This is a genomic window from Symbiobacterium ostreiconchae, from assembly GCF_055396975.1.
This window is the reverse complement of sequence record NZ_AP042454.1, coordinates 2107903-2564737: the sequence shown is the minus strand read 5'-3', so window position 1 is coordinate 2564737 and position 456835 is coordinate 2107903. Positions and strand designations below refer to the sequence as shown.

Sequence of the window (456835 nt, the reverse complement as noted above, 5' to 3'; positions counted from 1 at the left end):
CGAGGTACAGCGCCCCCACCAGCGCCTCGAAGGCGTCGGAGAGCGTGGAATCCCGGTCGCGCCCGGACACCGCCTCCCCCCGGCCGAACCGCATGTGCTTGCCCAGCTCCAGGGCGCGGGCGCGGCTGGCCAGCGACGGCTCGCAGACGACCGCCGCGCGGATCTTGGTCAGTTCGCCCTCCGGCAGGTCGGCATACCGCTCGTAGAGGTGCGCGGCGATCACCATGCCCACGACGCTGTCGCCCAGAAACTCCAGCCGCTCGTTGGCGCGGGCCCGGGGATGCTCATTGGCGTACGTGGTGTGCGTCAGCGCTTCCAGGAGGAGCGCCTCATCGCGAAACTGGTGGCCCACCACCTCGGCACACCAGGCGCGCCTGTCTGGGTCCAGCACGGACACGGCCATCCCTCCTCAGAGAGGAAAAGCCCCGCACCGGCGCTACATCACGAGCGTCGTTACGGGACTTCGGGTGTTCTCGCAATCCCTGGCGAGTCTACTTGTGCTCTTTGATGTAGTTCACCGCTGCGCCGACAGTGGTGAGCTTCTCCGCATCCTCGTCGGGCACCTCGAGCTCGAACTCCTCCTCGAGGGCCATGATCAGCTCGACGATGTCGAGGGAGTCGGCGCCGAGGTCCTCGATGAACGAGGCCTCCATCGTCACCTCTTCCTCTTCCACCGAGAGCTGGTCTACGATAATCGCCTTGACCTTCTCGAAAATGGGATCCGTGGACATGGGCAGGTTCACCTCCTCTCAGGGATCGGCACCTCACCACGAATATTCTAGTACATGGTCAGGCCGCCATCGACCGCCAGCGTCTGCCCGGTGATGTAGGCTGCACCGGGACCGGCCAGGAAAACCACCGCCGCGGCGACGTCTTCGGGCCTGCCAAAGCGCTCCAGAGGAATCTGCCGGAGGAAGGCGTTCCGCTGATCCTCGCTGAGCTCCAGCAGCATGCCGGCGTCGATCGCGCCGGGGGCGATGCAGTTGACCGTGATGTTCCGGCTGCCCAGCTCCCGGGCGGCGGCCCGGGTGAGCCCCACCAGCCCCGCCTTGGCGGCGGAGTAGTTGGCCTGTCCGGCGTTGCCCGCCAGCCCCGCCACGGAGCCGATGTTGATGATGCGCCCGTACCGGGCCTTCATCATCGGCTTGGCCACGGCCTTGATGCAGAGGAAGGCGCCCTTCAGGTTGGTGTCGAGCACGTCGTCCCAGTCGGACTCCTTCATCCGCAGGATCAGCGTGTCCCGGTTGACCCCGGCGTTGTTGACCAGGATGTCGACCCGGCCGAAGCGGTCCAGCGCCGCCTTCACCAGGGATTCCGCCCCTTCGGGCGTGCCGACGTCCGCCTGCACCGCCAGGGCCTCGCCCCCCAGGGCGGTGATCTGGTCGACCAGCTCGGCGGCCTTCCCGGCGCTCCGGGCGTAGTTGACCACCACCCGTGCGCCCTCCCGGGCCAGGGCGAGGCTGATCTCACGCCCCAGCCCGCCGGTGGCACCGGTAACAATTGCCACCCGCGTAGATACGATCATCTTAGCAAACCCTCCCCAGGGAATCAAGCACTCGGCCCAGCGACGCGGGGTCTTCCACATGCAGCGCCCGCACGCCCTTGTCGATCTTCCGGAGGAAGCCGGTGAGCGTCCGGGAGGGGCCTACCTCCACAAAGGTGTCGACGCCGTCGGCGATCATGCGCCGGATTGACGCCTCCCACAGCACCGGGCGCGAGACCTGCTCGATCAGGAGCCGGCGGATCTCCTCCGGACGGGTGACGTAGTCCGCCGTGACGTTGGAGACCACCGGGATCTGCGCCTGCCGGAGGTTCACGTGCCGCAGGGCCTCCGCCAGCCGCTCGCCGGCCGGCGTCAGCAGCCGGGAGTGGAAGGGCGCGGTGACCGAGAGCCGCACGGCCCGGCCGCCCGCCTCCACGGCCAGCTGCATGCACCGCTCCAGGGCCTCGGTGTGCCCGGCCACCACGATCTGGCCCGGGCAGTTGTAGTTGGCGCCCTCCGCGTGCCGCCCCGTCTCCCGGGCGGCCCGGGCGCAGATCTCGTCCACCTGGTCCGCGCCGAGCCCCAGGAGCGCGGCCATCCCGCCGGTGCCCAGCGGCACCGCTTCCTGCATGAAGGTCCCCCGCCGCCGCACCAGCGGCACCGCCTCCTCAAAGGTCAGCACCCCGGCGGCCACCAGCGCGCTGTACTCGCCGAGGGAGAGGCCCGCCGCCACGTCGGGCCGCAGCCCTTCCCGGGTCAGCAGCTCCAGGCACGCGACCGAGAGGGCCAGGATGGCCGGCTGCTGGTTCGCCGTCTTCTTCAGCTCCTCCTCCGGCCCTTCCCAGCACAGCTTCCGCAGGTCGAACCCCACCAGTTCGTTCATCTGCTCGAACCGGCGGGCCACCTCGGGAAACTGCCGGGCGAGTTCCAGCCCCATCCCGACGTACTGGGCGCCCTGTCCCGGGAAGAGGAATGCCACTTTCGCCATGCAGTCCGTCCTCACTTCGTGGTTTCTCGGGTCCAATGATTGACCGGAATCCACCATCTTTAGTCAACCTCGTGGAAGATGATGCCCAGCGCCCCGGGACCCGCGTGGCACGCCACCACGGCCCCCAGCTGGCCCACCAGGTACTCCTCCACCTCGTACGCCTGCTTCACCTCTTCGCCCCAGGCACGGGCCTGCTCCGGGGCCTGCGCGTGCACCACCGCGAGCCGGATGCGCCGGCCGGGCGGCACCCGCTGCTCCATGATCTCCCGGGCCCGGGCCAGCACCCGCGACCGCCCGCGCACCTTGTCCGCGGGGGCGACCACACCCTCCTTGTCCACCTGGAGGATCAGCTTGATGCCCAGGAGCCCGCCCAGCAGCGCCTGGGCCTTGCCGATGCGGCCGTTGCGCTGCAGAAACTCCAGCGTGTCGATGGTGAACAGGATGTTCATCTTGTCGCAGGTCCGGTTCGCCCAGGCGACGATCTCCTCCCGGCTCCTGCCCTCCCGCGCCATGCGGGCGGCGCCCAGCACCACCAGGCCGAGCCCGAGCGAGACCGACCGGGTGTCCACGATGCTGATGCCGGCCTCCGGCAGCATCTGCGCGGCGATCTCCGCCGAGTTGACGGTGCCGGACATCTTGGAGGAGATGTGGATCGAGACGATCTCGTCGCCCGCCTCGTGGATGCGCCGGTACACCTCCAGGAAGTCGCCCGGCGCGGGCTGGGCGGTGCTGGGATGGTGCGGGCTCTGCTTCAGCTTGGCCCAGAAGCCGTCGGAGTCCAGGGTCACGCCGTCCAGGTAGGCCTCGTCCCCGAAGCGGACGGTGAGCGGGATCACCTCAATCCCCAGTTCCTGGCACAGCTCCTTCGGCAGGTCGGCGGTGCTGTCGGTCACAATGCGAATCCCCATCTGCCGTCCCCCCCTTTGCCTTATCGCCCCCAGCGCAGGGCCAGGGCGCCCCAAACCAATCCGGCCCCGAACGAAACGCAGACCACCAGGTCGCCGTCCCGCACCCTCCCTTCGGCCAGCGCCTCGGTCAGGGCCACCGGGATCGACGCCGAAGAGGTGTTGCCGTAGCGGTCCAGGTTGACCACCACCTTCTCCGGTGCCAGCCCCAGCCGCTTGACGGCGCTGTCGATGATGCGGATGTTGGCCTGGTGCGGCACCAGCAGGTCGATGTCCCCCACGCCGAGGCCGGCCTTTTCCACTACCTGCACCGTCGCCTCGTTCATCACCCGCACCGCGAACTTGAACACCTCGGGACCGTTCATGTGGATGTAGTGCAGCCCCTGTGCCACCGTCTCCGGTGAGGCGGGACGGCGGGACCCGCCTGCGGGCGTGTACAGGTGGCACGCGCCCGCACCCTCGGCCCCCAGCACGGAGGCGAGGATGCCGCGGCCCTCGCGGACGGGCTGCAGCACCGCTGCGCCGGCCGCGTCCCCGAAGAGGACGCAGGTCGCGCGATCCTGCCAGTTGAGCATCTTGGAGAGCAGCTCGACCCCGATGACCAGGGCGCAGTCGTAGAGCCCCGTGGCGATGGCCTGCTGGGCCATCACCACACCGTAGATCCAGCCCGGACAGGCGGCGGAGAGGTCGAACGCCGCGGCCCGGTGGGCGCCCAGGGCGGCCTGCACGATGGCCGCCGTCGCGGGCATGGGCATGTCCGGGGTGACCGTCGCGCAGATGATCAGGTCGACCTGGTCGGGCGTCACCCCCGCCTGCTCCATGGCCTGGCGGGCAGCCCGGACCGCGTAGTCCGAGCTGGCCTCCTCGGCGCCGGCGATGCGCCGCTCCCGGATGCCGGTGCGGGTCCGGATCCACTCGTCGGAGGTCTCCACCATCCGCTCCAGGTCGAAGTTGGTGAGGACCCGATCGGGCACCGCCATGCCGAGGCCGGTGATGCCCACGGGGCGCAGACTCATGCCGGGGATTCCCCCTCTTCCTTCGGATTGGGTGCCGGCAGGCCGGCAATCGCCTCAGCCAGCCGGTCGATGACCCGCCCTTCGAGGGCGAGCTTCATCACGCGGATGCCGCTGCGGATGGCCCGGGCGTTGGAGGAGCCGTGGCACTTCACCACCGGGGCCTTCAGCCCCAGCAGCAGGGCCCCGCCGTACTCCGTGTAGTCGAACCGTCTGGCCATCTGCTTCAGCCCGGGCTTGGCCAGAGCGGCGCCGATGCTCGTCAGCGGCGAGGCGGTGAGCGCCTCCTTCATGGCCTGGAACAGGGCCATGGCCACACCCTCGTAGGTCTTCAGCAGCACGTTGCCAGGGAACCCGTCGGCCACCACCACGTCGGCGCCGCCGAAGGGGATGTCCCGCGCCTCGATGTTGCCGATGAAGTGGATGGACTCCAGCTTCTGCAGGAGCGGGTATGTGGCCTTGACCACCGCGTTGCCCTTCTCCGCCTCGGTGCCGTTGCTCAGCAGGGCGACCCGGGGGCGGCTGAGGCCCAGGATCTCCCGGGCGTAGATGTCGCCCATGAGGGCAAACTGCACCAGCCATTCCGGCCGGGCGTCTGGCGTGGCGCCCACGTCCAGCATGAAGACCGGCTGCTTCACGGTGGGCATGATGGTCCCGAGCGCGGGCCGGTCGATGCCCTTCATCCGCCCGATGCCGAGGGTGCCCACCACCACCAGCGCCCCGGTGGAGCCGGCGCTCAGCAGGGCGTCGGCCTGCCCCTCCTTCACCATCCGGGCCGCCACCGTCAGGGAGGCGTCCTTCTTGGACCGCACGGCCCGGGTGGGCTCCTCGTCCGGCGTGATGACCTGGGTCGTGTGCACGACCTCGACGTTCCCCGGCAGGCCGCCGTGCTTCTCCGCCTCGGCCCGGATGCGGGGCTCGTCGCCCAGCAGCACGAAGCGGAGGTCCGGCCACTCCCGGGCCGCCTCGAGGGTCCCTGCAACCTCCGGGGCGGGTGCGGTGTCGCTGCCCATGGCGTCTACGGCGATGCGGAAGCCCATGCTTATACGCCTCCTCCGATTTTGGCCGGATCCACTGCAAAGACGGAGAACTTCCCGCGGAAGACGTTCTCGGTGCCCACGCGCGTCTCGACCAGGACCACGTGCTGGTTGCGCCGGCGGCGGATCACCTCTCCCTTGGCCACCAGCTTCTCACCCACGGTGACCGGCCGCTTGAACTTCACGTTGGCCAGGCCGGTCAGCACCACGTCGGCGTCGATCAGCGCAATCGCCAGCGACTCCGCCTGGGCGAAGATGTACTGGCCCCGGACCACCCGGCTCCGCTCGAAGACCATGTCCTCGGTGGTCTCCAGGATGGAGATGCCGCGCTCGCCCAGGACGATGTCGATCAGCTCGCCGACGATCTCCTTGGAGCCCATGGACTTCACGATGCCGTAGGTGCGCTCGGCCACCGACTTGGTGCGCTCCCGCAGCTCCGGGATCCCCAGCGCCAGCCGGTCGAGCCGGATGGTCTGGATGCTCACGCCGAAGATTTGCGCCAGTTCCTCGTCGCTGAGGAACGGGTTCTCGCGGATCTTCTCCCTGAGCGCAGCCTGCCGGTCCCGCTTCTTCAATCCGGGCGTCACAGAGAACCACCTCGCCATTCTCCTGCGATGGGTGGCACCGGACCGCGCCACCCGGTCATAACAGCTGCTGTGGACATCCGCTTCTAAAACGAGGTTTTATGATCTGGTGACAATTATAGCGGGCGGGGAAAGGGCTGGCAATAGCGATCTCACGCGGGCTGCGGAAATGGGTCGCTCGTGCAGGCGCCGGACGCAGCGCAGGGGGCTGCCCCGGGAGTTGGCTCCCGGGGCAGCCCCCGTTCCGATGCGTGTGGCCTGTGCCCGGACGCTTCACATCCCTGTCCCTGCGCGCTCAGCCGGCGGCAACCAACCGGCGCCTGGCTGCGTCTCTGTCCACTGGGCGCAGGGTGGTGGCGGTGTTCACCAGACGCATGGCGGCGCTGCGTACCAGGCGCAGACCGGCGGCGCTGCCTACCAGGCGCAGGCCGGCGGCGCTGCTTACCAGGCGCAGGCCGGCGGCGCTGCTTACCAGGCGCAGGCCCGCGGCGCTGCCTACCAGGCGCAGGGTCCCGGCGGCTCAACTGCGGCGAACTTCCACTTCCACTGGGCGCCAAGTGGAAATCCGTCGCACTTCGTGCCCCGGGCCCGGATCCTTCATGCCTCAACGTCCTGGCACCGCTCTGCGCGGCCGCTCAACTGCGACGAACTTCCACTTCCACTGGGAGCCAAGTGGAAATCCGTCGCACTTCGTGCCCCGGGCCCGGATCCTTCATCCCTCAACGTCCTGGCACCGCTCTGCGCGGCCGCTCAACTGCGACGAACTCCCACTTCCACTGGGCGCCAAGTGGAAATCCGTCGCACTTCGTGCCCCGAGCCCGGATCCTTCATCCCTCAACGTCCTGGCACCGCACTGCGTGGCCGCCCAACTGCGACAAACTTCCACTTGCACTGGGAGCCAAGTGCAACTCCGTCGCACTTCGTACCCCGGGCCCGGATCCTTCATCCCTCAACGTCCTGGCACCGCGCTGCGCGGCCGCTCCACTGCGACGAACTTCCACTTCCACTGGGAGCCAAGTGGAAATCCGTCGCACTTCGTGCCCCGGGCCCGGATCCTTCATCCCTCAACGTCCTGGCACCGCGCTGCGCGGCCGCTCCACTGCGACGAACTTCCACTTCCACTGGGAACGAAGTGGAAATCCGTCGCACTTCGTACCCCGGGCCCGGATCCTTCATCCCTCAACGTCCTGGCACCGCGCTGCGCGGCCGCTCAACTGCGACGAACTTCCACTTCCACTGGGCGCTAAGTGGAAATCCGTCGCACTTCGTGCCCCGAGCCCGGATCCTTCATCCCTCAACATCCTGGCACCGCGCTGCGCGGCCGCTCCACTGCGACGGCCGTCCGTCTGTGGAGGTCGCCAATCGGTCACCCCCTGGCTAATGTCAGCCATCTGCTACACCCTGGCCGATGTCACCCATCGGCCACCCCCTGGCCGATCTCGCCCATCGGCCATCCCCTGGTGGATGTCATCCATCAACCCTACCCCGGCTGAAGTCGTGGGCACGAGCTGAGTTCCAGAAGGAGGAGCAGGACATGCACCGTTACCGCATCCTCGCCCCGCAGACGGCCGCGGATCAGGCGTGGCTCAGAGACCTCTGGACCGCGGAATGGGGCGGCGAGACCATGATCACCAGAGGCCGGGCGCACCGGCTCGCCGACCTGCAGGCCCTTATCGCCTGGGAGGGCCCGACGCCCGTGGGCGCAGCGACGTTCCATGTTGAAGGGCCGGACTGCGAGCTGACGAGCCTCAACGCCACCCGTCCTGGCGGCGGGGTGGGCTCCGCGCTCCTGCAGGCGGTGGAGGACGCCGCCCGGGAGGCCGGCTGCCGGCGGGTGTGGCTCATCACCTCCAACGACAACCTGGACGCCCTTCGGTTCTACCAGCGAAGGGGTTACCGGCTCGTGGCCGTGTACCCCGGCCCATCGACGCGGCCAGGCGGCTGAAGCCGACCATCCCGCTCGTGGGGGCGCACGGCATCCCGATCCACGAGGAACTGGAACTGGAGAAGCAGCTGACCGGGCCGGCTTCATAAGGGCCCGGAACTCAGCAAGAGGCGTTCCGAGGTAAGGCGCACCCAGGTGAGGCCCGCATGGGCGAGGCTGGCAGAGGTGTGGCTGACATGGGCAAGGCCGGCAGGACGAGCCTGGCATGGGTGTGGCTGACATGGGTGTGGCTCACATGGGCAAGGCCGGCAGGGCGAGGCTGGCATAGGCGTGGCTGGCATGGGCAAGGCCGGCAGGACGAGGCTGACATGGGCAAGGCCGGTTGGGCGAGGCTGGCAGAGGTGTGGCTGGCATGAGCAAGGCCGGCAGGACGAGGCGGAGCGAAAGCGGCGAAGGGGCGGTTGCGACAACCGCCCCTTCGCCGCCTGACCCTACCGCAGCGGCGCGTTCACCGCAGCCACCGGACAGGGGAACGGGCTACTTCTTCGGGAACAGTGATGGCGCCCACTTGCTGGGATCCACTTCCTTGAACTTCGCCCGCTGGAACTGGGCCTTCAGGTCGTACGGCACCGTGCAGTCGAAGATGGTCTTGCAGGAGATGCCCACGTCCCGGATCGACGGGCTGAAGTTGGGCCGCTGCGACGGATCCAGCGGGTGGCAGCGCACGCCCGGGATGAAGACCGTGCTGACGTCGCCCTGGTAGCGGGTAGTCAAGGCCCACAGCACGTCGTTGCTGTCGAACGGGTCCACGTCCTCATCCACGATGAACACGTGCTTCAGCTCGGAGAAGGCCGAGAAGGCGAGCAGGGCGGCCTGGCGCTGCCGGCCCTCGTCGGACGGCACGCTCTTCTTGAACTGCAACACGGCCATGTACTTGCCGCCGCCGGCGGGGTGGGCGTAGACGTTCAGCAGCTTGCCCGGCATCGCCCGCTCCACCATGGCCAGGATGCTGGCCTCGGTGGGGATGCCCGCCATGTTGACGTGCTCCTCGCTGGGGCCGATCACCGTCTGCAGGATCGGGTTCTTGCGGTGGGTGACGGCCTTGACCTTGATGACCGGCAGCTCGGGCTTGGCCGGACCGGTGTAGCCCGGGAACTCCGGCATGGCCTTGCCGGTGTTGGTGTTCTGGTCCTCCCGCACCCGGACGTTGGGCAGCAGCTCGCCCTCGATCACGAACTCGGCGTTGGCGATGGCCTTCTCGTTGACCGTGAGCGCCTGGACCAGCTCCACCGGCCGCTGCCGGATGCCGCCCGCAATCGCCAGCTCGTTGAAGCCCAGCGGCGTGGTGGGCGGCTCGAAGCAGGCCCCGATCTCGATGGCCGGATCCACGCCGATGCTGATGGTGATGGGCAGGGGCTTGCCCGCCGCCTCCGCCTTCTGCCGGAACACCTCCAGGTGGCGGTTGCCCGGCACGAAGTACATCGACAGTTCGTCCTTGCTCTGGACGCAGAGCCGGTGGATCGTGATGTCGGACTCGCCGGTCTCCGGATCGGAGGCGTAGCACATGCCCATGGTGATGTACGGGCCGGCGTCCTCCTCGGTATTGGTGGGCGCCGGGATGATCTTCCGGATGTCGAAGCCGGGATCGGTGGCCTTGTAGACGACTTCCTGACAGGGAGCCTGTTCGTGGGGAACGACGATGGGATCCACCGGGTTCTTCACGGCCTCATTGAACAGGAATCCGAGACGGTCGGGCGTGGTCCCGAGCATCAGCGCCACCCGCTCGCGGCTGGCCAGCAGGCCGATCAGCACCTTGACGCCCGGGTAGCCCTTCACGTTGTTGAAGATCATCGCCGGGCCGATGCGGGTGGGTCTCCTGACAGTGCCGCCGGCGCCGACATAGCGGTAGATGCCGGAAATTTCTGCGTGCGGGTCAACCGGTTCATCCGTGTACAGCAGCTGGCCGGGCACCGACTCCAGCAGCGCCAGCGCGGAACGCAGGTCGTGCACCTGGTTGGCCTGTGCGGTAGCCACAGCGATTCCCCCTCGTGCAGGATGTTGGCGGTCGCCGGTCGCGATGTGTGAACCTTGCCGCAGGCTCGCGTTCAGGGTACCACTCCCTTTTTCCCAGCGACAATGCGCCGTTCGGGCGAGAAGGCCGGGGAATCGCACCGGCTGTCCCCTTGAAGGACTAGGCCATTGTGGCGAGTTTCTGCGCATGCCTACATCTGATAACATAATGCAGAGAAGATATTGACCGTCTGATACCTGCCACTTGGCTGATCCGCAGCGCCCTGTCGAAAAGGAGGGTAGGACAGGTATGGGACAGAGCCAGGCACTCCTCTACTCGAACCTTTTCGCGCAGCTTCAGTGCACCCAGGATCAACTGGCGGAACAGACCGGCATCTGCCTGGTGCTCGTCGACGAGCAGGCCAACGAGATCACGCTCCCGTCGGGCCTGCCGCTGGTATGCTTCATGCACGAGCACCCGCGCTACCGCTGTACAGAGTGTCACGTGAGACTCATCAACCAGATCCCGGCCAACCAGGATTACGCAGTCGACCGCTGCCCCTACGGCCTTTACCACGCTGCCCTGAGGACATCCATCGAATACGAGGACGGCCCCGTCTACCTGCTGCTGGGCCGAACGCCAGACCGCGCACTCATCGATCGGCATATGCCGCTGCTCAGGGCTGTCTACGTCCTGCCGTTTGAGACCCCTGTGCTCCGCGGTCCCCGGGATGAGAGGGAAACCAGCGCAGCGTGGGAGCCGCCTTCCCCCTGGCCCGCGCTGACCGCGCAGGAGTCACGGGTGCTGGCATGCATCGTGGAAGGGATGTCCAACAAGGAAATCGCCCAGTACCTGCGGATCAGCTACAGCACCGTGAAGACGCACGTGGCGAACATCCTCCGCAAGCTCAACGTATCCAACCGGACCGAGGCCAGCGTGCTGGCCCTGAAGCGGGGCTTCGGCCATGCTGAACCGGTCGACTGAACCCGGCAGGCGCGGCAGCAGGCAGTCGGTCTTCCACGTCTGGTTCAAGTCCTTCAGCCTGCTGCTGGTCCTGTTCTTCGCCCTGTTCATCGCCATCACCAAGTTCCTCATCTTCACGCGGGCTGACCGGACCACCCTCAGCCTGCTCGACCGGGCGCTGACCATCACGTGGGAAGAGTACAACCAGTTCTTCCAGCGGAATACCCACACCCTCCAGCTCCTGGAGGGGGAACTCGACCTCGACGCCCGGCGCGAGTCGCTGGCCCGCCTGCAGGCGCAGGATCCGGCCATCGACTTCTGGATCGTCACCGGTCCGGACGGGACGATCCTCGCGTCGAGCGCGGAAGGCGACGCGAGGGCCCTGGAACCGCTGGTCACGCAGCTGGGGCCGGTCTGGCAGACGGGCACGCCCGTGAACGCCAGCGAGGTCATCTCGATCGACGACCTGCGCGCCTTCAGCCCCGCGCTCGGGGAGAAGGCGCTGATCCGCGACGCCGTTCCGGCAGCCCAGGCAGCCGATGTTCTGTGTCAGGTGGCTGCCGTGCCCTACCGCCAGGACGACGGCCAGATCGGCGGGGTCGTGCTGGTGGGCCATGTCGTGAACAACGACAACAGCATGGCCGAACGGCTTCATGTGACGATTCCCGACTCCTACTCCACCATCAGCCTCAGCGGCGTGCGCATCGCCGGCAACATTTCCAGCGAACTGTTCCCCTCGTACGTGGGCGAGACCCAGCTTCCGCAGCACATCGAGACCATCTCGAGAGGCGAGCGCTACTACGGCCGGCACCGGCTGGCTGCAGACCTGGACCACCTCGTCGTGTCGGACCCCATTCGCAACTCGGCGGGACAGGTGGTCGGCGCCCTCACCATCGGCCACCCGCTGGAGGGGCTGGCCAGTCTGAAAGAGGACATGGCCCTGTGGATCTACCTCTCCGCCCTGCTGTGCTGGACGGTGGCCCTGGTGGCCAGCCTGTTCGCCGGCCGGTACTGGGCAATGCCGCTGAAGCGGCTGTCGACGATCGCCAAGCGCATCTCCCGGGCGGACGGGATCACGGAAGAACACGTGGCCATGTTCGACCACCTTCCGCCTGGCAACACCGTGGAGATGGACGATCTCCAGACGTGCCTGAGACAAATGGCCTCCGCCCTCTACGAGAAAACGCAGGAGGTGCGGCGCTACCTCAGCGCCCTGCAGATCGAGCGCAACGAGCTGAAGCGGATGGCGGCCAAATTGCGGGAGGTCAACGCCACGCTGGAAATCCGCGTGGAGGAAAGGACGCGGGAACTGCGGGCCACGCTGAAGGACCTGGCCGCGTCCAGCGTGATGAAGTCCAAACTGCTGGCCAACACCAGCCACGAGCTGCGGACGCCGCTCAACTCCATCATCGGCTTCTCCGACATGCTGACCCGGGGCGTGTACGGACCGCTGACCGATGCCCAGGCCGACCGCGTCCGCATCATCGGCGACAGCGCCCGCTACCTGCGCAAGCTGATCGACGACCTGCTGGAGATGTCCCTGGTCCACCAGGGCAAACTGGTCCTGGAACCCCGGTGGGTCGAGATCGACAGCCTCGTCGAATCGGTGGTGAGCATGTTCCGGGACCAGGAGGACAAGGTGACCATCTCCACCGAGATCGAGCCCGGCCTGCCGGCCATATGGGTAGACCCCGTCCGCATCAAGCAGGTGCTCTACAACCTGCTGACCAACGCGATCAAGTTCACGCCGGAAGCCGGGGAGGTGCGGTGCGTGGTCCGCCGCGAGGGGGGCGAACTGCTCATCCAGGTGCAGGACAACGGCGTCGGCATCAGCGAAGAGGAGCAGCCTTACGTGTTCGACGAGTTCTTCCAGGCGGAGAACCAGGGCTTCCGGAAAGAGGCCGGGTTCGGACTGGGACTTCCGCTCTCCAAGGAGCTGGTCCAGCTGCACGGAGGCCGCATCACGCTGTACAGCCGCCCGGGTGAGGGAACGACGATCAGCGTCTACCTCCCTCTCACGGAGCCGGCCGCAAGCGAAGCCGTTCAATAGCAAAGGGGGTGCGTGTGGTGGCGTCTGCCAGCCACATTCTCGTCGTGGAGGACGATCGGAACAGTGCAACCATGCTCGTGGATCTGCTCACATCCTGCGGCTATGCGGTCACCTGCGAGGCGACCGGGCCGGCCGCGGTGGAGCGCATCAGGAACGATCCCCCCGACCTCGTTCTGCTGGACCTGCGGCTGCCCGGGCAGAACGGTTTCATGGTGGCCGAGGCCATCCGCCGCAACCCCGCCACCGCACAGATCCCGATCATCGTGGTCAGCGCCTTCACGGACCGGCAGAACCGGCTTCGTGCCTTCCAGTCCGGCGTGAACCTGGTGATGAGCAAGCCCGTCGACACCGACGAACTGCCGCTGGCGATCGCCAATCTGCTGTCGCTCACCCACGGCCAGGCACACTGAGACGCATTTCCGGAAGAACGGGCGCCTCATGCAACCGCCCGGCGGTTGCATGAGGCGCTTTCCCCTCGTCCCCGCATCGACAAAGTGGGTTAGACCGGACGGCTGAGAGGCCCCCGGCCATCCCTGCGGCCTCGTCCGGTAGGCCAATTCCAGAATATGTTGCGGGCGTGCTACGCTGAGTATGGCAGGACGCACCGGTCGCAGTTCCGTTCCTGCCGAACCTTGCCGCAACCCAGCTCCTGGTCCCCGGCCAGATGCTCTCACATGAGGAGTGGATAGGATGGCTACGGCAACTGGCTCTCAGCCTGCGAAGAAGTCGTTCTTCAGCATGTACAAGCGGGAGATCGGAGCCGTTCTCGGGGTCCTCGTCGCCGCCATCGTCCTGTTGTCGCCCATCGAGGGGCTGAGCCCCGAAGGCAGGAAGTGCCTGGCCATCAGCTTGTTCGGCGTGGTCTGGTGGGCGATGGGCGTCCTGCAGCCTGGCTACACGGCGTTCCTGATGCTGGTCGCCTGGGTGCTCTTCGACACGGCGCCGGCGGAAGTCGTGTTCCAGATGTGGACCTCCCCGCTGGTCTACCTGGTCATCGGCGGCTACCTGATTGCCGCGGCCGTGAACGAGTCCGGGCTCGGCCGCCGGATCTCGTACGCGTTCATGGTCCGCTTCGTCTCCTCCTACCGCAGCGTCATCATCTCCGCCTACGTGATGGGCCTCCTGCTCAGCTTCCTGATCCCGCACCCCTTCCCCCGGTCGTTCCTGATCATGTCCCTCATGGTGGGGCTGATCAAGTCGGCAAACCTGCCGGCCAAGGATGCCGCGAACATCGGCCTGGCCGTGTTTGCGGGCTCGGCGCCGACGTCGATGTGGATTCTGACCGGCGACAGCCTGCTGAACGTCGTGGCCGGCACCGTGGGCGGGACCACCCTGAGCTGGCTGGGATGGTTCAAGTACATGAGCGTGCCCGGTCTCGCGGCTTCGGCCCTCACGTGCCTGACCCAGCTGCTGGTGTTTAAGCCCACGGTCCCATTCAAGGTGGACAAGGAGCAGCTGCGCGAGGAGGCCAGCAAGCTCGGCCCGATGAGCGCCAAGGAGAAGCGGACGCTGTTCTGGGTCGGCCTCGCGGTGCTGTTCTGGGCGACCGACGCCTTCCACGGCATCCATCCGGGCTGGATTGCCGCCCTGGCCGCTGTCGGCCTGGCCCTGCCCCGCATCGGCAACGTCATCACCCCGGCCACCTGGTCGTCGGTGCCGATGGGAACTCTGTTCTTCCTGATTGCGGCGATGGGCATCGGCAAGGTGGGCGAGTACACCGGCATGAACACCTGGGTCGCCAACCTCGTTCTGCCCGAAACGGCGCCGACCAACCCGTTCATCTTCGCGGCGCTGGTCACCGCGGTCGCCGTCTGTATCCACATGGTCCTGGGCAGCGTCCTGGCGGTGCTCAGCATCGTGGCGCCCACGATGATCACGTTCGCGCAGGCGGCGGGGTGGGACCCGCTGGTCGGCTCGCTCCTCTCCTACATCGCCATTCTGGGCCACTGGATCCTGCCGATGCACTCCATGAACGTCCTCGTGGGTGTGGGCGAATCCGGCGGGATGTACGACGACATGGACGCGGCAAGACTCGGTATCCCCGTCACGTTAGTGGTGTTCATCGTCAACATCCTGGTGGCCATCCCGTGGTGGATGCTGACCGGTCTGATCTAGACCCGGTCACCGTCCGGAAGCAGACGTCCCCGGGTCCGCCGGCAGGCGGACCCGGGGACGCGCCGCGACCCGGACGAACAGAGGCAGGATCCGCTCCTGCCTCTGCCTGATGCGCGATGGGATGATTGCGTACCGGCTGCCGCCCGGTTACTGGGCGGCCTCAGCCTCCTGCTGGATCACCGGCCGGCCCTGGTAGTAGCCGCAGTTGGGGCAGACCCGGTGAGGCAGCCTGGGCGACTTGCAGTTCGGGCACGGGCTCAGGTTCGGCGCCTCCAGGCGGTAGGTCTGGGCGCGCCGGGAATCCCGACGGGACTTGGACACCTTTCTCTTCGGAACCGCCATGCTGAATAACACCCCTTTAAGAATGGAAATCCGGCTTCCGGAGCAGCTCTTTCAGCACTGCCAGCCGGGGATCAACGCTCTCTTCCGCGCCGTCGCAGCCGCACGGCCCCTCGTTGAGGTCCTTGCCGCACCGGGGGCAGAGCCCCTTGCAGGCCTCGCTGCAGAGCGGCTTCATGGGCAGCGCCAGCAGGATGTGATCGCGGGCCACATCCGTCAGGTCCACCTCATCGCCGCTGTAGAACGAGACCGTCCGGCCGGACTCCTCGTTGTCCGCGTCCGCCGGCCCGCCCTCGCCGGGCTCCCGCTCCACGAACTCCTCGTCGAAGGCCACGGACAGCGGCTCTGTGTACTCCCGGAGGCACCGGCTGCAGACGAGCCGGGCCTGCCCCCGCAGTTCCGCCTTCAGCAGCAGGCGGTCCCCCAGGTTCCAGATCTCCGCCGTGCCGGTGAACGGGCGGTCAAACCTGACCGCCGCGCCGCCGAACTCGACCGACTCCAGGCTGACCGCGAGATCGGCCCGCTTCTGGGCGCCGACCTCCTGTTTGATGTCGGCCACATCGATGCGCACGGGAAACCACCTCAATCTCGGCCCCGCGGCCGGGCGTTCGGCGCGGGCACAAGCAGTATTATATCGACCGGAGCCTTTCCTTGTCAACGATTGCAAACCCATGAAAGGTCAGGTGGCGGCGCCCCCTCCGCATACTCTCTGCGAAACGGCGGCACGCTATCCGCCCGAGGCCGCCCGCAGCCACTCCAGCGCGTCGCGCACGTGGTCGACCGGCACCACCTGCACGCGCGTCGCCACGGCGGCGGCCTCTTCGTAGTTGCTGCGGGGGACGAACATGAGATCCGCCCCGGCGGCTTCCGCGGTGTACACCTTCTGCTGCACGCCCCCGATGCGCCCCACCCGTCCGTCCGGTTCGATGGTCCCGGTTCCGGCCACGACCAGGTCGGTCAGCCCGCCGGGGGTCAGCTGATCAATAATCTGCAGGGTGAACATCAGGCCGGCGGAGGGCCCGAAGATCGAGCCGGACCGGATCTCCACCGGCACGGCGTCGTCGTCGAACTCGAGCTCGTCCCGGATGGTGATGCCGAACACCGCCGTCCCCTCCCGGCCGGCCTCCTGCGACGCCCGGGTGGGCAGCGTCAGCGGCAGCTCCTCCCCGCCCCGCAGGACGGTCACCTCCACCGCCTCGCCCCCGGGAATCCCGGCCAGGAGGCTGCGCAGCGAGTCGGCGCCGGTCACCGGTTCGCCGCCCAGGGCGACGATGACGTCGCCCGCGTGCAGGATGCCGCGCACCGGGCTGTCGGCCAGCACGCCCACGACCCGGGCGCCGACAGAACGCACCCCCTCGCCGAAGCCCAGCTGCTGGAAGGCCACGGCGCGGGCGGTGCGCTGGCTGTCGCTCATCAGCTGCCGGTTCCAGTCCAGGTACTCGGCATAGCTCTCGAAGGCGCCCAGGTACTGCTCCTTGGTCTCCAGCACGGCCCGCCGGTCCACCTGGGCGTACAGGTACCAGAACAGGTTGGCGGGCTGCGTGTTGACGACCAGCAGGTACAGATGGCCCCTGTGCACGTCGCCGTTCTCCACCGCCACCAGCCGGCTGGTGTCGATCGCGGCTCCCGGGGCGGTCACGTAGTACTGCGTGGGCGTGTAGACCAGGATCGCGCCCACAACAGCAATGAGGCTCGACAGCACAAACAGCCGTCGAACCCACGCGTCAAGCTGGCGAAACCACAGGACGACCACCCGCAATGGGCTCCCCCCCTGGCCGGCTAGAGCTGGTTCTGCAGCTCCTCCCGGGCCTTGCGCACGGCGGCGACGGCCCGCTGCGTGTCCGCAGCCAGCCGCTCGAGCTCAGGCTGTGTGCGGGCAAACAGCTCATCCGCCCACTCCAGGGCGTTCTGGCGGATCTCGCGCGCCACGCGCTTGGCCTGGTCGATCAGCTCGTCGGCCTGCGACTGGGCCTCCTTGGTGACCGCAGCCTCGCTGGTCAGCTGCGCAGCGAGGGCCTTGGCCTCCCGCAGGATCTCCTCCGCCTGTTCCCGCGCCTCCGCGAGGATCGTCTCCCGGTCGCGGGCGACGCGGTTCGCTTCGCGGATTTCCTGGGGCACCACTTCGCGGAGTTCGTCCACCAGGGACAGCAGCTCATCCGGGTCCAGCAGGATCTTGCCGGTGAGGGGCACCCGGGTGGCCTGTTGGACCATCTCTTCCAGGCGGTCGATGAGGGCCATGATCTCCACGGCGCAAACCTCCCCGCGTCAGGGTTGAATGTGGCCGAACTTTTCCCGGAGCCGTTTCGCGGTGAACGGCGGCACCAGCCCCTCCGTCGGGCGGCCGAAGTAAGCCAGTTCCCGCACGATGCTCGAGGAGAGGTGTGCGTACTCGATGCGGCTCATGAAAAAGCAGGTCTCGATGTTCTCATCCAGCTGCCGGTTTACGGCGCCCATCTGCCATTCGTACTCGAAGTCCTGAATGGGCCGGAGTCCTTTTACGATGACCCGGCAGCCCTGCTGCCGGGCAAAGTCCACCAGGAGGCCGCCGGCGGCGGCCACGGTGACGTTGGGGATGTGCTTGGTGGCCTCCCGCAGCATCTCCAGCCGCTCCTCCACCGTAAAGAGCGGCGCCTTGCGCGGGTTGGTGAGCACGGCCACGACCACTTCGTCAAACGTACGGGCGGCGCGCTCGATGATGTCGATGTGTCCGAGCGTCACGGGATCGAAGCTCCCGGGACAGATGGCCTTGGTCACGAATTCTGCCCCCCGGCGTCTCGGGCCACAGCCCGATAAATCGATATCACGGTCTCACCGAACACTACTTCCCTGAACCTGTACAGACCTCCTGCCGCGGCGGGAACCGGGTCTTTGGCGTGGTGCTCGCAGATCACCCAGCCGCCTTCCGCCAGGACCCCGCGGGCATCGATCAGCTCGAGCACCTCGGGCACCAGCTGCTGGCCGTAGGGCGGGTCGACGAAAATCAGGTCGAACCGGCGGCCGCGGTTGCCCAGGTCGGCCAGCGCCGCCCGGGCATCCCGGCGGATCAGCTCCGCCCGCGCACCGAGTCCTGTCGTCTGCAGGTTTTCCGCGACCACCCTGAGGTGGGCGGTGTGGAGTTCGACAAAAACGCAGGTGCGGGCGCCGCGGCTCAGCGCCTCGATGCCCACACTGCCCGATCCGGCGAAGAGGTCGAGGAAATCGGCGTCCACCACGCGCGGCCCGATGATGTTGAACAGCGATTCTTTCACCCGGTCGCTGGTGGGCCTGACGGCGCGGTTCTTCACCGTCTTCAGCGGACGCCCTTTCGCCGATCCTGTGATCACACGCACAGCGACTCACCTTCCGCTCATTTTCCCCGAAATGGCCCCGATCATCCTGTATAGCGGCGTGCAGCGCGGGCATCCTAACGATCAGTGAGAGCCGATGCCGAGTTGAGCGGTAATCACCCCACAGGATGGGCTCTTTCTCCGTTCCGTTTCCTCTCCCACTTCTCCTCTCTGAGCGGCCGCATGGCCGCTCCTTTTCTGCTCCTTACGGGAGAATCCAGACCGTGCGCGGCTGGATGCCGAAGGTGTTGGCCCTGCTCGGGGAGACCCAGTCGAACAGATCGATCTTGTCCCCCTTGACCGCGCCGCCGGTGTCCAGCGCCACGGCGTACCCATACCCCTCCACGTACAGCAGCGTGCCCAGCGCGATCTCGTCCGGGTCCACGGCGACGGCCCCGTGGCGCACGGTGACTCCCGTGCGGGTCGTCCAGCCCACGCCCGGCTCGCCCACCGTGTACTTGGTGGCCCGCATCGGGCGGGCTTCCACGTAGACGATCTCACGGCCGTCCATATACGCGGTCGGCAGGCCGGCCGTATCCAGCAGCACGCGGCCCACCAGGACCGCCGCCTCGGCCCGGGTCACCTGGCTGCCGGGCCGCAGCGTGCCGTCCCCGAATCCCCGGACCAGCCCCAGGTCGATGGCCAGGGCCATCGCCTTGCGGTGTGCATAGGCGATCTGCCCGTGGTCGCTGAACTGCCGCAGCGTGGACGTCACCTCGTCCCACGGCCGCTGCTCGGCCGTCCAGCGCTTTCCGGTGACCCGGATGAGGGCGCTGGCCACCTCCTGCCGGGTGATGGCCCCCTCCGGGTCGAAGTACTCGTCGGGATCGAGGTCCGTCGTGTCCGTCACCGGCTCGAGAATGGCCAGCCGGTAGGCCAGTTCCACGTACGGGGCGTACCAGGTCCAGCACTGCGCATCCCGGAAGATCCCGGCGCAGTGACCGGCCGGGTCCAGCCGCCGCGCGGTCAGCAGCATCTTCAGAAACTCGGCCCGGGACACGGGGGCATCGGGGCGGAACTGCCCCTGCGGATCGCCGTGGATCACCCCGGCCTCCACCAGCCGCGCCACCTCGGGGTACGCCCAGTGCTCCGGCGACAGATCGGCGAAAAGGGGCGCCTCGGCGTCGTCTGCCATCGTTTCGCCGGTGTCGGCCTCATCCGCCAAGGGCTCGTCCGCCTCGGCGTCGTCTGTCATCGTCTCGCCGGTGTCGGCATCGTCCGCCAGGGGCTCGTCCGCCCCGGTGGCGCCTTCCGTGGTCTCGTCCGCCGCGGTTGCGCCCGCCGCCGGCTCGGAATCCGCGTCGGGAAGCTGCTGCAGTGGGGTTTGCGTTGAGGGCTTCACGACCGGCACCGTCTCCTCAGCCCCCAGGGCGAGAGCGGGCGCCGCACTGCTGCTGACCAGCAGCAGCGTGGTCGCGACAGCGGTGATCCATCTCCTGGACATGGCTTCCTCCTTCATCCTGGGTCGGATGAAGGAGGAATTCCACATGCAACCCCATGATCCTTCTAGAGTTGTATTATCGCACCACTCGGCAGTAGAACAGCCGCTCCACGATGGGCCGGCGACCGGAGCGGCCCGCGCCGTTGCCGAAGATCGCGTAGCGCTGCTCGAACAGCTCCACCGGCCCGCGCCGCTCCAGCGCGGCCCAGATCACCTCGTCCGGGATGATTCCTTCATTGTTATAGGAGAGCACGATGTGGCGCGCCCGGGCCCGTTCGATCAGCCGGGTCAGGTGCACCCCCGCCGTGGTCCGCCGGGAGTAGGCGGACTTCAGGTCGTCCCGGGCGAACTTGCGGGTCTTGCCGTACAGGCGCGGCTTCTCCCACCGGGCGATGTTCTCCAGCACGTGGTAGTTGTCGATGTACTGCCGCCCGTTGTACGGCGGATCCAGGTAGAGCACGTCCGCCTCCATCGCGTCGATCAGGTGGTCGGCGTCACCGCACCAGACCCGGTTCACCTCCGACTCCACCACCTGCGGCAGGCCCAGCTCCAGCGGCTTGTAGACGGTCGCGTCCACCAGGTGCGTGCCGTCCTCGGCGTAGGGCGCCGCGCCCAGGTGTTTCAGGAAGGCGTCGTACTGGCCGCAGGTGTTGGCCACCTTGTCGGCGGCGTAGATCAGGCTGGTGAGCAGCACCGCCTCCTCCTGCTCGCCGATCACCTGCTCCGCCCGCCAGCGGGCGATGCGCTCCCGGATCGCGTCGATGCGGCCGGCGTTCTCGGGTGTGAAGTAGGTGCCGCCGTACTCGCGCCAGCAGTAGCCCTGCTCCGGCGGCAGCGCGTTCAGCCGCTCGAGCAGGTCGGCGATCCGGTCCCAGCGGACCTCGCCGGGGCGGCCGCCCAGAAAGCAGCGGGCCGCGATGTAGTTGTGGTAGAGATTGTCGGCCGCCGTGACCGCCAGGCCCTTGGCCGCGAAGTAGTAGGCCACCGCCGCCGAGCCGGTGAACGGGTCCGCGAGGGACCGGGCCTCCGGCGCCCGCTCCGCCACCACCCGCCCGATGAACGGCAGCAGGTTCTGCTTGCTGCCGATGTACTTGCGGTTCTGCACCCACAGCGGCTTCACCGCGCCCCTCCTCCGCCCCTCATTCCTTCCGCAGCACCAGGATGTTCTGGTGGACCATCGACGGGATGAACTCGTACCGGTAACCGTAGACGTGGAGCTTCTTGGACACGTCGTACCAGATCAGGTTGGCCTTCAGCACGAGCCCCAGCGACTCCAGCAGCGCGGCCAGCTCGGCCGACAGCATGTGGTAGCGGCCCGAGTGGTACATGTCGCCGATAAAGACCACCATGTACCGCTTCTGCCTGAGGAGCCGCCGGGCCGCCGCGAACACGGTCCGCATCGTGTCCAGCCACTCTTCCTTGCCGGCCATCCCGGTGACCTCGGTCTCCGCCCCGTCCGGCGTGAAGGGAGAGAGCTTGGACCGGCGAGGCTCCACGGCCGGGCCACCGGCCCGCTTGAACTTCCCCTTCGACCGGCGCCGCCGGTCCATGTTCCAGTAGGGCACATCCGTCAGCACCAGGTCGAAGGATGCCTCGTCGAACCCGTCCAGGACCGAGCGGCTGTCGCCGCAGACGGCCTCCTGCGCCTCCAGCCCCTCCAGGCGGCAGACCTCCCGGTAGATTTCGATCCAGCGGGGGTTGATCTCCACGCCGACCGCCCGCCTGCCGGAGATGCTCGCCCCGATCAGGGTGCCGCCCACGCCCATGAACGGATCCAGGACCCGTTCGCCGGCCTTGGTGAACGTGCGGATCAGGTCTGCGCACAGCTCCGGCGGCTTCTGGCCGCCGTGCTGGCTGCGCAGCGCAAACTGAAAGGAAGGCGGGTAGCTCTTGTTGATGACCGACCGGGTGGCGAAGACCCACTCCTTCCCCGTCAGGTCGTTCAGCCGGTTGTCGGTGTGGTAGATGCCCCGCTCCCCCATGTCGATGTGGTGGGGCTTCAGCCCCTTCTCCCCCGTGGTCGTCGCGGCCACCCCCCCTGAAGCCCGTGCTGCCTACTACTATATCCGAACCAATGCACAGGGTAAAGAAATCCGGGCGCCGTGCCGCAGAGCCGGGCGACCGGAAGGTATGGGCAGCCATTGCGCAGGAGAAAATAGCCGCAGGTGCTGTGACCCACCGAATCAGGAGGGAAAGATGTGCAGGCACGGGATGATCTGAGCCCCTTTACCGACCTGGCTCTGGAAGCCACCACCGCCCTGCGCGGGGACGCGAAACGGGAGCTGCCCGGCGTCGTGATGCACGAGCAGCGGTACGACGTGGCCACCGTCTCCTGGGTGCAGGTGCTGGAGGGCGTTGGTGAGCAGACCATCGGCAAGCCGGCCGGCAACTACGTGACCATCGACGCGCCCCAGCTCCGCCGGCGGAACCGGGAGCTGCAGGAGCAGGTGGGTAAGATCCTGGTGGAGCAGCTGGGCAAGCTGTTCACCCTGAAGGAGAACGACACGGTCCTGGTGGTGGGCCTGGGGAACTGGAACGCGACGCCCGACGCCCTGGGGCCGCGGGTCGTCGAGAAGCTGATGGTCACCCGCCACCTGCGCGAGTTCGTGCCCGCAGACGTGGCCGGCGGCCTCAGGGCCGTGGCGGCGATCGCCCCCGGCGTGCTGGGCACCACGGGCATCGAGACAGCCGAGGTGATCCTGGGCATCGTGGAGCGGATCAAACCGGCGGTGGTGATCTGCATCGACGCCCTGGCCGCGCGGTCTGTGGAACGCATCGGCACCACCATCCAGATCGCCGACACGGGCATCGCCCCCGGCGGAGGCATCGGCAACAAGCGGCAGGCCCTCAACCGGGAGACCCTCGGCGTCGAGGTGATCGCCATCGGCGTGCCGACGGTCGTGCACGCGACGACGATCGTCCAGGACGCCTTCGAGGCCGTGGCCCAGAGCTTCGCGGGCACCAAGCCCTTCTTCCAGCTGTTCAACTCCCGGGAGGAGCGGCAGAAGCTGCTCAGCGAGGTGCTGTCACCGACGGTGGGCGAGCTGGTCGTGACCCCCAAGGAGATCGACGAGCTCACCGAGGACATGGCCAAGCTGATCGCCGGCAGCCTGAATGCCGTGCTTCACACCAGCATCACCGCCCAGGACCTGCTCCGCTACATCAACTAAGAAGGAGGCAGGAACGGTCCCCCGCTCCTGCCTCCGGTACCCCTAGAACTGACCGGTGGTGCCCGTGGTGCCGCCAGCCAGCTGCTGCTCGGCCAGGGCGATCATCTTCTTCACCATGTACCCGCCGACCGAGCCGTTCACCCGGCTGGGCAGGTCGCCCTTGTACTGCTGCGCGTAGTTGTGGATGCCCAGCTCCGCAGCGGCCTGCTGCTTCAGCTGCTCCATGGCAGCCCGGGCCCGGGCAACGACGAGCTGGTTGCTGCTGCCGCCGCCGCTCTGCGAACCCGTCTGACCGGTGGTACCCGTTCCGAACACGTTGGCCATGCTGACTGCTCCTCCTTCACCGTGCTGCGAAAGCGTCGTTACCGGATCGTGGTGGTCGTGGTGGTGCCGCCGCCAGCCAGCTGCTGCTCAGCCAGGGCGATCATCTTCTTCACCATGTACCCGCCGACCGAGCCGTTCACCCGGCTGGGCAGGTCGCCCTTGTACTGCTGGGCGTAGTTCTGGATGCCGAGCTCCGCCGCGGTCTCGTTCTTCATCTGCTCCAGCGCGGCGCGGGCCTGGGAGACCAGAATGGAGTTGCTGCTCTGATTGTTGGCCATGAAACTCTCCTCCTTGTGCATGATCAGGTGGTTGATGAAACCGGATACCGGACGCTACCGGATCGTCGTGGTGCCGGTGCCGCCCGCCAGCTGCTGCTCGGCCAGGGCGATCATCTTCTTCACCATGTACCCGCCGACCGAGCCGTTCACCCGGCTGGGCAGGTCGCCCTTGTACTGCTGGGCGTAGTTCTGGATGCCGAGCTCCGCCGCGGTCTCGTTCTTCATCTGCTCGAGTGCGGCACGGGCCTGTGCAACGAGAATCGAGTTATTGTTCCCTGGCATCGTTCTTAGCCTCCTGTTATGTCGTTGCCTGTAATCTGCATCGAACCGGTCAACCTCATGCAAGGAATCTGTTGCCAGAGGCGCGCCGTCGCGCTGCTGCCGGCCTGATCGCATCGACCGTCAGCCGCGGTCGCACGGGGAAGGGGGAACCCCTGCGCACGCGCAGACGCCGCAGCGGCGGGCTTTCCCGCCGCTGCGGCGTCTCATCCGCGCGCCTCTTCAGCCGCCGCGCCGTGCTGCGGCGCGACCATGTGGCGCCAGTCTTTCCACTCGTTCCCTTTGACGGGCGCTCCTGTGGTCCCGGTCACGAGAAGGGCTCGCGCCCTGCACGCCGGCGCGACCCTGCACCTGGCCCTGGCGCTACGGATTCCACAGATTGCACATGCCGCCCCGGCCCATCCGGTTCCTGCCCCATCCGTTGCCGGGGCGGAACCAGCCGTCAGCCGGGTCATCGGCGTCAACCCCGCCAGCGGCTGCAGCGCCGGCCCCACCACCGCTGCCCGTGCCGCCCGGCCAGGCCCGGCCGCCGTTCACGGGGCCCGGATTGCCCAACGGGCACGTCCAGTCCCCGAGGTCAACGTCTGCCAGGAGCGACAGCAGTTCTTCTGCAGCCTCCGCGGGGATGCGCGTGCCCGCGAACCGCTGCACCTGGTGCACGAAAGCGACCAAGTTGCCCTGGGTCAGCTTCGCTTTCAGGTTCTGAAGCTGGCCCGGATGCATCTGGTCCGCCCACTTGTCCAGCACCTGGAGGATCTGCGCCTCCCGCGCGTCGGTGAGCATGACCTGCGCCGCTGCGCTGTCGGAAGCCGCGGCGCCGGCATCATCAGCCGCCATCACCACAGGGGCCGCGACCGCGATCGCCAGAGCGAGTGCGGCCGCAAGGACGATCCTCCGGAACGCAGGGAAGGGCAGTCGTTTGCAAGCCATGGGCGGATCCCCTCCTGTGATCCTTAGTCACTAAAAGGTTTCGATGCATACATTTTCGTTCTTGGGGGTACCTGGCAGATCTTACCCAACTCCCTGCACACCTCGGGGTAGGTTAACATAACATAGCCACCGGCGGCCGCCTCCGGGGCGTGCCGACCATCGTGCGAGGGAGAGATGCACGTGGCAAGCAGGAGCGTTCTGCGCCAGCTGCGGCAGCTGTTCCGCCTCGTCCGCCGGCTCGACCGGGCGGGCGTCTCCGAGAACCTCATCCTGGCAGTGGTCTTCTTCGCTCTCTCGCGCGACGACCAGGGGTCCCTTTCCGGGCTGTTCGGGGAGGATGACCGCTGGGACGACGACGATGACGACTAGACGGCAGAGGGGCGGGGTCTCCCCCGCCCCTATTCATTCATCCGGGCCTGCCAGAGCGCCCGCATCTCCTCCGACCGGGCCAGCAGTTCGTCCAGGGTCCCGCGGTCGATCACCCGCCCGTCCTTCAGCAGGATGATCTGGTCGGCCCGGCGCAGGGCAACCTCCCGGTGGCTGACCACCAGGCAGGTGACGTCCGGCTTCCGGAACAGCCGCTCCCACAGCTTCTGCTCCGTTTCGACGTCCAGGGCGCTGGAGAGGTCGTCGAGGATGAGCAGCTCAGGCTTCCGCAGGAACATGCGGGCCGCGGCCGTGCGCTGGATCTGCCCGCCGGAAAGCCGCACACCCCGCGCGCCGACGCGGGTCTCCAGCCCGTCCTCCATCGCGGCCAGGTCCCGCTCCAGCACCGCGTCGTACACCGCCGCCGCCACCTCCGCCTCCGTGGCATCCAGGCCCATCCGGATGTTCTCGGCCACCGTGCCGCTGAACAGCACGGGCACCTGCGGCGTCGCGGCGCAGCGCGGGGGCACCATGAACGCGCCCGGATCCTGCACCGGCTCGCCGTTCCAGTAGACCGTCCCCACCTGGGCGGGCAGGAGGCCGGTCAGCACCCGCAGGAGCGTCGTCTTGCCGGAGCCCACCCGGCCGGCGATCACCGTGAAGCTGCCCCGGGGAATCGTGAGGCTCACGCCCTCGATGCCCCGGCCGCTGTCCGGGTAGCGGTAGGTCAGCCCCTCCGCCCGCAGCTCCCGCAAGGGCGCAGCCGGCGGGGGCGGCGGCTCGGCCGGCGCCGGCACCGGCCCCCGCAGGCGGATCTCCGACCGCTTGAGCAGACGCGCCGGCGGCGCCCCCTGCATCAGGGTCAGCATCCGGTCCTTCGCCACGCCCGTCTGCCGGTACAGCGCGAGCCAGCGTCCGGCGAAGTGGGTGAAGTCCGCGACATAGCCCAGGTAGTACACGAACAGGGCGAACTCGCCCACGCTGAACTGGCCGCTGGCCATGGTGCGGGCCCCCAGGAGCAGGATGAGGCCGGTGCCCACCGACGAGGCGTTCAGGGCGATGGACTCCAGCACCTGCGTGAGCAGCCGGTCGGCCACCATCGCCTCCCGGCGCTCGTCGTTCAGCCGGCGCAGGTAGTCGATCACCCGCGCCTCGGCCCCGGCCACCTGCACCGCCTGCACCGAGCCGAACAGTTCGGCGATCAGCCCGGTGACCCGGGCCGTGGCCTCCCGGCTCCGGCGCCGGTTGTGCAGGATCCGCCGGCCCACCGCCCGGGTCACCACCAGCACCAGGGCGAGGGGCAGAAAGACCAGCACCGTCAGGCGCGCGTCGATGCGGAGCAGCATCGACAGGGCCACCACGGCGAAGGTGGTCTGACCCACCACGTCCACCAGGAAGTCCGCCGTCTCCTCGGCCTGGAGCACGTCGTCCCGCAGCCGGTTCAGGGCCTCGCCCGGCGATTCGGGCAGGGCCGCGGCCCCGGGCAGCTCCAGGATGCGCTCCAGGATGTTGTAGCGCAGCAGGTTCGCCATGGACTCCCGGCCCGTGACCGAGGCCAGGAAGCCCGCGGCCAGGGCGGCGAAGCGCGCCAGCGCCGCGGCCACCAGCAAGGCGACGATGGACCACGGGTCGAGCCCCACCGGCGCCGCCCCGGTGAGCCGGTCGAAGAATGCCTGGGTGAGGAGGCCGGGCAGCACCGGCAGCAGGTAGGCCGCGGTGAAGAACACGACGGTGGCCAGGTAGACCCAGGGGCGGTAGGTGATCAGGCCCCAGACAAAGCGCCAGGTGGACATCAGACCAGCACCTCCTCCAGCCCCGCCCGGAGCAGGCGGGAAAAGCGGGAGTCCGGATCAGCCGCCAGCTCCGCCCTCGGGCCGTGCTCCACCGCGCGCCCGTCCTCCAGGATCAGGATGGTGTCGGCCCGCTCCACGGTCGCCAGCCGGTGGGCGATGATGATCCCCGTGCGCCCCTCCAGCAGCCGGTCCACGGCCCGCTCGACCAGCGCCTCGGTGGCGGGGTCCAGCCGGGACGAGGCCTCGTCCAGGATCACCAGGCCCGGATCGGCCAGGAAGACCCGGGCCATGGCCAGGAGCTGCGCCTCGCCCGCGGACAGGCCGCCGCCGCCCGACTCCAGCGGCGTGTCCAGCCCCTGGGGCAGCGCCTGCAGCCACGGCCCCAGGCCCAGCTGCTCCAGCACGGCCAGCAGCTGCTCGTCGCTGATGTCCCGGGAGAAGAAGGTCAGGTTGTCGCGCACCGTTCCGGCGAACAGCTGCACATCCTGGGTCACGAACCCCACACGCGCCCGGACGCCGGCCACGGTCGCCTCCCGCAAGTCGACGCCGCCCAGGCGCACCGCGCCCTCGTCCGGGTCGTAGAAGCGCAGCAGCAGCCGGGCCAGGGTCGACTTGCCGCTGCCGGTGCGGCCCAGGAGCCCCACCACCTCCCCGGGCTGCACCCGCAGATCCAGGTCCTTCAGCACCGGAGCCCCGGGCTCATAGGCAAAGGAGACCCCCACTAGCTCCACGGAGAGGGGGCCCGGCGGCAGCGGCTGCCCCGGACCGTCCGGCACCCGGGTGCGCTGGGCGAACAGCTCCTCCACCCGGTCCACCGCCGCCCCGGCCCGCTGGAGCTCCTGCAGATGGGCGCGGATCTGCTCGATGGGGCGGCGGAGCAGCTCCGTGTAGTGGAACAGCAGGTACACCGTGCCCACGGTCACCAGGCCCCGGCTGTAGAGCCAGGCCCCGACCCCGAGGGAGAGCGCCGCGCCCAGCGCGAACGTCACAATGGACGAGCCCCACATGAGGCAGAACATCATGCTGGCCGCCAGGTTGTTCCGGTAGAAGTCCTGCACCAGCAGCAGGAAGCGGTGCAGCGCGTGGCTCCTGGCCCCGCTGGCCCGGATCGCCTCCGTGCCCGAGAGCACCTCGCCCAGGTAGCCGTAGAACTCGGCGGATGCCTGACGCTGCCGGGTCCAGACGGGGACGGAGAGCTCCTGGATCTTCCCCAGCAGCCACACCGTGAAGCCGGCAAAGAGCGTGAGCGCCGCGCCGGCCCGCCAGTCCTCCAGGAACAGGAGCACCAGGATGCCCGCCATGAGCACGAGGTTGGCCAGGACGCCGATGAACAGCTGCGAGAAGAACTGCGACAGGGCCGTGACGTCGCCGTCGATGCGCTCCACCATCTCCCCCGGCGTCCGGCGCTTGTGAAAGCCGAGGTCCAGCCGCAGACAGTGTTCGGCCAGGTCTGCCCGCAGTTCGTTGGTGGCCCGCCACGAGACCACCTCGCTCAGGTACCGTGCGAGCACCGTCACCACCTGCACGGCGAAGGCCACGCCGATGAACAGAAGGGCCAGGACCACCAGGGAAGGTCCGCCGGAGACCTCCCCGGCCGCCGTGTCCAGGAACCGGCGCAGAATCTGCGGGTTGATCAGCTGCAGTCCGATGCCGATGACCAACAGCAGCGCGAGCCATGCCATCTGTGTCCACTGGGGCCTGAGGTAGTGCACCAGCAGCTGCAGGTACCGGCGGACCGGGATGTTCATGACAACACTCCCCCTGCCTGGTCACTAACGGAGAGAATTCGCCGGACCTTTTCAATTACCTGTCTTGTGCGCTGATTTGCGCCCAGAGGTAGATGCGGCTGGTAGAACCCCCGCCGGAACGGTAGAATGACTCTAGTCCGTTTCGAGGAGGCGGTTCTGAAGTATGAGCAAGCTGCGTGTGGCCGTGGTCGGCTACGGGAACGTGGGCCGCTGTGCCGTGGAAGCCGTGCAGGCCGCACCCGACATGGAGCTGGCCGGCGTGGTCCGCCGGAAGGTGCTGGCCGCCACCCCGCCGGAGCTGACCGGGGTGAAGGTGGTCTCGGACATTGCGGAGCTGGACGGCGTGCAGGGGGCGGTGCTCTGCGTGCCGACCCGGTCGGTGCCCCGGTATGCGGAGGAGATCCTGGCCAGGGGAATTCACACCGTGGACAGCTACGACATCCACGGCGACCTGGCCGACCTGCGCCGCCGGCTCGACCCCGTTGCCCGGGAGCACGGAGCCGTCGCGGTGATCTCGGCCGGCTGGGATCCGGGCACCGACTCGATGATCCGGGGCATGCTGGAGTTCATGGCGCCCAGGGGCATCACCTACACCAACTTCGGCCCGGGCATGTCGATGGGCCACTCGGTGGCGGTAAAGGCGATCCCCGGCGTGCGGGACGCGCTGTCGATGACCATCCCGGCCGGCATGGGCGTGCACCGGCGCGCGGTCTACGTCGAGCTGGAGCCGGGCGCCGACTTCGCGGCGGTGGAGCAGGCGATCAAGGCCGACCCGTACTTCGTCCGGGACGAAACCCGGGTGACGCAGGTGGAGTCGGTCAGCCAGCTGGTGGACGTCGGCCACGGCGTCGTCATGGAGCGCAAGGGCGTCTCCGGGGCCACCCACAACCAGCAGTTCCGGTTCGAGATGCGCATCAACAACCCGGCCCTCACGGCCCAGGTGATGGTCGCCGCGCTTCGGGCCGCGGCCCGGCAGAAGCCCGGGTGCTATACCATGATCGAGATTCCGGTCGTCGACTTCCTGCCGGGCGACCGGGAGACGTGGATCCGGAAGCTGGTGTAACCGGCCGCCGGAAAGCCGGGCGGGGCGCGCCCCAGCGCCGCCGCCGACGAAGCGCCGTCCTGAAAGGACACGAGAGCGGTCTCGCCACAGCGGGCGAGACCGCCTTCGCTTCATGGGGAATGGCGCACGCTCCGCCTATGCGGGCTGCACCTGCACCGCCTGATCCTCCGGGATCTCCCGGTCCCGCTCCGCCTGCAGCAGCAGCCGGAAGCGGCTCACCTCCGCGGAGGCGGCCTCCGCGATGCCCGCGAGCTCCGAGGCCGAGGCCGCCAGCTCCTCGGTGGCCGCGGCGTTGGACTCGGCGATGCTGGAGAGGCGACGGGCGTGCTCGCCGATCTGCTGCATGGTGGCCCCCTGCTCCTCGATGGCCGCGGCGATGCGCGCCAGCAGTTCGTGGCTCTCCCGGGCCGCCTGCTCGATGCGGTCCATCTCGCTGCTCACCGCCGCCACGCTCTCCGCCGCCCGCTGGGCCTCCTCCACCGCCTGCTTCACCAGGAGGTCGATCTCCCGGGCCGACTTGCTGGAGTTGTCAGCGAGGTGGCCCACCTCCTGGGCGACCACCGCAAAGCCCTTGCCGTGCTCGCCCGCCCTGGCCGCCTCGATCGCGGCGTTCAGCGAGAGCAGGTTCGTCTGGGATGCGATCTCCTCGATGACGCTGGTGAACTTGCTGATCTGCTCGCTGCTGGCGGCGATGGCCTGCACAATCGAGACCATCTTCTCCATCGCCGCGCGGCTGCTCCGGACGATGTTCACCGTCTCGCTGGACTTCCCGCTGGCCGACTCCGCGTCGTCGGCCAGGCTGGCGATCGTGGCCCCCGACTCCTGGACGGCACGGGTCACTTCCTCCACGGTGATCATCTGCTCCTCGGCGCCGGACGCGATCTGCGCCGCCGCCTTGCTGTTCTCCTCTGCGGCGGAGGCCACGTGCGTCGCGTGATTCTGCAGGTTCCGGAGCGTTTCGGACAGCGCCGCGAGCGCCTCGTTGTACTGGCTGGCCAGCACGGCCAGATCGCCGCGGGCCTCGTGGCTCAGGGTCCGGGTAAGGTCGCCGTCCGCCAGCGCCCGCACCGAGTCCACCATCTCCTTCAGCAGGGCCGCCAGGCGGGCCGCGGCCGTGGCCGCCTTCTCCTGGGCCTCCCGGAATCGCCCCTCGCCCGTGATGGGCCGCTGGTGCACGTCCAGCTGCCCGTCCGCCAGCGCGTCCAGCTGCGCGTTCAGCGCCGCGATCGTCGACTCAATCGACTCGGCCATGCGGTTGGCCGACTCCTTGATGCGGCCCAGCTCGCCCGGCAGGGTCACGGTGATGCGGCGGCCGAACTCGCCCCGCATCAGCCCGTCCAGCATCTGGCTGGTGTCGGACAGGGCGATCTCCACCCCGTCCAGGGCCAGGTTGATGGAGCGCGCGATCTGGGCGTAGCGGGAGCGGCCGGGCAGGTCGATGCGGGCCGTCAGGTCGCCGCGCTCAAACGCCTGCGCCACCTTGGCCAGCGCTTCGAGCGGCTCGGTCTGCCACCGGTAGAGCAGCATGGCCACGAGCGCGCCCCCGATGCCGCCCACGCCGGCGATGAGCCACAGCACCACGGGCGGGAGGCCGATGGTGCCGGAGACCGCCATGCCCACCGCGATGAGGGCCGGCCACGCCAGCATCAGCGCCAGCTGCCCGGAGACACCCAGGCGCTCTCCCCAGCTCTCCCTGCGGCGCAGGCTGCCCAGCGTGTCCAGCAGCCCTTCCTCGCCGCTGTTCATCCGCCGGTACAGCTCCTCCGCCTCCCGGATCTCCTCGCGGGTGGGCTTGCGCCGCACCGAGCGGTAGCCGACGATCTTCCCGTCGACCACCACCGGGGAGACGAAGGCCTTGACCCAGTAATGGTCGCCGTTCTTACAGCGGTTCTTGACGATGCCCACCCAGCGCTGACCGGCCTGGATCGTATCCCACATGTCCTTGAAGGCCGCGCGGGGCATGTCGGGGTGGCGCACGATGTTGTGGGGCTTGCCGATCAGTTCCTCGGCTGTGTAGCCGGAAACGGCGCAGAAAGAGGCGTTGGCAGTGGTGATGATCCCGCGCAGGTCCGTCTCCGAGATCAAACGCTCTTCGGCGGGGTAGTCGTGTTCCACCTGGGTTACCGGGATGTTCCGCTTCATCGATCTGCCCTCCTTCCGAAACGGTGATCAGAGTGTACACTGTTCAAACGTCAAAATGTTACTAAGTCGTTACCGGAAGGTTGCCACAGGCCCACATGACCCGACAATAACGCTTTCTGCCCATGTTGGGTGAGCCCGACACCTGAAAAAATGCAGCCCGCTATAGGGTGTTGAACGAATCGACGTCTAGCGACTTGAAAAAAGGGACCGGAGGATCTGCGTTCACCCTCCGGTCCTCGCCCTATGGTCCCTTATCCTCCTCATGACTCAGCCCATCATGGCCACCAGACCCGTCATGGCCAGCACAGCGCCGCCCAGGGAAGCCAGGAGGCCGCTGGCGAGCCGGGAGACCGCCGGGAACTGGTCGCTCTCGCCCCGCACGTAGGCGGCCACCGTCGTCTGCTCCCCCAGCAGCGCGTGGCCGGCCCCGGCCAGCACCAGCGATCCGCCCATGGCCAGCAGCTGCCAGGCGGGCCATAAGTGCGGCGCAACCATGCGCAAAGCAAGCGTGATCGCGAGCCCCACGAATCCGGCCACCATCCCCCACCGGAGCCACCGGTCGTGGGCCTGCCCCCACCGATACAAGCGTGCCCTCCACCAAAGCCGCTGGGTCAAGCCCTATCCCCCCAAGAAGGGCCGTTTATGACCATCATAACAGGGGCTTCTGTTGCATGGCAAGGGCGAACAAACGAATTTATTTTGTTTGTGTGGTCACAAGCTGCGGGGGGGCGTCAAAGCTCTTGCAGCCGCAGCCTCAGGCCGCGCAGACTGCACAGGCTGCAACCCAGCCAGGGTTGCCCGGCTATGCGGTAAAAAGAACACGCCCTGCCTGGCCCGGCAGGGGTTCGCCTGACGATCAAGAAATGTTGATCGGACAGCGACAACTGGGAAAGGATGGGTCTGTGCTCGCTGAGGAGGGGTGGTCCATGCTCCCGCATCACACCGCTTCCACCGCAGGCAAACAGTCCGTTGATGTCGCGCGACAGGCATTCCTCGCCGGAGAAACGAGCGAACTTCCCGGCCTCCGCCCGGAGGTGCGATCCGCCTGGGTCCGCTCCAGAGCGGCCGGGGTCGACCCGGAGCTGAAGCAGGTTCCCGTACTCCTGGAGGGGCCGGAGTTGCACGAATACCAACGAACCCACGACATCTACCGCGCCGGACGCCAGGCCGCCCGGGCTGCGGCAGCCCTGCTCGAGAACACCGGATGCGCCATCGTCCTGACCGATGCAGCGGGGCTCGTGCTCTACACCGGCGGTGACCGGTCCATGCTCCGCCACGCCGAACGGGTCGGTAGCCTGCCGGGGGCCTCGTGGCGGGAGGACCTGGTCGGCAACAACGCGGTCGGGACTTCGCTGGTCGTCCGGCGGCCCGTCCAGTTCTGCGCAGCGGAGCACTGGTCGGCGGGCTGGATCGACTGGGCCTGTTTCGCCGCCCCCATTCACGCCTCTTCGGGCGGGACCGTGCTGGGGACGGTCGCCCTGGTGACGCGCAGCAGTCAGGTCGACGAGGCGATGCTCCCCTGGGTGACCGAGGTGGCCGGGACCCTCGCCGCACAGGTCGGTCAGATGCACGCCGCCCGGGTCGCCCTGCTGCAGGCCAGAGCAGCCCAGCTGCAGCACTGGTTCCCGGACAGCGGCCTGCTGGCCGTGACGCATCAGGGACGCGTGGTCTGGACGGCCGGACCCGTGCCCCCCGGCCTGCCGGAGCTCCTGGCCCGGGAGCGGTTCCCGGCCAAGTGGGGCGACCGGCCGGAAGAGCGGGAGTTCGCACTCGCCGACGGCACCCGGTGCCTGGCGATTCCGCTGCACCAGGGCGCCGAAGTGCTGGGCCACCTGGTCATCGTACCGGCCCGATCCGAACCGGACCTCGCACCGCACACGCCGCCTGGCCTGCACAAGATCATCGCCTGGCGCGACGGCCGGGCCGTGCTTTTCGATCCGCGGGACGTGCTGGCCCTCTCCGCCGAGGACGGCCGCGTCCACATCCTCACCGACTCCGGCCGGTGGCCCACGCCGTACCGCTCCGTCCGCGAGGTCGCCCGGCAGCTCCCCGACGGTACCTTCTTCCAGACCGACCGGGGCACCCTGGTCAACCTGAGCCGCGTGCGGGAGATCCACCCGATGTTCAACCGCACCGCCACCCTGATCATGGCCGACCGCCACCGCACAGCCATCCCCGTCTCGCGCCGCCGCACGGCGGCGCTGCGGCGCCTCCTCCGGTTCTGACCGTTCAGACCGGCTTTCGTACCGCTCACCGCACCGCCGGGCCCGGTAAGGGCCCGGCCATTCTATTCCGTACCTTGCGGCAGATACCATGGAATCTGGAGCCAGTCTCATGCGAAGGAGGTACGAGCCGTGAACATCCCGAGGTCAACCCTGCTCCAGATGTACCGGGACATGGTGACGATCCGCCGGTACGAGGAGACGATGGCCGAGGCCTACCTGGAAGGCAAGCAGCCCGTGTTCAACATCGCGGCCGGGCCCGTGCCGGGTGAGATGCACCTCGCGGCGGGCCAGGAACCGGTGGCCGTCGGCGTCTGTGCCCACCTGAACAAGGACGACGCCATCGCCGGCACACACCGCCCCCATCACTTCGCGATCGCCAAGGGCGTGGACCTGAAGCGCATGACCGCGGAGATCTTCGGCAAGGTCACCGGACTGGGTCGGGGCAAGGGCGGCCACATGCACCTGTTCGACACCGACGCCCACTTCTCGTGCAGCGGGATCGTCGGGGCGGGCATCCCCCAGGCGACGGGCATGGCCCTGGCCTTCAAGAAGCGGAATGAACCGCGGGTGGCCGTCGCCTTCTTCGGCGAGGGCGCCGCCAACCAGGGCTCCTTCCACGAATCGCTGAACCTGGCGGCGCTCTGGAAGCTGCCGGTGATCTTCGTGGTGGAGGACAACGCCTACGCCATCTCCGTGCCCAAGAAGGTATCCACTGCCATCGCCTCCAACGCCGACCGGGCAGCGGCGTACGGCATTCCGGGGATCTACGTCGGCGAGAACGATGCGATCGCCGTGTACGAGGCGGCCGGCGAGGCCGTCGCCCGGGCCCGGCGGGGCGAAGGGCCTACCCTCATCGAGGTGAAGACCGACCGGTACTTCGGCCACTTCCAGGGCGATCCCGAGGTCTACCGCCCCAAGGATGAGGTGGCCACCCTCCGCAGGAACGACCCCATCGACCGGATGCGGAAGTATCTGAAGGAAAACGGCATCTGCACCGACGAGGAGATCGCCGCCCTGGAGGCCGAGGCGCAGCGGCGGGTCGACGAGGCCTTCGCCTTCGCCCGCGAGTCGCCCTATCCGGACCCGTCTGAGGCGCTGCTACACGTCTTTGCCGAATAGGAAAGGGGGAAGCTCACATGACCGTTCAGACTGCGCGCAAGCTCACCATGGCCCGGGCGATCTCCGAGGCCATCGCTCAGGAGATGGAGCGGGATCCCAGCGTCTTCGTCATGGGTGAGGATATCGGCGTCTACGGCGGCATCTTCAGCGCGACGACCGGACTGCTGGAGAAGTTCGGGCCCGAACGGGTGATGGACACCCCCATCTCGGAGACCGCCTTCGTGGGCGCCGCGCTGGGGGCCGCGGCGGAAGGGATGCGCCCCATCGCCGAGATCATGTTCATCGACTTCGCCGGCGTCTGCCTCGACCAGATCTTCAACCACATCGCCAAGAACACGTACATGTCCGGCGGAAGCGTCAAGATGCCGCTGGTCCTGATGGCCGGCGCCGGGGGCGGATACTGCGACGCGGCGCAGCACTCCCAGTGCCTCTGGGGCATGTTCGCGCACCTGCCCGGCCTGAAGGTCGTGGTGCCCAGCACCCCCTACGACGCCAAGGGGCTGATGATCTCGGCCATCCGCGACGACAGCCCCGTGCTCTACATCTTCCACAAGGGGCTCATGGGCCTGGGCTGGATGACCCTGGTGAAGGACGCCACCGGTCCCGTGCCGGAGGAGCCCTACACGGTTCCCATCGGCAAGGCCGACATCAAGCGGGAGGGGACCGACGTCACCATCGTATCGGTCTCCATGGGCGTCTACCAGTCGCTGCTGGCCGCCGAGGAGCTGGCGAAGGAGGGCATCTCGGCGGAGGTCCTCGACCTGCGCTCCCTGGTGCCCCTGGACCGGGACGCCATCGTCGAGTCCGTGAAGAAGACCCACCGGCTGCTGGTGGTGGACGAGGACTACCTGAGCTACGGCATGACGGGCGAGGTGGCGGCCACGGTGGCCGAGCGGGCCCTGGAGTACCTGGACGCGCCCGTGAAGCGGCTGGCCGTGCCCGACGTGCCCATTCCCTTCTCCCGGCCGCTGGAGCAGGCCGTGCTGCCCGATGCGCCCAAGATCGTCGCCGCCGTCAGGGAGCTGATGGCATCGTGAGGAATCGAGGCGAAGCGGCATGACCATGGAGTTTCGTCTGCCGGCCGTGGCAGAACCCGAGGCCGCAGGATTCGTCGTCAACTGGTTCAAGGACGAGGGACAGCCCGTGAAGAAGGGTGAACTGCTCCTGGAGGTGCAGTTCGAGAAGGTGACCAGCGCCATCGAGGCGCCGGTGGACGGGGTGCTCACGAAGATCCTCACCCCCCAGGGGGAGCCGGTGCGGGTCGGGCAGCCGCTGTGCCTGATCGCCCCGGCTGAGGCTGCGGCGGCGGGAACGGCTGCTGAGGCAACGGCCGCGGCAGCGGCGACGACCGAGGCGGCCGCGACGGCCGGAAGCGACCCGGTCCAGCCCGCCCCGGCCGTACCCCGCCCCGAAGCCCCCCGGGCGACGCCGGCCGCCCGGCGGCTGGCCCGGGAGCTCGGCGTCGACATCCGCGAGGTCACCGGCTCGGGCCCGGGGGGCCGGATCAGCGAGGCCGACGTCCGCCGGTTTGCTGAGGCGCGGTCCGCGGCGCCGGCGTCTACCCCCTCCCGCCAGCCGGCGGCTGCGGCACCGGCCGGCACCGCTGCATCCCCGGCGCCGCCGGTTTCCGGGCAGCTGGAGAAGCTCTCCCCCGCCCAGCAGGTGGTCGGCGAGCGGATGCTGCTCAGCCTGCGGGAGACGGCCCAGTTCACCCTGGTCCGGGAAGTGGAGGTCACCGCCCTGGTGGCGCTGCGGGCGCGCCTGAAGCGGGCAGCCTCGCCGGTGACGCTGAACGACCTGATTCACCGGGCCGTGGTGATCGCCCTGCAGCAGCACCCGTACATGCAGGCGCGGCTGGAGGAGGGCGGTGCGCCGTCCCGGAACGCCCGCCTGCGGGTGCCGGACGGCGTCAACCTGGGCTTTGCGGTGGCCCGGGACCGCGATCTGCTGGTGCCGGTGATCCGCAGCGCCCACACGCTGGACCTGGCCGGGCTGGCCGCCGAGCGGATGCGGCTGACGGAGGCGGTCCGGGCCGGAAAGGCCTCCCCGCTGGAGCTGCAGGGCGGGACCTTCACCGTGAGCAACCTGGGAGGCCACGGCATCGACCACTTCACCCCCATCCTGAACCCGCCTGAGCCGGCCATCCTCGGGGTCGGGCGCACGGTGGAGCGCCCGGTGTTCCGGGGCCGGGCCATCGAGCCCGCCCAGTTCCTGACGCTGAGCCTCACCATCGACCACCGGGTGATCAACGGCGCCGACGGGGCGGCGTTCCTCGCGACCCTGGCGGAGCTGCTGGAGGCGCCCGAGGAGTGGGCGATGGGTGGGTAGCCCGACCGGCGGCGGCCGGGCGGCCGCGGAAGCCGTCCCGGCGGTGGGGATCATCGCGAACCCGTACTCGGGCAAGGACATCCGCCGGCTGGTCGCCTACGGCGCCACCGTGGACAATCTGAGCAAGGTGCGCATCCTGCAGCGTGTGCTGGTGGGACTGCGCGAGGCAGGGGTCCGGCTGGTCCGCTACATGCCGGACCCCTTCGCCCTCCTGCCCGCCGCCTATGAAGGCCTGCGCCCTGCCGACCGGGAAGGGGTGGTGCTGGAGCCGGTGTTGGCGGAGATCGCCGGCGAAGCCGCCGACACCGTTCGGGCGGCCGTCCGCATGGTGGCGCTGGGCACGCGGGTGATCATCACCCTGGGCGGCGACGGGACCAACCGGCTTGCGGCCTCGGTGGCCGGCTCGGTGCCGCTGATGCCGCTCTCCACCGGCACCAACAACGCCTTCCCCACCTGGGTGGAACCGACCATCGCCGGCCTGGCGGCGGGACGGGTGGCGATGGGGGCGGCGGAGGGCCTCCGGCGGGAGAAACGGCTGCGGGTGGAAGTGGGCGGCCGCGCGGAGATCGCCCTGGTGGATGTGGCCCTCCTGCGGGGCGACCACACGGGCGCCGGCGCCATCTGGGAGCCGGAGAGGCTGCGGGAGCTGGTCGCCACCCAGGGGCTGCCGCACGCCATCGGCCTCTCGGCCGTGGTAGGGCAGGTCTGCCCGCTGGACCGGTCAGAGCCCGGCGCGGTGCACGTCGTGTTCGGGCCAGGTTCAGCCGTGCGGGCGCCAATTGCGCCGGGCCGTTTTGAGACGCTCTCGGTCGCGGCGCACCGGCGGGTGGACTTCGGCGCCGCCGTGGTGATGGGACCAGGACCGGGGGTTGTCGCGGTGGACGGCGAACGGCTGCTGACGGTGCCGCCGGGCGTGCGCCCGGTGGTGCGGGTGGAGCCCGACGGGCCGGTTGTGATTGATCCGGTGGCGGTGTTGGCGCGGTAGAGCCGCCCGGTTATGTAGACCGGGCGGCTCTTTCGTATTGCGTTCACGTGGACGCCAGAGTTGTTCAGTTTGGCCGGGACCTGGGGGAATCTGGGCACACTGCTGGCAGTGTCAGGTTCGAGGCTACATCGTGCGGCTGTTGTTGTTGCCCAGATTATTTGTCAACATGTGCTGAGCATGGTGCGCTTGTGTAGGACAGAGAATATTGAAGATAGAATCATCAGGAGAGGGGCTGTCCTCTCCGTTTTCGTACGACAGGGGACAAGTATGAGAGCCTGCCCAGGCCTGTGACTTGGCGGTCCACCTGGGCAGGCTCTCCCCACAGGGCGGAGTGCACCTGTGTATGTGTATCTTACTTCCCCTGGGTCAGAACGTCCAGACCTATCTTCGCAAATATGGCACTTGCGGGCCGGACCTGCCCCTGCACTGCCCAGGCTGCGGTGGTCGAATGCGGCGGCATGGGCGGTACTGGCGCTGGGTCTTTACTGCGCACCAGAAGGCGTACATCCCGATCTACCGCTGGTGGTGTCCAGGGTGCCGTAAGACGTGCGCCATCTTGCCTGACTTTCTGAAACCGTACGCCCGATTCATCACGCTGGTGCGAGAAGCCGTGGTTCGCGGGCGGGTGCGGCGGGGGCTGCCCTGGAGCACCCTGGCCCGGCGACTGAGCAGCCCGACGGTCAGCTGGCTCTCGGAGAAGACGCTCAGACGCTGGCTTGTCAGGGCGAGAGCGCTGGCCGGAGAGTGGAGCCAGTACCTTGCCGAACGGGTTCTGCGCTTCTGGCCGGACACAGACCTCGATGCCCTCACCCCCCGGCGGGAAGGTCCGGACGCCGCGCTCCACTTCCTGCTGGATGTGGGGGACTGGTACCGCCGTCAGATGGGGCGGCGACCGGAGGAACACGGCGGAGTGTTTGCTGCGCTGAACCGGCTGGGTGAAGGCACGGCTTCCCTCTAGCACACCACAGAGTCTGTCCGTCGCCTTCCCGCAGGCTGGCGTGCCACAATGGCGCCAACCTGGCAAGGGAGGGACTCACCATGGACGAACAGCAGCGCGACGATGCGTATTCCGGTCAAATCGACCAGTGATTCCGGTTCAAGCCGACCACCGGTTCTGATCCAAGTCGACCGCCGTTTCCGATTTCATCCGGCCAGCGCGGTGGCACTGAGGGGATGGAGCGAAGTGGCGATGGCTGGGCAGCGCTAGCCCATGGTTAACTCGGATGTCTGGAGGTTCGCTATCTTCCGCATGGATTCCCCCTTCAGGTTCAGTTTGTGCGCACCATGTACCAGGCGGTCCAGGATCGCATCGGCTACGGTAGCGTCGCCGATCACACTGTGCCACGTTTCGATCGGCAACTGCGAGGCAATCACTGTCGACCGTGCCTGTGTACGATCATCGATGACTTCGAGAAGGTCTCGGGATTCCGCCACAGAGATGGGAGCGAGACCCCAGTCGTCCAGAATTAACACATCCGTCCGGGACAGGGTGTTGAGGATGCGGCGAAGGGAGCCGTCAACCCGCGCGGTAGCCAGCTCGGCAAGGAGTCGCGGCACCCGGTAGTAGCGAACGGTGTAGCCGTGCCGGCCGATTCGTCCATGTTGAACAGCATGCGGTCCCGCAGAAGCGTTCAACTCCCCACTTACGGCACCAACCCGGTCCCGCCCGCCCGCCTGGCGGAGGCAGTCGATCGCGCCATGGCTGACTTTCCCGGGGAGTACAGCATCGCGCTGGAGGACCTGTCCACCGGACAGCGGTGGCTGTACAACGCCGACAGGCTCTATCACCCGGCCAGCACGGTGAAGCTGCCTGTGGCTCTGTACGCCCTGGAACAGTACCGGGCGGGGAAGATCGGCTGGCAGGATCTCATCGAGTACACCGAGGCCGACTTCGAAACCCCCGGCGCGGGGGCGTTTGAGACGGCTGAGTTCGGCGAGCTCTACCCCGTCGATGACCTGGTCAACCGGTCGCTGACGTACAGCAACAACGTGGCCGTCAACATGCTGGGGCGGCACTTCGGGTGGGGGAACATCGAAGTCTGGACGGGCACCATCGGCGGCCGACTCACCCACGAGAACAGGCTGCCGCGCGCCAGTGCGCTGACCGTGCTGCAGTGGTGGCGCTACCTTTACTTCCTCGCTCAGGAAGACCCTGAGCGGGCCATCCTGGTCCTCAAACCGTTCATGGACGTGCCCTATCGGGGTCGGATCACCGCAGGCCTCCCCGACGGTGTGCCTCACCTGCACAAGTTCGGTTCCTACGACGGCAACTACCACGACTCGGGCATTGTCTACGCAACCCGGCCCTACATCCTGGTGGTGCTCACCGCCGGTGCGCCGCTGGCCGAAGCAGATGCGGCCATCGCCCGGGTCTCTGCCGAGATCTACCGGGCGATGACCGCACCGCAGTCGGTATCCCCATCCCTGCTCCGAACGACGGAGGCGCTGGTCAGTTGCGTCGGGCCGGTCGAACTCTAGCGTGCCACCGCGAACCACGCCTTGGTCGCCTTATGGGTCGGTAGTCCCAGCAAGGCCTTCGACGACCATGGCGATCCCCTGTCCGACCCCGATGCACATGGTGGCCAGGCCATAGCGCACCCTCCGCCGTGCCAGTTCGTGCACCAGCGTAGTCAGGATCCGCGCCCCGCTGCATCCCAGCGGGTGCCCGAGGGCGATCGCCCCTCCGTTCACGTTGACCCTGGCGGGATCAAGCCCGAGTTCCCGGATGCAGGCCACCGCCTGGGCTGCAAACGCCTCATTCAGCTCGATCAGGTCGAGCTGACTCACGCTGAGGCCTGCTCGCTGCAGTGCCTTTCGCGTGGCAGGAACCGGTCCGATGCCCATGACCGACGGGTCGACGCCGGCCACCGCCGTGGACAGGATCGTGGCCATGGGGGTCAGCCCAAGCGCCTCGGCCCGCCGGGCCGACATCACCAGCACTGCCGCAGCCCCGTCGTTGATGCCGCTGGAGTTGCCGGCGGTCACGGTTCCGCCCTTCCGAAAGGCCGGGGCGAGCCGCGCCAGCTTCTCCAGGGTCGTGTCCGGGCGCGGGTGTTCGTCGCGGGTGACGAGCTGCGTCGTGCCGTCCCTGGCCGGCACGGGAACGGGAACCAGCTCGGCGTCAAAACGCCCTTCCTTCACTGCGGCTGCGCAGCGCATCTGGCTCTCCAGCGCGAACCGGTCCTGGTCCTCGCGGGTGACGTTCCACTGCTCGGCGACCCGTTCGGCGGTCTCGCCCAGGCTGATGGGCGGGTACATCTCCGCCATGCGGGGGTTCACGAACCGCCACCCGAGGGTGGTGTCGTACACCTCCACCTGGCGCACCCAGGGAGCGGCTGCCTTGGCCATGACGAAGGGCGCCCGGGTCATCGACTCGGTGCCCCCGGCGATGAAGATCTCGCCCTCGCCGCTCCGCACGGCCCGAGCCGCCTGGGCCACCGCCTCCAGGCCCGAGCCGCACAGCCGGTTCACGGTCGCGCCGGGAACGGTCACGGGCAGGCCGGCCAGAAGCACGGCCATGCGGGCGACGTTCCGGTTGTCCTCGCCGGCCTGATTGGCGCACCCGAAGTACACGTCGTCGATGCTTTCCGGCGACACCGCCGGGTTCCGCTCCAGGAGCGCCCGGACCACCACGGCCGCCAGGTCGTCGGGACGCACATCACGGAGAGCCCCGCCGTACCGACCAATAGGCGTGCGCACCGCGTCCACGATGACCGCTTCCGCCACAGGCCCTCGCCTCCTTCGAAAACTCACCCGCCCCAGCCGCCTGATCCCCAGCGTGGTCAGCGCCGCAGCCGCAGAGACCCAGACGGGTGCCACATGGTCAGCAGCAGGATGACCTGCCCCAGCGGCAGGAGCCCGCGGCGGCGGCAATGACCGCGGCAGCCGTGATGGACAGCGACTGTGCGATGACCCCCCAGCGCCCTGTCGACACCTACCGACACGGCCGTCCTACACGGCCTGCTCCGCGTCCTGCGGCAGCGCGTACCTCCCCACCGGCGAGAGCAGCAGCACCAGGGCGGCCAGCACGCAGATCGCCCCTGCGGTCCCGAAGGCCGGCCGAGCCCCGGCGCGCTCGGTCACGGCGCCGAGCAGGACGGCGGACAGAGGGAACGAGAGGGTGAGCACCATGCGAAAGGCGGCGTTCACCCTGCCCATGAAGGCGTTGGGGATCACCTTCTGCCGGATGGTGAAGGTCGAAATGTTGCCGAGCGTTCCAGCCAGCGCCTGCACCGCCAGCCCGGCCACGGCGATCGTCCAATGGCCGCTCAGGGCCGCGATGCCAACCCCCAATGCCTCGGCCAGGTTCCAGGCGACCACCGCTCTGCCGATCGGGAAACGCCTGATCAAGACGGGGGCAGCCAGCGATCCGCCCACGGCCGTCAGCCCGATCACGCTGAAGGCCAGGCCTACCTGATCCGCGTCAAGCCCCCACTCCTGCCCCAGGTGGTAGGTCGCCGTGGTGGTGAGCGCGCCGAGGGCCAGGTTGCTGATGCAGAGCCCCAGCGCCAGGTTGCGGATCAGCCCGTCCCGCCAGAGGAACCGGAAGCCTTCGGCCACATCGCCGAACACGGCCCGCACCGTCGCCCGCCCCGCCTGGGTGGCAGAGCCGAGATCGACGGGCAGCAAGGTGACGACCACGGTCGTTCCCAGCAGGGACACGGCGGTGAAGAGGAGCGAACCCGGAGCGCTCATCCAGTTGATCAGTGCGCCCCCGACGGCCGATCCGAAGACCATGGAGAGGTTCAGGATGGTGAAGTGGATCGAGTTGGCCAGCGCCAGCTCGGCTCCCCGGGCCAGGCGGGGGATGACGCCGAAGTCGCCCACCAGATTGTAGGCCAGGGAGAAGCAGTTCAGCAGAAACCCCGTGACGAACAGGTGCCAGATCTGAAGCTGCCCTGTGAAGTGCAGCAGCGGGATGGCGCCCACCAGGGCGGCCTGGGCGATGTTGCTCACGATCATCGTCCTGCGGCGGTCGAACCGGTCGATCAGCACGCCCATGAACGGGCCCGCCACGAGAAAGGGCAGCATCTCCACGGCCCAGACGGCGTTCATGTACATGGCCGAGCCGGTCATGGTCATGACGAGCCACGGAATGGCCAGCAGATAGACGCGGTGGCCGATCTGTGCAATGCCGTTCGCCAGAAACCAGAGTGCGAGCCAGCGGTTCCCGATCAACAGGCCTATCGAACCCAGCCTCGAGCCCATCGCGGTGCGCCCCATGGTCCGATCCTGCCCTCCCCGGACGTGTATGCCAGCCATGCGGTCGTCGCTCCGGTCAGCCCCCATCAACGCCGGTAAATATACTTTACTTACAATTGTCCTAAGTTTGGTTAACTTGTCAAGGCTGCCGGGAGAAAGCCCATCACCACGGCGCCGGCCAGCTCTCCCTCCCGCACGGCGCGGGGGTGGCGGTGCTCGGGCAGCCCGGGCCTGAGCACGGGGCAGGGCACGGCGGACCCTGTCGAACACCGCTGCGCACAAACCGTACAAGCACCGGCCGCCGCCAATCGGCGGCACCGGTGCTTGTCCCTGTGCGCGAACGGCCAGTCCTTCGCAAGACCGAGCGCTGCTAGACGGAAAAGGCAGCCGCGATCAGGCTGAGTGAGACCGATAGGGAGAGCGACACCAGGTAGAGGACCACACCCGCGGCCACCACCTCCCGAACCTTTCGTCCGTGGATGACAGCCAGACCGACAGTCGCCAAGATAATGCTCCAGATCATGAAAACATCCAGGGTAGACAGGAGACTGTAGGCGAGACTCTGAGGCGCCAAGTTCGGGAACAGCACGACAGGGCTGAAGATCAGCGGCGTTTGCAGATGAAACAGGATCATGCCTCCGACTCCCAACGCCTGAGCCACGACCTGTGGAAGCCGTGCGAAGCAAGCCAGTGTGAAGTAGCTGCGAAAGCTGCCGGACGGACCCGACGAACCGATGAACAGGCCCAGCGCACCGTACACCAGGGCCATGAGCGCTCCCGCAATCAGTGGCCCCAGAATGCCTCCAATGATGGGGGCGACCTTGGTCATGGTGAACATGAAGGCTCGCATCTGCTCCGCCTGAGCCGTCGCCGCCTGCGCCAGACCCTGCTCAAACACCGACATGCTGTTCTGCATCATCCAGGCGGCTACGCCGGTTGCGAGCAGCGCCGACACAAGATAAGCCGGAAACCATGTTCCCTGCTTCAGGACCCGGTGAAAGGCGCGTTCCGGATCAACAAACACAGTCAGGATGTCTATCCATCCAACGGCACGAGGCAGTGCCTCAACAGTACGGGAAGTCTCTTGCATGTCTACACCTCTTGACTTGCTCTAGAAGTGTAAGTCGGCTTCACGCAGCCGCTTGAGACCCAGTCGAGTCAGCACTGCCACCAGCAGAATCCACATTCCTGTCAGAATAGCTCCGAGCAGCGCTGAGTGGCCAGGCGTCAGGTTCCCTGCAGCAAGGATGACGATCGACCCTGCGTACATGAAGAGGCCTTGAACCACAACAAGCACAATCAAAGCCAGCGGGTGCACCAGAGCGTCCTGCCGCTCTGGCTGGGCAGAACTGCAGAACACCAGTGAAACGGCGACTGTGGCAGGAGCCAGCAGCACCGACGTCATCGTGCTGACCAGCAGGGCCAGTCCCGTGGGAACATGCAGTTGTGATGATGCGGCTCCGGAGAACAGCACCGTCAGTGGAAGCGTGATGAGCAGCAGGAGTGCGTTTTTCCCAAGCACATACCCGCGAAGTTCGGAGGGATGTTGCTTGAGCCATACGAGAAGAGGGCCATCGTGCGACAGCGACGGCAGACCAACCAGCGTGTTCGCCATGGAGGTCTGAATGGCCGAGAACACGAACGCCAGGAAAACGAGATCGGTTCCCGGCTGGGACCGAAACGACCTTCCAAGCAACGAAGGCAGCAGCATCACGAAGACGAACAGCACAGATATGATGAGGGGGACCAGCTTCCTTCTGTCCCTGACCAGGACAAGCAGGTCTTTCCAGACATGGTGGCGGACGGCAGCCGGGAACAGGCGCGCCACCGTGGTTGCAGCCGAGGACCCGTACTTCCGCCCCGGCGGTGCAAACACCGGCACGTAACGGGCATATCCGAGACCGGCCATTCGGACGAACGCGCCGGCCGCGGCGAGCATCAGCACCAGGAGCCCCGTTCCCGCCCCAAGCGTGACCACGATCTCTTCGCTGTCAACCACCCCGGCCACCCAGGTCCAGGGAGCCCAGGCCGGCATGGCGGACACCACGGGCAAGGAGGAAAAATCAGCGAACAGCCCGGCGTATACACCCACAAACAGCAGGCCCATCCCGCCCGAGAGCAGTACAGCCGAGAGCACCCGGATCAGTCTGATCTGTCCCACCGCGAGCAGCCAGCAGACCGCTGTCATGGCAACAGCAGCAGCCAGAACCAGGGTGCCGGCGAAAAGGGCCACCCCGATGAACGTCTGAACGCTCAGTCCTTTCCATACCAACAGGTAGGCCAGAACGGGCATCAGCGGGAAAGCGCCAAGGTACCCTACGTTAATCAAACTTTCATAAAATCGAAGTGCAGTAATCTGGGTCAGGGTCACACCGTGAAGGCGAAGAAACGGCGTGGGGCCTTCGTGGAGCATGCGTCGGAAATACCCCTGAAGGTTGGTCACACAGATGACAACGAACAGGTAACCCATGAGCTGCGCAAACTCGGCTGCACGTCCTGCAACAGCGGTGCCAGCCTTTGAGACGGTGATGTAGGAGCTGACAAACAGACACGCCACGCCGAACAGGTAGGGGAAATACACCCACGACGGCGTCTTCCGGCCATTGGGGGCCCATATGAGCTCAGACCGATATGTCTGCAGGAGATGGTACCAGATCGCCCGGATGCTCATGGCCTTCCTCCCGCACTAAGCTGGAATGTGATCAGGCTCATGAACGTTTCTTCAAGGTTGCCGCCGGTTCGCAGCACCTCGGTGAGCTCAGTCTCGAGCAGCAATCTCCCCTTGTGGATGATGAGAACCCGGTCCGCCACCTCCTGCGCTGACGGCAGCAGGTGGGTCGACATGAGCACGGCCCCGCCGCCGGCCGTCACCTTCCTGAGCAGATCCTTCAGGAACCGAATGCCCACGGGGTCGAGGCCGGACGTCGGCTCGTCCAGGATCAGGAGAGACGGGTTGTGCAGCAGCGCCGCGGCCAGCATGAGCCGCTTCTTCATCCCCAGGGAGTAAGTGCTGGCCAGGTAGTCCTCGTGGCCCTTAAGACCGAACTCCTCAAGCCGCTGCTGAACGGCCTCAGGGGAGAGCTTGATGCGACGGAGTTCAGCCACAAACGTCAGGAACTCCCGGCCGGTGAGGTGCGAGTACACATTGGGTGAATCGGGGACGTACCCGGTCTGCTGGTAGATGATCTCCGGATGCACGTCCACGTCGTGCCCGTCGATGTGGATCGCGCCTTGGTCGCGCCGGAGCAGCCCCAAGATCATCCGGAGGGTCGTGGTCTTCCCGGCACCGTTCGGACCGAGGAAAGCGGTGATGCTACCCCGGGGGACATGGAAAGACAGATCCTGAACTGCCACCTTGTCTCCGTAGCTCTTGCGCAGATGATGCACTTCAAGCATCGACGACACCACCCAAATCCTTATGCATTCTTAAAGGTCAGCATCGGGAAGCGGCGTGATCCGCGCTTCCCGATGCCCGACAGCGTCCGTCAGTCGAGAACCCCAGCGGCGTCCATGAGCCCCCAGCCCGCTCCGCTCACGGCGAGCCCGCTGCCTGCGATACCCAAGAGCGCCCCTGCGGCGTTGGCCGCGCTCATCGCGCCCACGGCAAGGACGGGGGCAGCGGGAAGGAGGCAGACCGCCGTGATGGCGACGGCCGCCCCAACGCCAAGGAGAATCGCTCCGGCACCACCGATGGCGGTGTTCCAGGCGTTGCTGCCCACAAGAGCGGCCATATCAGCGCTGGACAGAGCTACCTCGTGTGCGGGAAGGCTGGCACCGACGACAGCGAAGCCAATGGCCAGCACACCCAGCACCAGGAAGACCGGAAGCAACCGATTGCGCATAAGGTTCACTCCCCAACAATTCCAGGTTACTCACACTTGAGCTCGCAGACTCCGGTAAGGATGAGAGCTCCGCCACCCACAATGCCGGCGGTTCCACCGACAACGGCGGCGGCCTTGGCCAGCCCCGCACCGACGGCCGGCGCTGACGGCGGGAGCAGCACCATGGCTGCTACACCGGCCACGACGGCCAGTCCGCCGATGATGATGTATCCTGCTGCTTTTGCCGTGTCGCCGGCGCCGACCATTCCCGCCATCGCACCCAGAGACAGAATGCCGATCCCGAGTTCGACGGAGTTGACGATGGAGAAGTACACCAGTCCCAGGGCCAGCGCAAGCGCAAGCGGCAGCCAGAGACCCCTGCCAAACCTGCTGACGGCAGTGCTCAGCATGTTCTCACCTCCTTTCGCCGTTGTCTGTGTCCATCCCCAACGCGGGGGATGGCCCCAGATCTGGTTGGAGAAGAAGGACTTCTCCTTTCCAGTGTCTGGCCAGGGAATGGCGAGTAAACTTCAGATGTCCGAGAGCGGGATCTGCGACATGTACGCTGTCAGGTGTGACTTCTGTCAGAACGACAAAGTGTTTCCGGGCCGGCAGAAACAACACCGCGGGGATGGGGAGTCTGTCCACATCCGCAGGGTCCACTCGATAGCCGGCCGCATCAAACCCAAAGGTCCTGGCCGCCTGCATCAGTCCCAGCATTGACGTGCCTTCAGGGGTGGTGCCACTCAACTTGGCCAGTTCCTCTTCAGTGGCTTCCACTCCCAACAGGGACAGGGCGTACATCAGTGCAGCGGGACCGCAGGTGTTGTCATACTGCTGAATGGGAACTTCGCCTCTCCCCAGGAACTCGGCTCCAAGTGACATCGCGGCTCTCTCCTCAGGGCTGGCGAGGAACCACGTCCTGACCCTCTGCGACACGGACGCCGCGCCTACCGGAAGCGAAATGAGTATTAGCAGGAGGGCAGTCCCGGCGAGCCACCTTGCGCTGACTCGGATCTGCATGCTTCTCTCCAAATTCACTTAATTCGATGTACTGCATATCTTATATATGGTTTATGTTATTGTCAATAGTCGTTCTTGTACAGATACACCTGTTCATCTAGGGTTGTATCAAGATCTGCGTCGATCAACAGATGCCTAATTCAAAAGCCGGTCTCATCCCGGAATCCCCTATATGCGGAGGCACCGGCCCCGCCGAATGGCAGGCGCCGGTGCCCTTTCCGCTTGCATTCACTTGTCCTCGGGCCGGATCACCCGCAGGTGCGCAGCCCGCTCCCGTGGCGCGTCCTGTGCGGAATCCGGCACGTCGACGACGACCAGGGATTCCCGGGAGCTCCCCCCGAGAATCTCGATTCCGAACACCTGAGTCCCGGAGTAGTCCCAGTCGATGTTCACCATCGTGAATCCCTGTTCCGAGAGGTAGTAGGGGTCAGTGCTCACGGGCGTCTGCATCCGCTCCCGCCCGGGCATGTAGACGTACCAGGTCCGGGACTGCACGTCGTAGGTCAGTTCGACTTCCCCGGCCAGGATGCTGTAGAAAGGCGCATCTGGCGCTTGGGAATCGGCTGCGTCGTCCTCGCTTCGGAACACCGTTACGTGTTCATCACGATACACACATGTCTGCCGGCTCAACTTCTGCCCCTCCGTTCGTGCATCGCCGTTTGGGAGCCTGACCCCAGATTACCACATCCAGAGGCAACGGAGGGCACCGCAGGTTCCGTCGCGCGGCGGCAGGCGATCTGCGCGTGGCTCACTCCGCTCCGTCCGTCGGCTGATCCTGCCGTTCAGGCCCGTCATCGACAGACCAGGTCTCCACCCAGTACCCGGGCAGGGTCCGGTACCGGCCGATCCGCAGGGTCAGCTCCCGGTTCCGGGGGATCCGGTAGAAGTCCCTTGATCGCTGGTAATCCAGGTAGACGGTATAGGTCTTTCCAGGTTCCCCGCAGTCCCTAACCTCCAGCGCATACGCGAGGGTTGTCGCCGGCCCGCCGATCGGGTGGCCGCCGAGCCGCCCTCCGGCGTGTGTGACACCCTTGCGCAGCACAACGACTCGTACTTCTCTTAGGAACTTGTACAATTCTGTACCCCTCTTTAACTTCTGATCATGATGTTCTACGTGATTATTATATCCTATACAGAAGCCCGCGACGTTTCCCATGTGGCGGGCTCGGCATCCGTCCACTCACCCTGATCCCTTGTATCCCCTCCAGCCAGGCTTCCCTCCGCCCTCACCGGCAGATCGGGCACGATCCCCGGGGCCATGATGCGCTGCCCTCAGGGCCGTGCCGCTCCCGGTTCCCGACCGTCCTCAAGGCCACTCCGGGCAGGGGTCTGCAGCATGGTGACGGAATTCTATATTCGGTCCATCAAGAGGGGGTAGTCGCTGCTGTGAAACGAATCGCAATGGTCTGCGTCACCGAACAGACAGGCCGCCTGCTGGCCGACCAGCTCACGGCGGTTCTCGGCGAAGGCGTGACCATCGAGATCATCGCGACCCAGGACGTCCCGCTGCCCTCCCGCCTGGAAGCGGACCTGATCCTGCTCACCTCGCGCCCGCTCGCACCTGCCGTGAACAGCCGGGTGGCGCCGGGGACCCCCATCCTCGTCACGAACCGTACGCTCTGGCGGCGGGACTGGCAGGCGATCATGGCCCTGCCGGCCCGCACGCGGGTGCTCATGGTCCACGAAACCCTGGAGACCGCTCACAATGCCATCGCCCTGCTGTACGAGCTGGGCGTCAAGCACCTGGAGCTGATCCCGTACGCCCCGGGTGCGGAGACCGTACCGGATGTCGATCTGGCCATTACGTTCGGGCACCCGCATCTGGTGCCTCCGGGCGTCCACCGGGTCAAGGACACCGGCCCTCGCCCCCTTGACCCGCAGACCATCCTGGACGTAATGACCCGGCTTGACCTGCTGACCGAGGAATCCAGCCTGCGGCTCCAGGGGTGGATGGGCAAGACGATGGCCCGGAGCCATGGCCTCACCGCCACCATCGCCTGGGTGGGCGAGCTGAGGCAGCAGTTGGAGACCGTGCTGGACTTCAGCGGCGATGCCATCGTCGCCTGCGATTCCGCGGGGCGGGTCACCGTCTTCAACCGGCGGGCTGAAGAGCTACTGGGTCTTCGCGGCGCTGAGATCGTCGGCCAGCCGGCGGCTGAAGTGCTGCCCGCCCTGGCGCTCGAGGCTGTGCTAGCAGGCAGGCCGCCCCTTCCCAACCAGCCGGTCCAGGTCATGGGGCAGTCCCTGCTCGTCACCTACGTGCCGCTGCGGCGCCATGGCCGGCTCGTGGGGGCCGCCGCCCTCTGCCGGCCGGGACAGGGGGCGGTCTCCGATCAGGCCCTGCCGCTTCACCCCCGCGAGCGAGGCCACGTCGCACGCTACAGCTTCGCCGACATGGTTGGTCACTCCGAGGTCCTTCAGCGAGTGATCTCCCTGGCCCGCCAGATGGCACGCTCGGACTCCACCATCCTCATCGGCGGCGAGACCGGCACAGGCAAGGAGGTCCTGGCGCAGGCGATTCACAACGCCTCGCCCCGACAGCGGGGCCCGTTCGTGGCCGTCAACTGCGCCGCTCTGCCCGAGTCGCTGCTGGAGAGCGAGTTGTTCGGCTATGAGGAGGGATCCTTCACCGGCGCTGCCCGGGGCGGCCGCCGTGGCCTCTTCGAGCAGGCCCATACGGGGACGATTTTCCTGGATGAGATCGGCGATATCAGCCCGTCGGTCCAGGCACGCCTGCTGCGCGTGCTGGAGGAACGGCACCTGATGCGCGTGGGCGGCAGCCGGGTGATCCCCGTCGATGTGCGGGTGATCGCGGCCACCAACCGGGACCTGAAGGCGCTGTGCGACGAGGGCCGGTTCCGGGCCGATCTTTACTACAGGCTCAGCGTGCTGCCCATCCACCTGCCTCCTCTCCGCGAGCGGTTGGAGGATATCCCGGTGCTGGCGCAGCGCTTTCTGGCGCAACGCGGCTACCACCGCCCGCTTTCTCCGGAGGTCATCGCCGCCCTGACGAAACACAGCTGGCCGGGCAACGTGCGGGAACTCCGCAACTGCATGGAGTACATGGTGACGGTCGCCGCCGGCGAGGAGCTGACACCGGCCCATCTGCCGCCCGAGATGCAGAGAACCGCGGAGACGCCCCCGTGGCCGACGGCCGGAGCGTCGCCGGTCCGGGTACCCGCAACTCCCCCGGCCCGGTCGCCCGCAGTCTCTCAGGTGCGGGCGCTGGCAGCTTCTCCGGACCCCGCCCCCGAAGACGAAACCCGGATGATTCTGACCGCCATCGCCCAGGCAGAGGCCGCCGGCAGGCGGGTGGGCCGGGGCACTCTGACCGTCCAGCTTCGCACCGCCGGCCTGATGCTGACCGAGGCCGAAGTCCGCGCCCGCCTGACCCGGCTGGCGGCGGCCGGACTGGTCTCCCCCGGCCGCGGGCGGGCCGGCACACGCCTCACACCTGCAGGATACCAGTTCCTCCGGGAGCACGCACACTAAGAAGAAGCAGCCCGCGAAACAGGCGAAACCGTTGCAACAGGCACCGGTTTCGCCTGTTTCGCGTCTGATCATGCCCGCAGACACGCCTCGAGGAACTGGCACGATTATTGCTTCACGAAAAATGGGAACCGATAAGTCTGATCCGGGAGGTATCGATGGTGACAACTAACTGGCGTTCCGTAGTTGCAGGCGCATTGCTCGTCGCGCTGCTGGCAGCCTGTGGCGGCCCCGGCTCAACGCCCGCTGTTGGGCCGGACCCGGCGCCGCAGGCGCCTGACGAGCCGGTCACGCTGACCATCGCGGTGCACCAGGACATCCAGCACTGGGACCCGCACAATCACAACTACACCTTCACCGAGGCCGTCCACCAGAACGTCTTTGACTACCTGGTGCGGATGGACCCCGAGACGGGCGAGTTCGCCCCGGACCTGGCCACCTCGTGGAGGCTGGTCGAGCCCACGGTCTGGGAATTCCAGCTCCGTGAAAACGTGAAGTTCCACAACGGCCTGCCGTTCACCGCCGAGGACGTGAAGTTCACGGTCGAGCGGGTCGCCTTCGACACGAGCCTGAAGGAGCAGCGGACCATGGCCACCGTCAAGGAGGTCCAGATCGTAGACAGCCACACGGTCCGGATCGTGACGCACGAGCCCGACCCGGTGCTGCTCAACCGGCTGTCGCGCATCGGTTCCGGCATCATGTCCAAGGCGCACTGGGAGGCCGTCGGGGGGCTTGAGGGATGGCAGAAGGACCCCGTCGGCACGGGTCCGTTCAAGTTTGAGTCCTGGGTGAAGGACGAGTCCATCACTCTGGTCGCCTTCGACGAACACTGGCGCGGCCGGCCCCAGATCGACAAGGTGGTCTTCCGGGTGATTCCCGAGGTGGCCACCCGCGTGGCGGAGCTCCAGTCTGGCGGCGTCGACATCGCCCTGCGGATCGGCGTGGACAACGCCCAGACCGTCAGCGCTGATCCCGGCCTGACCACCGCCTCCGGGCTCACCAACCGGGTCTGGCTGCTCATGGTGAGGACCCAGAGCGACTATGTGACCGGCAATCCCCTGGTGCGAGAGGCGATCGAGCTGGCCATCGACCGGAACGCGCTGATCAGCGTGGCCGAGCCGGGTCTCGGGGTGCCCACCCGTACCCGGAACACCCCGGGCATCACCGGCGCTGACCCGAGCCTCTACAACCAGGATCTCTACAACCCTGCCCGGGCGAAGGAGCTCCTGGCGGAAGCCGGCTACCCCGACGGCGGCGTGCCGATCGGGCTGCTCGCCCGCAGCGGCGGCACGGACGCCATCATCGCCCAGGCGCTGGCCGGCATGCTGGAGGAGGTGGGCTTCCAGGTGAACCTGGAGATGCTGGACGCCACCGCCTTCACCAACCGGCTGAACGCGGCCACCACCCCCGAGATCTACCTGAACGCCTTCGGCAACTCCATGAAGGACGCCGAGATCGCCTACACCTTCCTGACCACCGCGATCGACATCGAGCGGATCGGCTATGCGCCTCAGGACCTCGTCGACCTGTACCAGGCGACCAAGTCCGAGATGGATGCAGCCCGGCGGGCCGAGATGTTCAGCCAGATCGCCCGGCGGGTGGCGGATGACCGGCCCCAGATCGCCCTCTTCCAGAGCGGGGAGGTCCACGGCATCCGCAAGGGCATCGAATGGAAGCCCACCCGGGACGAGATGCTCTGGGTCTACGACATCAAGGTGACGAGGTAGCGGCACCGGCAGAGGAGGTACCCCATGCTCCGGTACGTCGCGAAGCGACTGCTCCAGACCATTCCGACACTGTTCATCGTCACGTTCATCGTCTTCTTCCTGATGAACGTCGTGGGCGATCCTGCGCGCCTGCTGCTGCCCGAGGACGCCTCCGAAGAGGCCGTGGCGGCGCTCAGGGAGACCCTGGAACTCGACAGACCGATCCTCTACCGATACGGCAAGTACCTGGCCGGCCTGGCGCACGGCGACACCGGGACCTCGTTCCGCTACAACGAACCCGCCTCCCGGCTGGTGCTCGAGCGCCTGCCCGTCACGCTGAAACTGGCGGGCGCCTCCCTCACCCTGGGGGTGCTGATGGCGGTACCGCTCGGGGTGATCTCGGCCGTCCGGCGCAACACCTGGATCGACCTGCTCGCCACCGGAGCGGCCGTCATCGGGCGGTCCATGCCCAACTTCTGGCTCGGCATCATGCTGATCCTGCTGCTGGCCGTGCGCTGGAAGCTGCTGCCGGTGTCGGGCGCCGCAAGCTGGAAGCACTTCATCCTCCCGACGGTCACCATTGGCACCGGCCTGGCCGCCAGCCTGACCCGGCTGATGCGCTCCAGCATGCTGGAGGTCATCGGGCAGGACTACATCCGCACAGCCAGGGCCAAGGGGCTGGCCGAGCGCGTGGTGATCTTCAAACATGCGCTCCGCAATGCCCTGATTCCGGTGCTGACCGTCCTCGGGCTGCAGGTCGCGATCCTGATCGACGGCGCCTTCATCACGGAGCAGGTCTTCGCCATTCCCGGCATGGGCCAGCTCGGGGTGCGGTCGCTCCAGACCCTGGACTTCGCGGTCGTCCAGACCGTGGTGCTGCTGGGCACGATCGTGACGGTGGCCAGCAGCCTGGTGATCGACCTGCTCTACACCGTGATCGACCCACGCATCCGCTACTCCTAGAAAGGGGGTTCCCCATGGCAGCAATCCCGCGGCGCCTCCGCCGTAGCCCCGTCGGCCTGGTCGGCCTGGTGCTGGTCATGGCCGTCGTGGGGGTGGCCATCTTTGCTCCATGGCTGGCCCCCCACGACCCGAACCTGAAGAACCCGTCCCTGCGGCTGAAGCCGCCTGCATGGGCTGAGGGGAGCGTGCCGGGCTACCCGCTGGGCACCGATGTGCTGGGGCGCGACCAGCTCAGCCGGCTGATCTACGGCGCCCGGATCTCGGTCGCCGTGGGGGCGGCGGCCGTGGTCGTGGCCGGCGCCATCGGCATCACGATGGGCATGGTCGCCGGCTACATGGGAGGCTGGGTCGATGCCCTGCTGATGCGGTTCACCGACGGGTTCCTGGCCATCCCCTCCCTTCTGCTGACCATGATGGTGGCCGGCGTGGCGGGGCCGGGAATATGGACACTGATCATCGTCCTGGGCGCCACCCGCTGGGTCGAGTACTGCCGGGTGGTGCGCGGCGAAACGCTGGCCATTCGTGAGCGCGAGTACGTGCAGGCTGCCGTGGCCCTGGGCCAGAGAACGGCGCCGATCCTCTGGAAACACGTCCTGCCCAACGTCCGGGCCTCGATCATCGTGCTGGCCACGCTCAACGTGGCCAACGTGATCCTGGCCGAGGCCGGCCTCAGCTTCCTTGGGCTGGGCGTTCCGCCTGACGTGCCCACCTGGGGCCGCATGCTGGCCGAGGGGCGGCAGTACATGGCCTCCGCCTGGTGGCTTGCCACCTTCCCGGGGATCTGCATCTCCGTCACGGTCCTCGGCATCACCTTCCTGGGCGACTGGCTGCGAGATGTGCTCGATCCCCGGCTGCGGCGCTCTGCCTAATCTGATTCGGCGAAAGGAGTCCTCCCCTTGTCTCAACTCTACGCACTGGCCGAGATGACCTGGCCGGAGTTTCAGGCTGCCAGGGCCCATCTGGAGATCGCACTGGTTCCGCTGGGTGCCACCGAACAGCACGGACCCGGCGGCACCTTCGCCGTGGATACCGCCCGCACGGAGGCGTTCGTCCGGCAGCTGGCCGGACGGCTCCACCCGAAGGCGGTCTGCCTCCCGGCGTTCCCCTATTCCGTCTCCGTTGATCAGATGTGCTTTCCCGGAACCATTACCCTCTCGGCCGCAACCATGACGCGCGTGGTGGAACAGATCGCCGTCTCGCTCATCCGCCACGGCCTGAAGAAGATCTTCTTCGTCACCGGTCACGCCAACACCGGCCCGGTGCTGAACAACGTCGTGGCGAACCTGAAGGGCCGTTACCCCGAAGTGAAGGCCGGGTGGGTGTACCTCAGCAGTCTGGCGCCGGACCTCCGGACCACCCACCTCGACGGGCCCGGCGGCCATGCGGATGAGGCGGAGCTCTCCGAATGCCTCTACCTGGCGCCCGATACGGTCCGGATTGACGCCCTGGTCCCGGGCGACCCCGTACCGGGGGACCCGCCGCTCCGGCCGATCAAGCTGGCCCGGCCCTTCAGCGCCGTCAGCCGGAACGGAGCGCTGGGCAACCCGGTCAGCGCCAGCCGCCAGCTGGGCCAGATGTTGATCAGCGCCAGCCTGGAACGGCTCGAGGCCTACCTCAGGGAGCACTTCTAGGAGGGCAGACACCCGTGGAAAAACCCCGTTACATCCTCGCCGACATGACGTGGCCGGAGTTCCGCGAGGCGCTCGCCACCGTCGACCTTGCCCTGATTCCCACCGGCGCCACCGAACAGCACGGTCCCGGGGGCACCTTCGCCGTGGATACGGCCCGGGCCGACGGGTTCACCCGGCTGCTGGCCGAACGGCTCTACCCCCGGGCGGTGGCGGTGCCGGCGATTCCCTTCGGCTTCTCGCCGCACCACATGCCGTTCCCCGGAACGATCACGCTGGAGGCCGACACCTTCCAGGCGGTGGTGGAAGAGGTTGTGGGCAGCCTCCACCGGCATGGCCTGCGCAAGTTCTTCATCCTGAACGCCCATGGCGGAAACCGCGATGCCCTCGACCTGGCGATCGCGACCCTGAAGGATCGCTACCCGGAGATCCTGATCGGCTGGGTTCAGATCAGCGGTCTGGTGACCGACATCCGCGACCCCGACGGCAAGGAGTCGCCGCTCATGGGTCACGGCTGCGAGCGGGAACTCTCTCAGTCGCTCTACCTGGCGCCCTGGACGGTGCGCCCCGCTGCCATGGGCCCCTCCCCGCTCACGGACCGGGCGATGGCGCTCCACCATCCGGCGATCAAGGTGGGTAAGACGTTTGACGAGATCACCCGCGACGGCGGGCTCGGCAACTCGGCCAATGCCAGCTACGAGCTCGGCAGGCGGCTGATCGAGACCGCCCTCGACCGGTTGACGGACTGGCTGCAGGCAAACTTCTAGACCAGGAGGGATCCTGCGTGCGTGGCACCTCCCTTGCGAGGTGGGGCGGGGTCATGCTCATCGTGACCACCGCGCTGCTCTGGCCCGGCGCGGCCGCCCATGCCTCCAGCTCGGCCATCGCGACGGGTGCGTCCACCGCAGATGGACGCCCCGTCGCCTGGAAGAACCGGGACCACTGGTCCACCCCGGACGGGTGGAAGGTTTTCCCCTATCACTACCAGGCCGACGGCTCCAGCTTCGGCTCCGGCGACCGCTACACGGCCCGCTTCAACTACACGGGGATCACCGCACACGGCTCATCGGGCGTGGACCCGCACACCGGCATCACGATTCCGTGGGCCGGGGCCAACGACCGCGGCCTCGGGCTCGTCCAGGTGGCGGGCCACACGCTGACGTCGGAGTTCGCAAGGACCCACGGGTTCCCCGTCTCGCAGGACCTGGAGCGGGGGATGACCGGCGGCTTCCTGAACCACCTGATCCTCTCCCGCTGCGAACATGTCGACGAGGTGGAACAGCTCCTGCGCGACACGAATGATGGCGGCGGCTTCAACGGGAGCTTCGCCCGGAACACCTCCACCATCATCAGCGTCTTCGACCGGTGGGGCAACGCCGCCATCTTTGAGATCGACGGCGACTCCTTCACCCGGGACAACATCACCCGAGAATACTACCCCGACGAGAACGGCTTTTTCTCCGACCCCCACATCGACTGGAAGGACCTGCCCAACCCGGCCGACGGCACCTACAGCGGCTTCGACTGGCGGACGAACTTCAGCAAGGTCAACTGGACGAAGGAGAACGGCTTTCCTTATTTCGTAGACAACCACATCACCAGCGTGGTCGACAACGAGATCGTCAACGAGGGCGACACCCCTGACGGCATCCACGACTGGGAGGACTCCACCAGCGCCGTCCGGCGGCATACCCGGGTCGGCATCCGGATGGACGATCCCCACCCGATCGACTACCGGTACTTCATCCAGAAGAACGTGGGCTCCCGGGGCCTGGGCACGAAGTGGTACATGGAGACCCTGTCCCGCTCCATCGGCGACCTGCCGTCGGAGCCGAAGCCAACCGGCTGGCACGTGAACCGGAACGTCTCCACCTTTGGCGTCGTGCTGGTGGGCAACAAAATCGGCGACCCCTATGAGGGGAAGCTGACCACCATCTGGGTGGCCCTGGGGGAGCCGGCAGTCTCGGTGTTCGTGCCGATCTTCCCCTTCGCCGGCGCCCCGCCGGCCGAGCTGCCGGACATGTACGCAGTGACCAACGAGAAGCGGAAACTGGTCTACGACTATGACAGCGACGAGTCCTGCGGGCAGAGCTGCGGCCGGAACGGCAACTCCACGATCAACACCGATGCGCTGGTCGGCCCCGGCGGCTACTACGGCGAGGGCGGCATCCAGCAGTACGTCTTCGGGATCGAGAACTGGGCCTTTGCCCTGTACGATGCGTTTATGGCCGACCTCCGGCAGAGCGACCTGAGCGAGGCGGAGCTCCGCACCAGGCTGGCGGACTGGCAGCAGGAGATGGCCCGGACGATCAAGGCGCACTACATTGCCGGCACCATCCCCGAGTATCCCGCCCTCCAGATCTCCGAGGTACTGTACAACCCGATCACCCCCGGCACCACGGAGCCCGACGAGATGGTCGAGCTATACAACCCCAACCCGTTCCCGGTGGAGGCAGGCGGCTACCGGCTGGCGGACAACCGGGACACGTTCACCATTCCGGCCGGCAGCGTGATCGCTCCCGGCGGTTACCTGACCATCACCCGGGAAGATGGGGCCCTCTTCGCGGAGCGGCACGGCCGCCAGGCCGACGTCACCGGCATGAACCTGATCCTCGGCAACACCAGCGACATCGTCACCCTGTACGATCCGGCCGGCCGCAAGCTGGACGAGGTGGCCTGGGGCGGCTTCATCCCCGGCTGGGACCTGCAGGCGGGCTCCGGCTGGTCGCTCCACCGGGCCGGACCGGAGAGCACCCCGGCCAGCTGGGTGGTGGGAGATCCCACTCCGGGCAGCGGCGTGCCGTCAGACTCCCCGGCCGCAACCCTCCTCCTGAACCCGGCCCAACCTGACGGAGCCAACGGCTGGTATGTGAGCGGGGTGTCGGTGGACTGGTCGGCGGCGGCCTGGGGCGGCGGCAACCTGGTGACACAGGAGCGATGACCCCGATGGCGGCTTACCCCCTGATCGGCATCAGCGGCTGGATTCAGCGGAGCGAGACCCACGACCTGCGGGGCGTTCCCCTTCCCTACATCGAGGCGGTGGAGGCGGCGGGCGGACTCCCCGTCCTGCTGCCCCCCGGCGTCAGCCAGCAAGGGATCGATGCCTGGCTTGACCGGCTGGACGGCCTGGTTCTCTCGGGCGGGCTGGACATCGACCCCGCCCGCTACGGCGAGGAGCGGCATCCGGCCTGCGGCCCGTCCAGCTCGGAGCGGGATGACCACGACCTGTATCTGGCCCGCCGCGCGCTCGAGCTCGGCCTCCCGCTGCTGGCGATCTGCCGGGGGGCCCAGGTCCTGGCGGTCGCCGCCGGCGGCAGCCTGGTTCAGGACCTTCCCGCGCTGCATCCCGGCGCCCTGAACCACCGGCAGCCGGCCCTCCGGCGCCAGGCCGTCCACCCGGTGCAGGTTGTGCCGGGCTCCCTGCTCCACCGGCTGACCGGCGCGACGGAACTGCAGGTTAACTCGGTGCATCACCAGGCCGTCCGCGCGCTTCCCGCCCCGTTCCGGCCGGCCGCCCTGGCCCCGGATGGCGTGCTGGAGGCGTTCGAGCTTCCCTCTCACCCCTTCTGCCTGGCCCTGCAGTGGCACCCGGAGGATCTGGCCCCCACCCGGCCCGAGCAGGCGGCGCTGTTCAGCGCGTTGGTCGAGCGAGCACGCAGACCGTAACCATGAAGGGTCCGGCGCTATGGCCGGACCCTTCTCTTTGTCTCACCCCACCGCCACCCCGCCGCGGTTGAACCACTTCTGCAGGGCCGGGTACACGTCCCGCTTCTCGGTGATCGTCACGATCACGAACCGCGGGTCCTTGATCGCCGAGAAGGCGCTCATGAGCGAACTGTCGCAGCATCTGGTGCGGGCGGGCTACAGCCGCAAGGCTATGCTCAGCCGCAAGCGCAGGGCGACCTTCCGGCGCTTTGAAGCGGCCCACCGCAACGACTGCTGGCAGGGCGACGTGTGTCATCTCCTGAACCTGCCGCATCCGGACAGGCCCGGCAAGACCCGTAAGGTCTACCTCATCGCCTTCATCGACGACTACAGCCGCATCGTCTACGGGCAGATGTACTGGGAGGAGAAACTGCCCCGCCTGGAGGACTGCCTGAAACGCACCATCCTGCGCTACGGTCTCCCCCGGCGTATCTACGTGGACAACGGGGCGATCTATTCCGCCCGGCACCTGGCGCGCATCTGCGGCCGGCTGGGCATCCGCCTCACCCATTCCCGGCCGTATCGGCCGCAGGGGCGAGGGAAGATCGAGCGTTTCTTCCTTACCGTACAGAAGAGCTTTCTGCCGGAGGCACAGCAACTCATCGCCGCCGGCCAGCTTGCGACCCTGGAGCAGCTCAACGAGCTGTTCTGGGCCTGGCTGGAGGTGGCGTACCACAACCGGGTGCACGGCGTGACCAAGCAGACGCCGCGGCAGCGGTTTGAGGGCGACACGGAGCCGCTGCGGCGAATTGACCCCAGTGCACTCCGTGAGGTCTTCCTCTGGGAGGAGGAGCGTGTGGTGGACCAGACGGGCTGCTTTTCGCTCTACCGCAACCAATACGAGGTCGACCCGGCCCTGGCCCGCCGGAAGGTCACGCTTCGCTACGACCCGTACGACCTCAGCCAGATCCAGGTCTGGCACGAGGGGAAGCGCTTTGCCGACGCGGTCCCGCTAAAGCTGCACCGTACCCGGCACCGGTCGGTATCCCCCGCACCCGAACCAGCTGCAGCAGCACCCAAGACCGGCCTGAACTTCCTCACGCTGGCCAAGAAGCAGCATGACACCGAACGGCGGAGGCGGCTGGGTGAGACCGCCTACACCCGGCTGACGCAGCCGAAGGGGGGCCAGAACTGAGTGCTGGCCGAGTTCTTTGGCTTTCGCGTCCTGCCCTTCAGCAAGGAGATCCCGACCACCGACCTGTTTCCGTGTGCACAGCACCAGGAGCTGCTGGCCAGGCTCCAGTACTGCGTGCGCCACCGGGCGTTCGGCCTCATCACCGGTGAGGTGGGATCCGGCAAGACCACTGCGATCCGTACCCTCTACGACCTGCTGGATCGCAGCCGGAATCCGTTTGTCTACATCGCCGACTCCAAGCTCACGCCCACGGCCTTTTACCGCGACGTGCTCACCCAGCTCGGTGTCGCCGCACCCTACCACTTCCTGAGCCGAGAGGCCCGCCGGCTGTTTGAGCAGACCATCCTGGACGGCTACCGGCTGCACGGGCTGCAGCCCGTCATCGTCCTGGATGAAGCCCACCTGCTGCCGCACGCCATGCTGCAGGAGGTGCGGTTCCTGCTCAATTTCCACCTGGACTCGGCCTGCCCCATGACCTTTCTGCTGGTGGGCCAGTCCGAACTGCGCGGCATGCTCCGCCTGCGCACCTTCGAGGCTATCGCCCAGCGCGTTCAGGTGCGGTACCATCTGGGGCCGCTGAGCGAGGCAGAGAGCGTCGCCTACATTCGGCACCACCTGCGCAGGGCGGGCGTCGACCACGACATCTTCTCGGAACAGGCGCTGCAGAAGATCGCCGCCGAGTCCCGCGGGCTTCCCCGGGTCATTAACACACTCTGCACCAACTGCCTGCTGGACGCCTGCTCCCGTGAACAGCGCTTTGTGGACGAGGCCAATGTCGACCGGGTTCTCTTTGAGCTGCAGGATCTGCAGACCGCCAAGGGCAGCAGCCCGTGGTAATGGGGGGATGACTCGTGCTGGCCTCACTGCGAGTGACCGTGCTGCCTCAGTTTACGGTTGAGGTCTACTTCGATTGTGAGCCGGACTGCCGGACGCACCCACGTTACGTACTCGTGCTCCGGATGGAACGGCTGGTGCCGTCGAGCTGGAGTTCGCCAGCGCCCGAGATCTTCGTGCATTTCTCGCCAGGAGCCGCCAGGCACTCACGGAGTGCCGGAGGACGGCACGGATTCACCGCAGCCCAAGCAAACGGGTCGCATCCGGAACTGTACAAGCTACACTGTTCTAAGCTCAGCAGGGGCGGCCGGCTGGCCGGCCGCCCCTGATCCTGGCGACAAACCAACGCGTCAGTTGACGAACGACACTGTCGCCAGTCAAGTCACTGCCAAATAGCGCGGGCAACAACACAATAATCCCGAAGTCATTGTCAAGCAACCACGATGAGGTGATATACTAATAGACGCTGCGAGCTTCGGCTTACTTGAAGCAGGATGATTAGCCTAGCGAATGGCGTGCTTGATCTCGACGCCATTCATATCCGAAGCTCGCAGCGACTTCCGTTCTTGGACTGCAAAACAGGAGACCCGATCTGCGGGCCTCCTGTTTTCATTGGCGAACCCCAAACACCCCGCCATCATGCCCTTGACGGTCATCTTCCACTGAAGCGTGGCCGCCATCCACCCCCAGGTCACCGGGGCGTCCTTCGCAGGTCGGCGAAGAAGGCCGGTCCCACTTCGCCACGAGGGGCGCGTCCCGAATCACCACCGGCTCACGGGCCCTCGGGGGGACGAGCATCAGCCCCATGATCGCCCGGTGGTCGATGCGGCTCTCCGTCGTCACGTTGCCGTCCGCCCCCTCAGGCCGGCCGGCGATAATAAGAGTTGGCGCGGTAGAGGGGCGACGTCCCAGCCGCCGTGGAATTTCGTGGCGGCCTTTTTCTTCGTTTTTAGGCCGTTTGCACGGCGCTGGATGCTTCTGGAGCGGCGTGTCTGCTTAGGGCTTCCGACAGCATTGGGAGCTGGCGGTATCCCTTGATGCGCCGGAAGCCCTTCTCCGCTTCCAGGAGGCCCGCGGCAGTCCAGCGCAGCACCTGCTGGCCGTTCCGCCAGCGCTTGACGTTGCGGCTAGCCATCCGTACCTTCTCGAAGGCGGACTCGATGGGGTTCGTGGAACGGAGAGTCTTGCGCAGCGCCTCGGGCAGTTCCAGCCGCAGGACGGTCAGGGTCTCCTCGAGCCCCTCGCGCAGGCTGGCGGCGGCGCCCGGATACTTGTCGTCCAGGGTCTTGGCCAGGCTGGTGAGAGCAGTCCGGGCCTTCTCGTAGTCCGTCTCCCTCCAGGCTTGCTCCAGCTTGCGGCTGACCCACGCGCGAGCCTCGTCCGGCAGGTGGTCCAGCACGTTGCGCTTTTTGTGAACTTGGCATCGCTGCACGGTCGCCCTGGCACCCAGCACGTCCCGCACGGCAGCCCTGAGGGCCTTGGCCCCATCTATCACCACCAGGATGCCTCCGTCCACCCGCAGGCCGCGTTCCACCAGGTCTGTTAGCAGGGCGCGACAGACGGTTGCGTTCTCGGTAGCCCCTTCCCAGAGGCCGAGGATCTGCTTTTGCCCGTCGTCCGTGATCCCCAGTGCGACCACCACGGTGTGGTCTGCGACTTCGATCCCGTCCAGCATCAGCACCAGGTAGCGCTGATCACCAAGCGGCCTCGCCAGCAGCTCAGCCAGTGCCTTGCGTGTGGCCGCCACGAAGTGCCGGCTTACGCTGCTCTTGGACGTAGCCACGGCCGGCAGATCGTCGCCCACCGGCTCCAGGCCATGATGGTAGCGCCGAGTGGAGAGGCCATGAAGCATCCGTTCCAGGGCGGCCTGCGTCAGCAACTGCTCATCCTGGAAGGCTTCGTAGCTCGAGAGCCTGACCTCCTGTCCGTCCTTCGTCCGCACCCGAGGCCGCTGGATGGGTACCTTCCGTCCCCCCAGCACCACCCGCCCCTCCTCGGCACCGTGCCGAAAAGCCTTTCGATTGGGGTTGTGCTTGCCCTTGGGGCCGACGATGGCCGTCACCTCTGCCTCCATCATGGAGCGCAGTACGTCAAGCCCCACAGCGACGGCCAGGGCCAGCAGACCCTCCTTGGCTGCTCCCATGAGGGCATGCAGCGTCACCTGCACCTGCTGGGGCAACCAGGGCTGTTTGTCCACCTCCAGCATCTGGCGCTTCTTGGTCTTCCCGCGGTACAATGACATCAGTGGCGGCAACCTCCTTCCTACTGTCCACCCCCGTTATACCAAACGGGGCTTGAGGGCCGCCACTTTGAATTTCCACGATTTCCTGGACAACGCCCGGTAGAGGGGCTGTCCCAATGTTTCTGCTTGGGACAGCCCCCGTTTCCTGTTTGTGTTCGCGTGGACACCAGGGTTGTTCCGGTTGGCCGGTGATGTGGGAATGCTTTGCACTGCTTGCACTGTGGGTTCGGGGCTGCATCGCGCGGCCGCTGCGCTTCTAGACAGAGCCACGGCCTTTCAGCAGTGGATACCGGGTAGCGGTTGGTCTTGACCTCGCGCAGGTTCTGGCTTGAATGGAGCCACGGCTGTTCAGCCGTGGATACACGGCGACGACCTGGGAGGCTGGTGCGTCATCTCGCTTCAATGGAGCCACGGCTGTTCAGCCGTGGATACCATCAGTTCCGTGAGAGAGCCGATGCTCAGGCTTACCGCTTCAATGGAGCCACGGCTGTTCAGCCGTGGATACGCTTGCGAAGGAGCGCGCCGCATGGTCCGAGCAGTTGACGCTTCAATGGAGCCACGGCTGTTCAGCCGTGGATACTGGGGCTCAAAGAGTACTTGGCCGGCGCGTTGACCTCCGCTTCAATGGAGCCACGGCTGTTCAGCCGTGGATACATACGCTGGCCGCAGTTTGTGCGCTTCCGTACAGATAAGCTTCAATGGAGCCACGGCTGTTCAGCCGTGGATACCCTACCGGCGCCAGTCCATGACCGTCTCGGCCGACAAGCTTCAATGGAGCCACGGCTGTTCAGCCGTGGATACGGCTCATCACAGGTAAGGGCTTACGGCTCATCACAGGTGCTTCAATGGAGCCACGGCTGTTCAGCCGTGGATACGTCCTCGTTGCGGGTCAGCGGCAGTGGTCCTTGTCTGGCTTCAATGGAGCCACGGCTGTTCAGCCGTGGATACGGGATCGTGCGTCACCCAGCTCATCTGGCCTGACTCGCTTCAATGGAGCCACGGCTGTTCAGCCGTGGATACGCGGTGGCGCTCATTATTGCCTACACCGTCCTGCAGCTTCAATGGAGCCACGGCTGTTCAGCCGTGGATACCTCGCCGCGCAGCATGCAGCGGGCAAGATCGACGGTGCTTCAATGGAGCCACGGCTGTTCAGCCGTGGATACGTTCCCATGTTCAAGAATGTCGCGTGCCCCCGGTGCGCTTCAATGGAGCCACGGCTGTTCAGCCGTGGATACAGCGCCCACCTGGAGCCCTTGTGCCACAAGGCTTTCCGGACCCATTTTCGAGCGGTCCCAAGCAGCGCCCCAAAATCGACCTGATATTTCCTTCTCCGCCACCTCTCAAATCCCCTCCTGCCTTACAGCCACAAGGGTTTCGAGCGGTTCCGGGTGGTGCCGCATCACCCCGCCGCTCGAAACACACCCAGGGCACTGTACACCGGCAAGATGACGGCGCAGCCCGATCACATCTCCTCCACCCGCGCCCCCAGGCTGCGCAGGTCGTCGAAAAAGGCCGGGTACGACTTCGCCACGTGGTGCGCGTCCCGAATCACCACCGGCGCCCGGGCCCGCAGCGACACGATCGTCAGCCCCATGATCACCCGGTGGTCGATGCGGCTCTCCGCCGTCACGCCGCCCTCCACCCCCTCGGGCCGGCCGGTGATGATCAGCTTGTCCCGCTCCTCTTCCACCCGGGCGCCGAGCTTGTTCAGCTCGGCCCGGTAGTCGGAGATGCGGTCGCACTCCTTGTAGCGCAGATTCTCTACATTATAGAAAACCGTCTCCCCCTCCGCGAGCACGGCGGCGGCGGTGAGGGCCAGCACGGCGTCGGTGAAGGGATCCCCGTCGAACCGGCCGCCCCGGAGGGGCCTGCCCCCCCGGATCCGCACCTGCCGTCCGTCGTGGGCGATGTCCGCCCCCATCGCCGCCAGCACGTCGATCGCCTGCCGCTCCCCCTGCTCGTCCCGGAAGAGCCGGGGAATGGTCACGTCAGAGGGCACCACCGCGGCCGCAGCCATGAGGGCGGCCGCGCCCGGGTAGTCGCCGGGCACCGTGTACTCCCGGGGCTGGTACCGCTGTCCGCCGGGGATGTAAAGCCGGCGCAGGTCGTCGCTGGCCTCCACCCGGATCCCCGCCTCCCGCAGCACCTGCAGCGTCTGGCGGATGGGCGGGCGGGACTTCATGTCGCCCGTGACCTCGATGGTGACATCCTCGCCGATCAGGGGGGCGGCAAACAGGAGCGCCGACGTGTACTGGCTGGAGACGGCGCCGCTCACCCGCACGGTGCCGCCCCGCAGCCGGCCGCCGGGCCTCCGTGCCCAGGCCGCAGAGCCACCCGTGCGGATCGTGATCGGCAGCTTCCCGTCCCGGCTCTCCACCTCGGCCCCGAGCTGTGCCAGGGCGTCCAGCAGGTCGGCCTGGGGCCGCTTGCCCAGCGACTCGGCGTAGTCGGTGACGAACGTGACCTCATCCAGGGTGGCGGCGCAGACCGCCATCAGGAACCGCAGGACCGCCCCGGCGTTGCCGGGGTTCAGGACCCCAGGGCTGCGGGGACGGGCGCCGAAGCCCCGGACCCGCAGGTGCTCGCCCTCGGGGGTCAGCACCGCCCCCAGGTCGGTGAGGCAGCGCTTCAGGGCCGCGGCGTCCTCGCTCTCGGCCGGGTAGCGGATCAGCGACTCGCCCTCCGCCAGGGCGGCGGCGAGCAGGTAGCGGGTCGTGTAGTTCTTGGAGGACGGCGGGTTGACGACGCCCTCCAGCCGGCTGGCCGGGTATACCCTGACGTCCATCCCATCACTCCCTGTTGCCGGCTTCTCGACGTCACCGGTCCGGCGCCCCGTCGGGCGAAGCCCCGGGGGCGCACAGGCCGGTTGCTCTATTGTGACTCACGCACGACGGCCGACTGGGCCGGTCGCTCGCCGCCGGGCGGTGTGGGCCCGCTCGAAAACGGCGGCCAGCGCGCCGGCATCGCCGGCGTCGACCGCGGCCTCCAGTTCTGCCAGCGCCCCCCTGAACGCCGCCAGGGCCTCCCGCAGCGCGGGCCGGTTGTTGGCCCAGATCTCGTGCCACAGGCCCGACGGGCTGTCGGCGATGCGGGTGGCGTCCCGGAACCCCCCGGCCGCCAGGTCCAGCGTGCCGGGCTGCGCCTCGTCCAGATCCCGGGCCGCCGCCGCCAGGGCGGTGGCGACCAGCTGCGGCAGGTGAGACACCGCGGCGACCCGCCGGTCGTGCTCCGCGGGCGACATCTGCACCGGCTCGGCCCCCAGCGCGGCCACCAGTTCCCACACGCGCTCCAGCGGCGGCACCTCCCGGCGGCCTCGCCCCGCCGACAGCAGCGTCGTCGCCCGCTCCCCCGGCGTCAGCACCCAGCGGCAGCCGGGGATCAGGTCCGCAGAGGCGTGGGCGACGCCCGAGCGCTCCCGGCCGAACATCGGGTGGCCGCCCACGAAGGCGACCCCGTCCGGCAGGTGCCGCTCCCACGCCGCCACCACGGCCTCCTTCACCGAGGCGACGTCGGTGACGACCGTGCCCGGGCGGAACCATCGGGCGGCCCGGGGGGCCAGGTCGATCATCGCCTGCACCGGCATGGCCAGGATCACCAGGTCGGCCCGGGCCAGGGCGGCCCCGGGGTCGGCGACCATGCGGTCCACCGCCCCGAGCCGCACCGCCTCCGGCACCTGCCAGGCGCCCGCGTCCGCCTCCCCCGCGCCGCCCGTGCCCGGGCCCGCCGCTGCCCCTGCAGCGGCGCCGCCGGGCCGCCCGATGCCGATCACCTCATCGGCCAGGCCCCGCTGCCGCAGGGCCATGCCGATGGAGCCGCCGATCAGCCCGACGCCCCAGATGACGACCGTGCCAAATCCGTTAGACATGGACGGCCGCAGCGGCGGGCAGCCGCCGCCCCAGCACCTGCAGGATCGCGGCCACGTCGTGCATCATCTGGTGGAAGGCGGCCGGGCCGATGGTCTGGGCGGCGTCAGACTTGGCCTCGTCGGGCCGCTGGTGCACCTCCACCAGGATGCCGTCCGCGCCGGCGGCCGCGGCGGCCCGGGCCAGGGCTACCACGAAGTCCCGCTTGCCCACGCCGTGGCTGGGGTCCACCACCACCGGCAGGTGGGTGAGCGACTTGGCCACGACGACGGCCGAGAGGTCCAGCGTGTTGCGGGTGGCGGTCTCAAACGTCCGCACGCCCCGCTCGCAGAGGATCACCTGGTGGTTCCCCTCGCTCATCACATACTCGGCGGCCATCAGCCACTCCTCGATGGTGGCCGACATGCCCCGCTTCAGCAGCACCGGCTTGTTGGTCCGGCCGACGGCCCGCAGCAGGCTGAAGTTCTGCATGTTGCGGGCCCCGATCTGCAGCACGTCGGCGTACTCGGCGACCAGTTCCACATCCCGGGTGTCCATGACCTCCGTGACGACGGGCAGGCCGGTCACGGCCCGGGCCTCGGCCAGGTACCGGAGCCCCTCCTCGCCCAGCCCCTGGAAGGAGTACGGGCTGGTCCGGGGCTTGAAGGCGCCCGCCCGGAGCGCGTGCGCCCCGCCGTCCCGCACCAGGCGGGCCGACTCCAGCAGCAGCTCCCGGCCCTCCACCGAGCAGGGCCCGGCCACCACCCAGAAGTCGCTCCCCCCGACCGTGGCCCCGCCGATGCGGATGACCGTGTCCTCCGGATGGAAGTCCCGCGAAGCCAGCTTGTAAGGCTTCGAGATCGGGGTCACCCGCTCGACCCCCGGCAGGGCCTCCAGGTTCAGGTCGGCCAGCCGCCGCCGGTCCCCGCCGATCGCCCCGATGATCGTCCGCTCTTCCCCCTGGGAGAGGTGCACGCCGAATCCCGCCTGACGAACCCGCTCCACGATGTCGTGTACCTGCGCCTGCGTGGCGCCCTTCCGCATGACGATGATCACCGCTCAACACCTCGCCCTTCCTGCTGGTTTCACGGGAAATCAAAATCGGCTTCCATCCCGTGTAGGGACGGAAGCCGAAAGGCTTTCGTGGTACCACCCTGCTTGGCCCGCAGACTGCGGACCCACTCTTTCCGGGGACAATCATCCCCTCCGCCCTTGGTAACGGGGGCGTGCCGGTGTACCTACTCGACCGGCCCGGTCCGGCCGCTGCGGCCTTACCTGAGGCTGGTCTTTCAGCCTACGCTCACGGGTGTATTCGATCCCGCCTTCGGCGCCAGCTTGCACCCACCGCTGGCTCTCTGCAGCTCTCCGGCCTTGGGTCTACTTCTCCCGCTCATCGCTTTACGATATTGAAGCCAAGTTTACACCGGTACCACGGCGTCGTCAAGCCCCATTGCTCACAAGTTCGGCGAACCCATCCCCAGGATGGACGGCCGGGTTCCGGCCTTCAGCTCCTCGGCCAGGACCCGGACCCGCTCGATCAGCTCGTGTTCCGGCAGGTCCTCGCCGCAGTGGCGCACAAACGCCGATCCGACGATGGCCGCGTCGGCCACCGCAGTCACCTGCCGCACCTGCTCGGGCCGGGAGATCCCGAAGCCCACGGCCACCGGCGTGTCGGTGACCGCCTTGACGGCCTCCACCATGGCCGTCAGCTGTGGCGGCAGCCGGTCGCGCATCCCGGTGACCCCGGTGGACGAGACAGCGTAGATGAACCCCCGGGCGAGCTCCGCCGCCCGCCGGATCCGGTCGGGCGGCGAGGTCGGCGCCACGAACTGGATGAGGTCGAGCCCCGCGGCCTGCGTCGCGGCCTGGATCTCGTCGCCCTCCTCCATCGGGACGTCGGGCAGGATCAGGCCGTCGACGCCCGCGTCGGCGGCGCGGCGGCAGAAGCGCTCCACCCCCGGCCGCAGGACCAGGTTGCAGTAGGTCATGATCAGCAGCGGCATCTGCAGCCCGTCGGCCCGGAGCGTCGCGACCAGCTCCAGCACGTTGTCGGTGTTGGCCCCGGCCGCCAGGGCCCGCTGACTGGCCGCCTGGATGACCGGCCCGTCCGCCAGCGGGTCAGAAAACGGCAGGCCCAGCTCCACCATGTCGACCCCGGCCTCCGCCAGGGCGTGGACCAGTTTGCGGGTGGTCTCCAGCGACGGGTCGCCGGCGGCGAGATACGCGATCAGCCCCTTCTCGCCCCGGCTGCGCAGGGCCGCGAACCGCTCGGCGATGCGGGTCATGCCCCCTCACCCCCCAGGATGCGGGCGACCTCGGCCATGTCCTTGTCGCCCCGGCCGGAGAGGTTGATGATCACGATCTGGTCCGGGTCCATCTCCGCGGCCATCCGGACCCCGTGGTAGACGGCGTGGCTCGACTCCAGCGCCGGGATGATCCCCTCGGTCCGGCTGAGCCACTGCATCCCCTGCAGCGCCTCCTCGTCGGTGACCGCCACGTACTCGGCCCGGCCCGTGTCCCGCAGGTAGGCGTGCTCGGGGCCCACGCCGGGGTAGTCCAGGCCCGCGGAAATGGAGTGGGCCTCCAACACCTGGCCGTACTCGTCCTGCAGCAGGTAGCTGCGGGCGCCGTGGAAGACCCCCACCTGCCCGCCGCCGGTCATGGTGGCGCCGTGCTTCCCGCTGGCGAGCCCCAGGCCGCCGGCCTCCGTGCCCACCAGCCGCACGCTGTCGAAGGGCACGAAGGGGTGGAAGATGCCGATGGCGTTGGACCCCCCGCCCACGCAGGCGACGATCGCGTCGGGCAGCCGCCCCTCGGCCTCCTGGATCTGGCTCATGGTCTCGTAGCCGATCACCGCCTGGAAGTCCCGGACGATCATCGGGTAGGGGTGCGGCCCCACCGCCGACCCGATGATGTAGTGGGTCGTCTCCACGTTGGTCACCCAGTCCCGGATCGCCTCGTTGGTGGCGTCCTTCAGGGTGCGGGAGCCCGTGCGGGTGGGAATCACCCGGGCCCCCAGCAGCCGCATGCGGAAGACGTTCAGCTCCTGCCGCGCCACGTCCACCTCGCCCATGTGGACGTCGCACTCCAGGCCGAACAGGGCCGCCACCGTCGCCGCGGCCACGCCGTGCTGGCCGGCGCCTGTCTCGGCGATGATGCGCTTCTTGCCCATCCGCCGGGCGAGCAGGGCCTGCCCCAGGGCGTTATTGATCTTGTGCGCCCCGGTGTGGTTCAGGTCCTCCCGCTTCAGGTAGATCTTCGCCCCGCCGGCGTAGGCCGTGAGCCGCCCGGCGAAGTACAGCGGCGTCGGCCTGCCGACATACTGCTGCCGGTAGTAGGTGAGCTCCTCCAGAAACTCCGGGTCGTCCTTGTAGCGCCGGTACGCCTCCTCCAGCTCGATGCAGGCGGCCATCAGCGTCTCGGGCACGTACCGGCCCCCGAAGGGGCCGAAATGGCCCAGCGCATCAGGCAGCGCGCCGGTCATCGGGCCACCCCCTTTGCCGCCGACACAAAGGCGTAGATCTTGTTGATGTCCTTGACGCCGCCGTTCTCGACCCCGCTGGAGACGTCGACCCCGCCGGGCTGCGCCTTAGCGATGGCCTCCGCCACGTTCTCCGGCGTCAGCCCGCCGGCCAGGATCAGCCGGGGCCGGCCGGGGGTGAGCGGTTCATCGGGGCCCGCCATGGGCACGCCGGCCCGCTCCAGGGTCTGGGCGGCCCAGCGGACCAGGGTCGGATCCAGCATCTGGCCGGTGCCGCCCGCCTGCCCCTCCACGTAGGGCTCCAGCAGGATGCCCGCCGCGTTGCGGTAGGCCGGCAGCCGGGCCAGGTCGTCCGGCCCCTTGATGCGCACGGCCTTGATCACCGGCATCCCCAGCTGGTCGATCACCTCCGGCGGCTCCGAGCCGTGCATCTGCACCGCTCGCAGCCCGGAGAGGGTCACCGCCCGGCGGATCTCCTCCAGGGGGGCGTCGACGAAGACGCCCACCGTCATCGTCCCCGGCGGCAGGCCGCTGACGATCGCCTCCACCCGCTCGGGGGTCACCTGCCGCCGGCTGGGGGCGAAGACGAAGCCCACCGCGTCGGCGCCGGCCTCCACGGCGGCCACCACGTCCTTCATGAATTGCAAGCCGCAGATCTTCACCCACATGCGGCCATCGCTCCTTTCCTGATTCGGTTCTCTGGTTACCCCGGCGGGTCAGGCAGAAGGGCCTTGTCAGGCGGCCCCCCGCAGGGCCCGGAGGGCGGCAGCCACGTCGGGCTGGCGCATCAGCGACTCGCCCACCAGCACCGCCCGGGCGCCGGCTGCCCCGACCCGGCGCAGGTCGTCGTGGGTCCAGATGCCCGATTCGCTCACCAACAGCCGGTCGGGCGGCACCAGCGGGGCCAGCCGCTCCGTCACCTCCAGCGTGGTGTGGAACGTGCGCAGGTCCCGGTTGTTGATGCCGATCACGGGGGACCCGGATTCCACCGCCAGCGCCAGCTCCTCGGCGGTGTGGACCTCCATCAGGACGTCCATGCCCAGCTCCGCCGCCAGGGCGGCGAGCCGGTTCAGGTCCCCGGGCGTGCGGCGGCCCGCACACTCCCCGTGAAACGCCGCCACGATCAGCAGGATCGCGTCCGCCCCCGCCGCCCGGGCCTCGTAGACCTGGTACTCGTCGATGATGAACTCCTTGCGCAGCAGCGGCAGGTCCACCGCCTGCCGGATCGCCGTGAGGTACCCGAGCGACCCCTGGAACCAGCGCTCGTCGGTGAGCACCGAGAGGCTGGCGGCGCCGCCCTCGGCGTAGGCCCGGGCGATGGACACGGGGTCGAAGTCCGGCCGGATGAGCCCCCGGGACGGGCTGGCCTTCTTCACCTCGGCGATCACCCGGACCTCAGGTACGCCTGCGGGGCCCTCCGTGCCCTGAGCCGACGGCCCCGGCATTCCGGTCGCCCCCGGTTGCCCTGCGGGCCGGCCGAGCAGCGCACGGCGGAACCCCCTCGGGGGCGGCGCCTGGCGGGCGGCGGCAATGACCTCGCCCAGGGGCCGGGCGAGCCGGGCCGCCGCCACCTCCGCCTCCTTGGCGGCCAGGATCTGCGCCAGGATCATGGCCGCTTCCGGGGGAGCAGCCCCAGGGCGTCCTGCAGCCGGCGCAGCACCGGGGTGGCCACAGCCTCCGCCTTCTGGGCGCCCTTCTCCAGGATCTCCTCGATCACGCCCGGCTCGCACAGTTCCTGGTACCGCTTCTGGATCGGCTCCAGGGTCGCCACCACCGCCTCGGCCACGTCCTTCTTGAACTGGCCGTAGCCCGTGTAGCGGCCGGCGATCTCATCCAGCGACATCCCGGTGCAGAGCGAGAGGATGACCATCAGGTTCGAGACGCCGGGCTTCTTCTCCGGGTCGTAGCGCACCTCGCTCTCCGAATCAGTGACGGCCCGCTTGATCTTCTTCCGGATCACGTCCGGCGTGTCCAGCATGTGGATCGTCGCGGACTCGTCGGGGTCCGACTTGGACATCTTCTGCGTGGGGTTCTGCAGCGACATGATGCGCCCCCCCGCCTCCCGGGGCGGGATGTAGGGCTCGGGGACGACCACGATCTCCCGGCCGAACCGGTTGTTCAGCCGCACGGCGATGTCCCGGGCCAGCTCCAGGTGCTGCTTCTGGTCGTCGCCCACGGGCACGTGGGTCGTGTCGTACAGCAGGATGTCCGCGGCCATCAGGGCGGGGTAGGTGAACAGCCCGGCCGTGACCACCTCGGCCTTGGCCGCCTTGTCCTTGAACTGCGTCATGCGCTGCAGCTCGCCGTAGTAGCAGCTCACCTCCATCAGCCAGCCCATCTCCGCGTGGGCGGAGACGTGGGACTGGACGAAGATCGTGGCCACGTCCGGGTCGATGCCGGCCGCCACATAAAGCCGGGCCATGTCCAGGGTGTTCCTGCGCAGCTCGGCCGGATCCTTGGGGATGGTCAGCGCGTGCAGGTCGACCACGCAGAAGAAGCACTGGGCCTCGTGCTGCAGCTTCACGAAGTTGCGCATGGCCCCCAGGTAGTTGCCCAGGGTCACGCCGCTGGTGGGCTGCATGCCCGAGAAGACGGTCCTGATCGGCTTGGTGCTCATGTCGACGACCACTCCTTTGTACATCCGCTCGTAATCTTCCCAAGCGACTTGCCTGTCACCGACAACTCCGATGCCACTCGTTGCGTCAAATGCCTAGTATTCCCTCAACAACGAGTTCCGGAGGAGGGAATCCTTCGTTGAAGCGCCGACACTTCCTGCTCCGGGCCGCGTTCGCCTTCGTCGGCCTGGCCCTGGGGCTCGCCGGCTGGAGCCGGTTCGTCGAGACCCGGCGGGTTCGGTTCGAGGAGCGCACCATCTCCATCCCGGGCCTGCCCGGCCACCTGGAGGGATACACCATCGGCGTGCTCAGCGACCTGCACGTGGGGCCGACGACGCCGGCGGACTGGGTGCGGCACGTGGCCGAAGAGCTGGCCCAGCGAAGGCCCGACCTGGTCGTGGCGGTGGGCGACTTCATCGGCGGCCACGAGCACGTCGCGGCGGCCAACTGGTCCCTGGAGCCGGTGCGGGGGGCGCTGGCCGTCCTGGGCAACTGGGACTACTACAGCCCGCAGATCCGGCAGGCGCTCACCAACGTGCGGCTGCTGGAGAACCAGGGGGTCCTCGCCGCCGACGGCCTGTGGTTGGCCGGTGTCGACGAACCCCGCCTGGGCCGGCCCGACGTGGGCCGGGCGATGGCCGGCGCCCCGCCCGGGGCCGTCCGCATCCTGCTCTGCCACGAGCCCGACTACGCCGACACCCTGGTCCGCCCTGAGCACCGGGTAGCGCTGATGATCAGCGGCCACAGCCACGGCGGCCAGGTCCGCCTGCCCCTGGTCGGCCCGCTGCTCCTGCCCCCGGGAGGGCGGAAGTACCACACCGGGCTCTACCAGGCGCCCCACTGCCAGGTCTACACCACCCGCGGCGTGGGCACCGCCCACATCCCCGTCCGGCTGTTCTGCCCGCCGGAGGTGACGCTGATCCGGCTGGTGGCTACGCCGACTCCGCCCTGAGCCGGTGCGTGAACGCCCGCAGGCGCTCCAGCACCCGGCCCGCCTCCCCCGAGTCGATGGACTGCGCCGCCAGCTCGACCCCCTCCCGGAGGGTCCGCACCCGGTCGGCGGCCAGCAGGGCGGCGGCGGCGTTGAGCAGCACCACGTCCCGCCGGGGCCCCGGCTCGCCGCCGAGCACCGCCTCGGTGATGCGGGCGTTCTCCTCCCTGGTGCCGCCCCGGATGTACTCCCGGGGCGCCCGGCTGAGCCCCACGTCCTCCGGCACCACCCGGTAGGTGTGCACGAAGCCATCCCGCATCTCCGAGACCACCGTCGGGGCCGAGATCGAGATCTCGTCCACGCCGTCGGTGCCGTGCACCACCAGGGCGTGCCTGACGCCCAGGTTTCCCAGCACCCGGGCCAGCGGCTCGGTGAGGTTCGGGTCGTAGACCCCCATGAGCTGCGCCTGGGCCATCGCCGGGTTGGTCAGCGGCCCCAGCAGGTTGAAGATGTTGCGGAGCCCGATCTCCCGGCGCACCGGCGCCACGTGCTTCATGCTGGTGTGCAGCGCCGGGGCGTAGAGGAAGCCGATGCCCACCTCGTCGATGCACCGGCCGACCTGGGCCGGGGTCAGGTCCAGGTTCACGCCCAGCGCCTCCAGCACGTCCGCGGAGCCGGTAAGCGACGTGGCCGCCCGGTTGCCGTGCTTGGCCACCGCCACCCCCGCCCCCGCCACCACGAAGGCGGCGGTGGTGGAGATGTTGAACGTGTGGGAGCCGTCGCCGCCGGTGCCGCACGTGTCCACCACGAGCGGCCGGCTGTGGTGGATCCGGGTCGCCCGCTCCCGCATCACCCGGGCCGCCCCGGTGATCTCCTCCACCGTCTCGCCCTTGATCCGGAGGGCCATCAGGAAGGCCGCCACCTGGGCCGGGGTGGCCTCGCCGGTCATCATCAGGGTCATGGCCGCCTCCGCCTGGGCTTCGGTGAGATCCTTGCCCTCGGCCACCTGCCTGAGCAGGGCTTTCATGTCCATCTCCATGCCTTCCGCCCTCCCTTCTCACGCCGCCGCCGGCTGCACCAGCCGGAGGAAGTTCTGCAGCAGCTGCCGGCCGCACTCGGTCAGGATCGACTCCGGGTGGAACTGCACCCCGTAGACCGGGTGCACCCGGTGCTGCACCGCCATCACCAGGCCGTCCTCGGTCTCGGCCGTGACGAGCAGCTCATCCGGGAGGCTCGCCCGGTCGACCACCAGCGAGTGGTACCGGCCCGCCGTGAACGGGTTGGGCAGCCCGGCGAAGATCCCCTGGCCGGTGTGGAGCACCCGGCTGGTCTTGCCGTGCATCAGGGACGGCGCCTGCACCACCCGCCCGCCGTAAGCCTGGCCGATGGCCTGGTGGCCCAGGCAGACCCCGAGGATCGGGGTGGTCGCTCCCAGCCTCCGGATCAGCTCCAGCGAGATGCCGGCCTCGCCGGGGGTGCAGGGCCCGGGGCCGATGACCACCGCATACGGCTGCATGGCGGCCACCTGATCCACGGAGATCTGGTCATTCCGGACCACCGCCTGGGCCGCCCCCAGCTCCCCCAGGTACTGGACCAGGTTGTACGTGAAGGAGTCGTAGTTGTCGATCACGACGATCATCAGAGCCCCTCCTCTGCCAGTTCCAGCGCCCGGATCAGGGCCCGGGCCTTGTTGCGGGACTCGGTGAGCTCCGCCTCCGGGTCCGAGTCGGCCACGATGCCGGCTCCCGCCTGGATGAACACACGGTCGCCCTTCATCACCAGGGTCCGGATGGCGATGCAGGTGTCCATGGCGCCGCTCCAGGAGAAGTACCCCACCGCCCCACCGTAGATCCCCCGGCGCACGGGCTCCAGCTCGTCGATGATCTCCATCGCCCGCACCTTCGGCGCCCCGGTGAGGGTTCCGGCCGGGAAACAGGCGGTCAGCACGTCGCAGGCATCCTTCTCCTCGGCCACCTCGCCCCGGATGTCGCTGACGATGTGCATCACGTGCGAGTACCGCTCCACGTGCATGAGCTGATGCACCTGCACCGTCCCGTAGTTGCAGACCCGGCCCAGGTCGTTGCGGCCCAGGTCGACCAGCATCACGTGCTCGGCCCGCTCCTTCTCGTCGGCGAGCAGCTCGGCCTCCAGCCGCCGGTCCTCCTCCTCGGTGGCGCCCCGGGGCCGGGTCCCCGCCAGCGGCCGGGTGGTGGCCACGCCGTCCTCCACCCGCACCAGCAGCTCCGGCGAGGCGCCGATCACCTTCAGGTCGCCGAAGCTCAGGTAGAACATGTAGGGGCTCGGATTGAGCATCCGGAGCGCCCGGTAGATGTCCAGCGGACGGCTGCGCACCCGGGTCTCCCACCGCTGCGAGAGCACCACCTGGAACGCGTCGCCCGCCCGGATGTAGGCCTTGGCCCGCTCGACCGCCGCCGTGAAGTCCTCCGGCGTCTGGCAGGCCCGCACCTCCAGGGGGCGGGGCCGGGTCCACGGGAGCCCCGGCGGAAGGGGCACCGGCCCCCGCAGCCGCTCCACCGCCCGGTCCAGGAGGGCCTGGGCCCGCCGGTAGGCCACCTCGGGCTCGCCGCCCGGCATGGTGTTGGCGATCAGCAGCAGCCTGTGCTTCAGGTGGTCGAACACCACCACCAGCTCCGGCGCCATGAAGAGCGAATCGGGCAGGTGCAGCTCGTCCGGCGGCCCGTCCGGCAGCCGCTCGTACGCCCGCACGGCGTCGTAGGCCACGTAGCCCACCATCCCGCCCGCAAACCGGGGCAGCCCCGGCGGCTGGTAGACGGCGTAGCGGCGCAGCACCTGCCGCAGGTGGCCCAGCGGGTCGCCCTCCATCCGCTCGCCCCGCTCCCCCTCGGTCACCATGCCCACCGTGCGGTACTCCGCGGCCTCCTCGCCCCGGAGCAGCCGGCTCACGCCCGCCTTGTGGGCCAGGGTGAGGAGCGGCCGGCAGCCGAGGAAGGAGTAGCGGGCCACCTTCTCGCCGCCCTCCACGGATTCGAACAGGAAGGCGCACGGCTCGTCCAGGCAGAGCTTCATGAAGACCGAGATCGGCGTCTCCAGGTCAGCCAGGACCTCCCGGTGGACGGGGATCAGGTCGTACTCCCTGGCCAGGCTCAGGTAGGTCCCCAGGCTGGGGTGGTACATTGCGCTCACGCTCCTCGGGTTGACGGTTGCCAATGCAAAACGGCCTTCGTCCCTCCATAGGGACGAAGGCCGGAATAAACGGGCCTACGCGGTGCCACCCCAGTTCGCCTGCAAAGCAGGCGCGCTCTTTACGCAGGTACCATCATACCCTCTACCCGGTAACGGCGGAAGCCACCGGCCCGCCTACTGATGCGCCGCCCGGCGCACGTTCGGCCGACAGGCTCCCGGGACCATTCGCCAGACTCCTCCGTACCGGACCTCGCACCGCCGCCGGCTCGCTGAGACGGATCGGTCTGGGTACTCTCCCCGTTCATCGCCGCCAAGACGATCTGGTTTGACAGAGACATTAGCACGGGCGGCGGCCGGCTGTCAAGACCCGTTTTCCTACAGATCGTCCTCCTCCATCCGGATCTCCGGCACCCGCCGGGCGCGCTCGTACACCAGGATGGCGAGCATGGGCACCACGAGGCCGGAGGTCATCACGGAGATCTGCGTGGCGTACCCGGCGGCGTCGTAGAGCATCCCGCCCAGCAGAGGACCGAGCATGCGCCCGGCCGTCGCGCCGGAGAGGATGAGCCCCTGGAGCCTGCCCCGCAGGGCGGGGGGCGAGAGGCGGGCGACGGTGGCGGGGATGACCGGCCAGAGCAGCATCTCGCCCAAGGTGAGCAGCACCATCGAGGCGACGAAGACGGCGTAGCGGTCGGAGGTGAGCAGCACGCCGAACGCCAGGGCGTAGAGCACGACGCCGAGCAGCATCTGGGCGAGGGGCTGCCGCAGCCGCCGCACCACGGCGCTCACGAGCGGCTGGCCGGCGAAGATGAGCGCCCCGTTCAGCGTCCAGAGCACCGAGAAGGCCGAGATGTCGAACCCGAGTGCCTGCGTGCGGACCGAGTTTCCGGTCTGCCACTGGGTGTAGACGATCCAGAGGCAGACGTAGGCGACGAACAGCGCCCAGATGGGGGTCCACGGCACCCGCGGCTCCGGATCCGCCACGCCGGCCGGCCCGCCGTCCGCTTCCCGCGCCTCCCCGGCTGGCAGCCGCTCCTCCCGGATGAAGGCCGCGGCGAACGCCGCGTAGAGCAGGAACAGGACGGACGCGCCGCCGAAGGCCAGGACAAAGGAGCGGTCTGCGAGCACGCCGCCCAGCGCGGTGCCGGCCGCCACCCCGATGTTGGCGGCCACGTAGTTGAAGTTGAACGCCCGCCGCCCGTGGCCGGGCCAGACCCGGGCCAGCATCGCATTGACCGCCGAGAGCGGCAGCGAGACCGCAAAACCGTAGACCACCATGCACGCCACGTACACGGGCCACGAGGAGGTCAGCGCCAGCATGGCCGTGACGACGACCGTGGTCAGCAGGCCGCCCAGCATGGGAAGGCGGGGCCCGATCCGGTCGTAGAGCCACCCGCCCGCGAGCTGGCCCAGCATGGCGCCGGCGGAGTGCACGAGCAGCACCGTCCCGGCGACCGTCATCGACCGGCCCAGGTGCTCGTGGATGTAGATGGTGGTCAGGGGCCAGATGAAGGACGTCCCCGTGTGATTGAGAAAGCTGCCGAAGGACAGGAACCAGAGCATGCGGGGGTAGGCGCCGAAGAGGGCACGGAGCCGGGCAGGCAGTCTCACGCAGGTCCCCCCAGGTGACGTAACCGATGGGACACCCCCAGTCTAGCACCTGGCCGGGCCGTGGAGAAGTGGGAAGCCCCAGATCCCCTCCTCCCCGGCCGTGAGGACCCCGCGGAGGCCGGTTATCCCGCCGTCGGCGCCCGGCTCGCCCCCCGCTCCGCCCACACGGAGTCTGCGCCCGCGGCGGGGAGCGCGGCCCGGGCGGCTGCAACCGGCCCCGGGGCGTTACCGGTGGGGGCCGAGCGCCGTGAGCAGCCCCGTCCGGGCCAGGGCCCGCCGCACCGCCACGGCAACCAGCGCGGCCGCGGCCGCTTTCGCCAGGTCGAAGGGCACGAAGGGCAGCACCCAGCCGGTCATCACCGCCGCCAGCCCCTGGCCGCCGACCAGCCACGCCCAGCCGGCCCCGCCTGCGTAGATCACCGCCAGGCCGGCCAGCATGGCGCCCGCCGTCCGCACCAGACCGTTCCCGCGAACCGGCCCGCCCGGCGCACCCGACACCCGCGCCGCAGGCGCCAGGGCCCCCACCACCGCCGCGGCCAGCGGATAGCTCCACAGGTAGCCGGCAGTCGGCCCCGCCAGCACCTGCAGCCCGGCGTTGCCCCCGGCGAACACGGGCAGCCCCGCAGCCCCCAGCAGCAGATACAGCCCCATCGCCGCGGCCGCCCAGGCCGGACGGAGGAGGCCGCCGGTCAGCAGCACCACCAGCACCTGCAGCGTCACCGGCACGGCGGAGACGCCGGGCAGGAACAGCCGGAGCGGCGCGACGGCCCCGAGGAGCGCCGCCATCATCGCGGCCAGGACCAGATTCCGCAGTCGTGTCGCACGCATGGCGCGTCACCCTCCAATATGTCAACCTATATCGGAGTCTAGGTTAACATATCCTGAGGGCGGACGCAATCGTTCACCCCTCGATCGGCGTGCCGATCTCCCGGCCCTCCACCAGCGCGTCCAGTACGGCGGCGACCCCGTCCTCCATGTTGGACAGGGTCTCTCTCCGGGCGACAGCCCGCAGGCCGGGGTGCGCGTTCTCCACGGCCACGCCCAGGCCGGCCGCGGCCAGCAGATCGAGGTCGTTCAGGTAGTCGCCGATGGCCAGGCACCGCTCCCGGCCGATGCCCAGGTGCGCCAGCAGCGCCTGCAGCCCCGCCCCCTTGCCCCCGGTGGGCGGCAGCACCTCCAGGTACAGGTGGAATGACCGGACCAGCTTCACCGGCAGGTTCGCGGCCACGATCGCTTCCTCCGCCCGGTCCAACTGCTCCGGCTCGCCGATGGTCAGGATCTTGACGATATCGCCGCAGGTGGCCGGCGAGAGGTCGGGCTGCACGTCCACGGTGATGCCGTCCAGCCTCAGGTGCTCATCGATGGTGGGGTTCATCTCCCGCACAGCCGCCCGGCGCGTCCCGTGGACGATGATGTGAAGCCCCGCCGCCTCCAGCAGCGGCCACACGGCCGCCACCGCGCCCGGATCGAGGGGGTGGACGACCAGGTCACGGTCGCCGGCCGGGTCGTAGAGCAGCGACCCGTTGAGCAGCACCAGGGGCGTCCGCAGGTCCAGGTCGCGGAAGTAGCGCCGCGCCGACTGCACCCCGCGCCCGGTGGCAAAGGAGAACCGGCCGCCGGCGGCCTCGAAGCGCTTGATGGCCGCCTTCGTCCGGTCGGAGATCGTCTTGTCGTCGCGCAGCAGGGTTCCGTCCAGGTCTGAGATCACGAGGTCATACTGCAAACTGCAACCCATCCTTATCGTGTACTTAATCAAAGCTTAAACGATACCCCCGGCAGCCGCCATCGGGCGCGCGGCTCAGCCCGGGGTTCCACCGGCGAAGCTCTCCACGTACGCCCGGTCCTCCACCCGCATCACATGCCGGTTGAGGAACTGGGCGCCCGACACCAGCACGATCACGCCGCCCAGCAGGGCGAGAGCATCAGCCGCCTCCGGTCCAGCCGGTCGGCCAGCGCGCCGGCAAAGGGCGTGGTCACCAGGCTGGCGATGCCCTTCGCCATGCCCACCGCCGCCAGGGCCCAGGCGAGCTGCGGCTGCTGCCCGGCCTGCGGGTAGGCCACCGTCACCAGCCGCACGTTCAGGGCAGAGAGAGTGATCTCCGTGCCCAGTACGGAGACCGACTGGGAGGCCCAGAGGATCACGAAGGTCCGGAACCCGTTGGCCGGCGGCTGGCAGGCCACGCCCTTCCCTCCCTGCGCATGCGGTGCACTAGGACTTCGTCAGCCGCGAAGGTGATCCCTGCCGACCTCGCCCCGCGCCCGGAACGGCCTGGGCCGCCGCCGAAACAAGGCGCCCCGCGCCGAGCGTCCAACAAGTGAGGGCGTACGGAGGCATGCCCGCGTGGTGCCGTACGCAACCGCTCACGGCAGGAGGGGTCACGCGATGCAACGGGACGCATCACACAACCGGGCCCTGCTGGCCATCGGGCTGGCAGCGATCATGCTGGGCGCATCGGCCTGCGCAGCCCCCGATGCGGCTGCGCCTGCAGCAGCGGAGAAGCAGACTCCGGCATCGTCGGTGCAGGGACCGGACGCATCGGGTCACACAGGAGAGCGGGAGGCGTCCGTTCACCCGCCTGCGGTTCCGCCCGGCGGCGGGAAAGGCGAGGAGGAGATCATCCTCGGGCAGGCGGGGGAGCGGTACCAGATTGAACGCATCCGCGCCGCGGCCGAGTTCGGCCGGCCGGTACAGGAACTGGACCTCAACGGCGACGGCAAGGTCGAGGGGATCATCGGCGTGCTCGGGCAGTGGCACGGCGAAGAGGTCCTGATCGTGGACCACGACGGCAACCACCGCATGACCCTGAACGGTTCGCTGCCCCCCTCCGTCCTGGGGCGCGTGGACCTGGTCCCGGGCCCCGGCCTGCCCAACCCGGTGCTGGTGGTGCAGACGGGCAGCCCCGACCAGTGGCACCGCATGTGGTTCACCTGGATGGAGGGCGAACAGTTCGTCTCCCCGTGGGGCTGGCACCCGAAGACCAATCTGGCCTTCGGCCAGGGCTACGCGATCCAGCCAGACGGCACCGTGGAGATCACGGGCAGTCTGGCCGGCCACAGCTTTGTGCGCCAGTATCGGATCGAGCGGGCCGAGGGAGACTCCTTCACGCCTTACCAGGCCGTACTGCAGGACGAACAGGTCACGCCCGGACCGTATCCGACCACCGCGGCGGATCTGCTGACCGCGCTGTTCATCGCCCGGTGGTATGACCTCCACGATCAGATCGAACGGTACGTGCCCGATCCCGCCGTGCGCGCCGCCTTCATGGCGCAGGATGTCGGCCGGGTGCTGTACGCGCCGGTTCCGGTGCAGGTGGGCCGCCTGGTGGAAGGGGACTACGGCCCCCGGATCGAGCCCGGTGAGCCTGATTCTCAGGGGTACGTGGAGTTCCTGGCGTCGGTGCAGCAGTACGAGGGCGGCAGCTACTGGACCGGCCGGGCCGTGATCGGGACCGCGGAAGACGGAAGACTGGTGGTCACGGGCCTGGAGTTCCTGGATCAGGGCTGGAGCCTCTGATCCCTCACACCTCCCGGCCGCAGCGAGACCTCGCCCGAGACCACCCGGTGCACCCGGCCCGCGCCGTCCCGCACCAGGAGGGCGCCGTCCTCGTCCACCCCTTCGGCGACGCCCTCCAGGGACACCTGCCCGTCCAGGCCGAGCACGCGCACCGGCTGCCCCAGCGTGACGGAAAACGTCCGCCAGCGGTCGAGCACCTGGTCGAACCGGCCCCCGAGCAGGGCGTCGTAGGCCGCCTCGAACCGGGCCAGGATCGCCTGGACCAGGGCGGCCCTCCGCACCGGTCGGGCGCCCTCCAGCGCGAGCGAGGTGGCCGTCTCCCGGAAGGCAGGATCCATCTGCGCCCGGCCCAGGGTCACGTTGAGACCGATGCCCAGCACCACGAAGGCCACCCGGTCCATCTCGGCCTCCATCTCCGTCAGGATGCCGCAGAGCTTGCGCCCGCCCACCTGCACATCGTTGGGCCACTTGATCCCCGCGGCCACGCCGGCGGCCTCCCGCACCGCCTCGGTGACGGCCACCGCCGCCGCCAGCGTGATGCGGGGCGCCGCGTGGGGCGGCAGGTCGGGCCTCAGCACCAGCGACATCGCAATGGCCGCGCCGTGGGGCGTGCTCCAGGCCCGGCCCAGCCGCCCCTTGCCTGCGGTCTGTTCCTCGGCCAGCACCAGCAGCCCCTCCGGGGCGCCCTGCCGGGCCAGCGCCTTGGCGAGGTCATTGGTGGAGCCCACCGTCTCCCGGTACTCCACGGCCCGGCCCAGCCGGCGGGTGGTCAGGCCCGCCAGCACCTCCTCCGGGGTCAGCAGGTCGGGCCGGGCCACGAGCCGGTAGCCTTTGCGGGGGGCGGCCTCCACCTCATACCCCAGCGCCCGCAGGGCCTCGATGTGCTTCCAGATGGCGGTGCGGCTCACCCCGAGCTGCCGCGAGATCTCCGCGCCGCTCACCCACCCGTCGCCGGCGGCGGTCAGCAGGGCCAGGAGCTCCGGTGCGGTGCGTGACGTCATGGCCAACTCCCCCAGGCGATTCGTCTGGGGGAAGTTTACCCCAATCATCCTTTGGGCTTCAACCGGATCGGCGGCCGCGGGGCGCGCGTCCCCGCGGCCGCACGTGCGTCAGCCGCCGGACTGCGGCACGTGGAGCACCGCCACGCCCTCGCCGCCGGATCCCGGGCTGGCGCGCCGAAACCGCAGCTGCAGGACGCCGTCCCGGTACTGGGCCGCGGCCGCCGGCAGCACGGACGCCGGCAGCGTGACCATGCGCGCGCAGTAACCGAAGAAGCGCTCCCGCTGTATGTACAGCCCATCGGGCAGGCGATCGGGGAGAAACGCCTCGATCAGCAGCTCGGTGGGGCCCGCCAGGCTGACGGCCACCTGGTGCGGGCCGGTCAGCCCGGGCAGGATGGCCTCCACCACCACGTCGTGCGGGGTCACGTAGATGTCCAGCGGCGGTCCGGCCGCGGCCCGGGCCCGGCTTGCGGCTCTGCCCGCCGGCTGACCCTTCGGCCGGGGAGATCCGGCCCGGCCCAGCTCCCGCCAGAAGTCCTCGCCGAACGCGTCGCCCAGGGCTTCCAGCTGTTCGGCGATGCGCTGCACGACCTTACCGGGGTCGCTCACCGGAAACCGCCTCCTTCGGCTGCCACTGCAGGCGCACGGCCTCCGCCCGCACGCGCATGTCGACGGTCAGCACGCCGTCCTGCAGGGTGACGACCACGCCGCCGGCATCCACCGGCAGCGGCAGGTGCACGGTCCGGGAGAACGGCCCGTAAGTACACTCGTTGAGCGCCAGGTTCTCCCGGGGAAGCGGATGCCGGTAGGCCACCTCCCCCTCCAGCACCAGCTGCCGGTCGCCCACGATCGAGACCCGCAGGTCCGAAGGCCTCACCCCCGGCAGGGAGGCCAGCAGGATGAGGCGGTCGCCCCTGCGGACCAGATCGACCGGCGGCCCTGCGCGCTCAGCCGGCGGCTCCTGGTTGCTCGTCTTCATGTCTCTCGCTCCCTTCGCGGTCAGGCGGGGGCCAGATCTGGATCCGGGGCGGAGGCGGAGGCTTCGGCTCCTGGGTCCCGCCACCCTGCTCCGCCCGGGCCCGCCACCGGCTGACCACGCTGTTGCGCAGCCCCCGCGCGGCCGGGCCTGCCCCGGGCCGGGCACCCTCCGGCGGGTCCTGTCCTCCCCCGGTCTCGCTGGGCCGTGCGGGGTCGATCTCCAGCGGCCGGGCCGGGTCGACCTCGGGGGGGCGGGGAGCTTCCGGGGCACCCGGGGACGGGCCGGGGCCGAGCGTGAGGCTGTGCGTGATCCCGATGTTCAGCTGGCCCTCCAGCTGCTCCACGTCGATGTCGCCCAGGTGAAACGCCAGGGTCTGCACCTCCAGCCGCTCCACCTGCAGGTGCACGGGCGGCCGCGCGGCCATCTCCTCCAAGGCCCGCACGAGCCGGGCCAGCACCTGGACGGTCCTACCGAGCTGCGCCGCCAGCTCGTCCAGTGCGGGCAGCTTCCCCGGATCCCCGGGGCGCCGCGGACGGTCTGTGCCCATGCCGTCCCCCCTTCACCGCGGAGCCGGTGCGGACCTCCGCGCCCGGGTCGTCCCACCGGAACCGGAAGGTGGCCGGCGGGGTGCCTGCGGCCGCCTGCCTCCCGGGGACCTGCCCCGGTGAGGCGCTGCCGGCGCCCTGCCCATCCCGGCCGGATGCGCCGCCTGCGCCGTCCTCCGCCGGGCACGTGCACAGCACCCCCACGTTGATCCAGGACAGGCCGCCGTCCCCGGCGATGCCGACGAGCTGGCTGCTGCTTCCCCCTCCGCCGCCGCCTTCCCGCACCGACGCGACGCCGAAGTTCACGGAACCGCCGCTCTGCCCGCTGATCTGCACAAATCCCAGGTTGACGGCGCCGGCGCGGCAGACGGGCGGCCAGGGCAGCCATGCCAAACCGCTCACCCCCCGACCTGGAAGCCCGCCATGGTGGCGTAAGGGGTGTCCGCCCAGTCCGTGTCGGTCAGCACCCCGTACCAGATGGCGCTGTACGTGCCGTCGCCGCCGAGATCCGCCAGGGAGTTGCCCTTGCTGTTGCTGGTGAGGAAGCCCAGGTCCAGCACGCCCGTGGTCACCACGCCGCCGCTGCTCACGTTGGTGATCTCGTACCACCAGGCGTTGATCACCGGGGCGGCGCAGAGCGGGGCCGTGGCGGGCCAGAAGGGGGCATACCCGTACATCATGCCGGACCCCATCCGGCTCCGGTCCACCAGAAGGGCGCGTCGATCCCGTCGGCGTCGATCAGCACACCGAACCCCAGCGGTGCCGCCCCGTAGTCGCCCGTGATGGCGCTCCCGCCCACGTTGCCCTTGCCGGTCGTGCGGCTGCGCCGGATGTACGTCATCCCCGTCGAGACCACGCCGGAGACATTCATCACTTTCACCGCCCCGATGTTCAGCCGGTCCAACCTGCCCACCCCCCGGTGCTGCGGCTCCGCCGCTATCTCCACACTATGCGGCCGCGGCATATGGTGACAGAAGGGGGGTCGCTTTGACCATCGAGTTTCACATCCATATGATCAAGGTGAACGGAATCGACTCCTCGTCGGCGTTCACCATCGGCACCAACCTGCTCATCGGCTTCGGCAGCCAGAGCAAGTCCGTCAGCGGGGGCAGCGCGGTCACCGGCGATTACAGCAGCCTGCCCAGCCTCTTCAGCGCCATCGACGACCGGGATTACATCGACACCCCCGCCTGGCAGGTCGCCCAGACGGACTGACGCCAGGGGCTCGCTTCCGTCGAACCGTTGCACGGGCTGCGCGCGTCCATTGGATGAAGGCCCGGACTGCACCGGCCGCCGCGCAGGGCGGGCCGCAGGTGCAGGGCTTCCACCGGGCGGAAGGGAGTGCTGGGTACGTGCGAAACGCCAGACTGCTGCTGGTGCTGCTGCCGTTCATCCTGGGCCTGCTGGTGAACCGGTTCATCCCGCTCCTCGCCGGCGCGCTGCCGCTTCTGGCCTGGATCTTCCTGGCGTTGTGGGCGGGGTTTGGCCTCTGGATCTTCCGGAGTGAGGTCAACCGCGCCCTGGCGGTCGCGGCCGGTGCGGGCACGCCGATCGCGGTCTGGCTCCTGTACGTCGCCACGGCGGGCACGCGGCCCAGCATCTACCCGCAGCTCTACTTCTCCCTCGCCGTCCCAGCCGCGGCGCAGTTCCGGGACCTGCTCATCGACCCGATTCACACCGATGTCGGGAGCATCCTGCGCACCGCGGCGCTCCTGATGGCCGCCGCCTTCCTGGCCGGCTTCTTCTGGGGGTGGTTCCGGTCCCGTCAGAGCCGCAGGGTGGGCGCGGCCCTCTAGTGCCGCAGCGCCTCGGCACGAGAATGTGAACAGGCGGTCCCGCCGCACGGGCGGGGCCGTCTCGCCGTTTCCGCGGCAGCGCAGGGGCCGGCGGGACGGGCAGGCGCCCGACAGGGAAATCGGACGCAGGCGTGGAACTCCCCCTGAGGGGGTGTTCGCCGTGTCGCTGCCCTGCCAGGTCTACGGGCCGCCGTCTGCCCCGACGATCCTCTTCCTGCACGGCGGCGGCGTCAGCGGGTGGATGTGGGAGCCCGTCGTCCGCCGCCTGTGCGACCGATACCGCTGCCTGGTGCCCGACCTGCCCGGCCACGGGCGGCTGGCCCACGAGACGTTCACGTTCGCGGCCGCCGCGGCCGGTCTCGCCGATCTGATCGGCGCGGAAGCGGCGGGCGGGCCGGTGCATGTGGTCGGCCTGTCGCTGGGCGGGCAGACCGCCCTCCACCTGATCGCCGGCCACCCGCACCTGGTGGCCCGGGCCGTCGTCTCCGGGACCCTCACCCGCTCCCTGCCGGGTATCGGCCCCTACCGGGCCGTGCTCCGCCTCACCTTCCCCCTGGCGCGCCGGGAGTGGATGATCCGCCTCAACGCCCGGCAGCTCGGCATTCCGCCGGCGTACCTCGCGCAGTTCCGCGCCGACACCCTGCAGGCGACAGCCGCCGGCCTGGAGGCCGTGGTGGCCGAGAACATGTCCTTCCGCCTGCCGGACCGCCTGGCCGGGTCGCCCGTGGCGCTGCTGGCCCTGGTGGGCGGGCGTGAGCTGCGCCTGCTGCGGGCCTGTGCCCGCGACCTGGCCCGCACGCTGCCTCACGCCCGGGCGTACCTGGTGCCCGGCGCCGGCCACACCTGGTGCCTGCAGGATCCGGACCTGTTTGCCCGCGCCGTGGCGGCGCACGTGGCGGACGAACCGCTCCCGGCGGCACTCGTGCCCCTGTAATCCGCACGCAGGAACTGTCCGGGCGCACGCCCGGTGTGTTGGACCAGGGCAACATGTCCGACCAGAAGGAGGGAACCCCGATGCTGACGGAGTTCAAACGGTTCGCACTGAGGGGCAACGTGCTGGACCTGGCTGTGGGCGTCGTGATCGGGGCGTCGTTCAACCAGATCGTCAACTCGCTGGTCAACGACATCATCATGCCGCCGCTAGGATTCATCATCGGAAAGGTAGACTTCTCCAACCTGTACCTCAACCTGAGCCGGACCTCGTATGGCTCGCTGGCCGAGGCGCGCGAGGCCGGCGCCCCCATCATCGCCTACGGCCTGTTCCTCAACCAGGTCATCAACTTCCTCATCGTCGCCTTCGCGGTGTTCCTGCTGATCCGGCAGGTGAACCGGTGGCGGCCGACGCCCCCGCCGGAGCCCCCGAAGACCAGGGAGTGCCCCTACTGCCTCTCGGCCGTGCCGGTGAGGGCCGTCAAGTGCGCCCACTGCGCCTCCGACCTGCCCGCCGGGAGCTGAAACCGAAGGCCCTCCGTCCCCCATCGGGGCGGAGGGCCTGACGGCGTACTGGGAAGCTACGGCTCGATCTTGGTCCCCAGCACCTTCAGGAACTGCGCGATCCAGGCCGGGTGCGCCGGCCAGGCCGGGGCGGTGACCAGGTTGCCGTCGGTGTGCGCCTGGTCCACCTCCAGGTTGACGTACTCGGCGCCCGCCAGCTTCACCTCAGGCGCGCAGGCGTAGTAGGCGGAGCAGGCCTTGCCCTTCAGGACGTCGGCCGCCGCCAGCAGCTGGGCCCCGTGGCAGATGGCCGCGATGGGCTTGTTGGCCTCGCCGAAGTGGCGCACCATGGCGAGGACCCGCTCGTTGAGCCGCAGGTACTCCGGCGCCCGGCCGCCAGGGATCACCAGGGCGTCGTAGTCTTCGGGCTTCACCTCGTCAAAGTCGGCGTTCAGGGCAAAGTTGTGGCCGGGCTTCTCGCTGTAGGTCTGGTCGCCTTCGAAGTCGTGGATGGCCGTGCGCACTTTGTCGCCGGGCTTCTTGCCGGGGCAGACGGCGTGCACGGTGTGGCCCACCGCCTACAGGGCCTGGAACGGAACCATGACCTCGTAATCCTCGACGAAGTCGCCCACGATCATGAGGATCTTCTTCCCGCTCATCTCATCGACCCCTTTCACGAGTGATCCTCGGCACGGCTACTCTTTTCGCCGCCGGGGCGGCACCCCCCTGCCGAGTTCTCGGGAAATTGCCTCAAATCGCAGGCGGCATGGGCAGGCTGCGGATGAGCCTCGCCGGCTACCGCTCGCCGGGGATGGTGCAGGTGTAGTCCTCCGGCCGGACCCGCTCCGGCGCCGCCCCTTTCCGGCGGATGACGATGCGCCACCGGGCCGGACCGGTCTTCACGAACTCCTCGATGGCGTGCCCGGCCTCCCCGGCCCACCGGGGCAGCGACTCGGTCGCCTGGGTGCAGTCGAAGTCGATCACCAGGCGGCCGCCCGGCTCCACCTGGTTGATCTTCTGCTTGGCCGTCACCAGCGGGTAGGGGCAGGGCTCGCCAAGCACATCCAGGTACAGTTCCTTCACCATGCGCGCATCCTCCTCCCTCAGTCACCGTGGGCAAGGCCCGGGGCCGCGGCCCGCCGGGATTCAGCCAGGCGGGCCGGCAGGACCAGGAACAGGTAGGCGCCCAGCCAGGTGCCCAGGATGGTGAACAGCGTCGCCGTCCAGCCGTTCAGGGAGAACTGGGAGACGGCCACCAGCCCGTTGCCGATATTGCAGCCCCGGGCCAGCGTGGCGCCGAAGCCCATCCCCAGCCCGCCGACCATGTGCTGGAGCAGCCGGCCGGGTCCGGGCGCCCGCAGCCGGAACTCGCCTGCGGCCTTCGCGGCGATGAAACTGCCGACGGGGATCCCGAGCACCAGGAAGGTGTTCCAGTCCAGGGCCGAGACGTCGCCGGACGCCACCAGGAACCGCAGCAGGCCGGCCGTGGCGCCGGTGATGCCCAGGCCGGCCATCCGGCCGGTGCTGATCGAGGTCAGCCAGGCGATGACCGCCACCGCCCCCACCGCGGCGCCTGTCACCGGCCAGGGCCAGCCCCGGCCGAACACGGCCCGCCACAGCGCCGACCGGCGCGCATCCACCGGCGCCGGCCAGGCCGGGGCGGCGGCGCGCCGGGAGCGCGCCAGGAAGAGCAGGGCGGCAACCCAGAGCGCCGCCACCAGCACCCACGGGCTCACGCCCAGGGCGCCGTAGAGACTGGTCTCGCCGTTCAGGGTCGCCGTGGGCCCCTGGATCCGCTGGGTCAGCGGCGCCAGAGCCCCGGCCCCCCGGGAGGCGAGCGCCCCGATGCCGTAGAACACGGCAGCCACCAGCGATCCCACCAGCCCCTCGCCAATGCGGTAGTAGGTCCCCGAGGCGCAGCCGCCCGCCAGGATCAGCGAGACGCCGAAGATCAGCCCGCCGACAGACGCGGCCAGCCACTGGAACGGGTCCGGGCGGAACTGGATGATGCCCGCCGCGTGCAGGGCGAAGATGCCCGTCGACTGGATGGCCAGCGACAGCACGTAGGCCTTGAACAGCGTGGCGTCGCGGGTCAGGTAGAGATCCCGGAACCCGCTGGTCATGCAGAACCGCCCCCGCTGCAGCACGAAGCCGAACAGAACGCCGGTCAGTCCCCCTGCCAGGATGACCCCGATCACCGCAGACCCTCCCCCTAATTCCGAGTGTCCCGATCTGTTTTATACAGATTTTGTTGGAGTTGATTGTAGGTCCTTCCGGCTTCCGTGTCAATAGCTAACGGCCGACCGCGGCCATCTCTGGTCCCCACGCCGGTGCGCATTGGCGGGTGGAACCGCACGCTGGCCCCGCGCACCCGCAACGTGGAGGTCCGTTCCGACGCCAGCGGCCAGGTCCAGGTGGTGCAGACCAGCGCCGTCCGTCGCCGGTCCCCTTTCGCCCGGCCCCAGTCTTCCTGACGCGCGCCGGTGCTTCCCATGCAACACGAACAGCCGAGGGCTGCCGGTCTCCCCGGCAGCCCTCGGCTGTATGCGCAGGGCCAGCGCCCTAGTTCTGCGTCGTCTCCTTCACCACGCGGCCGTTCTCCTCGGTCTGCGCCGGCTCGTCGCCGAACAGCGCCCGCAGTTTCTCCTCCGCCCGGCTCTTCGCGGCCGAGGCCTTCAGGTTCCGCATGCGGGCGTCGATGGAGTTCTTGCCCAGCTCGGCGATGGCCTCCTCCTTGGCCAGCTTGCTCTGAATGAGCTCCTCCGCCTGCCGCAGCCCCTCGTTGATCTGGCCGGCGCCGGACTCGGTGGCGAAATTGGAGCGGAGCGTGTTCATCTCCCTCTTCAGGTCAGCCAGGTCGGCCTGGACCTTCAGCTGCTCGATCTGGCTCATTTTCTGGAACATCTCGGCCTGGAAGTTCTCGAACTCCTGGCGCGCGTGGTCCGCCTCAGCCTTGATGGAGTTATACGCCTCGAGCGCCGTGTTGTAGGCGGCCTCCAGGTGCTCCTCCTGGATCAGCAGCTGCAGGGCGAGCTCGCGGTCGTTCTGCCGCTTCGCCTCCTGGATCAGCCGGCGGCAATCCTCCAGTTCCTTCTCGGCGGACTTCAGCTTGGCCGCCGCGACCTTCTCCCGGGCGATGATGTTCGCCGTGGTGGTGTTGTAGCGGACCTTGGCGGCGTTCAGCTGGTTCTTCAGATCCTCCAGCATCGCCTTCGGGTTCTTCTCTTCCAGGCCGCCGATGAAGAGGGAGAAGAAGCCGCGGATCAACCGGCCCAAACGTGCGAAGAAGCCCATCTACCTCATCCTCCTTCTGTGCAGTAGAGTCCTTAACACCTAACGAAGGTTCATCAGCTTATACCGCTGCACCCGTTCTTCCAAAGCCTTCCGGTCGTCCAGCAGGTCCCGGAACTCGGACGGGAGCACGTCCTTGTCGTCGCACTCCAGGATCGCCAGGTCGGTCATGAACTCCACCTGCCCCGTGGAGGGCCGGATCCGCTCCAGCGCGCCTTCGATGTCCGCCTGGATGATCTCGGTCCGCCCGGCGTCCTCGGCCAGCTCCCAGGCCTTCAGCACCACCGACTCCAGCTCGGCGCCGGTGTAGCCTTCGGTCCGGTGGGCCGCCTCCTCCCAGTCGGGCTCTCCCGGCATGCCGTAGCGCTGCTGCACCGCCTGCAGGATCGCCACCCGCTCCGCCCATCCCGGGATGAGGAAGGGGATCTTCCGGTCGAAGCGGCCGGGCCGCTTCAGCGCCGGGTCGATCAGGTCGGGGCGGTTGGTCGCCGCCACGAAGACGATGCGGCCGCGGTTCTGCGGGTTGGACATGAAGTCCAGCATGCGGGCGAAGAGCCGCTGCTGCACCCCCGAGTCGCCGCCGCTCCCCCGCTGCAGCAGCTGGTCGATCTCGTCGATGAGCACCAGGCACGGCGCCAGCGACTGGATGCCCAGCAGCGCCTTCTCCAGGTTCTGCTCCGAGAGGCCCACATACGGCCCGAGGATCTTGCCGAAGTTGAGCTTGACCCCGTTGACGCCCGCCTCCGCCACCAGGGCGTAGAAGAAGGCGGACTTGCCGGTGCCCGAGGGACCGGTGAGCAGCACGCCCAGCGGGACCCGCCGGTAGTTGCCGGTGCGCAGGGGCGCGACGATGTTCTTCGCGGCAAAGAGCTTCGCCTCAGTGAGGCCGCCCAGGGCGGTGAAGTCGAAGCGGGGCTCGACGATCTCCAGCACGTCGCCGAACTCGGCCCGGATAAGCGACTCCTTGCGGTCCCGGGCGAAGTCGAGGGTGATGGGCTGCCCGGTGGCCTCGGCCCGCAGGCCGATGTCCTCGATCAGGACCCGGGAGAGCCCGGCGGTGGCGTTGGCCAGCTGATGGACGTCCACCGCCAGGTTCAGCTGCCGCTTCTCCACCATGGCCTCGATGTAGTTCAGCCGGTCCTCCAGGTCGGGCAGCGGCACCAGGATCTGTTCGATCTTGGTGGAGGCCAGGCGCAGGTGCGGGTGCAACTCGACCAGGGACCCGGCCAGCATCACCACCGGGCTGCCCATCCGGTTGAGCCGCACGTCGCCCGCCCACTTCTTCACGAAGGTGAGCGCCCGGAGCTCCTCCTGGTCCATGTGGGCCAGGTCCTCCGCCGGCAGCACGGTCTCCGCGTTCTCGATGAGGACCGCCGCGGGCTCCTTGTAGATGAGCTTGTCGAGCAGGGCGAACGCCTGGCCCGGGGCCACCGGCAGCTTGATGTCGTCCTCCGGCCGCACCCGCTCGCCGGTCAGGATGCGGATGAACTCCTCCCGCATCCCCGGCCGGGAGAAGGTGATGCCTTCCGCCCGGTTGTAGATGGCGACCACCCGCCGGGGCTTTCCCTTCGGGGCGTAGGCGGGGTTCTCCAGGAAGTCCTGAATCACCACGTCCCGCACCCGCCGGTTGTCGGGGCCGGCGTAGTCGTTCACGTTGAAGTGCAGCACGAACAGGTTGGCGATGGAGCTCCTGTACTTGAAGGTCAGGTCTTCCAGCCACGCCGGGCGCATCCGCCTGCCTCCCTACTCCCAGAGGTGTCGGTTCCGCTTCGAAAGAGTCTGTCAGGCCGGGAAAAGGTTCATCCGGTCTGCCGCCGGCCCCAGGTCCGCCGGGCCGCGCGGCCCGCAGCGATGCCGCTCACCACCGCCGCCACGATCCCCTGGGCGATGCCGATGAGCGGCGGGCCGTACCCCTGCTCACGCAGGGCGGGGATCCGCATCAGCAAGCCGATCGCCAACCACACGTCCAGGGTGCCCCCCAGCACCAGGCCCGCGAGCGTCCCCACGCCGACCGCCCATCCGCGGGACGAAAGCCGTCCGGCCAGCCGGCCCAAGCCGAGGCCGACGGCCGCCGCCACCGCCAGCACCGCCGCGAAGCCCAGCCAGTAATACGGGGCCGGGCTGGGGCCCAGGAAGAGGCCCGACCGGTTCATCACGGCGAACGTCAGGTTCTCGTCGGGCAGACCGGGGTACTCGGCCACGTACTCGCCGTCCTCCTGCCGGAACTCCAGGTTGCCGGCGAAGTCGTACCGGGTGCCCGGCGGCGCCGCGACCCGGATCTCCAGGGGGCCGAAGGAGGCCCACCCCCGGGCCGGCAGGAGCAGGTAGTGATACTGGAAGACTCGGTTGGCCCAGCGCGTCCGGTCCCAGGCGGCGGCGTGGTCGTAGGTGACGACCAGCTCGCCTTCCGCGTCTGCGGGCAGGTCGAGGGTGAAGAGGTAGAAGCGGAGCACCGGCTGGTGCCAGATGTCCGGCTCGTACGGCTCGCCGGTGACGGGATCCAGCCACACGTCCGCGGTGGTCCAGGCGTCGGCCATCGCCTTCAGGTCGTCGGGGGCGAACTGCCCCCACTCCATCCGCACCGGCACCGGCTGGCCCTGCCAGGTAGCCGTGAGCTCCGCCGCGTCGCCGGTGTCCTGCACCACGAAGGCGAAAGGCTGGCCGTCCAGCGCCGGTCCCCGGTTGGCCAGGGTGTACCGTGCGGTGACGGTGGCGCGGCTGAGGTCCTCGCTCAGGTCGAACCGGAGCACCTCACCCAGCACGTGCACCTGGTCGCTCGTCCCCGGCAGCAGGGGCCCGCCAGTGTCGCCCACGACCCGGGGCGGTCCGGCGTTGGCGCAGGCAGACGCCGGAACCAGCCACAGCAGCAGCGCGGTCACCAGGGGAACGATCGGGTGCCGACATCCTGTTTGACGCATCCTTTTCGGCCCCCCCTTCAACTTCTTAACCCCATCCCGCGATATTTATAAGGTCCTTGGCAAAATCAGCTCACCAGGATGAAGCCGAACTGCGCGCCCAGCCGCTCCTTGACGGCCTGCCGGAGCGCCCGGTGCGCAGGAAGGAGGAGCTGGGGATCCTCCTCCACCAGCCGCGCCGCTTCGGCCCGCGCCCGCTCCAGGATGGCCAGGTCGGCGACGGGGTTGGCCACCTTCAGGTCGGGCATGCCGTGCTGCCGGGTGCCGAAGAATTCGCCCGGCCCCCGCAGCTCCAGGTCCTTCTCGGCCAGGGCGAAGCCGTCGCTGTACTTCTGCAGGATCATCATCCGCTCCCGGGCCTCCTGCGTCTTCGGGTCGGCGATCAGCACGCAGTAGGACTGGTGGCTGCCGCGCCCCACCCGGCCCCGCAACTGGTGGAGCTGGGCCAGGCCGAACCGGTCGGCCCCCTCGATGATCATCATCGAGGCGTTGGGCACGTCGACGCCGACCTCGATGACCGTCGTGGTCACCAGCACCTGGATCTCCCCGGCGCGGAAGGCCTCCATCACCGCCTCCTTCTCCGCCGGCCGCATGCGGCCGTGGAGCAGCCCGATGCGCACGTCGGGGTACTGCTCCCGCAGCCGCTCGTACCACTCGGTGGCCGCCTGGGCCTGGAGCTTGTCCGACTCCTCCACCAGGGGGCACACCACGTACCCCTGCCGGCCGGCGGGCACCTCGGTGCGCATCAGGTGGTCGTAGACCTGGCGGCGGGCCGACTCGGGCCGCCAGTAGGTGCCCACGGGCCGCCGGCCCGGGGGCAGCTCGTCGATCACCGAGACGTCCAGGTCGCCGTAGAGGGTGAGCGCCAGCGTCCGGGGGATCGGCGTGGCGGTCATCACCAGCGTGTCGGGCATGACCTCGCCCTTCTGCTGCAGCCGCGCCCGCTGCCGTACGCCGAAGCGGTGCTGCTCGTCGGTGATCACCAGGCTCAGGTCCTTGAAGACCACCCGGTCCTCGATCAGCGCGTGGGTGCCGACGGCGATGTGGGCCGTGCCCATCTGCAGCAGGCCCAGGTTGGCCTCCCGCTCCTTCTTGGTGAGGCTGCCGGTCACCAGCACCACCTCGACGCCCAGCGGGCCGAAGATCCGGCGCAGATTCAGGTAGTGCTGCTCCGCCAGGATTTCGGTGGGGGCCATCAGCACGCCCTGGTGGCCGGAGTCCACGGCCTTGGCCAGGGCGGCGACGGCGACCATCGTCTTGCCGGAGCCCACATCGCCCTGGATGAGCCGGTTCATCGGCCGGGGGGACTCCATGTCGGCCGCCACCTGCCGGATCACCCGCTCCTGGGCGGCCGTCAGCCGGAAGGGCAGGCTCGCCCGCAGCCGGCGGCTGATCTCGCCGTCGGGCCCGTGGGCGATCCCCGCCTGCTCCACCACCGTCTGCCGGCGCACCAGGGCCAGCCCGACCTGGAGCACGAACAGCTCCTCGAAGGCGAGGGTGGTCCGGGCCCGCTCCTTCTGGGCCTCGGAGTCGGGGAAGTGGATGGCCCGCCACGCCTCCGCCAAGGGCATCAGCCCCTGCCGCTGCCGCACGGCCTCGGGCACGGTGTCGGGCATCAGGTGCGCGGCGGACTGGAGGGCAAAGTGCACCGCCCGCCGCACGTCCCGGGGGTTGAGGGAGCCGGTCAGGGGATAGACCGGCACAATCCGGCCGGCGTGAAGCGGGTCGGAGGAGGATTCCTCGTCAATGATCTCCCATTCGGGATTGGTGATCTGGATCTGCGCGCCCCGCCGTTCCACCGTCCCGGCGAAGACGACCTTCGTGCCCACGGGGAAGCGCTTGGCCTGCCAGGGCTGGTTGAACCAGACGCCTGCGGCGGTGCCGGAGCCGTCGGAGATGATGACCTTGGTCAGCTGCAGCCGCCCCCGGACCTTCTGGTCCTGCACCATCACCACCGTGCCCATCAGCGACTCCTGCTGCCCCGCCTGGGCCTGGGCGATGTGCTTGAACTGGGAGTAGTCCCGGTACGCCCGGGGAACCCGCTCGATGAGGTCGCGCACGGTGGATATCCCCTGTCTGGCCAGGTCCCTGGCCCGGGCCGGCCCGATGCCCTTCAGGTACTGGACCGGCATGTTCAGGGGATCGCCGTAATAGCTCTTGGCCTTGCTCCTGGAATCGCCGCCACTGGTGGGTGCCACCCATCTCACCTCACCGAGACCTGTTCGCTGTCGTGGCGAACGAATCCTGTAGACGACTGCCGCGGGTTGGTCCGGCCGACCGGCCCGCCCCGCGGCGCGACTCACGGGGGCCGACGCCGTGTACACCGAAGCGTCAGCCCCCGTGCGGGATCGCCCGCCGCGGCCGGCGGGCAGCCGGCGCGATGCGCCTACGCGCTCACCTGCCGGTAAGCCCAGTAGGAGTACACCGCCGGAACGACCACCATCACCGCGACCACGGCCATGGACACCCACATCCGCAGATAGGGCGGGAAGAACACCACCAGCGCGTGCAGCAGGCTGAGGACGACCCAGACCCGGCTGGCGAACTCGTGGGTGCGGGTCCAGACCTCCTCGCTGGCCAGGGTCCAGGGCGTGCGGATGCCGACGAAGTAGTTGTGCCGGAACCGGCGCATGACCACGCCCAGGAGGAAGAAGAGCGCGGACATCGCCAGGAACATCACCGCCATGGGCGAGATGGAGAGGCCCAGGGCCTCGGCCACGATCGCCAGGTGAAGCAGCAGGACGAAGGCGGGGATGGCCTGGCGGATGTAGCCGTAGATGCGGCCGAAGGCGGCGTAGTTCTTGCGATGGGGGTCCACGAGCGGCAGCAAGAGAAGCAGCAGGTAGAGCACTGCGGCAACACACGCATCCCCCCTCTGCACGTTTCCGCGGCCAACCCGGAGGCGCGCCTGCCTTCCCCGGCGGCTCCCGCCCCCGCGGGGTGGTGCCGCGGCCCTGCGGCGCCTTCGCGCGGCTCCGCTGGCCTCGGCCGGCCCCGGGGAATTCCCCGGGGCCGGCCCGCACCGCTTCATCCCCAAGTATACCATTTCTGCCAGACTTCCGTCTATAACCTGTCTAGTCTGCCAACTTTCTCCGCTGCGCAATCCCCCGGCAGCGTGGTCCCGGGGCGCCAGGACTGCCCGGGTCCGCTACGGATGGACCGCTGTCTCCGCCAGCTGCACCACCGACGCGAAGTCGGGGCCGTTGAGGCTGACGCGCACGTCGCCCGCCAGCCAGTCGCACTGGACCAGGGTGTATCCGCCGCCGACCGTGCGCCGGGTGCAGACGGCCTCCACGCCGCCCAGGTCGACCACCTCGGTGCCCTGCACCGCCTCCCCCGCGGGCGTGTAGATCGTGAGCGCCGGAACCGGCACCGGCTCGGGGTCGAGACTCCCGCCGTCGCCCCTGAGGAAGACCGCCCGGGCAGAGAGGGTGTACAACTGCCCCTGCCACGAGTACACCGCTTCCACGACCCGCATCTCGCCCTGGGATCCCGCCGGGACCGTGATCACCGCAGCCTCGCGCATCACGGCCCCCTCCTGCCGGACGGCGGGCACGTCGAACCCCGCCAGGGCCGCGGCTTCGGCCAGGTCGCTGACCGTCTGCCGCTCCTGCCCCAGCTCTCCGGGCTGCGGAGGCTCCGCCTGGTGCGCAGCGCCGGGCGCCTCGGGGTCGGCGGAGTCCCGCTGGGACGGGACCGCCCCGGTTCCGGGCTCGGGCAGCGTCACCACCTGTGCCGGCCTTCCTCCCGCCCTGCCTTCCCACAGGATCTTCCACAGGGCGATGACGCCGTTGGCGGCCACCGCCCGCACCGGCGGGAGCAGCAGGCTGACAAGCAGCACGGCGGCAGCAGCTCCGACGACAGCGGCGCGCCGGCTGCGCCGCCGTTCCTGACGGATGGCTTCGGCGATCTGCCCCCAGCGGTCCGGAGGCTGGTGCCCTTCCACCCCGTAGCGGAACGCGCCGCGAATCACCTGGTCGAACCGGGCATCATCCATGGGTCAGCCGCTCCTTTCCTTCCCCTCTCATCGGTTGGCTCAGCACGAGCTCCTTCAGCCGCTGTCGCGCCGCGTGAAGGCGCGACTTCACGGTGCCTACCGGCAGGCCGAGGATCTGCCCGATCTCCGGCAGCGAGAAGTCGTGGAAGTAGCGAAGCATCAGGATCTCGCGCGGCTGCTCGGGTAACAGGAGCAGGGCCCGCCACACGTCGGCATGGATCTCGGCATGATCCAGCCGTGCGTCCGCATGACCCCCGTGCGGCCCGTCGCCACAGGGCACCCAGCGGCGCTCCTGCTGCTGGAAACTGCGGCACCGGTTGATGACGATCCGGGTGAGCCAGGGCGCAACGGGGCGGGATACATCGAAGGTGCGGATGGACCGGAAAGCCCGGACGAAGGTCTCCTGGACCGCGTCCTCCGCCCGGTGCGGGTCCCCGAGCACGATCAGCGCCGTATGGTACATCTTCGAGTTGTACCGCCGGTAGAGCGCTTCCATGGCGGAAAGATCGCCGCGCTGCGCTGCCCGGATCAAGGCGATCTCATCCATGCCGGCATCACCTCTCACTCTTTATACCTTCCAAACCGGAACCCGGTTCGCCTCGCCGTCTGGAGCTTCCCGCGCCGCGGCGCTGTCTTCGGCTTCGCTCGTGGCGCCTACGGGCCATCCCGGCTGTTCGGCTTCGCTGGGGGTGCTCACCGGCTATCCTGGCTGTTCGCTTTCGCTGGTGATGCCCACCGGCCATCCACCGGCCATCCCGGGTGTTCGCTTTCGCTGGTGGTGCCGCCGGGCCATCCCGGCGGTTCGGCTTCGCTGGGGGTGCCCACCGGCTATCCTGGCTGTTCGCTTTCGCTGGTGGTGCCGGCGGGGCATCCCGGGTGTTCGGCTTCGTTGGGGGTGCCCACCGGCCATCCCGGGTGTTCGGACTCGCTGGGGGTGCCGCCGGCCCACCTGGCTGCTCGGCTTCGCTCGGGGTGCCCACCCACCATCCGGGCTGTTCGGACTCGCTGGGGGTGCCGCCGGGCCATCCCGGCTGTTCGGCTTCGCTGGTGGTGCCGCCGGGCCACCTGGCTGCTCGGCTTCGCTCGGGGTGCCCACCCGCTATCCCGGGTTTTCGGGTGCCCCCAGCCATCCCTGCTTGCGCAGTCTCCAGGTGGCAAGAGGAAACCCCTGCTCCCCGGTCCGCGGGGGCAGGGGCTTCCGCCGGCCAGGCTCACCGCCATCACCAGCGAAGGCGAACAACCGGTATACCCCGGAGGTAGGGGGTACGGGGGTACGGGGGCGGGCGCGACGGTCACCGGCGCCGGCTGGCGTAGCGCCTGGACTTCCCTCGCATGATGGCCGCCTGGACCCAGTTCCCCTCCGGTGCCAGGACCATGACCGGCTTCCGGACTGCGCCGTCTGTCGGCGGGACGGACACCGGAGGGGAAGCCAGGCTCCGCTCCACATCTCTCCGCGTGGTCAGCACGTCCGCCACGAACCGGTTCCAGTTGAACAGGCCTGTGGCGGGGCCATCCTCCGGGCGCCAGCCCAGGTGCGTCGGGTCGTAGGGGTGCTGGACGGGATCCCACCAGAAGCGGCCCGACACCCGCTCGATCCCGACCTCGAAGACCACCATGAGCCTCGCCACCAGCCAGACCAGCCGCCGGTAGCTCTCCTCCCAGGCAGGGGCGCCCCAGTTGTGCTCACAGATCATCACACCGATATCCCGGTGGTTGCGTCCGGCGGTGTGGTAGGCGATCTCGCCCACGGGCACCAGCTGCCGGATGGCCCGGTCGTCGACGACGAAATGGCAGGACAGGGGCTCCCCGGCCACCGGCCGCTCCAGCACGTCCCGCATGCCGGCTCCGTCGAGCCCCGGGCTGGCGGACCGGTGCACGACAATGCCCTCGACGCCGCGCCAGGGCCCCGCGCCGTCCCGGGCCCCCGGCCTGCCCGGCGCGCCGGGAGAGAGGAAGTCGCGCTGAATCTGATAGGGCTCCCCCTCCACAGGTTCCAGCAGCATCCCGGCCAGGGTACGTGCCACGGCCTCGCCGTATCCGGCGTCGGCGGGCCAGCCCGGGCGGCGGAGGGCGCCCACGTGGGCGATCCGGCCCTTGGCCTCCTCCGGCAGGAAAGGTACGAGGTTGGGCATACCGGGTGGCAGAGGAGCCCCTGAAGCCTGAATGTACAGCGCCTGCAGGTGGGCCAGGACGCCCTCCTCGGGCGAACGGAAGCTGACCCCGGCCTGGCCGGGCCGGCTCACGCCGAGCCCGGCGAAGTTGTACCGGCCCCGCTCCAGCAGACCGTCCATCCGAAAACCGTTGGTCTCCACCACCGCCTGGGCGTAGGCGACATCGCCGCGCACCCCCAGTTTCTCGGCCATGGCCAGGTAGAGCCCCGCCAGATCCGGTGCGTTCGGATTCTCCCGCCGCGTGTACGCTGTGAGCTGCTCCGGCCGGGCCAGGGCCTTTCCCAGAATCGGCGCGTTCCAGGTCACCGCCTTGCCACCTCGCCTGATTCGTTCGTGCTTCAATGTATGGGCGGTGGTTTCAGCAGTGCCCGCGATCGGGCCCGCCGGATCAGGATTCCGGCGGGCCTTCTGCCCTTTTCTTCGCTCTATCCGCCGTGGTGCGGGTCTTCAGCCGCATCAGGATCTGCGCCCGGGGCGAGACGAGTGAGCCGTCCGGCCAGACCACCATCGGCTCCGGCTGACCGGGGCTGCCAAGGAAGGTCACCTGCCCGCCTACCGGGATGTACACGGGTGAAGTCGTCGTCGCCGAGGCAGGTACATCTCCCCCGGGGGGGACCTGCGCCGGCCATGCCATCTGCGCCCCGGGAGGCACCCCTCCGGCAGGCGGCACCTGCCCTGCGTGTGGCACCTGCACGCCCTGGGGCGTCGACCCCCCGTGCGGCACCTGCCCTGCGTGGGGTACCTGCGCACCCTGGGGCATCTGCCCCCCGTGCGGCACCTGCCCCGTGAACGGCTGTGTGCCCTGCGCCCCTGGCCAACCCGCCCATGGCGGCCGCTGCTCCTGCCCACTCCCCAGTGGCGGAAGCTGTCCCTGGAGTGGCTGCACCGGAATCGGCGCCGTCGGCTGTACCCAGGCAGGCGTGACGGTGCGCGGCACGGGCTGGTTCGGATCCTTGGGCCAGGTGGCGAGGATGGACTTCGCCCACGTGGGTCTGGGTCGCTGGGGGCTGCCCGGGGATGGCGAAGGACTGGCCGCCCTGCCGGCTGAGGCGGGTCTTGCCGCCGGCTGAGGTTGCGGAGGCGAAGCCTCAGTGATGATCAGGAACTCCGTGATGCCCAGATCCGGCCGCGAGGCGGTCCGGGCCCGCGCGGACGCCTGGGAGCCATCGGGTGCCGTCTGCGGCGGCGCCCCGTCGCCTCCTGCCACAGGCGCGGCGCCCTGACCTGAACGGTCGCTGCCGGCGGTCGGCATGCCGGACCTCATCCCCTCGGCTGCTGGAGCCCGAAACACAAGCTCCTCGAGGACGGGTTCGCCGGCGGCCGCGGCACCGGGGGCTCCGGAAGCGGGAAGCGCCGGTTGTCGCTGGCCATCTCCGGGAGCTGCAGGGGCAAAGCCGTCGCCGGCCGGCGTGACCTCCTCCTCTGCCCCGCCATCGTGAATGTGCCGTTCGGGGACGCCGGGAACGTCATCGCTGGAAGTGTCGCCGGCGACAACGTTACCCTCCGCTGCGCCACCCTCGGGACTGCCACCGCGGGCAACGTAACCACCCGCCATGCCATCCTCGGAACGCCCGCCCCAGGAAACAAGACCACCCGCCATGCTATCCTCGGGACGCCCACCCCGGGCAACGTAACCACCTGAAATGTTATTCCCGGAAATATCCTCCCCGGTAACGTTACCTCCCGGAGCGTAGCCCTCGGGAGCATCATCTCTGATAACGTTGCCCTGGAGAACGTCGCCTTCCGGAGTATCACCCGTGGAAACATCAACCTCCGCAACCTCAGCCGTGGGAGTGGCACCCTCGGCGACATCACCATCGTCCTTGGGAGCATCACGCCCGGCAGCGTTTCGCCCGGAAACACCATCCTCGGGAGTATCCCCTGCGACAACGTTACCCTCGAAAACACCATCCTCGGGAGCATCCCTTACGGCAACGTTACCCTCAGAAACATCGTCCTCGGAAATATGCCGTTGGGCAACGTTACCTGCAGGAACATCATCCTCTGGAGTATCCCCGTGGGTAACGTTACCTTCAGATACATCATCCTCTGGAGTATCCCCTTGAGTAACGTTTCCCTTGGAAACATCGTCCTCGGGAATAACCCCTATGGCAACGTTGCCCTCGGAGACCTCGTCCCCGGAAGTATCACCCTCGGCAACGTTACCCTCAGAAGCATCGTCCTCGGAAGTATCACCCTCGGCAACGTTACCTTCAGAAACATCATCCTCGGGAGTATCCCCTTGGGCAACGCCCCCCTCCGCAACGTCGGCCCTGTGGAAGAGACCTTCCGGAACGGGACTTACAATAAAGGTGCCATCGGGCACGAGGCCCTCGCCGGCGGCGGTGTCCGGGGCAGAGTCCGCCCAGGCAGGATCCGCCTCGACCAGCCCCGCCGGAGCGTGACCGGCAGACAGCTGGCCGAAGTAGTCCAGGAGCCCCTCGGTGAGCCCGTGGGCCACCCGCAGCTGAAAGCCGCGCCGCATGAGCAGCAGCTCATCCGCCGGGCAGGTGGGGGTCGCCACCTCCACCACGAGACTGACCGGCCGGTGCCCCCGGATCACGGCAGCCAGGTCCGGCGGGAACCACGACCAGAGCGGGACGCCGCGGGACGGCAGGCCCGTGCGGGCGCCGATCCGCTTCAGCAGCCGCTCGGCCAGGCGGCGGCTGGCCAGGGCGTAGGGACTCGGCACCAGCGCCCGCACCCCGCGGATCTGGGTGGAGGGATGGCTTCCGGTCCGCAGGAAGATCAGCACCTCGGCCCCGTGCTGTTCGATCTGCCGGGCCCTGCCGGCCGCCGAGGCCGCGGACGGAGTGCCGGTGGTCACCAGCACGGATGCCCCCTGGGCCTGCAGCATCTCGGCCGTGTAGTTCGCGATGCTCAGCACCGCCTGCTCCCAGGGCGGGGAAGCTTCACCGTGGTCCAAGGCGTCCAGCGCCACCAGCCGCCCGCCTAGCGGCAGCAGCGGCGCTCTGTCGGCCATCGCATCTGCCCGCATGTCCACCCTCCCCTCCCCGCGCACACGCATGGGACGTTACCAGAGCCTATGCGGCCGCCGGAGTAACATTCCCCCTTCGTGGCGCACATAATGAACCAATCCTACAGCTGTCAGGAGGGACCACCGTGCCCGAGGAGCGTCTGCAGCCAGCTCAGCTGGAACCCATTTGCATTCGAACCACGCAGGTCTACGACTGGTGCTACCTGAATGGCACCACCACCGTTCTGCTTCCCGACATCGTGTTCCCGGCCGACACCTCCACCGTGGCCGGCATCGAAGCCGCCATCATCAGCGTGGAGTGCGCGGAGATCGACCGGGACCAGGATCCGAGCGGACTGGCGGCCGTCACGATCCGGCGGCTGGTCACCTTCGAACTGACCTTCGTCGATGCCAACGGCAACCCCGTGCCGGTCATCGTCAACGGCGTCGAGGTGACCTCGCAGACCCGCACCCGCTTCTTCGACGAGTTCATCCGCGTCTGCGCGCCGGAAGGCACCACGCTCACCTGCGAAATCACCGACGCCGCCGCCCGGGCCTTCATGACCGCCATCAACAGCACGCCGGCCGTGCAGGTCGAGCTCTTCGTCTGCCAGAACATCCAGGTGACGGCGGACGTCACGGTCAGCATCAACATCAACGACTACTGCGTGCCGGATGCCTGCCAGACCGGCCCGAAGCCGTTCCAGTGCCCTCCGCCCACGACCCCGCCGCCCGGCTGCGGCGTCGCACCCATGAGCCGGCCGCGGCTGGCCCGCGAAAAGGCCGAGTAACCGCCGCCCCGCGAGGTGAGCAAGACGGCCGTGGCAGGGAGCCTGGTCACGACGAGTCTGAAGGTCTACGGGATGCGGGATGCCGCGGCAGCCCAGCTGGCGTACGACACGCTGCGCCAGATCGACGGCGTCCAGCAGATCGCCCTGAATGTGCCGCTCCGCAGAATAAACGTTACTCACGCACCCCGGCGGGGGATTACTCAGGAGCTGGTCGCCGCGCTGCGCAGTCTGGGCTTCCACGCGCAGGAAAAGGGCTGAGCCCCCCCGCTCTAGCGGGCGTGCCCTGCTTTCCAACTTCACCGAGGGCCGGGCATTGTCCGGTCCTCGGTATCTGTTACTTACGGGTGGAGAGGAGACCGCCATGCGCGTTTCGGTCATCTACCCGCCCACGCTGAACTGGACCTTCCTCAAGCAGCGGCCACAGCAGCTCATGCGGCAGTTCGCCCGGCACGGCCACCCCACCTACTTCTGCAACCTCACGCAACGCCCCGGAAGTCCGCCGGAACCCGTCGCCCCCAACCTCTGGGTGATCCACGACCACGAGGCCTTCGTCGCCCGGAGCCTGCCCGAAGGGGCGCGCCTGGTCTGGTGCTCCTGGCCCAAACTTCACGACACGCTGGACCGCTACCGGCCGGACGCGGTGGTATTTGACGCCGTGGACGACTTCCCCGAGTGGCGCCCTTACGAGGGCCCTATGCTGCAGCGCGCCGATGCCGTGGTGACCACCGCCCGCAGCCTCTTTGCGCGGCTCTCCGGCCTGCACCCGCGGGTCGTCCTCGTCCCTAACGGCTGGGACGAAGATCTCGCCCGGGGACCGCTCCACCCCCGGCCCGCCGACCTGCCGCCGGCGCCGGTGGCCGGCTTCGTCGGCGCCTGGGCGCCCTGGGTGGACGGCAGGCTCCTGGAGGCCGTCGCCGCGCGCCTGCCCCGGTGGCACTTCGCCGTTATCGGCCCGCTGCACGGCCGGCGGCCGGCGCGGGGGGCGAACATCCACCACCTGGGGCACCGGCCCCACGCCCAGCTCGCCCGGTACCTGCACCACCTGGACGTCGGGCTCATCCCGTTCCAACTCACCGCGGTCACCCGGGCCGCCAACCCAGTCAAGCTGTGGGAATACCTGGGGGCCGGCCTGCCGGTCGTCTCCACGCCCATCCCCGAGGTGCTTTCGCTCGGCGGCCACGTGGCGGTGGCGTCGGACCCGGAAGGGTTTGCGCAGGCGATCGAGGCCGCCTGGCACGCCGACACGCCTGCGCGCCGGGAGGCGCGGCAGCAGCTCGCCCGGCAGAACAGCTGGGCGGCCCGCTTTGCGCGCATCCAGGCCGCCTTTCCGGATCTGCTGGGCAACGACGCTCAGTCGCCCTCTTGAACGCCCGGGGCGGGCCTGCCGGGGTCCGTCGGCATCTGCACTGCAGGGCTGCTCCTGGGTGCCATCACAAGGGAGGTCTCCCCCGTGCCGCTTCCGCTGGTGCTGATCGGCTGTCCCGTGCGCAACCGCGCCTGGGCGCTGCCCGCCTATCTGACCGCCCTGGAGGCGCTGGACTACCCGGCGGAACGGGTGCGGTTCGCCTTCGTGCTGAACGACTCCACCGACGACAGCGAGACGATTCTCCGCGCGTTCGCCCGGAAGCGCCCCACGTCACTGCTCCGCCACGACCTCAACTTCCCCCGGTGGCAGCGGGGCCATTACTCCTATGCCAACCTCGCCCTGCTCCGCAACCTCCTCATCGCCGAGACTCTGCGCTGCGAGGCCGACTACCTGTTCTCGGTGGACAGCGACGTCCTGCCCCCGCCCCACGCCTTGCGCCGCCTGCTGGCGGCGGAGAAGCCGCTCATCGGGGCGCGGGTCCCCAACGACCTGCACCTGTCCGGCCCGCACTGGCGCTGCAACTTCCTCTGTGCAGACGCCCGGGGCCGGCTCCGCCACCCCCGCACCTTTCCCCGGGACGCGGTGATCCCCGTGGACGTGGTGGGTGCAGCCGTGCTGATCGCCCGTGCCGTGCTGGAGAGCGGCTGCCGCTATGAACCGGCGCCCACCGGCGAGGATGAGGGGTTCTGCCGCCGTGCGAAGGCGGCCGGCTTCCAGCCCTGGGTCGACACCGGGCTGACCTGCCGGCACCTCATGATGGAGGAATCGTGAAGCCGTGGTGGGGAACTTGCGCACGGGGAGGGCGGTGCACGTTGCGAGCGGAATGTGCGGGGAACGGAAGTGGGCCGGTGTGCGTTCGGCGCGGAAGCGGCGGGGTAGACCTGAGTGAGCGCGCGAAATGTGCAGTCGGACCAGCCCGGGCCGCGTACATTCCGCGCGCAACGGGACGCAAGAATGGCGGGACATGGGCAGTATGGTGGGGGTACCTCTGTGTCCCGGGCGTGAACAGACAAGATGAGGGGGACTTGCGCGCGGAATGTGCAGTGCGCCGAGGCCGGCAGGTGTACATTCCGCGCGGAATCGGCGGCCCAGACCCGAGTGAGCGCGCAGAATGTGCAGTCGGATCACCCCGGGCCGTGCACATTCCGCGCGCAACGAGACGCCGAAATGGCGGGGTATGGGCGGTATGGTGGGGAGAACCTCTGTGTTCCGGGCGCGAACCGACCAGATGAGGGGGAACTTGCGCGCAGAATGTGCAGTGCGCCGAGGCGGGCAGGTGTACATTCCGCGCGAAAGCGGCTGGGCTAACCCCGGGCCTGCCGCTTCGGGAGACTCGGCAGACGTAGATCACGTTCCTTCACCCGGGAAAGGCGACACAAGAGGAAGCCCTGCGGCGACGGCCGCAGGGCGTTGCCTCTTCTGACAGAACCCCGGTGATCACGCACGGTTCGTCGGATCAGGGTACAGTCCGCTCGATCAGGTGTATGGCGTCCACGATCAGGTCCGCGCCGCCCGCGATCGGCTTCGAGAAGGTCAGGCGGAAGCGGCGGGTGCCGTTGGGCGAGAGGCCGGCGTCCAGGTTCAGCTGCAGGCAGCCGACCGGGGTCGCGCCGCCGACGGTGGGAATATCGGCCGCGGCAACGGTGAAGCTGAACCGGCGCAGCAGCCGTCCCTTGGGCTGGGGCTCGGGTTCCGGCAGGAACGCGCCGCCGCTCCGCTCCCGCTGCTGCTCCCACTGGAAGAACTGGCCGAAGCCCGGCTCATCGTAGAAGTCCAGCGTCACCACCAGCGGCGAGGTCGCCAGGCCGCCGACGGCTCCGACACGGAACTGGATCTCGAAGCTGCGGTTCGGGTAGGCGACACCATCCTGCAGGATATACCCCGTCCCCGGCCCGAGGCGGGCGGTCCAGAAGCCGCTGCAGGCGATATCGTCCGACACGGTGGCATCGCCGCTGGCAACCCATGGGATGAACGTGCCGGTCTCAAACTCACTGTTGCGGGTACGAAGCTTGAAAACCATCCAGGACCCTCCTTCAGGGTTGGGACCATGGGTTCCCTCACACAGTCTATGCCGGAGCGCGCCGAGTGGTTATGTCAACAGCCCCAGCACGCATCCAGGACCTCCCCCCACGCCTGCCGCCACCGCTCCAGGGCGTGGACCCTCGCCACCTCCAGGGCTCGCTCCGCCATCCGGGCCCGGGTGCCGGCATCCTGCCAGAGCCGCCGGACGGCCGCGGCGAGGCCCTCCGCCGTGGGCCGCAGGAGGAGCCCGTTGTACTCGTGGATGATGAGGTTGGACAGGCCGCCCACCCACCCGGCGATCACCGGACGGCCCGACGCCATGGCCTCGAGGCAGCTCAGGCTGGTCCCCTCGGAGGCCAGCGACGGGATGACCACCAGGTCCGCCGCCCGGTACTCCGCCGGCATCTCCGCCATGGGCCGGCTGCGGTACCGGATGGCCGGCCGCCTTGCGGAGGCTTCCTGCAGCCGGCGCACCGCCTCCACGGGCCCGGACCCCACGAAGTGGACCTCGATGCCCGGCTCCTCGGTCAGCAGGAGCGCCGCCTGCAGCATGGGCTCCAGCCCCTTCTGCGGCTCCAGCCGACACGGGACCAGCACCCGGAAGGCACCACCGGCGGCACGAATCGATCCGCCGCCGGCAAGGGGCGATGCGTCACCGGTGCGAACCGATCCGCCGCCGGACGGGGCCGCTGCGTCACCGGTGCGAACCGATCCGCCGCCGGACGGGGCCGCTGCGTCACCGGTGCGAACCGATCCGCCGCCGGCCAGGGCCGCTGCGTCACCGACACGAACCGATCCGCCGCCGGCCAGGGCCGCTTCGTCACCGGCACGAACCGATCCGCCGCCGGCAAGGGGCGATTCGCCGACGGCAGGGGCCGACCCATCACCGGCACGGGCCGATGCGGCGCCCGTGCGGGCCGGTTCCGGCGAGAACTGCGCCAGGTCGACGAAATTGGGGATGAACCGGAACCGCTCCTCCAGCTCCGGCCAGGTGGCCCTCACCCAGTTGATCACGTTGGTGTCGTTGGCGACCACGACGGAGAGGGCCTGCAGCGCCTGGCGCAGCCGGGGCGTGAAGTTCGGGTAGGGGCGCCGCACCACGCCGCCGTCGTCCCACCAGAGCGAGTGGGAGACGCCGATGCTGCCCGGCGGCGCTTCGGGGTACGCCATGGACCACAGGTGGAACAGGTGGTGGTCGAAGCTGCGGGCGGCCTCCCGGAAGCGCCGGTTGGTGACCGGCCAGGCGCCGCCCTGCACCACGGTCGGCGCCAGACCGCACACCACCCGCCCGTCGTGCACGACCCGGAAGTCGCAGGCCGCGGCCTGGAAGACCGTGACCTCCCACCCCCGTTCCTCCAGCAGCCGGCAGAGCTCGCTCAGGTGGCGCTCGGCCCCGCCCTGCACGGGCGGCTCGCCGCGGGGGCCGAGAAAGGCCGGCGCCAGCACCGCCACCCGCTTCACGGTCCATCCTCCTCCGCATCCGGAACGCCGGCGGCGGCGCGGTCGTGCCAGTACCGCAGCAGCCGCTCCAGCGACTGCGTGAGCGGCACCTCCGGCGCCCAGCCCGTCGCGGCGCAGATCCGCCGGGGATCCCCCACCAGGCGGTCGGCGCCGGCGGCCGTCTTCGGGGTCTCGGCCGCCCCGCCGGCCGGGGCAAACTGCGGCTCGCCCATCCCACTCAGCCGCCAGAGCTGCCGGGCCACCCATTCCAGCCGCACCCCGCGTCCGGAACAGATGTTGTAGACCGGTTCGGGGTCGTCCAGTTCCCCCAGCAGGGCCAGGGCGCGGGCGGCGTCCCCGGCGTCCAGGTAGTCCCGCACGGCCGCCAGGTTGCCCGTCCGGAGAGGGCGCGGGCGGCCCTCTGCCACCATCGCGGACAGCTGCCGGGCCCAGTTGGCCGGGGCGCTGTCACTCCGGGGGCTCACGCCGATCAGGTTGAACAGCCGGGCGCTGACCACCTCGGGGCCGTGTGCGCCCGCCAGGCTCCGGGCGGCCAGCTCCATCGCGGCCTTGCTGGCGGCGTACGGCGAGGCCGGCCGCAGGGGCGCCTCCTCCCGCCACCGCCCCCGGGGACCGGTGTTGGGGCCGTAGACGGCGCCGGTGCTGGCGAGGACGACCCGCGCGCCGGGCGCCGCCTCCGCCACGGCGGCGAGCAGCCGAAGGGTGCCGGCCACATTCACCTCGAACAGCCGGCCGGCCGACGGGCTGCGGGTAGTGCTGGCCTGCGCCGCCGCCAGGTGGAAGACGATCTCCGGCCGGCTGACCTGCACGGCCTGCCGGACGGCGGCCTCATCGCAGAGGTCGCAGACGACGGGCTGCCACGCCACCCCGTCCTCCCCCCGGACCAGCGGCCGGCGGGCGGCGCCGTACACCGCGTAACCCCGGCGGGTCAGACAGCGGGCCAGCTCCTGCCCGAGCATGCCGGTCACGCCCGTAATCAAGGCCCGGCGGGTCATCCCGTGTCCCCCCGCAGTTCGCGGCCCGGGCCCGCCTCGGTAAGGGAAGCCGGCCCGGCGCCGGACGGCCGCCCGGTGCCGGGCAGGGGTTCGGCGCTCGCCCGGAGACGCTTCTCCAGCTCCGGCCACCGGTCCAGCACGGCGGCGTACTGCTCGGGCGAGCCCAGGTCGAACCAGGGCGCGTCGGTCTCGTACTGCATCACGGGCCGGCCGTCCGCCAGCAGCCGGGCAATCCACTCCGGCATATCCAGCGGGCCCGTCCCCGTGAGGTAGGCCAGGGCCCGGGGATCCACGGCGTAGATGCCGAGCCCCAGCCGCTCGACCCGCTCCGGCTTCTCGTGATACGCCACCACCCGGTCGCCCACGGCCTCCAGCACGCCCATGCTCAGCCGCTCCCGGCGCAGCTGGGTCGCGACCGTCAGCCAGCCGCCCCGGTCCCGGTGGAAGGCGATGAAGTCCCGGAAGTCCAGCCCGGTGACGATGTCGGCGTTGACCACCAGGAACGGCTCATGCAGGTCCGGAATGAGCCGGAGGGGACCGGCGGTCCCCAGGGGCTCGGTCTCCTCCACGTAACGGACCGGCACCCCCACGCGCTCGCCATCCCCGAAATAGCTGCGGAAGACGTAGCCCATGTAGCGCACGGCCAGCGTGACCTCGGTCACGCCCCCCGCCACCAGCCGGTCCAGCAGCCAGGCCAGGATCGGCCGGTGGCCCAGGGGCAGCATGGGCTTCGGCAGGATGCGGGTGTAGGGGCGCAGCCGCAGGCCTTCCCCGCCCGCCATGATCACAGCCCGCATGCGCACTCCCCCGTCTGCTGCACAGTCCTCTGCCGCGCACGATGACGCGCCGTGCGACGGTCAGCTGCACGGTGGTCGGTTACACGATGGTCTGCTTCAGGATCTCCGGTGTGAACCTCTGCTCGATGAACGCCAGGGTCCGCCGCAGCCCCTCCTCCAGCTCCACCTGCGGCCGCCAGCCCAGCCGCTGCTCGGCCAGGGTGCGGTCGCAGAGCAGCCGCGCCACCTCGCTGGCACTGGGCCGCACCCGCTCGGCCGCCTCCACCACCGGCACCCGCCGGCCGGCCAGCCGCATGGCCATCTCGGCCAGCTCTCCCACCGAGATGTCGGCCCCGTAGCCGGCGTTCAGCACCATGCCTTCGATCCCCGGCACGCTGCCCGCGTGCAGGAAGGCCCGGGCCGTGTCGGTCACATAGGTGTAGTCCCGCCGGGGCCAGAGGCTGCCCAGCCGGATCTCCGGGGCCCACAGGGCCTGGGTGAGGATCGTCGGGATGAGGGCACGGGTGGACTGGCGCGGCCCGTAGGCGTTGAAGGGGCGCAGCGTCACCACCGGCAGGTTGTAGGAACAGTAGAAGCTCTCGACCAGCTTGTCGGCGCCGATCTTGCTGGCGGCGTAGGGCGACTGGCCCCGGAGGGGATGCGTCTCCGCGATGGGCACCGTATCGGGTGTGCCGTAGACCTCGCTGGTGGAGGTGTGCACCAGCCGCTCCACACCCAGGTCCCGGCAGGCCGTCAGCACGTTGAGGGTGCCGGAGACGTTCACGTCCACGTAGCTTCTGGGATCCAGGTAGGAGTAGGGGATCGAAATCAGGGCGCCCAGGTGCAGCACCCGATCGACGCCCTTCACCGCCCGGCGCACCGAGTCGGCGTCCCGCAGGTCGCCCCACACCACCTCCACCTCGGCCCGCTCCTGAGGCGGCAGCGCCTCCAGGTTGCCCAGGCGGCCATCGCCGTTGTAGTGCGCCAGCACCCGTACCCGGGCGCCCTCGGCCAGCAGGGCCTGCACCACGTGGCTGCCGATGAAGCCCGTGCCGCCGGTCACCAGGACCTTCTTGCTCTGCCACTCCCCCACGGCCGCTCCCCCCTCACAGCCCGTACTCCCGGCGCAGCCACTCGATGGTCGGCGGAAGGCCCTGCTCCAGGGTCACCTTCGGGTTGTGGTCCAGGTCCCGCATCGCCTTCCGGATGTCGGGCCGCTTGCTCACCGTGTTGTGCTTGTCTTCGGGCAGGTACGTGACCAGCCCCGGGTCGGCGCCGGTGAGCTGCAGGATGAGGTCGCTCAGCTCCCGCACGCTCCGGAAGTCCGTCCCGCCGATGTTGTACACCTCGCCGGGCTTGAAGCGGTCCGCGACCCGGGCCAGCGTCGGGATGAAATCGTCGATATACATGAACGTGCGGTAGTAGCCCTCGTACACGGTCCACGGCCGGCCGGTGAGGGCGCGGTACGCCATCAGGCAGACCACGCTCCGGTAGTTGTGGTAGCGCTCGCCCGGGCCGTAGGCGTTGAAGAAGCGCAGCCGGACCACCGGCACCTCGTAGCGGCGCTCGAAGTTCATGATCTGGATCTCGTTGACCCACTTGGTGAGGGCGTAATCGTTGTGCGGGATGATGGGCTGGCGCAGGGGCAGATCCTCGTCCAGCACCTCGGCCTTCGTCTCGCCGTAGACCTCGGAGGAGCTGGCGAAGATCAGCCTGAAGCCCTTGCGCCGCTGAAACTCCAGGATGTTGCGGGTGCCGATCACGTTGGTACGCCAGAGCGTGTCGTAATACTCCTCGCCGTTGATGCGCCCGAACTCGGCGGCGAGGTGGTACACGTAGTCGTAGGGCTGCTCGAACACCCGCTCCAGCTGCCGCCAGTTGGCCACGTCCGCCCGGAAGTACCGCTCGTCGGCCTCGTGGCGGGTGTCCACCTGCCATACCTCGTGGCCGTTCTGCTCCAGTTGCTGCACCAGCCGGCTCCCCAGGGTCCCCTTACTGCCCGTCACGAGTATCCTGGCCACGCTTCTCCTCCTCTGCTGCTGTGCGAATCGCCAGGGGGCGCTGGTAGATGAGGTCGTACGCCCCGCCGGGATCCCCCCACCGGAAGCCCAGCTCAGTGACCTTCTCCGGCCCGAGGGCCGGGTCGTACACGTAGACCTCCTTGCCGTCGGCCGCAAGCGCCTCCGCGAGCTCCCGCGCCCGGCTGAACCGGGTGTCTGGGAAGCCCGGCTTGAAGGTCAGCCCCATCACCAGCACCCGCCGGTGCGGGCCCGCCAGCCGGCGCAGCCGGGCCCGGTGGGCCTCGTCGGCCGCGACGGCCGCTTCCAGCAGGGGCGACTGCAGGGCCTCCTGCAGGAAGCCCATGTCCTTCGGCAGGCACTCGCCGCCGATGCCGAAGTCCACGTTGAGCAGCTCCACGTTGGGCTTGGTGTTCACGGCCCCGTGGAGCTGGGCCCAATCCAGCCCGTGTTCCAGGCAGTAGCCGAACAGCGCCTCAGCAAACGCGATGTTGAGGTACCGCAGCCCGTTCTCCACGATCTTGGACAGTTCCGCCACCCGCACGTCGTCCACCGGGTACAGCACCGGGACCAGCGGCCGGTAGAAGGCGATGGCCGCATCCCGGCAGGCGGGCGTGACCCCCGCCACCACCCGCGGCGCGTCGAAGACGGTCTCTTCCACGCCGAACAGGATTCGGTGCGGCACGTGTGCCAGGTGAAAGGTCTCCCCGGGCACGTACCCCCGCTCCCGGAACGCCTCGGCCAGCCGGGCGGTCCCCCCGACCGGCAGGGTCGACTCCACCGAGACCAGCGCCCCGGGCTTGGGAGACAGGCTGCGGACGGCGCTCAGGATGTGGCTCATCCCCGGCCCCGTCGAGGTGGTGAGGATCCAGACGTCCGGGGCGCCGGCCTCGTCCGGACCGGCGAAGACGCCGTCCACCCCGGCCGCCGCCAGCGCGGCCCGTCGGTCCGGGTTAATCTCCACGCCGACCGCCTGGACCCCCTTGCGGCGCAGGGAGGTCAGCAGATTGGTTCCGATGTTGCCCACGCCCACGACACAGACCTTCACGGCCAACGGTCACCCCCCTGGCGTCTCGGTCTGCATCAGGGTATGTGCGTCGACATAATAAGGTGACCGGTCGACACACCCCCGCCCGGCCCTCCATACACTGGAGCAGTGCAGACACCGCAGCTTCCGACAACCGCCGAAGGGGCGCCGCAGCCGCGCGCCAAACGCCCGCGCGGCGCCGCGCAGGCGGAAGCAGTTCAGTGACTGGAGGGGTCCGCTGTGCGGGTCGTCATCCCCGTGTTGCACCTCCACCGCGGCGGCGGCTGCCGGGTCATCGCCGAGGCAGCCAACCAGCTGGTCGAGCGGGGTCACGACGTCACCGTGGTCGTGCTCGAGGGCCTCCCCCTTGCCTATCCGCTCAAATCCCGGGTCAAACGGGTCAGCAAGATCACGCCGTCGGTGATCCCGGAGGCCGACGTGATCTTGCCCAACTTCTGGCCGACGGTCAGGCCCGCCGCCGAAAGCGGCAAGGGCCGGGTCGTCCGGTTCAGCACCGGGTTCGAGCCCATGTGGGTGCCCGAGAACAAAGCGGCCCTGGACACGTACCTCCAGGGCTTTCCGGTGATCACACTGGGGCCGCATCTGCGCAGGATCATCCGGGAGGCGACCGGACAGGACTGCTTCATCGCCCAGCCCGGCGTGGACGGCCGCGTCTTCCGTCCGCTGGACGGCGCGCCGAGAGACGATCGGACGGTGTTCTTCATCTACCGGTCGGAGGCGCACGGCTACCACTATAAGGGCAACGGCGACTTCGCGGCGGCCATGGAGCTCGTCCGCCGCCAGATGCCGGACGTGCGGGTGCTGGTGGCTGCCACGGAAGGCGACTCCCCCGGAACCCCGCCGCCCCCCTTTGCCTTTCCCTTCACCGAAATCCGGCCCGAGGACGACCGGGCGATGGCCGAGGCCTACAACCGTGCGGCCGTCTACGTGCTGGCCTCCTGGTTCGAAGCGCTCTCGCTGCCCCCGCTGGAGGCCATGGCCTGCGGCACGCCGGTGGTGCTCACCGACTGCGGCGGCGTGCGCGACTACGCCCGCCCGGGCGAGAACTGCCTGCTCAGCCCGCCGAAGCAGCCCGACCGCCTTGCCGGGTACATCCTGAGCGTGCTCAGGGAGCCTGACCTGCGGTCCCGGCTGGCGGAGGGCGGCCTGCGCACCGCGGCGGTGTGGACGTGGAAGCGCTTCGGCGACCAGCTGGAGGACGCCCTCCGGCAGATCATGCAGGGGCATGTCCAGCCGCAGGAGGCAAGGGACCCGTGAAGATCACCATTCCGGCGTTCAACCTGGAGCTGGGCGGGGGCACGCGCACCCTCGTCCGGGTGGCCGAAGGGCTGGCGGCCTACGGCCACGACGTCGCGTTCCTGATCCCGGAGCGGGGGGGCATCCAGTGGAAGGTCACCGTTCCGGTGATCTCGGTTCCCTGGATCGTCCCCGATGCGTTCCCCAAGTCCGACATCATCCTGACCAACTTCTGGAGCACCGTGCCGCCGGCCTGGGAGAGCGGCGCGGGGCAGGTGGTCCGGTTCAGCCTGGGCTACGAGCCGCTCTGGGTGAAGGACCCCCGGGCGAAGGAGACCTACCTGCTCCCCATCCCCACCCTGGCCATCTCCCAGTGGCTGGCCAGCCGCATCGAAGCCGTGGCCGGCCGGCGACCGCAGGTCATCCACCTCGGCATCGAGCAGGAGACCTTCGTGCCGCCGCCTCCCGACGCCCCGCCCCGGTCGGGCATCCTGTATATCTGGCGGGACAAGACCCTGGGGTACGGCTTCAAGGGCACCGACGACTTCGTCCAGGCCCTGGGCCCGGTCATGCAGCGCTACCCCCGCCTTCCCCTCACCATCGTCACGCCCGTGGCCTGCCGCGTCCATCTGCCGTACCCGCACCGGGTGGTGGTCGCGCCCACGGACGCGGAGCTGGCCGAGCTCTATCAGCAGGCGGCGGTCTTCGTCTCCACCTCCTGGTTCGAGGGCTTCTCCATGCCGCCGTTGGAGGCCATGAGCTGCGGCGCGGCCGTGGTCGCGACCAACTGCGGGGGCATTGGCGAGTACGCCCGGCACCAGGTCAACTGCCTGCTGGTGCCCCCCCGGACCCCGATGGCCCTTGCGCAGGCGATCCTCACTGTCCTGGGCGATCCGGCCCTGCGGCAGCGGCTGGGCGCCGCCGGCGTCGCCACCGCCCGCGACTGGAGCTGGCAGCGCACCTGGAAGGAGATGCACGAAGCGCTCACGGCCATTCACGAGGCGAGCAGAGGGGCCTGACCGGACACGGCCAAAAAAAGCAGGCCATCGAGGCGACAGAGCGCAACGCCCGGCCTCGATGGCTGCGCGTTCAACGAGTTGCCGCCTCGGCGGGGGCTGCGGCAGACCCAGGCGGCGGCGCCAGCCTGGCCTTGCTGCCGTCCACCCCGAGCCGGCCCACCACGTAGGCGCCCCACCGCCAGCGGTTGAGCGCGAAGGTCACCAGCGCCGCCGCGGTCGCGGCCAGCACGAAGAGCAGCAGAATCCCCGCCGGTTTCGGCAGGCCCGGAATCCGCACGACCCACCGGCGGAACAGCTCCAGGAAGAACCAGTGCAGCAGGTAGATCCCGAAAGAGGCCCGGTTGACGAGGTTCAGCACCGAGGGGACCCGCCGGGCCCGTCCCGCCAGCGGGAAGGCGAGGAGGATGACCCCCGCCGCGTACAGCACCACTTCAAATCGTTGCGAGGTCACGTCCGGCAGGAACCCGCTCAGGGCGTTCCAGAGCAGCAGCCCCGCGCCGCCCGCCAGGATCGCCGCCGAGAGCGGCCACCACCGGCGCAGCACCAGCTGAAACTGGTCCCTGTCCCGGCCGGAGTAGTATCCGAGCACGTAATAGAAGAACCAGGCGGGCAGCAGCCGGTACGCGTGGAAGCCGAGGTAGGGGATCGAGACCAGGCCCAGGTTGAGGGCCGCCAGGTACCCGATGTTCACCAGGCCCGCGGCCGGCACGCCCACCCACGCCGGCACCCGCTCCAGGATCGGCCGGAACAGCGGGTGGAACAGGTAGAACTGGAAGACGACCAGCACGAAGTACCCGTGGTACCCGCCCGCGACGTTGTACCGGATCCGGTCCACCAGGGGCGCCCCCCACTGGTAGTGCTGCCAGAAGGCGTAACCGACGGCGAAAACCAGGTAGGGCAGGATCAGGTACTTCACCCGCAGCCAGAGCGTCTCGAAGTACGGGCGCTGCGACTTGGAATAGCCGATCAGGAACGCGGACATGTAGGCGAACGTGGGCGTCGCGAACAGCAGCAGCAGCCGGGCGGTGTTGAGGCCGCGGTTCACCTCGGGGTCCCCGATCAGCATCGTGATCGAGTGCATCAGGACCACGGCCAGACACGACAGGGCCCGTATGATGATCAGCTCAGGAACGATGACTTTCTGCTTCACGAGGTCCTCCTGCACTAGCTCCCACCAATTCCCTCCGGAAGACGAACCCCCTGGCAGGACTTCCCCGCGGCCTGCCAGGGGGTGCCCTATCTCCATTCGACCCCGCGCCCCGCGGCTCCTGCCTGAACCGCTGACGCCCACGCTCACCAGTGGGGGCGGCTGCCGCTCACCAGGGCGAACGTGAAGTCGACCAGGACGTCGTCCTCCGTAATGGTGGTGCGGTAGGCCCGCTGCACCGCCGGCGGCGTCGTCCGGTGCATCTCCAGCAGCCGGGCCTTCAGCGCATCCGACAGGTCCGACCGCTCCAGCCAGCCCCGCACGCTCACCTGGGGCATCACATACCGCCGGAACCGGATGTCGACGAATCCGGCCCGCTCCAGCAGCTGGATCAGGTGCTCCGGCAGCAGCACCAGCCGCTCCTCCTTCAGGGAGAAGACCTCGGTGAAGTGGGCCACCGATTCCGGCGAAGGCGGAATGCCCTCTCCGATCACCAGCCGTCCGCCCGGGCGCAGCACCCGGTACAGTTCCCGCATCACCTGGTCGAGCCCCTGGGTCACGTGGTGCAGCACGGAGCGGGCCAGCACCCGGTCAAAGGACCGGTCCGGCAGGGGCACGGCCCGCAGGTCGGCGTGCACCAGGCGGAGCCCCGGCACCTTCCGCCGCGCCTGGACCAGCATCTCCTCCGAGTTGTCGAGCCCGACGTACCGCGCCACCCGCGGCGCCCCGGCGGCCGCCACCTGGCCGGTGCCGACCCCCGCCTCGAGCACATGGTGCTCCGGCCTGAGCTCGGCAAAGGAGAGAAAAGCGGACAGATAATCCGGGTTGGACGCCCACTGCTGCTGGTCGTACTCCGCGGCGCGGCGCTGCGAGAACTCGTTGAAAACCGGCGGCGTCCGTCCGGCCCGCCCGGCCGGCACCGGCAGCCCGGCGGCGCGCACGATCAGCCGGAAGCCGTCGTGGAAGTGGATGTCGGAGCGCTGCCCCCGGTAGACCCCCGGCCCCCGCAGCGCGTAGAAGCCCTGGTAGTTGTGCGTCCCGCTGTAGATGCCCCCGTTCTGCCCCTCCAGCACCGCCAGGTCGGGCGAGAGCAGCCGGTGCCGCGTCTGCCGGTACTCCCAGACCATCTCCGCCATCACCGGGTTCGGGGGCTCCCGGGTGAGCAGGTGACCGATGGGCAGCATGCCGTGGTCGGAGATGAACAGGACGGTCTCGGGCTGCAGCCGCGCGATCAGGCGGCCGAAGATGCGGTCGAGCTCGGCGTAGGCCCGGACCATGGTGCGCGGCGGCTGCTCGTGCATCAGGAAGTGGCCGGCGTAGTCCGCCTCCAGGAAGTAGACCCAGAGCACATCCACCGGGCGCCGCTCGTACAGGCGGAAAACCAGGTCCGCGTACCGCTCCAGGTGCGGCCGCAGCAGCTCCGGCATGTTGGTCCAGTAGCCCCGGGCCAGGATCTCCCTCAGTTCCCGGTCCGACAGCTCGGCAAAGGGTTTGGTGATTCCCAGATCCCTCAGCTTCGGGGGCTTCGGGATGCCGGCGACGTACTCCCGGTCGATCAGCGCGCGCAGCTCTGGCGGGTGCACGGACCGGTCAGTCTGGCTGTGAGGCGGGCGGGGAACGCCGGAGACGAAGAACCCGTTTACCTGGGGGGCAGGGAAGGTGTAGAGGGACTCCACGAAGCCGACGCTCAGCCCCCAGCGGTTGAGCCAGTCCCACAGGAACAGGTCCGTGTTCACCCTGGTGAGGTCGGCCGGCTCCTTGGACTTGGAGAGGCGCACGGCCTGGATGCCGTGCACCTCGGGGGGCAGGCCCGTGTAATAGGTGGTCCAGACGTCGCCGGAGCGGGTGAGCGAGTCGATGATGCCGTAGCTGCCCTCCCGGCACAGCCGGTCCAGCGTGGGCAGCCGCCGTCGGTGGGCCAGGATCAGGTGGGGATCGGCGGCATCGCACGCCAGCACGAGCAGTCTGGGCGCCCTCATGGCTTCGCCTCCCTCCGTCGCTCGGCAAAGGCCGCCTGCACGGCGGCCTCCGCCGCGTCCACGAACGCATCCCAGGTCCGGGTGCGGACCATCTGCAGGGCGGCGTCGGCGAAGCCCCTGGCACGGTTCCGGTCCCGCAGGGCCGCCAGCACCAGGTCGCCCAGCATCTTGGGATGGTTGGGAAGGCCCATGAAGCAGTTGATCCCCGGGGTGGCGTACTCCCGGATGCCGCCCGCGTCGGTGGCCACCACCGGCGTGCCGCAGGCCATGGCCTCCAGCACGCCGAGCTGCGCGCCGTCGCTGACGGAGGCGGTGACGAACACGTCCAGGCTGCGGTAGAACCGGGCGATCTCCTCGTCGGTGTGCGCCTCCACCACCTCCACCGGGATCGGCGCGTCCACCGGCAGCCCGTCGGGGTTGAGCAGGCACACCTGCACGTCCCGCTCCGCGTGCAGCACCCGCTGCATGGCGGTGAAGAAGCAGTCCGCACCCTTGAAGCCGTAGCCCAGGGCCGGGCTGCGGTAGATGAATCCGACCCGCCTCGGGCCCCCGGCGGGCCGCGCCCCCGGCTTGAAGACCGCCGTGTCGACCCCCGGCGGCACCGGGTGGCACGGCCGGCCGCTCTGCTGCTGCACCCGGGCCGCCACCGGCGCGGCGGTGGCCATGGAGCGGTAGGGCAGGCTGACGACGTGAAGGGCGGTGCGCGCGTCGTAGGCGACGTCCGGCTCGAAGCGGAAGTGCAGCGGAACGGTCACGTGGGAGGAGCGGCCCAGAGCCTTGGGAATCAGCCCCAAAGCCGCGGGGATGATCACGTCCGCCTGAGGGAACTTGTGCGGCTCGAAGGCGGGCATGCGGTGGATGGGCACCCTGACCGGATAGGCGACCGGCTGGCCTTCCAGCATGAGGAGGAACGTCTCATGCCCCCGGCGGGCCAGCCCCTCGGCCAGGCGGGCGACCGTGCGCCCGCGCCCGCCCTTGTGGATCCCGTAGGTGAGAATGCCGATGCGCAAGGGCCGCACCCCCTTCGTCGTGACGGTTGGTGTGGTCCCCGGGGCTCTTGCGGCACGGGGAGCCTGGGACGTGCCGGGGCCCGGGGCCGGAGCACTGGCGGGACCCGGGACCGGGACCGTGCCGGGGCCCGGGGTCGGAGCACTGGCGGGATCTGTAGCCGGGGAACCGGCGGGGCCTGGGACCGGGGCACTGCCCGGACCCGGGGCCGGGGAACTGGCGGAACCCGCGGCTGGGGCACTGCCAGGACCCGGGGCCGGAGCCGGCTCGGGAAACAGCGGGCCGCGGTAGGCCCGGCGCCCCGGGGGAACCGGGAGCCCGAGCACGCGCAGCAAGAGGCCGAAGAGGTCGTGGAAGTGCACGTCGGCCCTGACGCCGGACCTCACCCGGGGCGAGCGCACGGCGTAGAACGCCCGGTCCCGGTGGGTGCCCGTGCAGAGGCCCTGGTTGTAGCCCTGCACCACGGCGAGGTTGGGGCGGAGCAGCCGGGTCCCGGCGACCCGGTACTCCTCGGCCAGGTTCCGCATGAGCGGGGTGGACTGTGGCTGCGTCAGCAGCCGGGCGATCGGCGTCATGCCGTGGTCGGAGAGCAGCAGCACCGCCTCCGCGCCGGTCCGCTGGGCGAGGCGGGCGAACCCCCGGTCCATCTCGGCGTACACCTGCACCAGCGCCTCGGGCGGGTCGTCGTTGAACAGGAAATGGCCCAGCACATCGGTCTCCATGAAGTAGACCCAGAGCACGTCGCACGGGACCTTCGTCCACAGCCGCTCGACCAGGTCCAGGTACCAGTTCAGGTGCGGCCGGAGCAGGGCCGGCGCGTCGGCGAAGTACCCGTCCAGGAGCTTCAGCAGTTCGGCGTCCGTCAGCCCGGAGAAGGGCTTCTCAACGCCCAGGTCCTTCAGGGAAGGCGGCTTGGGCAGGCTGGCCATATACTCCCGGTCGATGAGCGGCTTCAGCGCCGGCGGCCAGACGGCCCGGTCGGTCTGCGCCAGGGTGGGCCGCGGCGAGCCCGAGACGAAGAAGCCCTTCACCTGCGGGGCGGGATAGGCGTGCAGGGGCTCCACGAAGCCCACGGTGAGGCCGTGGCGGTTCAGCCAGTCCCACAGGAACAGGTCGGTCTTGACCGCGGTCAGGTCGGCGGGCTGCTTCGCCAGCGCCAGCCGGCTGAATTGGACGCCGTGCTTCTCCGGGGGCAGCCCGGTGTAGTGGGTGGTCCAGATGTCGCAGGAGTGCACCGCCGACTCCACCACCCCGTAGCCCCCGCCCTGACAGAGGCTTCGGATGAAGGGCAGCCGGTGCAGGTTGTGCAGGATCACGTCGGGATCGAGCCCGTCACAGGCCAGTACCAGCAGGCGCGGGTTCCTCCGCTGCGTCACTGGGTTCCCCCTCCCCCGCCGGGCGGTTGCCCGCCCAGGAAAGCCCGCGCCTTCGCCAGCACGCGGTCGTTGTAGGCCAGGGCGTCGGGGCGGGCGCTCAGGTTCTCGCCATGCCAGCGGTAGCGCAGGAGCGGCTCGGCCACGTGGCCGAAGCGGTAGTCCCGGGCGAGCCGCAGCCACATGTCCCAGTCGTGGGCCTGGGGCAGCGACTCGTCGAAGAGGCCCGCCCGCAGGTAGACCTCCCGGCGGACCAGGGTCGTGGAGCCGTTGATCACGCACCCGCGCAGCAGCTTCTCGACCTGGTCGGCCCGGGAACGGAAGGTGGGCGAGGCCAGGTGCGAGACCGTCTTCCCCCGGGCGTCCACCACGAACCAGTTGGTGTAGATGAGCGCGCATTCGGGGTGGGCGTCCGCGTACGCCATCTGCTTCGCCAGCTTCTCGGGCAGGAAGGCGTCGTCCGCGCTCAGCCAGGCGATCCACTCGCCCCGCGCCTGCCGGATTCCCTCGTTCAGGGCCGACGGGGTCCCGCCGTTGCGCTTGCGGATGGTGCGGATGGCCCTGCCGTACCGCTCCAGCAGGAAAGGCGTCCGGTCGGTGGAGCCGTCGTCCACCACCAGCACCTCCAGGTCGCTGTAGGTCTGGTTCAGGGCGCTCTCCACCGCCTCGGCCAGGTAGCGGGCGGCGTTGTAGGCGGGAATCACCACCGTGACCTTGGGGTCCTCGGACACCGCTCACCCCTCCCCTCCGCGCAGACGCAGTGCTCCATCACACTATGTAAACTGGGGCCGGAGTGCCACCGCGCGCAAAGGCTGACCCGGCGGAGCCTGCTGCTCCGCCGGGTCAGCCTGGCACGGCAGGTGCGTGAAGCGCGCGTGCGCCGGCCGGCGCACCTGCCTCATCTTATTCGAGTGAGAACACGTAGTGGTAGAGCGGCTGGCCGCCGTACTGCATCTCCACCTCGTGGTCGGGGAACCGCTCCCGGAGTTGCTCGGCCACGGCCTCGGCCCGCTCCGCGTCGATCCCGTTGCCGTAGTAGACGGCGATCACCTCGCCGCCGGTCTCGGCCACCATCGCGTCCAGCAGGGCGGTCAGCACCGCCTCCGGCTCCTTCCCCACCTCGCGGATCTTGCCGTTCCACAGGCCGAGGATGTCGCCCTCCCGGATCTCCAGGTCCTCGTACACCGTGTCGCGGACGGCGTAGGTGACCTCGCCGGTCTGCACCCCGGCGATGGCCTGCTTCATGCTGCTGAACAGCCGCTCGCCGTCCTCCTCGTCGGGCATCCACGCCACCATCGCCGAGATCCCCTCAGGGACCGACCGGGTGGGCACGACGTAGACCTTCTTCTCGGTCAGCGCCACCACCTGTTCGGCCGCCAGGATGATGTTCTTGTTGTTGGGCAGCAGGAACACCTGGCGGCTCGGGCAGCGCTCCACGGCGTCCAGCAGGTCCTGGGTGGACGGGTTCATGGTCTGCCCGCCCTCGATGACCTGGCTCACCCCCAGGGAGCGGAAGATCTCGGCCATCCCCTCCCCCGCGGCCACGGCGACCACGGCCGTGGGCTGCTCCTCCTGCGGGCCGGGGGCGTCGGCGTGTGCGGCGCCCGCGGGGTTGCCCGCCTGTGCGGAGCCCCCGGGGTGGTCCGCCGCGCCCGCCAGCCCGGTCGAGGCGACGCCCGCCGGCGCGGGCTGGGCGTGGCGCAGCAGGTCCTCGTGCTGCTCCCGCATGTTGTGGATGACGATGTCGATCAGGTCGCCGTACTGAATCGCCAGCGACAGCACCGGGCCGGGATTGGAGGCGTGGACGTGCACTTTCGCCAGGTCCTCGCTGCCGACCACGTAGATCGAGTCGCCCCACTGCTCCAGCTCCCGGGCGATGTGGTCCATCGGGATCGGCGGGCCGTCCTTGTACCGCCGGATGAAGAACTCGCAGTCGTACGGGAACCGGATGTCGGAGATCTCCTCATCGACCTTGAAGGCCACCTGCGAGGCAGGCGAGACGTCGTGCCGGGCACGGGCCGGCTCCTCGTCCGGCCGGACCTCCGTCGGAACCGTCGGCACGTCGGAGGCCTCGCCGGAGAGCGCCTCGTAGTACCCGTGGTAGATGACGGTCAGCCCCTTGCCGCCCGAGTCGACGACGCCGGCCTTCTTCAGCACCGGCAGGAGCTCAGGCGTTTTCGCCAGGGCCGCCTCGGCGGCCTCCACCGCGGCCCGCATCACGGCCGCCGCGGACCGGTCCTTGCGGCTCGCCTGCTGCGCGGCTGCGGCGGCCTCCCGGGCGACGGTGAGAATCGTGCCCTCGACGGGCTTCATCACCGCCTTGTAGGCGGTGTCGACGCCCTCCTGCAGGGCCCGGGCCAGGTCGCGGCCGTCGATGGACACCTTGCCGTCGAGGTACTTGGCAAAACCGCGGAAGAGCTGTGACAGAATGACCCCCGAGTTACCCCGGGCACCCATCAGGGAGCCCTGGGCCAGGGCGGCGGCCACCTCGCCCACCGTGCGGTCGCCCGCCCGCTCCACCTCCCGGTTGGCCGAGGTGAGGGTCATCGACATGTTGGTGCCCGTGTCGCCGTCCGGTACGGGGAAGACGTTCAAGGCGTTTACCGCGTCCTTCTCGGCGTCGAGCCTGGCAGCTGCGCGGAGGATCATCTGTTTCAACGCCTTGCCGTCAATGGTCTGAATGCTCAACGATGAGTGCCTCCTCATCCGATCCCGCTGCCGCAGCGGGGCGGGTAATATGGACCTGCGGCGCCGGCTCAGGCTTGCCCAAGCTTGACGCCGCGGACATGGATGTGGACAGCCCGCACCTTCAGACCCGTGTAACTCTCTACGACGTAGCGCACCTTGTCGGTGACGTTCCGCCCGATCTCCGAGATGCGGGTGCCATACCCTACAACGATATAAAGATCGATCTCCACCGAATCGCCGTCGACTTCCACGGAAACGCCCCGGGCCAGGTTCTCACGGCCGAGGAGCTCCGAGATGCCGTCCTGGATGCGGGAGGAGGCCATGCCCACGATGCCGTAGCACTCGGTGGTCGCGATGCCGGCCAGGGTCGCAATGACGTCGTTGGAGACGTAGATGCGCCCCCGTTCGGTGATCAGCTCCTTTCCCACCGGGGCACCCCCCCTTCCAGCGGCGATATGTTCTTCCTGGGACGGCCGAATTCCTGCTGCACCCTCCGATTTGGCCGCCGCTCCCGCACTTGTCATGTCTGTACTCGTTGTGTTATGATATGGATCGTGCTTTGAACGAGGTAAGCGCGAGCTCCGCCTTGAGGAGGTGTCAGGCCTTGGCTCGTCGGTGCGAGGTTTGCAACAAGGGCGTGTCGCACGGCCACAACGTCAGCCACGCTGAGAACAAGACCAAGCGGACCTGGTCGCCCAACGTCCAGACCGTCCGGGCGGTGGTGAACGGCCGCGTCAAGCGCATCACCGTCTGCACCCGCTGCCTGCGCAGCGGCAAGGTTCAGCGGGCGATCTAATCTGTCCTGATGGCCAGCAAACCCGGCCGCAGCCTGCGGCCGGGTTTTCGCCATTGCGGCCGGGGCCCGCTACTGTTTCTCCTGCATGCCCGCTCTCACCTGGCGGACCTCCGCCTCGGAGAAGCGGTAGATCTCGTTGCAGAAGTGGCATGTGAGCTCCGCCCCGCGGTCCTCGTCGATCAGCGCGTCCAGCTCGCTTTCGTCGAGCAGGGCGATGGCGCCCAGGGCCCGCTCCCGGCTGCACCGGCACCTGAAGCGCAGGTCGCGCCGCTCGAGGATCTGGTAGTCGATCCCCTGCAGGACCGCGGCCAGGATTTGCTCCGGCGTCATCCCCTGCTCCACCGCCAGGCTGACGGAGCCGAGCTTGCCCAGGTTCTCCTCCAGCCGGTCCCGGTCGGCGTCCGGCGTGGCCGGCATGAGCTGCAGCATGTAACCGCCCGCGGCCACCACTGCGCCGCCCGGCCCGACCCGCACGCCCAGGCCCACGGCGGAGGGCGTCTGCTCCGAGCGGGTCAGGTAGTAGGCCAGATCCTCGGCGATCTCGCCGGAGACCAGCTCGGCCGAGCCGGTGTAGATGCCCTGCAGCGCGAGCTGCCGCGTGACGTAGAGCATGCCCCGGCCCACGGCCGCGCCCACGTTCAGTTTGCCCGGGGAGGCGGGCTCCAGGTCCACGTGGGGCTCGTTCACGTAGCCCCGCACGTTCCCCTGCTCGTCCGCGTCGCAGATGATGCCCCGCAGGGGGCCGTCGCCCGCCACCCGCAGGGTCAGGGACTCGTTGGGATCCTTCAGTGTCGCAGCCAGCAGCGCGGTGCCGGTCAGCGCGCGGCCCAGGGCGGCAGTCGCGGTGGGCCAGGTGTCGTGGCGGTGCCGGGCCTCCTCCGCCAGCGCCGTGGTCACCGCCGCGAACGCGCGCACGTTCCCGCCGGCGCCGATCGCCCGTACCAGGTAGTCGGCCATGATCGCTTCGACCTCCAAGCGGCAAGTCTTCCCTATTATAGCCAAGCGTTCACCCCGGCGGCAATCGACCGCCGGGGTGCCCCTGCCGTTGCGGACCGGTGCGGCCGGCTTGCGGGCTGCAGGCGGGCCCGGTGCGGCTTACGCGGCGTCCCTGCCTTCCCCCCGCTTGCCGGAAAACATCTTCATGATAGCCATCAACATTCGCCCCAAGGGTCGCGGCAGTCGGATGACGGTGATGCGCACACAGGTGCCCCCCTTCCCAGTCCCATGGCTCACCGGCCAATCAACGTGTAGCCGACGTAGGCGATCAGTCCGCCGATCACCGCGGCGTATACGAAGCCGGGCACGGCCGTGAGCACGATCGACACGCCCGCGAGGATCAGGAAGAACCCCACCAGCGCCCTGCGCGGCGGCCTCCGCCTGCCCAGCCTCAACCGCACGGCGACCCCTCCCCGTCCCGGCGAACCCGTTCTTCCCCCAACATACGTAGGCAGGGGGGAAAACTTGCCTCCGGAAACGGGGGGACCGGGGCAGGAAGTCAGGCCACGGCGATGGAGAGCATCCGGGCCAGGTCGATCAGCACCACCAGCTTCTCGCCCATCCGGGCCACGCCGTACACGTAGTCCTGCCCGGCCACCGTCAGGCTGTCGTCCGGCTGGCTGATGGCCTCCTGTTCGATGGTCGCCACCTGCTCCACCCCGTCCACCACCAGGGCGGCGGTCAGGCTGCCAACGGTCAGGATCATGATGCGGCTGTCGCCGTCCGGGGGCCGCACGGGCAGCCCCAGCCGCTTGCGCATGTCGATGACCGGCATGACCTCACCCCGCAGGTCGATCACGCCCTCCACGTAGTGGGGGGTGTTGGGGAGGCGCGTGACCGGCGTGAGGTAGCTCACCTCGCGCACGACCGCAATATCTGCACCGTACCACTGATCATCCAGGCGAAAGATCACGTACTGGCCAGATGCCGCCATGCTGCCACCTCCTTGGCATCAACCGGGGCTGTGCGCACCACGCAGGGCCGCGATGGCCGCCGCGTAGTCTTCCCTGCCGAACACCGCCGTCCCCGCGACCAGCACGGTGGCGCCCGCCTCCACGCACCGGGGGGCCGTGTGCGGGTCGACGCCGCCGTCCACCTGGATCTCGACCCGGTCGGCGAGGCCGGCCTCCTCCAGCATGGCCCTCGCCTGGCGGATCTTGGGCAGGCACGCCTCGATGAAGCGCTGGCCGCCAAAGCCGGGGTTGACGGTCATGATCAGGATCAGGTCCACCATGTCCAGCACGTGGGCCAGCACCGCCACGGGTGTGTGCGGGTTCAGCGCGACGCCGGCCTTCACGCCGGCCTCCCGGATCTGGCCCAGCACCCGGTGCAGGTGGTCGCAGGCCTCCGCGTGCACCGTGATCAGGTCGGCCCCCGCCTTCACGAAGTCCGCCACGTAGCGCTCGGGCTGGCGGATCATCAGGTGCGCGTCGAAGAACAGCTTCGACCGGGGCCGGAGTCTGGCAATCACCGGCGGACCGAAGGTCAGGTTCGGCACGAAATGGCCGTCCATCACGTCCAGGTGGGCCCAGTCCGCCCCCGCCTCCTCGATGGCGGCCAGCTCCGCCCCCAGCGCGGCGAAGTCGGCGGAGAGCAGCGACGGGGCCACCTTCACCCGTGCAGGATCTCGCAAGACCACTACCACCTTTTCATGGCTTCTACTTCTTCGAGGAACGCCAGGTAATTCGCATGGCGGCTCCCGGGAATCTCCCCGGCCTCCACCGCCGCCCGCACCGCACAGTCGGGCTCCTTCCGGTGCAGGCAGTCGCTGTACCGGCAGTCCCCCTGGCGCCGGACGAACTCCGGGAAGTAGTCCCTGAGCGTCCACTTGTCGATGTCCTGGAACTCCAGGTAGGTGAAACCCGGCGCGTCGGCCAGCAGGCCGCCGCCCGTCAGGGGGATCAGCTCCACGTGGCGCGTGGTGTGCCGCCCCTTCCGGGACTTGGCGGATATCGCCCCCACCCGCACGTCTTCCCGGTGGGGCTCCAGGGCCCGCACCAGGCGGGACTTGCCCACGCCGGAGTGACCGGCCAGGACCGACGTCCGGCCCGCCAGGTGGCGCCGGAGCTCGTCCAGCCCCAGCCCCTCGGCGGCCGAGATCGGCAGCACCCGGTAGCCCACCAGGTCGCGGTAGGCGCGCACGAAGGCGCTGACTTCCGCTTCCTCCACCAGGTCGATCTTGTTGAGCAGGATCAGCGGCTCCACCCCCGCCTGCTCCACGTGAACCAGCACCCGGTCGAGGAAGAGGTAGTCGGCCTCGGGCTCGACGAGGGTGAAGACCACCAGGCACTGGTCCACGTTGGCCACCGGCGGCCGCTCCAGGCAGTTGCGGCGGGGCAGCACCTTCTCGATGCGCCCCTCCCCGTCGGGCGCCAGCGTGACCTCCACCTCGTCGCCGGCCAGCACCTGCAGCCGGTCCAGCCGGAACTTGCCCCGGGGGCGGCACTCCACCTCACGGCCGTCCACCAGCACGTAGTAGATGTTCGAATGCGATCGGATCACCTGACCTACTGGCACACTTCGACCCCACCTCTGCCTCAGGGCAGCTCCACCCAGCCCGCCTCCACGCCGTTGACGTGGATGATCAGGTAGGCGCCGCTGCCGTAGAACTTGTCCGACACGGTCACCCGGTGGCCGCCTTCCAGCTCCTCATCCACCAGGACCCGCGGCTCCTCGGAACCCTCGATCTGGTCGATGAGCACCACCTGGAACCGGACCTTCTGGGTCGCCGGTCCCGGCACGACCAGCTCCTTGCTGAACTCGGTCCCCACCAGCTCCGGCCCGGAGGAGACCACCAGCTCCACCCGCTGCCCGGGCTCCACCTGGCTGCCCCCGGCCGGGACGGTGGCCAGCACCGTTCCCGCCGGCTGGGCGTCCGGCCGTTCCGTGACGGTGCCGGGCACCAGCCCCGCGTCGGTGATGGCCTTGCGGGCGTCCTCCACCGCCATGCCCGCCACATCCGGCACCTTGAGCGGACCCAGGGACACCGTGAGCGTCACCTTGGAACCGACCTTCAGCGGCGTGCGGGCAGGCGGCGCCTGGCCGATGACCTCGCCGGCGGGCCGGTTGGAGATCTGTTCCTTGAACTCGAGGACGTCAAACCGCTCGGTCTTCAGACGGGCAACGGCCTGGTCCACGTGCATGCCCACCACATCGGGCAGCTCCACGGTCTCCGGCCCCTTCGAGACGACCAGCTCGATCACGGCGCCTTCCTTCACCCAGGAGCCGGGCTCGGGCCGGGCCTCGATGATGTAGAGCTGCTCCAGGTCGCTGTGCCGCTCCGAGACGATGGTCCGCTGCAGCTTGGCTGCGGCCAGCATCTCCTCCGCCTGGGTGATATGGACGCCGACGATCGCGGGCACCTGCACCTCGGGCACGTCGAGGAACTTCCAGATCGCCCACGCCCCGGCGCCCAGGCCGCCCAGCAGGAGAAGCAGCACGGCCGACACGATGACGATGTTGCGGATGCGGACGCGCCGCGCGGCGGCCTCGGGATCCCGCTGCCGCTTCCCCCGGGGCCGTTCCCGCCGCTGGCCCGCGGACCGGACCCGGGCGGCCCGCACGTCCATCGTGGGAAAGTCGCCGCTCCGGATGTGCGTCCGCCCTTCCAGGTGAAGCTGAAGGAAGTCGGACAGGGCGTCCCGCATCTCGACCGCGCTGTCGAACCGGTCGTCGGGCTCCTTCTCCATCGCCCGCAGGATGATCTCGTCCATCTCCACCGGCACCTCGCTGTTGAGGTGTGACGGCGGGTCCACCCGCTCGCGCAGGTGCTTCAGGGCGACGGTGATGGGGCTCTCGCCGTGAAACGGAACGGTGCCCGTCACCATCTCGTAGAGGACAACGCCCAGCGAGTACAGGTCGGACTTGCTTGATGCCGGCTGGCCGTCGGCCTGCTCGGGGCTGAAGTAGTGGGCCGAACCCATCCACGAGCCGGTGCGGGTGAGCGTGTCGGTGGTGACCGCCCGGGCGATGCCGAAGTCGGCCACCTTCACGCGCCCGTCCCGCCCCAGCAGGATGTTATGGGGCTTGATGTCCCGGTGCACGATCCCCTGGGCGTGGGCGTGGGCGAGGGCGTCGGCGATGGCGATGCCGATGCGCGCCGCCTCCGTCACCGGCAGCGGCCCCTGCTCCTGGATGAGCGCCTTCAGGGTCTTGCCCGTGACCAGTTCCATCACGATGTAGTGGGTTCCGCCATCCTCCCCGACATCGTAGGTCTGCACGATGTTGGGATGGGAGAGGCTGGCGGCGTTCTGCGCCTCGCGCCGGAAGCGGCGGACGAACTCCTCATCCGCGCCGAACTGGCCCCGGAGGGTTTTCACCGCAACCTCCCGGCCCAGTTGAAGGTCCGTGGCCCGGAAGACCACGGCCATGCCGCCGCCGCCGATGCGCTCCTCGATTCTGTATCGACTGCCGAGAATTGTGCCGATCAAGGGACCTTATCCCTCCCACCTGGCGGCAAGCACAGTGATGTTGTCGTAGCCCCCGCGGCTGTTGGCGAGGTTCACCAGCCAGTCCGCCAGGGCGCTGGGATCCAGCCGGCGCGCAGCTTCGCGGATCTCCTCCAGGCTGACCAGGTTGGAGAGCCCGTCCGTACAGAGCAGCAGCAGGTCGCCCACGGACCACTCCAGCTCCCGCTGTTCCACCGGCAGGTCCGGGCGGACGCCGAGCGCGCGGGTGAGCACGTGCCGCTGCGGGTGGTGGGCCGCCTCCTCCTGGGTGAGGTGGCCGCTCTGCAGCAGCTCGCCGGGCACGTTGTGGTCCGAGGTGAGCTGGCGGGCCTCCGCCGGGCCCACGAGGTACGCCTTGCTGTCGCCCACGTGGCCGACGTAGAGGCGCGGGCCCATGGCGATCACGGCCGTGATCGTCGTGCCCATGTGCGCCAGCTCCTGGCGGGCCATCTGCTGTTCCAGGATGACGTGGTTCGCCTCGTGGATCGCCTCCACGAGCCCTTCGCCGACGGTGCCCTCCCGGGCCCACGTCTCCACCCGCGGCGGCACGAAGGCGCGCAGCGTCTGGATGGCCAGCCGCGAGGCGATCTCGCCGCCGTCGTAGCCGCCCATGCCGTCCGCCACCGCCAGGAGGGCGCCGCCGCCGGGCAGGGAGAGCGGTTCGATCAGGTAGGCATCCTGGTTGCTGGGCCGCACTCTGCCGGGATCGGTCCGCTCGCTGTACACCAGCCTCACGGTGATCTCATCTCCCCAAATGCATGCGCTGCGCACGGTTTCGCAGCTGGCCGCAGGCGGCGTCGATGTCACCGCCCATCTCCCGCCGCACCGTGGTGGCAATGCCGCTGGATTCCAGAATCTGCTTGAACCGGTTGATGCGCTCCGGGCCGGGCCGCCGGTACTGGGGCCGCTCGGCCACGGGGTTCAGCGGTATCAGGTTGACGTGCGCCAGCGTGCCCTTCAGCAGGCGGGCCAGCTGCCGCGCCTCTTCGGGACCGTCGTTCACGCCGTCGATGAGGATGTACTCGTACGTGACCCGCCGCCCGGTCTTCTGGGCGTACGCCCGGGCCGCCTCCAGCACCTCGTCGAGGGGCCAGATGCGGGCCACGGGCATGAGCTGGCGGCGCAGCTCATCGGTGGGGGCGTGCAGCGAAAGCGCCAGGGTGATGGGCAGCCCCTCCTCCGCCAGCCGGCGCATGCCGGGCACGATGCCGGACGTGGAGACGGTGATGTGCCGGTAGCCGATGTTCAGCCCCTCGGGCTCGTGCATCAGCCGGATGGCCTTCACCACGTGCTCGTAGTTCTCCAGCGGCTCGCCGGAGCCCATCAGCACGACGGAGCTCACCCGCCCGCCCCCGGGCAGTTCCCGCTGCATCGTCACAATCTGATCGACGATTTCGCCTGCCGTCAAGTTCCGCACCAGGCCGCCCACCGTGGAGGCGCAGAAGGTGCAGCCCATCCGGCAGCCCACCTGCGTCGTGATGCAGACCGAGTTGCCCCAGGACTGGCGCATGAGCACCGACTCCACCTGCGAGCCGTCGGCCAGGCGGAAGAGGTACTTCGTGGTGCCCGTGCGCCGGTCGTGCTGCTCCGTCTCCTTCTCCAGCAGACGGAGCAGGGTCGTCTCCGCCAGGTGCTGCCTGAGCCTCGCCGGCAGGTTGGTCATGGCGTCGAAGTCCTTGACCCCCTTCTGGTAGACCCACTGGAACAGCTGGCGGGCGCGGAACCGGGGCTCGCCCAGGTCGACCATCAGGTCGGCCATTTCGTCTATGGTCATGCCCGGCAGGGGCTGCCGGCCGAGTTGGGCGAACAGCAGCGCCGGGTCGGCAATCTTCATCGGCACGTAGCCGGATTCCTGCACTCGGGGTCCTCCTGTTCGAAAAGATTCCACTGGAGACAGGGCCTACCTTTCAGTTTACCCTCTGGGTGGTGGTTGGGCAAACGTTTCGCGCGTCGGTGGCCGCGGGTTCGTGGTGACTGTTGTCGGGACCCAGGGGCACCCGTCGAGTCGCCACCATCCGCTCTGTTCTGGTTCGCTGTTGGCCCGTCTGCCCGAACCGCCACCTTCGAACCGCGGTTTCCCGAACGCCTGCGGCTGGCGCGGTTGGCGTTGAAGTCAGGTCGTGGCCGCAGCGCCTCTTCCGGGTTCGCTGTCGCTCTCCGGGGCCCGGGTGGTTGCCCAGTTCTGCCCTATCTTAACGCACCTGGTCGGGGGTGAAAACCACCCCGGCAGGTGAACGTCAAGGGCAGGAAAGCAATCCGGCATCTCAGCGCTGGAGCAGGAACCGTCACTGCGGCTGGGCCCCACCGGCATTTCAGCGCTGGAGCCCAATCTGCCCGCGCACGAATGTCCCGTGGCGTGACTTCCATAGTGTCAGTACCGGTACAGCAGCCGCAGCGGCGCCGGCTGAAGAATCACCCGCGCGGGTGATCCCCATTGCTCTGGACAGCGAACCCCAGTTCGGTTATGATGGCAATGCCGTCCAGTTCCGGGAGGTGTTCCCATCATGCCGACGTCCGCTCCGGCCCTGGACTGTGCTGCCTCCTGCCAGTCCGACCTTCCCTCCGCTCCGGCGCCAGATCCGTTCCTGATGAAGCCGCACACTTGTCCCTCTGGAACTCACGCACCGGCTGCCCCCGGCTGCCAACCCGCCGGTCACCACGCCCCGGAGGGGCAACGGCGCTGCCCCGGCTGCGGGGGAACATCTGTGATCAGGCACGGCAGTTTCCGCATGGCCTCAGGCCGGCGGATCCAGCGCTACCTCTGTAAGTCCTGCCGGCGCACCTTCAGCCCCAACACCGGCACTCCGGCATATCGGATCCGCAAGCTGGAAGGCTGGCGCGAGATGGTCGAGCTGCTCGCGGACGACCTGTCGCTGCGCCGGATCGCGTCCCGACTGGGCATTGCCCTGTCCACGGCGTTCCGCTGGCGCCACCGGGCCCTGGCGGTCCTGAGCGCCCAGCACCGCGGGCCGCTCGGCGGTGATGTCAGGGTGCGGACCTTCCTGGTCAAGTACTCGGAAAAGGGCAGCCGGATCACCAACGGCCCGGGCAGCTGGGGTTACTGGAACATCGTGCGCAGGGGGCCTGGGCCGGAAAGGGATCCTCACTGCGGTCCGGCCCGCACCTCCCGGCCCCGCTTCCGGCTGTTGATTGAGGGCAGGCCGTTGCACGTCATGGTGGCCGAGACCGTGGGCGGATACGAGCTGAGCATCCTGGGACAGGGGCGGCAGACGCCGGAGATGCTGGAACTCGGCCTTTGCGAGATGGTGAGGCCCGGTTCCCGCTTAATCGTCTTCGGCGGGAACGAGTTCAAGGCGGCCTGCGAGTCGCTCGGATATGTGTACGAGGACGGGTATGCTGCGGCGGCCAGGCAGCCGAATCCGGCCCCGTCGGAACCAGCCGGCGGGGCCGGCACAGAGGCCGAGGCCGATCCGGCGAGTGCCGTGCGGGTCTGCAGCCAGTTTCCCAAACTGCCCTCGGGGTGGCTCGCGCAGTTCCGCGGGGTGGCCACGAAGTATCTCGATCGCTATCTGGCCTGGTTTCGGGATATTATCCGGATCGTCCACTACCCGGACGGCGCCGACATTGCGCCGGTGGATGGCCGCGCACTGCTGCGTGTGCCGGCCTGTTGATGGGCCGATGACAGTGCCGCGGCGTGCAGTGCGACCAGGGCAAGGTACCGGCAGGGTGGACACCGCCGTTCTCCCCAAGATGCAGGAGGCCCGTGAGTCTTGCGGGCTCACGGGCTCGGCGTGCCGGCAGACTGAATGAACCCACCGCGGTGACCTGCGCGGTCGGGGGCCTCACCGATGCCCTGTCGCAACAGTCACGGCGAACAGAGCGCATGGGACGGACATGGGTACAACCAGCCTCTTCGGCGCCAACAGTTACCGCGAACAGGTACCGCCAGCTTCCCGGCGACAACAGTGGCGGCGAACAAAGCGGATGGGGCGGATGTGACCCACCCGCTTCCCGGCGCCAACAGCTACGGCGAACAGAGCAGATAGCCCGCGCAGGAACACCCTACCCCCCCCCGAAACGGCAAGAATCCCCGCCACTTCCCTAGCAGGAGTGGCGGGGATCACGCATGTCCCGGCTATCAGGGGATGTGCAGCTCGCCGTTCTCGGTCAGGAAGGCCCGGTCCCTGTCGGATTCGCTCGGCGCGCACCCCTTCAGCACGAACCCCGAGTCGTCGGCGAACTCCATGGCGGTGCAGGTGTACAGGAACTGTCCCTTTGCGCCGAAGTTGTCCTCGCTGTCGATCAGGACCTGGATGCGGTCCCGCTGCAGCGCATCTACCGCGTAGGTGATCGGGTCGCCCTCGACGGTGTAGGCCACCGTCCGGAAGGCCGCGGCCCGGTTGGACACGTAGGCGTCCCAGAGGCATTCGCGGGCCTGCAGGTCGCGCCCCTCGCCGTGCCGGTTCTGGTCCTCGCCGCAGTACAGGAGCGGCATGTCCCTGGCCTCCCCGGCGGGAGCCGTCGGGTGTACCACGCCGGGCTCCATCCCCGCAGACCCGCCGCCGGAAGCCCCGCCGCTCCCGGACCCGATGGGCCGGGACGGCAAGGGTGTATCGGGCGCGGGCATCGGGGTGAGCTGGCCCGACGACACGGGCGCGTCGGGATCGACCACCGGGGCGTGGCGGCCTACCGCCGCGGCCGGATCGATGACGGCGGGGCCGTCCACGGATGCGGCGTTGCCGTCCGTGTCGACCAGGGTGATGCCCGCGGGCTCCGGGCTCATTCCCCCCGCAATCTCCCGGTTCAGGACATTCTCCGTGTGCGCCAGCTCCCCAGGCGAGGCGGCGCACCCGGCGATCAGGAGCGCAAGCAGGAGCGTTCCTGCGATCTGCGAACTCCGCGTCCGATTTCGCATCGCAACGACCCCCTTCTGCCCTCTTGGACGGGACAGGGGCCGCCGCCCGTTTCAGCCGCAGGCGCTATCCTTTTTTCACCATCCGGGCGATGAAGAACCCATCCGTCCCGTGCACGTGGGGCAGCAGCTGCACGTATCCCTCCGCCTGCCCCTCGCGGGAGATGGTCTGCGGCAGGTAGTCCCAGATGTTGTCGAACCGGAACTCGGGGTGGTCGGCGACAAAGGCCTCGACCAGTTCCTCGTTTTCGGCGGGCTGAATCGTGCAGGTGGAGTACACCAGCACCCCGCCGGGCTTCAGGGCCCTGGCCGCGGATTCCAGGATGGCCCGCTGAATCGGCACCAGGGATTCCACGTCCTCCGGCTGCTTCCGCCACCGGGCGTCGGGCCGGCGGGCGAGCGTGCCCAGGCCCGAACAGGGCAGATCGCAGAGGACGGCGTCGGCCCGCTCCGGCATAACCTCGCCCACCCGGCGGGCGTCCAGGCACAGGGCCTGCACGATGGTCGCCCCCAGACGCCGGGCATTCTGCTCAACGAGGTCCACCTTGTGCGGGTGGATGTCCAGGGCGATCACCTGGCCCTGGTTGTCCATGAGCTCGGCCAGGTGGGTCGCCTTGCCCCCCGGGGCCGCGGCCACGTCGATCACCGTCCAGCCCGGCTGCGGGCTGACCACGTGGGCGGCCAGCATGGACGACTCGTCCTGGACGGTGATGAGCCCCTCCTTCATCGCCTGCAGCCGGTCGAGCCACGAGGCCGACGTGAGGTCGTGAATGATCAGCCCCTGGGGCGAGTGGCGAGTGGGCTCGGTGCGCACCCCCTCCCGCGCCAGCGCCGCGGCCGCCTCCTCCCGGGTCGCCTTCAGCCGGTTGACCCGGACCGTGAGGGGCGGCGCCTGGTTCCCCGCCTCCAGCAGCCGGACGGCCTCGTCCCTGCCGAAGCGCGCCAGCCACTGGGCGACCAGCCAGTCAGGGTACGAGTGCTGCACCGCCAGCGCCCGGACCGGGTCTGACGTCTCGTCGGGCCACTCCAACTCGGGCAGCTTGCGGATCAGGTTGCGGAGCACGCCGTTGACGAACTTCGCTACCCCGGCGTGCCCGTACTGCTTGGCCAGCTCCACCGCCTGATCCACGGCGGCGGCGTGGGGAATGCGGTCCATGAAGAGGATCTGGTAGACAGCCTCCCGCAGGATGTTCCGCACCCAGGGGTCCATCTTCTCCAGCGGCCGCGCGGCCACCTGGCTGATGGCCCAGTCCAGGGTGGCACGGCGGCGGATGACCCCGTAGGCCAGCTCCGTGGCCAGAGCGCGCTCACGCCCCTCCAGCTTGCTGCCGGAGAGGTGATGATCGAGGGCCAGGTTGGCGTAGGCCGCCTTCACGTCGACATCGCGCAGGGCGCGCAGGGCCGCCTCGCGGCCGGTGCGCGGGGGCGCGGGCTTGGATCGTGGCATGAACTCGCCTCCAGCGCAGGGTTGTCACTCTCTGGAGAGTGTACCGCAACTGGCGGCATTGGGCAAAGGAGGGAAGCTCACCATGAGTTGGGGTACCCCAGCCCCACCTCGTGGTTCGCGGGGAGCGGCAGTGCGTGCGAGCCGTAGCCCAGGTCGTAGATGATGGAGCCGTCCGACTCCTGCGCCATCGCCCCCCGGTCGAGGACGTAGGCCAGGAGCTCGGAGGCAAACTCGTAGTGGAACTGATCCAGGGCCACGACCACCTGCGGGAAGTCGGCCACCTTCACCCGGGCGTCGACGATGGCGGTGCTGGCGTCGTACCGGATCACCGCCTCTCCGGCGGGCGCTCCGCCGATCTCGATCTTCAGGCGCTCCTCGTCCAGGTCTGCGGCCGTCACGCGGAATGAGACTGGGGGATGGTGCATGTTCACGCCCTCCTGCTGGAATGTAAGCCTAGCATTCCCGCGTGCGAGGGCGTTCACGCTGGGGGCGGAGCCGCTGGCTGGCCGCGCGAAGACAGCGGCGCACGTACCTGCGCCGCTGTCTGCGTCCGCTGTGCAGTTGCCGGGCGTCGTCGACCCATGCAGCAGAGCTCGGCCGGGGGCCGCCGGGTGCGCCCTTACCTTCCGCAGGTCCGGCACGGCTGACCCAGCCTGCGGCCGGCTAGTCGTCCGACGCCATGTTCCGGAGCACCAGCAGCCGCAGCAGGCTCATGATCGCCGTCGCTGCGCCGGCGACGTAGGTAAGCGCCGCCGCGTTGAGCACCTTCCGGGCGCCCACGACCTCCTGGCGGGTCATGTAGCCGCCGGTCTCCAGGATCTCCACCGCCCGGCTGGAGGCGTTGAACTCCACCGGCAGGGTGATCAGGTAGAACACCACGGCCCCCAGGAAGAGCAGGATGCCGATGTCCATCAGCATCTTGCCGGACGCGCCGCCGAAGATGAGGCCCAGGATCACCAGGAAGGGGCCGAGCCCGTCGCCCACCCGGGCGACCGGCCAGATCACGTTCCGCACCTGCAGCGGCACGTAGGCGTGCTCATGCTGGATGGCGTGTCCCACCTCGTGCGCAGCCACGCCGATGGCGGCAATCGAATTGCTGTAGTAGGTCGAATCCGAAAGCCGGACCACGCGCCGCTGGGGATCATAGTGGTCGCTGAGGAACCCGCCCACGCGCTCGACGGGCACATCGGTCAGCCCGTGCTTGTCGAGGATGTCCCGGGCCACCTGGGCCGCCGTCACCCCCGACCGCGTGCCGACCCGCGACCACTCGTTGAACGAACTCCGCACCCGCGCCTGTGCCCAGATGACCAGGATGATGGCGGGGAGCAGCAAGATCATCGTCGGATCGAACATCGGATAGAAGAAGTAAGGCAAACCAGGACCCTCCCATCCACGAACCAGGATGCCGGACACCCGGCCCGCCGCGTGCGTCCAGGTGACCAAGCTGTTCTCTATAAACTAAAGACTATGCGGATCCCCGCGCGGGTTCGCCCCGCGCGGCAAATCACAGCGAAAAACGCGTCCCCACCTGGGCGCCGCCGCCGTTGACGTACGACTGCGCGTCCATGCGCCCCTTCCCGTGCGGCTGGACCTCCCGCACCAGCAGGGCGCCGTCGCCCGCGGCCACGGTGAAGCCCTCCCGCTTCACCAGGGCCACCACGGTGCCCGGCTCGGCCCCCGGCTCAGGGTTCGGCACCACCGAGGCCCGCCATATCTTCAGCCTTCCCCGGGGACCATTCGTGTAAGCACCGGGCCAGGGGTTCAGGGCCCGGATCTGGTTGTACAGCTCCGCTGCCGGCCGGCGCCAGTCGATGACCTCGTCGGCCGGCTCCAGCTTGTGCGCGTAGGTCACGCCCTCGGCGGGCTGCGGGATGCGCGGGGCATCCCCGGCCTCCACCCGGCGCACGGTCTCCACCAGGAGCTCTGCCCCGACCCGGGCCAGCTCGTCGTGGATCTCGCCGCCGGTGGCCTCGGGGCCGATCGGCACCCGGGCCATCAGGCAGATGTCGCCAGTGTCCATGCCCTCGTCCATCCACATGGTGCAGACGCCGGTCTCGGTGTCGCCGGCCATGATGGCGCGCTGGATCGGCGCCGCGCCCCGCCAGCGGGGCAGCAGCGAGCCGTGCACGTTGATCGCCCCCAGAGGGCTGATCTCCAGCGCTTCCTTGGAGAGGATCTGCCCGTAGGCCACCACGACGGTGAGGTCCGAACCCAGTTCCTTCAGCTGTGCGATCACCTCGGGCCGGCGCAGCCGACGGGGCTGGAAAACAGGCAGGCCGTGTTCCAGGGCGACCTCCTTCACCGGGGAAGCCCGCAGCTTGCCGCCGCGGCCCGCCGGCTTATCCGGCTGGGTGACCACCCCGACGATCGGATAGCCCGCCGCCAGCAACGCCCGCAGGGAGACCGCCGCGAACTCCGGCGTACCCATGAAGAGGATTTTCAGCAAGGGCTACCCCTCCTTCGCGGTAGCCGAGCTGGTGCCCTTGCCGCCGGCCCGGGCAGCCGCCCGGCCGGACTCCCCGCCCTCGGCCCCGGCGCCCTGGGCCGCCCGGGCCTCCTCGGCCTCCTCCTCGCCTTCGGGCACGGGCCGCAGGTTGGCGCACTTGTCCGTGTAGAGGATGCCGTCCAGGTGGTCGATCTCGTGCTGGAAGATGCGGGCGAGCCAGCCCTCGGCGTCGATCCAGACCTTCTTGCCCGTGCGGTCCAGCGCCACCACCTGCACCTTCTCGTACCGCCACACGTCGCCGACCATGCCGGGGATGGACAGGCAGCCCTCGGTCCCCTCCACCCAGCCCTCGGCCTTGACGATCTCGGGGTTGATCAGCTGGTACAGCTGGCCCGACCCGTCCTGCGGGTCCACCACGATGACCCGCTTCGACACGCCCACCTGGGGGGCGGCCAGGCCCACGCCGGGGGCGGCGTACATCGTCTCCGTCATGTCGTCCAGCAGCTTGCGGATCGAAGCGTTGATCTTCGTCACCGGCTTGGCCTTCTTGCGCAGGATCGGATCCGGGTCCTTGACGATTACCAGTATGGCCATGTAGCGTGCCCTCCGTCAGAACTTCAGAACTACAGTATGCTCATGGGATCCACGTCCACCGCGAGGGACACCGACCGCGCCGCCCGCCATTTGCCCCGGGCGGCGGCGAAGCAGGCCTTCACCTCGCTCGCCATCGCCCGGATGTCCGGGCCCTTCAGCACCAGGTGGTGCCGGTGCTTCCCCCGGAGCTTCGCCAGCGGCGCCGGCGCCGGCCCCAGGATCTGCCCCCGGAACCCGCCGTCCACCAGCAGCCGGTGCACGTTCCGGGCGGTGGCGGCCACAGCCGCCTCGTCCTCGCCCGAGATCACCAGGTGGATCATGTGCGCAAACGGCGGGTAGTCCAGCTCCTGCCGGAACCGGATCTCCTCGGCGAAGAAGCGGTGGTAGTCGTGCTCCGCTGCCGCCTGCAGCGCGGCGTGGTCAGGCTGGTACGTCTGCACCACCACCCGGCCCGGGCGGTCGCCGCGCCCGGCCCGGCCCGCCACCTGCGTCACCAGCTGGAAGGTGCGCTCCGCGGCCCGGAAGTCCGGCAGGTTCAGACTGGTGTCGGCCAGCACGACCCCCACCAGGGTCACGCCGGGGAAGTCCAGCCCCTTGGTGATCATCTGCGTGCCCACCAGCACGTCGACCTCGTGGTCGGCGAAGCGCTTCAGGATCGCGGCGTGCGATCCCTTGCGCCGGGTGGTGTCCACGTCCATGCGGGCCACCCGCACGTGCGGATACAGCCGCTGCAGCTCCTGCTCCACCCGCTCGGTGCCGGCCCCCAGGTGCCGGATCGCCTTGGACCCGCAGTTGGGACAGACGGCAGGCACCGGCTGCGTGTAGTCGCAGTAGTGGCAGGCCAGGTGGTCGTCGCCCAGGTGGTAGGTCATGGCGACGGCGCAGTTTGCGCACTGGATCGCCTCGCCGCAGGAGCGGCACAGGATAAAGGTATTGTAACCCCTGCGGTTGAGGAACAGAATCGCCTGTTCCCCGGCCGCCAGGGTCTGGTCCAGGGCCTCCACCAGCGCCCGGGAGAAGATCGACCGGTTGCCGGCCCGCAGCTCCTCCCGCATGTCCACCAGGGTGACGGGCGGCAGCGGCCGGTGGTCGATGCGGTGCTCCAGCGACACCAGCCGGTAGGCGCCGGTCTCCGCCAGGTGGAACGACTCCAGGGCCGGGGTCGCGGAGCCGAGCACGAGCAGGGCGCCCTCCAGCCGGGCCCGCTCCGCCGCCACCTCCCGGGCGTGGTAGGCGGGCGGCGGTGACTCCTGCTTGTAAGACTGCTCGTGCTCCTCGTCGATGATGATCAGCCCCACGTTCTCGAAAGGGGCGAAAACCGCCGAGCGCGCCCCCACGACGATGGAAACCTCGCCGCGGCGGATGCGCTGCCACTCGTCGAACTTCTCCCCCGGCGACAGCGCCGAGTGCAGCACCGCCACGTCGCCGCCGAAGCGGGCGCGGAACCGCTGGATCATCTGCGGCGTGAGCGAGATCTCGGGCACGAGGCAGATCGCGTTCTTCCCCATCTCCCGCACAAGGGCGATTGCCCGGAGGTAAAGCTCCGTCTTGCCCGAGCCGGTCACGCCGTGGATCAGCACCGGCTGCCGGAAGGCCGGCGGGGCGATGAGCTCCTGGCGGATGGACTCCAGGGCCCGCTCCTGCTCGGGGGTGAGCACCGGGGGCGGCAGTGGGGCCACCGTCTCGCCGGCGAAGGGATCGCGCCGCCGGACGACCCGGCCCGCCGTGAGCCAGCCCTTCTCCAGGGCAGCCCGGATCGGCCCGGCGATGGACTCCCCCAGATCGGCCAGCACCTGCGCCCGCTCCGCCTCGCCGCCTGCGCGGGCCATGTAGGCGATCAGCTCCGCCTGCCGGGGCGCCCGCCGCCGGAGCTGCTCCACCAGGGCCTCCACGTCGTCCACGTTGAGCCGGTAGTTGGTGATGGTGAGCGTGCGCACCTCCTGCCGCCGGGCCTCGGTGGGCAGGAGCAGCCGCAGCGCGGCGGGGAAGGTGGAGAGGTAGCGGTCCGCGGTCCACCGGGCCAGCTGCACCAGCGGCGCCGGGATCGGCGGGATGTCGGGCAGCAGCCCGGCGATCTCCTTCAGCGTCACCCCCTCGGGCGCCCGGTCGGCGGGGCCCACGTAAAGCCCCACCATCCGGCGGGGGCCGAAGGGGACCCGCACCCACTGGCCGGGCGTCAGCCGCCCCGCCAGGCTGCGGGGAACCAGGTAGGTGAACAGCTTGTCTGTGCCCTCGGCGGTGACGTCCACCGCGACCTGGGCCAGTTCACCGCTCTCCATGGCCTCACGCACCGCCCTCCAGCAGGGCCGCCGCCCGGTCGAGGATGCGGTCGGCCACCTCCCGCTTGCGCATGAGGGGCAGCTCGTCCGCGGTGTCGGCCGTCACGAAGACGACCCGGTTGGTCTCGGTGCCGAAACCGGCCCCCTCCGCCGTGACGTCGTTGGCCACCACAAAATCGGCGTTCTTCTCCGCCAGTTTGCGGCGGGCGTTGGCGATGAGGTCGTCGGTCTCGGCGGCGAAGGCCACCGTCACCTGGCCGGGTCGCTTGCGCCGGCCCAGCTCGGCGATGATGTCCGGATTCCTTACCAGGGTGATGGTCAGCTCGTCGCCGCTCTTCTTGATCTTGCTGGAGGCCACGGTCGCCGGCCGGTAGTCGGCCGGGGCCGCGGCGGCCACCGTGATGTCGGCCTGCGGGAACTCGGCGAGACACGCCTCCAGCATCTCCTGGCACGACTCCACCGCGATCACCCTGACCCCGGGCGGCGCCTCCAGGCTGGTCGGGCCGCTGACCAGCACCACCTCGGCCCCGCGGTCCCGGGCGGCCTCCGCGATGGCGTAGCCCATGCGGCCGGTGGAGCGGTTGCCGATGAACCGGACGGGGTCGAAGGGTTCGCGGGTGGTGCCGGCCGTCACCAGCACCCGGCGGCCCCTCAGGTCGGCCCGGGGCGCGCCCTCCGGGTCCCCGTCGGGGCGGCGCGCACGGCCTTCCCGGGCTGCCAGCAGCGCCAGGGCCCGCTCGACGATCTGCTCGGGCTCGGGCAGCCGCCCCTTGCCGATCAGCCCCGAGGCGAGCCGGCCCTCCTCGGGCTCCATGATCTCCCAGCCCAGCTCGGCCAGGATGCGCAGGTTCCGCTGCGTCAGCGGGTTGGCGTACATCTCGGCCTCCATGGCCGGCGCCACCAGCACGGGGCACTGTACGCCCAGGGCGGTGACGGTGATCCAGTCGCCCGCGTGGCCGCCGGCCAGCCGGGCGATGGTGTTGGCGGTCGCCGGCGCCACGATGAGCAGGTCAGCCTTGTGGGTCAGCGTGACGTGGTCCACGTGGCCGTGCACCTGCTCGGCCATGAGGTCGACCTTGACCGGGTTGCCGGAGATGGCCTGGAACGTCAGGGGGGCGACGAGGCGGGTGGCCGCCTCGGTCATGAGCACGTGGACCTCCGCCCCCAGCTTCACCAGCCGGGAGCAGATCTCCACCGCCTTGTACGCGGCGATGCCGCCGCTCACCCCGAGGAGAACCGTCTTACCGTGAAGCATCGGCGACCCTTCCTTCCATAGTTCAAGGAGGGCGCCCGGGGCGGGCGCCCTCCGCGGGCGATACATCCGTTCCGCCGATCAGCCCAGGGGGGTGGACCGGCCGCGCTCGAAGAAGAGCTTGCCGGCGCCCAGCTCCTCCAGGGCGATGGTCACAGGTTTATTGGACTGCGATTCCACCAGCTTGGGCTTCCCGTCCTGCAGGTCCCGCGCACGGCGGGCGGCCAGGATGACCAAGGTGTACTTGGAATCGACGAGGTGCATCAGCTGGTCCAGAGACGGCTTGATCATTCGTCGGTCAGCACTCCCTTCTCAAGCAGCGTCTCAATCAAGGCGGCGCCGTTCCGGGCGGTGCGGGCCTTCTCCGCGATGATGATGGCCCGCAGCTCGGCCACCGCGCGCGCCAGGTCGTCGTTCACGATGACGTAATCGTATGTGAGCCCTTCCCGAATCCATTCCGGGGCCTCGGCCAGCCGCCGGGCCACCGCCTCGGGCGTCTCGGTGCCGCGGGCGGTGATGCGCTGGCGCAGGGCCTCCATGGACGGCGGGATGACGAAAACGGAGACGGCGTCGGGATAGTGCTGGCGCACCGCCCGGGCGCCGACCCGGTCGATGTCGAGGATGACGTCGTGACCCCGGGCGGTCATCTCCTCCACGTAGGCCCGGGGGGTGCCGTAGTAGTTGCCGTAGACCTCCGCCCACTCCAGGAACTCTCCGGCTGCGATGCGGCGCTCGAACTCTTCCTTAGAAATGAAGAAGTACTCAACGCCGTCGACCTCGCCGGGACGCATAGGACGGGTTGTACAGGATACCGAGAAGTGAATATCCGGGGTCTCCGCCAGCAGGGCCCGGCAGATGGTCCCCTTGCCGACGGCAGACGGCCCGGTGACGACGATGAGGAGTCCCCTGGGCTTCTTGGGCATCGTCTACGCCTCGCCCTCTTCTTCGTTCGCGGCCGCACTGCTCTCCCGGCCGGTCAGCCGGTGGGCGACGGTCTCGGGCTGGACCGCCGAGAGCACCACGTGGTCAGAATCGGTGATCACCACCGCCCGGGTGCGCCGGCCGTAGGTCGCGTCGATCAGCGTGCCGCGCTCCCTGGCCTCCGAGATGATGCGCTTGATCGGGGCGGACTCGGGACTGACAATCGCCACGATGCGGTTCGCGGAAACGATGTTGCCAAATCCGATGTTGACGAGTTTGATGTCACCCACAACCCGGGCCTCCCTCATACTTACCCTATTCGAGATTCTGCACCTGCTCCCGGATCTTCTCCAGCTCGCTCTTCGCCGCCACCACCGCCGCCGTGAGCTCGGCGTCGTTGGCCTTGGAGCCGATGGTGTTGATCTCACGCCCCAGCTCCTGCACCAGGAAGTCCAGCTTGCGCCCCACGGCCTCGTCGGACTGGAGGGCCTGCCGGAACTGGCCGATGTGGCTGGCCAGCCGCTGCAGTTCCTCCGTGACATCCGCCCGGTCGGCAAACAGCGCGACCTCCTGGGCCAGGCGCTGCGGATCCACCGGGTTGGTGGGCGGCAGCAGCTCCTCCAGGCGCCGGGTGAGCCGCTGGCGGTACTCCTCCACCACCTGCGGGGCGCGCTGCAGGGCGGCGGACCGGAAGGCCTCGATGCGGTCGAGCCGCTCGGCCAGGTCAGCCGCCAGAATGGCGCCTTCCCGCTCCCGCATGGTGATCAGCCCCGCCATCGCCTGCGTCAGCGCCGGCTCCAGCAGGGCCCAGATCTCGTCGTCGGTGAGCTCCCCCTCCTCCACGGAGAGGACCTCAGGCAGTTTCGCCAGCGTATCCAGCGAAAGCTCCTGATTGCTCCCGATCTCTTCTGCTAGCTGTCTCAAAGCATTATAATAGGCCAGCGCCAGATCCTTGTCAACCTTTACCGCCCGGGCCTCGGCCGACGGTTCCCAGGCGACGTAGACCTCGAACCGGCCCCGCGCGACCTTGCTCTGGATCAGCTTGCGCCCCCGGTCCTCCAGGGCGCTGAACTGGCGGGGCATGCGGAAGACCACCTCGCAGAACCGGTGGTTGACCGCCTTGATCTCCACCGTCACCCGGCCCGCGTCGCCGCTGGCCTCGCCCCGGCCGAATCCCGTCATGCTGCGCACCAAACGACTGTCAACCTCCCCCGCAGCGGGGCGGGCCCCGCCGACGTCTCTTTTCCAACAGCTGTATCTTTCGGTGTGTGCAGATCCCCTTCCTTCCCATTCTTGCCCGCCTCTCCCTGCCGAAAGACGCCCGGAACCCCCTCCGGCACGGGCCGGAGGGGGTTCCGTCGGTTCGGTCCGGATTCCGGCGTGCAGCCCCGGGCTCAGTCGGTGGCCCAGGTGCCCGGGTCCGTGGCGGAGCCGGTGCCCGGCCGGGCGGGCGTGCTGCCGCGGCCGTCCGTGCCCGGCGCGTTGGGCGCAGGCGCGCCCCCGGGGGTCGTGGGCCTCGGCTGCACCGGCGTGCCCATGCGGCCGGGGAACATGTTGCCCTGCTGGACGTTCCCGGGCTGGACGTTCCCGGGCTGGACCCCGCCCTGCCGCGGGTTGCCCTGCTGCGGGGCGCCCTGCCGCGGGTCGCCCGGCGTGCGGCCGCCCGGCAGCCTGCTGCTGCCTGGCTGGAGGGTGCCCCGCTGGAGGTTGTCCGGGCGGGCGTTGGCCCCCGGCCCCGCCGAGGTTGCCCGCTGGGCGATGGTGGCCAGCTCGGTCATGAACTCCGTGATCGGCCGGCCGGCGCGCACGGCCGCCGTGATCTCGGCCAGCCGGCTCCGGTCGTTTTCGTCGTTGACCACGCGGATGTCCGCCACCCGCGGGCAGGCGGTGCGCACCCGCTCCAGCGGGTCCACCGCGGGGGCCATGCCCATGCGGCTCCCCGCCGTGGCGCCGGAGCGGACCGCTGTGCCCGTGCCGGCCGCCGTCGCGGGCCCTCCGGGGGTGCCCATGTCGGCGGTCCACCCGCGCCGCGGGGGAGTGCCCGGCCCGGGGGGCGCTTCCACGCGGCCGCCGATCACACCGGTCGAAGGCCGGGTGTTACCCTGCCCGGGCGTGCCGGCGCCGGCGATGTTCGGCACCGCGTCGGCGCGGACGCCGGTCACGGGCGTGGTCTGCGACTCGCGGGGCAGCGCCACCAGGGCCACGTTCCCGATGATGACGCCGTTGGCGGTCACGTTCCGGTTGCCGCCGGACATGCCGGGCCAGAAGGCGTCGGCGCCGACGGTGTTGCCCAGGGCCGCGGCACAGACGTCTGCATCGCCGGTCGTGGTGAAGAGGTTGCTCTGGTTCACCGGGTTGAGATTCTGCGGCTGGGCCGTGCACCCGGCAGCCAACAGCGCGGCCGCCGCGGCCAGGCCGAGCCACGTGCGCGGCGAGCGTGTCACGTCCGATCTCCCTTCCTCATCAGGTCTTGCTCGACAGATCTTGCCAGCCATGTGCGCGAACGCGTCTGAGTCTCACGACCTGCGGATAGGTTGACCGGAAGTCGTCAAAGCTATGCTTCCTCTTCGATGTACGGGCGCAGCCGCACAGGCCGGCCGAAAAGGATCAGACGGCGGATCGCCACGAGGATTTCCCCTGCGCTGGCCAGCAGCAGGACCACGAGCCACTGCCACGCCTGCAGCGGCGCGGTGCCGAAAACCCCGGCCAGCGGCTGCCAGTAGATGGCCAGCAGCAGGGCGACGACCGAGGACGCGACCGCGGCCACCAGCCAGGGATTGGAAGACAGCGGCGTCTCCCAGATCGCCCGCCGCTCCGACCGGCAGTCGAAGACGTGGATGAGCTGCGCGCACACCAGCGTGGCCAGCGCCATGGTGCGGGCCGGGCGGAGCACGGCCGGATCCTCGAAGGGCGCCATGCCGGGCGTGCCCGGAAGCGTGAAGAAGGCGATGAGGAAGGCCGTCAGCGTGCCCAGGCCGATGAGCGTACCCCGACCGAGGATCTTGATGCCCAGCCGGCGGGCGAAGACGCCCTCGTCAGGCCGGCGGGGCGGGCGGCGCATCACATCCGGATCCGGCGGGTCGACCCCGAGCGCAAGCGCAGGCAGCCCATCTGTGACCAGGTTGACGAACAGGATCTGGATGGGCAGCAGCGGCAAGGGCAGCCGCATGATGGCCGCCAGGAACATGGTGAGCACCTCGCCGGTGTTGCAGGAGAGCAGGTAGCGGATGAACTTGCGGATGTTGTCGTAGATGCCCCGTCCTTCCTCCACCGCGGCCACGATGGTCGCGTAGTTGTCGTCGGCCAGGATCATCGCCGACGCCTCCTTGGTGACGTCGGTGCCCGTGCGGCCCATCGCAATGCCGATGTCGGCCTCCTTCACCGCCGGGGCGTCGTTCACCCCGTCGCCGGTCATGGCGACGACCTCGCCCAGGGCCTTCAGGGCCCGGACGATCTGCAGCTTGTGCTGGGGCGATACCCGCGCGAAGACCTGGCACTGCTGCACCGTCTCGATCAGCTGGGAGTCGGTGAGCTGGTCCAGCTCGCGCCCGGTCACGACCCGCCCTTCCGGCCCGGCGATGCCCAGCTCCCGCGCGACGGCCAGGGCCGTGGCCGGATGGTCGCCGGTGATCATCACCGTGCGGATGCCCGCCCGGCCGGCGGCCGCCACTGCCCGTTTCACCTCGGGCCGCGGCGGATCGATCATCCCCAGCAGGCCCAGGAAGACCAGGTCGCGCTCCAGCGTCGCCGAGACTTCGTCCGTCGTCAGTTCGGCCAGGCCGTCGGGCCCCTCGCCGTCGGCAAAGGGGCGGGGGCGGTAGGCCACGGCCAGCACCCGCAGGGCCTCGCCGGCCATGCGCAGGTTCTCGTCCAGGATGGCCCGGCGGTCGGCCTCGGTGAGGGGCACGATCCGCCCGTCCTTCAGCATGTGGGTGGAGAGGTCCAGGACCACGTCCGGCGCGCCCTTCACGTGCAGCACGTACCCGCCGCCGTCCCTGGTGAGCACGCTCATCCGCCGCCGCTCGGACTCGAAGGGCACCTCCAGGATCCGGCGGTACCGGTCGTGCAGCACCGCCGGGCGGTAGCCGCCCTTCTGCGCGGCCACCACCAGCGCGCCCTCGGTCGGGTCGCCCTGGATGGTGTAGTCTCCCTTTCCTGCGGCGGTCCTGGCGCCCCCGCCGCGGCGGGCGGGGGCGCCCTGCACCAGCCTGGCGTTGGAGCAAAGGGCTGCAGACTTCAGCGTCTGGGCCAGGTCGGGCTCCTCCTGCGGGCTCACCGGCCGGCCGTTCCGCAGGAACTCGCCGGAAGGGCGATAGCCGTCGCCCGTGACGGTGTAGCCGCGCCCGCCGGCCCAGGCCGCCCGCACCATCATCTCGTTCTTGGTCAGCGTGCCGGTCTTGTCCGAGCAGATGACGGTGGCGCAGCCCAGGGTCTCCACCGCCTGCAGCCTGCGCACGATGGCGTTGCGCCGGATCATCCGCTGCACGCCCAGGGCCAGGGCGACGGTCACGATGGCCGGGAGCCCCTCGGGAATGGCAGCGACCGCCAGCGAGACGCCGGCCATGAACAGCTGGGAGACCACCGGTCCGGTGAGGGCATCCTCCCGCAGGAGGCCGGCCGCCACCACGATGGCGCATACGGTCAGGCAGCCGGCCACCAGCCACCGCCCCAGCTGCGCCAGCCGCCGCTGCAGGGGCGTCTCCTCGTCCCCCACCTCCTGGATCAGGCCGGCGATGCGCCCCATCTCGGTCTCCATGCCGGTGGCCACCACCAGGGCCCGTCCCCGTCCGCGGGTGGCCGTCGTCCCCATGTACAGCATGTTGCGCCGGTCTCCCAGCGGCGAGTCGGCAGCGCCCACCCACGCCGCGGACTTGCGCACCGGCAGCGACTCGCCGGTCAGGGCCGACTCCTCGACCTCCAGCCCCGGCGCCTCCACCAGGCGGGCATCGGCGGGGATGCGGTCGCCGGCCTCCACCAGCAGCAGGTCGCCCGGCACCAGGTCCCGGGCCGGCACGGTCACCGCCTGCCCGCCGCGGATGACCCGCGCGGTGGGCGCGGCCAGCTCCTTCAGCGCCTCCAGCGACCGCTCCGCCCGGTACTCCTGCACGAAGCCGAGCACAGCGTTGAGCACGACGATGACGACGATGGTGATCGCGTCGGCGGTCTCGCCCATGCCGTAGGAGATGGCGGTGGCGATCAGCAGCACGATGACCATGAAGTCCTGGAACTGGGCGAGCAGGATGCGCCACCAGGGAACCCGGGGAGCCCCCTCCAGCAGGTTGGGGCCGAACTCCTCCAACCGCCGCCGGCTATCGGCGTCGGTCAGGCCGGCGGACGGATCCGTTGCGAGGGCGGCAGCGACTTCCTCCGCCCCCATCTGGTGCCACGGTCTGGACATGCGGGCTTCACCTCTGTCCAACCGTACGCACCAGCGCCCGGGGGTAGACCGGAATTGCCCCCGGTGCACACCGGAGGCTCGAGGGCTAGCTATACGTTCTGTTCGCCTTGACTGTGGGTGCTCCGGGAGGCCCCGGGCAGGTGGCGGGTGACCAACAGCACACACGAACAGGGGGGATGGGCGGGAACACGGGGAACCCGCCCAACCGCCACCGGAGCCACGGAGGGCAGGCATCGCCGGGGCCACGGGGGCAGGCGCCGCTGGGGCCACGGGGGCAGGCGCCGCTGGGGCCACGGGGGTGGACGCCGCTAGGGCCGCCGGGGCGGGCAGCGCTGCCCGCCCGGGGCGTGGGCGCTGCAAAGCCGGAGCCGTCGGTCAGTCCGCCGCGACCTCGTCCGCCGTGGGCGTCAGCAGCCGCCGGAACACCTCGGCCACGGGGATGATGTCGTTGATCTCCCCGATCCGCCCGCCGCAGAAGATCAGGCCGTTCTCCACCCGCCCCTGCTGGGCGTTGTTCAGCGCGTTCCAGATGCAGTGGGAGCGCCCCTCGTCCCGGTGCTGGCAGTACTTCAGGCAGTTGATGCAGCTGTAGGTGCCGCCGTTTTTCCGGGTGCGGGGCAGGGCCTCGAAGGGGATGTGCGGTACGATGGAACGGCTCGCGTAACCCGTGGGGCTCCAGTCGGTCACCTTCGAGCCCGTGGCCGCCACCCACCTGGCCTTCATCTCCGGCGACGCGGACGACTCTTCGGTCATGGCGAAGCGGATGCCCATCTGCACGCCGTCGGCGCCCATGGCGAGGGCGCGCAGCACGTCCTGCCGGGTGAGCAGCCCGCCGGCGGCGATGATCGGACCGGTGAAGCCGGCCTCCCGCAGGGCGGCCCGCACCGGCGGGAAGAGTTCCCACGTCGAGATCTCGGGGTCGTCCGGCCCCAGGTGACCGCCGGCCTGGCCGCTCTCCACGACGATGCCGGCGATGCCCGCGGTTCGCGCGGCGATGCGGGCCGCCTTCACCGACGAGATGATGCAGAAGCCCGGGATGCCCGCCTCGTGCAGCCGCTTGAACGGGCCGCGGGCAAAGCCGGCGCCGATGGCCACATAGTCCACCCGCTCGTCGATGCAGACGTCCAGCAGCCGGTCGAACAGGTAGCCGGCGTACATCAGGTTCACGCCGACCACCCCGTCGGTCAGGGCCTTCGCCGCGCGGATCTCCCTGCGCAGCTCCTCGGGCGGGATGCCCATCCCGCCGATGGTGCCGACCCCGCCGCACTCCGCCACCGCCGCCGCGAGCCGGTGCAGCGCGATGCGCACCGACATCCCGCCCTGCACGATGCAGTACCGGGCAGTCTTGTTGCCGACCTGCAGCGAAGGCAGGTTCATACCGTTCATCCCCTTTGGATCCACGTATTAGAAGCTGGTCTTCATTCTACCCGCCCCGCCGCGGCCCATCCTCTGCCCGCGGGTACATCTTCCGGTCTGCCTGCAGGCAGATTCGCGCGTGAGATCGGTCCAGCCACGGGCCCTCGCACCAGGCACCCGGTGAGTGAAGGCCTGACGGCTGCCCGCGCAGAACTTGCGAGGCCCCCGGGCGCGGCGAATGACAGGGCGCCGGGGGCCGTGGTAAGCTAAAGGTAGAAACAGTCTTGACGAAGGAGTCCCTCGATGGCCTTTGACAGCAAAGTCATGGCGGCCGTCGTGGCCGAGCTGAACCAGCGCCTGCTCGGCGGCCGCATCACCAAGATCTACCAACCCGAACCCGACGAGCTGACCCTGCTCTGCTACGCAAGCGGGGAAAACTACCGTCTCCTGCTCTCCGCCCACCCCCGCCACGCGCGGGTGCACCTGACCCAGGTCGAGAAGCGCAACCCACCGACCCCGCCCATGTTCTGCATGCTCATGCGCAAGTACACCGAGGGCGGCCGCATCACCGCCATCGAGCAGGCGGGGCGGGACCGCATCTGCCGCATCGCCATCCGCAACACCGACGAACTGGGCAACCCGGTCACCTATCTGCTCGTCGCCGAGGTGATGGGCAAGCACTCCAACATCGTCCTCATCAACCCCGAGGGGCGCATCGTGGACGCGATCCGCCGCGTCACCGAGGAGGTCAACCGGCACCGGGAGCTGCTGCCCGGCCTGCCCTACATCCCGCCGCCTGCCACGGGCAAGCTGGATCCGGGCGCGGTGACGGCCGACGACCTGACAGCCGCCGATCCCCAGACGCCGGCGTGGCAGGCCCTGCTGGACCGGGTGGACGGGCTGGGACCGCTCCTGGCCCGGGAGGCGGTCTGGCGCGCCGGGGCTCCGGCGGAGGCGCTGCTCCGGGATGTGGATCCCGCCAGGCTCGCCGCCGCCGCGCGGGAGCTGGCCGACGCCCGGGACTGGGCGCCCCGCCTCCTGTTCGACCCCGACGGCCGGCTGAAGGAGTTCCACGTCCTGCCGCTGCAGCACTGGCCCGGGCGGGCCGAGACGGGATTCGGGTCGGTCTCGGCCTGCGTCGACGCCTACTTCGGCCAGCGGGCCGAGGAGGAGCGCTTCCGGTCCCTGCGGGGCAGCCTCTCCCGGCTGGTGCGCGACGAGATCGCCCGGGTGCGCCGGAAGCTGCAGGCGCAGGAGGAGTCGCTGGCCCGGGCGGAATCCGCCGAAACGTACCGGCTGCAGGGCGAGCTCATCACCGCCAACCTGTGGCAGATCGCCAGGGGCATGACGGAGGTCCGGGTCGTGAACTACTACGATCCGGAAGGCAGCGAGATGGTGATTCCCCTGGACCCCGCGCTCAGCCCCGCCGAGAACGCGCAGGCGTACTACCGGCGCTACCAGCGGGCCCGCAGCGGACTGGCGGCCATCCAGGAGCAGCTGGCCCGGAGCCGGGCGGAGCTCGCCTACCTGGAGCAGGTCGAGGTGGCCCTGGAGCAGGCCGAGTCGTGGCCGGACCTGGAGGAAGTGCGCCGGGAACTGGCGGCCGAGGGCTACCTGCGGGACGGGCGCGCCCGCCGTGGGAACAGCGGCCGGCTGGGGGACGGCGCCCGGCGGGAGGACGGCACCGGGCGGGGGAACAGCCCCCGGCGGGGGAACGGCGCCCGGAACGGCGCAGAAGCCGGGCTGGACCCGACCGCGGGTGCCGGCAGGGGCGCAGCCGGCGGCAAGGCCCCGGGCGCGGGCAAGGCGGCCATCAAGCCCATCACGCTGCGCTCCTCCGACGGCCTGGAGATCTGGATCGGACGCAACAACCGGCAGAACGACTACCTCACCCTGAAGCTGGCCCATCCCCACGACCTCTGGTTCCACACCAAGGACATTCCCGGCTCTCACGTGATTCTCAGGGTGCCGCCCGGAAAGGAGGTGCCGGAGCGGTCGCTTCTGGAGGCCGCGGCGCTCGCGGCCTACCACTCGAAGGCCAGGCAGTCGTCGGGCGTGCCCGTGGACTACACAGCGCGCAAGCACGTGCGCAAGCCCAGCGGCGCCCGGCCGGGCATGGTCATCTACGACAACCACAAGACCTTGTGGGTGACGCCGGATCCCGAGGTGTTCCCCATCCTGCGACGGGGGTGGTCAGATGGGGCACAACGAGCTGGAGAGACTGATCCGGAAAGTGGCCGCGGCGATCGTCACCGAGACGGGCATCCCGAAGGTGCGCCCGGGTCGCCATGAGATCTGGCTGACCTTTGTGCGGCGCGACGGATCCACGGAAGAGCGGGTCATGCCCGGGCGCAAGGTCGTCCACTCGGTGGTGACCGGGCATGAGCTGGTTCACGCTGTCGCAGAGGCCATCGTCCTGACGGTGTTCGGCGAGCTGGTGCAAGTGGTGAAGGAGCTGCCCAACCTGAGGCTCCGGCTGCTGGAAAGGAGGGCGCAGGTCCACCTGCCGGGTGCGCCGCCCCTGGAGCAGGACGGACAGATCTGGCTGAAGGTCACCGTCCGGCGCAGCGAACCGGGGCTGCTGGAGCGGCTGTTCCGGCTCCGCGCCGACGCCGGCTAGCCACGGAAGGCCAGGAAGCAGAACGGGATCCGCACGGCCGGTCCGGCAGGAGACCGGTGGGCGGATCCCGTATTGGTCTGTGAAAAGATTCCATGTACACCGGGGAGGCGGGCCCATGTCGTCAACCGTGTTCCTGAACGGGCAGTTCGTTCCTTATGCGGAGGCGAAGATCCCGGTGGAGGACCGGGCGTTTCTGTTCGCCGACGGCATCTACGAGGTGGTCCGGGTCTACGGCGGCCGACCGTTCGACCTGGAGCCCCACCTGGCGCGGCTCTCCCGCAGCGCGCGGGAGCTGCGTCTGCACGAACCCGACGTCGAGGGGCTGACCCGGGTGATCCAGGAGCTCATCCGGCGGAACGGACTGGATGAGGGGACGGTCTACATCCAGATCAGCCGGGGCGTGCACGCCCCCAGGGCCCATGCCTTCCCGACCGTGCCGGTCGAGCCGACGGTGCTGGTGCTCACCCACCCGCTGCCGCCAGAGGCCCTGGCCGAGCTCGGGCGGCGCTGGCAGGAGGGGGTCACCGCCATCACCGTGCCCGAACAGCGGTGGGCCCGGTGCGACATCAAGAGCGTGTCGCTGCTGCCCAACGTGCTGGCCCGGCAGCAGGCGGCCGAGCAGGGGGCCTACGAGGCGCTCTTCGTGCGGGACGGGTTCGTCATCGAGGGCAGCAGCAGCAACCTGTTTGCCGTCATCGACGGCGCGGTCGTCACCTATCCGGCGTGCAACTACATCCTGAACGGCATCGCCCGGCAGCGGGCGATCCGGCACGCCCGGGAACTGGGGTACACCGTGCTGGAGCAGGGCATCCCGCTGACGGCACTGGATCGCTGCCAGGAGATGTTCGTCACCTCCACCACCGCGGAGGTGATGCCGGTCGTGGCCGTGGACGGCAAGCCTGTCGGCGACGGCCGGGTGGGGCCGGTGGTCCGGGCCCTGCAGCAGGCCTACCGGGCGGCGGTGGAGGCGCTGGGTTGAACGCGAATCGCAGACGTGAGCATGGCCTCGGGGGCGGCCGGCAGGCCGCCCCCGCTTGTCTCTGTGTCACGCGCCCGCAGCGGGCGCTCGCCCGGCACGCGCTGGACAGGGCGGTGCGCTCAGCGTCCCGCGGCCCCGGCCAGGAACCGGACGCAGGGCGCGATCACCTGCTCCAGGGCAGCGACGGAGGCCTTCCAGTCCCCAGGCACGTTGAACCCGTGGTCCAGCCCCGGGACCACCGCCCACTCGGCATCGGCCCGCTTGCGCGCGGCGCCGCACTCCGTCATGTGGTAGACGGGGTCGTTGGTGCCGATGACGATCAGCGTGCGCAGGTCGCCCACCGGCTCCGCGAGGAACGCGGGGACCGGGGTCAGGATCAGCAGCGACACCCGGTACCCGGAGAGGCTGCGGGCCAGCGGCAGGGCGATGGCCGACCCCAGCGACTTGGCGGCGATGCAGATCTCGCGGTAGCCGTTCCCCAGCACCCGGTCCACGGCTGCCCGGACGTCGGCCAGCATCGCGGGACCGTCGACCTCGCCGCCCACCAGCTGGAAGGCGTAGCTGGTGGAGAGGACGTCCCAGCCGGCCTGGATCGCCGCCTGCCGCAGGTAGAACAGGGCCGGGGCGTCGCAGCTGTAGTTGTTGCCGGGCAGCATCACCAGGAGCCGCTCGCTACCCCGCTCGGGTCCCATCAGCCGGTTGTGAATCGTGACGCCGGCGCCTGAGGGCGTCGGCACCGCTTCCGTACGCATGCTCGGATCCCCTCCTCGGCACACCTCACTCCGTACCGCCGTCTTCCTGGATCGAAGCCGCCTGCGCCCGGCCCGCCAGGGCCGACCGCAGCCAGGCCGGCAGCTGGGGCAGGGCCCGGTCCAGACCCGGGGCGGTCCCCTGCCTTCGCGCCTCCCACCAGGGGCGCAGGGCATCCCGGAACACCGGAAGGGCCGTCACGCCGGCCTCCGCCTGCGACGCCGCGAAGGCATCCGCTTCATCCGGGCGGCCCAGGTACTCCAGGTAGAAGCACGTCGACGTGCGGATCAGGGTCTCGACCCACCGGTAGGTCGGGTCGCCGCAGGACTGGGCAAAGCGCCCCGCCGGGGGGCAGTCCCTCTCCACGAAGGCACAGTTCCCCGGCACCTCGGGGTGCTGCCTTTGGATGTCGTCCAGCACCGGATGGCTCACCTCGTGCTGCGCCAGAACCAGCAGGTCCTCCTGCCGGAGCGGCTGCGTCCCCTGGGCGGGGCAGACGGCGTAGGCCTCCCGGACCGTGGCCGCCCCCACCCCCCTGAGCCCGGCGCCGTTCATGTTCCAGACCGGAACCAGGACGGCCTCGTAGGGGAACCGGCCCCAGAAGAGGCGCTGGAACGGCTCGATCTGCGCCTCCGCCAGCAGGTGCGACAGGGCCCGGACCACTTCCTCCCACTCGGGGGCCTGGTCCCGCAGCAGGTCGCCGATCCGCACGTCGCGCCAGACCGACCGGAGGGCTTCGGCCAGGCCCGGCCGGTCCACCCCGCCGAACCAGGCCTCTACGAAGGCCGGCACCCCGTCCGGACAGGTGGCGTCGAAATCCGGCGGCGGGCCCAGCTGCACCGTGTGCATCGCCAGGCCCAGCAGGTGGTGCCGGGCAAACGCTTCCCGCAGCCAGCGCACCCCGGGGTGTGCCGCGGCGCCCGCCAGGCGCTGCCGGGTGTCGGTGACCAGGGGATGCCCGTCCTCCCCGGCGGGCGGGCTGCCGGCGGGCGGGCTGCCGCCGGCCGTGAGCGCCGCAGACAGCGTGAGCAGGCGCGGGTCCAGTCGCACCTCCATTGCATGCACCCTCCTCAATCCTTATACGGGTCGTACTCGTCGGCCGCGGCCATGACGACGCAGACCGGCGCCAGCGTGTGGAGAATCCTCATCGTAGGCGCGTGCCAGCCCAGCACCTCCCGGAGGGGGCGGTAGACCTGCGGGGCCTCGTCGGCATCCGCGCCGACGAGAGCCACCCCTGCCCGGGCCAGCCGTTTCCGGACCGCGTCCATGTCCACCGCGCCGCCCGTCCGCACCCGGCGCCCCTTGTGCCGGCGCCACCGGCCCGCGGCCTGGGTGCGGGACATCACCCGGCCGGCGCCGTGGACCGTGCTGTACAGGGCAGCCCGGGACTCCTCGTGGTCCACGCCCTCCACCACCACGGCGACGTCGCCCATCGAACCGCCGATGAAGCCCAGCTGGCCCGGGAAAAGCGGGGTGGCCCCCTTGCGGATCACCCAGCCCTTCTGGCCGCCGTGCTCCTCGTACCAGGCGAAGTTGTGGTGGTTGTGCACGGTGAAGGTCGCCCTGGCACCCAGGATCCGCAGCACCTGGTCCACCACGTAATCCCGCCCGGCGTAGGCGTACCGGCCCGCGAGCCGCATGGCCGCGATGTAGGCCTGCCCCAGGGCAGAGTCGGCGGGAATCAGCGTAGGCGGCTGGTCCATCGATTCGCCGGGGGCGCCCGCATCGAAGGGGCGGCCGGCGGCCAGGTTCAGGAAGCCGCTCGCGGTGCGGTGGCCGAAGCCCCGGGAGCCGAAGTGCACCGCCACCCACACGGGGGCGTCGTCGGCAATCGGGTCGCCCAGCCGCCAGTCGGGCGGCACTTCCGCCATGATGTCCACGTAGTGGTTGCCGGCGCCCACCGTGCCCAGCTGGTCCCGGGCCATGGACTTCAGCCCGTGGAGCTGGGGCACGTCCCGCCACGTGGGGTCGTCGAACAGCTCGTGGTCCACCCGCTCCTGGTTCTTCCGGCCCAGGCCGAAGGCGACCCGCCGGTGGATCTCGGCCGCGATCCGGTCCCTGTCCGCCTGGATGTCGCCGTAGACGAGATCCGTCCGCACCGCCTTGTTGCCGCAGGCGATGTCGTAACCCACGCCCGAAGGCGAGATGAAGCGCTCATAGAAAAGCACCCCGCCGATCGGCTGGCTGTAGCCCTTGTGGCCGTCGGCCATCAGGGCCGCGCCGAGGGCCCGGCCCGCATCGGCGCAGCGCCGGAGCTGGGCCAGGGTGTCCTCATCGTGTACGCCGAACACGGGGAACCGGTCCCACAGTCGAAACGGCATCGCGTCAGACCCTCCCGCCTCCTGTTTCGCTCTCCTCGGACGGACTTCCTCTCCGCCCCGTCCGGCCGGCGCGCCGCGCGCAGACCGCCCCGCGCAGGGCGGGGCGGTCGGGTTCGCCGTCGCTCATCCGAAATAGGCCAGGTTCGGCCAGGGCGTGCGCATCGCCAGCAGCCGGGCGATCCGCAGCCGGGTGGGCGGATGGCTGCTGAGCAGGGCGGCCCATCCCTGGGGCTCGACCGGCGCCGGATATCCCAGGAGCCGCTGCCACCAGGTGGGACGGTTGAGCCGCTCCAGCCGCCGGAGGGCCCGGGCCATCAACTGCGGCGAGCCCACCAGGGCGGCCGCCCCGGCGTCCGCCAGGTACTCCCGCTCCCGGGAGATGCCCATGCGCAGGGCCAGGGCCGCCGCCGGGACGCCGGCCGCGATCAGCAGCGCCGCCAGCAGCTCCCCCGGTCCCACCGGAACGCCGAGAAGCCAGGCCAGGATCACGCCGAACCGTCCCAGCTCGGCCAGCACCGCCGCCGCGCCAGCCAGCCCGGCCGCCACCATGCTGAGCGGCAGGTCGCCGTGGCGGATGTGCGAGAGCTCATGCGCGATGATGGCCGCCACCTCATCGGCCGGCATGAGCCGCAGGAGCGGCCCCGTCAGACCGATGGCGCTGCTGCCGGCGGTGGCCACCGCCACGGCGTTGACCATCCCTCCCGGCAGCAGGTACAGGCGCGGCGTGGGCAGTCCGGCCCGCCGGGCCAGCGCATCCACGAGTTCGTAAAGGTCAGGGGCTTCGTACCACTGAATCGGGCGGCCTCCCATCTGGCGCAGGGAGGCCCGCTCGCGCCCGCGGTAGGCCGCGGTGCTGGTCAGCAGCGAGGCGGCGATGACCACCGCCGCACCCACGGGTCCGACCGTCGACCAGCCCACGAGGGCGGCAAGCCCGAACAGCGCAGCCATTGAGAGCGCCGTGCGCACCGTGAGCATGGGGCCACCACCACCTTTCTCCTTTATTGTGGAGCAAAGGTCAGGGAAAGTCAAGATGTGGCACTTTCCGGAGACCGCGCGGGTCCGGTAGGGAGGAGTGAAAGGCAACTCGTTGAAGCACATAGATTATTCGGTTGCTCTGAACCGAAGGCGGCTGGCATGTCCGGCCGGCCGGCGATTTCACGGTGCGCAGGCGGGGCATCTCCGACGACGCCTGTGCAGCGGATGGGAGGGTGTGCGTTGACGCAGAGCGTACCCGTGGAGCCCGAACCCATCAAGCGGGTCCGGGCCGCGCTGGAGGCCGCCGGGGTGCAGGGTGAGATCCGGATCTTCCCCGAGCACCTGACCACCGCCCAGGCGGCCGCGGATGCGCTCGGGGTGGAACTGGGCCGCATCGCCAAGTCCATCCTGATGTTCGCCGGCGGCGAGCCGGTGCTGGTGGTGGCCGCGGGCGACCGCCGTGTGGACCGGCAGAAGGTGAAAGCCCTGCTGGATCGGGGCAAGGTCACCCTGGCCGGACCGGATGAGGTCCTGACGGTGACGGGGTTCGTGGCGGGGGGCGTCGCCCCGGTGGGGCTGCTGCGGCCCGTGACCGTGCTGCTGGACGAGAGCCTGCAGCGCTTCCCGGACATCTGGGCGGGCGGCGGCGTGCCCGAAGCGCTGCTGCGGATCCGGGTGGAGGACCTGCCCCGGGCCACCGGCGGCGCCTTCGCCGACGTGGCGCAGGCGTAGCGCGGGTGCACTGTGGGCGCCGGCACGGGGCGCAGGGCCTGAGGAGCAGACAAACCCCATCTTGACTCCCGCCCGAGACTGCGGCACCATCTATGGAGGAACAGCCGCCTGCGTGATCCGGCTGTGTCCCTTGGAGGGTCTGTCACGGTCAGGGCAACCTGGCTGTGCACGACGCCAGGTCTGACCGCGTGGAGAAGAACAGGAGGGCGCACATGTACGAGTTCCAAGGCCGCGACTGGACCGAGCTGGCCAGGGCTTGGGGCATCTCGCTGGAACATGAGGATGATGAGCTCGCCGCCAGGGTCCGGCACTACATGCGCACGCACGTCTCGCCGACAGATGCCACGCCCGATCCCGCCATGGTTGCCGACCTGCGGCGCTTCGTGGCCAGCTTCTGTGAGAACGCCAAGGACCGCCACGATGCCGCGCTCTGGCAGGGCCTGCGGGACATCAAGCACGACCTGACCTTCGTCCAGTTCTGTGACGTGCTGCTGCGGCACATGTGGTGTTGCTGAGGGGATGTTTCCCCGCGCCCTGAGCTGTTCCCGCTCAGGTGAAGGTCGCTGATACGCCGGTGACACGGTGACCGGCGCATCAGTGGCCTTCATCGCGTCCGGGGGCCGCAGCGCCTCAGCGCCCGGCAACAGGAAATCACCCCGACGCCCGGCGTGCAGGGGGTCTCATCCGCCCCCTCACTGCTACAATGGAGTCGGGGTGACGTAAGCGATGGACAAACCTTTCCTCGTACTCAACCTGGACGACACCCTGACCTGGCAGCCGGCGCTGCTGGCGGCCCCGCACGAGTGGATCGACCTCCGCCACGTGACGGGGAAGAAGGCCTGCGCCACGCCGGAGGCCCTCTCGGCCATCGCCGCAGCCCTGAAGCCGCACCAGCACCTCCCCCTCTGCTACTGGGGCGCAGGCGAGTACCACTACGTCACGCTGCTCCGCCTCCAGGCCCTGCGCCACCCGGTGACGCTCCTGCTGTTCGACCACCACCACGACGCCGCACCGCTTCAGTCCGGCCTCATCACCTGCGGCAACTGGGTGCGCCATGCGCTGGAGCTGCCCTGGGTCCGGCGCGCGGTCTGGGTGGGCGGCAGACGGCCGGAGATGCAGCTCTACCTCCCCCACCCCCGCATCCTGCGGGTGACCGATCCCGGTCCGCCCGAGCCCTTCGCCCAGTGGGCGCAGGGCGCCATTCCCACCGCCGATGTCTACATCTCCATCGACAAGGACGTGCTCGCGCCGGATGACGGCGTCACCACCTGGGGCGCGGGCGACCTGCCGCTTGCCGAGCTGCTGGACTGGCTGCAGGTGCTGGCCCGGCACCGCCGCATCGTCGGCGCCGACGTCGGCGGCGAGTGGAGCCTCTCCCCTGCCCAGGTGTTTCCCGATCCGCAGGACCGGCGGGCGATCGGCCGCAATCAGCGGGCCAACATCGCCATCCGGGAGGTGCTGGCCCACGCCCTCTTCACCGGCCGCCCGGCGGCGCCGGGCCGCACAGGGTAGAGGAACGGGCGGCCCCGCCGAGGCCAGGGCCGCCCCAGCGCTGCATCCGCCTAGTCGGCTGCGCCCCCGGCGGGATCCGCCACCGGGATGTTCCCCAGCGCCCGCACCAGCAGCACCGCCGCTTCCGCACGGGTGGCGGTGCGCGCCGGGCGGAACGTGTAGCGTCCATCCGGCTCCGGGTATCCCACGATCAGCCCTGCCCGAACGGCCTCGGCCACGTGCCGGGGCCGCTGCCATGTTCCCGCATCGGCGAACCAGCGGCCGCTGATCTGCGCCGCGCCGTCGATCAGCGTGAGGGGCGTCGCCAGCGCCTCGGCTTCCCGCCCGAGCGCCCGCACCAGCAGGACCGCGATCTCCTCCCGCAGGATGGGCTGGTCGGGCTGGAACCGGCGCTCGGGGTAGTCCTCCGGCCGGACGATGCCCGCCGCCACCGCCGCGCCGAGGTAGCCCCCCTCTGCCACCCAGTGGCCAGCCACGTCGGTAAACCCTTCGGTCCGGCCGAGCAGCAGTTCAAGGCCCAGGCTGGCGACCAGCATCTTCAAAAAAGCCGCGCGCGAAAGCTCTGTATCGGGACGGAAGGTGCCGTCCCCGTATCCGGCGAGCACGCCGGCGTCCAGGAGCCGGGCAATCGCCGCCTCGGCCCAGTGGCCGTCCACGTCGATCTGCCCGCCCACCGGCCGGGCCAGGTAGAACTCGCCGCCCACCTGCCAGAGTTCGGCCCCGGTCATCGCCGTGACGAAGGCCACATCCACGTAGGTCTGTCCCAGCCGCTCCTGCACCGGCAGGGCCAGCTGAAGCCGCGCGCCCGCCGCGCTGGCGCTCACCCGTCCCAGGCTGTACTCCCCCGGCAGGGGATCGGCCGCCGGCAGGTCCGGCCCGGCCGCCGCCACCGGCTCCGGCCCGCGCCACCACGTCCGGCCGACCGCGTCGAGCCGCTCCGGCTCCAGCCCCCAGGAAAGCAACGCGGACTCGGGAACCAGCACCCCCCCGCCCGGATGGACCAGGGCGGGCGCTGTCTGCGGACGGCCGCGCACCACCAGGGGCGCGCTGCGGAACGGCTGGGCCTGGGGCCGGAAGGCCACCTCGTCGCCGGTCAGGAAACCCGGCCACTCCGCCTCCAGCCCGCCCGGCGTCACCAGCAGCAGGTCCGCCGGACCGCCCTGATAGCCCGCCGGAAGCTGAAACCGCAGCCGGGACGCGGACTCCCGCACGAGCCCCTGCACCGGGAGGCCGCCCAGGAAGACCCGCACCCCCTCCGGGAAGGCGTGACCCTCCAGCCGGATGGCATCAATTCCGCCGTCGCCGGGGCGGAACACGATCGTCCGGCGGGCCAGGACCGGCTGGGCCTCGGCCGCCGTCCGGAACGACCACGTGTACTGGAAAGGCTCCGGCCCTGCGCCCCGGTCGACCTCGCCGGCCAGGTACACCACGTAGCGCGTGTTGGGCTGAAGGGGCCGCACGGGGATCACGGCCACCGTGTCCTCCAGGTTCGGGTCACGGACCGGGTCGTAGGGCAGCACCTGCACGGGGCCGTCCGGACCGGTCAGGCGGTAATCCAGCAGCCGGAGGGAGACCGGCCGCCGGCCGAAGGTCAGGGTGATCGGATAGCCGACCGGCCCCGTCACCCCCGGATAGCGCGCCAGGGGGTCGGGGGACTCCAGCCCCTCCCACAGGGGCGGCACATCGGTGGCAGCCGGCTGCGGCCAGCGGACCACCTGGTCGGCCTCGGTGTAGGGCCCGAGGACCACCACGTTCACCGACAGCGCGGCGTTCCCGGCCACGGCGTAGCCCATCTCCCGCATCCCCGGGTGAATCAGCGGGATGCGGTGGTAGAGCGTGTCCATCCACCCCGCCACCGCGTCCTCCGCGCGGCGGGTGAAGTTGATCACCTCGGCGACCCCGCCGTCGTAGGCGTAGTAGCGGGCCCGGCCGCCCGGCGTCTCGGCGACGAAGCCGGGCGCCCCGGACACCTGCCGGTGCGCGTCCACCTCCACCTGGGCAGGGTTCCGGACGAGGTAGGCCGCCTGCAGGGCCGCCGAGGCGATGAGCCGGGCATCCAGCGTCACCGGGGCAACCCCGGCCAGGCTCCGGTAGCGGTTGACCGCCGCCCGGGCCGCCTGCTCCTCGGACCGGGCCTCCGGCAGGGCCGCCAGCGCCCCGGCCCGCACGGTGAAGGTGAACTCGGACATCACCGGCGCGTAGACATACCCCTTCCGGCCGGGCACGACGTGGATGACCATCCGTACCCGGTGCTCGCCCGGTGCGAGCGGCTCGGGCGGGTCGTAGTAGACCAGCCCCGACTCGTCCCATCGGGCCGCCACCGGCTGGCCGTCCAGCCACATCTCCACCGACGCGATCCGGTCGCCGGGCTCCAGGTTCAGCCGCTGCGCGATGCGGGGCGCGGCCCAGCCCACGGCGCCCTGGGGCACGGCCGGGTAGTAGGAGAACGCGAGGGCGGTTTCGGTCCAGAAAACGAGAAGGGCGATGGCCGCCAGTGCACGCCACGCCAGCCGTCGCCGCACGGTGACCACCTCCCGCAAACATAGACGGAGGAAATGGATGTAAAGTTGCGGCGGGCCTTCGGGCGGTGAGATGTGGGCGGTGGGACGGTAATGAGCAGTGAGCCGTGAGCGGTGAGATGTGAGCGGTGGGGGGGTAATGGGCGGTGGGCCGTGAGCGGTGAGATGTGGGCAGTGGGTGGGCAATGGGCGGTGGGCCGTGAGCTGTGAGATGTGGGCAGTGGGTGGGTAATCGGCGGTGTGCCGTGAGCGGTGAGATGTGGGCGCTGGGGGGGTAATCGGCCGTGGGCCGTGAGCGCTGAGATGTGAGCGGTGGGGGGTAATGGGCGGTGGGCCGTGAGTGGTGAGATGTGAGCGGTGGGGGGGTAATGGGCGGTGGGCCGTGAGCGGTGAGATGTGGGCAGCGGGTGGGTAATCGGCCGTGGGCCGTGTGCGGTGAGATGTGGGCAGCGGGTGGGTAATCGGCCGTGGGCCGTGTGCGGTGAGATGTGGGCAGCGGGTGGGTAATCGGCCGTGGGCCGTGTGCGGTGAGATGTGGGCAGCGGGTGGGTAATCGGCCGTGGGCCGTGTGCGGTGAGATGTGGGCAGCGGGTGGGTAATCGGCCGTGGGCCGTGTGCGGTGAGATGTGGGCAGCGGGTGGGTAATCGGCCGTGGGCCGTGAGCTGTGAGATGTGGGCAGTGGGTGGGTAATCGGCCGTGGGCCGTGTGCGGTGAGAGGTGGGCAGCGGGTGGGTAGGCCGTGGGCCGTGTGCGGTGAGATGTGGGCAGCGGGTGGGTAATCGGCCGTGGGCCGTGTGCGGTGAGATGTGGGCAGCGGGTGGGTAGGCGGTGGGCCGTGAGCGGTGAGATGTGGGCAGCGGGTGGGTAATCGGCCGTGGGCCGTGTGCGGTGAGATGTGAGGGGCGAACGGTGGAGGCGGGGCCTCAGCGGCAGGAGGTGGGCGGTCGGCGCGTGAGGTCTGATCCCGGGCGGATGTCGACCCATCGGCCCCCCGGGACGGAGCCGGGACAGCCATTCGGGACGGCGTAACCCCACGGACGGGGGCAGGGGCATCCGCTCCCGGACGTCCGCAGGGTATGTCCCTGTGGCCCTGTCTGGCAGGTCCACGCGCCGGTTCAGGGGCACGCGCGAACAGGGCGGTCCCGCTGCACCGGCGGGACCGCCCTTGTACCCTCTCAAACTGCTGTTTGAGACTTCATAACGCAACGCCCATCAGGAGAGCGCAGGCCACTCCCCTCTCACGCTGGCGGCCCAACGGGTGCGCCGCTCCACGGGAACCGCGGGCCGCTCGCACTGCCCAGCAGCGAGCCTTCACCGCTTCCGGCTCACGGCTCATCTCCACGGCTCCTAGCCAGACGCTCATCGTCACGGCTCACGGCTCGTCACCCACAGCCCGCGGCTCACCGCTCATGGACACGACTCAGAGCTTACGGCTCAACGCTCATGGTCACGGCTCAGTGCTCACGGCTCACCACTCATCGCCGCGGCTCAGAGCGTACCGCTCATCACCCACAGCTCAGTGCTCAGTGCTCAGTGCTCACGGCTCAGCGCTCGTCGTCCACGGCTCAGTGCTCACCGCCGGCCGCCCGCTGCCCGCCGCCATCCGCTCATCCGCCGCCGCTCACGGCTCACCACTCATCGCCACGGCTCAGAGCTTACTGCTCATCACCCACAGCTCAGTGCTCACGGCTCACCGCTCACGGCTCGTAACCCATCGCTCATCCGCCGCCGCTCACGGCTCACCACTCATCGCCACGGCTCAGAGCGTACCGCTCATCACCCACAGCTCAGTGCTCACTGCCCACGGCTCATGGGTCATCGCCCGCAGCTCACGGCTCACCGCGCATACCCACGGCTCAGAGCCCATGGCTCACCGCTCACCGCCCACGGCTCAGTGATCACCACCTGCCGCCCGCTGCCCGCCGCCATCCCCTCAATCGTCTCCGCCTGGCCGGGGCTGCCGCTCCCGGCGGGCGACGCCCGTGTCGTAGGCCGCCTGCTCCACCGCCTGCGCCACGGCCTCGACGACCCGCTTGTTGAACACAGAGGGGATGATATACTCCGCGTGCAGCTCCTCGTCCGAGACCACCGAGGCGATCGCCCGGGCTGCGGCCAGCTTCATGGCGTCGTTGATCTGCCGCGCCCGGCAGTTCAGGGCGCCGCGGAAGACGCCCGGGAAGCAGAGCAGGTTGTTCACCTGGTTCGGGTAGTCGGACCGGCCGGTGGCCAGCACGGCCACGTACGGGGCCGCCTCGTCGGGATCGATCTCGGGGACCGGGTTGGCCATGGCGAAGACGATGGGATCCCGGGCCATCTTCTTCACGTGCTCCACCGTCAGCACGCCCGGGGCCGACACGCCGATGAAGGCGTCTGCGCCCTCGATCGCGTCGTCCAGGGTGCCGCGGCGGTTCTCGGGGTTGGTGTGCTCGGCATACCACTGCCACATGGCGTTTTCGGGGTACTCCTTGCCCCGTTCGATGATGCCCACCCGGTCCACGCCGATGATGTTGGTGATGCCGGCCAGCATCAGCATCTTGGAGATGGCGATGCCGGCGGCGCCGATGCCGCAGACGACGACCCGCAGGTCGGTCAGCTCCTTGCCCACCACCCGGGCCGCGTTCATCAGGCCGGCCAGCACCACCACGGCGGTGCCGTGCTGGTCGTCGTGGAACACGGGGATGTCCAGCTCCTCCTTCAGCCGCTCCTCGATGTAGAAGCAGCGGGGCGAGGAGATGTCCTCCAGGTTGATGCCGCCGAAGGTCGGGGCCAGGGTCTTCACGATGCGGACGATCTCGTCGGGGTCCTTGGTGTCCAGGCAGATCGGGAAGGCGTCGACGCCGGCGAACTGCTTGAACAGCATCGCCTTGCCTTCCATCACGGGCAGGGCTGCGGCCGGTCCGATGTCCCCCAGTCCCAGGACGGCGGTCCCGTCGGTGACCACCGCCACCGTGTTCCGCTTGATGGTCAGCGTGAAGGCCTTGGACGGATCCTCGGCGATGGCCCGGCAGACGTCGGCCACGCCCGGGGTGTAGACCACGGAGAGGTCGTCCCGGGTCTTCACCTGCACCCGGGGCTTCACCTCGATCTTGCCGCCGAGGTGCGCCAGGAACACCCGGTCGGAGACGTTGACCACCTTGACGCCGGGCAGCGCCGCCAGGGCCTGGACGATGCGGTCTCCGTGCGCCCGGTTCTCCACCTGGATGGTGATGTCCCGCACCACCACGTCGCGCCGGGACTGAATGAGGTCCACCGCCACGATATCGCCACCGCTGGCGCCAATCGCGGTCGCGATGTAGGAGAAAATCGAGCCGGTGTTCTCAATCTCCAGCCGCACGATCAGCCGCATACTCGACAGTCGGTGAACCACGGGGGACCAGCCTCCTTTTCGGCCCCATGCAGAGCTGAATAAGACTAACGGTAATTATAGCAAGAACCTTGTCCTGACGGCAGGGCGATTGCAAACTATACCACGAGGCCACCGTAAGGTCAATTAGGAGTAGGTACTATGATTTAGCCACAATCGCCCCGATTCCTGCTGGTCATCCCCCCTGTTTGAAGAACTCCACGATCATCTGGAAGAGGCGCTCGGTGGCCGCGTTCCAGCCGGGGTTCGGGTGCCGGAAGACGAGGCTGGTCGTGCGGGCCATGGGCGGCATCCGGTCCACCTCCACCCGCACCAGCGTGCCCAGGGCCAGCTCCCGCTCCACCGCCGAGGCCGGCACCAGCGCACAGCCGAACCCGGCCTCCACCATGAGCGTGACGGCCTCGTGCGAGTCGAACTCCATGGTGACGTTGGGGTAGACCCCGCTCTGCTCCAGCATCGCGTCCACGAAGGTGCGGAAGCGGGACGGCGCCTGGAACGAGATCAGCTCGATCTCCCCCAGCTGCTCCAGCGGCAGCGGATCGGGCAGCTCCTTCCGGCGCTCGGGCGCACAGACCAGCACCACCGGGTCGTCCATCAGCGGCACGGAGCGGAGCCGGGTATGCGTCACCGGCGTCGGCAGGATCGCCAGTTCGATCTCGCCCTCCAGCAGCCGCTCGATGGTCTCCTGCGTGCGGTCCGCCTTCACGTGCACGCGCACGCCGGGATGCTCCTTCTTGAACGCAGCCAGGATGGGGGGCAGCAGCCGCAGGCCGACGGTGGTCACGGCGCCGATGGCGATGCGCCCCCGCTCCGGGTGCCCGAGATCCGCCACCTCCTCCTTCAGCCGGGTCGCGACCGCCACGATGCGCCGGGCCCGCTCGTAGACCAGCCGGCCCGCCGGCGTCAGGCGGATCTGCCGGCCCGAACGATCCAGGAGCTCCGTGCCCAGCTCGGCCTCCAGGGCCGCCACCTGGCGGGTCACCGCCGGCTGGCTCAGCCCCACCAGGGCGCCCGCCCGGGCGAAGCCGCCGGTCTCCACGACGCGGCAGAAGGTGATGAGGTGCTGCAGTAGCACTGGCGTGGCCTCCTTAGAAGTCCCGGTGCCGAATGCACCGGGGGTATTTGCGGTATGTCAAATATGCATGTTCATCATACCCGAACTAGTCGTATAGTTGGAAGTGGAAGCAAACAACCCACTGTCGGCAGCAACCATCAATCTGGGGCAGGCGACGGGGCCTGCCCCCGGACTATGCACTGTTGAGGAGGGGACCAGGTTGCTGAAGGAGGTTTGCTGGCAGATCGGCGGTGAACAGGGCTCCGGCCTTGACTCCACGGCCGAGGTATTCAACACGGTTGCCAGCCGCGCAGGGTACTACGTGTACGCGTACAAGACCTTTGCCTCCCGCATCAAAGGCGGACACACCGACTTCACCACCCGCCTGTCGGTGGACCGGGTTCTGGCGCCGGCCGCCGGCGTGAACCTGCTGGTGGTGCTGGATCAGGAGTCCATCGACCTGTGCGCGCGCAACGTGTACCCCGGCGCCATCATCCTGGCGGAGGAGTCCTTCGAACCCAAGTTGCCCGAGGGGATCGACGCCAAGCTGCTGACCATGCCATTCAATAAGATGGCACTGGCGCTGGGCAATACACTCATGAAGAACAACCTCGTCCTGGGCGCGTCGGCCGCCTTCCTGGGCCTGCCGCTGGAGGGCTTCAAGGCCTACGCGCAGCGCCGCTGGGGCAACCGGGGCGAGGAGTTCGTGGCTCTCATCCACCAGGCCATGGAGCAGGGCTACCAGTACGTGGTCGACCACTGGTCCGACCTGCGCCTGAACCTGGCCAAGCCCGACGGGCAGGAGAAGCTGCTCATGACCGGCAACGACGCGGCGGCCCTCGGGGCGCTCGCCGGCGGCTGCCGCCTGATGTTCTCCTATCCCATCACGCCGGCCTCCGAGATCGCCGAGAACCTGGTGAAGGCCTTCCCGAAGGTGGGCGGCGTCGCCGTGCAGATGGAGGATGAGCTCGCCTCGATCGTCGCCTGCGTCGGCGCCGGCTTCGGCGGCGCCCGCGCGATGACGGCCACCTCCGGCCCCGGCATCTCGCTCATGCAGGAGGCCATCGGCCTCGCCTCCATGACCGAGACCCCGGTGGTCGTGATCGACACCCAGCGCGGCGGCCCCTCCACGGGCATGCCGACCAAGCAGGAACAGTCCGATCTGCTCGCGCTGGCCTACGGCGGCCACGGCGAGGGCCCGCGCATCGTGCTGGCCCCCGGCTCGGTGGAGGAGCTCATCCCGATGACGGCCGAGGCCTTCAACCTGGCGGACAACTACCACTGCCCGGTGCTCATCGCCTCCGACCTGGCCCTGGCCCTCTTCCAGCAGACGGTGGAGCCTCAGGCGGTGGATCTGGCGAACCTGCCCAAGATCGACCGCGGGCCCATCGCCGACCCGGAGGCCCTGGCGGCCATGGGGCGGGACGTGTTCGAGCGGTACAGCAAGCAGGTGAACGAGAACGGCGTGTCGGCCCGCTCGCTGCCCGGCATGAAGAACGGCCAGTTCCTGGCCACCGGCGCCGAACACGGCCCGATGGGCAAGGTCACCGAGAACCCCGCCAACCGGGTCTACATGATGAACCGGCGGCTGCGCCGGCTCACCAAGGTCGACACCGAGGCGGTGCGCTACTTCGGCAGCCCGAACGCCGACCTGGTACTGCTCGCCTTCGGCACCACCCTGGGCGCGGCGAAGGAGGCCCAGCCGATCATCGAGGAGATGACCGGCAAGAAGGTGGGCGTGCTGCAGATCCGGCTGATCTACCCGGTGCCCGTGCCCGAGATTGCGAAGTACGTCGGCGACGGCAAGGCCCTTGTGGTGGAGTCCAACGCCACCGGCCAGTTCGCCTTCATGCTGAAGGGCGCCGGCTACGACCAGGAGAAGATCGCGAGCCTGCTCCGGTACGACGGCAACCTGTTCACCGTGAAGGACATCGTCGATGGCGCCCGTGCGGTGCTGGCTGGCGAGGCCAGGTACCTGGTCACCGGCGGCGGCCAGGGCGTGCGGCCCACCGAGGACCCGACCATCGTGCTGGCGGCGAAGGAGGCGTAAGCGAGATGGCAGTGACCATGGCGGATTTCCGGACTTCCGAGAAGTCCTGGTGGTGCCCGGGCTGCGGCGACTTCGGCGTGCTGGCGGCCCTGCAGAAGGCGCTGGTGGAACTGCAGATCGAACCGGAGAAGGCGGCGGTCGTCTCGGGCATCGGCTGCTCGGGCAAGATCGGTAACTATATCAACTCCTACAACCTGCACGTCGTCCACGGCCGGGCGCTGGCGGCTGCCCAGGGGCTGAAGCTGGCCAACCGGGAGCTGACGGTCATCGCCGCCGGCGGCGACGGCGACGGCTTCGCCATCGGCATGGGGCACTACATGCACGCCCTGCGCCGGAACGTGAACATCACCTATATCGTGATGGACAACATGATCTACGGCCTGACCAAGGGCCAGACCTCCCCCACCTCGGAGAGCGGCTTCAGCACCCGCTCCACCCCGGCCGGCAACATCGAGAAGCCGGTGAACCAGCTGCAGCTGGCCATCGCCTCCGGGTGCGGCTTCGTGGCCAGCGGCTTCTCGGCCAACCAGAAGCAGCTGGTGGAGATCATCAAGCGGGCGATCCAGCACCCGGGCTTCGCCCTGGTGAGCACGTACTCGCCTTGCGTGACCTTCAACCGGCTGAACACGTTTGACTTCTTCAAGCAGAACCTGGTGAACCTGGATGAGGACCCGAACTACGACCGGCACGACCGCTTCGCGGCGATGAAGAAGCTGATGGAGACGGAGGAGCTGGTCACGGGGATCATCTACGAGGACCCGAACTCGGTGCCGTACGAGGCGAAGGTGGCCGGCTACCGGGAGCAGGGGATCGTGAACCAGGACTGGTCGATGGATCCTGCGGTGTGGGAGCAGCTGGTGAGTCAGTACAAGTAGGAGTCAGCCCGGCGGTGCAATGCCGCCGGGCTAACTTTTCATCTGATACGGAGTCTGGCCCATAGAAATGACGGATTGGCGTGCGCCGGAGTGCTGAGGGCCTAGGAGCCTGTCCGAGTATGTAAAGCAATCGGCTGGGACTTTCGTCTTCCGGTGCGATTCGAAGTCATCCTTTCCCTATGCCGCCTTCCTGGCCGCGTACAGTTTGAGCAGGTTGTGTGCAGTGCACACGAGAAGCCACTCTCCGCGGACCTTCTCTAATCCGCGAAGATGAAGCTGCCGGAATTCGCGCACCGCCTTGATCTGGCCAAAGACCGGCTCTACACTCTGTTCCCGTTTCTGGTAACTATGGAAGTGGCGCTTCATCTGCAGTTTGCGTCGCATCTGTTCTCGTAGCGTGCGCGGACGAGGCCCCCGCGGCGGCTTGCGCTGCCTGCGCTCACGATGAGGCAGTTTGTCCGGGGGGATATATGGACTGATCTTTTTCGCCAACAGCCAGTTGACGTTATTCTCACTAAAGTAGCCGGCGCCAGCCGACACCTCGTCCGGTTCCTGACCGGTATTGGCACTCACTTGGGACACCATGGGGACCAGGTGGGGAGCGTCTGCGGCTTGATTGGTAACATCCGCTGCCACGATGACCTGGGTGTCACTGTTCACCGCAATCTGCGCGTTGTACCCCTGGATGAACTGCTTTTCCGATCCCCTCATGATGCGGGAGTCGGGATCCGTGAAGTTGCGCTGCGCTTTCGCCTCCGGCACTCCTTTGGCTCGTTTGCGGCGGTGAGAACCGCCAGACCCAGGCGGATCCGAGCCGTCATCTGGCTCAGTGGGCTCGGATGCCGCGTCAGGATTGGGTAATTCTCCAACGCCGGCACGCATCCGCGCTTCGGCCTCAAGGGCAGCCTTGGCAGCCTGAATCTTGGCCAGACGCGTCTCACGGTGGCGGAGTTCCTCGGGCAGTTCGTCACCACGACGGTCAGCGCCGTACTGGCGATCCTCGTCCGCATCGGCCCTTTCGGCCCGCTTCAGGAGCTCCCGGATCTCGGCCTTGAGCCGCTGCTCTTCTTCCTGCAGCCGCCGGTAGCTCATGGCCTTATGCCGCGAAGCGTTGGCCTTGATCTTGGTCCCATCCAGCGCAACATGGCCCAACTTGACCAAGCCTGCCTCCTGGCAGATCTGGACAACCTGTTGCAAGAGGTGGCTCAGGGCCTTCAGGTGGTGCTTTCGGAAGTCGCTGATGGTGCGGAAGTCGGGCTGGTTGTTGGCCGCCAACACCCGGAAGGCAACGTTCTCCTGCAGCGCACGTTCAATCTTGCGCGACGAGTAAATGCCCACGCAGTAAGCGTAGAGCAGGACCTTCACCATCATGGCCGGATGATAAGGCGGCTGCCCTCGAAGCTCCTTCTCGTAGGCCTGCTCAATCTCTGAAAGGTCAAGTTGGTCCACCACATCGCTCAAAAAATAGACCACATGGTCTTTGGGCAACCACTCGTCCAGCGAGGGCGGTAGCAACAAGATCTGATTCGGTTGATACGGTCTGTATGTCTTCTTGCTCATACCCTAAACATTGGATAATGGCCCATTGGACTCCTCCAAGGGCCATTATCCGGACAGACTCCTAGCGCGTAGTGGCTACCCAAGACTGTTCGAGGTTGTGCCAGCACTGTTCCAGCCTGGGAATCTGTCGGTTTCGACCGAGTATGCAGATTGGCCATTACAGTTCTGGCAAGGATATTTGAAATCAGTGTCGAAAAACCCTGACAGGTCACTGAGTCAGGGGTGGACAATGTAATGCCAAAGGTCATGTCTCTTCCAGTAGAGCAACTATGCCTTGACCTTTACAACTATCGGACGGGGCGACGTCCCAGCCGCCGTGGAATTTCGTGGCGGCCTTTTTCTTCGTTTTTAGGCCGTTTGCACGGCGCTGGATGCTTCTGGAGCGGCGTGTCTGCTTAGGGCTTCCGACAGCATTGGGAGCTGGCGGTATCCCTTGATGCGCCGGAAGCCCTTCTCCGCTTCCAGGAGGCCCGCGGCAGTCCAGCGCAGCACCTGCTGGCCGTTCCGCCAGCGCTTGACGTTGCGGCTAGCCATCCGTACCTTCTCGAAGGCGGACTCGATGGGGTTCGTGGAACGGAGAGTCTTGCGCAGCGCCTCGGGCAGTTCCAGCCGCAGGACGGTCAGGGTCTCCTCGAGCCCCTCGCGCAGGCTGGCGGCGGCGCCCGGATACTTGTCGTCCAGGGTCTTGGCCAGGCTGGTGAGAGCAGTCCGGGCCTTCTCGTAGTCCGTCTCCCTCCAGGCTTGCTCCAGCTTGCGGCTGACCCACGCGCGAGCCTCGTCCGGCAGGTGGTCCAGCACGTTGCGCTTTTTGTGAACTTGGCATCGCTGCACGGTCGCCCTGGCACCCAGCACGTCCCGCACGGCAGCCCTGAGGGCCTTGGCCCCATCTATCACCACCAGGATGCCCCCGTCCACCCGCAGGCCGCGTTCCACCAGGTCTGTTAGCAGGGCGCGACAGACGGTTGCGTTCTCGGTAGCCCCTTCCCAGAGGCCGAGGATCTGCTTTTGCCCGTCGTCCGTGATCCCCAGTGCGACCACCACGGTGTGGTCTGCGACTTCGATCCCGTCCAGCATCAGCACCAGGTAGCGCTGATCACCAAGCGGCCTCGCCAGCAGCTCAGCCAGTGCCTTGCGTGTGGCCGCCACGAAGTGCCGGCTTACGCTGCTCTTGGACGTAGCCACGGCCGGCAGATCGTCGCCCACCGGCTCCAGGCCATGATGGTAGCGCCGAGTGGAGAGGCCATGAAGCATCCGTTCCAGGGCGGCCTGCGTCAGCAACTGCTCATCCTGGAAGGCTTCGTAGCTCGAGAGCCTGACCTCCTGTCCGTCCTTCGTCCGCACCCGAGGCCGCTGGATGGGTACCTTCCGTCCCCCCAGCACCACCCGCCCCTCCTCGGCACCGTGCCGAAAAGCCTTTCGATTGGGGTTGTGCTTGCCCTTGGGGCCGACGATGGCCGTCACCTCTGCCTCCATCATGGAGCGCAGTACGTCAAGCCCCACAGCGACGGCCAGGGCCAGCAGACCCTCCTTGGCTGCTCCCATGAGGGCATGCAGCGTCACCTGCACCTGCTGGGGCAACCAGGGCTGTTTGTCCACCTCCAGCATCTGGCGCTTCTTGGTCTTCCCGCGGTACAATGACATCAGTGGCGGCAACCTCCTTCCTACTGTCCACCCCCGTTATACCAAACGGGGCTTGAGGGCCGCCACTTTGAATTTCCACGATTTCCGGGACAACGCCTGCGCTCCCGAGACTGAACCCTGACTAGGGTAGGTACCAGCCGAGTCGTTTGGTACACTCTGATGCTTGAGTAAGTTAGTGCAGGTGTTGGCCACTCTAGTGGCCAGTTGCTTCCCCGGGTGCGTTTATGAGGCGCACACTGGTGGTGTTGGCGTCATCGTCTTGGGAACAGTCTTCCTAGATGTAAGGGTTCACGTGAAAGTACTACAGGAAGGAGAACATGCTCGTAGGGAAGTAACGGTTATACTAGCTCAAGTTTCACGCGAACAACTCGACATTCGTGGTGTTAAAAGGGCGTATGGGTAGGGAGTGGCCCGGTTCAGGGTAATCTCAGCTCCAGCCAGGGGAGTACCCCGGCTGAACACCAACCGCAGCGTGTCGCCGAGGCACCGAATGGTTGCTCGGCACCGGGCCGCTACTCGTACCAAGAGTCGACTCCCCGCCTCGGCCAGTTTGGGCGAGTTCGTGCTCAGAAACCGCCAAGCCCAGCGCACCAGGTTGAAGGCGAACAAGACCAGCTGCGTGAAGGCGGCGTTGGCCTCATACTTCCGCATCCGAGGAGTACCAAAGTGGAACGTTCCCTTCCACTCCTGGAACCCGGCTTCGATGGTCTGCCGTCCATGGTAGAGCTTGACGACCTCTGTCGTGGTGAGCTCCTCAGGCTGGAGCGTAGTCAGGATGACGCTGCGGACCTCCCGGCCATCGGCGTCCCAGCGGCGCATGGCGACCAGTCGCACCGGATACGGTGCGAGCAAAGTGGGGCCAGGTACGGTAACGGCTTCGGAGGCAAACCGGTTCTTCTCGACTTCAACCCAGCCCTCCGCCGGCACGGCGTCGAAGAGGCGCTTGTAGGCGGGATTGCTTCCGGAGTAGGACTTGATGGTGAACTCGTATCCCAGCTCCAGCAGCCGCTGGATCACCTCCGGCGTGCCAAAGGCGCTGTCGGCTCGCAGCACGATCCGGAGGGGAGCCGGGTTCGTCCGATTCTCCTGCCGGTACTGCCGGAGTCGCTGGTTCACTTCACGGAGGTGCTGAACCTCCTCCTGGAACTCACGCTGCAGCTTCTGCTTCCGGCGGGCGCTGCCCTTGCCTGATACCGTCTGCAGTTGCTGATACAGCTGCCTGACCCGAGCCTTCTGCTGAGCCAGGCATGCCTCGACCCATTCGACTCGCCGCAGGGGACGACCAATCCGGGCTTCGATCCTGGGAATCAGTTCGAGCAGGCAGGCGCCGGAACGGCTGTTGGCCTTGCCGGACTTGAGAAGGCCGTCGATGGCAAAGCGCTGCTGCTTCCCGCTGAGGAAGGCGGCTGCGATCTGATAGCCTCGGGCCAACTTCCCCTGGATGTAGCCGAAGTCGGTACCGGTGTACTGCCTGGTCTCGCCCCGAACCTTCTGGCCGGTGAGGTCGATGTCCACGATGACCATTCCGGACCGGTCTGGGCCCGCCACCGCCGCAACCTCCTGCTGAAGCAGGGGAGCCTGGATCTCCGCCAGTGCATCGGAAAGTTGTTGAACGTTTTCCTCCGTTAGTTTGCTAAAGGTCGCACAGACGGTGGAGAAGTGAGCAAAGCGTTCCTGCCCCCAGGCTTGAGCTACGGCAGGGTCGGCGACCAGCGGCTCGGGATCGAAGTTCAGGTCCTTCATGTAGCGGCAGTTGCCGAGAATGGCAACCAACGCCTCGACTACCTTGTCGACCGGCGTATGGGTGTAGGTCTTCTGATTGATCCGCAGGTGCCGGTTCAACACGTCAACCAGGTTCAGCCTTTGCGCTACCCAACCAAGAGCGACAAGAAAACCATGCCGGGTGGTGGATTTGATGGCTTGCGCAGTGACTTCGGGCGTCGTACCATGAGACTGCATCAGTCGAACCTCCACATGGTGGTTTAAGAGGGGCAAATCCCACCATGTATCATTGGTTCAGACTGATGCTTTTTCAATGGGTTTCCATTGTACGGAGTGCGGGTTATTCACGCGAAACTTGAGCTAGTGAAGTTTCTGTCTATACTTAGTGGGCCTTATGTAGGGAGGTTGCAATGTCCAGTATAGCTTTTCCCAACGGTGACGATTTTCCTGAGGCTTCCACAAAGCACATAGAGGACGCTACAGCGTTATGGAAGGCGAAGAGGTTCGATGGGGCAGCTTATCACGCAGGGTATGTAGTAGAGTGCGTGCTAAAGACTATTGTTGTTCTTGAGACTGGCAGTCATCCGGGTAAGCGCCATAATCTCCAGAACCTCAGTAGCCGTGCCATCCATCTCGCTTCAATGTTGGGTTCGCGCACCGCTAGGTACGCAACTCCTCGTCACCTTCCTACCTATAGAGCGATCCTCTCTGGGTGGAGACCGGAAGTCCGCTATTGGCCAGCTGGACAGATTAGTTATGCTGATGCCCTCACGTGGATGCGGGCAGCCTGGAGGGTATACAATTCCACCATTATCCGTATGAAATTGGATGGGGTGGTCTAGTGCATAAGCACCTCGACGAGGTTAAGCGGGACGTTATACAGAAACTTGAAGAGTTGGTAAGAGGATACTCACCAGCTATTGAGAAGATTGTGCTAATTGAGGATATATATGGTTCATTACGTCTTGTGCTGTGGGCAGACAGATCCGCAGAGAATGAGCTGAGGGATATTGTTAACGAGACTTTGCAAGGGGTTGCTGCTCCGTACTGGTCAGGTGACATCTGGTTGGGCAACGAGCCCGGAAAGGCCAACCAACAAGTGTATTCAAAGGCCTGGCGAGATGCACAACCGCTGGATGAGCACGATCGGATTCGTTATCTTGGGCGCTACCGCACCCGTGATGTTTGGTTCAGAGTGCCAACGGAACCCTTATGGAAGGCAACAGCTGGACCTCCAATTGTTCTGTTTTACTCCTTTAAGGGAGGTATGGGCCGGAGTACGGCCGCGGCATCGTTCGCCATTCAGCGGGCGAGAAAGGGTGAGCGCGTAGTTGTAATCGATTTCGATCTCGACGCGCCTGGCATCGGTTCGTTGCTGGCAGCTGATGCCCGCGGAACTACGGCACAGTGGGGCGTTGTTGACTACCTTCTCGAGCGGCCGTTCGGTGAAGTTCCGCTATCTGATTATTACCACGCTTGCCGTAGGCCTGAAATTGTACAGTCAGGCGAGATCCTTGTAGTGCCAGCAGGAAGGCTAGATGACGATTATCCAGGTAAATTGGCTAGATTGGACTTTAGCTCAGATGCAGTAGCAGGCCGAGACTCAGTCATCAAGAACCTATTCGATCAGATTCGTAAGGAACTGCAACCTGACTGGGTTGTCGTCGACACCCGGACAGGCTTGGCGGACCAATCGCTTGCCTTGATGAGCGGGGCAGCCCATCTGCATGTGCTTTTTGGCAATGCATCCCAGCAGTCTTTGGCCGGACTCCGGCTTGTTCTGGAACGTTTCGGGAAAGAGCGCATCCTTGCAAACAAACAGCAACTGGATTGCTTGTTGGTACAGGCGATGGTGCCTGATGCCAACGCCTCAGCAGAGGATGCAAAGAGAGTGTTCGCGCAGGAAACAGAGATACTGTTTTCAGAGCTGTACTATGCCGCGGATCCTGAAGAAGGGTCCGAAGATGAAGACGATCTCTGGTATATTCGTGATATGGAAAACGAAAGCGCACCACACGTACCTATCCCCATCACCTACAAAGTTCGCCTAGCTCATTTCACTGACATAGCTGAGGTCGTAGACGTATTGGCGCAGGACAAAGAGTATCTGCATCTCGGAAGACGGATTGCACAACGGTTTGGCCGGACGGAGGAACAAAATGACGAGCACTAAGGAGAAAGAACGCCTGTTGGAACAGCTCTCGCGAATGGGCAGCGAGGGAAGGGCCGAGAGTGAAGATGCACAGAGATTTCCCCACAACTTCTATCCAGTGCCCAGCCACGCCCGGGCACTGGATCCGGATGTTGTCCTCATAGTAGGTCCTCGCGGTTCGGGCAAGACCGAAATGTTCAGAGCTGTAACCGAGTTCCAGTTGCTAGATGCAATAGCGCGATATGCAAAGAACATTCGCCTTCCTGCAAGGGGGAGCCAAGCGAGCTGGCGCAAGGGGTTCACTGTCGGTCGTGACTACCCCGAAGTGAGTGGATGGAACAAATTCCTGCAGGAGTACGGTGACCGAAGAGGGGCTGTTCAGGATGTCTGGCTTGCTTACCTAGTAAGGCTGGTGTGGGACGAACTGGATGACACAGCTAGGGGGAACATGACCGCCCTCAAAGCGCAACAGGCAGGTGATGTTATCGCGAACTACCAGGCACTGTTGCAAGAGGGCGCCGAGCCGGTGCTGGCTCTAGATCGACTGGACGAACGTTTGGAGCAAGATAACCGATACCTGTTTGTGGTTTACGACGAGCTGGACACTCTCGGAAGCAAGAGTCGAGAAGTGATGAGTCGTGCGGTGGACGGGCTGGTGGCGTTATGGGCCAGCTACGCCCGACGTTGGCATCGCATAAGGGGAAAGATTTTCCTTCGATCGGACATCTTTGAGCGGCATGTCCTCTCAGGAGGCCCAGATCTTGCGAAATTGGCAGCTAACCGGGTGGAGTTGACATGGCAGGATGTAGACCTTTACGCAATGCTGGTTAAGCGCGTCGCCAACCAGAGCGATGAACTACTGCAGTACTGTCAGCGTGCCCGCATCGCGTTTACGGAAGATCCCGCATTGGGCTACGTTCCTGTCATTCGGTCGATAGCGGATGCTCGCCCACTGACTGAAAGGTTAGTTGGTCCCTACATGGGAGCCAACATCAAGAAGGGTTACACGTACCGCTGGCTACTGGATCACATTCGAGACGGCCATCAAAAGGCACTCCCGAGGCCTTTGGTTCGACTGATCGAACGCGCCGCAGACATACAGATGAAGAAGAGCCTTCCCTCTGGTACGCGCTTGCTGGAGCCCTCATCTCTCCGCCAAGCATTAGACATCGTTTCTCTCGACCACGTGAGGTCTTGGTATGACGAGTCGCCTTGGCTAAGAATTGTCAAGAAGCACTTGGAAGGGCACCAGGTTCCATTTGAGCGGAGGGACCTGCAGCGTATCCTGCATGAAGCCATACAAGAACGAGATTTCTCTACACTCTCCGACTCACTCGGAACCGAGATATCAGGGCGCGAGCTGGTTGATTACATGATTGAACTTGGAATTCTTCGCGTGAAGACAGACGGTCGTATCGATGTTCCCGACCTGTTCCTGAAAGGGTTGGGGTTGAAGCGCAAAGGCGGCGTGCGCAAACAGTAGCGTAACCGTCGGAACATGACGGTGACTCACACACTCCGTCATTCCGGTTTGCTTAGTTGCGGGGTCCAACAAGGACAGATCATCGCAGATATCAGTACGGTGGGGAGCACAAGTGTTGTGCGGAACCTGGCCTTCGAGGTCCCGCTTTCTCATACCTTTCTTCAATTCTCGCTTCAATATCCTCCCCGCCGCGGTGTTCGGTAGCGCCGGCCGGACTCCACTTACTTAGGGATCTTGTACATCGCCAATCGCTTGCGGCGGTGTTCGTTTAGCTCTTCCGTCGTAAGGTTCGCTCCGGACTTACACGAACGCCTTCAGTCTCGCCCCACGAGGTCTGGTCGTTGTACTGCCTGAACTGCTCGTTGAATGAATGCGACCGCCGGTTGACGCATATGGTGCCTGTGGATCCGGGAATTGAGTAACCCGGTCCTAGTAGTACGCGCGAGAGGTTCGCGCCCGCGCTGGACCTTCTTACTTCTGCACACGCGCGAAAACCTGTACCTTGCTTATTTTCCCACCCACTCCTGCCAGTCGTCGCCGATCAGCCCCTGTGCGCGGGCCCCGGCCATCGCCTGCCGGCAGCTGCAGCTCCGATCGTGCCGCACCATCCCGGCCGCTCGTGCCAGGACTGGCAGCAGGTTGACCTCCGCGTCACCCACCACCGTCAGCGCCGCATCGCACAGTTCCAGCTCCCGCGCCAGGAAGGCCTCGGGCACCAGCCCGGATCCGAAGACGTCCGCTCCCCACATGCGGTACATGCGCCGCTCGGCCGGCGTCGCCTCCCGTGACCCGTCGAGTCCGACGTACGTGGCCCCCCGGAACGTCCGGGGGGTCATCGCGCGCGCCGCCGCATACAGCGCCGCCGACAGCTCCGGGCAGAACGGCGGGTCGAGCCGGATGAACCCGTAGCCCTTGCCCACGAAGAAGGTGGGGGGAAGGAGGCGGGTGAGGTCGATGACGTCGGCCGGGACCACCAAGTCGCCGGGCTCCAGCAGGGGACTCACGGGCTCTACCCTCGCCGCCGCCAGGACGGCCGAGGCCCCGGCCGCCTTGGCCGCGTAGATGAGGGCCCGGGGGTCGGTGTCAGCCGTGCGGATCAGGGCCAGGCCCCGCTGCTCCACCTGCCCGTACGGCGTCTCGTGCCGCGTGACCGGGCTGGCGTGCTCCGCCGTGAGGCTTCCGCTAGTGCTGGGGCCTGTGGTTCCCGCCCCGCTCTCCGTCGCCGCAGGCAGCATGTCCTCCGGCAGGATGTACAGCGTCTCACTCACCCTGGTTCGCCTCCTCCTCCAGCAGCCGCCGCATGATCCCGAACATCAGCTGCCCCACCTCCGGCCCGAACAGCCGCTGCTCCGGCCCGTCGAAGGGGACCCCGGTCGCGTAGTTGGAGACCCAGCAGAGCGACCCGTACACCATCCCCAGCTCCCGGGCGAGGAAGACCTCGGGGGCCAGCGTCATGCCCACCAGTTCGGCTCCCGCCTGGGCCAGGAGGGCGATCTCTGCCCGCGTCTCCAGACGGGCCCCCTCGGTGGCGGCGTAGACGGCCCCCGGCGCGGCCCGGTGGCCGCAGGCCGCGGCCGCCCGCACCAGCTTGGCCCGCAGGTCGGGATCGAACAGCTCGCTCACCGCCGCCGGCCCTGCCCGCAGCACCCCGCCGAAGCTGTCCGGCCGCCGGCGCGTCCAGTCGATCAGGTCCGACACCACCGCCAGGCTCCCCGGGGGCAGCGAGCGGACGAGCGACCCGGCGCTGTTCCAGCTCAGGATCCGGCGGGCGCCCAGGGCGCGGGCCGCCCAAACGTTGGCCCGGTAGTTGATGAAGGGCGGCGTCACGCCCAGCCGCCCCTCGCCCCCGTGCCGACTGAGGAAGGCGACCGGCCGGCCCGCCACCGCAAAGATGCGGAACGGGCCGGCGGGGCCGAAGGGGGTCTCCACCATCCGCTCCGTCCAGCCCGGGTCGAACGCCAGGTGATAGGCGGCCGTCCCGCCGATGATCACCGTGTCGACCGAAGCCGGCTGTCTGGGTTCTGTCATCGGCTCTCCCTCGCATCGCGGATCGTCCGTTAGCGCTTGTCCTCTTCACTATACCAAAGAGTGAGGATACGGAAAGACCCGCCGTCCCCTCCGGCGGGTCCTTTTTCGCGTTCTGCAACGACCTCACAGCCCTTCCCCGGGCGGGGCCACTCCCAGGCTGCTATAGCACTGCACCAGGTACGGGTGGGAGTCCTGCGTCTCCCTGCTGTAGGCATAGATCTTCAGGCTGACCGGCCCGGTCTGCAGCGGCTGCCCGTCCGGCGTCCTGGCGCCCTCCACGGTGAGGGTGAGCCATCCGGGTCTGCCCCAGGGTATGGCCTCAGTCGGGTCGCTCTGCGCAGGCGTTGTTGTTGCCCGCGCTATTTGGCAGTGACTTGACTGGCGACAGTGTCGTTCGTCAACTGACGCGTTGGTTTGTCGCCAGGATCGGGGGCAGCCGGCCAGCCGGCCGCCCCTGCTGAGCTTAGAACAGTGTAGCTTGTACAGTTCCGGATGCGACCCGTTTGCTTGGGCTGCGGTGAATCCGTGCCGTCCTCCGGCACTCCGTGAGTGCCTGGCGGCTCCTGGCGAGGAATGCACGAAGATCTCGGGCGCTGGGGAACTCCAGCTCGACGGCACCAGTCGTTCCATCCCGGAGCACGAGTACGTAACGTGGGTGCGTCCGGCAGTCCGGCTCACAATCGAAGTAGACCTCAACCGTATACTGAGGCAGCACGGTCGCTCGCAGTGAGGCCAGCACGAGTCATCCCTCCATTACCACGGGCTGCTGCCCTTGGCGGTCTGCAGATCCTGCAGCTCAAACAGAACCCGGTCGACATTCGCCTCGTCCACGAAGCGCTGCTCCCGGGAGCAGGCGTCCAGCAGACAACTGGTGCAGAGTGTGTTGATCACCCGGGGGAGACCCCGGGACTCCACCGCGATCTTCTGCAGCGCCTGCTCCGAGAAGATGGGGGATGTTGCGCCCGCATGGCGCAGGTGGTGCCGGATGTAAGCGATGCTCTCCTCCTCGCTCAGTGCCCCCAGGTGGTAGCGCACCTGAACGCGCTGGGCAATGGCCTCGAAGGTGCGCAGGCGGAGCATGCCCCGCAGTTCGGACTGCCCCACCAGCACGAAGGTCATGGGACAGGCGGAATCCAGGTGGAAGTTGAGCAGGAACCCCACCTCCTGGAGCATGGCGTGGGGCAGCAGGTGCGCCTCATCCAGGACGATGACGGGCTGCAGCCCGTGCAGCCGGTAACCGTCGAGGATGGTCTGCTCGAACAGCCGCCGGGTCTCTCGGCTCAGGAAGTGGTACGGTGCAGCCACACCGAGCTGGGTGAGTACGTCACGGTAGAAGGCCGTTGGCGTGAGCTTGGAGTCGGCGATGTAGACAAACGGGTTCCGGGTGCGGTCCAGCAGGTCGTACAGGGTACGAATGGCGGTGGACTTACCGGCGCCCACTTCGAGCCCGAAGGCCCGGTGGCGGACGCAATACTGAAGCCTGGCCACCAGTTCCTGGTGTTGCGGGCAGGGAAACAGCTCACTGGTTGCGATCTTCTTGCTGAAGGGCAGGACGCGAAAGCCGAAGAACTCGACCAGCACTTAGCTCTGGCCTCCCTTCGGTTGCGTCAGCCGGGTGTAGGCGGTCTGCCCCAACTGTATCCGTCGTTCGGCCTCATGCTGCTTCCTGACGAGCGTGAGGAAGTTCAGGCCGCTCTGCGTCGCCGCAGTTGCCGGTTCGGGTGCGGGCGGCACCGCCTGGTGACGGGTACGGTGAAGCGCCAGCGGCACTGCGTCGGCAAAACGCTTGCCCTCATGCCAGACCTGGACTTGGCTCAGGTCGTAGGGGTCGTAGCGGAGCGTGACCTTCCGGCGGGCCATGGCCGAGTCCACCTCGTAGTGGTTACGGTAGAGCGAGAAGCAGCCCGTCTGATCCACCATGCGCTCCTCCTCCCAGAGGAAGACCTCGCGGAGCGCGGTGGGGTCGATGCGCCGGAGTGGCTCCGTGTCGTGTTCAAACCGCTCGTGGGGCGTCTGCTTGGTCACGCCATGGACCCGCTGGTGGTAGGCCACCTCCAGCCAGGCCCAGAACAGTTCGTTGAGCTGCTCCAACGTGGTGAGCCGGCCTGCCGCGATGAGCTGCTGTGCCTCCGGGAGAAAGCTCCTCTGCACGGTGAGGAAGAACCGCTCGATCTTCCCGCGACCTTGCGGCCGGTACGGCCGGGAGTGGGTGAGGCGAATGGCCAGCCGGCCACAGATGCGGGAGAGGTGACGGGCGGAGTAGATCGCCCCATTGTCCACGTAGATGCGCCGGGGCAGGCCATAGCGCAGAATGGTGCGCTTCAGGCAGTCTTCCAGGCGGGGCAGCTTCTCCTCCCAGTACATCTGCCCGTACACGATGCGGCTGTAGTCGTCGATGAACGCGATGAGGTAGACCTTGCGGGTCCTGTCGGGCCTGTCCGGGTGTGGCAGGGCCAGAAAATGGCACACGTCGCCCTGCCAGCAGTCGTTGCGATGGGCGGCCTCAAAGCGCCGGAAGGTCGCCTGGCTCTTGCAGCTGAGCATGGCCTTGCGACTGTAGCCTGCCCGCACCAGGTGCTGTGCGAGCGTGCTGCGCCGAAGCAGCCCCGCCGGAACCACGCCAGCCTTCTCCAGCGTGTCGATGATCTGCTGCACGCTGCGCTCCGGCACCTCCCGCCTGGCCGCGATGGCCTGCTCCAGGATCTCGGGCGTGATGACCCGGCCTCGCTGCGCGTCGTCCCGCGCCTTCGGTTTCAGCCCGTCGAAGCCAGCTTGCCGGTAGGCCGCGATCCACCGCTCCAGGGTGCGGACGCTGACCCGGGTCTTGTCACTGTGCGGTATCTCGTGGCGCTGTCGCGCAATCTGCTGCAGAAGCCGCCGCCGCTCGAGCCGGGTCAGATCCCCCGCCACCACCGGTGCGATGAGCTGCCACCGGAACGCGGCAATCTCGTCTCGCTGCTGCTCGTCCATGTCGGTCGCCTCCCATGCCAGGTTGGGGCCATTGTGGCACGGCGACCTGTCAGAGGGCGACGGACAGACTCTGTGGTGGCGGGCTAGAGGGGGGCAGGGTCCCCGCCCAGGCGGTTCAGGGCTGCAAACACCCCGGCGTGTTCCTCCGGCCGCCGATCCAACTGGCAGCGGTACCAGTCCCCGACGTCGAGCAGGAAGTGGAGGGCGGCTTCCGAGCCTTCCCGCCGGGGTGTGAGCGCCTCGAGGATGGTCGCCGGCCCAGAAGCGCAAGATGCGCTCGGCGAGCATCTGGCTCCACTCCCCGGCCAGGTCTCTCGCCCTGCCAAGCCAGCGTCTGAGCGTCTTTTCCGAGAGTCAGCTTACCGCTGGGCTGCTCAGCCGCTGGGCCAGAGTACTCCAGGGCAGCCCCCGTCGGAGCCGGCCGCGGATCACGGCTTCTCGCACCAGCGTGATGAATCGGGCGTACGATTTCAGAAAGTCAGGCAAGATGGCGCACGTCTTACGGCACCCTGGACACCACCAGCGGTAGATCGGGATGTACGCCTTCTGGTGCGCAGTAAAGACCCAGCGCCAGTACCGCCCATGCCGCCGCATTCGACCACCGCAACCTGGGCAGTGCAGGGGCAGGTCCGGCCCGCAAGTGCCATATTTGCGAAGATAGGTCTGGACGTTCTGACCGAGGGGAAGTAAGATACACATACACAGGTGCACTCCGCCCTGTGGGGAGAGCCTGCCCAGGTGGACCGCCAAGTCACAGGCCTGGGCAGGCTCTCATATTTGTCCCCTGTCGTACCAAAACGGAGAGGACAGCCCCTCTCCTGATGATTCTATCTTCAATATTCTCTGTCCTACACAAGCGCACGATGCTCAGCACCTGTTGACAAATAGTCTGGGCAACAACATTTAGGCGCTCGATGAAGTATCGCTATGCGAGCGGATGCTCGCCTCATCTGGTTGGCCTTGCGCTTTACCAGTTGTATGACCTGCCCGCTCCCGTTTGCGACCGGCTTGCAGCAGGCCATGTTCCAAGAGAAGGCGAACCGTGTCCCGGCCGGACCACACCTCCACGCCCGACATCTGCTTATACTCCTCTGCCTTCGGGGTCAGATAGGAAGTGGTAACCAAGATCGCTCGGCATGGCTGATGCGGGAGAGCTGCGCCTATGAAATTGCGCAGCTCATTATTGGAGATGCTGGTCAAAACACTGTAGCGTTTACACTGAACTACGACTCGTTCTGACTCGTTGCTGGCGATTAGGTCTATTCCGTGGTCGCCGGTTCCACCGACGAGGTCAACCGCGTAGCCCATCCTTTCAAATAACCGACCTATGAGTTCCTCAAACTCCCGGCCAGACAGCCGATTGAGCGACTCTAGTGCTTTCATCTCAGACTTAGTAATATCGGGCCAGATCTTCCTTACCTTCCTCGGAATCTGAGCTCGCCAAAAAGCTCGATTCTCCTCGGCTCTTCTCATGTCATCCTCCTGTTCCCAACGTGCGAGCAGCCCATCTAACCACACGAACAGGAAGAACCCGCCTACTGCACCCAAGAGGAATGCGGGTAGCAGCCACCATGCCGAAATCACTCTCCTAGACCTCCTCCCGCACAAATATGGGGTAAATGCCTGTCCCAAACCCTCTTACCTTTTCAGGAGCAGACTCACATTGACAGTTGAGTATCCAAACGGCAAGCCGACCAGGTTCAACTGAATCCGCCGGCCACCCTGCACAATTTCGGCCGAAATAGTGTCGCAGCACGTTGCAGCCACATTCGACCAGGTACGTTGTGGTAATGGGTATACAAGCGTCGCCGTAATGTCCTCGGCATCGAAAGACCCCGCATAGGCCAGGATCTGATGAAAGTCCGCCCGGTGCACCGCCTTTTCCTCGTCAGTGAATCGCCGCCAGCCCACTTCGTTAAGCTCAGCGAAGTGGGCTTTGTACTTGGCGTCGATCACGTGAATCGTACGCCCGCGCCGCACCACAATGTCCGGAGCCAGGTGCCCGAGCGAGCGGCGCACGGGGTCCTGCCAGGCGATGGGCACCACGGTTTCGCCCAGCCGCCCGACTTTCACTTCTCCTCCGATCAGCTTCGCTTCGCGGCGGACAACTGCTTCTACATACGCCTCCCACAGCGTTTCCAACGACAGCGCCCAAGCCAAACCGTCCCTCTCCCGACCGCCGCCCAGCCCCCGCTCCTCCTCCACCCAGGCCATGGCCTCGATGCCAAGGCGCAGCGCTTCGTCGGCGAGCCGGCGTCGTCCCCAGTGATCTAGCTCGTGGCGCCTGGGGCGTTGTGGCTGAACGTCGGTCAGCGTGTCCAATAAGTTATGCGCAACGGTAGCCAACCCAGCTGCAACCGGGTCGCCACGGCCTACACGCACCAGGTCGGCATGTACGCGTTCCAAGACCCAACGCGCGTAACTCCGGAGGAGTGGATCGTGCCCCAGGTCAGGGAATCGACAAGGAACGCAGTGCCACTGTCCCCGGACCAGCGACTCCGCGATGTAGCGGTTCCAGAGGATACGCCCCCGCGGACTACCCAGAACCGTCTCACGCTGTTGGTATCCCCGCTGCAACCGGTGAAGCATCGCTTCCAGTCGGGCGAGCACAGGTCCGGCGAGCACCCAGGGAGGCACCTCCCGTCCGCTCCCCGGAACCATGGGGAGAGGTAGAAACTCCGGAAGGGCCGGCCACCCCGTCTCGGCAAGTACTCTGCCTACCCCCGACCAACCAAAGCGAGGGGAGACCAAGAGGCCGCCAACCACCCGCCCAGTCTGCGCAGAGCGAAGGGGTACGGCCCCCGTTTTCCCGCCGGGGGTGAGTCTGATGGAGAACCCGCCAATGCCAGCATGCGCCTCGGCCTTTATGTCGAGGGCGTGGAAGGCGGGTTGGTTGAAGCGTAGGAAAGCCTCCGCATACGATCCCCACCCACCATCCCGTTGTGGGGGAGCGAACAGTTGCGGGGAAAGGGTGATCGCAGGACCGTGATCCACAGCTTGGTAGAGCGGCGCCTGCTTGGGGGCTGTACTGCTAGTCCGCCCAGCGGCCATGTTCGATCACACCCTCAATCTGGTCACGTACAGCCTGCAGTTCGGCTGCAAAGGAGGCCACCATGCCCTCTCGTAAGTACTCGTCGAGAAGCGGCAAAAGTTCGTACTTGAACCGCCTCTTGAGCTCCTCATCGTCCTGGGCCAGGAAGTAGCTGTGGCCAGGCAGCAGGTCCAGTGCCTCATCGGGAGCGTGTTCCACAAACACATCCTGGAGTGCAGCGAATGCCCTGAAGGCCAACTCGAGTCCGGTCGCTTTCACTACGTCAGGATTCGGCCGAATCGTCATGAAAGCAAACCGGCGGCGCACTGCCAAATCCAGCGACGCGATGGACCGGTCGGCCGTATTCATCGTGCCTAGGACGTACAGATTGGGCGGGTAGGTAAAGGACTTCATACCGTTCACGGCGTGCGGGAGCTGCACCGTCCGAGGCCTGTCCCCCCCAATCTCTCCCGGCTCGAACAGGTAGATGGCCTCGCCCAACACCTTCCCCAGATCTGCACGGTTGATCTCATCGATGACGAGGAGGTACGGACCCTCCTTCGCGGCCTCCGCGGCCTCCAAGAGCCATCCGGGACGCACGATGAAGCGCAAGTTCTCGCCTTCTGGCCTTGGCGACAAGCCTACGACAAAGTCCTCGTACGTTACCGCAGGGTGAAACTGAACGGTCGCACCCCGACCACCGAAATACCGCTGTTTCACCAGTTCGGCCATGCGCGTCTTGCCTGTACCCGGCGGTCCCTGGAGAATGACAAAATGACGGCGAGTGAGTAGGTCATATACCTCCGCCTCGGTGGTCGGCGCGAAGAGGTCTGCCCGCATGGCGTCGATGAGCCGGTAATACTCCGCTTCATACTCCTTTAGAACCTTCCACCCGCGCTCATACGCGTATAGGTCAAAGAAGGCCTGGACCACGATACGTGCACGATCAGGCTCTTGCGGCACCTTGGCTATGGCGTATAGTTCACCGCCGTACCGCCGGAGCGCGGACTCGAACGCCCTAAGGTGCTCATGAACGAAGTCTGGAACCGGCACGCCAAGGGCAGTCGGATCGGGCTTCGCCCACATCCAGATCCCGTTGTCCATCAGGTACTTACGCAGCGCCCGTACACGCCGCCGGTGGCCCGGGCGGCTCAGTAACCCCTCATCAGGGGAAAGGCCAGCCGTCCCTACCACGAACGTGATGATGGATCCGGCATCCTCAGTGGGAAACCAGACAAGGCTCGCCCCGCCATAAGTGCCAGATGTCGGGTTTTCGGGGTGGATGAATCCGGCGAACGGGGCGTCGACTCCCATTGATACTCGAATGTTCGCTTTCCGCTCTTCTGACTTGTAATACCGTCCTCCAAACAGTGCTTCCAACAACGGGCGCAGACCACCAGGAGGTTGCGGGAGTCCCTGCGCGATAGCAAGAGCTAGTTGCGTCAACGCATCGGCCAATCTTATCTCCTCCAACCTTACTCATGTTAGAAATGTCAAACCATGTGTTCCGAGATCTAGCAGCAAGCGCCGATGTTTCACGGCAGCCATTTGCGTAAGTTCACGATTCCACCCAGAACATTCAACCACGTCGTACTGGACTGTGGGGCCTCTGTGCTCACAACGCAAGTAAATGGGAGCTAGGGGCGTCGTTCCAAGTCTAGGAGCCACCGCTTTCGCCGCGTAGACAAGCTTATGTTTGGCGAGAGAGCCCGCCGGTCCCATTTTCGATTCGACTATGAATACCGTCTCCTTCCCGGAACGTCGACCTACGAACAAGGCGTCAATCTCTACCTGCCCGGTCGAGTGCTGAAGGGTTTGAGCTCCGGGGTAAGGCACCACTTCGAAGCTGAACGTTCCTGCCCCCATCGCCGGCGCTGCCGTCGGCCACGGCTTGTCCAATCCTAGGAGCCTGTCCGGGTAACCGCACGTGAGATAGGGGCAGACTCCCAATGATTGGATATCAACGATCGTGCCTACTTCTTCATGCGCTGTCTGAAGGCAGATTTCGGGTCTATCCGGCCTGCCTGAACGCGTAGAGCTTCAAGAGGTTGTGGCAAAGGCACACGAGAACCCATTCCCCGTTGACTGCTTCCAGTCCACGGAGATGGAACTGCCGGAAACCACGAGCCTCCTTGATCTGCCCGAAGACCGGCTCAACGCTTTGCTCTCGCTTCCGGTAGCGCTCGGCGTGTCGCTTTAGCTGCAGTTTCCGCCGCATCCGATCCCGAAGCGTTGCTCCCTTGGGAATCGGGCCGCGTGGTGATTTCGCACGCCGACGTTCGCTGTGTCGCTGCTTCTCCGGAGGAATGTAGGGATTAATTCGCCGCTGCAACAGCCACTGAACATTTTGCTCACTGAAGTACCCTGCATCGGCAGAAACCTCCTCCGGCATCTCATCGACATTGGCTTCGACCTGTTCCATCATGGGGATCAAGTGTGGAGCATCTGCCGCCTGGTTTGTTACGGCAGCGGCTACGATGATCTGCGTATCGGCATCGACGACGGCTTGTGCGTTGTATCCCTGGATGAACTGCTTGTCAGAGCCTTTCATGATCCGGGAATCGGGATCCGTAAAGTTGCGCTGCGCTGTCGGAGCAGGTTCTGCCTTCCGCTGCTTCCGCCGACGGCCCCCCTTGGCCCCCTTGGGCTCGGGCCCTTCGGGAGGCTCATGTTCGTCAGCGCCGGCCCTCAGGCGCGCTTCGGCTTCCAGAGCAGCCTTGGCTTCTTGAATCTTGGCCAGCCGCCGCTCACGGAAGCGGAGTTCTTCGGGCAGTTCATCCCCACGACGATGTGGGCCGAAGCGGTGATCCTCGGCCTGGTCAGCTTGCTCGGCTTTCTGGAGCAGCTCTGCGATCTCTGCCTTCAGGCGTTGTTCTTCCTCCACCATCCGGCTATAGCTCATCGCCTTGTGCTTGGAGGCGTTGGCCTTGATCTTGGTGCCATCCAAGGCCACATGACCCAGGCGAACCAGTCCGGCCTTCTTGCAGATCTTGACCACTTGCAGGAACAGGTCGGAGAGGGCCTTTAGATGCCGCTTCCGGAAATCGCTGATCGTCCGGAAGTCGGGCTGGTTGTTGGCCGCAAGGACGCGGAAGGCTACGTCCTCCTGCAGCCGGCGTTCGATCTTGCGAGAGGAGTAGACGCCGTTGCAGTAGGCGTACAGCAGCACCTTGACCATCATCCGCGGATGGTACGGTGGGTAACCTCGTAGCTCTCGCTCGTACGTCTGTTCGATTTGGCTTAAATCGAGTGAGTCCACGACATCACTCAGGAAGTAAGCGAAATGGTCATGCGGAAGCCAGTCCTGCAGGGCAGGGGGCAGCAGCAACAGCTGATTGGGCTCATACGGTCGATACGTCTTCTTGCTCATGCTGAAGACATTGGACACCGAACCCTTTTGCTCCTACAGAACTGGCTTACTCAGACAGGCTCCTAGGGCGTAGCCCATCAACCCGGAAGCAAAGGCCAAATTGACCATGCATCGCTCCGTCAATCTCGGCAGGAGGTAATAGGGCAGTAGGTCCCGGGGGTCGCTTTGCGGATGATAGATCTCCGGATCTTTTTGTGTGTAAATTTCCTCATCGACTAGAAAGAAGTCCTCTACTCTCCCTGGCGTACCAATGACGGCGAATTGCGTCCCTGGTCCGTCGGTCGCCCTGCCGAGTCTTAGCACCATAGCTCCCGCTTCCCGGAGCTCAGGCGGCAGGTCATCGAGCGAGTCGATAGAGATGTACGCTGCCGTGTCGATCCGTCGGTTATCAAAGCCGTTCTCCAACAGGTACCGCCGAAAAGACGTCGGCCCAAACACCGACCACTCCCCTGACGGTAGGTACTTCAGTGCCGGCTCGAAGACCCTCATGCACGCCACCTCCGGGGACAGGTGGCCTCAACGTACTTCTCCAGTAGATGTAAGAACGCCGGATCATACCCCTCATCCACATGATCCACGTTCCATAACCCCGACTCCCGCACAGCCGGATTGACGGACCAGTGACCCAACCAGCCAGCTGACGGGGGATCAATAGGAGGTCGGCCCCGGTTAGAAAGCAGCCCGATGACGTTCGCTTCGATCACCTTTCGGTCGCTGTTTCGCCCTGGTGGATCCTCCACCGCAACCCAGAGAAACGGCATCGACCGGATGTACTGGCTCACCATCTGCTCGATTCGCCTCTCGGCCTCCCGCAGTTCTCCTTCCGGTGGTCGATGAGGATTCCCCCACTGAACCCCGGCCGCCGCATCTGCCAATCCGTGGTTTAGCAGCGCAGCGCCCACGTGCAGCCGGAAGATCGATCCCCGATGGTTGCCTCCTCCTCCACGGAGGGTGCCCCGGTGCTGACTGAGGCGCTTCCAGAGTGTGGTCTGGCTCCCCGGGGACACCGCATGGGTACCCACCCGTACTACCCGGTAGGTTCGACGATCTTCCCGGAACTCTCCGGGTTCAAAGAAAAAGTACACCCCCCTCTGGGGCAGATCCCGACCTGCCTGCCGATCACTCAGCAGCCTGGCTCCACCGACCCGGGCCTCTAACTCCTGCAGCAGCTCGTAGAAGCGATCGAGGTCTCTTCTCCTGCTCATCCTGTCGCCCCCAGATGACAGGCATCACACAATTCAATACCGAACGTTTTCGGCACTGACTTGCTGGAATCCTGTGTCATCTGGAGATGCGCGGCTCGGGCCAGCGGAGCGTACCGACGGCATCAGCAACCCGGGGCGCGCAACAGGCGCAGCAACCCGCTGCGCCCCTGTGCCCCAAGTTTGGCGTACCCATGGTGATACGGAATCCCGCACGGACCACAGCCGATTCTACGGCTGGCCCAACTTCCCCGCTGCCGCGGAACAGCCCGGCTGGGGGAGAAACCGTCACACATCCTCCTCCCCCGTCTCCGCCTCCCTGTTCGGATCCCCATACCTCGGCCGCTGCTCCAGGCGCAGCTTCTCTCAGTCCGCCTTGCGGTACGCCCGCAGTGTGAACGCGACCTGCTCGTCAAACCCGGACGGGCTCCGGGAGAAGATCAGCGGCCGGACCTCGACCCGCCACCCAGCCAGCGGGCCAGGATCTGCCAGGGCGGCCCGCTGCGCTGCCGTCTCGGCGAAGAACACCGCCACCCCACCCGGCTGCCCGATGAAGTGGTCGTGATGGACCGCCAGGCCCCGGCCCTCGTCGGCCACATACGCGTTCAGCAACCGGTTCGCCTCCGCGGGCGAAACCCCCTCCGGGGCCAATGCGTACACCAGGAAACAGCGCGGATTTCGGATACTGTCCACGTCCTTCCCCTCCCCTGCCACCGATCATAACCTGAACTCAAACACTATTTCAATATTATCTCCGCCAGCCCAGGATCCGTGCCGGCAGCGTCACCACCGCCCACACCAGCCTCAGCACGCCGTCCACCGCGATGCCCACGAGGCGGAACGGCACCAGCAACAGCCAGATCAGCGGGTAGAGCAGCAAGGCGAGCAGAGCCACGGGCGGGGCGATCAGCAGGAGCAGGATCCACAGCAAAAACGTGAACATTTCCATCCCTCCACCGCGTTGGACGTCGGGCCGGCAGCAAACCCCGCGGATCCGCCGTTTCCTTGCCAGTCACGCCGACGAAAACGGCGGCCTCCTGCAGGCCGCCTCGCACCAACACACAATCAGAACAGAACGCAGAGCGCCCCGGGCACCCCCGGACCAGCTGCCGCTACAGCGGCGCCTCCTGCTCCAGCCCGGCAGCCGCAAAGTCCTCCGCCAGCAGCGTCTGCAGCTGCTCGTTGGTCAGCCGGCGCAGGTCGGCCCGGGACAGCCGCTCGGACATCCGGGTGCGGGCCTCCTGCATCAGATTCCGCACCGAGCGGGCGTTGGCGAAGAACGGCTCCTGCCGGGCCGCCTCCAGCCTGGCCCGGGCGGCTTCCCGCGCCCCTGGACCCAGCAGGTATCCCTGCTTGGCGGCCATCCTCTCCAGGATCTGCAGAAGCTCGTCCATGGTGTAATCAGGGAACCGGATGTGGTAGTGGATCCGGTTCTTCAGCCCGGGGTTGGCGTTCCAGAGCCGCTCCATCTCCGTTTCGTAGCCGGCCAGGATGACCACCAGGTCCTCCCGGGCGTCCTCCATCGCCTTCACCAGGGCCGTGACCGCCTGGTAGCCGAAGTCGTTGCTGCCGGGGCCGCGGGGGATGAGCTCATACGCCTCGTCGATGAACAGCACGCCGCCCCGCGCCGCTTCCACCACGTCCTGCGTCTTCCGGTCGGTCTGCCCCACGTACTCGCCGACCAGGGTGGACCGGCTCGCCTCCACGAAGTGGCCGGTGCGCAGCAGCCCGATCCCGTACAGCAGCTTGCCGATGATCCGGGCCACCTCGGTCTTGCCCGTGCCGGGGTTGCCCAGGAAGGACATGTGCAGCACCAGCGGGGACGTCTTGAGCCCGCGGCGGCGGCGCTCCTGGGTGAGCCGCACGTCCGCGACCAGCCGCCGGACCGACTGCTTCACCTCGGCCAGGCCGATGAGCTGGTTCAGCTCCCTCATCCCCTCCTGGTAGGCCCGCTTCCGGGTGATGTCCGGCGGCGCGGGCCGCCGGGGAGGTCCCTTCGCCCGCGCCTGCGCCCCCGGGCCTGCCGCCGCACCGGAACCGGCCGGCTGTCCCGCAGCGCCCTGCCCTGCCCCGGGACGGGGCTCCGCGCCCGGCGGGATGGCATGGGGGCGCGGGGCGGAAGCCCGTCCGGACCCCGCGGGTGCAGGCCGGCGCCGCCAGGGCACGACCGAGCTCAGGGCCGAGAGGATGACGACCATCACCGCGCCGGTGAAGGCCAGGAGCATCCAGTAGGCGGGGGTTGTGGGGCTGTAGGCCCAGATGGCCGACCAGGTGCCGATGTTCGCAGCCCGGGCCACGCCGCCGGTGTGCGCGGACCAGAGCGGGCTGGTGACCGTCATCAGCAGGCCGCCCGCCGCCAGACCCAGCGACGCCCGCTGGCCGAGGTCCTGCAGCCCGCCCCCCGCGGCGAGGTGGTTCAGGACGGACCCCTGCACGTAGAGTAGGGCCAGGGCCAGCAGGACGGCAACAGGCACCGGCCAGGCCGTGTCGCCCTGCATCGCCTCCCACCAGGTGCGCGGCGAAGCCGCCGCAAGCGTGGCTGCGTGCGGCACCAGCAGGTGGCGGGCCGCCAGGGCGAAGAGCACGCCGACCGCGTCCCGGAACCGCCGTATGGCGAAGGGGATCCACGCCTGACCCTGAAGCGGCTGCTCCCGCAGACGGGCGCAGTCCCGCGTCAGGCTGAGAACGGCCCCCGCCGCGGGCCCAAGGGCAAAGGCGCAGAGCCAGCCGGGGGTGGTGAGGGCGCGGACCAGCCGCTCCCCTACGCCCAGCCGGGGCCCGAACAGGCCAGGGAAAAGCAGACCGCCGAGAACCCCCACCGCGACCAGGCTCAGGAGGGTGCCGGGGTGGCTGTGCCGCAGCGCGACCGCCCAGAGAGCGGCGAACAGCACCAGGTGGAAGACCGGGCTGGACGAGTCGAGCAGGGCCGAGAACGTCGGCGTCAGGCCGTCCAGGGCCAGCATCGCGAGGGCCGCCGCATAGGCGAGCAGAATCACCCAGGGCAGGCCTCGGCCGATGTTCTGTTCGATCGTGCTCCACTTCATCCGTCTGGCCTCCCGTGGTGGCACCGCAGAACGCTTTCATATCTGAATCATTATCATTTGGGTATCGACGCCAGGAATCCTCCCCACCCGCGGTCGGCCTGATCCACGGCGCCCGTATCGGGGCCAGCCGGAACCCCGGATCCCACGTCACCAGGGTTCCTGCCCTTCTTGCAGGATAATCGCGATATTCGCGGAATTCCAACGCAATCGCCTGCAAGGAGGGATGACGCATGGATCTGCTGGCCTCCCTGAGGGCTCAGATCAAGCCCTACCGGGACCGCTTTCCGTCTCACACCCGCCTGCCCCGGACCGGTCGTCCCCGGGAAGACATCCTCGCCGAGATCGCGGCCGTCCACGAGGCCGAGTCCCCAATCTGGCGGGAGGGCTATGCCTCCGGCGCCGTCTACCACGGCGGTGCCGAGCACATCGAGTTCCTCAACCGGGTCTACGCCCTCCACTCCCAGTCCAACCCGCTGCACCCCGACCTCTGGCCCAGCGCGGCGAAGTTCGAGGCCGAGATCGTCGCCATGACCGCCCGCATGCTGGGCGCCGACGCCGCGGGCGGGACCGTCTGCGGCACCGTCACCTCAGGCGGCACCGAGTCGCTGCTGCTGGCCATGAAGACCTACCGGGACTGGGCCCGCGCGACGAAGGGCATCACCGCCCCGGAGGCGGTGGTGCCCGTCAGCGCGCACGCCGCCTTCGACAAGGCCGCGCAGTACTTCGGCATCAAGCTCATCCGCACCCCGCTGGACGAGGGCTTCCGGGCCGACGTCCGGGCCGTGCGGGAGGCGATCACCTCAAACACCGTGGTCCTCGTGGGGTCCGCCCCGGGATACCCGCACGGCGTCCTCGACCCGATTCCCGAGATCGCCGCGCTGGCCGCCGAGCACGGCATCGGCTGCCACGTGGACGCCTGTCTGGGGGGCTTCGTCCTGCCGTGGGCCGAGCGGCTGGGCTACCCCGTGCCCCCCTTCGACTTCCGCCTGAACGGCGTCACCTCCATCTCGGCCGACACCCACAAGTACGGCTACGGCGCCAAGGGGACCTCCGTCATCCTCTACCGGAGCCGCGAGCTGCTCCATTACCAGTACTTCACCGCCGCCGACTGGCCCGGGGGCCTCTACTTCTCCCCCACCATCGCCGGCAGCCGTCCCGGGGCGCTCAGCGCCGCGGCGTGGGCGGCCATGCTCTCGATGGGCGAGGAGGGGTATCTCGACGCCACCCGCCGGATCCTGGAGGCGGCCGGCCGGCTGAAGGAGGGCATCCGCCGGATCCCCGGGCTGAAGATCCTGGGCGACCCCCTCTGGGTGATCGCCGTCGCCGCCGACGACCTCAACATCTACCAGGTGATGGAGGAGATGGCCGGGCGGGGATGGCGGCTGAACGGGCTGCACCGGCCGCCGGCCTTTCACATCGCCGTCACGCTCCGGCACACGGCGCCCGGGGTCGTGGACCGGTTCCTGGCCGACCTGCAGGCAGCGGCAGAGCACGTACGCGCCAACCCCTCCCGGCAGACCGGCATGGCCCCCATCTACGGCATGGCCGCCTCCGCCCCGCCGGAGCTGGTCCGGCAGGTGCTCACCGGCTTCATCGACCTGCTCTACGAGGTGTGAGCGCCATGGCCCAGCAGTACGTCCTGGCGCTGGATCTGGGCACCTCCGCCCTGAAGGCCGCCCTCGTCTCCTTCGGCGGCGCCGTGGCGGCCCTGGAGGCGGTGCCGGTGAAGCTTACGGTGCTGCCGGGCGGCGGGGCGGAGCAGGATCCCGAGGAGTGGTGGGCCGCCGTCGTCACCGCCACCCGCCGGCTCCTGGCCCGGGGCATCGCCGCCCCGGACCAGGTGGCCGCGGTCTGCTGCACGGCGCAGTGGTCCGCCACCGTGGCCGTGGGCCGCGACGGCCGCCCCCTGATGCCGGCCATCAGCTGGATGGACACCCGCGGCGCGCCGGACGTGGCCCGGCTCACCGGCGGGCCCGTCTCCGTCGCCGGGTACGGCGTGGACAAGCTCTGGCTCTGGATCCGCCGGACCGGCGGGATCCCCGGCAAGGCCGGCAAGGACTCCATCGCCCACATCCTCTGGATCCGCCGGGCCCGCCCCGAGGTGTACGAGGCCGCGCACAAGTTCCTGGAGCCGAAGGACTACCTGAACCTGCGCCTCACCGGCGAGTTCGCCTCCACCTACGAGGCCATCACGCTCCACTGGGTCACCGACAACCGGGATCCCTTCCACGTCCGCTACGACCCGGACCTGCTGGCCGCCGCCGGCCTGGACCGCTCCCAGCTTCCGGATTTGCTCCCCGCGACGGCGGTCCTGGGCCGGCTCCGGCCCGCCGCGGCGGAGGCGCTGGGACTGCGGCCGGAGACCCACGTGGTCGCGGGCACGCCGGACATCCACGCCGCCGCCATCGGCTCGGGCGGCACCCGCGACCTGGACCCCCACCTGTATGTCGGCACCTCCTCCTGGATCTCCGCCCACGTGCCCTACATGAGGACCGACCTGCTGCACAACATGGCGTCCATTCCGGCGGCGATCCCGGGCCGGTACCTGGTCGCCAATGAGCAGGAGACGGCCGGGGCCTGCCTGCTGCAGCTCCGGGATCTCCTCATGGAGCCGGGCGCGCGTGCGGGCGCACAACCCGCCTCCTCCGGCAGCGCAGTCCCGCTGCCCGACGAACGGACCGGAGGCCGGGCGGCGCTGGCGGACGGGCGGGCAGCCGAAGACATCCCCCGTCTCCTGGCCCTGGCCGCCGAGGTCCCGCCCGGCAGCGACGGGCTCATCTTCACGCCGTGGCTCGTGGGCGAGCGGACCCCCGTGGAAGACCCCTGGGTGCGGGCCGGCTTCCACAACCTGACGCTGGGCGCCACCCGGGGCCACCTGGTGCGCGCGGTGCTGGAGGGCGTCGCCCTCAACGCCCGCTGGCTGGCCGAGGCGGTGGACGGCTTCGTCGGGCGGCGTCTGGATCCCGTCCGGCTCATCGGCGGCGGTGCCCGCTCGGAGCTCTGGTGCCAGATCTACGCCGATGTCCTGGGCCGGGTCGTCTACCAGGTGGAACGGCCCCTGGAGGCGAACGTGCGCGGCGCCGGCCTGCTCGCCCTGGTGGGGCTGGGCGAGCTCAGCTTTGACGAGGTGCCGGACCTGGTGGCCATCGCCCGGACCTTCGAACCCGCCCCGGCCAACCGGCGGGTCTACGACGAGCTGTTCGGCGCCTTCAAGGAACTGTACCGCCGGAACCGGGGGCTCTACGCCCGGCTGAACCGGCGGTTCCATGCCCTGCTGAACGGGCGGACCGTCCGGCCGTGAGGCCGCGGCGCCCTTCCCTGGTTCCATGGGACTACCGCCGCCCACGTTCGGCCCAGCGCCGAAATGACGAGGCGCGCACATGGGCAAACCTACTTTTGAGCCACAGGCCGCACGGCCTTCTGCAGCGAATGATGATTGGTAACCCCCAATCTGACGGGAGGTCTGTACCATGCGCCAGAAGATCCTGTCGCTCGTCTCCGAAGTCATGCCCACCGTGATCGCCACCCGCAGGGACCTCCACATGTACCCGGAGCTCGGCCACATGGAGTTCCGCACCGCCAGCCGGGTCGCCCGGCGGCTGAAGGATCTCGGCTTCGACGTGAAGGTCGGCCGGGAGGTCATGGACCCGGACGCGCTGCTGGGCCTCCCGGGGCCCGAAGAACTGGAAGCCGCCTACCGGCGGGCGGAGTCCGAGGGCGCCGACCCCGAGTTCCTGCCCCTGATGCGCGGCGGCCTCACGGGCGTCGTCGGGGAGTGGCGCACCGGGCGCCCCGGCCCCACCCTGGCCATGCGGTTTGACATGGACTGCATCCCCGTGAGCGAGAGCGCCGATCCCGATCACATCCCGTTCATCGAGGGCTTCGCGTCCCGCCACCCGGGCGAGATGCACGCCTGCGGCCACGACGGCCACACGGCCATCGGCCTGGGCGTCGCCGAGATCATCGCGCGGGTCGCTGACCAGCTCTGCGGCACGATCCGGCTCATCTTCCAGCCGGCCGAGGAAGGCTGCCGCGGCGCCAACCCCATGGTGGAGGCGGGCGTCGTCGACGACGTCGATTACCTGCTGGCCGCGCACCTGGGCGGCGGCATCCCGTCGGGCCACCTCTACACCCGGATCGACGGGCTGCTGGCCTCCTCCAAACTGGACGTGACCTTCACGGGAGCGCCGGCCCACGCCGGGGCCCAGCCCCACAAGGGCCGCAACGCGGTGCTCGCCATGGCCCAGGCGATCCAGGGGCTCTATGCCATCTCCCGCCATGGGGAGGGCGTCTCCCGCATCAACGTCGGCGTCGTGCGGGGCGGAACGGGCCGTAACGTCATTCCCGCCGAGGCGTACATGGCGCTGGAGGTGCGCGGCGCCACCGACGACATCCTGCGGTACATGGAAGACCGGGCACGGAAGGTGCTGGAGGGCGCCGCCATCGCCCAGGAGGTCGAGCTCTCCATCTCGGTGCAGGGCCGCGGACTCAGCTCCAACAACAGCCCGGAGCTGGCGGCGCTGATCGCCGAGGAGGCGGCCCACGTGCCCGGCCTCACCGTCCACAACCAGGGGCACGTCATGGGCGGGAGCGACGACTTCACCCTCCTCGCCGCCCGGGCGGCGCAGCGCGGCGCCCACACGCTCTACATGGTCCAGGGCACCGACCACAAGGACGGCCACCACACGCCCCGCTTCGACATCAACGAGGCGGATCTGCAGCACAGCGTGTCCGTCTTCGCTCTGGCCGCGGCGCGCATCTGCGGCGTGCGGTAGCGGCCGCGGGGGGCAAAAAAGAACAACCGCCTGGCGCACCTGCCAGGCGGTTGTGCGTTTCTGCAGTTGTTGCTGCGAACCTACCGGCGGCCGGGACGCGGCTGGGCCTCGTTGACCGTCAGCGTGCGGCCGGCCCACTCGGCGCCGTCGAGGGCGTCGATCACAGCCTGCGCCTGCTCCGCGGGCACTTCCACGAAGCCGAAGCCCCGGCTGCGGCCCGTCTCCCGATCGGTCGCCACCCGCGCGGCCTTCACCTCCGCGTACTGGGACACTGCGGCCTCCAGGTCCTCCGGAGTCACCGCCCAGGGGAGGTTGCCGAAGTAGAGTGTCTTGATCATCTTTCTCCCTCCCTCACTTCAGGAGTTGTCGATGGCCTGATGTGGAGAGGGAACACGATCCCGGAGCAAACCTCGGACGCGCACCGCTCACCAACCGGACCAACCACTATATAGGTTACTCGCTTTGGCGACAGAACTCAACTCTCCTGAGGTGACAAAGTCGTGTCTTATGCTCCCGTATCTTCGCAAAGGTCGCTCAGCTCACGCAGGAGCATCACATACGCCTGCTGGCCCCGCACAAACGAGTCCAGCCGGAAGAACTCGTCCGGCGCGTGGGCCCGTTCGTCGGCCTGGCCGGTGCCCAGCGTGATGGTCTCCACGCCCAGGATCCGCTTCACCATCCCCATCACCGGCACCGTGCCGAACCCCCGCGTCACCCGCGGCGCCTTGCCCGTCAGGGCCGTCACCACCCGGACCAGAGCCCTCTGCGCCGGGTGGTCGGGCGGGATCAGGTACGGGTCGGCCTCTCCGGGCAGATGGTCCACCGTGACCTCGGCGTAGGCGGGCGCGTGCTGCCGGATGTGGGCCAGCAGCTTCTCCCGGATCTCCGCCGGCCGCTGGTCGGGCACCAGGCGGCAGGTGATCTTGGCGTGGGCCTCGCAGGGGATGACGGTCTTCACCCCCTCCCCGGTGAAGCCGCCCCAGATGCCGTTCACCTCCAGCGTCGGCCGGGCCGAGGCCCGCTCAAAGGGCGTGTACTCCGGCTCGCCGAAGAAGCCCCGTACCCCGGTCGCGGCCCGGAACTCGGCCAGGGGGGCCGCCGCGGCGGCGATCTCGGCCCGCTCGTCGTCGGCCGGCGGCCGGACCGAGTCGTAGAACCCCGCCACGGTGATGCGCCCCTCTCCGTCGCGCATGGAGTCCAGCAGCCGCACCAGCGCGTGGATGGGGTTGGGCGCCAGCCCGCCGTTGCCCGAGTGGAGGTCCCGGTCGGCGGTGCGCACGTTGATCTGCATCGCCACCAGCCCCCTGGGCCCCAGCCAGACCTCGGGGCGCTCAGGCGTCCCGCAGCCGCCGTCGGCGCTGACCATGACGTCGCAGGCCAGGAGCTCCCGGTGCGCCTCCAGCAACGGGCCCAGGTGGGGGCTGCCGATCTCCTCCTCGCCCTCCAGCAGGAACTTGACGTTGACCGGAAGCTGCCCCTCCGTCCGCAGCAGGGCCTCGCAGGCGATAACCGGCAGGAGCAGATTGCCCTTCATGTCCGTCGCGCCCCGGGCGTAGACCCGTCCGTCCACGACCGCGGGCTCGAAGGGCGGGTGGGTCCACAGGTGCAGAGGGTCGACGGGCTGAACGTCGAAATGCCCGTAGATCAACACCGTTGGCTTCCCCGGCGCCCGGCACCACTGCCCGTACACCGCCGGGTGCCCGCCGGTCTCCAGCAGCTGCACCTCTTCGATGCCGGCCCGGCGCAGCCGGTCCGCGACCCAGCCGGCCGCCTGCCGGACCGCTCCCGCGGCTCCGGGATCGGTGGAGATGCTGGGAATCCGCAGAAGCTCCAGGAACTCATCCAGGAACCGGGACTGGTGCGCCTCCATATAGCCCTTCCAGTCGGCCGCCATGGCCCATCCCTCCGTGCTCGCATTCGCTGTCTCTGTTTCGGGCGGGAAGGGGACGAGTCCTGCTGGAAGTGCCGGAAAAGTCAACAAAAAAGGCCGGGGCCTCGACGCCGCCGGCCTGAAGGTCATCATTCACGCACGATGGCCAGGATCTCATTCCGGGAGAGCAGCAGATGGCGCTTCCCGTCCAGATCGATCTCATCGCCGGAGAACTTGGCGTAGAGCACCCGGTCGCCTTCCTTGATCTTCTCCCGCAGGTCCTCGTCCGTGCCCACCGCGACCACCACACCGGTGCGGGGCTTCTCCTTCGCCGTGTCCGGCAGGTACAGGCCGGACGAGGTCCTGCTGGGCCCCTCCTCTTCCTCGTCCACTGCGATGAGTACCCGGTCGTCCAGCGGTTCGATGCGCATCTTGCTCTCCTCCCTTAGCGAATTCCCAGGAGACGGTCGATCTCCGCCCGGTTGAAGCCGACCACCGGACGGCTCCCGATCAGCGTCACCGGCACCCCCGTCTGGCCCGTCATCCGCACCAGCTCCCGGGCCGAGCGCTCGTCGCGGGAGACGTCGATCTCCCGGAAGCGGAAGCCGTTCTCCGTCAGGTACTGCTTGACCCGGCGGCACCAGGGGCAGCTCGGGGTGGTGAACACGACGATGCGGGGCTGCGTCGCACCCATAAGACACGCCTCCTCGGAACTTAATACATATACCCCGTAGGGTATCCGCAATGTTAGTCGGAGGCGCGGGACGGAAGATACGGGTCCGTCCCGTTTCCCCGTCAGGGCGCGGTGCGCAGGATCACCCGCCGGTTGTCGTTGTCCCACTCCACCCGGGCGCCCAGGCCCTCGCTGACGAACCGGAGCGGCACCAGCGTCCGTCCCTGCCAGAGCACGGCCGGCTGGGTGAGCGGCACGGTGCGGCCGTCCACCAGCGCCTCGGCCTTGCCGGGCGTGACGGCAATGGTGCGCCCGCCCAGGGAAATCCGGGCCGTGCCGGACGCACTGTCCCAGTCCACGGCGCCGCCCAGCGCCGCCGCGATGTCCCTGAGCGGCACCAGCGTCTGGCCGGTGCTGCGGGCGATAAAGGGTGTCACGTCCGTGAAGGTCAGGGTGCGGCCGTTGAGGAGCACCGTCACCGCCGGACCGACCTCCGAGGGCGGCAGGCTGCGGGGCGGCGCCGTGTCGCCGCTCAGGAGGGCCGCCTCGGTGTAGCGGTTGGCGGCGTTCCAGAGCATCCAGCTGGTGTAGCCGGCGTCGTAGGTCGCCCGGATCTGGGCGCGGACCTCATCGGGCCCGTACGGATGGCCCATCGAGAAGTCCTGGATCCAAGGCCGCACCGCGGTCCGAGTGTCCAGGCCGGCGGCCAGGATGCGGTCCCGGGCATCGACCAGCGAGCGGTAGACCGTCTCGTACGGCATGGCGTTCGGGTTGGGCAGGCCCAGGTTGCCCCGCTCGTAATGGCTGGGATAGAGCATCGGCGAGACGTAGTCCACGGCCCCGGCGATCTCCTCCAGCCGCTGGCCGATCCCCATGTCGTCCGACACCGAGGTCACCAGCCCGAAGACATCGGCGCTCACCAGAACCCCGTAGGGCGCGAGCTGGTCCCGGGCATGGGCCAGGAAGTCTGCCACCACCTGCTCGTAGGCGCGGCCGTCGGCGCCGGGGTAGCGGGTGGCGCGCAGGTCGCCGTCGGTGGGGAAGCGCACGTAGTCGAACTGAATCTCATCGAAGCCGGCTTCCGCCGCGGCCCGGGCGATGCGGATCACGTAGTCCCACGCCTCCCGGTTGTAGGGGTTGAGCCAGGCGACGCCGTTCCAGTCCCGCCAGATGCCGCCAGAGGCGTGCTGGACGGCCCACCCGGGCCGGGCCGGCGCGACGATGGGGTCTTTGAAGGCGACGATGCGGGCGATGGCGTAGATGCCCCGCCGGTGCAGCTCCGCCGTGAAGGCCTGCGGGTCCGCGATGAAGGGCCGCACCGCCCCGGCCGCCGTGGACGTCGGCTCGTCGGTAGTGATGGTCACCCGGCCGGAGTCGTCCTTCACGTCGACCACGACCGCGTTGAGTTCGGTGCGGTCGATGAGGTCCAGGATGCCCTGGAGAAAGTCCGGGTTCGCCGCGTTCCAGGCGGTGAGGTAGACCCCCTTCACCTCGGACGCCGCCGGAATGAGCGGCGCAGGCGGGGCAGCCGCAGCCGGGCCCGACGGGACGACCGGCGCCCGGACGGATGAGTCGGCCGCAGCCGAGCTGGATGGGGCGGATGAGGCTGCTGCGGTCGGGCCGGCCGCACGGGCCGGGGATGACCCGACGGACAGCGCGAGCAGGCAGCACACGAGAACGGTGGTCACGCGGCGCGGGAGACTGGTGCATCTCATGCTGCGGAAGCCCCCTCCCGGGAAGTTGTGCCGCCGCACGCCCGGACGGAACGCCTCCGTGTGCGGCCTTCCAACCTTCAACAACTGGGGTGGCAAACCCTCTTGCTGCGGGCGCAAGTCAGCCTGTGTCGAGGCAATTCGGTGCCTCTGGCGGGCGACCGGGCCCCCCGACAACGGATGGAGTCGAGCCCGGCCCCCTCTGGGCCGGGCTCGTGCGCTTTCGGCGAAGTGGATCACCCCACGGGCTGGGCGTATCGCCGATCGGACGGATTCGGGCTGAGGCTGGCCAGGAGCACCAGCGCCTCGGTGCCGGTGTTCCGCACGGAGAACTCCTCTTCTCCCTGCACCAGGAGGATGTCCCCCGCCGAAACCGATGTCTCGCTGTCATCCACGACGACCGTCCCGGATCCCCGCGCGACATGAACCACCAGCGTCGACCCGGGATGCTTGTGCCTGGGCAGCCCCTGCCCCGGCGCAAAGGTCAGGACGAACACCAGCACCTGCGGGTGGCTGAAACAGATCCGTTTTGTGAAGTTCGCCTCCGAGATTACCGAGACTGCAGTCAGATTGGTCATCTCCATGGCTCATCCCCCCGGGCATAGCATCCCCCGCGGCAGGGCGTCATGACACCTCGTGTCCGGGGTCCTACCCTGTGCCGGCACTATTCCGTCTGTTCGCCGTGACTGTGGGTATCCGGGGCGCCACCGGGCGTACGCACTTGCGCGCCTGTGGGCCGACCTTGCGCCGGCGCTATCCGGTCTGTTCGCGGTGACTGTGGGTACCCGGGTGCGCCACCGGGCGTACGCAATTACGCGCCCGTGGGCCGACCCTGCGCCGGCGCTATTCGGTCTGTTCGCCGTGACTGTGGGTACCCGGGCGCGCCACCGGGCGTTCGCACTTACGCGCCTACGGGCCGACCCTGTGCCGGCGCTATCCGGTCTGTTCGCCGTGACTGTGGGTACCCGGGCGCGCCCGGAGGTGTGCGCTCTTGGCGTCTATGAGCCAGCCAGCGACCTGCGACCCAGGGCTTGGAGTCCGAGCCGCGGCAGGAACGCGGGAAGGAATCCCCCGCACCTGAACCGCGATGCGAGAGGGAGGCCAGTGGCCATGGAGCAGGCTAACGGCGTCAGGAAACGGGTCAGTCTGCGCGACCGTGTGAGGCGGCAACCCCCGCGAGGCCACAGCCCCGGTGAGGCCCAAGTCGAGGTGAAGCGGCAGTCCTAGCGAGACGACAGCCCCTGCGAGGCGGCAGCCCCCAGCCAGGCAACAGCCCCGGTGAGACGGCAGTCAAGTCGTACAGAGGGGACAGCACAGGCATTGCGGCAACCCCGGGGAGGCGACAGCCCCGCTGAAGCGGCAGCCCCGGCGAGAGCTACTCCGTCACCTCAGCACGCGGACCGGCGCAGCCACGCGCGGCCGTCCGCCAGTGCAAGGCTTTGCCCGTCCGGATACTGTACAATACGCACGATATGGCGGAACCAGGCCAGGTAGTGATGCAGGTACCGCGTGGCCACACCGCGAAACTGGCGAAGCCACCATGTAGGCAGGTTGGGGGACCGGGTGGGGTAGACGCGACGGGCCTCCCCGCCGTTCTGGTTTCCTCCCGACGACGCCGGCGCGGCCGATTTGGCCTGCAGTGCGATAGCGGCAACCCCGTCGTGGTGGGTGTATCCCAGCAACTCACAGGCCTGCCGGTACTCGTTGCCGCCGAAAGCAAACACGCGGGAACCGGGCTTGACCAGCCGGGACAGGCCCTGGCCCACCATGTCGGGCGTGCGTCTCCCCTGCCCCAGGATCTCCAGCTCATACCCGCCGTCCGTTTCCGCGACCATCACGTTGAGCGGCCTGCCGTCGATGAAGAGCCGGAACCGGTTTCGGCCGCCGCCGGCACAGGACCGGGAGCCCCCGTCCGCGAGACCCCTGCGGAGGAGGTTCCAGTACCCCCAACTGCCGGGCCCGTTGCAGATGCGGCTCCCTTTTTCCGAGTACTTGACCAGGAAAACGTCCACGCTGACATCGCCCTCCAGCTGCGCGCGAGGCTGGGCGGCCAGCACCGCAAGCGCCCGGTGGCGCCAGCGGAAAGCCGTGGACAGGCTGATGCCGAGGCGAGACGCCACCTGCCGCAGGGACAGGTTTTCGGCGAGCAGCTCCACCATCGCGAACCAGTTCTCCTGCTTGCGGATCCGGTAGAACGGCGTGCCCGTGTTGGAACTGAAGGTGCGCCTGCAGGTCCTGCACAGGTAGCGCTGCACCCGCCGGCCGGAGGCCATGCGAAAGCCGCCGTGCAGGGCCACCTGCCGTCCGCCACACCTCGGACAGCTCCGCCGCGTCTCGATGACAGGCCGGACGGGCTGTGCCTGTCCGGCGCCGGGATCAGTGTCCCCTGGCGCGCAGTCACGGCAGTCCGCTCCCTGCACGGATTGCACCTCCGGCCCAGGATTGGCCTGCTCCGTAGAGAGGTCGGGGAGGGCCGGAGTATGACCGGCCTGCGACGGGCACACGGACGCCGCGAGCATTCTGGAAGCACCTCTCATGGCTGGTTTCTGTTTCCATTATATGCGAACGCTGGTTCGCTGTCCAGTGTGGCAAGGTCACCCTCAGGGGTGATCTGCTTCCACTTACGGCGCCGCCCCGTGCCCCCAAGCAGCTGAAGTACTGCCCCGGAGCTGACGGAAACCACAACAGTCAGCACGAACAGAACGGATAGGCCCAGCACCTGGGGGTCCACCCAGCCGGGCGGCACAAGCCCCACCCCCGGGTGCCGGCGAACCCCAACAGTCAGCACGAACAGAACGGATAGGCCCGGCACCTAGGGGGTCCACCCGGCCGGGCGGCACAAGCCCCACCCCCGGGTGCCGGCGAACCCCAACAGTCAGCACGAACAGAACGGATAGGCCCGGCACCTAGGGGGTCCACCCGGCTGGGCGGCACAAGCCCCACCCCGGGTGCAGGCGAACCCCAACAGTCAGCACGAACAGAACGGATAGGCCCGGCACCTGGGGGTGCACCCAGCCGGGCAGCCCAGTAAGAAAAGAAGCACCGATTCAGGTCGGTGCTCCCCATCATTCAACTTCTTACTTGAACATGGCCTGGCAGGCGAGCCGGTGACCCTTCTCCAGACGATCGCCCAGCTGCTGCTGCTCAAACGGCGTCGGCTCCGTCAGGAGGAAAGCCGTGTCCTTCGGCCACTGCACCAGGCACTGCTCGGTCGTGTGCGACTTGCCGTCGCAGTCACAGGTGACCGGAACCCCCTGCTCCACCAGGGCATCGATCAGCCGCATGCCAGACCGTGTGTGAACCAGGTACTCGTCGTCCTTGTACTTGATACGCCGCATTCACCGTCCCTCCCCTGACAGCATCATATCATCTGTTGAAATGCAACAGCAAGAGAGACCGGCCGGCGCCGGTCCCCCCTTCCTTCGTGCACTTATGCGGACTTGCTGGAGCTCTCACCGGAAGAGGAGCTCCCGCCGGACTTGCTCTCCCCGGACTTGCCCGAAGACTGGCCGCTGGCCCTGGCCTTGTCCAAGCTGGTGAGCTTCTGCCCCACCGCAATGTGTCCGTTCTCCAAGCCATGCGCAGCGAAGGCGGAGACCAGCCGCCTTGCGCCAATATGCCCGCACTCCGGGCACTTCTGACCCTCACCCGTGGTGTTCACCGGGACCAGTTCCTCAAAGAGGTGGTTGCAAGCGTTGCACTTGAATTCGTAGATCGGCATGCCTGTCTCCCCCCTTGCTGAAGAATCATGACGTAATTGTACCTGGGAGCAGAGGTAGATTCAAGGGGGAATTAGCACTCATGAGGGTCGAGTGCTAACTATCCCTTCGGCTTCACCAGCGGCACGCCGGCCCGGCAGAGAGGGCAGTCCTCCGGGCTCCACGACTCGACCTCCATGCGGACCAGCGAGCGCAGCGGCACGCCGAAATCCACCCTTCCGCCGGCCCGGTCCACGATGCATCCCACCCCCACCAGCGCTGGCTGGTACCCGGCGATCGCGGCGATGGCCTTCTGGACCGATCCGCCCGTGGTGACGGCGTCCTCCACCACCAGGACCCGTTCGCCGGGCCGCAGGCGCCACTGCCGCTTCAGCGCCATCCCCCCCTCCTCGGTCTTCTCGGTGAAGATGGCCCGCACGGGGCGTCCGGTGAGCCGGCTCAGCTGGCGGGCCACCTCGTAGGCCAGGATGATACCGCCGGTGGCCGGCCCGATCACGGTCTCCACCTGGTCCTCCTGGAAGCGCGATGCCAGTTCCCGGCACAGCCGTTCCGTCTCGCCGGGGTGCTGGAAGGTGTGCGGCATGAGAAAAAACCGGTCGGAGTGTCGTCCCGAGGTCAGCCGGAAATGGCCCTCCAGAAGCGCACCCGTGGCGCGCAGAATCTCCAGCACCGCACTGGGCTCCAGATGTTGCCTCAAGGGTCTTCCTCCTTCACGGGTCCCGGGTGAACTTGCTTTCCCGAATCCGCCGCCGCCTGTCACTGAGCCACTCGTCACCGGGCCACCCGTCACATGGCCACCCGGCACCGGGCCACCCGGCACGGCGCTGCCCGTCACGCCGCCCTTCACCGGGCAGCTCCCACCAGGTCGCTGACGCGCCGGTAGCCGTTTTCGGCCATGAAACGGGCCAGTTCCTCCGCGATGCGCACCGGGGCACGCGGGTCAACGAAGCAGGCGGTGCCGACCTGCACGGCCGAGGCGCCTGCCATGAGGAACTCCACAGCGTCCTCGCCGGTCATGATGCCGCCGATCCCGATGACGGGCACCTTCACCGCACCGGCCACCTGCCAGACCATCCGGAGCGCGACGGGCTTGATCGCCGGCCCGGACAGGCCGCCGAACACGTTGCCCAGGTGAGGCTTACGGCGGCGGATGTCGATGGACATGCCCAGGAGGGTGTTGATCACCGACAGTCCATCGGCCCCGGCGTCCTCCACCGCCCGGGCGATGGCGACGATGTCGGTGACGTTGGGCGAGAGCTTCACGATGAGGGGCAGGGTGGTCGCCCGGCGCACCGCGGCGGTGACCTCAGCGGCGCTCCTGGGCATGGTGCCAAAGGCCATGCCCCCCTCCTTCACGTTGGGGCAGGAGATGTTCAGCTCCAGCGCGGCGACGCCTGTTCCCTCCAGGCGGCGGGCGACGGCCACGTACTCCTCGACGGTCCGCCCGACGATGTTGACGATCACGGTGGCGCCCTGCTCCTTCAGCCAGGGCCAGTCGACGGCGAGAAAGTGATCCACCCCCGGGTTCTGCAGGCCGATGGCATTGAGCATGCCCCCCGGCGTCTCGACCACCCGGGTGCCCGGGTTGCCGTCCCAGGGCTCGGAAGCTGTGCCCTTGACGCAGATGGCGCCGATCTCGGAAAGGTCCATCACACCGGCGAACTCCCGGCCGTAGCCGAAGCAGCCGGATGCGGGCCAGACGGGCGTCTTGAAAGCGCGGCCGAACAGGTGGACAGTGAGGTCCGGCGCACCGGAGGGAGCAGCGCCAAGCCCGCTGTCGGGCAGGCTGACAGGGGCGCCGGTAAGCCGATCAGCACTCACCGAGAACCACCTCCTCTGCCGGAAAGACGGGGCCGTCCTGGCAGGTTTTCAGGTAGCCGCCCCCCGCCCGGGGCACCGTGCAGCCCAGGCAGGCGCCGAAGCCGCAGGCCATGTGCCGCTCGACGGAGACGAAGCACGGGATGCCGGCCGCAGCGCACCGCGCCTTCACCGCGGCGAGCATGGGTTCAGGGCCGCACGCCCAGACCTCGCCGATGGGTGCCTCAGCAGGACGCAGCAACCGCTCCAGGGCATCCGTGACCACCCCCTGCTCGCCGGCCGAGCCGTCGTCGGTCACGATCATCACCGGGATCCCGGCCTCGGACACCTCCCGGGCGCCGGCCAGGTAGCGGGCGCTGCGGGCGCCGAGGATCGCCGCCGCCGGCCGTCCGCACTGCACCGCCCAGCGGGCCGCGGCCGCCATGGGCGGGATGCCCAGGCCGCCGCCGATCAGGAGCAGCCGGCCCTGTCCGGCCCGGGGGTCGGGGAAAGACCGGCCGAGTGGCCCCAGCAGATCGACCGCTGCGCCGGGCAGCACGGCGGAGAGCAGGCGGGTGCCCCGGCCCACCACCCGGTAGATCAGGGTGATCTCCCCCGCCTCCGGCCGGATCTCGCAGAGGGAGAGCGGCCGGCGCAGCAGCGGATCGATGGCAGGGACGCCCACCGCTGACGGGTGAGGCGCCCCCCGGTGCCCGGGTGGGTTCGCTGACGCCGACGGGTGAGGCGCCCCCCGGTGCCCGGGTGGGTCCGCTGACGCCGACGGGTGAGGCGCCCCCCGGTGCCCGGGCTGGCCCGCCGACGCCGACGGGTGAGGCGCCCCCCGGTGCCCGGGTGGGTCCGCCGACGCCGGCGGCTGCGGTGCCACAGGCACCGGGTGGACCTGCACGAACTGCCCGGGCGCCGCCCGCCGGGCGATCTCCGGGGCGAGGAGGGTGAGTTTGAAGATCTCCCCGTCGCCCTCGTGGGCCCGCACCCGCGCCCGCTCCCGCACCCATTCGGCCCGGAGCTGCGCCTGCCGCAGGGCAGAAGACGTCATCCCGCCACCACCTTCATCTCCAGCATCCGCAGCCGGCCGCCCACCACCGTGGCGTAGGGCGCGCCGGTGAGGGTCCAGCCGATGAACGGCGAGTTCTTCGACTTGGAGGCCATCTCCTCGGCCCGCACCGTCCAGGTCCGGTCCGGGTCCAGCACGGTGATGTCGGCCTCCGCGCGCTCCGTGAGCGCCGGCGGCGTCCGGTTGATCAGCCGGGCCGGGCGAGTGGACATCATCAGGATCAGCTGCTCCAGGCTGATCAGGCCGGGGCGCACCAGCCGGTCCAGGGCCAGGCCCACCGCCGTCTCCAGCCCGGTGATGCCGAAGGCCGCCAGCGGGTACTCCACGTCCTTCTCATCGATGTGGTGCGGGGCGTGGTCGGTGGCGATGATGTCGATAGTGCCGTCCCGCAGGCCCTCCAGGATCGCCTGCCGGTCGGCCTCCTCCCGGAGGGGCGGGTTCATCTTGGTGTTGGTCGAGTACTGCATGTCGGCGACCACCTGGTCGGTGAGGGTGAAGTGGTGCGGCGTCGCCTCGGCCGTCACCTTCGCTCCCATCGCCTTGCCCCAGCGCACCAGCTCCACCGAGCGGCGGCTGGAGAGGTGCTGCAGGTGGACCCGTGCGCCGGTCTCCAGCGCCAGCAGGATGTCCCGGGCCACCTGGACCTCCTCGGCGGCTGCGGGCATCCCCTTCAGCCCCAGCAGCGAGGAGACCCGGCCCTCGTGCATGACGCCGCCGCTGGAAAGCGACCGGTCCTCGCAGTGGTCCATCACCGGCAGGTCGAACTGGCGGGCGTAGATCATGGCCTGCCGCATCGTCTCCGCCCGGTCGACGGGGCGGCCGTCGTCGGTGATGGCACAGGCGCCGGCCAGGGCCATCTCGCCGATCTCGGCCAGCTCCTCCCCCTGCGACCCCTTGGTGATCGCCCCCGCGGGCCAGACCCGGCACAGCCCCTCCCGTGCCGCCAGGTCCAGCACGTGCGCCACCAGCGGCGCGTTGTCGATGACGGGCCGGGTGTTGGGCATGCAGACGACCCCGACGAACCCGCCCCGCACCGCGGCCGCCGTACCGGTGCGCATGTCTTCCTTATACTCCAGGCCCGGCACCCGCAGGTGCACGTGCACGTCGATGAAGCCCGGGGCCACCACCTTGCCGGCGGCGCCGATGACCGTGGCGCCCGCCGGCGCCGGCAGATCCGGACCGACCGCCCGGATGCGCCCGTCCTCCACCAGCAGGTCCGCGACCCGGTCGATCCCGCTTGCCGGGTCCAGGAGCCGTCCGCCGCGGATCAGCAGGCTGCTCATGCCGCCTCACCCCCTCCCAGCAGCAGGTACAGCAGGGCCATGCGCACGGCGACGCCGTTGGTCACCTGCTCCAGGATCGCCGACTGGTCCCCGTCGGCCACCGCCGTCGAGATCTCGACGCCCCGGTTCATGGGGCCGGGGTGCATCAGCAGGACGTCCGGCTTGGCCAGGCGCAGCCGCTCCTCGGTGACGCCCCAGAACCGGTGGTACTCGGCCACCGTGGGGAAGAGCCCCTTCGCCTGCCGCTCCAGCTGCAGCCGGAGGACGTTCACCACGTCCGCCCCCTCCAGCGCCTCCTCCACCCGGGTGGTGGTGCGCACGCCGTACTCCTCGAAGCCGTGCGCCAGCAGCGTGGACGGGCCGGCCAGCCAGACCTCCGCCCCGTACTTGGTCAGGCCGTAGATGTCGGACCGGGCGACCCGGCTGTGGTAGGAGTCGCCGATGATGGCGACCTTCAGCCCTCTGAAGCCGCCCTTCTTCTGCCGGATGGTGAGCAGGTCCAGCAGCCCCTGGGTGGGGTGCTCGTGCAGGCCGTCGCCGGCGTTGATCACCGACGCCCGCAGGGCCCGGGCCAGGAGATGCGGCGCGCCGCCCATGCTGTGGCGCACCACCACGGCGTCGACGCCCATGGCCTCCAGGTTGCGGGCCGTGTCCTTCAGGGTCTCCCCTTTTTGCACCGAGCTGGTGGAGGCGGAGATGTTGATGACGTCCGCCCCCAGGTACTTGCCCGCCAGCTCGAACGACTTCGCCGTGCGGGTGGACGGCTCGTAGAACAGGGTCACGATCGCCTTGCCCCGCAGCGTGGGCACCTTCTTGATGGGCCGGGTTGCCAGATCCTTCAACGCCTCTGCCGTGTCCAGGACGAGGTCGATCTCCTCGGCCGTCATGTCCTGGAGTCCCAGGATGTCCTTCCGCTTCAGTCTGGCCATGCTCCTCCTCCTCGTACGCGCAGAACCCTGTTCGTCAGGCTGCCATCCCTGCTCTGCGGAACGCCAGGCCTGTTCGGCCGTCACGGGCTGCCTGCCTGCATCGCTCACCCGCCGGGCTGCAGGCCCCACCCGCCGGACCTGTTTCGCGGCCCTGCCGGGCCCCGGTCCTGCTCGCCGGGGCGCAGGCGCCTACCCCTCGTTGTCGAAGAGGGCGACGTAGTCCTCGCCGTCGATCTCCACCACGTTGACCTCCACCCGCTCCCGGCGGGAGGTGGGCACGTTCTTGCCGACGTAGTCGGGCCGGATGGGCAGTTCCCGGTGGCCGCGGTCCACCAGCACCGCCAGCTGGATGGCGGACGGGCGGCCGATGTCCAGCAGCGCGTCCAGGGCCGCCCGGACCGTGCGGCCGGTGTAGATCACGTCGTCCACCAGCACCACCACGCGTCCGGGCAGCTTGAAATCGACCTCGCTCTTGTGGACGACCGGCAGGGACGACAGCTCGGTGAGGTCGTCGCGGTACAGGGTGATGTCCAGCGTGCCGACGGGGACATCGCGGCCCTCGAACTCCTTCAGGCGGGCGGCGAGCCGCTGGGCCAGGGGGATGCCCCGGCGCCGGATGCCGACCAGGGCCACGTGCTCCGTCCCCTTGTTCCGCTCGATGATCTCGTGGGCGATGCGGGAGAGCGCCCGCTTCATCTGGTTCGCGTCCATCAGGATTGCCTTCGGCCTGGGCTGGGTCACGGAAGCCACCTCCTCGTGGGCATGAAAAACCTCCCTGCCCGTCACCGGCAAGGAGGTTTACTGTCTCACGCTGCGCCCGCGCGCGCTCAAGCCAATCCGCGCCGGGGCCTGCGGTTCAGTATGATGCTCCTTACCAGCCTCACGGGACTGGGTTAAAGTAGCATGTCCTGCGATCACGTTACCACCTCGGGACTGCGAGGTCAAGGGGCATCGGCAGCAGAACGGGCGGGCCATCTGCCGCGGGTCCCGTAACCTTCGGGCGAATGCGGCGTTTGTCCCGGTTGAAGAGGTTCGGGAAGTGGTTCGTCGCGGCGCTGGCGCTGGTTGCGCTGCTCTCCGCCGGGACCCGGTTCGCCCCGTACCGCCCCCGCTCGGACGTGCCGGCCCTGGGCTGGTACGCGGACGCCTGGCGCCTCTGGGTGCGGACGGAGGATGGGCAGATCGGGGAGATCTCGCTGGAGGGCAACCCGCTGCGCTGGGCGCGGGACTGACGGAACCGGGCCCCCACAGTGGCTGCGAACAGAACGCATAGTCGCCGCAGGGCCTCCCCTGTCGCGCCGCGGGGACCCCGCCGTTCACATCAGGAACTGCTTGATCTCATCCTCGCTGTACCCGATCTCGGCCAGCACCTCCGCCGTGTGCTCCCCCCACCGGGGCGGATGGCGGCGGACGGCCGCCGGCGTGTCGCCGAACTTGAACGGGATGCCGATCAGGGAGATCATCCCGGCCGCCGGGTGGCGGCATTCCACCTTCATCGCCCGGGCCAGCACCTGCGGGTCGGCGAAGACCTCGGGGATGGTGCGCACGGGCCCGGAGGGGACGCCGGCCGCCCGCATGGCCGCGAGCCACTCGGCCGCCGGCCGGGTGCGCAGCTCGCGGGCGATGAGCCCCACCAGTTCCCGCCGGTGCCGCAGCCTTGCCGGGTTGGTGGCGAACCGCTCGTCCGCCGCCCACTCCGGCCGGCCCAGCACGGCGCAGAAGCGCGCAAACTGCGCATCGTTGCCCACGCCGACGACGATGGGCCGGTCGGCGGCGTGGAAGAGTTCGTACGGGACGATCGAGGCGTGGGCGTTGCCCCAGCGCCGGGGCGGCTGGCCGCTCACCAGGTAGGACTGGCCCACGTTGGCCAGCCAGGCCACCTGGGTCTCCAGCAGCGAGAGGTCCACCCGCTGCCCGCGGCCCGTCGCCTGCCGGGCGATCAGGGCGGCGCAGATGGCGAAGGCGGCCATCATCCCGGTGGTCAGGTCGGTGACGGCCACGCCCACCTTCATCGGGTCGCCCTCCGGCTCGCCGGTGATGGACATGATCCCGCCGACGGCCTGCGCCACGAAGTCGTAACCGGGCAGGTCCGCATCCGGCCCCGTCCGGCCGTAGCCGCTGATGCTGGCGTAGACCAGGCCCGGGTTCAGATGCCGCAGCACGTCCTCGTAGCCCAGGCCCCACCGCTCCATGGTGCCGGGCTTGAAGTTCTCGATCAGCACGTCGGACCGGGCGACCAGCCGGCAGAGCGCCTCCCGGCCGTGGGGGGTGGTGAGGTCGAGCACGATCCCCCGCTTGTTCCGGTTGCAGGAGACGTAGTAGGCGCTGTCTCCCGGCCGGCCGGGCTGCGGCTCGCACCCCGCCAGGAAGGGCGGCCCCCAGGCCCGGGTGTCGTCGCCGGCGGGCGACTCCACCTTGATCACGTCCGCCCCGGCGTCGCCCAGCATCTGGGCGCAGTAGGGGCCCGCCAGGACCCGGGAGAGGTCCAGCACCCGGATGCCCGCCAGAGGCCCCGCAGCACCGGCAGCAGAGGAGCCTGCACCGGCGGACGCCAGCGTTTCCGAACCCGCAGCGACGGGGCCTCCGGAACGCCCAGCATCCACCCGCGCTCCCGGATTACCAGGCGAGAAGCCCATCGGCCAGGGCCCTCCCGATGATGCCCTTCTGGATCTGGCTGGTGCCCTCGACGATCGTGAGCTGCCGGGCGTCCCGGACGAAGCGGGCCATCGGGTAGTCCTCCATGTAGCCCACCGCGCCCATCATCTGCAGGCAGTCGTTGGCCGCCTTCACCGCCAGTTCCGTGGCCTTCAGCTTCGCCATGGAGAGGAAGTGGGCTGCCTCCCGGCCCACGCGCCCCTGGTCGACCAGGGAGGCCGCCCGGTAGGTGAGCAGCCGGCACGCCTCGACCTCCGCCGCCAGGTCGGCCGCCATCCACTGCAGCCCCTGGTGCGCGATCAGCGGCCGGCCGAAGGTCTGCCGGGTCCGGGCGTACTCCAGCCAGTACATCAGGGCGCCTTCGGCCAGGCCCAGCCCCCGGGCCGCCACCACCGGGCGCACGGCGTTGAGGTTTTGCATGATGAGCTTGAAGCCCTCGTTCTCCTGCCCGATGAGGCAGCTCACCGGCACCTCCACGTCCTCGAAGATCACCTGGTGCACCGGCAGCCCCCGCACGCCCATCTTGTGCTCCTTCTTCCCCACCGTGACGCCGGGGGTGTCGCGGTCGACGACGAACACCGAGAAGCCCTTCGCCCCCGGTACGTCGGTCCGGGTCTTGGCCGCCACGATGAAGAAGTCGGCCGCCCCGGCGCCGCTGATCCAGCTCTTGGTGCCGTTGATCACGTACCGGTCGCCCCTGCGCACGGCCCGCGTCCGGATGGACTGGGTGTCGGACCCCGCATCGGGCTCCGACAGGCAGAACGCCCCGCGGCGCCTTCCCGTGGCGGTGCCCCCCAGGTACTCCTTCTTCTGCTCCTCGGTGCCGGCCAGCGAGATCGCCATGGTGCTCAGCCGGGTGAGCAGGAGCATCAGGCCCGCCGAACAGCAGTGCTTGGCCACCTCCTCCACGGCCAGCACGAGGCCGAGACACCCCATCCCGGAGCCCCCGTACGCCTCCGGGATCGCCACGCCCAGGAGGCCGGTCTGCCGGAACGCCTGGAAGTAATCCTCCGGGTACTCGCCCTCCGCGTCCACCTGCGCGGCCCGGGGGGCGATCACGTCCCGGCTGACCTGCCGGACCAGACGGACCAGCTCCTGCTGCTCGGGCGTCAACTCGAACTGCACGGGACCTTCCCTCCTCGTTTCCGCCCCGGCGCCCCCCTGCCCGCACCCCCGGGCGGGGAGGCGCCGGGCCGCTTTGTCCCCAAAGAGACGTATGAAACTCTCAAAAAGTTTATACGAGTTGTCGGCGGTCCGGGCAAGTCCCCCCGGGGGACGGACACAAGAAGGCGGCCCTACCAGGCCAGCTTTCCAGCCGCCTGCAGGGCCGCGTTGATGTCCCGGTTCATCGCGTCGACGGCAGCGGCCATCGCCGCGGCCGCCTCGGCCGGGGAAGGATCGGTTCCGGGGTACGCGTAGATGATGGAGCGGGAGGCGTTCACCACGGCCCCCATCCCGTCGGGGTTGAAAGCCCCCACCACGTCCGCCGCCGTGCCGCCCTGGGCGCCGTAGCCCGGCACCAGGAAGATCGCCCGGGGCATTTCGGCGCGGTACTGGCTCAGGTCCTCGGGGTAGGTCGCCCCCACCACGGCGCCGACCGACGAGTAGCCCGACTGCCCCACCAGCTCCTCGCCCAGTGAGTCGACGAGCTTGGCCACCTGCTGGGCCAGGCTCTCGCCGGAGAACAGCGGCTGGTCCTGCAGCTCGCCCGAGGAGGGGTTCGAGGTCTTCACCAGGATGAACACCCCGGTGCCCCGGGCCTTCGCCCGGCGGACGAAGGGCACCAGCCCGTCGCTGCCCAGGTAGGGGTTCACGGTGAGCGAGTCGGCCCACTGGTCCGGCTCCTCCCACGTCTCCAGCGGGTTCCGGTGGCCGAAGAAGGCCGAGGCGTACCCCTCCGCGGTGGACCCGATGTCGCCCCGCTTGGCGTCGGCGATGGTGAGGAGCCCCTTGCTGCGGGCGTAGCGGACCGTCTCCCAGAAGGCGGCGACGCCCCAGTGCCCGTACATCTCGAAGAACGCCGACTGGGGCTTCACCAGGGCCACCTGGCCGGCGACCGCATCGATGACCAGCCGGCTGAACGCGAGCAGGGCCGCCGCCGCGCCCCGGGCGGTCTTACCGTACTGCGCAGCGGCATCCTGCCTGATGAACGCCGGGATCCGGGGGAGCACGGGGTCAATCCCCACCACCACATGGGATCGGCGCAGCTTCACGGCTGCGCAGAGCCGGTCGGCGAAGTTCTGCGCCACGGCGTCACGCCTCCTCCCGCAGCCGCCGGATCACGGCCATCATGTCCTCGGGCGGATCGACCCTGAACTCCATCCACTCGCCGGTGGCGGGGTGCCGGAAGCTCAGCTCCCGGGCGTGCAGGGCCTGCGGCGGCATCCCCAGGTGCGGCTTGCGGGGGCCGTACAGGGGATCGCCGACCACCGGGTGGCCGATGAAGGACAGGTGCACCCGGATCTGGTGGGTCCGCCCGGTCTCCAGGCGGCATTCCAGCAGGGCGTACCCGCGGTAGCGCTCCAGCACCCGGAAGTAGGTGACGGCGTCGCGCCCCGTCTTGGGGTTGACCGCCATGCGCTTGCGGTCGCGCGGGTGTCGGCCGATGGGGGCCTCGATCCGGCCGGTGTCCGGCATGCTGTTGCCGTGCACCAGGGCCCAGTAGACCCGCTGAACCAGGTGCTCCCGGATCTGCTCCTGCAGGCTGGCCATCGCCCGCTCGCTCTTGGCCACCACCAGCAGGCCCGTGGTATCCTTGTCCAGCCGGTGCACGATGCCGGGGCGCAGCTCGCCCCCGATGCCCTCGAGATCGTCCACCTTGTCCAGCAGGGCGTGCACCAGGGTGCCGGTCCAGTGCCCCGCCGCCGGGTGGACCACGAGCCCCCGCGGCTTGTTGACCACCAGCAGCTCTTCGTCCTCGTAGACGATGTCCAGCGGGATGTCCTCCGGCACCAGGTCCAGGGGCTCGGGGTCGGGGACCTGGACGACGATCACGTCGCCGGGGCTCACCGCCTGCCTGGGTTTGGTCACCGCCCCGTTCAGGGTGACGTACCCCTCGTCGATCAGCGCCTGTATCCGGGAACGGGAAAGCCCCAGCTCCGCACGACCCGCGAGGAAGGTGTCGATACGAGGGTGGCTCTCCTCCACCGTCAGTCGATACTCCCTCACGCCTTACTCTTCCTCTCCACCAGCATCAGGTGTACGAACAGCAGCCCGACGCCCACGGTGACGCAGATGTCCGCGACATTGAAGTTCGGGAAGTAGTAGTCGCGCCAGTAGAAGAGCAGGAAGTCGACGACACGTCCGGTCGCGATGCGGTCGATCATGTTGCCCACGGCGCCGCCCATGATCAGCCCCAGGGCGGTGCGCATGACGGGGTGGCGCGAATCGGGCTGACGGAGATAATACAGGATGCCGGCCACGGCCAGCGCCGCCACGGCCACGAAGAACCAGCGCCCGTTGCGGAGCATGCCGAACGCCGCGCCGGTGTTGTACACGAACTGCAGCGAGAAGAAGCCGGGGATGATCTCGATTTCGCTGTACAGGGCCATGCGGGACGACACCAGCCATTTGGTCAGCTGGTCGACCGCCACGGCGACGATGGCCAGCACGATGCTTAACAAGTTCTGCAGCCCCCCCATTCACCTGTCCCAGTCTACCATAGGCTGGTTCCAGGTGCCAAGGAGCGGGCGCGCCGAACGGCCGCCCCGGAAACGGCATCGGCCAGGGCCGACGCCGCAGGGCGCCGCCCTGGCCAGCCGCACCAGGCTACGGCCGCCGCCGGGGGAACTTGGACCGGCGGAACTGCCGCTCGGGCATCACGGTCTGGAAGTACGGCCCCGCATCCCAGCGGTACTCGCCGCCCATGTCGTCGGGGCCGTAGAGCGTCCCCAACTCCCCTTCCGTGTACTGCGCCGTGCCGCCGTCCCAGTCCCGGTCGTCCCGCTGCAGGGGCTCGCCGTCCTCGTCCACCAGCGCGTCCATCGGGTCCACGATGGTGTAGACGTCCTCGTCCGAATTGTACAGGTCGTCGTAGCGGACAGCCCCGGGAACATCCTGCGGCGTCTCGGAGGTGCCGTACTGGGCCACCTCCTGCCAGGCGTCCTCGCCGTCGTACCCGGGGTCGCCCGAACGGTCGCGGAACGTCCGGCCGAAGGGCGGGCTCGTCACCAGTTCCTCGACGGGCCTGACGAACGGGTCCGGCCGGGACTCCCGGCGCTCCTGGCAGGTGATGCAGGTGCTGGCGCTCGGGAAGGCCTTCAGCCGCTCCGGGTCGATCGGCTGGCCGCACTCCTCGCAGATCCCGTAGGTTCCCGCAGCCATCCGCTCCAGCGCGCTGTCGATCTCCTGAATGCGGCGCAGCGCGTTGCTGCGCAGTCCCAGATCCTTCGATCGTTCAAACGTCTCGGTCCCGATGTCGGCCGGGTGGTTGTCGACCGTGCTGTCCTCCTGCAGCTGATCGCCCTGGGACGTGCCGAGCCCGGTCTCCTCGATCATCTCGATCTGGCGCTGGTAAGCCTCGCGCTCCTCCAGGAGCAGCTGCCGCAACGCCTCGATTTCCATGCAGACTTGCCCCCTCTCGGGCTTAGTCTGCCCGGCTTATGTCGATCTTAGGGCCGCAATTGCTGCTCCACCAGCCGAACGATGGTGGCGATCAGGTCGCCAATGATCGGCAGGTTGGCCAGCATGAGGCCGCGGAGCGCATAGAGGAGGATCGCGGAGAGCACGGTGAAACCGATGCCGATGCCCAGCCCGCGGGCCATGCCTCCGACAAAGTTGATCCAGATCATGCGCCACGGGCGCTGCAGCAGCAGGGTGTAGTCCAGGACGTTGGACCGCTCGAGCGCCAGGGCAAGCCGCTCGACCATGCCGGCCAGCGAGTCGGCGGCGGGCGGGCGTTCCGTTCCCGGCAGCGGTTCCTCGCCCGGCACAAGCCGGTCCGCAGGTGAACCGTCCCGGGGCGACCCGCGCGGTGTAGACACGCCGGCGTGTGCACCGTGCTTCAGCGCACTGCGCGGCACAGACCCGTTCTCCTGTGCACCATGCTGCAGCGCACAACGCGGCACAGACCCGTTCTCCTGTACACCGTACTGCACCGCACCGCGCGGCACAGACCCGTCCACGTTTGAACCGTGCTCCAGCGAACCGTGCGGCATGCATCCCCCTCCCGGCCTGGGTTCACCGCATCCCCGGGGCTGACCCCGCCCTCCTAGTCTGCGCTCCCGGCGCGGGAAATAACGAACGGGCCCGGCGCGCGGACGGTCGGCACACCGTCCCCACGCCGGGCGCATGTCTCCGGTCAGGTTCTGATGGCTGCAGCCGGGCCGCCGGCTACGGCTCGACGGTCCATTCCTCCCAGTTCCAGAAGAGGCCCGCGGGCGAGCCGTGGCGCACGCCCTTGACCCGCTGGTTGACGCCGACCACCGTGTCCTGGGCGAACAGCCAGGTGTACACCTGCCGCTCGGCCAGCACCGCCTGCAGGCGGCCGTAGATCTCCTTGCGGCGGGCCTGATCGGTGACGGCCCGGCCTTCGTCGATCAGCCGGTCGATCTCGGGATCCGCGCATCCGGTGATCGCATGGAACCCGCCCTGGGAGTGGAAGATCGAGTGAGGGTCGGGGTCAAAACCGAGGCTCCAGCCCAGCAGGTAGGCCTCCTTGGCCTCGCTGGCGATGTGGGCGAGGAAGGCGTCCCAGCTCATGCGCTCGATCTCGACGCGGATGCCCAGCGGCGCCAGCGCGTGCTGGATGAACAGCGCGGCCTGCCGGCGAAGCAGGCTTTCTTCGTTGACCGCCAGGTGCATGATGAAGGGCTGGCCATCCTTGTAGCGCAGCCCATCCGGCCCGGGCAGCCAGCCCGCCTCGTCCAGGAGCCGCGCCGCTTCGGCCGGGTCGTAGGCCAGGACGGGGACATCGGGGTTGTAATCCCACCGGGCGGGGGATGCGTGGCTGTGCGCCACCTGCCCGTGGCCGCCCAGGAGCTCTTCAACCATCGCCTGCCGGTCCAGGGCGTGGGTGATCGCCCGGCGCACCCGGATGTCGCCGTAGGTCGGGTGATTCAGGTTATAGCCCAGAAACGTGTAGGCGAAGGTGGCGTACTGGTACAGGTTGACATCCGGCACTTCGGCCCGGAAGCGGTCGGCCATCTCCGGCGGAACGTCGGCCACGTCGGTCTCGCCCCGGGCCAGCCGGGTCACGGCCGCCTCCTGGTCGGGCACGATCTCGATGATCAGCCGGTCGATCTGCGCGGGACGGCCGGAGAGCGAGTAGCGCCACTCGGGGTTCCGCTCCAGCACGATCCGCTCGTTCCGGGTCCAGCTGACCAGGCGCATGGCGCCGGTTCCCACGGGGGCCGTGGCGTAGGGGGACCCCAGCAGATCCTCCAGGTGCGGCTCCAGCAGGTGCCGGGGCATGATGCCGTAGCTGGTGAGCCGGGTGAACAGGGGCGCGAACGGATACGCGGCCTCTACCCGGAAAGTGTAGTCATCGGGCACCTGCAGACCGCCGGTGCGCACGAAGCGCTCGTAGGCCTCCAGCTTCCGCTGCCGGGCCTCCGACGCCGTCAGCGCCCCCGCGGCCACCGCCTCATCCGCCGCCGCATAGGCCTCGGCCAGCTCCTGCCAGCCGCGGATCGCGGCGAAGTCGCCGAAGCGGGCCCCCTGGTAATCGGGGTGGGCGATGGTGAGGAAGGTAAACCGCACATCGTGCGCCGTCAGGGGCGCGCCGTCGTGAAAGGTGACGCCTCTGCGGATGCGGAACGTGTAGATCCGGTCGTCCTCCACCTCCCACGACTCGGCGAGGGCGGGATGCGGGTTCAGCTGATCGTCGTACACGGCCAGCCCGTCGTAGATGAAGCCGGTGACGAAGCTGGAGGCCGTGTCCACCGTGAGCGTGGGCAGCAGGACGGTCGCATCGCCGGGGGTCGTGTACGTGAGGGTCGACACCGCCGGCGGCCCGTCGCCCGTCGTCGACGGCTGGGGCCCCGCCCCGCAGCCGGCGAGGAAGAGCAACGCCGATGCCAGCGCCGCGGCGCAGAGCCTGCGCGCGGTCCCCGGACCGCGCGCGCCGTTCGGCCCCCGCCCGGCCCCCACGCTGCGGACGCTGCGCTTCTCCTGCATGACCAGTCACCCCTCTGTGCTGCAGACGCGCCCGCGCCTTTCTCTCTACGCCTCTGCGGCTGGCGCGCGGTCGCTGTGCGCGTCTCCAGCCCATAGGACGACGCGATATGGCCAGGTGTTCAGTATTCTCGCACATCCGCTGCAGTGAACCGCAGGAAAGAGGAATGACGGGTGGTGGCCGTGGAAGAATCAGTGCGTCAGGACGAGCAGACAGGAGCGTGATGCACGTGCAACGAGGCGAAGCCTACCTGACCCAGCACCGTGACGAGCACCTGCAGCAGCTGATGGACCTGCTGCGGATTCCTTCCGTCTCCGCCCTCTCGGAGCACAAGGATGACGTGCGGCGGGCAGCGGAATGGCTGGCCGCCGAACTGCGGCGGATCGGCCTCAGCCGGGTCGAGGTCATGGAGACCGGGGGCCACCCCGTCGTCTACGCCGAGCGGCTGGACAACCCGGGCGGGCCCACCGCCCTCATCTACGGCCACTACGACGTGCAGCCGGTGGACCCGCCGGAGCTGTGGACCACCCCGCCGTTCGAGCCGGACATCCGCGAGGGCAAGCTCTACGCCCGGGGCGCCAGCGACGACAAGGGCCAGGTCTTCATGCACCTGAAGGTGATCGAGGCCCTGCTGGCCGTGGAAGGGAAGCTCCCGGTCAACCTCAAGCTGCTGATCGAGGGCGAGGAGGAGATCGGATCCGAGAACCTGGAGCGGTTCATCGCCGGGCACAAGGAGCTCCTGAAGGCCGACGTCGTGGTCATCTCTGACACCGCGCTCTACGCCCGGGGCGTCCCCTCCCTCACCTACGCCCTGCGGGGCCTGGCGGCGCTCGAGGTCCACGTCACCGGGGCGAAGGGTGACCTCCACTCGGGCGCCTTCGGCGGCGCGGCGCCGAACGCGGCCCAGGCGCTGGTCCAGCTGCTGGCCACCCTGCACCGTCCGGAGGGCGGCGTCGCGGTGGCGGGCTTCTACGACCAGGTGCGGCCGCTCACCCAGGAGGAGCGGGACGGCTTCGCCGCCCTGGGCTTCGACGAGGAGAAGCTGAAGGCCGACCTGGGCGTGGACGCGCTGCCCGGCGAGCCCGGCTACACGGCCCTCGAACGGCTCTGGGCCCGGCCGACCCTGGAGATCAACGGGATCTTCGGCGGCTTCCAGGGCGAGGGCACCAAGACCGTCATCCCGGCCCGGGCCGGCGCCAAGATCACCTGCCGGCTGGTGCCTGACCAGGATCCGGAGCAGGTGCTGGACGCGATCGAGGCCCACCTGAAGGCCCACTGCCCGCCCGGCGTGAAGCTGGAGGTCCGGCGCATGGGCGGCGCCCCGGCCGCCATCACGCCCATCGACCACCCGGCCATCCGGGCGGCGATGAAGGCCCTCTCGGACGCCTACGGCGCCGAGGCCCGCTTCATCCGCACCGGCGGATCCATCCCCATCGTGAGCACCTTCGGGTCCCTGCTCGGCACGCCGTGCATCCTGATGGGCTTCGGGCTGGAGGAGGAGAACTTCCACGCCCCCAACGAGCACTTCCACCTGGAGAACTTCGATCTGGGCATGCGGGCCCTCTACCGCTTCTGGCATTACCTCGCGGAGAGCATGAAGTAAGGGCGCCGCCCCGGCGGTGCTTACGCCTCGTAGGCGACGACCCCGCCCGCCAGGGTGAGCACCGCGCGGACGTCCTTGAGCTCCGCCGGGTCGCAGGTGAAGGGGTCCCGGTCGAGCACGGCCAGGTCGGCGGCCATGCCGGGGAGGAGCCGGCCGCGGAAGGATTCCTCGAACGCGGCGTACGCCGGCCCGGCGGTGTACAGGTGCACCGCCTCGGCCACCGTGAGCCGCTGCCCGGGCTGCCAGCCGCCGGCCGGGAAGCCGGAGAGGTCGGTGCGGTGAACGGCGATGTGCACGCCGAACCAGGGGTTGAGCGGTTCGATGGGGCAGTCGGAGCCGCCGCAGAGGGCGATGCCTCGCTGCTGCATCGAGCGCCAGGCGTAGGACGTGGAAGCCCGCTCCGGGCCCACCCGGTCGGCGAACCAGCGGCCGTCGGTGTTGAGGAAGACCGGCTGGATGTCCCCCACCACCCCCAGCTCGGCCATCCGGGCCATGAGGGGCTCCGAGAGGATCTGGCAGTGGATCATCCGGTGGCGGGCGTCCGCCCGGGGATGGCGCCGCTGGCTCTCGGCCACCGCGTCCAGGAAGAGGGCGGCCGCCCCGTCGCCGATGGCGTGGCAGCCCACCTGGTTGCCCAGGCGGTGCGCCTCCGCCACGAGGTCGATGAACGCCTCCCGTTCGTAGATGTAGATCCCCGTGGTAGAGGGGTCGTCGGCGTACGGCTCCAGCAGGGCCGCCGTCCGGGCGCCCAGGGAGCCGTCCGCGAACAGCTTTACGTGGCCCCAGCGGAACCACTCGTCGCCGCATCCGGTGCGGATCCCGCGCGCGGCGGCCTCGGCCAGAAGATCCACCTGAATGGCCTGGATGATGCGGATGGGGATCGCCTCCGGCCCGACCAGCTCCCGGAAGAGCGCCTCGGTGGACTCCAGGCCGCCGGCGTACTGGCAGTCGTCGGTGTGCAGCTGGGTGAGGCCGTACGACAGCGCCTCGCGCAGGGCCCGGGCGAGCAGCTCCCGCTTCCGGTCGGGCGTGAGCGGCGGGATCAGCCGGGTGACCAGGTCCATCGCGTTTTCGCGCAAGATGCCGGTGGGTTCGCCGGTGGCGGGATCGCGGTCGATCCGGCCACCGGGAGGGTCGGCCGTGCTGCGGTCGATGCCGGCAAGGCGCAGCGCGGCGCTGTTGACCACCGCAATATGGTTGCAGGTGCGCTGCAAGAACACGGGGTGAACCGGAGAAACTTCGTCCAGGTCCTGTTTCGACGGCAGCCGCCGCTCCGCCAGCTGATCCTGGTCCCAGCCGCGGCCCACGATCCACTCGCCCGGCGCCCGCCGCCCTGCCGCGTCCGCGACGGCGGCCCGGATCGCGCCCAGGGACCCCGCGCCGGCCAGCGCCAGCTGGTCCAGCGACAGGGCGTAGCCGAGGATATGCAGATGCGCATCGGCGAGCCCGGGCACCACCGCCCGGCCCTCCAGGTCGATCACCCGGGTGTCCGCCCCTTCAAGCGCCCGGACGGCCGCTTCGTCGCCCACCGCCGCGACCCGGCCGCCGGCCACCGCCAGACAGGTCTCCGGCGGCCTGCCCGGTTCGCCTGTATAGACTTTCCCACGGATGAAGATGATGGACGCACACATAGGAGAATCGCTCCCCACTGGCGAAATGGTTAACTAAGAGATACGGGAATTCGGGCCGGCTTCCTGTCAGACGGTGCCAGTTTCCTCCATGCGGACTGTCATTACTGGATGCTGGCATTGAAACATTCCACATGGTATGATTTGGAGCGGGCCTGGAGCTCCTTGCATCGAGACCAATCTTAGGAGGTATCGACATGGCTCACAAATGGTTCGCCAAAGTTGCCGTAGTGGCCCTCACCCTGTCGCTGCTGGCGGGTTGCGGCGGTTCGCAGCAGCAGCCGCAGCAGCCCAGCACGCAGCCGCCGGCTCAGCAGCAGCCGCAGGAGCAGCAGCCGGCGCAGGAGCCCGCCGAGACGGTCGACTTCACGGTCGGCATGGCCACTGACGTCGGCGGCCTGAACGACGACTCCTTCAACGCCGCCGCCTACCGCGGCATCCTGCGCGCGCAGGAGGAGCTGGGCGTCGACCACCTCGTGATCGAGTCGCAGCGTCCGGAAGACTACATCACCAACCTGCAGACCCTGATCGACGGCGGCGCGGACCTGGTCTGGGGCGTCGGCTTCATGATGCAGGCCTCCATCGACGAGATGGCGCAGGCCAACCCTGACCAGAAGTTCGGCCTCATCGACGAGGTCGTGAACCAGCCCAACGCCGCCTCCGTCCTGTTCAAGGAGCAGGAGGGCTCCTTCCTGGTCGGCTTCATCGCCGGCAAGACCACCAAGACGAACCGGGTCGGCTTCGTCGGCGGCGTCGAGAGCCCCGTGATCGGCCGGTTTGAGGCGGGCTACCGGGCCGGCGTCAAGGCCGCCAACCCCGACGCCGTGGTTGACGTCGTGTACGCCGCGGCCTTCGACGATCCCGCCAAGGGCAAGGACATCGCCCTCACCATGTTCAACACCGGCGCTGACGTCGTCTTCCACGCGGCCGGCGGCACCGGCCAGGGCGTGATCGAGGCCGCCAAGGAGAAGGGCCTCTTCGCCATCGGCGTGGACTCCGACCAGAACTATCTGGCGCCTGACAACGTCCTCACCTCGATGATCAAGCGGGTCGACGTGGCCGTGTACGAGGTCATCAAGATGACCCTCGAGGGCAACTTCCCCGGCGGCGAGACCCTGCGGCTCGGCCTGGCGGAGGACGGCGTTGGTTACTCCGACACCACCCTGTGGGACAAGATCCCCGAAGGCACCAAGGCCGAGGTCGACAAGTGGGCTGAGGCCATCAAGGAAGGCAGGGTCGTCGTCCCCGAGACGCCTGAGGAGGCCGACACCTGGACTGCCCCGACCCTGTAACACTTGACAGGCAGGAGTACCCAGGAGGGAAAGGGGGAAAAAGGGTGGGACTCCGGTCCCACCCTTTGACTATCACCATGCTGCTGAGACTCGAAGGCATTACCAAACGATTCGGGTCGCTGGTGGCCAACGACCACATCGACCTGGAGATCCGGCAGGGCGAGATCCACGCCCTGCTCGGCGAGAACGGGGCCGGCAAGTCGACGCTCATGAACATCCTCTACGGCCTCTACACGCCCGACGAGGGGCGGATCTTCTGGAAGGGCCAGGAAGTGAAGATCCGCAATCCCCGGCACGCCATCGACCTGGGTATCGGCATGGTGCACCAGCACTTCATGCTGGTCCCCGTGTTCACCGTCGCCGAGAACATCACCCTCGGCAAGGAAGTGACCCGCAATCGCTTCCTGGACATGAACGAAGCGCGGCGGCAGGTGGCGGAGCTGTCGAAGCGGTTTGGCCTGGAGGTCAACCCCGACGACCGGATCGAGTCCATCTCCGTGGGCCAGCAGCAGCGCGTCGAGATCCTGAAGGCGCTCTACCGCGGCGCGGAGCTGCTCATCCTCGACGAGCCGACGGCGGTGCTCACGCCCCAGGAGGTCGAGGAGCTGGGCAAGATCATGAAGCGGCTGGTCGCCGAGGGGCACACGATCATCATCATCACCCACAAGCTCAAGGAAGTGCTCCACCTGGCCGACCGGGTGACGGTCATCCGGCGGGGCAAGAAGATCGCCACGCTGGACGCCGCCGGCCAGACCGAGGCCGAGCTGGCCCGGCTGATGGTCGGCCGCGAGGTCATCCTGAAGGTGGACAAGGAGCCGGCGAAGCCCGGCAACGTGGTGCTGGAGGTCAGGAACCTCCACGCCCGGAACGACCGGGGCGTGGAGGCGGTGCGCGACGTCTCCTTCACCGTGCGGGCCGGCGAGATCGTCGGCATCGCCGGCGTCGACGGCAACGGCCAGTCCGAGCTGGTCGCCTGCCTGACGGGGCTGCGCAGGCCCACCTCCGGCACCATCCTGGTGAACGGCCAGGACGTGACCGGCCAGAGCCCGCGGCACATCCGGGACGCGGGGGTGGGACACATCCCCGAGGACCGGCAGAAGCGGGGGCTCGTGCTGAACTTCACGGTGGCCGAAAACGCGGCGCTGGGCAACCACCGGGCCTTTTCCCGCAGGGGCTGGCTCAGCCACTCCCGGATGGTGCAGGCGGCGCAGGAGATCATCAGCGGGTACGACGTACGCCCGCCCCGCCACGACTACCTGGCCCGGTCGCTCTCCGGCGGCAACCAGCAGAAGGTCATCGTGGGCCGCGAGATCTCGCGCAACCCCGACCTGATGATCGCCGTCCAGCCCACCCGCGGCCTGGACGTCGGCGCGATCGAGTTCATCCACCGCAACCTGGTGGCCGAACGCGACGCCGGGCGGGCCATCCTGCTGGTCTCGCTGGAGCTGGATGAGATCATGAACCTGGCAGACCGGATCCTGGTGATGTACAAGGGGCAGATTGTGGCCGAAGTGCCGGGCCACGAGGCCACCGAGGAGGGCCTCGGTCTGCTGATGATGGGGGGGAGCGCCAGTGCCTGAGTCCAACTGGAAAGCCGGGCTCCGGGCCGTCGCCATTCCCGTGCTGGCCACGGTCGTCGGCCTGTTCGTCGGCATCCTGTGCATCGTGATCGCCGGAAAGGATCCGGTGCTGGCCGCCAAGGCCTTCCTGCGTGCGGTCGCCGGTGAGCCCCGCATGTTCGGCAACGTGCTGGTCTCCACCATCCCGCTGATCTTCACGGGCCTGGCGGTGGCCTTCGCCTACCGGGCCGGCCTGTTCAACATCGGCGTGGAGGGCCAGTACCTGATGGCCCAGATCGCCACCGTCGTGGTCGGCGTGTGGTGGACCCCGCCCCAGGGCTTCGAGTGGCTGCATCCCATCGCCGCGCTGGGGGCCGGCGCGGTGGCCGGCGCCATCTGGGGCGGCATCATCGGCTTCCTCAAGGCCTGGAAGGGCGTTCACGAAGTCATCAACTCCATCATGATGAACTGGATCGCCCTGTTCCTGGCCGACTGGCTCCTGAAGGCGTACCTCCGGCCGGACAACAGCCGGGCCGCCTCCTACGATCTGCAGCCCACCGCCTGGCTGAAGCAGGGGCTCATCGAGGGCTCCCGGCTGCACACCGGCATCTGGGTCGCCCTGGCCACCGCCCTGGTGGTCTGGATCATCCTCTTCAAGACGCCGCTGGGCTACGAGATCCGGGCCGTCGGCTACTCGCCGGGGGCGGCGGAGTACGGCGGCATCTCGGTGGCGCGGGCGCTCATCATCACCATGGCCATCTCCGGCGCCATCGCCGGCATGGCCGGGTCGGTGCAGACCATGGGCCTGAACCACCGGTTCAACGAGACCTCGGCGCTGCTGGGCTACGGGTTTGACGGCATCGCCGTCGCCCTGGTCGGCCGATTGCACCCGGCCGGGGTGGTGTTCGCGGCGCTCCTGTTCGGCGCGCTGCAGGCCAGCAGCGGCCTGATGCAGGCCATGGCCGGCGTGCCGAAGGCGGTCGTCTCCATCGTGCAGGCCGTCGTGATCTTCTTCGTGGCCGCTGAGGGCCTGTGGAGCTTCCTGCAGAAGCGCCGGGCCAAGAAGGAGGTGACGACCGCATGAGCGTCGGTTTTGCCACCATCCTCCTCACGTTTATCGTGGCAACCCTGCGCGCCACGACGCCGCTCTTGCTGGCGGCGCTGGGCGGGGTCTTCTCCGAGCGTGCGGGCGTCGTCAACATCGCCCTGGAGGGCATCATGCTCTCGGGGGCCTGGGCGGCCGCGTACTTCTCGTTCATCAGCGGCAGCGCCTGGGTCGGCCTGCTGGGCGCCGTCGCCGTGGGCGTCGCCATGGCGGGGCTGCATGCCGTCGCCTCCATCAAGTACTACGCCGACCAGGTGGTCAGCGGCACGGCCATCAACCTGCTGGCCGTGGGCTTCACCGAGTTCATGCTGAACCGGGTCTGGGGCCAGGCCGGCGGTTCGCCCGAGGTGGCGTCGCTGCCCAACATCTTCGGCCTCAACCTGATGATCTACCTCGCCTTCATTCTGGCTTTCGTCTCCTGGGTCGCCCTGTACCGGACCCCCTGGGGCCTCCGGCTCCGTTCGGTGGGCGAGCACCCGCTCGCGGCCGACACGCTGGGCATCAACGTCTTCAAGATGCGCTACGCCGGCGTGCTCCTCTCGGGCGTGATGGGCGGCCTCGCGGGGGCGTCGCTCTCGATCGGCCTGCTCTCCCGCTTCGTCGACGGCATGTCGGCCGGCAAGGGGTTCATCGCCCTGGCCGCCATGATCTTCGGCAAGTGGCATCCGCTGGGCGCGGTGGGCGCGACGCTGCTCTTCGGCGCCTCGCAGTCGCTGAGCACGATCTTCCAGCTCATGGGCATCCAGGGCATCCCGACGCAGTTCTTCAATATGTTCCCCTACGTGCTGACCATGCTGATCCTGGCCGGTTTCGTCGGCCGCTCGGTCGCTCCGGCCGCCGATGGTGTACCGTATAGGAAGACGAACTGATAGGGAGACCCACTGACCGGCTCAGACGAGCCCCCGCGAATTGATCCGAAGGAAGAATGGTCAACCACGCGATTTCCCGCTACACTAACGGCAGGAACGGGTGTCAAGGCCCTGTCAGGGGGGGAACGATGATGGGGAAGCTCGGAACCACCGAGATCATCTTGATCCTGGTCGTGGCCCTGCTGATCTTTGGCCCCAAGAAGCTGCCGCAGCTCGCCAGGTCCGTCGGCGAATCGATTCGCGGGTTCAAGGACGCGATGAAGGGCGGGCTCGGTGAGGACATCGCCGAGGTGAAGAAGGAGCTTCAGGAAGTCAAGGACAGCGTGACCAAGTAGATCCGCTTCGTGAAAAGGGCTGCGGCGCCGTGCCGCAGCCCTTTCGCTCTGTTCGCGTCCGGCCCCGGGCCGGGGCGGAACGCCGCCCTGGCCCGGGGCCAGCTCTATCACGCCTCTTCCAGGTTCTGTGCCAGCACCACGCCGGCGCAGCGCTCGCAGAGCGTCGGGTGATCGGCGACGACGCCGAGCTCCCGGTAGTTCCAGCAGCGCTCGCACTTCTCGCCCGTGGCCCGCACCACCTCGACCGACAGGTCGCCGGGGCCCTCGCCGAAGTACGTGCCGCTGGGGGCCGCCTGCCCGCCCACGAAGAGCTTCACGTCGGAGACGATGAAGACCGAGGGCAGGTCAGCCAGGTGCTTGTCGAGGAGTTCCGCCCAGGACCCCTCGCCGCCGCTGGCGTACAGGTTCACGGCCGCCTCCTGGCTGGAGCCGATCATCTTGTCCACCCGGGCCCGCTCCAGAACCACCTGCACGGCGTCCCGCAGCTCGATCAGCTTCGCCCACTCGTCCGCCAGATCCTCATCCAGCCAGGCGGGATCCACCTGGGGCATCAGAAGCAGCTGGCACGTGGGCGGCGCGTTCTCCGGCTTGGGCAGGTGGCTGTACGCCTCCTCGGCGGTGAAGGAGAGGATCGGCGTCAGCATGCGGATCAGCGCATCGGCCACGTGGTAGAGCACCGTCTGCGCCGACCGCCGCTCCCGCGACGCAGCGGCGCTGGTGTAGAGCCGGTCCTTCAGGATGTCCAGGTACACGGCCGAGAGGTCCACCGCGCAGTAGTTGTTCAGGGTGTGGTAGACGATGTGGTACTCGTACTCCCGGTACGCCTCGGTGACCTTCCGGATGACCTCCTGCAGCCGGTGCATCTGCCACCGGTCGATCTCCAGCATGTCCTCCCGCTCCACCATGTCGGTGTCGGGGTTGAAGTCGTAGAGGTTGCCGAGCAGGTACCGCAGCGTGTTGCGGATCTTGCGGTAGGCGTCCGCCACCTGCTTCAGGATGTTCTCGGAGAGGGCCATGTCGTGGCGGTAGTCGGTGGACGCCACCCAGAGCCGCAGGATGTCGGCGCCGTAGCGCTTGATGACATCCGCCGGATCGACCACGTTGCCCAGCGACTTGGACATCTTCCGGCCCTGCTCGTCGACCGTGAACCCGTGGGTGAGCACGCCCTTGTAAGGCGGCTTGCCGTCCCGGGCCACCACGGAGGTGAGCAGCGACGACTTGAACCAGCCCCGGTGCTGGTCGGACCCCTCCAGGTAGAGGTCGGCCGGCCAGGTGAGCTCGGGCCGGGTCTCCAGCACGCCCACGTGGCTGGAGCCGGAGTCGAACCACACGTCGAGGATGTCCTTCTCCTTGCGGAAGGTGCGGCCGCCGCACTTCTGGCAGGTCAGGCCGCCCTCCGGCATGAAGTCCTCCGCCGGGCGCCGCCACCAGCTGTCCGAACCCTCGGCGCGGAAGATCTCGGCGATCTTCTCGAACATCTTCGGCTCGAAGGAGGGCTCGTCGCAGGTGGCGCAGGTGAGGATCGGGATCGGCAGGCCCCAGGCGCGCTGCCGGCTGATGCACCAGTCCGCCAGCCCGTCGATCATGGCGTACATGCGGTTGTAGCCCCACTCGGGGATCCACCGGACGTGGTTCATCGCCTCCTTGGCGATGTCCATGAAGCCCTCGACCTTCACGAACCACTGCACCGTCGCCCGGTAGATGACCGGGTTCTTGCAGCGCCAGCAGTGGGCGTACTGGTGGCGGATCTTGCCCTGGCCCAGCAGCATGCCGGCCTCGTCCAGGGCCCGGATGATCTCCGGGTTGGCCTTCTCGATGAACATGCCGGCAAACGGCCCGGCCTCCGCGGTGAACACGCCCTGGTCGTTCACCGGGTTGAGCACGGGGAGCCCGTACTTCTGGCCGACCTCGAAGTCCTCGTGGCCGTGGCCGGGGGCGGTGTGCACCAGGCCCGTGCCGTCCTCGGTGGTGACGTGGTCGCCCAGGATCACGGGCGAGACCCGGTCGTAGAGCAGATGCCGGTAGGTGACCCCTTCCAGGTCGGCGCCCTTCAGGAGGGCGGCGGGTTCCGCCGCGGGCAGGTTCACGGCCTGGAAGAACTTCTCCGCCAGGGCGGTGGCGACGACCAGGGCGCCCTTCTCAGTGGGATAGACGCCGTACTCCACCTCGGGGTGGACCGCCACGGCCAGGTTGGCGGGGATGGTCCACGGGGTGGTGGTCCAGATGACCAGGTAGCTGCCCTCGGGGAGGCGCCCGCGCGCGTCCACCACGGGGAACCGCACGTAGATGGAGAACGAGGTCTTCTCGTTGTACTCGATCTCCGCCTCCGCCAGCGCGGTCTCGCAGTGCGGACACCAGTAGACCGGCTTCAGGCCGCGGTAGATGTACCCCTGCTGGGCCATGGCGCCGAAGACCTCGACTTCCTTGGCCTCGAACTCGGGGGCGAGGGTCCGGTACGGGTTCTCCCAGTCCCCGCGGACGCCCAGCCGCTTGAACTGCTCCCGCTGGACGTTCAGCCAGTGGTGGGCGTACTCGTAACACCGCTTCCGCAGCTCGAGCGGGTCGATGTTGCGGCGGTCGATGTTCATGTCCTTCAGCGCCCGCAGCTCGATCGGAAGGCCGTGCATGTCCCAGCCGGGCACGTAGGGCGCATCGTAGCCCGCCATCGTGGCGTGCTTGACGATGATGTCCTTCAGGATCTTGTTGAGCGCCGTGCCCAGGTGGATGTCGCCGTTGGCGTAAGGCGGGCCGTCGTGCAGCACGAACTTCGGCCGGCCGGCGGTCGCCCGCTGGACCAGGTTGTAGAGGTCCATCTCCTCCCACTTCTTCAGCTGCTCGGGCTCCCGGGTCGGCAGGTTGGCCCGCATGGGGAAGTCCGTGCGGGGCATGTTCAGTGTCGCCTTGTAGTCGGTCTTCTCAGCCATCTGCGCCGCTCCTTCCGGAAGAACTGAAAAACCCCGCCCCGGCAAGGGGCGAGGCTGCGCTCGCGGTACCACCCTCATTGACGGCCGGCCGCTGCGCGGACCGCCGTCTTCTCTGCCGCCTCGCTAACGGGGGCGAAACCGCCTGCGCCTACCGCCCGCGCCGGGGGCTGGCTCGGGTTTCGGGCAGGAGCTCCGAGGTGATGTTCACAGGCTGCGTCCGGGACCGGTCTTGCACCGGAGTGACCGGCTCTCTGACCCGTGCGGGCCTGCTACTCGTCCTCATCATTGCCGGGTACGTTATTGGATTAGGTTACCACGGCCCCGGGCGGGCTGTCAAGGCAACCTGCCGGCCGTTCAGCCGGACCGGCCGGACCGTTCGGCCGAAGGCCCCGGCCCGATGCGGGCCTCGCCCAGCCGCCCCGACCGATCGCCTCCGGCGTCGCCCGGCCGCGCCGGCCACTCAGCGGCGGGGTCGCTCAGCCGGGAGGCCGCCACGTGGGCAAAGGGGTCCGGCAGCCCGTCCAGGGCGTCCAGCTGCGCCTTCAGCAGGGACCGCACCTGCGTGCGCAGGGTGTCCAGCACGCGGATGAGGTCGCTGTTGTCGGCGAGGATCTGGCGCGCCTTCTCCTGGCCAGCCTCCAGCATGCGCTCCACCTGCGCCCGGGTCTCGCTGAGCATCAGCTCGGCCTCCCGGCGCGCGCTCTCCTTGATTTCCTCCGCCGACTCCTCGGCCAGCATGAGCGTGCGGTTGATGGTCTGCTCCAGGTTGCGGTACTGCTCCAGGCGCTGGTTCAGGTTCTCGATCTGCTCACGCAGGCTGGCGTTCTCGCGGATGAGGTGCTCAAACTCCTGGACGACCTGGTCCAGGAAGTCGTCCACGGCGTCGCGGTCGTAGCCGCGCATCCGCACGGGAAACTCCTTGTTGGCGATGTCGACCGGGGTCAGCGCCATCTTCCATTCCTCCTGCCCCTCTTATAGGAGCGTTCCTATCATCAGTTGCCACACCAGCCGGCGCACGAGAGCGAGCAGGATCATCAGCACGAACGGGGAGAAGTCGATCATCCCCGTGTCAGGGAGGATGTTGCGAATGGGCGCGAGCATGGGCTCCGTCGCCCGCCAGACATAGTCCTCAATCGTAAAGAACCAGCTGTTGCTGCTGGTTCGGTAGCGGGGGCGGAACCAGGACATGAGCACACGGGCCCAGACCAGCACCTCCAGGATGCGGACGAAGATGCTGATCGTCTGGTAGATGAGATAGGTCATTCAGGTCGGGTCTCCTCTCGGTCCGCGGTCGGCAGCCGCTTATTGATTGCGCCAGTCGAACTTGGACCGGTCGGCGCCGGCGCGCCCGTCCTCCTCCGCCCGCCGGGACGTCCGGCTGAGCAGGTCGCTCTCCTGGCTGCCCGGACCGGCCTGGCCGGTCAGCTTCTCCAGGATGCCGGGCGGCAGGTCGACGGCGCCGCCGCCGATGGCCGTGCCGGTCAGGCCCCGTCCCATCGTCGACACATCCACGCCGGGCGGGGCGTAGAAGAAGATCCCGGCCGACACGCGCTGGGTTTCCCCGTTCAGCGCGTAGATCGCGCCGTTGAGGAAGTTGAGGATCTTCTGCGCCAGATCCTTGTCCAGCGACTCCAGGTTGAGGATCACCGGCCGCCTCGCCTTCATCTGGTCGACGATGGTCTGCACCTCTTCGAAGGAGCGCGGCTCCACCACGACGACCTTCACTGTCCCCTGCTTGCTGGGCACCGCGCTGATCGGCACCACCTGTGCGCGGCGGTCGGGCGCGCGGCGGCGCGGCAGCTCCTCCTGGTACGACGCAGGGCCGACGGCCTCCTCCAGCTCCTCGTCTTCGAACTCGTCCTCTTCCGGACCGAACCCCAGGTAGTCCACCAGTCGACTCCACAGGCCAGGCTTGTTGGGCATTTATCGGTTACCTCCCCGGGTGTTCAATCTCTCGGCCCAAAGATGGCCGTGCCGACACGGACCAAGGTGGCGCCCTCTTCGACGGCGACCTCGTAGTCGCCGGACATGCCCATCGAGAGGTGCTCCATGGTGACCCCCTCCAGCCCCAGGGCCTGCATCTGGTCCCGCAGCTCCCGCAGCCGGCGGAAGTGCGGCCGGGCATCCTCGGGGTTGTCGGAGAGCGGGGCCATGGTCATGAGCCCCCGGACCCGCACCCAGCGCTGCTGCGCCACCTGGCGCAGAAACGGCTCCAGGTCGCCGGGCGGCAGGCCGTGCTTCGACGCCTCGCCCGACACGTTCACCTGGACCAGGGCGTCGACGGGCCGGCCGCGCCGCTCGGCCTGCTTGACCAGCTCCTGCAGCAGCGAGGGCCGGTCCAGCGAGTGGATCAGGTCTGCCCATTCGAGGGCCTGCTTCACCTTGTTGGTCTGCAGTGTGCCGATCAGGTGCCAGGTCGGCTGCTTGTCCTGCAGGAGCGGCGCCTTGCTGCGCAGCTCCTGGACCCGGTTTTCCCCCAGGTCCGGGATGCCGGCCGCGAGGACCGCCTCGATCTCCGGGACGGTCCGGGTCTTGGTGACGGCAACCAGCCGCACCTCGGCGGGGTCGCGCCCGGCCCGCTCTGCAGCTTCCCTGATCTTGCCAAGGACCGTTGCTACATTTTCCATGATGTTCGACACCACGAACCAACTTCCCTTCCAAGTATCGGATGGAATTCCTGCGGTGACGGGGACGGGCAGATCCGGCCGGTCACCTGGCGGGAGACGGCGGCGGGGGCGCCGTCAGCACCTGCGCATCGGGCGGCAGCTCTCCCTCCACGGCCACCTCGTCGGCCGTCCCGCCCAGAACCCGGACCGGCACGAACCGGTAGCCGCCCCGCTGGGCCACCCAGACCCCGGTCCGCCCGTCCTCGACGTCGATGGCCGTCCGGGGCAGGATGACCCCCTCGTACTCGGCCAGCAGGACCGACACCCGCATCCGCCGGAGCCGCAGGGCGTCTGACGAGGGCAGCGGCGATTCCAGGTGGATGAGCAGGTCCTGCCCGTCCGCGGCGACCCGCAGCACCCGGGCCGTGAGGGGCAGATCCCGCCCCGCCACCTGCAGCTCCACCTCGTGTCCGGTCAGCGCCGCCTGCTGCGCCTCCGTGAGGCTGTCGGCGGGAACCAGGAGCAGCATCTCCACGGTAAGGTCATCCACCAGTTTGAACAGCGGATCGCCCGCGGCCACGGGCCCGTCGGCGATCTCCCGGGTGTCGGGGTAGGGCAGCGTGTAGAGCGCCGCCGGCCCCCAGCCGGCCACCGCCTCGGGGGTGAGCACCGTCTCCAGCCCGTCCGTCTGGTAGAGCACCACGCCCGACACCGGGGTGGTGAGGATATTGAAGTCGCCTTCCCCTTCGCCGAAGGCGGGATGCCAGCCCTCCTCCTGCGGATCCCGTTCGCTCCCGGGCAGCGGAGACTGCGGACCGGCCTCCCCGGCAGGCGGGGGCAGCGGAGCCGCCTCGGTGCCGGCCCTGGCCATATCCTCCCGCAGTGCAGGCAGCAGGGCCAGCTGCTCACGGGCCAGCTCGTCCAGCCGCTCCTGGTAGGGCGCCGTGGCCTCCCCCCGGAGCTGGGCCTCCTGCAGCGCCACGGCCGCCGCGTACAGTTCCGCGGCCAGCCGGTCATACGCCTGCCGCGCGGCGGAGACCGCCCGCGGCAGGGCGGATTCGGCCGGCGTGCTCCGCGGATCCGTGCGCGCAGCCGGAACCGGCGGACCGGCGCCGGGGCTGAAGGCCACCACCTGTCCCCCGACCCGGACGCGCGCGCCCTCAGCGGCCAGGCGGCGCAGGGTGCCGCCCTCCGGCGCCCGGTAGACCTGCTCCCGCCGCACCAGCACGGCATCGGCGTCCAGCGTGACCTGCAGCACCCCGTGGCGGACGCCCGACAGCGGTTCAGGCTCCGCCTGTGCGGCGGTGCGAGGCGAGGCAGGGTTCCACAGGTAAAGGCCGGTTCCCAGGGCGGCCAGCGTGAGGAGCACGGCGGGCCACCGGCGGCGCCGCCGCCGGGCCCGGGGCCGCAGCTGTGTGACGGAACCCATGGGAACCCTCCCTTCACCCGCTAGCACAGAAGGATGATGGCCGCGCCGCGGCCGGCCTGCCCTGCCTCCGCCCGGTGGCTGAAGAACCGGTCACGCTGGCAGGAAGTGCACGCGCCGGCGATGTGGACCTGCCCCACCCCGGCGGCCGCCAGGTCCAGCCGGTTGGCGGCCCACAGGTCCAGCATGTAGCGCCCTTCCCGGCCCGAGGGGCGGAGAAGCGCCTGCGCCTGCTCGCCGAAGTACCCGCGCACGGGGCCGGCCACCGGCTCGTCCACCTCGTAGCAGCACGGGCCGATGGACGGGCCGATGGCGGCGTGGATATCGCCCGGCTCACAGCCGAAGTGGTCGCGCATGGCCCGGACCGCGGCGGAGGCGATGCCGGCGACGGTGCCCCGCCAGCCGGCGTGCACCATGCCGACGGCCCGCCGGACCGGATCGTACAGGTAGACCGGGACGCAGTCGGCCGCTGTGATGACCAGGGCCAGTCCGAACTGGTCCGTGACCAGCGCATCGGCGCCGGGCACCACCCGGACGTCGTCAGCCGGGACAGGCGGCCGGCTGCCCGTCCCGCCGACGACGACGGCGACGCGGCTGCCGTGCACCAGCCCGCCCATGACGGCGGCCTGCGGACCGACCCCCAGAACCGCCAGCGAGCGGCGCCGGTTCTCCCGCACCTGCTCGGGCCCGTCCCCCACGCTCAGGCTCCAGTTCAGCCCGTCTCCCCAGCGGGGGCTGACGCCGCCGTGCCGCCCGGTGAACACAGCCCGGACGCCCCCCAGCGCCTCCAGCGCGGTCATGTGCAGCACGGGCACCCCATCATGTTCGGCCCATGTGGCGACGCTCACCCCGGTGCCCACCCCTCTCACCACTTGACATTTCATAGACTCTATTCTAGCAGAAATCCGCACACCCGACCTCATCCTGTGCGCACCGAAGCGCCAGAATGCAGGGAGCGGCTCCCCCGGGGGGGCGGGGAACCGCTCCGCACTGCATGGCACGTCAGACCGGCGTCGGCCGCTCGATCTCGACCAGGATGCAGTCGGGCCCGATACACACGATCTTCGTCCACGGGATCACGATGTCGGGGCCGCCGCCCCACAGGCCGAACCAGCGGCCCTCTCCCGGCACGATGATGGCCGTGATCCGGCCGGATTTCTCGTCGATCTCCACGTCGATCAGCTCGCCCAGCCGCCGTCCGGTCCGGATGTCGATCACGTCCTTGCGCAGGTCCGATGCCTTGGCCACCGTGACCGCCCTCCTCCGCGCTGCTCAACCCAATCTTATGCGGAGGGGGCTTGACCGAATCCGCGGGCCTACTGAGGCGAGAAGCCGAAGGCAGGCGCCACGCCCGGCGCCCGGGTTGCCTGGATCGCCCAGGTCGCCGAGGTTGCCCGGGTGGCCTGGGTCGCCCCGGTCGCCGGGAACGCCCCGCCATGCCCGGAGGCTGCGTCCGGGTTCAGGACCGGACAGCCGTGCATGCGGCCGGAGGCCCGGTCGTCCCCCGGGACCGCCTCGCAGCCGTACGCACGAGCCGGACCGCCGCCACTTCCACAGTCCCCCCGGCAGGGATCCGCCGCACCTGCCCGCCGGCCGTCATCCCCGCAGGTTCCCCGACAGGGATCCTGCGCACGAGCCGGGCGGGCGTCATCCCCACAGGTTCCCCGACAGGGTTCCTGCGCACGAGCCGGGCGGGCGTCGCCCCCGCAGGCTGCCTGGCAGGCATCACCGGCAACGGCCGGGCACCCGCCCGGGCAGGACGGCCCGCCAGCCGCCAGCGCCGTGCCGGCCGGAGCCTGCACCTCGCGGATGGTGTAGCAGAAAGAAGGGTAGACGAGGCACCAGAAGTTCGCCCCTGCGGCGTCGCCGATCAGGATGCGGAGGGCACGGTACTTCCCGGCGGGCAGATAGAGCCCGTCGTACCCCTTGCCCGGGAAGGCGAAGGTGCCCAGTTCGGCCCGCACGGGATGGGCCTTTCCCCAGGCGGCCACGACCGCCCCGGCGGCCGCTTCCAGGTCGCCCAGCACGGTGCGGATCGCCGCCTCGGCCTCCGCACGGCTCCGCGCACCGGATACGGCCGGACGCAGACGCTCCAGCACGGCGTCGCGCACCGCGAGCTTCAGGGACTGCTCCTCCGGCGCGTCGCTGTGGGCGATCACGTGAATGCGGATCAGGTTCGCATCGGCCAGCTCCGCTTCCCCGATGCCGGCAGCCCGGGCCAGCAGCACCCCGCCGCCGATCTGGATCAGTCCCAGTGCGATCAGGAGCCAGCCGGTGATGCGCTTGCGATTCATGGTTGCTCCTCCCCGGGGGCTGTGCGCCCCGCTGTCTCGGGAAGAGTTATACCCAGGTTAACCATAATCTAAACCAGCTTCACATAAAGCGGGCGGGCGCGCAGCAAGAGGCCCCATCCCCGCCGTGGGGGATGGGGCGTCAGCCTTGGGCGCTATACGTACTTCCGCATGTGGGACAGTGCAGCCTTCTCCAGCCGGCTCACCTGCGCCTGCGAGATCCCGATCTCCTCGGCGACCTCCATCTGGGTCTTCCCCTCGAAGAACCGCAGGGTCAGGATGAGCCGTTCCCGCTCACCCAGCCGGTGCAGGGCCTGCCGGATGCTGATGCCCTCCAGCCACTGGGAATCCTGCTGCGACTCGTCGCTCACCTGGTCCATGACGTAGATGGGGTCGCCCCCGTCGTGGTACAGAGGCTCGAAGAGCGAGACGGGCTCCTGGATGGAATCCAGGGCGTAGACGATATCCTCCAGGGGAAGCTTCAGCTCGTCGGCGATCTCCTGCACCGTGGGCTCCCGGGAGAGCCGGCTGACGAGCGCGTCCCGCACTTGCAAGGCCTTGTAGGCGATGTCCCGCAGCGAGCGGCTGACCCGGATCGGGTTGTTGTCCCGCAGGTAGCGTCGGATTTCGCCGATGATCATGGGCACGGCGTAGGTGCTGAACTTGACGTTCTGCCCCAGGTCGAAGTTGTCGATGGCCTTCATGAGGCCGATGCAGCCCACCTGGAACAGGTCGTCGACGTACTCCCCCCGGTTGTTGAAGCGCTGGATGACGCTCAGCACCAGGCGCAGGTTCCCTGTGATCAGCTGGTCGCGGGCTGCCTTTTCACCACTGTGCATCCGGACAAACAGCTCCCGCATCTGGGCGTTGGTGAGCACCGGAAGCTTGGCGGTGTTGACCCCGGGGATCTCTACCTTGTTGATCATCATGCCGGGACAATGCCTCCCCCATGGGCGCCGAACGGCTGCCCCATTCACATGGGAGTATGTCCACGGCCGGGAACCGCTATTCCGTGTTCAGGAATCACTTACATATAGTGTTAAACACTCGCGGGTATCGTCATTCCATCCGCATAATTTCCTTTTTCAAGCGCTTGAAGATGCGCTTCTCCAGCCGGGAGATGTAGCTCTGCGAGATCCCCAGCAGGTCGGCCACCTCTTTCTGGGTGCGCTCGCGGCCGTCGACCAGACCGAACCGCAACTCCATGATCCGCTTCTCCCGGCCCGTGAGCTTGGCCATCGCCTTGCGCAGGAGCAGGCGATCGACCTCCTCCTCCAGACCCCGGTAGGTGATGTCGCTGTCGGTGCCCATCACGTCGGACAGGAGCAGTTCGTTGCCCTCCCAGTCCTTGTTGAGGGGCTCGTCAAAGGATACCTCGCTCCGGGTGCGCGACGCCCGGCGCAGGTACATCAGAATTTCATTCTCGATGCATTTCGATGCATACGTGGCCAGCTTGATCCGCTTGGACGGATCGAAGGTCTTGACCGCCTTGATCAGGCCGATCGTTCCGATGGAGACCAGGTCCTCCACCCAGATGCCGGTGTTGTCGAACTTGCGGGCGATGTAGACCACCAGGCGCAGGTTGCGCTCGATCAGCGTATTCTTGACGCTTTCATCCCCCTGGGTGAGGCGCGCCAGCAGCGCAGCCTCCTCCTCGCCCGTGAGCGGCGGGGGCAAGGCCTCGCTGGAGCCGACGTAGTAGATCGCTCTTGGCCTGACCAGCCCTCTGGCTGCCAGCCAGCGCATCACGCGGGCGGACACCCGGAAGAGGGCCCCCTGAAGCACCAGCCACTGCCTCCTAACGAACGTGTACATCGGGCCTCCCCTCTCCTCTCTCGCCGGATTGTGCCTCCACGGGACTCCCGCGGGAGCGGCCCCGTGCGCCCGATGCGCCCCCTGCGTCCCATGCGCCCCGTCCGCCCCGTGGGCCCTGTGCGCCCCGCGCTTCCGCCGCCATCGCCGCCGGAAGCAGTGCCGCATACCGCCCCTCCGGATCCAGCGGTCCCGCCGCGAGGCCGATGTAGCCCTGCACCGGCACCCAGTCGCCCCGCCCCCTCGGGCGGACCGCCAGCCCGTCCGGCCGCACCACCAGTAGCAGCCCGTCGCCCCGGCCCACCGCCGCGTAGGGCACGAGATGGCACCGGCTCTGCCACTCGGCGGGCAGCCGGTCCAGTCCCTGTGGACCGGCCTTCGCCGCTTCCGCCACCGCCGCCGGCAGGCAGCCCCGCAGCCGCTCGCTGTCGACCACGGCCACCGGCTGGCGGGTGATGGGTGTGCGCAGCAGGTTCCCAGAGTCCAGGAGCCCCTCCAGGACCGCGCGCTGCTCCCCCACGCGCACCTCGATCTCGTAGAGGGCGTCATCGACCTCTGCCCGTTCCCGGTGCGCCTGCCAAAGCAGGTGCACGCCGGCCAGGGCCAGACCCACCCCGCCGGCCACCAGTGCGGCCGGCGGTGAAGTGAAGAGGACCGGGTACCGCTCAGCCAGCAGGAGGAGCAGGCCCCCCGCTGCAATCAGGCCGGTCCAGAAGAAGCCGAACACGGCCAGGAACTGGGACCACGTGCCGGGCCAGACCAGGAGCAGAACCAGCAGGATGCTCCCTGTCAGCAGAACGGCGCCCGACAGCAGCCAGCCCCCGCCGGGCGCCGGCACCCCCGGCAGCACCGCCAGCGCCGATCCCAGCAGCGCCGCCACCCAGAGCCGCCACGCGCGGTACCGCACCCTCGCCGCCCGGGCGGCGAACCAGAGCAGGGCGAGGTCGATGCCGAGGTTGACGAGGAAGAAGATGTCCAGCCGGACTGCGGGCAAACTGGGCAGACCGGGCACACCAGGCCACCCCCGTCAGGCTCACCCCGTCCCGCAGCGCGAGAGTACGAAGCAAGTCCCGGATTTATGCCAACATCTTAGCCCAGCCTGACTGTCGCTTTCGGTCGCAAACTGGCGGGGCGTTCTGGCGCATTCTGTCGAATTTGCCCCGCTGTTGGCCGGCCAGGCGGGACACCCGTCCCAGCCGCTATCCGTTCTGTTCGCACCAGGTGTTGGTGTTACTGGCCACCTTAAAATCAGCATAAGTGGCCAACAAAATCCCGCACCAAGCTGGAAACAAAAATGCCCATCCACATCGCACGTCGAACTCTGGAAGTGCCAACTACCCAGAACGACAGCGAGGGATGGGACGCTTGAAAACGGTGGGGGTTTTGGTGGAAATCAAACGCTTGGCTGCTGAAGGACTCAACAAGTCCCAGATTGCGAGATGCTTGGGAATCGACCGCGGCACCGTTGATAAGTATCTGGCCATGGACGAAGTCCCGGAACGGATCCACCGGAAACAGGTACGACGGAAGATCGACGACTATGTCGACTACATCCAGTCCCGTATGGCCAAGTACCCCGAGCTCACGGCTGAGCGGATCTATCGGGAAATCGCCCAGCTGGGGTACACAGGGTCGCGCCGAACCGTTCGCCGCTACCTGAGCACCATCCGTCCCAAACGGGAACGTGTGTACAAGCCCTTTGAGACGCTTCCCGGTGAACAAGCCCAGGTAGACTGGGGACATTTGACCCACATTCTCCGAATCCAGCTACGGCTTTCGGTCGGGGCGGCGGGGTCATGACGCGGTCAGGAAGGCACGTCAGTACGTGGAGGAAGGGTACGCCTGGGTCGTGGACATGGACCTGGAGAAGTTCTTCGACCGGGTCAACCATGACGTGCTGATGGCCCGCGTGGCACGGCGGGTAACGGACAAGCGAGTGCTGCGGCTGATCCGGCGGTACTTACAGGCTGGGGTCATGCTGAACGGGGTAGTCGTGGCGACGGAGGAAGGGACGCCGCAGGGCGGTCCGCTGAGCCCGCTGCTGGCGAACATCCTGCTGGATGACCTCGACAAGGAACTGGAGCGCCGTGGGCACCACTTCGTCCGGTACGCCGATGACTGCAACATCTACGTCCGCAGCAAGCGGGCGGGAGAGCGGGTCTACAGGAGCGTGCGCCACTACCTGCAGGAGCGGTTACGGCTGAAGGTCAACGAGGAGAAGAGCGCAGTGGACCGGCCGTGGAAGCGGCAGTTCCTCGGGTTTAGCTTTTGCAAGCACCGGGGAGTGCGCATCCGGCTGGCACCAAAGAGCCTGAAGCGCGTGAAGGACAGGTTTCGCACGCTGACGGACCGCAACCGCAGCGAGAGCATGGAGGACCAAATCCGACGCCTGAACGCTTACTTGCGGGGCTGGGTTGGGTACTACGCGCTCTCCGATGCCAGGTCAGCCTTCGAGCTGCTTGAAGGGTGGCTGAAGCGACGGCTGCGAGCATGCGTATGGAAGCAGTGGAAGCGAGTGCGTAGACGCCTTCGGGAACTGCGTGCCCTCGGTGTACCCGCACGCGTGGCCCACCAACTCGCCAACAGCCGCAAAGGCCCGTGGCGGGTGGCAGGGGGCCCACTAAACAACGCCCTGGGCAACGCCTACTGGCGTGCCCAGGGACTGATAAGCCTGACCGTATGCTATGAAGCAACTCGTCAATCTTGGTGAACCGCCGGATGCGGACCCGCATGTCCGGTGGTGTGAGAGGACGGGGGCTAGCCGCCCCCTCCTACTCGATTCATCGAGCTCGATCGTCTCGTCAGGAGACTGAGAGGCACAAACAGGAGCGCAGTGGCGATGCTCACGACGGTAAGGATCAGTCCGGCCCCTACCCTTCGAGATCGCCTTCTCCTCCGTACACCAGGATCCGGGGCCATGCCAGCGTCACGCCATACAGAACGAGGATTGTGGCCGCAACGTAGACCATGACGGCGGCAGCGCGCAGCACAACGTGCAGGCGCTGGATCTTACGCCACCAGGCCAGGAGCACGCCGCCGCAGATCAGCGCCGTTCCCACGAAGAGGTGGTAGAGTGGGGAAGCTCTGATCCAGGAACCAGCGACGATGAAGGCTCCGGCCACGCCCAGGGACAGAAGCACGCTGTGCAGCAGTCCCGATCGACTCAAGATCTTCATCACCCGCGGGCGATCTCCAGCGGCGCACCCGACACCGGGCAGCGGCCGCTGTTGTCCTTCGGTAGGAACATCACATCATGCAGCGACTCGGTCTCCAGCACCTTCCACAGGAACCGCTCCCACCCGATCACACAGTTCAGCATGGGCGGCGCCCCCCGGGTGAGCGCATCCAGGTGGTAGCCGAAGCGGAATGCGGGGTCGTCGACCTGGGCGATCTCCAGGTTCTTCGCCAGTTCTTCTGCCCGGTGCTCCTTCTCGCCACCGCCGCCAATCTCCAGGCCGTTCAGGATCAGGTCGTGCGACAGCACGCGCACCCTCGGATCCGCCTGGGAGGCGGGGGTCGTTCGTCCGAGCACGCTCCGGCTCATGTGGAACGAGCCGCGCGAGGCGACATCCTCCGCACGCGGGTCCGTCAGGTACGGGATCCCGTCCACCCACACGAACGCGAACCGTGGCACGGGGGAGCCGTCGAGAACCGGGTGAAGCTGCACGATGATCTTCTCGAAGAACCCGTGCGCCCTCTCCGGCGTGCCGGGCAGGGCGACCAACGTGGCCGGCGGCCGGACGCCGTACTCCCGGACGATGTGCCGCACATCCAGGCCCCTGCCGATGTCCCCACCGATCGCCTCCGTGCCGTTCTCGTCGACATGGAGCAGGCCGTAGCCCTCACCGTAGCGCTCACGCAGGATGGACGAGAGCTGCGCCCGGAGGCCGGTGGGAAGGGCGTAGGGGATGATCAGCGAGGAGAGCTCGCCGCGTGCATACGCTAGCCGCTCCCCGGGGATCGTCGGCCTCAGGTACTGCCTGTAGCGGAAGTCCGGCGTATCGGAGGAGTAGAGGCGAAGCGCCTCATCGAATTGGATCCGCGGGAACGGCATCTCCACCTGCTCCCCGGTCAGCGCGTGGATGAGATGGGCGCTTAGCCCTTCCATCAGACGCTTGCTGTCTTCAAGCGTCGTAAACGACATCGCCATGTTCAGGTGCGTGAACTCGCATACCTTGCGCGGGTCGTAGTTCGTACCTTCCCACCGGACGCACAGGGAGAAGCTGAAGACGCGGTCCAATCCGCCGATCACAGCCAGGAGCGCCGGCGGCATGGGCGACTGCAGGAGGCTGTATCCCATCCCTGGCCGGTGGATGTGGCTGGCGTGAAACTCCGGCTCAGCGTACTCCTGTATGGGGCGCCAGAGGAGCGGTGTCCGGATCTCCAGGAAGCCCTCTTCGAAGAGGTACGACCGTGCGACCCGTTCGGCCCGGTTGATCCTCCGCACCAGGTCGACCGCCTCGTGATTGCGGTAGCGCAGGTAGGAGTACCGGGACAGCGGCGCGACCTCCGACGGATCGGGCAGGTGCGCCCGGTTGTGAACCGTAACCGTCCCGGCCCGCACGACGCCGCCGTCCTGAAGCTCGCCCACCAGTTCAACCACGTCGCCCCTGCGGAGATTCCCCGGTCCGCCGGAGCCAGGGGACAGGACGGCGGTCGCCGTCCCGGTCGAGTCCTGCATGACCAGGCGCTCTCCCTCATGTTCCACCACCCAGCCGCAGAGCCTCACCGTGACCCTCTGTGGCAATGAGTCGAGAGTCCGGATGAAGGTCCGGGCAAGATGCGCATCGGACATCGCCACTCCCTCCCAGAATCGAAATGCCAGTCTATCTCAGATCGGGCCGAGCCCGGTCTTGCCTGGGGCCGACAGGATCCCGTAAAGCCGCCTGACCTGCCATTCGACGATCAGGTGATCCGTTCGCCCGGCCGCCAGGTACGCCAGCCGGAGCGCTCGGTGCACAAGCGCCTGCCACCGGGTGGGCAGCCCCCGGAGCGGGCGGGTCAGGGCCGGAACAGCCGGCCCGGAACGCCGCAGCGTTCGGAGAAGTTCATACTCGTCGGCGGGACTCATCAGGCGGTGCTGCCTGAGGAAGTCATGGAAACGGGCGGCCCTGGCGGCGTTCCCTACCTGGTAGTAGGCCTTCATCAGGTCCTTCATGATCGTGACGATAGCCAGCGTGGAGGCTGCCTGCGGCGCGGCCTTGCTACGTATGGGAGCCAGTAACGTGCGACCGCCGCGGCGTACAAGCGCCAGGGCGCGCTCCAGGTGCGCGACCGCGGCCTTCGGTTCCCCTTTACGCAGCAGCGCTCGACCCAGCGCCAGGTTGGAGTCGGCGCACTCCGGCCCCAGCGCGTACGCCCGGGCTGCCAGATCGGCAGCCGTCTCCGGGTCATCCTGTAAGACCGCCAGCGCCCACAGGCTAAACAGCGAGGGCTCCTCCGGAAGCGCCTGCGACCATTGCCGGAAAGACCGGACGGCGGCCCTCGTGCTCCCTTGGTACCAGAACCCGAACCCGGGACAGATCCAACTAGAGGCGTACGCCTCGCCGAAGGACGCGGCCGCCCGGACGTGCCTCCGGGCTGAATCGGGATCGCCGGCCTCCAGGCTCAGCCGTGCGAGCCAGACCTCCGCTGCGGCCTGCTCCTCGGTCCCTGCCCCTGCCCGGGCGGCCGTGGCGAAGTGCGTGCGGGCGCCTCCGGCGTCGCCCAGAACGTAGGCAAGTGCTCCGCCAGTCAGCCTGGACAGGGAGAAGCCCGGCGACCGGCCTTCCAGCAGGGCCTGGGTGTAGGGCGCCAGCAGGCGCCACTGCATGGGGGTATATCCCCCCTCCACGGAGGCCGCGATGGTGGCCATGTCCCACCGGATTTGCCTGTCCTGCAGTCGCCGGACCAGCGACTCCGGCAGCCGCCATGGGACCAGCCATTCCCGGACGCCGACGTAGCAGAACGGCGTAAGGAAATAATCGACATCCAAGTCGAGCAGCACGGGAGCATCGATCTGCGGCAGCTCCCCGAGCGGCCCCACCCAGAAGTGAAGCCCCTGCAGCGAACCGCTGATTCCCGCGGCCGCTCCGGAGTCTGCCTGCAGCCCGAGTTCGATCATGGAGCCGATCAGCCTACGCCGGAGGCGGGGGCTCTGCCACGTGGGGTCGGGGACGACCCAGTAAAACCGACTGATCAGACCGCGCCGGTGGGCGTGGTAGATGTAGGAGCCGATGTCCGCGCATGTGCCCGGGAAGTAGTCCACGTGCGCATCCACGTGGACCACGGTCCGCCCTCGCATTCCGTGATCGGCCCACAGATAGAACGCCTCGTCGTGGTTCTCGATCACGAACGTCCTGGTCGCGAGTCCGTTCATAGGCCGGCCCTAGCTCAAGTTTCGCGTGAATAACCCGCACTCCGTACAATGGAAACCCATTGAAAAAGCATCAGTCTGAACCAATGATACATGGTGGGATTTGCCCCTCTTAAACCACCATGTGGAGGTTCGACTGATGCAGTCTCATGGTACGACGCCCGAAGTCACTGCGCAAGCCATCAAATCCACCACCCGGCATGGTTTTCTTGTCGCTCTTGGTTGGGTAGCGCAAAGGCTGAACCTGGTTGACGTGTTGAACCGGCACCTGCGGATCAATCAGAAGACCTACACCCATACGCCGGTCGACAAGGTAGTCGAGGCGTTGGTTGCCATTCTCGGCAACTGCCGCTACATGAAGGACCTGAACTTCGATCCCGAGCCGCTGGTCGCCGACCCTGCCGTAGCTCAAGCCTGGGGGCAGGAACGCTTTGCTCACTTCTCCACCGTCTGTGCGACCTTTAGCAAACTAACGGAGGAAAACGTTCAACAACTTTCCGATGCACTGGCGGAGATCCAGGCTCCCCTGCTTCAGCAGGAGGTTGCGGCGGTGGCGGGCCCAGACCGGTCCGGAATGGTCATCGTGGACATCGACCTCACCGGCCAGAAGGTTCGGGGCGAGACCAGGCAGTACACCGGTACCGACTTCGGCTACATCCAGGGGAAGTTGGCCCGAGGCTATCAGATCGCAGCCGCCTTCCTCAGCGGGAAGCAGCAGCGCTTTGCCATCGACGGCCTTCTCAAGTCCGGCAAGGCCAACAGCCGTTCCGGCGCCTGCCTGCTCGAACTGATTCCCAGGATCGAAGCCCGGATTGGTCGTCCCCTGCGGCGAGTCGAATGGGTCGAGGCATGCCTGGCTCAGCAGAAGGCTCGGGTCAGGCAGCTGTATCAGCAACTGCAGACGGTATCAGGCAAGGGCAGCGCCCGCCGGAAGCAGAAGCTGCAGCGTGAGTTCCAGGAGGAGGTTCAGCACCTCCGTGAAGTGAACCAGCGACTCCGGCAGTACCGGCAGGAGAATCGGACGAACCCGGCTCCCCTCCGGATCGTGCTGCGAGCCGACAGCGCCTTTGGCACGCCGGAGGTGATCCAGCGGCTGCTGGAGCTGGGATACGAGTTCACCATCAAGTCCTACTCCGGAAGCAATCCCGCCTACAAGCGCCTCTTCGACGCCGTGCCGGCGGAGGGCTGGGTTGAAGTCGAGAAGAACCGGTTTGCCTCCGAAGCCGTTACCGTACCTGGCCCCACTTTGCTCGCACCGTATCCGGTGCGACTGGTCGCCATGCGCCGCTGGGACGCCGATGGCCGGGAGGTCCGCAGCGTCATCCTGACTACGCTCCAGCCTGAGGAGCTCACCACGACAGAGGTCGTCAAGCTCTACCATGGACGGCAGACCATCGAAGCCGGGTTCCAGGAGTGGAAGGGAACGTTCCACTTTGGTACTCCTCGGATGCGGAAGTATGAGGCCAACGCCGCCTTCACGCAGCTGGTCTTGTTCGCCTTCAACCTGGTGCGCTGGGCTTGGCGGTTTCTGAGCACGAACTCGCCCAAACTGGCCGAGGCGGGGAGTCGACTCTTGGTACGAGTAGCGGCCCGGTGCCGAGCAACCATTCGGTGCCTCGGCGACACGCTGCGGTTGGTGTTCAGCCGGGGTACTCCCCTGGCTGGAGCTGAGATTACCCTGAACCGGGCCACTCCCTACCCATACGCCCTTTTAACACCACGAATGTCGAGTTGTTCGCGTGAAACTTGAGCTAGAACACACCCAGGCAGTCCGTGGAGATGCAGGATGCCGGTCTCACCCGCTCGATGAAGGCCCGCTTCCGGGCCTGCACCTCCTCCGGGGTGGATGTGAAAATGCTGCCCAGCGGCTCTCCCTTGTGCTGGTAGCACGGGAAGAGCGAGCCGTCTGAATCGATCACCAAGGTGCTCAGTGCGAACGGGCACGTGTTCAGGGGAATGGGCCGGCCAAACCGGATAACGGCACCGTACTGGCCGACGATGTACTTCCGCCCGTTTCGATCGCTCCACTTGTTCAGGGTCCGGTAGAAGACCCGCAGCTCGTCCTCGGTGCAACGGCGAAGGCTCAGCGGGTGATCATCGGGCAGGGCGGCCACGTGGAAATTGATCGTGAACCCGTGCTGCTCGGCGAAGTCCAGGAGCGGTTCCATCTGATCGAGGTTACCCCGGCTGACCACGGTCGTCAGGTACCGTTCAGGTACGTCGGCGTCGGCCAGCAGCCGGATACCACGCATCACCTCGTCATGCTGGCCGCGGACGGTGTTGTGGTAGTCCGGGGTCAGGCTGTCCAGGCTGATGAAGACCGCGATGTCCTTCTCGCGGAACGTGCGCGCCCACTGGTCCGTGATTCGGGTGCCGTTGGTCAGCACCGCGACCTGCAGCCGGTGTTGGACGCCGACGTCGAGCAACTCCCCGAAGTCGCGCCGGAGCATGGGCTCGCCGCCGGTGATGGTGAGGTAGTTCACCGTGTACAGCTTGCGGCACTCGTCCAGCCAGCGGGATAGGTTCGCAGGAGTCACGGTCGTGCGCACATAGTCCAGTACGCCCGTCTCGTACCAGCAGTACTGGCACCTGAGGTTACAGGCTCCCACGGCCACCAGGGCCTGATGTTCCATGATCCGTCTCCTCCTCAGGGTGCGGGTCCTGGACGCCCCGATCAGGCGCAATGGCGGCGCGGGCCGGCCAACCCGGCCGGGCGAGCCAGTCCTGCCGGAACGGTCCGAGGTCCCGCCCGCTGATCTGTTCAGCCAGAGCCATGGCCTCGGAAACCCTGACGGGGTTGGGCAGCTCCAGCAAGCCCTTCAGCAGGCAGCGGAACGCCGTCTCGCCCAGTTCGGCTGCGAAGTGGTGCCAGGCGACGGTTCCCTTGGCGGCCAGGGCGTCGAAGAGATGGCCTGAAGCGTGGGGCGTCCAGTCCAGGATGGCCATGTCCCTCTGCCGGGCGCGGCGGGCCCAGACGTTGGCGCTGTAGATGAGACCCCTACGGTACAGCCGCTCGCCGAGGCGTTCCCTGACCCAGTGCAGTTGCAGGAACTCGGGCAGACCCTCTGACAACCAGAGATGGCCCGGACCGTCGAAGGTCACCCTGTTGCCGATCCACTGATGTGCGAGTTCGTGGGGGAGGAACCGGAAGAGCGCCGTGGCCGGGCTGTCAAACAGCCGCGGATCCATGGCGATCAGGCCGGGGAAGCTCAGCGCCAGCGCCTCGACTGTGGGGCACTCGATGATGTGCAGCCGGTCGAGTTCGGCGAACAGCTCCTGGAAGTGCCGCAACATGCCACCGATCTCCCGTTCGAGATCGATGCCCCGCACCCGGTCGCGGCCAGAATGCACGACCACGTGCCCCTTCTCCGCAGCGATGTGCAGGCCCGCGAAGCCAGGGCGGCGGACCGCCATCACGAAGGAGTCCAGGCCCCGGGCCCCCAAGGCGCCGTCCGCCTCCACGGGAGCGTTCGCGATGACCTCGACTCCGGCAGCCTCCACCACCACGGCGGCCGAGTCCACAACCTCGGGTGCGAGCACCCGAGGTATCCAGCCTTCCTTCGCGTGAAGCAGCACACCGCCGCGGGACAGGTCGAGGCGGCGCTCGAACCTCACCTCAGCGGCGCCACCGCCTGGGGGCGGGAAAAGCAGGAGCAGGTGCCCGACGCGCATTTCGTCGAGCTTACCGGTAGTGCCACCGGGCAGCACGGTGACCGGCGTCCCGGGCGGGACGAGCGCCGCCAGCGGCTGCTGTCGGGGCAGGTCCGCCCAGGGGAGTGTCGCTGTGACCTTCGCCCGGCCGGCGGGGTCCAGGGCGATCCTCACCCGGAGCTGCAGCCGTCCGACGTGCGGATCGGCCCCTACGGCCCCGTGCGCCTGCACCCGCATCCACGGCAGCGTCGCGCCCTGGGGCGCCGTCCGCGCCAGGACCAGCAGCGGAGCGCCGGGGCCGCTGCCGAGCAGGACGCCGCAGCCGGTCTCCCAGCCGGCGGTGTTCACCAGCGCCAGGCAGGCGTCAAGATCGTGCTGCGAGACCTGGGGATCCACCAGCAGCTCGAGGTCGCAACCTTCCCTGCTGAGCACCCGGCGGCGTTCATAACGCATGGCGGTCAGCCCCTCAGGCGAATGGTCGGATTTTCCACCACGAGATCGAAGTGGTACGGTGCGGACACGGAGCCGCCGAATTCGCGGTTGTCCCCGAACCCGAAATGGCAAGTCCCCCGGGCCTTTTCTCCCACGCTGAGGCTTGAGAGTAGGGGCGCTTTCGGGTTGGTGCCCACCCCGAACTCCGTCAGGGGTGCGGCTGCGGGCAGCCCCGGCAGGCCAGAGAAGTCGGCGATGCCGTTCCTGACCGTGACGGCGACCCGGCGTGACCCGATCCGCGTGACGATGTTGCCCCGGGCGGAGCCCTCCCGCGGCGCGAAGAACACCTCTCCCCCGGGCAGTTGAAAGAACGGATCGGCGGACTGTATGCGGCAGTCCTCACACAGAACCGGTGCTTCGCCACGCTCCAACTCGATCTCCGTCCCGTTCGGTGCGGTGACGAGCAGGGTGGTTGCCTGGCTCAGCCTATCGGCGATCTCGCGGTTCCGCCGTCGCAGCGCGTCGTAATCTATCTGCAGGGCCGAGAGGTACAGATCGAAGAGCCGCTCCTGCGCTGCGCCTTCGCCCATCCACGACGGCCACTCGATGAACGCCGTGGGGTGCCGGCTCCGGTGCAGCGCCAGCAGCGCTTCCCTGAGCTGCATGGGGTCGGACTGGGGGGCCGGCCGCAGGGGTGACTCCAGAATGGTAAGGGCTGCTTCGTACTCCCCCAGCTGCGGCAGGAAGAAGCGGCCCACCCCGAGCGGTTTGGGGACCAGCCGGTCCGGCGGGGCGGCACCTGCCGGTTCCGCGATCGCCGTCACGCGGCCCGCTGCCCGCCCTAGGCGGTGAGCCAGGGTTGACCAGAACGGGCCGCTGTCATGAGCGATCACCACCACGCGCTTCCCCGCCAGCGGCTGCAGGCAATTGGCGATGAGGTGGTCGACCGCACGGGCGATCTCTGCTGTCAGCTGGTCCGGCACTCGGGTTTGCCCTCCTTCACGGCAGGCGAGGCGAGCCCCAGGAGGATCAACAGCGCCCCCGAAACCGCGGCTGCGCCGATTCCCCAGACGGCCCGGAACCCCAGGGTGTCCATCAGGAAGCCGGAGAGCAGGGGGACGACAAGCCCCACCAGGGATCCCACGGAAGATAGGGCGGACATGAAGCTGGCCCGTTTCTCTGACGACACCATGTCGTGCAGCCAGACGGATGCGGCCCCTTGGTGTATGCCGAGGCAGAGCTCAAACAGCGCCGCTCCGACCAGGAAGAGCCATGCGCCGGGCTGGGCCATGAAAATCAGGAAGCCGATTAGCACCCCGGTATACCCGATGAAGGATACACGCATCGGTGCGAACCGCCGGTTCAGCAGCGTGCTGAGGAAATTGCCGGCCGCCAGCGTCAGGATCAGCAGGGTCAGGATCGGGCCGAAGTAGGTGGAGGGGAGGCCCAGGCGCTGCAGGGCGTAAAGCTGCCAGGACATGACGAACACCTGGAACGGCACCCGCCCGCAGGCCACCAGCGCCATTATCCATCGGTACCGCCGGACGCCCAGGATCTCGACGGTGTTCTTCCAGATCGCTCCCGTGAGCGATAGCCCCCGTTCGCCGTAGTTCTCTGACATCAGCAGGGCCACCAGCACGCCGGTGAGCATCGCCACGCCGCCGCCCAGCACCAGCGGCCACTTCAGGCCGAAGCTCCCGATGACGCCCGTGACCAGTCCGGACAGGGCGCCGAGGACGAGGCTCAGCGTGTTGGCCGTAGGCAGCAGCGTCAGCCGCCGGGGCCCCTCGCCGATCCGATCCAGTTCATCGACGAACCAGGAATCCGGGGCGCCGGATATGAGGGCAACCCCAAGTGCCCACAGGAGCATCGTCCCGACGTACGCGGGCACCCCCCGGGCAAAAGCGAACGCAGCCAGGGACGCGCCCCAGATCACGAATCCGACCGCCGTCGTCTTCTTCCGCCCGAACGTATCAGCCACGTTTCCCGACGGATAGTCCAGCACTGCTGCGAATAGCGAGCCCATCATGAGGACAAAGCCGATCTGGACATTCGACAACCCGTTGTCGGACATGGCCGCGATGTAGACCGCGCCGAACAGCTTGTCTGCGAATGTGTACAGCGAGACCACGCCAAAGTAGCTGCGGATCGTCCGCTGCAGTTCGGTTGTTGTGGTGGTCAACACTTTCGCCCCCAAAGGATTGTTGGACCCTTGCTGGTTATCAGCTCGTGCAACGCCCGGGCGCCGATGTCGCCTGCCAGCAACTGAAGGGTCCGCTGGCCCACGAACGGAGCCATGGCGGCAATCGGCGTGAAGTAGCCACGGATGGCGATCGACTGCGCCGCTGAGGCGGGAAGACCGGACAAGGCCGTCAGTTCTTCCACGATGACCCGGAGCGGGGCATCGGTGGTGTGCATGTACATCGCCCCGAGCGCGGTCAGCGCCACGGTTGCCTGCTGCGCCTGCCATGCCGCATCCACGGCGGGGTCACCGGCAGACTGCGCATAGAAGGTCTCGCAGTACTTCGCCCAACCTTCCAGAAACGGGATGCTCTCGTACGTGAGGGCGCCGATCCGGCCGCGGAATGCGGCGTACGTGTGCGTGCGCTCCCAGTGGTGCCCCGGGAAGACCTCATGGACGACGTCCAGTCGGCACTGCCCGGGATCCCGGTACTGGCCCGGGTTGTAGTAGAGAACTGGGCGAGCCGTACCAAACACATAGCCCAGGGAGCTGTAGCCGGCACGCGGACCGCCGGAGATGCCGAGCAGGGTCATCGGGCGGAACTCCAGCCCCTCGAACAACGCGGGATGCACCGCAAACCAAGGCTCCAGGGTGTGCCGGATCTGGTCCAGGGTGGCCCGCAGGAAATCTGGCGTAACCTCGAACGAAGGGGGTGCTCCGCCACCTCCGAGCTCCTGCCGAAGCGCCGGCGCGTGCCTTCGGAGCACGGTCTGGGCGTCGTGGAACAGCTTCTCGATGTCCGCGTCCACGCCACAGTGCACGGAGAGCCAGCGGCTCAGCCGCTCCGCGCCCACAGGCGAACGCGAGGGGTTGGAGGGGGGCACCTTCGCCAGCCTGTTGGACAGCGACTCGCACGCATCCAGGAGCTGCCCTTGCGGGATGCCGGCCTCTGCCGCGGCGGGCAGCCGCTGTCCCCGGAGGCGCGTGATGAACTGACGGAGCAAAGTCGTGGAGAACACCGCGTCGATTCGGCTGAGCTGGTCAAACGCCAGTGTGTTCAGCGCCGTCTGACAGAGCGATGGCACCTGGCCGAGCCAGTGGCGGAGGTGGTCCCGGGGGATCAGCAAGTCCACGGCCAAGACATCGACCATCCCGACGATGCGCTTCTCCACGTGGTAGTACGCGCTGGTACGCCACTCGGATAGGTCGCACAGTTCGAACAGCTTCTCCGCGACGGAGCTGCGGAGCATCGCCGCTTCGACCCCGTACCCGTCCCGGCCTTCCAGCGCCTGCAACAGGCGCTCGAGCGAGCGGATCAACTCCTCGTAGTCCCCGGGGGCCAGCAGACACCGCTCGGGCAGTGCGCTGCCCCACCGAACCGCAGACCCGGGATAGGCCGTCGTGCAGACGTCCACGTACTGCGCGGCCAACTGCGGCACGGCGGAAGGCGCGGCGTCCCGGCTCACCGGGTAATCACCCACTCGACCATCGCCTTGAAGAACGCGCAGCGGTCCGGATTCAGCCTGTTGTCCCGGAAGATCAGCTCCAGGCTGCAGGGGCCGCCGCAGATCTGGCTAGCGATGCAGTCGTCGCACTCGGGGTGTTCCGTGTCGTCGAAATGCCAGTCGAGGAACCGGTCGTCGATGAGGGCTCCCGGCTCCGGCCGCGTGATACGCGCATCCTGGTGGTGCACCACGCACGGCGACACCTTCAGGTCGGCCGTGATGTAGGCAGGCCAGTCCGCCATCTCGCCGCCGATATTGCCGTCGATGCAGCGGTCGATCTGTAGGAGCTTGTTCACCAGGCGGGTCGCAATGTAGGTGCCCGGGGCGTGGAAGTGGACGCCACGCTCATGGCAGTAGGCCCAGATCTCCTGAATGGCAGCCGCAAGGAGGCGTCCGTCTACCTCCCAGCCTTCGGGGGTCGGCTGGGAGGCGTTGATTCCTATGGTGGAGGCGCCGAGATCCTCCACGAAATGCCGCACGATCCGGGGCAGCACGTCGATGTTGTCCGTGCGGGGAGTGATCAGAACGGCAAGCTCTCCACCAGCCTGCCTGAACCGGGCGATTCCCTGCATCACAGCGTCATAGGTTCCCCGGCCGCTCTTGAAGACCCGCCGCTCGTCGTTCAGTTCGCGCCAGCCATCCAGGCTGAAAATCACATCGATCTTGTTCTGAACGAGGAACTGGGCGATCTCGTCCGTCATCAGGGTGCCATTGGTCGTGATAGTCTGCGTGTACCCGGCGATAAGTCCTTCACGTTTGGCCTCCCGGAGGAGACGGTTGCCCAGTCGGACGAGTTCGAACTTCAGCAGCGGCTCGCCGCCGAAGTACTGAACCGTGACCGGCTCCCCGTGGTTCTGGGCGATCAACCACGCCATGGTGGCCGTGAAGTCCTGCTCGCTCATCACCGGCTGCCTGTCCTCGAAGAGCTTCTGTTGAAAACAGTACGTGCAGGCCATGTTGCAGCGCTCCGTCAGCGAGAGCCGGATGAACCCGATCCGCCCTTTCCGGTTCTGACGGGCTGCGCGCCGGAGCTCCTTTAGGCGCCTGAGCGCCTGACCCGGCGCGTCCTCTCCTGCGGGGACGAGGAACCGTTGGCTGATCAGAGTTCGGACCGTTTCGTGGTCCGAACCGGCTCTGGGTTCGGCATAGCTCTCCCAGACCCGGTAATCGTCATCGTCGCCCTCCAGAAGCTCCAGCGTCAGGCTGTTGAAGAAGAAGCTACGGTTTCCCCGGCGATACACGTGTACATAGCGAGACCGCACATACATCTGCGCGCTGGCAAGTGCGGACACGCGATCACCCCATTCGCAGAGATTATCGGTTCCTGGCCGGCATCTTCTCCGCAATTACAACCTGATGCCCGTCGTAGGCGGACTTCGTGGTTCGCGAGGTGAAGTCTCCGTAATAGCGCCTGATCCGGAACCCGGCCAGCAGGAGCAGAAGACGCAGTTCATTGGGGTAGATGTAGCGGAACTGGATGGTGTGCATCCGTCGGTCGGCCAGCCCGCCGTCCTCGTCCAGGCGTTCGTGGATGAAACGGATTTTGAGTAACTGCTGCAGCGGTTCCACCTGCGTGTAGCGGTGGGACAGGTAGCGGTCGCCCGTATGAGGTATGGTGAACTCGCACCAGCTATGCTCCTTGGTCTGGGCGATCAGATTCCGGTCCGGGGAAAAGACGTCCAGGATCAGCGTTCCGCCGTCCACCAAGTGGCGATGGACGCTGCGGAGCGTGCGGAGCTGATCCTCGATGGTCGTGGCCGCCAGTAGGGCGTTGCCCGGCAGCACCGCCGTTGCGAACTTGGTGTTCAGGCGGAACTCCCGCATGTCGTCCTGGTGCAGGGTGACCCGTTTCCGCACCTCGGGCGGTTCGGCAGCCAGGCGCTCCCGTACAAAATCCAGCATTTCCGGCGAGATGTCCATCGCTTCCACCGCCAGCCCGGCACGTGCAAGCGCAATGGTGTACAGACCCGTCGCCGCCCCGATCTCAAGCACCGGACCCCCTGCGGCGGCCGCCTCTTCCGCGTAGAACCTGACGCGGTCCTCCGAACCCCGACCGAAGAAGGGAGAATGCTCGTAGATATCCGCTAGCTGCCGGTCATACGTGTACTCCTTGGCCTCCTTGACCACCTTGACGTACCTCCTCAGGCTGTTTGTGACTCCTGCGCGTCAAAGGAGTCCTCAATGGATTTCAGCCGCATGATCCCTTCCAGGGTGAGGCGAATCGAGGTCTCCGTCTGCTGCAGCAGGCCGTGCCGCTCGAAGCGGTCCAGTTCGCCCGCGAACACGTCCTGCACCCGGCAGCCGTACCGCTCGCTGAACCAGTGCAACTCGAAGTCCCGCAGCCGCATGCCGAAGACGAGTGTCCGGCGCATGCGCTCCCTGGCGGTAAGCACGCGGCCGGACTCCACACAGTCCATGCCGGACTTCGCCCTGCGCATGTACTCCCGGATGTCCCGGACATTCGAAAAGACGGCGCCGAACACATGGCTGACGGCGCCGACGCCGAGGCCAAGCCACTCCCGGTCACGCATCTGCCACAGCCCGTACAGGTGTCGGGAGCTGTTCATCCCAAAGTGGAAGATGCTGTACTGTTCAAACCCGAGTTCATCCAGAAGGCTGTGAGCCTCGGCCAGCCGCATCTTTCGCTCCTCGGCGCCCGGGGCCGTTATCTCGCCGCCCATGACGCGTTGGTACAGGATGGTGCCGGGATACAGCCAGAGGGGGTAGACCGTGATGTGATCCGCGCCCAGTTCGGCCGCCCGCCGGATGTCTGAAGTGGTCGTGGCTGCGCTACTGCCCGGCAGCCCACAGATGAGGTCCACGCCGACCGAGGCTAGCCCTCTCTCGCTGGCCAGCTTCAAGGCAGACACGACCTGCTCACTGGTGTGCGGCCGGCCGACCAGGTCGAGCAGCGGGTCCTCAAACGTCTGCACGCCCATGTTCAGTTTGACCGTGGAACACTGACCGATCGCGGCCAGCTTGTCCGCGGTGACGGTGCTCGGGAACGCTTCGAACACAACTTCCTGGAGCGCGCTGCAGTCAAGGTGTTCGTGGATCGCTTCGAGGAGCGAGTTGATCTGGGCGGGCGTGAGCAGCGAAGGGGTTCCCCCGCCGAATTGTATCATATTAATTCGGATGTTTTGCGATCTTAATATTGGTGCGTAGAAGCGGATTTCCTGGCAGACTGCATTTATATATTCATCTTTCAGCGATTCGGTTACGACGGAACCTGCAATGACCAGGAAGTCGCAGAACGTGCATTTGCGCTCGCAGAACGGAACGTGCACGTACAGCGCGATGCCCTTCGGGCGCCTGATGATGTCGGAAAGCGAGAGAGGCGCGAGTTCGACATGGGGCTGGAACTGCAGGGACTCGTTGTCCGCCAGTTCCCCAGGCAGCGGCCCGTCCTGCGCACGGATCACGGGTAACTCCTCACCATTGAAATCGCGTTTCATCCCATAGCCCCCTCCGTAATGCCCCGGGCCAGCGCCCGGGCAATGGCCGACGTAGGGGCGGAGGGGGCACAAAGGCCCCCTTTCCCGACGCATTACCTTTACTCGCCCTCATCCTCCGTCAGGACGTCCTCGAGCGAATTGGTCTCGAGCTGTGCAATAGCCTCAAGCAGATCCTTCTCGAACTCGGAGATCTCAGTCTGACCGAGCAGGGGAGCGTTGCGGGACCGGGAGCAGTTGTCGCCGCCGCCCGTCAGCACGACATTGCCGACCTTCAGCATCCGTAGCCCTCCCTTCCGTGCGTTGTTCTTGGGTGGGTCACCACCCCGCAGACATGCTGCTATATTCCCATCTGTCTGTCTAGTACCTATTGTCTGCCCATACAGAGTATTACCTACGAGCTAAAGCGGGGGGCTGGGGGGGCCCAAATCGACACCGGGAGGTGTGCGCCGGTTGGCGGGTAAACCTGTCAAGAACAGCGCGGAGTGCTGGGTGATTCTGCGCAGGAGGGACGGAGAGGACGCCGCCCCGAGCTGCAACAGGCGGCTTCGGCCTCTACACCCCCAGCTTCGCGGCCAGCAGCGTAGCGGGCGCCCTGATCGGCGGGCAGAGTCGTGCCAGCTCACCCGAGCGGCACAGCCTCCTATGGGGTTCGTGTTCCTCGGGTCGTGGCTTTGCCTCCGGCTTCCTCCAGATTCCGCCTCGCGACGGACACCCTTGCCTTTGGCTAACGGGCTGGTGCTGCCTCGCCCGTAGCGGACTTTCACCGCCAAGTCAGCGCCCATGCCGGGCACACCGAAAAAGCGCCCCCCGAATCGGGAGGCGCTTGAAGTCCGGCAGACGCCAGAGGTTTACTGCGGCTTGCGGCGGAGGAAGGCCGGAATGTCCAGCTCGTCCACCATGGGCTTGACCTCGCCCATCGCGTTCTGACCGGGCCGGCGGCGGCCCCAGGCGGGGAAGTCGCCCTCGCCGAAGCCGGTGGCGATGACCGTGACCCGGATCTCGTCCTCAATCGACTCGTCGATGACGGCGCCGAAGATGATCGTCGCCTCGGGGTCGGCGGCCTGGGCGATGATCTCCGCGGCCTCGTTGACCTCCATCAGCCCGAGGTCCGGCCCGCCGGTGATATTGAGCAGCACGCCCTTGGCCCCGTCGATGGTCGTCTCCAGCAGGGGGCTGGAGATGGCGGCCCGGGCGGCGTCGGCGGCGCGGGCCTCGCCCCGCCCCACGCCGATGCCCATCAGGGCGGAGCCGGTGTTGGACATGATGGTGCGCACATCCGCAAAGTCGAGGTTGATCAGCCCCGGTACCGCGATCAGGTCGGAGATGCCCTGCACGCCCTGGCGGAGCACGTCGTCCGCCGTGCGGAAGGCCTCCATCAGGCTGGTCTTCTTGTCCACCACCTGCAGCAGCCGGTCGTTGGGGATGGTGATCAGGGTGTCGACCTTCTGCCGCAGGTTCTGGATGCCCTTCTCGGCCTGCATGGCCCGCTTCTTACCCTCAAAGGTGAAGGGCTTGGTGACGACGCCGACCGTGAGCGCGCCCAGCTCCTTCGCGATCTCCGCGACCACGGGAGCTGCACCCGTGCCGGTGCCGCCGCCCATGCCCGCGGTGACGAAGACCATGTCCGCGCCCCGCAGCGCGCTGGCGATCTCCTCACGGCTCTCCTCGGCGGCCCGGTTGCCGATATCCGGGTCGGCCCCGGCCCCCAGCCCCTTCGTCAACTTGGCGCCGATCTGCAGCCGCGTCGGGGCCTGCGCGTTCTTCAGGGCCTGGGCATCCGTGTTGACCGCGATGAACTCGACGCCCTGGAGGCCGGCCGAGATCATGCGGTTGACCGCGTTGTTGCCGCCGCCACCAACGCCGATGACCTTGATACAGGCTAACTGCTCAAACCCCGGCTCATAATCGTTCACGACTGTGATCCTCCTCACGTGGCGCTAGTGGAACAGGGCCTTCAGCCAGTCCCGAAACCGTCCTGCTCGTGCCGGCTTCACCGCGGCCGGCTCCGGGTCGGGTTCAGACGACTGCCCGCCCTCCACGGCCTCCGGCGCAGCCCGCGCACCCCAGCGTGCGAGCCCGGCCGCCACCGAAAGCTCGGGCTCGGCGGCCAGGGAATCGGCAGGCGTGCCGATTCGGCTCTTCAGGTTGAAGCAATCGCCGGCAAAGGCGGCCAGCCCGCGCAGGCGGCTTCCACCGCCGGTGAGTACCAGCCCTGCGGGGAAGAGGCCGGCGTAACCCGACCGCTTGACGGCGGCCGCCGCCATCTGGAGGATCTCCTCCACCCGCGAGCCGATGATCTCCGCCACGTATTTCTCGCTGACTTCGTGGGTGTTCAGCCCGGATGGGCTGGGCACGGTAACGGTTTCGTCGCCTGCCAGGCTGGGCGAGGCCCAGCCCCGCTCCCGCTTGAGCCGTTCGGCCGTCTCCACCGGAATGCGGAGCACGGTCGCCAGGTCGTGGGTGATATGGTCGCCACCGACGGGCAGAACCGCCAGGTGGTACAGATGTCCCAGTTCGTAGACCGCGACGCCGGTGGTTCCGCCGCCGACGTCCAGCAGGAGGACGCCCTCCTCCCGTTCCTCCGGCGTGAGCACCGCCTCGCCGGCCGCCCGCACCGCCACCAGGTAGTCCAGCACCTCCAGGCCCGCCTCGCTGGCGGCCCGCAGGTGATTCTGCACGTGCAGCGCATCGCCGGTGACCACCTGCACCTCGGCGCTGAGGGTCCGCCCGCAAAGGCCGATGGGATCCCGGAGCGGCACGCTGCCATCCAGCTGGTAGCTGCGGGGCACCACGTGGACCCGCTCCCGGCCCGCCCGGGGCTCGACGGCCTCCGCCGCGGCATCGAGGACCCGCCGCACAAGCTCGGGCGTCACACCCGCCGCCGGGCGGGGCACGGCGACCGCCGCTCCCCCTACCTCGGAACGGAGGTGGGCGCCGGAGATGGAGATGACGGCCCGGTCCACCTGCGGCTTGTTCGCCATCGCGCAGGCCATCTCGGCGGCCTTCCGCATCGCGCCCGCCGCTGCGCTGAGGTCGCTGATCAACCCCCGGTAGACCCCGGCCGACGGCACGAGCCCGACGCCAATCACCCGCGGCTCGCCGTCCTCCGCCGCCTCGGCCAGGGCGGCCGCCACGTGGGTGCTGCCGGCGTCTAGACCCAGAACCAGGTTCTCCGCCACGGAGCCGGCCCCCTCCACTCTGGCATCATGCGTGCACTTCTTAACTTCATTCAACGCCAGGGGGGCGAATCCTCCTCCTGATAATGGGTGGCGCTATAATTCTTGGGAGCAGACGAGGAACGCGCGACCAGCTCACCCGGCCGCCCTCACCGGCGCCGGTGCGGGAACGCGCAGCCCGCTTCCCGGCCGGGAAGGGCTGCGCGCTCAGTCGTGCAGGCCGTGGTGCGAGAGGGTCTCCTGGTCCCGCTGGAGGAACCCCCACCGCTGCAGCAGCAGGCGCCGGATGATCCCGAGGTTCTGGAAGAGCCGGATGCCCATCGCCACCACGCCGGCGAGGTAGAGGTTCTCGACCCCGATGCGGTCGCCCAGGTAGACCAGGCCGGCGGCCAGCAGGGCGTTGGTGAAGAAGCCGGTGATGAAGATGCCGTTGTCATACGTCCCTTCGAGGCTGGCCCGCAGCCCGCCGAACGAGGTGTCCAGGGCCGCCAGCACGGCGATCGAGAGGTAGCGGGCGTAGGCGACCGGCAGGGTGAACGGCGAGAGGATGCCGATCACGATCCCGGCGATGAATCCGATAATAATGATCCACATCTCAGGGTGCGACCTCCTCCAGCGCCGGCTGGGCGTAGTTCAGCCGCAGGCTTGCCGTATATGCGGGAACCCGCACCAGGGTCTCTTTCTTCACCGACACCTGAATGCCCCAGTACTTCAGCGACTCGGCCACGCCGCCCTTCATCATGATGGCCCGCTCCAGCTCATCGGGGTTGCCGATCGCCACGATGTTGAGCGGGGGCGCGGTGCGCACACCGTTGATGGTGACGACCGGGCCCGTGCACCGGATCTCCGTCCGGCCCGTGATCCGCTGCCCGTTGATGGCGATGGCCTCGGCGCCCGCCGCCCGCAGCTCGTTGATGACCCGGAGCACGTCCTCGTCGTGGATGATGAAGTTGTTGGCGTTCTCCCCCGGAGTGACCGGCAGCACCGAGTCAGCCATCACCACGGTGACGCCCGGGCCGGTCAGGGGCAGAAGACCGGCGTGGATCTGCGCCTGCTCCAGCCGCTCCGCCAGCGCCTGATACTCGTTCTGCGTCTTGACCGAGATGAGCTGCTGCTGCCGCAGGGCCTCCACCTCCGCGGCCAGCTCATCGCGCAGGGCCTCGGCGGCGGCCAGCTGGGCGACCAGCTCTTCCGTGCGCTGCACGGCGGCCAGGTCCGCCAGGGCCACCTGCCGCTGAACCTTGAACTGCATCGCAAGCATAAGACCCAGGGCGACGCCGACGAGAGCCGTTGCCCAGGGCAGCCGCCTGATCTGTGCCGTCATGGCCTCACCCCCGCGTTACTCACAGCCCTGCACCAGCACCTTGCCGAACACCCTGAGGTCGATCCGGCAAGTGGCGCGCGCCGAGGCCGGAACCCGGTCGAGCTGGTCCAGGAGCGCCCTCAGCTGTGTCTGAATGTGTTCCTGCCGCCGGGCGGCGTCCTCCGGCAGCACGCCGACCTCCACCGTGGTGCCGCCGGTGAGGTAGAGCCGCAGGTAGCGGTCCTCACGCACATGCACCTCGGAAAGCTGCTCCAGGAGCGGCTCCCCGGTCCACCACAGCAGGGTCAGGGCATCCTTCAGACCGAGATCGTCCAGAACGTCGCCCCGCAGGGCCCGCTCCACCCTGACGCCGCTGACTACCGGCAGCCGCTCGCCCTCCTCCAGCAGCCGCTGGCCGAGCACCCGGCCGTCGGCATCGAGCATCAGGTAGAAGCGGCCGTGGTACTGCAGCAGGGCCAGCGGCTCCCGCTCAGCGACGGTGATGATCAGCGCGTTGCCGCGCCAGGTGACCGTGGCCGACTCCACCCACGGATCGCTGAGCAGCCGCTGCCGGACGCGCTCCGCCGGCACCTCCCACTTGAGATCGCCGGGCATCACGCCGGCGATCGCCATCACCTCGGCCTGGCTGAGCCGCTGGTTTCCGGCGATCTGCACCCGCTCCAGCCGGAAGAGGGCTGAGCGGTAGGCGGCGAACAGGCAGATGCCCAAGAGCGCCACAAGGGCCAGAAAAAAGCCCCACCGGCTGCGCGGCCGGGCCCTGTCCCCTTCCCTCATCCGCACCGCGCTCGTCGTCACCTGCACCGCCCCTCCTCACAGAACCGCAGCTTCAATTATACTCCAGGCCGTCCCTGGCCGGTCCCTTCAGATTCTGTCATACCGTAGTTATTTAGGTAGTACGACGTTCAGGGCGGACGGCACGATCTCAAACGTCACCGGCAGTCGGCCCACCACATCGCCGTCCAGCTGGATCACGACCTCATGGGGCGAGTCGGCCGCGAGCTTCCGGCCCCGCATCATCCGCACCTTCGGGTGACCGACGTGCTTGCCGCTGTAAATCAGCGAGACGAGCCGGAGCAGTTCCGCGCGGCTCAGGTTCTCGCCCCAGGCGATCTCGAACAGCCCGTCGGCAACATCGGCCTCCGGGAAGATCTGCATCCCGCCGCCGAAGTAGCGCCCGATGCCCACCTCCAGAAGCAGCACCCGGTCCAGCCGGCGCGCCTCGCCATCGATCTCCACGTCCACCGGCACCCCGGTGAAGTGAAAGAGGGTGTCGAACACCCCCCGGATGTAGCTGAGCTTGGGAAACCGCTGCCCGTACTTGTTCACGCGCGCGCAGACCTCGGCGTCGAAGCCAAAACCGGCGGCATTGAAAAAATAGCGGTAGCCGCGGGCCAGTCCGACGTCCATCCGGGCCAGCCGGCCCTCAAACGCCAGCCGGCAGCCCTCCGCCGGATCGGTGGGCACGCCCGTGGTGCGCACCCAGTCGTTGCCTCTGCCAGCCGGGATGACGGCCAGGGCCGCGTCGGTGCCCACCAGGCCGTTGCCCACCTCGTTCAGCGTTCCGTCGCCGCCCAGCGAGACCACCCGGTCGTACCCTTCCTGCACGGCCTGCCGGGCCAGCTCCGTGGCCTGTCCGGGACCCTGGGTGAACTTGACGCCGTACTCCCCCAGCCGGGCGGCCAGCGGTGCGATCTGCTTCCAGCAGGCCAGCCCCTGCCCGCGCCCGGCGATCGGGTTGACGATGAAGCATACGCGGGTCATGGTCCGTCACCTCCGTGGCACACGGCTCGCACTACAGGTTTCACTCCGCTCCCTGCGTTTTCCTGCAGCGCCCCGGGGACCCGCCCGCGGCGCAACGTGCGCGGGCCCTGCACCGGGTGCAGGGCCCGCGCACCTTGGATCACCGCTCGTTCCAGACGGCCGTGGGCAGCCGGCCGCCGCTGACCACCCGCACCGGTCCTTCCTTCCGGGGGCGGATGTCAAACTCGAAGATCTCCGTCGGCAGCCACAGGGTGCAGCAGGCGTTGGGGATGTCGACGATGGAGCTGATCCGGCCCTCGATGGGCGCCGTCCCCAGGATCATGTACGCCTCTTCGCCGGTGTAGCCGAAGCTCTGCAGGTAGTTGATCGCCTCCAGGCACGCCCGCCGGTAGGCCACGTGCGCATCCAGGTAGTACTGCCGGTTCTCCTCGTCCACCGAGTAGCCCTCGAACACGATGTAGCTGGAGAAGCGGGGCTCGGTGAGGCTGGGCTGGAAGATGGCGTGCTGCAGGTTGTACTTGTTCATGCCGTCCTTGATCAGGTCGACGCACATGGTGATGTAGCCCGGCATCTCGATGGCGCCGCAGAAGGTGATCTCGCCGTCGCCCTGGCTGTAGTGCAGGTCGCCCACCGTCAGCTTGGCGCCCTTCACCCAGACCGGCAGCAGGGCCCGGGCGCCCCGGGTGAGGTTCTTGATGTCGCGGTTGCCGCCGTTCTCCCGGGGCGGGATGGTGCGGGCGGCCTCGCGCGCCACCCGCTCGTACTCCGGCGTGCCGGGGCGCAGCGAGCTGAGGACCGCGTTGCGCGGCTCGGGCGGCAGGGCCAGCGGCGGCACCCGTTCGGGGTTCTGGGCGATGAGCCGGCGCTCCCGCTCGTTCCAGCGGGCCAGCAGCTCGTGGGAAGGGGCCGTGCCCAGGATGCCGGGATGGGCGAGATACGGAATGCGCACACCCGGAACGTGGCGGGAGCGGGCCCAGACCCCGTCGAACTCCCAGATGGCCTTGTGCGCGTGGGGGAAGTGATCGGTGAGGAAGCCGCCGCCGTTGTGCTTGCAGAAGATGCCGGTGTAGCCCCAGTTCTGCTTCGGGTGGGGCCCGATGTCCAGGATGTCGACGACCAGCAGGTCGCCGGGCTCGGCGCCGGCCACCTCGATGGGACCGGTGAGGTGGTGGTTCGGCGAGAGCTCCATATCGCGGATGTCGGTGGCCGAGTCATCGTTCCGTACCTGGCCGCCGGTCCAGTCGGGGCACTCGACGGTGAACACCTCGCCCGGCCGCACGCTGGCCACGGCCGGGATGTCCGGGTGCCACCGGTTCTGGAGCACCTCATGGTACTCCTCGATGGGCTTGGTCGGGTCGATCTCGATCAGCGGGCGTCCCATAACCTGGCCCTCCTTTGCGTTCTTGGTGTCCGCGGCCGGACGGAGCGCCGGCCGCGCTTCAGCGGGATGGCCAACCCCGGTCAGACAGCCGCACACCCCCGATCCCGTCGTCGTGCCGCCCGGCAGGGCGCCGCGCCGGGCCTGGGACAAGGTATGCAGAGAGGGACAGGCGCAGACGCGCGAAATCGGGACCAGCCTGTGCCGGTCCCGATTCCCTATTGCCGGACGATGGACGCCCCCAGCTGGGTCAGCTTCTGCTCCAGGTGCTGGTACCCCCGGTCGATGTGGTAGATGTCCTCAATCGTGGTCTCGCCCTCCGCCCGGAGGCCGGCGAGGATGAGGGCCATCCCCTCCCGCAGGGCCGGGCAGACCACCGTCGCTCCCGAGAGGGACGGCACCCCCTGCACCACCGCGGTGCGCCCCTCGGTCTTGATGTTGGCGCCCATCCGGCGCAGTTCGTCGGCCACCTTGAACCGGTTCTCGAAGATGGTCTCGGTGATGATGCTCGTGCCTTCGGCCGCGGCCATCAGCGCCATCATCTGCGGCTGCATGTCGGTGGGGAAGCCCGGGTAGGGCAGGGTCTTGACGTCCGCCGCCTTCAGCCGCCGGGGGCCCGCGGCGGTAATCGCCGTGCTGTGCTCGCGCACCGTCGTTCCCATCTCCCGGAGCTTCGCCGTCACCGCGTCCAGGTGTTCGGGAATCACCCCCTGCACGGTCACCTCGCCGCCGGTGACCGCGGCGGCCGCCAGGAAGGTGGCGGCCTCGATGCGGTCGGGAATGACGGTGTGCTCGACCGAGCCGAGCTTGCGCACGCCGTCGATCCGGATGACGTCCAGCCCCGCCCCGCGGACCCTCGCCCCCATCTTGTTCAGGAACTCCTGCAGGTCCACGATCTCGGGCTCCCGCGCCGCGTTGCGGATCACCGTCGTGCCCTCCGCCAGCACGGCCGCCATCATCAGGTTCTCGGTGGCGCCGACGGAGGGGAAGTCCAGGTAGATCTCGGTCCCCCGGAGCCGCCGGGGCACGCTGGCCTCAATGTAGCCGAAGCGCTCCTCGATGCGGGCGCCCAGCATCTCCAGCCCGCGGAGATGAAAATCGATCGGCCTCGGGCCGATCGCACAGCCGCCGGGATAGGAGATGCGGATTTTGCCGACGCGGGCCAGGAGCGGGCCCATCAGGAAGATGGAGGAGCGCATCTCACGGGTGAAGTCGGCGCCGACCTCTTGGCCGTTCAGCCCGTCGGCCCGGATGCGCAGGGTGCGTCCCGAGACGCTTTCGGGCCCCTCTTCCACCCGGGCGCCCAGCTTGTGCAGGATCTCGATCATCACCGCCACGTCGCGGATCATCGGCGCGTTGTGGATCACCGACTCGCCCGCCGTCAGGAGCGCCGCCGCCAAAATGGGCAGGGCGGCGTTCTTCGCTCCGCTGATCGGCACCTCACCCTGAAGGCGGCACCCCCCTGCGACCACGTAGCGCTCTTGCTGCTTCACTGTGCATGCGACCTCCCGCGGTCGGAGCCCCTTGTCGGAGGCCGGCCCGTCAGGGCAGGAAGTACGGGTTGTTCCCCCAGATCTTCACCTCGGCCTCCAGCCGCACTCCGAACCGCTGCTTCACGGTACTGCGAACCCGGTCCATCAGTGTCAGCACATCCTTCGCCGTGGCCTGGCCCAGGTTGACGATGAAGTTGGCATGCTTTTCGGAGACCTGGGCGTCGCCCACCCGCTCCCCCTTTAGCCCGGCCTGCTCGATGAGCCGGCCCGCGTAGTCCCCCGGCGGGTTCTTGAAGATGGACCCTGCGTTGGGGTACTGCAGGGGCTGGGTGGCGCGGCGCCGGTCCAGGTGCTGCCGCATCGCGCCCATCAACGCCGCCGGGTCGGCGGGGCGCAGGGCCATCACCACCTCGACCACGATGGCCGAGGTCCCCTGAAGGCGGGTACTCCGGTATCCGAAACCGATCTCCTCGGGGCGCAGGCGCTCGACGCGCCCGTCGCCCCACACCACCGTTGCCTCGGTGACCACCTGTGCCAGATCGCAGCCGTGCGCGCCGGCGTTCATCACCAGCCCGGCCCCGACGGTGCCGGGGATGGCACAGGCGAATTCGATGCCGCCCAGGCCCATCTGTGCGGCCAGGTGGGCCAGCTTCGGCAGGCTGCAGCCGCCCCCGACGCGGACCGTGCTGCCCTCCACGGCGAGCCGGCCAAACTCACCGGTGAGCCGGAGCACCAGCCCGCGGACCCCCTCGTCGGAGACCACCAGGTTGCTGCCGCTGCCGAGGATGTAGACGGGAAGGCCCTCCTCGCCTGCCAGCCGCAGCAGGCTCGAGAGCTCGTTGCGGTCGGCCGCCTGAACCAGGTAGTCGGCCGGTCCGCCTATGCGAATGGACGTGTGGCGCTTCAGGGGTTCGGCCTGGCGAATGCGGCCCGGGTCGCGGATTATGCTACGCAGCCGTCCAGCGATGGGTGACACTGGGCTCGCCTCCTTCACGGGTGGAGCCGGGGCGGCAGGCGCCGCCCGGCCTGCCCGGACTAGGGCGCACGCCGGCTCTGCCAGAGCTACCGCGCGCCTGCCGGTTCTGCCAGAGGTACCGCGCGCCTGCCGGCTCTGCCGGCTCTGCCGTGCCTACCGGACCCGCCGGGCTTAACGGCCCTGCCGGGCCTGCCGCGCCTGCCGGGCCATGCCGATGATGCGCCGGGCGATGGTCTCGGCGGCGCCGGGGTCGGCCAGTTCGGCCAGGGCCGCCCGCATCCGTTCGGCCTGCGCCTCGTCGGTGAGCAGCCGCGTGAGCGCCGCGGCCAGGTCTGCGGTCGTCAGGTTCGCCTCCCGCAGCACCACCGCCGCCCCCCGCCGCTCCAGGGTGCGGGCGTTCCACTCCTGGTGGTTGTGGGTGACGTTGGGGCTGGGGATGAGCACGCTGGGCAGCCCCCGCACCTGGATCTCGGCCAGGGTCAGGGCGCCGGCCCGGAAGAGCCCGGCGTCCGCGGCGGCGTAGACCTCGGGCATGTTGTGGGCGTACGGCAGCAGGATGACGTGCGGGGCGCTGTCGCCGTACTGCGCCTTCACCTGCTCGAAATAGCGCTCGCCGGTGATGTGCACCACCCGAAGGCCGGGCACCTCCAGCCGCATGACGGCCTCCGCCGCGACCCGGTTGAAGTCCCGGGCGCCGCCGCTGCCGCCCATGATCACCAGCACCCGGTCCTCCGCGCGCAGGCCCAGGGCCGCCCGGCCGGCCTCCCGGGTGGCCGCGGCCACCTCCGGCCGCACCGGGTTGCCCGCCAGGATCAGCCTGACCCCCTTCGGGAAGTGGGCGCGCGCCTCTTCATACGGCACAAAGACCGCCGTGGCCCACCGGGCGGCCAGGCGGTTGGTGACGCCGGGGAAGGCGTTCTGCTCCTGGATGACGACGGGCACCCGGGCCAGCCGGGCGGCCGCCAGCACCGGGCCGGAGACGAAACCCCCGGTGCCGATGACGACGTCGGGCCGGAAGCGGCGGATGTGGCCCAGCGCCTCCAGCACCCCCCGGGCAGCCCGGAGGGCGCCGCGCGCTTTCTGCAGCAGGCCGAGGTTGATCACCCCGCCGCTGGCGATGGTGGCGAAATCCAGGCCGCTCTGCGGCACGATGGACGCCTCCCGCCCGGTGGCCGTGCCCACGTAGAGCAGCGCGGCCTCCGGGTCCAGGTCGGACAGGGCGCGGGCGATGGACAGGGCCGGGTAGATGTGGCCGCCGGTGCCGCCGCCGGTGATCAGGTATCGCATGGAAGGACCTCCTTCAGGTGCGCTGCCGCGTATCGCCGGTTCCCGCCTGCCCGGGGGCACGCCCCTTCCGCCGTCCCGCCTGCGTCCCGGCAGCCGCCGGCCGCCGGCGGCCGCTAGTTGCGGCAGTACCGGGAGACCCCGAGCAGGATGCCCACCCCGGACAGGGTGATCAGCAGCGAGGTGCCGCCGTAGCTGAGGAAAGGCAGCGGAATGCCCGTCGAGGGAATGGACGCGGTGACGACCGCGATGTTGAGAGCCGCCTGCAGCGTGATGAGCGAAGTGACGCCTGCCGCCAGCAGGCTGGTGAAGCGGTCGGGCGCCTGGATGGCGATGCGGTAGCCCCGCCAGGCGAAGGCGAAGAAGAGCAGGAGCACCACCACGGCGCCGATGAAGCCCAGTTCCTCCCCCAGCACGGCGTAGATCATGTCCGTGTGCCGCTCGGGCAGGTAGAAGTACTTCTGCCGGCTCTCCCCCAGGCCGACGCCGAACAGCCCGCCGGAGCCAAACGCCAGGAGCGCCTGGATGATCTGGTAGCCCGAGTCGGTGGGATCGGCCCAGGGGTTGAGGAAGGTGGTGATCCGGCTCCAGCGCTCCTCGTCGATCTTCGCCAGGGCGAAGACGCCCGCCGCCCCCACCACCCCCAGGCCGGCCAGGTGCGAGAGCCGGGCGCCCGCGGCAAACAGCATGAGGGCGCCGGTGCCCGCCAGCGTCAGCGACGTGCCCAGGTCGGGCTGTAGCATGATCAGGCCGAAGAGCAGACCCAGCACCAGCACGGGGGACAGCAGCCCCCGGACGAAGTCGGTGACGTCCCGGGCGTACCGGGCCAGGTACGTGGAAAGCCACATGATGTACGCGAACTTGGCCACCTCCGACGGCTGGAAGGCCAGCTGGCCGTAGCCCAGCCACCGGCGGGCGCCCAGGCGCGAGATGCCGACGCCGGGGATGATGACCAGGATCAGCAGCGCGACGGCCGCCAGCAGGGCCGTGCGGCTGTGCTTCTGCCAGAACCACGGGCTGATGTTGGCGAAAAGGGTCATGGCGACGAGCCCGACCCCCACCCAGATCGCCTGGCGCACCAGGAAGTAGTATCGGTTGCCGAAGTCCGCCTCCGCGATGGCGGTACTGGACGTATACACCATGACAATTCCGATGCCGAGTAACAGCCCAACCACTGCCATGAGGGTGTAGTCCGGACTCCTGCGCTGTACCTGCACGAGAGCCGACCCCCTCGATATGTCACTGTCCACCCGGGAAGGCGCCCGCCCCGTGGCCGGCGGGCCTGCCGCCTTGGGCTGTCGTCCACCGCATGCCCGACGGACCTGCCCCTGCGTGACTGTCCGCCGCCTGGCCTGCGAGCCTGCGTCTGGGTTACCGTCCGCCGTACACCCGGCGGGCCTGCCGCCTTGGGCTGCCGTCCGGCGCATGGCCGGCGGGGAGTCCCCCTGGCTACCGACCGCCCAGCATCCCGGGCAGGGCCAACCAGCCGATCAGGGTGAAGAGCAGCGACGCCCCCCAGAACAGGCGGAGCACCTGGCCTTCCGACCAGCCCAGAAGCTCGAAGTGGTGGTGCAGCGGCGCCATCTTGAAGATGCGCTTCCCGGTCAGCCGGAAGGAGAGCACCTGCAGGATGACCGAGATCACCTCGATGACGTAGACGCCGCCGACGATGACCAGCAGGAACTCGGTCTTGGTGAGCACCGCCATCGCCGCCAGGGCGCCGCCCAGGGCGAAGGAGCCCACGTCGCCCATAAAGATGCGGGCGGGGTGGCGGTTGTAATAGAGGAAGCCCAGGACGCCGCCCACCAGTGCGGTGCCCAGCACGGCCATGTCGACCTGCCCCACGGCCAGGGCGACGACGAGTCCGTAGAAGCCGAAGGTGATGATGCTGAGGCCCCCCAGCAGGCCGTCGAGCCCGTCGGCGAAGTTGACGGCGCTGGCGGTGCCCCAGACCATGATCAGCACCAGCAGGTAGTAGAGCGGCTTGCCCAGGTCGAAGGTGAGGTCCACCAGGGGCAGGGTCACGGCGGTGCCCAGGTCCAGCACCTCCACCGCCCCGTAGCCCAGCACCGCCGCCAGTGCGACCTGCGCCAGCAGCTTATCGCGGGCCCGGAGCCCCAGCGACCGCTTCAGCACCACCTTGATGTAGTCGTCGGCGAAGCCCACCAGGCCGTGGCCCACGGTGAGCGCCAGGGCGATGATCAGCCGGGGCAGCGCGTCGCCCGCCCGGGGCGCGAAGACCAGGGTGGCCAGGATAGCAGGGATGGCAAAGATGATGCCGCCCATGGTGGGCGTTCCCGCCTTGGCCTGGTGGCGGGCCGACATCTCGGCCCGGATGGTCTGCCCGGCCCGCAGCCGCCGCATGAGCGGGATGACCACGGGTCCCAGGGCCAGCGCCCCGATCAGCGCGGTGAGGCCCGCGCCGGCCAGGCGGAGCAAGGTGGTCTGTTCCATAAGATCGAGCCCTTTCCTCGTGTTCTGCAGCAGAAGCTCCGGGTTACGGCTGCGGCCGGTCCAGGTGTGCTGCGAGCGCCTGTACGATCTCCTCCATCTTCATGCCGCGGGAGCCTTTCACAAGCACCGTGTCACCGGGGCGGAGCCGCGCCTTCAGGCGGGCCACCGCCTCGCCGTTGCCGGGCACCTCCGCCACCTCCCGGAGCCGTACGCCCCCGCCACCGTCTGCGCCACCGCCGGCGCCTCCGCCGGCCTGCGCGGCGCTCCCGCCGGCCAGCGCCTCCCGTGCACCGGCGGCGATGTGGCGGCCCAGGCCGCCGACGGCGATCAGTTCGTCGGCCAGCCGCGCAGCCGCGGCCCCCACCTGCCGGTGCCCTTCGACCTCCATGGCGCCCAGCTCGTACATGTCGCCCAGCACGGCTATGCAGCGGCCATCCGGACCGGCGAAGCTGCGCAGCACCTCCAGCGCGGCGATCACGGAGGCGGGCGCGGCGTTGTACGTGTCATCGAGGATGCGCACGCCGCCGGCCTCCACCAGGCGCATGCGGCTGCCGGCGTTCCGGAAGCGGGCGAGTCCCCGGGCCACCGCTTCCAGATCCATGCCCAGCGAAAGCCCCACGGCCGCGGCGGCCAGCGCGTTGAGCAGGTTGTGGCGCCCCGGCGCCGGCAGGTGGACCTCGGCCTCGCCCAGGTGGCAGACCAGCCGGAACCGCTGGCCCATCGGCCCTTCGGGGCGCACGTCGGCGGCGGTCACCCATCCGGCGGTGCGGCCGTCAGGCGCAACGCCACCTGCCTGCGTGCCGCCGGCCATCCCTCCGGTGCTGCCCCCTGCAGGCGCACCCGCTCCGGCCGGCACGCCAGTGGCTGCCCGCGGCGCCGCCCCATGCTGCGCCCCCTCAGCCCCGGAGCCCGCCTCCGCGTGCGCGGCGGCCGCCTCCCGGGCCGTCAGGCCGTAGTACCAGACCCGGGCCGGCGTGACCGCCGCCATCGCCCGCACCCGGGGGTCGTCCGCGTTCAGCACGGCGTGGCCGTCCGGCGGCAGGGCCCTCACCAGTTCGGACTTGGCGAGGGCGATGTTCTCCTGCGTGCCCAGAAGCTCCAGGTGGGTGATGCCGACGTTGGTCACCACGCCCACCTGCGGCCGGGCGATGGAGGCCAGGTAGGCGATCTCGCCCAGGGCCCGCATGCCCATCTCCAGCACCGCCGCTTCGTGTTCGGCGGTGAGGCCGGCCAGCGAGGCCGGCAGGCCCACCTCCGAGTTCAGGTTGCCCTCCGTCCGGAAGACCCGGAACCGCTCGCTGAGCACCGCCGCCACCATCTCCTTGGTGGTGGTCTTGCCCACCGACCCGGTGACGCCCACGACCCTGAGGTGCGGAAAGCGGCTGCGCAGCGCAAGGCCGAGCCACCCGAGGCCCAGCAGCGGGTCCGGGCAGACCACGACGGCCGCCTCGCCCGCGGCCACCGGACGGGCCGCCAGGATGCACGCCGCCCCTCTGGCGGCGGCTGCGCCGGCGAAGTCGTGCCCGTCCGCCCGTTCGCCCGCGAGGCAGACGAAGCAGTCCCCCGGCTTCACCAGCCGGCTGTCCCAGGCCAGGCCTGTCACCCGCGCCGCCGGGTCCCCGGAGGCCACGCGGCCGCCGGTGAGCTCGGCGATCTCGGCGGCGGTAAACAGATGTGTCAACTCGATCCGCCCTTTCCGACACGCGCCTCGATCAACGAGCGGGCCACCGCCCGGTCGTCGAAGGGGATGGTGCGGTCCTTGAAGATCTGGTACGTCTCGTGCCCCTTGCCGGCGATGACGACGACGTCGTCGGGCCCGGCCATGGTCACCGCCCGGCGGATGGCCTCCGTCCGGTCGATAGCCACCTCGTAGGTGTGGCCGGGGAGCAGTCCGTCGACCAGGCCGGCCTCAATCTGTTCGACGATGCGGACCGGGTCCTCGCTCCGCGGGTTGTCGGAGGTGATGATGGTGTGGTGCGCCAGACACCCGGCGATGCGCCCCATGACGGGCCGCTTGGTGGGGTCGCGGTCGCCGCCGCAGCCGAAGACCACGATCAGCCGGCCGCGGGTGAAGGCCCGGGCCGTGCGCAGCACGTTCTCCAGCGAGTCCGGGGAGTGGGCGTAGTCGACGAAGACCCCGAAGGGCTGCCCGGCCCGGACCGGCTGCAGCCGGCCCGGCACGCCCTCCTCCGCCTCCAGGGCGGCGCGGATCACCTCGAGATCGACGCCCTCGGCCACGCCGGCCGCGGCCGCGGCCAGGGCGTTGTACACGTTGAACCGCCCGACCAGCCGCAGCTGAACCTGCACCTCCCCCTGGGGGGTGCAGAGACGGAACCGGGTGCCGGAAGGGCTCAGGTCCAGGTCCGCGCCCCGCACCATCGCACCGGGGCGGAGGCCGTAGGTGTAGACCGGCACCTCGGTGGCCGCCCGGTAGTATTCGCTGGCCGGGTCGTCCGCGTTGAGGACGGCGGCCTTCCGGGGCTTGTAGCCGGGACGGCTGAGCAGGCGGAAAAGCCGGGCCTTGGCCTCCCGGTAGCGGCTGAACGTGCCGTGGTAGTCCAGATGATCCTGGGTCAGATTCGTAAATATCCCAAGGTCAAACTCTACATCATCAACACGGTTCATGTCGAGTCCTTCAGAGGAGGCTTCCATCACCACATACGTACAGCCAGCTTCGGCCATCTGGTGGAACAGGCGCTGGAGGTCGGAGGCCTGGGGCGTCGTCAGGCTGGCCGGCCGCCGCTCCCCGGGCATGAGCGTGTGCACCGTGCCGGTCAGCCCCACCCGGTGGCCCTGCCGCTCCAGCACGGCCTTGATCAGGTGGGTCGTGGTGGTCTTGCCGTTGGTCCCGGTCACGCCCACCACCCGCAGCCGGCGGGAGGGGTGGCGCCAGAACCGGGCGGCCAGCCGGCCCAGGGCGACCCGGGCCGACTCGGTCTGGATGACCGCCACCCGGTCCGGCGCCGCAACCGGCCGTTCCACCACCAGAGCCGCGGCGCCCCGCTGCACCGCCTCGCCCGCGAAGTCGTGGCCATCGACGTTCCGCCCGGGCAGGGCGACGAACAGCGCGCCGGGCGTCACCTGCCGTGAGTCGTAGACCACGTCGGTGACCTCGGCCTCCGGGTCGCCCTGCAGGAGCCGGCCCACAACCAGGCAATCCTTCACCCGCATCGTGCAATCCGCCTCGCTTTGCCGGAGGTTGCACTTCTGTTGCCATTATTTCCACATAATAGTAGCCGAATACCTCCCTCATTTCTGCACTTTCCTACGAATTTAGCGACTCTTTTGTTCTGGTAATTTGAGGAACACCTTCACGGGCGTGCCGTTGGGGACCCGGGTCCCGGCCGGCGGATCCTGTCTGTAGACCGCCCCCCGCCCCTCGGCCTCCATCAGCAGGCCCCGCTCGGCTAGAGCGCGCCGCCGCCTCGCGCAGCGTCAGGCCGGAGAGCGCCGGCACCGTCACCTGGCGCGTCCCGGGCCCGGGCGGCGTCAGGTTGGCCGCGATCTCACCGCCCTTGTAGGCGGTGGCCCCCGGCAGGGGGAACTGGCTCACCACGTAGGTGCCCTGTCCGGTGAAGGAGACGGTGAAGCCCGCCTCCCGGGCGACCTGCTCGGCCTCCGGCACCGGCAGGTTCACCAGCGGGGGCACCAGGGCCGGCTCGGGCTCCCGGGGCGGCTCCGGCTCCCAGGGATCCCGCTTGCGGGGCGGCGCCGCCGGCGACTTGGGGGCCTCCAGGTAGGCCAGCACGGAGCCCATGACCTCGCCGAAGATCGGCGCGGCGATCTGGCCGCCGTAGTAGGCCCCTACAGGTTCGTCGATGGAGATCAGCACGGCGACCTGGGGGTCGGGGTAGGGGGCGAAGCCGACGAAGGAGGCGATGTACTTGCCCTGGGCGATGCGGCCGTCGATCACCTTGTTGGCGGTGCCCGTCTTGCCGCCCACCTGGTAGCCGGCCACCCGGGCGTTCTTGCCGGTGCCGTTCTCCACGACCCCGACCATCAGCTCCTGCACGTAGCGGGCCACCTCGGGGGAGACCACCTGGCGCACCTCCCGGGGCTGGATCTCCTTCACCAGGTTGCCCTCGTGGTCGTAGATGGCCTTGCCCAGGTGGGGCCACATCAGCTTGCCGTCGTTGGCGATGGCGGCGATGGCGGTGAGCATCTGGATCGGGGTGACGGTGAGCGTCTGGCCGTAGGCCTGCACCGCCAGGTCGATGGCGGTCGCCGCCTTCTTCGGCCGGTACTGCCCCGTGGCCTCGCCGGGCAGGTCGATGCCGGTGGGACGGTCCAGGCCGAACCGGGCGTGGTACTCGTAGAACCGGTCGGCCCCGAGCCACATGCCGAGGGTGCCGAAGCCGACGTTGGACGACTTGGCCATGATCTCGTCGATGTGCACGCTGCCCAGGCCCTTCCGGTCCCAGTTGCAGATCGTCCAGCCCTCCACCGTCATGCAGCCGCTGTCGTTGAACACCGTGTTCCGGTCGATGACGCCGCTGTCCAGCGCTGCGGCGGCCGTGATGGGCTTGAAGATGGAGCCCGGGTTCAGCGCGTCGGCGACGGTGAAGATGCGCCGCAGCTTCGGGTCGGAGTTGCCGCCCAGCTCGGGGTCGTAGCGGGGCCACTGGGCCAGCGCCAGGATCTCGCCGGTCTTCACGTCCATCACGATGATGGTCGCCCGCTGGGCCCGGGTCTCCAGCACCGCCCGCTCCACGTCCCGCTCGATGATCCGCTGCAGGTTGACGTCGATGGTCGTCACCAGGTCGTGGCCCGGCTTGCCGTAGATCACGTGGCACTCGCCGTCCTCCATCGGCAGGCCCCGGGCGGTGTACTCGCACTGGATCTGGCCGTTCTGCCCCTGCAGGTACTCGTTGTAGGTCAGCTCCAGCCCCTCGATGCCCTGGTGGTCCAGGTTGGCGATGCCCAGCACGTGCACCGCCAGCTCTCCCTCGGGGTAGTAGCGGCACTTCTCCGGGGCCAGGCCGATGCCGGTGATCCCCAGGGCCTTCACCTGCCGGGCGACCTCGGGGTCCACCTTGCGCTTCAGCCACTCGAAGAAGGTATGGCGGCTCATCCGCCGCTCCAGCTCTTCCGGCTCCATGTTGAGCACCGGCGCCAGGGCCTGCGCCGCGGCCGCCTTGTTCTGGATGAGGATGGGCTCGGCGTACACCGACTCGCAGACCCGGTTGGTGAGCAGCGGGTAGCCGTTGCGGTCGAGGATCTGGCCCCGGTCGGCCTGGATCGGCACCGGGCGCATGCGGTAGCGGAACGCCTTGTCGGCGAAGAAGTCGCCGGCGGCGATCTGCAGGTAGACCATGCGGCCGATCAGGGCGGTGAAGACGAGGCCGAAGATGCCGATCAGGGCCACCGTGCGCCGCCGCTGCAGCACGCCTGTGTTCATTGCCTCCCGTTCCTCCCCCGGCCAGGCTTGGCCTCAGAGGAGTCTATGCGGCGGGTTGTCCGCGCAGAAGGCGAACCCTGCGGGCGGCCGGCCCCCCGTCCGTCGCACTTCGTCTCGCCCGCCCTATGCTTCATGCGTGAATCATCCGTACCGACTGCACGCTGCCCGTCCAACTGCGACAAACTTCCACTTCGCCTGCACAGCAAGTGGAAATCCGTCGCACTTCGTTTCGCCCGCCCTGTGCTTCATGCGTGAATCACCCGTACCGACTGCACGCCGCCCGGCCAACTGCGACAAACTTCCACTTCGCCTGCACAGCAAGTGGAAATCCGTCGCACTTCGTCGCGCCCGCCCTGTGCTTCATGCGTGAATCATCCCGACCGACTGCACGCCGCCCGGCCAACTGCGACAAACTTCCACTTCGCCTGCACAGCAAGTGGAAATCCGTCGCACTTCGTCTCGCCTGCCCTGTGCTTTATGCGTGAATCATCCCGACCGACTGCACGCCGCCCGGCCAACTGCGACAAACTTCCACTTCGCCTGCACAGCAAGTGGAAATCCGTCGCACCTGCCCCCACCGCCCAACGCTTCATGTGTTAACGACGCCGACCAGCTGCGTGCCGCCTGAAACAGATTAAGACCTTATAGACAGCAAAGCCCCGCCTCCAAGTCGGGAGGTGAGGCTCCGCCCCAAGAAGAGCAAAACCGCGGCCCGGGGCGAAAGCCTGCCGAACCACGGTTTCCTCCTATACACCTGCCAGGACGCTACGCCCAGTCCTGCACCGCCGAGATGCCGACCTCCTCCCCCTCCCGCAGCGAGGAGAGCACCGTCAGCACGGCCCGGGCGGTGTCCAGCGAGGTCAGCGTCGGCACGCCGTGCTCCACCGCCGTCCTGCGGATGATGAAGCCGTCCCGGTGGGCGTCGCGCCCGCGGGTGAGGGTGTTGATCACCAGGTCGATCTGCCCGGCCCGGATCAGGTCAGGGATGGCCGGCGCGCCCTGCGACACCTTGTTCACCCGCTCCACCGGGATGGCGCACGCCTCCAGGGCCCGGGCGGTGCCGGTGGTGGCGACGATGCGGTAGCCCAGGTCGCTGAACTGACGGGCGAGGCCCATCGCCTCGGCCTTGTCCCGGTCCGCGACGGTGAAGAGCACCGTCCCCCGGTGCGGCACCTTCACGCCCGAGGCCAGCAGCGCCTTGTAGAGCGCCCGGGGCAGGTCGGCGTCGACGCCCAGCACCTCGCCGGTGGACTTCATCTCCGGCGAGAGCCCCGTGTCCACCGAGGTCAGCTTCTGCCACGAGAAGACCGGCGCCTTCACCGCCACCCGCTCCGCCGGCTCGGGCCAGAGCCAGCCGGTGCCCTGCGGCGCAGAGAACGCCAGGGCGGCGCCGCACCGTCCCGGGTCGTATCCCAGGTCCTTCAGGCTGTGCCCGGCGATCACCTGCGTGGCCACCTTCGCCAGCTCCAGCCCGGTCACCTTGGTGAGGAAGGGCACCGTGCGGCTGGAGCGGGGGTTGACCTCGATCACGTAGATCTCGCCGCCGTGGATCACGTACTGGATGTTCACGAGCCCCTTCACCTGCAGCGCCAGGGCGAGCCTGGCGGAGTAGGCGACGATCCGCTCCCGCTCGCGGTGGGTGAGCGTGACGGTGGGGTAGACGGCGATGGAGTCGCCGGAGTGGACCCCGGCCCGCTCCAGGTGTTCCATGATCCCGGCGATGATCACCTGCTCGCCGTCGGCCACGCAGTCCACCTCCACCTCCTTGCCCAGGAAGTAGCGGTCCACCAGCACCGGCCGGTCGGACGAGACCGCGATCGCGTCCCGCATATAGGCCCTGAGCTCGTCCTCGTCGTGCACGATCTCCATCGCCCGGCCGCCGAGCACGAAGGACGGGCGCACCAGCACGGGATAGCCGACGCGGCCGGCCACGGCCGCGGCCTCCTCCACGGTGGTCGCCGTGCCGCCGGGAGGCCGGGGGATGTTCAGCTCGCTGAGGAGCCGGTCGAACCGCTCCCGGTCCTCCGCGCGGTCCATCTGGTCGATGTCGGTGCCCAGGACCCGGACGCCGGCCCGGCTCAGCGGCACCGCCAGGTTGATGGCCGTCTGCCCGCCGAACTGGCAGATGACGCCGTCGATCCCGCCCTCCTGCTCCACCACGTTCAGCACGTCCTCCAGCGTCAGCGGCTCGAAGTAGAGTCGGTCGGAGGTGTCGAAGTCGGTGGAGACGGTCTCGGGGTTGTTGTTGATGATGATGGACTGGATGCCCTCGTCCTTCAGCTGCCAGGCGGCGTGCACCGCCGAGTAGTCGAACTCAATCCCCTGGCCGATGCGGATCGGCCCCGAGCCCAGCACCACCGCCTTGCGCCCGGGCGGGCAGACCGCCTCGTTCTCCTCGTCGTAGCAGCTATAGTAGTAGGGCGTGGCCGCCTGGAACTCCGCGGCGCAGGTGTCCACCATCTTGAACACCGGCCGCACCCCCATCGCCAGCCGCCGCCGGCGCACCTCCAGCGGGTCGAGCCCCACGATGCGGCCGATGGCCGCGTCCGAGAAGCCCAGCTGCTTCGCGCGGCGCATCCGCGCCTCGGTCAGCGGCGCCCCGGCCAGCTCCCGCTCCATGGCCACGATGTCCTCGATGGCCCCGAGGAAAAACGGGTCGATGGCCGACAGGGCGTGGATCTCCGCCACGGTCATCCCCCGGCGGAGGGCCTCCGCGACCACCCAGAGCCGCTCGTCGTTGGGGGTCGCCAGCCGCGCGCGCAGCGTCTCGTCGTCCATCGCCTGCACGGTCGGGTGGAAGAGCCCGTCCCGCCCGGTCTCCAGCGACCGCACCGCCTTCAGCAGGGCGCCGGGGAAGGTGCGGTCGATGGCCATCACCTCGCCGGTCGCCTTCATCTGCGTGCCGAGGGTGCGGTCCGCGGTGGTGAACTTGTCGAAGGGGAACCGGGGGATCTTGATCACGCAGTAGTCCAGGGCCGGCTCGAAGGCGGCGTAGGTGGTGCCCGTCACCGGGTTGCGGATCTCGTCGAGCCGGAGCCCCGCCGCGACCTTGGCCGCCACCTTGGCAATGGGGTAGCCGGTGGCCTTGGAGGCCAGCGCGGAGGAGCGGCTGACCCGGGGGTTGACCTCGATCACCACGTACTCCTGGGAGCGGGGGTTCAGGGCGAACTGGATGTTGCAGCCCCCCTCGATCCCCAGCGCCCCGATGATCTTCAGCGCGGCGCTGCGGAGCATCTGGTGCTCCCGGTCGGTGAGCGTCTGCGACGGGGCGACCACGATGGAGTCGCCGGTGTGCACCCCCACCGGGTCGATGTTCTCCATGGTGCAGATGGTGATGGCGTTGCCCGCGCCGTCCCGCATCACCTCGTACTCGATCTCCTTCCAGCCCAGCAGCGACCGCTCGACGAGGCACTGGGTAACGGGCGAGAGCCTCAGCCCCCGGGTGACGATCTCCCGCATCTCCCCGGGGTTGTGGGCGATGCCGCCGCCGGTGCCGCCCAGGGTGTAGGCCGGCCGCACGATCAGCGGATAGCCCACCTCCGCGCCGAAGGCCAGGGCTGCCTCGGGGGTGGTGACGATGGTGGACTCGGGCACGGGCTCGCCGATCTCCTTCATCAGCGCCCGGAACTCGGCCCGGTCCTCGGCCCGGCGGATCGCCGCCAGCGGGGTGCCCAGGAGCTGCACGCCGTACCGCTCGAGGATCCCCGCCTCCTCCAGCTGCATGGCCATGTTGAGGCCCACCTGGCCGCCGAGGGTGGGCAGGAGCCCCTGGGGGCGCTCCCGGGCGATCACCCGCTCCACGAACTCCAGCGTGATGGGCTCGATGTAGACCCGGTCGGCCACGTGCCGGTCGGTCATGATGGTGGCCGGGTTGGAGTTGATGAGCACGACGGCAAGCCCTTCCTCCCGCAGGGCCTGGCAGGCCTGGGTGCCGGCGTAGTCGAACTCGGCCGCCTGGCCGATCACGATGGGGCCCGATCCGATCACGAGAACCTTTTCCACATCCTGGCGTCTGGGCATGCTGCATCCTCCTCGGGATGGGGCCTCGCCGGACCCCTTCATCTCCTTACGCAGTGCGGGTGACCACCGGGCCCCGGGTCATCAGGGCCAGGAAACGGTCGAACAGGCCGTCGTTCTCCTCGGGGCCGGCGCAGGCCTCCGGGCGGTACTGCGCGGTCAGAAGCGGCAGCCGCCGGTGCGCCAGCCCCTCCACGGTGCCGTCGTGAAGCGACACGGCGGTGACCTCCGCCTCGGGCGGCAGGCTCTCCGCCGCCACAGCCCAGCCGTGATTCTGGCGGGTGATGCGGATCCGGCCGGTGGCCAGCTCCTTCACGGGATGGTTGGCCCCCCGGTGGCCGTAGGGGAGCCTGTAGGTGCTGGCCCCCAGGGCGAGCGCGGCGATCTGGTGACCGAGGCCGATGCCGAGGACCGGCAGGTCCCCGCGCTCCAGCAGCGCCCGCACCGCCTCCGCCGCCTCCGGCAGGTCGGTGGGCGCGCCCGGACCGTCGGTGAGCACCACGCCGTCCGGCCCCAGGGCCAGGATCTCCCCGGCCGGGGCGGAGGCGGGCACCACCGTCACGTCGCAGCCGCGGGCCGTCAGCGCCTGCAGGATGTCCTCCCGGGCGCCGAAGTCCACGGCGACCACCCGCGGGCCGGGACCGGGGATCCGGTAGGCCGCCGCGGTGGAGACCCGGCGGGCGGCGCCCTCCATCCGGAACGCCCGGGCCATCTCCATCCAGGCCGCCACCTCGGCCGGCCCGGGCTCGGCGCCCTCCGTCACCGTGGCGATCACCCCGCGCAGGGGGCCCCGGCTGCGCAGGTGACGGGTGAGCGCCCGGGTGTCGATGCCCGCCAGAACCGGCACGCCGTGCGCCGCCAGAAAGGCAGAAAGGCTCCCGACGGCCTGCCAGTGGCTCGGCCGGTCGCAGAGCGCTTTCACAACAAGCCCCCTGATCCACGGCTGCCGGGACTCGCCGTCCCCGGCGGTGACGCCGCAATTGCCGATCAGGGGGTAGGTCATCACGACGATCTGGCCAAAACAGGACGGATCGGTCACGACCTCCTCGTAACCGGTCATGCCCGTGTTGAACACCACCTCGCCGGCCAGCACGGCCGGCGCGCCGAAGCCCGCGCCCACAAAGAGCGTCCCGTCCTCCAACACCAGATAGCCCTTCATATAACGGCACCCTCCTCGAGATGTGGGCGTCGCGGCACCCACTTAATCCGCGGTCGGGAGACCTTTGTCCTCCGGCATTATACTCTCCCGTTACCGGCGTATCAAGTGCGGCCCGCTGTCGCATAATTATAAACCGCATTCGCATGTTTATGCAATAGGGCAGCGGACGGGGCCGCGCGCGCACGCGAATGGGGCTGCCCCGCCGTCCGCAGAGCGGACGGCGGGGCAGCCCCAGGCTTGTGCCAGGACGCTAGCGCGCCGCGAACATGTTGAGCTGGTTCTGGAACTTCTCCAGCAGCGCCTGCCAGATCGTCGGCGCCGCCTCGGTGACCTCCGGCGCCGGGGCCTCCGCCGTGACGGCGGTGCGCGCCGCCACCGCCTCGGGCCGCCCCTCCAGCGTCTCGGCCACGCCGACGGGCGGCTGCATGCCGTGCTCCAGGGCCCACCGCTCCACTTCCTCCACGGAGGCGGCGTTGGCGATCATCGCCTCCAGGGCGTGGTTCTGCTCCTGCAGCTGGGCGATCTGCCGCTGGGCCTGCGCCGTGGCGGCCTCCACGCTCCGGATGGTCATCCGGGTCTGCACGACCGAGAAGGCGAGGAACATCAGCACCAGCCACGCGGCGACCAGGCCGAGCACCGCGGGCAGGTGGATCCGGCGGCGCGCCGGGCGCGGCACCGGCCTCGGCGCCTGCTGGGGGGCCTGCTGGGGCGCCTGCCTGGGGGCCGGCGCGGCCGACGCAGCGGACTGGACCTCGGAAACCCGGTTCCAATGCGGTGCAGCCGACATCTTACTTCGCCTCCTCGTCTGCCTGGAACTTGACAACGGCCCGGAGCGTCGCGCTCCGCGACCGGGGGTTTTCCTCGACCTCTCTCGCCGATGCCTTCACCGGCCTGCGGGTGACGGGCTCGGCCAGCGGCACCCGCCCGCACACGCAGACCGGGATGTCCGGCGGGCAGATGCAGGGCTTCGCCCACCGGGCGAAGGTCTGCTTGACGATGCGGTCCTCCAGCGAGTGGAAGGTGATGACCGCCAGCCGGCCGCCGGGCCGGAGCACTCTCAGCGCCCCTTCCAGCCCCCGCTCCAGGGCGCCGAGCTCGTCGTTGACGGCGATCCGGATGGCCTGGAAGGTGCGCCGGGCGGGATGGCCCCCCTCCCGCCTGGCGGCGGCGGGGATCGCGGCCTTGATGATCTCCACCAGCTGCCCCGTGGTCTCGATGGGGCGCTGGGCCCGGGCCCGGACAATGAACTGGGCGATGCGGCCCGCCCACCGCTCCTCGCCGTACTCCCGGATCACCCGGGCGATCTCACTTTCCTCCCACTCGTTCACCAGCACAGCGGCGCTCAGGGGCCGGGTGCGGTCCATGCGCATGTCCAGCGGGGCGTCGTGGTGGTAGCTGAAGCCCCGCTCGGCCTCATCGAACTGGTGGGAGGAGACGCCGATGTCCATCAGCACGCCGTCCGCGGCGCCAATGCCCAGCCGGGCCGCCACGTCGGCGATGTGTTCGAAGTTGGTCCGGACCAGCGTGACCCGGTCGCCGAATGGCGCCAGCCGGTCGCCTGCGGCCCGGAGGGCGTTTTCGTCCTGATCGAAGCCGATCAGCCAGCCGTCGGGAGCCGAACGGCGGAGGATCTCCGCCGCGTGGCCGCCGCCGCCGACCGTGCAGTCGATGTACGTGCCGCCCGGCCGGACGGCCAGGGCGTCCATGGTCTCGTGCAGGAGCACGGGGATATGGTGAAAGGCCACGGCAATCGCCTCTGCTTCCAGGTTCGCATCCCTGTACGGGTTCGGCCCGACGCCCGCGGTCAGAAGCCCAGCTTCTCCGCGATCTCGGTGTAGAGCTCGTCCGCCTCCTGACTGTACTCTGCCCACCGCTCCGCCGCCCAAATCTCCACCCGGTTCTCGACGCCGACGATGACGCAGTCCTTCACAATGCCGGCGTACTCCCGCAGGTTGGCGGGCAGCAGGATGCGGCCCTGCGGATCGAGCTCGCACTCCGTGGCGCCGGAGAAGAAGAGGCGGTTGAACGCCCGGGCGGCGCTGGTGCTCATCCCGAGCCCCCGGAGCTTCTGGCTCACGGCCTCGAACTCGGCCAGCGGGAAGACGAACAGGCAGCGGTCCAGCCCCTTCGTGGCAATAAAGCGCTCGCCCAGCCCGTCGCGCAGCCTGGCCGGGATGATGAGCCGCCCTTTTGCATCGATCGCGTGCTGGAACTCGCCCATGAACATGGTGGTCGTCCCCCGCTGCCGGGTGCCCTGCAGAAGCGCCGGCCGCATGGTGAAGGGGTGCGGAAGGGCACCGCCGGTTCAATGGGACAGCGCCCCACTTTTCACCACTCTTCACCACCATAGTACCACGAAATGGGCAAAAGACAAGGGTTTCCTGCAAAAAAGGGGGACCCGCCCCCCTGCGGGGGACGGGTCCCGAAGCGACGGTCCGGTCGTCTGGAGGCGGCCGGCGGGCATGGGGCCGGTTCCGCCTCAGGAGCGCAGCATCATCAGGTTGCCGGACTCGTAGCGGCGCAGGCCAGCCAGAGCATCTCCGTCCAGGAGAAGGACCGCACCAGTTCCACCGGCACGGTGGAGACGAAGGCCGCGGGCAGCACGGTGTACAGCAGCACGCGGACGCCGCCGTCGAAGAGGGTCGCCGGGTAGGTGGCGAAGTGGAGCAGGGCGTTGTGCACCTGGTCTGTCAGGGCTTCGGCGTTGCCGAGGAAGAACGTCAGCGAACCCACCAGGATGAGGAAACCCAGGAGCACCAGCGACGCCAGCACTGTCGCGGCGGCGAAGACCCCGGCCTGTTCCCAGGTGGGGCGCACCACCGCCAGCAGCACCACCGGCCCGAAGAGCAGGTCGCCCAGGTGGACCACCCGGATCTGGCTCACCAGCACGTGCAGCAGCACGTCCTTGGGCAGGGCCAGGAAGTAGTCCAGCTGCCCCTGCACGATCAGCTGCAGCAGCCGCCGCACGTTGCCCATCAGCCCCACCGCCAGGCCGTAGCTGGTGGAGGCTGCCGCCCAGAGCACCACCACGTCCTCCAGGGTCCACCCCCGGAGCACCGGGAACCGGGAAAAGTAGAGCGTCCAGAAGAGGACCCAGAGGGCGTTGTTGATGAACATCCCGAGCACCTGCGAGACGAGGGAGGCCCGGTACTCCAGCGCCGTCGCCAGGTTGGCCCGCATATAGGCGCCGATGAACGCCAGCTGCCTGGCGAAAGCGCCGCCGAACCCCGGTTGCCCGGCCGCCATCGGTCTTCGCCCTTCTTCCCCTGTCTGCCTAGCCGCCATTGACGTCCACTCTCCTCACCCCGAGCCGGTAGATGCCGACGCAGATACACCCGAAGACCACCAGCCACAGCGCCTGCTGGCGGAGCAGGGCCGCCGCCCCGCCCCACGAGAAGTGCACGAACAGCTCCGCCGGCCCGCCGATCAGGTGCCGGAAGGGCAGCCACGCAACCAGCCGCCGCATGGCCTCCGGGTAGAGGCCGACGGGGATCAGCATGCCGCCCAGGACCCACTTCAGCCGGTCGAGGAGCAGGTAGATCCCCACCACGTCCTCCACCCAGAAGGCCAGCAGCCCCGCGGCCGCGACGTAGAAGAAGTTCAGGGCGTGGGTCGTCAGGTAGAGGAGCAGCAGCAGCGGGGCGGCCTCCCAGCGGAACGGGATCGACCCCACCGTCAGCCAGGCCGTCGCGCCGCCGACCAGCAGCATGACCGCGAGCTTCACCAGGGCCTCGCCCAGGAAGGAGGCGTAGTGAAAGCCCAGGTAGGAATACGGCTTGGAGAGCCTGAGGGCCAGGTCGCCGTCCTTCACCTCCTGCGCCAGCACGGCGTGCACCCGGGGCAGCGAGAGGATGATCGCCTCGGTCGCCACCAGGTACCAGATCATCTCCGGGAGCGTGTAGCCGTCGATCACCGGGCCCTCCGCGGCGAAGGTGGCCCGCCAGAGCTGGACGAAGACGTACAGCACCACCACCAGGAAGAGGGTGGCCAGCAGCTGGTTCCACAGGTACGCCCAGCCGGACCGGACGGCGATCCGGCCGACCTCGGCGTACTTCATGACACGGCGGCGCACACGCCGCAGGGAACCGGCCGGCCTCGTGGAGCGACCGCTCATCCGGCCACCCCCTTCCCCTGGTAGATCGCCGCGATCACCTGCTCCATCGGCGGCATGGTGATGGCGATGTCCTGCACCGGGTAGGTGCGGAGCAGATGGCTCACCGTCGCCTCGATGGGGGAGAGCCGGGTGTCCACCGCGAGCCTCAGCCCGTAGGCGGTGGCCTTCAGCACCCGCACGCCCGGCAGGTTCAGCTCGCCGGCGAAGGGAGCGCCCAGCTTCAGGTCGATCTGCCGCTCCGGCATGTACTCCCGCTTCAGGGCGCCCACGGACCCGTCCAGGATGACCTGGCCCCGGTTGATGATCACCACCCGCCTGCACAGGTGCTCGATGTCGCCGGCGTCGTGGGAGGTGAGGAACACGGTCACCTGCTCTTCCCGGTTGGCCCGGCGGATGAGGTCGCGGATCGCCCCCTTGGCCACCGGATCCAGCCCGATGGTGGGCTCGTCCAGGAAGAGGATCTCGGGCCGGTGCAGGAGGCTGGCCGCGATCTCGCAGCGCATCCGCTGCCCCAGGCTCAGCTTCCGGGCGGGGGTGTGCATGATCTCCCCGAGCTCAAACAGCTCCACCAGTTCCGCCCGCCGCCTGCGGTAGGCCGCCCCGTCCAGCTCGTAGATGCGGGCCAGCAGGTTGAAGGTGTCGACCGGGGGCAGGTGCAGCCAGAGCTGCGATTTCTGGCCGAAGACCGACCCGATGCGGAAGGCCAGCCGCTGCCGGTCCTTCCAGGGGACGAGGCCGAGTACCTCGGCGTGCCCCGCCGTGGGGTGGAGGATGCCCGTGAGCATCTTGATCGTGGTGGACTTCCCGGCGCCGTTGGGGCCGATGAAGGCCAGCATCTCGCCCCGCTGCACCGTGAGGTCGATGCCCCTTACGGCCTCCACCTCCACCGTCTGCGGCCGGAGCGCCGCACGGAGGCGGGCCCAGGAGGATTCCGGCTTGCGGTGCACCCGGAAAATCTTGCGCAGCCCCTGTACAGCAATCACGTTCATACCGGAACCTCCTCCTCCCAGATTATTGGTTTGCTAGACGAAGAGACTGGCCCCAAGGTTCCAAGTTTGCATAATCCGATCGGTTGAAACCTCCCGTTTCCCGCACCGGACAAGCGTTTCGGGGTATGCAAAAATCGAGCGCGGCGGCGCCGCGCAAGCAGGACTGAAGCCGGTATTTGCGGAATACTGGCATGGGTGTCCGTTATGGAACGATTGAAGGGAGGATCTCGTACATGAATGGCCAGGAGTTCTTCCGAGCTACCCAGGAGACGATTCGTGCTGCAGTCGCCAGACTGGGTCACTCGGAGGGCGTCTACAAGATCCTGCGCAACCCCAGGCGTACCCTTGAAGTTCACATCGCAGTCACGATGCCCGACGGCTCCGTGGAGACCTTCCTGGGCTACCGTTCGCAGCATGCTGCCGTCTTCGGCCCGTACAAGGGCGGCATCCGGTTCCATCCCAGCGTGACCAAGGAAGAGGTCGAGGCGCTGGCCATGCTCATGACGCTGAAGAACGCCGTGCTCGGACTGCCCTATGGCGGCGCCAAGGGCGGCGTCATCTGCGACCCCCGTGCCCTGCCGCCCTCCGCGGTGGAGCAGATCGCACGGGGCTATGTGCGGGGACTCCGGGATATGATCGGTCCGAACACGGACATTCCCGCGCCCGATGTCAACACCGACTCGCGCATCATGGGCTGGATGCTCGATGAGTACCTGAAGTCCGTCACCGACCTCGACTTCTCGGTGTTCACCGGCAAGAGCCTCAACCTGGGCGGCATCGAGGGGCGGACCGGCGCCACCGGCCTGGGCATCGCCTACGTCACCCGGGAGGCCTGCAAGGTGCGGGGCGTGGAGCTGAAGGGCGCCCGGGTGGCCGTGCAGGGCTTCGGCAACGTGGGCCGCGGCGCGGCGCAGGCGATCACCGCGATGGGCGCGAAGGTCGTGGGCGTCACCGACATCACCGGCGGCGTCTACCGGGAGGACGGGCTCGACGTGGCCGCGCTGACGGACTACGTGAAGGCCCACGGCGGCGTGGCGGGCTTCCCGGGCGCCGAACCCCTCACCAACGAGCAGCTCTTCGCCCTGCCGGTCGATGTCCTGATCCCGGCGGCGCTGGAGGGGCAGATCACCGCGGAGGTGGCCGGGAAGATCCAGGCGCCCATCGTGGTGGAGGGCGCCAACGGCCCGACCACCCCGGAGGGGGCGAAGGTGCTGGCGGACCGGGGCATCATGCAGGTCCCGGACATCCTGGCCAACGGAGGCGGCGTGACCGTCTCCTACTTCGAGTGGGTTCAGGGCCAGCAGGGCGGCCTGCGCTGGTCGGCCCGGACCGTGCACCGCCGCCTGGACCGGTATATGACCGACGCGTTCAACGCCGTGCTCGCCTACAGCCAGCGGTACAACACGTCGATGCGGGAGGCCGCCTACCTCTACGCGGTCGACCGGCTGGCGACCGGCATGATCGAGCGCGGCTGGGTGCGCGGATAGGGGCTGATATCATGACCCGACGTTATGTGATCGCCCTGGACCAGGGGACCACCTCCTCCCGGGCCATCCTCTTCGACCAGGACGGCCGGTGGGACAGGTGAACCACGAGTTCCGGCAGATCTACCCGCAGCCCGGCTGGGTCGAACACGACCCCGGGGAGATCTGGGCGACGCAGCAGCGCGCCGTTCAGGATGTGCTGGCCCGGACGGGGATCACGCTGGCTGAAGTCGCCGCGATCGGCATCACCAACCAGCGGGAGACCACGGTGGTCTGGGACGCGGAGACCGGCGAGCCCGTCCACAACGCGATCGTCTGGCAGTGCCGCCGCACCGCCTCCGTGTGCGATGACCTGACGGCACGCGGCTGGGCGCCGCGCATCCGGGAGAAGACCGGCCTGGTCGTCGACGCCTACTTCTCGGGCACCAAGGTCAAGTGGATCCTGGACAACGTCCCCGGCGCCCGGGAGAAGGCCGATCAGGGAAGGCTCCGCTTCGGCACCATCGACAGCTGGCTGATCTGGAAGCTGACCGGCGGGCGGGTGCACGCCACGGACTACTCCAACGCCTCGCGCACCATGCTGTTCAACATCCACACGCTGGCGTGGGACGAGGAGATCCTGGCCGAACTGGGCATCCCCCGGTCGATGCTGCCCGAGGCGCTCCCCTCCAGCCACATCTACGGGGAGTCGGACCCGGAGGTGCTCGGGGCAGCCATCCCCATCGCCGGCGTGGCGGGCGACCAGCAGGCGGCGCTGTTCGGGCAGGCCTGCTTCCAGCCCGGCGATGCGAAGAACACCTACGGCACCGGCTGTTTCCTCCTGATGAACACCGGCCGGAAGGCCGTCCCGTCCGAAAGCGGCCTGCTCACCACCATCGCCTGGGGGCTGGGCGACCGGGTGGAATACGCCCTGGAGGGTTCGATCTTCATCGGCGGGGCCGCGGTGCAGTGGCTGCGGGACGAGCTCGGGTTCTTCGAGCGCTCGGCCGACTCCGAGGCGCTGGCGCTCTCCGTCCCCGACTCGGGCGGGGTCTACGTGGTGCCGGCCTTCGTGGGCCTGGGCGCGCCGTACTGGGACATGTACGCCCGGGGCACCATCGTCGGCCTGACCCGGGGCACGGGCCGCGCGCACATCACCCGGGCCACCCTGGAGTCGATCGCCTACCAGACCCGCGACGTGCTGGGGGCGATGGAGAAGGACGCCGGCATCCGGCTGAACCGCCTCAAGGTGGACGGCGGCGCCGTGGCCAACAACTTCCTCATGCAGTTCCAGTCCGACATCCTCGGGGTGCCGGTCGACCGGCCGAAGGTCGCCGAGACCACCGCCCTGGGCGCCGCCTACCTGGCCGGCCTGGCCACGGGCTTCTGGCGCAGCCAGGCGGAGCTGGCCGACAAGTGGGCGCTGGACCGGGGCTTCACCCCAACCCTGCCGGCGGAGGAACGGGAGCGGCTCTACGCCGGCTGGCGCCGGGCCGTGGAACGGGCACGGGGCTGGGCGGCAGAGTGAGCGTGAGGCCGGGGGCTGCAGCCCCCGGCCTTTTTCCATGTGCGGGTGTACACGGCGGTGAAGCCCGCGGCCCCGTGCGTCCGCCCGGACGGGTACGGTGCGGGACCGGCCCCGGCACAAAAAATCGTACCTGGGTACGACGAAGCGACCAGATCCGGTGTGGTACACGTCTTTCTGAGGTGAGTCAACTGTGACAAAGGTCTGCCGCACCGACACCCTGTACCACTACCTGCTGAGCGGCGACGACAGCCTGCCCGACATCCTCCGCAGGGGGCTGCTTCCGCTGAGCGCCTTTCCCGAGTCTGAACGGTGGCAGCAGTTCGAGTCCTTCTACCGCTCCCTCTACGCTCAGTGGGCCGAACCGCTCCTGGGGCCTTTCCGCAACTCCGGCGTCTACTTCACGCCCATCGACTTCCGGCAGCTGCCCGGCTCCTACCTCCACACGCGCACGCGGATTGCGATCCCGCTGTCGGAGATCCCGGCAGAACGCGCGGTGCTGACCTACGAGCTGGACGGCCGGCGCACCGTGCTGCCCCTCACCCCCGAGGCGCTGGAGGAGGCCGCGGCGATCTGGTCGGCCGAACTCGTGCGGACATGGTACGCCCGCAACCCGGAGATGTCGTTCTACTACGTTCCCCAGGTCGCGGTGTTCCCGGAGCACGGGATCGCCGTGCAGCCGGGCTGGGTGGAGCGTTTCGGCGCAGACGCCTGACGCCGGGCCCGGCCCCTCAGACGACCCGCCACAGCCCCTCCTCGGTGGCCACGGCGTCGAGCCGCACGTCGTGCGGCTCGGCGGGGATGCGCTCGACCAGCTGAAACCCGTATCCCAGGCCGATCTTCACCGCCCCGGCCAGCTCCGGCAGGAGCCGGTCGTAGTAGCCGCCGCCGTAGCCCAGGCGGTACCCCCGGCGGTCGAACGCCACGCCGGGAACGACGACCAGTCCGACGGCGGCCGGCGCCTCCCGGGGCAGGTCGGGCCGGGGTTCGGGGATGCCGTAGGCGCCCGGGGCCAGCTGAGCCGCCGTGCCGTCCCAGCGGTGAAGCCAGAGCCGGCGGGCGGCCCGCTCCACCCGGGGCAGCAGGAGCCGCTTCCCGGCCCGGCGGCCCGCCTCGGCCAGCGCGGCGGTGTCGGCCTCGCCCCGCACGGGGACGTAGAGCAGCACCACTTGCGCGTGCGCCCACTCGGGAGACCCCAGCACCGCCTGCTGGGCGAGGCGGCTGAGCCGGGCGCGTTCGTCCGGGTCCAGGGCCTGCCGGGCGGCGATCATCCGCCGGCGGAGCGCCTGCTTGCTGACTTCCACGGGCCATCCCTCCTCTGCCGGATTGACCAGCTGGCCGCTGCCTCAGACCCGAAAGCGAAGGCCGGGCACGTTGCCCGGCCCTCTTCTACTTCATGCCCAGGAATCCCTCCAGCCACTCGATGGAGAAGCGGCCCTCCCGGAAATCGGGCGAAGCCAGGATGCGCTGGTGCACGGGCACCGTCGTCTTGATGCCCTCCACCCGGAACTCCGACAGCGCCCGCTGCATCTTGGCGATGGCGTCGTTCCTGTCCTCGCCCCACACGATCAGCTTGCCCACCAGCGAATCGTAGAAAGGCTTCATCTGGTAGCCCGGAAAGAGCATGCCGTCCCAGCGGGTCCAGGGCCCGCCGGGGACCTCCAGGGCCGTGACCGTGCCCGTCGAGGGGTAGAGCTTGTTGTCGGGGTCCTCGGCGTTCACGCGGCACTCGATGGCGTGGCCCCGGATGACGATGTCCTCCTGCTTCCAGGGGAGGGGCTCGCCGGCCGCGATGCGGATCTGGGCCTTGACGATGTCGATCCCGGTCACCGCCTCGGTCACGGGATGCTCCACCTGAATGCGGGTGTTCATCTCCAGGAAGTAGAACTCGCCGGTCAGCTCGTCGTAGATCATCTCCACCGTGCCGGCGTTGTCGTAGCCGACCGCGCGGGCGGCGCGCACGCCGGCCTCCCGGATGCGCTCCCGGGTCTCCTCGGGCAGAAACGGCGCCGGCGCCTCCTCCAGCATCTTCTGCCGGCGGCGCTGGATCGAGCACTCCCGCTCGCCCAGGTGGATGATGTTGCCGTGCTGGTCGCCGAGGACCTGCACCTCGATGTGCCGACCGACCTGGATGTACTTCTCCACGAACACGGAGGCGTTCCCGAAGGCCGCCCCGGCCTCGCTGGCGGCCTTCTGCAGGGCCTGCACCAGCTCCTCGGGGTTGTGGGCGATGCGGATGCCCCGCCCCCCGCCGCCGGCCGTCGCCTTCACCATCACCGGGTACCCGATCTCCTCGGCCACCGCCAGCGCATGGGCCTCGCCCTCCACCAGCCCGTCCGAGCCGGGGATCGTCGGCACCCCGGCCTTCTTCATCAGGGCCTTGGAGGCGTCCTTCATCCCCATCGCCCGGATCGCCTCCGGATTGGGGCCGATGAAGGCGATGTTCCACTGGCGGCAGGCCTCGGCGAAGAACGGGTTCTCCGCCAGGAAGCCGTAGCCGGGATGGATCGCGTCGGCGCCGCTGGCCGTCGCCGCCGTGATGATGGCCGGCACCGAGAGATACGACTGGTTGGAGGGTGCGGGACCGATGTAATGGGCCTCGTCCGCCATGCGGACGTGCAGCGCGTCCCGGTCGGCCTCGGAGAAGACGGCCACCGTCTTGATCCCCAGCTCCCGGCACGCCCGGATAATCCGGATGGCGATCTCGCCCCGGTTCGCGATCAGGACCTTCTCAAACATGCTCTGCCCTCTCCCTCTCCTCTGGCGTCGCTAACGGGTCCGTCCCCCGAACTGCGCCCGCGTCAGGTGCGCCTGGATCACGCCGGCCTTCGCCCAGCCGCTCCCTCCCCAGGCGCCGGGTCCTCCCGGGCCCGCGCCGGCGGGCGCCTGCCCCCACCCCTGCGCCGCCGGCTCAATCGCGCGGATGGCAAAACTGCCCACGGGCTGATCCATGGCCGCGGCGACGGCCGCGGTGATCACCGCCACGATCTCCGCCGGCAGCTGGGCACGCCACGCCCCCGACATCAGCCGATCACCACCAGCGGGTCGTTCATGGCGACCGACGTGCCCTTGCTCACGAGAACCTGCTTCACCGTGCCCGCGTACGGGCTGGTGATGTCGTTCTCCATCTTCATCGCCTCGAGCACCGCCACCACGTCGCCCTCACGCACCTGCTGCCCCACCTGCACCGGCACGCTCACGATCAGGCCGGGCAGGGGCGCGCAGACCGCCTGGCCCTCGGCGGGCTGGGCCCCGCCGGAGGCTGCCGGCGCGGCCGACGGCGCCGGCATCGGCGCGGCCGTCGCGGCGGCCGGCGCCGGGGCGGGCGTCAGTGCCGGCGAAGGGGCGGACGCCGGTGTCGGCAGCGGGGCGGGGGCAGAGACGGACGCCGGGGCCGGGGCCGAGCTGGGCGAAGGCACCGCCTGCGGCGCGGCCGCAGGAACCGCCCCCGGCGCGGCGAGGGCGCCGCCCGGGGCAGCAGCCGGGCTCAGCTCTTCCACGTCCACGTTGTAGGTCACGCCGCCGATGGTTACCCGAAAACGCCTGATCATCTGCGATCCTCCTTCCAGCGCTTACACCGGGAAGTTGCCGTGCTTCTTGGCCGGGCGGGTCTCCCGCTTGGTGCCCAGGGCCTGCAGGGCCCTGGCCAGGACCGGGCGGGTCTGCCGGGGGTCGATGACCGCCTCGACGAAGCCGCGGCCGGCGGCGTTGAACGGGGTGTTGAACTTCTCCTTGTACGCCTGGATCCACTCGGCCCGGGCCGCCTGGGGATCCTCCACCTCGGGACCCGGCTTGAACAGGATGTTGGCGGCGCCATCGGCGCCCATCACCGCGATCTCGGCGGTGGGCCAGGCCACCGTGAAGTCGGCGCCCAGGGACTGCGCCGACATGGCCAGGTAGGCGCCGCCGTACGCCTTGCGGAGCACCACCACCAGCTTGGGCACGGTTGCCTCGCAGTAGGCGTACAGCAGCTTGGCCCCGTGCCGGATGATGCCGCCGTGCTCCTGGGCCGTGCCCGGCAGGTAGCCGGGCGTGTCCACGAAGGTGATCACCGGGATGTTGAAGGCATCGCAGAACCGGATGAACCGGGCTGCCTTGTCCGAGGCGTTGATGTCGATGCAGCCGGCCAGTACCCGGGCCTGGTTGGCGATGATGCCCACGGTGCGGCCCGCGAGCCGGGCAAACCCCACGACCATGTTCATCGCCCAGCCCGGCTGCACTTCCAGGAAGTCCCCGTGGTCGACGACGGCGGTGATGACGTCCCGCACGTCGTAAGGCTTGTTGGGGTTCAGGGGCACGATGTCGAGCAGCCGCTGCTCGGCCCGCTCGATGGGATCGGTGAGGGGGCCGGGCGGCGCGTCGTCCACGTTGTTGGAAGGCAGGAAGGAGAGGAGACGGCGGACCGCCGCCAGGCAGGAGGCCTCGTCCGGCGCCCGGAAGTGGGCGACCCCGGACTTCTCGGCGTGGGCCTGCGCCCCGCCCAGGGCTTCGTGCGTCGTGGTCTCCCCCGTGACGGCCTTGATCACCTCGGGCCCGGTGATGTACATGTAGCTGGTCTTGTCGACCATGAAGATGAAGTCGGTCAGACCGGGCGAGTAGACGGCGCCGCCGGCGCAGGGCCCCATGATGACGGAGATCTGGGGGATGACGCCGCTGGCGAGGGTGTTGTGGTAGAAGATCCGGCCGTAGCCGTTCAGGGCGTCGATGTGCTCCTGGATCCGGGCCCCGCCCGAGTCCTGGATGCCCACGATGGGGCAGCCGGCCTTCAGCGCCATCTGCTGCACCTTCACGATCTTCTGGGCGTGCATCTCCCCCAGCGACCCGCCCATCACCGTGAAGTCCTGGGAGAAGGCGTACACGGTGCGGCCGTCCACGGTCCCGAAGCCGGTGATCACCCCCTCGGCGGGGGTCTCCCGCTTGTCCATGCCCAGCTCGGTCCCGCGGTGGCGCACATGCAGGTCGATCTCGACGAAGGAACCGGGGTCAAACAGGAGCGCCAGCCGCTCCCGGGCCGTGAGCTTCCCCTGCTCCTTCCGCTTCGCCAGGGCCTTCTCCCCACCGCCCAGGCGCAGCCGGGCCTCACGGGCCTCAAGTTCCGCCACCAGGTCCTCCATGCTCACGCTGCTCATCACTCCCCACGTGCTGCACCAGTTCGGTCAGCACGCCGCCCGTCGACCGGGGATGCAGAAAGCACACCAGGGTGCCGTGGGCGCCGGGGCGGGGCGCCTCATCGATGAGCTGCAGCCCCTGGGCCCGGGCCTCGGCCATGGCGGCGCGGATGTCCCTCACCCGGTAGGCCACGTGGTGCAGCCCCTCGCCCCGCCGGTCGATGTGCCGGGCGATCGGCCCGTCCGGCGCGGTCGATTCCAGCAGCTCGATCCGGGCGCCCCCGGCCTCGAAGAAGGCCACCCGCACCTTCTGCGCCGGCACCTCCTCGATGCCCGCAAAGCGCAGCCCCAGCCGGTCCCGGTAGAGCGCGATCTGCGCCTGCAGGTCGCGGACGGCGATACCGATATGATCGATCCCCACCATCATAGCACGTCACCTTTCTTATGACCAGATCCTAAAACCGAGTCTTAACATCTTGTCGTCATGTCAGCGGGACCCGTCCTGCCGCCAGGTCGGTGGGATCCTTCTTGCCCCAGGCCGGTAGGACCCGTCTTGCGCCAGGCCGGTGGCACCTCTCCTGCCGCCAGGCCGGTGGGACCCGTCTTGCCCCAGGCCGGTGGCACCTCTCTGGCCGCCAGCCGGTGGGACCCGTCTTGCCCCAGGCCAGCGGGATCCTTCTTGCCGCTAGGCCGGCTGGACCCGCTGCCGGATGAAGTCGACGGCGGCCCTGGTGGGCGTGCCGGGGGTGAAGACCTCGGCGATGCCGGCCGCCTTCAGCCCGGGGATGTCCGCCGCAGGGATGACGCCGCCGGCCACGACCAGCACGTCGTTCAGCCCCCGGGCCCGCAGGGCGGCCACGGTCCTGGGCAGGAGCGTGTTGTGGGCCCCGGAGAGGATCGAGAGCGCCACCACGTCCACGTCTTCCTGCAGGGCGGCCTCCGCGATCTGCTCCGGGGTCTGGCGCAGGCCGGTGTAGATCACCTCGAACCCGGCATCCCGGAAGGCCCGGGCCACCACCTTCGCGCCCCGGTCGTGGCCGTCCAGGCCGGGCTTGGCGACGAGAACGCGAATCTTTCGCATGCCTTACAACTCCTCCGTCGGTTGGTACTCGCCGAACACCCCGCGCAGCACGTCGCAGATCTCCTGCAGCGTGGCGTAGGCCTTGACCGCCGCCAGGATGGGGGGCATCAGGTTGTCCGTCCCCTGCGCCGCCGCCCGCAGGTCGGCCAGCGCCCGGTCCACCGCCCCCTGGTCCCGCCGGGCCTTGACCTCCGCCAGCTTCCGCTGCTGGGCCTCCTGCACCGCCGGGTCGACCGTGAGCAGGTTGGCGGGGGGCGGCTCGTCGACCTGGAACCGGTTCACGCCGACGATCACCCGCTCGCCGCTCTCCACCTGCCGCTGGAACTGGTAAGCAGCCTCCTGGATCTCCCGCTGCATGTAGCCGCGCTCGATGGCCCGCACGGCCCCGCCCATCTCGTCGATCTTGGCGATGTAGGCCATGGCCTGCCGCTCGATCTCGCCGGTCAGGTGCTCGATGTAGTACGAGCCGGCCAGGGGATCGATGGTCCCCGCCACGCCGCTTTCGTAGGCGATGATCTGCTGGGTGCGCAGGGCCACCCGCACCGACTCCTCGGTGGGCAGGGCAAGGGCCTCGTCCCACGAGTTGGTGTGCAGCGACTGGGTGCCGCCGCAGACGGCGGCGAAGGCCTGCAGGGTCACCCGCACCACGTTGTTCAGCGGCTGCTGGGCGGTGAGCGTCGAGCCGCCGGTCTGGGTGTGGAAGCGGAGCATCCAGCTCTTCGGGTTCTGCGCCTTGAACCGCTCACGCATGATGCGGGCCCAGAGGCGCCGGGCGGCCCGGAACTTGGCGACCTCTTCGAAGAAGTCGCTGTGGGCATTAAAGAAGAAGGAAAGCTGCGGGGCAAACGTGTCGACCTCCAGCCCCGCCCGGATGGCCGCCTCCACGTACGCGATGCCGTTGGCCAGGGTGAAGCCCACCTCCTGGGCGGCGGTGGAGCCGGCCTCCCGGATGTGGTAGCCCGAGATGGAGATGGTATTCCAGCGGGGGACCTCCCGGGCGCAGTAGGCGAAGACGTCGGTGACCAGCCGCATGGAGGGCTGGGGCGGGAAGATGTAGGTTCCCCGGGCGGCGTACTCCTTCAGGATGTCGTTCTGGATGGTGCCCGTGAGCTGCGCCGGCTTCACGCCCTGCTTCTCGGCGACGGCGATGTACATGGCCAGCAGCACCGCCGCCGGGGCGTTGATGGTCATGGACGTGGAGACCCGGTCCAGCGGGATGCCGTCGAAGAGCGTCTCCATGTCCGCCAGCGTGTCGATGGCGACGCCGACCTTGCCCACCTCGCCCTCCGCGTACGGGGAGTCGGAATCGTAGCCGATCTGGGTGGGCAGGTCGAAGGCGACGGAGAGGCCGGACTGGCCGTTCTCCAGGAGGTACCGGTACCGCCGGTTGGACGCTTCGGCGGTGCCGTACCCCGCGTACTGGCGCATGGTCCAGAAGCGACCCCGGTACATGGTCGGCTGCACGCCCCGGGTGAAGGGGTACTCGCCGGGGAACCCCAGGTCGCGCAGGTAGTCGACCGGCACATCGGCCGGGGTGTACAGCCGCTGGACGGGCACGCCGGAACCGGTGGTGAACTCGGCCCGCTGTTCCGGGGAACGGGCGAGAGCCGGGGCGACGGTCTGCTTGTGCCAGCGCTCCTGCTCCGCCGCGATGCGGTCGCGTGCATCGGACAACAGGCATCACCTCATATACAGGTTGGATCGCGCCGAAACATCCGTCCCACTTTTTCAGACTTGCACTCAGGCGCATCTACAGAGAATAGTATATAGTTTTCGGCGCAGGCGAAATGTTTCCTTCTCGCACAAATGCAAAGGCCACCGCGGGAGACCCGTGGTGGCCCGATGTCCAATTCACAGCCGTCAGGCCGGCTCCTCCATCCGCCCGACCTGATCGAGCATGGCGTTTAAATCTGCTGCGGTTGCAGGATCGATCAGGTTGGCCCGAAGCGCTCCACCCAGTTTCAGGCGGAGGGAGGCCGCAGCGCAGCGGGCCGAGAAACGGCCGTCCCTCGCGGCAATGTGAGGGATGGCCTCAACCTGGTACCGAAGCCAGACCCCGAGCGACGCCGGGATGTTCGACTTGTCAAGCACCCTGTGAACCATCTGCCCGCTCATCGTCGACGCCACCTTTCCTGCTTTTACCCTAAACACGGTCGAGAAACGGAAAAGGTTCGAATAGATCTTTCTGACTATATGTCGCGTCCGGGCGTGCTACCCCGCTTCACGGCGTGTTGTCAGTCTTTGGCCCATCCCGGCGCTGACCCGCCGGAACCAGCGTTCCGGCGGGTCAGCGTAACGGGCTTCCTCACCCAAGCGGCTCCGCTACATCACTCGGCACTCGGCACGATCACCAGGCGCGTGGCCGAACGAATCTTGTTGCCGAAGTAGACCTGGATGATCACCTCGCCGCCGTTTCGGGTGGCGGGGTATCCGCTGGTGTCAAACGGAAGGGTGTAAATGCCGTCTTCGTACGTGATGTGATTGCCGTAAGCGAAAGTGGCAATGAGGGCGTTGCTGGCGGCGTCGCGCACCCGCACAGCGACGGTCCGGTCGAAGATGTCATCCTCGCAGTCGCTGCCCCAGCGGAACTGGATGTTGTAGACCTCGCCGGCAACCGCCTGGTCACCGTTCGGGGCGATCCAGGTCAACCCGGGTTCGCCGGAAGCCGGGGGCTGGGTGACGTACACCAGGGTCAGCCCGGGGTCCGTCCAGTTCCCCGCGGTGTCGCCGGCCGTGACGGTGAAGGTGTAGGCGGTGTTGGGGTCCAGGTTGGTGAACTCGTAGGACGTGTCGCTGGTCTCGCCCGCCAGGACACCGTTCACGTAGACCCGGTAACCCGCCACACCGCTCTCATCGGTGGCCTCGGTCCAGGCCAGCGTAACCAGGCCGCAGATTTCGAAGACGCTGATCTCCGCATCGACCGGCCACACGGGCGGCGTTTCGTCGGGCACCTCGCAGGCCTCCACCGTGAACCGTGCCGTCAGCACGATGTCGGACCAGTGGCCGGCCGTGTCGCTCACCTTCACCTGGACCTGGTAAGTGCCGGCCGCGAGGTTCTCCAGCGTCACGGACGTCTCGTAGGTTTCAGCCACCAGTTCGTCGTTCAGGTAGACGGCGTACAGCGCGCCTGCGCCGGCGCTTGGCCAGGAGATGCTGGCCCACTCGCACTGCAGATCCACGTCAGGCTCGGCGTCCTCCCAGGCGGGCGGCGTAAACGTGTCGTCGCAGGCGTCACCGATGCCGTCCCCATCGAGGTCCTCCTGGCCGGGGTTGGGCACGAACGGGCAGTTGTCGTCGTCATCCGGAATGCCGTCGTCGTCAGTGTCTGCCGGCGCCGAATGGAAGCTGCCGGCCCGGATGAAGACCGCCGAATCCCGCTTGCGGTCGCCCACGTCAGCGATGGCCAGCTTCATCGAGTTCTTCTGGCCCGGCTTTACCGCGGCCTGGATCGAGAGCACGATGGTCAGGCCGTCCATCTCGGTGTTGAGGTGGCCGCCCTCGTTGTTGACGAAGTACTCTGAGTTCCGCTTCAGGTTCACGTTATCGATGGAGACGAAGGTGCTGCTGTGGGGCAGCGTCGCGACGTTCACGCCGTTGATGAAGAAAGCGAAGACGTCGTTGTAGCCCTTGTCGACCCACTCGTTGTACTCCTCGGAGGAGAAGACGTACTGGAAGGAGACAACATCGGTCTCGGGAACGAAGTCAAAGGACAGCACCGCCGCATCGTAGGTCCGCTGGCCCGGCGGAAGCAGATCGTCAAGGTCGCCATCTCCGCCCCGGCTCAGGCAGAACAGGCCAAAGCAGTGCTGGGTGGTGGTGTCCGGGCGGCTGTTGGGCCCCACCACATCCACCGCCTTGCCGGTGGAGAGGACGATCCCCTCCTCGAAACCGATGATTCCCTCACCGCCGGTGAACAAGCCCCGCGCCACTTCCTTGCCCTGGTAACGGACGTTGCTGATGGTGACGCCGCTGCCCACCAGCGCCTGAGCCAGCTGCTGCGGGGTCGCCGACGTGACGTTCAGCCCCGAGGACATGAGCGAGAAGCCCCGGGCATGCACCTTCTCGGAACCGCCGACACGCTCCCTTCCCTCAGCAGCAGCCGGCTCCCGGGCCGGGATATCGGCCGCCGCCGCGGGCAGGGCCGAACCGCACAGCCCCAGGACCAGGCTGAGCGCCAGCAGCCACGAGGTCAGCTTCGCAAACCTGCGCTTCACGAACCTCATCCTCCCTACCTATGCCCTACGGGTTGTTCTTGGCCTGCTCGGCGTAAGCGCTGAACGTCACCTTGATGGAATCGCCCTGGTACTGGTTCCCGGCTTCCCTGGGGAAGGAGACCAGGATCCCGAACTCGGCCAGGCCGCCCGCTCCCCAGTCCTCGTCAAAGGGCTCCAGCACGATCGGATCGGAAAGCTCGACGCCGGTGTCAAAGAAGTCGCCAAGCTGGCCCTCGTAGATCAGGTTGGGCTCCGGCAGCAGGAGCGTGCCGTCGGGGTCGAGGAGCGCGCCGTCGTAGATCTTCACGTCGAGGATGGACGCGAACTCCAAGTCGCCCTCCTCCAGTTTGGCCGACAGGCGGGTGATCTTGGCCGCCAGCGTGCCGATGTTCTCGATCTGGAAGACTCGGTGATGGGCATCACCCGGGGCCCAGAGGCCTGTGGGATACTTCCCGGGCTCCCCGTTTCCGGCCCGGCCATCCTCTTCAGCGTCGATGTAGAACATGGGGCCAGGTATAGAGTCACCCTGGTCGCGGTCGCCCTGCAGGTTCAGGGTGCCGGCCACGAACCGGGCGGGTTCCTCGGTGTCGGCGGCATCCGTGAACAGGGCCAGGGTCAGTCCCGCCCCGCCCATGATCGTCGCCCCCACCAGCGATGCGACGAGAACCCACTTGCGCAGCATCTGTCCTCATCCTCCAATCTGAGTCCCCACTCGGTACTCGCCTAGGGGTTGTTGGGCGCCTGCTCGCCGTACAGCTTGAAGTGAACGACCAGGGTCTGGTCCTGATACTCGTTGCCGGCATCGATGTCGAACTTGACCCTGAACTTCATGTGCCGGTTCGTTCCCAGCAGGACGGGGATCTTGCTGCCGTCAGGGTAGACGAGGTCGATCGGCCCGTCGAGCAGGTCGCTCATCCGCGCTTCGCCGACCTTGACATGCTCACCATCAAACGGCGTCTCAATCTCTACCCAGAGCTTCTCGGCGAGGCGCCGGTCACTGCCGTCCGCCAGTTCTGCGCTGACGGCGGTGAGCCAACCATCCATGGTGCTGCAGTCACGCGGGTTGTAGAGCGTCAGCGTGCGGGTCTTCGTGTCGCCGGGAGCCCACAGCCCGGTCGGGTAGATGCCGGGCGTCCCGTCTGGGGTGGCCCCCTGTTCCGCCGTGATGTAGAACATGGGACCCGGGACGGGATCGCTGTCGTTTCGCTCAGAGGTAAAACAGAACTGACCGACGGCAAACTCCAGCTCATCAGCCTGGGTCTGAGCCGTGAACAGCGCCAGCGTCGATCCGATGCCGACCCCGCTGACCGCCAGCGCAGCTGCGCAGAGTAGAATGAGGCGTCTCTTCATACATCGCCACTCCTACCTGACGCCGCCGGGACCGGTCGGTCCCGGCGGCCGTCGTGCTCATACGGTCTGCTGTTCCTGACTAGTTGGCGTCCTCGTTCCAGGAGATGGGGCCTTCCTTGCCATCCACGGTCTTGGTGTTGTTCCGGGCCTGAACGGCCTTGAAGCTGAGCTCGATCTCGCCGCTGGCGCCCTGGTACTCGTTGCCGGCGGTGATGGGGAAGTGGTACTCCACGGTCACCGTGGCAGACTCGCCGTCCGAGTACTTGCCGAGCACGTAAGCGCCCTCGAAGTCATACCCGCCGTCGAAGGACACCTGCATCGGGTCGTCGCCCTCGAACAGGTCGCCGTCGACCGAGTAATCAACACCGATCCAGGCGTCCAGGCTGCCGCTGTAGGTCACGGACACCGTGCACTCGCCGCTGTCGCCAGGGGCCAGGTTGTCGGTGCTGACGTCGCAGGTGAAGCCGGTGACCTCACCCAGCCGGACCGTACCGGCCGTGAACGTGTTGTTCTCGTTCTCGGTCGACGCTGTGAACAGGGCGAAGGTGGCTCCGGTGATCAGAGCGGACAGGGCACCCACGGTCGCAAGGCTCAACAGGATCCTCTTCATCTTGGTGTCACCCTCCAAAAGAAGCGCTTTATGGATGCGGATCTGGATCCGCTGCCCGGCCGCTTCCGGGCAAACCTTTCACTGCAGGCCGCGCTGCAGGTGACTAACTCGGGGATTGGGCATCGGCGGGCTTCTCGTCGGCCTTCTTGGCCTGCTCCTCCTCCATGACCGCCTGGACCAGCTTGCGGATCTCCAGGGCGATCAGCAGGACGCCCGGAACGATCACAAGGGAGATGACCCCCGTCTTGGTGCGCATGAACTCTGAGAGGTAGCCGTAATACGGTACCCGCCACCGCTGGATGCCGACGATCTGTGAGCGCTGGACCGTTGACAGGTCGGGGGCGTCGTTGGCGTCGCCCTTGGTCACATAGGCCGCCGGCTCACCGTTGACGGACACGATCCCGATCACCCGGTGGGTGATGAGCATGTCGGCGGCATCCGCTGCCCGGAACGTGATGACATCGCCTTCCCTGATCTCGTGTTCAGGTTTCAGGGGCTCGACGATGATCACGTCGCCGGTCTTGATCGCCGGCTCCATGGAGCCGCTGCGCACCGAAAGGACCTTGTAGTCGAACACCGCCGGGATGCGGTCAGGCGCCCTGCGCCCCATGAGATTGAGGGCGACCGTCCCCGCCAGGAGCACGAACAGCACCGCCGTCACCGCGCCGTTGAGGATGCGAAGCAGAATCTTCATGTCGTCTGCCCTCCTGCATCGTCCTCCTCCACTTCAGCGGGTGCGGGTCCGGATTCCGCAACACCAGGCGCCTCGTCGGCGGCATCGCCGCTGCCCGGCTCGCCGCCGTGGCGATCGCCACCGCCTTCGGCGAACCCATCGCTTTCGGCATCGCCGTCATCGCCGGCCGGCTCCTCTTCGGATTCGCTGCCGTCGGACGGGTCGTCGCCGGACTCGGTATCCTCAGACCCGAGGTCGTCGGGCTCGCTCATCTCGGACTCGCTGTTTTCGGACGGGTCGTCCCCAGACTCGCTATCCTCGGACTCGAGGTCGTCGGGCTCGCTCATCTCGGACTCGCTGTCACCGGGCTCGCGGTCTTCGGACTGGTCGTCGCCGAAGCCGCTATCCTCGGACTCGCTGGAGTCGGAACCGCTGCCGTCCGCCTCATCGCCGTCGCTTTCGCCATCGGCAAAATCCTCGGGTGCGTCCGGGTCCTCGTCATTGCCTTCGTCTTCAGCGGCATCTGGAGCCGGCTGCTCCTCCTCCTTCAGGCCGTCCGTCTCCCCGTCACCGGGCGCCGCACCCTCATCTCCGGGCAGAGGAGCGGCCCCTGCGCAGTCACCGGCGTCCGCGTCTCCGGAAGCACCGGCCTCGTCGGCGCTCTCCTCCGTCCGCGCCGCCTCCACCTGAGGTGCGCACTCACCGGCGGAGTCGGGCGGAGGCGCGCCGGCGCTGTCGTCACACGGATCCTTGCGGTCAAAACCCCTCGCAGCATGGTCACCCGCATCAGGATCATCGCCGGAGCCGGAATCTGCAGGCTCCTCCCCGGGGCCCGGGTCCGCTGCCTCATCGCCGCCGGTCGGTGCGGGTGAACCGCCATCCTCCGGGTTGGAGGGTTCAGGCGCCTCATCCGGCTCCGGAGCACCCGTGTCTCCGTCATCCTCCGGCGCCGCGGGCCCGTCAGCCGCCTCCGGGGCCGGTTCGGATTCCGCATCCTCTGCATCCCCGCCGGACCCGCCTGTCGGGAACCCCAGCAGATCGGGATGCAGCCCGATGGACGCTTCCTCCGGTTCGGCCGCATCCGCCGGTTCCTCCGTCGGCAGGCCGAGCAGGTCAGGGTGCAGGCCGATGGAGGCCGCAGGCGGCTCCTCGCCCCCCTCGCCGGGCTGGTCAGCTTCCGGCGGGTCCGACCCGGCAGCAGGAACGTCGTCCCCGGCCTCCCGAGGCGCAGGGTCGGCAGCGGGGCGGCAGGGATCCGGAGCGGGGATGACCATCACCGTGAACTCCATCCCCAGTTCCAGAAAACGGCCCATCCCGTAGACCACAAGGTAGCCCCGGTACTCGCCCGGCGCGTCAGGCGTGCCGCTGACCACGATGTCTGCCGTCTCGCCAGGACCCAGCACGTTGTGGGAGAGTGCTGCCCGTGCCCACGGAATGCCGGTGAGTTCCACCGAGAGGGAGACGTGCCGGTCGCTGATGTTCATGATGTGGAAAGTGCGTACGACCTCCGATCCCACGCGGTCAGGGCCGGCGTCAGTGACCAGCTGAACCCGCCCCGAGCTGAAGCGGAGCACCTGCGAGGTGGTCAGCGTCTCAAACTCAATGCTTCGGGCCGCTGCGTCGTGGCTCAGGGCAAAGGTCGAGCCGGTCACATGTCCGGCTGCCAAGCTGGAGATGACCATCGTCACCGGGATCAGCACGTGGGGCAGTCTGCTTCCCGACTCCCGGATCTGCCGGCCGAGCGCCCGCAAAGCCTTCTGGCGCAGGCGGCGCTTGCGCGTCATGCGTCGCAGCGGGCATCACCTCCCGTCGACGCCGATTATGGCACACAAACGCCTCACCTTTGGGCATGAATTCACGGATGATTCTCTATATCCATCTTGGAGGATGAATGATCAAAGGCATGTCCCGTCGGGGGAGAACGGACCAGACACATGGGAACTACGCTCCATGTGGAATTCAGGGATCCTCGGCGCAAAACATTGAACACAAAATATTTTAGGTTTGCTCATCTGGAAGGATGAATTCGCGCTTTTCCGCCCTCACCCGCGTCGGGTGAGCAGGAGGCAGTGACTTTTCGGTCGAATCTGAGGGATACTCTTTCAAGATGCAGGGGAGTGTGCGAAACCATGGGCATCCTGGAAGCCGACAAGACGTCGGTGGCCGTATTCTCCCTGGAGCGCATCTGGGGTTCGCATCTGAGCCAGCGGGAGCTGGAGGTCGGCCGTCTGCTGGTTTCCGGGCGCTCTACCCAGGAGATCGCAGCGGCGCTTTTCATCTCGGAGAATACGGTGAAAACCCACCTTCGCAATCTCTACCGGAAGACCAAGACCCGGAGCCGGGTTGAGCTTTACCGGGTGCTCATGGAAGCGGGCAGCACGCCTGCGCGGATCCGGTCAGCGGCGGAAGACCTGCCGGCCGAGTTTCACCGTATCTTCACCGAGCTCCAGAACGACGAGGCCCAGGCCGAAGGCAGCACGGTGGTCGTCCTGCACCTGGAGTTCTTCCAGGCCGGCATGGCGGTGCGGGTTCCCGGCGCCAGCCTCACCGACCTGCTGGCCACGTCGATCCGGAGCCGGGACCACCTGCTCCCGTGGCGCGACGATCTGTACCTCCTGGTGCTGCCGGAGAGCGACCGGGCCGCGTCGGCGGAGGTCGCCGAGAGGCTCGTCCGCAAGGTGAGGCGGTGGGCGCAGCGGAAGCGGCTGCTGCTGCGGGCGGCCGCGGGCGCCGCGGGTGTCACGGAGGGGGCGGGGACGGCCGAATCGGTGGTCGAGCTCGCCACCCAGCGCCTGCGGCACTTGGACTACGGGGAATGAACGCGAAGAAACGGGCCAGGGTCCGCAACCCTGGCCCGTTTCGCATGGGAAGCGGGGCGCCCGCTCAGCCGACGGCGACGAGGCGCTCCTTCTGCTTCAGGGCATCCTGCGATGCCAGCGGATCGGTCAGGTCCCGCAGCAGTTCACCCAGATACTCCTGAATCTCCTGGGCCTCCTGCCACATCGGACCCAGCCACTCCTGGACGCGGGCGCGCAGTTCCGCCTCCATTTCGATCACCCGGCTTCCCTTCTCCGTGAGGCTCAGCATCACCACCCGGCGGTCCCCCTGGAGCCGGAAGCGCTCCAGCCACCCATCCCTCTCCAGCCGGTCGATGATGGCCGCGAGGTTGCCGCGGGTGCAGTAGACCGCGTCGTTCACGCGCTGCAGCATGGTCGGCCGTTCCACCGACAGCTCCCGCAGGACCTGGAACTGGGGCCAGCTCAGGCCATACTGCGCCCGCAGGTACCGTTCGCAGTGCTGCTCCAGCCTGCTGGCCAGCCGCCTCACCAGGGCGATCCGCTCCACCGCCTCCACGTTGATCCGGCTCAGGAGACACACCCCCATCTCTCTTTCTTTACCTGTGATAACGTATGCTCGTCGTTAAATGTTCACAAGCGGCAATTGAAAGCGCATATTTTCCCTGCGATTTCGATAAATCGTAAGCGCGATCCCCCGATGGCGAAGCTGACCGGCATCACCCCCTTGCCGAAACCCCGTGGATAGAGTGTGAGTAAACGACTGAATAATCATCCTTGTTTGTTCTGACATAATGGTGCTATGATTACAAGGCGCAGGGGGCGCCCTCTGATACGAAACATACGATCGTCCATATTTTTCAAGTATTACGGATTTGTTGTCTGTAGATAGAGAGGGGTTGAAAGGTCATGCGCGATGGCGGCGAGATGTGGGGACAGCCCGGTCTCAGCGACGACGAGCAGCTGGGGCGGCTGATGGAGGTCATGGGGGGATCGCTGCTTTCGTATGCGAACCGCCTGCTCGGCGACGCCTTCACCGCCGAGGAGGTCTGTCAGGACGCCATGTACAAGGCCTGGTGCCACATGGAGTCGCTGGAACCCACCAGCCAGCTGCGGGCGTGGCTGTACAAGGTGACCCGCAACGCGGCCCTCGACGTGCTGCGCAGCCAGCGGCACCAGACCACGGCGGTGCTGGCCGAGGACCTGCTGGACCCGGCCCCGGGGCCGGAGACGGAGATCGAGCGCAAGGCGTTCGTCGAGGCGCTGCACGACGCCCTGGACCGGCTGCCACCGCATTACAACTCGGTGCTGAGCCTCCGGCTGCTGGAGGGCTACTCGTACCGCGCCATCGCCGAGGAACTGAACCTGCCCCTCGGCACGGTGAAGAGCCGGCTGCGGAACGGCCTCCAGTACCTCTCGCGCGAGCTGGCCAGCGTGGGCGTGGACCAGGGTTACCTCTCCTGAAGGCTGACACCAACCGTGACTCCGCGGGCCGTGCGCCGCGCACCGGGGCGCACGGCCCCTCACGTTCAGAGGGGAAGCGGCGAGCCTCTCCGCGGTGGGAAGGTCGCCGCTTCATCTGTTCAGTCACGCGTGCGCCCCACCGTCGTCTGGTACACGTTGCCGTCCTCTCCCCCGGTTTTCCTCAGCTCGTACAGGTCCTACACTCTGCCAGGCTCAGCCAAAGCCATCGAGCCTTCACTGTCATCCCCCTTTTCTTACTCGTGTAGAGAGTCGCTGACCAAATTATGAAGCACCGAAGCATCACCCGTGGGGGTGATTTTTCCTCGCAGGTAATCACCCCGGTGGACGGAACGGCAGCCCTGCGAACCAGTCAGGTCTGGATATGCCGGTGCAGGGCGCCGGAATCGAGTAGGAGGGGGCGGCTAGCCCCCGTCCTCTCACACCACCGGACATGCGGGTCCGCATCCGGCGGTTCGCCAGGATTGACGAGTCGCTTCGTAGCATTCGGTCAGGCTGAGCAACCCCTGGGCACGCCAGTAGGCGTTGCCCAGGGCGTTGTTTAATGGGCCACCTGCCATTCGCCACGGGCCTTTGCGGCTGTTGGCGAGTTGGTAGACTACCCATTCGGGCAAACCGAGGGCGCGCAACTCCCGAAAGCGCGTGCGTACACGCTTCCACTGCTTCCATACGCATGCTCGCAGCCGTCGCTTCAGCCATCCTTCGAGCGTCTCGAAGACTGACTTCGCGTCCGAGAGCGCGTAATACCCGATCCAGCCCCGCAAATAAGCGTTCAGGCGCCGGATTCGTTCTTCCATGCTCTGGCTGCGGTTGCGGTCCGTCAGTGTGCGAAGCTTGTCCTTCACTCGCTTCAGGCTTTTCGGCGCCAGCCGGATGCGCACTCCCCGGTTCTTGTAAAAGCTGAATCCGAGGAACTGCCGCTTCCACGGCCGGTCTACTGCGCTCTTCTCCTCGTTGACCTTCAGCCGTAACCGCTCCTGCAGGAAGTGGCGCACGTTCCTGTAGACCCGTTCTCCCGCCCGTTTGCTGCGGACGTAGATGTTGCAGTCATCGGCGTACCGGACGAAGTGGTGCCCGCGGCGCTCCAGCTCCTTGTCGAGGTCATTCAGCAGGATGTTCGCCAGCAGCGGGCTCAGCGGACCGCCCTGCGGCGTCCCTTCCTCCGTCGCCACAACCACCCCGTTCAGCATGACCCCAGCCTGTAAGTACCGCCGGATCAGCCGCAGCACTCGCTTGTCCGTTACCCGCCGTGCCACGCGGGCCATCAACACGTCGTGGTTGACCCGGTCGAAGAACTTCTCCAGGTCCATGTCCACGACCCAGTCGTACCCTTCCTCCACGTACTGACGTGCCTTCCTGACCGCGTCATGACCCCGCCGCCCCGGCCGGAAGCCGTAGCTGGATTCGGAGAATGTCGGGTCAAAGATTGGCGTCAGTACTTGCAGGAGTGCCTGCTGGATCAGGCGGTCCATCACGGTGGGAATACCCAACATCCGCTTGCCGCCGCCCGGTTTCGGGATTTCGATCCGGCGGACTGGCTGCGGTCTGTAGGTCCCCCGGAGCAGTTCCTCACGGATGCGCTCCCACTCCGCGCGGATCTGGTCCCGCAGCCGTCCGGTGGGGACACCGTCCACGCCGGGAGCGCCTCCGTTCCGCTCCACCCGTTTCAGGGCGGCCAGCATGTTCTCCCTGGCCACCACCTGCTCCATCAGGTTGCTGTGCTCCCCGCGGGGTGACGTTCCGTCTTGTGCCGGATGCCCACTCCGCCCTCTCGCCGTCCCTTGCGGCTTCACCGCTACCTCCGGCGAGCAGGTCCCGTTCGGGGTCTTCTGCGTTTGTCGCGGGCTGCTCGAACGCAACGGGTTCACCCCTTTCCTGACGTTCGGCCCTTCCCGGTTGGGGCGTCCCCCTGCCGGTACTATGGCCCCTGCTGACTTCTGCCGGTTCAGCTGCGTCTCCCGACGCAGGTTACCAGCGTTGCTGGCGTTCCCGGCAGATCTCCCCGGGTAAGAACGCTGACCTTCACCCCGCACCCGCCCCATCTACCGCACCGCCCTTTGGCAGCTTCGGGTTTTGCTGTGTTCGGCCAGCTCACCCGAGCGGCACAGCCTCCTATGGGGTTCGTGTTCCTCGGGTCGTGGCTTTGCCTCGGGCTTCCTTCAGATTCCGCCTCACGACGGACACCCTTGCCTTTGGCTAACGGGCTGGTGCTGCCTCGCCCGTAGCGGACTTTCACCGCCAAGTCAGCGCCCATGCCGGGCACACCGAAAGAAGCCCGGGCGGTGCGCACCGCCCGGGCCTTCTCATGCCTCCTGTGCCTCGCCCATCAGGGTCTCGAGCTCCTGGAGCCGCTCAAACAGCGGATGGGCCTCCCCGAACCACTGCCCCAGGGAGAGCGTGAGGAAGCTGTGCAGCCCCTCCTCCACCTCATCGATCTGCCTGCCCTTCTCCGTCAGCTCCAGGTAGATGACCCGACGGTCCTCCGTCGACCGGCTCCGCTTCACCCAGCCGTCCCGTTCCAGCCGGTCGACGATGCCGGTGATGTTGCTGTGGGTGCAGGCCAGCGCCGCCGTCAGCCGCTTGGCCGAGGTCGGGCCCGACCGCCTGAGGGTCCGCAGCACGGTGAATCCCGGCCAGCTGAGGCCGTGGGTGCGCTTCAGGTAGCCGTCGCACCGGGTCTGCAGGACGTGGGACACGATCGACGCCGTCTGCACGTAAGCCAGGGGATCCAGCGGCATCGCGCTCGCCGCCATCAGAACCACCTCTCCGTCCTCCGGAGGCCCGGCCCGGATCGCTGTCCCGGGGCCGGCCTCTTCTTGTTTCTACCTGCCTATACGTATGTGACAAATGAAATGTTCACGTAGTGGTCGCATCAGGCGTATTCCGCGCTATGTTTCGACGATTGTGTCTGTGGGTATAACTCATAGCCAGGAGGTGGAGCAGATGCACACGCTGCTGCAGCAGCTTGAGGCCTACCGCGCCAGGGAAGAGTCCCTGCGCTGGGAAGGGACCTTCGCCGAGTACCTGGAGATCGTGGCCAGGAACCCCCGGGTCGCGCAGCACGCCCACGCCCGGGTGTACAACATGATCGTCTCCCACGGGGTCGAGGAAGTGAACGGCGTGCGGCGCTACCGCTTCTTCGACCAGGAGCTCTTCGGCCTCGACCGCGCCCTGGAGCGGCTGGTGGAGGAATACCTGCACCCCGCGGCCCGCCGGCTGGATGTGCGCAAGCGGATCCTGCTCCTCATGGGGCCGGTCAGCGGCGGCAAGTCCACCCTCGTCGCCATGCTGAAGCGGGGGCTGGAGGCATACAGCCGTACGGAGGAAGGTGCGCTGTATGCCATCCGCGGCTGTCCGATGCACGAGGAGCCGCTCCACCTGGTGCCCCGGGAGCTGCGGCCGATGCTGGAGCGGGAGCTGGGCGTCGTCATCGAGGGCGACCTCTGCCCCCACTGCCGGCTGATGGTGCGCGAGCAGTACGGCGGGCGGATCGAGGCGGTGCCCGTGGTACGGGTCTTCCTCTCGGAGGCCGACCGGGTGGGCATCGGCACCTTCAGCCCTTCGGACCCCAAGTCGCAGGACATCGCCGACCTGACGGGCTCCATCGACTTCTCCACCATCGGCGAGTACGGATCGGAGTCCGATCCCCGCGCCTACCGGTTTGACGGCGAACTGAACAAGGCCAACCGCGGCATCATGGAGTTTCAGGAGATGCTGAAGCTGGATGAGAAGTTCCTCTGGCACCTGCTCAGCCTCAGCCAGGAGGGGAACTTCAAGGCCGGCCGCTTCGCCCTCATCTCCGCAGATGAGCTGATCGTCGCCCACACCAACGAGACCGAGTACCGGGCCTTCATCGCCAACAAGAAAAACGAGGCGCTGCAGAGCCGCATCATCGTCATCCCCGTCCCCTACAACCTCAGGGTCTCCGACGAGGTGCGCATCTACGAAAAACTGGTCCGGGAGGCCGACACGGGCCACGTGCACATCGCCCCCCACGCCCTGTACGCCGCGGCCGTCTTCTCGGTGCTGAGCCGCCTCAAGGAGTCCCAGCGGGCCGGGATCGACCTCATGACTAAACTGAAGCTCTACGACGGCGCCCACGTGGAGGGGTACACGCCGGCAGACGCGGCCGAGCTGCAGCGGGAGTTCGATGGCGTCGAGGGCATGAGCGGCGTGGATCCGCGCTACGTCATCAACCGCATCTCCTCCGCGATCATCCGCAAGGGCGAGAACAGCGACAAAGCCTGCATCACCGCGCTGGACGTCCTCCGCTCCCTGAAGGACGGGCTGGACCAGCACCCCTCCATCACCGCCCAGGAGCGGGAGCGGCTCCTCTCCCTCATCGCCCTCGCCCGGCAGGAGTACGACGAGATCGCCCGGCGCGAGGTGCAGAAGGCCTTCATCCACGCCTACGAGGATTCCGCCCGCAGCCTGCTGGCCAACTACCTGGACAACGTGGAGGCGTTCTGTTCCAACCAGAAGATCCGGGATCCGCTCACCGACGAACTGCGGGAGCCCGACGAGCCGCTGATGCGGTCCATCGAGGAGCAGATCGGCGTATCGGAGAATGCCAAGAAGGCCTTCCGGGAGGAGATCATGATCCGGCTCTCCACCTACGCCCGCCGGGGGATGACCTTCGACTACACATCCCACGACCGGCTGCGGGAGGCGATTGAGAAGAAGCTGTTTGCCGACCTGAAGGACGTCGTGCGGATCACCACGTCGGTCGTGTCGCCGGACGCGGAGCAGGCCCGCCGGATGAACGAGGTGGCGGAGCGGCTCGTGCGGGAGCACGGCTACTGCCCGTCCTGCGCGGGTGAGCTCCTCCGCTACGTCGGCTCCCTGCTGAGCCGGTAGTGAACCGGACCGGGCCAGGCATCACGGCAGAGGAGGCGTGACCATGGCTGAGACACCCTTTCTGATCTCCCGGGAGGACTGGTCCCTGCACCGGCAGGGGGAGATGGACCAGGCGCGCCACCAGGCGCGCATCCGCGAGGCCATCCGGGCCAACCTGGCGGAGATCGTGAGCGACGAGGCGATCATCGCCGGCGACGGCCGCAAGGTGGTGCGCCTGCCGATCAAGGTCCTGAAGGAGTACCGGTTCCGGCTGGACTGGCAGCGGCAGAGCCGGGTGGGCGAGGGGGACGGCCCGGTGCGCGCGGGGCAGCCGGCCGGGCCGGGCGGCAGGGCGGCGGAGGCAGCCGGCGCCGGCGGGCCGGGGGACGCGCCCGGCGAGGACTGGTTTGAGACCGACCTGTCGGTGGAGGAGCTGGAAGAGATCCTGTTTGCGGACCTCTCCCTCCCGCACCTGGAGCCCAGGCAGGAACCGCAGCTCACGGCGCTGCACCACGAGTGGCGGGACGTGCGCCGCCAGGGCATCTACGCCAACATCGACAGGCGGCGCACCTTGCTGGAAGCGATCAAGCGCAACCGGTTGGCCGGCCGGCCCCCGCTGGCGGGGATCCGCCGGGAAGACCTGCGCTTCCGGACCTGGGACGACGCGGAGACCCCGCAGGCCAACGCCGTCATGATCGTGATGATGGACACTTCGGGCTCCATGGGCAGCGGCGAGAAGTACATCGCCCGCAGTCTGTGCTTCTGGATGGTCCGCTTCCTGCGCACCCGCTACGCCCAGGTGAAGCTGCACTTCGTCGCCCACACCACCGAGGCGAAGGAGATGGACGAGGAGGCCTTCTTCACCAAGGGCGAGTCGGGCGGCACCCGCTGCTCCTCCGCCTACGAGTACGCCCTGCGGCTCATCGACCGGCAGTACCCGCCCGACCGGCACAACCTCTACGCCTTCCACTTCTCCGACGGCGACAACCTGCTCTCGGACAACCCCCGGGCCGTGGCGCTGATGCGGCAGCTGCTCCAGCGCTGCGCCCTGGTCGGCTACGGGCAGATCGAGACGCAGCCGCAGTACGCGGCCGCGCCTTACTACCAGCCCAACACGCTGCTCACGCTGTTTCAACAGGAGATCGACCACCCGCGCTTCGTCACGGCGCAGATCCACGACCGGTCCGAGATCTACGCGGCCCTGCGGGCGTTCTTCCCGCCCGCGGCCGACCGCCAGAGGGGGGCCGGGTAGCATGGGCGGCGATCTGGACCGGCTGGCCCGGGTGATCGAGGAGGTGGTCGGCCGGGCGCGGGAGGCGGGGCTGGACTTCTTCGCGATGCGCTACGAGCTCTGCCCGGCGGACGTGCTCTACACCTTCGGCGCCTACGGCATGCCTACCCGCTTCTCCCACTGGTCCTTCGGCAAGGCGTACTACCTGCTGAAAAGCCAGGCGCGCCTGGGGCTGGCCAAGATCTACGAGCTGGTGATCAACTCGGATCCCTGCCACGCCTTCCTGCTGGAGTCCAACAGCCTCCTGGAGAACACGCTGGTGGCCGCCCACGTGCTGGCCCACGCGGACTTCTTCAAGCACAACTGGCGCTTTCAGGGCACGAACCGTAAGATGCTGCACGCCATGAGCGCCTTCGCGGAGCGGGTGCGCCGGTACGAGGCCCGTTACGGCCGTCATACCGTGGAGCGCTTCCTGGACGCGGCCCTGGCCGTCGCGGAGCAGATCGATCCCTTCCCCGGCCGGCAGCCCGAGCCCGGCCGCGACCTGCCGCGCTTCCTGCTGGAGAACGCCCCGGACCTCGCGGACTGGCAGCGGGACATCCTCGCCAGCCTGCGGGAGGAGGCGCTCTACTTCCGGCCGCAGATGGAGACCAAGATCCTGAACGAAGGCTGGGCCACCTTCTGGCACGTGCGCATCCTGCGGGAGATGGACCTCTCCCCCGCCCAGACGCTGGAGTTCGCGCGCCTGCACGCGGCCGTGGTGGCGCCGCATCCGCACCAGCTCAACCCCTACCGGCTGGGCTACCGGCTGCTGGAGTCCATCGAGGCCCGCTACGGCCGGGATCGGCTGTTCGAGGTGCGCTCGGCCGAGACCGACGTCTCCCTGGTGCGCAATTACCTGACGGCGGAGCTGTGCGCAGAGCTGAACCTCCACGTCTACGCCCAGCAGGGCGGCCAGTGGCAGGTGACCGCCACCGAATGGACGGCGGTGCGGGATGTGCTGCTGCGCCAGCTGGACAACTGCGGCCTGCCCTACATCTTCGCCGAGGACGACAACTACCGGCAGCAGGGTGAGCTCTACCTGCGGCACGGCTACGACGGGGTGGAACTGGACGTGACGCACCTGGCGCACGCGCTCCGCCACGTGCACCACATCTGGAGGCGGCCGGTCCACCTGGAGACGGTCAAAGAGGGCCGGCGCACCCTCTATACCTGCTCGGGTGAAGACGTGACGAGCCGGGCGCTCTGATCCGGCGCCCGGCTCAAACTGTGCCCGGTTCGTCATGCGGTGTCTTTCAGCCGTACGCAACAGCGGCGCATCGCCGCCTCTACCAGGGCCTCGGGTGAGGTGAGCCCCTCGGTCGAGCTGGAACAGCCCAGCGAGAAGAGCACGTCGCTGCCGCTCACGCTGGCCCACTGACCCAGGCTCAGGCCGACACGGAGGGCGACCGCCCGCGCGGCATCCAGGCCCGCTGCGGGCAGCAGCCCGACGAACTGGTTCTCGGACCAGCGGAAGGCCAGATCCGGCGACCGCATCGCCCCCGCCAGCGCCTCCGCCACAGCCAGGTCCGCGGCCACCCGCTCCGCGACCGGCAGGAGCTGCCGGCCCTCCGCCTCAAGCCAGATCAGGGCGACTCCCTGGCCGCAGTACCTGCGCATGAGATCCAGCGCACGCATCCGGTAGGCCCGCCGGGGCAGCAGCCCGGTCACCGGGTCGCGCGCGTCCGCCGCGAGCTCCTCCTCCATGCGCAGCCTGCGGATCAGCTCGGCACGGGAGTCCGTGCCGGTCTTGCGCAGGATGTGCCGTATGTGGGTCTTTACCGTGTTGACCGTGACGAAAAGCCGTCGGGCCACTTCGGCCGTCGGCAGCCCGGCAAGCGCCAGCTGCGCGACTTCCAGCTCCCGCGGACTCAGCAGCGGCTGGAGGCGTTCGGCCACAAGGTCCGGGGAGACCGCGTCCAGCGCCTGCTCCCGCAACTCCAGGCTCATGGGCGCTCCTCCCGTTCGCGCCAGTTCTCCCGACCTTTATTGCGACAGAAATCCGACATACCCATTTCTCATTCAGTGCTTATTTCGGTCGATTTCATCACCCATTCTACCGTATGCCTCTGAGCCAAGTCAACAGAAATTTGTCTCTATCTAGAACTGCCTGTCATATTAACGCGCGACCACCCGGCTTTGTCGACAGCCGGGTGGTCGGTGCGTCTCCGGTTCGGTCAGCTGTCGCGGCGGACGGTGCCGACCGCGCTGCGGTTGAAGGTCAGCTCGACATTGGAGGCGACCTTCACCCTGATCGTGTTGTTGGACTCATCAAGGGCCTGAATGACGCCGTGCAGGCCGCCGATGGTCACGATCTCATCGCCCACCTTCAGCGAGTTCAGCATCTCCTGCCGCTTCCGCTGCTGCTGCTGCTGCGGGCGGATCATCATGAAGTACATGAGCACGAAAATCAGGATCAGGGGACCCCACTGCACAAGAAATTCCAAGGCAATTTCCTCCTCGCTCTCTCATGGGTTCACTATACCACGTCCGACGGGTGCCTGTACATTTGTCAGATTGGCGACTTCCGGACTTTTTGCAGGACGACGGAACCCTAGCGCTGGCCGGGGGCGTACATGAGCACCTGGATCGGACGCATGCCGACCCGCTCCCCCACCCCCACGGCGGCGCTGCCCATGGGGGCGATCATCGACACGGCAAACGCCCCCTTGAGGTAGCCCCAGCCCCGCACCCGCTCCACCAGCCCGGTGCCGATGCCCTGGCGCCGGTACTCGGGCACGACGTACAGGTCGGAGATGTACGTGTACAGCTCTGGCCGGAACAGGGCGGGCGGCTCCTGCAGGGAACCGACGCAGTAGCCCACGGGGCCCTCCCGGCCCTCGTCCTCGGCGAGCATGACCACCGCTGCGGGGTGCTCGATCGCCTGGGCCAGCCCCGTCTTGGCAAACTGCATGAATCCGTCGGCCAGCTCGTGCAGCCTCATCTGGGCCTGCTGCTCCCGGGCGAAGGCCTCCACCAGGGGCAGGAGTGCGTTCAGATCCTCACGGGTCGCGGCGCGGTACTGAATGGCCATTGTCGACTCCCCCTTGCACTCAGCGGTTCTCCGGCACGGCAGGCTCAGACGGGCCGGCGGGGCTGCCGGCGCCCCCGACCGACGCCCGGATGCGCGTGCGGCGGTCCGCCTCGCCGGCGTGCCAGCGGTCCAGGAACGCCTTGCGGTACTGGGCAAACGTGCCTGCAGCCAGGGCGGCACGGATCTCCTCCATCAGCCGCACGAGGAAGCGCAGGTTGTGGATGGAGCAGAGCCGCAGCCCCAGCATCTCGTCGGCCTTGAGCAGGTGGCGGATGTACGCCCGGCTGTAGTTCCGGCAGGCGTAGCAGTCGCAGCCCTCCTGGATCGGCAGGAAGTCACGGGCGAACTCGGCGTTGCGCACGGTCATCTTGCCCTCGGGCAGGAAGACCGTCCCATGCCGGGCGATGCGGGTGGGCAGCACGCAGTCGAACATGTCGACGCCGCGCCACACGCCCTCCACCAGGTCCTCCGGCGAGCCGACCCCCATCAGGTAGCGGGGCCGGTCGGCCGGCAGCAGCGGCACCTGGACCTCCAGCATCTCGTGCATCAGCTCCTTGGGTTCGCCCACCGACAGGCCGCCGATGCCGTAGCCGGGAAAGTCCAGCTGGACGATCTCCTCGGCCGACTGCCGGCGCAGGTCCGCGAAGGTCGAGCCCTGCACGATGCCGAAGAGCGCCTGCTCCTCGGGCCGGGCGTGGGCGGCCTTGCAGCGGGCCGCCCAGCGGGTGGTGCGCTCCAGTGAGCGCTTCGCGTAATCGTACTCGCACGGCCAGGGCGTGCACTCGTCGAAGGCCATGATGATGTCTGCGCCCAGCGCGTTCTCGATCTCGATGGCCTTCTCCGGGCTGAGGAAGTGTGTGCTGCCGTCGATGTGGGAGCGGAACTGCACGCCCTCCTCGGTGATCTTGCGCAGGTCGGCGAGCGAAAACACCTGGAAGCCCCCCGAGTCGGTGAGGACGGCGCCCTTCCAGTTCATGAACCGGTGCAGCCCGCCCGCCTCACGGACCAGGTCGTGGCCCGGCCGCAGATACAGATGGTAGGTATTGCTGAGGATGATCCGCGCCCCCAGGTCCCAGACCTCCTCCGGGTTCAGGGTCTTGACGGTGGCCTGGGTGCCGACCGGCATGAACACGGGCGTCTCGATCACCCCGCGGCGCGTGTGCAGGCGCCCCAGGCGCGCGGCCGAGGCCGGATCACGCTGCAGTACCTCGAAGCGAACAGCCAAGTTGATGCCTCCCCCCGGATATCCTCCGCTATGGTCGCACAGCCCCCGGCCCCTGCCCGTTCGGGCCGTCACAGAATCAACATGGCGTCCCCGAAGCTGAAGAAGCGGTAGCGCCGGGCCACGGCCTCCCGGTAGGCGGTCATGATCAGGTCGTGGCCGGCCAGCGCGGACACCAGCATGAGGAGGGTCGACTTGGGCAGGTGGAAGTTGGTGATCAGGCTGTCCACCACCTTGAAGCGGTAGCCGGGATAGATGAAGATGTCCGTCCAGCCCTGGCCGGGGTGGACCGTGCCACTGTCGTCGGCCGCGGTCTCGAGGGTGCGTACCGAGGTCGTGCCCACGGCCACCACCCGCCCGCCCCGCGCCCGTACCGCGTTGATGCCCGCGGCCGCCTCAGGCGAGACGTGGTAGAACTCGCTGTGCATCCTGTGCTGGGTGGGGTCCTCCACCTCCACGGGGCGGAAGGTGCCGAGGCCCACGTGCAGGACGATCCGGTGCACCTCCACGCCCTGGCCGGTCAGCCGGTCGAGCAGCTCCGGCGTGAAGTGCAGGCCGGCCGTCGGGGCGGCGGCAGATCCCCACTCCCGGGCGTAGACCGTCTGGTACCGCTCCGGCTCGTCCAGCTGCTCGTGGATGTACGGCGGCAGGGGCATCTGGCCCAGGCGGTCCAGCAGGTTCTCGAACACGCCCTCGTAGCTGAAGTCGAGCACCCGCCCGCCGAAATCGGTGGGACCCACCACGGTCGCCACCAGCAGGCCGTCGCCGAAGACGATGCGCTCGCCGGGGCGGGCCTTCTTCCCCGGCTTCACCAGCGTCTCCCACCGGTCCTTGCCGAGGCGCTTCAGCAGCAGCACCTCCATCGCACCGCCGGTCCGCTCCCGGCTGCCGAGGAGCCGGGCGGGCATCACGCGGGTCTCGTTGATCACCAGGGCATCGCCGGGCCGCAGGTACTCGGGCAGGTCGCGGAAGCAGCGGTGCGCAATGGCACCGCTCCTTCGGTCTACCACCATCAGCCGGGAGGCGTCGCGCGGCTCCACCGGCTTCTGGGCGATCAGCTCTCTGGGCAGGTCGTAGTCGAAGTCCGAAAGTCGCACCTCAGCGGGTCTCCACCTTCGTGCCAGTGTAGTAATGGGTCAGGATCTCGATGTAGCTCTTCCCCTGCAGCGCCATGCCGTGCGCGCCCCACTGGGACATGCCGACGCCATGGCCATGGCCGCTGCCGGTGACGACGATCGTGTCCGGAACCGGCGCAGGCTCGGGCTCCCGGGGGCGGCTGTCGCCCCGGGACGGGGGCGTCGTGCCGGGCCGGGTCACCACGCCGACGACCATCCAGTCGTCCGCGGAGGCGACCACGGCGAGGCTCTCCACGGGGCGGACCACACCCCCGGCGTCCAGCGCGTAGCTGCCGGCGAGCTCCCGGGTCTGGACGGCGCCGTCGGCGCCCAACACAGCCACCCGGGCAGCCTGCGGATCCGGCCCGGGTTCGGGTTCAGGCCGGGGTTCGGGTTCAGGCCGGGGTTCGAGATCCTTGCCGGGTCCGGGCTCATCCCCGGGTTCGGTCCCCGGCGCCGGTTCCGCACCGGGCGCAGGGCCGTCCGGCCCCGACAGCACGATCTCGGTCGGGGGCGCGAACAGGCCGAGGGCGTTCCGCATCTGCTGCATGGTGAGGGTGGCCGTCCCTTCGGTACCGACCACTTCCCACGTCGCGGGCCGCCCGCTGGCTGCCGCTCTGCCGGGGCGCACCGCCGTCACGCGGCCGACGCCGAAACCGGCCTTCTCCAGCCGCTCACTGAACTCCTCCGGGGTGAACGTGCTGGTCCAGGCGGTGTACTTGTTCTCGGGCAGGGAATCGTAGTCGGGCACGCCCCGCAGGTAGCCCTGGGGGGATCCGCCGGTCCAGATGTCCTCGTTGTTCTCTGTGTGGCCTCCGGACGAGGAGTGGTAGTAGCCGGGCACCACGCGTCCCCCGTAGGTGATCACCTGGCCGGCCGTCTCCAGGACGGCGGCGGTCGTGCTGGGCCGCTCCTGCGCGATGCCGTTGTACACCTGGTCGCTGGTGGTGTTGCTCAGGTCAAAGCCGAACGCTTCCCACCGCCCCAGGTTGGCCACCGTGTAGGAGCGGGCGGCCACGGCCTGGGCCTTTAGGGCCTCCATCGGCCACCGGTGGTCCATCTCCGTCGGCACAACGGAGAGCAGGTAGTCCTCCAGGTTGACGACGTTTACCACGGAAAGCTTGCCCGCCGCGACCAGGAGCTGGATCTCGCCGCGATATGCCCGTCCCTGAAAGCTAATATACCCGGAAGGATGCGGCACCAGACGGACGGGGCCGGCAAACCACGCCTGCAGGGTCTCCAGGAACACGCCGCCGTCCCGCAGGTACGCGCGCACGGGCGCACCGGCGGGCATCTCCCCGTGCACCACACCGTCGGCGACGATCCAGAGGCCGCCGGTGCTGCTGACCTCGGCCTGGGTCTGCTCCCACGCCAGCCCGACCCGCACCGGCGTATCCGACGGCGCCGGCGGCACCTCGGCTTCAGCCGCCTCGGCCCGGGCAACGGAGGGCCCGACCCCGGGCAGGGGTCCCGGGACCACCAGGACCAGGAGCAGGCTGAGCAGCGCCGCAGCCACGGAGGAGAGCGTTCGCACGGAGGACACCGCCTTTACGTCAGGTTGGGAAAATCTATAACTCAATCGTTCGCTCCGGCAAAGTTGTTCTCCTTCCCGGGCCACGGAGAAAGGGGACCGGCTGTTCCGGTCCCCTACCACCACCATCCGAAAACCCAGTTCGGACTGCTCTGGCTTCCCTGCCAGGGGTGATCCCGGTCGCCCGGCCGGGAGCGCTCCTGGTCCCCCTGCGTCGACCGGCCCGGCGCGCCGGGTGCGTTCCCCTTCCCGGGGTCGCTCCGGTCGGAGTTGCCCTTGCGGGGATCGGCCGCAGCGGGGGTGTTCCTGCCCGGGGTGCTCGCACCGGAGTCGCCCTTGCCGGGGGTGTTCTTGCCGGGGTTCGCCGTGTTCCCCGGCCCCGGCTGGCTGCGGTCGTCTTTGCGTCGGTCGTCCTCGTCAGCGCCGCGGCCGGGATTGCCCTTGCCGGGGGTTCCCGCACCGGGAGGGTTCTTGCCGGGGGTGCTCGCGCCGGAATCGCCCTTGCCTGGCGTGTTCTTGCCGGGATTCCCCGGGGTCGCCGGGCCCGGCTGGTTCCGGTCGTCCTTGCGTCGGTCGTCCTGGTCAGCGCCGCGGCCGGGATTGCCCTTGCCGGGGGTGCTCACCCCAGGGGGGTTCTTGCCGGGCGTGTTCGCGCCCGGAGTGTTCTTGCCCGGGTTGCTCGCGCCGGAGTCGCCCTTGCCGGGGGAGCTCTTGCCAGGATTCCTCGGGGTCGCCGGCCCCGGCTGGCTCCGGTCGTCCTTGTGCCGATCATCCTCTCCAGGACCGCGCCCGGGGTTGCCCTTACCGGGGGTGCTCACACCGGGGGGGTTCTTCCCGGGCGTGTTGGCGCCGGGGGCGTTCTTACCGGGGTTGCCCGCCCCGGAATCGCCCTTGCCGGGGGTACTCCTGCCGGGATTCCCCGGGGTCGCCGGCCCCGGCTGGCTCCGGTCGTCCTTGCGCCGGACGTCGTCATCGTCGCCGGCGCCGCGCCACAGGCTGTTCCAGAGCGCATTCCACAAGCTCAGGCCGGTGTTGTCCTTGCCGGAGCTGCTCGCCCCGGCGCTGCCCCGACCGGAGCTGTTTCCCTCGGCGTTGCCCTTGCCCGGACTGCTCCCGCCCGGGCTGCCCTTGCCCGGGTTCCCCCGGTTCGGCTGGCTGCGGCCGTCCTGGCCGCGGTCGTCGCCGCCGCGTCCGGGGCTGCCGTTGCCGGGATTCCCCTTGCCCGGGCTGTTGGCGTTCCCCGGTCCCTTCCGGCCACCGTCATCCTTGCCGTCACCGCCGGGATCCGCGGCCGCGGGAAGGGCCTTCCCCGTCTGGGTCCGCCGCTGCTCGGCGCGGCTGAGCACCTCTCCGGGGTGGATGCCCAGGGACTTGAGGAACTGCCCCGGGGGCACCTGGCGGATCGCGTCCGCCGTCACCTCCGGATGCTCGGCCTGCAGCTCCTCCAGGAGGATGAGCCTGGGCACGGTCAGATCCTGCCGTCGGGCTTCCTCCACCTCGTCGGGGGTCGCCTCCATCACGGCAACGCCCGCCAGGGGCGCCGCACCCTGGCTCTCTGCCCCCTGGACGACGGCCGTCTGCAGGGCGGTGCGCGACTGCGCGACGATCGCCTGCGTCAGCCGGGCGGGTACCGACTTCCCGGCCAGCGGCGCCACGGCGACCACCACGGCGCTGTCATCGGCGGCCGGATTCAGCTTCCCCAGCTGTATGGCCTGTGCAGCGATGGCCCGGGTCACCTGCTCGACCGGCCTCCGCTGCCACTCCACCTGTTCGAGCACGGCCTGGCCGTCCGCGTTCAGGCCTTCGGCGTCCATCACCTGCCGGCGCCCGTTCACAGTGAGCTGGAGGCTCGGGTTGATGTCGATCATCACCAGGGCCGCGGGCTGACCCAGGCTCCACTGCCAGTAGCCCACGGGCGAGAGAACCGCCAGGAGCACCGCGGCAGCGGCCGCGACCCATCCCCAGGCCCGCCGCCGAATCCCGGGCGACAACCCGGCCTCGGTCTCGGACACGGGGATCTCATCGCCGACCACCGGATCTCCGGCCGGCAGGGGAACGCGCCGGAACTCACCCGCAGGGGTGAGCACAATCCCGGTCCTCCCCTCGACCTCCAGCAGAATGCCCTTCTGCATCTGCGATGCCTCCTCGTGCACCTAGACCGCGATGTAGCCGCGCAGGTAGATGAAATCCTCCAGGAGGAGGAGTGCGACGGCGATGATGTACTTGCGCTGCCGCTCCAGCGTCTTGCGGCTGACGTCCACCCGCCGCTCCAGCTGCTTCAGCGGCAGCTCCCGCCGGTTCAGCAGGTGCCCCGCGAGCGCCGGGTCCTCGGCCACCAGGCGGGCGATGGCGATCGCCCGCTCCCTGGCGTCGCCGTGCTTGGGGGAGACCTCCACCAGGTCGCTGAAGCGGATGCCGAACTCCGCCAGCCGCCGGGCGTACCGGGCGATCTCGTGCCGCCGCTCCTCGGCTTCGAGCTGGCGCTGGTGCGCGGCAATAGCCTCCTGCATCTCCAGCCCATGCAGGGGGTTTCCGGCATCATCTTCGGTTGTGAACTCGCTGAGCGCACCTCTGCCCGGCCCGCGTTGCGTCGGTAGTAATCAACGAGGCGCCGCCGGATCACCATCTCCGCGAAGGGGATAAACGCACAGCCCCTGGTCGGATCGAACTTGTCGATGGCCTCGTTGAGGGCGATCAGGCCGACGGAGACTTCCTCATCCCGCCCAACCCTCAGGTACCGGCCTGAGACCTGGCTGCCCACCCGCAGAACGAGCGGTGTGTAGGCGCGTATCAGCTCGTCGCGTGCGGCCTTGTCGCCGGCCCTGGCCGGCCCCAGCAGCCGCTCTGCGGGAGAGGGGTCCCGCTGGCCCGTGCCGTCCGAGAGGCTCAGCAGAAAGGTCAGCAGCAACTCCTTCACCTCTCGTCTCTTCAGAGTGGTTCGCACGCGGCCGCACGATTTCTGGGGGCAACCGGCGCAATTCGGGATGGAAACGGCGGGGGACCGGCCGGCGGGACCGCGCTCAGAACAGCCGGGGCTGGATGGGCCCCTCGCTCTCGTCAGGGTGGGCGGTGTAGGGGATGTTCAGGTACTCGTACGCGGCACGGGTCACCACGCGCCCCCGCGGGGTGCGCTGCAGGAAGCCGATCTGCATGAGGTACGGCTCGTAGACGTCCTCGATGGTCTCGGGCTCCTCGCTGGTGGCCGCGGCGATGGTGTCCAGCCCCACCGGACCGCCGCCGTAGTTGTGGATGATCGCGAGCAGCACCTTGTGGTCCACGGTGTCGAGCCCCATGGCGTCGACGCCCATCATGCGCAGTCCGGCGTCGGCCACCTCCCGGGTGATCACGCCGTCGGCCTTCACCTGGGCGTAGTCCCGGAGCCGCTTCAGCAGCCGGTTTGCGACCCGGGGCGTGCCCCGGGAGCGGCGGGCGATCTCCCGCGCGCCGGAGGGGTCGAGCCGGACGCCCAGGATGCGGGCCGCCCGCATCAGAATCTGCGTCAGCTCTTCCTCGCTGTAGAACTGCAGCTGCAGAACCACGCCGAAGCGGTCCCGGAGCGGCGAGGTGAGGGCGCCGTAGCGGGTGGTGGCGCCGATCAGGGTGAAGCGGGGCAGGTCCAGCCGCAGGGTGCGTGCCGCCGGCCCCTTGCCCAGGATGATGTCGAGGGCGAAGTCCTCCATGGCCGGGTAGAGCGTCTCCTCCACCAGCCGGTTGAGCCGGTGGATCTCGTCGACGAAGAGCACATCCCCCTCGGAGAGCTGGGTCAGGATCGCCGCCAGATCGCCCTGGTGCGAGATGGCCGGCCCCGAGGTGATGCGCAGGTTGACGCCCATCTCATGGGCAATAATGTGGGCAAGGGTGGTCTTGCCCAGGCCCGGCGGCCCGTACAGCAGCACGTGGTCCAGGGGCTCGCCCCGCTGTCTGGCAGCCGCGATATAAATGGAAAGCTCCTCCTTCACCCGCTCCTGCCCGGGGTAGTCCGCCAGGCGCTGCGGGCGGAGGGTTTCCTCGATCCGCACGTCCTCCGGCCTGCGGTGACCGGAGACGAACCGTTCGTCACTCATGCCGCATTACCCCCGGTAGAGTTGCTTCAGCCCGAGCCGGACGAGGGTCTCCACCGTCGGCGACTCGCCCGCCTCGGCCCGCGCCCGGGAAAGCGCCGCCGCCGCCTCGCTGCGGCTGTAGCCCAGGGCGCAGAGCGCCTCTGCGGCCTCGCCCCAGACGTCGCCGGCCGGCACCGGCTGGGCGCCGGGCAGGTCGCCGGGCATCCCGGGCGCCGCGGGCAGCGTCCCAATCTTGTCCCTCAGCTCCAGGACCATCCGCTGCGCGGTCTTCTTGCCGATACCGGGCACACGACAGAGGGCGGTGATGTCCTCAAAGGCCACCGCCCGCCGGAACGACTCGGGATCCATGGTGGAAAGCACCGCCAGGGCCACCTTCGGCCCGATGCCGTCCACCCGCAGGAGCAGGTCAAACAGGTCATATTCGGCCTGGGTCAGAAAGCCGTACAGCGTCAGGGCGTCCTCCCGCACCTGCAGGAAGGTGTGGAGCTGCACCGCCGCGCCCTGGGCCGGCAGGCGTGCGCGGGTGGAGCCAGGAACGAGGCAGCGGTAGCCCACCCCGGCGACGTCGATGATGACCCAGTCGGCGCCGGCGGCGACCAGCTCGCCGCGCAGGTGTGCGATCATGCTACGACTGACCTCCCAACCGGGCGGTGAGACTTTCGCTGTGCAGCGCAGCCAGCGCGACCGCGAGGGCGTCGGCGACGTCATCAGGTTTGGGGATTTCGGGCAGGCCCAGCAGAGCCCGCACCATGCGCTGGACCTGCGTCTTGTCGGCCCGGCCGTATCCGGCGACGGCCATCTTCACCTGCATGGGCGTGAACTCCCGGACCGGCACGCCGCTGTCGGCCGCCGCCAGCAGCACGATGCCCCGGGCCTGTCCGACGTGGATGGCCGTCGTCACGTTGCGCCCGAAAAAGAGCTCCTCCACGGCCAGGGCGTCCGGCCTGTGCTGCGCCAGCAGCGCGACGAGCCCCCTGTAGAGCGACTGCAGCCGTAGTTCGGGCCGCATGTCGGCAGGGGTCTCCAGGCAGCCGTAGGTCACCGCCCGCTCCCGTCCCGCGCCCGCGTCCTCCACGATGCCGTAACCCATCCGTGCCGTGCCGGGGTCGATGCCGAGAATCCGCAAGGGCCCACCACCTCGGTCGTGACTACGCTTACCGTTGTTCTGTTCGGGGTTCGAACGGGCTTGTCCTGCCCACGGTTGGAATTCCCGTTGAACCGCAGCCAGGAAGCGTGCTATTCTCAGGAAGTCGTCGGGCCCTGCATCAACCACCGCATTCCCGCAGAATCACGTCATCCAGAAAGGGGACCGGATCATGGCAACCAGACGCCGCCGCACACTCTCCCTCGCCGTCGCTGTCGTCCTGCTGCTCGCCGGAACCTGGGCGGCGAAGGCCTGGTTCGGCACGGAACCGGTGAACGTGCTGCTGCTGGGGCTGGACGAGGGCAAGACCCGCACCGACGTGGTGGTCCTCGCCCACCTGAACCCCGGGAAGGGGCTGTTGAACTTGCTCTCGCTGCCCCGGGACACCCTGGTGGACATCGACTGCGAGCGCGTGGGCGACTGGTGCGTGACGCCCGACAAGCTGGCGCACGCCCACGCCTACGGCGGGGAGCAGGGGCCCGAGGTTACCGTAGACGCCGTGGAGCGGCTGCTCGGCGTCGACATCGACTACTACGTGCGGGTGGACTTCGAGGGGTTCCAGCAGGTGGTGGACCTGCTGGGCGGCGTGGAACTGATGATCGACCAGGACATGCACTACGAGGACCCGTACGCCGACCCGCCGCTCTACATCCACTTCGAGGCGTCTGATGAGCCGCAGCACCTGGACGGGCAGCGGGCCCTGGAGTTCGTCCGGTACCGGGGCGCCACCGGCGACATCGGCCGCACGGAGCGGACCAAGCAGTTCCTGCTGGCCCTGGCCCGGAAGGCGAAGCAGACGCAGTCGCTGACCCGACTGCCCGCGGTGGTGCGCACCGGACTCGAGTACGTCGATACGGACATCGACGTCCGGACCGCCCTCACCCTCGCCGTCGCCGCACTGCGGGTGGACCTCGACCGGACGCAGATGGAGACGCTCCCGGGCTGGGACGACCCCGGCCACCGCAGGGGCTGGGTCTGGGTGCCGGACGAGGCGGCCGTGGCCGAGGTGGTCGACCGGCTCATCGTCAACCCGCAGCCGCCGTCGCATGAGCCCGGGGAGTAGGCGGGACAGGAGGCGGGGAGAGCTGGAACGGGCGTGCTGCACGAGCGAAACCCCGTGCGCGTGGGAAGCGCACGGGGTTTGTGTCTCGACACCGGCGGCGCTTTCGCTGCACTCCTCCACAACGCCGGCGGCGCTGTCACTGCACTGCTCCACGGCGCCGGCGGCGCTGTCACTGCACTGCTCCACGGCGCCTGCGGCGCTTGACTCACGTACCTCCACAGCTCCCCGTCCCTGTCCTGCGCCCGGAACGTCCACTTTTTCACATCCGTCCTCACGCCGAAGTCGAAAACCTGACCTTCCCACTCCCGGCCAGGAGCTTGCAGCCCAGACTCGTTCAACTGAGGTACCCGGGGGCTCAGAAACGCCGTTTTCCGAGCACTGTACTCGCCCCGTCGCCTGTCCACGGCCCCAGCGGCGCTTTCGCTGTACTGCTCCACGGCACCGGCGGCGCTTGACTCACGTACCTCCACAGCTCCCCGTCCCTGTCCTGCGCCCGAAACGTCCACTTTTTCACATCCGTCCTCACGCCGAAGTCGAAAACCTGACCTTCCCACTCCCGGCCAGGAGCTGGCAGCCCAGACTCGTTCAACTGAGGTACCCGGGGGCTCAGAAACGCCGTTTTCCGAGCACTGTACTCGCCCCATCGCCTGTCCACGGCCCCAGCGGCGCTTTCGCTGTACTGCTCCACGGCACCGGCGGCGCTTGACTCACGTACCTCCACAGCTCCCCGTCCCTGTCCTGCGCCCGGAACGTCCACTTTTTCACATCCGTCCTCACGCCGAAGTCGAAAACGTGACCTTCCCACCCCCGGCCAGGAGCTGGCAGCCCAGACTCGTCTGACTCAACGGTCCAGCGGGGTGTCGAACTCACCTCGCCGGGCCGGAAAAGCGCAGACCCCGGCCTCGACGGAAGCCGGGGTCAGTTCCCGAACCGCCCATTCCCCGCTGCCCGCCGGTACTGCGCGGCCCTGCGGTCCAGGAACTCGATCACGTGCCACCGCTCCTCCAGGTCGTCGCTGAACGGCAACCGGTGACCGAGAAGCCGACGTATGCCATCACGGCTCAGGTCTTCAGGCCAAGCCACAACAAGCTCCAGGCCCATTTCCTGACACAGCCCTCGCTTGAGCAGGTCACGTTTGCGAAGCGCCTGAAACTCTTCGACATCTGGATACCGTTCCGTCGGCCCAGCGTGCTGGTGCCCGTGGAACTCGACTGCCAAGTTGTAGTCGGGAAACAGCAGGTCACAGTGCATCCGACCACCGGTCTCCATGTTGACCAGCCCCGTCAACTCAGCATTCTCGATCACGCGAACGCCGGGGCACATGGCCCGGACCAGCTGGGCGAAGATGAACTGTCCTCCCGAGTAACCGGGCGTTTCCCTGGCCAGTCTCAGGCCGCGCTCCAGTTCCCGCAGTTCCGCCGCTCTGCGCACAGCGTGCGGGTTGGCACCGCGGAAGACGTATATCGTCTGATTGGCCTTCCGTTCGGGTCCACCCGCCAGCCAACGGTAGGCGACGAGCGCCCGCATGTGCCTGTGCAGCTTCTTCACGCCGTACCCTGTCGCCTGGTTCAGGTCTTGGTACGTAACTCTGCCGCCCAGACGGAAGATCGTACCCCAGGTCCAGCAGGCACCGCGCGGAAGACGCAGATCGAAAAGGATATCGGATGGCAAAATCAGGTAGTGTTTGTCTTCGGGGATCTGTATCGCAACGCGAATCTTCCGGAGAGACAAGCGTTCAAACATAAGCCACCCGGCGCCCTGCAAGATATCCAGGTAGTGATGGAGACTTGGCAGACTAATGCCGACTGCACGACAGATTTCGCTTAGCGCAAATACGGTCCGGACGTGGATCAGTGCTGAGAAAAAGCACCACAGGATCTTGGAGCCTTCGGGTAGCGTGCGATCCGCCCACAACCTGTCAGGAACATGAACCAACCTCAACCGCATGTTCTGGAGAATTCGACGCTACCGACCAGTTTTCCTTTTATTCCCAGGTTCAACCCGTGTCGTGGCGCGGAAGGTCCGCTTTTTCACTTCGACCAGTCCGCCCAAGTCGAAAACTTGACCTTCCCGCTCCCAGCGCCAGGCGTTGCGCCTCAACTGGGGTCCGGGGCGGCCTCAGGCACTTCGTTTGCACCGAGCCTGCTCGCAACTCCGCGGTCCCCCGCGGCGCCGCCGATGCTCCCGCCATGCTGGGAGCGTCCACTTTTTCACTTCGACCCGCCCGCCCAAGTCGAAAACTTGACCTTCCCGCTCCCAGCGCCAGGCGTTGCGCCTCAACTGGGGTCCGGGGCGAGCTCAAGCACTCCGTCTGCACCGAGCCTGCTCGCAAACGCAGCGGTCCCCCGGGGCGCTGCTGATGCTCCCGCCGCGCTGGGAGCGTCCACTTTTTCACTTCGACCCGCCCGCCCAAGTCGAAAACCTGACCTTCCCGCTCCCAGCGGCAGGCGTTGCGCCTCAACTGGGATCCGAGGCGGCCTCAGGCACTTCGTTTGCACCGAGCCTGCTCACAATCTCCGCGGTCCCCCGGGGCGCTGCTGATGCTCCCGCCGCGCTGGGAGCGTCCACTTTTTCACTTCGACCCGCCCGCCCAAGTCGAAAACCTGACCTTCCCGCTCCCAGCGGCAGGCGTTGCGCCTCAACTGGGATCCGAGGCGGCCTCAGGCACTTCGTTTGCACCGAGCCTGCTCACAATCTCCGCGGTCCCCCGGGGCGCTGCTGATGCTCCCGCCGCGCTGGGAGCGTCCACTTTTTCACTTCGACCCGCCCGCCCAAGTCGAAAACCTGACCTTCCCACTCCCGGGCAGCCGCCTGCGACGCCCGCGAAGCACGACTAAGCCCTGGCCTCGAGTGAGGCCAGGGCCGCGGGGCACTCGACCACGTCCGGTTGCCCTATTCGAACAGCGACGCCGCGACCTGGACCAGAATCTCCCCGCTCACGTCGCCGGACAGCATGACCTCGGTGATCCGGCCGTCGGGCTCGGACACCCAGAGGTGCAGCACGCTCAGGCTCTCCGGCGCCCAATCGTCCTCGGAGGTGACCCCCTCCGGCGGATCTACGTGGACGGGCTGGACGTCCTCCCTGAGGAACGCCTGGTGCCCGGCCACCTCGATCCGCTCGGTGCCAGGAGGCCATGAGACGTTCGGCACGTCCCCCAGGAGTGACTGACGCAGGTAGATGCGCCGGCCCTCAGCCGACTCGTAGGTTTGGGTGACGTAGAAGTCCTCGGGGTTCTGCGGCTGGCTCCACCCCTCCCCCTCGACGTACACCCACATGTAGGCGCCCGACGGACCGCTCTTCAGCGCAAACCCATCGGGAAGCCAGGACGGGTTGCGGACCGGGAAGGTGGCATCCTGCACCGGCTCTTCCTCCGGGAGGAGCGCAGACAGAGGCGCCTCGGCCATATCGTCCATGATCGACCGCTGTGCGTACTCCTCCTGGGTCATGGTCCGGATGGGAATGCCGAGGACCATCTCGATCATGCCCGCCACGAGGGACCGATTGCCGCCCGCGAGCAGCAGGGCGAGGACCACGGCGGCGGCGACGGCCCCCTTCCACCATACATCGGTGCGGCGCCGCGCCCGTGCGGCCCTGGTGCGCCCCACCAACTCGGGCGTGACCTCAGGCGCCTCAGGCAGGACATCCGCAAATGTCAGGGAACGCAGGTGCTGGTCAACCTGGGAATCCGACCACTTCGTCCCGCTCACGGCTCTACCCCCCATTCTTCCAGCTGCTGACGAAGGATCTGCCGGGCCCGGTGCAGCCGGCTGTGCACCGTGCCCACCCGCACCCCGGTGATGCGGGCGATCTCGGGTGCATCCAACCCTTCGAAGTAATGAAGCACGACCGTCTCGCGGAAGCCGTCCGGCAGCGAGCGCACGGCCCTGGCCAGCGCCTGGCGCACGTCGGCCGTGACGGCCGAGGCGGCGGGATCCGCCTCGGAATCCCCACCGGCCGCCAGACCGTCCAGCACGGACCCGTCCCGGGTGCGCCGCCACCACCAGGAGCGCCTGAGGTCACGGCAGGCGTTCATCGTGACCTGCAGGAGCCAGGGCCGCACCCGTTCGGGATCCTGCAGCCGGTCCGCGTGCCGGTACGCCCGGATGAACACCTCCTGGAACACGTCCTCCGCCTGCGCCCGGTTCATCAGGCTCGCGTAGGCCAGGCGCAGGACGGCGGCGCCGTGCAGCCGGATCCACTCCTCGACGGCTCCGTCCCGTGTGGCCGCTGCCTGCGTCCCGGCGGTCGCCCGGTCGTCGCGCACGCGGCCGCAGCTCCAGTGTCCCGCTGCGTCACGGCTCCCGTATTCCGCCGAGCCGCGGTTCCCGGGTTCCGCCGCGCCGCAGCTCCAGTGTTCCGCTGCGCCACGGCTCCGGTATTCCGTCGAGCCGCGGTTCCCGGGTTCCGCCGCGCCGCGGCTCCAGTGTTCCGCTGCGCCACGGCTCCGGTATTCCGCCGAGCCGCGGTTCCCGGGTTCCGCCGCGCCGCAGCTCCAGTGTTCCGCTGCGCCACGGCTCCCGTACTCCGCCGAGCCGCGGTTCCCGGGTTCCGCCACGCCGCAGCTCCAGTGTTCCGCTGCGCCACGGTTCCCGTACTCCGCTGCGCCACGGCTCCCGTATTCCGCCGCGCCGCGGTTCCCGTGTTCCACTGCGCCACGGCTCCCGTACTCCGCCGCGCCGCGGCCGGACTCGCTGCCGACGCGGATCGGGCCTCCGGCGGCGCCCGCTGACTCCACGTCATCACCCCCCGTGACCGTCTTCACCTATGTAACGATGCAGGGGCCGGATCACTTCCCGACGGGGACGGGGAAACGCCCGGACACGAGAAAAGGGCCGGACATGCGCCGACCCTCACCGCAAAAACTCAGCCGCGCCAGCCGCGCAGATCGCAGAACTCCCCGTCCAGCCCTTCCAGGATCTGCATGGGCACCTCCTCCGCCTGCCCGTTGCGGATGAGGAACGCCCCGACATCCGTCGGGCCGTCCAGCGAGACGATGAGCCGGATGGCGTCGGGGTAATGGACGGCCTGCTCGATGTCGTTGGCCGACGGGGCCGCCGGCGCCCGGGGGTGGGAGTGGTAGATGCCCAGAAGCGCTTCGCCCCGCTCGGCGATCCGCCGCAGGGCCTCCTCCTGCTGTTCCGGATCCACCTCGTAGTAGATCGTGCTCCGCCGGGCGTTGTCCGTGGCGAAGACGGTGGTGACCAGCCCCTGCCGCCCGGCCAGAATCCCACAAGCCTCCAGGGGCTTCTCTTCCAGGCAGTGCTCGAGCACCTGCTGAAGAAGCCGCCGCCCGATGATGAGCCGCCGCTCTGCCATCGCCGTCCCCTCCCCCCTGCCCGTGCGAGACCGATCACCCGCCTGCGGAGCGCACGGCCTGCCGCAGGTCGAACCACTCGCCGTCGTAGTGGCGGACGACGACGATGCGGTGCTCCGACACCTGTCCGTCGACGATGCGCCAGGCCCGCACCCGGGTCCGCCGCCCCTTCAGCGAGATGATGATGTAGAACGCCTCCGGCCACGTGGCCTGGGCGATGTCGGTCTGCGAGGGAACCGGGTCGCTGGTCACGTGGGAATGGTAGATGGCCACGATCTCCTGGCCCTTCCGCTCGGCCTCCTCGGCCGCGGCCAGCAGCTGGTAGTCGTCCACCCGGTACAGGACGGGGCTGCGCGCCTGGTTGTCGGTCGCGTACCCGGCCGAGACGACGCCGGCCGCGCCCACCAGCAACCCGCAGGCCTCCAGCGGCCGTTCTTCGTAGCAGTGATTGACCATCCGGCGATAGATGTTTTCCGGGATGAGAATCCGACGCTGCGGCGCAGCCGGCTGCTGCGCCTTCCGCCGGTTCCGCGTCCACCAGAGCACAAATCCGCCTCCTTCAACGCGCCGCAGCTGCAGGTTCAACGCGCCGGCTCCCGTGGTCGGCGCGGCCATTCCGCGCGTGCAGCCCGGTTCGCCGGCGCCGGTCCAGCCTGGCCGCGCCGGCTCAGGCTTCGCGCGGCGTCAACCCCCGCATCTGCAGGAGCGCCTCCAGGTCGCCGGGGCGGCGCTTGAACGCCGTCCGCCGGTTCTGGTCGATGATGCGGCGGGCAACATCCGCCCCCACCGGCAGGGCCGGGTCCGCAAGAATCCCCTCCACCGCGTCCGCCCGCACCGTGAGCGTCGTGGTCAGGCAGGGAGCCGTGAGGTGCCGGTCCACGAGCCAGACGAGGAAGCGATCGGCGTCGTCATAGCTGAACCCCAGCTCGCCCTCGTCCGTCTGCCCCGGCCAGAGCCCGGCGGTGGGCACCCGGTGCACCAGGTCGCCCGGCAGCCCGGCCTCGGCTGCGAGCGCCCGCACCTCCGCCTTGGTGCAGTCCCGGATCGGCTGCCGGTCCGACATGCCGTCGCCACGGATGGAGAAGTAGCCGAGGAAGTACTCCACGGCGTTGCCGGTGCCCATCATCAGGCCCCGGAACGTGTCGGCGAAGAAGCCGGCCGCCATGATGCGCAGGGTGGGCTTCATGTTGTGGATCGCCCACTGCAGCCGCTCCTCCTCCAGCGGGATGCCCGCCTTGTCCGCCGCCTCCCGGGCCGCCGCCGAGAAGAGCGCCACCGCCTCCTGCCAGAGGCCGCTGAGATCGATCGTCACCGCCGGGATGCCCAGGTGCTGCGCCACCCGCCCGGCATCCCGCACGTCCTGCCCCCGCTCCCCCTTCAGCTCCTCCTCGGTGGAGCAGGGCAGGATCAGGGCCAGCGTCCCCTCCGGGGCCGCCTGGCTGCTGATCGCGGCCACCGCAGAGGAGTCGACCCCGCCGGAGAGGCAGTTGATCAGGGTTCGGATGCCAGCTCGTTCCATATACTCCCGCTCACGGTCCGCCCGCTCACGCAGCGAGGCCGAGCGATGCTGCTGCGTCATGTTCCGCCCCCCTATCCGCGTTCGGCCAGGAAACGCTGCACGACCTGTATATAGTACGCGACGCCCACCGCAATGCACGATTCGTCGATCATCAGCCGGGAGGTGTGCAGGCCGTGGGGCGCGGCGTCACCGGGCGACCGGGCGCCGAGCCGGGCGAACGTGCCCGGGACCCGCTGCAGGTAGTAGGCGAAGTCCTCGCCGCCCATGGAGGGCTCCATGACCCCGACCTGCTCCTCCCCCAGGATCTCGACCGCCGCCCGCCGGCCGGTCTCGGTGGCCTCCGGGTGGTTGACCAGCACGGGGTAGCCCCGCTCGTACTCCATCCGGTACGTGGCCCCCGCGGCCTCGCACACGCCCCGGACCACCGCCTCGATCCGCCCGGGCATCGTCTGGCGCAGCGCCTCGTCCATGGTGCGCACCGTGCCCACGAAGCGCACCTCATCGGGGATGATGTTGTGGGCCGAGCCGCCCTCGATCATGCCGATGGTGAGCACCGCCGGCTGGAACGGATCGACGTTGCGGGCGACCACCTGCTGCAGCAGCGTGATGATCTGCGCAGCGGTGACGACGGGGTCCACCGTGAGGTGGGGCCAGGCGCCGTGTCCGCCCCGGCCGGTGACCGTCACCCGCAGCTCGTCCGGCGCCGCCATGACCGGCCCCGGTGCGAAGGCCACACGGCCGGCCTCCAGGTACGGGTCGACGTGGAGGCCGAAGATGGCGTCCACCTTCGGCTGGTCCAGCACGCCGTCGCGGATCATCAGCGACGCGCCGCCGGGGTTCTTCTCCTCCCCCGGCTGGAAGATGAACACCACCGTGCCGGCCAGGTCCGCCTGGATCGAACGCAGGGCCCTGGCGGTCGCCAGCAGGATCGCGGTGTGGACGTCGTGGCCGCAGGCGTGCATGACCCCGGGCCGCTCCGACGCAAAGGGCAGGCCCGTCTCCTCCTGGATCGGCAGGGCGTCGATATCGGCCCGCAGGGCGACGACGGGACCGGGCCGCGCGCCCTCCAGGACCGCGTGGAGCCCCGTGCCCCCGCCGAGATGCGACCGGAACGTGTAGCCCAGGTCCTGCAGCGCATCCGCCAGGTACCGGTGCGTGTCGTGTTCCGCAAACGAGAGCTCCGGGCGGCGGTGGATGTGCCGCCGCACCTGTATGCCGTAATCGTGGACCGACCGGGCCAGCGCCCACACCTGGTCCCTGCTCAACATCGTCTCAGGCCTCCTCCCCTTGCCTGTACCTGTTAGGGTAGTACATCGTCGGGGCGGCAATCCCCTGCTTTCTCCCCGCCCGTCGGTGCAGAGAAGCGCGCCGGCCCCGTGCGGCCGGTGCCGCGCCGGGCAGCCCTATGCAGAAGGGGCACCCTTTCGGGTGCCCCGGCTGGCTTACAGGCTCACCTTGCCCCGGCTTGCCCAGCGCATGAGCAGGTTTCCGATCAGGACCAGGATCAGGATGAGCACCGACAGCACGGCCGCCGACTGCGGCGAGGCGTACGAGCTCAGGTGGAACAGGTGGTAGCCCACCGGCGTCGCCTTGCTGCTGTAGAGCAGGACGGACATCGTCAGCTCGTAGAACGACGGCATGAACACCAGGAACCAGCCGCCGATGAGCGACGGCCCGATCAGCGGAATCGTGACGTCCTTGAACACCCGGCCCCAGCCGGCGCCGCTGGAGAGGGCGGCCTCCTCCAGCGACGGGTGCACCTGCTCCAGCGCCGCGGCCGCCTGCCGCACGGCGTAGGAGAGATGGCGCACGAAGTAGGCCACCGCCAGGATCCAGAACGTGCCGTAGAGGTTGAGGCCGTACTTGCCCGAGAAGGCGATGATCAGGCCCAGGGCGAGCACGATGCCCGGCGTGGCGTTGCAGAAAGTGGCCAGGAAGTCCGGGATCGTGCGGAAGCGCATCCCGGTCTTGACCTTGAGGTAGGCGATGAGCAGGCCGACCAGCAGCCCGCCGGTGGCGGCGATCACCGAGGCGTACAGCGACGTCCTGAGCGTGCGCCAGGTGTCGTCGTCCATCAGCACCGACTTCCACACGTCCAGCGTGAGGTTGTCGAAGGCGAACCCGCGCCCCATGGTCTTGACCAGGCTGGTCATCACCAGGGCGGCCACTGGCAGGATGGCGAAGATCACGCAGACGATGGTAAAGAGCGCCACCATCGGCCACTTCCAGCGGCCCAGCTCCACCAGGGTGGGCCGGGTCGACTTGCCGGCCAGGGTGAAGTACTCCCGCTTCGCCAGGTACCAGTTGGAGAACCAGAGCACCACCGTCGAGAGGAGCAGCAGGACCACCGCCAGGGCCGTGGCCTCGTGCATGGCGTCAGGCGTGCCCACGTACACGTAGCTGATGATGCGCGTGGTCACCACCTGGATGCGGGCCTGGCCGCCGATGAGCGACGGGATGCCGAAGGCCGACGCCACCGAGACGAAGACCAGCAGTGCGCCGGCGGCGATGGCCGGGGCGGTCAGCGGGAGGGTGATGTCCCGCAGCACCCGCATGGGTCCGGCGCCGGAGATCCGTGCCGCTTCCTCGAGTGACGGGTCCATCTTCTCCAGGGCCCGGCTGATGGAAAGGAAGGAGAATGGGAAGTAGAACAGCACCAGCACCCAGACCAGGCCGGCCATCGTGTAGATGTTGATCGGCCCCTGCTCGATGCCGGGGAAGATCGCACGGATCCACTGGTTCAGGTAGCCGATGCGGGGATTGGCCAGGTACCCCCAGGCGATCGCCCCGACGAAGGGCGGCACCATGTACGGCGTGATGATCAGGGTGCGGAAGACGTTCTTGAAAGGCAGGTCGGTGCGGCCCACGAGCCAGGCCAGCGGGAAGGAGATGGCCGTACCGAACAGCATCGTCAGCCCCGAGGTCTTGATCGTGTTCCACACCGCCATCAGGTTCGACTTGTTGGCGTAGACCTCGCGGAAGTTGTTGATGCTGAACTCGCCGTGGGCGACAAATGCGTTAATGACCAACAGGACAATCGGAAATATGCCGAAGAGAAGGAGCACGGCCACCGCCAGGGCGATGGCCACGCTCTTCGTTTCAAGCCTGAACCGCATGCTTACTTCCCCATAATCTCGATGAACTTGTCCTTGATCTCACCGGTGCGGGGCGCGAGGTCCTCCCAGTCAACCTCCATGGCCGTCGGCGCGAACTCCGCCAGCGGCTTGGCGCCCTTCGGCGACTCGACGTCCGTGCGCACCGAGTGCATCCAGCCCGTCACGATGGCCCGCTGGCCCTCGGGGGAGAGCCACCAGTCCACGACGGCCTTGGCGGCCTCGGGGTTCTGGGTGGTCTTCAGGATCCCGATCGGCGAGGGGACGATGATCACGCCGTCCTCGGGGTAGACGACCTCGACGGGCTCGCCGCGGTCCTTCACCTTCAGCAGGTTCTCCTCGAGGATGATCGCCACCGGGAACTCGCCGGTGACCAGCTTGGTCTCCACGGCCGAGTTGCCGCCGCCGATGACCGCGCCGTTGTCACGCAGCTGCTCGAAGTACTCCCAGCCGTACTTCTGGGACAGGGCGTAGGTCGAGTCCAGCGCCGTGCCCGACAGCGTCGGGTCGACGATGACGACCTGGTCCTTCCACTTCGGGTCGGTCAGCTCGCGGAAGCTCTTGGGGGCCTCCTCGGGCTTCAGCAGGTCGGTGTTGTAGCCGATGACGACGTTGGAGATGCGGACGCCGGTGTAGGTGTAGTCCTCGGTGTCCTTGTCCACCGCGACGGCGTCAAAGTTCACGGACTTGTACGGGAGCAGCAGGTCCTGGCCCTTCAGGTAGATGTAGTACGAGGGGTCGGCGACCATCAGCAGGTCGGCGCCGATCTTGCCGGCTTCGATCTCGGCCGCCATCTTCGCCGTCACCTGCTCGGTGCCGCCCTGGAACCACTCCACCTTCAGGTTGGGGAAGGCCTTCTGCAGCTCGGGCGACACCAGGTCGATGATGTCCGGGTAGATCGAGGTGTAGATCATGATCGACCCCGTCGGACCGGTCTCGCCGGAAGGCTGCTCGGAACCCGAGCCGGGCTGGGAGGTGGAGCCGGACGGGGTCTGCGTGCCGGAACCGGTGCCGTTGTTCCCGGTGCCGGAGCTGCCGCCGCAGGCGGAGAGGAAGACCGACAGAGCCAGAAGGAGTGAGAGCAGAACCGCGATCCGTTTCATGTCAGAACCCCCTCATGTTGTTGAATCCGGAACTAGAGCGGGAATGCAAACGCATGCTGGATGTGCAGCACGACCGGTTCGCCCTCTGCGAACATTCCGTCCAGCGGGCTGCCGGCCACTCGGACCTCACCCCCGCTCGTCTGCACAAAGTAGTCGATCTGATCGCCAAGGTAGTAGCGCCGCAGCACGGTGCCCTTCACCGTGCCGACGCCGCTGCCCTCGCGTCGGATCCGGATGTGCTCAGGCCGGATGGCGGCCAGAACCCGCTGGTGGCTGCCTTCCGGCAGTTCCACCTTCAGGACGAGGTCCTCGCCGATCCGGATGGTGCCGTCGGCGGACTCCACCGACGCCTCCAGGAAGTTGACCAGGCCCACGAAGTCGGCCACAAAGCGGCTCTTGGGCCGGTCGTAGATCTCCGCCGGCGGCGCCACCTGCTCGATGACGCCCTTGTTCATGACGATGATGCGGTCGGACATCGCCATCGCTTCCGCCTGGTCGTGGGTCACGTAGACGACGGTGATGCCCAGGCGGCGCTGAATCTCCTTCAGCTCGAACCGCATGGCCTCACGGAGCTTCGCATCCAGGTTCGACAGGGGCTCATCCAGCAGCAGCATCTTCGGCTCCGCCACCACCGCCCGGGCGAGGGCGACCCGCTGCTGCTGCCCGCCGGAGAGCTGGCTGGGCATGCGCTTCTCCAGCCCCTGCAGGTGCACGATCTCGAGCGCGCGCATCACCCGCTCGTGCAGCTCCTGCCGGGGCACCCGGCGAATGCGCAGCGGGTAGGCGACGTTGTCGAAGACGTTCATGTGCGGCCAGACCGCATAGGACTGGAACACCATGCCGATGTTCCGCTTCTCGGGCGGCACGTGAACCGTCGGGCTGCTGACCAGAGTGTCGCCCAGCCAGACCTCGCCGTCGGTGACCTTCTCGAACCCGGCCAGGATGCGCAGCATGGTCGTCTTGCCGCACCCGGAGGGGCCGAGCAGGGTGAGGAACTCGCCGTCGGAGACGGTGGCTGAGAATCCGGGGATGACGGTGACATCGCCGAAACGCTTTACAACGTTGTGAAAGCGAATTTGTGCCATGATGCGCCCCCAATTACGAGTCTAGTGTTCTACGGACCGTCTCATAAGATTGGCTTCTGTCGGCGATACTCCTTCCGCCGCGTGTCGAAAATGACACGTTCTCGTTCTCACAAATTCAACGCGACAAAGACCTGCTGGGCTACAGCAGGCCTTTTGTCGCACACGGTTACTGTTCCTTCTTGGCCTCTTCCTTTTTCACGAACGTGCCCCGGGCGCCACAGGCGCACTTCTGCGGCTTGCAGCGCCCTTCCCGCTCGGCGCCGCACTGGGTGCAGACGAAGACTGCCATCTTGCCATCCCCTCCTCCCGTGTGTGTACAGTCTTAGCCTAACACTTCGGGAGGAATCAGACGATGGTCCAAAAGGCCTATGTTTCCCGCGTCTGATCTCGGGCACTGGCCCGAATGCCCTCCATGAGCACCCGGGCCACCTCCGGCCGCGTGAACTCCGGCGGCGGCGCCTCCCCGCGGGCCAGCATCCCCCGCACCCGCGTGCCCGACAGTGCGACCCGGTCCTCGGGCCCGTGGGGGCACGTCTTGGGCGAGGCCATGGCCCCGCACGCCCGGCAGTAGAAGGTGTGCTCGAAGAACAGCGGCGTGATGCCCAGTTCCGCGGGGTCGAGCCGGTCGAAGATGCGCTGGGCGTCGTACGGGCCGTAGAAGTCGCCCACGCCGGCATGGTCCCGGCCGACGATGAAGTGGGTGCAGCCGTAGTTCTTCCGGCAGATGGCGTGCCACACCGCCTCCCGGGGGCCGGCGTAGCGCATGGCTGCCGGGAAGACCGCGAGCAGGACCCGCTCCCCGGGGAAGTACCCCTCCAGGACGGCCTCGTAGGCCCGCATGCGCACCCCGGCCGGCACGTCGTCGGCCTTGGTCTCGCCCACCAGCGGGTGGAGCAGCAGGCCGTCGCAGATCTCCAGGGCGCACTTCTGGATGTACTCATGGGCCCGGTGGACCGGGTTGCGGGTCTGGAAGCCGACCACGGTCCGCCAGCCCCTTCGGGCGAACTCCGCCCGGGTCTGGGCGGGCGTCAGGCGGTACGGGGCAAACGGCGCGGGCGGCCGGTCCAGCAGCCAGACGTCTCCGCCCAGGCAGACCTCGCCCTGGCGCAGCAGCCGCTGCACCCCGGGATGCCGGAGGTCGGTGGTGCCGTAGCAGCGGGCCGCCTCCGCCTCCCGGTCACAGACGAAGCGATCGGCGACCTGCATGAGGGCCAGGATCCGGCCGGAACCATCCTCCAGGGCGATCTCTTCCCCGTCCCGGATGGCCTCCGCCTCCTCGCGGGCCACCGCCAGCGTCACCGGCAGGGCCCACAGCAGCCCGCTGGCCAGCCGCATCTCGCCGACGACGGACTGGTAGTCGGCCCGGGTCATGAAGCCCGTGAGCGGCGAGAGCGCGCCGTCGCCGATCATCTCCAGGTCCGCCGCCTCCCGGGCGTCCAGGCGCACCCGCCGGAGCCGCCCGGCCCGCTCCAGCGCCGCCTCCCGGGCCGGGCCCCGCAGCCACCGGTCCACCAGTCGGCCGCCGTGGGGAGCGATCAACGCAGCCACAGCCGCTCCCCCCTCTACTGGTGCAGCCCGCACTCGGTCTTGGCGAAACCGGACCAGCGGCCTGCCCGGGGGTCCTCGCCCGGCCGCACCGGCCGGGTGCAGTGCGTGCAGCCGATGGAGGGGTAGCCCCGGTCGTGCAGCGGGTTGTACGGCACCTTGTGCTCCAGGATGTACGTCCAGACGTCGGCCTCCTTCCACGCCACCAGCGGGTTGATCTTCACCAGGCCGAACTTCCGGTCCCACTCCACCACCTGCGCATTCGCCCGCGTGGGCGACTGTTCCCGGCGGATACCGGTGATCCACGCCTTCAGCCCCTGCAGCACCTCCGTGAGCGGCTCCACCTTTCGCAGCCTGCAGCAGAGGTCGGGGTCGCGGCGCCAGAGTTCATCGCCGTACTGCGCCGCCTGCGCCTCAGGCGTGAGCCGCGGCCGAACCTGCCGGATGCGCAGGGGGTACGCCGCCCCGACCGCCTCAACGGTCGCGTAGGTCTCGGGGAAGAGGAACTGGGTGTCGAGGTAGAAGACCTGCGCCCCGGGGGCGACCTGGCTGATCATGTGCGCCAGGGCCACGTCCTCGGCGCCGAAGGAGCAGGCGAAGGCGATCTCGTCATGCGCGAACTGTTCGTAGGCCCAGCGGAGCGCCGCCTCGGGTCCCTTCCCTTCGAGGGCCGCGGCCGCGGCGGCGAGCTCCTCCGGGCTCCATCGCTTTTCGGTCATCGGGTGTGCCGGCCTCCTTTGCGGTAGGGTTCAACCTCACCCTATGCCGCTCAGTCCGATGGGTGCAGGCGTGCGAAGGGGAGGCCGCCCGGCGCGTCGTCCTACGGGACAGAAGTTCGCGCAAGGGGAGGAATTCTGATGAATGGTTCCCGCCGGCGGCAGGTGGCGCAGGCGCAGGACTCTCCCAAGCGCCGCCTGCATCCGGGCCTGTGCGGCCTCCTGTTCCTGCTGCTGAGCCTGGCGCTCACGGCCGCGGGCGTCACCATCTGGATCCTGTGGCTGCGGCTCACCGCGGGGCTTTCTCCGGAAGCCGCCCTGCGGCGCATCGACGTCCTGACCATCTACGTAGCCATGACCCTGGCGGCCGTCGCGGCCACCTGGCTCTGCGCGCGCTACCTGGACGGCGAGCTTCGACCACATGTCCGGCTTCCGTTGGCCAGAAGGCCGCTCGCCCACGGCCTCCTGGGCGTCGCGGCCGGCGTCGCCACACAGGGGCTCATCTACCTCGCGGGACTGCTCACCGGCGTCTACGCCGCCCGGGTGAACGCCGGGCCGGGGCCGGAGTTCTGGCGCTACGTGCTGACCATGGTCTTCGTGGCCCTGGGTGAGGAGATCGTTCATCGGGGCTACCTCCTGCGCCGATGGACGGACTGGCTGGGGCGCTGGCCGGCAGCGGCGGCCACGAGCCTGCTGTTCGGCGCGGCCCACCTGATGAGCCCCGGCGCCGGAATCATGTCGACGCTGGGGATCTGCGCGCACGGCATGGTCTACGCCTGGGTCGTGCAGGCGTCCGGCAGCCTCTGGCCGGCGGTCGGGCTCCACTGGGCCTGGAACGTGATGGAGGGCGGCGTGCTCGGTCTGCCCAACTCGGGCCGGCCCGAGCCCTTCGCCCTGATCGCCACGGCCGTGAACGGCCCGGCGTGGTGGACCGGCGGGGAGTTCGGCCCGGAGGCAGGGGTGATCAGCCTGATGGCGGTCCCACTGGCCGTGCTCATCCTGTGGCCCGCCGCGCGGCCGGCTTACCGGCCCCCGGCCGGCCGGACGGCCGCCCGCTGACGCTGCAGGACCCGGGCCAGGGCCGCGATCGCCAGCCCACCGCCGACGATGCCGTAGACGAGGAACACGGAGGGGAGCGCCGCCGCAGCCGGGAACGCTGCCGCGATCAGCAGGCTGGAGCCCAGGCTCTGGAACGAGAGGATGGTCGCCCGCTGCGCCGTGGGGATCGCCTGGTTGATGCGGGCGGAGAGCAGCGGGTACACCAGGCCGTCCAGTCCCTCGTTGAGGGCCAGGGCGGCGGCGCCGCGGGCGGTGCGGGCGAGGCCGGCCAGCATGATGAGGACGGCCTGGCCCAGCGGCCCCCACCGCAGCCAGCGGTCGGCCGCCTCCCCGGTGAGCCGCTCCGCGATCCATCCCCCTGCGGCGCCGAGCAGCCGGCCGGCGCTGAACACCATCCCGGCCCCGAAGAGGCTCAGCCCCAGCGCCGGCAGGTAGACCTGGCCGAACTGGCTGGCCATCGACGCGACGGCCTCGTACACCCACGCAAAGGCGACCAGGGCCAGCAGATCCGGACGGCGCCGCAGGTAGGTCAGGGCCGCCAGCGTGTGCGCCCAGGGGCTGCGTCGGCGCGGCCCGGCCGCAGGACCGGGGGCCGCGGCGGCAGGCTCCTGCATCGTCCAGACCACGGCGGCGGCCAGCAGCGTCATCGCCCCGTGGGCGAAGAACGGCGCCAGGGGGTGGCGCTCCGCCAGCCACCCGGCGATCACCGGCGCCACGGCCAGGGTGGCCATCTGCAGAGCCGACGCCCGGGCGATGGCGCGGCGGGCGAGCTCCTCGCCTCCGGCCGCTTCCGCCGTCTCGTACAGCAGGGCGGTGTCGGCGCCCGAGATGAAGGTCAGGCTGAGGCCCGTGAGCCCCAGCAGCAGGCAGGCCGTGAGCGTGTCGGAGATCCACGCGTAGCCGAACAAGGAGGCGGCGCTGAGCACCAGGCCGATGAGCATCGAGCGGCGCCTGCCCAGCAGGTCGGCCACGACCCCCGTGGGCACCTCGCCCAGCAAGATGGCCAGGTGGAACGCGGACTCGGCCCAGCCCGGGTTCCCTCCCCGGGAGGCCACGAAGACGAACCAGGTGGTCCAGGTGAACGTCAGGCTGGAAAGCACTGTGTAGACGTAATAACGCTGCAGGTCTGTACGCATGGTGTTGCTCCTTCCCGTGAAATGCGCGCGCAAAGGGCGTCACCGGACTCGCCGGTGACGCCCCGTGCATGCAAGACGGGAAGGCGCACATCCGGCTGAGCCCGATCCCTGGAAAAGGGCACAGTACCCCCCGGGATCGGGATCAGCAGCTTCCCTTGAAGCTCAGGACGAAGGCGCGGGCGAAGCCGCTGGCGTTGCAGATCGTCAGCACCGGCTCCACCCTCCCTTCCAGAATGCGGATAATCACGATCTCCAAAAATGGCAGAAGCGGGGCTTCCCGTCAAGCACTGGCCTGGCGGAAAGCCCCGCGACAGCGATTCGGCACCGGGTGAAAGCCGCGGCTGCGCCCGGGCGCAGCTACACCTGAAGGTCAGCCCACAGGGCGCTGGAGAGGTAGCGCTCGCCGGTGTCGGGCAGCAGGACCACGATGGTCTTGCCGGCGTTCTCGGGCCGGCGGGCCACCTGCAGCGCGGCGAAGGCGGCTGCGCCGGAGGAGATGCCGACCAGGAGGCCTTCCTCCCGGGCCAGGCGGCGGGCCGTGGCGATGGCGTCCTCGCTGGCCACCGTGATCACCTCGTCGACCACCTCGGTGTTCAGGTTCTTCGGGATGAACCCGGCACCGATGCCCTGGATCTTGTGCGGGCCGGGCTTGCCGCCCGAGATGACCGGCGACTCGGCGGGCTCCACGGCCACCACCTTGAAGCCGGGCTTGCGCGCCTTGATGACCTCGCCGACGCCCGTGAGGGTCCCGCCGGTGCCCACGCCGCCCACGAAGATATCCACCTGGCCGTCGGTGTCCGCCCAGATCTCCTCGGCCGTCGTCTTCCGGTGGATCTCCGGGTTGGCCGGGTTCTCGAACTGCTGGGGCATCCAGGCCCCGGGCGTGTTCTCCAGGATCTCCTGCGCCTTGGCGATGGCGCCCTTCATGCCCTCCGCGCCCGGCGTCAGCACCAGCTCGGCGCCGAAGGCCTTCAGCAGCTTCCGCCGCTCCAGCGACATCGTGTCCGGCATCGTCAGGATGCACCGGTACCCCCGCGCCGCCGCCACGAAGGCCAGGGCGATGCCGGTGTTGCCGCTGGTGGGCTCGACGATGGTCATCCCGGGCTTGAGGATCCCCTTCTCCTCGGCGTCCCTGATCATCGCGTAGCCGATGCGGTCTTTCACCGACGACGCGGGGTTGAACGCCTCCACCTTCGCGAGCACGGTCGCCGCCGCGCCCTCCGTCACCCGCTGCAGCCGGACCAGGGGCGTCCGCCCGATCGTGTCGGCGATGCTGTCGTAAATCCGGGCCATGCTGAATCCTCCCCATTTCCCTATTCTCTTATCGGAGATTACTGGATTTACGTACCCATTATAGCATGATTCCGGCGGGTGTCCAGCACCAAGTGGCGCATTCGTTACCCCTGAGGTTGCGAAGTCGTGTCCTTCGGCCCTTCGTACACGAGAAGCGGGTTGCCCCGTATCCAGCCTCAGGCCGTCAAGACCGAGGCCCCTTCCCTCATCACGGGAAGGGGCCTTGCTGTTTCAGGCGCCGTTATGCCTGCGTGCCTCCGCACAGCGGGCAGTCCGCGCGTCGGGCGACCCGGGACTCCCGGAAGGCCGCCGCCCAGCCGTCGTACCGCCACAGCCGGCCGGTCAGCGGCGCGCCGATGTTCAGAATGAGCTTCAGCGCCTCGGTGGCCGCGGCAACCCCGACGACTCCGGCAGCGGCCGCCACCGCCGGGCCCTCCCCCTCCGGATACAGCCCCGCGGCCTCCCGCCCCTCCGGCGGGATGCAGCCCAGGCAGGGCTCGCCCGGGCGGTGGGCGAAGGCGGCCCCGGCGGCGCCGTGCACGCCGGCGAAGACCACCGCCGCGCCGGCCCGGAGCACGGCCGACTGCAGTGCGGTCCAGTCGCCGCAGGTGGCCACGACGACGTCGTGCCCCTCCACCAGGCCGGGAAGGGCGTCCGGGTCCTCCGATGCCGTCACCTCGGCGTCCGGGTTGATGGCCACGAGTTTCTCCCGGGCGGAGTCGGCGCGGCTCCGGCCCAGGTGGTTCTGGGCATGGGCGATCGCCTGCGCCAGATCGGCTTCGGTGAGCAGCGCCGGATCCCAGAGCGACAGGCGACCTACGCCGGCCGCCGCCAGGTAGAGCGCCGCGGCGGATCCCGCCGCGCCCAGGCCCACCACCAGCACCGACGCCCCCTTGATGCGCTTCTGGCCCCGTCCCCCGACCTCGGGCAGGATGATGTGCCGGCTGTAGCGCAGGATGTCCTGTTCCGTCAGCGCCGTCATCGGCCCACCCCCCCGCAGAACTGCTCGTAGTCGATGAGCTGGTGAATGGTGGGGTGGTCGCCGCAGACCGGGCATTCCGGGTTGCGGCGGATCTGCACCTCCGCCACGTCCATGTCCAGGGCGCTGTAGATCAGCAGCCGGCCGACCAGGGTCTCGCCCCGCCCCGTGAGCAGCTTCAGGGCCTCCATGGCCATCAGGCTGCCGATGAAGCCCGGCAGCACGCCGATGACCCCGGCCTCGGCGCAGGAAGGCACGGATCCCGGCGGCGGCGGCGTGGGGTAGATACACCGGTAGCAGGGGCCCTGCCCCGGCACGAACGTGGTCACCTGGCCGTCGAACCGGAAGATCGAGCCGTGCACCTGCGGGCGCCCCGTCAGCACGCAGGCGTCGTTGACCAGATACCGGGTGGCGAAGTTGTCGGAGCCGTCCAGGACCAGATCGTACTGCCGGAACAGTTCCAGCGCGTTCTCGCTGGTGAGCGCCACCGGGTGCAGGTCCACCTGGATCCCCGGCCGGAGGCCGAGGAGCTTCTCCCGGGCGCTCTCGACCTTCGGCCGCCCGACGTCGGCCGTGTGGTGGAGCACCTGCCGCTGCAGGTTGGAGAGATCCACCCGGTCCATGTCGCAGAGGCCGATGCGGCCGACCCCGGCGGCGGCCAGCGCGTACGCCACGGACGAGCCCAGGCCGCCGCAGCCGATGAGGAGCACCGAGGCCCGGGCCAGCCGACCCTGTTCCGCTGGCGTGAAGCAGACGTTCGTCATGTGCAAAACCCCTTCAAGTGCAGTACCCCGTTGAGGCTCCCATTCGCCGGCGGATCCCGCCGGCCTCGTCCGACACCAGTCTACCACCCGGTGGCGCAAACCTCCAGTCCTGGTTGGGGCGCCCTCCGGGTCAGAGGGCCAGCCGGCGCGCGAGACCGGGGGCCAGGCGGTACAGGAAGCTCCGCACCCAGTAACGCAGCCAGAACCGGCGCCGTGCGGCGGCCTCCTGCCGCCGGGCCCGGAGCATGGCCTCGATGGCGTGGCGGTGGATGGCCAGGTGCGGGTTGTATTCAAGCAAGCGCTGCGCTGCGATCGAACGGGCAGTCTCAGGATGGCAGTGCATCGCACAACTCACCTCAATCTCACGAAGGTCAGGCCCCTGGAGGGCACGCGAAAGGACCACGGGCGCGGTCTGCCCATGGTCCTTCCTCACCACACGTCAGGCATATGGAGAAGGCAAAGGCCACAGGCAGCCGCTGCGCGGGCCTGTGGCCGCTGGATGGCTTCGGTAGGGCGACGCTAACCGAACCCGCCGGCGACAGGCCGCGAGATGATGCCAGACCGGGACAGAAACAGCTGGACGTCGGAAATGATCAGGTGGACGATGCGCAGCATCTCGACGACCCTCCTTTCGGGAAGATGGCGGGACTCCGGACTCCCGGGTGTGAGTATAGGGGGAGACACGCCCGTGCGTCAACGCGGAATTGCGGAAAGAAAGAGATGACCCATTCTCTACCTGCCGCCGGGCAGGGTGACCCCGCCGATGTTCCCGCCGTAGAGGGAGCTGGGCACCGGGCCGACGATCACCGTGTCGGCCAGCGGCAGCTCCTGGACCAGCGGGACCTCCTGGGTGGTGAGCGGCAGAATGATGCGCATGGTCGCCGCGGCCTCCAGCCAGACCCGGTGCCGGGTCTGGTTGATGCCCTCGCCCCTGAACTCCTGCTGCACCGTGATGGCCACCGAACCCACGGGGATCAGCTGCACCGAGAGCCGGGGACCGAGGTTGGAAAGCAGCGCCGAACCGGTGAGGGCGCCCAGCGGGAGCCGCACGGGTTTCTCCGCCAGGCGGTTGAGCTCCTCCTGCACGGCCACCGCCGCCTCGCTGGCCACGCGGTTCACCAGCGGGGTGTTGATGTGGTAGGCGGCAATGCGGCCGCTTTCGTCGCGCACGTACTCCACCACCTGGGCGCCGGCCAGGGACTGGCTCACCTGGCCCGCCACCACCCGGTTGACCGCGGCGGCGCCGAGCCGGCGGGCCTCCACCTCCGCCACGGCCTTGAGGGGCTGCAGGAGCAGCAGGTCGCCGATGCGGACCAGCAGGTACACGACCGCCGCCGCCAGGATGAGGTTGCGCAGCCAGACGCGCCGCAGGCGCAGCCCGGTGCGCAGCCGCCAGATCCGGAATCCCAGCCGGGACCCGGGCCGGAACCGGGGACGGAGGCGCAGGCGCGCCGGGGTTCGCCCCAGCCCCCGGAGCGGCCGTGTGCGGCGGAAGCGGCGCATCGCTCTCCCTCCTCCCCGCCCGGGCTGCGCCGCCCGGACATAGCCAGCCTATGCCCGGGCGGCCGGGAAACATGCCTTAACGGCCAGGCCGGAGCGTCCTGCCCGGCCTCCGTCTGTCAGGCGGGCCTGCAGTTGCGTGCGTCTTGTGCACCCCGCCGCGGACTGGAGGTGCACATTTCGCCCGGAAAGGCAGGGAAGGGCTGAATCACCGGATGGGGACGCGCAGAAGCGGGCGGCGCCGCCGCCCGCTTGCCACGTTTCCATGTTTACCCCAGCACCACCCGGCCGTACTTCCGCTTGCCCGCCTTCAGCACCTGGCCTGGCCGCAGCGTCAGCTCCGCCCGGGGATCCGTGACCTTCTCGCCGTCCACCGTGAAGCCGCCCTGCTCGATCAGCCGGCGCGCCTCGCTCATCGAGGGCGCCAGGCCGGCGGTGAACAGCACCCGGGCGGCCTGCATCGGCAGTTCCGCCGCCGGGATCACCACGTCGGGAATGTCGTCTGGCACCTCGCCACGGGAGAACTGGGCGACCCAGCGCTCCTCGGCCAGACGGGCCTCCTCCTCCGTGCCGCCGTAGGTGGTGATGATCGCGCGGCCCAGCTGCTTCTTGAACGTCATCGGGTTCTCGCCGGCCTCCATGGCCGCCCGGATCCGGTCGATCTCCTCCTGCGGCACGTCCGTGAAGTACGTGAAGTACGTGAGGATGAGCTTGTCCGGAATCGACATCGTGCGGCCGAACATCTCGTCCGGCGAGTGGTCGAGCCCGATGTAGTTGCCCAGGGACTTGGACATCTTCTCGGTGCCGTCCAGCCCCTCGACGATGGGCGTCATCAGACAGACCTGAGGCTCCTGCCCGGCGTTGCGCTGCAGGTCGCGCCCGGTGAGCAGGTTGAACTTCTGGTCGGTGCCGCCCAGCTCCACGTCGGCCTCGATCGCGACCGAGTCCGTGCCCTGCATCAGCGGGTAGAAGAACTCGTGGATGTAAATGGGACGGCCTTCCTCGTAACGTTTCTTGAAGTCTTCCCGTTCTAGCATGCGGGCGACCGTGGACTGCGCGGCCAGCCGGGTGACGTCGGCAAACGTCATCGGCGCCAGCCACTCGCTGTTGCGCCGGATCTCCAGCTTGCTGACGTCCAGCACCCGGGCCGCCTGTTCCAGGTAGCGCTGTGCGTTGGCGGTCGTCTCCTCATGGGTGAGCTGCGGCCGGGCCTCGTTGCGCCCGGTGGGGTCGCCGACCATCGCCGTGTAGTCGCCGATGATCAGCACGCCGTGGTGGCCGCACTCGACGAAGTCCCGCAGCTTGCGCAGCGGGACGGTGTGCCCCAGGGTCAGGTCCTTCCCCGTGGGGTCGATGCCCAGCTTCACCCGGAGGGGCCTGCCCGTCTTCACCGAGCGCTCCAGCTTCTGCCGCAGTTCCTCTTCGGTGACCAGATCCACCACGCCGCGCAGAAGAATTTTCAACTGTTCTTCCACACTCATGAAAGCCATCGTCATCCGTCCTTCCCGTGTGCGCAGGGCGGAAAAAAGCGCCCTGTCCCGGCTGTCCTGTCCAGGGACGGCGCGTTCGGCCGCGCCGCGGTACCACCCTGGTTGACCCCGAGGAGGGCCCACTCTTGCGTTCCGTTAACGGGGAACTTCCGGCCCGGCCTATCCATCTAACCAGATAAGGCGCCCATTCAGGCGCCCGCCGGCTGACCGACTCGGCGGGCGGCTCGGGAGGGTACTTCGACGCCGGGCCCCGGGGTTTCGCACCGCCCAACCCCTCTCTGGCGGCGGCTCCGATGTCTACTTCTCTCCGTCATCGCCGATTTGCCCCACATTCTAGCATAACCTGTCTACCCGTGCAATTCCGTGGCCCGACAGGAGTCTCGCCACATAGGGCGAATTCCTTTCCCGTTGTTGGAGGTGTTTCTGTTGCCGAATACTCGACGGCCTAACGGTTCACCACCGAAAAAGCCTCCCGGGAAGACGCGCACGCGCGGGCGCCGCTGGCTGCTCTACGCCTTCCTGCTCTTCCTCGCCGTGATGATCGGTGGCGCCGGACTGGCTGGCGCATACGTCTACCAGGCGTATCAGGACCTGCCTGCTTTTCACGAATTCGACCCTGACCTCACGTCGGTGATCTACGACCGCTACGGCAACAAGGTCTACGAGCTGGCCGCGGACGAGCACCGCACCCTGATCGATCTGGAAGACATCCCGGTCGATGTGCGGAACGCGATCATCGCCGTGGAGGACCGCCGCTTCAACGAGCACTTTGGCATCGACCCCATCCGGCTGGCTGGCGCGGTCTGGTCGGACATCAAGTACGTGCTGGGCGTGCCGGGGTCGCAGCTGGAGGGCGGCTCCACCATCACGATGCAGCTGGCCCGCAACGCCTTCCTGACGCTGGACCAGACCATCAAGCGCAAGGTCCAGGAGATGCTGATCGCCGTCCAGCTGGAGCGGCGGTACACCAAGAATGAGATCCTGGAGAAGTACCTCAACACGGTCGCCTGGGGCGGGACGGCGTACGGCATCGAGGCCGCTTCGCAGCTGTACTTCTCCAAGTCGGCCCGGGACCTCACCCTCTCGGAAGGGGCGCTCCTGGCCGGCATCCTGAAGGGCCCCTCGGAGTACAGCCCCTTCACCAACCTGGAGGGCGCGCTGGAGCGCCGGGAGATCGTGCTCGACCTCATGGTCGAGCAGGGCTACCTGGACGCGGCCGAGGCCGAACGGCTGAAGAAAGAGGTGCCCGAGATCAAGCGGGCGGAGATCACCCCCACGACGGTCACCTTCACCGGCGACTGGTACGTGGATTACGTGATCCAGATCCTCACCGACCCGGAAGAGGCAGCCAAGTACAACCTGATCACGTTCAGTTACGACGACCTGTACCAGAAGGGCCTGCGCATCTACACAGCCCTGGACCCCGAGAAGCAGCGGATCGCCCAGGAGAAGCTGTGGGAGATCATGCCCGCGGCCACCGTGGAGTACAGCGGCAGCGAGGACACCGAGGTGCCTGAGGCCGCCGTCGTGGTGATGGACCACACCAACGGCCACGTCCTGGCCCTGGTGGGCGGCATGGAGCACAAGCATATGCTGGGCTTCAACCGGGCCACCCAGGCCCGCCGCGACCCCGGCTCCACCATCAAGCCGATCGTGGCCTACCTGCCGGCCATCGACCTGCTGGGCTGGGGGCCGGCGACCATCATCGACGACTCCCCGCCCCGCCTGAACGAGGACGGAACCAACGTCTGGCCCGAGAACTACGAGTACAACTACCAGGGCCTGAAGACCATGCGGTGGGTGGTCGAGCAGTCCCGCAACGCCGCCGCCGTGCGCACCCTGGAGGCGGTGACGCCCTCCAAGGGCCTGGAGTACGGCAAGAAGCTGGGCCTGCCGCTGGTCTCCCGTGCGGAGGACCCGGCCTACAACGACGAGAACCTCGCCCTCACCCTGGGCGGCCTGACCCGGGGCGTCACCCCCCTGGAGATGACCGCCGCCTTCGGCGTGCTGGGCAGCCTGGGACAGAAGACCGACCCCGTGGTCATCACCCGCATCGAGAACAAGTACGGCGAGGTCATCTGGGAGGCCCGGCCCAAGGTGGAGCAGGTGGTCGACCGGAACTCGGCCTGGCTGATGGTCGACGTGCTGCGGGGCGTGCTGCAGCGGGGCACACCGGCCGCGGAGACCAGGGGCTGGCACGGCTGGCCCGCCGCCGGCAAGACCGGGACCACCGAGGACTGGCACGACGCCTGGTTCATTGGGTTCACGCCCGACCTGGTGGTCGGCGTTTGGACGGGCTACGACAACGACGACGGGGTGCGCAGGCGTCTGCCCCACGGCGGGCAGGGCTGGAAGAACTGGACCGGCGCCGGGCCGCCCACCCGCATCTGGACGGCGATCATGAACGAGTACTACACCGAGGCCCCGGCCGACTGGGAGCGGCCCCGGGGCGTGGTACAGGCGAAGTACTGCGGGATCACCGGCAACCAGCCCTCCGTCTGGTGCCCGCAGGACGAGGTGAAGACCGACTGGTTCCTGGTGGGGCACGAACCCAAGCCGGAGACCTGGTTCCAGCAGGTGCAGGTGGTGCAGGTGCCGTTCCTGACCACCTCCGACGGCCGGGAGGTCAAGCGTTACCTCCTCTGGCAGGAAGGCTGCGAGGGCACCCCCGAGACCCTCACGCTGATCAAGCGGCCCACCACGTGGGTGAAGCACCCCACCAACCCCAACAACATCTGGCGCTACTGGCCGGCGGACTGGTGGAAGGAAGTGCCCACGGAGTACTGCACGCCGGTGCAGGACGGCCCCGGAACCGACGGCGGCCCGGGGGACCCGGGCCAGAACCCCGGCGTCCCGGGCAGCGGCCGCAACCAGGGCAACCAGGGCGCCGGCCCGGGCGCTGACGGCCGCGGCGCCGGCAGCGGAACCGGGCAGAGCGGCACCGGCTCGACCGGCACCGGGACCCGGCCGGGCTCCGGGAACGCCGGCAGCGGCACCGGAGGTGCGGGCAACAGCGGCGGGGACAACACGGGCAACGGCACCGGCGGCAGCCCGGACGCAGGCTCGGGCACTGGCGCCGGCGGCACCGGATCCGGGGGCAGCACCGGCAGCACGGGATCTGGAAACGGCACCGGCCGCAGCTCCGGGGAAGACGGGGCGCCCCGGCCGTAACGGCATCCGCACGATATGGAATCAGGGGGAACTGGTGGACAGCCAGTTCCCCCTTCTCATGCGGTCCTGCCGCAGCGGTCTTGTACGGCGCCGCGGTGCCCTTCAGCACCCAGCCCGCCGCAGCAGGTTTCGCCCCGATTCAGGCCGAAACTACCGTTCGGGTGATGATCATGCAAGTGCGCGACCCCGTCCACGGGGACATCTACCTCACCGAGACCGAGGTCCGGGTGCTGGACACCCGGGAGATGCAGCGGCTCCGGAGCATCAAGCAGCTGGGCGCGGCCCACCTCGTCTTCCCCGGCTGCGTCCACACCCGGTTCGACCACAGCCTGGGGGCGCTGCACATGGCGCACCGCATCCTGGAATCCCTGGAGCGGAACGGCTTCACCATCGCCCCCGAAGAGGCGCAGCTGGTGCGGCTGGCGACCCTGGTGCACGACGTGACGCACATCCCGTACGGGCACACCTTCGAGGATGAGCGGCAGATCTTCCCGCGCCACGACGCCGGCCCCAGACTGGAGCACTTCCTGGGCATCCAGAGCGAGCTGGGCCGGGCCCTGGCCGCCTCGGGGTACCTGGACGGGGTGAAGGCGATCCTCACCGGCCGGCCGCCCGCACCGTGGATGGGCCAGATCGTCTCCTCCACCATCGACGCGGACCTGCTGGACTACCTGCGCCGCGACTCCTTCTTCGCCGGGCTGCGGATGAACTACGACGACCGGGTCCTCTCCTACTTCATCAAGGAGGACGGCCGGCTGCTGATCAACATGGTCAAGCACGGGCTGGACCGGCCCGACGCCCGCACCGAGGTCATCCACCTGCTGCGCATGCGCTACGTCCTGACCGAGCGGCTCTACCTGCACCACGCCAAGATCGCGGCAGGCGCGATGATCTCCAAGGCGGTGGAGCTGCACACCCGGCACACCGGGCTTCGGGAAGAGGCGCTCTACGGCCTGGGGGACCAGACCTTCCTGGACCTGCTGGCCCGGCTGCCGGGGCCTGGGATCATCCAGCAGCTGGTGGAGGGGGTCATCGAGCGGCGGCTGTACAAGCGGGCCTATGTGCTCTCCGGCGACACCCTGGGGCCCGAGCGTGATGCCTTCATCGCCCGCTACGGCGGCCAGTCGGCGGCCCGGGAGGAGCTGGAAGAGCAGATCGCCCGGCGGGCCAGGCTGAAGCCCGGCCAGGTCATCGTCTACTGCCCGAAGGCCAGTTTCTTCAAGGAAGTGCACGTGCCCGTCCGCTCCCGCCACGGGGTCGGCCCGCTGCTGGAGCTGGACCGCTCCGGCGAGGTCGCCGCCATGGCCAGGCAGTACGAAGGCCTGTGGCGGACGTACGTCTTCTGCCCGGCGGAGAAATTGGAGGCGGTGCGCCGGGCGTGCGAGAAGATCTTCGGGTACGAGAGCGAGTACCGGTAGCTGCGGCGTGCAGATACTGCGTTGGCCCCGCCTGTGCGGCGGGGCCAACGCGCTCTCCGATCCGCAGGGCGGACCACGCGTGCTCGCCGGGGCCGCCTTTTCACTCACTCCCGCAGCTTCGCCACCGTCACGCCGTCGCCGCCCTCGCCGATGCCGCCCAGGCGGTAGGACTCCACCCGGCGGTCGCGGCGCAGGGCCTCCGTCACCGCCTTGCGCAGGGCGCCGGTGCCCTTGCCGTGGATGATGCGCACCTGCGGCAGGCCCGCCAGCATCGCGTCGTCCAGGAACTTGTCCACCCGCTCCAGGGCCTCGTCCACCATCAGCCCCCGCAGGTCGACCTCCGGCGACATCTCCCGCGCCTTGCTCACCGCCAGCCCCTTCCCGCCGGTGCGGCCGCCGGCGGCCGCGCGGGCCGCTGCGGCCGGCTGCTCCTCCTCCGCCCGCTCCAGGTCGTCCAGGGCGACGGTCAGCTTGATGATGCCCGCCTGAACCAGGACGTTCCCGTCGGCGTCGGGTTCGGCCAGCACATGGCCCTTGGTGTCCAGCGACACGATGCGCACGGCATCGCCCGGCTTCAGCCCCCGGGGCACCTCGCCCCTGCGGCGGGCGCGCAGTTCCTCCTCACCGGGTTCCACGGCCTCCCGCGCCCGGGCAAGCCGGCTGCGGGCAGACTGGATCGTCTGCATCCGCTCGGCCTCCCGCTGCGCCCGCAGCGCCTGCTTCAGCTCGGCGATCACCGCCTCGGCCTCCCGCCGGGCGGTGGCCAGGATCTGCTGCGCCTGCGCCCGGGCCTTCTCCACCGTCGCGGCGGCCTTCGCCTTCGCGTCGCCGTAGCGCCGCTCGTACTCGTCCCGCATCCGCTGCGCCTCCGCCCGCAGGCGGCGGGCCTCGGCCAGCTCCTTCTCCAGCTCCGCCCGGGTGGCATGGATGCCCTGGATCAGGTCCTCCACCCGCTCCTGCTCCTTCGTCAGGAACTGGCGGGCCCGGTCGACGATATGCGGCGAGAGCCCCAGCCGCCGGGAGATCTCAAACGCATTGGACGAGCCCGGCACGCCGATCAGCAGCCGGAAGGTGGGCTGCAGCGTCTCCACGTCAAACTCCACCGAGGCGTTCTCCACCCGGCTGCGGGTGTAGGCGTAGGTCTTCAGTTCGGAATAGTGGGTGGTGGCCACCGTCTTCGCCCCGCGCCGGTGCAGGTGCTCCAGGATGGACATGGCCAGGGCAGCGCCCTCGGTGGGATCGGTGCCCGCACCGAGTTCGTCCAGCAGCACCAGGGCAGGGCCGTCGAGCGCATCCAGGATGCGGATGATGTTGGTCATGTGGCCCGAGAACGTGGAGAGCGACTGCTCGATGGACTGCTCGTCGCCGATGTCCACGAAGACCTGCCGGAAGATGCCCGCCCGGGTGCCGTGACCCGCGGGCAGGTGAAGGCCGGCCTGAGCCATGAGGACGAAGAGCCCCATCGTCTTCAGGGCCACCGTCTTGCCGCCCGTGTTGGGGCCGGTGATCACCAGCGTGTCGAACGTGAGGCCAATGTGGACGTCGATGGGCACGACGCGGCCCTTGAGGAGCGGGTGCCGACCCTTGCGGATCTCCAGGACCGGCTCCCGCACCAGCTCGGGCTCGGTGCAGTCCAGGTCCAGCGAGAGCTTGCCCTTGGCCGAGGCGAAGTCGATCTGCGCCACGGCCTGCAGCGTGTCCAGGAGGGCATCGGCCTCATCCGCCACCCGCGCCGAGAGGCGGGTGAGGATGCGCGCCACCTCCTCCCGCTCCTTCAGGGCCAGCTCCCGCAGGTCGTTGTTCATCTCCACGATGGCCATGGGCTCGATGAAGAGCGTCGAGCCGGAGGCGGACTGATCGTGCACGATTCCCGGCACCTGCGCCCGGTACTCGATCTTCACCGGCACCACGAACCGGCCCTCGCGGATGGTCACGATGGGGTCCTGGAGATACTTGGCCGCAGGGCCCCGTACGAAGCTCTCCAGCCGCTCCTTCATACGGTTCTGCAGGACGCGCATCGAGCGGCGGATCTCCGCCAGCGCCGGACTGGCGTCGTCCCGCACCTCGCCGTGCTCATCCACCGCCTGCCGGATCTCGGCCTCCAGGTGGCTGAAGGTGCCGAGCATGCGGGACAGCGCGGCCAGGATGGGCACGTCCTCCTGCTCCTCCAGGAACCGCTTCAGGCGGCGGCTGCTGGCGGCCGTGTCCGCGACATCCAGCAGGTCGCCCGGCTCCAGCATCCCGCCTCGCACCGCCCGGCCCACGTGCGGGCGCAGGTCGTGCAGGCCGCCCAGCGGAATGGCGTGGCCGCCCAGGTAGAGCCGCCGGGCCTCGCTGGTCTCGGCCTGCCGGTGCTGCACTTCCAGGAAGTCGGTCGCGGGCATGAGCGACTCCACGACCTCCCGGCCCAGCGAAGTCGCGGTGCGTTCGGCCAGCATCTCCTTGATCTTGGCGAACTCCAACGTTCGCAGGGTACGTTCGTCCATAGCGCTGTTGTATCCATGCTCCTCTCATTCGGTCAGCGGGGCGCAGGGCCCGCCGTACAGTCTTGACGTCCTGGCGCGGGGATTGTTCCTGCAGCGCGCACTGGCGCTGCTTCCAACCGCGTCAGACACAGCACGAGCCGGCCCCGGACCGGCGCAGGGGCAGGCCCTTGCGGTTCACCCGATCACATCCAGGATCGCCGGGGCGATGTCCGTCAGCGACCGGATGCGCCCGGCCACATCGGCCGCGCCCGGGCCCCGCACGATGGTCGCGACGGGGTTGGCCGTGTGCGGCTTCACCGACAGGTCCTCGATGTTGCCGTGGTCAGAGGTGATCACCAGCAGGTGGTCGGGCGGCAGCGCCTCCAGGAGGCCCCCCAGGAAGCGGTCCACCCGCTCCAGCACCCTGCAGGCCTCCGCCATGTCGCGCGCGTGGCCCGCCCGGTCAGTGAGGAAGTGCTCGTACAGCGTGAAGTGGTGCTCAGCCGCCACCCGGGCCGCGCGCCGGCCCGCCTCCGCGGGGTCGACGGGGTCCAGGTCGTAGCCCATCTCCCGGAGGACGTGGTGGTCGATGTCAAACCCCACTGCCTCCCCCCGGCGGAGGTCGTCGAAGCTGCGGAACACGTGCAGGCCGGCGGCCAGCGCGGCGACGGTCGAGGCCGACGGCCGGTAACGCCGGTCTGGCTGCGGGGGCTGCCCCGCGGCCACCCACTCGAAGAACTCGGGGCGGAACGCGTTGAGGAAGGTGGCCGTGAGCCCCCGCTCCACCACCCGCTTGAAGATCGAGTGCTCGCTGAGGATCGCCTTCAGCGCGGGAGTCGGGTACGCGTTCAGGTGCCGGCCGATCGCCCTGGCCCCGTTCTGCCCGGTGAAGATGGCGGTCTGCCCCGTGGCGCTCTGGGGCAGGCCGGGCACGTCCAGGGAAGGGTCGGTGACGACGGCCGCCACGTCCTTCCCCCGGTAGGGCACCGACCCGCGCCAGAGCGGCCTTCCGCCCAGCAGGGACCGGAAGGCCGGCATGTCCGCCGTGAGCAGCGGGTTGCGCGCCGGGTCGTCGTCGCCCAGGCCCATGCCGTCAATGAAGAACATCATCACCTTCACCGTACCACCTCCGGCCGTCGGGCCGCCGAACCGCTGCGCGGGCCTGCTCGGCAACCGCCTGCCGCACCGCCCGCTCCACGGCCTCCTGCACCAGCGCGGGCAGCAGCCGGGCGATGGCGGCTTCCACCGCGCGCTCCACGTCGCGCGGCGTCGCCGGCCCCGCCTCCCGCTTCAGGATGACGCTGATGCCGCCGGCCTGCTCCATCCAGGCCTCCTTCACCTCCGACACGTCCTCCACCTCCTTGTGGCGGAGGGCCGTCATGAGGTCGGCCATGGACACGCGCTCTTTGAGAAGATTACGCCTCAGCACCCGGCCATCCTTCACCAGCAGCGTGGGAAAGCCCTCGGTCAGCCGCTCGAACCCCTTCCAGTGCAGGTTGACGGTGGTGAGGGCCACGTGCAGGCCGCCGAGCAGCGCCACAGGAATGAGCCCGTGCAGGAAATCGACGTCCACCTCGCTGATGGGGATGGCTGCGACCTCGCCGATCATGATCATCATCGCCAGGTCGAACGGGGCCAGGTTGGCGATGGAGCGCTTGCCGGTCCACCGGACGACGATCATCACGAGGACGAACGTCAGGACCGTGCGCACCAGCAGCACGGGCACGTGCTGAAACAGCTCCTTCGCCCAGTCAGTGGTGAAAATCTGCGCCAGGATCCACACCCTCGGTTCAACGCCCCTTTCCCGCGGGTCCCGCCGGACCGCTCCCATAGGATACCCCGGGGACGGCGTTTGAACGGGGCGTGGGCCGGCCTAGCGGCCGGCCAGCTCGGCGAGCTCCTCCCATTCGACGTAGAGCCGCTCCAGCTCGGCCTGCACGGCCTGGTACTCCGCCACGGCCTCCCGGCCCGTGGCGCTCTTGTAGATGTCCGGATCGGCCATCCGCTGCTCCAGCTCAGCCTTGCGCTCCTCCAGCGCCTGGATCGCGGCCTCCAGCCGCCGGACCGCCTCTGCGGCCTTCCGCTCCTCCTTGCGGGAGCGCGCCGCCGGGCGGCCTCCCGCGGGCGCCTGCGCCCCTCCTCCCGCCCGGCCCGCCGGCTGGCCGGCTGTCGCCCGGCCGCTGGCCGCGGCCTGGGCCGCCTCGGCCGCCTGGGCCGCGAGCGCGGCCAGCCGCTCCTTCTCCTCCCGGTAGGCCGTGTAGTTGCCCTCATAGACCGCGATGCCGTCCGGGTTGCCGAACTCCCAGACGTGCGTGGCGATCCGGTCGACGAAGAACCGGTCGTGGGAGACGAACAGGATGGTGCCCGGGAAGGCCCGCAGGGCGTCCTCCAGCACCTGCTTGGACTCCAGGTCCAGGTGGTTGGTGGGCTCGTCCAGCAGGAGCACGTTGGCGCCGCTGACCATGAGCTTGGCCAGGATCAGTCGGTTGCGCTCGCCGCCGGAACAGTCGCCGATGCGCTTGTAGGCGTCCTCGCCGGAGAAGAGGAACTGGCCCAGCAGGGAGTGGGCGTCGAACCTGGTGAAGCCCGGCAGCTCCATGATCTCCTCCAGGCAGGTGCGGTCCGGGTCCAGGTCGTCCAGATCCTGGCTGAAGTAGCCCCGCTGGACGCCCACGCCCCACCGGTAGGCGCCGGCGCTGGGCTCGAGCAGGCCGTGGATGATCTTCAGGAAGGTGGTCTTGCCGGAGCCGTTGGGGCCCACCAGCGCCACCCGGTCGCCCTTGTGCAGGGTGAGATCGACGTTCCGGAACAGGGTGCGGTCGCCGAAGGACTTGGCGAGCCCCTCCACCTGCAGCACGTCGTCGCCGGACTCGTAGTCGACGTCGAAGGAGAGCTTCATCGTGCGCCGGCGCACCTGCGGCCGCTCCATGACCTCCATCTTCTCCAGCTGCCGCTTGCGGGCCATCGCCTGCCCCTTGCGCCGGGCGTTGCTCCGCCACTTCTCGTAGAACGTGCGCAGCCGCTCGATCTCCCGCTGCTGCCGCTCGTACTCCGAGAGCAGGGCCTCCTGCCGCCGCTTCTTCTCCTCCAGGTAGTAGGAGTAGTTGCCGTAGTACATATCGCAGGTGTGGTTGTCCAGTTCCAGGACGCGGCTGATGACCCGGTCCAGGAAGTAGCGGTCGTGGGAGACGAGGATGGCCGCGGACTTCATCTGCCGGAAGTAGCCTTCCAGCCACTCCACCGCCTGCAGGTCCAGGTGGTTGGTGGGCTCGTCCAGGAGCATCAGGTCTGGCTCCTCCAGCAGGATCTTCGCCAGCCCCAGGCGGACCTTCTGGCCGCCCGACAGCACCTCCACCGGCTTCTCCAGGTCGGCCTCGGTGAAGCCCAGGCCGAAGAGCACCGCCCGCACCCGGGCGGGGGCGTCGTAGGCGCCGGCCGCTTCGTAGAGGGCTGTCACGCGGGTGTATTCATCCATGATCGCCTGGAGGGCCTCCTCCGACTCCGCCTCGCCCATGCGCGCCTCCAGAGCCCGCAGGTCCCGCTCCCACTTGGCCAGGTGGCTGAATACCGACCGGGCCTCCTGGAAGACAGTGCGGCCAGGCGTGAGGTCGGGATCCTGGCTCAGGTAGCCGATGCGGGTGCCGGCGGGCATGATGATCTGCCCCTCGTCGTACTCCATGCGGCCCAGCAGGATCCGGAGCAGCGTCGTCTTGCCGCTGCCATTGGGGCCCACGAGGGCCATCTTCTCGCCCTCGTTCAGCAGAAACGAGATATCCTTGAACAGCAGGTCGACCCCCCAGTACTTGGCGAGCCCCTGCACGGTCAGAATCGCCATGGTCCGTCGCTCCTTCCGTTCCGGGAAGCGGCAGGCGGATGTGTCGCACAGACACGCAAAAGCCGCGGGTAAGCCCTCTTACCGCGGCGCCCTGTCTACGCGCGGGTGAGGCTTTCCGCCCTGCCAGGCCGATACCGTTGCGTCCTGCCCTCAAAAGGGCACACGGCTCCCGTGCGCACAAGGCACACAGGCTAGCACGGACGCACGGCCAGCCGCATCATGGCGTTCTCCTCTCCCCCGATTCCTACAGATTTACATTCATGGTACGCTACCCGTTCCGGCACTGTCAAGCCGCGCGGGGCTGGCGGGGCGGCCTGCGCCCCGGTTCCGGCATGCCCTCCGCTCTGCCGTAACCAACGACAGGTCAGCGTCGTTTCACCGATCAGACGACACGGACGAGCCAAAGGGAGGATCGCCGAGGTGAAGTCGAGGTATTGGTGGGGGGGCGGAGGCGCAGCCGCGTTCATGGCTGTGCTGGTCTGGCTTGGGGCGGTTCTGACGTCTGCTGATCAGCCAGGCCATGCTGTGCCTGAGCAGGAGTGTTCCTGTCTGGAGGTGCAGATGGAGAACGACCGGCTGATGCGCGACCTCAGCGGTCTGAAAGGGGAAATCGAGGCACTTCGATCCAGACCCCACACACAGCTGTTCCATTCATCCAAAGTCTTGGCGGAAAAAGGCCTGGACGATCCTGTCCGTGCTTTGGTCGCGGATCTGAAGCAACGTGAAGATCTCATTCCCATGGCCGGTGTACTGGGAGGCACCATGCGCTTCCGCAATGAGGCGTCATGGGTCATCACCGACAAATGGGTTCTGGCTCACTTTGATGATGGACACAAAGGCGGAACACTGCTCTTGGCGTACAGCGTCGATCATAACGGAAACATTCACTGGACCGTCATGGACTTCGCTCCCCACTGAGTTTCCGCCTGCGAGAACGCGAACGGGCGCCTTCATCGCACAACGAAGCGACCGCACGCCTTCCGGGTTGCGCACCCGAAAGTCGTGCGGTCGCTCGCGCCAATCGATGGACTTGGTCGGGGTGACAGGATTTGAACCTGCGACCTCACGGTCCCGAACCGTGCGCTCTACCAAGCTGAGCCACACCCCGAGATAAGCGGTGAGCGGTGGGCAGTGCGACTTAGGCGCCAGGCGGCGAGACGTTGTGGGCGGTGGTGCACTTCTTACCGGGCGCCTTCCAAGCTGCCCAAACGGCAACCACTGCTGTGACAGGCGACCACCTTGCGCAGCGCTGCCGGGCTTCCCACTTGGATGGCAGACGTGCTCGCGCACATCTGCCATCCAAATGGTCGGGCTGACAGGATTTGAACCTGCGACCTCTTCCACCCCAAGGAAGCGCGCTACCAAGCTGCGCCACAGCCCGATTCTGCACGCCCAGGCCGGGGGGTTCCCGGCCCGGGCCTGGCGGAGAGGGTGGGATTCGAACCCACGGTACGGTTATCCCGTACACAGCATTTCCAGTGCTGCACCTTCGACCACTCGGACACCTCTCCAGTGTTGGCGCGCCGGGCAGGATTCGAACCTACGACCACCTGATTCGTAGTCAGGTACTCTATCCAGCTGAGCTACCGGCGCATGCCATCCGGCCGCGGTCTCAGGCGGCCGGACTCTGGTGGAGCTAAGGGGATTCGAACCCCTGACCTCGTGAGTGCGATTCACGCGCTCTCCCAACTGAGCTATAGCCCCATCTGTATGGGAAAGAAAGATGGCGGAGGCGACGGGATTCGAACCCGCGATCTCGGCCGTGACAGGGCCGCATGTTAGGCCTCTACACCACGCCTCCGTTGCGGTCACGGACGAAGCGTATTATAACAGGACTCTGGATATTATGCAACCCCTGGTGGACCGCGTAGGACTCGAACCTACAACCTGCCGATTAAGAGTCGGATGCTCTACCAGTTGAGCTAGCGGTCCATGTGGAGCGGGTGATGGGAATCGAACCCACGTCTTCAGCTTGGGAAGCTGACGTTCTACCATTGAACTACACCCGCAGGTGGTTCCGGCCGTTCAGGGTCACCCCGTCGCCCGGTCGGCAAGGAATAATGATAGCGCAAAAGAACCGATCGCGCAACCCGTCGGGCCGAAGCAGAACTTGCCTGCAAAATCGCCGGGGAACCCCCTTGGGGACCGGGCGCCAGTTCGGGGGCTATAGACCCAGCCCCCGAACTGTTCTGCGCGCATCTCATCCCGAGCTGGCGGCCGCGGACGGGCTCTCCCGGGCCGCGTCGGTGTCGTAGATGTGGCACGACACCCACCGGCCGGGCCCCTGCGGCGCCAGCACCGGCCGCACCGTGCGGCACACCTCGCCGACGACGGCCGGGCACCGGGGATGGAACGGGCAGCCAGGCGGCGGGTCCAGCGGGCTGGGCGGGGTGCCCTGGAGGATGATCCGCTCCCGCTGGCCCTGCCCCGGCGCAGCGGAGAGCAGCGCACGGGTGTACGGGTGCAGCGGGTCCTCGAACAGCGGCTCGGTGGGGCCGATCTCCACGATCTGACCCAGGTACATCACCGCCACCCGGTTGCTCAGGTGGCGCACCACGCTCAGGTCGTGGGAGATGAAGAGGTAGGTCAGCCTGAGCTCCTGCTGCAGGTCCTCCAGCAGGTTGATGATCTGCGCCTGCACCGAAACATCCAGCGCCGAGACCGGCTCGTCGGCGACTATCAGCCGGGGGTGCATCGCCAGCGCCCGGGCAATGGCGATGCGCTGCCGCTGGCCGCCGCTGAACTGGTGCGGGTACCGGTCCAGCTGGCGGGCGGACAGGCCGACCCGCTCCATCAGCGCGGCGGCCTCCTCCTGCCGCTCCCGCTTCGAGAGGCCCCGCAGCGCCAGCGGCACGGAGAGGATCTGCCGCACCGTCTTGCGGGGGTTCAGCGAGGCGTACGGGTTCTGGAAGACGATCTGCGCCTGCTGCCGGAACCGGCGGAGGCCGGCGGCATCGAGCTTGAACACGTCCTGCCCGTCGAACCGCACCTCGCCCCGGGTGGGCTCGTACAGCCGCAGGATCGTCCGGCCCAGGGTCGACTTGCCGGAGCCGCTCTCCCCCACCAGCCCCAGCGTCTCCCCCTCGTGCAGGTCGAAGGACACGCCGTTCACCGCGTGGAGCACACGGTTGCCCTGGCCGGTCAGCAGCCGGTGAAGGACCGTGCGCGGCAGGACGAAGTGTTTGTACAGATCCCGGACTTCGAGCAGGGGCGGCCCGCTCATCCCGCCATCACCTCCTCCGTCCGGATGCAGCTGACCTCCCGGCCGTCCTGCAGCACCGTGAGGGGGATCTCCTGCTCACGGCACTCCGGCAGGGCATAGGCGCACCGGTCGGCGAAGGCGCAGCCGCGCGGCAGGTGGGTGAGGTCGGGCAGCGAGCCGGGAATCGGCTCCAGCCGCCCCTTGCGGCCGCCCCAGCTCGGCAGGCAGCCCACCAGTCCCCGGGTGTACGGGTGGCGCGGGGCGTTCACCACCTGATCCGCCGGCCCCACCTCCACGATGCGTCCGGCGTACATCACGGCGATGCGGTCGCAGAACTCGGCCGCCAGCCCGATGTCATGGCTCACCAGCAGGATGGCGGTGTTCCGCTCCCGGTTGATCTCCTTCAGCAGGTCCAGGATCTGCGCCTGGATCGTGACGTCCAGGGCCGTGGTGGGCTCGTCCGCCAGGAGCAGCCGGGGATTGCAGGCCAGGGCGGAGGCGATCAGGACGCGCTGCAGCATCCCGCCGCTGAACTGGTGCGGGTAAGCCCGGTACCGCTGGGCGGCATTCGTGATCCCCACCGCCTCCAGCAGCCGGATCACCCGCTCCCGCTCCTCGGCCCGGGACTTGCAGTAGCGGTGCACCCGCAGGCTCTCCCGCACCTGCTCGCCGATGGGCATGGCGGGGTTCAGGGCGGTCATCGGATCCTGGAAGACCATGCCGATCTCATACCCGCGCACGGCCCGGTAGGCCGCCGGGGAGAGCTGCGTCAGCTCCCGCCCCTTCAGCCGCACCGAGGAGCCCGGCAGAATGCGCCCGGGACGGGAGATCAGGCCCATCACCGCCAGCAGCACGGTCGACTTCCCGGACCCGGACTCGCCGATCAGCCCGACGATCTCGCCGGCGTTCACCTCCAAGCTCACGCCGTCCACCGCGCGCAGGGGGCCCCGGGGCGAGGGAAACTCCACCGAGAGGTTTTCGATGACCAGCAGTTTCTCCACTCCGCTTCCTCCCTTACCGCCGCAGGCGGGGATCCAGCGCTTCCCGCAGCCCCTCGCCGAACAGGTTGATGGCCAGCACGAGCCCCACGATGGCCAGGCCGGGCATCGTCGCGACCCACCACGCGTTCAGCATCTGGTCGCGGCCGGCGCTCACCATCGACCCCCACGCGGGGATGGACGGCGGGATGCCCAGTCCCAGGAACGAGAGCGAGGCCTCCATGATGATCATGTAGCCCATGCGCAGGGTGCCCAGGACCAGCAGGGAATGGTAGATGTTGGGCAGCACCTCGCTGACGATGATTGCCGCCGGCCGGCGACCCAGCGCCCGGGCGGCCTCCACGTACTCCTTGGTGTTCTCGGTGAGCATCTCGCCCCGGGCGAGCCGGTAAAACTCTACCCAGGCCTTGAAGCAGAGGGCGATGATCAGGTTGCCGAAGCCCGGCCCGATGATGGCCATGGCGAAGATGGTGAAGAGGAGATAGGGAAAGCCCATCAGCAGATCGGCGATCCGGGAGAGGATGCGGTCCACCCAGCCCCGCCAGTAGCCGGCGATGCAGCCCAGCAGCGTGCCCACCGCGAGCGAGATCGCCACCGAGATCAGCCCGACCAGGAGCGACACCCGGGCGCCGTAGAGGATGCGGGAAAAGATGTCGTACCCCAGCTGGTCGGTTCCGAGAAGGTGGGTCACGCTCCCGCCTTCCAGAAAGGCCGGGGGCCTGAGGCGGTTCGCCAGGTCCATCTGCCGCGGTTCATAAGGCGCGATCACCGGGGCAAAGAGCGCGGCGAAGGCGTAGACCAGGATGACGATCAGGCCGATCGTCGCGCCGGGGTTGGTGAACAGGCGGCGCCAGAAAGCCATCTTCCACCTCCTCTACAGTTCCAGCTTCGGGTTCAGCTGCGTGTAGAGAATGTCCACGAGCAGGTTCGCAAGCAGGAAGGTCAGCGCGTAGAGCATGACCGCCCCCTGCACCAGCGCGTAATCCCGGGCAAAGATCGCGCCCACGACCAGCCGGCCCAGGCCGGGCCAGCCGAAGACGGTCTCGACGATCATGTTCCCGCCCAACAGCACGCCGAGCTGCAGCCCCGTCACCGTGACCGTGGGGATGAGCGCGTTGCGCAGGCCGTGGCGCAGCACGACCTGCCACTCCGGCACACCGCGGGAGCGGGCCGCCATGACGTAGTCCATCTGCAGCGCCTCCAGCATGGAGGAGCGGGTCACCCGCGCGATGATCGCGGTCAGCTCCGCGCCCAGGGTCACGGCGGGCAGCGCCAGATGGCGGAGGGCGTCCTTGAGCAGCGCCCAGTTCCGCGTCAGCACCGCGTCCAGCACGTAGAACCCGGTGAGATCAGGCGGGGTGAGCCCTGCCGACAGGCGGCCCTGCACCGGCGTCCACCCCAGGTGCACGGAGAAGAGCATGATGGCCATGATGCCCAGCCAGAAGGCGGGCATGGAGATGCCCAGGAACGAGAAGCCCATGGCGAGCCGGTCGAACCAGGAGTTCCGCCGGACGGCGGAGAGCACGCCGATAGGCAGGCCGACCAGCACGGCGAACGTGAGCGCCGCCAGGGCCAGCTCCACGGTGGCCGGGAAGGCCTCGCCGATGATGGTCGTCACCGGGCGCTGCTCCCGGAACGACATGCCGAGGTCGCCGCGGAGCAGCCCCCGCAGGAAGATGGAGAGCTGCTCCGACAGCGGCAGATCCAGATGCAGTTCGCGGCGGAGCGCGTCGATCTCGGCCTGGGAGACGTTGCCGGCCTGCCCCATCATGATGTCCACCGGGTCGCCGGGCAGAAGACGCACGAAGGCAAAGACGAGGAGCAGCAGCAAGAGCGACATCGGCAGGGCCGTAAGCACCCGCTCCAGAATCCGAATCGCCTTCACGCCGTCCGCCTCCTATCCTAGTCCGTCACGTACCCGGCCTCCTGCAGGAGCTGCTTCGCCAGCTGGGGATCGTACTGCAGCGGCTCCAGCGACGCGTCGTACCCGAAGCCGCTGGGCAGCATGGCCGTGGCCACGCGGTGCGCCCGGCCGCCGTAGATCTCCCGCAGGATGGCGTCCCAGTCGACCGCGTGGTTCAGGGCGCGCCGCACCCGGGCGTCGGTGAGCACCTGGTTGTTGAGCTCGATCATGTACAGCCGCGTGCCCTGGGTCGTCAGCACCTTCACGTTGCTGTCGGCCTCCAGCAGCGGGATCTGGTCGATGGGCACCTCCTGGATGATGTGGACCTCGCCGGCCTTCAGCGCCGCCACGCGGGTGGAGGGCTCCGGAATCATGCGGAAGGTGACCGTCTTCAGCTTGGGCGGCCCGACGGGCGGCAGGGCGTCCGACCCGCCGTAGTAGTCGTCAAACCGCTCCAGCACGATCTCGGAGTCCACCTGGCCGCGCACGAACTTGAACGGGCCGGTGCCCATGGGGTTCTCGGACAGGGCCTGGGACGAGCCCATCCGCTCCACGTGGGCCTTGGACACGATCTGGGTGTGCGGCAGCAGCTGGAGCCAGGTGGGGAACGGGTGCTCCAGCGTAAACTTCACCTCGTAGTCGCTCAGCTTCTCCACCGACTTGATGGGCCCCAGCAGGCCGAGGCGCGGCGACTGCTGGCCGTCGATGCCGTCGGGCGCCATGATGCGCTCGAAGGTGAAGACGACGTCGTCGGCCGTCATCTCGGTGCCGTCGTGGAACTTCACGCCCTGCTTCAGCCTGAAGATGTAGGTGGTCGGATCGGGCTGCTCCCAGGACTCCGCCAGCTCGGGCACGATCTCGCCAGTCGGCGTGCGGGTCACCAGGCCGTCGTAGATGTTCCGGATGACGGTCTCGGTGTCACGGTCCCGGTGGTTGGCCGGATCCAGCGACTGCAGCCGGTCCACGCGCATGCCGACCACCAGCGAGTCGGCGCCGGTGCGGCTCACGTCGTGCAGGTTGATGCGGCTGTCCATGGCCGGGGTGAAGCCCACCACATCGGCGGTGGTCGCCTCGACCACGTCCATGTAGTAGCCGAAGATCCAGGGCGCGTCCTCGATCAGGATCCGCTGCACCTGCTGATAGGCGCTGCGTCGGGCATCGGGATCGGTCCCGGACGCCCCCTCCTCCAGCAGGCGGTCCACCTCGGGATTGGAGTAGAACGAGTAGTTGCCGCGATCACCGGTCTTCAGCTTGGGCACGGCCAGGTCGTAGGGGTCGAAGGTGGAGCTGCCCCAGTCCTGGGTGTAGGCCACCCGGTTCCCCTGCTGGATCTCCTCCAGCAGGGCGTTCTTCTCCCAGATGCGCACCTCCGCCTGAATGCCGACCTGGCGCAGGTAATTGGCGACGGCCTCGGCCTCGGGAATGCGGCCCTGGAAGGCGTCGATCGTGATCGACAACCGCTCACCCTGGGCCTGCTGGCCGCCGGCACTGTCGCTCTGCTTGCCCGATGAGCAACCCGCCATGACCAGCAGCCCTGCAGCCATAGCGGCTGCCACCAGCCGGAAAGAACGTGCACGCTTCACCGGTTCATCCCCTCCTCTTCGTCATCACACCTCCGGAGAAAGCACGCGCGACACCCCCTGCCCGGGAGCGTCGTGCGCCAGCTACCAACTTGTACAAATGGACACAAGTTGTTGGATTCGACGGACCCTCGTCAAACACCTGCAGGGCGGCTGACGGATCCGTGAAATCGGCGGGCAGCGCGGGCGACCTTTCACCCCCGCCCCACCTTTGAGACGACAGAGGGGTGGTAGATGATTATGCCGGCCCCGGCCGATGTTGGACAACGAGTTCGGGCGGGCGCCGCAGGGCGGCGGCCGGGACGCCCGGCGGCGGCAGGCTGCGCGGGCGCGAAACAGGAGGGGGCTGTAGCCCCCTCCTGTCTCGGCGCATGCCGCCGCTAGCTCCGCATCTCCGCCCCCAGCGCCCTGAGCGCCTCCCGGACCCGGTTGTGCACCGGCTCCAGCTCGGCGTCGGTGAGCGTCCGGTCGGCCGCCCGGTAGACCAGGCGGTAGGCCAGCGATCGCTTGCCCTGCACCACACGGTCGCCCTGATACACGTCGAAGAGCCGCACGTCCTCCAGCAGACCGCCGCCGGCCTCCCGGATCGCCGCCTCGAGCCGGTCGGCGGGCAGGTCCAGGTCGACCACCATCGCCACGTCCCGGGCGACCGCCGGGTACCGCGGCACGGGCCGGTACACCGCCTGGGGCAGCATGGCCGCCATCAGCGAGGCGAAGGCGATCTCCGCCACGTAGACGCGGCCCGGCAGCTCCCACCGCTCCTGCACCTTCGGGTGCAGTTCGCCCAGGAATCCCGCAGGCTCGCCGCCCAGCAGCAGCTCCGCCTGCCGGCCCGGGTGGAGCCAGGGGTGTGCGCTGGGCGCATACCGGGCGCCCGGCACCCTCAGCTCGGCCAGCAGGTGCTCCACCACGCCCTTCAGGGCGAAGAAGTCCGCGGGACGCTCCGGGCTGTTCCAGCCCAGCGGGGCCAGGTTCCCCGTCATCGCCAGCCCCACCATCAGCGGCTCGTCGGGGAGCAGCTCCCCCTCCACCGGCCGGTAGACGTGGCTGACCTCGAAGATCGCGAGATCGCGGATCTGCCGGTTCACGTTGTACCTGAGCACGTCCAGCAGGCCCGGGAGCAGCATGGTCCGGAGCGTGGACCGGTCGTCGTACATCGGATTCGCCAGCGTGAGGTACCGCCTGTGCGGGTCGTCCGCGGGAAGGCCCAGCATATCGTAGACCCGCGGATGGATCAGCGAGTGCGTGAGCACCTCGGTGAGGCCCGCGGCGGCCAGCGCCCGCCGGGCCTCGAGCTTCACCTCTCCCTGGGGCGTGCGCCCGCCCCGGTTGGAGGAGAGCACGGGCAGCTCCAGCGGGATCGCGTCGTACCCCTCGCACCGGGCGATCTCCTCGACCAGGTCCACCTCGATGGCGATGTCGCTGCGCCGGGTGGGCACGACGACGACCAGGAGCTCGCCGCCGTCACCGCCCATCAGTGAAGCCAGCCGCTCGCCGGCGGCCTCCAGCTCGGCCCAGGCCGCCCCGGCCCAGGCACGGTAGGCCATCGGGTCAGACGGCACCGGCGAGACCTGGTGCATTGCGGTCCACACCGGGCGGCCGCCCAGGTCCTCCCCCGGCTCCTCGTCTGCCCCAGGCGCGCCGGCGGCCAGGTCCGCCGCCAGGTCGGCGGGCTTCAGCACCACCATGCCCAGGTTCTGCAGGTGGGCCGCCATCCGCTCCGGCGTCAGCTTCAGTCCGGTAAGGCTGTTCACCCGTTCCGTGCGCAGCAGGATGACCGGGGGAACGGCGGGACGGGGGTACGCGTCCACGCAGCCGGCCACCACGGTGCCCCCGGCCAGCTCGGCCATGAGCTGCGCCGCCCGGTCGGCCGCCGCCACGCAGCCGGAGGGGTCGACCCCCTTGGTGAACCGCTTGGACGCCTCGCTGAGCAGGTTGTACCGCAGGGCGGTGCGCCGGTTGTTGATGTTGTCGAAGTGGGCCGACTCGATGAGGATGTCCACCGTCTCGTCGGTGACCTCCGACTCCAGGCCGCCCATCACGCCGGCCAGGGCCACCGGCCCCTCGGCGTCGGCGATCACCAGCACGCTCTCGTCCAGCACCCGCTCCTGGCCGTCCAGGGTGGTGAACCGCTCGCCGCTCTGCGCCCTGCGGACGATGATCTGCCGGCCGCGGATCTTCTGGTAGTCAAAGGTGTGCAGCGGCTGGCCCGTCTCCAGCATGACGAAGTTGGCGATGTCGACGATGTTGTTGATGGGCCGCATGCCCGCCGCCCGCACCCGGGCCTGGAGCCACTGGGGCGAGGGCCCGATCTTCACGCCCCGCACCACCCGCGCCACGTAGCGGCTGCAGAGCTCGGGGGCGTCGATCCGCACCGAAATCAGGTCGCGCGCGTCGGTCCCGGGCGCGTCCTCGGTGCAGGTCCCGGGCCGGATCACCTCGCCGCCCGCCAGCGCGGCCACCTCCTGCGCCACGCCCAGCATGGACTGGCAGTGGGCCGCGTAGTTGGCCGTCAGGTCCAGTTCCAGGATCCAGTCGTTGAGGCCCAGCACCTCGGCCACGTCCATGCCCGGCTCCAGGTCCGCCTCCGGCGGCAGGATCAGGATGCCGTCGGCGTCGTCGCCGACCTGCAGCTCCGCCTCGGAACAGATCATGCCGTGGGATTCAAGCCCCCGCAGGTTCTTCACGCCCATCGTCATGCCGGGGATCTTCGACCCGGGCACCGCCGCGGGCACCAGCGCCCCGACGGTGACGTTCTGGGCGCCGGTGAGGATCTGCAGCACCTCGCCGCCGACGTCCACCTGGCAGACCCAGAGCGTGTCCGCGTTGGGATGCCGCTCCATGGCCACGACCCGGCCCACCACGACCCCCTCCACCCCGGGGTTGGCGTTCACCAGGTTCTCCACCACCACACCCCGGGCGGTCAGCCGCTCGGCCAGCTCCTGCGGAGAGAGGTCCACATCCACGTAATCCATCAGCCAGTTGTACGAAACCCGCATCTGCTCGCCTCCCCCTCTGCTCAGAACTGCCGCAGGAACCGCATGTCGCCGGTCACGAAGTGCCGGATGTCCTCGATGCCGTACATCAGCATCGCCACCCGCTCCGGCCCGTAGCCGAAGGCCCAGCCCGAAACCTCCTCCGGGTCGTAGCCGCCGGCGCGCAGGACGTTGGGGTGCACCATGCCCGATCCGCCGATCTCGATCCAGCCCGAGCCCTTACAGGTGCGGCAGCCCTTCCCGCCGCAGAAGATGCAGGAGATGTCCATCTCGGCCGAGGGCTCCGTGAACGGGAAGTAGGAGGGCCTCAGCCGGATGCCCACGTCCGGCCCGAACAGGCCCCGGGCCATCTCGGTCAGGGCGCCCTTCAGCGAGGCCATGGTGATCCCCTTGTCGATCACCAGCCCCTCCACCTGGTGGAACATCATGGCGTGGGTGGCGTCCTCGAAGTCGCGCCGGAAGACCCGGCCGGGGCAGATGATCTTGACCGGGGTCCGGCCCTTCGCCACCTCCAGCATGTACCGGATCTGCGTGTTGGAGGTGTGGGTGCGCAGCAGCACCTCCTCCGAGAGGAAGAGCGAGTCCTGCGCGTCCCGGGCCGGGTGGCCCTTGGGGATGTTCAGGGCCTCGAAGTTGTACCAGTCGGTCTCCACCTGGCGCGACTCGGCCACCTCGTAGCCCATCGCGATGAAGATCTCCTCGATGCGGTGGATGACCTGGTACAGGATGTGCAGGTGGCCCCGGGGAACGGGCGCACCCGGCAGGGTGACGTCGATGCGCTCGGCCGCCAGGCGCGCCGCCAGCTCAGCCTCCGCCAGCTCGGCCTCCCGGGCGTCCAGGGCCTGCGTGATCGCCTGCTTGATCTCATTGCCCAGGGCGCCCATCGCCCTGCGCTCCTCCACCGTCGGCAGCTTGCCCAGGCCGCCCAGGACGCGGCTCAGCTCCGACTTCTTGCCGAGGTAGCGCACGCGCATCTCCTGGATCTCCCCGGCGTCGGCCGCGCGGGCGATGGCTTCGAGCGCCTCATCCCGCAGCTTCAGCAACTGATCCTTCATGAGGCCACCTCCGAGAATCAACAATACTAAAATGAGCGCCTCCGTCCCCTGATCGGGACGAAAGCGCTCGCTTCCGCGGTACCACCCGAATTGAGCCCACACGAGGCTCCCCTCTTTGCCGGCGCCACCACGCCGCCCCTCGGTAACGGGAGGGCCCCGTCGCCGCCTACTGGGCCGAATGCCGGGCACTGGCCGTTCAGCGGAGAGGCTCCGGAGGGAACTTCGACTCGACTGGCGGAGAGCCGGCTTTCAGTCTGGGCCTGGCCTCCCTGGACACCGCCGGGGTCGGCTACTTTCCTCCATCACAGCCTGTGCATCTTGCCAACCAGATCACAAGAGGCTCGTCACTGCACGCTGAAACGCTTGTAGAGCAGGTAGGCGATAATGGAACCGGTGTTGGAGAAGATGGTCCAGAAGACCTCAGCGGTAGCGGAATTGGACATGCCGCCACTCCCTCCCTCTACCCTCGTTCCATCTCCCTGATCGCTGTAAGTATAGCACAGCCCAACTGCTCCAGCAAGGCAGCAGTACATAACCGCGCTAAAGGGGACCGGGAGGCAAGAGAGCTCAGCGGCTCTGCAGCAGCTCGACGGCCAGTTCGGCGTTGAGCCGCGCCAGGGGAACCAGCCGGTCCATCCGGCGCAGCAGGTCGGCGCGCACGGCCGCCGCGTCGGCCAGCGCCCGGCGGCCGGCGGCCACCACCGCCGCCGGGTCCAGGCCGTCCGTGCGGCCCGCGGCCTCGTGGCCGATCTGGCGCAGGAAGGCGTCGTTCTTCGGGTCGTAGGAGAGGCCCACCAGCGGCACGCCGCTCATCGCCGCGAAGACCAGGGAGTGGTAGCGGAGCCCGACGAGGAGATCGCACCGGGCGATGACGGCCCGCAGCTCCTCGTAGGTGTGCGGCCCGCTGAGCACCACCGCCGGCTCGCGCATGCACGCGGCGACGGCGCGGCTGGCCGTCACGTCCTTCGACTGCTGCATGGGGATGAAGACCACCTGCGCGCCCGTCTCCCGCGCAAGCTGGTCCAGGGCCTCCGCCAGGCGGGGCTCCATCGGGTGCGGGCCCGGCTTCCAGGGCCGCACCGAGACGCCGATCACGGGGCGGTCCACCGCCACGCCCCCCTGCCGCAGCAGCGCCTCGCCGGCTCCGGGGTCCGCCGGGCCCAGCACCAGGGCGGCGTCGGCGGTCACCGTGACCGGCGGACGCGTGACGCCCAGCCTGCGGAACGTCTCGGCGGCCTCGGGGTCCCGGGCGGTGATCAGGGCCGCGCGGTTCACGATGAGGGGCACCATGACCCGGCCCAGCGGGCGGGTGATCGGCCCGATGCCCTGCGCGCAGAACATCACCGGCTTGCGCCTGAGCCAGGCCATGGTCGCCAGGCCCAGGTAGTAGATGAGCGACCGGCTGCTGGTCACGTCCTGCAGCAGGCTGCCGCCGCCGAACATCACCAGGTCGGCGCGCCCGATGGCCTCCCAGATCCCCCGGATGTCGCTCCGGCTCACGGCGCCGATGCCGTGAAGCTGACGGGTCTGGGACGCCGTGCCCGAGATGGCGGTGAAGGTCACGTCCGGCCGCAGGTCCCGGATGGCGCGCCGGAGACCGGCGAGCATCGCCTCGTCGCCGGCATTGTGAAAGCCGTAGTACCCGGCGATCAGGATCTCAGCCACGGTGACTCCCCCTTTCCGCCACGTTCATGCCCTTCGCCTCGCCAGCCGGCTCCACGCCCTGGAGACCACCTCGGCCCCCTCCCGGTTGCCCAGCACCAGGGCCAGGGCCGCGTGCACGACCACCACCATTCCCAGGGCCGGAAAGAGCCGCAGCGCCTGTGCGATCAGCCCGTCGCCCGGCGCCACGCCGGCGATGAGCCGGAACGTCCCCAGGCCGGCCAGCCCGCCCGCCAGCGCCGTGAGCAGGTTCACGGCCAGGCTCAGCAGGATCTGCCGTCCGCCGATGTAGGTCAGCCGCTTCCTCAGCTGCCAGAGCAGATACCCCGCGGAGACCACGGTGGCCAGCGTCTGCCCCAGGGCCAGGCCCCCGTGGGCCAGCGGCTGGACCAGGAGCAGCTTGAACAACAGGCTGAAGGCGACCAGCCAGACCGCCGCCCACATGGGGGTGCGGGTGTCCTGCAGGGCCCAGAAGCAGCGGTTCAGAAAGTCCTGCCAGCCGAAGAGCAGGATGCCCGGCGCGTAGAACAGCAGGGCGTAGGCGGTGAGCCGGGTCGCGGCGGGGTCGAACGCCCCCCGCTCGAACATCAGCTTCACGATGGGCTCCCTGAGCAACAGCAGGCCCGCGGCCATCGGCAGCAGGACGAAGCTGAGCATGCGCAGGCCCCGGGAGAGGGTCGCGCGCAGCTCGTCGTCCCGGCGGTCGGCCGCCTGGGCCGCCAGCGAGGGGTAGAGGACGGTGGCGATGGCCGTCCCGACGACCCCGTAGGGAAGCGAGTTCACGCGCACCGCGTAGTTCAGCGCCGAAATCGACCCCTCCGCCAGGCCCGAGGCCAGGAAGCGGTCAAAGAAGTCCTGCACCTGGATGATGCCGGTGGTCGCCAGCACCGGTACGATGAGCCGGCCCACCTGGGCGAGCCCGGGATCCCGCCAGTCGATGGCGGGCCGCCAGCGAAGGCCGAGCCTGCGGAGGCTGGGAAGCAGCATCACGGCGCCCAGCGCCGCGCCCGCCACCACCGACCACGCCACCCAGTGTATCTGCGAGGACTGCGAGACGACCAGCAGGATCAGCACCACCGGCAGGTTGTTGACCAGGCCGACGAAGGCCGGCGCCGTGAAGCGATGGTGGGCGTTGAGCACGGCTGTGGCCACGCCGGCCAGCCCCATGAACAGGAGCATCGGCAGCATGGTGCGGGTGAGCGAGACGGCCAGCGCGTGCGCGTCGGCCGGCAGGTGGGGCACCAGGCGGGGCACGAACCACGGAGCCAGGGCCCAGCCCGCGCCGAGCAGCACCAGGGCCGCCAGCAGCGCCAGGTTCAGCATGCTGACCACCAGCCGCCCGGCGGCGCCCTCGCCCTGCCGCTGCATGACCTCGCGGTAGACGGGGATGAAGACCATCACCAGCCCGGCGCTGACGGTGAGGAAGAGGGCAAACGGCACGTCGTGCGCGGTGAGGTAGGCGTCGGTCGTGTAGGTCGCGCCGAACCGGGCCGCGAGGAGCATCTCCCGCGCGTAGCCGAGGATGCGGCTCAGCACGGCGGCGGCGGAGATGATCGTCGCCGCCTGCACCAGGGTGCGGGGGCTGCCGGCCGTCATGGGGAGATCAGCTCCTCGTAGAGCGCGGCGGTCTCGGCCGCCATGCGCGCGGCGCTGAAGTGCGCCCGCGCCCGCTCGCGCCCGGCCGCGCCCATCCGGGCGGCCCGGTCGGGGTCGGCCAGGAGCGTCCGGATGGCCTGCGCCAGGCCGCGCGCGTCCTCCGGCTCCACCAGCAGCCCCGTCTCGCCGTCGACCACGACCTCGGGCAGGCCGCCGGTGCGGGACGCGACCACCGGCCGCCCGGCCGCCATCGCCTCGACCGCCACCAGCCCCAGCCCCTCCGACCGGGAGGGCAGGACGAACACCCCGGTGCGGCCGAGAAAGGCCGGCACGTCGGAGACAAAGCCGGTGAGTTCCGCCGGCAGGTTCTCCGCCTGCACCCGGGCCGCCAGCGCCTGCCGCTGGGAGCCGTCGCCCCCCAGGATCAGCCGGGCCTCGCCCCTGAGCTCGGCCATGGCGTCCAGAAGCACGTCGAAACCCTTCTCCGGCTCCAGCCGGCCCAGCGCGCCCACCACGCCCGGCACGGGCGGGGGCAACGCTTCGTAAGCCGCCAGGTCGACGCCGCCGGGGATCACCCGGATCACGCCGGGCTCCGCCCCCTGCGCGACCAGCGCGTCCCGCACCGCCTGCGACACCGCCACGATGCGGTCGGCGAACCGGCGCACCGCCAGCAGCCGGAGCCAGCCCCCGGGGCGGCGCACCTGGATGGAAGCCTCCGCCGCCGCGGCCAGCCCGTGCTTGGTGTAGACGACCCGGGCGCCGCCCAGCCGTCCGGCGATGCGGCCCGACAGCGCCCCGTGGGTGTGGACGATGTGCGGGCGCCAGCGCCGCACGAGGCCCAGCAGGTGCCGGAGCCCCGGCCACGACAGCGAGCGGTCGGCGCCGGGGTAGGGAAAGACCGGCACGCCGGCGCGCCGCAGGGCGGCAGCCAGCGCCCCCTCCGGGCAGGCTGCCGCCACCTCGTACTGCTCCAGGATGCGAGGCTGTGTCAGCAACGTCAGTACATATCTGCCCGCGCCGCCGATGTTGGTGTCGCTGCACACGTGCAGCACCCGCGGCCGGCCCGTCTTCGTATCCGTCAAGTCACTCGTTCCTCTCTATGTCTCCCTGGGCGCGATCGGCGCCCCATGCCCGTCCGCTGCCCCGGCCGCGCCCTGGCCGCCGCTCCGTCCGGCGGTCCGGCCGGACCCGACCTCAGGCCCGTGCCCCAGGGCCAGGCCTGCGCCCAGGCCGGCCAGGGCCCAGAAGGCGAACAGGATCTTCGGGTTGTACCACACGTAGTCCACCAGCCCGTGAACCAGCAGGCCGGTCAGCGCGCAGGGCACCGCGGCCAGGATGTAGCTGCTCCGGCGGTCGCCGCCCACGACGAAGGGCCGGCGCAGCGCGGCCAGCAGGGCCCAGAGCGCGGCGATGAGGCCGAAGATGCCCAGCTCGGCGAAGATCTGCAGCGGCACGTTGTGGGCGTGGGCCGCCCGCGCCGCGGCCAGCATGAAGTCCTGGTAGCCCTTGGCGAAGGCCTCGGCCCCGGCGCCGACGCCCAGCACCCAGTACTTCCGCAGCATGTCCAGCACGCCGATCCAGATGTTCACCCGGTACAGGTTGGACGTGTCCTGCAGCGAAAAGGCGGAGAGCAGCCGCGTCAGGATGGCGTCGGGGGCCATCAGGATCAGGGCCGCCCCGCCGAAGAGCAGGAAGACGGTCCACCGCCGGAAGCGGAGTAGCACGAAGAGGCCCAGGGCGCCGGCGGTGGCCAGCCACCCGCCGCGGGAGCCGGTGAGCAGCAGGGTCAGCAGCATCATCGCCACCGGCAGGGCCAGGGGCAGCTGCCGGCGGGGGTTCTGCAGCCAGAGGCCGATGGCCGGCGGCAGGAAGAGCGTCATGTACTCGGCCAGGTAGTTGGGGTTGCCCATGCTGGCGAACACCCGGATCACCTCGCCGGCCTGCTCGGGGTCGACCCACGACTCCTCGACGTGCGGCGGGCGGAAGACCTGGTAGACAGCCCACAGCGTCATGAGCATGGCGCCGGCGAGCACCGGCCCCAGCAGCGCCGCCGCATCCCGGGAGGTGCGCACCTGGTCGGCGACCAGCCAGAAGAGCAGGCCCGCGGTGAGCCAGATGATGAGGTTCCGGAAGCTGGCCGCGGGAGCCAGCGACTGCACGGCGGCCGCGGCCACCACCAGGAGGAGGAAGCCCAGGGGCAGGAGGGCCGACGGCACCCGCCACTGCAGATCGCCCCGGGCGAACCGGAGCAGCAGGGCGAGGGCGGCCAGCGACCACACGCCCACGATCATCGCCGCGGTGGAAAGGCCGGACAGGGTGTGGGGAACCAGGGGCAGGAGGCCCAGCAGGAGCCCCAGCAGGTAGGCCACCGGCGGGGTCGGCCGGGCCTGCGCCTCCGCAGGCGCCAGCACCACGTCGTCCGGATAGCCCCAGAAGAGCCGCCAGAGGTGGCTGCCCGAGAGCCAACCGCCCACGGCCCGGGCCAGGCGCGCCCCCAGCGCGGCCGCCAGGCTGGTCTCCCACAATCCCCGGAGCCACGGGCCGGCGGCGCGGCCCACAGCCCCGGCAAGCCGGCCGAGTCCGCCCAGCGCCCGGCCCGCGAGACCATCCGCATCCCCGGCCTGTGGCCAGTCCGAGTACCAGAGGCGCCCGAGGACCGACCCGGCGAAGACGCGCGCGCCGAAAGCGCCCAGGGCCGAGAGGGCCCGGCCTGTCAGGCTGGCCTCCCACACCCCGAGGAACCAGGCGGCCAGGCGCCCGAGAAGGCTTGTCTCCCAGACATCCAGAAGGGGTGACCGCACCATGTTCCCGGCCCCCTAGTCGCGCTCGGGCGGGTTGAGGTCAAACTTGACCGTGGTGGCGGTGGCGGCCCAGAAGGCGCTCTTGTACTGGTTGCTCCGGCCCACCTTGACCTCGATGCCACTCATGGTGACGCCGTTGGGCGAGACCCGGGCGGGCCCGCGCACGGTCACGTACAGGTCGAAGTGGGTGTCGGAGACGTGGGGGACGATGCCGTCGGGCATCTCGCGCACCACGACGGCCGGCTCCGACCAGGCGTCGACGATCTTGCCCATCGGGGTGTTGGACTTGCTGTCGAACACCTCGTCGCCGACCTGGATGGCCTCGACGGTCCACGCCGTGACGGCCGGGATGCGGAGGATCATCTCAATCACCTGGTCCTGCCCCGCCGGGGCGGCGGCGGGCCCCTTCACGGCGCCGTAGGCAAACCGTGCCGCGATCGCCAGAACGGCCAGGAGCACCACCAGGTCGAGCAGGTTGATCTTGCCGAAGAGCCGGCCCTTGTTGTCGATCAGCACGTCAGAGCACCTCCGCGTAGACGTCCAGAATGCGAGCGGTCACAGATTCAATGGAGAGGCTGGCGACCACGAACTCCCGCCCGGCCCGACCCAGGCGCTGCCGCTCGGCCTCGCTGCCGGGGGCCAGCAGGCTGGCGATGTCCGCCGCCAGCACGGCCGGGTTCAGGGGGGTGCCGCCCTCCCGGGCCGTGAAGTTGGCTCCGGCGTAGAGCGGGATGCGCTCGGGGGTGAGGATGCCCCGGTACCCGCCCTCGCCGGCGATGATCACCGGGCGCTCGCAGAGCATGGCCTCGGTGGCGGTGCGTGCGACGGCCACCACGCAGTCGGCGAGGTTGAAGAAGGCGGCCACGTCCAGGCGGTGGCCCACCGCGCGCGCGGCCTCGCGGCCCAGCTTGCGGTTGACCTCCTCGCACAGGCGCGCCACTTCGGCGTACCGGTTGCCGTCGCCCAGGATCCAGAGCCGGATGCCGGGGAACGCGTCGGTAAGGCGCGGCAGGGCGTTGAGCAGCGCCACCGCCGTGTCAGCGAACTCGTCGGTCAGCCGGCTGGCGTGCACCACGTGCGGCCCCTCCCGGCTGGTGCCCAGCTCCGCCAGGAGCGGGCCGATGTCCAGCCCCGGCCGGAACTCACCGGTCTCGAAGCCGTTGGGGATCACCCGGATGATCTCGGGCGGCGCCCCCAACGGCCCCTCCAGGTGGCGGCGCACATCCTCGCTCACGGCGATGGCCCGCTCGCCGAAGGTCGTCAGGTACTTCCAGGGGAAGCCGGCGTTGTAAGTGCCGTGATAGGTGGTGACCAGCGGGATGGGCCGGCCGCGCAGCGCCAGCTTGCAGAGCCACGCGGGAATGCGGGCGTGGGCGTGAACCAGGCCGATGGCGTACTCGTTCACCAGCCGGCGCAGGCGCCACCACGCGCGGGCCATGGCCAGCGGATTGCGGCTGGCCATGGGGACGACGATATGGGGAATGCCGCGCTCCTCGAGCATGGGCACCATGCGACCGCCGGCCGAGGCCACCACCACCCGGTGCCCCCGCCGGTGCAGCTCGCGCGCGAGGCTGATCACATGGGTCTCTGCCCCGCCCAGGTCGAGGGCCATGGCAGCGAGCAGGATGTTGGGCATGGTCTTCGTCATGGCGCTCTGTCACCCCCAGCGCGCGGGCTATCTAGGGTATTTTACCTGTAACGGATCATCGAAACAAGTTCGGCGACGGGGCGCCCTGCTGCCGCATGGCCTCGTAAGCCAGCAGCGAGGCGGCCACGCCGGCGTTGAGCGACTCGGTGGGGCCGGCCATCGGGATGGAGATCACGCCCTCGGCCCGCGCGCGGGCCTCCGGCGACGGGCCGGCGGCCTCGCTGCCCACCACCACCGCCGCCCCGCGGGACAGGTCCACCGACCAGGGCGTGAGGGCGCCGCCGGCCTCCGCGAGGTAGATGCGCCGGCCGGCCGCCCGCAGCCCGTCCAGGGCCTCGCCGACGGCCAGCTTCACCACGGGCAGCCGGAAGAGCGAGCCCATCGCGCCGCGGACCACCTTGGGGTTGTATGGATCGACGCCGCCCGCGGCCACGGCGCCGCCGCCCCCCATCGCCTCCAGCGAGCGGATGGCCGTGCCCAGGTTGCCCGGATCCTGCAGGCCGTCGAGCACCAGCACCAGGCCGGGGCCCAGGTCCGTGAGCCGCCAGGGCCGCGGCCGGAAGACCCCCACCACCCCCTGCGGGGCCCGGGTGTCGGCGGCCCGCTCCAGGGCCTCCGGCGTCACCGGGTGGAGCGGCACCCCCGCGTCGGCGGCGGCGCGCAGGAGCGCCGCCCCGCGCGGCCGGTCGGCGAGGTCAGGGGTGTGGAGCAGGTAGCAGACCTCCACGCCGGCCGCCAGCGCCTCCTCCACCAGCCGCACGCCCTCCATGTGGGCCAGGCCGGTCTCCTCCCGCACCTTCCGGTCCCGGGCCAGCTCGCGGGCCTGCCGGACCAGGCCGTGTCGCGGTCCCAAGAGCGCACTCGTCATCCCTGCTGCAGCGTCCTTTCCAGTTGCTTGATGCCTTCCTTACTGCCCAGCAGCACCAGGTTGTCCCCGGGCTGAATCACGTCGGTGGCCAGGGGCGCCGCGTTGATGTGCTCGCCGGACTTCAGCGCCAACACCGAGATGCCGAACCGGGCGCGCAGGTTGGCCTCCCGCAGCGTCTGTCCGGTCAGCGCCGGGGGCGCCACCATCTCCATGATGGTGTAGTCGGGCGTGAGCTCGATGTAGTCGATCTCGCTGCCGGTGAGCAGCGAGTGGGCGACCCGGGCGCCCATGTCCCGCTCGGGGTAGACCACCCGGTCGGCCCCCACCTTCTCGAGGGTGCGCCCGTGCAGCTCGCTGCGGGCTTTGGCCACCACCAGCGGCACGCCCTGCTCCTTCAGCAGCACGGTCGTCAGGATGGAAGCCTCCACGTCGCTGCCGATGGCGACGACGCCGGCGTCGAAGTTGCGCAGCCCCAGGGCGCGCAGCGCCTCCTCGTCCGTGGAATCGCAGGCGACGGCGTGGGTCAGCTCAGGCAGCAGATGGTCGACCCGCTCCTGGTCCCGGTCCACGCCCAGCACCTCGTGGCCCATTTTCTCCAGATGCAGGGCCACGGTGGAGCCGAACCGGCCGAGCCCGACCACGATGATGGTCTTCTTGTTCACCCGATCATCACCCGCTCTTCGGGGTAGTCGATGTGCGCCCGCTCCCGCCGCCGCTGGGCCAGGGCCACCGCGGCAGTGAGCGGTCCGATGCGGCCGACGTACATGGTCAGTGTGAGCAGGAGCCGGCCGGCCATGCTCAGGTGCGGGGTGACGCCGGTGGACAGCCCCGTGGTGGTGAAGGCAGATGTGCTCTCGAATAAGACGTCGGCCGCGCCGAACGGGTTTCCGGGCGCGGTGACGAGGTGCCCCTCGGTCACGAGGAGAAGCCCGCCGACCGCGACGATCACGGCCATGGACATCGCCACGATGGCGATCGCCCGGTCCAGCAGCTCCCGGGGCAGCCGCCGGCCCATCGCCTGAATGTCCTCGGTGCCCCGCACCGTGGCCCGCACCGCCAGCGCGATGACCGCGAAGGTGGTGATGCGAATGCCGCCGCCGGTGCCGCCGGGGGAGACGCCGATGAACATCAGCACCATCGCCACCAGCAGGGCCGCGTGGGCCATGCTCGCCGTGGGGATGGACTCGAAGCCCGCGGTGCGGAACGTGACGGCGGTGAAGAAGGCGTTGAGCACCTTGTCCGGCAGCGGCAGCGCCCCCAGGGTCGCGGGGTTGGCCCACTCCAGCGCCAGCACCACCAGCGTGGCGGCGCCCACCAGCAGGCCCGTGACCACCAGCACGATCCGGGTCTGCAGGCTGAAGCTCTCCCACCGCCGCTTCCGCCAGACGTCCTGCAGCACCACGAAGCCCATGCCGCCCAGCAGGATCAGGCCGGCGACCACCAGCAGCACCACGGGATCCCGCTGGAAGATGCGCAGGGACTGGGACGTGAGGGCGAAGCCGGCGTTGTTGAACGCCGTCACGGCGTGGAAGATGCCGAAGTAGAGCGCCTGCCCCGGCGGGTAGTATTTGAGAAAGCACAGGAAGAGCACCAGGGCGCCCACCGCCTCGATGGCCAGGGTGGCGGTGATGATGGCCCGGGTGAGCCGCACCACCCCGGCAATGGAGAAGGAGCCCAGGGCCTCCTGCATCATCAGCCGCTCCTGCAGCCCGATGCGCCGCCCGGTGAGCAGGAACATCATCGCCGAGAGGCTCATGATGCCCAGGCCGCCGGCCTGGACCAGGAGCAGGATGACGATCTCGCCGAAGGTGCTGAAGGTGGTGGAGACGTCCACCACCGCCAGGCCGGTGACGCAGACCGCCGAGGTAGCCATGAACAGGGCGTCGCTGAGTGAGAGCCGCTGCCCGGGGGCCTGGGAGACGGGCAGGGCGAGCAGGACGGTGCCGATGAGGATCAGGAGCGCAAAGCCCACCGCCAGGGCCTGAGGCGGCGTGAAGGCCGGCGCCTTCCGCCGCGGCTGCACTGCCATACTCGGCCCTCCCCCTATTCACTCTGGAGTTCGTTGATCCCGGCGGCGCTGCCGATGACGACCATCACGTCGCCTTCCACGATGCGCTCGTCGGCCCGCGGGGAGACGATGATCCGCTTCCCGCGCTTGATGGCCATCACGTTCAGGCTGAAGCGGTGGGGAAGGTCCAGCTCCCGCAGGCTCCGCCCCAGCACCGACCGGGGGGGCGTGATCTCGGCCAGCCCGTACTCGTCGGAGAGGCGCACGTAGTCGATGATGCCGCCGGTGGCGATGTGGCTGGCGACCCGGATGCCCATGTCGCGCTGCGGGTAGACCACCCGGTCCACCCCCAGGTGCTTCAGGATCCGGCCGTGGGCCTCGTCCTGGGCCTGGGCCACCAGGTACGGCACGCCCAGGTCGCGGCAGTTGAGCACGGTGATGACGCTGGATTCCACGTTGTCGCCGATCGCTACGACCACAGTGTCGAACTCGTGGATGCGCAGGGCCCGGAGCGCCGCCGGATCGGTGCCGTCGGCCCGCACCACGCGGTGCAGGATCGGCGACAGCTCGTCCACCCGGTCCCTGGAGATGTCCACCGCCAGCACGTACTGGCCGGACTCCGTGAGCACCTGCGCCAGGCTGGCGCCGAACCGCCCCAGCCCAATGACAGCATATCGCTTCGCCATGAAGGCTACTCCCTTCTACGGATGACGAAAGCCCACCCTCTCGGGTGGGCGTCGGGGCCTGCTACAGGCTGGCCTTAGCCTTCTCCACCAGAGCGGAGAAACCGGCGGCGTCGTTGACGGCGATGTCAGCCAGGACCTTGCGGTTGAGCTGGACGCCGGCCTTGTTGAGGCCGTTGATGAACTGGCTGTAGGACAGGCCGTTCATCCGGGCGGCCGCGTTGATGCGGGCGATCCAGAGGCGCCGGAAGTTGCGCTTCTTCTGCCGCCGGTCGCGGCGGGCGTAGAAGAGCGCCTTCATCACGGTCTCGTTGGCCGGCCGGAAGTGCTTGCTCCGGCTGCCCCGGTAGCCCTTGGCCAGTTTCAGGATCTTCTTATGACGAGCACGGGTAATCTTCCCGGCTTTGATGCGCGCCATGTTGCTCTCCTCCTATGACACGGCCCGGAGCCCCCGCCCCGGCGCCGGCGGACTTATTTAGTGAGGCAGAATCTCACGGATCGTCTTCTGGAACGACTTCGAGAGGACGAGGTTGCGCTTCAGCGCCCGGATGCGGTTCTCCCGCTTGTGGGTGTTCTTGTGGTGCTTGTTGCTGGGGTAATGCTTCACCAGGCCACTGCCCGTCAGCTTGAACCGCTTGGCAGCGCCGCGATGGGACTTCATTTTCGGCATTGTGGATGACTCCTCCTTATTTATCCTGGCCCTGCTGGGCCGCTTTGGGTTCGAGATTGGCCTTCGGCGCGAGGATCATGATCATGTTCCGGCCTTCCAGGCGCGGCGGCCGCTCGACCACGCAGATGTCCTTCACGGTCTCCAGCAGCCGGTCGAGGACCTCCTTGCCCAGCTGGGCATGGACGACCTCGCGGCCCCGGAACATGATCGTGGCCTTGACCTTGTCGCCGCCCCGCAGGAACGACTCGGTCTGGCGCTGCCGGACCGCGAAGTCGTGGTCATCGATGTTGGGCCGCATCTTGACCTCTTTGATGGTGATGACCTTCTGCTTCTTGCGCGCTTCGCGCTCCCGCTTCGCCTGCTCGTACTTGTAGCGGCCGTAATCCATGAGCTTGCAGACCGGCGGCCTGGCGTTGGGCGCGACCTCCACCAGGTCGAGGCCGCGCTCCTGCGCGATGCGGAACGCCTCGCGCGCGGAGAACACGCCCAGCTGCTCACCGTTCTCGTCGACAAGCCGGACCTCGCGGGCCCTGACCATCTCGTTTACCCGGAGCTGATCCTTGATACACGAACACCTCCTGACGGCAATCACGGGCAGCCTCGTCCGAAAGCACACAGCAGAAACGGGTGGCCGTTGGCCACCCGCGTCCAAAGCTGAGCTTGCAGCGCCGCCCCTGTGCGGCACACCCAAGGACTCAACCTCGAAACCGTACCGACAACCGGCCGTACGGTGAGAAGCGGTGGCTTCTGCTTCTGAGGTCTCCCGTCTTGTGTTGATGCTTTGCGGTGTGAGATTACCACGTCGTACACGGGTTGTCAAGCATCCCCACGCATGTTGTCGCGCAGATGCTGCGGTCTCCCCGCGGGGCGCGGCGGTCAGCGGGCGAGCGTTCCGCTTGCGGTGACTCGCGCGCAGGCGTGAGCGCAAGTGCTCCGCTCCCGGTCATCAGAGCGCAAGCGTTCCGCTCTCGGTGATCAGCATCTGCAGGATGCGCTCCTCCAGCCCGGTGTGTGCGTTCACATAGACCAGGTACGTCTCCTCCCCCAGGGTGCCGCGGAACTCCCAGGCGAGCACCTCCCCGTCGCCGGCCTCGGTCGGAATCAGGGCCAGCCGCACCTCCTCCACGGCCAGTTCCGGGTTCACCGCCGCCCGGGCCTGCTCCCGGGTGACGGCGGGCTCGAGGCCGCCCCGCTCCCGGTGCGACATGACGTAGCTGCGGGCGTCCACGCCCACCACCTCGCCGTTGTCCAGGGCGACCCGCACCTTCACCTGGTCCGGGTAGACGCGCACGCCCCCGGGGGCGTACACGTACTGCACCGTGGCGAAGCCGTCGGCGACCTCGCCGTAGGTGGGCTCCATGTCGGTCCAGCCGTGGGCCGCCAGGTAGGCCAGGCCGGCCTCCCGGGCGTCCTCCAGGGTGAGCTTCGGCGCTCCGGCCGGCCGGGCGTTGATGTAGGAGACCAGGTGGCCCCCCGCCTTCGCCACGTCCACCGTCATCGCCGGGCGCCCCTCACCCGGCGCAAGCCGCACACCGAAGACGGGAATCCGCCCGCTCCGCTCGGCCACCTGCAGCACGTCGGCGGTGACCCCCTCGGGCAGGTAAGCCAGCGCCCGTGCCCTGGCCTCCTCGGCCGTGATGTCCGGCCCGCCCATGGCCGGGACCCGCTGCTCCAGGTGGTCCGAGAACGGTCCGTCGTAGACCAGCACGGGCATCTGGTCCATCTGGGGCCCCACCTGATCGATCCCCGGCGGAAGCAGGTGCTTCTGCGCCTGGTCCTGCAGGGGATCGGCGCCGCCCGCGCCCCTGCGCGCCCGCCACGCGGTGAACAGGTCGGAGAGGCCGGCGCCGGCCCGGGCGAAGCGGAACCCCTCGTTCACGGCGGCCTGGCCGGTCTGGCGCAGCTGCGCCGTGAGGTCGCTCGCGGCCTGGTAAAGCCGGGCCAGTTCCGCCCGCTGCTGCTCGTCCATGGGGCGGCCCGCCGCCTCGCCGCGCACCACGCTGTAGGAGAAGTCGCCGATCTGGTTGAGGAACTTCCCCGTGGCGGCGCCCAACTCCTCCGGCAGCGGCAGAGCCATGAAGTTCGCGGCCGCCAGGCTGGCCCGCCGGTAGACCTCCCCCATGTAGAGGGCGTTCTGCCGGGTGGAGCCTGCGGCCAGGCTCTTGCCCATCAGCCCGCGCATCGCCTCGACGTGGCTGATCATCTCGCTGAAGTTGCGCTGCCGCTCGGCCTCCAGTTCGTACGCCAGGGCGCGGTTCTGCCGGGTCAGGTGCACCGTCCAGGCGCCCCACACCGCCAGCACGGCGGCCGCCACGAGCCCCGCGACCAGGCCCCCGATCATCCTGCGACGCATGTGCCATCCTCCTTCCCAGGCGCACGGAGCAGATCACCCCGCCGCCCGCACGGCCGGGCATGCGCGTCCTCTGCCTCACCGGGCGAAGACATGGTTGCCGATCTGGGTGATGATCTCCCGGGTCCAGACCCAGGAGGAGACCGGCTTGCTCGGGTTCCAGAAGAAAACGGCGCCGTAGGTGGGATCCCAGCCGTTCACGGCGTCACGGGCCGCCCTTAGGTCGTCCGCGCTGGGCGGCGTCTGGTAGATGCGCCCGTTGCTGACCGACTCGAACGCGTGCGGCTCGTAGATGACCCCCTCCAGGGTCTTGGGGAACCGGGGGTCGGCCACGCGGTTGAGCAGGACAGCGGCCACGGCCACCTTCCCCTCGTAGGGCTCGGCCTCCGCCTCGGCCCGCACCACCCGGGCCAGCAGGTCGATGTTGACGCCCGGCCGCTGCGGGCCGGCGGCTGCCGCCTGTCCGCCGCTGTAGCCGAGCGCGGCCCAGGTGGCCGGCCCCACCACGCCGTCGACGGCCAGCCCGTTGCGCTGCTGGAAGAAGCGCACGGCCTTCTCCGTCTGGGGGCCGAACTTGCCGTCCACCGCGCCGTCGTAATAGCCCCAGTCCTTCAGCCGCTGCTGCACCTCCCGCACCGCCTCGCCCGCCGCCCCCCGGCGCAGGGTCGGGCGGGCTGCGGCCTCGGCCTCGCCGGGCCCCCTGGGCAGCAGGCTCCAGAAAGCCAGCACGGCCAGGGAAAGAAGAACCAGAAGTACTGCCGATGGCTTGCGCACGTCTGCCCCTCCGTTTGCTGCACGTCTGTGTTCGGATGCTCTGCTCGTGCACCGCACGCGGCGCGTCGGTGACGGGTGCCTCGTTCGCGCACCGCATGCGGCTTGTTGGCCGTCGAGTGCCTCGCTCGCGCACCGCATGCTTTACGTCTGCTTCGCGCTCCTGTGCAACGTAGTCTTCCCCGGCGCCGCGCGCATATGTGACCGCCGGCCCTGCGTGACAGAAAGAGGATGCACGGCGCCCGCGGACGGTGGACAGAATAGAGCACGGATGTCGGCCTGCCAGAAGGCAGCCGCAACGACGACGCAAGTGAGGGATCTCGGTCATGAAGCGGCGGTACCGCGTGTTTCTCCACGCACTGGTCCTGGCCGCAGTCCTGGGCGGCGCGGCGCCGCGGCCGTACGCCCATTCCGGCGCGCCCGGTGCGGGCGCCGAAGCTGCGGTCCCGTCGGTCGCCCTGCCCGGGCCGGCGCTGTCCCGTGCCAGCCAGCCCGATTCCTCGTCGCCACCGGCGGAACCGGCTGAGCCGGTGAAACCGGACGAACCGGTCAACCCGCCCGAGCCACCGCCTGAGCCGGAGAAACCCGACCTCACCCCCCTGCTGCGGCAGATTTACGAACGCCGGGCCCAGCGATTCCTGGCCGGCTGGGATGGTCCGCCGCTGGAGGACGATTTCCTCCTGGAGCGCAAGACCGCGCAGTGGGCCCTGCTCCACGAGCAGGGCAAGTACAAGTATGTGCAGGCGTGGGCCGAAGCCCGGGGCGTGCGCTTCGTTGAGGCCCGGACGAAAATCTGGGTGAAGGAGCTCAAGATGACGGAAGACCGCGCCCGGTTCTACGTGGCGCAGGCACTGGAGCTGGGCTATCAGTACCCGGGCGAGGAGACGGTGAACCGCTTCGGCGTGGGCAGCCGGCACATCGTCGAGCTGCACCGGACGGCTGACGGGCGCTGGCTGATCGGCCTGGAGTGGTACTCCGACCCCCTGGGCGACGAAACGGAGACGCCGGCCGAGCTTCCCGGGGCGCGCCGGTCCGGGGCCCGGGCGGAAAGCGATCGCCGGGCAGGGACCGATCCCGGGGAGGAGACCGATCCCCTTGCGCCGGCTGCCGCGCGGGTCGCGCAACGCTACGACCGGAAGGGTGCGGTGGCGTACGCCGATATGTACTGCGGCCTGGCGGCGGGCTGCGGCAACGACCACAAGTACAACCCCAAGATGCGCAACTACATGGGCGAGGGCGGCGACTGCGCCAACTTCGTCTCGCAGGCGCTGCGCTACGGCGGCAGGCTGCAGATGCCCACCTTCACCCGGGCCGACGGCCTGATCGGGCACCTGCGGTACTCGGGCAAGGGCGACCTGGTGGTCCGGGGCGACTTCCGCACCGTGTGGCAGATCGCCGCCAACAAGCCGGAGGGATTCCGCGCCTTCCTGAAGCCGGGTGACGTCCTGGGCTACGAAGAGAAGGGCAAGATGGTGCACGTCGCGCTGATCACCGGCTTCGACAGCCGGGGCTACCCGGTGGGCAACTCGCACACCGCCGACCGCTACCGCGTACCCTTCGACCTGGGCTGGGACAAGAAGACGATCTACTGGTTCGTCGCCATGCGCGACTGAAAAACGGGCCGGGGGTTCTCCCCGGCCCGCCCTGTATGCGGGTTCCCTGCTCACGCCGGCCCGGCACCGGGCCTCCGACGCCTCAGTCGCCGACCTCCGTGGCCGCCTGTGCAGGCACCTGGCCCAGCTCCCGGGACCGCTCGGTGGCCCGGATGACCGCCCGCACCAGCGCCTGGGCGAAGCCCGCCTCCCGCAGCACCTGCAGGCCCGCGGCCGTGGTGCCGCCGGGCGACGTGACCTGCTCCCGCAGCACGGCCGGATCGGCCCCGGTGGTGGCCAGCGTCAGCGCCGCGCCCTTCAGCGTCTGCAGGGTCAGCGCCCGGGCCACATCGGGGGCGAGGCCCACCGCCTCGCCGGCCTCGATCATCGCCTCGACGATGTAATACACGTACGCCGGGCCGCTGCCCGAGAGGCCCGTCACGGCGTCCATGTGCGCCTCGGCCACCGTGTACACCTGCCCCACGCTGGACAGCATCTCGGTGACCTGCCGCATCGCCTCGGGCGTGGCCGCCCGGCCGGCGCAGATCGCCGTGGCCGACTCGCCCACCTGACACGAGGTGTTGGGCATGGCCCGCACGACCATGACGCCCTCCGGCACGCGCGCTTCGATGAACGCCGTGCTGATGCCCGCGGCCAGGGAGAGGATGATCTGCCCCCGCCGGAAGCGGCCGCCCACCTCGGCCAGCAGGCCGGCCACGTCCTTGGGCTTGCAGGCCACCACCACCACCTGGCAGACGTCCACGACGTAACCCTTGCTTCCCGCCGTGCGCACACCGTACCGCCGGTGAAGGTCGGCCAGGCGCTCCCGATCGGAGCGGTTGCTCACCAGAACCTGCTCAGGCCGCACAACCCCGGCGTTCAGGATGCCGCGGATCAGGGCCTCGGCGATCGCGCCCGCACCCAGAAATCCCACGCTGCCTGTTAGCATCCGCTCCACCTCCGCTCTCGCTGCCCGCAGGGCCTGTGCTCAGGACCGGCATCAAAGCAAAACGCCCTTCGCCCAACCTCACGGAAGGGCGAAGGGCATGTAGCCTCCGCGGTACCACCTTCATTGGCCGCCTGCAGGGCGACCCGCTCTTGCGGGCACGATGGCCCGTGGCCCACGCTAACGGCTGGCCAGGCCGGGACGGCTCATCGCCGCCGGCTCCGGGGCGGGTTCAAGCGTCTCGCACCGACCCGGGCTCTCAGCACCGCCGCGAGGGCGGGCCCGGGCTCTCTGAGCGGCGGAGGGTGCGCTCTACTGTTCCCCATCGTCGCCTTTCGGTATTGAGTGCATCTTACCAGCGGGAGGTCGCCGAGTCAAGTCCTTTTTTCCTTTAGCGCGCGCAAGGCCCGGCTCACCTGCATGAACTCCTGCTGCAGGGACTCGGCCTCCCCCTCCCGCGGGGCGGCCAGGGCCGCGCTGAGCTGCGCCAGCCGGGTCTCCAGGAGCAGGATCTCCTCCGCGGCATCCGGAGCCTTCTCGGTCCTGCCCCGCGCGGCGTACTCGGCGTATGTGCCCCGGAACAGTTCCAGCCGCCCGTCCGCGATGTGCAGGATGCGGTCGGCCAGCCGCTGCACCAGGTAGCGGTCGTGGGAGACCAGGATCATCGTGCCCGGGTAATCAGCCAAGGCTTCCTCCACCCGCTCCCGGGAGGCGAGGTCCAGGCCGTTGGTGGGTTCGTCCAGCACCAGCAGATCAGGCTCGGCCAGCAGCAGCTTCGCCACCGCCAGCCGCACCTTCTCGCCGCCCGAGAGTACGGCCACCCGCTTGTAGACCTCCTCCCGTCGGAAGAGCAGGCACGCCAGCAGGGTGCGTACGCGGGCCTGGTCCGGAGCGGCGTTTCCGCCGCTGGCCTCCTCCAGCACGGTATGGCGGGGGTCAAGGCCCTCCAGTTCCTGGGCCAGGTAGCCGACCCTGACAGGCGCCACGTGCAGGCGGCCCTCCGTGGGCGTCAGTTCCCCTACCAGGAGCCGGATCAGTGTGGTCTTGCCGCTGCCGTTGGGGCCGAGCACCGCCACCCGGTCCCCCCGCTGCAGGTAGAAGGAGGCATCCCGGAACAGCCAGCGCCGGCCGTCGTAGGTAAAGCCCAGGCCCTCGGCCAGCACCAGGTTGCGGGCCACATCGGTGCCGCCCCGCAGGGCCAGGTTGATGTGCTCCGGCTCCCGGGGCTTCTCCACCTTCATGCGCTCCAGCCGCCGCTCCCGCGCCTTGGCCACCCGCATGTGGTTGCGGGCCATGTTCCGGTCGATGCCCTTCTGGAACACGCTGGCGGTGGGATCGGGCTTGGCGTTGTGCGCCCGGTTCGCCCACTCCCGCTCCCGGCGGATGGCCGCCTCCAGTTGCCTTTTCTTGCGCACGTACTCCCGGTACTCGGCGTCGGCCCGCTCCCGTTCGGCCTGCTTCTGCCTGGCATAGGCGGTGTAGTTGCCCGGGTACTCCCGGATGCGGCCGTTCTCCAGTTCGAGGATGCGGGTGACCACCTGGTCCAGGAAGTACCGGTCGTGGCTCACCAGCAGTATCGTCCCGCGGTACCGGCGCAGGACGTCCTGCAGCCAGTCCAGCCCCTCGGCGTCCAGGTGGTTCGTGGGCTCGTCCAGCAACAGCAGTTCCGGGGTCCCGGCGAGCACCTGTGCCAGCGCAGCCCGGGTCTTCTGCCCGCCGGAGAGCGCGCCGGCCGGCCGGCTGAGCAGGGAGCGGTCGATCCCGCAGCGGCTCAGCAGGGCGGGATCCACCGGGCCCAGCTGCTCGCCCAGCGACCGGTCCGGTTCCCACCGGTCCTCCTGGCTGAGGTAGGCCTGCGCGATGCCCGGGTGAATCCAGTGGAGCGTGCCCTCGTCGGGCGCCAGCTCGCCGGCCAGGATGCGCAGGAGGGTGGACTTGCCGCAGCCGTTCAGCCCCACCAGCCCCACCCGCTCACCCTGTGCCAGGTCGAAGCTGACGCCGTCCAATACCGTTCGGTTGGCAAACTCCTTCCGCAGGTTGCGGACCTGTAACGTCATCATCGTGAACCGCCTCCTCCGTCATGGTCGGGGCGGTCCCGTGCACGGGCAATGCAAAACAGGACCACGGGCCCTCCCGTGGTCCTGGTCTCCGCGATGGAATACCAGGTGCGTAACGCAAGCGCTGACAGGCGCCACCGTGACGGGACCGCTTCAAGCCGCGCCCGGTCCGCCGGCCAGCCGGCCGATGGTGCGGGCGCCGTATTCAGCTTAGAAAGCGGTCGTCCTCTTCACGGTCGTGTACCTCCGCCTGTGGCAACAGATTTCGTAACCAGTGTAGGGGTTGGCGAAGTGGAAGTCAAGGGAGCTGGGGGGGCCGTGAGCGCTGAGCGACGAGCGGTGCGCGATTGTCGGTGTGTTCTTGTTCGTAATCAGCAGACACCCCCACGTGCTCCTTGGGCACGACCACCACGCCGTCCAGGTCACCCACGATCAGGTCGCCCGGGTTCACGGTGACGCCGCCGCACTCCACGGGCACGTTCAGCGCTTCGGTCTGCTCTTCGGCCCAGTTGAGGGAGAACTTCAGAACGTACCGGGTGACGACGTTGACGAAGACCAGCACGAACATCAGGAACAAGAACGCGACCAGCACGGCTTTGTTGATCCGCAGCAGCCAGTCCTCAAACCGTTTCATCGCGTACCCCTCCTCGGCCCTTCGGTCTCTTCACCACCAAGGCTTCCTTCATCCGCCGGAGCCGGTCCGTCACCTCCTTCCCCTTCCGCAGGGCCACACCGGTCACCAGGATGTCGAGCAGGACCAGGTGCGCCAGGCGGGAGTGCATGGGCGGGAAGACGTCTGTATCCTCCTGAACGAGAACGCCCAGCACCTGCGAGCACTCGTCGGCCAGAGGCGACTGGGGCGTGGTAATGCCGATGACAAAAGCCCCCGCCGCCTTGGCCACGCGGACGTTCTCGATCAGCTCCTTGGACCGGCCGGTGTGGGAGATGGCGACGACGACGTCGCCCGGGCCGAGGGTGCTGGCCGACATGCACTGCATGTGGGAGTCGTACAGTGCGACGCAGGGAATGCCCAGCCGGAAGAACTTGTGGTAGGCATCGATCGCCACGACGCCCGAGGCACCGAACCCGTAGAACTCCACCCGGTTGGCGGCGGCCAGCCGGTCGATGACCGCCTCGACCTCCCCGGGATGTAGTTGCGCTACAACACCCGAGAGCGTCTGCACCGCCGCCCGGCCGACCTTCTCGATCAGCGCGCTGGTCTCGTCACCCGGCTGCACCTTGGGGTGCACGTACGAGGCACCCACGGCCAGCTCCTGGGCCAGGCGCAGCTTGAACTCCCGGAACCCATCCATGCCCAGGGACCGGCAAAACCGCACCACTGTAGGCTCACTGACCCCGGCCCGGGCAGACAGGGCGGCGATGCTCATGTTAATCACTTCGTGCGGGTCTTCCAGAATGACCTCCGCCACCTGCTGCGCGGTCGGGCTGAACCCGGCAGACATCTCCTTGATCTGATCCAGCAATCCCAGTGACTTGGTCATCTCTCTCACCCTCTCTGCGTTGTAAGTTTACTACACCCCGCAAGCAGCGTCAATATATTGAAGACTGATCCTCGTACGAAGCGAGCGTGTCGTAAGTGTCGATAGACAGTTGGTGCAGTCCCGCACGCAGACATGGTCCCGAAGGCGGGAGAGGCAACGCATCCATGGGGCTTGGTGGCCCCCGCGCCCGCGGACAAAAAGACCCCGGCACGGGGCCGGGGTCTTCACGGGCAGCTCTTACCGGTTTTTCGGCGCCGCGAACCGGGCGATGAGGATCGAGAGCTCGTACAGCCCGTACAGCGGCACCAGGAAGATCGTCATGGAGATCACGTCGGGCGGAGAGAGCACCGCGGCGAGGATCATGAGGGCCAGGAAGGCGTACTTGCGCACCCGGCCCAGGAACTCGTGGGTGACCAGGCCGAGCCGCGCCAGGATCAGCACGACCAGCGGCAGCTCGAAGGCGATGCCCAGCGGGTTGCAGATGCCCAGGATGAACGACACGTAGTTGCTGGGCGTGATGGCCACCTCAACCGCCGAGGCCTCGGCCATCGAGCGGAAGAACTGCTTGGTGACGGGCACCACGACGAACCAGCCGAAGGCCCAGCCTGCCACGAACAGACCCGTGGCGAAGGGCAGACCGAAGTAGAGCAGCCGCTTCTCCTCCGGTTTCAACGCCGGCAGGATGAAGGCCACGACCTGGTAGAGCACCACCGGAAACGCCAGCACCAGGCCCAGGATCAGCGCGAGCTTGATCTGCGTGATGAACGTGTCTCCGAAGGTGTACTGGATCAGCTGCACCCCGTCGGCCTTGGCCTGCTCCATGATGTACTTGAAAATGGGCTGCGAAACGAATACCGCGACGAAAACCCCCACCACAACGGCGATCAGCGACTTGATGATGCGCTCCCTCAGCTCCGTGAGGTGCTCCACAAGGGTCTGCTCTTTGTCCTGCATGCTGCCATACTCCCCATTCCGAGCGACTCCTGGACTTCAGCCGTATCTGCTCATGCCTGAAGTGTAGCCTCTTTGGGGAGGCAGCGTCAACCCACCCGACGGCCCCGTCCCATCATGCTCCGGCCTGCCTCACCTGGCCGCGACGCGCGTCAACCCTTGGTTGGGTCGACAGTAAGAAAAAAGGCCCGGCGGCGGTACCGCCAGGCCACTTCCCATACCGTTGTCACCGATCCCGGCCGGTCACGCCAGCTCCAGCGGCCCTCCCAGCAGCTTCACCAGCAGGTCCGCCGCAGCCTGTGCATCCCGGAGGTCCGCCATCTCCGCGCCGGTGCCCGGGTACCGGACGGGCAGGTCGATAACCGCCGTCGGCACGCCCGGGCCGACGCGGACGACCGTCCAACCCTCGCTGCCCGTGGGGCTCACGCAGCGCTGCAGCGGAATCCCTTCCGCCTCGGCCGCGGCGGCGATCCGCTCCGCCAGGCCGTGGTGCGCCACGAAACCGGCGTCCTTGAGGCGCAGGGCCGGCCCGCCGCCCAGGCGGGTGGCCACCTGCCGCACGCCGGGCTGGTCGCCGCTCGGGGCCGAGTCCACCAGGATGGCCAGGTCGGGCTCGGCGCCGAAGGCCGCCACCGCGGCGCCGCGGGGGGCCACCTCCCCCTGCGCGGTGAAGGCAAAGATCACGGTGTTCGCCGTGTCGCCCAGGTGCTCCGCAACCTCCAGCAGCACCGCGCAGCCCAGCCGGTTGTCCAGCCCGGGGCCTACGATCAGGTCGCCCCACGCCTCCACCGGACCGGCCAGGGTGCACATGTCGCCCAGGGCCACGCGCTCCAGGGCCTCCTCCTTCGACGCGGCCCCGATGTCGCAGAAGAGTTTCTTGAAGCTCAGCTCCTTCGGCTCGTCCACGTGCTCATACTGCAGCACGCCAGCGGCGCCGCTGCCCCACACGACCCGCTGGCCCACCGCATGGTGGACCTTCAGCCCGCCCACCGGGGCGAGGTAGATCAGCCCCTTGTCGCTGACGTTGAGGGCGATCGCCCCCGGAGTGTCCATGTGGGCCGAGAGCAGCACCCGGCGGCCGCCCTCCTTCCCCTTCCGCACGGCCAGCAGGTTGCCGAACCCGTCGGTGCGCACCTCATCCACGTAGGGCGTGATCATGGTCCGCAGGGTGTCGTGCACCCGCTGCTCCCTCCCCGAGGGGCCCCACAGCGCGGCCAGCTCCCTTACGCGATCACGCAGCTTCTCCTTCATGGGCGGAACTCCCCCTTCTCCACGCTTTCCAGGAACCGCCGGACCAGCTGCACCGCGCCGTCCACGTCGTCGAGGTGGCAGAGGGCGGCGTTGGTGTGAATGTAGCGGCAGGGCACCGAAATCGTGCAGACCGGCACGCCCTCCCGCACCCGGGCGATCGCGCCGGCGTCCGTGCCGCCCGCGGTCATGCGCCGGAACTGGTGCCGGATCCCGTGCTCCCGGGCCAGGCGCACCAGCTCGTCCCAGACCCGCTTGTGGGGGATGCCGGAGGCGTCCATCAGCGAGATCACCGGCCCCTCCCCCATGTTGGTGATGGTGTCGAACGGGTCGACCCCGGCCACGTTGGCCGAGCCCGTCCCCTCCAGGGCCAGGGCGACGTCGGGCTTCAGGTGGTAGGCCGCCACCTGCGCGCCCCGGAGCCCGACCTCTTCCTGGGTAGTGAACGCCCCCAGCAGGGTGATGCCCGGGAAGTCGTACTCCAGGAGCACCCGTGCCAGCACCGTGCAGCCCACCCGGTCGTCCAGGGCCTTGCCCTTGGCCACCCGGTCGCCCATCAGCTCGAACTCGGTGGCGAAGTAGACCGGGTCGCCCAGCTCGATGCCCAGCGCCTCTACCTCCGCGCGGGAGCGGCAGCCCAGGTCGACGTACATCTCGTCAAACGGGATGACTTTCTTCCGCTCCTCGGGGCTGCACAGGTGCCAGGCCTTGGCGCCGATGACGCCGGGGATGCGCCGGTGGCCCACCCAGACCTGCCGGCCGGGCAGCACCCGGTCGTCCAGACCGCCCACCTTGCGCAGCGACAGATAGCCCTCGTCGGTGATCTCGCCCACCAGGAAGCCCACCTCGTCCATGTGGGCGTCCAGCATCACCCGCACGGGCCCCGATCCCTTGCGGACGATCAGGTTGCCCATGGGGTCCGTCCACATCTCGTCGACCCGCGGCGCCAGGATCTCCTTCAGGAGGGCGCGCACCCCGCTCTCGTCGCCTGACACGCCGCAGGCATTCGACAACTGTTCTAGAAGCATCGCAACTCCTCCACAAAGGCCTGATCGATTCGCGCCACCACCTGCGCCAGCAGCCGGCCGGCCTGCCGGATGTCGGCCAGGTCCACCAGCTCCACCGGCGTGTGCATGTACCGGAGCGGAATCGAGATGATGCCGGTGGCCACCCCGCCCCGCACCACCTGCATGCCCCAGGCGTCGGTGCCCGAGGGGCCCGCCATCACTTCAAGCTGGTAGTCGATGCCGACCTCATCGGCGACCTTCCGGATCAACTTCGTCAGCGCGGGCGTGCAGCTTGGCCCCACGCCGATGGTCGGCCCTCCGCCCAGCGGGAATGTATCCTTCTCGCTGCCGGGGTGGCGGGCGAAGGTGACGTCGACGGCGATGGCGATGTCAGGCTCGATGGCGTAGGCCGCCGCCACCGCCCCGGGGTAGGCGCCGAACTCCTCGCTCACCGTGCCCACGGCGTAGAAGTCCGCCGTGTGGCGCAGCCCCTTCAGCTCCTGCAGAGCCACGGCCAGGGCGGCCTGGCTGGCCCGGTTGTCTAGGTAGCGGCTGGAGATGCGCCCGTTCTGCAGGATCCGGAACTGGTAGCGGAACAGCACAGGGTCGCCGATCTGCACCAGCTCCCGCACCTCATCCTCCGGGAGTCCGGTATCGATGAAGAGATCCTCCACCGGGACCAGCTTCCTGCGCTCCTCCGGGCTGGTCACGTGCGGCGGCTTCGTGCCCACCAGGCCGGGGATCACCCGGCGGCCGTGCACCTCCATCTCCTGCGCCATCAGGAGCCGCCGGTCCACCCCGCCCACGGGGCTGAAGCGGATGAAGCCGCCGGGCTCGATCGCGGTCACCACGCCGCCGATGGAGTCGATGTGGGCCGCGGCCATCACGCGCGGGCGGGGTCCCTTGCCCTCGCCCCGCTTCAGCCCGACGTAGCTGCCCAGGCGATCGAGGTGCGCCTCGTCCACCAGGGGGGCCCAGGCCTGCAGGAGGTACTCCGCCACCGCCCGCTCGTGCCCGGTGATGCTGCTGAGCCGGGTCAGTTCTGCCAGGTGTTGGGTGATGTCCAACGCGCGGTCGCCCCTTCTTTCCAGTGTTGCCCTGTTAGATTCGCCATCAACGCCCGCCTTCTCCTGTCCCCTCCGGCCAGCTCTCCTCCGAGAAGACCTCGATGCCGTGCCGGCGCAGCAGGGCGGCGGTGATGCCCCGTCCCGGGCGCACGGCGCCGCGGAAGGTGCCGTCGTAAATCGCCGCGCTGCCGCAGGAGGGGCTGCGCTCCTTCAGGATCGCCACGGTGGCCCCCGCGGCCTCGGCCATCCGCAGGGCCTCCCGGGCCCCGGCCAGGAACTGTTCGGTCACGTCCTCGCCGGCCGTGTTGACCACCCGGGCGCGGCCCTCCAGCACGTCGTCGCCGTCGCCGCCGACGATCTCCGCAGGCAGCCGCGGCGTGGGCAGGCCGCCCATCTGCTCGGGGCACACCGGCACCGCCTTCCCTTCCCGGATCAGGGCGATCACCGGGTCATGCGGCTTGGACCCCTGGTCGTAGCGGCAGCGGCAGCCCACCAGGCAGGCGCTCACCAGGATCATGGGTTCATCGCCTCCTCGTCTCTCGCATCCATTTCGCACCACAACCGCCGGACTCCTACCTGCCGGCGGCCAAGGACCGGGTGATCCCGGGGAACGGGATAAGGCCAACGTTCCGGCCAGATGCCCCTGCCACCCGGGCGGAAGCACGGGTCCGGCGTGCAGGAGGTGAGGATCACGGACCGGGGTCCCCGCCGGCTGGTGCTGGAGACGGGCGGGCCCCTCCGGGTGGGCCAGGCGGCCACCGTTCAGATCCGGACCGTGGACCGCTACGGCCGCCCCACGGATCTACATGGAAGGGACGTTTGAAGTGAACCCGTAAGGCGGACAAGCGCAGACCGCGGCCCGGCGGAAGGATCGCCGGGCCGCGGTTTCGCTTCGCTGGTCAAAGCTTGATCTTGTTCCCCTCCCAGTACTTCAGGAGCGGGTAGGAGTTGATGGGCTTCCAGTTGGAATCGTAGATCCCGAAGTGCAGGTGGTCGATGAACTTGCCGTAGGTGCCCTCCGGTCCCTCGCCCGTGGAGCCGACGTAGCCCAGGAGCTGACCCTTCTGGACATGCGCCCCCTCGTAGAGGCCCGGGGCGTAGCGGCTCAGGTGGGCGTAGTAGAAGTAGTAGCCCGGGTGGTCGTCGAGTTCGATGGTGATGCGGTAACCGCCCAGGGTGTTCCAGCCGTACCGGACGATCTTCCCGGAGGCCACGGCGACGATGGGGGTGCCGTACGGCGCGGGGATGTCGGTGCCCTCGTGGCCGAAGGTCTGGCCGTCCCAGTACCGGGAGGCGCCCATCGTATCGGCGTACGCGTAGTAGGTCGCGCCCTGGGGGAACGGGAAGACGTAGGTGGGATCCGCAAAGGGGGAATCGGGACGGGGATTGGGGTTGGTGCCGGCCGCCGGCTGCGGCGGGCGGTAGCCGTTGCTCACGGTGAGGGCCGCGTTGGCGTAGGAGACGTCGGCCCCGAGCCGAACCGCCAGCCACCACGCCGGCACCATGGCCTGGCCGTTCTTCAGGTACGGCTTCACCGGCGCCCACACCTCCCGGTCGTTCTGGAAGGCCAGGTGGGTACCGATCCACATGGTCAGCCAGTACCCGGGCTTGTAGACGGTGATCATCTTGCTCTTGCTGTCATAGCTGACCTTGTAGCCCAGACTCTCGGCAAAGGGCCGCACGGCCGTCACGAGCTGGCCGTCCACCATCTCGGCCTGTGTGTCGGCCAGCACGACGCCGTTGCTGACCACGCTGTAGCCCGCAGCGAAGGCCGGTGCGGGAACCGTGCCCAAACAAGCCGCAAGCACCAGGGCCGCCAGGAGCCGCCGTTTCCAGGAACGATGCATCGTCGATCCGCCTCCGTGTGCAGGTCTGTCGGGCGCAGGCTTCAGGTGGACTGTCAGCCCCACCCAGAATCCCCTTGATGTGTTAACGGTGATGGGGAATGTGTTCAATGGCCCAACCGGCAACCCCTGCCTTGTCCAACAATTACCAGCGATCACGACCAGCACTTTCCAGCTCGCGGGACAGCGGCCCTCCCGCCGCCCCTAAGCACCATGCACGCCCATCGCCCGCCGCAGACGGCGGGGCGATGGGCGTGCATCATGGCAGCCACTAGCGGTTCTGCTCCAGGTACTCCTCATAGGTGAGGCCCGACTCGTAGACTTTCCGGGCCAGTTCCTTGCCGAGGTAGCGCACGTGCCAGGGCTCGTAGATGTAGCCGGTAATGTGCTCCTTGCCCTCGGGATACCGGATGATGAACCCGAACTCGTGGGCACGGGCGGCCAGCCACTCGGCCTCGGGGGTGCCGGCAAAGCAGTCGTCTGCCGCACACACGCCGGTGCTGCCCGAGATATCCATGGCCAGGCCCGTCTGGTGCTCGCTCTGGCCGGGGCGGGCGCTGTAGCGCTCCGCCGCCTCCAGGCCGTCGATGCTCACGTAAGTGTCGAAGAGGAACGCCTGGTATTCGTACGAGCGGTACCCGGAGACGCCGGCCAGGTAGATGCCGTCCTCCTCCGCCGCCGCGAACATCTCCTCCAGGGCGGCGGCAGCCTCCGCCCGCATCAGCCGGCGCTCGTGCCATTCATCGAAGATGAACCGCACGTTGGGCTCCACCAGGTCCGGCGGCACGTAGTCCGCCGGCAGCGCGTTCTTCTTGTTGACCAGCACGTCGATGGCGTCGGGATTCGTGACCAGCCTCACCTCGCCCTCGCCTTCCCCGGGCGCCGGAGCCTCGGGCTCCTCAGCGGCCGGATCGGGCCCGGGTTCGGGCTCGTTGTCGACGGGGGCCGGCGTCTCCACGGCGGGATCGTCTCCCGGGCCGGGAGACGGCACCTGCCCGCCCACCGTGCAACCGGCCGTCAGCGCAGCGGAGACCAGCGCCAGCAGGGTCAGGCGGACGGGCTTCGTCGTAAAGGGCATTTGCTCACCTTCCTGCCAGAGTGATTCGTGACATACACAGGTTAGACGCTCCGCCGCCCCCGGCCGGTTCCGTCAGGCCACGGTCCGTCCGGCGAATGCCGCACAGCGAGGGGCCATCCCTCTCACCTGGTGCCCCCGCGCCCAACGCCTCATGCAGATCTGTGCACAAAAAAAGCGAGCGGCCCCGGCCGCCCCGGTCACACCGCGGACAGCGCGGATTCCGCCCGGTCCCGGGCCAGCCGGATGAGCCGGTCGGGATCGGTCCCCTCGTCGGGGTAGACCGCGACACCCGCGCGGAACGGCACCGGATACAGCGCCTCCAGCCTCCGCCGCACTGCATCGCCGCCTGAGGCGCCGGTCTCCGCCAGGACGAGGGCGACCAGCCTCGGGCCGATGCGGAGCGCCAGGTCGTACTCGCGCAGGCTGCGGGCGGCCGTCTCGACGAAGCCCGGCACCCGGTGCTCGGGCAGGGTGCCCGGCAGCCGGACGATCATCAGCGTCACCTGGAAGCCACCCAGGTCGGCCCGCCGGAACTCCCGCCGCAGGTACTCGGCCAGGGTCCAGCCCGGCGATTCGGCGCCGGCCTCGCGCGCCCTGGCCTCCTCCAGGCTCTCCCCCAGCCTGCGGAGCAGCACGAGCGAGGAGAACGGCTTACAGACCACGTTGCTCACCCCGGCGCTCGCCAGCTCGATCAGCCGCGGGATGGGCTGGGGCGGCGCCAGCACCACGACGGGCGTGTGCACCCACGCCGGATCGCTGCGCATCTGGCGGATCAGGTCGTCCACCGTGCCGTCGGGCAACTCCAGATCCGTAAGCACCGCGGCAATGCTGCGCGGGGCCGCTTCGGTGAGCGCCTGCACGGCCTCGTTCAGGCTCGCCGCAAGCACCACCTCGTGACCCACCGCCTCGAGCACGCTGGCGATGCGCTGCCGCTCCAGGAGCGATGGGTTCACCACCAGAACCCGTCCAGCCTGCCGCATGGGACCATCTCCCGCAATCGGTTCATTATTACTTTATATTTCTGCAGTTTTGGAGCCACTCCTGCCAGGTGGCTGACAAATGAGATATCAATTACCATCGCCGTTCCCGGATCGTCATAAAGTTGCAGATCCGCAGGCCCAAAAGGAGGATTCCATGCCCCCGATCATCTGGTGGATCGTCGGCGTCGGCTTCGTCGCGCCCGCCCTGGCCCTGCTGGCCCTGTTCCTCCTCCACCGGCGGAACCCGGGGAACGCGGGCAAGGCCGTGAACGGCCTGTGGGCGGTGCTGTTGGTCCTGCTGCTGGCCTTCCTGGGGCTGGGGCTCATGCGCGCGCAGTGAGGAGGGGGCGTACCCCCTCCTCGGCTCATCTATGCCTGCGGCCCCGGAACCCGCTCCTCGCCGGCCCGGCGGGTGATGCGCTGCTCGTCCATCCACTCCAGCAGGGGCAGTGCGTACTTGCGGGTGGTGCCCAGGAGGTCGCGGAACTCGGCGACCGTGATCTTCCCATGCTGCTTCAGGTGCTCCCGGGTGCGGCGCACCGCCTCGTCCAGGGCGGCCGCGGCGACGATCAGGTCGTCGCCCACGCGCACGGCCTCGCCCCGCTCGAGCAGGTAGATCACGACCTCCTCCGTATCAGCGCCCGGCACCTGCTGCCTGAGCTCGGCCACCGAAGGCGGGCTGTACCCCGCCTCGGCGATGGCCGCGCGCAGCCGGTCGGCCAGCTTCTCCTGTGCGGGGCTGAGGGCGGGCGTGCGCCCCGGAAGCGACACCCGGTCGCGCTGGACGCTGAGTTCCCCCGCCGCCTCGGCAGCGCCGAGCAGGGCGGCGAACTCCTTGCCGCCGAGCCCAAGCTTCCGGCGGAGCTCCTCCTTGCCCAGCCCCGACCGCAGCGGATGGCGGCCGTAGAAGGCCTCCAGCTCGCCGCGCACCGCCTCGCAGAACTGGCCGAACCCCCGGCGGTGGATCCAGAGCCCGCCTTCGAGCTCCCGCACGTCGGCGCCCAGGGCCGGGAGTTCGGCGCGCAGGGTCTCGGCCGGTACGCCGGTCCGCTTCGCCAGCTCGCCCAGGCCCAGGGGCGTCATGCCCGACTGCAGCAGAGTCTCGGCGATGACACCGCCGGTGCCCCCCGATTCCTTGACCTCCAGCTCGGCGATGGCCTTCGCCGCCTGCGACCGCCTGTAGCCGGCGTGGGGCTCGATGACCGTTCCGCCGCCCATCGTGTGCACGGGCGAGTAGGAACGGATGATGTACCGGTCGCCCCGGCCCACCACGACCGGCTCCTCCAGCTTCAGCTGCACGAAGCCGGAGCTGCCGGGCTGCATCGTGTCGCCCTGCAGCAGGAGCACCCGCGCGAGCACCTCGCTGCTGCCGGTGTGCAGGTGCACCCGCTCCCCGTGCTTCAGCTCCTTCGGCCAGGACTCCAGGAGGTGGAGCCGCCCGGCGAAGCTGGTCGTGGGGCGCAGCGCCCCCGGCGCGCAGAGCACGTGTCCCCGCTTCACATCCGACCGTTCGATGCCCGCCAGGTTGACGGCCACCCGCTGGCCCGCCTGGGCCTGCTCCACGGGCTCCCCGTGGACCTGCAGGCCGCGCACGCGCACGTCGAGCCCCAGCGGCAGCAGCTCGAGCCGGTCGCCCTGACGGATGGTACCGGCCACCAAAGTGCCCGTGACCACCGTGCCGAAGCCGGGGCGCACGAAGGCGCGGTCGATGGGCAGCCGCGCAAAGGCGGTGGTGTCCTTGGGCTCCGTCTCCTCCAGCAGCCTGTCCACAGTCTGCAGCAGGTCGTCCAGCCCCTCCCCGGTGACGGAGGAGACCCGGCAGACCGGCGCCCCTTCCAGGAAGGTGCCGGCGACGGCGTCCGCCACGTCCGCCTCCACGAGTTCCAGCATCTCCTCGTCGACCAGGTCGATCTTGGTGATGGCCACGAGCCCTTTCTGGATCTCCAGCAGCCGCAGGATGTCCAGGTGCTCGCGGGTCTGGGGCATCACCCCTTCGTCCGCCGCCACCACCAGGATGACGAGGTCGATGCCGGTGATGCCCGCCAGCATGTTGCGTACGAACTTCTCGTGGCCGGGAACGTCGATGACCGCTGCGCGGCGGCCGCTGGGGAGCGGGAACCGGGCAAAGCCGATGTCAATGGAGATGCCGCGCTCCCGCTCCTCGGGGAGCCGGTCGGTCTCCACACCGGTCAGTGCCCGGATCAGGGCGCTTTTTCCATGGTCAACGTGTCCGGCCGTTCCGATGATGTAGTGCTTCACGGCGCCCTCCTTCCGGCCGGTCCCCCCCTGCGGGGACGGCCACGATGCTCGCCGGCGCATGCCCCGCGGCGGCCGCCCCCTGCTGGGCCCGCACTAGGCCGGGGACTGCGACTTCTGCTCGGCGGCGGCTTCCTCCAGGAACCGCTCGCAGTCCAGCGCGGCCATGCAGCCGGATCCGGCGGCGGTGATCGCCTGGCGGTACCGGGAGTCCTGCACGTCGCCGCAGGCGAACACGCCCGGGACGCTGGTCTGCGCGGTGCCGGGGATCGTCTTCAGGTAGCCGATCTCGTCCATCTCGAGCTGGCCCCGCAGGAAGTCGGTGTTGGGCTTGTGGCCGATGGCGACGAACATGCCGTCGGCCTCCAGGAGCCGCTCCTCGCCGGTCTCCTTGTCCCGCACCTTCAGGGCCTTGAAGCCCTTCTCGTCCGCGATGACCTCCACGGGGATGGCATTCAGCACCCAGCTAATCTTCGGGTTCGCCCGGGCCCGCTCCTGCATGATCTTGGAGGCCCTGAGCTCGTCCCTGCGGTGGACCACGGTAACGTCGGCGAACTTCGTGAGGAAGTTGGCCTCCTCCATCGCCGAGTCGCCGCCGCCGATGACCAGCACCTTCTTGCCGCGGTAGAAGAAGCCGTCGCAGGTCGCGCAGTAGGAAACGCCGCGGCCGATGTTCTCGTCCTCGCCCGGGATCCCCAGGTGCTTGGCCGAAGCGCCGGTGGCGATGATCAGGGCCTCGGCCTCGATGACGTCGGTCTCATCGACCGTGATCCGGAAGGGCCGCTTGGAGAGATCGACGCCCGTGACGTAGCCCCGCCGGAACTCGGCGCCGAAGCGCTCCGCCTGGCGGCGCATGTTGTCCATCAGCTCCGGCCCCATGATGCCGTCGGGGAACCCGGGGAAGTTCTCGACCTCGGTGGTGGTGGTGAGCTGCCCCCCCGGCTCGTTGCCCTCGATGACCAGAGGCTGCAGATTGGCCCGAGCGGTGTAGATGGCCGCGGTGAGGCCGGCAGGTCCGGTACCAAGAATCACGACTTTACGCACAGCAGCTTCCTCCTACTTTCACAACGAATTCGGACGAGATCGGCCGCCGCTCCCGTCCATTCTACCAGTTAAGACGATGTTCGGGTAGCGGACGGATATGCCCCCAGGGGTATCCACGCGCAGGTTCGCCCCTGCACGCGCTGAAGGCGCGGACCCGGGGGTCCACGCCCTCAGCTTGAAACCTGGAGAACCAGCTCCAGGCGAAGATACCCGCAACGGACGTACCGGGCGCCCGGCCGTCCGAACGGCGTTGGCGGAGCGCCGCCGGAACCCCTCACGGCCCGATAGGGCGAATCCGCCGCCTTGCGGGGAGGTCGGCCCCACCTGCGTTGGTCGGGCAGCGATCCTCATTCCGTATCATCTCCGGGTCAGACCCCGGTTATGCGCGGCCGGTCCGTTTTGGGACAACCTGGCCTGCCGATCATGCCGTTTCACCGCCGGTCTGATAATATATAGGGATGAACAATATCTGCTGAAGAGGAGCAGTCATGACCGTACAGGCAAGATTCGGCGTCTGGTGGCGCATGCTCCGCCCCTTCACCCTGGTGGCCAGCGTGGCGCCGGTGTTGGGCGGCACGGCACTGGCGTATGCCCACGGCGGCTTCCACGCCGGCCGGTTCCTGGCCTTCCTGCTGGCGGCGGTGCTGATTCAGTCGGCCACCAACATGTTCAACGAGTACTTCGACTACGTGCGGGGGCTGGACACCCGCGAGCACGTGGGCATCGCGGGCACCATCGTGCGCGACGGCGTGCCGCCCCGCCTGGTGCTCTCCCTGGCCTGGATCTTCCTGGCCACGGCCGTGGCCCTGGGCGTCTACATCTCGTCCACCAGCTCCTGGTGGGTCTTCGCCGCGGGCCTCGGCTGCCTGGGCATCGCCTTCATCTACTCAGGCGGGCCGCTGCCGCTCTCCTCGACCCCGCTGGGCGAGCTGGCGGCCGGCACCTTCATGGGCCCGGTGATGATTCTGCTGGTCTACTACACGCAGACCCTGCAGGTGAGCGCCACCGCGCTCTGGGTGGCGGTGCCCATCGGCATCCTGATCGGGGCGATCCTCCTGGCCAACAACATCCGGGACATCGAGGCCGACCGCGCCGGCGGCCGCCGCACGCTGCCCATCGTGCTGGGGCGGGGGGCCGCGGTAGGCGTCCTGGCCGGCAGCTTCGTCCTGGCCTACGTCATCGCCCTGGGCCTGGTGGCGGCCGGCCGGCTCACCCCGTGGGCCCTGCTGGTCCTGCTCTCGGTCCCCCGGGCCGTGCGGCCGGTGCAGCTGTTCCTCCGGGAGCGGGAGCCGGCCCGGCTGCACCCGGCCGTGAAGGGCGTGGCGCAGACGCTGGCGGCCTTCGGCGGACTGCTGGTGCTGGGACTGCTGCTGTCGGTGTGGGTGTGAGAACGCGCGATACGGCCGCATACACGTAGAACCGGCGCCGGGTTTTTCCGGCGCCGGTTCTGCGTTTCTCACAGGCTGCGCCCGTTCTAGACCAGCCTCCGCCGCATCGCCAGGGCGTAATCGGCGTAGCCGAGGCTCCGGTAAAAGGCCTGGGCCGTCTCGTTCCGGAATCCGGTCAGGAGATAGACCGCCGGGGCGCCCTGGCTGTGCGCCAGTTCCTCGGCCGCCTGCATCAACCGCCGCGCGATGCCCTGCCGCCGGTGGGCTGGGGCCACGTACAGCTCGGTCACCTCGGCATACGGGTGGTCGGCGGAGAGGAAGGGCACGACCCGGAGGCTGCACAGGCCCACGGCGGCGCCTTCGCGCAGCGCGAGCAGCACCGTCTCGACCCCCTGCATGGCCGCCATGCGCCGGGCGGCCGCGGCGGCATCCGTGTACACCTCGTTGAAGTCCGTCAGCAAGGCGGCCACCGCCTCCGCATCGGCCGCGGTGGCCGGCCTGATCACCAGAGAATCCTCCATGGTCACCCCCACCTTGCGTTACGGCTGGTCCCCCGGCTCGGCGTCATCGCCGAGGCGCGGATCGATCCACGTGGCCGAGCGCGCCACGGCCTCGAAGACCGGCCGGTAGTCGTCAAACGTCCACACCGGCGCCGTGCCGTGCAGCACGTACGCCGTGCCCTCCCGCACCAGGACGACCCGGTAGACCCGCGCCTCGCCCTTGGGACCGGTGAAGCGGTCGACCATCCAGCGGCCCTCGGCATCGGCGATGGTGATGTCGCCGCTCTCCAGCGTCTCCGTGTCGGGATACCGGTTCTTCACCTCATCAGCCAGGACCTCGACGTACCGCTCCAGGGTCAGGTCGGGGAACTGGTCATCGGCGGTGACCATGATGTTTTCGCGGAAGAAGTCCTCCTCCCCCCGCACCGGGCTGATCATCGCCACGACCGCATCCTCCAGCGGGTAGACCTCCCACCCCTCAGGCACACCCAGCGTGAGGCCGGTCCCGGGATGGCTGTAGATCAGGGTCAGCACCGGCCCCTGTTCGCCGCTTTCTGTATCCGTTTCCGTGCCCTCCGCACTGGGCGGCTCAGTCCCGGCACCGGCCGGGTCGCTGTCCGGGGAAGGCGCCTGCGCCCCGGGCGAGCCGCAGCCTGCGGCGGCGATCAGCACGAAGGCGAGCAGCGGCGCGATCAGGGTTGCGGGGAGCCGCGGCCTCCGGCGCATGGAAACCCTCCCTTCCTTGGACTGCAGCGCGTTCCTCTTTTTGTTCGCCCCCTCCGGCCGGCACTCCTTCAGTGACGGGCATTCCCCATGCTCCAGCCTCCTCGCGGTCGACATTTTTCCTGATAGAGTATTGATTATTCTGTCATCTTCCTGTACAACGTCCCTACACCACTCACGGGAAAGGGAGGGTTTCGCATGCGGACACGTCGAGGTCTGGGCTTCTTCGTGCTTCTTCTGTTCCTGATCACCCTGGTGGGGACGGCGCTGGCGGCGCCGGAGGAGTTCCCGCGCGGCAACCGGCTGGACGGCCCGATGGGACAGGCCTTCCAGAAGGCCGCGGCGACCTACGGGGTCCCGGTGGAGCTGCTGGTGGCGCTCGCGTACGCCGAGACGCGCCTCGATGACCACGACGGCGTGCCCAGCGTCGCCGGGGGCTACGGCGTGATGCACCTGGTCTCCAACCCCCGGGTGACGACCCTGGAGAAGGCCGCCGGCCTCACCGGGCTGGACCCGGAGCAGCTGAAGACCGACACCGCAGCCAACATCATGGGCGGCGCGGCTCTGCTGGCCCACTACGCGGCGGAACGGGGGGATGCCGTGAAGGTCAGGGAGCTGGGCGACTGGTTCGAGGCGGTGGCCCGGTACAGCCAGCTGGAAGGGACGGCCGCCCGGGACTACGCCCTCCAGGTATTTGCGTTCCTGAACCGCGGGATCGACGTGAAGGTGGACGGCGAGGAGATCCGCATCGAGCCGCAGGCCGTGGAGCCCGACCTGGGCGGGTACGCGAACCTGGTCACCGCCCAGTCGCAGGACTACGGCCCCGCGGCCTGGGTGCCGGCCCACTCGTCCAACTACACCGTCTCCAACCGGCCGAGCAGCTACCCCATCCGCTACATCGTCATCCACGTGACCCAGGGCTCCTATGCCGGGGCCATCAGCTGGTTCCAGAACCCCAGCTCCAACGTGAGCGCCCACTACGTCATCCGCTCCAGCGACGGGGCGATCACGCAGATGGTGCGTGAGAAGGACATCGCGTGGCACGCCGGCAACTGGACGTACAACACGCAGTCCATCGGCATCGAGCACGAGGGCTGGGTCTCCAGCTGCACCTGGTTCACCGACGCCATGTACCGCGCCAGCGCGGCGCTCGCCCGCAACATCGCCCTGAAGTACGGCATCCCCATGAACCGCAACCATATCATCGGCCACAACGAGGTGCCGGGAGCCACCCACACCGACCCGGGCAGCTGCTGGGACTGGAACTACTACATGAGCCTCGTCACTCAGTCCTCCGGCTCCTGGTCCGCCATCGTGGACAACACCACCAGCGGCCGCTTCCGGGCGAGCAGCAACTGGGGCACCTCCTCCTGGTCCAGCCAGCGCTACGGCAGCAACTACCGGTTCGCCGACCCGGCGCCGGTCAGCGACGCCGCCTACTACAAGTTCAACATTCCGAGCACCGGCAACTACGACATCTACATGTGGTACCCGGCCAACAGCGGCTACAACGACAAGACCCCGGTGGTGATCTGGCAGGCCAACAGCAACAATACGGGCACGACGCCGGTCACGGTGCACGTGAACCAGCGGACCAACGGCGGCAAGTGGGTCCACCTGGGTACGTTCCGCCTGCTGGCCGGCGACCGGGAGATCATCGCCGTGAGCCGGTGGACCAGCGGCGCCGGATACGTGATCGCCGACGCGTTCCGGGTGGTGCGGCGCTGACGCTGCCCAAAACGGCGGCACAGGAGGCCGGCGCTGCCCGGGCCACGCACCAGAAGGGCGAGCCGGGGGACTCTCCCCCGGCTCGCGCCGCGTCCAGCCTCACTTCCCAAACCTGGCGATGATGGCCTCGTGGGCCCGCATCTCCAGGTCGTCGTTCAGGGACCCGATCTTCACCTGGCCGCCGTAGCGCCGGTCCAGCGCCCGCTGGATCAGCCAGTCGGCCAGGTGGGGGTTCTTGGGCAGGACCGAGCCGTGGAGGTAGGTGCCCACGGTGCTCTTGTAAACGACCCCTTCCGTCCTGTCTGCCCCGTTGTTGCCGTATCCCTTCACCACCCGGCCCAGCGGGCGGAGCCCCTTGCCCAGGTAGGTGCGCCCGGAGTGGTTCTCAAACCCGACGATGGTGCGGGTACCCTCGAACAGATCGCTCTCGATGACACAGTTGCCGATCATGCGCTCCCGGCCCGCTTCGGTCCAGAGGTCGAGGATGCCGCTGAAGCGGATCAGCTCGCCCGTGTGTGTCTTGAAGTACTTGCCCAGCATCTGGTACCCGCCGCAGACCGCCAGCACCGCCAGGCCGTCTTCGATGGCCTCGGCCAGCGGCCGCGCCTTCACCCGCACGAAGTCCTCGGCGATCAGGGCCTGCTCCCGGTCCTGCCCGCCGCCGATCACCAGCAGGTCGAACCGGGCGAAGTCGGCCGACTCGCCCATCCGCACCGGGGTGACTTCCGGGTCCAGGCCGTGCCAGCGGGAGCGCTGGGTGAGGACGATGATGTTGCCCCGGTCACCGTAGAGGTTCATATACTCCGGATAGAGCCAGCCGATGTGAACGCGGGGGCGCTCCACGCCTACACCTCCCAGTACTTCTTCGTGTGCCCCTTCCGGGCGATGAGGCCGCGGATCTGCAGCATGGCCGTATAGGTGGGCAGGATATAGAGCAGCTCCCCGGGCCGGATGTACCGCAGCCCCTGCTTCACGGCCCGCTCGGGGTCCTTCTCCACCGAGAGCTTGGCGGGGTCCAGGCCGGCGTACTTCAGCCGGACGGCCATGTCCTCCGCCCGGAGGCCGGTGCAGATGACGAAGTTGATCTCCGACTGGTGGCTGGCCAGCGCCTCGAAGTCCACATCCCACAGCCAGGAGACGTCGGTGCCGTCGGCATACCGGTCGTTGATGGCGATCACCAGGTTCTTGCGGGCCTCCGCCTGCATCACGGTCTGGATCACCGAATCGAAGCCGGCGGGGTTCTTGACCAGGGCCATGAAGACCTGCCGGTCGCCGATGGTGATCCTCTCCATCCGGCCGAACTGGCTGGTGGTGGCCTCCAGCCCCTGCCGGATCGCTTCAAGCGGGAGTCCCAGCGCCACCGCCCCGGCCGCCGCGGCCAGCGCGTTGTATACATTGTAAAGGCCCGGAATCTGCAGGCGCACCTCGCAGACGCCTTCGGGGGTGACCAGGCGGAAGGAGGATCCCCGGGCGTCCACGTCCCATAGCCGGTCTATGTACACCTGGGGCTCGGGCCGGCGGTGGCCGCAGCTGGGGCACCGGTATCGGCCCAGATGGGCGTAGTACTGCGCCGCGTACACATAGGGATGGCCGCACTGCACGCAGTGCCGGGCGTCCGCGGCCTGCGACGCCGGCCCGCTCCCGGCGCCATCCACCTCCAGGCCGTAGTAGAGCGGCTCGGTGCCCGGGCGCGCGCCCAGGCGGGCGCAGTTGGGGTCGTCGGCGTTCAGCACTGCCCGGCCGCCAGGGGCCAGGTGGGCCAGGCCGCGGGCGACCAGGTCCACCGTGTGTTCCAGTTCGCCGAACCGGTCCAGCTGATCACGGAAGAAGTTGGTCACCACCGCCGCGCGCGGCCGCACCTCCTGGCACGCCCGGGGCATGGTGGCCTCGTCGATCTCCAGGAGCCCCACGGACCGGTCGATGCGGCCCTTCCAGTCGGCTGCCTGGATGAAGGCGGTGGTCAGGCCGGCGATGAGGTTGGCCCCGGCCCGGTTGTGTGCGACACCCCAGCCCGCCGCCTCGCAGATGGAGGAGAGCATCTTGGCCGTAGTGGTCTTGCCGTTGGTGCCGGTCACCGCCACCACGCCTTCCCTGGGCTGGGCGGCGAGGGTGCGCAGCAGGTCGGGCGCCACCTTCCGGGCCACCGCGCCGGGCAGAGTCGTTCCGCCGCGGCCCGCCATACGGGTCGCGGTCACCAGGATCTTGCCCATCCAGACTGCCATTCGTGATCGAAGGTTCATCGCGCTCCCTCGACTTTCCCGGGAGTCGGTTGCCCTTCCCCCTCACCTGGGTTTATGTTAATTTCATTCGTGGAGCCATCGTGCCCGTAAGGTCGCGATGGCGGCAAACCTAGGTTATATTCCCCGCGACCTGCGGGTTTCCTTCGCGGAAGGGAGTCGTTCACCGTGATGCCAGGTCGGCCCCTCCAAACCGCACTCCTGCTCGCCCTCCTCCTGCTCGCCGGCTGCGCCCGGTCCGGCCCGGCGGAACCTGCACGGGAACATGGTGTCGATCCGGCGGCCCCCGTGGCCGCCGGTCATGCCGCGCTGCCGCTGCCCGGTGAACCGACCCCGCTTCAGGGCCGCACTCTGTCTGGACTGTATGCGGCGCCGCCTGCGGCTGACACCCTCGAGGCGCTGTCCACGGCGCCCGTCTCGCCTGACGGGCTGTTTCGGGCCGTCCTGAGAGACGGCGAGATCTGGGTGACCCGCATCGACGGCGCCTGGCTGTGGCAGGTGGAGCTGCCGGCGGTGGTCCCGCCGCAGCCCGGGGATGCCGGGGCCGGAACCGGCGATGCGAACGCAGGCGGACCGGGCGCCGGCAGAGAAACCGGGCACGACGGCGGCGGGCAAGCCGGGCAGGCCGCCGGCGGCCAGGCGGGTTCCGTCCCGCCGGAACCCGCGGGCGCCGATCCGGGCGAGGTGCGGCCGGTGGCGCCGCTCTCTTGGACGCCGCGGTCTACCCTCCTGTTCCGGGACACGGCGCAGCGGTGGCTGGAGGCCGATCCGGCGACCGCCGTCGTGACCCCGCTCAGCGCCTTCCTCACCGGGGCCGCCCAGGTCACCCCGTCGCCAGACGGCCGCCAGGTGTTCTTCTACAAGGAGAACCGGCTCTACACCGCCCGGTGGGACGGCAGCGAACCCCAGCTCGTCGGCGAGAACCTGACCGCCCACTGGGACAGCAGCGGCGAGCTGGTCGTGACCGAGCGCCCCGTCGACACGGCGAATCCCGATTAGGGTCATCACGTCACCCCAGAGGAGGCGTCCTGCGCGCATGGACCGCGGGTTGCTCGTACAGCAGCGGTATCTCGGAAAGGCCGGGCTCATCGCCCTGATCACCGTGCTCAACATGACGGCGCCGCTCTCCACCGACATGTACCTGCCGTCGTTTCCCACCATGATCGAAGAGTTTGCCGTATCCGCCCGGGTGCTGAACCTGACCCTGGTCGGCTTCTTCCTCTTCTTCGCGGTGGGCATGCTGCTCTTCGGTCCCTTCAGCGACCGCTACGGGCGAAAGCCGGTGCTGGTGGCCGGACTCGGCCTCTACCTCGCCGCCTCCCTGGCCTGCGCCGCGGCCGCGGGCATCGGGCAGCTCATCCTGTTCCGCGTCATCCAGGCCCTGGGCGCAGGCTGCATGGTCTCCGTCTCCACAGCCCTGGTGAAGGATTCCTTCGACGGCCGGCTGCGGGGTACCGTCCTGGCCACGATCCAGTCGATGAGCGTCATCGGCCCCATGCTGGCTCCGATCATCGGCGCCTTCATCGTGCAGTACGCCTCGTGGCGGACCACGTTCCTGGTGCTGGCCGGGATCTCGGCGTGCTCCCTCACCGCGGCCATGTTCCTGGAAGAGCCGCTCCCGCCGGCGGCCCGCCTGCGGGGCCCGGTCCTGGGCAGCCTCACCCGGCTGCTCGTCGTGGCCCGGAACCCGTCGTTCACCAGCCTGCTGCTGATCATCGCGCTGATCCCCGCCGGGTTCATGGCCTACATCAGCGTGAGCTCTTACATCTACCAGGACTTCTTCGGCCTGTCGGAGACGGCCTACAGCCTCTTCTTCGCCACCAACGCGGCGGCATCGGTGCTCGGCCCCGTCACCTACATCGCCATCAACAAGCGGGTTCCGGCCCGCGCCATCATCACGGCCGCCCTGAGCCTCGCCTTGCTGGGCGGCCTGGCGGTGCTCGCGGTGGGGCGGCTGGCGCCGCTGCTCTTCCTGCTGGCGTTTCTGCCCTACTCGTTCAGCTCCAGCCTTCTCCGCCCCGTCGCCACCGACACCCTGCTCAACCAGCAGGACAGCGACACGGGCTCCGCCTCGGCGCTGATCCACTTCGGGAACACGGCGATGGGCTCGCTGGGGATGGTCGCGGCCACGCTGCCCTGGCCCGACTTCGTCACGGGCCTCGGGACTCTGGCCGCCGGCTGCGCGCTGCTGGCTCTGCTGGGCTGGGGATGGCTGCTCCTCTCGTCGATCCCCCTGCGGGGCATAAAGGAGGGCCTCTCCGCCGGAGACTGATCCTAGATGAAAGGAGTCGTGGACATGGCCGAGATGCAGCAGAATCCCTGTACCGTCCTGGAAGCGATTGCCCGCCGGCACAGCGTGCGGGAGTTCCGGGCCGAACCGGTTCCCGACGAGACCCTGCTGGCGCTCCTGGAGGCCGCCCACCAGGCCCCCAGCGCCATGAACCATCAACCGTGGGAGTTTGTCGTGGTGCGCCGTCCCGAGACCAAGGCCGCCCTGGCCGGGGCCACGTCCGGCCGCAACGCGCAGATCGTGCAGACGGCGGGGGCGTCTGTGGTCTGCCTGGCGTCGCTCAGGCAGGCGCTTGCCCTGGCGGATCGGGTCGAGGCGCAGCTCCGGGCGGGGCAGGCGCCGCCCGAGCGGGAGGCCCTGGTGAAGCGGCTGCGGGAAGACGAGGCCTACCGGCGGACGCTGGTGCTGCCCAACACGTACATCGCCGTGGCCCAGATGATCCTGGCTGCCACCGGGCTCGGCCTGGGCACGCTCTGGATGACTGGCTTCGACGGGGAGAAGGTGAAGGCGGCCGTGGGCGCGCCGGCGGCGGACTACCTCTTCGCCGGCGTCGTGGCCGTCGGCTACCCGGCCGACGGCTGGCAGCAGCCGGCCCGCACCCGGCGCCCGCTGGAGGAGATCTACTCCTTCGAGCGGCTGGGAGAAAAGGGGAAGTAGCGGTGAGATGTGAGCGGTGAGCGGTGGGAAGTGAGTCGTGTGCCGCACACTGCCCGCCATACACCGTGGCCGTCGGCCGGGCGCAATACGCCGCGCGCCCGGAACCGTGGCCCCGGCTGGACGCCGTACGCCGCGGGCTTTGAGCTGGGAGCCGTGAGGTGGATGCCTGTCAGAGTGCTCGGTGTCCGGCGTATTGCAGCATGAGGAACGGGAGGCGCCCAGGGGAGTCTGTCCCCTGGGCGCCGTCTCTTGCGCTGTGCCTGTTCGAGTGTGGTGCTCCGTCACCCCGAGCATCCGTTCACCGGGAACCCCAAGTTTTCGACTTCGACCCCAGGGCCCAAGTCAAAAAGTGGCGGTTCCCACGAGGCCCCGACCGACTCATCAGCATCATGCCCCGCTCCCGCCCCCGATTCGCCGCCGCCCCGGGGCATCAGATCACACCCCGCCCGACCCCGCCGGCGGCATCCTGTCACCCAACTTCATCGCGGGCCCCGCCCCAGGCCGCCGTGCCTGCGCACCGAGAGAAAGCAGCAGCCTGCCCGGGCAGGCGCCGCTGCGGGCCGGCCTGGGCAGGCCTCTTCAGCAGAAACTCAGTGCAGTACCTTCGAGAGGAACTCCCGGGTGCGCGGGTGGCGGGGCTCGCCGAAGATCTGCTCCGGAGGCCCCTCCTCCACGATCAGGCCGCCGTCCATGAAGATCACCCGGTCCCCCACCTCCCGGGCAAATCCCATCTCATGGGTGACGACCACCATGGTCATGCCGTCCTCCGCCAGGTCCTGCATCACCTGCAGCACCTCGCCCACCAGCTCGGGGTCCAGCGCCGAGGTGGGCTCGTCGAACAGCATGACGTCGGGCTCCATGGCCAGGGCCCGGGCGATGGCCACCCGCTGCTGCTGACCGCCGGAAAGATAGTTGGGGTACTGACTGGCCTTGTCGGCCAGGCCGACCCGGCGGAGCAGCCGGAGCCCCAGTTCCTCGGCCTCGGCCCGGGGCATCCGGCGCACCCGGATCGGCGCCTCGATCACGTTCTCCAGGGCCGTCATGTGCGGGAAGAGGTTGAAGCGCTGGAAAACCATGCCCATGCGGGCCCGCTGCTGGTCCAGCACCTTCTCGGGCAGCGGCACCAGCCGGCCGCCGACCTGCCGCTGCCCCACCTCCTCCCCCTTGAACAGCACCCGCCCGGCGGTGGGCTTCTCCAGGAAGTTGATGCAGCGCAGCAGGGTGGACTTGCCCGAGCCCGACGGGCCGATGATGACCACCACCTCGCCCTTGTGGACCGTAAGATCGATGCCCCGCAGCACCTCCAGCTTGCCGAAGCTCTTCTTCAGCCCCTCGATGACGATGATCGGCTCGGCCATGCTATCCCCTCGCCTCCAGCTTCTTCTCCAGGCGGCTGGCCAGCGCGCTCAGGCTCATGGTGACCACGAGGTAGAGCACCGCCGTCCACACGAAGGTCTGCCACACCAGGTTCGTGCGGGAGACGAACTGCATCGAGTACTTCATCACTTCCAGGATGGAGATGGTCGAGGCCAGGGAGGTGTCCTTCGTCAGCGCCGACATCTCGTTCACCATGGGCGGCAGCAGGCGCCGGTAGGTCTGCGGCAGGATGATCCGCCGCATCGCCAGGCCGTAGGACATGCCCAGGGAGCGGGCGGCCTCCATCTGCCCCCGGTCGATGGACTGGATGGCCGCCCGGATGATCTCGGCGATGTAGGCGCCGGCGTTCAGGCTGTAGCCCAGCACCGCCGCCTCGAACGCGGGGATGAGGATGCCCACCTGGGGCAGGGCGTTGTAGATAAAGAGCAGCTGAAGCAGCAGCGGCGTGCCGCGAAAGAGGTTCACGTACACAGCCGCGGGCACAGTGAGCAGCGGGTTGCGGGAGATGCGCGCCAGGGCCGCCAGCAGCCCCAGGAGGGTGCCGAAAAAGGCGCTGATCACCGTGAGTTTGAGCGTCACACCCAGCCCTTCGAAGAGCACGGGCAGTACGTTGATGCTGTGCTCAACGAACCTGTCCAACCCGAGTCACCCCTTTCCCGAGCCGCGACGCGCCGCAGGCGCCGTCGTCTCCGCCGTGCAACCCTAGTGCCCGGCCGCGTCGCCGAACCACTTCACCTGCAGCTCCTGAATGACGCCCTCGGCCTGCAGCTCGTCCACGGCCTTCTGGATGGCGTCCCGGAGTTCGGTCTCGCCCTTGCGCAGGGCGACGCCGATCGGGTCAGGCTCCATCTCGGCGAAGCCGGTCACCCGGTACTGGTCGGGATCGAGCTGGGCGTAGTAGCCGGCCACCGGGGCGTCGATGGCTACCACGTCAGCCCGCCCGTTCGCCAGTTCCCGGAAGGCGTCGGTGGCATACGGGAAGGAGCGCAGCTCCTTGGGCTGGATGCCCTTGTTGGCCATGAGGTCCTCGACGTAGTACTGGGCCGTGGTCTCCTCCTGCACGACGACGATCTTGTCCGCGAGGTCGGCGTCGCTCTTCACCTCAACGCCGGGGCGCGAGGCGTAGGCGATGCCCATCGTCAGGTACTGGACGAAATCCATCTCCTTCTGCCGTTCCTCGGTGATGGTCATGGACGACATGATGACGTCGTAGTGCCCACCCAGCAGCCCGGCCTGGATGCCGGCCCAGTCGATGATCGTGAACTCGGCCTTGACGCCCAGCTTCTCGGCGATCGCGTTGGCCAGGTCGATGTCGAAGCCGATCGGGGTCTTGCCGTCCTCATCCACGAACTCCATGGGCGGGTAGGAGGCGTCGATGCCGACCCGCAGCACGCCCTCAGCCTTGATGCGCTCCAGCGAGTTGGCCGGCGCCTGCGCCCCGCCGCCGGACTGCTCCTGAGATCCGCCGCCCGACGACTGCTGTTCCTGCTGCTGCGCGGCGCCTCCGCCTGCCCCGTCCCCGCCCGACGGCTGCTTGCCCCCACAGGCTGCCAGCAGAGTCGCAGTCAGGAGCAGGATAACCATGAGGAAAGCGGAACTCTTTCTCATCACCGTCGAACCCTCCACTCTTTCTTGTTCTACCGCGATACAGTAGTGCAGTGTTTGATTTAACCCAATTTCGCCATGAACGAGCTATCACCTGCTTGTGGATATACAAAATTGAAAGGAAGAAGGGAGTTGGCGCAATGAGCACCCCAGACACCGCGCCGGAAACCGAAAACTCCACACGACCTCGCCTGGCGGTCCCCCTCCTGCGCGGATTGGGCCTGGTGGTGCTGATGGCTGCCGTGGGCCTGGGCTCCGCTTTCCTCGCCGTCGAGCTGCGCATGAACACCGCCGTCGCCACCGCTGAGGCCACCGCGCAGGACGAACTCAACGCCCTGCGCGAGCAGACCCTCCAGGAAATCGCCGCCCTGCGGTCTGAGCTGGAGAGCACCACGTCCGCGCTTCAGGCGGAAGTGCAGCGGCAGCGCGACGATCTGCGCGCGCAGATGCAGCGGGTGGAGGAGGCCGCGCTGGCGGCCGGCGTGCTGCTGGAGGAGGAAGGTGAGCTGACCAGCCTGGAGGCCCGGCTCAGGGAGATCGAGACGCTGAAGCTCGACCTGCGCACCGCGCGCGAGGAGATGGACGCCAAGCTGCAGGCCCTGGAAGCGTCGCTGAAGGATCAGCTTGCCTCATCGGAGCAGGAGACCGCCGCCGCGCTGTCGCTGGAGATGAACGTGAAGGGACTGCTGATCAAGGCCCAGGGCGAGGTGCTGCTCGCCCAGGTGTACTGGGCAGAAGGCAACCGCGGCCTCGCTCGGGACGAGCTGGCCATCGCCCACCGGACGCTGCTGGACGCGCTGGAAGCGGCCCCGTCTTCCGGCAAGCCCGACCTGCAGAAGCTGGCGGAGCTGGCGGAGTCCACCAAGGCCGCGCTGATCCTGGACAGCACGTCGGCCCGGGATCAGCTGAACCTGCTGTGGCACGAGATCAGCGCGCGGCTGAGCCGTTGAGCGGTGAGCGCCGGGTGGTGAACTGCGGGCGGCCATGAACGGCAAAGGGGGCAGCCGGACTGGCTGCCCCTTCTTCTTGACCTGACTTCCATCGGTCGGTTCTGGCGAATCCATTCTGCGATAGACTCCAGGGCCCGCACGGCCTCGGCTCCGCATCCTCGGTCAGCCGGTAGAAGAGCCTGGGCGTGCCCGCATCGGGGTGGCCCAGGACGGGTCTGTCCGGGGCCACCATGACTCGGCGCATGCGGAGCCCCTCCGTTCGCGATCCACAGTCTATTGTGTCGCATCGTTTGACCCCGGTCGGGCGACAGGAGTTCCACGCTGGAGAGGCCATGCTCCGAGCGCGAACGGCGGCGACCGTCCGCGCGACGGCCGCCGCCTGTATCATCCGCTAGCGATCTCCCTCCCCGTCACCGCGCTCCGCATCGGAGGGCGTGACGGGTTCGGGCGGCTCCCCCCGGGCATCCAGCAGTTCCCGGGCGGCTTCCTCCCAGTCCGGCGGTACAAGAATGGAAATGTACCCCCCGACCCGCGCCGGACCCAGGATGAACGGCAGCGCCTGCGCGCCGCGCGCCTCGGTCAGCACGGGGATCCCGCTGGCCTCCAGAAGACCCCGGACCAGTTCGGCCTCGATATGGTCAGGCGCCTTGTAGACCTCGATCCACTCAACATCCACGGCCATCCCTCCTGCCACCCGGTGATCCCCGTTCTGCATCCGCCGCGCACTCCGCACTGCGTATGGGTCAACCTCAACCGCAGCGCACCCCGCACGGCGGATGGACGGCCCCCGCCGCCCCGCCCACCGCCCGCTGCTCACACCTCCACAACGCCAGGCTCGTGCAAGTCCCACGCGGCCTCCAGCGCGGCGAGCAGCAGCCGCTGCTGGCCCCCGGCGTCGCCCGGCTCGGCGAACTGCCGGACGATCACGCCCCGGGGCACGCCCAGCTCCCGCAGGACCTCGGTACCGGCCACGACGGCGGTCGGCACGCCGGCCAGCTCGATCAGCCGGGCTACCAGGGCGACCGTCCATACGCCTGACTCCTCCGGAGCCCAGAGCAGCGCCACATCTGCGCCCATACGGCGGATGCGGTAGGCCACCGACAGCCCCGAACCCGCCAGGAGCGGCAGCGGGTCTGCAACGGAAACGCTGAAGCTGTAGGCGAAGGGGGCAACGGCGTCGATGGCGCCGGCCTGAGCCATCGCCCGCAGCCGCTCCAGCGGGAACACCAGGTTGAGATCCGTCTCTGCCGGACCCTGCCCGTTCCCCGACACGGCCAGGTCCTCGTACCGGACGACCACCGGGAACTCCCGGAACGTCGGGTCGCCGCCGGCGCGCCGGTCGTCATACGGTTCCTGCAAGCCGTGCTTCAGGTATACGCCGGCCGCCGCCACCAGGGCCACTTTCGACTCCCGCACGGGCCGCACCCACTGGCTCCAGGGCACAAAGCCCGCGGTCCACTCCCGCAGCTCCCTCTCCGTCATCTGGTGCGCCTCCCCTGTTGCGTTGTATCCACGTTACATGCTCGACATGCACGCCGAGACCTTCCCGCGTGCGCCGGGCGTGCGTACCCCAGACGGACTCACGTGCCCCCGGCACACGGACACCAGACCGACCCACGTGCCACCGGCACGCATGTCCCAGACGGACCCACGTGTCCCCACCAGACCGACTCACGTGCCCCCTGCACACGTACATCAGACCGCTCCGCGTGCCCCCGGTACGCATGTCCCAGACCGACCCACGTGCCCCCGGCACACGGACCCACCCCGCGCCCGCCCGGGTGCATCGCGTTTACCCCGGCTCCTTTCCGTCCGCAGCCGCCATCTCCTGCAGCCGCGCCAGCAGCACCTCCCGCCGGTTGCGCTCCGGATGCTCCAGGACCTCCTCCAGAAGCGCCTCCAGCGCCTCCCCGACGTACCGGCCCGGACCGCGCCCGAAGGCGGCCATCACGTCGTGGCCATCCACCGCCAGGTCGGTGACCTTCAGGGCCGCGTCCTCCGCCAGCACCCGGCGGATGCCGTCCAGGAGGGCCATCGTCTCCGGGCCGAGGTCGCCCTCCCGCGTGCCCGAGGCCAGCCGGTCGGCCCGGCGGAGCTGCACCAGGTCGTCCAGGTGCTCCACCCCGATGCGCCGGATCATCCGGCGCAGGGCCGCGTCGGTGGCCGGCCCGTCCAGGTGCAGGTCCATGTGAACCCGCACCAGGTGGACGGCCCGGGCCCGGGTCTCACCGTCAAACCGCAGCCGCCGGAGCAGCGCGTCGGCCATCTCGGCGCCGATCACCTCGTGCCGGTAGAAGTGCCGTTCTCCCGCCTCATCCACCGAGAGGCAGCGGGGCTTGGCCACGTCGTGCAGCAGGGCGGCGAGCCTCAGGTGCAGCACGGGCGGCACCAGGGCGAGCGCCATGAGGGCGTGCTCCCACACCGGAAACCGGTGGTACCGGTTCTGCTCCACCCCCACCATCTCCAGGAGCTCCGGGGCAAACTGGGCGAGCAGCCCCAGCTCCCGCAGCCGCTGCATGCCCCACGCCGGCCGGTCCGTCACCAGCAGCCGGCCGAACTCGGCGCCGATCCGCTCGGGAGCCACCGCCGACAACCGGGGCGCCAGGGCGCCGATCGCCCGGGCCAGCGCCGGGTCCAGCTCCAGGTTGAACTGCGCCGCCAGCCGCACCGCCCGCAGCATGCGCAGCGGGTCCTCCTCCAGCCGGTCCTCCGGCCGGCCGCAGGCCCGCAGCACCCCGTGCGCCAGGTCCCTCCGCCCTCCCAGCGGATCGATCAGACGCCCGCCGGGCGTGGCGGCCATCGCGTCGATGGTGAAGTCCCGCCGGGCCAGATCGCCTTCCAGGCTGCCCGCGCGGTAAGCGGTCACCTCATAGAGGGCGCCTTCCCGCGGGATCAGCACCGTGCCCGTCGCCCGGCCGGCGCCCACCGCGCGCCCGTCCGGGAACAGGGCGCGGATCTCGTCCGGCCGCGCGCTGGTGGCCAGGTCCCAGTCATGGGGCGTCAGGCCCAACAGCAGATCGCGCACCGCCCCGCCGACCAGCACGGCCTCGTGCCCCGCCTCCGCCAGCGTCGCCAGGATGGCACGCCCCTCGGGGGGAAGGGCGCGGCGGAGCCGGTGCGGCAGCACCAGGCGCCCCCATCCGAGCCGCAGGACCCGGGAAAGCGTGCCCATCCCCTCACCCCCGCCTGCCCAGGGCCCGGGCGACGGCCTCGGCGGGCGTGGTGACCCAGTCCGCCGCCTCCAGGGCTGCGGGGTGGCCGTCGGGCACCGCGACGCCGATGCCGGCGAAGCGGAGCATGGGAACGTCGACCGTGGTATCGCCCACGGCCATCACGGCGGAAGCCGGGATCCGGCGGCGGCGGCAGTAGCGCGCCAGGGCCGTGCCCTTGTCGACCTCCTCGTGCCATACGTGCAGCACGGTCTCCCCGGGGATCCGGTCGGTGAGGTCCAACTGCGAGGCCGGCAACCCCTCCGGAAACGCCTCCAGCACCCGGGCGACGGCGCGGTCGCCGTAGATGGCGGCCATCGTGGGCGGCGCCGTGCACCGGCCGAGGCCGGGGTCGATCTCGGTGTAGGGGTTCCAGTCGTCCCAGTACAGGAAGTCGTCTGGCGGGCCGGTGCTGTAGGCGGCGTCCCGGACGAACGGGGACCCGGCCTGGTCCACGGCCGTGACGGCGCTGAGGGAAAGCCCCTCCGCCAGCGCCAGCCGGCGCAGCCGTTCCCAGGCCTCGGGCGCCAGCGGGCGGTGGTGGCCGATCCGGCCCGAGCCGTCCTCCACCACCAGCGCCCCCAGGTAGCAGATCGCCGGGCCGGTCAGGCCCAGTTCCCGGTAATAGGGGAGGGTCGTCCGCCAGGACCGGCCGGTCACGAGGACCACCTCGGCGCCCGAGGCGAGGGCCGCTTCCACCGCTTGGCGGTTCTCCGCGGAGATGCGCCCCGCCCGGTCCAGGAGGGTTCCATCCAGATCAAAAGCGAAAAGCTGAATCTTCATGGAGCCATAGTAGCACAAGCCGGGGCATAACGGAATCCAGGTCCGCCCCGGGGAGCAGACCTGGATGGCATGCGTATGTCCGTCAGTCCCAAGCCTGGACGACCAGCAGGCACCCGGTGCCCACGGAGACCCGGGCGACCGGCTCGACCACCCGGTTCGAGATCCCCAGCGACTCGCCCCACCGCAGGACCGCGTCGGCCAGAGGCCAGTGGACGCCGCGCACCGTGACGCCGGTGACGACCGGGGTCAGCGGCACCAGGGAAAGGAACGCCCCCTCCGCCCGCTGCACCTCCAGCGACTGGCCGTCCCGCAGCGCCCGGGCGATGCTCTTCCCGTCCGTCATCGTCACGGGAACCGGGCAGTGCGGCAGCAGCAGGACGTTGGAGAGGGTGTGGTCCAGCCGTGAGCCCGAACCGCCCACCAGGAGGATCTCGCCCGCCCCCCGGCGCAGCGCCTCCTCAAGGGCGATGTGGCTGTCGGTCTTGTCCTTCTCCACCGGCACCTGCAGCACCGGCACCCCGCTTTCGCGGGCCGCCGCGACCGCGGCGCCGTCCAGCGAGTCGAAGTCGCCCAGCAGCAGGTCGACCCTGAGCCCCAGCGCGCGGGCGTGGCGCAGGCCGCCGTCGGCGCAGATGACCAGATCAGGGCGGCCCACGAGGGCCCTGACCCGCTCCAGATCCAACAGTTCACCGGCCGCAAAGATGACCGCGCGCAGCCGTGCTCCGTCGGGCATACCGGACCTCCTCCTGGTGCGTCCCCCGTGCACCGATCTCTGCCCCATTATAGCAGAGCCTGTCCGGCCGGAAACCCTCGGTCCGCGCGACCGGCCGCCGCGGCGCTAGTGCTCGAAGACGTCCTGAAGGACCTGCCGCGCCCGTAGGATGCGCGCCAGGCCTTTCAACCCGTAATTGAGCCGGCTCTTCACCGTGCCGATCGGAATCTGCAGGCACTCCGCAATCTCGCGGTAGCCCATGTCGTGGAAGAAGCGCAGATGGATGACGGCCTTGTACGGCGGCGGCAGCTCCGACATGGCGTCCAGGATCGCCTCCGTCAGCCAGGCCCGCTCGGCCTCGGCTTCGGGATGGACGACCGTCTCGGCCGCCTGGTTTGCGAACGGCTCGACGACGACACAGCGGCGGCGCCGGAGGCAGTCGATGGCGCGGTGCCGTGCCACCCGGAAGAGCCAGGCCTTCAGGTGGCCGTCCTGGTCGAACTCATCCCCTTGCTGCCACGCCTTCAGCAGCGCGTCCTGACAGATCTCTTCAGCCGCGTGCCGGTCGCCGACGAGGCGGTGAGCGTATTGCAGAAGCGCACCCCCAAAGGATTCCATCATCATCCCCAGCGCTTCCTCATCGCCCGCCGTCAGCCGACGGACGATGCGGCGCCCCTCCTCATCCCCCGTGTGGAGGGGTTGTGCCCCGGGGCCAACCTGCCATGACACCGCTCATCCCGCCCCCTTTACTGGCACTTTCGCGAACGATAAAATATTCTGTCTAATTTTATGGCGTCGACCTGTAATGGGTAGCGCTATTCTACCTGATCCCACTGCACCGCGCCACTCCATTTTGCGGACCAATCCCACTTCTGTTACATGAATGTGACAGAAGTCGACACCTTCAGAACAGCCGCAACTGCTCCGGGCCCCGCCCCTCGCCCGGGGGCACGGGCACCCCGCGCGCGTCGCGCGGCGGGGTCGGCAGACCGAGCAGCTCCATCAGATCCAGCGCGTTCCGCACGGCGTAGTTGGCGCGGTTGTTGTTCATCAGCAGATGGACCTCGGCGGCCTGGCCCGCCAGGACCTCCCGGATCGGCGGCAGCCACTCGGCCAGCTCCTCCCGGCTGTACAGGTAGTCGAACCGCTGCGCGGTGGTCTCGGCCTTCATGTACCACGTCCGGGTGTTGCGGCCGTGGAACCGCACGATGGCCAGGCGCGGGTCGGTCACCGCCACCACCCGGGGCACCGTGCCCGATCCCACCTGGGGCGCGTCGCAGACCACGTGCACGGCGCGCAGATCGCGCAGAAACTGCAGGGTGTCCTCCCGGTTCCCCCCGGCGAACCAGGAGGTGTGCCGGAACTCCACCGCGACCAGATCGTCGGGGAAGAACTCCCGGCAGTACCGGACCCATTCGCGCGCGGCCGGTGTGCACGTGAACCAGGGCGGGAACTGGAAGTGGAGTGCGCCCAGCTTCCCCGCTTCCCGCAGGGGCTGCACCGAGGCGTCAAAACGCCGGAAGACCTCCGCGGCGTCCTCCTCCCCGGGCCGCGGCTCGCGGTGGTGCCGGGTCATGGCGCCGTACGCCTTGACATTGAAGACGAAGTCGGGAGGCGTGCGCTCTGCCCAGGAGGCAAACCACTTCGCGGGCTGCAGGCGGTAGAACGTGCTGTCGACTTCTACAATAGAAAAATGGCGGGCGTAATAGGCGAGCCGCTCGCGCGGCGGCAGGCCGGGCGGATAGTACGCCTCGTGGTCGGACCAGGCACAGGTGCCGACGCGGATGCGGGCCACGGATCTCCCTCCCTCCGCCTTCATCTGAATATTGGACGGGCGCAGGGCACGCGCGGGTTCACCCCGCTGCCGCGCCGCCGCCGGCGCGCAGACAGGCGCCACCTGTGCGCCGCTGTGCGGCCACAGGTGGCGCCCTGCGCAACCTGGCCTAGTGTCGCTGGAAGTGTTCGGGCGCCTGCGCGGCGGCCGGATGGATGGCCGGGTCGGCCGTCCGGTACCGCCGGAACGAGGGCCGGTCCGTGAGCCCCAGCTGTTCGTACGCAGCCGCCCAGCGCCGGCGCACCGCCGACACGTGGTCAGGCGCCGCCGCCCGGGTGGGGTACTCGCCCCGGGTGTGCAGGAAGTGGAAGAGCACCTCCTGGTTATGGGTCTCCTCGCCGTGCATGGCCAGGAAAAACTCCCGCACGCCGTTGTTGCTTGCCTCCAGCGCCGCCTCCGCGTACAGCCTCGCCAGCTCCCGGGCGGTGCAGAGGCAGTCGCGCAGGCGGTCCGCGTCAGTCATCTGCACGTCGCCGCACCCCTTCCCCCGACTGCAGCAAGAGCTTTGCGTGCTTGGTGATGTCGCCGGGCGCGTCCAGCAGCGCCAGGAGCATCTCCACCCGCCTCTGGTGGATGTCGGCGTGCTCCCGCATCAGCTGGCGGGCATTCTCATCCGCCAGCTCTTGCGCGTAGTGGTTGTTCTTTTTCAGGGCCAGAAGTTCGCCGTCCAGGGCTCGGTTGATGAAAGCCAGTTCCTGTTCTGTCAGCCGGCCCTCGCCGCTGCCCGAGTGGGCGTCATGCTGCATGCCGCTCCGCCTCCTTCGCGCCTAGTATGGCGCGGCGGAATGCCCGGCATACGCAAGACGGCGACCCATCGCAGGGTCGCCGTCAGCGCCGGTCTGCCTACTTCTTGGCGGCCGCGTACCGCTCTGCCACCTTGTCCCAGTTGATGACGTTCAGGAAGGCCTGGATGTACTCCGGCCGGCGGTTCTGGTACTTCAGGTAGTAGGCGTGCTCCCACACGTCCATGCCCAGGATGGGCGTGTCGCCCTGCATCAGCGGGCTGTCCTGGTTGGCGGTGGAGTACACGGCCAGCTTGCCGTCCTTCGTCACCACGAGCCAGGCCCAGCCAGAGCCGAACCGGCCGGCGCCGGCCTTGGCGAACTCGTCCTTGAAGTTCTGGAACGAGCCGAACGCGGCGTTGATCGCCTCGGCCAGCTCGCCGGACGGCTCCTTCGCCCCGCCGGGGGTCATGATCTCCCAGTAGAGGGTGTGGTTGGCGTGGCCGCCGCCGTTGTTCCGCACGGCGGTGCGGATGGACTCGGGCACGCTGTCGATCCCGCGCAGCAGCTCCTCGATGGACTTGGACTGCAGTTCAGGGTGCCCCTCCAGCGCCGCATTCAGGTTGTTGACGTACGCGGCGTGGTGCTTGCCGTGGTGGATTTCCATGGTCTGGGTATCGATGTACGGCTCCAGGGCGTTGGCCGGATACGGAAGCGCAGGAAGCTGGAAAGCCATGTGCAAAACCCTCCTAATTCAATCCCGAAGTTTCCTTTTCATTCAGTATGACGCCAGATCCTGGTGCAGAGGAACGGCTTCTTCTGCACAGCTTAGCGAATCCGGCCCGGTTTTTCAACTTTGTTTCTGCCTAAGTACCGCCGCGGTCGGTTGCCCAAGCCCGGATGGCCCGTCCGCCGAATCCCCCCGGGCTCTTGCGTCTTCACCCCCCCTGGGCGATAATCGTACGGGGGCTTCCGGCTTGTGTGCTTAGGAACTGAAGGAGGTTGTCGCCATGCCCGTCCCGAACGCGGTGATCGCGATCGCCGGGGGCACCGGATCCGGGAAGACGTCCATCGCCAACTGCATCTCCGCTGCGTTCCCGGACGACGTTGCGCTGCTGCCCCACGACGCATACTACAAGGACAACCGTCACCTCGCTTACGAAGAACGGTCCCAGCTCAACTACGACCACCCCGACGCCTTCGACAACGAGCTGTTCATCGCGCACCTCAGGGCGCTGAAGGCGGGCAGGGCCGTGGAACGGCCGGTGTACAACTTCTCCACCCACCTGCGGGAGGCGGAGACCGTGCACGTGGAGCCGGCGGCGATCATCGTCGTGGAGGGCGTGCTGGTGCTGGCCCACCCGGAAATGCGGGCGCTTTACGATCTCAGCGTGTTCGTGGACACCGACGCCGACGTGCGGATCCTCCGCCGCATCCTGCGCGACATCCACGAGCGCGGCCGCACGCTCGACTCGGTGATCAACCAGTACCTCGCGACCGTCAAGCCCATGCACGAGGCCTTCGTCGAGCCGACGAAGCGCTACGCCAATGTCATCATTCCCGAGGGGGCGCACAACAAACCGGGGCTCGAGGTGCTCATCGCCCAGGTGCGCCACCTTGTTGCCCAGTATGAACCCTCAGTCTGACTGGCTTTTCACTGTCGCCCTATGGTACACTAGACCCGTGGGGAACCCAAAGCCTCGGTGCTGGCCGCGCGCACCGATCCCGGGGGTGAAGTTGCATGTCTGACGAGACGTTGTTCGAGCGCGTTGAGCGGGCGCTGGATCTGATCCGGCCCGCGATCCGGATGGACGGCGGCGAGGTCGAGCTGGTCGCCGTCGAAAACGGCGTGGCCCGCGTCCGCATGATGGGCGCCTGTGGCGGCTGCCCCATGTCGACGATGACGCTGAAGATGGGGATTGAGCGGGCCGTCCGGCAGCAGGTGCCGGAGATCCGGGCCGTGGAGGCCATCTAAACGGTCAGGGGGTGGCGTGAGGGTGACCCCGCAGGGCGCGCCAGAAACTGATCGGAAGGCTCTGCATGAGATGCAGCGTGAGGTGCAGGCCCGCGTGCACCGGCAGATGGGCATGACCGCGGCGGTCATGGGCATCATCGCCGCCGGAGTGGGCTTCTGGTGGATCGGCCGGGTTTTCGGCGTCGGGCCGCTGGAGGCGCTCAAAGCCACCCTGCCGCTTTTCCTGATCGTGCTGGTCATCCTCGCGCTCGGTGCGCTGCTGAGCCTGGGCGCGGCCAGGGCCGCCTGGCTGACCGAGCGGTTCTTCGCCCGGCGCGGACAACAGAGGGTCGACGATCGTTGACCCTCCCTCTTTGTACGTTTTGCCGTTGTCTGACTTCAGCTTCTAGTCTGACATCTCGCCGGGTAGAGGATATGCAGGACTGTAAACCGAATTACTTTGGTGTTTTCCCCATGTGAAGCATTAGGGTAAGCAAATCGCCTTAATGCTTAACTGGAGGAAATCTTCACTTAGTTCCGGTCTCTGCCGGTGCCGATGTCGGGCGAGGAGGTGAACTGAGGACACCGGCCAGACAGACGACCACGTTCCCATGAGAGTCCGGGAGTAAACGACACAGAGACAGAGAAGCGCTGAGGGAGGTTTACACACGATGCGTCGTTTCGTCGCAGGCATGCTGGCAGTGCTGATGCTGGCTGCCGTCGGTTGTTCCGGCAGGTCCAACACGGGTTCGGCCGATGAGATGGTCATCCGCATGAACATCGGCACGAATCCGCCGTCGCTCGACCCGCGGGTCACCACCGGCCTTCCTGAGGCCCACGTGGAGATCGCCCTGTTCGAAGGCCTGATGCGGCTGGATGAGCACGGCAACGCCATTCCGGGCGCTGCCGAGCGCTACGAGGCCAACGAGGACAACACCGTCTTCACCTTCTACCTGCGGGACGGCCTGAAGTGGTCCAACGGCGATCCGCTGACCGCCGAGGACTTCGTCTGGTCCTGGAAGTCCACCCTCGATCCGCTGCTCGCCTCTGAGTACGCCTATCAGCTGTACTACATCAAGGGCGCCGAGGAGATGAACACCTTCACGAGCGACCCCCAGTGGAAGGACGCCACCGACGAGGAGATCCGGGCCGAGTTTGAGCGGCTCGCCCAGAACTTCGGCGCCACGGCCCTCGACGAGAAGACCCTCCGGGTGGAGCTCGAGGCCCCGGCCCCGTACTTCCTCTCCCTGACGTCCTTCCACACCTACTATCCTGTCCACCGGCCCAGCGTTGAGGCCAACCCCGAGGCCTGGTTCCGCAGCGCGGAGACCCTCGTGGGCAACGGTCCCTTCAAGCTGGTCAGCTGGACCGACAAGGACAAGGTCGTCGTGGAGAAGAACCCCAACTACTGGGGCGCCAACGACGTCAAGCTGGACAAGATCGAGTTCTACCTGATCGAGGAAGAGTCCACCGCCACCACGATGTTCGAGAACGGCGAGCTGGACATCATCGAGTCCGGCGTGAACACGGCCGAGCTCGACCGGCTGAAGGCCGAGTATCCCAACGAGCTGAAGATCCTGCCTGACCTGGGCATCTACTACTACCTCCTCAACGTGGAGAAGGAGCCGCTGAACGACAAGCGGGTCCGCCAGGCGCTGGCGCTCTCCATCGACCGGAACGCGATCGTCAGCGAGATTACCAAGGGCGGCCAGGTCCCGGCCTACGCGCTGGTGCCGGAAGGCATTCCTGAGGAGGGGACCGGCGCTGCGGACGACGACTTCCGCAAGCGCGGCGGCGACCTCTTCGCCGAGGACGTGGCCAAGGCCCAGCAGCTCCTCGCCGAAGCGGGCTATCCCAACGGCCAGGGCTTCCCGACGCTGACCATCCTCTACAACACCTCTGAGGCCCACCAGCGCATCGCTGAGGCCATCCAGGAGATGTGGAAGAACAACCTGGGCATCAACGTCCAGCTCACCAACCAGGAGTGGGGCGTCTACCTCGACAGCCGCTCCACCGGTGACTACGAGATCGCCCGAGCAGGCTGGATCGGCGACTACATCGACCCGATGACCTTCATCGACATGTTCGTCACCGGCGGCGGCAACAACGACACCAACTGGGGCCACCCCGAGTACGACAACCTGGTCAACACCGCGAAGCGGAGCGCCGACCAGGCCGTCCGGATGAAGGCCATGCATGACGCCGAGGCGCTTCTGATCGACGAGATGCCGATCATCCCGATCTACTTCTACACCCGGGTCATCATGGTCTCCGAGGACGTCGAAGGCTGGTCCATGCCGCTGACCTCGCCGCTCAACCTGCGGGACGCCTCGATTAAGAAGTAGCCCGGCAACCTGGACGCCGCAGGAAGCGCCACCGTGGCATTTCGCGGTGGCGCTTCCAAAATGCGTCCGAATGGGATGGAGGGATACGATGGCCCGCTATTTGCTGCAGCGTATCATCACCATGTTCCTGGTCGCCTTCTTCGTGGTGACCGCGACGTTCTTCCTGATGAGGGCGCTGCCCGGCGGCCCGTTCAGCTCGGAGCGGAACGTGCCGGAGGCGATTCTGAGGAACCTGGAGCGGAAGTACAACCTCGACAAGCCCCTGCACGAGCAGTACATCGACTACGTGAAAGGCGTCATCGTATGGGACCTCGGTCCGTCCTTCAAGTACAAGGGTCTCACCGTCAACGACGTCATCAACCGCGGCTTCCCCATCTCGGCGAAACTCGGCGGCATCTCGCTGGCCATCTCCGTGATCGTCGGCATTCCGCTGGGCATTCTGGGTGCCTTGAATCACAACACAATAGGTGACCGCACGATATCCGGCCTGGCGATCCTCACGGCAGCGGCGCCCAGTTTCGTGATCGCCGGCCTGCTGCAGTACTTCCTGGCATTCAAGTGGGGCTGGTTCCCCTCCGCCACCTGGGGCGGAGGCCAGATCCGGTACCTGGTCCTGCCGGTCCTGGCCCTGTGCAGCTACAACCTGGCCTGGATCGTGAAGCTGACCCGGTCGAGCATGCTCGAGGTGGTCAACCAGGACTACATCCGCACCGCTCGGGCCAAGGGACTGCGCGAGCTGGTGGTGGTCTACCGCCACATGATCAAGAATGCGATGGTGCCCGTGGTGGCCTCGCTGGCGCCGATGACGGCCGCCATCCTCACCGGCAGCTTCATCGTCGAGAGCATCTTCGGCATCCCGGGCATCGGCCGCGAATTCGTCCAGTCCATCACCAATCGCGACTACACGGTCATCGGCGGCCTGGTGGTGTTCTTCTCCCTGCTGTTGGCGGGCTTCACGCTGATCTGCGATATCGTGCTGGCGCTCATCGATCCGCGCGTGCGCCTGGAGAAGGAGGGGTAGTCCATGGCGGTTTCCACTGATTCGCGCTTTGCGCCGCTTCCGAACCGCCAGGCGTCCGCCGAGCGCATCACCACACCGCCGATCAGCTTCGCCGCCGATGCCTGGCGCCGCTTCAAGGCCAACCCGATGGCCCTGCTGGGGCTCATCGTCCTGGTGATCTTCCTGATCGCCTGCTTCATCGGGCCCCTGCTCACGCCGTGGGACCCGACCACGCAGAACCTGGCCGGCCGTGACCAGCCGCCGTCGCTGCAGCACTGGTTCGGCACCGACGCCCACGGGCGCGACCTCTTCGAACGGGTCCTCTACGGCGGCCGCATCTCGCTGGCCGTGGCCTTCTTCGCCGGCCTCCTGCAGCTGGTCGTGGGCGTGGCCTACGGGGCCACCGCCGGCCTCCTGGGCGGCAAGTGGGACAACATCATGATGCGCATCGTCGACATCATCGACACCATCCCGCTCACGATCTACGTCATCCTGCTGGCCGTGATCCTCGGCCAGGGGCTCACCAGCATCTTCATCGCCATCGGCATCGTGTACTGGACCAGCATGGCGCGCCTCGTGCGGGCCCAGGTGCTGTCGCTGAAGGAACAGGAGTTCATGCTGGCGGCGCGGGCGCTGGGTGCGAACCGGAAGCGGCTGATCTTCCGCCACCTGATCCCCAACGCCATGGCGCCGATCGTGGTCGAGCTGACCTTCTCGATCCCGCGCGCGATGTTCACCGAGGCCTTCCTGTCGTTCATCGGCCTCGGCGTCAGCGCCCCGATGGCGTCGTGGGGCGTGCTGGCCTCCCTGGGCTTCGAGGGGCTGCGGTCCTACCCGTGGCAGCTCGCATTCCCGTCCGCGGCCATCATCATCGTCTCGCTGGCCTTCAACTTCATCGGCGACGGCCTGCGCGATGCGCTCGATCCCAAGCTCCGCCGGTAAGGAGGGACGGCCTTGAATCCGATTCTCACCATCGAAGGACTTCGTACAACATTCAGGACCTATGCCGGTGACGTTCAGGCCGTCCGTGACGTGAACCTGACCGTCCGGGAGGGCGAGTGCCTCGCCGTCGTGGGCGAGTCCGGGTCCGGCAAGAGCGTCACCATGCTCTCCGTCATGCGCCTGCTGGCCAGCAACGCCCGCATCGAGGGCAAGGCCATCTTCCAGGGCGTCGACCTCTTGAGCCTCTCCGAGCGGGAGATGCGCAAGATCCGCGGCAAGGACATCGCCATGGTCTTCCAGGATCCGATGACCGGCCTGAACCCGACCCTGACGGTCGGCCTGCAGCTCCGGGAAGGCATGATGCAGCACCTGGGGCTCAGCCGGGCGGAAGCCGACAAGCGCGCGATCGAGCTGCTCCGGCTGGTGGGCGTGCCGGAAGCCGAGCGGCGGCTGAGGCAGTATCCGCACGAGTTTTCCGGCGGCATGCGCCAGCGGGTGATGATCGCCATCGCCCTGGCCTGCAACCCGCGGCTGATCATCGCGGACGAGCCCACCACCGCCCTGGACGTGACCATCCAGGCGCAGATCCTGGACCTGCTCAAGCGGCTGAAGAAGGAGTTCAACACGACCATCATCATGATCACCCACAACCTGGGCGTCGTGGCCGGCATGGCCGACCGGGTCGCCGTGATGTACGGCGGTCAGGTGGCCGAGGTCGGCACCGTGGAGGAGATCTTCGAGCAGCCCAAGCACCCGTACACCTGGGCCTTGCTGAGGGCTGTGCCTCGGCTGGACCGCAGGAAGGACCGCCGGCTCGAGTCCATCGCGGGTTCCCCGCCCAACATGCTCCAGCCGCCTCCCGGCTGCCCGTACCACCCGCGCTGCCCGTATGCGATGAACATCTGCGCTGCGGAGGCGCCGGAGATGACCCCCATCAGCGACGAACACCGGGCGGCGTGCTGGCTCCTGCACCCGGACGCACCGCCTGTCGATCTCTCGCAGGAGGTGACTGAGGCGTGACCAGGCAGGGCAATCCGCTGATCGAGGTCAAGGACCTCAAGATGCACTTTCCCATCACCCGCGGTTTCCCGATTCCGCGCACCGTCGGCGCGGTGAAAGCCGTTGACGGCGTCTCCTTCTCCATCCAGCCCGGTGAAACGCTGGGCCTGGTGGGCGAGTCGGGCTGCGGCAAGACCACCGTGGGCCGGGCCCTGCTCCGCCTGTACGAGCCCACCGCGGGCGAGGTCTACTTCGAAGGGAAAGAGATCCTCCGCCTGCCCCAGTCCCAGTTCCTCCCGTACCGGCGCAAGATGCAGATGATCTTCCAGGACCCCTACGCCTCCCTGGACCCGCGCATGACCGCCGCGGACATCATCGGCGAGGCGCTCGACATCCACAACCTGGCCTCGGGCAAGGAGCGCATGGAGCGCATCTACCACCTGCTGGACCTGGTGGGCCTCCTGCCCGAGCACGCCAACCGGTTCCCGCACGAGTTTTCGGGCGGCCAGCGGCAGCGCATCGGCATCGCCCGGGCCCTGGCGGTGGAACCCCAGTTCATCGTGTGCGATGAGCCCATCTCCGCCCTGGACGTCTCGATTCAGGCGCAGGTCGTCAACCTGCTGGAGGACCTGCAGCAGCAGCTGGGGCTGGCGTACCTGTTCATCGCCCACGACCTCGCGATGGTCAAGCACATCTCCCACCGCATCGCGGTGATGTACCTGGGCCGCATCGTCGAGCTGGCCGACAGCGACAAGCTGTACGACCGGCCGATGCACCCGTACACGCTGGCGCTCCTTTCGGCAGCGCCCATACCCGACCCGAAGGTCGAGAGCACCCGGCAGCGCATCCTGCTGGAGGGCGACCCCCCCAGCCCGGTCAACCCGCCGCCCGGCTGCCGGTTCCAGAATAGATGCGCGTACGTGCAGGAAAGGTGCCGCACGGAGGACCCCGTGCTGACGCCGGTGGAAGACGGCCACGCCGTCGCCTGCCACTTCCCGATCAACGCCTAGACCAGAAAAGAACCGCCTGCCCGATGGGCAGGCGGTCTCTGTTTCTGGATGGAAGATGCCTTACGCGATCAGCGCTGCCTGCAGCGCAAACTGCCCGACGACGGCGGCGCAGCAGCCGGCGCACCAGAGCGCCGGTCTGTTCCACGCGTCGAGGCGGTGGCCGGCGAGGAGCAGCAGGACCGGCACCAGCAGGGAGCACCCGAGCCACAGCCCCAGAGAGGCCGGCAGGGCGGCGCCGCCGGTCAGAACCGCCGTTCCGAGGTCCGAGGCGGCCAGGAGGGTGATGCCAAGACCCGTGGCGACCATCCGGACCGGGATGCCGTCGCAATTGGGGTCCACCTCCACCTCATCCCGCCGGCCGCCGAGCGTCCCGCACAGGGCCAGGATGGCCAGGCCGCCCACCAGCGCCGCGCTGCCCAGCGATGCGGCCAGGCTGAGCACGGGAAGCGCATCGCCGCCTGTGTGGACCAGGCTGCCAAACAGCACGGCGATCAGGCCGAGGATGGCGGCCTCCCGCTCCCGCTGCCGCCTGAGGGCAGCGCCGGCGCCCCGGTACCAGACCCAGCTGGCGCCCAGGGCCATCAGCGCATACGGCAGCACCAGGCCCAGCGACACCCAGCGGGGCGCATGGCCCAGCACCACCGCGGCAAAGCTCAGGGCCGCCAGCGGGCCCAGCAGCATGCCGCCGACGCGCCACGCCAGGGGCGGATGATCGCGCACCAGGCCGCTCTTGCTGTCCAGCAGCGCCAGCGTCACCGCGAGGCCCAGCGACCACGAAAGCAGCTGCAATCCGGTTGCGTAGAAGAGGTGGGACATGGCGGGCACCCCCTGGAGGGTGGAATGTTTCTACCTCAAGGGTAGCGCCCGTTTCTTTCGCGATCCTTTCGCGGCCCTTTCGCAAAGCTAACTTGGACCAAAGTAATACGAAAGGTTATCCATCAAACTTATAACCAATGCCCCAAATGGTCTTGACAAGCTCCGGATGGCCGGGGTCGCGCTCGATTTTCTCCCGCAGCCGGCGCACGCAGACCGTCAGGGCCGCCTCGTCGCCGGAGTAGTCGGAGTGCCAGACCCGCTGCAGCAGGGCCTCCCGGCTGAAGACGTGGCCGGGGTGGCTGGCCAGGAGCCAGAGCAGGTCAAACTCCTTCGGCGTCAGGTCCACCGGCTGGCCCCGGACGATGACGGTGCGCGACGAGCGGTTGATTTCGATGTCCTTGAACTTCAGCGGACGGTCTTCATCGACGGGCGCGGTGCTGCCGGAGGTGCGGCGCAGGATCGCCCGGACCCGCAGCAGCAGCTCCGAAAGCCGGAACGGCTTGACCAGGTAGTCGTCCGCCCCGACATTGAAGCCGACGACCTTGTCCATCTCCTCGCCGCGCGCCGAGAGGATGAGCGTGGGAATGCTGCCCGTCGACTGCAGCTGCGCCAGGACCTCGAAGCCGTCCATCTTGGGCAGCATGATGTCGAGGATCATGAGGTCCGGCTTCACCTTCCGGGCCATCTCCAGCGCCTGCAGGCCGTCCTCCGCGCGGTAGACCTCATACCCCTCCTGCTGCAGCGCCTGGTCCAGCGCCTTCAGGATCTTCGGATCGTCATCGACCACCAGGATGCGCTTCTTCGTGTTGGCCATCGGCACCGCTCCCTCACTCGAACCAGATCGGTATGGTAAAGGTAAAGGCTGCGCCATGCCCGGGCTCCGACTCGACCCAGATCCGGCCGTCGTGCGCCCTGACCAGCGAGGCGGAGAGGGCGAGGCCGAGCCCCCAGCCTTCGGGGCGCCCGTTCTCCCGGCCCTGGCGGAACGCCTGGAAGATGAGCTCCTGCTCCTCCTTGGGCACGCCGGGGCCCGTGTCGCGGACGGTGACGTACACCTCGCGCGCATCCGCCCGGCACTCCACCTGCACCCGCCCGCCCTCGGGGGTAAACTTCACGGCGTTGGTCAGCAGGTTGAGCAGCACCTGCGAGATCCGCAGCGGGTCGGCGTGGACCAGCGGCACGTCCGGCGCACAGGCCGTCGAGAGCTCGATCTGCTTCCGTTCCGCCAGGGGCGAGACGGTGCGCACCCCGTCGCGGATCAGGTCCCGCAGATCCAGCACCTCCCGGAACAGCTTCACCTTGCCGGCCTCCAGCCGGGAGTAATCCAGCAGGTTGGAGATCATGTTGAGCAGCTTCTGGCTGGACTCCAGCACCTCGGTCAGCGACTCCCGCTGCTCCGGCGTCAGCCGCTGGTCGTTCAGCAGGAGCTCCGTGAACGCGATGATCGAGGTCAGCGGCGTGCGCAGCTCGTGGGAGACCATGGTGAGGAATTCCGACTTGTAGCGGGAGGCCCGCTCGAGCTCACGGTTGGCCTCCTCCAGCTCCCGGGTGCGCTCCGCCACCTTCTGCTCCAGGCCGGCGTACAGCTCCTGCAGCCGGCCCGACATCTGTTCGAACGCATGGGCCACCACGGCGGTCTCCTGGTTGGCTTTCAGCGCCTGCAGCCGCTCCTCGCTGATGATGAAGTTGCCCATGCCCACGTGGGTGGCCACCTCGGCCAGGTCACTGAGCGGCATGGCGACCTGCCGGTAGAGGATCAGCCAGATCAGGCCGAAACAGAGCGCGGCCAGGAAGACCACGAGGAAGGCCAGGCGCACCGACTCGGCCCGGGCGTTGGCGAGGGTCTCGCGCATCGGCAGGATCACGCTGATCGCGCCGGCGACATCGCCGAGCTCGAGCCCTTCCTTGGGATAGCCGGTCTGGTCCAGCTCTCCCTTGGGCTGGCCGTGGCAGCGCAGGCACGATTCCTCGGCCCGCAGCGCCATCACGTAGCGGAAAGCCGGCGTGCCGTCGGCCAACGTCACCCGCTGCCAGACCTCGTTGTGCGAGGGGTCCTGCATGAAGTACTCCAGGGCCGCCCGCTCGAAGTCGTCCGGGGCGTTCTCGGGGATGCGCGGCTTCAGGTTGGTCTGCTTCACCTGCGACCGGGAGAGATCGGCGAAAATGTCGCTCACGCCTTCTCCGACCTCCGCCGGCTCCAGGGGCCGGGCTTCGCCGCCGTGCACAAACTCTTCCCCGCTGGAACGGGAGATGAACGAGCGGGTCGCCTGCTGCTGCTTGGCCACCAGGCTCGCCTTGGCCAGCAGATCGGCGTCGGCCTGCCGCTGCTGATAGGCGAAGTCCCACGAGAGCGCGATGAACAGAACCGCGAGGACGAGGCCGGTGATGCCGACCATGAACTTGGCCGTCAGGCTGCGCATGGCTCCACTCCTCCTGGTTCCTATGATACCTGGACACACCCGAACGCACTATTGGTCGCGGGACCCTACAGATCATGGCCCGGAAATACTACGGACTCATCCAAAAGTGCCATAAACAGCAGGAGGGCGGCGCTCTTCGGCCCCCTCCTGCTGCGCGTCTTACACCCAGCGCTCGGTGCCGCTGGTGGTGACCAGGCCGTAGACCAGCGGCGGCTCGGACGGTCGCTCCTTTCCAATGCGGTACGCCCCGGCCAGGCCGGCCTGCGCCTCCGCCAGCCGCTTCTCCGAGTTCACGTGCAGTTCGGCCAGCACGTCGCCGGCCGCCACCGGGTCGCCCACCTTCTTCCGCAGGACGACGCCCACCGCCAGATCGATGGCAGACTCCTTGGTCTCGCGCCCGGCCCCGAGCAGCAGGGCCGCGACCCCGACCTCCAGCGCGTCGATGGCCTGCACGTAGCCCTCCGCGGGAGCGGTGACCGGCACGATCCGCTGCGCCCGGGGCAGCTTGACCGGCTGCCGGATGTAGCTGGCGTCGCCGCCCTGGGCCTCCACCATCTCAATCAGCTTGTTCAGGCCGTGGCCGGCCCGGAGCGCCCGGAGCAGCATCTTCCGGGCGGTTTCGCCGTCTCCGGCCACGCCGGCCAGCCGCAGCATCTGGGCCCCCAGCTGCAGGCAGATCTCCTCCAGGTCCTTGGGGCCGAAGCCGCGCAGGGTCTCGATGGCCTCCACGACCTCCAGGGTGTTGCCCACGGCATAGCCCAGCGGCTGGTCCATATTGGAGACCACGGCCGCCACCTCCCGCCCCACCTGCCGGCCGATGGCCACCATCATCTCCGCCAGCCGGAAGGCCTGGTCCAGGTCCTTCATGAACGCGCCGGCCCCCGCCTTCACGTCCAGCACCACCGCGTCGGCACCGCCCGCGATCTTCTTCGACATGATGGACGACGCGATCAGCGGGATGGAGTCGACGGTGGCGGTCACGTCCCGCAGGGCGTACAGCTTCTTGTCGGCCGGGACCAGGTTGCCGCTCTGCCCGGCCACGGCGCAGCCGACCCGGTTCACCTGGTCGATGAACTCCTGCGGGCTCAGCTCCACCCGGAACCCGGGGATCGACTCCAGCTTGTCGATGGTGCCGCCGGTGTGGCCCAGGCCGCGGCCGGACATCTTCGCGACCGGCGCACCGCAGGCCGCGACCAGGGGAACCAGGACCAGCGAGACCTTGTCCCCCACGCCGCCGGTGGAGTGCTTGTCGACCTTGCGGCCGCGGATGCCCGACAGGTCGATCTGATCGCCAGACTCGGCCATGGCCATCGTGAGGTCGGCGGTCTCCCGCGGCGTCATGCCCTGTATGCACACGGCCATCGCCCAGGCCGCCATCTGGTAGTCCGTCACCTCACCCGAAACGTACCCGCGGACCAGGAACCGGATCTCATCGGTGGTGAGCTCCTGCCCCATCCGCTTGCGATAGATGATGTCGTATGCGCGCATCGGTAGATTCCTCCTTCGCCATCGGGTGACGCCAGCAGAGTTCTTCGACTGCCGGAGGGCGGGTTCCTGTCAGATCCTGCCCGCCCCCCTGCGCCCCCGGGACAATTTCCCCCTAATCCGGAGTGTCAGAATAAAGGATTTTCCTCGTCAAGTGCGAATAATAGGACTGACCATGCTCGCCTGGGGGTGAAAAACCACGAGATAGGAGAGCCTGCTGCCAGTGTTCCCGATCCACACACAATCTGAAAAGGAGGTATCGGTTGCGTGAAGCGGTTCTTAGTCCTCTTCCTCACCGCCCTCATGCTTGTGACCTCGTCAGCACCGGCCCTGGCGGCCCGCCCGGAGGTGAAGTACCCGGTCACGTTCAACGGCCACCCGGTGATGTTCGACGTGGAGCCGGTGAACGTGAACAACCGCGTCTTCGTCCCGTTCCGGGCGATCTTCGAGAAGATGGGCGCGGATGTGCAGTGGGATGAGTCCACCCGCACGGTGACGGCCACCCGGGGCAACACCACGGTGCAGCTGGTCATCGGCAGCACCACCGCCCGGGTGAACGGGCAGGCCCGGACCCTGGACGCCGCCCCGTTCATCCAGAACGGCCGCACCCTGGTTCCGCTGCGGTTCGTGAGCGAGGCGTTCGGCGCCGAGGTGGAGTATGACCCCGCCACCACGGCGATCTCCATCGTCGACCCGAACTGGCCGCGCCGGGGCGGGCGGCTGAACCTGGCCATGTGGAACAAGCCGATCGGGGCCTTCAACCCGATCATCGTCAATGACACATACGGCTCCAACCTTACCGGCCTGATGTACGAAGGCCTGTGGAAGTATGACGAGCGCTATATCCCCGTGCCCGCCCTCGCCGAGGCCTGGGAGTGGGACGAGACCAACACGAAGCTGACCTTCTACCTGCGCCGGAACGCGACGTTCTTCGATGGCACCCCGGTGACCGCCAAGGATGTCGTCTTCACGTACAAGGCCATTTGGCACCCCAGGTACATCGGCCCGCGTGACTCCGGTTGGGAGGACGTCGTCGGGTACGAAGATTACGCCAACGGTATCAGCGGCGAAACCCGTGAGAACTTCGAGCGGGGCATCGTCACCACCGGCAACCTGCCCGGTCTCTACGCGGTAGACGACTACACCGTGGTCTTCCAGCTGAAGCAGCCGAACGCGCCGTTCCTCTACAACATCGCCTACGGGATCGTGGACAGCAGCAAGTACGGCAGCATCCCGGTGCAGGACTGGGGTACGGCCAATGACCCGTACAACATCTTCCCCAACGGCAACGGCCCCTTCAAGATGAAGGAGTATGTTGACGGCCAGTACGCCATCCTGGAGGCCAACCCGAACTACTGGGCAGGCCGGCCTTACATCGACGAGGTCGTCTGGCGCATCGTGGCCGCTGAGGTGGCCGTCGGTGAGATGCAGCGCGGCACGCTGGACTACGTGGAGTTCAGCCCCAACGAGCTGGACGCCTACGCGGCGATGCCACATGTGAAGATCTACGAGTTCCCGGACATGGTCTTCCAGGAGATGGTCTACAACACCGGTCCCAACGCCCGGGGTGAGATGGGACCCACCACCGACGTGCGGGTGCGCCGCGCCATCAACCATGCGATCGACCGGCAGGCCATCATCAACAACCTGATGGGCGGCCACGCCTCCATGATGTACGGTCCGATCCACCCGCTCACCTGGGCGTACACGGAGGACGTCGAGCAGTATCCGTATGATCCCGACAAGGCTCGTCAGCTGCTCGAAGAGGCCGGCTGGGTCCTGGGCAGCGACGGGTACCGGTACAAGGACGGGAAGCGGCTGACCCTGCGGCTGCTGTACCCCAACGTCGGCAACCCGGTCCGGCAGGCGACGGCGCCCGTGGTGCAGCAGTGGCTGAAGGAGGTCGGCATTGAGGTCATCCTGGAGGGTTACGACTGGCCGACGCTGGATGAGAAGCGGGCGGCCCGGGACTTCGACATGTACTTCATCGGCTTCTCGCTGGGCAACTCCGACCCGGACCCGACGGGCCTGTGGGACAAGGCGGCCACCGAGCCCGGCGGCTTCAACGACAGCCAGTGGTGGACGGAAAAGTCGGAGCAGCTGATCGCCGCCGGCAAGGCCACCAACGACATCGAGGAGCGCATCGAGATCTACCACGAGTGGGCGCGCCACTGGACGGAAGAGACCCCGGCGCTCATCCTGTACGCAGTGAACACCTTGATCGCAGCCAACGACCGTCTGCAGAACTTCAAGCCCGGCCCGCAGGGCTACCTCTGGAACATCGAGGAGCTGTGGCTCTCCCGGTGATCCTCTGACCATCCACCGGCTGGCGGCCCGGGGGGAACGCACCCCCGGGCCGCGCACCGCCGGGAAGAAAGGAGACTGACAGGTGGGCCGGTACCTCGTGCGACGCCTGTTGCAGATGATCCCGATCCTCTTCGGCGTCAGCATCATCGTCTTCGTCATCATCCACAGCGCCCCGGGCGACCCGTACGCCTACCTCTTCGGCCCGCGGATCGACCCCACGCTCCGGGCTCGGCTCATGGAGGAGATGGGGTTCAACGACCCCATCCCGGTCCAGTACGTCCGCTGGCTCACCACCACGCTGAAAGGCAACCTGGGGTACTCGGTCCGCACTCAGGAACCGGTGGTCGACATGCTGGCCCGGGCGATCCCGCGCACCCTGCTGCTCACGGGCACGGCCTTCCTGCTCGGCCTGGCCCTGGCCATCCCCATCGGGGTCATCTCCGCTACACGCCAGTACTCGCTGATCGACTACGCGGCGACGACGTTCGCCTTCATGGGCATCTCCCTGCCCTCCTTCTTCGCCGCCCTCCTGGCGATCTACTTCTTCGCGGTGAGACTGCCGATCTTCCCGATGAACGGCATCATTACCCCGGGCGGAGGCGGCTTCTGGGACGTGCTCCACCACCTCGTGCTGCCCGCCGTGACCCTGGGGCTGCGTGATATGGCCTCATACGCCCGCTTCACCCGCTCTGCCATGCTGGAGGTGCTGCGTCAGGACTACGTGCGGACTGCGCGCGCCAAAGGGCTGGCCGAACGGGTGGTGGTGTACAAACATGCTTTCCGCAACGGGATGATCCCCGTGATCACCCTCTTCGGGTTCAGCCTGCCCGGACTCTTCGGCGGGGCCGTCATCATCGAACAGGTCTTCACGTTCCCGGGGATGGGGCTGCTGACGTTTGAGGCGGTCAACAACCGCGACTACTCTGTGCTCATGGCCACCAACATGTTCTTCGCCCTGCTGGTCATCCTGGGTAACCTCATCGCCGACATCCTCTATGCCGTCGCTGATCCCCGCATCCGGTATGCGTAAGGAGGTACAGCCGTGGCGATCTCCCGTCCTACACCGGACCCGATTCCGACCCAGTTCGACGGCCTGACGGCGCAGGAGACCTCGTACGCCCGGCTGGTGCTGCGGCGGTTCCTCCGGAACCGCATGGCCGTCGCCGGGGCGACGATCCTCCTCATCCTGATCCTCATCTCCGCCTTCGCGCCGGTCATCACCCAGGCCACCCTCGGCTGGGGACGCGACGAAATCGACATCCAGTACATCCGGGCAGCGCCCTCCGCCCGCCACCCGCTCGGCACCGACAGCGCCGGTCGAGACAACCTCACCCGCCTGCTGTACGGCGGCCGGGTGTCGCTGTCGATCGCCTTGGGATCCGTCATCGTGTACATGGTCCTGGGCATCGTCATCGGCTCGGTCGCGGGCTACTTCGGCGGCTGGATCGACAACGTGCTCATGCGGCTGGTGGACGTGATCCAGTCCTTCCCGTTCCTGATGTTCGCCCTGACCATCGTCGCGATCCGAGGCCCGTCGGTTTCCAATCTGGTGTTCGCGATCGTCTTCCTTAGCTGGCCAGTGCCGGCCCGCCTCGTGCGGGGAGAGTTCCTCTCCCTGCGGGAGAGGGATTTCATCGAAGCGGCCCGGGCCGCGGGAGTCGGCACGTTCCGCATGATCGTGCGCCACCTCCTGCCCAACGCCATGGCGCCGCTGATCGTGAACGCCACCCTGGAAGTCGCGGGGATCATCCTCGCGGAGGCGGGGCTCAGCTACCTGGGGTTCGGCGTGAACCAGCCGGTCCCCACGTGGGGGAACATGCTGAGTGAGGCAAACAACATGGCCGTGCTGCAGACCAGACCGTGGACGTGGATCCCGCCGGGCCTGATGATCTTCCTGACGGTGCTTTCCATCAACTTCATCGGGGACGGGCTGCGCGATGCGCTCGACCCGCGCCTGAAACAGTAGCGGACAGAGGGGGATACCTGTGAGGAGACGCAAGATCCTGATCTGGGCAGCAGCGGCGCTGCTGGCCGTGCTGGTGGCCGGCTGCGGCAAGTACGCGGACCAGACCGGCCCCAACCGGACGGACCCCAGCCCGTCCAGCTCGGCAGGCTCGGCAGGCGGAAACCAGCCGGCCACCGGCGGCGGGGGCGACGGAGGAGGCGATGCCGTGGGCAACGCCGTAGGCGGCGCCGCAGGCGATGGCGCAGGCCCTGGCGGGGGCGGGGGCGCGGAGCCCGCCGGGAAGGTGCAGCTCGGGCCGCTGGCGGTGGGCGAATCGGCGCAGGTCGGTCCGCTCACCGTTACCATGCACCGGGCAGAGACTGTGGACCAGGCCCCGGCGCCCGGATACACCTACCTGCTGATCGAGGTTACGGTGGAGAACGGCGGCAGCGCCCCGTATACGGTGAACCCCACCGAGCAGCACAAGGTCCAGACGCCGGAGGAGAAGAACGCCCCGTACAATCTGCAGGCCACAGCCCTGCGCACACCCAAGTTCCAGGGGACCCTGAGGCAGGGAGAGTCGGGATCCGGCTGGTTGGGCTTCCTCGCGAAGAAGCTGGAGGGCACGTATACGTATACCTTCACACACCCCGAGTACGGCGAGGCCACCTGGGAGTTCACCCTGCAGTGAACCCGGGTGCGTCGGTGCTGGCGCTCACGCGCATCGGCGGCATGGCGCCGGCAGGTGTCCATGAGGTTGACGGCGTCCGGACGTGCCCCGCCAAGTACCGTATCGCATGAGCGCCCGGACAGGCAAAAGTGGAGGGCCGCCCAGCCCTCCACTTCTTCTGTGCCGCCGTCCGCAGGCAGCCGGCCTACCGTCCCTGCTGCAGCCGCTGCAGCACCTCCGCGTTGATCTCCTTCCCCTTGGCGATGCGCGCCCGGATGGCGGGATCCAGGTACTGCTTCCGCAGGCGGATCGACTTCGGGGTGATCTCCACCAGCTCGTCGTCCGCGATCTGCTCCAGCGCCTCCTCCAGGGTCAGCTTCCGGGGCGGGTCCAGCAGCAGCTTCTCGTCGGCCCCCGCCGCCCGGATGTTGGTGAGGTGCTTGGTCTTGCAGACGTTGACGTCCATATCCTGGCCGCGGCTGTTCTCGCCCACCACCATGCCCACGTAGACCTCGGTGCCCGGCTCGATGAACAGCGTGCCCCGCTCCTGGATCTGGTACAGGGCGTACTGGGTGGCGGTGCCGGTCTCCGAGGCCACCAGCGAGCCCCGCTGGCGGGTGGGGATCTCGCCCCGGTAGGGCCCGTAGCCGTGGAACATGTGGTGCATGACGCCGTAACCCCGGGTCATGGTCAGGAACTCCGAGCGGAAGCCCACCAGGCCGCGGGCCGGGATGATGAACTCCAGCCGCACGTTGCCGTTGCCGTGGTTGACCATGTTAGTCATCTCGGCCTTGCGGATGCCCAGGGCCTCCATCACCGCGCCCATGTACTCCTCGGGCACGTCGATGATCAGCTGCTCCAGGGGCTCCAGCTTGTTGCCCGCCTCGTCATACCGGAAGATGACCCTCGGCTTGGAGACGGCCAGCTCGTACCCTTCCCGCCGCATGGTCTCGATGAGGATGGACAGGTGCAGCTCTCCGCGCCCGGACACGATGAAGACGTCCGGTGAATCGGTCTCCTCCACTCGCAGGGCGACGTTCCGCTCCAGCTCCTTGAAGAGGCGCGCCCGCAGGTGGCGGGATGTGACGTACTTGCCTTCCTGCCCGGCGAAGGGCGAGTCGTTGGTGCGGAAGGTCATCTGCAGGGTCGGCTCGTCCACCTTGATCGGCGGCAGGGGCTGCGGGTTCTCCGGGTCGGTGATCGTCTCGCCGATGTTCACGTCCTCCAGGCCCGTCATGGCGATGATATCGCCGACCGTGGCCTCCTCCGTCGGCACCCGCTTCAGCCCGTGGAAGCCGAAGAGCTGGGCTGCGCGGAACCGGACCACCGAGCCGTCCAGCTTGGCCACCGCGACCTGCTGGCCGGCCCGCACGGTGCCCTGCCGCACCCGGGCAATGGCCACGCGGCCCACGTACTCATCGTAGTCCAGCGAGGTCACCATGGCCTGCAGGGGCGCATCCGGATCGCCCTCCGGGCAGGGGATGCGCTCCAGGATGGTGTCGAGGATGGGCTGGAGGTCCTTCCCCTCCTCCTCCAGGCGGTAAGTGGCGATGCCCTTGCGCGCGGAGGCATACAGCACCGGGTACTCCAGCTGGTCGTCGTCGGCGCCCAGCTCGATGAAGAGGTCGAGGATCATGTCCTCCACCTCGGCGATGCGCCGGTCGGACCGGTCAATCTTGTTGATCACCACCACCGGCTTCAGGCCGGCCTCCATGGCCTTGCGCAGCACGAACTTGGTCTGGGCCATCGGCCCTTCGGCTGCGTCCACGACCAGGAGGCAGCCGTCGACCATGGTCATGATCCGCTCGACCTCGCCGGAGAAGTCGGCGTGGCCCGGCGTGTCCACGATGTTGATCCGGACGCCTTTATAGGTGATCGCCGTATTCTTCGACAGGATGGTGATGCCCCGCTCACGCTCCAGGTCATGCGAATCCATCACCCGCTCGGCGACCTGCTCGTTGGCCCGGAAGGTGCCCGACTGGCGGAGCAGGCCATCGACGAGCGTGGTCTTGCCGTGGTCGACGTGGGCGATGATCGCCACATTGCGCAGGTCCGTCCGCTTCATCATCTGATCGCGCTCCTCAGGCGAAGTGTGCCCACGATTTGGGGAGCCCACGGCGTGGACTCCAACTCTCGTATTATACGGAGGATACCATAAAAAGTAAAGATGCAGTGTAGCATTCCCGGCCCGCCCGCCGTAATGATGGTGCAGATTCCGGCGGGAGGAGCGATCTCCATGGGCCGAACGATCTGGCGGTCACCCCCGTGGCACATCCGGCGCACGGGCTTCCCCGAGGCCTGGCGGCTCCTGCGGCTGCGCCGGAAGCGCCGCACGCCGGTGCAGATCGGCCTGCTGGACAGCGGGGTGGACCTGCAGCACCCCTACCTGCGCGACTTGCTGGGCCCGGGCATCAACCTGCTCTCGCCGGGTGAACCGCCCCACGACGAGCACGGCCACGGCACGCACGTCGCGGGCATCCTGGCGGTGGCGTCGGGCGCCGTGGGCGGGCAGCGGCCGATCTGGCCCCCGCCCCTCTGCATCCGGCCGGTGAAGATCTTCGACCGGCAGGGGTACGGGCGCATCCGCGACATCGTCGCTGGGCTCCACTGGTGTCTGGAGCAGGGGTGCGAGATCATCAACCTGAGCTTCGGCACGGACCGGCGGGCCAGCGACCATCTGGCCCAGGCCATCCGCGCCATTGAGCGGCACGGCATTCTCCTGGTCGGCGCGGCGGGCAACGACGGCCGGGGCGGCGCGGTGGACACGCCGGGCACCTACCCCGAGGTGCTTGCGGTAGCCGCCATCAACCGGCGCGACCGGCTGGCCCGGTTCTCCAGCCGCGGGCCCGAGGTCGACCTGGTGGCCCCGGGCACAGGCCTCTTCTCGCTGGCGCCGGGCGGCAGGTTCTGCCATATGAGCGGCACGTCGATGGCCGCCCCCCACGTCTCGGCCGCGGCGGCCCTGCTGCTCTCCGTGCGCCCAAACCTCACCCCGGCAGCCGTTCGGGCTCACCTGAAGCACACCGCCGAATGGCTGCCGCAGGTGCACGCGGCGGCCCAGGGGGCCGGGCTGCTGCGAGCAGACCGGCTGCTGCGGGAGGAGGTGTGAGGCCCCGGCTGCAGGAGGACGATCCGCGGCCGCCGAATCTTGGCTTTGAAACGGGTGTTGCTGCGCCCGCCCCGGGAGCAGGAGCGGAGTTCCCGCCGCAGTCGCAGCGCTGCCCCCCCTGCAGGGCCTGGCCGGTGAGGATGGCTGCAGCAGCAGCCGGGAGGTGCAGCGGATGCAGGAGCGGACGCTTCAGGTTCACGGCGGAACCCTTCACTACTTCACCAACAGCCGGTCCGGGACGCCCCTCTTCTTCCTCCACGGCGCCGGGCTGGACCACCGCATGTTTGCCGAGCAGTACCCGGCGTTTGACCGGGAATACGCCCTCTACGCCTGGGACGCCCGGGGCCACGGGCGGTCCGCCGGCGTGGAGGGCTTCTCCGCGGACCTGCTGGTGCAGGATCTGCTGGCGGTCCTGGACCGGGAAGGCCTGGCCCGGGCGGTCCTCATCGGCCAGTCCCTGGGCGGCAATGTGGCGCAGGAGGTGGCCCTGCGCTACCCCGGGCGGGTGGAGGCCCTGGTGGTCATCGACTCGACCCGCAACAGCCAGCGGCTGTCGGTCTGGGAGCGGGCCGCCCTCGCCGCGGCGGGCCCGATGCTGCGGCTCACGCCCTTCGACTGGCTCGTGGAGGCGTCGGCGCGGGCCTGTTCCCGGCGGCCCGAGGTCCAGGGGTACGTGCGGGAGTGCCTCCGCGGCATGGGCAAGCGCCGCTTCTGCGAGGTGATGGTGCGGGCCTTCGACTTCGTGCAGTACCGGCCCGGACTGAGCTACCCCGAGCGGACCCTCCTGATCGTGGGCGACCACGACCGGACGGGGAACATCCGGAAGGCGATGACGGCCTGGGGCCGTGAGGAGGGCGTCGAGATCCATGTACTTCCCGGCGCCCGGCACAACGCCAACCAGGACGCGCCGGGTGCCGTCAACCAGATCATCCGGGAGTTTCTCCGGCGCGAACGCGCAGTTGTGCCGCTCAAGGAGCCGTAGAAAGGCACAGGAAAAAGGCCGGTGCATGAACCTGCACCGGCCCGCACGCGTCTGTCCGCGCCTAGATCGGCAGATGCGCCTGGAACAGCTCCCCCTTCTTCACCAGGTTGTGCACCGAGAGCCCCAGCAGGCGCACCTTCCGCCCCTCCCACTCCACCCTTCCGAAGATCTCCCGGGCCGCCCGGCCGATGGTGCGGGCGTCGTTGGTGGGCATGGGCAGGGTCTGGCTCCGGGTGATCTGGAGGAAGTCGCCCCCCTTCGGCCCGCCCTCGACGAACACGTTCCACTTGATCTTCACCGTCACGGTCCGGGCGGCCATCCCCTGCCGCTGCAGCTCCGCGGCCAGGTTGTCCGCATACCGCTCCAGCAGCTGGTTCAGGTACTCCCGGTCCGTCTGGTCCACCGCGAACGTGTTCTCCTCGCCGATGGACTTGGCCTCCCGGTGCGGCACCACCGGGCGGGGGTCGATGCCCCGGGCCAGCTGGATCAGCTCGTCGGCCCGCCGGCCGAAGTGCTTGCGCAGCGTGTCCGGGTCGTAGGCCAGCAGGTCGCCGCAGGTGTAGATGCCCAGCGCGTGCAGGGCCTGCTCGCTGGCAGGCCCGACGCCCCAGAGCTTGCGCACCGGGAGCGTGGGCAGCAGCGCCTGCGCCCGCTCCCAGGTGATGACGGTGAGCCCGTCCGGCTTCTGCATGTCGGAAGCCAGCTTGGCCATGAACTTGCAGTAGGAGACGCCGGCGGAGCCGGTGAGGCGCAGCTCGGCCCGGATGGCCTCCTTCAGCTCACGCGCCACCTGCACGGCGTCCTGCCCCGACACGTCCAGGAACGCCTCGTCGATGGAGAGCGGTTCGATGACGTCGGTGAAGCGGCGCATGATCGCCCGCACCTGCCGCCCCACCGCGGCGTATTTGGCGTGGTTGGGCCGGATGAAGACGGCCTGCGGACAGAGCCGCAGGGCCTCCCGGGAAGGCATGGCGGAACGGACGCCGAAGCGGCGCGCCTCGTAGGAGCACGTCGAGACCACGCCCCGGGAGCTGGGGGGACCGCCCACGATCACCGGCTTCCCCTTAAGGCGCGGGTTGTCCCGCTGCTCCACCGAAGCGAAGAACGCGTCCATATCCAGGTGGATCACCCAGAGGTCCGTTCTCACTGCAAGGCCTCCACCAGCGACTTGAAGTGGCGCCCCCGCTCCTCGAAGTTCCGGTAGGCGTCGAACGAGGCGCAGGCCGGCGAGAGCAGCACCGTGTCGCCCGGCGCTGCGGCAGCCCGGGCCAGCGCCACCGCCTCCGCCATGTCGGCGGCCCGCCGGACCGGCCCGGCATAGCCGCCCCTGCGCACCGCCTCCTCGATCTTCGGGGCGGTGGGCCCCGTCAGGATCAGGTATTTCACCTTCTCGGCCACCAGCGGCGCGAGGGGATCGAAGGGGATGCCCTTGTCCGACCCGCCGGCGATGAGCACGATGGGCGCGGGCAAAGTCGACAGGGCGGCGACCGCCTCCGCCGGCGAGGTGGCCTTGGAGTCGTTGTACCACTTGGCGCCGTCCAGCACCCGCACCGGCTCGATGCGGTGCTCCACGCCGGTGAACGTGGTCACCACGGCGCGCACCGCGGAGAGGGGCGCGCCGGCGAGGAAACAGGCAGCCACGGCGGCCAGGACATTCTCCTGGTTGTGCAGCCCGGGGAGCCTGATCTCCTCCAGCAAGGCGGTCGGCAGCTCGCGGCCGCCGCGCCGCCAGACCACCTGATCGTCCCGGATGAAGGCCGCATCCCGGCCCCCCGGGTCGCCCCTGCGGCTGAAGAGCACCACCCGGCTGCGGGCCTCCCGGGCGAAGGACCGGACCCGCTCGTCGTCGGCGTTGAGCACCAGCCAGTCCGACGGCGACTGCCACCGGAAGATCGCCTTCTTGGCTTCCACGTACTCCTCCATGGAGGCGTGCACATCCAGGTGGTTGGGGCTGATGTTGGTCACCACGGCGATGTGGGGCGAGCGGTGCACCAGCTGCAGCTGGAAGGAGGAGAGCTCCAGGACCACCGCCGCGTCCGGCGGGATCGTCTCGACCTGCTCGATCAGCACCGTGCCGATGTTGCCGCCGACGTAGGTTTCCCGGCCGGCGGCCTTCAGGATCTCGCCGATCAGGGTCGTGGTGGTGGTCTTGCCCGCGCTGCCCGTCACGCCGATCACCGGCGCCCGGCAGCGGTCGAGCACCAGGCCGATCTCGCCGGAGATGGTGGCCCCGCGCCGTCGGGCGGCCTCGATCTCCGGCAGGTGCTTCGGCATGCCCGGGGTCAGGAAGATCAGGTCGTGATCGGCCAGAGGCGCCAGGTACTGCTCGCCGGTGACCAGCGGCACCCCCAGCCGCCTGAGCTCGGCCGCGCGTTCGCCGAGCCGCTCGGCAGGGGTGCGGTCGCAGGCGGTCACGCGGACGCCCCGCTCCACCAGGTAGCGGACGAGCGCCAGGTTGGAGATCCCGATGCCCACGACGGCCGCGCGCTCCTGCAGTTTCACTGCGCCCTACCTCCCACGTCAGCGGTCCATGCTCACCTGGCCAACAGCCGTTCGATGCGATCCAGGCCCTCGTCGATGCGCGCCATCGAGGTGGCGTACGAGAAGCGCAGGTAGTTCGGGGCGCCGAAGCCGGTGCCGGGCACGACGGCCACGTGCGCCTGCTCCAGGATGACTTCGGCCAGGTCGTCCGACGAGGTGATCCGGCGGCCGGCGACGGTCTCGCCGAAGAGCGCCGACACGTTGGGGAACAGGTAGAAGGCTCCCGCCGGCGCAACCTTCACCGAAAAGCCCGGCAGCCGGCTCAGCCGCTCCATCATGTGCTTCCGCCGACGGTCGAACTCCCGGCGCATCTGCTCCACCGCGGCCTGGCTGCCCCGCAGGGCCTCCACAGCAGCCGCCTGGGAGATCGAAGAGGGGCCCGAGGTCGACTGCGACTGCAGGTCGGCCATCGCCTTGGCGAAGATCCGCTCGGAGGCGGTGTAGCCGATGCGCCACCCGGTCATGGCGTAGGCTTTGGAGACGCCGTTGACCGTAATCGTGCGGCGCTTGACCTCCTCGCCCAGCGAGGCGATCGAAACGTGCTCGGCCCCGTCGTACAGCAGCATCTCGTAGATCTCGTCGGTGACGATGATGAGATCGTGCTCCACGGCCAGGGCCGCGATCTCCTCCAGGTCCTTGCGCGCGAGCACGGCCCCGGTCGGGTTGCTCGGGCTGTTCAGGTTGATGACCCGGGTGCGGTTGGTCAGCTTCTCCCGGATCATGTCGGCCGTCAGGCGGAAGCCGGTGGACTCGTCGGTCTCCACCACCACCGGAACGCCCCCGGCCAGGCGCACGATCTCCGGATAGGACACCCAGTACGGCGCCTGGATGATCACCTCTTCCCCGGGGTCCAGCAGGACCTGGAACGCGTTGTACAGGGCCTGCTTGCCGCCGTTGGAGACCACGATCTCCTCCGGGCGGTACTGGAGACCGTTGTCCCGTTCCAGCTTCTCACAAATGGCCTTGCGCAACTCCAGCGTGCCGGCGGCAGGGGTGTACTTGGTCCTTCCCTGTTGAATGGCGGCGATGCCTGCGGACTTGATCGACTCCGGCGTGTCGAAGTCGGGTTCCCCCACCGAGAAGTTTACGACGTCCACGCCCTCGGCCGCCAGCTGCTTCGACCGGGCGTCGATCGCCATGGTCGGCGACGGCGTTAGGATCCTGGCGCGGGCTGACAGACGCATGCGGGTCCCACTCCTCTCGGTCGGGTCTGTTCCCTGGTTATGCGAACCTCAGTAGGCAGTATACACCCTACCTGCAATACTGCAAAGCAGTAAAGTGAAACTTATCGCATAGCGTAGAACCGTTCCAGTGCCCGCACAATGGCCTGGGCGGCCGCTTCCTGGAAGCCGGGGTCCACCGTCCGGGGACCCTCCGCGGGGTTGTTGATGAACGCCAGCTCCACCAGCGCGGCCGGCGCGAGCGTGTTGCGGGTCACGAAGAAGCTGTCGTCGAACACGCCCCGGTCGCGGGTGCCCAGCGCCCTCACCAGCTCCTGCTGCAGCAGCGTGGCCAGCTCACGGGCGCGCCCGCCGTTGAGCGTCCAGCTCGTGTAGTACACCTCCGTGCCCTGGGAGATCGTCTCGCCGGAGTTGTGGTGGATGGAGAGGAACAGGTCGACGCCCAGGTGGTTGGCCAGCATCGTCCGGTACTGCAGGTCGAGCTGGTCCCGGGGCTCGCCCTCCACGCTGCTGAGGAACGGCTCGGGGGCCACCCGCTGATCCGTGGCCCGGGTCATGTAGACGATCGCGCCCTGTTCCTCCAGCAAGGCCCGCAGCCGCAGGGCGACCTGCAGGTTGACCGTCTTCTCCACCACGCCCACCGCGCGGCTCACCGCACCGCTGTCATCGCCGCCGTGGCCGGGGTCGAGCATGATCACCTTGCCCGCCAGCCCGGCCGGGTAGGTCACCAGGTAGTACCCGTCCTCCCACTTCTTCAAAGCATATGGCCGGCTGCTGGCGATGACCACCCGCACCCCCGCCGCGGTCTCCGCGACCTGCACGCCGGCGGGCAGATCCGCCGTGCCGAGCGCGGCCCCGGGAAACTCGACGATGATCTGGCCGTTCTCCGCCCGCGCCCGGGGCTGCGCCTCGCCGCGGACGCTGAAGCGCAGCACCCCCTTGTCGGCGACGGTCTCCTGCCGGACAGCCGTGACCACGGGCCGCAGCGACAGCAGCAGGGCGCCCTCCAGGTTCGACTCCACCGTGACCTGCGGTTCGCTGGTGAAGCGCAGCCGGAGCCCCTGCGGGTTCAGGGCGGCCTCCGCAACCCCCATCTGATTCAGCGGCATCGAGCGCTCGTCCGCCAGGCCGGTGGCGAAAGGCACCCACAGGGACCCGTCCTCCAGCACGGGCAGCCCGAAGCGCTGCCCGGGCGCCGTCACCTCCAGCAGGTAGACCCCGGGTGCGCCCTGGCGCATGGTCACCTTGAAGCCCCGGGCGGCAGCCGCCTCATCCGCTGCGCCGCCCGGCGTGCCCTCTCCCCCGTCCGGCGTTCCGTCGCCCGGGTCCCCGTCTTCGGCCGCCGCCGCCTGCTCCACCCGGGCCGCCTGGGTCCAGCCGACCTCGCCCGAAGAGAGCCGCACTTTGACCCACTGCGCATTCCGGTCCAGGACCTCCAGCGGCTCGCCCGGCGCCAGCTCGCCCAGCACCCGCGCCGCCGTCGCCGGAATCAGGTAGAGGGTCGCGCCCTTCTCCCCCACCACGGCCGCGCCCACCGGCGGCGCGGGGGATGCCGGCTTGGAGCCAGCCGGCCGCTCAAGCCGCCAGCCGGACGCGTCCACCTGGATGCGCAGGGGGCCGTCCGTCACCTGCACCAGTTCACCCGGCACCCAGCCCCACCGGTCCTGGGGGGAGGCCACGCGCACCCAGCCATCCCGGGCGTCCAGCAGCGCCAGCCGCTCGCCCGGCCTCACCGTGTCCGTGCGGCGCGCCTCGCTGTTGGGGCCGGCGAAGATGCCGGTCTCCTCCCGCACGGAAACCTGCTTGCCCGGGTGAGCAACCGGGTGGGCGGGGGCAGGGAAGGTCACGCCCGGGACGGTGCCGGGAGGGGCGGGCGGCGGCTCCGCCACCGGCGGCAGGCTCGGCCCCGGCAGCTGGCCGGTCCCGGTTTCACCGCCCGGCTCTCCCCCGGCCGGCGGGCCGTCGGCCTGCCGCACGTACTGGGCGAACACCCAGCCCTCCGTGCCGTCATCCAGCTGGATGCGCCACCACTCGGGGATCATCTCCAGGAGCCGCACGTACTGCCCCTCATAGACCCGCGCCAGCACCGGTGCGTCCAGCCCCGGCTCCCGCCGCACGTTCAGGATGTCGGTGTCCACGACGGCATACCGCTGCTCATCCTCCAGCAGCACGCGGCTGAACCAGCCCGCGACCCAGCCCTCGACGCCGCTCTGGAGCCT

General features: G+C 68.7%; 416 protein-coding genes, 8 tRNA genes, 5 pseudogenes and 1 CRISPR repeat array (2 of these 430 running past the window's edge). Of the genes and pseudogenes, 99 read left to right on the top strand and 330 right to left on the bottom strand.

From position 1 onward, the window contains the following. The 8 genes from rnc to fapR all read right to left on the bottom strand — a co-directional run. A protein-coding gene (rnc, locus tag ACZ5UM_RS12355; protein WP_464844509.1) for a ribonuclease III crosses the window boundary here: on the bottom strand, nucleotides 1–403 show its 5' portion. 305 nt of this gene lie to the left of the window's left edge; the window shows 403 of its 708 coding nt (coding positions 1–403); its start codon is at nucleotides 401–403; its stop codon lies beyond the left edge, outside the window. 88 nt (nucleotides 404–491) lie between these two features. Beyond that, nucleotides 492–731, bottom strand: a complete 240-nt coding sequence (gene acpP, locus ACZ5UM_RS12350; RefSeq protein ID WP_464844508.1) for an acyl carrier protein — start codon at nucleotides 729–731, stop codon at nucleotides 492–494. Between the two features lie 47 nt (nucleotides 732–778). Continuing rightward, nucleotides 779–1525 (bottom strand): 3-oxoacyl-[acyl-carrier-protein] reductase, encoded by a 747-nt coding sequence (gene fabG / locus ACZ5UM_RS12345; protein ID WP_464844506.1) that lies wholly within the window; start codon nucleotides 1523–1525, stop codon nucleotides 779–781. A gap of 1 nt (nucleotide 1526) precedes the next feature. Beyond that, entirely contained in the window at nucleotides 1527–2471 is a 945-nt protein-coding gene (gene fabD, locus ACZ5UM_RS12340; RefSeq protein ID WP_464844504.1) for an ACP S-malonyltransferase, read from the bottom strand. 59 nt (nucleotides 2472–2530) lie between these two features. Further along, nucleotides 2531–3379 carry a DegV family protein gene (locus ACZ5UM_RS12335; protein ID WP_464844502.1) on the bottom strand — a complete coding sequence of 283 codons (849 nt, stop codon included), beginning with the start codon at nucleotides 3377–3379 and terminating at the stop codon, nucleotides 2531–2533. A 20-nt stretch (nucleotides 3380–3399) separates the two neighbouring features. Continuing rightward, nucleotides 3400–4392: a beta-ketoacyl-ACP synthase III gene (locus ACZ5UM_RS12330; protein ID WP_464844501.1), complete on the bottom strand. Its 993-nt coding sequence runs from the start codon at nucleotides 4390–4392 to the stop codon at nucleotides 3400–3402. Next, on the bottom strand, nucleotides 4389–5429 hold the full coding sequence (plsX, locus tag ACZ5UM_RS12325) for a phosphate acyltransferase PlsX (RefSeq protein ID WP_464844499.1): 1041 nt from the start codon (nucleotides 5427–5429) through the stop codon (nucleotides 4389–4391). The genes ACZ5UM_RS12330 and plsX overlap by 4 nt, the downstream gene beginning before the upstream one ends. Before the next feature lie 2 nt (nucleotides 5430–5431). Next, the gene (fapR, locus tag ACZ5UM_RS12320; RefSeq protein WP_464844498.1) at nucleotides 5432–6013 is read right to left on the bottom strand and encodes a transcription factor FapR; all 582 of its coding nucleotides are present in this window, start codon (nucleotides 6011–6013) and stop codon (nucleotides 5432–5434) included. Nucleotides 6014–7544: 1531 nt separating this feature from the next. On the opposite strand from fapR, the gene ACZ5UM_RS12315 reads away from it, so the two are divergent. Then, the gene (locus ACZ5UM_RS12315) at nucleotides 7545–7955 is read left to right on the top strand and encodes a GNAT family N-acetyltransferase (RefSeq protein WP_464844497.1); all 411 of its coding nucleotides are present in this window, start codon (nucleotides 7545–7547) and stop codon (nucleotides 7953–7955) included. Between the two features lie 477 nt (nucleotides 7956–8432). Here the strand turns inward: ACZ5UM_RS12315 and ACZ5UM_RS12310 are convergent, their stop codons facing one another. Continuing rightward, on the bottom strand, nucleotides 8433–9929 hold the full coding sequence (locus ACZ5UM_RS12310; protein WP_464844496.1) for a UbiD family decarboxylase domain-containing protein: 1497 nt from the start codon (nucleotides 9927–9929) through the stop codon (nucleotides 8433–8435). A gap of 286 nt (nucleotides 9930–10215) precedes the next feature. On the opposite strand from ACZ5UM_RS12310, the gene ACZ5UM_RS12305 reads away from it, so the two are divergent. From ACZ5UM_RS12305 to ACZ5UM_RS12290, 4 genes are all read left to right on the top strand, one after another. Beyond that, nucleotides 10216–10890 carry a helix-turn-helix transcriptional regulator gene (locus tag ACZ5UM_RS12305; RefSeq protein ID WP_464844494.1) on the top strand — a complete coding sequence of 225 codons (675 nt, stop codon included), beginning with the start codon at nucleotides 10216–10218 and terminating at the stop codon, nucleotides 10888–10890. Next, nucleotides 10871–12919, top strand: a complete 2049-nt coding sequence (locus ACZ5UM_RS12300; RefSeq protein ID WP_464844493.1) for a sensor histidine kinase — start codon at nucleotides 10871–10873, stop codon at nucleotides 12917–12919. Before ACZ5UM_RS12305 ends, ACZ5UM_RS12300 begins: the two co-directional genes overlap by 20 nt. A gap of 17 nt (nucleotides 12920–12936) precedes the next feature. Further along, on the top strand, nucleotides 12937–13329 hold the full coding sequence (locus ACZ5UM_RS12295) for a response regulator (protein WP_464844491.1): 393 nt from the start codon (nucleotides 12937–12939) through the stop codon (nucleotides 13327–13329). Nucleotides 13330–13609: 280 nt separating this feature from the next. Continuing rightward, on the top strand, nucleotides 13610–15034 hold the full coding sequence (locus ACZ5UM_RS12290) for an SLC13 family permease (protein ID WP_464844489.1): 1425 nt from the start codon (nucleotides 13610–13612) through the stop codon (nucleotides 15032–15034). Nucleotides 15035–15181: 147 nt separating this feature from the next. On the opposite strand, the gene rpmF is transcribed toward ACZ5UM_RS12290, so the two are convergent. The 9 genes from rpmF to ACZ5UM_RS12245 all read right to left on the bottom strand — a co-directional run bounded on the left by rpmF (nucleotide 15182) and on the right by ACZ5UM_RS12245 (nucleotide 22173). Continuing rightward, nucleotides 15182–15376 (bottom strand): 50S ribosomal protein L32, encoded by a 195-nt coding sequence (rpmF, locus tag ACZ5UM_RS12285; RefSeq protein ID WP_464844487.1) that lies wholly within the window; start codon nucleotides 15374–15376, stop codon nucleotides 15182–15184. A gap of 16 nt (nucleotides 15377–15392) precedes the next feature. After that, on the bottom strand, nucleotides 15393–15944 hold the full coding sequence (locus ACZ5UM_RS12280; protein ID WP_464844486.1) for a YceD family protein: 552 nt from the start codon (nucleotides 15942–15944) through the stop codon (nucleotides 15393–15395). A 156-nt stretch (nucleotides 15945–16100) separates the two neighbouring features. Next, nucleotides 16101–17126 (bottom strand): YlbL family protein, encoded by a 1026-nt coding sequence (locus ACZ5UM_RS12275; protein ID WP_464848367.1) that lies wholly within the window; start codon nucleotides 17124–17126, stop codon nucleotides 16101–16103. 26 nt (nucleotides 17127–17152) lie between these two features. Beyond that, nucleotides 17153–17620: a hypothetical protein gene (locus ACZ5UM_RS12270; protein WP_464844484.1), complete on the bottom strand. Its 468-nt coding sequence runs from the start codon at nucleotides 17618–17620 to the stop codon at nucleotides 17153–17155. Nucleotides 17621–17638: 18 nt separating this feature from the next. Further along, nucleotides 17639–18127, bottom strand: coding sequence for a pantetheine-phosphate adenylyltransferase (gene coaD, locus ACZ5UM_RS12265; protein WP_464844483.1), 489 nt, complete (start codon nucleotides 18125–18127; stop codon nucleotides 17639–17641). Next, entirely contained in the window at nucleotides 18124–18696 is a 573-nt protein-coding gene (gene rsmD, locus ACZ5UM_RS12260) for a 16S rRNA (guanine(966)-N(2))-methyltransferase RsmD (RefSeq protein WP_464844481.1), read from the bottom strand. The genes coaD and rsmD overlap by 4 nt, the downstream gene beginning before the upstream one ends. A gap of 208 nt (nucleotides 18697–18904) precedes the next feature. Beyond that, nucleotides 18905–20143 carry an S-layer homology domain-containing protein gene (locus tag ACZ5UM_RS12255; protein WP_464844479.1) on the bottom strand — a complete coding sequence of 413 codons (1239 nt, stop codon included), beginning with the start codon at nucleotides 20141–20143 and terminating at the stop codon, nucleotides 18905–18907. A 73-nt stretch (nucleotides 20144–20216) separates the two neighbouring features. Next, nucleotides 20217–21260, bottom strand: coding sequence for a DNA adenine methylase (locus ACZ5UM_RS12250; RefSeq protein WP_464844477.1), 1044 nt, complete (start codon nucleotides 21258–21260; stop codon nucleotides 20217–20219). 19 nt (nucleotides 21261–21279) lie between these two features. Next, on the bottom strand, nucleotides 21280–22173 hold the full coding sequence (locus ACZ5UM_RS12245) for a DNA methyltransferase (RefSeq protein WP_464844476.1): 894 nt from the start codon (nucleotides 22171–22173) through the stop codon (nucleotides 21280–21282). 165 nt (nucleotides 22174–22338) lie between these two features. Between ACZ5UM_RS12245 and gpr the strand changes: the two genes are divergently transcribed. Then, nucleotides 22339–23310 carry a GPR endopeptidase gene (gpr, locus tag ACZ5UM_RS12240; protein WP_464844474.1) on the top strand — a complete coding sequence of 324 codons (972 nt, stop codon included), beginning with the start codon at nucleotides 22339–22341 and terminating at the stop codon, nucleotides 23308–23310. 42 nt (nucleotides 23311–23352) lie between these two features. Here gpr and ACZ5UM_RS12235 read toward each other — a convergent pair whose 3' ends face one another. The 4 genes from ACZ5UM_RS12235 to ACZ5UM_RS12220 all read right to left on the bottom strand — a co-directional run bounded on the left by ACZ5UM_RS12235 (nucleotide 23353) and on the right by ACZ5UM_RS12220 (nucleotide 25121). Further along, complete coding sequence (locus ACZ5UM_RS12235) at nucleotides 23353–23634, bottom strand: small, acid-soluble spore protein, alpha/beta type (protein WP_464844472.1); 282 nt, start codon at nucleotides 23632–23634, stop codon at nucleotides 23353–23355. 38 nt (nucleotides 23635–23672) lie between these two features. Continuing rightward, a complete protein-coding gene (locus ACZ5UM_RS12230; RefSeq protein WP_464844470.1) occupies nucleotides 23673–23912 on the bottom strand; it encodes a small, acid-soluble spore protein, alpha/beta type in 240 nt (79 codons plus the stop codon). A 54-nt stretch (nucleotides 23913–23966) separates the two neighbouring features. Next, a complete protein-coding gene (locus ACZ5UM_RS12225; protein ID WP_464844469.1) occupies nucleotides 23967–24194 on the bottom strand; it encodes a small, acid-soluble spore protein, alpha/beta type in 228 nt (75 codons plus the stop codon). Nucleotides 24195–24554: 360 nt separating this feature from the next. Next, on the bottom strand, nucleotides 24555–25121 hold the full coding sequence (locus ACZ5UM_RS12220) for a hypothetical protein (protein WP_464844468.1): 567 nt from the start codon (nucleotides 25119–25121) through the stop codon (nucleotides 24555–24557). A 180-nt stretch (nucleotides 25122–25301) separates the two neighbouring features. Between ACZ5UM_RS12220 and ACZ5UM_RS12215 the strand changes: the two genes are divergently transcribed. Beyond that, nucleotides 25302–25490, top strand: coding sequence for a hypothetical protein (locus tag ACZ5UM_RS12215; RefSeq protein WP_464844467.1), 189 nt, complete (start codon nucleotides 25302–25304; stop codon nucleotides 25488–25490). 29 nt (nucleotides 25491–25519) lie between these two features. On the opposite strand, the gene ACZ5UM_RS12210 is transcribed toward ACZ5UM_RS12215, so the two are convergent. Together ACZ5UM_RS12210 and ACZ5UM_RS12205 are read right to left on the bottom strand one after the other, a co-directional pair. Then, nucleotides 25520–27280, bottom strand: a complete 1761-nt coding sequence (locus ACZ5UM_RS12210; RefSeq protein ID WP_464844466.1) for an ABC transporter ATP-binding protein — start codon at nucleotides 27278–27280, stop codon at nucleotides 25520–25522. After that, entirely contained in the window at nucleotides 27280–29028 is a 1749-nt protein-coding gene (locus ACZ5UM_RS12205; protein ID WP_464844464.1) for an ABC transporter ATP-binding protein, read from the bottom strand. Before ACZ5UM_RS12205 ends, ACZ5UM_RS12210 begins: the two co-directional genes overlap by 1 nt. Before the next feature lie 163 nt (nucleotides 29029–29191). Between ACZ5UM_RS12205 and ACZ5UM_RS12200 the strand changes: the two genes are divergently transcribed. Then, the gene (locus tag ACZ5UM_RS12200; RefSeq protein ID WP_464844462.1) at nucleotides 29192–30091 is read left to right on the top strand and encodes a diaminopimelate dehydrogenase; all 900 of its coding nucleotides are present in this window, start codon (nucleotides 29192–29194) and stop codon (nucleotides 30089–30091) included. Nucleotides 30092–30226: 135 nt separating this feature from the next. Here ACZ5UM_RS12200 and ACZ5UM_RS12195 read toward each other — a convergent pair whose 3' ends face one another. Then, a complete protein-coding gene (locus ACZ5UM_RS12195) occupies nucleotides 30227–32233 on the bottom strand; it encodes a methyl-accepting chemotaxis protein (RefSeq protein WP_464844460.1) in 2007 nt (668 codons plus the stop codon). Nucleotides 32234–32500: 267 nt separating this feature from the next. Next, nucleotides 32501–32818 carry a hypothetical protein gene (locus ACZ5UM_RS12190; RefSeq protein WP_464844458.1) on the bottom strand — a complete coding sequence of 106 codons (318 nt, stop codon included), beginning with the start codon at nucleotides 32816–32818 and terminating at the stop codon, nucleotides 32501–32503. A gap of 533 nt (nucleotides 32819–33351) precedes the next feature. On the opposite strand from ACZ5UM_RS12190, the gene ACZ5UM_RS12185 reads away from it, so the two are divergent. From ACZ5UM_RS12185 to ACZ5UM_RS12160, 6 genes are all read left to right on the top strand, one after another. Next, the gene (locus tag ACZ5UM_RS12185) at nucleotides 33352–34458 is read left to right on the top strand and encodes a LytTR family transcriptional regulator DNA-binding domain-containing protein (protein WP_464844457.1); all 1107 of its coding nucleotides are present in this window, start codon (nucleotides 33352–33354) and stop codon (nucleotides 34456–34458) included. Nucleotides 34459–34587: 129 nt separating this feature from the next. After that, nucleotides 34588–35577: a thiamine pyrophosphate-dependent dehydrogenase E1 component subunit alpha gene (locus ACZ5UM_RS12180; RefSeq protein WP_464844455.1), complete on the top strand. Its 990-nt coding sequence runs from the start codon at nucleotides 34588–34590 to the stop codon at nucleotides 35575–35577. 17 nt (nucleotides 35578–35594) lie between these two features. Next, nucleotides 35595–36614, top strand: a complete 1020-nt coding sequence (locus tag ACZ5UM_RS12175) for an alpha-ketoacid dehydrogenase subunit beta (RefSeq protein ID WP_464844453.1) — start codon at nucleotides 35595–35597, stop codon at nucleotides 36612–36614. A 19-nt stretch (nucleotides 36615–36633) separates the two neighbouring features. Continuing rightward, nucleotides 36634–37905, top strand: coding sequence for a dihydrolipoamide acetyltransferase family protein (locus tag ACZ5UM_RS12170; RefSeq protein WP_464844451.1), 1272 nt, complete (start codon nucleotides 36634–36636; stop codon nucleotides 37903–37905). Continuing rightward, complete coding sequence (locus ACZ5UM_RS12165; protein ID WP_464844450.1) at nucleotides 37898–38890, top strand: NAD(+)/NADH kinase; 993 nt, start codon at nucleotides 37898–37900, stop codon at nucleotides 38888–38890. The genes ACZ5UM_RS12170 and ACZ5UM_RS12165 overlap by 8 nt, the downstream gene beginning before the upstream one ends. A gap of 343 nt (nucleotides 38891–39233) precedes the next feature. Further along, on the top strand, nucleotides 39234–39848 hold the full coding sequence (locus tag ACZ5UM_RS12160; protein WP_083765873.1) for a DUF6431 domain-containing protein: 615 nt from the start codon (nucleotides 39234–39236) through the stop codon (nucleotides 39846–39848). 245 nt (nucleotides 39849–40093) lie between these two features. Here the strand turns inward: ACZ5UM_RS12160 and ACZ5UM_RS12155 are convergent, their stop codons facing one another. Further along, nucleotides 40094–40525, bottom strand: coding sequence for an ATP-binding protein (locus ACZ5UM_RS12155; RefSeq protein ID WP_464844448.1), 432 nt, complete (start codon nucleotides 40523–40525; stop codon nucleotides 40094–40096). Between the two features lie 63 nt (nucleotides 40526–40588). Between ACZ5UM_RS12155 and ACZ5UM_RS12150 the strand changes: the two genes are divergently transcribed. After that, nucleotides 40589–41368, top strand: a complete 780-nt coding sequence (locus ACZ5UM_RS12150; RefSeq protein WP_464844446.1) for a serine hydrolase — start codon at nucleotides 40589–40591, stop codon at nucleotides 41366–41368. Nucleotides 41369–41398: 30 nt separating this feature from the next. Here ACZ5UM_RS12150 and pcaF read toward each other — a convergent pair whose 3' ends face one another. From pcaF to ACZ5UM_RS12100, 10 genes are all read right to left on the bottom strand, one after another. Beyond that, nucleotides 41399–42616 (bottom strand): 3-oxoadipyl-CoA thiolase, encoded by a 1218-nt coding sequence (pcaF, locus tag ACZ5UM_RS12145; RefSeq protein ID WP_464844444.1) that lies wholly within the window; start codon nucleotides 42614–42616, stop codon nucleotides 41399–41401. 225 nt (nucleotides 42617–42841) lie between these two features. After that, on the bottom strand, nucleotides 42842–44113 hold the full coding sequence (locus tag ACZ5UM_RS12140; protein WP_464844442.1) for an MFS transporter: 1272 nt from the start codon (nucleotides 44111–44113) through the stop codon (nucleotides 42842–42844). 349 nt (nucleotides 44114–44462) lie between these two features. Further along, nucleotides 44463–45182, bottom strand: coding sequence for a YIP1 family protein (locus tag ACZ5UM_RS12135; RefSeq protein ID WP_464844441.1), 720 nt, complete (start codon nucleotides 45180–45182; stop codon nucleotides 44463–44465). A gap of 21 nt (nucleotides 45183–45203) precedes the next feature. Then, nucleotides 45204–46763, bottom strand: coding sequence for a hypothetical protein (locus ACZ5UM_RS12130; protein ID WP_464844439.1), 1560 nt, complete (start codon nucleotides 46761–46763; stop codon nucleotides 45204–45206). Further along, nucleotides 46760–47488: an ABC transporter ATP-binding protein gene (locus ACZ5UM_RS12125; protein ID WP_464844437.1), complete on the bottom strand. Its 729-nt coding sequence runs from the start codon at nucleotides 47486–47488 to the stop codon at nucleotides 46760–46762. The genes ACZ5UM_RS12130 and ACZ5UM_RS12125 overlap by 4 nt, the downstream gene beginning before the upstream one ends. An 89-nt stretch (nucleotides 47489–47577) precedes the next feature. Beyond that, on the bottom strand, nucleotides 47578–47934 hold the full coding sequence (locus ACZ5UM_RS12120; RefSeq protein ID WP_273381121.1) for a hypothetical protein: 357 nt from the start codon (nucleotides 47932–47934) through the stop codon (nucleotides 47578–47580). Between the two features lie 26 nt (nucleotides 47935–47960). Beyond that, a complete protein-coding gene (locus ACZ5UM_RS12115) occupies nucleotides 47961–48323 on the bottom strand; it encodes a hypothetical protein (protein ID WP_464844435.1) in 363 nt (120 codons plus the stop codon). A gap of 4 nt (nucleotides 48324–48327) precedes the next feature. After that, the gene (locus ACZ5UM_RS12110) at nucleotides 48328–48798 is read right to left on the bottom strand and encodes a cysteine peptidase family C39 domain-containing protein (protein WP_464844433.1); all 471 of its coding nucleotides are present in this window, start codon (nucleotides 48796–48798) and stop codon (nucleotides 48328–48330) included. 366 nt (nucleotides 48799–49164) lie between these two features. After that, the gene (locus tag ACZ5UM_RS12105; RefSeq protein WP_464844431.1) at nucleotides 49165–49524 is read right to left on the bottom strand and encodes a hypothetical protein; all 360 of its coding nucleotides are present in this window, start codon (nucleotides 49522–49524) and stop codon (nucleotides 49165–49167) included. 160 nt (nucleotides 49525–49684) lie between these two features. Further along, the gene (locus ACZ5UM_RS12100; RefSeq protein ID WP_464844429.1) at nucleotides 49685–50011 is read right to left on the bottom strand and encodes a hypothetical protein; all 327 of its coding nucleotides are present in this window, start codon (nucleotides 50009–50011) and stop codon (nucleotides 49685–49687) included. 311 nt (nucleotides 50012–50322) lie between these two features. Between ACZ5UM_RS12100 and ACZ5UM_RS12095 the strand changes: the two genes are divergently transcribed. The 10 genes and pseudogenes from ACZ5UM_RS12095 to ACZ5UM_RS12050 all read left to right on the top strand — a co-directional run bounded on the left by ACZ5UM_RS12095 (nucleotide 50323) and on the right by ACZ5UM_RS12050 (nucleotide 62399). After that, nucleotides 50323–52428, top strand: coding sequence for a sigma-54 interaction domain-containing protein (locus ACZ5UM_RS12095; RefSeq protein ID WP_464844427.1), 2106 nt, complete (start codon nucleotides 50323–50325; stop codon nucleotides 52426–52428). 158 nt (nucleotides 52429–52586) lie between these two features. Beyond that, entirely contained in the window at nucleotides 52587–54152 is a 1566-nt protein-coding gene (locus ACZ5UM_RS12090) for an ABC transporter substrate-binding protein (protein WP_464844426.1), read from the top strand. 24 nt (nucleotides 54153–54176) lie between these two features. Further along, nucleotides 54177–55094, top strand: a complete 918-nt coding sequence (locus ACZ5UM_RS12085; protein WP_464844424.1) for an ABC transporter permease — start codon at nucleotides 54177–54179, stop codon at nucleotides 55092–55094. A 14-nt stretch (nucleotides 55095–55108) separates the two neighbouring features. Continuing rightward, nucleotides 55109–55963, top strand: a complete 855-nt coding sequence (locus ACZ5UM_RS12080; protein WP_464844422.1) for an ABC transporter permease — start codon at nucleotides 55109–55111, stop codon at nucleotides 55961–55963. Between the two features lie 27 nt (nucleotides 55964–55990). Continuing rightward, on the top strand, nucleotides 55991–56725 hold the full coding sequence (locus ACZ5UM_RS12075) for a creatininase family protein (RefSeq protein WP_464844420.1): 735 nt from the start codon (nucleotides 55991–55993) through the stop codon (nucleotides 56723–56725). 14 nt (nucleotides 56726–56739) lie between these two features. After that, a complete protein-coding gene (locus ACZ5UM_RS12070; protein ID WP_464844418.1) occupies nucleotides 56740–57489 on the top strand; it encodes a creatininase family protein in 750 nt (249 codons plus the stop codon). Nucleotides 57490–57542: 53 nt separating this feature from the next. Next, on the top strand, nucleotides 57543–59663 hold the full coding sequence (locus ACZ5UM_RS12065) for a lamin tail domain-containing protein (RefSeq protein WP_464844416.1): 2121 nt from the start codon (nucleotides 57543–57545) through the stop codon (nucleotides 59661–59663). Between the two features lie 5 nt (nucleotides 59664–59668). Further along, entirely contained in the window at nucleotides 59669–60388 is a 720-nt protein-coding gene (locus tag ACZ5UM_RS12060; protein WP_464844414.1) for a gamma-glutamyl-gamma-aminobutyrate hydrolase family protein, read from the top strand. 163 nt (nucleotides 60389–60551) lie between these two features. Next, nucleotides 60552–61562, top strand: a pseudogene (locus ACZ5UM_RS12055) (transposase); the annotation flags it as partial. Then, nucleotides 61563–62399: an ExeA family protein gene (locus ACZ5UM_RS12050; RefSeq protein ID WP_464844412.1), complete on the top strand. Its 837-nt coding sequence runs from the start codon at nucleotides 61563–61565 to the stop codon at nucleotides 62397–62399. 946 nt (nucleotides 62400–63345) lie between these two features. Here the strand turns inward: ACZ5UM_RS12050 and ACZ5UM_RS12045 are convergent. The 9 genes from ACZ5UM_RS12045 to trpS all read right to left on the bottom strand — a co-directional run bounded on the left by ACZ5UM_RS12045 (nucleotide 63346) and on the right by trpS (nucleotide 74578). Then, the gene (locus ACZ5UM_RS12045; RefSeq protein ID WP_083766174.1) at nucleotides 63346–64473 is read right to left on the bottom strand and encodes an IS256 family transposase; all 1128 of its coding nucleotides are present in this window, start codon (nucleotides 64471–64473) and stop codon (nucleotides 63346–63348) included. Nucleotides 64474–64964: 491 nt separating this feature from the next. Continuing rightward, a CRISPR array of direct repeats spans nucleotides 64965–65873; the repeat unit is 36 nt; unit sequence GCTTCAATGGAGCCACGGCTGTTCAGCCGTGGATAC. Nucleotides 65874–66100: 227 nt separating this feature from the next. Continuing rightward, nucleotides 66101–67423, bottom strand: coding sequence for a 3-phosphoshikimate 1-carboxyvinyltransferase (gene aroA / locus ACZ5UM_RS12040; protein WP_464844410.1), 1323 nt, complete (start codon nucleotides 67421–67423; stop codon nucleotides 66101–66103). Nucleotides 67424–67519: 96 nt separating this feature from the next. Beyond that, the gene (locus ACZ5UM_RS12035; RefSeq protein WP_464844409.1) at nucleotides 67520–68503 is read right to left on the bottom strand and encodes a prephenate dehydrogenase; all 984 of its coding nucleotides are present in this window, start codon (nucleotides 68501–68503) and stop codon (nucleotides 67520–67522) included. Next, the gene (gene aroF, locus ACZ5UM_RS12030; protein WP_464844407.1) at nucleotides 68496–69536 is read right to left on the bottom strand and encodes a 3-deoxy-7-phosphoheptulonate synthase; all 1041 of its coding nucleotides are present in this window, start codon (nucleotides 69534–69536) and stop codon (nucleotides 68496–68498) included. The genes ACZ5UM_RS12035 and aroF overlap by 8 nt, the downstream gene beginning before the upstream one ends. Nucleotides 69537–69934: 398 nt before the next feature. Beyond that, entirely contained in the window at nucleotides 69935–70765 is an 831-nt protein-coding gene (gene trpA, locus ACZ5UM_RS12025) for a tryptophan synthase subunit alpha (protein WP_464844405.1), read from the bottom strand. Beyond that, nucleotides 70762–71964 (bottom strand): tryptophan synthase subunit beta, encoded by a 1203-nt coding sequence (gene trpB, locus ACZ5UM_RS12020; RefSeq protein ID WP_464844403.1) that lies wholly within the window; start codon nucleotides 71962–71964, stop codon nucleotides 70762–70764. Before trpB ends, trpA begins: the two co-directional genes overlap by 4 nt. Further along, on the bottom strand, nucleotides 71961–72629 hold the full coding sequence (locus ACZ5UM_RS12015; RefSeq protein WP_464844401.1) for a phosphoribosylanthranilate isomerase: 669 nt from the start codon (nucleotides 72627–72629) through the stop codon (nucleotides 71961–71963). The genes trpB and ACZ5UM_RS12015 overlap by 4 nt, the downstream gene beginning before the upstream one ends. A 66-nt stretch (nucleotides 72630–72695) precedes the next feature. Continuing rightward, nucleotides 72696–73571, bottom strand: coding sequence for an indole-3-glycerol phosphate synthase TrpC (gene trpC, locus ACZ5UM_RS12010; protein WP_464844400.1), 876 nt, complete (start codon nucleotides 73569–73571; stop codon nucleotides 72696–72698). Next, a complete protein-coding gene (trpS, locus tag ACZ5UM_RS12005) occupies nucleotides 73568–74578 on the bottom strand; it encodes a tryptophan--tRNA ligase (protein WP_464844399.1) in 1011 nt (336 codons plus the stop codon). Before trpS ends, trpC begins: the two co-directional genes overlap by 4 nt. Nucleotides 74579–74715: 137 nt before the next feature. Here trpS and ACZ5UM_RS12000 point away from each other — a divergent pair, with 137 nt between their 5' ends. Beyond that, nucleotides 74716–75528, top strand: coding sequence for a metallophosphoesterase (locus tag ACZ5UM_RS12000; RefSeq protein WP_464844398.1), 813 nt, complete (start codon nucleotides 74716–74718; stop codon nucleotides 75526–75528). On the opposite strand, the gene trpD is transcribed toward ACZ5UM_RS12000, so the two are convergent. From trpD to ACZ5UM_RS11965, 7 genes are all read right to left on the bottom strand, one after another. After that, nucleotides 75509–76534: an anthranilate phosphoribosyltransferase gene (gene trpD, locus ACZ5UM_RS11995; protein ID WP_464848366.1), complete on the bottom strand. Its 1026-nt coding sequence runs from the start codon at nucleotides 76532–76534 to the stop codon at nucleotides 75509–75511. The genes ACZ5UM_RS12000 and trpD overlap by 20 nt on opposite strands. A 30-nt stretch (nucleotides 76535–76564) precedes the next feature. Beyond that, nucleotides 76565–77146 (bottom strand): anthranilate synthase component II, encoded by a 582-nt coding sequence (locus ACZ5UM_RS11990; RefSeq protein ID WP_464844396.1) that lies wholly within the window; start codon nucleotides 77144–77146, stop codon nucleotides 76565–76567. After that, complete coding sequence (trpE, locus tag ACZ5UM_RS11985) at nucleotides 77146–78663, bottom strand: anthranilate synthase component I (protein WP_464844394.1); 1518 nt, start codon at nucleotides 78661–78663, stop codon at nucleotides 77146–77148. Before trpE ends, ACZ5UM_RS11990 begins: the two co-directional genes overlap by 1 nt. 384 nt (nucleotides 78664–79047) lie before the next feature. Then, on the bottom strand, nucleotides 79048–80283 hold the full coding sequence (locus tag ACZ5UM_RS11980) for an MDR family MFS transporter (RefSeq protein WP_464844392.1): 1236 nt from the start codon (nucleotides 80281–80283) through the stop codon (nucleotides 79048–79050). 225 nt (nucleotides 80284–80508) lie between these two features. Then, on the bottom strand, nucleotides 80509–81111 hold the full coding sequence (locus tag ACZ5UM_RS11975) for a biotin transporter BioY (RefSeq protein WP_464844390.1): 603 nt from the start codon (nucleotides 81109–81111) through the stop codon (nucleotides 80509–80511). Between the two features lie 73 nt (nucleotides 81112–81184). Beyond that, nucleotides 81185–82006, bottom strand: coding sequence for a Cof-type HAD-IIB family hydrolase (locus ACZ5UM_RS11970; protein ID WP_464844388.1), 822 nt, complete (start codon nucleotides 82004–82006; stop codon nucleotides 81185–81187). A 173-nt stretch (nucleotides 82007–82179) separates the two neighbouring features. Next, the gene (locus ACZ5UM_RS11965) at nucleotides 82180–82464 is read right to left on the bottom strand and encodes a hypothetical protein (RefSeq protein WP_464844387.1); all 285 of its coding nucleotides are present in this window, start codon (nucleotides 82462–82464) and stop codon (nucleotides 82180–82182) included. Nucleotides 82465–82666: 202 nt separating this feature from the next. Here ACZ5UM_RS11965 and ACZ5UM_RS11960 point away from each other — a divergent pair, with 202 nt between their 5' ends. Next, on the top strand, nucleotides 82667–83797 hold the full coding sequence (locus ACZ5UM_RS11960) for a hypothetical protein (RefSeq protein WP_464844385.1): 1131 nt from the start codon (nucleotides 82667–82669) through the stop codon (nucleotides 83795–83797). On the opposite strand, the gene ACZ5UM_RS11955 is transcribed toward ACZ5UM_RS11960, so the two are convergent. The 7 genes from ACZ5UM_RS11955 to ACZ5UM_RS11925 form a co-directional block, all read right to left on the bottom strand. Next, complete coding sequence (locus tag ACZ5UM_RS11955; protein WP_464844384.1) at nucleotides 83779–84798, bottom strand: biotin--[acetyl-CoA-carboxylase] ligase; 1020 nt, start codon at nucleotides 84796–84798, stop codon at nucleotides 83779–83781. The genes ACZ5UM_RS11960 and ACZ5UM_RS11955 overlap by 19 nt on opposite strands. A 108-nt stretch (nucleotides 84799–84906) precedes the next feature. Continuing rightward, nucleotides 84907–85407 carry an Hsp20/alpha crystallin family protein gene (locus ACZ5UM_RS11950; protein ID WP_464844382.1) on the bottom strand — a complete coding sequence of 167 codons (501 nt, stop codon included), beginning with the start codon at nucleotides 85405–85407 and terminating at the stop codon, nucleotides 84907–84909. Continuing rightward, nucleotides 85391–85777: an Hsp20/alpha crystallin family protein gene (locus ACZ5UM_RS11945; protein WP_464844380.1), complete on the bottom strand. Its 387-nt coding sequence runs from the start codon at nucleotides 85775–85777 to the stop codon at nucleotides 85391–85393. Before ACZ5UM_RS11945 ends, ACZ5UM_RS11950 begins: the two co-directional genes overlap by 17 nt. Further along, nucleotides 85746–86324 (bottom strand): hypothetical protein, encoded by a 579-nt coding sequence (locus tag ACZ5UM_RS11940; RefSeq protein WP_464844379.1) that lies wholly within the window; start codon nucleotides 86322–86324, stop codon nucleotides 85746–85748. The genes ACZ5UM_RS11945 and ACZ5UM_RS11940 overlap by 32 nt, the downstream gene beginning before the upstream one ends. Beyond that, nucleotides 86245–86715: a hypothetical protein gene (locus ACZ5UM_RS11935; protein ID WP_464844377.1), complete on the bottom strand. Its 471-nt coding sequence runs from the start codon at nucleotides 86713–86715 to the stop codon at nucleotides 86245–86247. The genes ACZ5UM_RS11940 and ACZ5UM_RS11935 overlap by 80 nt, the downstream gene beginning before the upstream one ends. Nucleotides 86716–86720: 5 nt before the next feature. Further along, nucleotides 86721–87002 carry a hypothetical protein gene (locus tag ACZ5UM_RS11930; RefSeq protein WP_464844376.1) on the bottom strand — a complete coding sequence of 94 codons (282 nt, stop codon included), beginning with the start codon at nucleotides 87000–87002 and terminating at the stop codon, nucleotides 86721–86723. Continuing rightward, entirely contained in the window at nucleotides 86999–87226 is a 228-nt protein-coding gene (locus tag ACZ5UM_RS11925; RefSeq protein WP_464844374.1) for a hypothetical protein, read from the bottom strand. The genes ACZ5UM_RS11930 and ACZ5UM_RS11925 overlap by 4 nt, the downstream gene beginning before the upstream one ends. An 83-nt stretch (nucleotides 87227–87309) precedes the next feature. Between ACZ5UM_RS11925 and ACZ5UM_RS11920 the strand changes: the two genes are divergently transcribed. From ACZ5UM_RS11920 to mscL, 4 genes are all read left to right on the top strand, one after another. Then, complete coding sequence (locus ACZ5UM_RS11920) at nucleotides 87310–87537, top strand: spore germination protein (protein ID WP_464844373.1); 228 nt, start codon at nucleotides 87310–87312, stop codon at nucleotides 87535–87537. Between the two features lie 137 nt (nucleotides 87538–87674). After that, complete coding sequence (locus ACZ5UM_RS11915) at nucleotides 87675–88118, top strand: hypothetical protein (RefSeq protein ID WP_464844372.1); 444 nt, start codon at nucleotides 87675–87677, stop codon at nucleotides 88116–88118. A 160-nt stretch (nucleotides 88119–88278) separates the two neighbouring features. After that, nucleotides 88279–89052 carry an alpha/beta fold hydrolase gene (locus ACZ5UM_RS11910; protein ID WP_464844370.1) on the top strand — a complete coding sequence of 258 codons (774 nt, stop codon included), beginning with the start codon at nucleotides 88279–88281 and terminating at the stop codon, nucleotides 89050–89052. A gap of 80 nt (nucleotides 89053–89132) precedes the next feature. Continuing rightward, nucleotides 89133–89573, top strand: coding sequence for a large conductance mechanosensitive channel protein MscL (gene mscL, locus ACZ5UM_RS11905; protein WP_464844369.1), 441 nt, complete (start codon nucleotides 89133–89135; stop codon nucleotides 89571–89573). A 56-nt stretch (nucleotides 89574–89629) separates the two neighbouring features. Here mscL and ACZ5UM_RS11900 read toward each other — a convergent pair. From ACZ5UM_RS11900 to ACZ5UM_RS11845, 12 genes and pseudogenes are all read right to left on the bottom strand, one after another. Beyond that, nucleotides 89630–90211 (bottom strand): annotated as a pseudogene (locus ACZ5UM_RS11900) (DJ-1/PfpI family protein). Between the two features lie 136 nt (nucleotides 90212–90347). After that, on the bottom strand, nucleotides 90348–90638 hold the full coding sequence (locus ACZ5UM_RS11895) for a sulfurtransferase TusA family protein (RefSeq protein WP_464844367.1): 291 nt from the start codon (nucleotides 90636–90638) through the stop codon (nucleotides 90348–90350). Between the two features lie 17 nt (nucleotides 90639–90655). Continuing rightward, a complete protein-coding gene (locus ACZ5UM_RS11890) occupies nucleotides 90656–91750 on the bottom strand; it encodes a YeeE/YedE family protein (RefSeq protein WP_464844365.1) in 1095 nt (364 codons plus the stop codon). A 364-nt stretch (nucleotides 91751–92114) separates the two neighbouring features. Continuing rightward, nucleotides 92115–92846, bottom strand: coding sequence for a PspA/IM30 family protein (locus tag ACZ5UM_RS11885; protein WP_464844363.1), 732 nt, complete (start codon nucleotides 92844–92846; stop codon nucleotides 92115–92117). A gap of 39 nt (nucleotides 92847–92885) precedes the next feature. Continuing rightward, nucleotides 92886–94574 carry an ATP-binding protein gene (locus ACZ5UM_RS11880; protein WP_464844362.1) on the bottom strand — a complete coding sequence of 563 codons (1689 nt, stop codon included), beginning with the start codon at nucleotides 94572–94574 and terminating at the stop codon, nucleotides 92886–92888. A 68-nt stretch (nucleotides 94575–94642) separates the two neighbouring features. After that, nucleotides 94643–95761, bottom strand: a complete 1119-nt coding sequence (locus ACZ5UM_RS11875; RefSeq protein WP_464844361.1) for a hypothetical protein — start codon at nucleotides 95759–95761, stop codon at nucleotides 94643–94645. Nucleotides 95762–95826: 65 nt separating this feature from the next. Further along, nucleotides 95827–97956, bottom strand: coding sequence for an ATP-dependent DNA helicase RecG (recG, locus tag ACZ5UM_RS11870; protein WP_464844359.1), 2130 nt, complete (start codon nucleotides 97954–97956; stop codon nucleotides 95827–95829). 188 nt (nucleotides 97957–98144) lie between these two features. After that, nucleotides 98145–98609 carry an SdpI family protein gene (locus ACZ5UM_RS11865; RefSeq protein WP_464844357.1) on the bottom strand — a complete coding sequence of 155 codons (465 nt, stop codon included), beginning with the start codon at nucleotides 98607–98609 and terminating at the stop codon, nucleotides 98145–98147. A gap of 297 nt (nucleotides 98610–98906) precedes the next feature. Further along, complete coding sequence (locus tag ACZ5UM_RS11860; RefSeq protein WP_464844355.1) at nucleotides 98907–99755, bottom strand: hypothetical protein; 849 nt, start codon at nucleotides 99753–99755, stop codon at nucleotides 98907–98909. Then, a complete protein-coding gene (locus ACZ5UM_RS11855) occupies nucleotides 99748–100302 on the bottom strand; it encodes an RNA polymerase sigma factor (protein ID WP_464844353.1) in 555 nt (184 codons plus the stop codon). The genes ACZ5UM_RS11860 and ACZ5UM_RS11855 overlap by 8 nt, the downstream gene beginning before the upstream one ends. A 745-nt stretch (nucleotides 100303–101047) precedes the next feature. After that, entirely contained in the window at nucleotides 101048–102232 is a 1185-nt protein-coding gene (locus ACZ5UM_RS11850; RefSeq protein WP_464844352.1) for an N-acetylmuramoyl-L-alanine amidase, read from the bottom strand. A gap of 82 nt (nucleotides 102233–102314) precedes the next feature. Continuing rightward, the gene (locus ACZ5UM_RS11845) at nucleotides 102315–104867 is read right to left on the bottom strand and encodes an N-acetylmuramoyl-L-alanine amidase family protein (RefSeq protein ID WP_464844351.1); all 2553 of its coding nucleotides are present in this window, start codon (nucleotides 104865–104867) and stop codon (nucleotides 102315–102317) included. Between the two features lie 182 nt (nucleotides 104868–105049). Here ACZ5UM_RS11845 and ACZ5UM_RS11840 point away from each other — a divergent pair, with 182 nt between their 5' ends. From ACZ5UM_RS11840 to ACZ5UM_RS11825, 4 genes are all read left to right on the top strand, one after another. Beyond that, on the top strand, nucleotides 105050–105694 hold the full coding sequence (locus ACZ5UM_RS11840) for a hypothetical protein (RefSeq protein ID WP_464844350.1): 645 nt from the start codon (nucleotides 105050–105052) through the stop codon (nucleotides 105692–105694). A 30-nt stretch (nucleotides 105695–105724) separates the two neighbouring features. Next, nucleotides 105725–105952 (top strand): heavy-metal-associated domain-containing protein, encoded by a 228-nt coding sequence (locus tag ACZ5UM_RS11835; protein ID WP_464844349.1) that lies wholly within the window; start codon nucleotides 105725–105727, stop codon nucleotides 105950–105952. 103 nt (nucleotides 105953–106055) lie between these two features. Further along, complete coding sequence (locus tag ACZ5UM_RS11830) at nucleotides 106056–107060, top strand: glycosyltransferase family protein (protein WP_464844348.1); 1005 nt, start codon at nucleotides 106056–106058, stop codon at nucleotides 107058–107060. A gap of 84 nt (nucleotides 107061–107144) precedes the next feature. After that, nucleotides 107145–107831, top strand: coding sequence for a glycosyltransferase family 2 protein (locus ACZ5UM_RS11825; RefSeq protein ID WP_464844347.1), 687 nt, complete (start codon nucleotides 107145–107147; stop codon nucleotides 107829–107831). A 685-nt stretch (nucleotides 107832–108516) separates the two neighbouring features. Here the strand turns inward: ACZ5UM_RS11825 and ACZ5UM_RS11820 are convergent. The 7 genes from ACZ5UM_RS11820 to ACZ5UM_RS11790 form a co-directional block, all read right to left on the bottom strand. Then, the gene (locus ACZ5UM_RS11820) at nucleotides 108517–109080 is read right to left on the bottom strand and encodes a hypothetical protein (RefSeq protein WP_464844345.1); all 564 of its coding nucleotides are present in this window, start codon (nucleotides 109078–109080) and stop codon (nucleotides 108517–108519) included. A 74-nt stretch (nucleotides 109081–109154) separates the two neighbouring features. Beyond that, nucleotides 109155–110543, bottom strand: coding sequence for a glycosyltransferase family 4 protein (locus ACZ5UM_RS11815; RefSeq protein ID WP_464844344.1), 1389 nt, complete (start codon nucleotides 110541–110543; stop codon nucleotides 109155–109157). Continuing rightward, nucleotides 110540–111538, bottom strand: coding sequence for an NAD-dependent epimerase/dehydratase family protein (locus ACZ5UM_RS11810; protein ID WP_464844343.1), 999 nt, complete (start codon nucleotides 111536–111538; stop codon nucleotides 110540–110542). The genes ACZ5UM_RS11815 and ACZ5UM_RS11810 overlap by 4 nt, the downstream gene beginning before the upstream one ends. Beyond that, nucleotides 111535–112335, bottom strand: a complete 801-nt coding sequence (locus tag ACZ5UM_RS11805) for a nucleotidyltransferase family protein (RefSeq protein WP_464844341.1) — start codon at nucleotides 112333–112335, stop codon at nucleotides 111535–111537. Before ACZ5UM_RS11805 ends, ACZ5UM_RS11810 begins: the two co-directional genes overlap by 4 nt. Nucleotides 112336–112414: 79 nt before the next feature. Continuing rightward, nucleotides 112415–113407: an SDR family NAD(P)-dependent oxidoreductase gene (locus tag ACZ5UM_RS11800; protein WP_464844340.1), complete on the bottom strand. Its 993-nt coding sequence runs from the start codon at nucleotides 113405–113407 to the stop codon at nucleotides 112415–112417. Between the two features lie 13 nt (nucleotides 113408–113420). Beyond that, on the bottom strand, nucleotides 113421–114335 hold the full coding sequence (locus ACZ5UM_RS11795) for an NAD-dependent epimerase/dehydratase family protein (protein ID WP_464844339.1): 915 nt from the start codon (nucleotides 114333–114335) through the stop codon (nucleotides 113421–113423). Continuing rightward, nucleotides 114307–115380, bottom strand: coding sequence for a UDP binding domain-containing protein (locus tag ACZ5UM_RS11790; protein ID WP_011195498.1), 1074 nt, complete (start codon nucleotides 115378–115380; stop codon nucleotides 114307–114309). Before ACZ5UM_RS11790 ends, ACZ5UM_RS11795 begins: the two co-directional genes overlap by 29 nt. 219 nt (nucleotides 115381–115599) lie before the next feature. Between ACZ5UM_RS11790 and ACZ5UM_RS11785 the strand changes: the two genes are divergently transcribed. Next, on the top strand, nucleotides 115600–116637 hold the full coding sequence (locus ACZ5UM_RS11785; RefSeq protein WP_464844337.1) for a glycosyltransferase family 4 protein: 1038 nt from the start codon (nucleotides 115600–115602) through the stop codon (nucleotides 116635–116637). Beyond that, nucleotides 116634–117635, top strand: coding sequence for a glycosyltransferase family 4 protein (locus tag ACZ5UM_RS11780; protein ID WP_464844336.1), 1002 nt, complete (start codon nucleotides 116634–116636; stop codon nucleotides 117633–117635). Before ACZ5UM_RS11785 ends, ACZ5UM_RS11780 begins: the two co-directional genes overlap by 4 nt. 70 nt (nucleotides 117636–117705) lie before the next feature. Here the strand turns inward: ACZ5UM_RS11780 and ACZ5UM_RS11775 are convergent, their stop codons facing one another. The 6 genes from ACZ5UM_RS11775 to ACZ5UM_RS11750 form a co-directional block, all read right to left on the bottom strand. Next, entirely contained in the window at nucleotides 117706–118785 is a 1080-nt protein-coding gene (locus tag ACZ5UM_RS11775; RefSeq protein WP_464844335.1) for an acyltransferase family protein, read from the bottom strand. Nucleotides 118786–118928: 143 nt separating this feature from the next. Beyond that, on the bottom strand, nucleotides 118929–120761 hold the full coding sequence (locus tag ACZ5UM_RS11770; protein ID WP_464844333.1) for a methyltransferase domain-containing protein: 1833 nt from the start codon (nucleotides 120759–120761) through the stop codon (nucleotides 118929–118931). Continuing rightward, complete coding sequence (locus ACZ5UM_RS11765; protein WP_464844331.1) at nucleotides 120758–123145, bottom strand: glycosyltransferase; 2388 nt, start codon at nucleotides 123143–123145, stop codon at nucleotides 120758–120760. Before ACZ5UM_RS11765 ends, ACZ5UM_RS11770 begins: the two co-directional genes overlap by 4 nt. Further along, nucleotides 123142–123873 carry a glycosyltransferase gene (locus ACZ5UM_RS11760; protein ID WP_464844329.1) on the bottom strand — a complete coding sequence of 244 codons (732 nt, stop codon included), beginning with the start codon at nucleotides 123871–123873 and terminating at the stop codon, nucleotides 123142–123144. Before ACZ5UM_RS11760 ends, ACZ5UM_RS11765 begins: the two co-directional genes overlap by 4 nt. A 172-nt stretch (nucleotides 123874–124045) precedes the next feature. Next, the gene (locus ACZ5UM_RS11755; protein ID WP_464844328.1) at nucleotides 124046–125830 is read right to left on the bottom strand and encodes a DAK2 domain-containing protein; all 1785 of its coding nucleotides are present in this window, start codon (nucleotides 125828–125830) and stop codon (nucleotides 124046–124048) included. Between the two features lie 68 nt (nucleotides 125831–125898). Beyond that, nucleotides 125899–126258 carry an Asp23/Gls24 family envelope stress response protein gene (locus tag ACZ5UM_RS11750; RefSeq protein ID WP_464844326.1) on the bottom strand — a complete coding sequence of 120 codons (360 nt, stop codon included), beginning with the start codon at nucleotides 126256–126258 and terminating at the stop codon, nucleotides 125899–125901. A gap of 176 nt (nucleotides 126259–126434) precedes the next feature. On the opposite strand from ACZ5UM_RS11750, the gene rpmB reads away from it, so the two are divergent. Further along, entirely contained in the window at nucleotides 126435–126626 is a 192-nt protein-coding gene (gene rpmB / locus ACZ5UM_RS11745) for a 50S ribosomal protein L28 (RefSeq protein ID WP_464844325.1), read from the top strand. 69 nt (nucleotides 126627–126695) lie between these two features. On the opposite strand, the gene hslO is transcribed toward rpmB, so the two are convergent. From hslO to rlmN, 8 genes are all read right to left on the bottom strand, one after another. Continuing rightward, on the bottom strand, nucleotides 126696–127601 hold the full coding sequence (gene hslO, locus ACZ5UM_RS11740) for an Hsp33 family molecular chaperone HslO (protein ID WP_464844323.1): 906 nt from the start codon (nucleotides 127599–127601) through the stop codon (nucleotides 126696–126698). Nucleotides 127602–127855: 254 nt separating this feature from the next. Then, the gene (locus tag ACZ5UM_RS11735; RefSeq protein ID WP_464844321.1) at nucleotides 127856–128023 is read right to left on the bottom strand and encodes a hypothetical protein; all 168 of its coding nucleotides are present in this window, start codon (nucleotides 128021–128023) and stop codon (nucleotides 127856–127858) included. Nucleotides 128024–128121: 98 nt separating this feature from the next. Next, nucleotides 128122–128556, bottom strand: coding sequence for a chemotaxis protein CheW (locus ACZ5UM_RS11730; RefSeq protein ID WP_464844320.1), 435 nt, complete (start codon nucleotides 128554–128556; stop codon nucleotides 128122–128124). An 18-nt stretch (nucleotides 128557–128574) separates the two neighbouring features. Continuing rightward, nucleotides 128575–129255: a ribulose-phosphate 3-epimerase gene (gene rpe / locus ACZ5UM_RS11725; RefSeq protein WP_464844319.1), complete on the bottom strand. Its 681-nt coding sequence runs from the start codon at nucleotides 129253–129255 to the stop codon at nucleotides 128575–128577. Nucleotides 129256–129260: 5 nt separating this feature from the next. Next, nucleotides 129261–130139 carry a ribosome small subunit-dependent GTPase A gene (gene rsgA, locus ACZ5UM_RS11720; RefSeq protein ID WP_464844318.1) on the bottom strand — a complete coding sequence of 293 codons (879 nt, stop codon included), beginning with the start codon at nucleotides 130137–130139 and terminating at the stop codon, nucleotides 129261–129263. A 20-nt stretch (nucleotides 130140–130159) separates the two neighbouring features. Next, nucleotides 130160–132052 carry a Stk1 family PASTA domain-containing Ser/Thr kinase gene (gene pknB / locus ACZ5UM_RS11715; RefSeq protein WP_464844316.1) on the bottom strand — a complete coding sequence of 631 codons (1893 nt, stop codon included), beginning with the start codon at nucleotides 132050–132052 and terminating at the stop codon, nucleotides 130160–130162. Nucleotides 132053–132058: 6 nt separating this feature from the next. Beyond that, nucleotides 132059–132805: a Stp1/IreP family PP2C-type Ser/Thr phosphatase gene (locus ACZ5UM_RS11710; protein WP_464844315.1), complete on the bottom strand. Its 747-nt coding sequence runs from the start codon at nucleotides 132803–132805 to the stop codon at nucleotides 132059–132061. Nucleotides 132806–132812: 7 nt separating this feature from the next. Next, nucleotides 132813–133928 carry a dual-specificity RNA methyltransferase RlmN gene (rlmN, locus tag ACZ5UM_RS11705; RefSeq protein WP_464844314.1) on the bottom strand — a complete coding sequence of 372 codons (1116 nt, stop codon included), beginning with the start codon at nucleotides 133926–133928 and terminating at the stop codon, nucleotides 132813–132815. A gap of 646 nt (nucleotides 133929–134574) precedes the next feature. Between rlmN and ACZ5UM_RS11700 the strand changes: the two genes are divergently transcribed. Then, nucleotides 134575–135702 (top strand): transposase, encoded by a 1128-nt coding sequence (locus ACZ5UM_RS11700; protein ID WP_464844313.1) that lies wholly within the window; start codon nucleotides 134575–134577, stop codon nucleotides 135700–135702. A 467-nt stretch (nucleotides 135703–136169) separates the two neighbouring features. On the opposite strand, the gene ACZ5UM_RS11695 is transcribed toward ACZ5UM_RS11700, so the two are convergent. The 15 genes from ACZ5UM_RS11695 to ACZ5UM_RS11625 all read right to left on the bottom strand — a co-directional run bounded on the left by ACZ5UM_RS11695 (nucleotide 136170) and on the right by ACZ5UM_RS11625 (nucleotide 152657). After that, nucleotides 136170–136946, bottom strand: coding sequence for a hypothetical protein (locus ACZ5UM_RS11695; RefSeq protein ID WP_464844312.1), 777 nt, complete (start codon nucleotides 136944–136946; stop codon nucleotides 136170–136172). Between the two features lie 64 nt (nucleotides 136947–137010). Beyond that, nucleotides 137011–138390 carry a 16S rRNA (cytosine(967)-C(5))-methyltransferase RsmB gene (gene rsmB / locus ACZ5UM_RS11690; RefSeq protein ID WP_464844310.1) on the bottom strand — a complete coding sequence of 460 codons (1380 nt, stop codon included), beginning with the start codon at nucleotides 138388–138390 and terminating at the stop codon, nucleotides 137011–137013. A gap of 77 nt (nucleotides 138391–138467) precedes the next feature. Continuing rightward, nucleotides 138468–138815 (bottom strand): hypothetical protein, encoded by a 348-nt coding sequence (locus tag ACZ5UM_RS11685; protein ID WP_464844309.1) that lies wholly within the window; start codon nucleotides 138813–138815, stop codon nucleotides 138468–138470. Between the two features lie 238 nt (nucleotides 138816–139053). Beyond that, the gene (locus ACZ5UM_RS11680; protein ID WP_464848364.1) at nucleotides 139054–139728 is read right to left on the bottom strand and encodes a zinc metallopeptidase; all 675 of its coding nucleotides are present in this window, start codon (nucleotides 139726–139728) and stop codon (nucleotides 139054–139056) included. A gap of 166 nt (nucleotides 139729–139894) precedes the next feature. Then, on the bottom strand, nucleotides 139895–140836 hold the full coding sequence (gene fmt / locus ACZ5UM_RS11675; RefSeq protein WP_464844308.1) for a methionyl-tRNA formyltransferase: 942 nt from the start codon (nucleotides 140834–140836) through the stop codon (nucleotides 139895–139897). A 3-nt stretch (nucleotides 140837–140839) separates the two neighbouring features. Further along, entirely contained in the window at nucleotides 140840–141430 is a 591-nt protein-coding gene (gene def / locus ACZ5UM_RS11670; RefSeq protein ID WP_464844306.1) for a peptide deformylase, read from the bottom strand. 29 nt (nucleotides 141431–141459) lie between these two features. Further along, nucleotides 141460–143709, bottom strand: a complete 2250-nt coding sequence (priA, locus tag ACZ5UM_RS11665; protein WP_464844304.1) for a primosomal protein N' — start codon at nucleotides 143707–143709, stop codon at nucleotides 141460–141462. 4 nt (nucleotides 143710–143713) lie between these two features. After that, a complete protein-coding gene (gene coaBC / locus ACZ5UM_RS11660) occupies nucleotides 143714–144964 on the bottom strand; it encodes a bifunctional phosphopantothenoylcysteine decarboxylase/phosphopantothenate--cysteine ligase CoaBC (protein WP_464844302.1) in 1251 nt (416 codons plus the stop codon). 78 nt (nucleotides 144965–145042) lie between these two features. Continuing rightward, nucleotides 145043–145252 (bottom strand): DNA-directed RNA polymerase subunit omega, encoded by a 210-nt coding sequence (gene rpoZ / locus ACZ5UM_RS11655; protein ID WP_464844300.1) that lies wholly within the window; start codon nucleotides 145250–145252, stop codon nucleotides 145043–145045. Next, a complete protein-coding gene (gmk, locus tag ACZ5UM_RS11650; RefSeq protein ID WP_464844299.1) occupies nucleotides 145249–145884 on the bottom strand; it encodes a guanylate kinase in 636 nt (211 codons plus the stop codon). Before gmk ends, rpoZ begins: the two co-directional genes overlap by 4 nt. A 3-nt stretch (nucleotides 145885–145887) precedes the next feature. Further along, a complete protein-coding gene (remA, locus tag ACZ5UM_RS11645) occupies nucleotides 145888–146172 on the bottom strand; it encodes an extracellular matrix/biofilm regulator RemA (protein ID WP_464844298.1) in 285 nt (94 codons plus the stop codon). Nucleotides 146173–146197: 25 nt separating this feature from the next. Beyond that, the gene (locus tag ACZ5UM_RS11640) at nucleotides 146198–147076 is read right to left on the bottom strand and encodes a YicC/YloC family endoribonuclease (RefSeq protein WP_464844297.1); all 879 of its coding nucleotides are present in this window, start codon (nucleotides 147074–147076) and stop codon (nucleotides 146198–146200) included. Between the two features lie 200 nt (nucleotides 147077–147276). After that, entirely contained in the window at nucleotides 147277–148326 is a 1050-nt protein-coding gene (locus ACZ5UM_RS11635; protein ID WP_464844296.1) for a hypothetical protein, read from the bottom strand. Nucleotides 148327–148436: 110 nt separating this feature from the next. Beyond that, nucleotides 148437–151280 (bottom strand): cation-translocating P-type ATPase, encoded by a 2844-nt coding sequence (locus ACZ5UM_RS11630; protein WP_464844295.1) that lies wholly within the window; start codon nucleotides 151278–151280, stop codon nucleotides 148437–148439. 375 nt (nucleotides 151281–151655) lie between these two features. After that, a complete protein-coding gene (locus tag ACZ5UM_RS11625) occupies nucleotides 151656–152657 on the bottom strand; it encodes an NAD(P)H-dependent flavin oxidoreductase (RefSeq protein WP_464844294.1) in 1002 nt (333 codons plus the stop codon). Between the two features lie 282 nt (nucleotides 152658–152939). Between ACZ5UM_RS11625 and ACZ5UM_RS11620 the strand changes: the two genes are divergently transcribed. From ACZ5UM_RS11620 to dat, 3 genes are all read left to right on the top strand, one after another. Beyond that, on the top strand, nucleotides 152940–154928 hold the full coding sequence (locus ACZ5UM_RS11620) for an Rqc2 family fibronectin-binding protein (protein ID WP_464844293.1): 1989 nt from the start codon (nucleotides 152940–152942) through the stop codon (nucleotides 154926–154928). Further along, nucleotides 154834–155256 carry a hypothetical protein gene (locus ACZ5UM_RS11615; RefSeq protein ID WP_464844292.1) on the top strand — a complete coding sequence of 141 codons (423 nt, stop codon included), beginning with the start codon at nucleotides 154834–154836 and terminating at the stop codon, nucleotides 155254–155256. Before ACZ5UM_RS11620 ends, ACZ5UM_RS11615 begins: the two co-directional genes overlap by 95 nt. A gap of 115 nt (nucleotides 155257–155371) precedes the next feature. Beyond that, the gene (gene dat, locus ACZ5UM_RS11610; RefSeq protein WP_464844291.1) at nucleotides 155372–156235 is read left to right on the top strand and encodes a D-amino-acid transaminase; all 864 of its coding nucleotides are present in this window, start codon (nucleotides 155372–155374) and stop codon (nucleotides 156233–156235) included. Nucleotides 156236–156354: 119 nt separating this feature from the next. Here the strand turns inward: dat and ACZ5UM_RS11605 are convergent, their stop codons facing one another. From ACZ5UM_RS11605 to ACZ5UM_RS11590, 4 genes are all read right to left on the bottom strand, one after another. Beyond that, the gene (locus tag ACZ5UM_RS11605) at nucleotides 156355–156987 is read right to left on the bottom strand and encodes an alpha/beta hydrolase (RefSeq protein WP_464844290.1); all 633 of its coding nucleotides are present in this window, start codon (nucleotides 156985–156987) and stop codon (nucleotides 156355–156357) included. 25 nt (nucleotides 156988–157012) lie between these two features. After that, nucleotides 157013–158041, bottom strand: a complete 1029-nt coding sequence (locus ACZ5UM_RS11600; protein WP_464844289.1) for a hypothetical protein — start codon at nucleotides 158039–158041, stop codon at nucleotides 157013–157015. Nucleotides 158042–158055: 14 nt separating this feature from the next. Continuing rightward, nucleotides 158056–159306, bottom strand: coding sequence for an RtcB family protein (locus ACZ5UM_RS11595; RefSeq protein WP_464844288.1), 1251 nt, complete (start codon nucleotides 159304–159306; stop codon nucleotides 158056–158058). 123 nt (nucleotides 159307–159429) lie between these two features. Beyond that, nucleotides 159430–160281, bottom strand: a complete 852-nt coding sequence (locus tag ACZ5UM_RS11590) for a M48 family metallopeptidase (RefSeq protein ID WP_464844287.1) — start codon at nucleotides 160279–160281, stop codon at nucleotides 159430–159432. Nucleotides 160282–160521: 240 nt separating this feature from the next. Between ACZ5UM_RS11590 and ACZ5UM_RS11585 the strand changes: the two genes are divergently transcribed. The 3 genes from ACZ5UM_RS11585 (at nucleotide 160522) to ACZ5UM_RS11575 (ending at nucleotide 162525) form a co-directional block, all read left to right on the top strand. Beyond that, nucleotides 160522–161013 (top strand): YbaK/EbsC family protein, encoded by a 492-nt coding sequence (locus ACZ5UM_RS11585; RefSeq protein WP_464844286.1) that lies wholly within the window; start codon nucleotides 160522–160524, stop codon nucleotides 161011–161013. A 212-nt stretch (nucleotides 161014–161225) separates the two neighbouring features. Beyond that, on the top strand, nucleotides 161226–161528 hold the full coding sequence (locus ACZ5UM_RS11580) for a hypothetical protein (RefSeq protein ID WP_464844284.1): 303 nt from the start codon (nucleotides 161226–161228) through the stop codon (nucleotides 161526–161528). Nucleotides 161529–161739: 211 nt separating this feature from the next. Next, nucleotides 161740–162525 carry an arginase family protein gene (locus tag ACZ5UM_RS11575; RefSeq protein ID WP_464844283.1) on the top strand — a complete coding sequence of 262 codons (786 nt, stop codon included), beginning with the start codon at nucleotides 161740–161742 and terminating at the stop codon, nucleotides 162523–162525. A gap of 50 nt (nucleotides 162526–162575) precedes the next feature. Here the strand turns inward: ACZ5UM_RS11575 and ACZ5UM_RS11570 are convergent, their stop codons facing one another. From ACZ5UM_RS11570 to ACZ5UM_RS11560, 3 genes are all read right to left on the bottom strand, one after another. Further along, on the bottom strand, nucleotides 162576–165047 hold the full coding sequence (locus tag ACZ5UM_RS11570; RefSeq protein WP_464844282.1) for an S-layer homology domain-containing protein: 2472 nt from the start codon (nucleotides 165045–165047) through the stop codon (nucleotides 162576–162578). Between the two features lie 1931 nt (nucleotides 165048–166978). Then, a complete protein-coding gene (locus tag ACZ5UM_RS11565; protein ID WP_464844281.1) occupies nucleotides 166979–168412 on the bottom strand; it encodes a malic enzyme-like NAD(P)-binding protein in 1434 nt (477 codons plus the stop codon). Nucleotides 168413–168584: 172 nt separating this feature from the next. After that, entirely contained in the window at nucleotides 168585–169484 is a 900-nt protein-coding gene (locus ACZ5UM_RS11560; RefSeq protein ID WP_464844280.1) for a LysR family transcriptional regulator, read from the bottom strand. A gap of 199 nt (nucleotides 169485–169683) precedes the next feature. On the opposite strand from ACZ5UM_RS11560, the gene ACZ5UM_RS11555 reads away from it, so the two are divergent. Further along, entirely contained in the window at nucleotides 169684–171513 is a 1830-nt protein-coding gene (locus tag ACZ5UM_RS11555; protein ID WP_464844279.1) for a 2-oxoacid:acceptor oxidoreductase subunit alpha, read from the top strand. 5 nt (nucleotides 171514–171518) lie between these two features. Further along, nucleotides 171519–172388 carry a 2-oxoacid:ferredoxin oxidoreductase subunit beta gene (locus tag ACZ5UM_RS11550; protein WP_464844278.1) on the top strand — a complete coding sequence of 290 codons (870 nt, stop codon included), beginning with the start codon at nucleotides 171519–171521 and terminating at the stop codon, nucleotides 172386–172388. 177 nt (nucleotides 172389–172565) lie between these two features. On the opposite strand, the gene ACZ5UM_RS11545 is transcribed toward ACZ5UM_RS11550, so the two are convergent. The 3 genes from ACZ5UM_RS11545 to ACZ5UM_RS11535 form a co-directional block, all read right to left on the bottom strand. Continuing rightward, entirely contained in the window at nucleotides 172566–173948 is a 1383-nt protein-coding gene (locus ACZ5UM_RS11545; protein WP_464844277.1) for an IS1182 family transposase, read from the bottom strand. Nucleotides 173949–174296: 348 nt separating this feature from the next. Continuing rightward, the gene (locus tag ACZ5UM_RS11540; protein WP_083766174.1) at nucleotides 174297–175424 is read right to left on the bottom strand and encodes an IS256 family transposase; all 1128 of its coding nucleotides are present in this window, start codon (nucleotides 175422–175424) and stop codon (nucleotides 174297–174299) included. Between the two features lie 513 nt (nucleotides 175425–175937). Then, nucleotides 175938–177548 carry a transposase gene (locus ACZ5UM_RS11535; protein ID WP_011196386.1) on the bottom strand — a complete coding sequence of 537 codons (1611 nt, stop codon included), beginning with the start codon at nucleotides 177546–177548 and terminating at the stop codon, nucleotides 175938–175940. 173 nt (nucleotides 177549–177721) lie between these two features. Here ACZ5UM_RS11535 and ACZ5UM_RS11530 point away from each other — a divergent pair, with 173 nt between their 5' ends. From ACZ5UM_RS11530 to ACZ5UM_RS11520, 3 genes are read left to right on the top strand one after another with little or no spacing between them, the layout of a single operon-like run. Beyond that, a complete protein-coding gene (locus ACZ5UM_RS11530; protein WP_464844276.1) occupies nucleotides 177722–178153 on the top strand; it encodes a HEPN domain-containing protein in 432 nt (143 codons plus the stop codon). Beyond that, the gene (locus ACZ5UM_RS11525) at nucleotides 178153–179484 is read left to right on the top strand and encodes a tyrosine-protein kinase family protein (protein WP_464844275.1); all 1332 of its coding nucleotides are present in this window, start codon (nucleotides 178153–178155) and stop codon (nucleotides 179482–179484) included. Before ACZ5UM_RS11530 ends, ACZ5UM_RS11525 begins: the two co-directional genes overlap by 1 nt. Then, nucleotides 179471–180946, top strand: a complete 1476-nt coding sequence (locus tag ACZ5UM_RS11520) for a P-loop ATPase, Sll1717 family (RefSeq protein WP_464844274.1) — start codon at nucleotides 179471–179473, stop codon at nucleotides 180944–180946. The genes ACZ5UM_RS11525 and ACZ5UM_RS11520 overlap by 14 nt, the downstream gene beginning before the upstream one ends. A 506-nt stretch (nucleotides 180947–181452) precedes the next feature. Here the strand turns inward: ACZ5UM_RS11520 and ACZ5UM_RS11515 are convergent. From ACZ5UM_RS11515 to ACZ5UM_RS11440, 16 genes are all read right to left on the bottom strand, one after another. Next, nucleotides 181453–182214: a phosphorylase family protein gene (locus ACZ5UM_RS11515; protein ID WP_464844273.1), complete on the bottom strand. Its 762-nt coding sequence runs from the start codon at nucleotides 182212–182214 to the stop codon at nucleotides 181453–181455. Further along, nucleotides 182207–182974: an MTAP family purine nucleoside phosphorylase gene (locus ACZ5UM_RS11510; RefSeq protein WP_464844272.1), complete on the bottom strand. Its 768-nt coding sequence runs from the start codon at nucleotides 182972–182974 to the stop codon at nucleotides 182207–182209. Before ACZ5UM_RS11510 ends, ACZ5UM_RS11515 begins: the two co-directional genes overlap by 8 nt. A gap of 123 nt (nucleotides 182975–183097) precedes the next feature. Next, entirely contained in the window at nucleotides 183098–183253 is a 156-nt protein-coding gene (locus ACZ5UM_RS11505; protein WP_464844270.1) for a hypothetical protein, read from the bottom strand. Between the two features lie 474 nt (nucleotides 183254–183727). Then, the gene (locus tag ACZ5UM_RS11500; RefSeq protein ID WP_464844269.1) at nucleotides 183728–184555 is read right to left on the bottom strand and encodes an ExeA family protein; all 828 of its coding nucleotides are present in this window, start codon (nucleotides 184553–184555) and stop codon (nucleotides 183728–183730) included. Beyond that, nucleotides 184556–185944, bottom strand: a complete 1389-nt coding sequence (locus tag ACZ5UM_RS11495) for a transposase (RefSeq protein WP_464844268.1) — start codon at nucleotides 185942–185944, stop codon at nucleotides 184556–184558. A 354-nt stretch (nucleotides 185945–186298) separates the two neighbouring features. Continuing rightward, nucleotides 186299–186538, bottom strand: a complete 240-nt coding sequence (locus ACZ5UM_RS11490; protein ID WP_464844267.1) for a DUF6431 domain-containing protein — start codon at nucleotides 186536–186538, stop codon at nucleotides 186299–186301. 309 nt (nucleotides 186539–186847) lie between these two features. After that, complete coding sequence (locus ACZ5UM_RS11485; RefSeq protein WP_464844266.1) at nucleotides 186848–187528, bottom strand: restriction endonuclease; 681 nt, start codon at nucleotides 187526–187528, stop codon at nucleotides 186848–186850. Nucleotides 187529–187582: 54 nt separating this feature from the next. Continuing rightward, nucleotides 187583–188533 (bottom strand): 5-methylcytosine restriction system specificity protein McrC, encoded by a 951-nt coding sequence (locus ACZ5UM_RS11480; protein ID WP_464848363.1) that lies wholly within the window; start codon nucleotides 188531–188533, stop codon nucleotides 187583–187585. Nucleotides 188534–188975: 442 nt separating this feature from the next. Beyond that, entirely contained in the window at nucleotides 188976–190433 is a 1458-nt protein-coding gene (locus ACZ5UM_RS11475; RefSeq protein WP_464844264.1) for an McrB family protein, read from the bottom strand. 21 nt (nucleotides 190434–190454) lie between these two features. Further along, on the bottom strand, nucleotides 190455–190925 hold the full coding sequence (locus tag ACZ5UM_RS11470) for a DUF6997 domain-containing protein (protein ID WP_464844262.1): 471 nt from the start codon (nucleotides 190923–190925) through the stop codon (nucleotides 190455–190457). A gap of 61 nt (nucleotides 190926–190986) precedes the next feature. Beyond that, entirely contained in the window at nucleotides 190987–192345 is a 1359-nt protein-coding gene (locus tag ACZ5UM_RS11465) for an IS1182 family transposase (RefSeq protein ID WP_464848360.1), read from the bottom strand. A 33-nt stretch (nucleotides 192346–192378) separates the two neighbouring features. Further along, nucleotides 192379–192834 carry a hypothetical protein gene (locus ACZ5UM_RS11460; RefSeq protein ID WP_464844261.1) on the bottom strand — a complete coding sequence of 152 codons (456 nt, stop codon included), beginning with the start codon at nucleotides 192832–192834 and terminating at the stop codon, nucleotides 192379–192381. Next, nucleotides 192831–193550, bottom strand: coding sequence for a hypothetical protein (locus ACZ5UM_RS11455; RefSeq protein WP_464844260.1), 720 nt, complete (start codon nucleotides 193548–193550; stop codon nucleotides 192831–192833). The genes ACZ5UM_RS11460 and ACZ5UM_RS11455 overlap by 4 nt, the downstream gene beginning before the upstream one ends. Nucleotides 193551–193913: 363 nt before the next feature. Continuing rightward, nucleotides 193914–194159: a hypothetical protein gene (locus ACZ5UM_RS11450; protein WP_464844258.1), complete on the bottom strand. Its 246-nt coding sequence runs from the start codon at nucleotides 194157–194159 to the stop codon at nucleotides 193914–193916. A 136-nt stretch (nucleotides 194160–194295) separates the two neighbouring features. Continuing rightward, entirely contained in the window at nucleotides 194296–194490 is a 195-nt protein-coding gene (locus tag ACZ5UM_RS11445) for a hypothetical protein (protein ID WP_464844257.1), read from the bottom strand. A 169-nt stretch (nucleotides 194491–194659) separates the two neighbouring features. Then, nucleotides 194660–196591, bottom strand: a complete 1932-nt coding sequence (locus ACZ5UM_RS11440; protein ID WP_464844255.1) for an AAA family ATPase — start codon at nucleotides 196589–196591, stop codon at nucleotides 194660–194662. Between the two features lie 230 nt (nucleotides 196592–196821). Between ACZ5UM_RS11440 and ACZ5UM_RS11435 the strand changes: the two genes are divergently transcribed. The 3 genes from ACZ5UM_RS11435 (at nucleotide 196822) to ACZ5UM_RS11425 (ending at nucleotide 201366) form a co-directional block, all read left to right on the top strand. After that, nucleotides 196822–198207 (top strand): pyridoxal phosphate-dependent decarboxylase family protein, encoded by a 1386-nt coding sequence (locus ACZ5UM_RS11435; protein WP_464844253.1) that lies wholly within the window; start codon nucleotides 196822–196824, stop codon nucleotides 198205–198207. A gap of 5 nt (nucleotides 198208–198212) precedes the next feature. Continuing rightward, nucleotides 198213–199892 (top strand): xylulokinase, encoded by a 1680-nt coding sequence (locus ACZ5UM_RS11430; protein ID WP_464844252.1) that lies wholly within the window; start codon nucleotides 198213–198215, stop codon nucleotides 199890–199892. Between the two features lie 169 nt (nucleotides 199893–200061). Further along, nucleotides 200062–201366: an amidohydrolase gene (locus tag ACZ5UM_RS11425; protein WP_464844250.1), complete on the top strand. Its 1305-nt coding sequence runs from the start codon at nucleotides 200062–200064 to the stop codon at nucleotides 201364–201366. 80 nt (nucleotides 201367–201446) lie between these two features. On the opposite strand, the gene ACZ5UM_RS11420 is transcribed toward ACZ5UM_RS11425, so the two are convergent. The 15 genes from ACZ5UM_RS11420 to pyrR form a co-directional block, all read right to left on the bottom strand. Continuing rightward, nucleotides 201447–201704 carry an RNA recognition motif domain-containing protein gene (locus tag ACZ5UM_RS11420; protein ID WP_464844249.1) on the bottom strand — a complete coding sequence of 86 codons (258 nt, stop codon included), beginning with the start codon at nucleotides 201702–201704 and terminating at the stop codon, nucleotides 201447–201449. 167 nt (nucleotides 201705–201871) lie between these two features. Continuing rightward, a complete protein-coding gene (locus ACZ5UM_RS11415) occupies nucleotides 201872–203260 on the bottom strand; it encodes a dipeptidase (RefSeq protein ID WP_464844248.1) in 1389 nt (462 codons plus the stop codon). A 125-nt stretch (nucleotides 203261–203385) separates the two neighbouring features. Further along, nucleotides 203386–203667 carry a co-chaperone GroES gene (locus ACZ5UM_RS11410; protein WP_464844247.1) on the bottom strand — a complete coding sequence of 94 codons (282 nt, stop codon included), beginning with the start codon at nucleotides 203665–203667 and terminating at the stop codon, nucleotides 203386–203388. A gap of 14 nt (nucleotides 203668–203681) precedes the next feature. Continuing rightward, nucleotides 203682–203930: a glutaredoxin family protein gene (locus ACZ5UM_RS11405; protein WP_464844246.1), complete on the bottom strand. Its 249-nt coding sequence runs from the start codon at nucleotides 203928–203930 to the stop codon at nucleotides 203682–203684. A 101-nt stretch (nucleotides 203931–204031) separates the two neighbouring features. Continuing rightward, nucleotides 204032–205624, bottom strand: coding sequence for a putative glycoside hydrolase (locus tag ACZ5UM_RS11400; RefSeq protein WP_464844244.1), 1593 nt, complete (start codon nucleotides 205622–205624; stop codon nucleotides 204032–204034). A gap of 233 nt (nucleotides 205625–205857) precedes the next feature. Beyond that, nucleotides 205858–206205: a cupin domain-containing protein gene (locus ACZ5UM_RS11395; protein ID WP_464844243.1), complete on the bottom strand. Its 348-nt coding sequence runs from the start codon at nucleotides 206203–206205 to the stop codon at nucleotides 205858–205860. A gap of 804 nt (nucleotides 206206–207009) precedes the next feature. After that, nucleotides 207010–207918: a helix-turn-helix domain-containing protein gene (locus tag ACZ5UM_RS11390; RefSeq protein ID WP_464844242.1), complete on the bottom strand. Its 909-nt coding sequence runs from the start codon at nucleotides 207916–207918 to the stop codon at nucleotides 207010–207012. A gap of 780 nt (nucleotides 207919–208698) precedes the next feature. Further along, nucleotides 208699–208959 (bottom strand): hypothetical protein, encoded by a 261-nt coding sequence (locus ACZ5UM_RS11385; RefSeq protein ID WP_464844241.1) that lies wholly within the window; start codon nucleotides 208957–208959, stop codon nucleotides 208699–208701. Nucleotides 208960–209051: 92 nt separating this feature from the next. Beyond that, the gene (locus tag ACZ5UM_RS11380) at nucleotides 209052–209342 is read right to left on the bottom strand and encodes an FmdB family zinc ribbon protein (protein ID WP_464844239.1); all 291 of its coding nucleotides are present in this window, start codon (nucleotides 209340–209342) and stop codon (nucleotides 209052–209054) included. Between the two features lie 98 nt (nucleotides 209343–209440). Continuing rightward, entirely contained in the window at nucleotides 209441–210037 is a 597-nt protein-coding gene (gene pyrE / locus ACZ5UM_RS11375; protein ID WP_464844237.1) for an orotate phosphoribosyltransferase, read from the bottom strand. Nucleotides 210038–210183: 146 nt separating this feature from the next. Beyond that, nucleotides 210184–211125 carry a dihydroorotate dehydrogenase gene (locus tag ACZ5UM_RS11370; protein ID WP_464848359.1) on the bottom strand — a complete coding sequence of 314 codons (942 nt, stop codon included), beginning with the start codon at nucleotides 211123–211125 and terminating at the stop codon, nucleotides 210184–210186. A gap of 25 nt (nucleotides 211126–211150) precedes the next feature. Beyond that, complete coding sequence (locus tag ACZ5UM_RS11365; RefSeq protein ID WP_464844235.1) at nucleotides 211151–212194, bottom strand: dihydroorotate dehydrogenase electron transfer subunit; 1044 nt, start codon at nucleotides 212192–212194, stop codon at nucleotides 211151–211153. Continuing rightward, the gene (locus tag ACZ5UM_RS11360) at nucleotides 212191–213495 is read right to left on the bottom strand and encodes a dihydroorotase (protein WP_464844233.1); all 1305 of its coding nucleotides are present in this window, start codon (nucleotides 213493–213495) and stop codon (nucleotides 212191–212193) included. Before ACZ5UM_RS11360 ends, ACZ5UM_RS11365 begins: the two co-directional genes overlap by 4 nt. After that, nucleotides 213492–214424, bottom strand: coding sequence for an aspartate carbamoyltransferase catalytic subunit (locus ACZ5UM_RS11355; protein ID WP_464844232.1), 933 nt, complete (start codon nucleotides 214422–214424; stop codon nucleotides 213492–213494). The genes ACZ5UM_RS11360 and ACZ5UM_RS11355 overlap by 4 nt, the downstream gene beginning before the upstream one ends. Nucleotides 214425–214613: 189 nt before the next feature. Beyond that, nucleotides 214614–215165 (bottom strand): bifunctional pyr operon transcriptional regulator/uracil phosphoribosyltransferase PyrR, encoded by a 552-nt coding sequence (gene pyrR / locus ACZ5UM_RS11350; protein WP_464844231.1) that lies wholly within the window; start codon nucleotides 215163–215165, stop codon nucleotides 214614–214616. A gap of 281 nt (nucleotides 215166–215446) precedes the next feature. Here pyrR and ACZ5UM_RS11345 point away from each other — a divergent pair, with 281 nt between their 5' ends. Next, nucleotides 215447–215656: a hypothetical protein gene (locus tag ACZ5UM_RS11345; RefSeq protein ID WP_464844230.1), complete on the top strand. Its 210-nt coding sequence runs from the start codon at nucleotides 215447–215449 to the stop codon at nucleotides 215654–215656. A gap of 84 nt (nucleotides 215657–215740) precedes the next feature. Here the strand turns inward: ACZ5UM_RS11345 and ACZ5UM_RS11340 are convergent, their stop codons facing one another. From ACZ5UM_RS11340 to ACZ5UM_RS11305, 8 genes are all read right to left on the bottom strand, one after another. Further along, a complete protein-coding gene (locus tag ACZ5UM_RS11340) occupies nucleotides 215741–216931 on the bottom strand; it encodes a CaiB/BaiF CoA transferase family protein (RefSeq protein ID WP_464848356.1) in 1191 nt (396 codons plus the stop codon). A 109-nt stretch (nucleotides 216932–217040) separates the two neighbouring features. Beyond that, nucleotides 217041–218204: an acyl-CoA dehydrogenase family protein gene (locus tag ACZ5UM_RS11335; protein ID WP_464844229.1), complete on the bottom strand. Its 1164-nt coding sequence runs from the start codon at nucleotides 218202–218204 to the stop codon at nucleotides 217041–217043. 170 nt (nucleotides 218205–218374) lie between these two features. Continuing rightward, a complete protein-coding gene (gene pyrF, locus ACZ5UM_RS11330; protein ID WP_464844228.1) occupies nucleotides 218375–219328 on the bottom strand; it encodes an orotidine-5'-phosphate decarboxylase in 954 nt (317 codons plus the stop codon). Nucleotides 219329–219332: 4 nt separating this feature from the next. Then, nucleotides 219333–220247 (bottom strand): RluA family pseudouridine synthase, encoded by a 915-nt coding sequence (locus ACZ5UM_RS11325; RefSeq protein ID WP_464844227.1) that lies wholly within the window; start codon nucleotides 220245–220247, stop codon nucleotides 219333–219335. Beyond that, complete coding sequence (gene lspA, locus ACZ5UM_RS11320; protein WP_464844226.1) at nucleotides 220244–220702, bottom strand: signal peptidase II; 459 nt, start codon at nucleotides 220700–220702, stop codon at nucleotides 220244–220246. The genes ACZ5UM_RS11325 and lspA overlap by 4 nt, the downstream gene beginning before the upstream one ends. Before the next feature lie 145 nt (nucleotides 220703–220847). Then, nucleotides 220848–221642 carry a yteA family sporulation protein gene (locus ACZ5UM_RS11315; RefSeq protein WP_464844225.1) on the bottom strand — a complete coding sequence of 265 codons (795 nt, stop codon included), beginning with the start codon at nucleotides 221640–221642 and terminating at the stop codon, nucleotides 220848–220850. Between the two features lie 47 nt (nucleotides 221643–221689). After that, nucleotides 221690–222100 (bottom strand): DUF5665 domain-containing protein, encoded by a 411-nt coding sequence (locus tag ACZ5UM_RS11310; protein ID WP_464844224.1) that lies wholly within the window; start codon nucleotides 222098–222100, stop codon nucleotides 221690–221692. A gap of 310 nt (nucleotides 222101–222410) precedes the next feature. Beyond that, the gene (locus ACZ5UM_RS11305; protein ID WP_464844223.1) at nucleotides 222411–224195 is read right to left on the bottom strand and encodes a peptide-binding protein; all 1785 of its coding nucleotides are present in this window, start codon (nucleotides 224193–224195) and stop codon (nucleotides 222411–222413) included. A gap of 227 nt (nucleotides 224196–224422) precedes the next feature. Here ACZ5UM_RS11305 and ACZ5UM_RS11300 point away from each other — a divergent pair, with 227 nt between their 5' ends. Next, nucleotides 224423–225796: a dipeptidase gene (locus tag ACZ5UM_RS11300; RefSeq protein ID WP_464844222.1), complete on the top strand. Its 1374-nt coding sequence runs from the start codon at nucleotides 224423–224425 to the stop codon at nucleotides 225794–225796. A 20-nt stretch (nucleotides 225797–225816) separates the two neighbouring features. Here the strand turns inward: ACZ5UM_RS11300 and ACZ5UM_RS11295 are convergent, their stop codons facing one another. Beyond that, nucleotides 225817–227427 carry an amidohydrolase gene (locus tag ACZ5UM_RS11295; protein WP_464844221.1) on the bottom strand — a complete coding sequence of 537 codons (1611 nt, stop codon included), beginning with the start codon at nucleotides 227425–227427 and terminating at the stop codon, nucleotides 225817–225819. A gap of 194 nt (nucleotides 227428–227621) precedes the next feature. On the opposite strand from ACZ5UM_RS11295, the gene ACZ5UM_RS11290 reads away from it, so the two are divergent. The 5 genes from ACZ5UM_RS11290 (at nucleotide 227622) to ACZ5UM_RS11270 (ending at nucleotide 232584) form a co-directional block, all read left to right on the top strand. Continuing rightward, nucleotides 227622–228716, top strand: coding sequence for a BMP family lipoprotein (locus ACZ5UM_RS11290; protein ID WP_464844220.1), 1095 nt, complete (start codon nucleotides 227622–227624; stop codon nucleotides 228714–228716). Between the two features lie 77 nt (nucleotides 228717–228793). Beyond that, nucleotides 228794–230296 (top strand): ABC transporter ATP-binding protein, encoded by a 1503-nt coding sequence (locus ACZ5UM_RS11285; RefSeq protein WP_464848355.1) that lies wholly within the window; start codon nucleotides 228794–228796, stop codon nucleotides 230294–230296. Next, entirely contained in the window at nucleotides 230289–231359 is a 1071-nt protein-coding gene (locus ACZ5UM_RS11280) for an ABC transporter permease (RefSeq protein WP_464844219.1), read from the top strand. Before ACZ5UM_RS11285 ends, ACZ5UM_RS11280 begins: the two co-directional genes overlap by 8 nt. Further along, nucleotides 231356–232249: an ABC transporter permease gene (locus ACZ5UM_RS11275; RefSeq protein WP_464844218.1), complete on the top strand. Its 894-nt coding sequence runs from the start codon at nucleotides 231356–231358 to the stop codon at nucleotides 232247–232249. The genes ACZ5UM_RS11280 and ACZ5UM_RS11275 overlap by 4 nt, the downstream gene beginning before the upstream one ends. A 131-nt stretch (nucleotides 232250–232380) precedes the next feature. Beyond that, on the top strand, nucleotides 232381–232584 hold the full coding sequence (locus ACZ5UM_RS11270) for a twin-arginine translocase TatA/TatE family subunit (RefSeq protein WP_464844217.1): 204 nt from the start codon (nucleotides 232381–232383) through the stop codon (nucleotides 232582–232584). Between the two features lie 107 nt (nucleotides 232585–232691). On the opposite strand, the gene ileS is transcribed toward ACZ5UM_RS11270, so the two are convergent. The 12 genes from ileS to spoIIGA all read right to left on the bottom strand — a co-directional run bounded on the left by ileS (nucleotide 232692) and on the right by spoIIGA (nucleotide 244655). After that, entirely contained in the window at nucleotides 232692–235508 is a 2817-nt protein-coding gene (ileS, locus tag ACZ5UM_RS11265) for an isoleucine--tRNA ligase (RefSeq protein WP_464844216.1), read from the bottom strand. A gap of 354 nt (nucleotides 235509–235862) precedes the next feature. Beyond that, complete coding sequence (locus tag ACZ5UM_RS11260) at nucleotides 235863–236459, bottom strand: DivIVA domain-containing protein (protein ID WP_464844215.1); 597 nt, start codon at nucleotides 236457–236459, stop codon at nucleotides 235863–235865. Nucleotides 236460–236480: 21 nt separating this feature from the next. After that, a complete protein-coding gene (locus ACZ5UM_RS11255; protein WP_464844214.1) occupies nucleotides 236481–236771 on the bottom strand; it encodes a YggT family protein in 291 nt (96 codons plus the stop codon). Nucleotides 236772–236810: 39 nt separating this feature from the next. Next, on the bottom strand, nucleotides 236811–237431 hold the full coding sequence (locus tag ACZ5UM_RS11250; protein ID WP_273382126.1) for a cell division protein SepF: 621 nt from the start codon (nucleotides 237429–237431) through the stop codon (nucleotides 236811–236813). 23 nt (nucleotides 237432–237454) lie between these two features. Beyond that, on the bottom strand, nucleotides 237455–238150 hold the full coding sequence (locus tag ACZ5UM_RS11245) for a YggS family pyridoxal phosphate-dependent enzyme (protein ID WP_464844213.1): 696 nt from the start codon (nucleotides 238148–238150) through the stop codon (nucleotides 237455–237457). 67 nt (nucleotides 238151–238217) lie between these two features. Beyond that, nucleotides 238218–239543 (bottom strand): biotin/lipoyl attachment domain-containing protein, encoded by a 1326-nt coding sequence (locus ACZ5UM_RS11240; protein ID WP_464844212.1) that lies wholly within the window; start codon nucleotides 239541–239543, stop codon nucleotides 238218–238220. 20 nt (nucleotides 239544–239563) lie between these two features. Then, nucleotides 239564–240388 carry a peptidoglycan editing factor PgeF gene (gene pgeF / locus ACZ5UM_RS11235; RefSeq protein ID WP_464844211.1) on the bottom strand — a complete coding sequence of 275 codons (825 nt, stop codon included), beginning with the start codon at nucleotides 240386–240388 and terminating at the stop codon, nucleotides 239564–239566. A gap of 154 nt (nucleotides 240389–240542) precedes the next feature. Then, nucleotides 240543–240788 carry a YlmC/YmxH family sporulation protein gene (locus ACZ5UM_RS11230; protein ID WP_464844210.1) on the bottom strand — a complete coding sequence of 82 codons (246 nt, stop codon included), beginning with the start codon at nucleotides 240786–240788 and terminating at the stop codon, nucleotides 240543–240545. 68 nt (nucleotides 240789–240856) lie between these two features. Next, complete coding sequence (spoIIR, locus tag ACZ5UM_RS11225) at nucleotides 240857–241834, bottom strand: stage II sporulation protein R (RefSeq protein ID WP_464844209.1); 978 nt, start codon at nucleotides 241832–241834, stop codon at nucleotides 240857–240859. A 152-nt stretch (nucleotides 241835–241986) separates the two neighbouring features. Further along, a complete protein-coding gene (gene sigG / locus ACZ5UM_RS11220) occupies nucleotides 241987–242760 on the bottom strand; it encodes an RNA polymerase sporulation sigma factor SigG (RefSeq protein ID WP_464844208.1) in 774 nt (257 codons plus the stop codon). 130 nt (nucleotides 242761–242890) lie between these two features. Next, entirely contained in the window at nucleotides 242891–243577 is a 687-nt protein-coding gene (gene sigE / locus ACZ5UM_RS11215) for an RNA polymerase sporulation sigma factor SigE (RefSeq protein ID WP_464848354.1), read from the bottom strand. Between the two features lie 52 nt (nucleotides 243578–243629). Beyond that, nucleotides 243630–244655: a sigma-E processing peptidase SpoIIGA gene (spoIIGA, locus tag ACZ5UM_RS11210; protein WP_464844207.1), complete on the bottom strand. Its 1026-nt coding sequence runs from the start codon at nucleotides 244653–244655 to the stop codon at nucleotides 243630–243632. A gap of 374 nt (nucleotides 244656–245029) precedes the next feature. Here spoIIGA and ACZ5UM_RS11205 point away from each other — a divergent pair, with 374 nt between their 5' ends. Next, nucleotides 245030–245443, top strand: coding sequence for a hypothetical protein (locus tag ACZ5UM_RS11205; RefSeq protein ID WP_464844205.1), 414 nt, complete (start codon nucleotides 245030–245032; stop codon nucleotides 245441–245443). Beyond that, a pseudogene (gene ltrA, locus ACZ5UM_RS11200) lies at nucleotides 245391–246353 on the top strand (group II intron reverse transcriptase/maturase); the annotation flags it as partial. The gene ACZ5UM_RS11205 and the pseudogene ltrA (ACZ5UM_RS11200), both read left to right, overlap by 53 nt. A 160-nt stretch (nucleotides 246354–246513) precedes the next feature. Here the strand turns inward: ltrA (ACZ5UM_RS11200) and ACZ5UM_RS11195 are convergent. The 3 genes from ACZ5UM_RS11195 to ACZ5UM_RS11185 form a co-directional block, all read right to left on the bottom strand. After that, nucleotides 246514–246822: a hypothetical protein gene (locus tag ACZ5UM_RS11195; protein WP_464844203.1), complete on the bottom strand. Its 309-nt coding sequence runs from the start codon at nucleotides 246820–246822 to the stop codon at nucleotides 246514–246516. After that, on the bottom strand, nucleotides 246819–248324 hold the full coding sequence (locus tag ACZ5UM_RS11190) for an amino acid--tRNA ligase-related protein (protein WP_464844202.1): 1506 nt from the start codon (nucleotides 248322–248324) through the stop codon (nucleotides 246819–246821). The genes ACZ5UM_RS11195 and ACZ5UM_RS11190 overlap by 4 nt, the downstream gene beginning before the upstream one ends. Before the next feature lie 150 nt (nucleotides 248325–248474). Continuing rightward, entirely contained in the window at nucleotides 248475–250001 is a 1527-nt protein-coding gene (locus tag ACZ5UM_RS11185; RefSeq protein ID WP_464844201.1) for a hypothetical protein, read from the bottom strand. A gap of 136 nt (nucleotides 250002–250137) precedes the next feature. Between ACZ5UM_RS11185 and ACZ5UM_RS11180 the strand changes: the two genes are divergently transcribed. Further along, nucleotides 250138–251748 (top strand): transposase, encoded by a 1611-nt coding sequence (locus ACZ5UM_RS11180; RefSeq protein ID WP_011196386.1) that lies wholly within the window; start codon nucleotides 250138–250140, stop codon nucleotides 251746–251748. 1 nt (nucleotide 251749) lies between these two features. On the opposite strand, the gene ACZ5UM_RS11175 is transcribed toward ACZ5UM_RS11180, so the two are convergent. From ACZ5UM_RS11175 to ACZ5UM_RS11020, 32 genes are all read right to left on the bottom strand, one after another. Beyond that, a complete protein-coding gene (locus ACZ5UM_RS11175) occupies nucleotides 251750–252631 on the bottom strand; it encodes a radical SAM protein (RefSeq protein ID WP_464844200.1) in 882 nt (293 codons plus the stop codon). Beyond that, a complete protein-coding gene (locus ACZ5UM_RS11170; RefSeq protein ID WP_464844199.1) occupies nucleotides 252594–254102 on the bottom strand; it encodes a M1 family aminopeptidase in 1509 nt (502 codons plus the stop codon). Before ACZ5UM_RS11170 ends, ACZ5UM_RS11175 begins: the two co-directional genes overlap by 38 nt. A gap of 5 nt (nucleotides 254103–254107) precedes the next feature. Then, nucleotides 254108–255064, bottom strand: a complete 957-nt coding sequence (locus tag ACZ5UM_RS11165; RefSeq protein ID WP_464844197.1) for a M29 family metallopeptidase — start codon at nucleotides 255062–255064, stop codon at nucleotides 254108–254110. After that, a complete protein-coding gene (locus tag ACZ5UM_RS11160; RefSeq protein WP_464844196.1) occupies nucleotides 255049–256263 on the bottom strand; it encodes an MFS transporter in 1215 nt (404 codons plus the stop codon). Before ACZ5UM_RS11160 ends, ACZ5UM_RS11165 begins: the two co-directional genes overlap by 16 nt. Beyond that, nucleotides 256260–257744 (bottom strand): DUF885 family protein, encoded by a 1485-nt coding sequence (locus ACZ5UM_RS11155; RefSeq protein ID WP_464844194.1) that lies wholly within the window; start codon nucleotides 257742–257744, stop codon nucleotides 256260–256262. The genes ACZ5UM_RS11160 and ACZ5UM_RS11155 overlap by 4 nt, the downstream gene beginning before the upstream one ends. Then, nucleotides 257726–259060 (bottom strand): radical SAM protein, encoded by a 1335-nt coding sequence (locus ACZ5UM_RS11150; protein ID WP_464844192.1) that lies wholly within the window; start codon nucleotides 259058–259060, stop codon nucleotides 257726–257728. Before ACZ5UM_RS11150 ends, ACZ5UM_RS11155 begins: the two co-directional genes overlap by 19 nt. Nucleotides 259061–259082: 22 nt before the next feature. Beyond that, nucleotides 259083–259895, bottom strand: a complete 813-nt coding sequence (locus ACZ5UM_RS11145) for a class I SAM-dependent methyltransferase (RefSeq protein ID WP_464844190.1) — start codon at nucleotides 259893–259895, stop codon at nucleotides 259083–259085. Between the two features lie 14 nt (nucleotides 259896–259909). Then, nucleotides 259910–261223 carry a radical SAM family heme chaperone HemW gene (gene hemW / locus ACZ5UM_RS11140; protein ID WP_464844189.1) on the bottom strand — a complete coding sequence of 438 codons (1314 nt, stop codon included), beginning with the start codon at nucleotides 261221–261223 and terminating at the stop codon, nucleotides 259910–259912. A 98-nt stretch (nucleotides 261224–261321) separates the two neighbouring features. Continuing rightward, complete coding sequence (locus tag ACZ5UM_RS11135) at nucleotides 261322–261501, bottom strand: hypothetical protein (protein ID WP_464844187.1); 180 nt, start codon at nucleotides 261499–261501, stop codon at nucleotides 261322–261324. A gap of 570 nt (nucleotides 261502–262071) precedes the next feature. Continuing rightward, nucleotides 262072–263136: a cell division protein FtsZ gene (gene ftsZ, locus ACZ5UM_RS11130; protein ID WP_464844185.1), complete on the bottom strand. Its 1065-nt coding sequence runs from the start codon at nucleotides 263134–263136 to the stop codon at nucleotides 262072–262074. Nucleotides 263137–263160: 24 nt separating this feature from the next. Continuing rightward, on the bottom strand, nucleotides 263161–264402 hold the full coding sequence (gene ftsA / locus ACZ5UM_RS11125; protein WP_464844183.1) for a cell division protein FtsA: 1242 nt from the start codon (nucleotides 264400–264402) through the stop codon (nucleotides 263161–263163). Between the two features lie 204 nt (nucleotides 264403–264606). After that, the gene (locus ACZ5UM_RS11120) at nucleotides 264607–264993 is read right to left on the bottom strand and encodes a small basic family protein (protein ID WP_464844181.1); all 387 of its coding nucleotides are present in this window, start codon (nucleotides 264991–264993) and stop codon (nucleotides 264607–264609) included. Between the two features lies 1 nt (nucleotide 264994). Next, on the bottom strand, nucleotides 264995–265723 hold the full coding sequence (locus ACZ5UM_RS11115; protein ID WP_464844179.1) for a DUF881 domain-containing protein: 729 nt from the start codon (nucleotides 265721–265723) through the stop codon (nucleotides 264995–264997). A gap of 15 nt (nucleotides 265724–265738) precedes the next feature. After that, nucleotides 265739–266518, bottom strand: a complete 780-nt coding sequence (locus tag ACZ5UM_RS11110; RefSeq protein ID WP_464844177.1) for a cell division protein FtsQ/DivIB — start codon at nucleotides 266516–266518, stop codon at nucleotides 265739–265741. 87 nt (nucleotides 266519–266605) lie between these two features. Then, a complete protein-coding gene (locus tag ACZ5UM_RS11105) occupies nucleotides 266606–267484 on the bottom strand; it encodes a diacylglycerol/lipid kinase family protein (protein ID WP_464844175.1) in 879 nt (292 codons plus the stop codon). Between the two features lie 139 nt (nucleotides 267485–267623). Next, nucleotides 267624–268865 carry a formamidase gene (gene fmdA / locus ACZ5UM_RS11100; RefSeq protein WP_464844173.1) on the bottom strand — a complete coding sequence of 414 codons (1242 nt, stop codon included), beginning with the start codon at nucleotides 268863–268865 and terminating at the stop codon, nucleotides 267624–267626. 215 nt (nucleotides 268866–269080) lie between these two features. Further along, nucleotides 269081–270355, bottom strand: a complete 1275-nt coding sequence (gene murA, locus ACZ5UM_RS11095) for a UDP-N-acetylglucosamine 1-carboxyvinyltransferase (RefSeq protein WP_464844172.1) — start codon at nucleotides 270353–270355, stop codon at nucleotides 269081–269083. 49 nt (nucleotides 270356–270404) lie between these two features. Further along, nucleotides 270405–271331 (bottom strand): UDP-N-acetylmuramate dehydrogenase, encoded by a 927-nt coding sequence (murB, locus tag ACZ5UM_RS11090; RefSeq protein WP_464844171.1) that lies wholly within the window; start codon nucleotides 271329–271331, stop codon nucleotides 270405–270407. 171 nt (nucleotides 271332–271502) lie between these two features. After that, nucleotides 271503–272618 (bottom strand): undecaprenyldiphospho-muramoylpentapeptide beta-N-acetylglucosaminyltransferase, encoded by a 1116-nt coding sequence (gene murG, locus ACZ5UM_RS11085; protein ID WP_464844170.1) that lies wholly within the window; start codon nucleotides 272616–272618, stop codon nucleotides 271503–271505. Between the two features lie 113 nt (nucleotides 272619–272731). Beyond that, on the bottom strand, nucleotides 272732–273796 hold the full coding sequence (ftsW, locus tag ACZ5UM_RS11080) for a putative lipid II flippase FtsW (protein ID WP_464848353.1): 1065 nt from the start codon (nucleotides 273794–273796) through the stop codon (nucleotides 272732–272734). A 268-nt stretch (nucleotides 273797–274064) separates the two neighbouring features. Beyond that, nucleotides 274065–275069 carry a phospho-N-acetylmuramoyl-pentapeptide-transferase gene (gene mraY, locus ACZ5UM_RS11075; protein WP_464844169.1) on the bottom strand — a complete coding sequence of 335 codons (1005 nt, stop codon included), beginning with the start codon at nucleotides 275067–275069 and terminating at the stop codon, nucleotides 274065–274067. A 43-nt stretch (nucleotides 275070–275112) separates the two neighbouring features. After that, nucleotides 275113–276750 (bottom strand): UDP-N-acetylmuramoyl-tripeptide--D-alanyl-D-alanine ligase, encoded by a 1638-nt coding sequence (locus ACZ5UM_RS11070; protein ID WP_464844168.1) that lies wholly within the window; start codon nucleotides 276748–276750, stop codon nucleotides 275113–275115. Continuing rightward, a complete protein-coding gene (locus tag ACZ5UM_RS11065) occupies nucleotides 276747–278240 on the bottom strand; it encodes a UDP-N-acetylmuramoyl-L-alanyl-D-glutamate--2,6-diaminopimelate ligase (protein WP_464844166.1) in 1494 nt (497 codons plus the stop codon). The genes ACZ5UM_RS11070 and ACZ5UM_RS11065 overlap by 4 nt, the downstream gene beginning before the upstream one ends. Nucleotides 278241–278334: 94 nt before the next feature. Beyond that, nucleotides 278335–280467: a peptidoglycan D,D-transpeptidase FtsI family protein gene (locus tag ACZ5UM_RS11060; RefSeq protein ID WP_464844165.1), complete on the bottom strand. Its 2133-nt coding sequence runs from the start codon at nucleotides 280465–280467 to the stop codon at nucleotides 278335–278337. Between the two features lie 765 nt (nucleotides 280468–281232). Continuing rightward, the gene (gene carB, locus ACZ5UM_RS11055) at nucleotides 281233–284487 is read right to left on the bottom strand and encodes a carbamoyl-phosphate synthase large subunit (RefSeq protein WP_464844163.1); all 3255 of its coding nucleotides are present in this window, start codon (nucleotides 284485–284487) and stop codon (nucleotides 281233–281235) included. 46 nt (nucleotides 284488–284533) lie between these two features. After that, on the bottom strand, nucleotides 284534–285643 hold the full coding sequence (locus ACZ5UM_RS11050; protein WP_464844162.1) for a carbamoyl phosphate synthase small subunit: 1110 nt from the start codon (nucleotides 285641–285643) through the stop codon (nucleotides 284534–284536). A 250-nt stretch (nucleotides 285644–285893) separates the two neighbouring features. Beyond that, nucleotides 285894–286430, bottom strand: coding sequence for a septum formation initiator family protein (locus ACZ5UM_RS11045; protein ID WP_464844160.1), 537 nt, complete (start codon nucleotides 286428–286430; stop codon nucleotides 285894–285896). Nucleotide 286431: 1 nt separating this feature from the next. Continuing rightward, on the bottom strand, nucleotides 286432–287388 hold the full coding sequence (gene rsmH / locus ACZ5UM_RS11040) for a 16S rRNA (cytosine(1402)-N(4))-methyltransferase RsmH (protein WP_464844159.1): 957 nt from the start codon (nucleotides 287386–287388) through the stop codon (nucleotides 286432–286434). Nucleotides 287389–287447: 59 nt separating this feature from the next. Next, on the bottom strand, nucleotides 287448–287870 hold the full coding sequence (mraZ, locus tag ACZ5UM_RS11035) for a division/cell wall cluster transcriptional repressor MraZ (RefSeq protein ID WP_464844157.1): 423 nt from the start codon (nucleotides 287868–287870) through the stop codon (nucleotides 287448–287450). Between the two features lie 269 nt (nucleotides 287871–288139). Beyond that, on the bottom strand, nucleotides 288140–288889 hold the full coding sequence (locus tag ACZ5UM_RS11030) for an ABC transporter permease (RefSeq protein WP_464844155.1): 750 nt from the start codon (nucleotides 288887–288889) through the stop codon (nucleotides 288140–288142). A gap of 28 nt (nucleotides 288890–288917) precedes the next feature. Then, complete coding sequence (locus tag ACZ5UM_RS11025) at nucleotides 288918–289757, bottom strand: ABC transporter permease (protein ID WP_464844154.1); 840 nt, start codon at nucleotides 289755–289757, stop codon at nucleotides 288918–288920. After that, complete coding sequence (locus ACZ5UM_RS11020; RefSeq protein ID WP_464844153.1) at nucleotides 289754–290746, bottom strand: ABC transporter ATP-binding protein; 993 nt, start codon at nucleotides 290744–290746, stop codon at nucleotides 289754–289756. Before ACZ5UM_RS11020 ends, ACZ5UM_RS11025 begins: the two co-directional genes overlap by 4 nt. Nucleotides 290747–290979: 233 nt before the next feature. Between ACZ5UM_RS11020 and ACZ5UM_RS11015 the strand changes: the two genes are divergently transcribed. From ACZ5UM_RS11015 to ACZ5UM_RS11005, 3 genes and pseudogenes are all read left to right on the top strand, one after another. Continuing rightward, nucleotides 290980–292233 (top strand): Glu/Leu/Phe/Val family dehydrogenase, encoded by a 1254-nt coding sequence (locus ACZ5UM_RS11015; protein WP_464844151.1) that lies wholly within the window; start codon nucleotides 290980–290982, stop codon nucleotides 292231–292233. An 11-nt stretch (nucleotides 292234–292244) separates the two neighbouring features. After that, nucleotides 292245–293737, top strand: a pseudogene (gene glpK / locus ACZ5UM_RS11010) (glycerol kinase GlpK). Nucleotides 293738–293927: 190 nt separating this feature from the next. Beyond that, nucleotides 293928–294449, top strand: coding sequence for a hypothetical protein (locus ACZ5UM_RS11005; RefSeq protein ID WP_464844150.1), 522 nt, complete (start codon nucleotides 293928–293930; stop codon nucleotides 294447–294449). Between the two features lie 16 nt (nucleotides 294450–294465). On the opposite strand, the gene ACZ5UM_RS11000 is transcribed toward ACZ5UM_RS11005, so the two are convergent. From ACZ5UM_RS11000 to ACZ5UM_RS10930, 15 genes are all read right to left on the bottom strand, one after another. After that, nucleotides 294466–295038: a 5-formyltetrahydrofolate cyclo-ligase gene (locus ACZ5UM_RS11000; RefSeq protein ID WP_464844149.1), complete on the bottom strand. Its 573-nt coding sequence runs from the start codon at nucleotides 295036–295038 to the stop codon at nucleotides 294466–294468. A gap of 85 nt (nucleotides 295039–295123) precedes the next feature. After that, nucleotides 295124–296473, bottom strand: a complete 1350-nt coding sequence (gene accC / locus ACZ5UM_RS10995) for an acetyl-CoA carboxylase biotin carboxylase subunit (RefSeq protein ID WP_464844147.1) — start codon at nucleotides 296471–296473, stop codon at nucleotides 295124–295126. 30 nt (nucleotides 296474–296503) lie between these two features. Further along, on the bottom strand, nucleotides 296504–296758 hold the full coding sequence (locus tag ACZ5UM_RS10990; RefSeq protein WP_464844146.1) for a hypothetical protein: 255 nt from the start codon (nucleotides 296756–296758) through the stop codon (nucleotides 296504–296506). Next, a complete protein-coding gene (locus ACZ5UM_RS10985; RefSeq protein WP_464844144.1) occupies nucleotides 296758–297285 on the bottom strand; it encodes a biotin/lipoyl-containing protein in 528 nt (175 codons plus the stop codon). Before ACZ5UM_RS10985 ends, ACZ5UM_RS10990 begins: the two co-directional genes overlap by 1 nt. Nucleotides 297286–297306: 21 nt before the next feature. Then, the gene (locus ACZ5UM_RS10980; RefSeq protein ID WP_464848352.1) at nucleotides 297307–298848 is read right to left on the bottom strand and encodes an acyl-CoA carboxylase subunit beta; all 1542 of its coding nucleotides are present in this window, start codon (nucleotides 298846–298848) and stop codon (nucleotides 297307–297309) included. After that, entirely contained in the window at nucleotides 298823–299266 is a 444-nt protein-coding gene (gene mce / locus ACZ5UM_RS10975; protein ID WP_464844142.1) for a methylmalonyl-CoA epimerase, read from the bottom strand. The genes ACZ5UM_RS10980 and mce overlap by 26 nt, the downstream gene beginning before the upstream one ends. 261 nt (nucleotides 299267–299527) lie before the next feature. Continuing rightward, nucleotides 299528–299923, bottom strand: a complete 396-nt coding sequence (locus ACZ5UM_RS10970) for a cobalamin B12-binding domain-containing protein (protein ID WP_464844140.1) — start codon at nucleotides 299921–299923, stop codon at nucleotides 299528–299530. Nucleotides 299924–299926: 3 nt separating this feature from the next. Next, nucleotides 299927–301597, bottom strand: coding sequence for an acyl-CoA mutase large subunit family protein (locus ACZ5UM_RS10965; RefSeq protein WP_464844138.1), 1671 nt, complete (start codon nucleotides 301595–301597; stop codon nucleotides 299927–299929). 186 nt (nucleotides 301598–301783) lie between these two features. After that, nucleotides 301784–302038: a hypothetical protein gene (locus ACZ5UM_RS10960; protein ID WP_464844136.1), complete on the bottom strand. Its 255-nt coding sequence runs from the start codon at nucleotides 302036–302038 to the stop codon at nucleotides 301784–301786. Nucleotides 302039–302250: 212 nt separating this feature from the next. Continuing rightward, nucleotides 302251–304137 carry a choice-of-anchor L domain-containing protein gene (locus ACZ5UM_RS10955; protein WP_464844135.1) on the bottom strand — a complete coding sequence of 629 codons (1887 nt, stop codon included), beginning with the start codon at nucleotides 304135–304137 and terminating at the stop codon, nucleotides 302251–302253. A gap of 25 nt (nucleotides 304138–304162) precedes the next feature. Beyond that, nucleotides 304163–304819 (bottom strand): hypothetical protein, encoded by a 657-nt coding sequence (locus ACZ5UM_RS10950; protein WP_464844134.1) that lies wholly within the window; start codon nucleotides 304817–304819, stop codon nucleotides 304163–304165. A 41-nt stretch (nucleotides 304820–304860) separates the two neighbouring features. Then, nucleotides 304861–305487 (bottom strand): SipW-dependent-type signal peptide-containing protein, encoded by a 627-nt coding sequence (locus ACZ5UM_RS10945; RefSeq protein ID WP_464844132.1) that lies wholly within the window; start codon nucleotides 305485–305487, stop codon nucleotides 304861–304863. Between the two features lie 79 nt (nucleotides 305488–305566). After that, nucleotides 305567–306097, bottom strand: a complete 531-nt coding sequence (locus ACZ5UM_RS10940; RefSeq protein WP_464844130.1) for a TasA family protein — start codon at nucleotides 306095–306097, stop codon at nucleotides 305567–305569. A 103-nt stretch (nucleotides 306098–306200) separates the two neighbouring features. Then, on the bottom strand, nucleotides 306201–306791 hold the full coding sequence (locus ACZ5UM_RS10935; RefSeq protein ID WP_464844128.1) for a signal peptidase I: 591 nt from the start codon (nucleotides 306789–306791) through the stop codon (nucleotides 306201–306203). Next, on the bottom strand, nucleotides 306788–308554 hold the full coding sequence (locus ACZ5UM_RS10930; RefSeq protein ID WP_464844127.1) for a prolipoprotein diacylglyceryl transferase: 1767 nt from the start codon (nucleotides 308552–308554) through the stop codon (nucleotides 306788–306790). Before ACZ5UM_RS10930 ends, ACZ5UM_RS10935 begins: the two co-directional genes overlap by 4 nt. Before the next feature lie 345 nt (nucleotides 308555–308899). On the opposite strand from ACZ5UM_RS10930, the gene ACZ5UM_RS10925 reads away from it, so the two are divergent. Beyond that, the gene (locus ACZ5UM_RS10925; protein WP_464844126.1) at nucleotides 308900–309589 is read left to right on the top strand and encodes a LuxR C-terminal-related transcriptional regulator; all 690 of its coding nucleotides are present in this window, start codon (nucleotides 308900–308902) and stop codon (nucleotides 309587–309589) included. A 64-nt stretch (nucleotides 309590–309653) separates the two neighbouring features. On the opposite strand, the gene ACZ5UM_RS10920 is transcribed toward ACZ5UM_RS10925, so the two are convergent. Then, a complete protein-coding gene (locus tag ACZ5UM_RS10920; protein ID WP_464844124.1) occupies nucleotides 309654–310148 on the bottom strand; it encodes a MarR family winged helix-turn-helix transcriptional regulator in 495 nt (164 codons plus the stop codon). A 326-nt stretch (nucleotides 310149–310474) separates the two neighbouring features. Between ACZ5UM_RS10920 and ACZ5UM_RS10915 the strand changes: the two genes are divergently transcribed. Beyond that, entirely contained in the window at nucleotides 310475–311029 is a 555-nt protein-coding gene (locus ACZ5UM_RS10915; protein ID WP_464844122.1) for an RNA polymerase sigma factor, read from the top strand. Nucleotides 311030–311466: 437 nt separating this feature from the next. Here ACZ5UM_RS10915 and ltrA (ACZ5UM_RS10910) read toward each other — a convergent pair whose 3' ends face one another. Then, a complete protein-coding gene (ltrA, locus tag ACZ5UM_RS10910) occupies nucleotides 311467–312756 on the bottom strand; it encodes a group II intron reverse transcriptase/maturase (RefSeq protein WP_464844121.1) in 1290 nt (429 codons plus the stop codon). 594 nt (nucleotides 312757–313350) lie between these two features. Then, entirely contained in the window at nucleotides 313351–313800 is a 450-nt protein-coding gene (locus ACZ5UM_RS10905) for a MarR family winged helix-turn-helix transcriptional regulator (RefSeq protein WP_464848351.1), read from the bottom strand. 190 nt (nucleotides 313801–313990) lie between these two features. Between ACZ5UM_RS10905 and ACZ5UM_RS10900 the strand changes: the two genes are divergently transcribed. From ACZ5UM_RS10900 to ACZ5UM_RS10890, 3 genes are read left to right on the top strand one after another with little or no spacing between them, the layout of a single operon-like run. Further along, nucleotides 313991–315904, top strand: a complete 1914-nt coding sequence (locus ACZ5UM_RS10900; protein WP_464844119.1) for a PrkA family serine protein kinase — start codon at nucleotides 313991–313993, stop codon at nucleotides 315902–315904. Between the two features lie 43 nt (nucleotides 315905–315947). Further along, the gene (yhbH, locus tag ACZ5UM_RS10895) at nucleotides 315948–317135 is read left to right on the top strand and encodes a sporulation protein YhbH (RefSeq protein WP_464844118.1); all 1188 of its coding nucleotides are present in this window, start codon (nucleotides 315948–315950) and stop codon (nucleotides 317133–317135) included. Nucleotide 317136: 1 nt separating this feature from the next. Beyond that, the gene (locus ACZ5UM_RS10890) at nucleotides 317137–318363 is read left to right on the top strand and encodes a SpoVR family protein (protein WP_464844116.1); all 1227 of its coding nucleotides are present in this window, start codon (nucleotides 317137–317139) and stop codon (nucleotides 318361–318363) included. A gap of 32 nt (nucleotides 318364–318395) precedes the next feature. Here the strand turns inward: ACZ5UM_RS10890 and ACZ5UM_RS10885 are convergent, their stop codons facing one another. The 12 genes and pseudogenes from ACZ5UM_RS10885 to ruvC all read right to left on the bottom strand — a co-directional run bounded on the left by ACZ5UM_RS10885 (nucleotide 318396) and on the right by ruvC (nucleotide 329245). After that, nucleotides 318396–319103 carry a LuxR C-terminal-related transcriptional regulator gene (locus tag ACZ5UM_RS10885; protein WP_464844115.1) on the bottom strand — a complete coding sequence of 236 codons (708 nt, stop codon included), beginning with the start codon at nucleotides 319101–319103 and terminating at the stop codon, nucleotides 318396–318398. Between the two features lie 227 nt (nucleotides 319104–319330). Then, nucleotides 319331–319600: a preprotein translocase subunit YajC gene (gene yajC / locus ACZ5UM_RS10880; protein ID WP_464844113.1), complete on the bottom strand. Its 270-nt coding sequence runs from the start codon at nucleotides 319598–319600 to the stop codon at nucleotides 319331–319333. A gap of 107 nt (nucleotides 319601–319707) precedes the next feature. Beyond that, entirely contained in the window at nucleotides 319708–320187 is a 480-nt protein-coding gene (locus tag ACZ5UM_RS10875) for a GNAT family N-acetyltransferase (RefSeq protein ID WP_464844111.1), read from the bottom strand. Between the two features lie 19 nt (nucleotides 320188–320206). Beyond that, entirely contained in the window at nucleotides 320207–321412 is a 1206-nt protein-coding gene (gene tgt / locus ACZ5UM_RS10870; RefSeq protein ID WP_464844110.1) for a tRNA guanosine(34) transglycosylase Tgt, read from the bottom strand. 68 nt (nucleotides 321413–321480) lie between these two features. Next, on the bottom strand, nucleotides 321481–322506 hold the full coding sequence (gene queA / locus ACZ5UM_RS10865; RefSeq protein WP_464844108.1) for a tRNA preQ1(34) S-adenosylmethionine ribosyltransferase-isomerase QueA: 1026 nt from the start codon (nucleotides 322504–322506) through the stop codon (nucleotides 321481–321483). Nucleotide 322507: 1 nt separating this feature from the next. Continuing rightward, nucleotides 322508–324058 (bottom strand): SpoIID/LytB domain-containing protein, encoded by a 1551-nt coding sequence (locus tag ACZ5UM_RS10860; protein WP_464844106.1) that lies wholly within the window; start codon nucleotides 324056–324058, stop codon nucleotides 322508–322510. Nucleotides 324059–324171: 113 nt separating this feature from the next. Beyond that, nucleotides 324172–326187, bottom strand: a complete 2016-nt coding sequence (locus ACZ5UM_RS10855; RefSeq protein ID WP_464844104.1) for an anti-sigma factor domain-containing protein — start codon at nucleotides 326185–326187, stop codon at nucleotides 324172–324174. 21 nt (nucleotides 326188–326208) lie between these two features. After that, a complete protein-coding gene (locus tag ACZ5UM_RS10850; RefSeq protein WP_464848416.1) occupies nucleotides 326209–326565 on the bottom strand; it encodes a hypothetical protein in 357 nt (118 codons plus the stop codon). Nucleotides 326566–326681: 116 nt separating this feature from the next. Next, nucleotides 326682–326816, bottom strand: a pseudogene (locus ACZ5UM_RS10845) (RNA polymerase sigma factor SigI); the annotation flags it as partial. A 259-nt stretch (nucleotides 326817–327075) separates the two neighbouring features. Then, a complete protein-coding gene (ruvB, locus tag ACZ5UM_RS10840) occupies nucleotides 327076–328119 on the bottom strand; it encodes a Holliday junction branch migration DNA helicase RuvB (RefSeq protein WP_464844102.1) in 1044 nt (347 codons plus the stop codon). A 6-nt stretch (nucleotides 328120–328125) separates the two neighbouring features. Beyond that, a complete protein-coding gene (gene ruvA, locus ACZ5UM_RS10835; protein ID WP_464844100.1) occupies nucleotides 328126–328743 on the bottom strand; it encodes a Holliday junction branch migration protein RuvA in 618 nt (205 codons plus the stop codon). Nucleotide 328744: 1 nt separating this feature from the next. After that, complete coding sequence (gene ruvC, locus ACZ5UM_RS10830; protein ID WP_464844098.1) at nucleotides 328745–329245, bottom strand: crossover junction endodeoxyribonuclease RuvC; 501 nt, start codon at nucleotides 329243–329245, stop codon at nucleotides 328745–328747. Nucleotides 329246–329435: 190 nt separating this feature from the next. On the opposite strand from ruvC, the gene ACZ5UM_RS10825 reads away from it, so the two are divergent. Beyond that, on the top strand, nucleotides 329436–330326 hold the full coding sequence (locus tag ACZ5UM_RS10825) for an LCP family protein (protein ID WP_464844096.1): 891 nt from the start codon (nucleotides 329436–329438) through the stop codon (nucleotides 330324–330326). Nucleotides 330327–331244: 918 nt separating this feature from the next. Here ACZ5UM_RS10825 and ACZ5UM_RS10820 read toward each other — a convergent pair. From ACZ5UM_RS10820 to ACZ5UM_RS10760, 13 genes are all read right to left on the bottom strand, one after another. Then, nucleotides 331245–332069 (bottom strand): hypothetical protein, encoded by an 825-nt coding sequence (locus tag ACZ5UM_RS10820; protein WP_464844094.1) that lies wholly within the window; start codon nucleotides 332067–332069, stop codon nucleotides 331245–331247. A gap of 1149 nt (nucleotides 332070–333218) precedes the next feature. After that, a complete protein-coding gene (locus ACZ5UM_RS10815; protein WP_464844092.1) occupies nucleotides 333219–334034 on the bottom strand; it encodes a hypothetical protein in 816 nt (271 codons plus the stop codon). After that, a complete protein-coding gene (locus tag ACZ5UM_RS10810) occupies nucleotides 334031–334591 on the bottom strand; it encodes an RNA polymerase sigma factor (protein ID WP_464844090.1) in 561 nt (186 codons plus the stop codon). Before ACZ5UM_RS10810 ends, ACZ5UM_RS10815 begins: the two co-directional genes overlap by 4 nt. A 599-nt stretch (nucleotides 334592–335190) precedes the next feature. Next, nucleotides 335191–335643, bottom strand: a complete 453-nt coding sequence (locus tag ACZ5UM_RS10805) for a M67 family metallopeptidase (RefSeq protein WP_464844088.1) — start codon at nucleotides 335641–335643, stop codon at nucleotides 335191–335193. Between the two features lie 34 nt (nucleotides 335644–335677). Then, nucleotides 335678–336187 (bottom strand): M67 family metallopeptidase, encoded by a 510-nt coding sequence (locus ACZ5UM_RS10800; protein ID WP_464844086.1) that lies wholly within the window; start codon nucleotides 336185–336187, stop codon nucleotides 335678–335680. A 121-nt stretch (nucleotides 336188–336308) separates the two neighbouring features. Further along, entirely contained in the window at nucleotides 336309–337220 is a 912-nt protein-coding gene (nadE, locus tag ACZ5UM_RS10795; protein WP_464844084.1) for an NAD(+) synthase, read from the bottom strand. A gap of 11 nt (nucleotides 337221–337231) precedes the next feature. Next, nucleotides 337232–338428, bottom strand: coding sequence for a M20 metallopeptidase family protein (locus tag ACZ5UM_RS10790; protein ID WP_464844082.1), 1197 nt, complete (start codon nucleotides 338426–338428; stop codon nucleotides 337232–337234). A gap of 174 nt (nucleotides 338429–338602) precedes the next feature. After that, nucleotides 338603–340276: an ABC transporter permease gene (locus ACZ5UM_RS10785; RefSeq protein ID WP_464844081.1), complete on the bottom strand. Its 1674-nt coding sequence runs from the start codon at nucleotides 340274–340276 to the stop codon at nucleotides 338603–338605. A 2-nt stretch (nucleotides 340277–340278) separates the two neighbouring features. Then, complete coding sequence (locus ACZ5UM_RS10780; RefSeq protein ID WP_464844079.1) at nucleotides 340279–341376, bottom strand: ABC transporter substrate-binding protein; 1098 nt, start codon at nucleotides 341374–341376, stop codon at nucleotides 340279–340281. A gap of 32 nt (nucleotides 341377–341408) precedes the next feature. Then, nucleotides 341409–342461 (bottom strand): ABC transporter ATP-binding protein, encoded by a 1053-nt coding sequence (locus ACZ5UM_RS10775; protein WP_464844077.1) that lies wholly within the window; start codon nucleotides 342459–342461, stop codon nucleotides 341409–341411. A gap of 166 nt (nucleotides 342462–342627) precedes the next feature. After that, nucleotides 342628–342750: an RCKP-type rubredoxin-like domain-containing protein gene (locus ACZ5UM_RS10770; RefSeq protein ID WP_464844075.1), complete on the bottom strand. Its 123-nt coding sequence runs from the start codon at nucleotides 342748–342750 to the stop codon at nucleotides 342628–342630. Between the two features lie 77 nt (nucleotides 342751–342827). After that, on the bottom strand, nucleotides 342828–344009 hold the full coding sequence (gene sat, locus ACZ5UM_RS10765; RefSeq protein ID WP_464844073.1) for a sulfate adenylyltransferase: 1182 nt from the start codon (nucleotides 344007–344009) through the stop codon (nucleotides 342828–342830). Between the two features lie 14 nt (nucleotides 344010–344023). Continuing rightward, nucleotides 344024–344725, bottom strand: coding sequence for a phosphoadenylyl-sulfate reductase (locus tag ACZ5UM_RS10760; RefSeq protein WP_464844072.1), 702 nt, complete (start codon nucleotides 344723–344725; stop codon nucleotides 344024–344026). A gap of 138 nt (nucleotides 344726–344863) precedes the next feature. Here ACZ5UM_RS10760 and ACZ5UM_RS10755 point away from each other — a divergent pair, with 138 nt between their 5' ends. After that, nucleotides 344864–345781 carry a lysostaphin resistance A-like protein gene (locus tag ACZ5UM_RS10755; RefSeq protein ID WP_464844070.1) on the top strand — a complete coding sequence of 306 codons (918 nt, stop codon included), beginning with the start codon at nucleotides 344864–344866 and terminating at the stop codon, nucleotides 345779–345781. Here the strand turns inward: ACZ5UM_RS10755 and ACZ5UM_RS10750 are convergent. The 7 genes from ACZ5UM_RS10750 to tyrS all read right to left on the bottom strand — a co-directional run bounded on the left by ACZ5UM_RS10750 (nucleotide 345745) and on the right by tyrS (nucleotide 352949). Next, nucleotides 345745–346917: an MFS transporter gene (locus ACZ5UM_RS10750; RefSeq protein ID WP_464844068.1), complete on the bottom strand. Its 1173-nt coding sequence runs from the start codon at nucleotides 346915–346917 to the stop codon at nucleotides 345745–345747. The genes ACZ5UM_RS10755 and ACZ5UM_RS10750 overlap by 37 nt on opposite strands. Nucleotides 346918–347274: 357 nt before the next feature. After that, complete coding sequence (gene cysK, locus ACZ5UM_RS10745; protein ID WP_464844066.1) at nucleotides 347275–348210, bottom strand: cysteine synthase A; 936 nt, start codon at nucleotides 348208–348210, stop codon at nucleotides 347275–347277. A gap of 241 nt (nucleotides 348211–348451) precedes the next feature. Beyond that, nucleotides 348452–349192, bottom strand: coding sequence for a HesA/MoeB/ThiF family protein (locus ACZ5UM_RS10740; RefSeq protein WP_464844065.1), 741 nt, complete (start codon nucleotides 349190–349192; stop codon nucleotides 348452–348454). Continuing rightward, nucleotides 349189–349953: a HesA/MoeB/ThiF family protein gene (locus ACZ5UM_RS10735; protein ID WP_464844063.1), complete on the bottom strand. Its 765-nt coding sequence runs from the start codon at nucleotides 349951–349953 to the stop codon at nucleotides 349189–349191. Before ACZ5UM_RS10735 ends, ACZ5UM_RS10740 begins: the two co-directional genes overlap by 4 nt. 130 nt (nucleotides 349954–350083) lie before the next feature. Beyond that, complete coding sequence (locus ACZ5UM_RS10730; protein ID WP_464844061.1) at nucleotides 350084–350251, bottom strand: hypothetical protein; 168 nt, start codon at nucleotides 350249–350251, stop codon at nucleotides 350084–350086. Nucleotides 350252–350685: 434 nt separating this feature from the next. After that, on the bottom strand, nucleotides 350686–351456 hold the full coding sequence (gene yunB, locus ACZ5UM_RS10725; RefSeq protein ID WP_464844059.1) for a sporulation protein YunB: 771 nt from the start codon (nucleotides 351454–351456) through the stop codon (nucleotides 350686–350688). A 266-nt stretch (nucleotides 351457–351722) separates the two neighbouring features. Next, nucleotides 351723–352949 (bottom strand): tyrosine--tRNA ligase, encoded by a 1227-nt coding sequence (gene tyrS / locus ACZ5UM_RS10720; protein ID WP_464844057.1) that lies wholly within the window; start codon nucleotides 352947–352949, stop codon nucleotides 351723–351725. Between the two features lie 531 nt (nucleotides 352950–353480). Here tyrS and ACZ5UM_RS10715 point away from each other — a divergent pair. Together ACZ5UM_RS10715 and ACZ5UM_RS10710 are read left to right on the top strand one after the other, a co-directional pair. Next, on the top strand, nucleotides 353481–356114 hold the full coding sequence (locus tag ACZ5UM_RS10715) for a transglycosylase domain-containing protein (protein WP_464848350.1): 2634 nt from the start codon (nucleotides 353481–353483) through the stop codon (nucleotides 356112–356114). 170 nt (nucleotides 356115–356284) lie between these two features. Then, complete coding sequence (locus ACZ5UM_RS10710; protein WP_464844055.1) at nucleotides 356285–357532, top strand: HD domain-containing protein; 1248 nt, start codon at nucleotides 356285–356287, stop codon at nucleotides 357530–357532. Between the two features lie 104 nt (nucleotides 357533–357636). On the opposite strand, the gene ACZ5UM_RS10705 is transcribed toward ACZ5UM_RS10710, so the two are convergent. The 4 genes from ACZ5UM_RS10705 to ACZ5UM_RS10690 form a co-directional block, all read right to left on the bottom strand. After that, nucleotides 357637–360018 carry an endonuclease MutS2 gene (locus ACZ5UM_RS10705; protein WP_464844053.1) on the bottom strand — a complete coding sequence of 794 codons (2382 nt, stop codon included), beginning with the start codon at nucleotides 360016–360018 and terminating at the stop codon, nucleotides 357637–357639. A gap of 174 nt (nucleotides 360019–360192) precedes the next feature. After that, nucleotides 360193–361107, bottom strand: a complete 915-nt coding sequence (locus ACZ5UM_RS10700; protein WP_464848349.1) for an alkaline phosphatase family protein — start codon at nucleotides 361105–361107, stop codon at nucleotides 360193–360195. Continuing rightward, the gene (locus ACZ5UM_RS10695) at nucleotides 361091–361780 is read right to left on the bottom strand and encodes a DUF421 domain-containing protein (protein WP_464844051.1); all 690 of its coding nucleotides are present in this window, start codon (nucleotides 361778–361780) and stop codon (nucleotides 361091–361093) included. The genes ACZ5UM_RS10700 and ACZ5UM_RS10695 overlap by 17 nt, the downstream gene beginning before the upstream one ends. A 90-nt stretch (nucleotides 361781–361870) precedes the next feature. Then, nucleotides 361871–363832, bottom strand: a complete 1962-nt coding sequence (locus ACZ5UM_RS10690) for an ABC-F family ATP-binding cassette domain-containing protein (RefSeq protein WP_464844049.1) — start codon at nucleotides 363830–363832, stop codon at nucleotides 361871–361873. 465 nt (nucleotides 363833–364297) lie between these two features. Here ACZ5UM_RS10690 and ACZ5UM_RS10685 point away from each other — a divergent pair, with 465 nt between their 5' ends. Further along, a complete protein-coding gene (locus tag ACZ5UM_RS10685; RefSeq protein WP_464844047.1) occupies nucleotides 364298–364750 on the top strand; it encodes a hypothetical protein in 453 nt (150 codons plus the stop codon). 113 nt (nucleotides 364751–364863) lie between these two features. Here ACZ5UM_RS10685 and ACZ5UM_RS10680 read toward each other — a convergent pair. The 31 genes from ACZ5UM_RS10680 to sleB all read right to left on the bottom strand — a co-directional run bounded on the left by ACZ5UM_RS10680 (nucleotide 364864) and on the right by sleB (nucleotide 390626). Then, nucleotides 364864–364940, bottom strand: a tRNA-Pro gene (locus tag ACZ5UM_RS10680). Between the two features lie 196 nt (nucleotides 364941–365136). Beyond that, nucleotides 365137–365213, bottom strand: a tRNA-Pro gene (locus tag ACZ5UM_RS10675). A 39-nt stretch (nucleotides 365214–365252) separates the two neighbouring features. Beyond that, nucleotides 365253–365343 (bottom strand) — tRNA-Ser (locus tag ACZ5UM_RS10670). A gap of 5 nt (nucleotides 365344–365348) precedes the next feature. Then, nucleotides 365349–365425, bottom strand: a tRNA-Arg gene (locus ACZ5UM_RS10665). A gap of 35 nt (nucleotides 365426–365460) precedes the next feature. Continuing rightward, nucleotides 365461–365536 (bottom strand) — tRNA-Ala (locus ACZ5UM_RS10660). A gap of 20 nt (nucleotides 365537–365556) precedes the next feature. Next, nucleotides 365557–365633, bottom strand: a tRNA-Asp gene (locus ACZ5UM_RS10655). A gap of 55 nt (nucleotides 365634–365688) precedes the next feature. Then, nucleotides 365689–365764 (bottom strand) — tRNA-Lys (locus tag ACZ5UM_RS10650). 3 nt (nucleotides 365765–365767) lie between these two features. Continuing rightward, nucleotides 365768–365841: transfer RNA gene (locus ACZ5UM_RS10645), tRNA-Gly, on the bottom strand. A gap of 191 nt (nucleotides 365842–366032) precedes the next feature. Continuing rightward, nucleotides 366033–367055 carry an ABC transporter ATP-binding protein gene (locus ACZ5UM_RS10640; protein WP_464844045.1) on the bottom strand — a complete coding sequence of 341 codons (1023 nt, stop codon included), beginning with the start codon at nucleotides 367053–367055 and terminating at the stop codon, nucleotides 366033–366035. Continuing rightward, nucleotides 367052–368035 carry an ABC transporter ATP-binding protein gene (locus ACZ5UM_RS10635; protein ID WP_464844043.1) on the bottom strand — a complete coding sequence of 328 codons (984 nt, stop codon included), beginning with the start codon at nucleotides 368033–368035 and terminating at the stop codon, nucleotides 367052–367054. Before ACZ5UM_RS10635 ends, ACZ5UM_RS10640 begins: the two co-directional genes overlap by 4 nt. Nucleotides 368036–368048: 13 nt before the next feature. Continuing rightward, nucleotides 368049–368894 (bottom strand): ABC transporter permease, encoded by an 846-nt coding sequence (locus ACZ5UM_RS10630; protein WP_464844042.1) that lies wholly within the window; start codon nucleotides 368892–368894, stop codon nucleotides 368049–368051. 12 nt (nucleotides 368895–368906) lie between these two features. Next, nucleotides 368907–369917: an ABC transporter permease gene (locus tag ACZ5UM_RS10625; protein ID WP_464844040.1), complete on the bottom strand. Its 1011-nt coding sequence runs from the start codon at nucleotides 369915–369917 to the stop codon at nucleotides 368907–368909. A gap of 17 nt (nucleotides 369918–369934) precedes the next feature. Beyond that, nucleotides 369935–371518 (bottom strand): ABC transporter substrate-binding protein, encoded by a 1584-nt coding sequence (locus ACZ5UM_RS10620; protein WP_464844038.1) that lies wholly within the window; start codon nucleotides 371516–371518, stop codon nucleotides 369935–369937. 377 nt (nucleotides 371519–371895) lie between these two features. Beyond that, nucleotides 371896–374514 (bottom strand): phenylalanine--tRNA ligase subunit beta, encoded by a 2619-nt coding sequence (pheT, locus tag ACZ5UM_RS10615; RefSeq protein WP_464844036.1) that lies wholly within the window; start codon nucleotides 374512–374514, stop codon nucleotides 371896–371898. A gap of 20 nt (nucleotides 374515–374534) precedes the next feature. Next, the gene (gene pheS, locus ACZ5UM_RS10610) at nucleotides 374535–375566 is read right to left on the bottom strand and encodes a phenylalanine--tRNA ligase subunit alpha (RefSeq protein WP_464844034.1); all 1032 of its coding nucleotides are present in this window, start codon (nucleotides 375564–375566) and stop codon (nucleotides 374535–374537) included. Between the two features lie 344 nt (nucleotides 375567–375910). Next, on the bottom strand, nucleotides 375911–376009 hold the full coding sequence (locus tag ACZ5UM_RS10605) for a YqzL family protein (RefSeq protein WP_464844032.1): 99 nt from the start codon (nucleotides 376007–376009) through the stop codon (nucleotides 375911–375913). Between the two features lie 124 nt (nucleotides 376010–376133). Then, a complete protein-coding gene (gene csaB, locus ACZ5UM_RS10600) occupies nucleotides 376134–377231 on the bottom strand; it encodes a polysaccharide pyruvyl transferase CsaB (protein ID WP_464844030.1) in 1098 nt (365 codons plus the stop codon). A gap of 24 nt (nucleotides 377232–377255) precedes the next feature. Continuing rightward, the gene (gene murJ, locus ACZ5UM_RS10595) at nucleotides 377256–378824 is read right to left on the bottom strand and encodes a murein biosynthesis integral membrane protein MurJ (RefSeq protein ID WP_464844028.1); all 1569 of its coding nucleotides are present in this window, start codon (nucleotides 378822–378824) and stop codon (nucleotides 377256–377258) included. Continuing rightward, nucleotides 378821–379906, bottom strand: a complete 1086-nt coding sequence (locus ACZ5UM_RS10590; protein WP_464844026.1) for a glycosyltransferase family 4 protein — start codon at nucleotides 379904–379906, stop codon at nucleotides 378821–378823. Before ACZ5UM_RS10590 ends, murJ begins: the two co-directional genes overlap by 4 nt. A 15-nt stretch (nucleotides 379907–379921) precedes the next feature. Further along, nucleotides 379922–381628 (bottom strand): O-antigen ligase family protein, encoded by a 1707-nt coding sequence (locus ACZ5UM_RS10585; protein ID WP_464844024.1) that lies wholly within the window; start codon nucleotides 381626–381628, stop codon nucleotides 379922–379924. Between the two features lie 12 nt (nucleotides 381629–381640). After that, on the bottom strand, nucleotides 381641–382141 hold the full coding sequence (locus ACZ5UM_RS10580) for a DUF4330 domain-containing protein (protein WP_464844023.1): 501 nt from the start codon (nucleotides 382139–382141) through the stop codon (nucleotides 381641–381643). 1 nt (nucleotide 382142) lies between these two features. Then, on the bottom strand, nucleotides 382143–383273 hold the full coding sequence (locus tag ACZ5UM_RS10575) for a glycosyltransferase family 4 protein (protein ID WP_464844021.1): 1131 nt from the start codon (nucleotides 383271–383273) through the stop codon (nucleotides 382143–382145). Nucleotides 383274–383328: 55 nt separating this feature from the next. Beyond that, nucleotides 383329–384126: a TrmH family RNA methyltransferase gene (locus tag ACZ5UM_RS10570; protein ID WP_464844020.1), complete on the bottom strand. Its 798-nt coding sequence runs from the start codon at nucleotides 384124–384126 to the stop codon at nucleotides 383329–383331. An 11-nt stretch (nucleotides 384127–384137) separates the two neighbouring features. Beyond that, nucleotides 384138–384803, bottom strand: a complete 666-nt coding sequence (locus tag ACZ5UM_RS10565) for a potassium channel family protein (RefSeq protein WP_464844019.1) — start codon at nucleotides 384801–384803, stop codon at nucleotides 384138–384140. After that, the gene (locus ACZ5UM_RS10560) at nucleotides 384800–386170 is read right to left on the bottom strand and encodes a TrkH family potassium uptake protein (RefSeq protein ID WP_464844017.1); all 1371 of its coding nucleotides are present in this window, start codon (nucleotides 386168–386170) and stop codon (nucleotides 384800–384802) included. Before ACZ5UM_RS10560 ends, ACZ5UM_RS10565 begins: the two co-directional genes overlap by 4 nt. 14 nt (nucleotides 386171–386184) lie before the next feature. After that, on the bottom strand, nucleotides 386185–386835 hold the full coding sequence (locus ACZ5UM_RS10555) for a potassium channel family protein (protein ID WP_464844015.1): 651 nt from the start codon (nucleotides 386833–386835) through the stop codon (nucleotides 386185–386187). Between the two features lie 61 nt (nucleotides 386836–386896). Continuing rightward, nucleotides 386897–387250 (bottom strand): 50S ribosomal protein L20, encoded by a 354-nt coding sequence (gene rplT, locus ACZ5UM_RS10550; protein WP_464844013.1) that lies wholly within the window; start codon nucleotides 387248–387250, stop codon nucleotides 386897–386899. Nucleotides 387251–387307: 57 nt separating this feature from the next. Next, the gene (gene rpmI, locus ACZ5UM_RS10545) at nucleotides 387308–387502 is read right to left on the bottom strand and encodes a 50S ribosomal protein L35 (protein ID WP_464844011.1); all 195 of its coding nucleotides are present in this window, start codon (nucleotides 387500–387502) and stop codon (nucleotides 387308–387310) included. 16 nt (nucleotides 387503–387518) lie between these two features. Further along, nucleotides 387519–388118: a translation initiation factor IF-3 gene (gene infC / locus ACZ5UM_RS10540; RefSeq protein WP_464844009.1), complete on the bottom strand. Its 600-nt coding sequence runs from the start codon at nucleotides 388116–388118 to the stop codon at nucleotides 387519–387521. 330 nt (nucleotides 388119–388448) lie between these two features. Next, a complete protein-coding gene (ypeB, locus tag ACZ5UM_RS10535) occupies nucleotides 388449–389855 on the bottom strand; it encodes a germination protein YpeB (RefSeq protein WP_464844007.1) in 1407 nt (468 codons plus the stop codon). 75 nt (nucleotides 389856–389930) lie between these two features. Then, nucleotides 389931–390626 carry a spore cortex-lytic enzyme gene (gene sleB / locus ACZ5UM_RS10530; RefSeq protein ID WP_464844005.1) on the bottom strand — a complete coding sequence of 232 codons (696 nt, stop codon included), beginning with the start codon at nucleotides 390624–390626 and terminating at the stop codon, nucleotides 389931–389933. A 323-nt stretch (nucleotides 390627–390949) separates the two neighbouring features. Between sleB and ACZ5UM_RS10525 the strand changes: the two genes are divergently transcribed. Then, entirely contained in the window at nucleotides 390950–392236 is a 1287-nt protein-coding gene (locus ACZ5UM_RS10525; protein WP_464844004.1) for an amidase domain-containing protein, read from the top strand. Between the two features lie 82 nt (nucleotides 392237–392318). On the opposite strand, the gene proC is transcribed toward ACZ5UM_RS10525, so the two are convergent. The 9 genes from proC to ACZ5UM_RS10480 form a co-directional block, all read right to left on the bottom strand. After that, complete coding sequence (gene proC / locus ACZ5UM_RS10520; RefSeq protein ID WP_464844002.1) at nucleotides 392319–393164, bottom strand: pyrroline-5-carboxylate reductase; 846 nt, start codon at nucleotides 393162–393164, stop codon at nucleotides 392319–392321. Nucleotides 393165–393535: 371 nt separating this feature from the next. Next, a complete protein-coding gene (abc-f, locus tag ACZ5UM_RS10515; RefSeq protein ID WP_464844000.1) occupies nucleotides 393536–395221 on the bottom strand; it encodes a ribosomal protection-like ABC-F family protein in 1686 nt (561 codons plus the stop codon). Nucleotides 395222–395516: 295 nt separating this feature from the next. Then, complete coding sequence (locus ACZ5UM_RS10510; protein ID WP_464843999.1) at nucleotides 395517–395852, bottom strand: TRAP transporter small permease; 336 nt, start codon at nucleotides 395850–395852, stop codon at nucleotides 395517–395519. Next, nucleotides 395839–396720: a transcriptional regulator HexR gene (gene hexR, locus ACZ5UM_RS10505; RefSeq protein WP_464843997.1), complete on the bottom strand. Its 882-nt coding sequence runs from the start codon at nucleotides 396718–396720 to the stop codon at nucleotides 395839–395841. Before hexR ends, ACZ5UM_RS10510 begins: the two co-directional genes overlap by 14 nt. Nucleotides 396721–396957: 237 nt before the next feature. Further along, a complete protein-coding gene (tatC, locus tag ACZ5UM_RS10500) occupies nucleotides 396958–397674 on the bottom strand; it encodes a twin-arginine translocase subunit TatC (protein WP_464843996.1) in 717 nt (238 codons plus the stop codon). Nucleotides 397675–397914: 240 nt separating this feature from the next. Next, a complete protein-coding gene (locus ACZ5UM_RS10495) occupies nucleotides 397915–398922 on the bottom strand; it encodes a M42 family metallopeptidase (RefSeq protein WP_464843995.1) in 1008 nt (335 codons plus the stop codon). Next, nucleotides 398919–399947, bottom strand: coding sequence for a M42 family metallopeptidase (locus tag ACZ5UM_RS10490; protein WP_464843994.1), 1029 nt, complete (start codon nucleotides 399945–399947; stop codon nucleotides 398919–398921). The genes ACZ5UM_RS10495 and ACZ5UM_RS10490 overlap by 4 nt, the downstream gene beginning before the upstream one ends. Continuing rightward, entirely contained in the window at nucleotides 399938–400993 is a 1056-nt protein-coding gene (locus ACZ5UM_RS10485) for a M20/M25/M40 family metallo-hydrolase (protein ID WP_464843993.1), read from the bottom strand. The genes ACZ5UM_RS10490 and ACZ5UM_RS10485 overlap by 10 nt, the downstream gene beginning before the upstream one ends. A gap of 46 nt (nucleotides 400994–401039) precedes the next feature. Then, a complete protein-coding gene (locus ACZ5UM_RS10480) occupies nucleotides 401040–401510 on the bottom strand; it encodes a 2-thiouracil desulfurase family protein (protein ID WP_464843991.1) in 471 nt (156 codons plus the stop codon). Nucleotides 401511–401666: 156 nt separating this feature from the next. On the opposite strand from ACZ5UM_RS10480, the gene ACZ5UM_RS10475 reads away from it, so the two are divergent. Then, on the top strand, nucleotides 401667–401816 hold the full coding sequence (locus ACZ5UM_RS10475; RefSeq protein ID WP_464843989.1) for a hypothetical protein: 150 nt from the start codon (nucleotides 401667–401669) through the stop codon (nucleotides 401814–401816). A 76-nt stretch (nucleotides 401817–401892) separates the two neighbouring features. Here ACZ5UM_RS10475 and ACZ5UM_RS10470 read toward each other — a convergent pair whose 3' ends face one another. The 3 genes from ACZ5UM_RS10470 to ACZ5UM_RS10460 form a co-directional block, all read right to left on the bottom strand. Further along, nucleotides 401893–402840, bottom strand: a complete 948-nt coding sequence (locus tag ACZ5UM_RS10470) for a stalk domain-containing protein (protein ID WP_464843988.1) — start codon at nucleotides 402838–402840, stop codon at nucleotides 401893–401895. Between the two features lie 268 nt (nucleotides 402841–403108). After that, the gene (locus ACZ5UM_RS10465) at nucleotides 403109–403915 is read right to left on the bottom strand and encodes a M15 family metallopeptidase (RefSeq protein WP_464843986.1); all 807 of its coding nucleotides are present in this window, start codon (nucleotides 403913–403915) and stop codon (nucleotides 403109–403111) included. Between the two features lie 197 nt (nucleotides 403916–404112). Further along, the gene (locus ACZ5UM_RS10460; RefSeq protein WP_464843985.1) at nucleotides 404113–404895 is read right to left on the bottom strand and encodes a response regulator; all 783 of its coding nucleotides are present in this window, start codon (nucleotides 404893–404895) and stop codon (nucleotides 404113–404115) included. Between the two features lie 154 nt (nucleotides 404896–405049). On the opposite strand from ACZ5UM_RS10460, the gene ACZ5UM_RS10455 reads away from it, so the two are divergent. Next, complete coding sequence (locus tag ACZ5UM_RS10455; protein WP_464843984.1) at nucleotides 405050–405235, top strand: hypothetical protein; 186 nt, start codon at nucleotides 405050–405052, stop codon at nucleotides 405233–405235. Nucleotides 405236–405264: 29 nt separating this feature from the next. Here ACZ5UM_RS10455 and selB read toward each other — a convergent pair whose 3' ends face one another. Together selB and trxB are read right to left on the bottom strand one after the other, a co-directional pair. Next, the gene (selB, locus tag ACZ5UM_RS10450; RefSeq protein ID WP_464843983.1) at nucleotides 405265–407154 is read right to left on the bottom strand and encodes a selenocysteine-specific translation elongation factor; all 1890 of its coding nucleotides are present in this window, start codon (nucleotides 407152–407154) and stop codon (nucleotides 405265–405267) included. A gap of 93 nt (nucleotides 407155–407247) precedes the next feature. Beyond that, nucleotides 407248–408195 carry a thioredoxin-disulfide reductase gene (gene trxB, locus ACZ5UM_RS10445; RefSeq protein WP_464843982.1) on the bottom strand — a complete coding sequence of 316 codons (948 nt, stop codon included), beginning with the start codon at nucleotides 408193–408195 and terminating at the stop codon, nucleotides 407248–407250. Between the two features lie 488 nt (nucleotides 408196–408683). On the opposite strand from trxB, the gene ACZ5UM_RS10440 reads away from it, so the two are divergent. Next, nucleotides 408684–409583 carry a 1,4-dihydroxy-2-naphthoate polyprenyltransferase gene (locus tag ACZ5UM_RS10440; RefSeq protein ID WP_464843981.1) on the top strand — a complete coding sequence of 300 codons (900 nt, stop codon included), beginning with the start codon at nucleotides 408684–408686 and terminating at the stop codon, nucleotides 409581–409583. A gap of 86 nt (nucleotides 409584–409669) precedes the next feature. On the opposite strand, the gene ACZ5UM_RS10435 is transcribed toward ACZ5UM_RS10440, so the two are convergent. Together ACZ5UM_RS10435 and ACZ5UM_RS10430 are read right to left on the bottom strand one after the other, a co-directional pair. Next, nucleotides 409670–410104 (bottom strand): GNAT family N-acetyltransferase, encoded by a 435-nt coding sequence (locus tag ACZ5UM_RS10435; RefSeq protein ID WP_464843980.1) that lies wholly within the window; start codon nucleotides 410102–410104, stop codon nucleotides 409670–409672. An 18-nt stretch (nucleotides 410105–410122) separates the two neighbouring features. After that, complete coding sequence (locus tag ACZ5UM_RS10430) at nucleotides 410123–410809, bottom strand: hypothetical protein (protein ID WP_464843979.1); 687 nt, start codon at nucleotides 410807–410809, stop codon at nucleotides 410123–410125. 195 nt (nucleotides 410810–411004) lie between these two features. On the opposite strand from ACZ5UM_RS10430, the gene ACZ5UM_RS10425 reads away from it, so the two are divergent. Further along, nucleotides 411005–412534: a golvesin C-terminal-like domain-containing protein gene (locus ACZ5UM_RS10425; RefSeq protein ID WP_464843978.1), complete on the top strand. Its 1530-nt coding sequence runs from the start codon at nucleotides 411005–411007 to the stop codon at nucleotides 412532–412534. A 99-nt stretch (nucleotides 412535–412633) separates the two neighbouring features. Here ACZ5UM_RS10425 and ACZ5UM_RS10420 read toward each other — a convergent pair whose 3' ends face one another. Both ACZ5UM_RS10420 and ACZ5UM_RS10415 read right to left on the bottom strand, forming a co-directional pair. Beyond that, nucleotides 412634–413377 (bottom strand): type 1 glutamine amidotransferase, encoded by a 744-nt coding sequence (locus ACZ5UM_RS10420; RefSeq protein ID WP_464843977.1) that lies wholly within the window; start codon nucleotides 413375–413377, stop codon nucleotides 412634–412636. A 2-nt stretch (nucleotides 413378–413379) separates the two neighbouring features. Further along, nucleotides 413380–414774, bottom strand: coding sequence for a MurT ligase domain-containing protein (locus ACZ5UM_RS10415; RefSeq protein ID WP_464843976.1), 1395 nt, complete (start codon nucleotides 414772–414774; stop codon nucleotides 413380–413382). A 168-nt stretch (nucleotides 414775–414942) separates the two neighbouring features. Here ACZ5UM_RS10415 and ACZ5UM_RS10410 point away from each other — a divergent pair, with 168 nt between their 5' ends. Genes ACZ5UM_RS10410 through ACZ5UM_RS10400 form a run of 3 tightly spaced genes read left to right on the top strand, consistent with a single transcriptional unit; the run spans nucleotide 414943 to nucleotide 417718 of the window. Next, nucleotides 414943–415770 carry a hypothetical protein gene (locus ACZ5UM_RS10410; RefSeq protein ID WP_464843975.1) on the top strand — a complete coding sequence of 276 codons (828 nt, stop codon included), beginning with the start codon at nucleotides 414943–414945 and terminating at the stop codon, nucleotides 415768–415770. A 37-nt stretch (nucleotides 415771–415807) separates the two neighbouring features. Continuing rightward, nucleotides 415808–417043, top strand: coding sequence for a Bcr/CflA family efflux MFS transporter (locus ACZ5UM_RS10405; protein WP_464843974.1), 1236 nt, complete (start codon nucleotides 415808–415810; stop codon nucleotides 417041–417043). 6 nt (nucleotides 417044–417049) lie between these two features. Then, nucleotides 417050–417718 carry a nitroreductase family protein gene (locus tag ACZ5UM_RS10400; RefSeq protein ID WP_464843972.1) on the top strand — a complete coding sequence of 223 codons (669 nt, stop codon included), beginning with the start codon at nucleotides 417050–417052 and terminating at the stop codon, nucleotides 417716–417718. 590 nt (nucleotides 417719–418308) lie between these two features. Here the strand turns inward: ACZ5UM_RS10400 and ACZ5UM_RS10395 are convergent. From ACZ5UM_RS10395 to ACZ5UM_RS10385, 3 genes are all read right to left on the bottom strand, one after another. Continuing rightward, nucleotides 418309–419076, bottom strand: a complete 768-nt coding sequence (locus ACZ5UM_RS10395; RefSeq protein ID WP_464843970.1) for an amino acid ABC transporter ATP-binding protein — start codon at nucleotides 419074–419076, stop codon at nucleotides 418309–418311. A gap of 1 nt (nucleotide 419077) precedes the next feature. Next, nucleotides 419078–419734, bottom strand: a complete 657-nt coding sequence (locus ACZ5UM_RS10390; protein ID WP_367653494.1) for an amino acid ABC transporter permease — start codon at nucleotides 419732–419734, stop codon at nucleotides 419078–419080. 63 nt (nucleotides 419735–419797) lie between these two features. Next, nucleotides 419798–420703, bottom strand: a complete 906-nt coding sequence (locus ACZ5UM_RS10385; RefSeq protein WP_464848347.1) for an ABC transporter substrate-binding protein — start codon at nucleotides 420701–420703, stop codon at nucleotides 419798–419800. Nucleotides 420704–420840: 137 nt separating this feature from the next. On the opposite strand from ACZ5UM_RS10385, the gene ACZ5UM_RS10380 reads away from it, so the two are divergent. After that, complete coding sequence (locus tag ACZ5UM_RS10380) at nucleotides 420841–421650, top strand: hypothetical protein (RefSeq protein WP_464843968.1); 810 nt, start codon at nucleotides 420841–420843, stop codon at nucleotides 421648–421650. Between the two features lie 391 nt (nucleotides 421651–422041). Here the strand turns inward: ACZ5UM_RS10380 and ACZ5UM_RS10375 are convergent, their stop codons facing one another. The 10 genes from ACZ5UM_RS10375 to ACZ5UM_RS10330 all read right to left on the bottom strand — a co-directional run bounded on the left by ACZ5UM_RS10375 (nucleotide 422042) and on the right by ACZ5UM_RS10330 (nucleotide 429646). Next, nucleotides 422042–422326, bottom strand: coding sequence for a putative signal transducing protein (locus ACZ5UM_RS10375; RefSeq protein WP_464843967.1), 285 nt, complete (start codon nucleotides 422324–422326; stop codon nucleotides 422042–422044). Between the two features lie 137 nt (nucleotides 422327–422463). Then, complete coding sequence (locus ACZ5UM_RS10370; protein WP_464843966.1) at nucleotides 422464–423132, bottom strand: hypothetical protein; 669 nt, start codon at nucleotides 423130–423132, stop codon at nucleotides 422464–422466. A gap of 310 nt (nucleotides 423133–423442) precedes the next feature. Next, complete coding sequence (locus tag ACZ5UM_RS10365) at nucleotides 423443–424822, bottom strand: CCA tRNA nucleotidyltransferase (RefSeq protein ID WP_464843965.1); 1380 nt, start codon at nucleotides 424820–424822, stop codon at nucleotides 423443–423445. Between the two features lie 4 nt (nucleotides 424823–424826). After that, on the bottom strand, nucleotides 424827–425642 hold the full coding sequence (locus ACZ5UM_RS10360) for an HAD family hydrolase (protein ID WP_464843964.1): 816 nt from the start codon (nucleotides 425640–425642) through the stop codon (nucleotides 424827–424829). Nucleotides 425643–425724: 82 nt separating this feature from the next. Next, a complete protein-coding gene (locus ACZ5UM_RS10355; protein ID WP_464843963.1) occupies nucleotides 425725–426375 on the bottom strand; it encodes a thiamine diphosphokinase in 651 nt (216 codons plus the stop codon). Between the two features lie 105 nt (nucleotides 426376–426480). After that, entirely contained in the window at nucleotides 426481–427083 is a 603-nt protein-coding gene (locus tag ACZ5UM_RS10350; protein WP_464843962.1) for an RNA polymerase sigma factor, read from the bottom strand. Between the two features lie 175 nt (nucleotides 427084–427258). Then, the gene (locus ACZ5UM_RS10345; RefSeq protein ID WP_464843961.1) at nucleotides 427259–428149 is read right to left on the bottom strand and encodes a DUF72 domain-containing protein; all 891 of its coding nucleotides are present in this window, start codon (nucleotides 428147–428149) and stop codon (nucleotides 427259–427261) included. 148 nt (nucleotides 428150–428297) lie between these two features. Next, nucleotides 428298–428651, bottom strand: a complete 354-nt coding sequence (locus tag ACZ5UM_RS10340) for a spore coat protein (protein WP_464848346.1) — start codon at nucleotides 428649–428651, stop codon at nucleotides 428298–428300. After that, complete coding sequence (locus ACZ5UM_RS10335; RefSeq protein WP_464843960.1) at nucleotides 428644–428934, bottom strand: hypothetical protein; 291 nt, start codon at nucleotides 428932–428934, stop codon at nucleotides 428644–428646. The genes ACZ5UM_RS10340 and ACZ5UM_RS10335 overlap by 8 nt, the downstream gene beginning before the upstream one ends. Before the next feature lie 97 nt (nucleotides 428935–429031). After that, entirely contained in the window at nucleotides 429032–429646 is a 615-nt protein-coding gene (locus ACZ5UM_RS10330) for a superoxide dismutase (protein WP_464843959.1), read from the bottom strand. Between the two features lie 274 nt (nucleotides 429647–429920). Between ACZ5UM_RS10330 and udk the strand changes: the two genes are divergently transcribed. The 8 genes from udk to ACZ5UM_RS10290 all read left to right on the top strand — a co-directional run bounded on the left by udk (nucleotide 429921) and on the right by ACZ5UM_RS10290 (nucleotide 437160). Next, the gene (udk, locus tag ACZ5UM_RS10325) at nucleotides 429921–430556 is read left to right on the top strand and encodes a uridine kinase (RefSeq protein ID WP_464843958.1); all 636 of its coding nucleotides are present in this window, start codon (nucleotides 429921–429923) and stop codon (nucleotides 430554–430556) included. 95 nt (nucleotides 430557–430651) lie between these two features. Further along, on the top strand, nucleotides 430652–430885 hold the full coding sequence (locus ACZ5UM_RS10320; RefSeq protein WP_464843957.1) for a NifU family protein: 234 nt from the start codon (nucleotides 430652–430654) through the stop codon (nucleotides 430883–430885). Between the two features lie 70 nt (nucleotides 430886–430955). Beyond that, nucleotides 430956–431228 (top strand): hypothetical protein, encoded by a 273-nt coding sequence (locus ACZ5UM_RS10315; protein ID WP_464843956.1) that lies wholly within the window; start codon nucleotides 430956–430958, stop codon nucleotides 431226–431228. A gap of 307 nt (nucleotides 431229–431535) precedes the next feature. Next, nucleotides 431536–433209, top strand: a complete 1674-nt coding sequence (locus ACZ5UM_RS10310) for a peptide ABC transporter substrate-binding protein (protein ID WP_464843955.1) — start codon at nucleotides 431536–431538, stop codon at nucleotides 433207–433209. A gap of 88 nt (nucleotides 433210–433297) precedes the next feature. Beyond that, nucleotides 433298–434230, top strand: a complete 933-nt coding sequence (locus ACZ5UM_RS10305; RefSeq protein WP_464843954.1) for an ABC transporter permease — start codon at nucleotides 433298–433300, stop codon at nucleotides 434228–434230. Nucleotides 434231–434233: 3 nt separating this feature from the next. Next, nucleotides 434234–435151, top strand: coding sequence for an ABC transporter permease (locus tag ACZ5UM_RS10300; RefSeq protein WP_464843952.1), 918 nt, complete (start codon nucleotides 434234–434236; stop codon nucleotides 435149–435151). A 12-nt stretch (nucleotides 435152–435163) separates the two neighbouring features. After that, nucleotides 435164–436171 (top strand): ABC transporter ATP-binding protein, encoded by a 1008-nt coding sequence (locus ACZ5UM_RS10295; RefSeq protein ID WP_464843950.1) that lies wholly within the window; start codon nucleotides 435164–435166, stop codon nucleotides 436169–436171. Nucleotides 436172–436212: 41 nt separating this feature from the next. After that, complete coding sequence (locus tag ACZ5UM_RS10290; protein ID WP_464848345.1) at nucleotides 436213–437160, top strand: ABC transporter ATP-binding protein; 948 nt, start codon at nucleotides 436213–436215, stop codon at nucleotides 437158–437160. 60 nt (nucleotides 437161–437220) lie between these two features. Here ACZ5UM_RS10290 and ACZ5UM_RS10285 read toward each other — a convergent pair whose 3' ends face one another. From ACZ5UM_RS10285 to ACZ5UM_RS10270, 4 genes are all read right to left on the bottom strand, one after another. Beyond that, a complete protein-coding gene (locus tag ACZ5UM_RS10285) occupies nucleotides 437221–437976 on the bottom strand; it encodes a hypothetical protein (RefSeq protein WP_464843949.1) in 756 nt (251 codons plus the stop codon). 115 nt (nucleotides 437977–438091) lie between these two features. Then, nucleotides 438092–438790, bottom strand: coding sequence for a response regulator transcription factor (locus ACZ5UM_RS10280; protein WP_464843947.1), 699 nt, complete (start codon nucleotides 438788–438790; stop codon nucleotides 438092–438094). A 13-nt stretch (nucleotides 438791–438803) separates the two neighbouring features. Further along, nucleotides 438804–440396: an ATP-binding protein gene (locus tag ACZ5UM_RS10275; protein ID WP_464843945.1), complete on the bottom strand. Its 1593-nt coding sequence runs from the start codon at nucleotides 440394–440396 to the stop codon at nucleotides 438804–438806. 159 nt (nucleotides 440397–440555) lie between these two features. After that, complete coding sequence (locus ACZ5UM_RS10270; RefSeq protein ID WP_464843944.1) at nucleotides 440556–441884, bottom strand: pyrimidine-nucleoside phosphorylase; 1329 nt, start codon at nucleotides 441882–441884, stop codon at nucleotides 440556–440558. Nucleotides 441885–442148: 264 nt separating this feature from the next. Between ACZ5UM_RS10270 and ACZ5UM_RS10265 the strand changes: the two genes are divergently transcribed. The 4 genes from ACZ5UM_RS10265 (at nucleotide 442149) to ACZ5UM_RS10250 (ending at nucleotide 446824) form a co-directional block, all read left to right on the top strand. Continuing rightward, the gene (locus tag ACZ5UM_RS10265) at nucleotides 442149–444188 is read left to right on the top strand and encodes an ABC transporter substrate-binding protein (RefSeq protein WP_464843942.1); all 2040 of its coding nucleotides are present in this window, start codon (nucleotides 442149–442151) and stop codon (nucleotides 444186–444188) included. A gap of 97 nt (nucleotides 444189–444285) precedes the next feature. Then, nucleotides 444286–445218, top strand: coding sequence for an ABC transporter permease (locus tag ACZ5UM_RS10260; protein WP_464843940.1), 933 nt, complete (start codon nucleotides 444286–444288; stop codon nucleotides 445216–445218). A 12-nt stretch (nucleotides 445219–445230) separates the two neighbouring features. Then, nucleotides 445231–446154, top strand: coding sequence for an oligopeptide ABC transporter permease (opp4C, locus tag ACZ5UM_RS10255; protein WP_011195168.1), 924 nt, complete (start codon nucleotides 445231–445233; stop codon nucleotides 446152–446154). Between the two features lie 19 nt (nucleotides 446155–446173). Next, entirely contained in the window at nucleotides 446174–446824 is a 651-nt protein-coding gene (locus tag ACZ5UM_RS10250) for a DUF4352 domain-containing protein (RefSeq protein ID WP_464843938.1), read from the top strand. Between the two features lie 184 nt (nucleotides 446825–447008). On the opposite strand, the gene typA is transcribed toward ACZ5UM_RS10250, so the two are convergent. After that, nucleotides 447009–448871, bottom strand: coding sequence for a translational GTPase TypA (gene typA / locus ACZ5UM_RS10245; RefSeq protein ID WP_464843936.1), 1863 nt, complete (start codon nucleotides 448869–448871; stop codon nucleotides 447009–447011). 168 nt (nucleotides 448872–449039) lie between these two features. Here typA and ACZ5UM_RS10240 point away from each other — a divergent pair, with 168 nt between their 5' ends. Together ACZ5UM_RS10240 and ACZ5UM_RS10235 are read left to right on the top strand one after the other, a co-directional pair. Next, complete coding sequence (locus ACZ5UM_RS10240; protein WP_464843934.1) at nucleotides 449040–449912, top strand: S8 family serine peptidase; 873 nt, start codon at nucleotides 449040–449042, stop codon at nucleotides 449910–449912. A 172-nt stretch (nucleotides 449913–450084) separates the two neighbouring features. After that, the gene (locus tag ACZ5UM_RS10235; RefSeq protein ID WP_464843932.1) at nucleotides 450085–450894 is read left to right on the top strand and encodes an alpha/beta fold hydrolase; all 810 of its coding nucleotides are present in this window, start codon (nucleotides 450085–450087) and stop codon (nucleotides 450892–450894) included. 61 nt (nucleotides 450895–450955) lie between these two features. On the opposite strand, the gene dinB is transcribed toward ACZ5UM_RS10235, so the two are convergent. The 4 genes from dinB to ACZ5UM_RS10215 all read right to left on the bottom strand — a co-directional run. Beyond that, the gene (gene dinB / locus ACZ5UM_RS10230; protein WP_464843931.1) at nucleotides 450956–452041 is read right to left on the bottom strand and encodes a DNA polymerase IV; all 1086 of its coding nucleotides are present in this window, start codon (nucleotides 452039–452041) and stop codon (nucleotides 450956–450958) included. After that, a complete protein-coding gene (gene murD, locus ACZ5UM_RS10225; RefSeq protein ID WP_464843929.1) occupies nucleotides 452038–453396 on the bottom strand; it encodes a UDP-N-acetylmuramoyl-L-alanine--D-glutamate ligase in 1359 nt (452 codons plus the stop codon). Before murD ends, dinB begins: the two co-directional genes overlap by 4 nt. A 32-nt stretch (nucleotides 453397–453428) precedes the next feature. Beyond that, nucleotides 453429–454619: a pyridoxal phosphate-dependent aminotransferase gene (locus ACZ5UM_RS10220; protein WP_464843927.1), complete on the bottom strand. Its 1191-nt coding sequence runs from the start codon at nucleotides 454617–454619 to the stop codon at nucleotides 453429–453431. A 101-nt stretch (nucleotides 454620–454720) separates the two neighbouring features. After that, nucleotides 454721–456835: the 3' portion of an N-acetylmuramoyl-L-alanine amidase gene (locus ACZ5UM_RS10215; protein WP_464843925.1), read on the bottom strand. It continues 198 nt past the right edge of the window; only the last 2115 of its 2313 coding nucleotides appear in the window; the start codon falls outside the window, past its right edge; it ends in the stop codon at nucleotides 454721–454723.

What these genes read in the sequence shown, in the direction of transcription:
- ACZ5UM_RS10285 (WP_464843949.1), bottom strand. Translation starts at nt 437,976, where the DNA reads ATGTCCCACCTCTTCTACGCAACCGGATTGCAGCTGCTTTCGTGGTCG.
- ACZ5UM_RS11240 (WP_464844212.1), bottom strand. Translation starts at nt 239,543, where the DNA reads ATGGGTTCCGTCACACAGCTGCGGCCCCGGGCCCGGCGGCGGCGCCGC.
- fabG (WP_464844506.1), bottom strand. Translation starts at nt 1,525, where the DNA reads ATGATCGTATCTACGCGGGTGGCAATTGTTACCGGTGCCACCGGCGGG.
- ltrA (WP_464844121.1), bottom strand. Translation starts at nt 312,756, where the DNA reads ATGGAGCAGGTGGTGGCCAGGGAGAACATGCTGGCCGCCCTGAAACGG.
- ACZ5UM_RS10770 (WP_464844075.1), bottom strand. Translation starts at nt 342,750, where the DNA reads ATGGCAGTCTTCGTCTGCACCCAGTGCGGCGCCGAGCGGGAAGGGCGC.
- ACZ5UM_RS10585 (WP_464844024.1), bottom strand. Translation starts at nt 381,628, where the DNA reads ATGGTGCGGTCACCCCTTCTGGATGTCTGGGAGACAAGCCTTCTCGGG.
- ACZ5UM_RS10525 (WP_464844004.1), top strand. Translation starts at nt 390,950, where the DNA reads ATGAAGCGGCGGTACCGCGTGTTTCTCCACGCACTGGTCCTGGCCGCA.
- ruvB (WP_464844102.1), bottom strand. Translation starts at nt 328,119, where the DNA reads ATGAGTGACGAACGGTTCGTCTCCGGTCACCGCAGGCCGGAGGACGTG.
- ACZ5UM_RS11270 (WP_464844217.1), top strand. Translation starts at nt 232,381, where the DNA reads ATGGGGAAGCTCGGAACCACCGAGATCATCTTGATCCTGGTCGTGGCC.
- ACZ5UM_RS11630 (WP_464844295.1), bottom strand. Translation starts at nt 151,280, where the DNA reads ATGTCCAGACCGTGGCACCAGATGGGGGCGGAGGAAGTCGCTGCCGCC.
- fabD (WP_464844504.1), bottom strand. Translation starts at nt 2,471, where the DNA reads ATGGCGAAAGTGGCATTCCTCTTCCCGGGACAGGGCGCCCAGTACGTC.
- ACZ5UM_RS11190 (WP_464844202.1), bottom strand. Translation starts at nt 248,324, where the DNA reads ATGCAGGACTCGACCGGGACGGCGACCGCCGTCCTGTCCCCTGGCTCC.
- ACZ5UM_RS10310 (WP_464843955.1), top strand. Translation starts at nt 431,536, where the DNA reads ATGCGTCGTTTCGTCGCAGGCATGCTGGCAGTGCTGATGCTGGCTGCC.
- ACZ5UM_RS10875 (WP_464844111.1), bottom strand. Translation starts at nt 320,187, where the DNA reads ATGGCCATTCAGTACCGCGCCGCGACCCGTGAGGATCTGAACGCACTC.
- ACZ5UM_RS12305 (WP_464844494.1), top strand. Translation starts at nt 10,216, where the DNA reads ATGGGACAGAGCCAGGCACTCCTCTACTCGAACCTTTTCGCGCAGCTT.
- ACZ5UM_RS12125 (WP_464844437.1), bottom strand. Translation starts at nt 47,488, where the DNA reads ATGCTTGAAGTGCATCATCTGCGCAAGAGCTACGGAGACAAGGTGGCA.
- carB (WP_464844163.1), bottom strand. Translation starts at nt 284,487, where the DNA reads ATGCCCAGACGCCAGGATGTGGAAAAGGTTCTCGTGATCGGATCGGGC.
- ACZ5UM_RS10280 (WP_464843947.1), bottom strand. Translation starts at nt 438,790, where the DNA reads ATGGCCAACACGAAGAAGCGCATCCTGGTGGTCGATGACGATCCGAAG.
- tatC (WP_464843996.1), bottom strand. Translation starts at nt 397,674, where the DNA reads ATGCAGGACAAAGAGCAGACCCTTGTGGAGCACCTCACGGAGCTGAGG.
- ACZ5UM_RS10385 (WP_464848347.1), bottom strand. Translation starts at nt 420,703, where the DNA reads ATGAGAAAGAGTTCCGCTTTCCTCATGGTTATCCTGCTCCTGACTGCG.
- ACZ5UM_RS11360 (WP_464844233.1), bottom strand. Translation starts at nt 213,495, where the DNA reads ATGAGCAGCCTGCTGATCCGCGGCGGACGGCTCCTGGACCCGGCAAGC.
- sigE (WP_464848354.1), bottom strand. Translation starts at nt 243,577, where the DNA reads ATGCGCTGGCTGGCAGCCAGAGGGCTGGTCAGGCCAAGAGCGATCTAC.
- ACZ5UM_RS10915 (WP_464844122.1), top strand. Translation starts at nt 310,475, where the DNA reads ATGCGCGATGGCGGCGAGATGTGGGGACAGCCCGGTCTCAGCGACGAC.
- ACZ5UM_RS11170 (WP_464844199.1), bottom strand. Translation starts at nt 254,102, where the DNA reads ATGCGTTATGAACGCCGCCGGGTGCTCAGCAGGGAAGGTTGCGACCTC.
- proC (WP_464844002.1), bottom strand. Translation starts at nt 393,164, where the DNA reads ATGCTAACAGGCAGCGTGGGATTTCTGGGTGCGGGCGCGATCGCCGAG.
- ACZ5UM_RS11445 (WP_464844257.1), bottom strand. Translation starts at nt 194,490, where the DNA reads ATGTTCACGTTTTTGCTGTGGATCCTGCTCCTGCTGATCGCCCCGCCC.
- ACZ5UM_RS12300 (WP_464844493.1), top strand. Translation starts at nt 10,871, where the DNA reads ATGCTGAACCGGTCGACTGAACCCGGCAGGCGCGGCAGCAGGCAGTCG.
- ACZ5UM_RS11960 (WP_464844385.1), top strand. Translation starts at nt 82,667, where the DNA reads ATGCAACGGGACGCATCACACAACCGGGCCCTGCTGGCCATCGGGCTG.
- fmdA (WP_464844173.1), bottom strand. Translation starts at nt 268,865, where the DNA reads ATGGGACGCCCGCTGATCGAGATCGACCCGACCAAGCCCATCGAGGAG.
- ACZ5UM_RS12045 (WP_083766174.1), bottom strand. Translation starts at nt 64,473, where the DNA reads ATGATGGAGGCAGAGGTGACGGCCATCGTCGGCCCCAAGGGCAAGCAC.
- ACZ5UM_RS12130 (WP_464844439.1), bottom strand. Translation starts at nt 46,763, where the DNA reads ATGAGCATCCGGGCGATCTGGTACCATCTCCTGCAGACATATCGGTCT.
- ACZ5UM_RS11315 (WP_464844225.1), bottom strand. Translation starts at nt 221,642, where the DNA reads ATGGAAATCGAGGCGTTGCGGCAGCTGCTCCTGGAGGAGCGCGAGGCT.
- ACZ5UM_RS11530 (WP_464844276.1), top strand. Translation starts at nt 177,722, where the DNA reads ATGTCCAGTATAGCTTTTCCCAACGGTGACGATTTTCCTGAGGCTTCC.
- ACZ5UM_RS12085 (WP_464844424.1), top strand. Translation starts at nt 54,177, where the DNA reads ATGCTCCGGTACGTCGCGAAGCGACTGCTCCAGACCATTCCGACACTG.
- trpD (WP_464848366.1), bottom strand. Translation starts at nt 76,534, where the DNA reads ATGAAAGCCCTGCTCAGGCAGGTGGCCGAGGGCAAGGATCTCACCGAA.
- ACZ5UM_RS12160 (WP_083765873.1), top strand. Translation starts at nt 39,234, where the DNA reads ATGTGTATCTTACTTCCCCTGGGTCAGAACGTCCAGACCTATCTTCGC.
- ftsW (WP_464848353.1), bottom strand. Translation starts at nt 273,796, where the DNA reads ATGGCAGTGGTTGGGCTGTTACTCGGCATCGGAATTGTCATGGTGTAT.
- ACZ5UM_RS10760 (WP_464844072.1), bottom strand. Translation starts at nt 344,725, where the DNA reads ATGACCGAAAAGCGATGGAGCCCGGAGGAGCTCGCCGCCGCGGCCGCG.
- ACZ5UM_RS11175 (WP_464844200.1), bottom strand. Translation starts at nt 252,631, where the DNA reads ATGGAACATCAGGCCCTGGTGGCCGTGGGAGCCTGTAACCTCAGGTGC.
- ACZ5UM_RS11885 (WP_464844363.1), bottom strand. Translation starts at nt 92,846, where the DNA reads ATGGGCTTCTTCGCACGTTTGGGCCGGTTGATCCGCGGCTTCTTCTCC.
- murJ (WP_464844028.1), bottom strand. Translation starts at nt 378,824, where the DNA reads ATGACGGCCGGCAGCCCCCGCACCCTGGTGCAGGCGGCGACGATCATC.
- pheT (WP_464844036.1), bottom strand. Translation starts at nt 374,514, where the DNA reads ATGCGGGTTTCGTACAACTGGCTGATGGATTACGTGGATGTGGACCTC.
- ACZ5UM_RS11395 (WP_464844243.1), bottom strand. Translation starts at nt 206,205, where the DNA reads ATGGAGATGACCAATCTGACTGCAGTCTCGGTAATCTCGGAGGCGAAC.
- ACZ5UM_RS11255 (WP_464844214.1), bottom strand. Translation starts at nt 236,771, where the DNA reads ATGACCTATCTCATCTACCAGACGATCAGCATCTTCGTCCGCATCCTG.
- ACZ5UM_RS12225 (WP_464844469.1), bottom strand. Translation starts at nt 24,194, where the DNA reads ATGCCAGGGAACAATAACTCGATTCTCGTTGCACAGGCCCGTGCCGCA.
- ACZ5UM_RS10960 (WP_464844136.1), bottom strand. Translation starts at nt 302,038, where the DNA reads ATGAGCGGGCAGATGGTTCACAGGGTGCTTGACAAGTCGAACATCCCG.
- ACZ5UM_RS11115 (WP_464844179.1), bottom strand. Translation starts at nt 265,723, where the DNA reads ATGACGGCACAGATCAGGCGGCTGCCCTGGGCAACGGCTCTCGTCGGC.
- ACZ5UM_RS10735 (WP_464844063.1), bottom strand. Translation starts at nt 349,953, where the DNA reads ATGACGAACGTCTGCTTCACGCCAGCGGAACAGGGTCGGCTGGCCCGG.
- ACZ5UM_RS10710 (WP_464844055.1), top strand. Translation starts at nt 356,285, where the DNA reads ATGCAAGTGCGCGACCCCGTCCACGGGGACATCTACCTCACCGAGACC.
- nadE (WP_464844084.1), bottom strand. Translation starts at nt 337,220, where the DNA reads ATGACGCAGCAGCATCGCTCGGCCTCGCTGCGTGAGCGGGCGGACCGT.
- ACZ5UM_RS11105 (WP_464844175.1), bottom strand. Translation starts at nt 267,484, where the DNA reads ATGACCCGCGTATGCTTCATCGTCAACCCGATCGCCGGGCGCGGGCAG.
- ACZ5UM_RS11135 (WP_464844187.1), bottom strand. Translation starts at nt 261,501, where the DNA reads ATGCTGAAGGTCGGCAATGTCGTGCTGACGGGCGGCGGCGACAACTGC.
- rpmI (WP_464844011.1), bottom strand. Translation starts at nt 387,502, where the DNA reads ATGCCGAAAATGAAGTCCCATCGCGGCGCTGCCAAGCGGTTCAAGCTG.
- accC (WP_464844147.1), bottom strand. Translation starts at nt 296,473, where the DNA reads ATGTTTGAGAAGGTCCTGATCGCGAACCGGGGCGAGATCGCCATCCGG.
- ACZ5UM_RS10370 (WP_464843966.1), bottom strand. Translation starts at nt 423,132, where the DNA reads ATGACGGAGAGGGAGCTGCGGGAGTGGACCGCGGGCTTTGTGCCCTGG.
- ACZ5UM_RS12315 (WP_464844497.1), top strand. Translation starts at nt 7,545, where the DNA reads ATGCACCGTTACCGCATCCTCGCCCCGCAGACGGCCGCGGATCAGGCG.
- acpP (WP_464844508.1), bottom strand. Translation starts at nt 731, where the DNA reads ATGTCCACGGATCCCATTTTCGAGAAGGTCAAGGCGATTATCGTAGAC.
- ACZ5UM_RS12205 (WP_464844464.1), bottom strand. Translation starts at nt 29,028, where the DNA reads ATGAACATCCCGGTCCGCCGGTACCTGCAGCTGCTGGTGCACTACCTC.
- ACZ5UM_RS12335 (WP_464844502.1), bottom strand. Translation starts at nt 3,379, where the DNA reads ATGGGGATTCGCATTGTGACCGACAGCACCGCCGACCTGCCGAAGGAG.
- sigG (WP_464844208.1), bottom strand. Translation starts at nt 242,760, where the DNA reads ATGATGATCAACAAGGTAGAGATCCCCGGGGTCAACACCGCCAAGCTT.
- ACZ5UM_RS10605 (WP_464844032.1), bottom strand. Translation starts at nt 376,009, where the DNA reads ATGTCCAATTCCGCTACCGCTGAGGTCTTCTGGACCATCTTCTCCAAC.
- ACZ5UM_RS10415 (WP_464843976.1), bottom strand. Translation starts at nt 414,774, where the DNA reads ATGAACCTTCGATCACGAATGGCAGTCTGGATGGGCAAGATCCTGGTG.
- ACZ5UM_RS10315 (WP_464843956.1), top strand. Translation starts at nt 430,956, where the DNA reads ATGCAGCGTGAGGTGCAGGCCCGCGTGCACCGGCAGATGGGCATGACC.
- ACZ5UM_RS11440 (WP_464844255.1), bottom strand. Translation starts at nt 196,591, where the DNA reads ATGAAGTGGAGCACGATCGAACAGAACATCGGCCGAGGCCTGCCCTGG.
- ACZ5UM_RS10805 (WP_464844088.1), bottom strand. Translation starts at nt 335,643, where the DNA reads ATGGCAGAGCGGCGGCTCATCATCGGGCGGCGGCTTCTTCAGCAGGTG.
- ACZ5UM_RS11540 (WP_083766174.1), bottom strand. Translation starts at nt 175,424, where the DNA reads ATGATGGAGGCAGAGGTGACGGCCATCGTCGGCCCCAAGGGCAAGCAC.
- ACZ5UM_RS10240 (WP_464843934.1), top strand. Translation starts at nt 449,040, where the DNA reads ATGGGCCGAACGATCTGGCGGTCACCCCCGTGGCACATCCGGCGCACG.
- ACZ5UM_RS10945 (WP_464844132.1), bottom strand. Translation starts at nt 305,487, where the DNA reads ATGAAGAGACGCCTCATTCTACTCTGCGCAGCTGCGCTGGCGGTCAGC.
- ACZ5UM_RS10340 (WP_464848346.1), bottom strand. Translation starts at nt 428,651, where the DNA reads ATGACTGACGCGGACCGCCTGCGCGACTGCCTCTGCACCGCCCGGGAG.
- ACZ5UM_RS10950 (WP_464844134.1), bottom strand. Translation starts at nt 304,819, where the DNA reads ATGCTGCGCAAGTGGGTTCTCGTCGCATCGCTGGTGGGGGCGACGATC.
- trpC (WP_464844400.1), bottom strand. Translation starts at nt 73,571, where the DNA reads ATGATCCTGGCGCAGATCCTGGCCGCCAAGGAGGCGGAGGTGGCGGCG.
- ACZ5UM_RS12065 (WP_464844416.1), top strand. Translation starts at nt 57,543, where the DNA reads ATGCTCATCGTGACCACCGCGCTGCTCTGGCCCGGCGCGGCCGCCCAT.
- ACZ5UM_RS10355 (WP_464843963.1), bottom strand. Translation starts at nt 426,375, where the DNA reads ATGCCCGACGGAGCACGGCTGCGCGCGGTCATCTTTGCGGCCGGTGAA.
- ACZ5UM_RS11180 (WP_011196386.1), top strand. Translation starts at nt 250,138, where the DNA reads ATGCAGTCTCATGGTACGACGCCCGAAGTCACTGCGCAAGCCATCAAA.
- ACZ5UM_RS11385 (WP_464844241.1), bottom strand. Translation starts at nt 208,959, where the DNA reads ATGCGGCGTATCAAGTACAAGGACGACGAGTACCTGGTTCACACACGG.
- ACZ5UM_RS11930 (WP_464844376.1), bottom strand. Translation starts at nt 87,002, where the DNA reads ATGATGTACGGGTATGCCCCCTTCTGGCCCGCCACGGCCCCGCTCTGC.
- ileS (WP_464844216.1), bottom strand. Translation starts at nt 235,508, where the DNA reads ATGGCTGAGAAGACCGACTACAAGGCGACACTGAACATGCCCCGCACG.
- ACZ5UM_RS11410 (WP_464844247.1), bottom strand. Translation starts at nt 203,667, where the DNA reads ATGCGCATCGAACCGCTGGACGACCGGGTACTCATCGCAGTGGACGAG.
- ACZ5UM_RS12060 (WP_464844414.1), top strand. Translation starts at nt 59,669, where the DNA reads ATGGCGGCTTACCCCCTGATCGGCATCAGCGGCTGGATTCAGCGGAGC.
- ACZ5UM_RS11405 (WP_464844246.1), bottom strand. Translation starts at nt 203,930, where the DNA reads ATGGGTGCGACGCAGCCCCGCATCGTCGTGTTCACCACCCCGAGCTGC.
- ACZ5UM_RS10575 (WP_464844021.1), bottom strand. Translation starts at nt 383,273, where the DNA reads ATGACGAAGACCATGCCCAACATCCTGCTCGCTGCCATGGCCCTCGAC.
- ACZ5UM_RS12210 (WP_464844466.1), bottom strand. Translation starts at nt 27,280, where the DNA reads ATGTCCACCTGGCGCTTTGTCTGGGGCCTGATCACCTACCGCCCCTGG.
- ACZ5UM_RS12230 (WP_464844470.1), bottom strand. Translation starts at nt 23,912, where the DNA reads ATGGCCAACAATCAGAGCAGCAACTCCATTCTGGTCTCCCAGGCCCGC.
- ACZ5UM_RS11605 (WP_464844290.1), bottom strand. Translation starts at nt 156,987, where the DNA reads ATGCGTACGGAAGCGGTGCCGACGCCCTCAGGCGCCGGCGTCACGATT.
- ACZ5UM_RS10785 (WP_464844081.1), bottom strand. Translation starts at nt 340,276, where the DNA reads ATGCGGTTCAGGCTTGAAACGAAGAGCGTGGCCATCGCCCTGGCGGTG.
- ACZ5UM_RS12135 (WP_464844441.1), bottom strand. Translation starts at nt 45,182, where the DNA reads ATGCAAGAGACTTCCCGTACTGTTGAGGCACTGCCTCGTGCCGTTGGA.
- ACZ5UM_RS10495 (WP_464843995.1), bottom strand. Translation starts at nt 398,922, where the DNA reads ATGAAGGAGAAGCTGCGTGATCGCGTAAGGGAGCTGGCCGCGCTGTGG.
- ACZ5UM_RS10290 (WP_464848345.1), top strand. Translation starts at nt 436,213, where the DNA reads ATGCACTTTCCCATCACCCGCGGTTTCCCGATTCCGCGCACCGTCGGC.
- ACZ5UM_RS10470 (WP_464843988.1), bottom strand. Translation starts at nt 402,840, where the DNA reads ATGCATCGTTCCTGGAAACGGCGGCTCCTGGCGGCCCTGGTGCTTGCG.
- trpB (WP_464844403.1), bottom strand. Translation starts at nt 71,964, where the DNA reads ATGACCGGCGCGCTGCCTGATGCGCTGGGCCATTTCGGCCCCTTCGGG.
- ACZ5UM_RS10690 (WP_464844049.1), bottom strand. Translation starts at nt 363,832, where the DNA reads ATGGCGATTCTGACCGTGCAGGGGCTCGCCAAGTACTGGGGGGTCGAC.
- ACZ5UM_RS11590 (WP_464844287.1), bottom strand. Translation starts at nt 160,281, where the DNA reads ATGCTCACGGTGCGCACGGCGCTCTCAATGGCTGCGCTGTTCGGGCTT.
- ACZ5UM_RS10905 (WP_464848351.1), bottom strand. Translation starts at nt 313,800, where the DNA reads ATGGCGGCGAGCGCGATGCCGCTGGATCCCCTGGCTTACGTGCAGACG.
- ACZ5UM_RS10435 (WP_464843980.1), bottom strand. Translation starts at nt 410,104, where the DNA reads ATGGAGGATTCTCTGGTGATCAGGCCGGCCACCGCGGCCGATGCGGAG.
- trpA (WP_464844405.1), bottom strand. Translation starts at nt 70,765, where the DNA reads ATGACCCGCATCGCCGAGCGGTTCGCGGCCCTGCGCAGCCGGGGCGAG.
- ACZ5UM_RS10490 (WP_464843994.1), bottom strand. Translation starts at nt 399,947, where the DNA reads ATGCTTCTAGAACAGTTGTCGAATGCCTGCGGCGTGTCAGGCGACGAG.
- ACZ5UM_RS10320 (WP_464843957.1), top strand. Translation starts at nt 430,652, where the DNA reads ATGTCTGACGAGACGTTGTTCGAGCGCGTTGAGCGGGCGCTGGATCTG.
- priA (WP_464844304.1), bottom strand. Translation starts at nt 143,709, where the DNA reads ATGGAGAGCGGTGAACTGGCCCAGGTCGCGGTGGACGTCACCGCCGAG.
- trpE (WP_464844394.1), bottom strand. Translation starts at nt 78,663, where the DNA reads ATGTACCACCCCAGCCTGGGGACCTACCTGAGCCTGGCCAGGGAGTAC.
- ACZ5UM_RS11260 (WP_464844215.1), bottom strand. Translation starts at nt 236,459, where the DNA reads ATGGCGCTGACCCCGGTCGACATCGCCAACAAGGAGTTTCCCGTGCGG.
- ACZ5UM_RS11365 (WP_464844235.1), bottom strand. Translation starts at nt 212,194, where the DNA reads ATGACGTCTTCTGCCCTGCGGCAGGCGCAGCTCCGGGCCGAATGGGTG.
- ACZ5UM_RS11120 (WP_464844181.1), bottom strand. Translation starts at nt 264,993, where the DNA reads ATGTGGATCATTATTATCGGATTCATCGCCGGGATCGTGATCGGCATC.
- ACZ5UM_RS11065 (WP_464844166.1), bottom strand. Translation starts at nt 278,240, where the DNA reads ATGCGGGTGAAGGATTGCCTGGTTGTGGGCCGGCTCCTGCAGGGCGAC.
- ACZ5UM_RS10455 (WP_464843984.1), top strand. Translation starts at nt 405,050, where the DNA reads ATGCCCCCGATCATCTGGTGGATCGTCGGCGTCGGCTTCGTCGCGCCC.
- ACZ5UM_RS10400 (WP_464843972.1), top strand. Translation starts at nt 417,050, where the DNA reads ATGAAAGGAGTCGTGGACATGGCCGAGATGCAGCAGAATCCCTGTACC.
- ACZ5UM_RS10510 (WP_464843999.1), bottom strand. Translation starts at nt 395,852, where the DNA reads ATGAAACGGTTTGAGGACTGGCTGCTGCGGATCAACAAAGCCGTGCTG.
- ACZ5UM_RS10425 (WP_464843978.1), top strand. Translation starts at nt 411,005, where the DNA reads ATGCGGACACGTCGAGGTCTGGGCTTCTTCGTGCTTCTTCTGTTCCTG.
- ACZ5UM_RS11290 (WP_464844220.1), top strand. Translation starts at nt 227,622, where the DNA reads ATGGCTCACAAATGGTTCGCCAAAGTTGCCGTAGTGGCCCTCACCCTG.
- cysK (WP_464844066.1), bottom strand. Translation starts at nt 348,210, where the DNA reads ATGGCCCGGATTTACGACAGCATCGCCGACACGATCGGGCGGACGCCC.
- ACZ5UM_RS12110 (WP_464844433.1), bottom strand. Translation starts at nt 48,798, where the DNA reads ATGTCACTTGGAGCCGAGTTCCTGGGGAGAGGCGAAGTTCCCATTCAG.
- abc-f (WP_464844000.1), bottom strand. Translation starts at nt 395,221, where the DNA reads ATGATGACGTTACAGGTCCGCAACCTGCGGAAGGAGTTTGCCAACCGA.
- rpmF (WP_464844487.1), bottom strand. Translation starts at nt 15,376, where the DNA reads ATGGCGGTTCCGAAGAGAAAGGTGTCCAAGTCCCGTCGGGATTCCCGG.
- ACZ5UM_RS11680 (WP_464848364.1), bottom strand. Translation starts at nt 139,728, where the DNA reads ATGATCTTGCTGCTCCCCGCCATCATCCTGGTCATCTGGGCACAGGCG.
- ACZ5UM_RS11430 (WP_464844252.1), top strand. Translation starts at nt 198,213, where the DNA reads ATGGCCCAGCAGTACGTCCTGGCGCTGGATCTGGGCACCTCCGCCCTG.
- ACZ5UM_RS11615 (WP_464844292.1), top strand. Translation starts at nt 154,834, where the DNA reads ATGGGGCACAACGAGCTGGAGAGACTGATCCGGAAAGTGGCCGCGGCG.
- ACZ5UM_RS12200 (WP_464844462.1), top strand. Translation starts at nt 29,192, where the DNA reads ATGAGCAAGCTGCGTGTGGCCGTGGTCGGCTACGGGAACGTGGGCCGC.
- ACZ5UM_RS11480 (WP_464848363.1), bottom strand. Translation starts at nt 188,533, where the DNA reads ATGCTTCACCGGTTGCAGCGGGGATACCAACAGCGTGAGACGGTTCTG.
- ACZ5UM_RS11420 (WP_464844249.1), bottom strand. Translation starts at nt 201,704, where the DNA reads ATGATCAAGACACTCTACTTCGGCAACCTCCCCTGGGCGGTGACTCCG.
- mce (WP_464844142.1), bottom strand. Translation starts at nt 299,266, where the DNA reads ATGGTGGGGATCGATCATATCGGTATCGCCGTCCGCGACCTGCAGGCG.
- ACZ5UM_RS11380 (WP_464844239.1), bottom strand. Translation starts at nt 209,342, where the DNA reads ATGCCGATCTACGAATTCAAGTGCAACGCTTGCAACCACCTCTTTGAG.
- ACZ5UM_RS11015 (WP_464844151.1), top strand. Translation starts at nt 290,980, where the DNA reads ATGAATGGCCAGGAGTTCTTCCGAGCTACCCAGGAGACGATTCGTGCT.
- ACZ5UM_RS11595 (WP_464844288.1), bottom strand. Translation starts at nt 159,306, where the DNA reads ATGCCGTTTCGACTGTGGGACCGGTTCCCCGTGTTCGGCGTACACGAT.
- ACZ5UM_RS11305 (WP_464844223.1), bottom strand. Translation starts at nt 224,195, where the DNA reads ATGCAGGAGAAGCGCAGCGTCCGCAGCGTGGGGGCCGGGCGGGGGCCG.
- ACZ5UM_RS10330 (WP_464843959.1), bottom strand. Translation starts at nt 429,646, where the DNA reads ATGGCTTTCCAGCTTCCTGCGCTTCCGTATCCGGCCAACGCCCTGGAG.
- ACZ5UM_RS10275 (WP_464843945.1), bottom strand. Translation starts at nt 440,396, where the DNA reads ATGCGCAGCCTGACGGCCAAGTTCATGGTCGGCATCACCGGCCTCGTC.
- ACZ5UM_RS12170 (WP_464844451.1), top strand. Translation starts at nt 36,634, where the DNA reads ATGACCATGGAGTTTCGTCTGCCGGCCGTGGCAGAACCCGAGGCCGCA.
- ACZ5UM_RS11575 (WP_464844283.1), top strand. Translation starts at nt 161,740, where the DNA reads ATGGACAAACCTTTCCTCGTACTCAACCTGGACGACACCCTGACCTGG.
- aroA (WP_464844410.1), bottom strand. Translation starts at nt 67,423, where the DNA reads ATGGACGTCAGGGTATACCCGGCCAGCCGGCTGGAGGGCGTCGTCAAC.
- typA (WP_464843936.1), bottom strand. Translation starts at nt 448,871, where the DNA reads ATGATGAAGCGGACGGACCTGCGCAATGTGGCGATCATCGCCCACGTC.
- ACZ5UM_RS11050 (WP_464844162.1), bottom strand. Translation starts at nt 285,643, where the DNA reads ATGAAGGGCTATCTGGTGTTGGAGGACGGGACGCTCTTTGTGGGCGCG.
- yhbH (WP_464844118.1), top strand. Translation starts at nt 315,948, where the DNA reads ATGGCTGAGACACCCTTTCTGATCTCCCGGGAGGACTGGTCCCTGCAC.
- ACZ5UM_RS10900 (WP_464844119.1), top strand. Translation starts at nt 313,991, where the DNA reads ATGCACACGCTGCTGCAGCAGCTTGAGGCCTACCGCGCCAGGGAAGAG.
- ACZ5UM_RS11820 (WP_464844345.1), bottom strand. Translation starts at nt 109,080, where the DNA reads ATGGTTTTCAAGCTTCGTACCCGCAACAGTGAGTTTGAGACCGGCACG.
- ACZ5UM_RS12195 (WP_464844460.1), bottom strand. Translation starts at nt 32,233, where the DNA reads ATGAAGCGGAACATCCCGGTAACCCAGGTGGAACACGACTACCCCGCC.
- ACZ5UM_RS11355 (WP_464844232.1), bottom strand. Translation starts at nt 214,424, where the DNA reads ATGGCCAGACTGAAGCGGAAGGACATCCTGGGACTCCAGGACATGACG.
- gmk (WP_464844299.1), bottom strand. Translation starts at nt 145,884, where the DNA reads ATGCCCAAGAAGCCCAGGGGACTCCTCATCGTCGTCACCGGGCCGTCT.
- ACZ5UM_RS11415 (WP_464844248.1), bottom strand. Translation starts at nt 203,260, where the DNA reads ATGGCGGCCGACTGGAAGGGCTATATGGAGGCGCACCAGTCCCGGTTC.
- ACZ5UM_RS11860 (WP_464844355.1), bottom strand. Translation starts at nt 99,755, where the DNA reads ATGGATGATGCCCGGTTCGACCAGGTGATTCGCGGCGCGTTCCGCTAC.
- trpS (WP_464844399.1), bottom strand. Translation starts at nt 74,578, where the DNA reads ATGAGCACCAAGCCGATCAGGACCGTCTTCTCGGGCATGCAGCCCACC.
- ACZ5UM_RS10630 (WP_464844042.1), bottom strand. Translation starts at nt 368,894, where the DNA reads ATGGCTTTCTGGCGCCGCCTGTTCACCAACCCCGGCGCGACGATCGGC.
- ACZ5UM_RS10300 (WP_464843952.1), top strand. Translation starts at nt 434,234, where the DNA reads ATGGCGGTTTCCACTGATTCGCGCTTTGCGCCGCTTCCGAACCGCCAG.
- spoIIR (WP_464844209.1), bottom strand. Translation starts at nt 241,834, where the DNA reads ATGAATCGCAAGCGCATCACCGGCTGGCTCCTGATCGCACTGGGACTG.
- ACZ5UM_RS12140 (WP_464844442.1), bottom strand. Translation starts at nt 44,113, where the DNA reads ATGGGGCGCACCGCGATGGGCTCGAGGCTGGGTTCGATAGGCCTGTTG.
- ACZ5UM_RS10410 (WP_464843975.1), top strand. Translation starts at nt 414,943, where the DNA reads ATGCCAGGTCGGCCCCTCCAAACCGCACTCCTGCTCGCCCTCCTCCTG.
- ACZ5UM_RS11185 (WP_464844201.1), bottom strand. Translation starts at nt 250,001, where the DNA reads ATGAACGGACTCGCGACCAGGACGTTCGTGATCGAGAACCACGACGAG.
- yunB (WP_464844059.1), bottom strand. Translation starts at nt 351,456, where the DNA reads ATGCGCCGCTTCCGCCGCACACGGCCGCTCCGGGGGCTGGGGCGAACC.
- ACZ5UM_RS11460 (WP_464844261.1), bottom strand. Translation starts at nt 192,834, where the DNA reads ATGAGGGTCTTCGAGCCGGCACTGAAGTACCTACCGTCAGGGGAGTGG.
- ACZ5UM_RS10750 (WP_464844068.1), bottom strand. Translation starts at nt 346,917, where the DNA reads ATGCGTACAGACCTGCAGCGTTATTACGTCTACACAGTGCTTTCCAGC.
- ACZ5UM_RS12290 (WP_464844489.1), top strand. Translation starts at nt 13,610, where the DNA reads ATGGCTACGGCAACTGGCTCTCAGCCTGCGAAGAAGTCGTTCTTCAGC.
- ACZ5UM_RS10270 (WP_464843944.1), bottom strand. Translation starts at nt 441,884, where the DNA reads ATGCGCGCATACGACATCATCTATCGCAAGCGGATGGGGCAGGAGCTC.
- ACZ5UM_RS10780 (WP_464844079.1), bottom strand. Translation starts at nt 341,376, where the DNA reads ATGAAACGGATCGCGGTTCTGCTCTCACTCCTTCTGGCTCTGTCGGTC.
- ACZ5UM_RS11425 (WP_464844250.1), top strand. Translation starts at nt 200,062, where the DNA reads ATGCGCCAGAAGATCCTGTCGCTCGTCTCCGAAGTCATGCCCACCGTG.
- ACZ5UM_RS12220 (WP_464844468.1), bottom strand. Translation starts at nt 25,121, where the DNA reads ATGGCTTGCAAACGACTGCCCTTCCCTGCGTTCCGGAGGATCGTCCTT.
- ACZ5UM_RS11830 (WP_464844348.1), top strand. Translation starts at nt 106,056, where the DNA reads ATGCGCGTTTCGGTCATCTACCCGCCCACGCTGAACTGGACCTTCCTC.
- ACZ5UM_RS11945 (WP_464844380.1), bottom strand. Translation starts at nt 85,777, where the DNA reads ATGAAGACGAGCAACCAGGAGCCGCCGGCTGAGCGCGCAGGGCCGCCG.
- ACZ5UM_RS10555 (WP_464844015.1), bottom strand. Translation starts at nt 386,835, where the DNA reads ATGGCGAAGCGATATGCTGTCATTGGGCTGGGGCGGTTCGGCGCCAGC.
- ACZ5UM_RS10825 (WP_464844096.1), top strand. Translation starts at nt 329,436, where the DNA reads ATGGCAACCAGACGCCGCCGCACACTCTCCCTCGCCGTCGCTGTCGTC.
- ACZ5UM_RS11880 (WP_464844362.1), bottom strand. Translation starts at nt 94,574, where the DNA reads ATGCGCCCGGCGTGGCTGGAAGACCTGACCTTCAAGTACAGGAGCTCC.
- ACZ5UM_RS10560 (WP_464844017.1), bottom strand. Translation starts at nt 386,170, where the DNA reads ATGGCAGTGCAGCCGCGGCGGAAGGCGCCGGCCTTCACGCCGCCTCAG.
- ACZ5UM_RS11580 (WP_464844284.1), top strand. Translation starts at nt 161,226, where the DNA reads ATGTACGAGTTCCAAGGCCGCGACTGGACCGAGCTGGCCAGGGCTTGG.
- ACZ5UM_RS11730 (WP_464844320.1), bottom strand. Translation starts at nt 128,556, where the DNA reads ATGGCGGCATCTGGCCAGTACGTGATCTTTCGCCTGGATGATCAGTGG.
- ACZ5UM_RS11465 (WP_464848360.1), bottom strand. Translation starts at nt 192,345, where the DNA reads ATGAGCAAGAAGACGTATCGACCGTATGAGCCCAATCAGCTGTTGCTG.
- ACZ5UM_RS11510 (WP_464844272.1), bottom strand. Translation starts at nt 182,974, where the DNA reads ATGACAGAACCCAGACAGCCGGCTTCGGTCGACACGGTGATCATCGGC.
- mraY (WP_464844169.1), bottom strand. Translation starts at nt 275,069, where the DNA reads ATGGAACAGACCACCTTGCTCCGCCTGGCCGGCGCGGGCCTCACCGCG.
- dat (WP_464844291.1), top strand. Translation starts at nt 155,372, where the DNA reads ATGTCGTCAACCGTGTTCCTGAACGGGCAGTTCGTTCCTTATGCGGAG.
- ACZ5UM_RS11975 (WP_464844390.1), bottom strand. Translation starts at nt 81,111, where the DNA reads ATGCGTGCGACACGACTGCGGAATCTGGTCCTGGCCGCGATGATGGCG.
- ACZ5UM_RS10220 (WP_464843927.1), bottom strand. Translation starts at nt 454,619, where the DNA reads ATGCGTCTGTCAGCCCGCGCCAGGATCCTAACGCCGTCGCCGACCATG.
- ACZ5UM_RS12115 (WP_464844435.1), bottom strand. Translation starts at nt 48,323, where the DNA reads ATGCTGAGCACTGCCGTCAGCAGGTTTGGCAGGGGTCTCTGGCTGCCG.
- ACZ5UM_RS10855 (WP_464844104.1), bottom strand. Translation starts at nt 326,187, where the DNA reads ATGCAGAAGGGCATTCTGCTGGAGGTCGAGGGGAGGACCGGGATTGTG.
- ACZ5UM_RS10430 (WP_464843979.1), bottom strand. Translation starts at nt 410,809, where the DNA reads ATGCGCCGGAGGCCGCGGCTCCCCGCAACCCTGATCGCGCCGCTGCTC.
- ACZ5UM_RS10640 (WP_464844045.1), bottom strand. Translation starts at nt 367,055, where the DNA reads ATGAGCGGGCCGCCCCTGCTCGAAGTCCGGGATCTGTACAAACACTTC.
- mscL (WP_464844369.1), top strand. Translation starts at nt 89,133, where the DNA reads ATGCTGACGGAGTTCAAACGGTTCGCACTGAGGGGCAACGTGCTGGAC.
- ACZ5UM_RS12235 (WP_464844472.1), bottom strand. Translation starts at nt 23,634, where the DNA reads ATGGCCAACGTGTTCGGAACGGGTACCACCGGTCAGACGGGTTCGCAG.
- ACZ5UM_RS10980 (WP_464848352.1), bottom strand. Translation starts at nt 298,848, where the DNA reads ATGGAGGACCTGGTGGCGGAACTTGAGGCCCGTGAGGCCCGGCTGCGC.
- ACZ5UM_RS11695 (WP_464844312.1), bottom strand. Translation starts at nt 136,946, where the DNA reads ATGCGAAATCGGACGCGGAGTTCGCAGATCGCAGGAACGCTCCTGCTT.
- ACZ5UM_RS12330 (WP_464844501.1), bottom strand. Translation starts at nt 4,392, where the DNA reads ATGAGTCTGCGCCCCGTGGGCATCACCGGCCTCGGCATGGCGGTGCCC.
- ACZ5UM_RS10360 (WP_464843964.1), bottom strand. Translation starts at nt 425,642, where the DNA reads ATGAAGATTCAGCTTTTCGCTTTTGATCTGGATGGAACCCTCCTGGAC.
- ACZ5UM_RS10705 (WP_464844053.1), bottom strand. Translation starts at nt 360,018, where the DNA reads ATGGACGAACGTACCCTGCGAACGTTGGAGTTCGCCAAGATCAAGGAG.
- ACZ5UM_RS11625 (WP_464844294.1), bottom strand. Translation starts at nt 152,657, where the DNA reads ATGAACCTGCCTTCGCTGCAGGTCGGCAACAAGACTGCCCGGTACTGC.
- ACZ5UM_RS11855 (WP_464844353.1), bottom strand. Translation starts at nt 100,302, where the DNA reads ATGGATGAGATCGCCTTGATCCGGGCAGCGCAGCGCGGCGATCTTTCC.
- ACZ5UM_RS11020 (WP_464844153.1), bottom strand. Translation starts at nt 290,746, where the DNA reads ATGAACGTGATTGCTGTACAGGGGCTGCGCAAGATTTTCCGGGTGCAC.
- ACZ5UM_RS10440 (WP_464843981.1), top strand. Translation starts at nt 408,684, where the DNA reads ATGACCGTACAGGCAAGATTCGGCGTCTGGTGGCGCATGCTCCGCCCC.
- ACZ5UM_RS11990 (WP_464844396.1), bottom strand. Translation starts at nt 77,146, where the DNA reads ATGATCGTCGTGATCGACAACTACGACTCCTTCACGTACAACCTGGTC.
- ACZ5UM_RS10405 (WP_464843974.1), top strand. Translation starts at nt 415,808, where the DNA reads ATGGACCGCGGGTTGCTCGTACAGCAGCGGTATCTCGGAAAGGCCGGG.
- tyrS (WP_464844057.1), bottom strand. Translation starts at nt 352,949, where the DNA reads ATGACGATGGCTTTCATGAGTGTGGAAGAACAGTTGAAAATTCTTCTG.
- ACZ5UM_RS11685 (WP_464844309.1), bottom strand. Translation starts at nt 138,815, where the DNA reads ATGCACCATCCCCCAGTCTCATTCCGCGTGACGGCCGCAGACCTGGAC.
- ACZ5UM_RS10715 (WP_464848350.1), top strand. Translation starts at nt 353,481, where the DNA reads ATGATCGGTGGCGCCGGACTGGCTGGCGCATACGTCTACCAGGCGTAT.
- ypeB (WP_464844007.1), bottom strand. Translation starts at nt 389,855, where the DNA reads ATGCGTCGCAGGATGATCGGGGGCCTGGTCGCGGGGCTCGTGGCGGCC.
- ACZ5UM_RS10700 (WP_464848349.1), bottom strand. Translation starts at nt 361,107, where the DNA reads ATGATGTTCTTCATTGACGGCATGGGCCTGGGCGACGACGACCCGGCG.
- ACZ5UM_RS11805 (WP_464844341.1), bottom strand. Translation starts at nt 112,335, where the DNA reads ATGCGGGCTGTGATCATGGCGGGCGGGGAAGGCCTGCGGCTGCGCCCC.
- coaBC (WP_464844302.1), bottom strand. Translation starts at nt 144,964, where the DNA reads ATGCTTCACGGTAAGACGGTTCTCCTCGGGGTGAGCGGCGGCATCGCC.
- ACZ5UM_RS11045 (WP_464844160.1), bottom strand. Translation starts at nt 286,430, where the DNA reads ATGTCGGCTGCACCGCATTGGAACCGGGTTTCCGAGGTCCAGTCCGCT.
- ACZ5UM_RS12080 (WP_464844422.1), top strand. Translation starts at nt 55,109, where the DNA reads ATGGCAGCAATCCCGCGGCGCCTCCGCCGTAGCCCCGTCGGCCTGGTC.
- ACZ5UM_RS10970 (WP_464844140.1), bottom strand. Translation starts at nt 299,923, where the DNA reads ATGCGAAAGATTCGCGTTCTCGTCGCCAAGCCCGGCCTGGACGGCCAC.
- ACZ5UM_RS10685 (WP_464844047.1), top strand. Translation starts at nt 364,298, where the DNA reads ATGGCTGTGCTGGTCTGGCTTGGGGCGGTTCTGACGTCTGCTGATCAG.
- ACZ5UM_RS11285 (WP_464848355.1), top strand. Translation starts at nt 228,794, where the DNA reads ATGCTGCTGAGACTCGAAGGCATTACCAAACGATTCGGGTCGCTGGTG.
- ACZ5UM_RS11490 (WP_464844267.1), bottom strand. Translation starts at nt 186,538, where the DNA reads ATGCGGCGGCATGGGCGGTACTGGCGCTGGGTCTTTACTGCGCACCAG.
- ACZ5UM_RS11275 (WP_464844218.1), top strand. Translation starts at nt 231,356, where the DNA reads ATGAGCGTCGGTTTTGCCACCATCCTCCTCACGTTTATCGTGGCAACC.
- ACZ5UM_RS11895 (WP_464844367.1), bottom strand. Translation starts at nt 90,638, where the DNA reads ATGGTGAAGGAACTGTACCTGGATGTGCTTGGCGAGCCCTGCCCCTAC.
- murG (WP_464844170.1), bottom strand. Translation starts at nt 272,618, where the DNA reads ATGCGATACCTGATCACCGGCGGCGGCACCGGCGGCCACATCTACCCG.
- ACZ5UM_RS12255 (WP_464844479.1), bottom strand. Translation starts at nt 20,143, where the DNA reads ATGTCCAGGAGATGGATCACCGCTGTCGCGACCACGCTGCTGCTGGTC.
- ruvA (WP_464844100.1), bottom strand. Translation starts at nt 328,743, where the DNA reads ATGATCGCACACCTGCGCGGCGAGCTGGTCGCCGCCGGCGCCGACTGG.
- pheS (WP_464844034.1), bottom strand. Translation starts at nt 375,566, where the DNA reads ATGAAGGATCAGTTGCTGAAGCTGCGGGATGAGGCGCTCGAAGCCATC.
- ACZ5UM_RS11250 (WP_273382126.1), bottom strand. Translation starts at nt 237,431, where the DNA reads ATGCCCAACAAGCCTGGCCTGTGGAGTCGACTGGTGGACTACCTGGGG.
- ACZ5UM_RS10925 (WP_464844126.1), top strand. Translation starts at nt 308,900, where the DNA reads ATGGGCATCCTGGAAGCCGACAAGACGTCGGTGGCCGTATTCTCCCTG.
- rsmB (WP_464844310.1), bottom strand. Translation starts at nt 138,390, where the DNA reads ATGCCACGATCCAAGCCCGCGCCCCCGCGCACCGGCCGCGAGGCGGCC.
- udk (WP_464843958.1), top strand. Translation starts at nt 429,921, where the DNA reads ATGCCCGTCCCGAACGCGGTGATCGCGATCGCCGGGGGCACCGGATCC.
- ACZ5UM_RS12035 (WP_464844409.1), bottom strand. Translation starts at nt 68,503, where the DNA reads ATGTCTAACGGATTTGGCACGGTCGTCATCTGGGGCGTCGGGCTGATC.
- ACZ5UM_RS10740 (WP_464844065.1), bottom strand. Translation starts at nt 349,192, where the DNA reads ATGACGGCGCTGACGGAACAGGACATCCTGCGCTACAGCCGGCACATC.
- ACZ5UM_RS10365 (WP_464843965.1), bottom strand. Translation starts at nt 424,822, where the DNA reads ATGGGCACGCTTTCCCGGGTCCTGCGGCTCGGATGGGGGCGCCTGGTG.
- ACZ5UM_RS11295 (WP_464844221.1), bottom strand. Translation starts at nt 227,427, where the DNA reads ATGTGTGCGTCCATCATCTTCATCCGTGGGAAAGTCTATACAGGCGAA.
- ACZ5UM_RS12175 (WP_464844453.1), top strand. Translation starts at nt 35,595, where the DNA reads ATGACCGTTCAGACTGCGCGCAAGCTCACCATGGCCCGGGCGATCTCC.
- ACZ5UM_RS10940 (WP_464844130.1), bottom strand. Translation starts at nt 306,097, where the DNA reads ATGAAGAGGATCCTGTTGAGCCTTGCGACCGTGGGTGCCCTGTCCGCT.
- ACZ5UM_RS11955 (WP_464844384.1), bottom strand. Translation starts at nt 84,798, where the DNA reads ATGACGTCACGCACCGCACCGGAGCTCCTGGCCCTGCTGACCGCCGCC.
- ACZ5UM_RS11620 (WP_464844293.1), top strand. Translation starts at nt 152,940, where the DNA reads ATGGCCTTTGACAGCAAAGTCATGGCGGCCGTCGTGGCCGAGCTGAAC.
- ACZ5UM_RS10820 (WP_464844094.1), bottom strand. Translation starts at nt 332,069, where the DNA reads ATGTTTGAACGCTTGTCTCTCCGGAAGATTCGCGTTGCGATACAGATC.
- plsX (WP_464844499.1), bottom strand. Translation starts at nt 5,429, where the DNA reads ATGGGCTTCCGCATCGCCGTAGACGCCATGGGCAGCGACACCGCACCC.
- ACZ5UM_RS11030 (WP_464844155.1), bottom strand. Translation starts at nt 288,889, where the DNA reads ATGGCGGCCGGGCAACCGGGGTTCGGCGGCGCTTTCGCCAGGCAGCTG.
- ACZ5UM_RS12015 (WP_464844401.1), bottom strand. Translation starts at nt 72,629, where the DNA reads ATGTGGGTGAAGATCTGCGGCTTGCAATTCATGAAGGACGTGGTGGCC.
- ACZ5UM_RS10985 (WP_464844144.1), bottom strand. Translation starts at nt 297,285, where the DNA reads ATGATCAGGCGTTTTCGGGTAACCATCGGCGGCGTGACCTACAACGTG.
- ACZ5UM_RS11700 (WP_464844313.1), top strand. Translation starts at nt 134,575, where the DNA reads ATGCCGACGTCCGCTCCGGCCCTGGACTGTGCTGCCTCCTGCCAGTCC.
- ACZ5UM_RS10380 (WP_464843968.1), top strand. Translation starts at nt 420,841, where the DNA reads ATGAGCACCCCAGACACCGCGCCGGAAACCGAAAACTCCACACGACCT.
- hexR (WP_464843997.1), bottom strand. Translation starts at nt 396,720, where the DNA reads ATGACCAAGTCACTGGGATTGCTGGATCAGATCAAGGAGATGTCTGCC.
- ACZ5UM_RS10460 (WP_464843985.1), bottom strand. Translation starts at nt 404,895, where the DNA reads ATGCGGCAGGCTGGACGGGTTCTGGTGGTGAACCCATCGCTCCTGGAG.
- ACZ5UM_RS11025 (WP_464844154.1), bottom strand. Translation starts at nt 289,757, where the DNA reads ATGAGCGGTCGCTCCACGAGGCCGGCCGGTTCCCTGCGGCGTGTGCGC.
- ACZ5UM_RS11940 (WP_464844379.1), bottom strand. Translation starts at nt 86,324, where the DNA reads ATGGGCACAGACCGTCCGCGGCGCCCCGGGGATCCGGGGAAGCTGCCC.
- ACZ5UM_RS11520 (WP_464844274.1), top strand. Translation starts at nt 179,471, where the DNA reads ATGACGAGCACTAAGGAGAAAGAACGCCTGTTGGAACAGCTCTCGCGA.
- def (WP_464844306.1), bottom strand. Translation starts at nt 141,430, where the DNA reads ATGGCCATACTGGTAATCGTCAAGGACCCGGATCCGATCCTGCGCAAG.
- ACZ5UM_RS11400 (WP_464844244.1), bottom strand. Translation starts at nt 205,624, where the DNA reads ATGAGATGCACCAGTCTCCCGCGCCGCGTGACCACCGTTCTCGTGTGC.
- ACZ5UM_RS10395 (WP_464843970.1), bottom strand. Translation starts at nt 419,076, where the DNA reads ATGGCCGAGCCGATCATCGTCATCGAGGGGCTGAAGAAGAGCTTCGGC.
- ACZ5UM_RS10990 (WP_464844146.1), bottom strand. Translation starts at nt 296,758, where the DNA reads ATGTCGGGGGCGTGGCGTGCCCAGCTGCCGGCGGAGATCGTGGCGGTG.
- ACZ5UM_RS10755 (WP_464844070.1), top strand. Translation starts at nt 344,864, where the DNA reads ATGAATGGTTCCCGCCGGCGGCAGGTGGCGCAGGCGCAGGACTCTCCC.
- ACZ5UM_RS11455 (WP_464844260.1), bottom strand. Translation starts at nt 193,550, where the DNA reads ATGAGCAGGAGAAGAGACCTCGATCGCTTCTACGAGCTGCTGCAGGAG.
- ACZ5UM_RS11770 (WP_464844333.1), bottom strand. Translation starts at nt 120,761, where the DNA reads ATGAGGGCGCCCAGACTGCTCGTGCTGGCGTGCGATGCCGCCGATCCC.
- ACZ5UM_RS12150 (WP_464844446.1), top strand. Translation starts at nt 40,589, where the DNA reads ATGGCTGACTTTCCCGGGGAGTACAGCATCGCGCTGGAGGACCTGTCC.
- ACZ5UM_RS10850 (WP_464848416.1), bottom strand. Translation starts at nt 326,565, where the DNA reads ATGCAGGAGGCTATTGCCGCGCACCAGCGCCAGCTCGAAGCCGAGGAG.
- ACZ5UM_RS10885 (WP_464844115.1), bottom strand. Translation starts at nt 319,103, where the DNA reads ATGAGCCTGGAGTTGCGGGAGCAGGCGCTGGACGCGGTCTCCCCGGAC.
- ACZ5UM_RS11435 (WP_464844253.1), top strand. Translation starts at nt 196,822, where the DNA reads ATGGATCTGCTGGCCTCCCTGAGGGCTCAGATCAAGCCCTACCGGGAC.
- ACZ5UM_RS11495 (WP_464844268.1), bottom strand. Translation starts at nt 185,944, where the DNA reads ATGGACGAGCAGCAGCGAGACGAGATTGCCGCGTTCCGGTGGCAGCTC.
- ACZ5UM_RS10775 (WP_464844077.1), bottom strand. Translation starts at nt 342,461, where the DNA reads ATGGCACAAATTCGCTTTCACAACGTTGTAAAGCGTTTCGGCGATGTC.
- rpoZ (WP_464844300.1), bottom strand. Translation starts at nt 145,252, where the DNA reads ATGATCAAGCCGTCTCTGGACCAGCTGATGCACCTCGTCGATTCCAAG.
- ACZ5UM_RS11550 (WP_464844278.1), top strand. Translation starts at nt 171,519, where the DNA reads ATGGCAGTGACCATGGCGGATTTCCGGACTTCCGAGAAGTCCTGGTGG.
- ACZ5UM_RS11810 (WP_464844343.1), bottom strand. Translation starts at nt 111,538, where the DNA reads ATGACCCGCCGGGCCTTGATTACGGGCGTGACCGGCATGCTCGGGCAG.
- ACZ5UM_RS10890 (WP_464844116.1), top strand. Translation starts at nt 317,137, where the DNA reads ATGGGCGGCGATCTGGACCGGCTGGCCCGGGTGATCGAGGAGGTGGTC.
- ACZ5UM_RS11535 (WP_011196386.1), bottom strand. Translation starts at nt 177,548, where the DNA reads ATGCAGTCTCATGGTACGACGCCCGAAGTCACTGCGCAAGCCATCAAA.
- ACZ5UM_RS10790 (WP_464844082.1), bottom strand. Translation starts at nt 338,428, where the DNA reads ATGTTGAGCAGGGACCAGGTGTGGGCGCTGGCCCGGTCGGTCCACGAT.
- ACZ5UM_RS10930 (WP_464844127.1), bottom strand. Translation starts at nt 308,554, where the DNA reads ATGACGCGCAAGCGCCGCCTGCGCCAGAAGGCTTTGCGGGCGCTCGGC.
- ACZ5UM_RS11060 (WP_464844165.1), bottom strand. Translation starts at nt 280,467, where the DNA reads ATGAACACAGGCGTGCTGCAGCGGCGGCGCACGGTGGCCCTGATCGGC.
- hemW (WP_464844189.1), bottom strand. Translation starts at nt 261,223, where the DNA reads ATGAAACGCGATTTCAATGGTGAGGAGTTACCCGTGATCCGTGCGCAG.
- ACZ5UM_RS10480 (WP_464843991.1), bottom strand. Translation starts at nt 401,510, where the DNA reads ATGATCCTGGTGAGCGCCTGCCTGGTGGGCTGCCGCTGCCGCTACGAC.
- ACZ5UM_RS10465 (WP_464843986.1), bottom strand. Translation starts at nt 403,915, where the DNA reads ATGCCCTTTACGACGAAGCCCGTCCGCCTGACCCTGCTGGCGCTGGTC.
- rplT (WP_464844013.1), bottom strand. Translation starts at nt 387,250, where the DNA reads ATGGCGCGCATCAAAGCCGGGAAGATTACCCGTGCTCGTCATAAGAAG.
- ACZ5UM_RS10935 (WP_464844128.1), bottom strand. Translation starts at nt 306,791, where the DNA reads ATGAAGATTCTGCTTCGCATCCTCAACGGCGCGGTGACGGCGGTGCTG.
- mraZ (WP_464844157.1), bottom strand. Translation starts at nt 287,870, where the DNA reads ATGTTCATGGGCGAGTTCCAGCACGCGATCGATGCAAAAGGGCGGCTC.
- ACZ5UM_RS12120 (WP_273381121.1), bottom strand. Translation starts at nt 47,934, where the DNA reads ATGCGCAATCGGTTGCTTCCGGTCTTCCTGGTGCTGGGTGTGCTGGCC.
- ACZ5UM_RS10235 (WP_464843932.1), top strand. Translation starts at nt 450,085, where the DNA reads ATGCAGGAGCGGACGCTTCAGGTTCACGGCGGAACCCTTCACTACTTC.
- ACZ5UM_RS10305 (WP_464843954.1), top strand. Translation starts at nt 433,298, where the DNA reads ATGGCCCGCTATTTGCTGCAGCGTATCATCACCATGTTCCTGGTCGCC.
- ACZ5UM_RS11545 (WP_464844277.1), bottom strand. Translation starts at nt 173,948, where the DNA reads ATGAGCAAGAAGACATACAGACCGTATCAACCGAATCAGATCTTGTTG.
- ACZ5UM_RS10335 (WP_464843960.1), bottom strand. Translation starts at nt 428,934, where the DNA reads ATGCAGCATGACGCCCACTCGGGCAGCGGCGAGGGCCGGCTGACAGAA.
- ACZ5UM_RS11600 (WP_464844289.1), bottom strand. Translation starts at nt 158,041, where the DNA reads ATGGAGGTGCGACTGGACCCGCGCCTGCTCACGCTGTCTGCGGCGCTC.
- ACZ5UM_RS11875 (WP_464844361.1), bottom strand. Translation starts at nt 95,761, where the DNA reads ATGCGTCAAACAGGATGTCGGCACCCGATCGTTCCCCTGGTGACCGCG.